Here is a 461,373-nt window from a genome sequence, read left to right as displayed (position 1 = left end):
GAAAAAAGTCCTTTTGGTAATGATTCAAAAGATGGCGAACAATTCGGTTCATATTTGCATTAGTGATCTCGAAAAGAGTTTCATTGATTTCTTCCATCATTTCTTCTTTTTTCAGAGGTGCTCGTTCAATAAAAAGTTCCGGTGTATCTGGTTCACCAGCTTTTGTAACCCGCAACTTAAATATTTTAATTTGCGGATTGCCTTGATAAAGTTCTCGTTTGCCTGATAGCATAACCACTTTGCCAGCAGTCAAAGAAGCGATATCGTCTTCCGACGCATCCCAAAACTTGCCATCCATTTGTCCACTGGTATCTTGAAATGTGAACGCAATAAATTTTTTCCCATTTTTAGCTACTCTAACATCAGCAGCTTTGATTAATAAATAAATCTCAAACGTATCGTCTACATTGTATTCAAATAGCTTTTTTTCCATGCGACTCCCTCTCTCTTCTTCTGTCATAGTCAGTATAACATTTCTATCTGCTCTTTTCGAAAATTACTTAGTGCCTCTTTATCAAAAGTAAAATAAAAAATTTGCGTTTTCTCGCTCATTCGCTTCATCAATTTTATCATCTGTGATTTACGGTCTTGATCAAAATTCACGAATCCGTCATCAATCATCAATGGCAATTGAACGATGTCGCTAGCATTTTTAACAAAAGCAAAGCGTAAGGCAACATACAATTGTTCTGCTGTTCCTTGAGACAGTTCCGTTGCGTCAAAAATAGTTCCATCTTGTCGTTGGACTTCTATTTTATCGTCTTTTACAAATACTTGCTGATAACGCTCATTTGTCAACAGTTTGAAAAACTCGGTCGTATCTTGAAGAGTCTCTGGAAAACGGTCTTTTCGAGCATGTGTCAGCGCACGTTCGATCAATTCAGCTGCTACTCTGTAGCTAGCCCATTTATTGACCAACTCTTGCAATTCACTTTTTAAATTTGCATATTCTTGTAACAAAACAGAATAGGCCCCGCCTTTTTCTAATTCGTTCAAGGCTACCTCACATTTAATTTTTTGATTGATTTGTTGTTCTTCCGTTTTTTTGTACTGCTGAATCTGTTTCCTCGTTTTTTCTATATCCTCCAGTAAATCTGTTCGGTCTCGGTACTGTTCAAGTAAGCTGATGTCTTCCGATACTTGTTGTTTAAGCAATGCCAAACGAGCTTGCTTTTGTTTTCGTTCTTCAAATAAAACATAGTTCTTTCGGAAATCTTGTTCGTTTTTGGCTTTGACCGAGCGAAATAAATCATTGCGTTGGTTTTCAAGCTCTCGCTGTTTATACACCCACTGTTTAAGTTGTTCTTGGTGCTCTTCTTCTTTTTTAGATAACGCTGCAAGGGCTTGTTCGTCACCCTTAGCTTCTTGATAAAAACGTAAAAAACCTGATAGTACTGCTGGCAAATGCCGCCAATCCACAAAAATCACTGGTTCTAAAAAATCAACTTGTGCTTTCCACTCCACTAATTTTTCGTTTAGTTGTTCCAGCTGCTTCTCTTTCTCTTCAACAGCTTTATTGCGTTCTCGCAACGAATCAAATAAGTCGCCTTTTTTCACTAAGTCTGTTATCGAAAAGGATGAGGGATAGCCATTTTGTTCATTGATTCTATGGGATTCTTCTTGATTTTCTTGTTGTTTACGCCTAATTATTTCACTTTTTTCTGTAGCTTGTTTTAATTCAACAGCGACTTGATCGATTTCAGCTAATTTATCACGCCATTGTTTTCGAAGTTCGATTTGTTTGATGTAATCTTCGTAAGTATAAGCAACAGCAGGCTCTGTTTTAGCCAGTTTATTTTTAGCCGGTTTTTTAATGGCTAAAAATAAACTGCTGATTACTAGCAATAGACCAAACCCTACCAAAAATAAGCTGAACCCATTGCTTAAAAACAACCCGCTAAAACTAGCGAACAAACCGACAAGAATACCTGAACCTGCCGTTAATAACTTCTTATTAGCAGACGGAACAGTTGTCTGGATCTGCTTTTCAGGAAGACTACGAGCAGCTTTTTTTTGATGGGATTCTTCAACTTGTTGTAATGTTGCTTTGTCCCATAACAACGGTTCAATTTTATCTAATTGGGTGGATAAGGACTCATTTTGATACTGTAAAAAAGCAGTTTTCTCTGCTGCTTCCTGCTTTTTTTCTTCTGACTCTCTTGTTTTTTGATACAGCAACTGATAAGCCCTTTTCTGTTCAGGTGTTTGAGCTGGCGGAATAGACTGCCCAATGTTTAAACCAAGTTGTAATTTATCTCGCACCATTAGATTTGTTTCTTTTTGTATGTCGCGTTCAATAAATTCTTTTTCTTGTAACATAGCTTTGATGTTGTCCGATGAAGCAAATAACTCTTGAATGCTTTCTTTATGTGTTAAATAAAGCTGTTGGCTTTGCGTTAGTTTGCTTTTTTCTTTCAGGTGCTTAGAGCGCTCATTTTCTTGCATAATGTCTATCCGCACTTGCTCAATCGCTTGGTTCAAATGATTCAACTGATACAACCCATCTTCTGGCAGTTCTGCCAGAGTCAGTTGACTGAGTTCTTGTTGAATGAGCAGCATTTCAGAAAAGTGATTCCAGTTCGTAGCTAGATGATTCAGTTGTTCCAACCGTTCTTCTGCTTGAACAGAGCGTTTTCTGAGAGACACGATTTCGTTTTCAAATGCTTCTTTTTGAGTATATAAGGTTGTGTATTCATCATTTTTTTCTTTAGCAAAGCGAACTTGTTTTCTTTTTGCTTCTACTTGTTTAATTTTTTGATTGATTTCAGGAACACGCCCAGTTTGTTTATACAATTTTCCTGCTTCTAATTGAAACTTGTCAGCAACTTTTAACAGTTGTTCATTTCCTAATGTTCCTACACTTAAAAAATAACGGTTTAATTTAGTCCGGTTCATTTGTTGGATTTTCTGAAGACCAAATAGATTAAATGAAAATAGCGCTTGGTAAGTTGCTTTGTCTATTCCATTAACAATTTTTTCCAATAAGGCATCTGATCCAACTTCACCGTTAGCTAACGTAACCGTCACTTCTCCATTGGCTTTCCCTTTTATGCGTTCAATAATGACCTCACCAAAAGGTGTATCGGAAACGACAAGTCGTCCGCCATATTGTGAACTGTTTTTTGGTTCATAACGTAATTCTGAACTTTGTTTGGTTGGAAAACCAAACAAGATACTATGAATAAAAGCCATTAAGGTTGTTTTCCCTGCTTCGTTTTCTCCATAAAAAAGTTGCAGTTGTTGCAATGGATCAATCTTTTTATCAATCCATTTTCCAAATCCATAGACTTCGAGAGACTTAATTTTCACTTTCAGCACTTCCTTCGATCCCCAACAATAACTGAACTTGTTGTTTAGCATTTTCTAAAATTTGTTGTCGATACATTTCATCTCTCGTATCGAGCAGGTCTGCTACCCCAGCATGATCAAAAAACACATTCGTCAGCTCATTAAAAACGGCTTCTTGCTTGATCTCTGCCATAGCCTTCTGCCATTCTTCAGGAAACAGCTGCATATATTGAGCGGTTCCTTGGGCTTCGGCGTTCATTCCTACTTGGTAGACCCATACAAATGTTTTGGTTTTGGCTATTTGCTGTAATGCTTCTAATAATTCCCCTTGCTCTACTTTTTTTCTAACTCCATCGAGCAATTCATCCGTATCTTCTAACAAGATGGAAAGAAAAATATTATAAGCTTCATTTTTTTTCTCTGCAATGGCTTCTTGGATTAAGCGATAAACGTCTTCCAAGGTTTTTTTATTTTTAACAGAGACCACTAATTTTTCCCATTGAATCGTTGCGGTAGGACAAAAAACAATTTGTTCTTTAGTATCCGTTAAAGTAACCCACTCACAGCCCTTTGGTCCGTTTTCTTTGCTGCTGCGCCCTTGTGTGTTGCCAGAATAGATGACTGGGGGGTTAATCGCTAATCGTTGACGTTTATGGATATGTCCGAGTGCCCAATAATCGTACTGTTTGCTTTTTAATTCCCCCAATGAAAAAGGAGCATAATTCCCATGTTCGGATTCCAGACCTTCAGAAAAGCCATGCAATAAGCCGATTTGGTAATCTGCTTCAGCAAATCTTATCGGATAGTCACTGATTTTCCTTTCATTTACCCAACGTTTTGTGTAACTAAACCCTGTTATTGCAACTTTTTCATTACGTTTAGTCGTTAACCAATGCGTTTCAGGGTGTTCCTTAAAAATCGTAACATTTTCCGGCATTTCCAAATGCAACCCTTGGTTTTCTATGTAGTCATGATTTCCATGCAATAAATACACTGGAATTTCTTGTTGATTTAACCGTTCCATTTCGTTTCTCAAATAAGCTTGAGCTTTTACACTGCGGTCATCGTTATCGTAAATATCCCCTACTAAACAAACAAAATCGACTTCTTTTTCAATAGCCACATCAACTAATCTAGTGAGTGCCTGAAAAGTTGAATGGTAAATAGCTTCCCAGATAAAAGTCGGCATCGATTTCAAACCAATAAAGGGACTGTCTAAATGTAAATCGGCGCCATGTATAAATTGAACCACTGTCATCCATCCTTTCTTCAGATTTTTTTCTTTTTTGTTGTATTCCTTTATCTTTGAATGGGCACATATGTTCCGTTCTATGAATAAAAAAAGAGTTCACTACAATAGCTAAACTCTAGTGAACTCTTTTTTACTAGATTACCCTTGATAAATATCTTGAATAGGTTTCATAATGATACGGTTTAAGTCATCAATCAATGTGCTTAATTTTTGTTCTGCTTCCATTAAATCTTTAATGATAAGGTTCTCGCCTGATTTCAATGCCATCTCTTGAGCTTCTTTGATTTCTTCTTCCAAAATCTCTTCACCAGACATTTGTTTTTGTTGCAAACTCATTTGAATCTCTTGGAATTGTTGAAACACTTCATTTGCTTCAGGATCTTCTTTAACGGCTGCAAAAGCTGCTTGTAAATCAGCGTAAGCTTCCGTTTCTCTTAATTCTTTTTCGAGTTGGTTAGCTGTATCATAAATGTTCGTATCCATCATCTAAATCACTCTCCCGGTATTTTTATCTTCACCTGTTTACTATACCATTTTTTATTTTCTTTTCCAAATAATCCCTTTTATTTTCACAATATTTTTATTCGTTTATTGATCTTTTAAGCGATCCAACAGCTTACCAGCTTTGTCTTTTAAATTTTCAGCACCTTTTTTAAATTGTTCGCTCCAATAATCGACGTTCTCTTTTAGATCCTCTTTCCATTGTGGCTGCTCTTCTGATTTAGACTGGACAATGGTTTCTGCGCTTTGCGTGCCAAATGGCGTTTGCGGCGTTTTGGGTAAGACATTTTCCATCTGCAGTTTAAATAAAGGACCTACGCCTGTAGAGCTTCCTGTGCCCATATAATGATTTTCATCTGTTTGGTCAAAGCCCATCCATGTAGCTACTACAACATCCGGTGTATATCCGACAGTCCATTGATCTGTTGTTCCGCCAGATTCATTAAACGATACTTCCGTGCTTCCTGTTTTACCAGCGATGGTATAGCCGTTCGGAGCATTGTTGCTTGCTGTTCCGCTTGTAAAAACACCCATTAACATACTCGTCATCTGCTCCGCTACTTCCGGACTGGTGACTTTTTTAGCTTTCGGTTCTGTATGGTCAACAATGATCGCGCCAGTTGCGTCAACAATTTTAGTAATAAAGAATCCATCGCTGCGTATCCCGCCATTTGCAAAAGTTGTGTAGGCACTCGCCATTTGCAATGGAGAAACTCCACCTGTTGTTCCTCCTAATGCTAAACCTAAATACTTATCATCTTCCTCTACCGGTATGCCAAATTTTTCAACTTTCTTGATGCCTTTTTCTAAACCTATTTTATCTAATAACCAAACTGCCGGCGCATTTAAGCTTTGAGCCACAGCTTGGTACATCGGTACTTCGCCAGCATAGGTGCGCGTGTAATTTTCCGGTGTATAATCGTCTGACCCATAAGATTTTTTTTCATCCTGCAACATTGAATTGATCGTATACCCAGCTTCGAGTGCGGGCGTATAAACTGCCAATGGCTTCATGATCGAACCAGGCTGACGTTTGATTTGAGTTGCGCGGTTAAACCCTCTAAAAGTATGTTCGCCCCTTCCGCCAACAACAGCAAATACGCCGCCTGTTTGAGGATTCATGGCTACTGAACCGCTTTGTAATAATGTCCCATCGGCTGCATCAGTAAAAAGCCAATCGTTGGCATAAGCCTGATCCATCCTTTGTTGGTAATCTTGGTTCAAGGAAGTATAAATTTTATACCCTTTGTTTAAAATTTCTTCCTCTCCCAGACCATATTTATTAATAGCTTCTTCGATAACGGCATCAAAATAATAAGGGTATTGATAACCATTTGTTTGTTGGTAATTGTCTATTAACGTCAAGGTTTCTTTTTTAGCGGATGCCCCTACTTCTTCCGTAACACCTTCGTTTTTAACCAGTAAGTCTAACACGACATTACGGCGTGCGATAGCTTGTTCCATATTATCTTTGGGGTTGTAGTTTGTTGGAGCTTTCAGCATACCGGCAATCGTTGCCGCTTCTGATAAAGAAACATCCGTTGCTGGTTTTCCAAAATACTTATGAGAAGCGTCTTCCACTCCCCAGACACCATTGCCAAAATAGGAATTGTTTAAATACATTTCTAAAATTTCTGATTTCGTATATTCTTTTTCTATTTCGATTGCTAGAAATAATTCTTTTAGTTTCCGGATCAATGTTTGATCTAATGTAAGATAAGCATTTTTGGCTAACTGTTGACTAATGGTACTTCCGCCTCCGCTGATATTGCCGCGATTTACGATAAAGCCAACCGCTGCGCGAGCAATACCGATCACATCAAACCCTTTATGGTCATAGAAACGTTTGTCTTCCGTCGAAATAACCGAAGCTTGGATAGAAGGAGAGATTTCTTCTAGCGAGACAAAAGTACCTTTATGAGAATAAAGGGTTCCAGCTTCTTCATTATTGATATCATAAACAGTCGTCGTTTGTTCAAGTCCAGCTTTCAAAGTAGAAACATTCGCTGTTTTAGCTAAGTATAATAAATAGCCGCTGCCAAACAAAGAACTGATCAAAACAAGTAATATAATAATTTTTTTCACATGATAATTTTTCCACGCTCTTTTTAAACTCTTACTAAAAGCTGCTAAATAAGGGCGTAACCACTGCCAAATCTTGTTCAGCTGTTCTTTTAGCTTTTCAAAAAATAATTTTCCATTCATTTTAATTAGTCATCCTTTGTATTTTCATTTTAACTGTTTTCGCATCCATTATAAGCAGTGTATCAAACTACGCAGCACAATAATATCCTACTAAAGTAGGATATTATTGCTGTAAAAAGCTAATTGCGTTTGCTTATAATTATCTGTAATGAAGAAATAAATAAGTTTTTTACTTTAACATTTTACCATATTAAGGTAAAGTAAACCTATAAGACTTTTTTAAGATGGAAAAAGTCCATTTTTTTCTATAAAACCGTGTAGGCATGCACTATTTTTTAGCAACCATTAAAAGTGAGGTGAGATCCTTTGGGACAGAAAACAGAATAAAACTATTAACGGATCAAAAGAAACGAATTTATACAAAAAAACTTTCTTTTGATTATTTTTATATTTTAAACTATTTTATTCTAAAGGATTTTTACTCATTATAAAATGAAAATATTTTGTAAGAAGGATCGAGTCGTTCAGGATCAAGATAGTATTATTACAAGGAGGTGAAGCTTACGTTTTGTTGACGTAAGCATATATTTGTCAATAACTACTGGTATGATTTTATTTTTTGTTATTTTATTGATTGCAGCTGTATTTGTCATGTCAGAATTCATTCTTGTCCGCATTCGTCCTTCAAGACTCGATTTTCTGATTGAAAATGGGAACCAAAAAGCTGAACTGTTAAAAACCATGTCGCAAAACCTGGATACCTATCTATCTGCGACCCAACTTGGGGTTACAGTTACTTCTCTAGCTATTGGGTGGTTAGGAAGTCCGACATTCGGGCGTTTATTCGATATTCTTTTTTCCAATATCAGCCTTCCAGCTTCTGTTTCCAAAATCATTTCTGTTGTATTGTCTTTTACCGTATTAACTTTTTTGCAAGTGGTTATTGGGGAACTCGTGCCGAAAAATATCGCTATCACTAATACCGAAAAAATCGGGTTAATGATAGCTAAACCTTTACAATTTTGGTTTCGTTTAATGTACCCGATTGTATTTGTTCTAAATAAATTAGCAAACGCGATTTCCAAGGCTTTAGGAGTTCCAACAAAAAGTGAATTTGGCGAAGGTGTTTCTGAAGAAGAACTTCGCATCATTATGGGCGAAAGTTTAAAAAGCGGCGAAATCAACCGTGATGAATACCAATTTGTTGAAAATGTTTTCGCCTTTGACGATCGAATGAGTCGCGAAATCATGGTTCCTCGAACAGAAATGGTGACTGTCTCAACAGATATGTCATTGAAAGAAATTAGTCAATTAGTTAGTGAAGAACGTTACACTCGTTATCCCGTTATTCAAGATGGCGATAAAGATATTATCTTAGGAACGCTTAATACGAAAGAAATTTTTTCAGCTTTTGTTGATGCTGTCGAAGCTAATCATTATGAAACGTTTGATTTTTCTAAATATATCCGTCCCATTATTCGTGTCATCGAAACGATTCCTATTAAAGAATTGCTGGTCAAAATGCAAAAAGAACGAAACCAAATTGCAATTCTGGTGGATGAATACGGTGGAACCAGCGGAATGCTTTCGATGGAAGATATCGTTGAAGAAATTGTCGGAGACATTAGTGATGATTATGAAAGTGTTGATGAGCCTGAGATCAAAAAAGTCGGCGAAAATCATTATCGGGTAAGTGCCAGAATGCTCGTCGATGAAATCAATGAACTGTTCGGCCTTTCAATTGAAGAGGAAAATGTTGATACTATCGGCGGTTGGATGTTGAATGAAAAATACGATATCGCAGAAGGCGAGACTCTTACTTCTGGGGAATACACGTTTACGGTTATGAAATCAGGAAACAGCACCATTGAAACAATTGATATCGTTAAACATCCTTCCGCTAATAAACCGCCCGAAACAAAACCAACATCTATAGATGAAACAAAAAGGGAGTGAGACAAAAAGCGTTTAGACCCGAATCACTGGAACGAATAAGCGCAGTATGGTCACAGACCATCGAGCATTATTCGTGAAGTGGACGTCGGGTCTGCTTTTTGGAACACGTTCTAGAATAAATATTCGGATATGCAAAAGAGGTTAGGACTTTTGTCCCAACCTCTTTTTGTTTCTTTTCTTAACTCCAGAGTCGTGCAGCTTGCTCTAGTTCTGCAATAATTTGATCCACTTCCGCTCTATTTTTAGCGTTTGCTCCACTAGCTAAAGGATGTCCGCCACCGTGATGAAGTTTTGCAATTTCATTGATAACAGGACCTTTTGATCTTAAGCGGCATCGAAAATGACCTTCTGGCTGCTCAACAAAAATTCCCCAAAGCAATACGCCTTCCATTGTTCCTGGTACCGCTACAATGGAAGATGTCTCTGTATCCATTACGCCAAACCGTTCCATCACTTCTTTAGTCAACATAACTTTGGCTACACCTGTAGAAGTAAGTTCAATGTTTTGTAAAACATAGCCGGTTAATTTCGCTACTTTTTGAGAAATGACATTCATTTGATTGTTCACTTCATTCGGAATAAAATTATATTCCATTAACCCTGCAGCCACACGCATCGTATGCGGTGTTGTGGAAGGATACAGGAATCGCCCTGTATCTCCCACGATTCCCGCGTATAACAAACGCGCGGCTTCATCTGTCATAGTTAACTGCTGCTGATTAGCTGTATAAAAATCAACAATGATTTCACTGCAGCTGCTCGCTTCTATATTGACAATTTGAAAATCTCCATAAGCATCGTCATTGGGATGATGATCGATTTTGATTAATTTTGTGCCTTTGAGATACCGCTCATCGCTGATTCTTGGCCGATTAGCTGTATCTGTCACGATGACTAAAGCATCTTGGTAATCTTTATCCATTACGTCATCCATTGTCGCTAAGAACGCTAAATCTCCGACTGGCCCACCAGCTTTCAAGATCTTTTTAGCAGGAAAACTAGCTTTCAAGATTTCTACTAGCCCTCCTTGTGATCCAAGAGCATCTGGGTCAGGACGCATATGGCGGTGAACAATAATGGTTTCATAGGTTTTAATAACCTCTAGGACTTCTTCATAAGGTAAACGTGTCATAACTGCTTGCTCCTTTTAATTTCTTTGCATCATTTGGCAAATAACGATTGCTTTTGCAACCAATACATTTTCAACATAGACTTCAATATCAAACTTTGACGAACGTCTGCCTATTTCAAAGACTTTGGGTTTGATTTCTAAAACACTCTCTAATTGAATCATTTTAAAATAATGCAAATCCATTTGTTCAATCAACGCGTTCCGTTTCTGATAAACCAGCAACGAACGTTTCGCACAACTGGTTATGATTTCACTTAACACACCAAATGAAATGGTTCCAACGGAGTCCGTCATTTGCGGCGTTACACTAAACTTGTAAGATGGGATGGCTGAAGCCCAGTCGTCGGGATCTTCACTGCTTAGTTCTATTTGTTCTTCGATTTGATCTGCGATCGTATCGCCAACTTGAGGTTGACGTTGTGCCGACTGCATAGCTTTCATAACGTCTTGCCTAGAAATAATCCCCATAAGAGTCAAATTATCTTCAACTACCGGCATGACTTCTAATTCGTCCCAAATCATCAAGTGCCCCACACTGGCGACACTCATATGTGTTTTTACAAGTGTCGGATCTTTGGTCATCACTCGTTCAATACTTATTTGATCAGCTTTTCCAATCATATCTTTAGCAGCCACAATGCCCACTAAACGTAAGTTTTTACTGACTACCGGGAAACGAGTATGACCGCTTTTTTCGTTTAATTTACGGTAATCCAATACAGTATCTTCTACATTCAAATACATTGTTTGCTCTAATTTCGTATAAATGTCTCCAACGACAATGATCTCTTTTTTTATCAGTTGATCCGTCATTGCTCGATTGATCATTGTCGCTACAGTAAATGTATCATAAGTAGTACTGATCAAAGGCAATGCTAATTCGTTGGCTAAATTGATAATTTTATCACTTGTATCAAAACCACCCGTAATCAAAACAGCGGCGCCTTTTTTCAAAGCCAGTTCCTGAACGCTTTCACGGTTGCCGACTATCATTAAAGAGCCAGGAGTGATGTAGCGGACGATGGCATCGTCTGTCATTGCACCAATGATAAATTTATTCAAATCATTATTTAAGCCTTTTTCACCGCCTAAAATATCTCCTTCGATAATCTTCACAACTTCTCCATAACTGAGGGTTTCAATACTTTCCTTCATTTTCCGTTCAATTCGAATGGTCCCCACTCTTTGAATGGTAGAAACCAATCCGCTATTTTGTGCATCTTTGATTGCACGATAGGCCGTTCCTTCACTGACTCGCAAATTTTTGGCAATGATCCGGACAGAGATTTTTTCTCCAACAGGTAAAGTTTCTATATAAGCTAATATTTGATCGTGCTTCGTGGCCATTTGCTACCCTCCAAAAACTTTTGCTCTTTTAAACCTCTAAAATTTCTCCTACAGCTAATACACGACCTTGATTCCCTGCTAATTTTTGACAAAAAGCCTCCGGGTCTTGTTCAATCAAAGGGAATGTATTGTAATGAATCGGAACAACCGTTTTAGCCTTTAAATAAGATGCTGCTAGTGTAGCATCTTCAATGCCCATTGTATAATTGTCCCCAATCGGTAAAAAGGCTATATCGAGAGGTCTGTAGGCTCCAATCAACTGCATATCAGAAAAGAGAGCGGTGTCTCCTGCATGATAGAGCGTCTTTCCATCAGCATGAAAAATAATACCCGCAGCTAGTCCCAGTGTCGTTGGTTTTCCGTCTATTTCGTAAGACGAACCATGAATAGCAAGTGTCATTTTAATTTCTCCAAAATCAAAGGCATGTTTCCCACCCATCTGCATTCCATGTGTTTTCAATTTTTTTGATTCGAAAAATTCTGCGATTTCCACATTTGCAACAATCAAAGCATCTGTTCTGTGAGCAATAGCTTCTGTATCGCCGATATGATCAGCATGTGCATGCGTAATAATAATAACATCTGCTGCTACTGTTTCTGGATTCAAGTCACTCTTAGAATTACCTGTGATAAACGGATCGATTAAAATAGTATACCCTGTATCTGTCAAAACTTGTACACACGATTGTCCATGCCATGATACCTTCATTCTTGAGCTCCCCTTTCAATAGAACACTCCAGTAAAACTGTATTAATGTCTTTATTATACCCTTGTGAAAAAGAGATTGCAATTTAGCACTATGGGTCGCTTAGCTAACCCTACATTCTGATGTCATTTTCCCAAAGCGGCAAAACAATATTTTCAAATGTCAGCGGATCTAGGGTCGTAACTGTAATCCCTAGAAGCCTAATTCCTTTTTGAAGCTCTCCGATATCATCCCATAAACTTTGAATCTGGAAAAAAATTTCTTCAGCATCTTTGATCGAATTAGGCAGCGTGATTCGTTTCGTTACGGTTTCAAAGTTTGAATAACGAATTTTTAATACAACGGTTTTTCCATGTTTTTGTTCCTTCAGCAACGAACGTTCGACTTTTTTTGCTAAAAATCTTAATTCTGCCATTATTTCATTTTCTGTGGTCAAGTTTTTTTCATACGTATTTTCTCTACCGACCGATTTTCTTTCACGACTCGTGCGTACCGGTGAATCATCAATTCCTCTAACTTTACGGTACAAAGAATACCCCATCTTGCCAAAAAGATGGATCAATTCCATTTCATCTTTTTGGTATAAATCTTCTCCTGTAAAAATCTTCAATTCGTGCATCCGTTCCACAGTTTTTTTACCGACTCCATAAAACTTTTCAATCGGCAATTCTTTTAAAAAGAGTAAGGCTTGATCCGGTGGTATCACTGTAACACCAGCTGGTTTTTTATAATCCGAGGCTAATTTAGCAATAAACTTATTGTAAGACACTCCAGCTGAACAAGTTAGGCGGACACTTTCCCAGACTTCTTTTTGTATAGCGTAAGCCATATGCGTCGCACTCTTAAAGCCTTGCTTATTTTCAGTCACATCCAGGTAAGCTTCATCTAAAGATAGTGGTTCAATAATATCTGTATACCGCTTAAAAACCGCACGGACTTTTTCTGATACTTCTCGGTATAACTCATAATTTCCTTGGATAAAGACTCCATCGGGGCACAATTCAAAAGCTTTTTGAGCACTCATAGCAGAATGGACACCATATGTTCTTGCAACATAATTAGCGGTAGAAACGACACCTTTTCCGCTCGTTAATCTCGGATGTTTCGCAATAATAATAGGCTGTCCTTTTAATTCGGGATGTTCCCTTTCTTCAACAGAGGCAAAGAAGGCATCCATATCTACGTGAATAATTTTTCTTGATGTATCTCTGATCGGTTCGTCAAATTGCACTACCCCTATTTTCACCTTCTTCGCCTCCTTTCCTCTTCATTATACGCGAACGTACATTCTTGTTCAAGATACTCAAAAAAACTGCCAGATTACTTTCTTCCAAAAACCAAAAAAGCCTCCATAAGTTAGATGTTGAAATCCAATTTACGGGGGCGCTTCATTCCTTAATAGAAAATACTCTTCCTTATAGGATAGGCGCTACTTAGATTGCTTCTACATAAATGCTCGTAGCTGCCTTAAAACTAATCGGAATGCTTGCTTGTCCTTTTTCAATTGTAATGGGGCCTTCGTAAGCACCAATGTCGCTAATCGTGTATTCGTCATTGACTTTTACTCCTACTGATACTAAGTAATCAAGCAGATCTTTTTGGTCCGCTACGCGCTTGATCACAATTTTTTCATTTACCTTCTTTTCAGCTAGAGTTTGCAAAGGAGGTTCATTTAAAACACCCTCTTTGTTCGGTATCATCCCCCCATGAGGACAAACTGTTGGATAATCTAAATAAGCTTCCAAGCGATTGGTTAGTTCAGTGGATGAAACGTGTTCCAAAATTTCTGCTTCTTCATGAACTTGATTCCACGAATAGCCTAAATGCTCCACTAAAAACACTTCCCATAAGCGATGTTTTCTCACCAGTATACTGGCTTTGCGCAGTCCTTCTGCTGTTAACTGTACGCCTTGGTAAGGGATTCGTTCAATAAATCCTTCTTTCAATAGTTTTGTCATCATTTCGCTAACGGATGCTGCTGAAACTTCCAACCCTTTCACTATTTCTTTGTTATTTATTTTAGTATCCGTCCCACCAAGTTCATATATTTTTTTTAAATAATCTTCCTTATTGGGTGTCATTTGTATCACCTGCTTTTCCTTTTTTTACCCTTGCTGAACTCCTTTTAATTATAGCTTTTCCTTCTTTTTAAAGCAATACATCCATAAATTAAGTTTAGGAAAGCCTAAAATTATTTTATGGACCATAAATCAAGATGTAAAGAGCCAGAACAAAAGTTGATTTTGTTCTGGCTCTTTCATTTATAAAAACGCTGAATTTTTATTCGCCTTCGTAGGCTTCAATAATAATTTGACGCAGTTCACTAATCAAAGGTTGTTTTGGATTAGCTGTCGTACATTGATCTAAGAACGCTAATTCAGCCATATGATCAACAGTAGCATCTAATACTTCTTGCGTTACTCCTTGAGATTTCAAGCTCATTTCAATGCCGACATCTTTTCCTAATTGAACGATTTCAGCAATCAACGATTCAACTAACTCTTGAGTCGTTGTGCCTTTGAATCCCATAAATCGTGCTATTTCCGCATAATCTTCATCCGCACGGAAATACTCGTATTTGGGAAATAGTGCATGTTTTGAAGGATCTTTTGCATTGTAACGAATGACATGAGGCAGTAAAATGGCATTCGTCCGACCATGAGGAATGTTGTATTCACCGCCTATTTTGTGAGCTATTGAATGATTGATTCCTAAGAATGCATTTGCAAAAGCCATACCAGCCAAGGTAGAGGCATTGTGCATCTTTTCTCGTGATTCTTCATTCGCGTACTCATAAGAATCCCTTAAATGTTCAAATACTAATTTGACTGCTTGTAAACTCAACCCTTTTGTATAGTCGCTTGCCATAACAGAAACATAGGATTCAATTGCATGAGTCAGCACATCCATTCCGGTATCGGCTGTCACTGATTTAGGAACACTCATTACAAATTGGGGATCAATAATCGCAACATCTGGCGTTAAAGCATAATCAGCTAACGGATATTTCACATGTGTTTTGCTATCCGTGATCACCGCAAAAGGAGTAACTTCCGAACCTGTACCAGAAGTTGTCGGAATACAAATAAATCGGGTTTTATCTAAAGTCGGAATTTTGTAAGTCCGTTTTCGAATGTCTAAAAATTTTTGTTTCGCCCCAAAAAATTCTGTTTCTGGTTTTTCATAAAATAGCCACATGCCTTTTGCAGCATCCATCGCTGATCCACCGCCGATAGCAATAATGGTGTCCGGTTGGAACTGGATCATTGCCTCTGTCCCTGCCATAACGGTATTGGTTGATGGATTAGCTTCAACCGCTGAAAAAACTTCTACTTGCACGCGATTTTTACGCTTGTAGAGTTCATTGATAATTTTGTCTGCATAACCGAATTCAACCATACCTGGGTCACAAACCAAGAAGACTCTTTCAACATTTTCCATTTCTTGCAAATAATGAATCGAGTTTTTTTCAAAGTAAATTTTTGACGGTAGTTTAAACCACTGCATATTATTTCTCCGTTTCGCAATTGTCTTGATATTCAATAAATCAATAGTGGAAACATTTTTAGATACAGAGTTTTTCCCATATGAACCGCAACCTAACGTTAAGGATGGAATCATATTATTGTACAAATCTCCTATGCCGCCTTGTGCTGTTGGTGAATTCACTAAAATACGGCAAGCTTTCATTTGTTCCCCGTATTTTCTCGCTAGCTTGTCATTTAACGTATGAATAGCAGCAGAATGCCCTAATCCGCCTAATTCCAACATCTTTTGAGCTAAGTCAAAGCCATGTTCAGTAGATTCTGCTTTTAACATTGCTAGTACTGGGGAAAGTTTTTCGCGTGATAATGGATAATCTTTTCCGACTCCAGCTAATTCAGCTACAATTATCTTCGTTTCTTTAGGTATTTTCAGCCCTGCAAGTTCAGCGATTTCCCAAGCCGATTGCCCGACAATAGCAGGATTTACAGCTGTTTTATCTTGATTCATCACTGCATTTTCTAATTTTTCTAGTTCATTAACTTTAACAAAATAAACTTGATGCTTTTCAAATTCTGATTTTACTGCTCCATAAATTTCTTGGTCCACGATAACAGCTTGTTCAGAAGCACAGATCATACCATTATCAAATGACTTAGAAGCAATGATATCATTGACAGCTCGTTTGATTTTAGCTGATTTTTCGATATAACTCGGTACATTTCCAGGACCGACCCCTAAAGCAGGTTTCCCTGTTGAATAAGCTGCTTTAACCATACCGGAACCTCCAGTAGCTAAAACGATTGCAACATCAGGATGATTCATTAATGCATTAGTTGCCTCGAGAGAAGGTTGCTTGATCCATTGAATGCAATCTTCAGGTGCTCCAGCTTCAACAGCGGCAGTTAAAACCGCTTGTGCTGCTGCTGCGGAGCATTTTTGTGCACTAGGATGAAAAGCAAAGACGATCGGGTTTCTTGTTTTGATGGAAATCAAAGCTTTGAATAAAGTCGTTGAAGTTGGATTCGTTACTGGAGTTACCCCACAGACTATTCCCACTGGTGTAGCTATTTCGATTAACTGTGATTGATCGTCATCACTGATAACTCCTACTGTTTTATTATCTTTAATCGAATTCCAAATAGATTCTGTTGAAAACATATTTTTAATGCACTTATCTTCATAAATACCGCGACCAGTTTCTTCAACAGCCATTTTTGCTAATGTCATGTGTTCACTTAATCCTGCCAAAGCCATTTGATGGACAATATGATCAATTTTTTCTTGATCAAATGTTTCTAACATAGTTAAAGACTTTTTCCCTTTACAAATCATTTCATCGATTTGAGTGCGAACCGTTCTTTCTTTTCCATTGGTCTTTTTTTCAGTTTTCGCAATCTTTTCTAGCGTGTTTGTAGAAGCTGTATTTGTAGAAGTCATCATTTACTCCCCCTATTTCTTATTGTTATCTTTTTCACAATACAAGCATAAGCTATTATTCAAAAATTGTAAAGCTTTTAATGGAAAGTTTTTAACATTTTACAAAAAGCCTTTAAAACCCTAACGTATAAAGGTTATAATTGATTTTCGTCTATCTGAATTAGTTTGATTTCTAAACAACTCTTGTCGATAAGAATAGAACTTTATTCACAATTGAATATAAAAAAAGGCCTTAGCCTTTTTCTTAAAATAAACTTTTTAAATCCATATCGTCTAATGAACTAGCTGGAGAAATCAGCGCTTCTACAGAGGCAAAATCTAAATAATCATTAGGAGTCAACGTCATGACTTGCCGAATTTGTTGGTAATAATGTTTGGGAATAGCTTTTTTCCAAGAAAAATAAATTAAATAATGCCATAGATCTTCTTTTGTAATCTGTTGGTAACCCAGTGTGTGGAATTCTTGGATTTTCAAGTTTAACCAGGGTTCCAACTTTTCAAATAAAGGTGTTGAATCATTAGCCAAATCAAACACTCCTTACGTTGGGGGATTTTTTTGCCCAATTATTGATTCATTTTTAGTAGTGAAAAAAAACAAAAGAAAAGACTCTTCATCCTCTCTTTTGTTTCACTAAATGATCGCTTTTATTTTATTCTACGTCGTTGGTATCTTCTGGATTGGCTTCAAATGTTTCAATCGTTGAGGCAACAGCGACATCTTTGATGCGTGCAATTGCGCGTCTTTCAAAGGTTAAGAAAATGCCTTCACAATCAAGAACAACCGTTTTTTCTACATCGTTAATTTCATCAACGATTCCATGCAAGCCACCAATTGTTACAATACCGTCACCTTTTTTCAAAGAGTCCAACATGTTTTTAGTTTTTTCAGCCGCTTTTTTTTGTGGTTTGATCATCATAAAATACATCAATCCCATAATCGCAGCAAAAGGTAAAATAGTAATAATAAAATCCATTTCTTCACTCCATTCTTTCATCGATTCGATCTAGCCTAGTACTAACTGTACCAAACTTTGCCCTTCAGTACTACACATTTTTAAGAATTGTTAGAAATTCTTAGCATTTGGTTTATTGTACCCATATTCTTCAAAAAAGTTTTCTCTAAATTCAAGCAAGTTATCGTCCATGATAGCTTGTCTAACGTTTTTCATCACATTTAACAAGAAATAAAGGTTGTGGTAACTCGTTAAGCGTAAACCAAACGTTTCATCTGCTTTGATTAAATGACGAATATACGCTCTAGTATAGTTCTTACAAGTGTAGCAATCACATTTGTCGTCAAGCGGGCCAAAATCCCGTTCGTATCGTGCATTTTTAATAACTACTCGCCCTTTGCTGGTCATACACGTTCCATTACGAGCAATTCTCGTCGGCAATACACAATCAAACATATCTACACCGCGAATAACTCCGTCAATCAAAGAATCGGCTGTTCCTACTCCCATCAAATAACGAGGTTTGTCCTCAGGAATCAGCGGTGTAGTGTAATCCAACACTTCATTCATCAAGTGTTTAGGCTCTCCAACGGATAAACCACCGATTGAATAACCAGGAAAATCCATTGAAACCAAATCTCTAGCACTTTGCTGACGCAATTCTTTATAGCCCGCGCCTTGGATAATACCAAATAATCCTTGTTGGTTGGGTTTAGCATGAGCTTTTAGTCCACGTTCTGCCCAACGGCTAGTTCGCTCAACAGATTTTTTCACATAATCAAAACTTTCTTCAAAAGGAGCGCATTCATCAAAACTCATCATGATATCCGGACCTAACTTATTTTGGATGCCGATAGCTTTTTCTGGAGAAAGAAACATTTTCGAACCGTTCAGATGATTTCTAAAATGAACCCCTTCCTCTTCAATGCGGCGCATATCACTCAATGAGAATACTTGAAACCCACCAGAGTCGGTTAAGATTCCTTTATCCCAATTCATGAATTTGTGCAATCCACCCGCTTCTTCGACAATATCTTCTCCTGGTCTTAACCATAGATGATAGGTATTGCTTAAAATAATATTTGCTCCCATAGTTTCTAACTCTTCAGGTGCGATACTCTTAACGGATGCCAGTGTTCCTACTGGCATAAACATTGGTGTAGGGAAGGTTCCATGAGGAGTAATGATTTCTCCTAATCTAGCACCAGTATGTTTTTCTTTTTTTATTAAACGGTATTTAATAGCCGGTTCAGACATATTTATTTTCCTACTTTCATTGTTCTTGGCAATTTTATTTTTGTCAATCGTATTTTAACACTTTAGTAACTATACTAAGAATTTTCTTTTTTTGCAAACCCGCTTAGACCTTAAGAGGCTTTTATTACCACCTAATATAGCCTTTTATCGCAAAATAAGAAACAGATATTTTTGCGATCCGTATTTTAAAAATAAACGAACTACGACATTTTTCAATCTATTCAAGTTTTTAAACCGGTCTATTTCCGAAACCTAAAATAAATTGGTTTTCTTAAGCACTTAACTTGTAAGCGATACCTTTTCATGCTATATTATGAGTGTAAAGAGAGATGCACGTATGAGTGAACGACAAACTTTCTTTTTTGTTTAGCTTCAAAGAAACAAATAAAATCAACATTCAGTTTCGATTTACCAGTTTCAATAACCATTCAGTTAAGTCAATCAGTTAAGTAGGCGATTAAAAAAAACAAATCTTAGCTCGATAGTTAGTTTACGCTTAAATGAACGCAACGAATAAAGTATAAAAGAATCACATGTCGTTTTTTCAAAAGAAGTTTAATATCCAAACAGTTCGATTCTAAAAAAAAAGTTCACTCATACCTCTCTTAAAACAAAGGAGAAGTTGGCATTTTCAGCCCGCTTCTCTTTTTTGTTGTTTATTTTACAAACATCGCATCTCCAAAACTGAAAAACCGATATTTTTCTTTTACAGCATGCTCATAAGCTGCTAGAACCTGCTCTCTTCCCGCAAAAGCACTGACGAGCATAACCAAAGTTGACTTAGGCAAATGAAAATTAGTTGTAAAAGCATCAACTAACTTAAACTCATAGCCTGGAGAAATAAAGATACTAGTCCAGCCGCTATCTGCTTGAATGCTGCCATTAAATTTTGTCCCAATGGTTTCAAGAGTCCGTATAGAAGTTGTTCCTACAGCAACAATTCTGCCACCTGCCTTTTTTACTTCATTTAATTGGCTAGCGGCTTCTTCAGATAAACGGTAAAATTCAGAATGCATTTCATGGTCTTCAATGGAATCGACGCTAACGGGCCGGAACGTTCCTAACCCGACGTGTAATGTTAAGAAAACCAATTGAACCCCTTTAGCTTTAATTTTTTCTAATAACTCTTCAGTAAAATGCAAACCAGCTGTAGGAGCAGCTGCTGAACCATTTTCTTTTGCATAAACCGTTTGATAACGTTCATTGTCTTCGAGTCGTTCTTTAATATAAGGCGGTAAAGGCATTTCTCCAAGAGATTCTAAGACTTCCAAAAAAATACCGTCATAAAAAAAATCAATGATTCGTCCACCATGATCCAATTCTTCTTTGACCACAGCTTTCAAACGACCATCTCCAAAATGAATTTCCGTTCCAACTTTAGCTCGTTTAGCCGGCTTAACTAATGTTTCCCATTCATCATTTGAAGTGTTTTTTAACAACAACACCTCAACGTGTCCCCCTGTTTCAGGTTTGGTTCCGTAAAGACGAGCTGGCAAAACACGCGTGTCATTCATTACTAAGGCATCACCTGCATGTAACTCATCTAAAATAGCTGTAAAGTGCTTGTCTTCTATTTCACCAGTTTCTTTATCCAAAATCAAAAGTCTTGATCCGGAGCGATCTTCTAGTGGTGTTTGAGCAATCAACTCTTCAGGCAATTCAAAATCAAAATCATTTGTTGATAACATGTTTAAACGCTCCTGTCTTTATTAGTTGTTTATAGGGTAACCAAGATGGTCAAAACCTAACTGCGTTACAATTCTACCACGTGGAGTACGCTGAATAAAGCCCATTTGCAATAAATACGGCTCGACCATATCTTCGATCGTTTCCATTTCTTCCCCAATATTTGCTGCTATAGTAGACAGTCCTACTGGCCCGCCGCCATAGACTTCGATCATTGTCCGAACCATCTTTTGATCGACATAATCCAGTCCTTTTTGGTCCACACGCAGCATTGATAAAGCTGCATCAGCTACTTTTTGATTAACGATGCCGTCAGATTGGACTTGCGCATAATCCCGTACACGCTTCAAAAGCCGATTGGCAACCCGTGGTGTTCCTCTAGAACGTTTGGCAATTTCCAACGCTCCGCTATCATGAATCTCAGTTTGAAAGATATCCGCTGAGCGGATGACGATATCGCTTAAATCTTCGATCGTATAATATTCCATATGCGAGACGATTCCAAAACGATCGCGAAGAGGCGCTGATAGCATCCCAGCACGTGTGGTCGCACCAATCAAAGTAAAGGGCGGCAACGGAAAATGAACGGGATGAGCCGTCGGTCCTTGCCCAACAATGATGTCAACGAAATAATCTTCCATTGCAGAATAGAGCATTTCTTCTACCATTCTCGGCATCCGGTGAATCTCATCGATAAACAACACATCGCCTGCTTCTAATTCATTCAAAAGGGCTACTAAATCACCAGCTTTTTCGATAGCTGGCCCACTAGTGGTTCGTATGTTAACAGCCATTTCATTAGCAATAACCATTGCCATGGTCGTTTTCCCTAATCCTGGAGGACCATATAATAAAACATGGTCTAAAGCTTCTTCACGGCTTTTAGCTGCTTCGATATAAATGCCTAGTTCTAATTTTAATTTTGCTTGTCCAATGTATTGGTTTAAGTACTGTGGCCGTAAGGATTTTTCAATCGATAGCTCGTCCATACTATCGCTTTCTCCAGAAATAATCCGGTCTTCATAAGTCACTGTTGTTCACCCTTTCTGTATTTTGATCCTGCTTATTTCTTCATCAATAAGCGTAAAGCTTCTCTTAAATAAGCATCCGTTGTTTCCTTAGTTAATTTTCGAATCTCAGGTTCAACTTTTTTGATTTCTCTTGCGCTGTATCCCAACGCAGCTAAAGCTTCCAATGCTTCATTAGCCGGTTCATGGTTTGAAGGCAATGCTAATTCTTGCTGGATATTTCCTTCAGTCAGAACCGCTGGAATATCTAAATCATCCAATTTTCCTTTTAAATCTAAGATAATTTGAGAAGCAGTTTTTTTTCCGACACCAGGAAATTTCATTAAGTAAGTGGCGTCTTCGCTTTCAATCGCATGCACTAAACCTGAATGGTCATCATTTGCTAAGATAGCTAACCCGCTTTTTGGTCCAATCCCTGACACACTGATTAATTTTAAATACAATTGTTTTTCATTGTAATCTTTAAATCCATAGAGTGTGATTGCATCTTCTCGTACAGCTTGATGGACGTAAATCGTCACTTCTTCATTTAGTTTGCTGGAAAAACGGAATGGGTTAGCTACATAAAGCAGATAGCCTAATCCTCCTGTTTCAACAACCACATAAGCTGGGGTAACAAACGTTACCACTCCTTTAATGTACTCATACATGTTTTTAGCTCCATTCATTTTACTAAGCTGCTAAACAGCACACTTGTTCCCTTAGTATTCTATCATATTCTAGGAAGGAATGGGAGATTCTCAAAAAATCTCCCATTCTATTTCTTGGAAACGTTCTATACTTCACAGCTCATTATGTATCTTTCGAATAAAGAAAACACCCTCTGCTCATAGTTGAGAGAGGATGTTGGATTCATTTTAGATCTGTTTTTCTTTACCGTTTTGAATCTAATACGGTTAAGCAAATAAGTTAAGGTAAGTGCCATACCCTTCTTCTTCTAGTTTTTCTTTTGGAACAAAACGTAAAGCTGCAGAGTTGATACAATAACGCAAACCGCCAGCTTCTGTTGGACCGTCATTAAAAACATGCCCTAAATGAGAATTTGCCTCTTTGCTGCGTACTTCTGTTCGAGCCATACCAAGTTTGCGATCCATTTTTTCAACAACTTCTTCAGAAGCAATGGGTTTAGTAAACGATGGCCAGCCACAACCAGCATCATATTTATCTGTTGAAGAGAATAGTGGTTTGCCGCTGACGACGTCTACAAAAATACCGTCATCGTAAAAAGCATCGTATTCACCAGTAAAAGGACGTTCGGTTGCTTCATTTTGTGTGACTTCATATTGAATAGGAGTTAATGTTTGTTTGAGTTCTTCTTGACTAAATTTTGTCATTTTAAGGCTCCTCTCTAGTTCTAAAAACACATTTCTGATTTGATTTTGCTTAAATCATCCATAGCGCCTCTATTTATTTTAGCTCATTTAATGCTAAGCTTCAACTTATCGGTTCGCTTTCCTATCTCATTCATTTAATGAGAATCTTGAATACGTTTAAACATTTTTTCCATATCATTTGTTGTGAATTGGATCAATACTGGTCGACCATGAGGACAATTATACGGGTTCTCGGTTTTTGCTAAGTCTACTAATAGCGCACGAGCTTCGGTATCATTCAGATAATGATTGGCTTTGATCGATCCTTTGCAACTCATCATAATAGCGGAAGCTTCGCGGAACTTAGCAACATTAACGGTCCCTTGCTCTAACAGCAAATCTATCATTTCTCTAACAATCGTTTCTTCTTCTCCTTGGTTGAACCAAACCGGGTGGCTTCTCAATAAAAAACTATTCTGTCCGAATGGTTCCAAATAAATACCGACTTTTTCTAGAGCTTCTTGGTTTTCTTTAATTTTGATGGCATCGTTGCTTGGGTAATCTAGCAAAAGAGGGACCAATAAATCCTGTAGATCAGTACTGACCTCTCCAATTTTCTTCCGGAAATATTCGTATTTGATTCGTTCTTGAGCCGCATGTTGATCTAAGATATATAACCCATTTTCATTTTGTGCGAATAAATACGTGCCATGCATTTGACCAACGTATTCTAACAATGGCAAATGAGCTACTTGGTCTTTTTCCGGAGATTCTGTTGTTAACATTTTTTCTGCTGTTTGCAAATAGGGTTGGCGATGTGCGTCTGATACGGAAGCGATTTTCTTCATGTCTTCTAGTTGATCGCTTGCTGAATAATCCGTTTTTTCATTAAACACAAAATCCTCTGGCTTCATTTCCTGTCCAGACGTGTCCTCAAATGCTACTGATCGACTTTGCTCAACAGCTGGTGGTGAGTGCATAGTGTGCCAATTATTTGACGGTATTGACCGCTCTGCTTTTTCATCGCTGCTAGATTGTGCAAAATCTAACCGTGTTTGTTCCGTAGGTTGCTGCGCTTGTTGCGTTTCTTTTTTAAAGCCCAAATTTCCCAATGCTTCAGGAATCAACTGCTCTCCGCTTAAACATTCGTTAATGGCGGCTTCAATAAGCTCCATCAATTCTTTTTCTTTGCTGATACGCACTTCTTGTTTTGTAGGATGAACATTAACATCAATCAGAAGGGGGTCAATATCAATTTCAATAACAGCTATTGGAAAACGCCCCACCATTAATTTTGAACGATAACCGGCGATAATCGCCTTATTGAGTAAATAATTTTTAATGTACCGGCCGTTAATAATAATAGAAATATAGTTTCGACTAGCTCGTGTAATTTCAGGCAATGAAATATAGCCTGAAATTTTGAAGTCTAAATCTTCTTTTTCTATTTTTCGCATTTTTTTTGCAGTTGAAACCCCATATATGCCAGCCAACGTTTGTTTTAAATCGCCGTTTCCAGCAGTGCGCGTCAACTGATTGCCATCATGAACCAAACGAAACGCTATTTGTGGATGACTCAAGGCCATACGGTTAACAATGTCTGTTACATTGGCAAGTTCCGTTTGCAGCGTTTTAACATATTTCAATCGAGCAGGCGTATTGAAAAACAAATTTTCTACAGTCAACGTCGTTCCTTTTCTAGCTTGGTTAGGCCGCTCTTCGATCACTTGTCCTCCTTTTAACTTAACAAATGTTCCTTGCTGACTACCAGTAGAGGTTTCTAATGTGATCTCAGAAACAGAGGCGATACTTGGCAAAGCTTCTCCTCGAAAACCTAATGTACGAATGCGAAATAAGTCATCGCGTGAATAAATTTTGCTTGTTGCATGCCGCTTAAATGCATTCAAGACCTCATCTGAATCAATTCCAACGCCATTGTCAATGATTTGAATTTTTCTCAACCCTGCTTCTTCAATAAGAATATCGATTTGCGTGCTTCCTGCATCAATAGCATTTTCGATCAACTCTTTCACCACTGAAGCTGGGCGTTCGATAACTTCACCAGCCGCTATTTGGTTCGCTAATATTTCTGACAGTTCTTGAATTTTCGCCATTTTCTCTCCTCCTTTCTTTACTCGCTGGAACAATCTGCTTAATTTAATTGTTGCTGGAGCTGATGTAAGGCATTCAACGCTTCTAAAGGCGTCATCGTGAGTAAATTCAACTCTGTTAGAGTTTTAATGACCGTTGATTCCGTTTCGTCTAGTGCTCCAAATAAAGACAATTGCCCTTCTGCTGCTTCCGATACCCCAACAGATGTAGGTTCTTCTTTCATCACATTGGAAAGTGGAACATTTTTCGGCTCTGTGTGATTTCCTAAAACGATTTCTTCTTTTTGTTCTAACCGCTCTAAAATAACGGCTGCTCTAGATAATAAGCTATTTGGCAATCCGGCTAATTTGGCTACATGGATCCCGTAACTTTTATCAGCTGGCCCTGGCAGCATTTTATGCAAAAAAATCAATTCGCCGTCTTCTTCAACGGCGCCTACATGGGTATTGACCAGTCCAGGTAACTCTTCTTCTAGTACCGTCAATTCATGATAATGCGTTGAAAACAAGGTTTTAGCATGCACGTGTTTGTGAATGTATTCTATGATAGCTTCTGCTAAAGCCATCCCGTCAAAAGTCGCCGTTCCCCGTCCGATTTCATCGAATAAAATCAAACTATTAGAAGTCGCATGACGCAATGCTTGGTTAGCTTCCATCATTTCGACCATAAACGTACTTTGACCAGAAATCAAATCATCCGCTGCTCCGATTCGAGTAAATATCTGATCAAAAACAGGCAGATTAGCGGTTTCTGCTGGTACAAAACAGCCCATTTGCGCCAAGATAACCGTTAAAGCCAATTGACGCATATAAGTACTTTTCCCCGACATGTTTGGTCCGGTAATCAACATGATTTCTGTATTAGCATCCATCTCCACACTATTCGGGACGTACGTTTGTTGACCTAAAACTTTTTCAACCACCGGATGGCGTCCATTGACCAACATCAAGTCTTGGCTGTCAAATGTCAGTTCAGGACGAACGTAATGATACTTTTCACTGATGGTTGCAAAACTTTGCAATACATCAATCGTTGCTACTGTCTTCGCTAATAACTGCAACCGTTCAATATAAGCTTTAACAGTCTCTCTCACTTCTGTGAACAAACGGTATTCTAATGCTAACGATTTTTCTTCTGCTTCCAAAATCAAAGTTTCTTTCTCTTTTAATTCCGGAGTAATGAATCGCTCAGCATTCGCTAACGTTTGTTTCCGTTCATACGTTCCTTCTGGCAAATTGGCCAAATTGGACTTAGTAATTTCAATATAATAACCGAATACACGATTATAGCCGATTTTCAAGGTCTTTATGCCGGTTTTTTCGCGTTCTTCTGCTTCTAATTGAGCAATCCATCGTTTGCCGTTGCGCATAGCATCTCGGTACTGATCCAAGGTTTGATTGAATCCATCATTGATTACACTGCCGTCTTTCAACGATAAAGGTGCATCATCATTGATAGCATTCTCAATCAAAGACACAACTTCTGGCACCGTATCTAAATCAGACAACAACGAATCCCATTCATTTTTATTCATTAGTTCAATGATCTCTTTTAATTGAGGAATCTGTACTAAAGAGGTTTTCAACTGAATTAAATCACGGCCGTTTACATTCCCAAAAGCTACTCTGCCCGCCAGACGTTCTAAATCATATACTCGCGTCAATGCTTCATTTAAATCGGTTCGTTCAAAAAAGTGATTCACTAAACTTTCCACAATGTCTTGTCGAGCGCGAATCGCGGTTTCTTGAATCAACGGTCGGTCAATCCATTGTTTCAGTAAGCGTCCTCCCATTGCCGTTTTTGTTTCATCTACTAGCCAAAGCAAGGTACCTTTTTTTTGGCCCGTTCGAATAGATGTAACCAACTCTAAATTGTGTTTAGAATAATGATCCATTTTTAAGTAGTGTGTCGGTGTATAAACTTCTGCTTTTTGTAAATGCGCTAAACTTCTCTTTTGAGTCACACTTAAATAAGACAATAAAATTTTTAATACCGACAAAATACCTGTGTTTTCTACTTCACTAGACAAGTAGGCAAATTCAGCATTTTCTTCAATGTCTTTTTGTGTTGAGATCAGTATGCCTAATTTTGTCTGTAATTCTGTTTGCAGCTCAATATGCTCAGCTTCTTTAAAAACAACTTCTTTTGTTTTTAAACTGCTTAATTCATTGATAACATCATCAATTGAAGTTAGTTGGGCAGCCTTCAGCTCGCCGGTACTTAAATCAGCATAGGCGATAGTTATTTGTTGTTCTTCTGTGACCGAAAGAGCAGCCAAATAATTATTGGTTTTTGCATCGATCGTTTTAGAATCCATTGCCGTACCAGGTGTAATCAGCTGAACAACTTCACGTTTCACCATACCTTTAGCCGTTTTTGGGTCTTCTACTTGTTCGCAGATTGCCACTTTATAGCCTTTTTCAATCAAAACATCAATGTACCCTTTTGCAGCATGGTAAGGTACGCCGCACATTGGAATAGGATTTTCTGCATTTTTATTTCGTGTCGTTAAAGTAACTTCCAGTAATTGTGATGCTTTGATCGCATCTTCATTGAACAGCTCATAAAAGTCTCCCAGGCGATAAAATAAAAAGGCGTCTGGATACTGCTCTTTGATTCCTAAATATTGCACCATCATTGGGGTATGTTGTGTTTTTTGCGGCATGCTAATCCCCCCTTTTCATACTTTCCTTTTGTTTTTCCTGTTTTTATGTCCCTTTGATTAAAAGTCTCCGCCAAATGGTCGATCATCATTGATAACGATTGGTTCAATTTTTTTTGCTGCTCCCGTTGTATCATCAAGTTCAATAAAACAACCGGATAAAATTTTACGTCCTTCTTTAGGCACTTCAAAACGTGTCGGCATTTGGGTTAAAAAGCGTTTTATTACTGCATCACGGTTCATACCCAAAACTTCATCGTACGGTCCTGTCATACCTGCATCGGTCAAATAAGCTGTGCCTGCAGGTAGAATGCGCGCATCATTCGTTTGAACATGAGTATGAGTGCCAACAACAGCCGATACGCGACCATCAAGATACCAGCCCATCGCTTGTTTTTCACTGGTTGTTTCAGCATGGAAGTCAACAAAAATCAAAGGTGTGCGTTGACCAGCTTCTTCAACAAGTTCATCTGCTTTTCGGAAAGGATCATCAACATCTGACATAAACACTCGTCCATGTAGATTGATAACAGCCAATTCCAATTGATTCACTTTAATATAAGCAATGCCTTTCCCAGGCGTACCTTCAGGAAAGTTAGCCGGTCGAATCATTTTTTTTGCATCTTCAATAAATTCGAAAATTTCTCGATTGTCCCAAGTATGGTTTCCCATGGTTACAATATCTACGCCATCTTGTAAAAAACCTTTATAAATTTTCTCGGTAATTCCGCGTCCTGCTGCTGCATTTTCGCCGTTTAAAATGGTGACTTGAGGTTTGTACTTTTGCTTTAACTTTGCTAAATGATCGTGTACCATTTCCCGGCCCATCGAACCTACGACATCTCCAATAAATAATAATCTCATGTTTATTGCCTCTTCTCTATTAGTTGCATCTATTCTATTTTAACAATAAATCTGTGTAAAGAAAAGCCACGAAAAAACATTCCTTTCTTTTACAGCTTAAACGAAAAACGAGACAACTAAAGCATAGTCGTCTCGTTTTTTCATTGATTCTCATTTTATTTTGCGTACTCGATCGCTCGTGTTTCACGAATAACCGTTACTTTGATATGTCCTGGATAATCTAACTCATCTTCAATCAGATTGCGGACATTACGCGCCAAACTTACAGCTTCCAAATCATCAACTTTATCTGGTTTAACCATAATTCTGATTTCGCGTCCGGCTTGTATGGCGTAACTTTGTTCTACTCCTTCAAAACCATTAGAAATACTTTCTAATTTTTCTAAACGATGAATGTAATTCTCAAGCGATTCGCTTCTTGCTCCTGGTCTAGCAGCAGATAAAGCATCCGCAGCAGCGACTAAAACAGAAATCACAGATGTGGCTTCAATATCGCCATGATGAGAAGCAATAGCGTTGATCACAGTTGAGTTTTCTTTATAGCGCATTGCGATTTCTGCGCCAATCTCTACATGTGAACCTTCAACTTCATGATCTAAAGCTTTACCAATATCATGCAACAAGCCTGCACGTTTAGCCAAAGTCACATCTTCGCCTAATTCAGCAGCTAATACGCCCGCTAATTTTGCAACTTCAATCGAATGCTGCAAAACATTTTGCCCATAGCTTGTTCTGAAACGCAAGCGTCCTAATATCTTGATAATATCTGGATGAATGGAATGGACTCCCACTTCAAAGGTCGCTTGTTCTCCAATTTCTCTAATACGTTCATCCATTTCTTTACGTGATTTTTCAACCATTTCTTCAATTCGGGCCGGATGAATTCTGCCGTCTTGAATCAATTTTTCAAGCGTCATACGAGCAATCTCACGACGAATCGGATCAAAGCCGCTTAAAATAACCGCTTCTGGCGTATCATCGATAATCAAATCAATACCGGTCAATGTTTCCAAAGCTCGGATATTCCGTCCTTCTCGTCCAATGATGCGGCCTTTCATTTCATCATTTGGTAAGGTAACCACGGAAACTGTTGATTCGGATACTTGATCTGCAGCACACCGTTGAATGGCCAAAGCGATCAAGTTACGCGCACGGCGATCGCCTTCTTCTTTAGCTTTTTCTTCTGAATGTTTGACCATTACCGCAAATTCGTGTGACAGGTCATCTTCTGTTTCTTGAATAATAATGTGTTTCGCATCTTCTCTTGAAAGTGCAGCTACACGTTCTAGTTCGGTTTCTTGTTGCTCAACCAATTCTTTCGCTTTCTTCTCCAAATCGTCCACTAGTTGTTGTCTTGAACTTAATTTCTCTTCTTTTGCTTCAAGCAGTTGTTCACGCTTTTCTAAGCCATCATTTTTACGGTCGATGTTATCTTCCCGTTGTACCAAACGATTTTCTTGTCTTAGAACCTCATTTCTTCGCTCTTTCAGCTCAGTTTCAATTTCAGTTCGGTATTTGTAGTTTTCATCCTTCGCTTCTAACATCGCTTCCTTTTTCATGGTTTCTGCTTCTCTTTGTGCTTCATCCAATATTCCAGTTGCAGTGTTTCTAGCACCAGCCAGTTCTTTTTCATGGGTTGATTTGCGGATAGCATATCCTACAAAAAGACCGACAACTAAAGTAACGATAGCGAAGGCTATACTGATAAAATTCATTCTTCCACCTCCGTATCATATATTTAATTTGTCATTTATTATTTATCAATTATTTGGTAGAGCTACACACTTATTTACCAATAAAACCTACCTGTTATCTAAAGATAAAGTAATAGATATCTTAATTTTAATTGTCCTCATCAAACATGTCAACTTAATAATGTTTTTTAGAGGTGTTTCGGTCATTTTTGTTCCTGAAATGAGAACGCTATCCTATTTTATCGATTATTTTCCTTTATCTTTTTCATTTTTCTCTATAACAAAAAAACCAATCTAAACGAATGGTTTTTTTGTTAGGCTTATTAATAAAGTTTATATCTCTTCTGGTGCAATTTTCTTTTTAACAGTTGCTTTTGCTTCTTTTATTTCTTCTGGTTTAGCAGATTCAACAGGCTCTGCTGGTGCATCTCCAATACCATAAGCTGCTCGAACTTTTTCTTCGATTTCAGCTCGTAATTCAGGATGGTCTATAAAGTATTTTTTAGCATTTTCGCGTCCTTGACCAATACGTTCGCCTTCATAAGAATACCAAGCACCCGACTTATCAATGATGTCTTTTTCTGACCCCATATCTACTAACTCGCCGACTTGTGAAATCCCTTCTCCGTACATAATATCCACTTCAGCCACTCTGAAAGGCGGCGCTACTTTGTTTTTTACGACCTTGATTTTTGTACGGTTTCCCATAATATCCGTGCCTTGTTTAATTTGTTCTGCACGTCTTACTTCTAAACGAACTGTTGCATAGAATTTTAGAGCACGTCCACCAGGAGTAATTTCCGGGTTACCAAACATCACACCAACTTTTTCACGAATTTGGTTGATGAATAGCGCAATGGTTTTTGTTTTATTGATTGAACCGGATAATTTACGCAAAGCTTGAGACATCAAACGAGCTTGCAGCCCTACATGACTGTCCCCCATTTCGCCTTCAATTTCTGCACGCGGTACTAAAGCAGCTACTGAGTCAATTACAACGATGTCAACTGCTCCACTTGATACTAATGCATCAGCAATTTCTAGTCCTTGTTCACCGGTATCGGGTTGTGATAAAAGCAATTCATCAATGTCTACTCCTAATGCCGCAGCATATTTAGGATCTAGAGCATTTTCTGCATCAATAAAAGCGGCAATTCCGCCTTGTTTTTGAACTTCTGCCACAGCGTGCAGTGCTACTGTAGTTTTACCAGAACTTTCTGGTCCATAAACTTCAATGATTCGGCCTCTTGGGAAACCGCCCACTCCTAATGCAACATCCAGTGCTAAAGAGCCACTTGGAACAGTAGAAATACGGGTATCGATTTTTTCCCCTAGTTTCATTACGGAACCTTTACCAAAGTTTTTTTCAATCTTTTTCAATGCTGCATCTAATGCTTGTTTACGGTCTTCTGCCATTAATGTGTCCTCCTTGACTACTTTCTATCTGTCAAAATTCATTCAATTAGTTAGTTGTTTTAATTAGTCTCGCAAGTCTTATTATAACTTTTTTTTGATTTAAAAGCAAGAAAAAAGCGAACAAACATTCGGTTTGTTTTTCCAACAGGTTTTTTAATCTTTTAGATAAGTTTTTCCCTCAATAGGTTTCCCTAACAATTCTCGTCGGATCATATCCAGAGCCGATAAGACTGCTTGTTCGCGATTGCTGTTGCGCCCTTTTCCAAAATGGAAGCATTTAGCATAAGAAACGGTATCTTTAAAAGCATAGCCAATCCAAACCGTTCCTGATTTTTGTCCTTCTAATTCTGCAGGACCTGCAACACCGGTAAAGGAGACACCGATATCTGTTCCAAATTGATTCTTAACACATTGTGCCATTTCAATGGCGCAGTGTGCACTGACTACCCCATATTGTTCAATGGTCTCTTTTGATACACCGAGGATGTCTTCTTTTATACGATTGCTATATGTCACTACTCCCCCTTCAAAGTATTCAGAAACGCCAGCCGTCGTTGTCAACATACTTTGAAAAGCTCCACCTGTCAGGCTCTCTGCAGCTGTTAGAGTCAATTGTTGTTTTTTGATCAGCTCACCAACTACTTCGACCAAGCGCGTCTCTTCCCCATACCCATATAAATAGTCTCCTACACGGTCTTGGATCTTTCCCTCTAAGTCATCCAATAGTTTTTGACAATCCGTCTCAGTCCTTCCATTGGCCGTCAAACGCACGCTCACTTCATTGACTCCCGCATAAGAAGCGAGTGTGGGATTGGTTTGGGTTTCGATCAAATCATCTAATAAAGTAACTAAACGCGATTCTCCGATACCAAAAAAACGCATTACTCTTGACATTAAAACATCTTCTTTATCAGCATAACTTAGCAGTATTGGTTTTGCTTCTTGAACAAACATGGCTTTCAATTCATGCGGGGGACCAGGAAATAGTAAATAAGTCTGCTCATTGTGCTTGATAAACATCCCAGCAGCTAAACCATTCGGATTTTTCAAAACCATTGCACCTTCTATTACCAGTGCTTGCATCCGGTTGTTTTCCGTCATTGTCCGATTCATTTTTTTATGATAATCAGTGATGTTAGCCATAGTCTCTGAATCCAAAACCAACTCTTTGTTTAAATGTTCTGCCAGCACTTGCTTAGTCAAATCATCTTTAGTAGGACCTAAGCCACCCGTTAAAATTAGCAAATCGCTTCTTTGTTCTGCTATTTTGATCACTTCTTTTAATCGGGTCGGATTATCTCCTACAACAACTTGGTGGTACACATCAATTCCTAACGTTGCGAGTTGTTGCGATAAAAAAGCAGCATTCGTATTGACGATCTGTCCCAATAATAATTCCGTTCCAACAGCAATAATTTCAGCGTTCATCTTTTTTCTCCTTACTTTAGTATATGCACTATTTATTTATTTTTGTCTTTTTCCTCGTTCTTTAATGACCTCTGACTCAATAAAGGTGTTCTTAGTCAGATTTTACTTAGTAGTAGTTTAGCATAGGTTAGAGGCAACAAAAAAAGGAATGCTTCAATTAACTAAAAACATTCCTTCCTATTTTTTTTACATAGATCCTTTAAATACTGCACTGTTTTTAATAAAATAATCGATTCCCGAATAAATAGTGAAAAACAGACAGATGTACAGCATGATGCTAGCCATTGGAATCCCTAAAGCTGCAAATGGTAAATTGTCGATCTGCAACAAAATGATCGCAATCATTTGTGTTGCCGTTTTTATTTTTCCAGGCCATGCTGCTGCTAACACCGTTCCACCTTGTTCTACTAACAATAAACGTAAACCTGTCACAGCTAGTTCGCGGCAGACGATAATAGCTACTACCCATGAAGGAGCAAGTCCTTGTCCAACTAAAACAATCAAAGCTGTCATAACCAACATTTTATCGGCTAAAGGGTCAGCAAACTTTCCAAAATTAGTTACCAATCCTCTAGAACGGGCAATCTTTCCATCTAACCAATCGGTTAAACTAGCTAAAGCAAAAATAATTGCAGCACTCAGTTGGGTGATTTCAATGGTTGAACCCCACACATGCCAAACACCCCAATCCAAAGGAACTAAGGAAATAATAACAAATACAGGTATCATAATAATCCGAACAACCGTAAGTTTATTAGGTAAATTCAAAACATCGCCTTCTCTCTATTCTTTTTCTAAGTACGTTAAAATCAAAACAATAAGAATCCTCTCTGATGTATTCCATACATAAGGGACTCTCATTGTTCAATTTCGTTTATTCTGTTTCTTCAAATTGAAACTCAATTTTTTGGGTCACGGCGTTAGCTGCTTCAGGCGCATAATCTACGTTTTCATCATTTAATTTAACACCCGTTACAGATGCATTCCCCACGACGATGTTAACCGTTTTTGTATCAGCTGGAATAGCAGCATCCAAGACATCGCCATCTGTCAATAACGCTTGATCGATCATCGTTCCGTCCGCTTCAACACTAACCCAGCTTTCGCCGCCTTCAGCAGATAATGAAACAGTGTTTTCTGCAGTAGTTCCTGTTACAGAATAGGTTGTTTGAGAACCGGTTGATGACAGGACAGAAACAACCTGTTTCGTTTCTTCTTTTTCTGATTCTGATGTAGCAGAGTCTTCAGTTGAGGAATCTTTTGCATCGTTCGAATTAGAAACAGCGCTTGAAACGACTACGCTTTCTGAGTTTTTCGTTATCAAACTTTCTTGAGAAGATTGATTGGTTTTAATAAAAGCGAAATAAATAGCTGCAGCAATAACCACAACGACCAACAGAATAACCAAAGTCGGCAAATAATCTTGAACTTTTCCGAGTAATTCGTTCCCTGTTTTATTTCCAGAACGTGTTTGGCTGCTGGATACTTTTTCAACATACTCTTCATCGTGTGTATGAGGCACGATATCAGTGTACTCTTCTAATAACTGATCCCCATTTAATCCAACTGTATCCGCATATTGTTTGATAAAAGCACGTGCATAAAATTTTCCTGGCATAACATTATAATTGCCCTCTTCAATTGCAATCAAATAACGTTTTTGTATTTTAGTCATCTGTTGTAAATCATCCAAAGTATACCCTTTGGCTTTTCTAGCCTCTTGTAACTTTTCACCGATTTCATTCATGAAGTCTTCACCTACCTGTTCTCTTGTTTAGAGAGCATAAAAAGCTCATATCATTGTAATTATAACACATCAAAACACTCAGAAACATCTCTTTTTATTTAACCTGTCCTTTTTAATCGGATGCTTTTACATTCGACAGCTCTGCGGCTCGTTATCTTAACCAGCCGCCGCTCACTACAATCGATTGTCCAGTCAAGTAAGCACTTCTTGGATCCAATAATTGATGGGCCCAAAAACTGATTTCCGAAATGGTTCCCATCCGACCAACAGGGATTTCTGCTTCCAGTTCCGCTACTTCTTCTAGACTGAAAGTTGCATTCATTTTAGTTGCAATAGCTCCGGGAGAAATTGCATTGACCGTAATTCCAAGGCTGGCTATTTCTTTACTGTAAGCTTTAACAAAAGCTAACTGTGCCCCTTTTGTCGTACTGTACAGCACCTCCATCGGGCTTCCGGCCTCTCCGTAAACAGAACTAATAAAAACGATACGGCCGTTACCTGAATAGGACAACTTAGTCTGCAATCGCTGGGCCAATAAAATAGGTGTTTTCACATGAACGGTCCACATTTGATCCATTGTAGCCGAAGTAACCTCCGTTAGCAGCTGAAAGGTTGTAAACCCGCTAGCAAAAATAATTGCATCCAACTGAAAAATGTTTTCGGTGAACACAGCAATTCCAGTCTCATCCGTCATATCTAGATGAATACCAAAAAAATCTTGTTTGGGATAAGCGAAACGGTACGTTTGCAGTTGCTGCTCTACACTTTCTTTATCGGAATGGTAATGCAGATACAATGACCAGCCATTTCCGGCTAATTCTTCAGCAATTCCTTTACCAATGTCGCCGCTTGCTCCCATGATCAAAGCTGCTTTCACGCTTCATCGGCTCCTTTAGGCAAAATATGAAAGACACTCATATGAGCTTCTTGCATAAAGCATTCTGCTAATGATTTCAATTGATCAAGCGTTATAGTTTCAATAATAGGAACCAAATCAAATAACGTTGCATCGCCATAAGCTTGTTGACTGTATTGATTGGCAATGTATTCTAAAGAATTTAACGATTGCAAAACTTGTCCAATCATCCGTTTTTTCACTAAGGTTAGATTTTCTTCCGTTAGTTCTGGACTTTCTTTGGCTGTTAATAGTATTTCTTTCACTACGGTACTGAAAGCTTCTGCGTCCTTTGCATCGCCCCCAATATCGACAAAATGGAATGTACGGTCTAAACTAAAATCGTATGAAAAACTGTCATCGATAATTCCACTATCATAAAGCTTCAAATAATTAGCTGAAGTCGGTCCGAATAACAACGTTAGCAAGAGATCCATAGTTGTTTTGTATGCCAAAGCCGCTTTTCCTTCCGGAGCCGGCCCAATTCCTTTAACGCCTACTATGCTTTTAGCACGGTTCACAGGCATGGTGATAGAAGCAAAAGGTACAATATCTGCAACAGTTTCTTCTGGAAAATGACGCTTGATTTCAGTCGCTGCAGGAAATTCTTTTTTAGCCTGATTTTCTCGAATCCAATCCATCATTTCTGCTGGATCCATTTTTCCTACAACAAACAAATTCATGTTGCTAGGATGATAAAACGTTTGATAACTTTCCATCAATAAGTCTGCTGTAATATCCATAATGCTGTCGACTGTTCCTGCAATATCAATGTGCAGTGGATGCTTTGGATAAAGGTTGCCCAAAATACCAAAGAACAAACGCCAATCGGGTTCATCTTCATACATTTGAATTTCTTGAGCAATGATCCCTTTTTCTTTATTAACGGTTTCTTCGGTAAAGTAAGGTTCTTGAACAAAATCTAAAAGAGTTTCCATATTTTTTAAAACGTGGCTAGTGCTGGAAAAGAGATAACTTGTCCGTGTAAAGCTAGTGAAAGCATTAGCCGAAGCCCCTTGCTTTCCAAATACATGAAAAATATCGCCTGTTTCTTTTTCAAACATCTTATGTTCTAAAAAATGCGCGATGCCATCCGGCACTTTAGTCATTTCGCTTTCGCCGAGTGGGACAAATTGATTATCGATCGAACCATATTTTGTCGTAAATAAACCGTATGTTTTATGAAATTCATTTTTTGGTAATAAAGTGACCGATAAGCCATTTTCCAAGGTTTCAGTGTAAAGCGTTTCATTTAGTTGTTTATAAACTTTTTTCTCCATTAGTTAACCTCCCCAGATAAGAAGAATGTCGCTTTTAATTTCACTTGATTAGCAACTTCGATAACTTGTTCCGTTGTCACTGCTTCAATATCGGCTATCCACTCTTCTAAATTAATAACTTTTCCTATGGCCATTTGATTTGCATACATTCGCTCAATAATGGCTCCCGAATGATCTTCTGATTGCAATAATTGATTTTTCAGCATTTCTTTAGTTTGATTTAACGCTTCATCTGTAAAATTACCCGCTTGCATTTCTTTTAACTGCATGGTAATGATTTCTTTTACTTGGTCAACCTTTTTACTTTCAATACCTGTTTGAACACTCATCATGCCTCTAAACGTATCTAGAGAACTAGATGCATAGTAAGCCAAACTTTCTTTTTCGCGAACGTTCATAAATAACTTAGAATGAGGAAACCCGCCAAAAAGACCATTAAAAACTTGTCCTGCGTAATAATTTTTTTGATGGTAAAAGATATTCGTTGCATAACCTAAATTAAATTTAGCTTGTGTGATATCTTGTTCTTCTATTTTAGAAACCACTTTTTCGAATGTCTCCGTTGCATAAAAAGCCTCTTGTTTCGCTATGTTTCTAGCTTCAAATGGAAACAGTTTGAATTGCTCTTCTATTTGTTCTTTTTCAACATCACCTAAAACATAAATATCCACTTGATCTTCTTTTAAGGCTTTTTGATAATAATGATATAAATCAACAGCAGTAATCTCAATTAGATCTTCTTTTGTTCCGATACTAGGTGTCTGTTGCCCCTCATCGTCAAAAAATAAGTGTTGCAACTCTAAACTGGCATAAGTTTGTTTGTCATCTGCAATTGAATCATAATAATCGTTCAAATTTTCTTTTTCTCGTCTAAACGTTTCTTCGTCAAAATGCCCATCTGTCGCATTCGGTTTAAAAATAATTTCTTTTAAAAACGCAATGGCTTCCTTTAAAACAGAATCTCCCATCGTTAAATACTTCTCGTTTACTACATTCAACCCTATCGATAAAATATGGGACGTCCCTTTTTTACTGATAGAGGTGCCGAAACTAGCTCCATAAAGATTAGACAATTCGCTTCTTAAAGCTGTCTGTGTTGGGTATTTTTCACTATTGGTCTCCAGCAAACTTGAGAGCAAGGCTCTTTTTGTAATACTTTTTTTGTCTAGAGGCGTGCGTAATTTCACGACCATTTGTACGGTTTTGTATTTTTTAGTTGGCAAAACATGTAATTGAACGCCTTCGGCTAATTGGATTGACATCCTTTTTTTCCTCCTCGTTATAAAAACAATCTTCTCCTTATCATAGATTAAAAAAGAAGAAATGTGAAGCATCCCGTTCAATACGAAAAAAAACAATCAGATAAAAATCTCTGATTGTTTTTTCGTAAATTCCTTACTTCGATTTGATATAAGTCTTACCATTTGCTGCTGGACCTTCTGATTTTCCGATAACTCCTACCAATACGACGATCGTAATTAAATAAGGAGCAATTTGCAGCCAGACACTTGGAACATCCTGGATAAACGGTATATAATTGCCGATTACACCTAAACTTTGAGCAAACCCAAAGAAAATAGCTGCGCCCATTGCGCCTAAAGGATTCCATTTACCAAAAATCATAGCTGCCATTGCAATAAACCCTTGACCAGCAATGGTTGAAGCGGAAAAGTTCAATGAAATTGCTTGAGCTTGAATAGCTCCTCCCATTCCGCCTAAGAGACCGGATAATAGCACACCGGCATATTTCATTCCATAAACATTGATTCCTAAAGTATCTGCTGCTTGAGGGTGTTCCCCTACAGCTCTCAAACGCAATCCAAAACGAGTTTTGAATAACACAAACCAACATAAAACAGCTATCAGAATTCCTACAAAAGCTGGTGCAGAAGTTCCTTTAAAGAAAATATCGCCAATAACGGGAATCTTTTCCAATAATGGAATATTCGCTTTTCCAAAGTTTTTAGGAATAATATCTGTTTGGCCGCGTCCATCATACAATACACGAGTTAAGAAGACCGCTAAAGCAGGCGCCATCAAGTTAATAACCGTTCCTGAAATAATGTGGTCTGCCCGTAAATTGATGGTTGCAACAGCGTGAATCAACGAAAACAAAATTCCGATCACTCCGCCTACAATAACTCCTACCCAAGGTGTCCAATTTCCAAATTGACTCGCAAAGGACAAGTTAAAGACTACGGAACCGAAGGCACCCATGACCATGATTCCTTCCAAGCCGACGTTAACAATTCCACTACGTTCAGAAAAAGTTCCACCTAATGCTGTTAAGATAAGAGGGGCCGAATAGACTAACGCTGAAGAAAAGACAAGTTGCAATACACTCATAACATCCATCTTATTTTACTCCTCCTTTGTTTACTCTAGCCCGTTTATCAATGAAGAAACGGATCAAGTAGTTGGCTCCAACAAAGAATATAATAGAAGCAATCACAATATCCACGACTTCAGTTGGCACACCTGCCATTAACGGCATACTATTTCCGCCAATTTTAAGAGCTCCAAACAACAATGCAGAGAATAAAATACCAACAGGATTTCCTAAACCAAGTAAAGCAACGGCCATCCCGTCAAACCCAATCGTCGGCATTGCTCCTTGAACAAATATATTTTGGAATGTGCCCATTCCTTCCATCGCTCCGCCTAAACCAGCAAGAGCTCCACTGATCAGCATAGAAACAATGATATTGCGTTTCGTACTCATTCCAGCGTATTTGGAAGCAAACGGGTTTAGTCCTACTGCCCGGATTTCAAAACCGCTGGTTGTCTTTTTCATCAGAATCCAAACCACTACAGCCATGAATAAAGCAATAAAAATTCCAGCATGCAATGTTGAGTTCTTCGTTAAAGTTGTCAACCATTCTACCCGAAGACTTGCACCTGCAGGGATACGAGACGTTGTATCTGAAGCATTTGTCAAAACGTTACGAATCAAATAATTAGTGGTATAAAGAGCGGTATAATTCAACATAATCGTTACAATAACTTCACTAGTGTTAAAATAAGCACGTAAAAATCCTGCAATGCCAGCCCATATTGCTCCAGCTACTGCTCCGACAACCAAACTTAAAAACAGCAATAGCAGACCGGGTAATTCCGGGAACGTTAAAGCGAACCAAACGGAACACAACCAACCTAACAAAGCTTGTCCAGCGACCCCAATATTAAAGAATCCAGCTGTATACGCTACTGAAAAGCCAAGTGCTGTAAAAACTAATGGGGTTGCTTGTCTCAATGTCTCACCGATATAAAAAGAATTACCAAAAGCTCCCTTGATCATAGATTGGTATCCAGCGATTGGATCATAACCAAATGCAAACATGATCAAAGCTCCCAATACTAATCCTAAGACAACAGAAAGCAGTGGAACCAATATATTATTCCATTTTCCTTTATTGTTCAATATGAGACCGCTCCTTTCCACTCTCTTGATCAGCAGCTGCTCTTGCTTTTTCAAGAGATGAACCTGCCATCAGCAGACCTAATTCTTGTTGGGTTGTTTCTTTTGGTTTTACAATGGCCACGATTTTTCCATCATACATAACCGCAATACGATCTGAAACATTTAAAATCTCATCCAATTCAAAACTCATTAATAAAACGGCTTTTCCATTATCCCGTTGTTCGATCAAACGTTTATGGATGTATTCAATCGCTCCAACGTCTAACCCACGAGTGGGTTGTGCAGCAATCAGCAATGATGGATCGCGATCGATTTCCCTGGCGATGATCGCTTTTTGCTGATTCCCGCCGGATAAGGCACTAGCCGGCACCATTTCATTTTGTGTCCGAACATCAAATTCTCCAATTAACTTTTTCGCATATTGTTTAATCGCCTTTGGATGTAAAAAGCCATGTTCGCTTAATGGTTTTTTATAATACGTTTGTAAAGCAATGTTTTCTTCCAAACTCATAGGCAGAATCAAGCCATATTTATGGCGGTCTTCAGGAATATGCCCTAACCCATTTTCCGTAATCTTGCGGGGTTGTTTATTTTGGATCTCTTCTCCATTTAAAAGAATCTTTCCACTTTCTATTTTAGCAAGTCCTGTGATCGCTTGAATTAATTCGCTTTGCCCATTTCCATCAATTCCAGCAATCCCTAAGACCTCACCAGCACGAACTTCTAAGCTCAATGCTTTAACTGCTTCTAACCCGCGATCTTCTTGAACTGTAATATCTTGGACAGAAAGAACAACTTCTTTTGGTTGTGCAGCTTTTTTTTCAGTCTTAAATGAAACCGAACGTCCAACCATCATATCTGCTAATTCTTGTTGCGAACTTGAAGCTACGTCAACGGTATCAATACTTTGGCCTCGACGAATAACCGTACATCTATCAGCAACTTGCTTGATTTCATCTAATTTATGTGTGATCAAAATGATCGACTTTCCTTCGCGAGTCAGAGCTTTCATGATTTGCATCAATTCTTTGATCTCTTGAGGAGTCAACACGGCTGTAGGTTCATCAAAAATTAAAACCTCTGCTCCTCGGTATAATGTCTTCAAAATTTCTACCCGTTGTTCCATTCCAACAGAAATGCTTTCAACTCTTGCAGCAGGATCTACCAATAAACCATATTTTTCTGATAAATCTTTGATGGCTTGTTTGGCTTTGTTTTTGTCTAGCACTCCAGCTTTATTAGGTTCACTGCCCAATATAATGTTTTCCGTTACAGTAAATTTCTTTACTAACATAAAATGCTGATGAACCATTCCAATTCCTAATTTATTCGCCATACCTGGAGAATTGATCAGAACTTCTTTTCCATTCATCAATATTTCACCTGATGTGGGTTCTAAAAGACCCGATAAGATATTCATCAAAGTTGATTTTCCTGCTCCATTTTCACCTAACAGAGCATGAATCTCGCCTTTTTTAAGCTGTAGATTAATGTTATCGTTCGCTTTAAAGGTACCAAACTCCTTGGTGATACCTTTCATTTCTATGACGAAATCGGTTTCCGACACGATGGACTCACTCCTTTTCAATTGCTTGAATTCATTATCTATTATACGTTATTTACTAAACAGGAGCTACAGTGAATTCTTTTTTTATTTAATTGCCATGCAAATAATAGGACTTTTTCAATTAGCAGCTCTCTTGTAAAACCTAAACCTCTTGTATCCTCTAATGGATAAGTCATTTTTTGTCCTAAGATGTGAAAAGACCGGAATGAGCATCCGGTCTTTTCACTGAAGTTCAATTGAATTTGGTTTTTTTATTTTTCAGGGGTTTCTGGTACTTCGATATCTCCGTTAATGATTTTTTCTTTGTAGTCTTCAATACTTTTCTTAACTTCATCAGTCAGACTGCCATCTGTCAAATCAACGCCGCCTTCAGCTAAACCAAAGTTCACCGTTTCTCCGCCAGTGAAGTTTCCAGCCATCGTATCGTTTGCAATATCTTTAACGGCTGCTCCAACACCTTTAAGCGTAGACGTTAATGTTAAGTTGCCAGAATCGTATTTACCTTCTTCTTCTTGGTCACGGTCAACGCCGATTACCCAAAGTTTTTCAGATGGATCAGCATTCATACGGTCTTTAGCTTCAGAGAAGACTCCGTTACCTGAATCACCAGCTGCTTGATAAATAATATCGATTCCGCTGCTATACATTGCTGCTGCTAATTGTTTTCCACGTGCAGCATCTCCAAAAGAACCTACGTATTCTACGTTTACTTCAATTGCAGGGTCAACTTCTTTGACACCGGCAACAAATCCAGCTTCAAAACGTGAAATAACTTCACTTTCTTGTCCGCCGATAAATCCGATTTTTCCAGTTTCAGTTGATTCTGCAGCAGCAACTCCAGCTAAAAAGGCTGCTTCTTGGTCTTTAAATAAAACAGATTCAACGTTTGGTGCGTCGATAACTGAATCAATAATGACGAATTGCTGATCTTCGTTTTGTCCAGCTACATCTGTCATTGCTTCTTGTAATTTAAATCCAACTCCATAGATCAAATCGAAATTGGCATTTACTGCACTATTTAAATTGGTAACAAAATCTGAGTCTTCATTTGATTGAATATAAGTATATCCATCTGCGCCTTCTTTTTTACCGTTGTCTTCTCCCCATTCCTGCATACCTTCCCAAGCAGATTGGTTAAAAGATTTGTCATCCACTCCACCTACATCAGTAACCATTACGACAGAAAAATCATCGCCTGAATCTGATGCAGTATCTGAAGGTGTAGCTGAATCGTCTGAACCACAGGCTGCTAATGTCGCACCTGAAATTAATCCTAAAGCTAAAAGACTCATATAATTGCGTTTTTTCATTAAAAAAACCCCCAATATTTTTTTAGTGCGAATAAATAAACATTCATTCACCCTCGTATTTATAGTACCATCTTTATAAGATAAAATAAACCATAAAACGATGATTGCAAGCGTTTTACTCAAAAAATGTTCACTTTTTAATCGCCTTCTCATTTTGCATAAACCTTGTTCTTTTAAACGACAAAAAAGGTTGATCTAGATGCTCAACCTTTTCCCAGCTGGTGATTTGGCTTTTTATGAATAGCTACTGTTCTGCTAAATCATCGCCAGGCTCACCTGGAACTTCCGTAATGTTCACTTTTCTTGGCTTGCTTCCTTCAGATGGACCAACGATACCACGCATTTCCATCTCATCAATGAGTCGCGCTGCACGATTGTACCCAATTCTAAAACGTCTCTGCAATAAAGAGATACTGGCTGTCTGCATTTCTACGATCATTTGAACAGCATCATCATAAACTTCGTCTTGTACTTCACCGCTTGTAGTTTGAGGTTCTTCCGTCGGCATCATTGCCTCAACATAGTTTGCTCCTTGTTGTGTGGTTACAAACGAAACAACTCTTTCCACTTCAGCATCCGATATGAAGGCTCCTTGAACACGGACAGGCTTATTTTCACCCATCGGCAAATACAACATATCTCCACGTCCAAGAAGCTTTTCAGCCCCACTGCTGTCAATGATCGTCCGTGAGTCGATTCCGCTAGAGACGGCAAAGGCGATCCGCGATGGGACATTGGCCTTGATGATGCCTGTAATAACATCGACACTTGGTCTTTGCGTAGCTAAAATCATGTGGATCCCTGCTGCTCTAGCCATTTGGGCCAAACGAATAATGGCATCTTCTACTTCGTTGCTGGCTACCATCATTAAATCAGCTAATTCATCCACTATCACCACAATAAAAGGCAAAGTCGGATGACTTTCACCATTTTCTAAGTTTTGCTCTAAAATAAACTGATTGTACCCCGCAATATTCCGTTGACCACTAGCAGCAAACAACTCATAGCGTTGTTCCATTTCGGCTACGACTTTTTGTAAAGCTTGAGCTGCTTTTTTAGGATTGGTTACGACAGGTGTTAGCAAATGAGGAATCCCATTATAAATATTCAATTCTACCATCTTAGGATCAATCATCATTAATTTAACTTCGTTTGGTTTAGCTTTCATCAATAAACTAGTGATAATGCCATTGATACAAACAGATTTACCACTACCCGTTGATCCTGCCACTAATAAATGCGGCATTTTCGTTAAATCAGCCATGGCTACATTACCTGAAATATCTCTTCCTAGTGGAACTTCTAATAATTTTTCACTGTTTTTCACTTGTCCATCAATAACATCACGGAACGCCACAATACTGACCTCACTATTTGGTACTTCAATTCCAATAAAAGGTTTTCCAGGAATAGGCGCTTCTATCCGGATATCTTTAGCAGCCAAAGCTAAGGCTAAGTCGTCACTTAAGCTAACAATTTTGCTGACCTTTACACCTACTGCTGGTTGAACTTCATATTTTGTCACTGCTGGACCAAGATTGGCTTTGGTTACTTTTGCGTCTACTCCAAAACTCTGAAACGTTTCTTCTAGTTTTTTAACATTTCGTTGAATCAATGCATATTCATTGGTTTGATCCGTTTGTTTTACTTCATCTAGTAAAGACGAGGGCGGCAATTGGTAATCAGCATTTTCGGCTTCAGCTTGGATATCAAATTCCAGCTTACTACTGTCATCGCTTGATTCTTCTGGCTCTTCTGCTTTTGCCTCTTTCGTTCCTTCTGCTTGTAAACGACTCTGATAACTATCGATTTCTAGTTGCAATGGATCTGTTTTACTTGGTTGTTCATTGACTTTCGTTTCTGGCACATCTACTTTAAGTGGTTTAACGCGATTTTTTTTAGTATTTTCCTTTTCTTTAGCTGGATTCACGCCAGTTTCCGGCGTAAGCTTTTCTTGAGTTCGCAGCTTGTTCCAATTTCGAAAACGCGTACCCATTTGTGCAAAAAAGTCCTTAATGTTTTGAAATATTTTTTTCGATGTGAGACGAACAAAATCCATAAAATATTTAAATGACCATCCGAAAACGAAAAAGCTCCCAATAAACCAAAGAATCCCAACCATTAAATACGTTCCCCATTGGGCAAATAAAAAATAACTGAGTGCATATAATCCGGCACCAATCATTCCACCACCTACCGATTGAGTAATCTCATTTTTAGTCATATCCGGCATAAAGAAACGCAATGTCGCAGAAAGGACATTTACATCAGCATGAATAATAGGTGCAAATAATAAAGCATGCAGCAACAATAACGTTCCGCCATACAATAAACCTAACCCAATTATCCGCTTATTTTTAAAAGGAGGCTCGGTTCCTTTGATAACTAAATAGATGCCATATACAGCCAACAATAATGCCGCAAATAAAAAGGTGTTACCAATAAAAAAACGAAATAAGTTGGCGCTCAATCTGCCAACAAAACCCAATTGAGATGCTGCAAATAAACTTAAAATAATAAAGATAACTCCGATGACTTCAATTGAAAGATTGCGTTTTGTTCTTTTTTTAGTGGTGCTTTTTTTTCTTGCTGCCACAACTACTCTACCTCCTCCGCATTCTTTTCCTATTATACACAAAATGAGCGAAAAGCGGAATTGCCGCTGTAGCCTCATTAAATAAAAGCCTTGCATCACACTGGATTGTTCCTGGATAAAAACAAACTTTGTCCAAGAATCCATATACAGTGAACGTGCAAGGCTTTCTTTTCAATTAATTCCCTTGTTTTTCCATGGCTGCTTTGAGGGCTAATGCCAGTGGACTTTCCATTTCTTCTTGCGCTTCTTGATTCATTTTTTGCATAATGCGTTTTGTTTCATGCTTATTTACTTTTTTGTTTTTTGTATCACTCATTTTTTCAGAAAGGTTGCAGTATTTGCATTTAAAAAATTTCCCTTTTTTCCCTTCATGAATCTCCATTTTACGATGGCATTGAGCACATCGGCGATTGGATACTTTTGGATCTTTTCGACGACGATAAGAACAATCCGTACTGCTGCAAACAAGCATTTTTCCATCACGACTATTGCGTTCTTTCAATAATTCCCCACAATCTGGGCACACTTTTGAGGTAAGCGAATAATCTTTATACGTTTGCTCACTCAGTTTGATCTCTTTGACCAAACGCTTAGCTTCAGTTGTGATTTGTTTTAAAAATTCGTCTTTTTTTAATGTTCCGGCTGCAATCTCTTCTAAAGATTTTTCCCATTTACTGGTCAATTCAGGAGTGACTAAAGCTGGATTAACTAATGTCAATAATTGTTTGCCTTTAGGCGAAACCGTCAACTTCGTCAATTGACGTTCCATTAAATCGCTGCTAATTAACTTTTCAATAATTTCAGCCCGTGTAGCAGCTGTTCCTAAGCCATTATTCTCCATTTTCTGCAGTAACGCAGCTTCTGTCAGCCGACTTGGTGCTTCCGTCAACCGTTTTTTGATTTGAACGGTCGTTTGGCTCAACCGTTCCCCTTTTTTGTAAATCGTTTGCGGTTTTTGAGCTTCCGTTTTGCGCCATCCCTTTTCTACAACAACAACTTGCTGCAAAGTAAAGGTCACATCAGCAGCAGCCAATGTATAAGTTGTTTTCACTTCTTTGTATGAAGGTAAAAACAAACCTAAGAAACGTTCTACGACCATACGATAGATTCGCAACTCATCCTGATCCATTTTTTCTGGTCGAGGCCTTTCTTCTGTTGGAATAATACCATGGTGATCTGTCACTTTAGCGTTATTAAAAACAGACTTTTGAGTAACAACTCCCCCTCGTTTCAAGATCCCTTTTACTTCTTCAGGAAAGAATCCGTGTATCGCTTGTAAACGATCTTTCATCGTTGCTGACATATCGTCAGTTAGATGTTTTGAATCGGTTCTAGGATAAGATAGGACTTTATGGCGTTCATAAAGAGTTTGCATCACGCTCAACGTTTTTTTAGCTGAAAATTGATAGCGTTGATTAGCTTCCCGCTGCAGTTCCGTTAAATCATAAGGCAGCGGTGCAGCATGTACTTGCTGCTTTTCTTTTACTTCTTGGACCATCACAGGTTCTGATGTCAACCGGCTGACTAATTCTTCCGCTTGTACACGTTCCTTAAATTTATGCGGAGCACCCTCTTTAAGTACAGCAGATTGCCCAGCTACATTTAATTCCACAGTAAAAAAAGTCTCCGGTATAAATTGTTCGATTAGCGCTTCTTGTTTTCTGATCATGGCTAAGGTAGGTGTTTGTACTCGTCCCGCTGATAGACTGTCTTGATATTTAACGGTTAAAGCTCTGGTGACATTCAAGCCAATCAGCCAATCTGCTTCTGAACGAGCAACGGCAGCGTCATAAAGTGCATCGTATTTCTTGCTCGGTTGCAGTTGTTTGAATCCTGTACGGATCGCTTGGTCCGTTTGCGAAGAGATCCAAAGTCGTTTGACCGGTTTATTGAATTTGATGTATTCAAGAATCCATCTAGCAACCAATTCTCCTTCTCGTCCTGCATCAGTTGCAATCACTGCTTGGTCGATGTCTTTTCTTTGAGCTAATTGTTTGATGGCTTTTAATTGGTGACCGGTATTCTTTAAGGGTTTGATTTGCATTTTGGCTGGAATCAATGGCAAGCTTTCCATATCCCATGTTGCCCACTCTTGTTTATAGTCTTCCGGCATTTTCAAGCCTAGCAAATGACCCAATGCCCAAGTCACGATAATGTCTTTGCCTTCGATATAACTTTTATTTTTCTGGTTAGCTCCCAATACTCGAGCGATTTCTTTTCCTACACTAGGTTTTTCGGAAATAATTAAAGTTTTCATTTAATTTCCTTTCTGTTTCTAAACTATTCAGTTGGATACTATTTCTTCCGCTTCAATCAATTGATACTCTTTTAACAGAATCAAACTATGAAATAATTGTATGTCATCTTCACATTCAATGCAATATTGATTCTGACTCTCATCCCAAAAAGCGGTTAAGTACCCTTTTTTTGTTTGATGATGAGGGTAGGTCTTCTGGAAATCCATGAACTGCGTTTGGTATTCGCGGATTGCTTCATCAAACGTTTCAAATGTTTGAATGCTCTTTATTTGTTTTTTCCAATCATCAAAAAACCACCAAGGTTCATATTCTCCTTGCAACTCCATTACTTGAAACATCTGCTTTCCCCCAATTTTGATTGTATTATAGCATACCTTGCTTCTTTTTAGCAGGGCCGCAGATTGTTTGACGGATTCGCATTTGACTTATAGAATGAAGGTAAACCCTTTTCAATTCATCTCTATCAACATCAGTCTTCAACAGAAAGTGAGGTTTTTAAAAGTGACTCTTTTTGAACGATTTAAAAGTGCTTTTATATTAACTCCTGATAAATCTTTCATACGTAAAAAGTAAAAAAACAACTATAATTGAAGAAACACAAGGAGGAGAATTAATGATGAAAAAAGTAACATTAACTGTAACTGGGCGTGTACAAGGTGTCGGTTTTCGCTATATGACTAAAATGGTTGCCGATCAAATAGGTGTTTTTGGTCTTGTTCGCAATGAAATGGATGGCAGCGTCTATATTGAAGCAAATGGAGAACCACAAAAAATAGATGCATTTATTGAAGAAATTCGAAAATCGCCTACTCCTAGCGGAAATGTTGAGCATTTAGAAATAACCGAAGATTCGTCTTTACCAGTAAAAGATAAATTTTCCGTAAGCAATTGAAATCGTTTCACGATTCCTGTATAGTTAATTGTGTTATCGGTAAAAAACATAATGAAGGATAGTGAACAATGAAAAAATTAAATAAGCTCCTTTTAACTGGATCGCTTTTGAGTATGGTGCTCTTTCTTTCCGGTTGTATGGGACAAGATAAACAAGGAAATCCTAAAGGCTTTATATATGAGTTTTTAGTCGTTCCAACGCAACAACTTATTCTTTGGTTAGCAGATGCATTTAACGGCAACTATGGTATTGCGATTATCATCATTACGTTAATTGTACGAGTCATCATCTTGCCTTTAAACCTGAGCCAATCTAAGAAATCTTTAGTTCAACAAGAAAAAACAGCCTTCATCAAGCCTGAAATGGATGTTATTCAAGCCAAGCAGAAAGCAGCACAAACACCAGAAGAAAAAGCTGCTGCGCAACAAGATTTGATGGCTCTATACAAAGACAATGATATGAGCATGTTGGGCGGTATCGGATGTCTGCCTTTATTGATTCAAATGCCTGTCTTTACGGCCATGTTTCAAGCTATCCGTTTATCACCAGAAATCGCAAACAGCACGTTTTTGGGCATCAATTTAGGTGATCGAAATATCCCATTAGCAATTGCAGCTGGTCTGATTTATCTAGTCCAAGCGTATGTTTCAATGATCGGTATCGCTCCGGAGCAAAAGAAACAGATGAAGACTATGATGTATATGAACCCTATCATGATAGTGATGTTTACTATTTCTTCTCCTGCTGGTTTAGGTTTGTATTGGTTAGTTGGAGGATTTTTCGGGGTTTTCCAAACTCTTATTACGAATTTCCACTTCAAACCAAGAATACAAGCACAAATCGCTGAAGAGATGAAAAACCGACCTAAAAAAGAACGGCCAATCAAAACAGTTGAGCCGCTTAAGTCAACTGAAGTTAGTACCGACCAACAGCCACCCGCAATGAAACGAAACGCTGGATCGGCTCGTGGACGAAATGCTGGCAAACAACAACGAAGATAGCTTTTAAACTTAACTAAAAAAGACTGCCTTTCCATTCCTTTAAGGGATTGGAAAGGCAGTCTTTTTTTGCATAACTAAACGAAAAACTATTTAATCGTTCGATTCTTCTTCATAAATAGGCAGTTTGATTCTAAAAATAGAGCCATATTCTAAGACACTTTCAACAGAAATAGATCCTTTATAGCCAAGCAATAATTCTTTTGCAATAGCCAATCCCAATCCGTTTCCGCCTTTATGCCGGCTCCTAGCTTTATCGACACGGTAAAAACGATTGAAAATTCTTTCCGTATCCTCATGCGTCATTCCTTCACCAAAATCTTGGATAGCAATATCTAATACGCGGTTCTCGACAGCGATCGATACATGGACTTCTTTGCGGTCAGTTGAATATTTCACAGCATTATCCAACAATATAATCAATATTTGCTCCAAATGGTTTCGATAAATGGAAACATAAACTTCTTCATCCACAGCATCATCTAAATTAAAGACAAAATCCGGATGAATCATTTTGAAATTATTGACGGTTTGCAAGACTAAAGGTTTAATAGCCGTCTTTTCATTTTTATAATGAATTTCAACTTGTTCTGCTCTTGATAAATCCAACATTTCCTGCACGAGGCTTTTCATCCGTTCAATTTCTTGTAAAGAAGCTGACAGCGACTCATCTAGAATTTCAGGATCTTTTTTTCCCCAACGGTCAAGCAATTTCAAATGCCCTTCCATAACCGCAACCGGAGTTCGCAGCTCATGGGAAACATCTTCTACGAACTGTTTCTGTTGCTCAATATATTTTTGCATTTTATCTAACATGTCATTGAAGACATTTGATAAATGGGTTAATTCATCATTGCTTTCAGCAATTTCAATCCGAGAAGTTGATTGAGTATCTTGTCGTATGTCATTCATGGTATTCGTGATTTTTTTGAGCGGCTTCAAGAAGTTGATAGCCAGCATATAGCCTATAATACTGCTGAATATCAATGCCAGGATGTTGATAGCAACCAGAGCCAAAATAATTCGTTCATTCATCCGATAATAGTTGCCCATCTCGCTTGTAACTTGAACATAACCAATCAGCTGTTGCGTTCTTTTGGAATAAATGGGCATGGTTCCTTGGAAGCCTTGTGTGCCATCGATATCGATCGACTCGATCAAAGGCTGAGCTGTTTTTTCAAAAGGGATGTCCTTTCGCTTAGACTCAAATAATAAACGTAAAGTAGGACTATAGACACGAACCATGATCCCTTCTTCGTTCATTTTAGCAAAAATAGTATCTTGGAAATTGTTTGGCTGTCCGTATACTAAATTTCGTTGGTCGAATTCATCATTCATTTCAATCGGAGTTGATGTATACGTACCGCTTAAAGCCATATAGACCGTTTCTTTTGATAAACTGGCAGATTCATTGTTCAATCGATTAGCGACTCCAAATAAAGTTTCTTTTACATCTTCGTTCTCTTGGGTCAATAAAATTTGTCTGAATCCTATAAAAATAGCGACAGAAAAAACAGAAAAAGTTAAGAAGATGGCCAATGCTGCTCCCATTGTCCATTTCCACTTCAACGAAATTCGTTTTCCTTTTTTTTTTTGTTCGTTTCCGTCAAAAGATGGTCGTTTCACGAACGCATCACATATCCCGTTCCACGAACCGTTTGAATGTATCCCTCAACGCCTGGAACATCAATTTTATTCCGTAAGTAACGGATATAAACGTCTACTACATTTGTTTCTACTTCTGTTTCGTAACCCCATACTTTATTTAATAATACATCCCGTGCTAATACAACATTAATGTTTTCCATTAGTTCTAATAATAGTTCATATTCTCTTTTGGTCAATTCAATCACTTCATCGCCACGGCGAACCACGCGGTTTTCTTTCTCAATTGTCAAGTCACGATACGTCACTGTTGTTTGTTTAGTGATGTTTTGTTCACTTTCAATTTCAATACGGCGGAATAAAGCACGCATGCGGGCTAATAATTCTTCAATGGCGAACGGTTTAACGATATAGTCATCTGCTCCATGATCTAAACCAGAGACACGATCGATCACGGAGTCTCTAGCAGTCATCATAATAATCGGCACACTGCTGACTTGTCTAATACGGCGGCAAACATCGATACCGTTTAATTCCGGCAACATTAAATCAAGTAAAATAACGTCCCATTCTTGCCCTTCGGCTAAAGCTGCTTCTAAACCTGAACGACCATCATAGCGAACTTCAGTTTCATAGCCTTCGTGTTTTAACTCAAGCTCAACAAAACGTGCTAAGTTTTTTTCATCTTCAATAATTAATATTTTATTCATCATATACCCACCTGTTCTTCTATTTTCACTGTTCTTTGCTTGTGTTACAATACCACGCTAATCTTAATTTCTCAATAAAATTCTCATCTTACTATTAGAATTCTACCATAAATTAGAAATAAATGAGAGTTTTTGATTTATGAGTCAATTTTTCTGCTTGATTTATTTTTATCCACAAATTAAGAGCTAGAGAAATAAAACTCTCTAGCTCTTAATTCACTCTATACAGTTGCTCTTAGCAAATCAATCATTAACTGATTTAAAGTTCTTCTTGTCCTTCATTGCCATACCAGTCGAAGTGGAAAGTTCCGGCTTTGTCGGTTCTTTCATAAGTATGAGCACCAAAGTAATCTCTTTGTGCTTGGATGATGTTAGCCGGCAAATCAGCTGTTCGATAAGAGTCGTAATAAGCAATAGCTGAAGAGAATGTAGGAATTGGAACGCCAGCTTTTACAGCAATTCCAATAACATCACGAACGGCATCTTGATAGTTTTTTGTGATATCCATGAAGTACCCATCCAACATCAAATTCTTCAAATTTGGTTCCTTAGCATAGGCATCCGTGATCTTTTGTAAGAAACGAGCACGAATGATACAACCAGCACGGAAAATTTTCGCAATTTCGCCATACTGCAAGTTCCAATCGTATTCTTCACTGGCTGTACGCATTTGAGCAAATCCTTGTGCGTAGCTCATGATTTTGCTGAAGTACAAAGCTTGTCGAATTTTTTCAACCAATTCAGCTTTATCTCCGTCAAATGAATAACTAGCTGGTGCTGGTAAGATCTTGCTTGCAGCAACACGTTCTTCTTTTAATGCAGAAATATAACGAGCAAAAACTGACTCTGTAATCAGTGGAAGAGGTACGCCTAAATCTAATGCACTTTGTGATGTCCATTTTCCGGTACCTTTGTTGCCTGCACGGTCTAAAATGATATCGACCATTGGTTTACCCGTTTCAGGATCTTTTTTCGTTAAAGCATTAGCGGTGATTTCAATCAAGAAACTGTCTAACTCGCCTTTGTTCCATTCAGCAAAAACTTCAGCAACTTCATCGACTGATAACCCAACAACTTTTCGCAATAAATCATATGATTCAGCAATCAATTGCATATCTCCATACTCGATTCCATTATGCACCATTTTAACATAATGGCCTGCTCCATTTGGCCCGATATAAGTGACACAAGGTTCGCCATCTTCGGCAACAGCAGCAATTTTTTCTAAAATCGGTGCAACTAAGTCATACGCTTCTTTTTGTCCGCCTGGCATGATGGCAGGGCCCAATAAAGCTCCTTCTTCTCCACCAGAAACACCAGTTCCAATAAAGTTAACGCCAGATTCAGCTAGCTCTTCGCTACGGCGTATAGTATCTTGGAAGAATGTATTTCCGCCATCAATCAGTACGTCTCCAGCATCAAGATGGGGCAATAGGCCTTGAATAGTAGCATCTGTTCCTTTACCTGCTTGAACCATCAGTAATATCCGGCGTGGTTTTTCTAGTGACTCCACAAATTCTTCCATTGTATAAGTTGGAACAAGATTTTTGTCAGGATTTTCTGCAATTACAGCTTCTGTTTTCGAACCGGTACGGTTAAAAATAGAGACGCTATACCCTCTGCTTTCGATGTTTAGCGCTAAATTTTTTCCCATTACAGCCATTCCAACGACACCAATTTGTTGTTTACTCATTCGTAAACTCTCCCCCTCGAAACTTCATTTTATTTTCCATTTTTTTATTTCTTCTATCTTTACTATCCTACCAAAAAAAAGCTGAAATTAAAAGGAAGGAATGCTTCATAACTCTTATTTGTTGGCCATGCCGACAACTAGTGCATAGGCCATTTCTAATCCCTTCAGTAATTCTTTAATTGGAAGGTATTCTTTAACCGTGTGTATTTTTTCGTAGCCAATGGCTAAATTAGTTGTTTGTTTGCCTTTTCCATTAAAAATATTAGCGTCGCTGCCTCCACCGCTCATCTCATAACTCGGTGTTCTGCCAATAGTTGAAATAGCTTTAGCGGCCATTTGCACAACTTCGGTCGATTCGTCAAAGCGGTAACCGTCATATTTTTTTTCTGTTATCACAATGGCTTTTCCACCCATTTCTTTTGCAACTCGTTCAAATGTTTCTTTCATATGTTGAACTTGAGCAACACATGCCTCTTTAGACAAAGACCGAGCTTCAGCCACGACCTCTAGTCGTTCCATGACCACGTTAGTCGCTGTTCCTCCAGAAATCAATCCAATATTTGCTGTCGTTTCTTTATCGATACGACCTAATTGCATTTGACGAATAGCTTCAGCAGCAATTTGAACAGCAGACAACCCTTTTTCAGGTTCTAACCCTGCATGAGCAGAAATACCTTGAATCAAAGCTTTGATTCGGTATTGTGTTGGACTGCCGATAGTAATGCTGCCCACAGGGCCACCTGTATCCAATACAAAACCCAGATTTGCTACCATCGGTGTTACATCAAACGCTTTTGCTCCTACTAAGCCGCTTTCTTCTCCAACAGTGATGATAAACTCTATGGTCCCGTGTTTAACGTGGTTTTCTTGGAGTGTTCTAATCAATTCTAACATAATAGCTAGACCGGCCTTATCGTCTGCCCCCAAAATAGTTGTTTCATCTGAATAAATAATATCATCTTTGATAATAGGCTTAATTCCCTTACCTGGCGTAACCGTGTCCATATGACTTGAAAAGAAAAACGGCGTGATGTCTGTTGCACCTTCTAATGTGCAAATTAAGTTATTTGCACCAAAACCCGTTTCTTCCATTGTTTGATCTTCTGCTACGGTTAGTCCTAAGGCTGTGAATTGTTCTTTCAAAAAAGCTTGGATAGCTTGTTCTGATCGCGTTTCTGAATCAATTCGAACCAATTCAAGAAACGTTTCCACTAATCTTTTCTCATTCCACTTTCTCATTTCTTTTTCCTACTTTCTATTCGGCTCTCAACCTTATATAGAGCCTTTTTTCATATCTGCCTGCTCTTTGTTAGCTCCTTTTGATCAAAATAGTGTATGATAAAGATAGATGATTCGATAAAAAATACATAATTGTAGTCGAACACCAACAAAGGAGGATTATTATGTACCAATCTTATCATACTGATGCTGATGGTAACATGGTAGTAGCTGAAAAAGGACAAATCACAGATTGGTTACATGTTTCTAAACCTACAGCTGAAGAAATCGATTATTTAGCTGAACACTTTAACTTTCCAAAAGATTATCTTACTAGTATTCAGGACCCAGACGAAGTTCCGCGGCAAGAAAAGTTAGGATTGAATCCAGCTGAAGATCCAAATTTGATTATATTTAACTATCCTTGCAAAGTAACAAATACATTAGGGTATGACGAATACATAACGATTCCATTTGGCATTATTTTAACTGAAAACACCATCATCACCGCTGCTGAAGATCTGCCTTTTTTTATGGAAAAGATAATCCGAAATGAAACAGATTATCCAGTCGATACCAAAAAACCAGCACAGTTCGCTTTGGAAATTGCTTGGCAGATTTCGTTTAATTACATCTCTTGTCTAAAAGAAATCATAAAAAAAACAGAAGCTATGGAACAACAATTAACGATCACAACTAAAAATGAACAGCTTTTTGCTTTGATGTCATTGCAAAAAAGCTTAGTTTATTTTAATACTTCTATTCATGCAAGCCACCCTATTTTTAATGATTTAAAAGAAATTGAACTGTTTACTCAACACACTGAAAATCGGAATTTGCTTCACGATGTGATCGTAGAAAACCGTCAAGCTGAAGTGATGATCGAAGAAACCGATCAATTATTAACACAGATGAGTGCTGTTTTCTCATCTGTTGTTTCTAATAATTTAAACAACATCATGAAGTTTCTAACTTCTGTTACGATCGTTTTAACCATTCCCACTATTATCGGAGGACTTTGGGGGATGAATGTCAACTTACCTATTGATAAAACCCCCGGAGCTTTTTGGATCATGATTCTCATTATTATTTTAATCAGTATTCTAACCACCTGGTTTTTGAAAAAAAATGATTATTTTTAAATACCACTTGATAAAGCTACCTGTTTCAGTGTAGACTATAAGAAATATCTGTAATGAAAGTAGGCGAATCAGCTCATGGCGAATAAAGATAAAAAGACGCCTGCAACCAAGAAATGGACTAAAGTTTTTGTTTGGGTAATGTTAGTTTCCATGCTTGGATCAGCATTCATTTCTGCGTTAGCTATACTCTGATTTTTTCACAAAACAAAAATAAGAGGTTGGGACAAAAGTCCCAACCTCTTTTGCATATCCGAATATTTATTCTAGAACGTGTTCCAAAAAGCAGACCCGACGTCCACTTCACGAATAATGCTCGATGGTCTGTGACCATACTGCGCTTATCCGTTCCAGTTTCCTTAGCCCTTGCAGCTTTAGCTGCTTAGGGATACGGTATGCGAAGTAGAAGATTCGGGTCTAAACGCTTTTTGTCTCACTCCCTTTTTAGTTAGTTTAATTGTTTTGTTTTTTGATTTTTCGCTAATTCGCGCAGTTCTTTTGCATGTTCTAGCGTTAGCTTTGTAATTTCAGTTCCAGCCAACATTCTGGCAACTTCTTCTACTTTTTGAGGTTCTGCCAATGCTTCAACATGTGTTTCTGTCCGTTCAGCTACTATTGTTTTTGATATAAATAAATGATGATCCGCCATCGCCGCTACTTGCGGCAAATGGGTAATACATAAAACTTGCGAATGAATCGCAACCATATAAATTTTGTTTGCAATCGCTTGTGCCACACGCCCGCTGACACCCGTATCGACTTCATCAAAAATGATACTGGTAATGCCTTGTGACTTTGAAAAAATAGTTTTCAACGCTAACATCATTCTGGATAATTCTCCCCCAGAGGCCACTTTAGCTAGTGATTTTAAAGGTTCTCCTAAATTAGTCGCGATATAAAATTCTACATGATCTAATCCTATTTCTCGGGCGGTTTCTAACGTTGGTTCCGCTTTTCCATTAAAAAATTGTACCTCAAAAACAACTTTTTCCATGAATAATTCTTTTAGTTGTTCATGAATGGCCGCTTCTAATTGTTTTGCAACGCTTTGTCGCTTTTTCGTCAAGGTTTTGCCTTGCTGAATCACCTTTTCCGAAAGAGTATTCAGTTCTTTGATCAAATGATTAATGTGATCTTCTCGGTTTTGGATTTGAAGCAGTTCTACGGCAATTTTTTCATAATAAGATTTGATCTCTGCAATAGAATCTCCATATTTACGCTTCATTTGGTGAATCAATTCCAACCGTTTTTCAATATCATTTAACCGATTTTCATCATAAGCCATTTGATCCATTTCTCTTAAGATGTCGCTTGCTGCTTCTTGCAATTGAAAGTAACTATTTGCAATCGTTTCTGATAAAAGTTTGTACGTACCATCAATGTCTTCAATTGAACTCATTTCGGACATAGCTTGACCAATCAGATCGATCCCGCTGTTTTCTTCACCCTGTAAAGCATCATAACTGCCTGATAAAGCCGCTGTGATCTTTTGGTAATTCATTAATAGATTTTTTTCTTCCAACAACTCTTCTTCCTCATGATCGCCTAGCTCAGCCATTTCAATATCATTCACTTGAAACTGCAGCATATCCAAACGTTGCGCCAATTCTTGTTCACTATTTTGCCATTTATCATAGGCTTTTTTAACTTCTTTGTAAGCAGCATAGGTTGTTCCGTAAGCGGCTTTAAGCCGGTGCAGCTCTTTATCTCCAAATTGATCTAACATTGCCAAGTGCCGCTCAGGGTTCATTAGCTCTTGGTGCTCGTTTTGACCATGAATATCAATGATCGTTTCTCCTATTAAACGTAAAGTCGCAATATTCACCAGGCGTCCATTGATGCGGCAGACATTTTTACCATTGCGATGAATATCTCGTTGAATAATAAGGGTGCCATCCTCCATTTCAATATCATAAGAATTTAGCAACTCATAAGTCAGTTGATTGTCTTCAATTGAAAACAACCCTTCCAAGACACATTTGCTCTCACCATGACGAATGAATTCATTTGAACCGCGTCCACCAGCCAATAAGCCGACTGCATCAATAATAATGGATTTCCCTGCTCCGGTTTCCCCTGTTAAAACTGTCATACCCGATTCAAAACTTAGATTCAAATCATGAATGATGGCAAAGTTTTTAATGGTTAATTCTTGTAACAAATTGCTTCACTCCCATCAACTTGTCCGTTGCCTAGTATTAAATCAAACTAATAAAATGATTTTTTAAATTTTTTGCTTGTTCTTCAGAACGACAGATAATCAAAACATTGTCATCTCCTGATATGGTTCCAAATATTTCAGAGAAATCGGAAAGATCGATCAAAGAACCCAAAGCAAAAGCATTGCCTGGAATTGTCCGAAGCAAAAGAAAATAGTCCTGCACATCGATTGAAACAAAGGCATCTTTTAATAAACGCTCTAATTTTTTTGAGGTATTGTGCTGAACATCTGGGGGCAAACTATAACGATAGCCTCCGGTTGGAGCAGGAACTTTTACCAGCTGAAGTTCTTTGATATCGCGGGAAATAGTAGCTTGCGTCACCTCGATCCCCTTCTCTTCTAAAATACGCACAAAATCCTCTTGCTTTTCAATAATATGCTCTTGAATCAGATTTTGTAATAAACGATGCCGCTCTTTCTTCTTCATCATTTCACCTCATTTTAATATTCAGTATAAATATACATTATTTTCTTTATCATACCGTACATTATACAGATATAAAAGCAAAACCGTATACAGGAATCCAGCTATTTCCAAAAATCGCCTATAAAAAAACAAATTTTGTATAAAACTATACAAAATTTGTTTTTTTATTTATTGGTTGTTTTAAAAGCTTTATAAGCATCTATTAAAACCAGTTCAAGATTCACTGAACTAGCCATTGTCCCATGTTTTTTATCAGTCCATACAAAATGAGCTAAGAACTCAATATTGCCGTGTCCTCCAGTAATAGGAGAAAAATCCACTGCTTGAACATCGTATCCCAAATCAAGTGCAAATTGAACCATCTTTGTTAACACTTGTCGATGGATTTCCGGATCACGCACAATCCCTTTTTCGCCTACATCTGTACGATTTGCTTCAAATTGAGGTTTGATCAAAGCTAAGACATCGCCTTTTAAAGCAATAATATCTTTTAATACCGGCAAAATAACACGCAAAGAAATAAACGAAACATCAATTGAAACTAAATTAGGTTGTCCATAAACAAAATCAGTCAACTTGCTGTTTCTAAAATTTGTTTGTTCCATTACAATAACGCGAGGATCTTGCCGTAATTTCCAAGACAATTGATTGGTTCCGACATCTAATGCATAACTCAATTTTGCTCCATGTTGCAAAGCAGCATCCGTAAATCCTCCTGTAGAAGAACCGATATCCAACATAATTTTATCTTGGATTCTCACATTAAAAACTTCCATTGCCTTTTCTAGTTTAAAACCACCGCGACTAACGTAACGCAACTGTTCGCCTTTGCGCTTTAATTGTGTCGTAACCGGAATCTTCTCTCCAGCTGTATCAATTCGTTCGTCTTTATCCGTTAAAATAATCCCTGCCATAATTGCTCGTTTGGCTTTTTCTACTGAATCAAATAACCCTTGCTCCACAAGAAGAACGTCTACTCGCTCTTTTTTCATATTATCCTCCAAATCTTTTTATCGAACGGCTAATAAATCAACCATATCCGATAACAATTGAGTATCAATCGATTTACCCTTTTTCAGGAAAACTGCTTCTATTTCAGCTAAGCTTTTCTTGGCTGCTTTGATTTCGTATTCAAGAGCTTCTTTTGCTCCTGCTAATGTTAATAAAGCTGGGTACGTACTTTTGTTTAACTGAGCATCCATTCCCGTGTTTTTGCCCAGTTCATCAACATTTCCGGTTACATCAAGAATATCATCAAGAATCTGAAAAGCTAAGCCGAAATGGGTGGAATACTGGAGGAGAAAAGACTCGATTTCAATAGGTGCGTTCGCTATCACGCTGCCCGCATAAACCGCAAACGTTAATAACTCGCCTGTTTTCTTTTCATGAACGGCTTTTAAAGCCGTTAAAGATAACGAAGATCCTTCACCCTCCATATCAGCTACTTGCCCAGCAACCATCCCATTTGGCCCAGCTGCTTTAGCTAACGCCAGCACTAATTCAATTTTCTTTTTATCCGAAACGGGACTTTCAGCAAGGAGCTCAAATGCTTGAGTCAATAACCCATCACCTGCTAAGATAGCCAGATCTTCTCCGTAGACCACATGATTGGTTGGTTTTCCGCGGCGCAAATCGTCATTATCCATCGCAGGCAAATCGTCATGAATCAAAGAATAAGTATGGATAAATTCTAACGCTACAGCTGCTTCGTACCCTTGCTCAAGCTCACCTCCCAGCGTTTGGATCGTCGCTAACAACAATAAGGGCCGTATTCTTTTACCGCCAGCTGTTAAAGAGTAGTGCATCGCTTGATAAAGGGTTCCTTCAAACTCTTTTTCCTTGCTTAAATGTCTCACTAAAGCCGCTTCTATTTGAGGTTTTTCCTTTTGTTGAAAAAGACTAAATTCCATTTGCTCTGTCACTTCCCTTAGTTTTCTTCGTTTTCATTCTCGAAAATGGTTTCTTCCCCATTTTCATCTACAATCTTAGTAAGGGTCTTTTCAGCGTTTTGCAACGTTTCTTTGCAAATTTTGCTTAAGCCTACACCTTTTTGAAATTGCTCTAAAGCCTCTTCTAAAGGTACATCTCCACGTTCAAGATTGGTAACGATCTCTTCTAATTGCTGCATTGCTTCTTCGAACTTCAATTTTTCTTTTGCGCTCATGTTTGTTCCTCCATTTTTTTCAGTACTTTAGCTTCAAAACTACCTTCATGCAAGTGAACGCGGATTAAATCATCTGGTTCAACTTGTTTTGCTTCTTTAAGGACTTTATCGTCTTTCGTCACATAACTATAGCCTCGGTTCATAATTTTTAACGGGCTTAAGTAGTCAAGTGATTGCATTCTATGCTCCAAACGTTTAGCTTGATCATTCATAAAGCGATCCATTTCTAATTGCAGTTGTTGAGTAATTTGCTGTAAGTCTACCTGCTTTTGCTTCACAACTTGTTGAGGATTGCTGGACAGCAACTTGTAATGCAGCAATCGGAAATCTTGTTTTTCACTAGTCAATTTTTCTTCTAGTGAACGGATCAATCGTTCTGAAATAAGATCTAGGTTTTGAGCATAGCCTTCATAAAGCCGCTGAGGTTGTTTAAAAATATAAGATTCCAGACTACGGTTTAAGCGTTGGCTCAAAACTTCAATTTTTCGCATGTAACTTTGAATCAACCGCAGCCGCATTTGTTCGATCTTTAAAATTTCATCTGACAGCAATGGAACGGATAATTCAGCCGCTGCAGTGGGCGTTGCTGCTCGTACATCGGCAACTAAATCAGCAATCGTTGTATCTGTCTCATGGCCAACAGATGAAATGACGGGAGTTTTAGCTTCGAAAATAGCCCTTGCTACTTTTTCTTCATTAAATGGCCATAGATCTTCAATGGAACCACCGCCTCGTGCAACGATCATTGTATCAAAATCGCCTTTGTCTTCTACCATTTTAATGCTTTTAACAATGTCATCAGCAGCTTTGTTGCCTTGAACAAGCGTTGGAAACACAACTAATTGAACGATTGGATACCGTCTTTTGATGGTCGTCATAATATCGCGTATCACTGCACCGGTTGGGCTCGTTACGATTGCAATTTTTTTGGGGAAAGTAGAAAGCAATTGCTTCGGCGCTTCGAACAGCCCTTCTTTTTTCAACTTTTGTTTCATCTCTTCCAGCGCTTGGTACAACGCTCCCACACCATCAGGTTCCATATGTTCAATATAAATCTGATAATTTCCACTTGCTTCATATAAAGAAATACGACCAATCACCAGTACCTTCATGCCTTCTTCTGGTGTGAATTTTAATTTTTGATAGGCTCCCTTAAACATGATAGCGGCGATTTTCGCCCGATCATCTTTTAAACTAAAGTATTGGTGCGCATTCGGTCGGTTTCTAAAGTTTGAAATTTCTCCCGTTAGATAGATTCTTCCTAAATAAGGATCTTGTTCAAATTTTCGTTTAATGTATCTCGTCAAATCTGTGACGGTTAAGTATTGTTCTGACAAAAAAACCCTCCTGACTTTTACGTCACTTTAAATTCTTTTGGCGCTTTCGATCGTTTGGTACATTAACATCGTAATGGTCATAGGGCCAACACCGCCAGGTACTGGAGTTAAATAGCCGGCTACTTTAGCCACTTCATCTGCTTTAATGTCTCCGATCAATTTACCATCTGCGTCCCGGTTCATTCCTACATCGATCACCACTGCTCCTGGTTTGATAAATTCTTTCGTAACAAAATTGCCCCGCCCAATAGCAACAACTAAAATATCTGCTGTTCGGGCTACTTCGGCCAAATTTTGTGTTTTTGAATGAGCCATCGTTACTGTAGCATCATTCATCAGCAATAATTGCGCCATTGGTTTTCCTACAATAGTGCTACGACCGATAACAACAGCAGTTTTTCCTGCTATTTCAATTTGATGACGTTTCAATAATTTCATAATGCCATAAGGAGTACAAGCAATTTTATCTGGTTTCCCTATCAGTAATTTCCCCATATTAAGCGGATGAAAACCATCCACATCCTTTTTCGAATCCACAGCATTTACTACTTTTTCTGCGTTGATTTGTTTTGGCAACGGCAACTGAACTAAGATACCGTGGAAGTCTGCATCCCGGTTAAATCGATCAATTTCGTTTAACAACTCTTCTTCTGTAATAGTATTTGGGTAACGCTTGACCAGTGAATGGACCCCTAATTTTTCTGCTCGTTTGGCTTTATTGCGGACATAAGTTTGACTCGCTTGATCTTCGCCAACCAATAAAACAACTAAACCAGGTGTTATCCCTTTGGTTTTTAAGTTATTCACCATTTCCAACATTTCACTGTTCATTTCCTCTGCTAATGCTTTGCCGCTCATCATGATTGCACTCATCGAAAATCCCATCCTTTTTTCGTTCGTTTGTATCAGATACATTGATTGCACCTTCTTATTCTACCATATCAATCGCTAAAAAAAGAAACGAATGCAGTCTCGCTTTACACCATTTTAAAGAAAAAGAAAAAGAGGCTTACTCAGCCTCTTTTTCCTCTAGATCGTTGACAATGTTCGCTAAAACACCGTTCACGAATTTTCTCGACTTTTCATCACTATACAGTTTTGTAATTTCGAGTGCTTCGTTCAAAGCAACTTTTGCCGGTACATCTGATACATAAAGCATTTCAAAAATAGCAATTCGCATAATCACTAAATCTGTTTTTGCAAGACGTTTCATAGACCAATTTTCAAGATGCAGTTGGATTTTTTCATCTATAGCTGTTTGATGTTCGTTGACACCTGTTACCAGCAATTCTAAATATTTCGGTACAGATACAACTTCTACTTCATCTGCTAAATCTTCTCCGCTGGTCAAAGCTTGTTGCATCGCTTCTTCCGTGGATAAATCTTTATTAGCCGATAGTTGAAAAAGAGATTGTAAGGCTTTCTCTCTAATTTCACGTCTGGTTAAACTCACTCTTCTTCACCGTCTTCATCATCGTCAAGATTGAACAAATCTTGCAGTTCAGTTTTTTCTGGTACGATTCCTACTACATGAACATTAACTTCTTTTAATTCAATGTCTGTCATATGCACTAGTTGTTCTCGAACTTTTTCTTGTAGTTCCAAGGCTACTTTGGGAACTGAAACCCCATAATCTAAGTAGCAATAAATATCAACTTTTAATCCTTCATCATCAGCTGTTAAATGAACTCCTTTTTTATGATCCACGCGACCGAATAGCTCAGAAACGCCCGATCCCAGCTTACCTTGCATCGCATAAACTCCAGCTACCTTGCTTGCTGCAATTCCTGAAATGACTTCAATGACTTCTGGCGCTACTTCAATTTCGCCAAGAGTTTTTTTGGTCTCATTTACTGCAAAATTTGATTCTTCAGCCATAAGGCAGACCTCCTATAGTCAACTATTTTTTGTTTCTATTTCATGTGTTAAGCGCGTGAAACGTATGAACCATCTTGGGTATTTACCACCAATACATCATCTACGTTTACAAAGAACGGCACATTGATATTCGTTCCTGTTTCCAGCTTAGCCGTTTTAGTACCGCCTGAAGAAGTATCTCCACGAATTCCCGGTTCAGTTTCTGCAACTCTTAATTGAACGGTATTCGGCAGTTCGACTCCTAAAACTTCTGCATCAAACATCATAATGTGAACTTCCATATTTTCTTTCAAATACTTCAATTCATCTTTAATAGATTCTTCCGGCAATTCAAGTTGCTCATAATTCTCAGAATCCATAAACACATATGAACCACTATTTTCATATAAGTATTGCATCTTGCGGTTGTCAATTTGAGCTTTTCCTACTTTTTCACCTGCACGGAATGTTTTTTCTTGAACCGCACCGTTACGTAGGTTTTTTAATTTAGAGCGGACAAAAGCTGCACCTTTACCTGGTTTCACATGTTGGAAATCAATTACACGCCAAATTCCACCATCAAACTCTATTGTTAAACCTGTTTTAAAATCATTTACCGAGATCATTTAATTTCCTCCCAAAGTCGTTCCTATTTTCTGTCTTAGTGTATCATTTTTTTGATCAACTACCTAATAAATCATAGCTCTTTTTGCATCTAAAGAATGATTAACTCTTTTGGCGAATGAACGATAACGTCATTACCAAAATCAGTGATTACTAGATCATCTTCAATTCTGACTCCGCCGATTCCAGGCAAGTAAATTCCTGGTTCATTTGTGATCACGTTCCCAGCTACAAAAGGTTTATCCGCTAGTTTTGAAACGTTCGGTCCTTCATGGATTTCTAGTCCTATGCCATGCCCAGTTGAATGGCCAAATGCTTCTCCATAACCGTAGCTTGCGATATGATCGCGAGCGACAGCATCTAATTCGATTCCAGTCATTCCTGGTTTAGCTGCATCAATAACTTTTAATTGAGCTTCAAGCGTGATATTGTAGATTTCTTTTAATTTTTCAGCCGGTTCGCCAACTGAAAATGTCCGTGTCATATCTGAAACATATCCTTCATAATAACAACCAAAATCAATCGTCACGAAATCCCCAGTTTCAATCAACTTCTGGCTAGCTACACCATGTGGCATAGCAGATCGAATGCCGCTTGCTACAATAGTATCAAAAGAAACTCCCGTTGCTCCTAATCCACGCATGTGGAAATCCAACAAATTAGCTACTTCAATTTCAGACATGCCTGGTTTGATTTCGCCTAAAATATATTGGAACGCTGCATCAGAAATCGAACAAGCTTTTTTGATTGTTTCTATTTCTGATGCATCTTTTACTTCACGCAACTCTTCTATCAATTTCGAAACAGGAATCAATTCACTTGAAATAATTTGTTCCAATACTTCAAAGGTACTGAAAGTAACATAATCTTGTTCAAAACCAAGTGCTTCAATTTTATCTGCTTCTACCAATCGAGCAACCTCATCGTATATCGGGCCACTGTTTTGAACGATTTCAAAACCAATTGCTTGGCTAGCAGCTTGTTCAACATATCGAAAATCTGTTATGAAATAAGCTTTATTCAGTGTAATGACACTTAACCCTGTTGTTCCAGTAAAGTTTGATACATAGCGTAAATTATAAGGGCTGGTTACCAGCAACGCATCCAATCCTCGTTGTTTCATGCCTTCACGTACCTTATTCAATCGAGTCATTTATCATCACTCCTCATCTATTAGATCAATGTTGCAGCTAGTTTGCTAATAAGCGCTGAACACAATTCAATTTATTATACCAAATTAAAGGCCAAAAGGAAATAACCCTTGGCTTTTAACAAGGGTTATTTCCTTTTTATTAAGATTCCAGTTCCGTCTCTACAAAAAAGTTTCTGTTCAAGATTCATTAAGAGACAGAGGGTCTAATCAGGATAATCTACTATAATACTAATTTGTTTTAAAAATGCCTTATTAGAGATTCCAGTAAATTGATACGTTTTCGTTGCTGTTTTTTGTACTCGAACAGTACCAGCAGCATACGTTAAAAACAGTTCCTGAATATCTGGTGTACTCTTCAGTTGATATTGCAGCTCTGCTTTTGACAATTCAATCATGCTTTGAACAATATAATAATCTTCAGTAGCTTTTAATTGCTGCATCTGGCGTTTATAAATTTGTGTCGTTCCCATTGAGACTGCTGATAGCAAGAAAACAAAAACGATCACCGAAGGCAAGATTGCTCCTTTTTGATTCATTTATCTGCCCCCTCGTTCAATTGTGACAAATTTACTTGTGCACTGTAGTTTTCATTATTTGTAAACGTAACCCGCAAGATCAAAAAAGTATCCTTTTTAGAAAAAGTTAGTTTGCTCACTTTCATCATTAACGGTTGATAGCCTCCAGAATCAGTTGTTTTAATAAAAACAGTTTTATTAGCATCTCTTTGATAGATATGAACGCGTTGCGTTTTTCCAGCAGCATCTTGTTCTTCAAATCTAACTTTGCTGGTCGATACATCTTTAAGCACCAGCCCTTTTATTTCATAGTTAAATTGATTTAAAAACAAATGCCATTCTAATTGTCGATCTTGAAACGTTTGATTGCGGATTGCACGAAATTGATTCACCGAAAAACCAATCAAAGAAACGCATGTTAATAGAACAAGGAGAGCAATCACTGTTTCTAACAATGTAAAACCTTTTGCATCAAGGTTCTGGGACTTTTGACGAGAGGATTTCAATAACCAACTGTTGATCTCCATCATTGATTTGAATGCCTTTTTTGTGTTCCTTTTCAATTGAATGAATCTGATAGGTCACTCCCCCTGTTTGCCAAGAGTCATCCACTGATTGGCCGAGTGAGATTTTTTGCGATTGCTCATAACAGATACGAGCTCTGTCTACCGCTTTCTTCTCTTCTTTAACCGTTAACAACAGTCCAGCGACCAATGGTAGATACAGACTGATACAAACAGTTAAGATAAAAAACGACAGTAAGCTTTCCAATAACAGATACCCTTTTTGATTAAGTTTTTTAATTCCAATGATAGCGCCCACTTCCTAACTGAAAAACTAATGAATGCCTTACGCCATCGATATCAAAATATAATGTAGAAAAGCTTTGTAAATTGCCGCTTCCGCCATTAAAAACGTACCGCTTACTCGTAGGCGTTGTGATGGTTTCAGGCAAAATCAATTGATGAGTCAAATAATGGTTCTCTTCTGTTAGTATGTTGAAAGAGATTTTGCCTGTGCTTGCTGAAATATCCATCATTGTCCAATTTCCAGATAAAACAGCGTAATTCTGAGTAGCTGTCAAGCTGCTTTGCAACTCCTCAATAAACAATTGCGTCTCTACATCTTTAATGATCGTTTTAGAAAAAACCGTTGGTATCATCAGCAAACTAACCGTTAATAGTAAAACCAGCAAGCTTTCGAAAAGCAGCATTCCTTTATCGTTTAGTTTCTTCATTCAGAAGACGCTTTAGCTGAAACTTTACCGTTGCTGATCACCAATTTATCTTTGGCTTGGGCCAATTGTTTCTCATTTAAATAGGCTGTTTTTAAATCATCAAAACTTGCAGCCTTTTTATTCGTATCCATTTCGTATAATTCTACTTGGGTTTGAACAACTGTGACCAAAGCTTCTGTACCTTTCTGATCCACTTTCTTTTTCTGTTCTACGACATTCGGAACAATCAGCAGCATCAACACAGAGATCACGAAAAGCACCAAAATCATTTCAATTAAAGTAAAACCATCAGCGTTTAATCTTTTTTTCTTTTTCATCAGACAACCTCTCCTATCATAGAGAACATAGGCAGTAATAAAGCCAGGTAAATACACAAAATAAAAAAAGCAACAAATAAAAAAATAAAGGGTTGGATCCAGCTAAAAACCTTTTGAATGTACTGCATCATTCTTTTTTGACAATCTTCACCATAGATCATTAATTCGCTTGCTAACTGACTAGTCGCTTCGCCATGTAAAATAATTAAACCCAATTCTGGATTGAAAAATGTCAGTGAACTCATCGATTCTTTAAAATTTCGTCCTGTTTTCAACTCTAATTCCATTACTTGTGCAACTTCTCGCATCAATGCTGTTGCTTCTTTTGCTTGCATCAGACCAATAATGGCGTTCATTTGATGTCCGCTTTTTAAAAGCTGACTCCATTCGTAACTAAAAGAATGGGTATGGTACAAACGTATCAAGGTATTCGCCAACGGAATCCGCATGTAAAAAGTCGTTCGCTCAATAGCTGACATTTTTTTCAGTTTAGTGTGTATCCACAAAAACAATAAGCTGGTGCATAAACCGGCAATCAGTAAAACAGTTGGAAAATATTCAATAAATCCGATTGCGAAGCGGTTGATCCACGAGACGCTTTGAGCAGATGTATCATACAATTGCCGAAAACTCGGCAATAAAACCAATCGCATGGCTATTAAAATGCCTACCATAAACAGCAATAGAACCAAGGGATATTGTAACAACTTCATTAATTGCTGTTTTTGTTTGTTTTTCGTTTCTAAATACTGTCCGCTTGCCCCTAGAGCTTCCGAAAATTGTCCATGAATAAGAGATAAATAAATTTGAGAGCTGATGCGCTCAGAAAATCCTTGGTTTCTGAGTGCTTCATCAAACCGTTGACCGTTTTCTAATTCATGTAAAATAAGTTGAATCCAATGAGCTTCTTTTGGCATAATGGTCGCTAAGAAAGTTAGGGCTTCTCGCAAAGTAAATCCTTCTTGGATCAAAGAAGCTAATTTCGTTAAAAAAGAAGCTTGCATCAATTCCGTTTGAGTTTTACGGAATGCGGTATTTTTGAAAGTTTTTTTGGGTAATAAAACCATAAACATACGCCTTTCTTAACAAGCAATTAAACGACCTGTTCATCTGTTCAGGTTGATTTAGAATTGCCGATTCATTCGACAAACACCCTTGCAAGTTTTCTCCAGATAATACTTCATAAACAGTAGCTCGTTTTTCATGAACGTTCCAATGGCTACAATCCATTTGGCAATCTCCTTTACAAAACGGGCAGTTTTTTGGAAGCAATTTTTGAAAAACGATTCCTAAAAGAGTTTGTTTCAATTGTTCATGGGTTATCCCTAATTCAATCAGTCTTGAGAGGACCCCTACAGCATTTTTAGCATGTATACTTGCAATGATCAAGTGGCCTGTTAAAGCTCCTCGTATAACCATTTTGGCCGTTTCTTCATCTCTGATTTCTCCTACGATCAAGGTATCTGGATGATGCCTTAAACTCGACTTTAAAAGCGTCTCATAGAAGACACCTGCTTTTTCATTTACTTCGGTTTGAAGAAATGCCGGTTCTTCTATCTCCACGGGATCCTCCACAGTGATGACTTGCTGATTATTTTTTGAATGGCATTCGCGAATCAAATGGTACATGGTGGTCGTTTTTCCAGATCCAACTGGGCCAGAAAATAAAAGCAAGCCGCTTTTAAACTGCACTAACTTTTCCATTTCATTAACTTCTTGGTGGAAAAAAGTTGTTTCTTTTAAAGGATGCACTTCCGTTTGATTCAATAACCGTATCACCATGGATTCTTGAGATTTGAAATTAGTGATCGTTGAAAATCGCAAAGCTTGTTTTGTCTTATTAAGCAAAAATTGAATCGATCCGCTTTGCGGACGTCTCCTTTCCCCGACATCCATATTGCATAAGTATTTAAAGTAGGAAATAAGGCGAACCCCTTCATCTGGTGTCAGATTAAAAAATTGAATTAAATAACCGCCAATTCGAAAAAATATTCTATAGTCATTTCCCTCGGGTAAAACATGAACATCACTTGCCCCTTTGTTTTGAGCCTTTAAAATAACGTGTTCAGCAAGTTGTTCTATCTCCATAACATGTGCCAATCCATTGTCTCATTCTCCTTGTTTTGTTTGAGCACACGGCATTCCCTCCTTATTTCAGAATATATGGTTTGCGATTTTCTAATAGGTTGTTCCCTCCTTTGATTGTTTTATGTTCCTACTCTAATTGTATGCTTTTCATCTTAATTTCCTTTTTTTATAAAAAAATATCCCTCCAACACTTTGCTGGAGGAACATCTTGTATATTTTGATTATAGTATCGCGTTGTGAAAAACTTCTGAAACGTCGTCATCTTCTTCTAATTTATCAATCATTTGTTCTAGTGTAACTCTTTTATCTTCAGATAATTCAACAGTTGTTTGCGGAATCATGGTAACTTCAGCTTGCGCTAATGTGTACCCTTCTTTTTCTAAGGCATCACGGACTTCTGGTAAATCGGACGGGTCTGTATAAACTTCAAATACTTCGTCAGATGTTTCCATTTCCTCTCCGCCAGCTTCCAGAACGCTCATCAGCATCGTGTCTTCATCAACATCTAAACCTTCGCGTGCGATAGCGATGTACCCTTTGCGGTCGAACATGTAACTCACTGAACCTTTTTCCCCTAGTGAACCGCCATTTTTATTAAAAGCGACACGGACGTTGGTTCCTGTCCGATTTAAATTATCTGATAAAGCATGCACTAAAACAGCTGTACCTTGAGGACCATAACCTTCATAAGTGACTTCGTCGTAATTTTCGTTCTCAGTTGTAGAACTGCCTTTTTTAATGGCTCTATCAATATTGTCGTTTGGCATATTGTTTGATTTGGCTTTATCCATCACCATACGTAATGAAGGGTTTGTGTCCGGATCAGGACCACCTTTTTTTACAGCCATATAAATTTCCCTAGATATTTTTTGGAAAATTTTGCCGCGTTTTGCATCTTGTGCATTTTTACGTCCTTGGATATTGTTCCATTTTGAATGTCCTGCCATCCATATTCCCTCATCTCACATTGTATTTTGGCAAATAAGCCCTTCTCATTCTACCAAAAAACAGGTTCTTGAGCAAATCTTTCTAAAAGTGATGGATCTTAGGAGAAATAGTCCTAACGGTAATTCTTTTTTGTTCTTTTTTTGTTTTTGTGGAAAACAAAAAAGAGAAGCGCTAGCCCAATAGCTGTTAATGCGCCGACACTATCTAGGGTCACATCTTGCAACAATGGTGTTCTGTTAGGCGTAATGCCTTGGTGAAATTCATCCAGTGCTGCATAGCCGGTAGCGAGCAGCCAAGAAATAAAGGCAGCTAAACTGATGCTCGTCATTTTATTCTTCAATCCTAGAAACCAAAACAACCCTAATAAAAAATAGGTGCCAAAATGGGCAGCTTTGCGTATAAAAAACTCTATAAACTCGCTATATCCTAGCGCATCAATGCTTACCTCTCCGCTAGCATATGTAAAGTGGATCCCGCTCAGCAGATTCTTAAGCGGTTCTTTTGCTAATAGTTGATTCAGCAAAGGGGTGACCGATTGTTCTTCATACGGTTGGGAAGAACTATAAAACAATACCCCCATAATTACTAAAGCCAATCCTATAAATAGATTATCTTTTGTGGATGAACGCATTTTTACACTCCTTTCTTTCTTTTAGTTTACCTCAATTTCTTTTCTTTTCACATAAAAAAAGAAAGCCAAACCATATATAGTTTGACTTTCTTGCTGACAATAACATTAAACCATCATAGCCATTGTTTATTTATTTTAATATAAATATCTTTGACTACTTGAGTCAATACAATATAAGCTAAAACAATTAGGATCATCCATTTCCAGTAAGTTGTCGGTAAAGCTACAAAATCAAAGAATGTCCCGAATTTGCTTCCAGGGATCAATACAGCAGCCACTACAACAGCAAGGGTTGATAACGTTACGCTTAAGCTGGCTCTGCTTTGAATAAACGGAATCTTTTTCGTTCTGATCACATGGACGACAACAGTTTGAGTAATCAAACCAATCACGAACCAACCTGAATGGAATAAAGCAGCATCTTGGACCGTGTTAGCTTGGAAAACAAACCACATCAGTACAAATGTTAAAATATCAAAAATCGAACTGATCGGCCCAATGCTAAAAGTAAACTTCAATAAATCTGACGTTCCCCATTTAGCTGGTTTCATTAAATCTTCCTCATCCATCTTATCCCAAGGAATGGTTAATTGGGCGATATCATAAATAAGGTTTTGGACTAAGAGTTGAATCGAAAGCATTGGCAAGAATGGTAAAAAGGCACTGGCTACTAATACACTAAATACATTACCGAAGTTTGAACTGATCGTCATTTTAATGTATTTCATCATGTTTCCAAAAACAGTCCGGCCTTCTAACACACCGTCTTCTAAAACCGTTAAACTCTTTTCCAACAGAATGATTGAACTAGCTTCTTTAGTAATATCTGCTGCGGTATCAACAGAAATCCCTACATCAGCCGTTCTCAATGCGGGCGCATCGTTGATGCCGTCTCCCATAAATCCAACTGTGTGTCCTTTTTGTTGCAATAATTCAATGATTCGAGCTTTTTGAGTTGGATTTAATTTAGCAAAAAGATTGACTTCTTCTGTTGCATCCATCAATTCGTTGTCATCCATCGTTTCAAGTTCTGTTCCAAGAATCACACGGTTCACTTCGATTCCAACTTCTTTACAGATTTTTTGAGCGACTATTTCGTTATCGCCAGTCAAAACTTTTACATTCACACCATGTTCATGGAGCGACTTAATAGCTGTGATAGAAGATTGTTTTGGCGGGTCTAAAAATCCCATGAACCCTACTAGCACCATATCTGCTTCATCTTTAATTGAGTAAACAGCTGAATCATGAACGTTCAGTTTATAGGCGACACCTAGTGCACGCATGCCTTCTTTGTTCATTTTGATGCTGACTTCTTCCATCGTTTTTTGTAATTCTGGTGTCAACGGAACAACTTCACCGTTCAATTCTACATATTGACAAACTTTCAGCATTTCTTCTACGGCGCCTTTAGTGATCATAATTTGCTGATCCCCTGTTTTGACAGCTACAGTTAAACGGCGTCTTGAGAAATCGAATGGAATTTCGTCAATTTTTTCGACTTTTTCTAATTCAGCTTCTTCACGATTTTCACTGAAATACTCAATGACAGCGTGATCCATCACATTTTTCCAACCGGTTTGATAATTTGAGTTCATATACGCTAACTCTAAAACACGATTGCTTTCTTCGCCAATCGGATTTACATGACGTACCAAAACGACTTTGTCTTCCGTTATCGTTCCAGTTTTATCCGTACATAAGACATCCATAGCACCCAAGTTTTGAATAGCATTTAATTCTTTAACGATTACTTTTTTCTTAGACATCGTAATCGCACCTTTAGCTAAGTTGCTCGTAATGATCATCGGCAGCATTTCTGGTGTTAAACCAACAGCTACTGCTATTGAGAAGAAGAAAGCTTCGCCCCAATCGCCTTTTGAGATTCCATTGATTAAAAATACAATAGGAACCATGACAAGCATAAAGTTGATCAATAATTTACTAACATTTTTTACGCCACGGTCAAAGCTCGTTTCTCCTCTAGATTTAGAAGATTGAGTAGCAATATCTCCAAAGAAAGTATCTTCTCCTGTTTTTAATACGACTACTTTTCCTTGTCCGCTTAAAACATCTGTCCCCATAAAAGCTAAGTTATGAAGATCCAAAGCCGTTACGTGCGGATCTTCTTTTTCGCCTTCTATTTGGACAAACTTTTCAATCGGCATCGATTCTCCCGTTAATGACGATTGATTGACGAATAAGTCTTTAGTCCAAATCAAACGAGCATCTGCTGGAATCAAGTCTCCTGTCGACAGATTGACAATATCGCCAGGAACGACTTCATCAATGGGGATTTCTTTCGTTACCCCTTCTCTGGTCACTGCACAAGTGGTTTCGATAAGTTCTTTCAAAGCCAAACTGGCTTTTTGAGAACGATATTCTTGAATAAAATGAAGTCCTGCACTGAATAAAATCATCAAGCCCATAACGATACTGGCTTCAAAATCTTTAGTAGCAGCTGAGACAACTAATAAAAGTGCTAAAACATAAATAAATGGATCTTTAAATGCTTGGAGTAATAGTAGATACCAAGGAACAGGCTTTTGAGCAGCGACTTCATTTAACCCAAATTCTTCTAAGCGCTTTTCCGCTTCTGATTTGCTTAAGCCTGACTCTCCTGTATCCAACTGTTTTAAAACTGCTTCTTCTGTGAGGTAGCCTAATTCTTTTAATTGGTTGTTTTTAGATTTTTTTTCTGTATAAATGTGCTTCTTTTGATTTGCCATTATTTTTTCCTCCTTTTGCCTTACCGGAAAAAACAAGTTTGCTACACTATTATCCTAATTAAGAGGGTCATGGCAGGCTTACTTATTTTTTCTTCATCTCTCCAACAATCATCACCTGGACTATCACTACTAGAGCCTTTTTCCATACCATTCACCTCGCCTTTTTTTGATAGGTCTGCGCATTACTCTGAAATGACAATTCAAAAACTCGAAATTACGATTGAAACCCCTTTTAGAAAGAAAACAATAAAAAAGCATACACTCCATTCTGCGATAGAGTATATGCTTGAATATCCATTCTAAATAAACGATAAACGATTCCATATTTAAATACAGCTTTTTTGCACCTCAAAAAAGTTCCTTGTATTCCTTCTCCATCGTCGAGTTTTAGCACTATATGGCGTAGATTATTCATCAGCTACATTAAAAATGACCTTAATTCGATCATTCCTGTTGACCCATTGGTGTCTCTCGACGTTTTTGGGCAGCAGCGTTTTTCCATATAGGAGCCTCACCTAACAGAAGCTTTATTCATTTCATGTCATTTACTATGCTAGCTCAAAGATTTTTAGAAGTCAAGTTGCTCGACTTCTCTTCTTCTATTCTTTTAAAAGTTAAATTTATTTCAAGTTTAATCCCCTTACTGATTGGCCATTTGAATGGGTTTGTCTTAAAATCAGCGGATTATTTTTCTTTTCCAACTTTTTCACCGATAATGGTTATTTTCAAAATAGAAGCAACTGGACTATAATAAAGAAAGCGGCAATTAGAAAGGGAGTTTTTAAATGAAATACAGTATAAATTGGGATTTAGAATCTATTTTTCCTGGAGGCAGTCGTTCAACTCAACTCCATGAAAAAATGGCTCTCCTTCAAGAACAGTTAGAGGAATTATCAAAAAATGTAACCAGTTGGAACAGTGAACAAGATGGACCTGATTTCAAACACTTTACACAATTACTAGCTTTACAAGAAAAAGTAACTTTTGGTTTGTCTCAAGTCCATACTTTTATTGAAGCTGTTCAATCTGCTGATATCAATAATAAACAAGCCAGTGCTCTATTGGGGAAAGCATTCGAATTAAGCAGCTTTTCGAGCACGGTTCAGACAATTTTAGCTAAAAAAATAGTTGAGATACCTGACTCTGAATGGACTAACTTAACAAATCTGCCTGAGTTTCAACCGATTCAATTTGTTTTAAATGAAATAAGAACTCAAGGTAAAGAATTATTGAGTGAAGCTGAAGAGGCCTTGATCAATTCTCTTTCCATTGATGGATTCCAAGGCTGGAGCGACCATTACGATACATTAGTTGCAACAATTGAAATTCCATTTGAAGATAAAGATGGGCATGTAACCAACTTATCTGCGGGCCAAGCCTACAATAAAATGAATGCGGATCCTGATGCTGAAGTTAGAGAACAGCTCTTTCAGAAATGGGAAGCAACTTGGTCAGCAAAAGCTCCTTTATTCAGCGATACGCTTAATCATTTAGCCGGATTTCGTTTAGCAGATTATCAAGCTCATGGCGTGACCGATTACTTAAAACGTCCGTTAGAATACAATCGAATGAAACGTGAAACATTAGACACCATGTGGCAAGCCGTTAGCGATCATAAGCAGCCTTTTATAGATTATTTAAACCGAAAAGCCCAATTATTAGGAAAAGAAAAATTAGCTTGGCAAGATATTGAAGCGCCTGTTTTAGTTGGGAACGCAGAACCTCAAGTTTATCCGTATGATCAAGGGGCCGAGTTCATCATCGAAAACTTCAAAAAAGTGAGTCCAAAAATGGCTGATTTTGCTCAATATGCTTTTGAACACAATTGGATCGAAGCTGAAAACCGCAGCGGCAAACGTCCTGGCGGCTACTGTGCAGAATTGCCAGAAAGCAATGAATCAAGAATTTTTATGACTTATGCCGATTCACCAAGTGAAGTTTCTACTTTAGCACACGAATTAGGCCACGCTTTCCATAGCCATGTAATGAATGACTTGCCTGCTTTAAACCAACAATATGCGATGAATGTAGCTGAAACAGCTAGTACCTTCGCTGAAATGATCGTTGCCGATGCAACTGTAAAAGAAGCTAAAACAAAAGAGGCTAAAATTGGTTTACTAGATACGAAAATTCAAAACGCATTGGCAATGTTCTTGAACATTCATGCTCGTTTTATCTTTGAATCTAATTTTTATAAAGAACGCCAAACCGGTATTGTAACAGATGAACGCTTGTCTGAGTTAATGGAGGCTGCCCAAAAAGAAGCCTATCAAGATTCTTTAAGCAGCTACCATCCGCATTTTTGGGCTAGCAAATTACACTTCTTTATTGCGGATGTGCCTTTTTATAACTTCCCTTATACGTTTGGATACCTTTTCAGTCTAGGAATCTATGCTCAGTCTCTTGAAGAAAGCCAAGGATTTGAAGAGCGTTACATCGCTTTATTGAGAGATACGGCTTCTATGTCTACGGAAGATTTGGCAATGAAACACTTAAACGCTGATTTGACTAAACCCGAATTCTGGGAGGCTGGAATAGCGATTATGAAAAATGATGTTGAAACCTTTTTGACATTGACAGAAGATTTTTTAAATTAGTTTTCAAATAAAACCCGTTGCTTACACGCAACGGGTTTTTTATGGTGTTTTATGGAAACTGTTAAAATCAACTAGGCACAAAAACAGTTATGTGAGAAGCTAACACTTCAAGAGTTAAGGGCAAGTCATCTCCTGGGTCACCGTCAATATTCGTTCCTAGTTTTTCTTTTTTAGAGACAGCCACTTGGCCTGTTTTGAACCTTTCATATAAAACATCACGTGTATCATTCGTTTCTCCCTTAAGTAATTTAAGAAGCAAGGGTAATTTCTTTAGCAAGCTCGTTTTTTTTAATAAAACCAAATGCAAATACCCATCATCTGCTTTAGCTTCTGGTAACAGAGATGAAAAACCGCCTACTGAATTGGTGAGCGCAACTAAAACCAATTCAGCTTCTTGTGAAAAAGTTTTTTCATCTAAGGTTAATTTGAATGAGTAGCTTTTATTCTTTTTTGCTGCTTTTAAGCCTTCCAAAATATAAGCAAAAAAACCTAATTTAGTTTTTTGTTCTGTACTAACATTCTGAACAGCTTCAGGGATGCTTCCGATTGCAATGACATCAATAAAGTAATCATCATTGACTTTTCCAACATCTATCTTGCATTTAGCAGCTGTAGGCAGCATGGCAATGGCTTCCGCGGGATCCATAGGAATACCAAGTGCATGACCTAAATCATTAGCAGTTCCCATAGGGATAAAACCAAAGTCAGGACGATAAGCTTCTCCTGCGATGCCATTAACACATTCGTTTATTGTGCCGTCTCCACCCATAACAAAAACAGCTTCCACTCTATCTTTTGCTGCTTCATTAGCAAATCGTTTAGCATCTCCGGCTTTCTCAGTCTTTTTTACTATTAGTTTATCAAACATTTTCTCTAATGTTGCTTGGGCATTTAACGCGTACTGTTCTCCTTCTTCATTTCCTGAAGAAGGATTTATGATTAATACAGCTAAGCTCATTTTAGCCCTCCTTTATTCTTGGTATACCTTTCAAAAAAATAAATAATACGTTTTTTCAAAAGATTCTTTTACTCGCCTACTATCAGTATACTAAGTAAGTGTTCTTATTTATACAAAAAAGACCCGAACAAAACCATGGCTGGCCTTATTCGAGTCTTTTTATTTTCATTATTGTTTTTAATAACGTCCGTAACCGACAACTTTGCTTGCCCAATATCCAGAAGTATATGAAGCATAGGCAACACCGGTACTGCTTTGAGAGCCAACAAATTGTCCGCCGCCAGAAACGATTCCTACGTGGTCAATAGTTGAACCACCAAGTGAGAAGAACACTAAGTCTCCTGCTTGTGGGTTAGATACTTTCGTTGATGCATTGTATTGTGCAGAAGCTACACGCGGCAAGTTGATGCCCGCTTTAGCAAAAACATACGATGTAAAACCAGAACAATCAAAACCTGAGGTTGTTGTACCGCCCCATAAATATGGTGTTCCTAACACGCTATTTGCAGTAGACTGCAATGCAGACCATGAAGTTCCGCCTGTTGAAGGAGCTGGAGCTGGTGTTGGTGCCGGTTTTGGTTTTGGTTTAGACACTGGTTTACTAGGCGCTGGCGTAGTTGCAGCAGTGTTATTCGAGTTAGAGCTATTCGAACTAGACGAATTCGAACTAGTCGTATTTGAGTTAGCTGTTGTTGCTGGATTACTATTCGTTGATGCAGGTTGAGACGCTGTTTCCGTACTTGGAGCTGGTGTTTCTGCTTGTACTTCTGTTACAGCTTCGTCATTGCTTTGTTCTGAAGTTGCCGCAGATGCAGTTTCGTTTGCTGCTACTTCAGTAGAAGCGGCTTCTGTTGCAGCTGCTTCTTCAGCTTTTTCTTCTTCAACTTTTTTCTGTTCAAAAGCTACTTGGACAGCTTTTTCTGCAGCCGCTTGAGCTGTAGTATATTCAGTAACAGCATTTTCTGCAGCTGTTTTTTGAGCTAAGAAAGCATCTTTATCTTCTTGAGCCGTGGCCATTTCAGAAGCGAGTTGCGAAACAACTACTTCTTTTTCCAACATTTGTTGCTCAAGAGAACTTTGTGCATCTTCCAGCTGAGCAGCTAATGCATTTTGTTGAACGATTGTTTGTTCCGTTGCTGTTTTCTTTTCAATCACTAATTTTTGATCGGCTACTTGTTCTTCAACAAGGTTTTTATTGGCATCTACTAATTTACTAACCACATCTAAGCGGCCTACTACGTCTACTAAAGACTCTGCTTCAATGACGAATTCTATGTAGTTTTGAGTATCTCCATTAGTTTGGACTGTTCGAGCTTGTTGATCCAATTGTTCATTTCGTTGTTCAATTTTTTCTTCTAGTGCTTCAATTTCTGTTTTCAACGTATCCATTTCTTTTTGAGATTTTTGGATATCAGCTACTAATTTTTGAGATTTTTCTTTATTTACACTAATAGTATTATTGATTGTTTCTAATTGCTCTTGTGTAGTAATTTTTTCTGTTGCTAAACCATTTATTTTTTGTTCTGCTTCTTCAATATTTTTTTTATTTTGGTTTACTTTTTGTTCTGCTTCTTCGATTTTGTCTGTATAGGATTCAGCACCAACCGCTGTTGGCAATATAAGAGAGCTAAAAGTCATTGTTCCTAAAATAGCAATTGAAAGTAATTTTTTATTCACTAGTCTCTTTCCTCCAAATTTCATTTTTTAATCTTAAGTAAAATTTACTCTTACTTCACAAGTCATAGTATAACATGAAAGACAAGTCAGTAAGGTTTCGTTTAGATTACAATTAAGTGTCAACACTTTTAACGTTCTTTGTCTGATTATTCCTCTTCTTCTTCATTCTCCTCTTGTAAAGCATAGGTTTTATTTAAATTGACAACCTGCTTCATGATCGTTAATCAACCCAGCAGCTTGCAAGTAAGCATAACACGTCACTGGTCCAATAAAAGAAAAGTTTCTTTTTTTCATATCTGCTGCAAGTTTTTCGGATAATTCAGTTTTCACAGGAATTTGTTCCCCAGTGCTGTAGTGATTGACGATTGGTTGATAATCCACAAAAGACCATAAGTAGCGATCAAAGGTTCCCCATTCTTCTTGAACCGCTAAAAAGGATCGTGCGTTTTTGATAATGGCTTTTATTTTTAATTTATGGCGTATAATGCCGGGATTAGCCAGCAGTTCTTCTATTTTTAGTTGATCATAAATTTGGATTTTTAGTGGATCAAACCCATCTAAAGCCTCACGGTAATTCTCTCTTTTCGCTAATATAGTAGACCAGCTCAAACCAGCTTGCATGGTTTCAAGAATCAGTAATTCAAACAACTCTTTGTCATCATGATGTGGCTTCCCCCATTCATAATCATGGTAATGTTGATCTAATGGCGTTTTTGTTGCCCAAGTACATCGCATCCTATCGTTCATCCTTTCTATCTTCCTGTCTTTTACGATCGGTTTAGTGCATTGATTTTTTTAAATCGGGTCAGCTCAATTCATTTTAGCTTAAAAAAACACTCTCTGCTATTTTTTAGGCCTTGCTTTCTTAAAATAAGTTAGTGTATAATATAGTGTCAGATAGTTTGTTTATTTCATTATAAAGTTTATTAAGTAAGTTATTTAGGAGGATTTACAATGTCTAAAGATTATCGTGTATTGCTTTATTACCAATATGTTCTTATTGAAGACCCAGAGCAATTTACAAAAGACCATTTAGCATTTTGTAAAGAAATTGGTTTAAAAGGTAGAATCTTAATCGCTTCAGAAGGTATCAATGGCACCGTTTCGGGAACGTTCGAACAAACTCAACGTTACATGGATGAAATGCATGCTGATACTCGTTTTGCTGATATGGTTTTTAAAATTGATGAAGAAAGTACAGAAGCTTTCAAAAAAATGCATGTTCGCCACCGGCAAGAATTAGTTACATTAAACTTAGAAGATGACATCGACCCCAATGAAATCACAGGGGAATATTTGGACCCTAAAGCCTTCCGGGAAGCCATTTTAGATGAAGGTACAATTGTCATTGATGCGCGTAATGATTATGAATATGATTTAGGGCACTTCAGAGGTGCAGTTCGACCGGATATCCGCTCTTTTCGTGAACTCCCTCAATGGATTCGCGACAATAAAGAAGAGTTCATGGATAAACGTGTTGTAACTTATTGTACAGGCGGGATCCGTTGTGAAAAGTTTTCAGGTTGGCTAGTCAAAGAAGGATTTAAAGATGTCGGTCAATTACATGGCGGCATTGCTACGTATGGTAAAGATCCTGAAGTCCAAGGCGAGTTATGGGACGGTCAAATGTATGTATTCGATAGTCGAATCAGTGTACCTGTAAACCAAAAAGAACATGTGATTGTTGGTCGGGATTGGTTTGATGGTTCTCCTTGCGAACGGTATGTTAACTGTGCAAACCCTAAGTGCAATCGTCAAATTTTAACTTCAGTTGAAAACGAGCACAAATACTTGCGCGGCTGTTGTTACGATTGCCGAGTTGCATCAGAGAATTTGTATGTAAAACACAATCATCTAAGCCAAGAGGAAGTTAGTGAGCGTTTAGCTGAAATTGGCGAAATATTGCCAACTTCTAACTTCTAAAAAATAAGGAACTGGGACTTATCCCAGTTCCTTATTTTTATACAATTTTTTCGGTGCAATCATATTTTTTATTGCCTGCTTTTATTATCCTAAAATCAGCGCATCATCACTAACACGATTGCCGCTGTTTTTATGAAACAATTCCAATAAATCAGGAACTGTCATTTTCTTCTTTTCAACACCCGAAACATCAACAACAATTTGCCCATTATGCAACATAATCAACCGGTTGCCATATTCAATCGCATTTTCCATATTATGTGTGATCATCATGGCTGTCAATTTTTCTTCTTGAACGATTTTATCGGTCAACTCTAATACCATCTGACTTGTTTTAGGATCTAGAGCTGCCGTATGCTCATCTAAAAGAAGCAACTTCGGTGTTTCTAAAGTAGCCATCAACAATGTTAACGCTTGGCGTTGCCCGCCAGATAATAAACCAACTTCCATTTTCAAGCGGTTTTCTAGCCCTAAATCTAGTTGTCTCAATCGTTTTCTAAATAGTGTCCGTTGCTTTTCTTTAACACCTAACGAGAGCCCTCTTCTTTTCCCGCGATTATAAGCAACAGCTAAATTTTCTTCAATGCTTAATCTTGTGGCCGTCCCCATTTTAGGATCTTGGAAAACACGACCGATATGTTTCGACCGTTCTGCTGTTTTTTTGTATGTCACGTCTTCCCCATCTAAGAAAATGCGCCCTTCATCAACAAAGAAGCTCCCTGCAATACTATTTAATAACGTTGATTTCCCTGCTCCGTTTCCACCAATGATCGTCACAAATTCTTCTTCTTTAATCGTTAAATCCAACCCTTTTAACACATGGTTTTCATTGATCGTTCCTGTCTCAAAGCTTTTGTGAATAGCTTGTACTTCTAGGATAGCAGCCATTTTATTGTACCCCTTTCTTTTTTGCATATGGAGATTTTTTCAAGATTTTTCCAGACTTCTTTTTCAGCAAGGGTGTTGAAAGAGCAATCGCTAAAATCAGTGCTGAAAACAATTTGATATCTTGAGGATCAACTCCCAGCTGCAGCACCAAATCGATGATCAAGCGGTAAACCACAGCTCCAATAACGATCGTCACTAAACGTTTTGCAAATGATAAGTTATGGAAGATGACTTCTCCGATAATAACGGAAGCCAATCCAATAACGATTGTGCCAATTCCCATGCCAATATCCGCATAACTATTGTTTTGCGCAATCAATGCACCGGACAAAGCAATCAAGCCATTACTCAACATATACCCGATAATTTTCATAGCATTAGTATGAATGCCATTTGCTTCACTCATGTCTTCATTGTCTCCTGTTGAGCGAATAGCTAAGCCTGTTTCCGTATTAAAAAATAAGTATAAAACTAAAATCACCAGCAGTGCTACCAGTGCTCCAACTGCTAATACAGCTGTCCGGCTGTTCAAACCAAAGCTTTGCATAGTCCGCATCAATGTTCCTTGTCCAAGTAGCGTCACGTTAGCTTTTCCCATGATTCTTAAATTAATGGAATAGAGAGCCGTCATTGTCAGTATTCCGGTCAGTAGAGCGGGAATTTTCAGTACTGTATGCAAAAGTCCAGATACCGTTCCGGCCAACATCCCCGCAATCAGTGCTGCAATGGTAGAAAGCCAAGGCGGAATTCCAGCAACGATCAGACTGGCACAGACAGCTGCCCCTAATGGAAAACTACCTTCAGCTGTTAAATCGGCAATATCTAAAATTCGAAAAGTTAAATACACTCCGATTGCCATGACCGACCATAATAACCCTTGTGAAATACTTGATAATATTATACTCATAACTGTAAAACTCCCCTTTTTTCTTCCTTATTCCGGACTGACAATACTTGCCGGATCGATTCCTAAAGCTTCAGCGATTTCTTCATTAATAACGAGTTCCAATTTATTCGATGTTTCTACGGGCAGTTCAGCTGGATCTGCTCCATCTTTAATAATTTTCAATGCCATCTTGGCCGTTTGTCTTCCTAAGTCTTCATAATTGATTCCATAGGTAGCTAAAGCTCCCGTTTCAACCATCTCTGCTGCACCGGCTACAACTGGTAATTGATACTCCAGAGTAATTTCTTTGATCGTCGGCATTGTGCTGGCCATTGTATTATCCGTTGGAATATAAACTGCCTCAACTTCTTGAGCTAGTGTGGTCATAACTTGCTGCACATCATTCGTTGTCGTTACAGTCAATACCTTTACATCTACTCCTTTGGCTTCAATTGATTTTTGGGCCATGTCTGCTTGGATTTTCGAATTAGGTTCACTCGAATTGTAAATGATGCCAACTGTATTTGCTTCAGGTGCAATGGATAGTAATAAGGCTACTTGTTCTTCGATAGGAACAATATCGCTTGTCCCTGAAATATTCAGTCCTGGCTCTTCGTTGCTTTCTACTAAACCAGCATCAACTGGATCAGTAACGGCTGTAAACAAGATCGGATCTTCTGTAGTTACATTGGCTAACGCTTGAGCTGCCGGAGTTGCAATGGCTAAAATAGCATCATTTTCACCAACTAAGCGTTCACTCATGCTTTGCAAGTTGGCTTGATCTCCTTGTGCATTTTGATAGTCAACCGTTAAATTTTCTCCTTCAACATAACCTTCTTCTTCTAATTCTTTCAAAAACCCTTCACGAGCTGATGATAATGAATCATGCTCCATATATTGTAAAATTCCAATAGCCATTTCGTTATCTTGACCGCTCTCGGTCGAATTCCCACATGCTGCTAATACCAAGCCTGTTGCTAACGTTATTAATCCCATTGCTAACTGTTTCTTCATTATATTTTCCTCCTAGATTAACGTTCTTTTTCTTGCTTTGCTTCACGGTACCTCAATTTTCCTTTTCGGCCTAAAAAAGAAAATATAAAAAATTAAAACCCCCACTTAGATTTAGTACAATCTAAGTGGGGGTTTGGGATTATTTTTATAAAAAAAATAAGCTCATCATACATCACCTAGACTTCACTATCATCTATGTGACGCATTAAGCTCAATACAAAATGCTTTAGCCATCATAGATACAAACATCGCTGTTTCCTGTTTGCATCCATAATAAATTATGTTTACAAACAGTCTATAAAATAGCTAAAGAAATAATTATTCAATTGGAGGTGGATTTTTGGTTGACAATTCATAATGAATCCCTCACAATCTGCATTTGATGTGTTTAAGTATAGAAAATAACTTTCACTTTGTCAATTGTTTTATTAAAAAATATTAATCTGACTGTTACTTAATCTTTACTTACACAGCTTTAAGCAAGGTCTTTCATTGCATTTTCTATTTTTAATGGTGCTTTTTTTGCTATTCCTTTTTTTCAAAAGTTAGGTTTTTTTATGACTTTTTGATATAATCAACAGAGTAACTTTGTTTAAATTATGAATATGAGGTGAACTTAATTTGAAAGAACCAAAAAGGAGTACCACTTCTTTGCTCTTAGAAAAAGTTAAAACTTTTTTCATTGATGCTAAACAAGCCGCTAAGAAGAAGTGGGTTGCTTTCAAACAAAAACAAGCTGCTAAAAAAGAGACAACTGATAAAAATTCGTCTCAACCATCAAATGCAGCAGAACCGTCAGTTGATTCTGCTTATCGCAGCAAGCCAAAAACACACCAAACCGAACCAGAAACACTTGATGATAAATTCATCGCATTTTTATTAGCGATCAAAGGATGGGTTGTAATGAAATGGCGAGCTCTGAAGAAAAAATTCGGTAAAAAAACTTCTAAAGGAAAACACCGGCAAACTAAAGATGAAAAGAATCCAACATCTTCTGAAAATTCTTTATTTTTTGGGTTTAATGTAGGGTACACTGTTTTCAAAAACCTTTTTATCACACTTATTGTCGTTATCTTGATGGGTGTGGCCTTCGGAGGCGGAGCTGGACTAGGTTACTTTGCTTATCTCGTTTCTAATGATGAGCCCCCTACTTATGAAGAAATGAAAGCTGATATCGAAAATCTCGAAACCACTTCATCTGCTTATTATGCCGGAGGAGAATTGATCAGCGATTTAAAAACGGACTTAAAAAGAATAAAAATCCCATTAGCGGATATGTCTCCTCTAATTCAAAATGCCATTATTGCTACTGAAGATGAATACTTTTATGACCATGAAGGAGTTGTTCCAAAAGCTGTTGTTCGTGCGTTAGCTCAAGAAGTCAGCGGAGCTACTAATGTTTCTGGAGGTTCAACACTTACTCAGCAACTCGTAAAACAACAAATCCTAACAAATGAAGTTTCATTTAAACGAAAAGCAAATGAAATTTTACTTGCTTTCCGACTTGAAAATTACTTTTCAAAAGATGAAATTTTAGAAGCCTATTTAAACGTTTCCCCATTTGGACGTAATAATCATGGTGAAAATATTGCTGGGCTTCAAGAAGCAACATCCGGTATCTTCGGTGTTGCTCCAAATGAAGTCAGTTTACCGCAAGCTGCTTTTATAGCTGGGCTGCCTCAGAATCCGATCGTCTATAGTCCTTATACCCAATATGGAGAAATTAAAGAGGATTTAACAACGGGTATGGCACGTAAAGACGAGGTTTTGTTCAGAATGTACCGTGAAGGCTATATCAGCGAAGATGAATACAATGAAGCAAAAAATTACGACTTAGCACAAGATTTTATCCAACAAGATACTTCAACTCAGCAAAAAAATTCTTATCTTTATGACAAAGTTGAAAAAGAAGCACGGGAAATCATTATGGAAAAACTGTACACTGCTGACAAATTGACGGCTTCTGACTTAGCCGCAGATAAAAGTTTGTATGATGAATATTACGAAAAAGCCGATCAAGAAATACGAATGAAAGGTTTTAAAATTAACACGACGATCGATAAGCCTGTTTATGAGGCTATGCAAAATGTCGTAACAAATAATGCTGGCAATTTAGGTTACCAAAAAGAAGTTGAATGGACAAACCCAGATACAGGAGAAGTTGTGACCATTATCGAACCGGTCCAAAACGGCAGTGTTCTAATGAATAACGCTACTGGTGCTATCCTTTCCTTTATTGGAGGAGTAGATTTTGAGGTCTCACAAGTCAATCACGCCTTTGACACTCAACGTTCTCCTGGTTCGACGATTAAACCTTTATTGGTGTATGCACCTGCACTTGAAAACGGCACGATCACACCAGCAACCATTGTACCGCAAACAACATTAGTGGTACCTGATGGAGTTAATGGAACTCATGAGATCACCAATGATGGCGGCAACGTGCCGAATACATGGATCAGTTCCAGAGAAGGGTTGGCTAAGTCTAGTAACCTTGTAACCAGCAGAATCTATCTAGAGATGCAAAAATCATTTGTACCTGGAGAATACTTGCCTAAGATGGGTATCGGAACTGATTCGATTTCTGAAGAAGAATACGCTAACCCGTCATTAGCTATTGGTGGTACTGAACATGGTGCAACTGTTTTAGAACAAACCAACGCTTTTGCGACATTAGCTAATAATGGTACCCATACTGAAAGTTATATGATCGAATCCATTGAAAATTCAGCTGGAGATGTCATTTATCAACACGAAACTAAATCAAATCAGGTTTTCTCTCCCCAAACCGCATACCTGACAATTGATATGATGCGTGATGTTTTGGATGCTGGAACAGCGACCGAAGTTAAAGGTCAATTAAACTTCAGTGCTGACTTAGCAGGGAAGACCGGAACTTCTGAAGAACAAAAAGACATCTGGTTTATCGCGAGTACTCCCGAAGTTACTTTGAGTTCTTGGATAGGTTACGATAATTCAATTGAAGGTGTCACAAACTATTTGAACGAATACTCAGGTGTTGGGAGTGCTGGCAGGCGTAACCGGGCTTTCTGGTCACAGTTGGCTAATGCTATCAATAGTGCTAACCCTTCTATCATGGGCGCAAACAAATCTTTCCAACAACCAGAAGGCATTGTTTCGACTACGGTCAATGACAAAACAGGTATGAAAGCCGGCAAAGTAAAATTAGGCAATGGAAAGGAAACTACTGTCTCTGGTGAAACGAAAACTGAGATTTTTAACAGCAAGTACCTTCCTGGAACAACCACTTACAATTTTGCAATTGGCGCAAATGCAAAAGAATTACAAGATTATTGGGGAGGCCTAGCGAGCTCAGAGGCAAAAGCAAAGATGGAACAAAAAGGTAAAGCCGATGCGAAAGCTAAGGCAGAATCCGAAAAAGCGAAAGCTGATGCAGATGCTAAAGCCAAAGCAGAATCTGAAAAAGTGAAAGCCGATGCAGATGCCAAAACCAAAGCAGAGTCCGAAAAAGCAAAAGCTGATGCAGATGCTAAAGCTAAAGCAGAATCTGAAAAAGCAAAAGCCGATGCAGATGCCAAAGCAAAGGCTGAATCTGAAAAAGCGAAAGCTGATGCAGATGCTAAAGCCAAAGCAGAATCTGAAAAAGCGAAAGCCGATGCAGACGCCAAAGCCAAAGCAGAATCTGAAAAAGCAAAAGCCGATGCGGATGCCAAAGCAAAAGCTGAGTCTGAAAAAGCGAAAAAAAATTCTACTCCTTGATACTCTTGGAAATAAAAATCCCGACTAAGAAGAATGTATCTTCTTAGCCGGGATTTTTTGATTTTTTATTTAGTTGTTCCTCTGTTCGCAACGTTATGCGGTAAGATAATCGTTTTTTCATCTACTTCTTCTTTGTTCATTAATTTTGTTAACAACCGCATTGAAACGGCTCCGATATCGTATAAAGGTTGAGTAATGGTACTCATTTTAGGTCTAACCATTTCAGTTAATTTTGAATTGTTTGCAGTAACCAATTCAAATTCTTCTGGAACGCGAACGTCGTGATCTAATGCTCCATTTAAAACTCCAACAGCTAGTTCATCGTCTCCTACAAAGACAGCCGTTGCACTTGCTTCAGCTAATTTGCTGTAAATTTCTTCTCCAGCAGAAAAAGTGTATTCTGTTTCAAAAATCAAGCTTTCATCAAATGTAATTCCTGCGTCTGCTAAAGCTTTTTTATAGCCTTTCATTCGGTAAATGCTGTTGATCGGCTCTTCTGTTTGCGAACCAGAAACAAAAGCAATGCGTTGATGTCCTTTAGCAACCAACTCAGAAACAACCTGTTCTGTTGCTGCTTCATAATCAATGTTGACACTGCCCACTTGCTCATCTGGATCAACTGTTCCTGCCAACACTACTGGAATTTTAGAACGCGAAAACTCTGCACGTAATTCATCCGTAATTTTATGCCCCATGTAAATTAATCCATCTACTTGTTTCGCTAATAATGTATTCAATACATTCACTTCTTTTTGATCGTTTTGATCCGAGTTTGCTAAAATGATGTTGTATTTATACATTGTTGCGATGTCGTCTATTCCTCTTGCTAGTGAAGAAAAGTATAAGTTGGTCACATCAGGAATAATCACGCCTACAGTCGTTGTTTTTTTACTTGCTAATCCCCGAGCAATCGCATTAGGCCGGTAGTCTAAACGGTCAATAACTTCTAAGACTTTTTTTCTGGTTGTTGGTTTGACATTCGGATTGCCGTTTACAACCCGTGAGACTGTTGCCATAGATACATTTGCTTCTCTTGCTACATCGTATATTGTAATTGTTTGTTTTTCCATATATTTAATCCCCTTTAATTTTCGGATTTTATTGATACAATTTCATTCTTATACAATTTATCAAATTTCCGCAAATAATGCAAGCGTTTTAATTCCGTTTTCATGAAAATTTCATAATCTGTTTCATTAGTCTGAATTCTTAACTTAAAATTTATCCTTCATAGCAAGAAGACTAATGGTACAATTAAGATATCTAAACAAAATTTTTTTATAGAAAGTAGGAATAGTTATGAATAAACGGTTGTCAGAATTACAACAGTGGTTAAGAGAAACAGGTACAGATTGTCTGTTTATCAATGATCCAGGAAATGTAGTCTATTTCAGTGGCTTTGAAAGCGAACCTCATGAGAGAATTTTAGGACTCGTCCTCTTTCCTTTTGCTGATCCATTTTTGTTTACTCCTTCCTTAGAAATGGAAGATGCTAAAAAAGGCAGTTGGCCTTTTGATGTGATCAGTTATTTGGATAATGAAGATCCTTGGGCGATCATAACCAATGAAATGAATCAACGGGCCGCACAATTGAAGCAATTAGCTATTGAAAAAGATTTCTTAACGGTAATGCGTCATGAAAAATTAGCACAATCCTTAGAATTCAGCCAGTTTATTGATGCTACTCCTAAGATTCAAGAAATGAAACTAATTAAAAGCTCAGATGAAATCGAACGAATGAAAGAAGCAGGAAAATGGGCTGATACAGCTTTGACCATTGGATTTAACGCAATTAAAGAAGATGTCTCCGAACAAGAAATCGTAGCAGAAATTGAATACCAATTAAAAAAACAAGGTATCAAAGAAATGAGTTTTGAAACAATGGTTTTGGCAGGAGATAATGCAGCCAGTCCTCATGGCACTTCAGGTTCTCGCAAAATAAAAAAAGATGAGTTTGTTTTATTTGATCTCGGTGTAGTACATAATGGATACACCAGTGATGTAACACGCACAATAGCCTTTGGAACTCCTTCTCAAAAAGCGCAAGAAATATATGCTCTTGTCCTTGAAGCTCATCACGCAGCTATTGCCGCAGTAAAACCTGGCGTAACTGCTGGAGAACTTGATGCGATCGCTCGAAACATTATTTCTGAAGGAGGATACGGCCCTTACTTCACTCATCGCTTAGGTCATGGGTTAGGCAGCAGCGTCCATGAATATCCTTCCATTATGCAAGGCAGCAACTTGGTGATCCAAGAAGGAATGTGCTTCTCAATTGAACCGGGTATTTATGTTCCAGATATTGCCGGAGTTCGCATTGAGGATTGTTTATATGTAACCAAAGACGGCTGCGAAGTTTTTACACACACTCCTACTGCTTATACTTCGATTCTCTAAAACAAGAAACAAAATCCCAGGAAGCAGAGCTCCCTGGGATTTTTAGTCTACATACCTTTAGATTCCAACATTTGTGTTGGTAGATTTACGATCTTTTGGATCAGAATCTTCTTTGCGTTGTTCTGTTCCAGTATTAACTGATGATAATTTTTCATCTTCAGCTGCTTTCTTTTGATCGTACGTGTAGTCCATTGTGTTTCTTTCAACTTCTTCTTTTAATGAATCAGAATCTAATTTCAATCCTTTTGTAAACTGTTGGCTATCATTTTTTGCTTCAGCTGATTTTTTCTTAGCATCTTCTGTTGCCTCTTCCGCTGTTCCTTTAGCGTCTGCTGCTGCGTCTTTTGCAGTATCTTGAGCATCTTCAGCTGCATCTTTGGCTGTTTCTTTGACTTCTGCAGAAGCGTCTTTAACTTTTTCTTTAGTATCAGCTGCGATATCAGTTGCTTTATCTTTTGCATCACCCATCGTTGAGCTGAGGTTTTCTTTTGTTTCGGAAGCTGTATCGCTTAAATCTGATTTCACTTTTTCTGTACTGTCCATTACTTCAGAACGAATATTTTTTAAGTCTTCTCCTACTTCTTTTGAAGTATGGCTTAATTGTTCTTTCATTTGTGATGCTGTATCTTTTAGGTTGATTTTAATGTCTTCTGTTGCATCTTTAGCTACATCTTTAATTTCTGTTCCTTTTTCTTTGGCAATATCTGTGTAATCTTTAGCGTTGTCTTTAGCCATTGAAGCTTGATGTGCTAAATCATCACGTAATTCTTTGCCGGACTTAGGAGCAAATAACAATGCTGCGATACTAGCTGTTGCTGCCCCGATAAGAGTTCCTAATAAAAAACCATTTTTCTTTGCCATAATTAATTTCCCCTCTTCTGTATGATTATATCGTGTCTTTTTTTCTGCTTTTACATGACGTTAATTAAATTTATGCTTCTTTTTTAGTTTTACGTTTCCGGTTTAGATTTAAAGCTGTTTTACCAACTTTTGTAACCATTCCGGTTTGTACTGTTTTTTTCGTAGTTCCTGAAACATGTCCTGCTAAGTTCCGTGTTGAGGAATTTAAACTTGATACTGAAACGCCTAAATCTCCAATTGCTTGGAATAGTGGATCGGTTTTACCCAATTTCCCATTCACATCGTCTAACGTCGCATTGGATTTATTTAAGAGACCTTCAACCTCGATCAAAAGACTATCAGCATCCTTAGTGATTACTTCGATGCTGGTATTCGCTTCCTTAATCGTTTTTGATACCTCTTCGATTACTTTTGAAACTTTTAATAATACTACAATTAGAAAAACGACTAATGCAGCAAATGCTATTGCAGCGATTAACGCTGCTATTTCTCCACCTGTCATCTTAATTCCTCACTTCCTCCAATATACTGGTTTTTTCATTTCCTATAACTTTTAAGAAAAACAAACGCTCATTTTATTAAATGAACCAATAAAAAAAGGCTATCTTTCCGGCAAGCAATAGTAAATCTTACTTCATGTTTAGAATACCATTAAAATTTTACCACTTCAAATAATATGATACCGATTTCTAGAAATTCCTTCTCTTTCGCTCTTTTCTGTTTTAAATAAAATTGTCATTACGCGAATAGGTTGTAAAAAAAGGCTTCTGTTTGTTTTCCTTTCTTTTATTAATTTGGTATGATTAAGAATAGCAGCTTCATGTTGCAAATTGTTAACTAAAGGAGTTTTTTTTTGAATAACCAAATGGACAGTTCGGTTACTACAGAAGTAGTAGAATCCGTTACCCAACAAACAAATGTTTTTATGGAATTCTGGCATAACATCAATTGGAATAAAATTTTAGCTTTTGGTGTGTCTAAAGCTCTGCAAATTCTTTTTTTCTTATTGATTTTTTTAGTGATAAAAAAGATAGGGAATGTCTTTATCCAGAAAACATTCCAAAATTACCGTAAAAAGAAACACATCTCTTTAAGCCGGTTAGACACGCTAAATACCCTTACTCACAATCTTTTTAATTCTTTGCTGGGTTTCTTCTTAGCCTATGCCATTTTATCTGCTATAGGTATTCCAGTCGGTACATTGCTTGCTGGTGCCGGAGTTATCGGGTTAGCTTTATCTCTAGGCGCCCAAGGGTTCGTTAGCGACATTGTCAATGGATTTTTCATTCTGCTTGAAAAACAAGTAGATGTAGGCGATGTAGTGGAATTAGATGAAATTTTTGGAACAGTAGTCGATGTTAATTTAAAAACCACAACTGTAAAAAGTTTTGATGGAACATTGAATTTTGTGCCCAATCGTTACATCACTATCGTCAGCAATAAGTCGCGAGAAGATATGCGTGCTCAAATCGATATCCGTCTCTTTCCTGATGCTGATATGGGTTTGGTCAACTCATTGATTGAACAAGTAAATGAACGTTTGGTACCGAAATACCCAGAAATCACACAAGCGCCTAATAATTTAGGTCTGCTCGATATTGGAAATGGGCAATTTGCCGTTCGGATCATCCTTTTTACACTTAATGGTAGCCAATATGATATTCAAAATACGTTTTTCCAAGAATACCTCTCTGCTCTGACAAAAGAAGGTATCGCTATTCCTGTCACTAATATCAACCTTCCAGACTGAATCTGTCTTGGAGAAAAGCTACGCAACTCAGATTCTCTTTAGGGCAAAAGTCGCATAGACTTTTGCGGCAAAAAGAAATAAACTTGTTTTGAAGAGTGCTTAGACTTAAACTAAAAATAAATAGCTGATTTGTTTGCTTTCTACTTAATGCACCCCAGTTATAAAGCTTAACAATGAATTAATTTTATTAGGAAAGGAGGAACAAAAAGTGTTAAAACCGCCAAAAGTCCTGCTGTTAACAGGAAGCTACGGCAATGGTCATCTTGAAGTAGCCCATGCTTTGGTCGCTGAATTAAATAAGCGCGGCATAGCCGATATTGTTGTGTCTGATTTATTTTATGAAGCCCATCCTATCTTAACCAGTTTCACTAAACAACTTTACCTTAAAAGCTTTACTAAAGGACAAAGCATCTATGGCTTTTTATATTACAACTCCGATTACCGCATGACTGATTTCCGAATTGACCGAATCATTGACCGTTATGGATATGTTCGAATTAATCAATTGATGAATACGCATGATTTCGATGTCGTCATCAATACTTTCCCCATGCAAGCTTTGCCGATTTACAAACAAAAAAATCAGCACACTGTTCCTTTTGTAAACGTGTTGACCGACTTTTGTTTGCATACACGCTGGGTATCAGATGAAATCAATCACTTTTTCGTTGCTTGTGGTTCTTTAAAAGAAGAACTCTTGGAATTAGGTATTGATGGAAAGAAAATAACCATATCTGGTATTCCGATCAAAGAAGCTTTTTACCAAACTGCTCTTCAACCATTGGACTCTTCCTCGGTCAACCAAAATCAAGCTGCACAGCATGTCTTGATTTCTGCGGGAGCCTTTGGTGTACTTAAAAATCTACCTGCACTCATCAATAAACTAAGTGTTCAAAGCAACCTGATCTTAACTGTTATTTGTGGTACAAACGAAGAACTTTATAATTCGCTGTCTAGCCAGTATGACGGAGTTCCCACTGTCCGTATCTTAAGTTATGTGAACGATATGGCTGCTCTCATGAAACAGGCTGACGTAATGGTTACCAAGTCTGGCGGCATTTCTCTTTCCGAAGCGCTGGCCCTTCAAGTCCCCTTAGTTTTGACGCCTGCTGTCCCAGGGCAAGAACGCGACAACGCTAACTTATTTGAACAAGAAGGTATGGCTATCACTACTCGTTCAGAAGATGAAATCGTTCCGGCGGTGCTTCAGGTGTTGAAGCAACCTTTCTTGGCCGATCATTTAAAAACGCAAATGAGTCGACATTTTTATCCTTATGCTGCTGCCACTATTGTTGACAGCGTCTTAGACATAATTGAAGAAACAGCTGGTGTAAAGGAGAATAATAATGAAAACAGCTAAATTAGTAATGGATAAAGAGTTTATTTTTCTGCTTCTAGCACTAATGCTAGTTGAGTACGTCCGCGCAGCTTATGTTATTAGTTACTTGCCTGTCCAAGCTGCCGTGAGCAACCAATTTTCTGTGGCTTTTGTTGGTTTAGCTGTCAGTTTGCATTTTATCAGTGATGCTTTTTCTAATTTTCAAATCGGTTTTCTAATGAATCGGTTTGGGGTCAAAAAAGTTGTTTCACTGTCGTTTATCCTATGCACATTGGCTTTGATCAGTGTTCCATTGCTCCAGTTTAATTCTTTTTCTATTCTGATGGCGGCAATTGTGCTTGGTTTCGGAGCTTGTCCGATTTGGATCATCGTTTTAGCACGAGCAAGCAACGGTGCACGTGGTTCGAATATGGGATTGGTTTATTTTTGCTGGTTGGTTGGAATCGCTGGCGGAGTCATTTTGATGAATTACTTAATGGATATCCATTTGCTCTTTGCTTATTGGCTATTGCCTGTCTTGCTGTTGATCGGTTTTATTTTCTTTAAATTCTCTGGAGAACACCCCAGCCCTAACAAAGAAAATCAATCGTTTAAAGAAGTTTTGCTTCAAGCTGCTGTAGTCTTAAAAAGAAGCCGAAATATATTACCCGGCACATTGATGCAGAGTATTGCAGTAGGGATGATGATTCCTATCCTTCCTACATTTGCTTTACAAGATCTTCAATTTAAATACAGTCAGTATACACTTTTAATTGTGTCCGCTGGTTTGACAGCAGCCGTTTTTATGATTCCTTTAGGCCGCTTGACAGACCATTTTAAGACTAAAGGAATGTTCATCAGCGGGTTTGCTCTTTTTGGAGCTGGCTTGATTCTATTGACAACGACTCTCTCTTTAAACCTTGTTTTTCTTACTGTGATCGCTTTAGCCCTTGCCTATACAACGTATCTTCCATCTTGGAACGCTTATGTAGCGAGCAGTATCCATCATGAAGATCAAAATGTCAGCTGGGGAATCATTTCTTCTTTTCAAGGAGTCGGCACTATGCTAGGACCGATTATTGGCGGTTTGATCGCTACCTTAGGCTCAGGGGTCACGATTTTAATCAGCGGTTTGCTTTTTATCGTTATGGCTCTTTTTTATTTCGTTTTAAAATAAACAACAAAAAGGCAGACCACTTGTTGATTCGTCAACAGGCAGTCTGCCTTTTTGTTGTGTTTAAACACATTCAATTTTTCTTTTAACTTCATATTTATTTTCAAATTCGTGAGCAATTCGGTTTGTTGCTTTAAGAATTTCACTGCGGGTCACAATTCCTGTGAAACTGCCATCGTCACTAGCCACACAAACAAAAGAATAGCGAACCAATAGATGAAGCACTTCTTCAAGTTCATATGGATTATCGATGACGGGAAAATCGGTTTGCATAACCTCTTCAACCCGAATGTCTCCCAGCTTGTCAAAATTAAGGTTTTCAATCCCTGTTATTGCATCAATGATCATCGGCATCGAAATCAACCCTCTTAATTTATATTCTGTATCTAATACTGGAATCACGTTATAGCCTATTTTTGTCAAGACCAGCAAAGCATGATCTAAGCGGTTCGTCATTTGGATATGCGCTACCCGTTCTGCTGGAATCAAAAAACTTTCTTGATTTTCTAGTAACATTTTCGCCATTTCTTTCCCTATCATGTCTATCAGGTTCCTTCCTTATGAGTAATAAACTCCCTATTCATTTTACGCGAAATCATTTAAAATGAATAGTAAAACCTAATCTTTTTAAACTAAAATTAACGCTTGCGTCTTCGAACTAAAAATGCTGTTTTCTAGTCGTTCAGCTTTTATATTCTAGAAAAAGTTTGTTCTAATTCACCTATAGGATGATTTTTACGATCGTAGTAAGTCACTTTGACCGCTTCTTTCGATGCTTCGACAATAGCGTACGTCTTTAAAGGATAAGCCCCACGCGGAAGCAAGATACTGCCTGGGTTTAATAACACCATACCATCGACCATTTCAACACCCAGTTCATGAGTATGACCAAAAAAGGCAAGTTTTACTTGAGCTTCTTTTGCTGCCGTCAACAGCGTCTGCATTGAGTTCTTTACATCATGCAAATGCCCATGGACCCACAATATCCGTTCGCCGTCTATTTCTTCCACTCGTGAAGGCAGATAAGGTTCATCAAAATCCATATTTCCTTTAACGGACATCATTTCTTCCCACACAGAGTCCGTTGTGGCCAATTCTGAATCGCCACAATGAATCATAGCATCTACTTTTCCTTTGTATCGGTTGATCAATTCAACTAAGATATCTCTATCGCCATGACTATCGCTAACAACAAGAACTTTCATTCTTATCCACCTCATCCATTCCGCTAATTTTTTATCCACTTATCCCATACTTCTTCTAATTTCATTAAAGCGACCGCACGGTGACTCATCTTATTTTTTTCATCTTCTGATAACTCTGCCATTGTCTTTTCTTTGCTGGGCACATAAAATAAGGGATCATAGCCAAACCCGTTTTTACCGCGGGGAATGCTTAAAATCGTGCCTTCTACTTCGCCTTCAACGACCAAACTTTCTTTTCCAGGAAGTGCTAAAGCCAATGTGCAATGAAACTGAGCTGTTCGTTCTGCCGCGGGTATCCCTGTTAATTCATGCAGCAGTTTGGCATTATTCGCTGCATCACTCTTTGGTTCGCCTGCAAAACGAGCCGAATAAACACCAGGTTGACCATCTAAAGCATCTACTTTCAAACCTGAATCATCTGCTAACACCAACATGTTAAACGTTTCAGCAATCGTTTCAGCTTTTAACAATGCGTTTTCTGCAAACGTGGTACCCGTTTCTTCAACCTCTGGAATCTCTGGGTAATCGCGCATTGTTTTGACTTGCAATCCTTTTTTAGCAAAAAGTGCTTCAAACTCACGAGCTTTCCCAGGGTTATTGGTAGCAATTAAAATAGTATCCGTTGGAATCAAAGGCTCTTGAGGTTCCACCATTTTAATTTTTTGGTTGGCTTGGATAGCTTGATTCTGTATTTTCACCAATTCATCAATGCCTTTTTCTCCTAAAGCCAGCATTTCAGATAATTGTGTATTGGAAAATGTGGCTTCTTCCCCTGTTCCTTGGATCTCAACAAATTGACCACTAGCGGTCATAACCAGATTCATATCAACGTCCGCAGAACTATCTTCTACATAGTTTAAATCCAAAATGGCTTCTCCTGCTTTAGATATTCCCACACTGATAGCTGCAATATTTTCTTTAATAGGATCTTCAACAAGCTGTCCGCTCTCTAACAGCGTTTGTACGGCCAATTTAAGCGCTACAAAAGCCCCTGTAATGCTCGCTGTTCTAGTTCCTCCATCAGCTTGGATAACGTCACAATCGACTGTGATCGAGCGTTCTCCTAATTTTTCTAAATCTACGACTGAACGCAAGGAACGTGCAATCAATCGCTGTATCTCCATTGTCCGTCCCGTCAATTTACCTTTAGCGGCTTCGCGAATGGTACGTGTGTTGGTCGCTCTGGGCAACATACTGTATTCTGCATGTACCCATCCACGACCTTGTCCGCGCATAAAAGGCGGAACTTTCGTTTCAATTGTTGCATTGCAAATCACTTTTGTATCGCCAAAAGAAACCAATACGGAACCTTCAGGATGTTTCAAATAATTTGTTTCTATGGTAACCAAACGAAGTTCATCGTTTTTTCGTTCATCTATTCGCATGTTTCTCCTCTATTCCCAGTACGGTTTTACCGTCCCAATGTGATGTGTTCTACCGTTATTTTTTCCATGTCCAACCACTCTGAAGCAATTTCATGAAACATTTGCGTAGAGCCTGTTGTATAAAAGTTATGTTCTATATGTGTTCTACTCTTACTATCATCTGCCAAATCAAAATAATCTAGAATCGTGCTCACTTCACTAACCGTCTCAGCCCCTGAATCGATCAACGTTACCGAATCCCCCATAACGTTTTGGATAATCGGCCGCAGTAAAGGATAATGTGTGCAGCCCAAAATAAGAGTATCCAAATTGTCTTTCTTTAAAGGCCGCAATGTTTCAGCTACGATTTTTTTAGCAATGGCGCTATTGTATTCATTACTTTCAACGATCGGAACAAACTTAGGACAAGCTAAACTCGTGACAATTGCTTTAGTATCTTTTGAATGGATCATTTTTTTGTATTGATCGCTTTTAACCGTCCCTGCTGTTCCAATCACACCAATTCGATTATTTTTGGTCGCTTTGATGGAGGCCCGACTTCCTGGCAAAATCACACCGATTACAGGAATAGCTAATTTCTTTTTGATATCTTCTAAAGCAGCAGCTGTCGCTGTATTGCAGGCAATGACTAACATTTTGATGTCTTTATCCAGTAAAAAATGAGTCATTTCCCAGGTAAACTTACGTACTTGTTCTTCAGGTCTAGGACCATAGGGGCATCTGGCTGTGTCGCCGACATAATAAATGGACTCGTTCGGCAATTGACGCATTGCTTCTTTGACTACCGTTAGACCCCCTACACCAGAATCAATAAAACCTATCGCTTGTTTTTTCATCTCTAACAACCTTTATGTGAAATCATTTTTTTCTTACCTCTATCTTCCCTTTTTTTCAAGAAAAATTCAAGCGCAATAGAAAAATACTTATTGTTTCTTCGCTTCTTCTACTATTTAGGTACCTCCATATTAAAGCTTGTAAAAAAGATAGGCTTCTTTCGGATTCCACGTTATAATAGAATTAGAAGATTAATGAGGTGAATAGAGAACAATGAAAGATCAAAAAACAACTATCGACTTAAATGAATTACACGGAACTGTTCCATTATTTGGTTATGCTTTAATCCGTGACGCTCTTATCCCAAACTTATTAGGCAAAGAGACCAATGAAATGTTGTATTGGGCAGGTAAAGAACTCGCCAGACAATATCCGTTGAGCAGTTTTCAAGACAACGTCCTTTTTTTTGAAAAGACTGGTTTCGGAACTTTATCTTTAATGAATCAACGGAAGAATACAACACTTTATAGTCTTTCTGGTGCTATTGTCACAGAACGCTTAACGGCTGTTTTACAACCTAGTTTTAATTTAGAAGCCGGTTTTTTAGCTGAGCAAGTCCAGCAGCAAGAAGGCCTTTATACAGAAGCTATCTATGAAGTGAATGTGAAAAAGAAAGAAGTGATCCTCACTCTTCAATGGGATACAAAAGACCGCGTTTCAATTACAGAATCAATAAATCCGTTCATTATCAGTGAAGCAGAAAACAAACCAGCAGAAATGGTGGATTCAGTTTTAGCTGGTGTTGCTGATAGTAATGAAAAGAAAGAAAGTACGCTTGAGAAAATGGATAAAGAATTTGCTGAACCGATTGCTGAGGCCATTGATGAAACACTGGAAGAACTGTTAGACGAGAACGGCGAATCAGACTCTCACCCAGCAGAAGACACAGAGTTCACCGCTGAAGAGTCCTCTGTATTTGAACATTTCCCTACTCGTTCTTCAAAGCATAAAAAAATATAAAAAAACTCTCAACTCCGTCTTTCCCTAAGAAAAGATGAGGTTGAGAGTTTTTTGTAACCTTCATTTACACATTTTTTTCGCTGCGCATGATTTTCCAAGAAGCCTTCATCGTCTTGAACATACCAGCATCTGAATAAACCAACACATTTGAACGGTAAAGCATCAGTGATAAATAAGTACACAATACAGTAAATACCACCATCAACCCTATAGCGATCCAATTGCCGCCAGTTGAGACAGTTTCACTGGCCACCCGAAAAGGCATGATCATCGGTGTAAAAAATGGAATGTAAGATCCAATTTTTACAATCATTTGAGTTGGGCTAGCAAAAGCAAACATCCCTCCGTAAAAGCCAATCATCGAAAGAAAAATCAATGGGGTAACGGCTTTATTGACATCTTCAATTTTTGAAACTAATGATCCTAAAAAGGCTGCAATAGCGGCATATAAAATGATTCCTAGAACAAAGTAAATGACTGAATACCCTAGCAATCCTTGCAGTAATACCCCAATATCGATTCCCTTTAAGAGTTCTTGAACAATATCAAAAGATTTTCCAACTTGATAAGCCACCACACCTACAATTGCATAAATAATAACTTGTGTCAGACAGACCAGAAGAATTCCGACTAACTTTCCAAAAAAGTGGACGGAAGAACTTACACTGGACAAAATAATTTCCATAATCCGTGTTCCTTTTTCTGAAGCAATTTCTTGTGCAATGATGCTGGCATAATTAATAATAAAAATAAAAACAGCAATTCCCACCACATAAGCGCTCCACATTTTAATAGATGTGTCCGTATTATTCTGATCTGAAATAACGTCTCCTTCAACCCGTACAACTTGGTCTTCTAACTGAGCAGGAGACATCAACTGCATCACTTCTTCTTGCGACAGCCCTAACTCAAGAGCCGTGCGATTCAATTGGATGCCAGACAATAAAGACTCTAGCGTCGCAGTATCTAACGACTGGTTAGAAGACGTGTGAACATATCGTCCATTGATTGTATTGTTTTCGATCGTTACCTCTAAATAGCCATCCAGCGTATCTTCTCGTATGGCTTTCTCCGCTGCTTCTTTGGTCGTTATTTTTTTATCTATTTCGAACTCTTCTGGTTCATTTTCTAGAATCGTTTTGATTTCTTGATCATCTGTCAATAGTGCAATTTTAGGAGACTCGCTAAAAGATGAACCAACAAAATAAATGACTAATCCAACAATCGCCAATATCACGATTGGAGATAAAACCATTGATATAAAGCCTACTGACTTTACATTTTTTTTATATACTTCTCCAACGATCACTTTAAATTTATTCATGAGGAGCACCTGCTTTCAATCTGAAGATCTCCTCTAATGTCGGCGGTTGTTGACTGAAAGTGGAGATATAGCCCTCTTTTGTGACGACTTCGAAAATTTCTTTTCCATATTCTGCATCCGATAAATCCAATACAGTTAAGCCATCCTTGGTTTTTTTAAGATGAGTAACTCCAGGCAAGGCTAGTAAATCCTCATCTTTAATCGTTGTTTCTAAGAATAATTTCGTTCGGCCAAACTTCTCACGGATGTCGCGAACACTGCCTTCTAACACCATTTCCCCATTGCGCAGCATAATCAAATTGTCACAGATCTCTTCGACATTGTTCATATCATGGCTAGAAAAAATGACGCAAGATCCATTTCGTTTCAACTCTTTAATACCTTCTTCTAGTAAACTAGCGTTGACCGGATCCAAACCACTAAAAGGCTCATCTAAAATCACCAATTTAGGTTGGTGGATCAAAGTAGAAATCAATTGAACTTTTTGCTGATTGCCTTTAGATAAAGATTTAACTTTATCTGTCTTTTTACCTTTAACTTCAAATTTTTCCATCCACCCATCTATCAAAGGCTGGATTTCTTTTTTTGTTTTTCCTCGTAGCCGAGCAAAATAAATAAGTTGATCTTCAATTGTAACTTTAGGGTATAATCCCCGTTCTTCTGGCAAATATCCTATAATATCATAATCAGACTTTTTCAATGGCTGCCCGTTCCAAAGCACCTCTCCTTGATCTGCCATCAAGAAGTTTAGGATCAAACGAAATGTTGTTGTTTTTCCTGCTCCATTTTGGCCAATCATTCCCATAATTTCACCGTCTCGAATCGTAAAGCTGACACCATCAACAGCCGTTACGGAACCAAAAGTTTTTTTCAAGTTCTTTACTTCCAGCATTTTGTCTCCTCCAATTTGTTCTTATTTTAGATAACAACCTTTTTCTTTTACATTTTAGCATACATCTTTTTGGTTTTGAATTGATAAAGAAAACCCTATCAGCTTTCAAGGGTTAAAAAGATAACATTTGACGAAAAACTTCTGTTTTTGTATGATGTTTTTAGGCATTCTTTTTTAGTTCGATGCCACAACAAATGAGAAGGAGAATTTTATGTATACTGAAGAAAAAATTGGTGTAAACAGTGGTTTGCCTAGTTTTATGTCAAAAATCTACGCTTGGATGGCAGGAGGTATTTTGCTTAGTGCCTTAACCGTTTATACCATTCTTTATACTTTTACACCGCTCGCTAATGCTTTTTGGTGGTTGATGACCGTCACAAATGGTTGGGCCATCTACGGATTTATTATTTTAGAATTGTTTTTAGTTTTTAGTTTTCGTTTTAATCCAGAAAAAGTACAACCTACTTCTAATTATGCTTTGAAGTTTATTGCCTATTCGTTCGTTAATGGGCTAACACTCGCCATTGTTCTATTAATGTATACGGAAGCCAGTATTTTTAATGCCTTTATTTCAACTTTTGCTCTTTTTGGAGCTATGAGTATTATTGGTTTTATTACTAAAAAAGACCTATCTAAACTAGGTGGGATTTTGTTAAGCATGCTCATTGGATTGATCATTTCTTCTGTGGTCAACTTGTTTTTATTTAGAAGTTCTACGGCTGATTTTGTTCTTTCGATTATTACGGTCCTTATTTTCACAGGGTTAACTGCTTATGACACACAAAAATGCAAAGCCATCTATGCAACATATGGCGGTACAAAATCCATCAATGGTTTGGCAATCGTGTGTGCTCTAGAATTGTATTTAGACTTTATCAACTTATTTTTAGGGCTGTTACGCATTTTTGGCAAACGCAGATAAAAAAGCAAAAAGAAGCGACTAAAAAATCTAGTCGCTTCTTTTTTTATCATTAACGAAATAAACTCACTCTAGTTGATAAATTTTCACTTTGCATCGTTCCTTCCTCCAAAACTTTTATTTCTTCTTTTGATGAATAATAAATTGCGTTTAATTGTCTGATTGATTTTGGTTCTCAAATAATTGAGCTCCCAAGCACATGCGAAATCATTCACGCGACCTTTTACTTATTACTATAGGCATTTTAAAAAAACAGCCAACATGGATTTTATAACTCATTTGTTTTTTCTTTGACAAATAAAAAAGACACTACTGAAAACATTATTCAGCAGCGCCTGGTTAATCGTCTTTTTCTATGGATAGTTCAGGAGTTTTTTGTTGCAATTCAGCTAAAAAGAGAGCTTTGTTCGTTGGCGATATTTTGATGCTGCTTGCTCCATAACGGTAATACAGAATAAGGCCGTCTCTAGAAGACAATACTCGATAACCCGACAATAGATCTGTCATTGTAAACTGGACTGATACTGCTTTCGAAATTTGTTCGTAAGGGATCTTTTTAAAAAAGAAGCCGTTTCGAATAAACAAACATGTTTCGCGGCATTCGTAACTAATAAAAAGAACGCTAGAAACCAACAAACCTCCGGTGATGATGATTAATCCTCCTAAAAATGCTTTTTCTAATGAATCAAGGTTTAAAGTTGTTAACACGACAATTAAAGCAATCAAAATAAGAAAGATGTTGGACGAGAATAGTGCAATTAAAGCTACATCACGTTTAGATTTAAAAACCATTTTTTATTCCCCTTCCATTTAACGAATACTTGGCTCCTGTAAAAACTGGTCTGCTAACTGATTAAATAATTCGTATTCTTCAACCATCAAAAAATGGGTTGCTTTTGGTACAATAACGAGTTGACTAGTTGCAATCAAACGGTGCACCTCGTTCGTATGCTGCCGTTTGATCACATCAAATTCACCCGCTACAATGAGCGTTGGTGCTTGAATCTTTTTTAAATCTGTTTCCTTTAAATCCAATTGGTGAAGCATCAAATCAATCACTTCTTTTCGTCTACGGCTGGCGGGAAATATTTTTCCTAATCCATTAAGATAGCTATATTGCCATTTAACCTGTAGCCAGGCGTTTAGCTTCAATCCGTTGGCTTTAAAATTTGCTCCAATAAGAATCATTTTGTCGACTTTTTCAGGGTAATGACTGGCTAAATAGAGCGCTAAGTTTCCTCCATCGCTAAAGCCTATAACTGAAACGCTCTTAATTTTCAAATAGTTCAAAACTTCTACAATATCCTGTGTCATTTGTTTGAATGTTAATGGACCAGTACCATGATCTGAACGGCCGTGTCCGCGGCTATCCAAAACAATCACTTGATAATGCGAACTAAAGTAAGCCATTTGTTTTTCAAAAATTTCGTGGTTTTCTTCACTGCCGTGCAACAATACTAGTGGTTTTCCTTTCCCAATCGTCTTACAAAATAAATATCCTGCTTCTACGGGGATATACATCGATTTCATGGTTATAACTCCTTTTTTCTACTTTATTACTCTAGAGTCAATTACATGACTAACGGCTCTTCGAGAACTCCGGATGATCATGCCTACAGTATTATTTCCATATTCTATACCTGAAATGAATGGTCCTGTACTTTTCGAGTTTCCAAACTCCATACAGTAGCAGCGATAGACATTTTCCTGCTTCCAGTCTTTTTCTCATCTTATCAAAAAAAAGGCACCTCACACAACTTAAAGTGGTTTTACCTTTTTTAATGTATATACATATCAGGAATAACAATAAAAAACAAAAAAAAGCATTAATCTCTCTCCAAAGATTAATGCTTAAACTCATTTATCTAAACACAGGGGGTGGTTTAGATAAAATTGTTTTTTTATAAGTTAAAAATTTACATTTAAACAGATGTTTCTCAAAATGATCGTTGTTTTGTTTACAATTTTAACAAACGATAACCGCGTGATTCCCATGCTGTTTAAGTCAGTTAAGGAGAGGTTGTGTCTTCTTAATACTCCATCAAGAGGACAATCAAGAACCCCATCTGCATTTTCGATCAAATCTTCCTTAGCTATGGTTAAAATATTTTTCGCATCTTTTCCCTCAATAATATAGGCATATTCTACTTTCGACAGACTGTGGTTCATGATTTCCCCTCCCACTTCTTGATTGTGTTACACTAAATTCATTATTTCATCTTTTCTCTAATAGAAGTTTTCTGATTCAAAATAATTTGCAGCCCCTCCTATTCAACGAATAAGTCCTTTACATGTCACTTGACCTCCAACCAGAAAGTGGTTTGAAAATGGCGCATAAGAAATATCACGGCTTTTTTTAGCCGCCTCCTCCAACAAACCAAAGCACTGGTAAGATTGCCATAAGATTTTTCAACAATTTGATGTAGTTTCTCTTCATGTAATCCCTCCGTTCTTATTTATATTTATAGTATAGCAAATGAAATAGAGTTTAGTATATAATGTGCATATAGTAACATTATTTTTTTCTGACAGAAAGGTAGGGGAAGAAAATGCCAGACAATACAAAACCTTTTGGATATGATTTAAAAAAAATACGCGAAAACAAAGGCTATACTCAAGAAATCGTTGCTCAAAATGCCATGAGCCGATCTACTTATACTCGGTTTGAAACAGAAGCAATTACCACTACCGTCACTAAATATTTAAAAATACTTAATAATTTAGATATGACGCATAAAGAATTTTCTTATATCCGAAACGGTTACCACTTAGATGAAAAAGAAGCTATTTTATATCATTTTAATTCTGTAGCGACTAATTCCGACAATACTCTTTTACAGCAGTTAAAAAAACGTGCAGAAGTTTATCTGTTAGAAAATAACGATCATGTCATCAAAGACATTGTGGAAATTTGTCAGGCCTTATTGACGTTGTCTCAAACTCATGATTTAAAATTAGCTTATACTCATGCTGAAAAAGTTTGGGAACGGCTCTCGAAATTAGATAAATGGTATTTAACCGAATTGCGTCTGCTCAATAATATTTTATTTTTATTTCCTCCTGAGACTTCTCTTTTCATTTCTAAACGAGCTTTGATTGATTTGGATCATTACCGGCATTTTGAAGAAGCCACTAAATTAAAAATGGCTTTTTCGATGAATCTGGTCTACCTATTAATGGAGGATGGGGATTTCACACAGTCTTTGTTCTACGCTGACCCATTGATTGAAGAGAGCAAAAAAGAAACAAAGTATATAATGTTAGCTGTTTTATACGTTCGAAAAGGAATCATTCTAGAAAAACTGGAATCTGAGAAAGATGCACAATTTTTCATTCAAAAAGGTTTTACGATTCTTGAAGCTATCGAGGAATGGAATATCAAGAAAGAATTAGAGCAAGAATTGAACTACTATCTCCATCCAGACAAAAAAAATAAACTGCCGAAATAAAAACCGGCAGTTTTTTTGTTTATTTATATTTAGCAATAACTTCTTCGATTTGTTCTTTGCCGTGATAACCGATTAATTTTTCGACAACTTCGCCGTCTTTTTTAACCAGTAATGTAGGAATACTCATGATTCCGAATGAAGCAGGTACGGTCGGATTTGCGTCAACATCCATTTTCACGATTTTTACTTGATCACCAATCTCTTCATCTAGTTCTTCCAATACAGGAGATTGCATACGACAAGGGCCACACCAAGTTGCCCAGAAGTCTGTAATCGTTAATCCTTCTTTAGTTTCTTCTTCAAAGTTTGTATCTGTTACTACTTGTACCATAATATTTCCTCCTAAAGCTCTAAAGCTTATTAATAGTAAGTTTCGTACTCAATAATTATTATAGCAGAGATTGTTCTCTTTTTCTAACATCTTGCTTAAGATTTGAATTCAACGATCGTGGCTCCGTTTCCACCTTGATTTGCCGGTGCATAACCAAAACTTTTTACGGAACGGTGTTTTTTCAATGCTTCCGTCACTGCTTGTCTGATTGCACCCGTTCCTTTACCATGCACGATGGTAACTTGCGGATAGTTTGCTAACAATGCTGCATCCAAATAACGGTCTAATTCAGCTAAAGCATCTTCATAACGCTCCCCGCGTAAATCTAATTGAGGAGAAACATGACTGTTTGACGATGAACGAACTGAAGCAACCATCCGGCGAGTCGGCTCTTTTTCAGGTGCTGTTAATGTTAAATCACTTTCTTTGATTTTCATTTTCAACATACCCATTTGAACGACCCACTGATGGTTATCCGCTTTTTCTACTAACGTACCTTTTTGTCCAAATGAGGTCACTTGGACATCATCTCCAACTTTGAAAGATTGTTGTTTTTTAGCTTTTTTCAAAACTTTATTTTTAGCTAGTTTTTCTTCATGACGCAAATTAGAGATATTCGTTTTAGCATCAATTAATTCATGCTCTTTTACTCCACCATCATAAGGCAGTTGCAGTTGTTTTTTACGCAAATCCGTTATAATTTGTTCCGCTTCTTCTTGGGTGTCTTCAACCAGTGCGTTGGCTTTTTCACGCGCTTTTTTCAGCAGTTCTTCGCGTTCACTATAAAACTGTTGGACCGCCGTTTGAAGGTCAGCGTGTAATTGTTCCGCTTCGTCTACATAATGGCGTACTTCAAGGTATTCTGTTTCTGCCATTTTCCGACGATTTTCTAAATCCGTGATCATTTCATTTAAATCCTGGCTTTCGGAATCAATCAGTTGGCGTGCCGATTCGATGACATCATTGCCTAAACCTAAGCGTTTAGAGATTTCAAAAGCATTGCTGCGGCCCGGTACACCGATCAATAAACGGTAAGTTGGGCTCAACGTATCGACATTAAATTCCATACTTGCATTAATGGTTGCTGGACGGTTATAGCCGTAAGCTTTCAATTCTGGGTAATGAGAGGTTACCATCACGTAGCTGCCGATAGACCCGATTTTGTCCAGTATGGCTATGGCTAATGCAGCTCCTTCTTGCGGATCTGTTCCAGCTCCGAGTTCATCAAAAATCACCAAACTATTGCTATCGATCCGCTCTAAAACGGAAACAATATTAGTCATATGTGAAGAAAACGTACTTAAGCTTTGTTCAATCGATTGTTCATCACCAATATCTGCAAAAACTTCAGTGAATAATCCCATTTGACTTCCCTCAGCTACTGGCAGTTGCAGTCCTGATTGACCCATCAATTGCAACAAACCTAGCGTTTTCAAGATAATCGTTTTCCCGCCTGTATTTGGTCCGGTAATGATCACGGCTTGATGTTCGCCGCCAATCAAAATATCATTAGCTACTACAGTTTCAGGGTTTAACATCGGGTGACGGGCACTTAACAGCTTCACATCATTAGTTTCACTAATAAGCGGACGTGTCGCTTCAATGCTTTTACCGTAACTCGCTTTAGCTCCGACAAAATCTAACTTGCCTAATAAAAACATATTATTTAAAATCTCATTGCCGTAAGGTGCAATTTCATTCGAAATTTCAGCTAGGATCCGGTCGATTTCTTGACGTTCTTCGATCTGCAATTGACGCAGACGATTATTTAAATCTACTACGACTTGCGGTTCAATAAATAGTGTTTGCCCAGTTGAACTTTGATCGTGGACTACGCCGCCAAATTGTTTACGGTGCTCAGGTTTGACGGGAATAACATACCGATCATTCCTCATCGTAACCACAGCGTCTGTCAAATATTGGGCATTTTTCCCGCGCACCAGACTGTCTAATTTTTCACGAATCGCACTTTCTCCACGCTTGATTCCTGAACGGATCCCTCTTAAAGCCGGGCTGGCGTCATCCAGTACATTACCGTCTTCATCTACTGTTTCTCGAATTTGTTGGTTTAGCGTTGGAGTAGTGATAAAGTTATCGGCTACTTGATATAAGGTATTCAATTCAATGCCCGTTTCGTTCAGTGTCTCAAAAAAACGGCTTACTTCAGAAGTAGTCCGTAAAATCTTGCCGATTTGAGCAACTTCCAATCCGTTTAATGAAGCACCGATCTCCAATCGTTTCAAATGTGGACGAACATTTTGTAATCTTGGAATCGGCATACCTCCGCGCAAACGCAAAATAGTTGCGCCATCTTCTGTTTCATCTTGCCACTTCATTACGTCTTCTATAGAAGTTGATGGTTTTAACTCCATCACTTGTTCTTTTCCTAAATCAGAAGCTGTAAAACCAGCCATCGTTTGAATGATTTTAGTAAATTCAAGCGTTTTGAATATTTTTTTATTCATGTTTCCCACCTCTTTCTTAAAGGTCTTTCTGCTGACTAGAATAGATGGCAAGAAACCGTCCACACATAAAAAATGCAGAACGATTTCTTAAGTGGAACTATTCATTTATTATTGCTGAGAATACTTAAGCGGCAGTCCCGATCCACCAATCGTAAATTTGTTGCGATAATACTGGTGTTTTTTCAACGATCGTACTTGCCAAAGAGCTGTTGCTGAACGCTGTTTGAACGCTGTCCATCGGCAGCATGGTCAATAATACAAGAATCAAAAAGATTCCTACGTAAGTGACCGCAAAAGCTAAAGCAGCACCACCGAGCGTATTTAATTGCTTTAATACAGGTATGAACATTATTGAATTTAACAAGCCGCCGATAAAACGAGTCAACAGCCAGCCAATGAACAAAATCAAGACAAAAGCAATTCCATTATAAAATGCTTGATCTAAATTAAAGCCTATTGTTTGATTGTAAAATAAAAATTGACTGTTTTCAGCTGCTGCCGGATAAGGTATCAATAGTTCCAAGTGTGAACCTAACTCTTTATAATAGCGGCCTGCTACGATATAAGCAGCAACATAGCCTACCGTCATTACAAGTTGCAAAAGCAATCCTCTTCTAGCTCCGCCATATACTCCAATTGCTAAAATCACTATTATTGCTATCGTCATTAACATCTTTTCACCCTTTTCGCTCAGGATAATAGCGTCTTTATTCCTGAATCTCTTTTAATTTCAACTCTAATTCATCTAGTTGATTTTGCATTTCCATCATTTTAATTTGCATTTCAAGTTGGTCTGAGACAGCATTAACCGCTGCTAGCACAGCGCGTCTCTCTGGATCCAAATCCTTTGATAATGATTCAATTTGACGCATTTGTTCATCTACCGTTTCGGCTACCATTTTCAAATGGACTTCAGGTCTCGAACCAATGATCGTGTAGGATTTCCCTGCAATGGTTGCTTTATACCTAATTTTATTTTGAGACATTGCAACTCCTCCTAAAAATTACATTTCCCTTATTTTACCATGAAAGTCATAGGAGTAACACTTTTTTCAGGTATCTTTTTGGTTTTTCATCAACATCGATTCTCGTAACTCTGAAAAAAAAGAAATTCTGCTCAAGAATGACTTAAAAGCGGGTTGACTTCTCCGCTGATCACCAGCCTATGTTATAATAAACAACGTATTCTCTCCTGTTCCTAGCTAGCGTTTCTTGATATGCTCTAGAGAACTGCAACAAAATATATAGACCCACTTTTTAATTTACGCTAGAAAGGATAGTACCCATATATGGCAAACGAAGTGCTAACGGTTTCTCCAAAAACCTTACAAGAAATGAAACAATATTATGAAGATTATTTAAAACCCAAAACACCACCAGGCGGAAAATTTGCTGCTAAAAAAGCAACCGTCAACATTACAGCGTACAATTCTGGAAAGGTTTTATTCCAAGGACAGACAGCACAACAAGAAGCTGCGCTTTGGATAAGCAAAGCAGTGCAATCCATTCCTGGAAAAGCTAAAAAAAATACTCCTTCTCTGAATACCCCTTTACCAAAAGGCTTTAATACTTGGTCTGTCATTGGCAGTGACGAAGTCGGAAACGGCAGTTACTTCGGACCGTTGACTGTAGTGGCTGCTTATGTCGATAAATCACAATTGCCTTTATTAAAAGAATTAGGTGTTCGTGATTCAAAAGATATGAAAGACCCAGAAATTATACGAGTCGCAAAAGATTTGGTCACTTTTTTACCTCATAGTTTGCTGAATGTAATGCCTCAAAAATACAATGCGATTCAACCGACTATGACACAAGGAAAAATGAAAGCCGTGCTCCATAATCAAGCATTGGGACACGTCTTAATGAAGATCCAACCTGTTGTACCAGAGGCCATTTTAATCGATCAGTTTGAATTGCCTGCAACTTATTTTAAACACATTCAAGATCAACCCAATCAAATTAAAGAATCGGTTTATTTTCAAACTAAAGGCGAAGGCCATCATTTAGCTGTAGCTGCTGCTTCGATCATTGCACGTTTTGCTTTTTTAAAAGGGTTAGAAGACATGTCAGCTGAGACTGGCCTTCGGATACCGTCTGGAGCTGGCAGTAATGTCGATTTAGTTGCTGCTAAATTATTAAAACGAGGCGGATTATCTCTCTTAGGCAAATATGCCAAATTGCATTTTGCCAATACTCAAAAAGCTCAAAAAATAGCTGGTTTTTAACCATTCCTTTAGACCAATAAAAAGGGAGTGAGACAAAAAGCGTTTAGACCCGAATCTTCTACTTCGCATACCGTATCCCTAAGCAGCTAAAGCTGCAAGGGCTAAGGAAACTGGAACGGATAAGCGCAGTATGGTCACAGACCATTGAGCATTATTCGTGAAGTGGACGTCGGGTCTGCTTTTTGGAACACGTTCTAGAATAAAAATTCGGATATGCAAAAAAGGTTGGGACTTTTGTCCCAACCTCTTTTTAAATTTTCTGATTTTTTTTAGTACAATAAAGGTAAACTGGAATACCAGACAACGTCAATACTATTCCAAGCAATGCATTTTGAGGCTGAACGATAAGCGTATTGATAATAATGTAACTTCCGCCAATAATGGCAATTAAAGGAATGATCGGATAAAAAGGAACACGATAGGGCCTTTTAATATGCGGCTGCGTTTTTCGCAAGATGATAACCGCCACAAATGTTAAGGTCGTAAATGTCCAAATGACAAAAACAATCAAATCTGTCAATTGGTTAAATTGACCTGTTAAAATCATAATGATTGAAATAGCTAGAATAACTAAACCGCCATTTACAGGCATATTCGTTCCTTTAGTTAATTTGCTAAACCAGTTACTAAAGGGCAATAATTTTTGAGTAGCTAATACATAAGGAATACGGATACCAGAGATGATATACCCGTTCATTCCTCCAAAAACAGAAATCAAGATGCCGATAGTCACCAATTTGCCACCGAACTCACCGAATAAGTGAGACGCTACTAAAGCTGCTGGGGTATTGGTGCCTGCCAATTGTGTGCTGTCCAGAACAAATAAATAAGCCACATTGATCATTAAATAAACGGACATGACGATCGATAATCCTCCGACAATTACTTTAGGCAGCATTTTTCCCGGATTTTTCATTTCTCCTGCCAATGCTCCTACGTTGATCCAACCATCATAAGCGAACAAGGTCGCCACTAAAGCAGAACCCAAGCTAGTCGCAACAGGATGACTTTCCATTGAAAAAGGAATCAATCGAATCGTCCCTCCCCCTGGATAAGATAATCCTGCAATAATAATAACTGCGATCGGAATCAATTTTAATAGAGTAGCGGCCGTTTGGAGTCGTCCGCTGTATTTCGTTCCCATAAAATTAATGGCCATTACAAACATCGCTGTTACAATAGCGATCGGGGCAATAACGTGATCAGGTAAATCAAATAAACTGCTGACTTGCGTTCCAAAAATAATAGCTAAAGCGCCAAAATTGGCTGGATAATAAATAATCATTTGAGCCCATCCTACTAAAAAACCAAGCCATCTTCCATAAACCTTTTCCAAATAAATCATCATGCCGCCTGTTTCAGGATAAATGGTCCCAATCTCTGCAACCGTTAAACCACCCGCAATCGTGATGATCCCTCCAATGAACCAAGCCAGCAGCCCTAAACCTGGCGCTCCTGATGCACTATAAACAGCAGTCGGCTTGAAAAAAATTCCTGCTCCAATAACGGTTCCGACTACGACTGTTAAAGCTGTGAGTCCTGTAACTTCTTTTTTTAACTGTTTAGGTTCCATTTCTTTATCTCCTTGCTTTTTAAAATTGCATTTCACTAGTTTACCATATGCTTTTTACCCCGACTATCCTTTTCCGTCTCAAAAGCGAATCTTTACAGGTATAAAAAGCTGGCGACAGACAGAACTGATAATACCAAAGCAAAACAAACAACTATCGCTTGGCTTGTTTTCCTTTTCGAACATTTAAAACAACTGATTTCAGTAGCAGTAGATAGACTTCACAACAGAATTTGCTGCACATTTTCACAATAATAAAGGCTGAGAAAAAAGGGATATACCCGTTTTTCTCAGCCTTATTTTTTTACTAATCAAATGAAATCTTCTTACCTGACGACCACGTGATACGTTTCAATTAAAGCCGTTGTTACTTTTTCAAATGCTTTAGTGACTTCTTCTTCGACTAAAGTATCTGCAGGATTTAAATAAGATAATGTATACGCCAATGATTTTTTACCAGCTTCAATGTTGCTGCCTTGGTAAATATCAAACAACCGTACACCAGTCAAATACTTGCCGCCTTTTTCAAGAATCAAATCAGTCAATTGTTGGTTGGTTACCGTTTCTTCGACTAATAATGCAATATCGCGCGTCATGCCTGGATATTTTGGAATCCCAGCATAAATCGTCGGATGTTTATCTGCGTCTGCAATGGCCTGCAAATTAAGTTCAAAAGCATACGTTTCTTTCAACTCATAAGCTTTAGCCGTTAAAGGATGCAGTTGTCCGATAAAACCAATTTCTTTTTCACCCAAGTAAATCGCCGCAGTGCGGCCTGGATGCATACCTTCGCGGTTTTCATCAGCAACAAACGTTACCGCTTCTGTTAAACCGTAAGTGGCAACTAAGCCTTCAAGAATACCTTTGATGTCAAAGAAATTCACTTTAGGCGCTTTCCCCTGCCAATTGCTGTCTTTCAAAGAGCCGGTCAGTACACCAGATAAATGATCTTCTTCCAATGGCAATAACTGCCCATCTTCTTGATAGAAAACATGACCTATTTCATAAAGTGCCACGTCCGCATTTTTCCGGGCAATATTGTAGTGAGTATTATCCAATAAGCCGCTCAATAGGTTCATGCGCAATGTGCTGCGATCTTCGCTCATTGGCATCTCTATTTGGGTCATTTGGCTTTCACGCAACATAAATTGACTCGCTTTTTCAGGCGTTGTCAAAACATAACTGATGGCTTGTGACAGCCCTGCTCCCTCTAAATAATGTCTCGTATGGCGAATTAACCGCTGTTTGTCATTTAGTTTTCCAGGAACAGATTCAGTCGTCGGCAGAGTAGACGGTAAATTATCGTAACCATAAATGCGCGCTACTTCTTCTACCAAATCAGCTTCAATCGCAATATCCCAACGACGCGGCGGAACAGCTACTTCAAACAAACCATTTGTTTCAGTAGATTTGAAACCAAGACGATCAAAAATTGCTGTTACTTCTTCAGCGGTGATTTCAGTGCCTAAAGAGCGGTTCAATTTATCTAACGTAATGCTGACAACACAATCTTTTGCTTCAACTGTATTCTCTGAAGCCTTGCCGGTTACCACAGTGCCGCCCGCTAATTCAGCTATTAAAGCAGCCGCATGGTCTCCAGCGGTCATAATGGTGGCATGGTTGATGCCTTTTTCATACCGGGAACTCGCTTCGCTGCGCAAATTAAATTCTTTAGCCGTTTTACGAATGGCGATTGGCTCAAATAATGCTGCTTCAAGCGCTACGTTTACCGTATCTGCTTGGATCTCTGAATCCATTCCGCCCATAACTCCCGCTAAAGCAACCGGTTTTTCACCATTAGTAATGACAATGTTTTCAGGAGACAAGTTGCGTTCTTTGCCGTCTAAAGTCGTCAATGCTTCACCATTTTTAGCTCGGCGAACCAGAATTTCCTTAGAGTTTAATCGGTCATAATCAAAAGCATGTAAGGGCTGGCCATATTCCAATAAAATATAGTTTGTGATGTCTACAATATTGTTTAATGGACGAATTCCGGCATTCATTAATTTTGTTTGCAGCCATAACGGGCTTTCCTCGACCTTGACGTCTTTAATCACTCGGATGTTGTAACTAGGTGTATCTTCACTATTTTCAACCGCTACTTTGATGTAATCTTCAATATTTTCATCCGTTGTTTCTGTCAAAGTGAACCCTTTGAACATTGGTTTTTGATTGTAAATTGCTCCTACTTCATGGGCGACTCCTCGCATGCTTAAAGCATCGGCACGGTTAGGTGTGATCGACAATTCTAAAATAGCATCATCCATTGCTAAATAAGGAAACACACTTTCACCAGGAACAGCGTTTTCTGACAAAACATAGATGCCTTCAGCATATTGTTTAGGCGTTACTTTTTCAGAATAACCCAACTCTTCCAACGAACAAATCATTCCATTGGAAACTTGTCCGCGCATTTTGCCTTTTTTGATTTTAACGTTGCCTGTGATTCTTGAACCAGGCAAAGCCACAATGATTTTTTGGCCTGCAGCAATATTCGGTGCTCCACAAACAATTTGTGACAATTCTGCTTCGCCGATATCAACTTGACAGACATGTAAATGATCAGAATCTGGATGGTCTATCACTTCTGCTGCATATCCCACGACGATTTTTTTCAAACCTGCTTCTGGAATAGTCACGTCTTCAATTTCAATACCTGTACGAGACATTTTGTCCGCCAGTTCCTCAGGTGTAATATCTGTTAAATCTAAATATTCTTTTAACCATTGATAAGATACGTTCATTATTCTACTCCTTCACTTTGAATTGACTTAAGAACCGTACATCATTTTGATAAAAATGACGGATATCGTCAATCGCATATTTTAACATCGCGACACGGTCTGGTCCTAAACCAAATGCAAATCCACTGTATTCAGCTGCGTCGATTCCTGACATTTCCAGCACATTCGGGTGAACCATGCCAGCACCCAATATTTCGATCCAGCCTGTATGTTTACAGACATTACAGCCTTTACCGCCGCATTTGAAACAACTAACATCCACTTCAACCGAAGGCTCAGTAAAAGGGAAGTAGCTAGGCCGTAGACGAATTTCTCGTTCCGCGCCAAATAGTTTTTTCGCGAAGACTTCTAACGTGCCTTTTAAATCCGCCATTGTAACGCCTTTCGAAATTACTAACCCTTCGATTTGGTGAAATTGATGCGAGTGAGTTGCATCATCACTATCGCGACGGTACACTTTTCCTGGACTGATCATTTTTAATGGTCCTTTAGAGAAATCATGTGTATCCATCGTTCTCGCTTGTACTGGAGAAGTATGGGTCCGCAATAAAACTTCATCCGTAATATAAAAAGTATCTTGCATATCACGAGCTGGATGATTTTTTGGCAAGTTCATTCGCTCAAAGTTGTAGCTGTCTTCTTCCACTTCGGGCCCTTCAATAATTTGATACCCCATGCCGATAAACAAATCTTCAATTTCTTCCATGATTTGCGTTAAAACATGAGATTGTCCTTCAGGCACCGGATTTCCAGGTAATGTAACATCAATGGCTTCATTAGCTAAATCACGATTGATTTTTTCCATTTCCAATACGCCTTTTCGTGCTTCTATCGAAACCGCAATGGCATCACGAATCTCATTAGCCATTGAGCCGACGACCGGACGTTCCTCAGCTGAAAGATCCTTCATTCCTCTAAGAACTTCAGTAATTGGGCCCTTTTTACCTAAATAAGCAACACGAACTTGATCCAGCATCGGCAAGTCGGCAGCTTCTGAAATTTTTGTCAGAGCTTCTTCTTTTAATAAATCTAGTTTATCTTTTAATTCCATGCTTCTTCTCCTTTTGACTGCATATTGATGTTCAACATTATTTTTAAACGCAAAAAAAGCCTTATCCCTAAAAGGGACGAGGCTTCGATTCGCGGTACCACCCTTGTTTAGATTCATAAAAAAACAAATCCACACTTGATTTACATAACGGCGTATACCGGAACTTTTTTCATTACCTTAACAGTAATTCCCAAAGTCAATTCAGGAAGTGAACGTTCATCTGGTTGTCTAGACAAATGCTCTCAACCTATGGCATTTGTTCTCTTGTTTAGACCTGTCCAAATTACTTTTTTCCATCATCATTTTTAACGTTTATTTTATTTTCGCTTCTTGTTTAGTTTACCCAACTGTCATAAGAGAGTCAAGCAGTTCTTAGAATTAAGCTTCTTCCATACAGACCCATTCATCGGCCCAAGTTTGAACTTCATTCATAACACTTTTTAATCCTTCGCCTTTTTCCGTTAAGCTGTATGCTACACGCATCGTTGCTTCTGGATCGACTGTTCGAGCCACTAGTCCTTCTTGTTCTAGCTCTTTTAAGCGTTCTACCAATACGCGGTCACTCACACTTGGAATGGTTGCGGCAATATCTTTAAAACGTTGAGGGCCTTCTAATAACACATCGATGATTAGACCCATCCATTTTTTTCCTAAAATAGAAAAAGTACGCTCAAACTTTGGACAAATTTCTCTTTGTCTTGTTTCACAGCTAATATCTTGGTTCACATCTTTTACTGTCATTGTGATTCTTCACCTCTTTTGATTTATATTATAGCATAATTGGTTATAAATAGTAAGTGATATACTTCCAGTTGTCAACTACTTTTTGTATTATACACTACTATTAAAAAAAAGCTGTAAAAAGTTCACGTTCAGCTAGAAAAATTAGTCCGCTGACTCGATTTATACCTGCTGTGCTTCGATCAAAAGAACGGGTAGCATTCGTGTATAGTCTAGGTTGTGGCCAATAAATATTATTAAACTATTTAATGGTTTGATAATTAAACCAAACAAAAAAAGAACGACGATTTGAAATGAAACAATTCCAATTCGTCATTCTTTTAAAAGCTTTATTTCCATTTTGTTTTAAAATTTACTTGAGTGCTCTAACTTCAAAGGGAATCAAATTCGAGACAACTTGATTACGATGTGCTTCAAGTTGTTCTGGCAACATTAATTTTTCCCCCATCGTTTCATAGGACTCATCATGCGCAAAACCGGGTGTATCTGATGCTATCTCGAATAAAATCCCGCCTGCTTCTCTGAAATACAAGGCTTTAAAATAATTGCGGTCCTTTACAGGGGTTGGGCGTTGCCCTTTATCCATTACTTGCTGTCTCCAAGCTAAATGATCGGCTTCATCTTGCGCACGCCAAGCAATATGGTGAACCGTACCAACGCCTTGTAGCCCAGCACCAACGGAAGACATATTCAAATCAATGATATTGCCGATATCAGCAGATGATTGAAACCGCCATAAGCCGTTTTCTTCACCAATTTTTTCTAATCCCATAGTAGATTCAAGAACTTTTGCTGTTTCTAGTGGAGCATGCGTGAATAATGTTGCTCCGCCAAAACCTTTGATTGCCACATCGCTTGTAATTCCAGCGAACTCATAAGCATTTTTTTCACCTGCTTCACGAGCTACAAGCTCTAACTGCAAACCATGTACATCATCAAATGCTAAATAGTCTTCTCCAAAACGACGATACTTTTCAAAATCAATATTAAATTCAACTAAACGCTGCTCCCAAAAAGACAAAGCGCCTGCTGGGACAACGTAAGTAGTCACACCAACTTGTCCATCTCCAATCTTTCCTTGCTGTGCATTTGCCCAAGGGAAAAACGTAATAATCGTTCCCGGCTTTCCCCCTTCGTCTCCAAAATATAAGTGATAGACTTCAGGGTCGTCAAAGTTAACCGTTTGCTTGATCATACGAAGACCCAGTACTCCGGCATAAAAATCAACATTTTCTTGCGGATGTCCGACTATAGCGGTTATGTGATGTATTCCGGCTGTTTTTTTCATCATTGACTGCTCCTTTAATGTAAAATTTCATTTTTGATTTTTAATTCTAATTAATATATCTCTAATTAAAGGCAATCGTATCATTATGCTTACTTTTTGTCAACACACATTAAGTTAATAAAAAATAAGTTCAGTCAAAAACTAAGTCTTTGACTGAACTTATTCCTATTGATTTGGTTAGAAAGTGGAGGCTAGTTTCTCAACGTACTTTTCAACAAACAACATCGAATGATCAGCTGCTAAGTCCAGATGATCATTAAAAGACTCACCGGCTTCTTCACCTGCTATATCTGATAATGCCCGAATATTAATAAAGGGGATACCATATTGATACGCTACTTGATGGATCGCTGCACCTTCCATTTCAGCTGCTCTAGCGCTCGGAAAATTTTTGCGTATTTCTGCTACACGCTTTTTATCATCCATAAACGCATCAGCAGTAAGGATCAGCCCGTTTACAACACGATGAGGCCATTTTGTATCGGAAAGAATCGTTTGACTTAATGCCACATATTTTTCTTCTGTCGTAAAACTGGCTGGCATTTCTGGAACTTGTCCTAAAGCATAATCAAAAACAGTTGCATCAACATCGCTATATCTAGACTCTGATGAAACGACAATATCTCCAACTGAAAGAGATTTATCCATCCCTCCTGCTGAACCTGTATTAATAATAAAGTCAGGAGCAAACCGTTCAATTAATATCGCAGTGGACATAGCAGCGTTTGCTTTGCCAATTTGAGATTGAACTAAAACCACTTCTTGGCCATTTAGTAGTCCTTCCTCCAAAACGGTTCCTGCTACTTGAATTGTTTTGGGATTTATTAATTTTTCGCGCAAAGGCCGAACTTCTTCTTCCATCGCAGCTATAATGGCTATCTTCATTAGTAAATTCTCCTTTTTAGGCTTTCATTTTTAAAATCTTCTTTTGCTTCCTACTTGATTATAACCAAGAATTAACCTAAAGGGCTACTCCTTTTATTTTGGACTAAAAAAACAACCCTATTTCCAATGATAAAGGAAATAAGGTTATTTGGATTGCATTCAATTTTTATTGGATCGTTACTGGCTTTAATCTAGCCCACGCACTCTTCACACGGTTGCGTGCTTTCCCCGTTAAAGGTACCGCTACTTCTTTGATTGCACAGTATTTGTCTACAAACGTGACGACATAACTTTCTTTGTACTTAGGTAAAGCAACAGTTGCCAACCACATATGTTTGATGATGATATCGCACTCTAAATCGCTTAATTCGGTTAATTTTTTAGCATTTTCACAAGCCATCCGCGGATGAACGTATGCATGCGTACCTTCGTCAAATTTAGTGGTTCTCCAATCATAGTAAAATAAGTCATGAAGTAAGCCCGCACGTGCAGTTGCTTTTGCATCCCAGCCATATCGTTTCGCAATACGGTAACTGAGATAAGAAACGCTAATTGAATGTTCTAATCGCGTTGTAAAGTGGTGTTGAGTGTATTCATTCAGTTTTTGAACTTCTTCGCGATTAAGCAAGTCTTCAATTAAAGCCACATATTCTAAATCTTGTTTCCATTTTGGTTCGATCATTCAAAGACTTCCTTTTCTATGAGTTTGTGTCACCTTTCGACTTGCCACCTATCATACACTCTTTTATCATAGATTTGAAGTCGAACGCTTCAGATGTAAGATAAAAAAGAAAAATTTGATATTTTAGACACAATTGTGCAACAAACGTGTTTCTTCTATAAAGAATACGAAGAACGTCTTTTGTTTTTAAAGTCGATCAGACAAAGCAAACATTAAGATTCCGGCAGCAACTGCTACGTTTAACGATTCGGCTTGGCCTTTAATAGGAATATATACGTTTTGTGTTGTCTTATCCAATAACTCACGAGCCATTCCATTGCCTTCATTGCCCATCACTAGAGCGAAAACTTTTTGTGCTGGAATGTCCTGATAAGCAGCTGCATCTTTATTCAATTCTGTGCCGTAAACCGGAAAACCATTTTTTTGAAATAAAGAGAACCATTCTAATAAATCCCCTTGATAAATAGGCAAGTGAAAATGACTGCCTTGCATTGACCGAATGACTTTGCTGTTATACAAGTCGACCGTTCCTTTTCCTAAGACCACACCGCCAAATCCAGCAGCATCGGCTGTACGCACCATTGTTCCTAAGTTTCCTGGATCTTGCACATTGTCTAAAAACAAATAAGGTTTCTCTAACATAGGAGCATTGGTTAATAACTCTTTTTGAACGACTGCAAAAATACCTTGCGGCGTTTCTGTCTCGCTTAATTGTTTTGAGATTTCATTTGATACCATAAACGTTTTTTCTTGAGGAAAGTTCACTGCCTCAGTTTCTTTGCTGGTTTCGCTGATGATCAGTTCTAAGATCGTTGCTTGATTTTTTAACGCTTCATCAATCAAATGAAAACCTTCAATCAAGTATGCTCCAGATTTTTCGCGTCCTTTTTTTGTTTGCAGCTTTTTCCACTGTTTCACGCGTTCATTTTTTGTCGATAGAATTTTTTCCATGGGTATTTTGGCCTCCGCAATTTATAATTCGCTTCACTATCAGTTTACTGAAAAAGCCTTCCTTTTTAAAGGGAAGGCTTAAAAAAACATATTTTATTACATTCCTAGATAAGAAGCTGGATTAACACGAGTACCATTTACATAAACTTCAAAATGCAAGTGAACTCCTGTAGCAGTACCTGTCATTCCCATTGTTCCAAGGTGTTGCCCTTGAGAAACTTGTTGACCTGGAGCTACAGTCAAACTTCCGGATTGCATATGAGCATACAACGTTTGAAGACCATTTCCATGATCGATTTTAACGTAATTGCCCCATCCGCTGTCGTATCCAGCTACCATGACTGTTCCGCCTTGAGCAGCAACAATTGGGCCACTTCCGCCGAAGTCCATCCCGCCATGTAATTTATGAGCGCCCGTAACCGGGTGGACACGGTAACCGAATGGCGAAGTAGTGACACCGTTACTTGGACGAATGAAACCTGAGCTGTTTGATGAACTCGCAGGTGCACTTTGGCTTGACTCTTGTGGTGCAGAAGGAGCCGGTGTTTCAGTGCTTGCTTTCGCCTGCTGTTGTTGTTGAGCAGCTGCTGCTGCTTCTGCTGCCTCAGCTTGTTCAGCTGCTTCTTTTGCAGCTTTTTGAGCTGCTGCTTGACGCGCTTGTTCTTCTTCAATGATTCGTTGACGTTCTTGTTGCAACTCTTCCGACAAGACACTAGTTTGCGTAGCAACAACTTGTTGTTCTTTCACAAACGTGTTCTTTTCATCTTCTGTCATATCGTATTGGACAGCAAGTTGAACAATTTTATCATCCATTTCGGCTTTCTGGGTGACTAAGTTATTCTTAGTTACTTCAATTTCGCCTTTTAATTTTTCAATCGCTACTTTTTCTTTTTCAGCTTCTGCTTCATTTGATTCTAATGTTTTTTGATCATTTTGCTGTTCCGTAACAATATCCTTATTTGCAGATACTAACTGGTTGATGACTCCAACACGACCAATTAAGTCAGACAAGCTTTCAGCTGTCATGATCATTTCCATCATATTTTCTGAGCTGCCATCTGTTTGAACGACGCGAGCTTGATTGTCTAATTTTTCTTCTCGTTGTGCAATCAATTCTTTTAGCTCTTCAATTTTCTTTTTAAGCTTTTCAATTTTCTCTTTAGATTCAGTTAATTTTTGTTCTTGCTCGTGTAATTTTATGACCACTTCATCAATTTCTATTTGGAGCTGTTTCACATCTCCTTCGAGATTAGCCTTTTCAGATTCTAAGTTATTTAATGTGTCTTCTTGTTTTTTAATTTTTGAGTTCAAGTCATTTGATTTAGATTCAAGTTCTTGTTTTTGCTTTTCTAGTTCTTGGATACTATCTGCTTTAGCTATTGTAGGCAACACAAATGGGCTTGCGAACATCATCGCTGCAATTAATCCAGTAGTTAATTTCTTTTTCAATGCGAACCTCCTATAAATTTAAACGGTCTTGTTTTTTTCCAACTTTAAAAGTATACCATAAATAATTCTTTAGACGATGTTATTCTGTTAACAAAATCTACTGAATATTACATAGCTATTACATGATTTCGCTTCCATATGTTGTTTAGTTTAAAATACACGAGTTTTGAATTTTTATTCAAATAAGAAATGATCATAAATGAAAATATGACTGCATTGAGCTCGCTTATTTGCAGTCGCTCAATACAATCATATTTATTCATTTTTCGGTTTTTTATGGTGTTACATTTTCACTTTGACTTGGCTTCCTTGCGAAGTTTTGGTTACATCGATATGAACCGGTATACGCATCTTCAACTCTTCAACATGAGAAATAATGCCGACCAGTCTGCCTCTTTGGTTTAATTCAAACAACGTTTCGATCGCGCTATCTAAGGAATCAGAATCTAATGTCCCAAAGCCTTCATCAATAAACAAAGTATCAACACTGACTCCGCCGCTATGATTTTGAATGACATCACTTAATCCCAAAGCTAGTGCTAAAGATGCTTTAAAACTTTCACCGCCAGATAGAGTCCGGACACTTCTTGTTTTTCCTGTATAATTATCAAAAACATCCAAATCCAATCCTTTTGCGCCTGTTCCTTTGACTTTTTCCTCACGTCTCAGTAAAGAATATCGATTGTTCGTCATTTGTGTGAAGCGCAAATTTGCAGCAAGAATGATTTCTTCAAAATAAATCGCCAATACATATCGTTCAAATGATACGTAGTCTGTCTCTTTCGAACCATTGGCTAATTCGGCTAATTCACTGTACAGACGATAATTTTCTAATTGTGCTTGTTTAGCCTCATAATTTTTGCTGATTTCTCCACTGGCCGTTTCATAATTTTTTACAGTTCCGACTAATTCTTGATATCTTTCTGCCAAATTTGCCAGTTCTTTTTGTTTTTCTTGGTTTTCTAACTGATAGTCTTCAATGGTTCGACTATCGCTTGCTGCTAATTTTTCTTTCTGCTTTTGATAGTTTACACGGTTGACCCAGACTTTTTGATCATAAGCAGCAACTTCTTCTGTTAAAGTCTTTGCTTGTTCAGCATCAATCAAATGCTCTTCAAAAGCCTCATTTAAATTAGCTGCTTTTAACTGCTTTTCAAATTCAGCCGTTGCTTCTTCATATCGAACAACCAGTCGTTCGTGTTGAGCTTCTAAAGAAAGTGTACTGGTCTGGTACTGCGTTTCTGATTTTTCTAATGCGATTTTTTTATCTTGGTGTTTTTTATAAGCTGCTTCGATTTGCTGCAATTCATCGATCAACTGCCGTTTAGTTGCTTGTACTTGTTCGAGCTCTTCATATGTCAGTTGAAGCCGTAATTCCTGAATTTCTTCTTTTGTTTCCTGGATTCTTTTGCAGTTATTTTGACAAACTGAGCTCAATTCTTGGATAACAGACTCCAATCGGCGTTCGGCTTGTTGAATTTCTTCTAGTTGATGTTGAAGATCCTTTTCCTGCCCCGCTAATTGTTCTAGTTGCTCGATATCAATGGCAAGTTTCGTTCTTTCGTCAGCTAATGCTGTTAATTCTTCTTGCAGCTGGTTCAATGCTCCCCCTGCTTCACTAGCATGCAATTCCAATAATTGTTCATACTCTTGGATACGCTCGTTTAAATGGCGGACTTCATTGGAAGCAGAGTTGTAAGCTTGATAATTCTGGTTTTTTTCTTCTTCAAATGCCTCTAATTGTTCTTGGGAGACTATATCTTCCGTCAAAACCGCTGTATGAGGATGTTCCATTGAACCGCAAACTGGACAAGCAGAATCTGCTTCTAACTCATCAGCCAGCATTCCTGCGATATTTCGATTGTAGGCCAAACGTTGCTGCTTGTAGTCTTCTTCAATCGCTTGGTAAGCAGCTTCCGTTTCTTTAAACAAGGCCAACTTCGTTTCTTTTTGTTCTACTGTTTGAGCTAACACCGTTACACTCTTTTGCTTGGATGACAATGCATTATTTTTTTCCTGCAATTCATTTGCGCTTTTTTGTTTTTCCAATAAATCCGTTCTAGCTTGGTAGCTTTCTGTTAACAGATTCTTTATCTGTTCTACTTGTTTTTTATAATCAATTAATGTTGCTGCTTGTTTTTCAATATCAGTTTCATGATGCTGATTGTCTTCTTCAAAACCCTTTATCTGGTTTTCTTTTGTTTTAATTGTTTTTATGGTTCGTTCTTCCTGTTCCAATTGATTGACGGCTTCTCTTTTTTCAGGTAAAAGAACATACTTTTTTTCAACCGCTGCAAAATCTTTTTTATTTTCTTTAAGCGCCTGTCGTGTTTCTCTTAACGCTTGTTTATCCGCCTCTAAATGCTGGTATATTGCTGTCTTATCCGTCGCTTCTTGCTGTTGTTGTTCTTTTAAATCAGCCAGCTTTTGCGCTTTTTCATTCAATGCTAAGGTTGTTCGTTTTTGATTCACAGCTGTTTTTAAAGCTTCCAACTCATTTTTTGTTTGTTCTAACTGAGCCAGTTCTGTTAACCATTCCACTCTCTCTTGATTGTCATGCATTTTTTTACGCAATTGATCCATTTCAGACGTATATTGTTGCATTTTATCTCGATAAGTATCCAATGCCATTTCTAATTCTGTTAATAGGTATTTGATGTCCAATAACTGGATCGCTTCAGCCAATGACTCGTTTTCTTGGGGTTGGATCATGCCCACAAATTGTTCCATCATTTTATCGCTTTGTTCGACTTCTGACTTTAAGCGACGAGCTTCTTCTTTTAAATCCAATTGAAACGTTTTGATGGTATCCGTTTGAAAAATATTACGAAAGATTTTTTCTTTATCTGCACTATTGGATTCCAGCATTTTTTTGAATTCGCCTTGCGGCAGCATCACGATTTGTTTAAATTGCTCATAAGAGAGCGACAGCAAATCTTGAATTTCTTTGTTCGCTTCATTTATTTTAGTGGTTACATTAGTGCCATGAATCAATTCAACTTCCGGACTGTATTTTTTAATTCTGTGTTTCCCAGGCCCCATTTGAGCAGGCGTACGTTTGATGTAATACTTTTTGCCCGCTAGTTCGAATTCCAATTCGACATAACAGAGGACTTCATCCGATGCAAATTGGGATTTGAACGTATCTTTTCCGCGGCTTGTTCCACTGGCATCATCATATAAAGCATAGGCAATGGCATCAAAAATCGTTGTTTTCCCAGCACCCGTTGGTCCGCTTACTAAAAAAAGCGTTTTTTGGTTAAATTGGGTGAAATCAATTTCTACCTTACCTTTATAAGGACCAAAAGCGTTCATAACTAATTTTAAGGGTCTCATGTTACTCTTCCTTTCCAATCTGATGTAAGAGTTGTTCAACGATTTCTTTTCGATCAGCATCCAATTCTTTTTGTTTATACTGTTGATAGAAATCACCAAATAGATCTTGCAAAGGTGTTTCTTGCAAACTGGCTTGATTATGCGTTAAATGAGTTTCATTTTGTTCTTTTCTGGCTGCATACTCCAAGCCCATTGCATTTGGAAAGCGTCTGCGCAACTGATTCATCGCATCCATCACGAAATCCTCGTCTTCCAATTCAAAAAATACATAATCTTCAGATTTTTGTGTCATCAAATCGTGAAACAACCCTTTAACAATACGCATATCGTGTTTCGTCTCTAAATAAATCGGTTCGATTTCTACTTTGCCTTTTTCAAGCGTCACCAAAGAGACTTGTTTCTTTTGGATCGCTTCTGATTTAGAATACTTTAAGATTGAACCGCTGTAACGAATCCTTTCGTGTTTAACCTTTTGCGGCTTATGTAAATGCCCTAAAGCTACATAATCAAAGTCCTCAAACAGTTCAACGTTGACGTATTCTGCCGTTCCAATGCTCAATGGTCGCTCTGAATCCGTCGTTTCAGAAGTATCATTATTGAAATTGATGACATACCCATGAGCTATCAATACATTAGTTTCATTGGGATCCATTGTTTCTTTGATTTTCTCAATTTGGATGCGAGTCGCATCTTCGATATTTTTGATCGTATCGTCTTTTAACAGTTCGCGGATGTAAACATGATCTGCAAATGGAAGCAAATAGAAATTTGTATCCTGAATCGTAACCTTCCGAGTAGTCTCTTTAACGGTTCCTTCTATATAAAGCTGACTGGACTCCAACAAGCTAGCTCCATATTCAACTCGTTCATTGCTGTCATGATTGCCTGCAATGACGAATACCGGAATTTTTACTTCATGGATCAATCTCGTCAACACCGAATTCACCAAGGCCACTGCTTCTTTTGGCGGAAAAGCACGGTCGTATAAATCGCCTGCCATAATTAAAGCATCAACTTTTAAAACCTTTAACTGTTCAATTAATTGGTTCAGAAAAAATTCTTGGTCGTCTAACATGGAAACTTCATTAACGATTTTTCCAATATGCCAGTCAGCTGTATGTAATATGCGCAAAATAACCGCTCCTTTATCTCATATCCTTAGTTTAACTAAACTTGTCTATCTTTACTTGAATGATTCTTCCAACCTTTCTAGTTTACCATGCTTGATTTGAATACAAAAGTTTCGTTTTTGATGAACTAAACTCTTATCTCTTTCTCCTATTCTTACTATCTGTTATTAAAAAAATATTCATTAAATTGGCTAATACAATGATTTTAATCTATTTTTCAATAAAAGGAAAAGTTCATTTGAGTTTAGTTAACCCCAAATGAACTCTCTTTTTTAATATCCTTTTACTTGATTTCAACGAAAAGATAAAAGCTTCCGCCATATTGGTCTTCATAAGCATCCATAGATTCAACAAGTATCTTTACTTTAGCTCGCTTATTTTCCTTCACAATAGTCGCTTCATCCATCGTCAATGTTCCTTTTTGAACATTTTCGTCTGTCAATATTTCATCAAAAATCTCTTTCATATCTATTTGAATAAGTTCTTTGTCTTCCTCGTCCGTTAAACTAAGACTATAGTAGCCATCGTCTTTAAGCTGTTGCATTAGTGTATATGCTGACCCGTCTTTCTCAAACGAGATGACGCCTTCTTCTGATGAACCAGCTTGAGAACCATACAGTTTCAAACGAATCAATTGATCATAGCCTTCGACAGATAAGTTTAAGCCATTATCCCAATCTAGGCTAACATATTGGCCGCTCTGAAAGCTATTTTGGTTTTCATACTCTTTTGCAAAACCAAAAGTCGTTTCAAATTGTTGATAAGTTGCAGCGTCACTAGGCAACCACTCAACGTCTTTCACATAATCCATTCTTTCCAGATAATCGAATGTTTCTGTAACGCGCACTTTATCTTTTTCAGAAATAGAAGGATTAGGGATAACTTCATTGTTTTCAAGCATTTTATTTTTTACAAGCACATCTTCTAACAAATGCGTTTGGTTCACACGGCTTACCGTAAAAGCATCAATCGGCGGAATAATCGAGATGAAACAAAAAACAATCAATACGGCAGCTACTAGGCCATTTTTTCTGACAGGCAAGAAACTAAAAACTAGTCCTGCAATCGTAGCAAATACCCCAAAAAGAATTACATAGTAACGTCCTTGTGTGATACCCATTTCACGAATTTTCAAGATAGAAGCAATTGTTTGAAACAAAACAATCGGGATCAATACTTTCGGAAATATTTTTCTAAATACGACTGCAAATTTATTTTCAATGGTACTTGCCAAGATATAAACGAGAATCACAGTGACCGCATAAGAGACCAATAGCGGCTCTAATAAATTATCCGTCCAAAAACTGCTGCCTATGTTTAAAACGATATAGGCTAACAGAATAGCTGTATAAATCACCGTTAAAGGAATAACTACATATGAAAGTAAAATTTCCAAGTTTCTAGGACAGCTTACCGCTTGCCGAACTTGTTCTTTTTTTGCTAGTGTATCTTCTTTGGCAATGTCGTTCTTTTCCATATCTACGTAAGGAGGTGTGAAAGATAAAAAGTATAAGGGCGCAAACAAAGAAAAAACAACATTTAACAAATGAAGCGTCGCTTTATAATCTACTGAAAAGAGCAGCCGATCAATAGCAAATAAAATCGAACTGACACCAATAGCTATAATGACTGTAAAGAGAATCGTAATAAAAAAAGCTTTGAATGCAGACATGAAACTTTCATTAAAAGACAGTTTTTTCTTAATCGTCGGAACCCAGATAAAAGCAAATATCAAAGCAAAAGCTGCCACACCTGTTTTTATACTTATTTCTAAACTATACTCTGCTGTTGTTCGAATAATAAAATAATAGCCAATGGATAACAGGATAGCCCCGCCCATCAATAAAAAACGATCGCTTTGCTTTTTAGAAAACCTTTCATAGACATGTTGAGCAACCCCGCTAAGAAGCGCTCCAATTAAAAATGTAAAAAGGTATCTCGTATAATTTTCCTGTTCTTGCTGAATTGAGATGGCATTTACTCCTAAAACAGCTGCAAGAAACAAAACCGTTAAAGGATAACGACTGCCGGCATGAAGCAATCCTTGAAATGTCTGCTGCAAGTTTTTTATTAATTTCATTTTAATCACCCCTTCTTCTAGATTATAGTCTACCGCTTTCTAAAAGTATATTAGTTCGATTTTCAATCTCTCGGTTTTTCTAGCACAAAAAACCATGAAAAAAAGGCACCATCCGAAGATGGTACCTTTTAGATTGCGCGGCAGCGTCCTACTCTCACAAAGGGAAACCCTTCACTACCATCGGCGCTAAGAAGCTTAACTGCTGTGTTCGGCATGGGAACAGGTGTGACCTTCTTGCCGTCACCACCGCACATTGGTTCATCAAGAGAACGGTGTTCTCTCAAAACTGGATAGTGTTTTTCTCTTGCAACATCGTGTCGAAACCAAGACACCGTTTAAAAAATTGGTTAAGTCCTCGACCGATTAGTATTGGTCCGCTCCATACATCGCTGTACTTCCACTTCCAACCTATCTACCTGATCATCTCTCAGGGGTCTTACTCACTTACGTGATGGGAAATCTCATCTTGAGGGGGGCTTCACGCTTAGATGCTTTCAGCGTTTATCCCGTCCACACATAGCTACCCAGCGATGCTCTTGGCAGAACAACTGGTACACCAGCGGTGTGTCCATCCCGGTCCTCTCGTACTAAGGACAGCTCCTCTCAAATTTCCTGCGCCCGCGACGGATAGGGACCGAACTGTCTCACGACGTTCTGAACCCAGCTCGCGTACCGCTTTAATGGGCGAACAGCCCAACCCTTGGGACCGACTACAGCCCCAGGATGCGATGAGCCGACATCGAGGTGCCAAACCTCCCCGTCGATGTGGACTCTTGGGGGAGATAAGCCTGTTATCCCCAGGGTAGCTTTTATCCGTTGAGCGATGGCCCTTCCATGCGGAACCACCGGATCACTAAGCCCGACTTTCGTCCCTGCTCGACTTGTAGGTCTCGCAGTCAAGCTCCCTTCTGCCTTTACACTCTACGAATGATTTCCAACCATTCTGAGGGAACCTTTGGGCGCCTCCGTTACTCTTTAGGAGGCGACCGCCCCAGTCAAACTGCCCGTCAGACACTGTCTCCCAGCCAGATCATGGCTGTGGGTTAGAGTGGTCATACAGCAAGGGTAGTATCCCACCAACGCCTCCACCAAGACTAGCGTCCTGGTTTCATCGGCTCCTACCTATCCTGTACAAGCTGTACAAACACTCAATATCAAACTGCAGTAAAGCTCCATGGGGTCTTTCCGTCCTGTCGCGGGTAACCTGCATCTTCACAGGTACTATAATTTCACCGAGTCTCTCGTTGAGACAGTGCCCAAATCATTACGCCTTTCGTGCGGGTCGGAACTTACCCGACAAGGAATTTCGCTACCTTAGGACCGTTATAGTTACGGCCGCCGTTTACTGGGGCTTCAATTCTGAGCTTCGCTCGAAAGCTAACCCATCCTCTTAACCTTCCAGCACCGGGCAGGCGTCAGCCCCTATACGTCATCTTTCGATTTAGCAGAGACCTGTGTTTTTGATAAACAGTTGCTTGGGCCTATTCACTGCGGCTGACCAAATGGTCAGCACCCCTTCTCCCGAAGTTACGGGGTCATTTTGCCGAGTTCCTTAACGAGAGTTCACTCGCACACCTTAGGATTCTCTCCTCGACTACCTGTGTCGGTTTGCGGTACGGGCCGTTTGTTTCTCACTAGAAGCTTTTCTTGACAGTGTGACATCGGGAACTTCGGTACTTAATTTCCCTCCCCATCACAACTTGTCCTTAGAGAAGCAAGCATTTGACTCGCTTCAAGACTTGTTGCTTGGACGCACATATCCAACAGTGCGTATTCCTTAGCCTACTGTGTCCCTCCATTGCTCAAACAAAACAAACGGGTACAGGAATCTCAACCTGTTATCCATCGTCTACGCCTATCGGCCTCGACTTAGGTCCCGACTAACCCTGGGAGGACGAGCCTTCCCCAGGAAACCTTAGTCATTCGGTGGACGGGATTCTCACCCGTCTTTCGCTACTCATACCGGCATTCTCACTTCTAAGCGCTCCACCAGTCCTCACGGTCTAGCTTCGACGCCCTTAGAACGCTCTCCTACCATAGAACCTAAGTTCTATCCACAGCTTCGGTGTTATGTTTAGCCCCGGTAAATTTTCGGCGCAGGGTCACTCGACTAGTGAGCTATTACGCACTCTTTAAATGATGGCTGCTTCTGAGCCAACATCCTAGTTGTCTAAGCAACCCCACATCCTTTTCCACTTAACATAAACTTTGGGACCTTAGCTGGTGGTCTGGGCTGTTTCCCTCTCGACTACGGATCTTATCACTCGTAGTCTGACTCCCGGATATAAATCAATGGCATTCGGAGTTTATCTGAATTCGGTAACCCGAGAAGGGCCCCTAGTCCAAACAGTTGCTCTACCTCCATGATTCTTATTCCGAGGCTAGCCCTAAAGCTATTTCGGAGAGAACCAGCTATCTCCAAGTTCGATTGGAATTTCTCCGCTACCCACACCTCATCCCCGCATTTTTCAACATACGTGGGTTCGGTCCTCCAGTGCGTATTACCGCACCTTCAACCTGGACATGGGTAGATCACTTGGTTTCGGGTCTACGACCACATACTCATTCGCCCTATTCAGACTCGCTTTCGCTACGGCTCCGTCTCATCGACTTAACCTCGCATGGGATCGTAACTCGCCGGTTCATTCTACAAAAGGCACGCTATCACCCATTAACGGGCTCTAACTACTTGTAAGCACACGGTTTCAGGTGCTGTTTCACTCCCCTTCCGGGGTTCTTTTCACCTTTCCCTCACGGTACTGGTTCACTATCGGTCACTAGGGAGTATTTAGCCTTGGGAGATGGTCCTCCCGGATTCCGACGGAATTTCTCGTGTTCCGCCGTACTCAGGATACTGATCAGAGTGAACGGGGTTTCAGTTACGGGGCTTTTACCCTCTTTGGCGGACCTTTCCAGGTCGCTTCTCTTACACCGTTCATTTATGACTCTATGTGTTCAGTCCTACAACCCCAGAAAGCAAGCTTTCTGGTTTGGGCTTTTCCCGTTTCGCTCGCCGCTACTCAGGGAATCGAATTTTCTTTCTCTTCCTGCAGGTACTTAGATGTTTCAGTTCTCTGCGTCTACCTCTACTGACCTATGTATTCAGTCAGCAGTAACACCCTATCAAAGGTGCTGGGTTTCCCCATTCGGAAATCTCTGGATCACAGCTTACTTACAGCTCCCCAAAGCATATCGGCGTTAGTCCCGTCCTTTATCGGCTCCTAGTGCCAAGGCATCCACCGTGCGCCCTTATTAACTTAACCTATGGTCGTTGTTAATAGCGATCCAACATCAATTGATGCGAATCGTAAAAAATAAAACGCGGTTTTTACTTGGTTTCTTACTTTGTTACAATTGTTAAACACTATCCAGTTTTCAAAGAACAACATTTTTGATGCATTGAGAAGATTAGACCTCTCAAAACTGAACAAAGCCAAAACGAATGTGTGAGGTTCCGTAATATTCCTTAGAAAGGAGGTGATCCAGCCGCACCTTCCGATACGGCTACCTTGTTACGACTTCACCCCAATTATCTATCCCACCTTAGGCGGCTGGCTCCTTTGCAGGTTACCTCACCGACTTCGGGTGTTACAAACTCTCGTGGTGTGACGGGCGGTGTGTACAAGACCCGGGAACGTATTCACCGCGGCGTTCTGATCCGCGATTACTAGCGATTCCGGCTTCATGCAGGCGAGTTGCAGCCTGCAATCCGAACTGAGAATGGCTTTAAGAGATTAGCTTGACCTCGCGGTCTTGCGACTCGTTGTACCATCCATTGTAGCACGTGTGTAGCCCAGGTCATAAGGGGCATGATGATTTGACGTCATCCCCACCTTCCTCCGGTTTATCACCGGCAGTCTCACTAGAGTGCCCAACTGAATGCTGGCAACTAGTAATAAGGGTTGCGCTCGTTGCGGGACTTAACCCAACATCTCACGACACGAGCTGACGACAACCATGCACCACCTGTCACTTTGTCCCCGAAGGGAAATCTCTATCTCTAGAGTGGTCAAAGGATGTCAAGACCTGGTAAGGTTCTTCGCGTTGCTTCGAATTAAACCACATGCTCCACCGCTTGTGCGGGTCCCCGTCAATTCCTTTGAGTTTCAGCCTTGCGGCCGTACTCCCCAGGCGGAGTGCTTAATGCGTTAGCTGCAGCACTGAGGGGCGGAAACCCCCCAACACTTAGCACTCATCGTTTACGGCGTGGACTACCAGGGTATCTAATCCTGTTTGCTCCCCACGCTTTCGAGCCTCAGCGTCAGTTACAGACCAGAGAGTCGCCTTCGCCACTGGTGTTCCTCCACATATCTACGCATTTCACCGCTACACGTGGAATTCCACTCTCCTCTTCTGCACTCAAGTTCCCCAGTTTCCAATGACCTTCCCCAGTTGAGCTGGGGGCTTTCACATCAGACTTAAAGAACCGCCTGCGCTCGCTTTACGCCCAATAAATCCGGACAACGCTTGCCACCTACGTATTACCGCGGCTGCTGGCACGTAGTTAGCCGTGGCTTTCTGGTTAGATACCGTCAGGGGATGAGCAGTTACTCTCATCCTTGTTCTTCTCTAACAACAGAGTTTTACGATCCGAAAACCTTCTTCACTCACGCGGCATTGCTCCGTCAGACTTTCGTCCATTGCGGAAGATTCCCTACTGCTGCCTCCCGTAGGAGTCTGGGCCGTGTCTCAGTCCCAGTGTGGCCGATCACCCTCTCAGGTCGGCTACGTATCATTGCCTTGGTGAGCCATTACCTCACCAACTAGCTAATACGCCGCGGGTCCATCCATAAGCGGTAGCCGAAGCCACCTTTCATCCAACGATCAGGAGATCACTGGAATTATGCGGTATTAGCAGCCGTTTCCGGCTGTTATCCCCCACTTATGGGCAGGTTACCCACGTGTTACTCACCCGTCCGCCACTCTTCTTCTCTGGTGGGTGCAAGCACCCGGTAGAAAAGAAGCGTTCGACTTGCATGTATTAGGCATGCCGCCAGCGTTCGTCCTGAGCCAGGATCAAACTCTCATAAAAGTTGGCTCCGTCCGTTAGGACTTCACCCTTTTAATGATGCTTGAAGCTCATTAATTGAATTGCTAGCGAATAATTATTCACTTTGTTTCTGTTGGTTTAACCCTTGGTTAAACCACCTTGCACATTTGGTTCGTTTTGCTTTGTTCAGTTTTCAAAGGTCTAATTTGGTTGCTGTTGCCGTTTTGACAACTTCTAAATATTACCAGAAGCTGACTTGCTTGTCAACAACTTTTTTAAATTTGTTTTTCTCGTTGCTGCGATGTATCGCTGCAACATCTACTAATATAACAGGTTCTCAAACTTCCGTCAACAGTTTATTAAAAATAATTTCAACTTATAAAACAAATGCTAAACAAAAAAGACATAGTTGTATGGTTATTTCCAAATTTCTCTGCCCTCCGATATCGAGACTAACAGCTTGCTCAGAACGTTTTTCATGTTCTTTTAAAGGCGATTTCCTTAACGATCAATCCTCGTTTCCCGTGTATAAAAACTTGTTTCATACGTATATTTATACTCACTAATCGTTACTGCTTCTTTTTAGTCCTTCTTTTATAGAAGAAAGTATTTTCTATACACAACATAAAATAAGAAAAGGATATGATCAAAGTTATCTAAATCAACTCTGTCCGTATCCTTCTTATGTATCTAACTTCTTTATTTAGCAAAATCATTCAGCAAGATAGCTATATGCTCTATTCCTTGGTAATAATCCGCTAATCGAATGGACTCGTTTGGTGCATGTGCTCTGGAATTTCCCCAGCCGACCCCGCTGCTTAATATCGGCAATTTTAAATAGTGGTAAAAGTGGTACATCGGACCTGAACCAGCGCTGTTCGGCGAAAGAACGATTTCTGTATCTGATCCATAAGCTTTTTGAGCTGAATCAGTAACAGTCGCAACAAATGAATCGGTCATATCTGAACGAAAAGCATGCATGCCTTTGATTAATTCTAGTTTCACATCTTGGAAACCATGATCATCCAGATGTTTACGCAAAACTTCGTAAATATGTTCTGGTTCTTGACCAGGCACCAGCCGACAATCAATTTTAGCAGCAGCAGCTTTTGGCAAAACCGTTTTGATACCCGGATCTGTATAGCCGCTCATTAACCCGCTAATAGTCAATGTTGGTTCAAAGACCAGAGCTTCACTAGGCGTCACTTCTTTATCTTTTGTAATCAGATCGCCTGTCAATCCATAAATATCTTTAGTTGCCGCTTCATTAAAAGGCAGTTGACTGACGATTTCCTTTTCCAGCGAAGTAGGAGGCGTGATATTATCATAAAAGCCTTTGACCACAATTTCATTGTCAACCGTACGCATCGTTGCTAGAGCTTGGACCAATCGCCAAGCCGCATTGTCTACCACGGCTGCCATTGAAGAATGAATATCGACTTTGGCACTTTCAACAGATACATCAAAATAAGCAATGCCTTTAACCCCGGCTTCAATCACAAAACGTTCGTCTTTATCTTTACCGCCAAACTCCCAAATACAGGCATCAGCTGCAAATAAATCAGCATATTTTTCTAGGTATTTTTGTAAATTTGGACTGCCATTTTCTTCTTCGCCTTCGATTAAGAATTTAACATTACACGGCAAGCCGCCTTCTGTTTCCAATAAAGCCGAGAGGGCATTCAGACGAACCATAAAATTGGCTTTATTATCAGCTACTCCGCGAGCGTACAAAATACCATCGCGAACAGTTGGTTCAAAAGGCTCAGTTTCCCATTCGCCGATCGGATCTTCAGGTTGAACATCATAATGGTTGTAAAACAACAATGTTTTAGCAGCGTTCCCATTTGAAGCGGCTTCAAAGTAACCATAGACCACTGGATGTCCTCCTAAGTCATCCAACACTTGTACCGTTCCTCCTGTTTTTTCAATCATTTTTTTCACATATGCTACTGTTTCCGGGATTTGACGATGTTGGGTCGAAACAGATTGCAGGCGCAGATAATCATAAAACTCTTCCATTCGTTCATCAGCTATTTTTCTAAAGGTTTCTTTGGTCGTCATCGGCTTCTCTTCCTTCCTGTCAGCTTTGGCAAATTAGATCAATTGAACTTAAAGGCAAACCAGTTAACGTCAGCTGCATCAATACCGCTATTTTTTGGCTTTCCTTACCCTTTTTCCTTTAAATAGATCAGGCCTGCTGCATTTTTTGCTGTTTCTTTTTCAAAAATGGAATTTCATCGATATGGCAATAGACATAGTGTTCTGGAGAAATTTCATGCAGTCCGACATTTGTTTCATCCTCATATTCATGGTAAGTCGGATCATAAGCCATCCTCGAACGTTTTCGTTCTTCAATCGGATCGGGAGTAGGAATAGCCGACAACAATGATTCTGTGTATGGATGCAGCGGAGCGTTGTATAAGTCGTCTGCCGGACCTAATTCTAAGATCCGACCATTATTCATCACCCCAATGCGATCGCTGATGTATTTTACCATCGACAAATCATGAGCAATAAACAGGTAGGTTAGATTTTTTTCGCGTTTTAATTTCTTTAACAAATTAACGACTTGTGCTTGAATTGAAACATCTAACGCAGATATAGCTTCATCAGCAATAATAAATTTAGGACTGACAGCCAAAGCACGTGCAATCCCGACACGTTGGCATTGTCCGCCTGAAAATTCACGTGGATAGCGGGTCGCATACTCTCGGCTCAAACCCACCAAGTCCAATAACTCGTAAACCATCTCAGCGCGTTCTTTTTTATTTTTTGCTAAGCCGTAAACATCAATGCCGCCAGCAATGGTATCCATCACAGTCATTCTGGGGTTTAGCGAAGCGTATGGATCTTGAAAAACCATTTGAACGGATTTCCGAAATTCTAACAGTTGTTTTCGGTTTTTTATGTTATTGATTTCTTTCCCTTCAAAAAGAACTTCTCCGCCGGTAGCATCTAGCAATTTAGACAACATTTTTCCGGTGGTCGATTTTCCTGAACCGGATTCTCCAACTAACCCAAATGTCTCGCCTTCATACAGATGAAAAGAAAGATCGTTTACTGCACGAACTTCATTCTTTTTATTGGCATTAAAATACTGCTGCAAATTTTTGATCTCAAGAATTTTCTTTCGTTCAGGTATTGCTGCCATCTACCCCACCTCCTGTTTTTTCAACTTAGCATACAATTCTTTGCGTCTCACGATTTCATTCGGCGGCGTTACAGCTGGTGCATCTGGATGCAACAGCCAAGTAGCGGCGAAATGAGTCGGTGAAACTTGAAAAACTGCTGGCTCTTCTTCGAAATCAATTTCTAATGCATATTCATTTCGCGGAGCAAAAGCATCGCCGATAGTTGGGTACAATAAGTTCGGCGGATTTCCCGGAATAGCATACAAGTCCGTCTCTGTAGTATCTAAGGTGGGCATCGAAGCCAACAGTCCCCAAGTATATGGGTGTTGCGGATTATAAAAAATTTCATCCACTGTTCCGGTTTCTACGATTTTCCCAGCATACATAACCGCCACACGGTCGGCCATATTGGCAACAACACCTAAATCATGTGTGATAAAAACAATGGATGTATTGATTTTTTCTTTCAATTCATTCATTAAGTCAAGAATTTGAGATTGAATAGTCACATCCAATGCAGTGGTCGGCTCATCAGCAATCAAAACCTGCGGATTACAAGCCAAAGCCATCGCAATCATGACTCGTTGACGCATTCCGCCAGAAAATTGATGCGGATAATGATGCATTCGGTTCTCTACATCTTTGATCCCAACTAAGTGCAGCAATTCTTTCACACGCTCAGATGCTGCAGCTGCATCAATTTTTTGATGTTCGATCAGCGGTTCAGCAATTTGTTTGCCAATCGTCATCGTTGGATTGAGCGAGGTCATCGGGTCCTGGAAAATCATTGCTATCTCTTTTCCTCTGACCTTTTGCATTTCTTTATCGGAAATAGACAACAAATCTTGATCACCGAATTGAATCGACCCGCTTTTGAGCAGCGTGTTTTTCGGCGGCAATAACCGCATGATCGCTTTTGTGGAGACGGATTTTCCAGATCCAGATTCTCCTACGATCGCAAGTGTTTCTCCTTTGTACAAATCAAAGTTCACACCACGAACGGCGCTCACTTCTCCTTCAAATGTTTTAAACGAAATTGCTAAGTCTTTGACTTCCAGTATCTTTTCTTTTCCCATCTCTCCACCTCTTCTCATTATTTTTAAAGTCTTTTTAAAACTGGCAGCTGCTCTTATTGAGCGCCTGATAATGTCCATTCGGATATGTCAGACAAAGACCCTGCCCAAAATTCTTTCGCTCCTCCTGTTAATTCATTCCGCTTCACAGCAAACTGACTATCAGAATACAGCGGCAGAACATACATTTCTTTTTGCCATAAGACTTGAAATTCATTGTAAATTTCTTTACGTTCTTCAAATGTCGTAGCTTTTTTACCCGCTTCCAATAAAGCGTCACTTTCAGGATCGTTATAGCTTGAATAATTAGAAGCACCATGAGAAGCAAAATACGTTGAAACATCCGGATCAACGGTAAATGCATAACCCATCAGCATTAAGTCGTATTCGCCTTTTTGAGCAAGTTCCAAGGTTGTTGGGAAATCATAGGTGGTTTGAACCACATTGAATCCCACTGCTTTTAGATCTTGTTCAATCAAATTCGCGTATTGTTCTCGAACTTTATTGCCAATCGGAACAACTAAGCGGATTTCTTGGCTCATATCAAAATCGGATTCAGCAATGAATGCTTTAGCTTTTTCTGGATCATACGGAGTGGGTTTTAAATCCTCGTTTTTATAAGGACTAGCCGATGTATAGGCACTTTCTAAAACTTCTCCTTCGCCTTTCAACAAACTATCCACAATTTGTTGGCGATTGATAGCATGCGCGATCGCTTGCCGAATGGAAGTATCTGCGAAAACATCATTGTTGAGTAACGCAAATTGTTCGGAATAACTTGGATTTGTATCCACTGTTAGTTCATCGATTTCTTTCAAAATAGCGACATCTTGAATCGGAACGACTCCAATACCGCCGCCGGCATTAGCTTGAATGCCTCCCGACTGAAATTCAGTCACTAAATTGGTACCATTCATAATTCGAATAAAAAGCTGTTTGATTTCTGGAGCACCTTTGTAATACTCCTCATTGGCAACCAATTCTAAGTGATCGTCTTTTGCATAATCAACAAATTTGTAGCTTCCGCTTGTGACCGTCGGCTGCGTTACAAAATCAGCATTCGCTAACTCTTTTTTGGGAATATCTTTTAAAATATGCTTCGGTACAATGAAAATTTCAAAGCCTAAGATTTCTTTTAAATAGTTGGGATCCACCGGAGTTTTAGTTTTTAAGGTAACGGTCTTATCATCGACAGCTACCAAATTTGGCAGTTCGGTTAATCCGGCTTCACGTTTTCCAACATCATTTGTTCCTTCTAATGAAGAAACCGCCATTCCACGAACCGACTCCACTTCTGGATCGGCAATCAAATTATACGTAAAAACTACATCATCCGCCGTAATTGGCGTTCCATCAGTCCAAGCAGCTTTTTGGTTTAATTTGATCGTGTAATGTTGATTATCTTCTGTTTCGAAGCTGTCAGCCAATGCAGGTTCAAAAGTAAGTGGTTCAGGCATTTCTAATAAACCATCATAGAAAAAACGTTGCGTCCAACGGCCAGAAACGCCGGGAGTGTTTAAAGGATTGAAACTATCGGGAGCATTGGTCAGCCCCATATAAAGAATATCTGAGGGTACTTTCTTAGATGCGTTAGCTTTTTTTTCAGAATCCACATTTGTACCACATGCTGCCAGCACCGACAGAATCATTAAATACCCTACCGCTAATTTCCACTTATTTACTAATTTACCTTCTTTCATATTCATCCCCATTTCTTTTGGTTGCATCTGAATTGCTGCTTTTACTTCGTTTCACCTTCAACAGCGTCGCGAAGCCCGTCTCCAATAAAGTTGATTGCTAAAACAGCGAGTAAAATCATGATGCCGGGCGGAACCCAGCGCCAAGGCTGATTAGCCAAAACCGTTAGCGATTGAGCATTTGACAACATATTTCCCCAGCTCGATGTCGGCGGGCGGACACCCATTCCTAAGAAACTGAGTGAAGCTTCCGTTAGAATCGAATTGGCGATCCCGAATGTGGCGTTAACCAAAATTGGAGAAAGTACATTCGGCAAAATTTGTTTAAATAAAATATGCGGAGTCGAATACCCCACTGAAACAGCTGCTTGAATAAAATCTGTGTCTTTGATCGACAACACGCTTCCACGGACCAACCGGCACACCGTCGGCCAACCGAGTAACCCTAATACAATGGTCACTGTCCAAATGCTGGGACCAACCAAACTAACTAACACTAAAATAACCATAAAATAGGGAAAAGACATAAATACTTCTGTGAGCCGCATGATAAAAGCATCCGTCATGCCGCCAAAGTAACCGGAAATCAACCCTAAAGTTGTCCCGATAGCGATATAAATCGCTACTGATCCTAATCCCACGATCAAGGAAACACGAGCACCATAGATTAAACGGCTAAAAACATCTCTTCCTACTTCATCTGTCCCTAACAAGAAGTCGCTATTCGGAGCAGTTTCAAAGAAACCGGTCGTTTCATAGGGCGAGTAATTTACGATCAAAGGTGCAAAAATAGCCATTAAAATTACAAGACCAAAAACGAACAGACCGCCCATCGCTACTTTGTTCCGCATAAATCGTTTAGCAATAGTTTTGAGATAGCCTTCATCTTGAGATACCAGCATCCGTGCTTCTGCTTCTTGTTCAAGTTGTTCCATTTTCTTTGTCGAAACTAGGTTAAAATTTGCTGCCATTTTCTCCTCTCCTTTCAATCGTATTTTATTCTTGGATCCACAACAGCATAGAGAATATCTGTTGAGATATTAGCTACCATAACAGCAACAGCTGAAAGCAGCGTAATGGCCATTAGAACCGGATAATCTCTGGAGTTGATCGAAGTGATCATTAGTTGACCTAGACCTGGCCATTGAAAAATTTGTTCGGTGACAACAGCTCCTCCAATCAACTTAGGAATATCCATCCCGATAATAGTGATAATTGGAATCAATGCATTGCGAAGCCCGTGTTTCGTTAAAATATCTCTTGCCTTCAGACCTTTAGCAGTTGCTGTTCGTAAATAGTTTTCTCCCAAAACGTCGATCATACTGGAACGGACATACCGGATCATATTTCCCGAAATACTCGTTGCTAAGACAATTACTGGTAAAATCAAGTGTTGGATTCTTTCCAATACTCCTCCATCACCGCCTAAAACTTGCATCCCGCCAGTTGGCAACCACGCTAACTGCAGTGAAAAAATATAGATCAATCCTAGACCTAAAAAGAAGTTTGGAACAGATACGCCTAAGAAAGAATTGCTTGTAATCAGATAATCCACCCAAGTATTCTTTTTAACAGCACTATAAATCCCTAATGGAATAGCTACCAAATAGCCGACCACCAAACTAATGCCCATTAATTGGAGCGTTGGCGATACACGGCTGAAAAGGATAGCCGTCACCGGTTGTCTAGTCGAATAAGAAAAGCCCAAATTTCCTTGAAGCAAATTCGTGATCCATTTAATGTATTGAACGGGCAGCGGCTGATCTAATCCCAATGCCGCTTTAGTCGCTTCAATTTGCTCTGCCGTTGCATCTGGTGCAACATACAAGTCAACTGGATTTCCAGGTGCCAGATTAATAATAATAAAAGAAAAAATGGATACCATAAACAATACCGGTACAGCAATTATTAATCTTTTTAGTATATATTTTTTCATAAAAGGACCTCCTTTTGTTTCTGATTGCTCAATCAGCTGTCTTTAATAAGTAATCCTCTGCAATAGCTAAAAAAGCTTCTCCAGAACGCAATAATGCTGTTTCATCAATTTTAAACTTCGGATGATGATGAGGATAATTCGCCCCAATCGCTTCATTTTTAGCACCTACATAAAAGAATGTACCCGGTTTTTCTTGTAAGTAATAAGCAAAATCTTCGCCGCCCATCCCTGACTCAACTTCAGAAACTTCAGCTTCTCCAAACTTTTCTTGCATCACTTTCGTCAATCGTTTGGTTTCCAGCGGCGTATTCATAATGGATGGGTATCCCCTAGTGTAGCGAATTTCAACAGACCCTTGATTAACCGCAGCAATGCTTTGGCTCATTTGCTTGACTTGCGTTTCCATTAAATCGCGGATTTCTGGATTTAATGTCCGAATCGTACCTCGCAATACAGCTTTATCCGCAATAATGTTATTGGCTTCCCCACCTGCTTGAAAGCCTGAAAAAGTTAATACTGCAGGCTGTACAGGATCGACTTGACGGCTGACCAGCGTTTGCAAAGTCGTCACGATTTGCGTCCCGATCATAACTGAATCAACAGTAGTATGAGGAGCCGCACCATGTCCGCCTTTTCCTTGGATCTGCATTTGGAAAGAATCGGATCCGGCTGAACCATAAGATTGACAATAAGCAATTTTTCCTGCTTCTAAATCAGACATGACATGAATGCCGAAAACATAATCGACCCCCATCAAACAACCTGCTTCAATCATGCTCTTTGCTCCGCCTGGGACGACTTCTTCCGCGTTTTGGTGCAGCAAGACTACATTTCCATGTAAATCGGCTTTATTTTTGTTCAAAACTTTTGCGACACTTAAGAGCGAAGCGGTATGTCCATCATGTCCGCATGCATGCATGATGCCTGGATTTTTCGACTGGAAAGGAACATCCGTTTCTTCATGGATTCGCAAAGCATCGAAGTCTGCTCGAAAAGCAATCGTCGGGCCTGGTTGATCTCCATAAATTTTAGCAACAATTCCATATCCATTGCCTACATTTGTTTGGATATCTTCAATTCCCATCTGCTGCAATTGCGCTACAATAAAAGCCGCTGTTTGCTTTTCTTCATAAGACGGTTCCGGGTATTCATGTAGGTGCCGTCTCCAAGCGACGGTTTCATCAAAATTCGCTTTTAGTTCTTCTGTCCATTTTTCATAACTCATTCCATCCACTCCTCACAAATTAAGTTGCAATTATTCTGCTGCTGCTTCAATGGCTGTTTTATGCTTTATCGCTGTTTCCGTTTGAGCAGCCAAGTAATGCTCTGCAATGGTCAAAAATGCTTTTCCGCCCATTAGCAATGCCCGCTCATCAATATCAAATTTAGGATGGTGATGCGGATAAACGATGCCTTTCTCGGCATTACCTGAATTGACAAAGAAAAATGAACCGGGTTTCTTTTCAAGGTAATAAGCGAAATCTTCGCCGCCCATCCTTAACGGAGTTGTTTCAACTGTTTCAGCACCAAATTTGTCAGTAAATACTGTTTTGATTACTTCCGTTTCAGCCGGATGATTGTAAACTGCAGGATACCCTTTTGTATAAGTAACGGTACATGTCGCATCATATGCTGCACAAATGTGTTCAGCCATTGTCTTGATTTTCTCTTCCAGCAAACTACGCAAGGTCGGTTCAAAGGTTCGAACCGTTCCTTTTAGATAAGCCGTATCAGGAATGACATTATTTGCTTCACTGCCAGCTTGGAAAGTCGAGATGGTCAAGACGCCTGCTTGCATTGGATTCTTCGTTCGGCTAATGAGCGTTTGCAGCTGATTGGCTAAATGAGAACCGACAACAATTGGATCAATCGACGTATGCGGACTTGAACCGTGTCCGCCTTTTCCTTGAATCGTAATTTCAAAAAAATCTGCTGCTGCCATCGAGAAGCCGCTGCAATATTGAACTTTTCCGTATTCCAAAGGCGAACGCAAATGCAAACCGTAAACATAATCGACGTCTGTTAAAGCGCCATCCTCGATCATGGATTTTGCCCCGCCCGGCAACACCTCTTCCGCGTGTTGGAAAATAAAAACGACTTCGCCTTTTAACTCTGCTTCAAATTGTTTTAAGACTTTTGCAACACTTAAAAGAATTGCAGTATGTCCATCATGACCACATGCATGCATAACGCCATCATTGACTGAAGCAAAAGGCAGCTGAGTTTCCTCTTGGATGCGTAAAGCATCGAAATCCGCTCGAAAAGCAATTTTAGGCCCCGGTTGTGCTCCTATTAAACGTGTAACGAGACCTCCGCCGCCCACTTTCGTGCGGATGTCTTCGTAACCAAATTCAGTTAATCTGTCAAAAATATAGGTTCTCGTAGCAGTCTCTTGAAAAGAAATTTCTGGATAACGGTGTAAGTGTCGTCTCCAAGCAACCGTTTCATCAAAATTGTTTGCTAAGCTTTTTTCCCATTCGTTGTATCCCATTCAAACTCCTCTTTTCTTTTTTAATTCTGTTTAAGGTATCCAAGCATTTTCCGTATGTGAGGTTTTCTAACTCGTCATTAGTTGGAAATGAAAATCCAACTATTTCTTAACGTTTTGAAATGTTTTTTAAAGTTTACCCGCTAAGATTAGATATGTCAAACTTTATTTTAATCTAACCTTAACGAATATTCTTCGCTTCCTTAAAACACCAAGGGATACGTGTCACAAAACCTAACAAACTTTTTTTGTATCGTTTTATTCTTGCTGTAATGTCCAAGCTTCGACATCGGTTAATGAACCAGGCCAAAACTCAGTGATCCCACCATTTAAGGTTTCATTTTTCACTACGATATCCAATGCAGAATAAAGCGGTACGATAAACATATCGTCTTGCCAAATCTCTTGTGCTTCATCATAGATAGCTTTTCTTTTTTCTGGATCGGTTTCTGCTAGACCCGCTTCTAGTAATGCAGTGTTTTTAGGATTTTCATAATTGGAATAGTTTGAAACTCCTTCTGGACCAACGTAATTGGTTACATCTGGATCAATATTCAATGCATATCCATACATCATCAAATCAAAGTCACCTGAACGGCCTTTTTCCATGACAGTCGGGAAATCAAAGTTAGACAGCTTGACTTTAAACCCTACAGCTTCCAAGTCTTGTTGAATCAAAACAGCCGATTGTTCTCTGACTTTGTTGCCGACCGGAACAACGATTTCTATTTCTTGGCTCATATCAAAGTCTGATTTAGTAATCAATTCTTTAGCCAATTCTGGATCATAGGCGATAGGTTCTAGTTCTTCGTTTTTATATGGACTAACAGATGTATAAATGCTTTCGACGATTTCACCTTGTCCTCCTAACAAACTTTCCACGATTTGATTTCGATTGATTGCATGTGCTAATGCTTGGCGGATATATTTATCTTTAAACACTTCCGTATTGATTGGCATCATTTGCACCGTTAAACTTGGCTGCACGTTAACTTCTAGTCCTTCAATGGCTTCAACTGTTTTTAATTCTTGTGTGGGAACTTCACCGATGCCTCCACTGGCATTCATATGCAAACCACCTGATTGGAGCTCAGTTACAAGGTTGGTTCCATTCATGATTTTCAAAAAGACTTCTTTGATTTCAGGTTCTCCACGGTAGTAATCAGGGTTAGCGGTTAGCTCGATGTGTGAATCTTTTGCATATTCAACAAAAGTATACGGCCCGCTCGTTACTTCAGGTTGGGTGACGAAACTAGCATTTGCCAATTCGCTTTTAGGGGTATCTTCCCATACGTGTTTCGGCAAAATGAAAATACCATAAGCAAGAAATTCCTTTAAATAGTTCGGATCAACTGGCGTTTCCGTTTTTAATGTGACTGTTTTATCGTCTACAGCGACTAAATTGGGAATCTCTGTTCGACCTTCTTCCAGTTTCCCAGAAGATGTTACGCCTTCCAATGAAGCTACCGCTACACCGCGTGTTGTTTCTACTTCAGGATCCGCAATCAGGTTGTAAGTGAAAACAACATCTTCTGCCGTAACGGGTGTACCGTCGGACCAATTGGCATCTGGATTTAATTTGATCGTATAGTTTTGATTGTCTTCTGTTTCAAAGCTATCTGCCAATCTCGGTGTAAATGTCAAGGCATCCGGCATATCCAACAGAGCATCATAGAAGAAACGCTGTGCCCACCGAGCAGATACACCAGCTGCATTTATCGGGCTGAAATTATCTGGCGGGTTAGTCATCCCTATGTAGAGAATGTCTTGAGATACAGCTTTAACTTGTGCTCCTTCCTTCTCTGCGTTATTGCCGCAAGCAGCCAAGAATAAGAATGCCGCTAACCCCATCAAGATACTCCATTTTCTCATTCCACTATTTTTTTGCTTTTTCATTGTTGTTCTCCCCTTTTTTATGTTATTTTCTCTTTCTTTTTCTTCTACTTCTCTTTCTCTTGCTAGCTTACTTTCCTCCTTTAGCATTAATCGCAACCATCTTCTGCCACTTCGCGTTTTTATTTTTAAAAATAAAAAAACAAGCCCTTCAAAAAAGATGAAGGGCTTGTTTATCGAACTGAATCGATCGAGCCCTAGGATACGAAAACTAGGACTCAACTAATTGAATAGTTCGAATCCTAGGGCATAATTAAAATTAAGACGCTTTTAGTCAGAAGAGCAGCAGGCATAACAGATGCGAATGTCAATTTAGTTTCTTTTCTCATAGTGTTTTCCCACTCCTTAAATGTATTTGTAGCTGAATAATACCTGTTAAAATTAGAATAGTCAAATGTTATATTCATCTAAATCTCATCTAAAAACCACCAATAAAAAAAGTAAGCGTGTTCAATAATCAATGTTCTGTTTTCTTTAATAGCGTGAGGTTAACCTTTTGATAAAAAAATAAACAAACGAAAAATGTTTTTTCGTTTGTTCATTTTTTTATTATTTTTTCGTCAGTATTCCATCTTTCATCACATACACGCTATCACAATGTTCAATCAGCCGTTCATCATGTGTGACCATAATTGTAGCTTTTTTTTGTGCTTTGGTTTCACGGGCTAAAATTTTTACTACTTCAAAAGCTTTTTCGGAATCTAAGCTAGCTGTCGGCTCATCTGCTAAAATAACAGACGGCCCATGGTAAATTGCCCGTGCGATCGCTGCCCGTTGGCGTTCTCCACCTGATAAGTCGCTTGGGTATTTCTTTTTCAGTTCTTTTATTCCAAGTTCGTCTAATAAAGCATCGCTTTTAGTTGTATCCATTTTAGTTTTGTTTACTTTATTCACCAAACGCAGCTGATCTTCTACAGTTAGAAACGGAACTAAATTTGAAGCTTGTAAAATAAATCCAATTTCTTTAAACCGCAAAGCAGCTCGTTCTTTTTCAGGTACCTCACTAAATTTATGATTATTTATCAATACTTTTCCTTCTGAAGGAGTTTGCAATCCGCCGATGATCGTTAACAATGTACTCTTACCTGAACCGCTCGGCCCAATGATCGCTGCAAACTCACCCGCTTCAACCGAAAAATTCGTTTTTTTCAATGCTTCAACTTTCGTATGCCCTTCACCAAAAGTACGCGTTACATCAACTAATTCAATTAATTTCATCTTCTTCTCTCCTAACCGATCGCTTCTAATGGATCAATATTGACCACTGTTCTGACTGAAAACAGAGCACCTAACACAGCTACTAAAACCAACAAAATTGTTATCCCCGCTAAAAAAACGACATTCGTTCGATAAGGTACCGCTGCCGGCAAGACTAAAGCTGTCAAAACAGTTAAAATCAAACCGATTCCCACGCCCACTGCTGCTAATAAGAAAGTTTGCGCTACGACAGATGCAGATATGTAGCGAGTTGAAATCCCTTGAGCTTTCATCACTCCAAACATGCTTGTTTTTTGCAGGGTTAAGACATAGATAAAAATGCCGATCACTACAGCTGCGATCACGACTAAGAAACCGATCATCAAGCCAAAGGTTAAAACTTGTGCAGTATATCCTGGTATTTTATTGATATAATCTTTAATAGGGTAGGCTACTAATTCGTCATTGTCGATTTGAATATTATCCAATGAACCTGCTTCACCACGGACGACCACTGCACTGATACGGCCGTTGTCAGAATCATCCACTGCTTCAAAACGTACTTCTTGGAAAGCCGGTATAGTCGTATACAAAACCGGCGCTACATTGAATTTAGCATTTTCCGTAAACCCTACAACGGTTACTTCTTTGTCGTTTCCAGCCAACTCTAAGACGTCTCCTATTTCAATGCCTTCTTCTTCTTTCAAACTAATGTCAGCCACGACTTCATCTTTTCCGCTAAATGCTTCGCCTTCGATTACTTCCGGCATAATGAACTGATTAGCATCGATGCCAAAAAACGTGACATTTATTTTAGCATCCTCACCAGTCTTTCCGGCTTTTCTGACAACACTAGGAGCTTGTCCTAAAAAAGCAATTTCTTCGCCAGAAACTTCTTTAGCTTGTTCCAATGTCATCATCGACATATTGATATTCGTATTGGACTCATCCGTCAATACAATTCCATCTGCTTCCCATTTGTCTATACTCGTACGGTTATCTTGCGCTAGCCCATATGCTAAACCCACTAAAAAATAAACCAAATAAGAGACCAAAACTAGGACACCAATAATCAACGCAAATCGTGTTTTTGAATAGTTCATTTCTTTCCATGCTAAAAACATTTTCTTCACTCCTTTTCTTGATTTTACTCAACTAAATATACCACAAATCAACTGTTATCTTATAACACTTTGATTATTTTACTTGAAGAAGCAAAGTGGTTAGTACAACAAAAAAATTGATTAGTTTTTTTGAACTTTCCAGTTCTTTCTATTTTAATTATTTAACTGCTTGTTTGCTTTACTTACAGAACGTTTGTTCGTATAATATAACTATAAACAATAGAACGATCAAGTGAAGGAGCTGCTAATATGAATTTCGCCATTATTACTGGAAAAGTCATTTCTGAAATCAAAGTTATCAACACCACTCATGGAGCACCATTATGCCGCTTCACACTCGAAGCGGACGACCGTCAATTTAACTGTTTGGTCGCTGAAAAAAAAGCCTATCGATTTGTATACGATATTGAAGAATATTCTGTTATCACAATAGAAGGAACCATTAATCATCGGATGCAATTGGTGGTGCAAAACTATCGGACTGAATCAAAACCAAATTATTTTGGACACATCTTTGATTACAAAGGCAGAAAACTGCCACACAAAAAAGTGATGTTCTAACTCTATTGAACTGCAAGAAACTTAATCTATTTCCTTAACCTAATTTATACTAACTGCTGTTGGCCAAAAAAAAATAAGACGGAAGATTTTCTGGATTGCGAGTTATCTTATGCCATCCTTGATTTTCTTCCGTCTTGCTTTTTAGTTTATTTAACCAACTCGTATATCGCTTCAGCGTAAATACTCATGGCATTCATCAAGTCATCAATGGCCATAAACTCGTTAGCTTGGTGCATGGTATCGATGCTATCAGGGAACATAGCACCATAAGCTACACCGCGTTCAAATAAACGTCCATATGTGCCGCCGCCGATCGTTTGTTCATGAGCTTCTAAACCTGTTTGTTTTGCATAAACATTTAACAACGTTTTAACCAATGGATCATCCGCTGGAACGTAGTGAGGCGCTTGTGCTTTACCGCGTCCCAGAGTTACTCCATATTGGCCTAATTTAGCATCTAAGCCTATTTCAATGCTTTCAGCACTGACACCTTTAGGGAAGCGGAAGTTTAACGCAATCAATCCGCCGTCTTCTGGTGTGAATGTGAAGACTCCTGGATTTATCGTTAAATCGCCCATTATGTCATCTACATAGTTCAATTCCAGTTTTTCAGCTCTAGAATCATCATGGAAATACTCTGCTGTCATTTCTAGATAGTTTTTAGCATCTCCGCCAAATGAATACCCGTTTAAGAAGATTGCCAAATAAGTTGCTGCATTCACTCCTCCACGAGGTTCCATCGCATGTGCTGCTTTCCCGTTAACTTCAATCGTGACTTGTTTCCCATCAATGGTCACTGTTCCAGTCACAGGAGATTTTTCGATAAAGTCATAGAAATCTTTTTCAATTTTTTCAGCTTCTTGACTGTTAAATACAGCTGTTGCATCTTGAGGAACCATATTTTCACGTAATCCAGCATCAAAACTGGTCAACTCGTTTTTTCCGCCTGCATTCGTACCTTGCGTACTGACATAGACAGTCAAAATACCTTTTTCACCATTAATGATTGGAAATTCTGCATCTGGTGAAAAACCAAAATCAGGTTTTTCTTCTACTTCAAAGTAACGATCCATACACATCCAGCCGCTTTCTTCATCAGTTCCAATAATGAAACGGATGCGTTTAGAAACCGGCAATTCCAATTCTTTGATCATTTTCAGTGCATAATAAGCTGCCACTCCGGGACCCTTATCATCGCTCGATCCACGAGCATAGATACGTCCGTCTTTGATCACCGGATCAAACGGGTCTGTTTCCCAACCTGAACCAACTGGTACAACGTCAACATGTGCTAAAACGCCAAGTGTTTCGTCGCCTTCTCCATACTCGATGTGACCTGCTAAGTTATCAATATTCTTGGTAACAAAACCATCACGATCTCCAAACGCTAAAAACGCTTCTAGTGCTTCTTTAGGTCCGAACCCAACAGGAGCTTCTTCTGTTGCTTCACTGTCATCGCGAACACTATTAATTTTCAATAAAGAAATCAAATCCGCTAAGAAATCTTCTTTACGTGCCGCTGCTTCTTTTTTCCAATCGATTGTCATACCCTGAACACTCCCATCCTTCATTTTCAACATCTCTATCATATCACTTTTTGACTTGCATACCAATATTCCTATCTCATTTTCTTATGTCAAGATACTCTCAAAGATATAAAAAGGGAAAACTGTTATTTTATTGTCCAATTATTAGATAGATAGGCTCTACTTAACCATTTCCTTCTATTTTTCTACCCAACTATCAGATAGACAGACTCTTCTTAACAATTCACTCCATTTTCTTCATCAAACTGTGAAGTAGAACGTCCCTCGTGCACCTCTACTCATCACACATTGATTTTCGTATTCTATTCAATGGCAACTATCCACTATAAGACCTCAAAAAATAGTTTTTTTAATGCAAGGTCAAAGGAGGCGAAGGATGAAAAATAATCGTTTTGTCTTTATAATGAGTTTCAAGGAGCTTTAAGTATCTGAAGGAGGAAATTCTTATGAAAAAACTGAATCAAGAAAGTATCCACGGTTTGATTCCAAAAAGAAAAGATGACAGCTACAAAGGCGATTACGGCAGAATTTTAGTCATCGGCGGAAACGAATCAATGGGGGGAGCTATTATAATGGCTACTAGTGCAGCGGTAAACAGCGGTGCCGGGTTAGTCAGTGTTGCCACTGCAAAAACCAACCACATTGCCTTGCATGCTCGTTTGCCAGAAGCTATGGTGCTGGACTGGAATAACCGTCAAGCGCTCGCACAACAAGTAAAAGCAGCCTCGGTTCTTGTCATTGGACCGGGGATGGGTGATTCAAAAGATTCTTTAGAATTATTAAAATCTGTTCTCTCTCTCGTTACAGAAAACCAACAAATCGTGGTTGATGGATCAGCGATCACCATGATGGCAGAACACCAGCTTTCAACGCCTAAAGCCAAAACTATTTATACTCCTCATTTAGGCGAGTGGGAGCGATTAAGTCATTTAAAACCATCTGAACAAAAAGAATCTCTAAATCAGACAGCCCGAGCTGAACTAAATGCAACGGTCGTTTTGAAACAACATCGAACGGAAGTTTATTTTGAAGAAGACGTTTGGAAAAATCAAGCCGGTAATCCTGCAATGGCAACTGGCGGGATGGGCGATACTTTAGCTGGGATGATCGCTGGATTTTTAGCACAATTAGAAAATTCAAAGTCAGCCGTATTGGCGGCAGTTTATTTACACAGTCACATTGGCGATAACCTAGCTAAAAAGCAATACGTTGTCTTACCGACCCACATCATTGAACAACTGCCTTTTACTCTAAAAGAATTTTCCGAAAACTAAATCCAAAAAAACCTGACGAAGCCATAATGGCTATCTGTCAGGTTTTTGATTTCTTATCGGTAATCTTCCATCACTTTCATCTCTGCTTCAGTCAATGGTCGATAATGGCCGATTTTTAAGTCTTTATCTAAAGTTAAAGGGCCCATCGATAAACGTTTTAAATAAGTCACTTTTTTATCCACCGCTTCAAACATACGTTTAACTTGATGAAACTTGCCTTCATGAATCACGACTTGGATAGTCGACGTTTGTGACTCTGCATTTGTTGATAAAACCGTTAGCGCCGCTGACCGACAGACAAAACCATCGTCTAAAGTGACTCCTTCATCAAACGCTTGGATATCTTTTTTGTCAACGATTCCTTGGATCACCGCTTCATAACATTTATCGACTTCTTTTTTTGGCGATAATAAATTATGAGCTAAAACCCCATCGTTCGTCAACAACAATAACCCTTCTGTATCTTTATCTAATCGGCCAACTGGGAAAGGGTCCAATAAACGGTCTTGTGAATGAAGCAAATCAATCACCGTTTTATGCAGTTTATCTTCCGTGGCACTGATTACCCCTTGAGGCTTATGCAGCATCAAATAAATAAATTCTTGGTAATGAACTTTTTCTCCAGCAACCTGCACTTGATCGCTTTCCGGTTCGATATGAACTTTCCCATCTTTAGCAAGCTTGCCGTTTACTTCGACTTGTTTGCTTTTCAACAATTCTTTAACTGTTTTTCGGGTGCCATATCCTGTATGTGCTAAAAACTTATCTAATCTCATTGTACCTGCTCCATTCTCTTTTTAAAAAAGGGACTAAAAAAACTAGGTGGCATCTCTATATAGATGCCAGCTAGCTCTCTTTATCTGTTTTTTGTTTATTTTATTCTTAACTTTCTTCGTAAACCTGCTACCCGTGACCCTAGCAACCGGTCTGCTAACCTAGTTTTTAATGCGGCATACAAGTACACAAATCCACCGATAGAGGCTGAAACGCCCATGTTGATCAATGAGCCTATTCTGTCTTTTGGTTCAAATAATCGATACATCCCTTGTTGCACAATAAAAACAACTAAGGCCATGGCGGCCGTAATGATTGCCATCAATAAAAGGCGTCTTAGCAAGAAACCGATATTCAAGTGCGTCATTTTGTAGATAGCGCGTAACATTAAATAGGTTGTCGCCCCAAAACCAACAATGTTGGATAACAGCATACCATGCGTACCAGCTATAGCCAGCAACGGGTATTGAACCACCAGTTTAACCACTAACCCAACTGCCATTGCTACCAAAGCTCGCTTTGTTTGGTTGGCTGCTTGAAGAGTCGATCCCAACAAGACAAACAATCCTAGAAAAATGCTCATATAAGAAGACAGTTGCAAAATGCTTGCTCCAAATGCACTATAACCATAAACAACGGTATAAAGAGGTTTGGCAACGACTGCCATACCGATTGAAGCCGGCAGCATAATGAAGAAAAATAGTTGGATACTATCGCTCATTTGTGCTCTTACATCAGCCATTTTATTTCGCGCTAATAAATCAGCAATCAGCGGCACAGAAGTAATCGCCATCGAGCCCGCCAAAGAAATAACGACCATGATCAGTTTATTTGCATTCCCTGCAGCGATAGCATAATTGTTTTCAATTTGCTTCGCTGTCATATCACTGACCGCATTCATAATTGGTGCAAATGTAAATTGATCGATCAGCTGAAAGAAAGTGATTCCTGAACCAATGATAATAAACGGTATCGCTGTTTTAATAATGGATTTGAAAATCTCATTAGTGGAAACAGAAATTTTGTTTCTGCTATTTGCAACATTTATATCCAGTTCGGGCTTTTTCCGCCAAATAACGTACAGCAAGTAGCCGATACTGAACACCGCTCCAATAAAGGCTCCAAAAGTTGAAGCCGAAACAGCGTTAACGACACTTCCGTCTGATACCACTCGGATAAGATAGACAGCAGCCAGCATAAATATAACTCGGCCTAATTGTTCAATAAATTGTGAAATAGCTGAGGGTGCCATTGTATGATGACCTTGAATAAAACCGCGTGTGACACTCATACAAGGAATAATCAACAAGGCCCAGCTTAACGATCGGATAACTTGCGTTCCATCACTTACCGAAGCAGTAGGACTATTGGCTGCAATAAATGGTGCAATCATATACATTAAGATGGCTGCAACAATTCCGGTAATGGCCATTACCTGCAGCCCTTTTTTATAAATTTCACGACTGATTTTATATTCCCCTAAAGCGTTGTAATAAGAAACTTGCTTGGCAATAGCGGAAGGAACTCCGGCTGTAGCAATATTTAAAAACAATGCGTAAGGCGTATACCCTACCATGTAAAGAGCATTGGCAGAGTTTGCTACATCTTGCGTACCCATCCATGCCATCCAAGGGATAATGTATAAAACCCCTAAAAGCCGAGATAAGATGCTGCCGCCGGTCATCCAAGCAGAGCCGCTGACCATTTTGTCTCGTGAGCTTTTTTCATTCACCGATGCATTTTCTTTCGTAACATCCTTTGACATTTTCCATAACCCTACTCTCATACTTTTATGTACTAATATCTATTCTACTTCTTTCCCAATACCGTTGCAATGCTTTGCAGAGCGTCTTAGAGGATATTTACAAAAATTTAAGGTTCTCATTTTTGACCCCATTAGAAAAGACCACTGTTTTTTAAGCCAGTGGTCTGATCCCTTATTCTAAAACTAATTCGCTACAATATTAACCAATTTCCCAGGAATAACGATTACTTTTCGGACTGTTTTTCCTTTAATGGCTTCTTGAATTTTCTCATTAGTCATTGCTAAAGTTTCCAATTCGTCTTTCGTGATTTCTTTAGATGCTTGGGCTTTAGCTTTTAATTTTCCGTTCACTTGAAAAACCACTTCTATTTCATCTTGTACTAAGAATGCTTCATCATACGTTGGCCATGCTGCATAAGAAATGCCTTCGTCACTGTTTGTCAAAACGGCCCACAACTCTTCACCTAGATGAGGAGCAATCGGAGCTAACAACTGTACAAAGCCTTTCATGTACTCTACCGGTAAAGCTTTGGCTTTATAGGCTTCGTTCACAAATACCATCAATTGTGAAATAGCTGTATTAAAGCGCAGTTGCTCAAAGTCTTCCGTCACTTTTTTTACAGTTTGGTGGTAGGCTACATCTAATGATTGATCATTGAATGTGGTTACGCGGTCACGAAGTTGCCCTTCTTCATCCATCAATAAACGCCAGACTCGGTCTAAGAACTTGCGACTGCCTTCAAGGCCGTTTTCATTCCATGCAATCGAAGCATCCAACGGTCCCATAAACATTTCATACATCCGTAATGTGTCTGCTCCATATTTTTCAACCACATCATCAGGATTTACGACATTGCCTTTTGACTTAGACATTTTTTCGTTGTTTTCTCCCAAAATCATTCCTTGATTAAATAATTTTTGGAAAGGTTCTTTCGTTGGAACCACACCAATATCGTATAAAAACTTATACCAAAAACGTGCATACAACAAATGTAAAACGGCGTGTTCGGCCCCGCCAATATAAATATCAACCGGCAACCATTCTTTCAGCTTTTCAGGGTCTGCTATCATTTCATCGTTAGCAGGATCGATAAACCGTAAATAATACCAAGAACTTCCTGCCCATTGCGGCATGGTATTTGTATCACGGCGGCCTTTCATCCCTGTTTCTGGATCGGTAACATTGACCCAGTCGGTAATATTAGCCAGTGGCGATTCGCCAGTACCGCTTGGTTTGATTTCATCTGTTTTTGGCAGTAACAACGGAAGCTCTGATTCAGCTAACGTAGTTGATGTGCCATCTTCCCAATGGATAACCGGAATCGGTTCGCCCCAGTAGCGTTGTCTTGCAAATAACCAGTCACGCAAACGATACGTCGTTTCTTTTTTACCTAAACCTTTTTCTTCTAGCCAAGCATTTATTTTAGCAATGGCTTCTTCTTTGCCCAAACCATCTAGGAAATCTGAATTGATGTGTGGACCATCTTCTAAAAAGGCCTCTTTTTCTATTTGACCGCCTGCTAAGACGGGGGTAATTTCTAAGCCAAAAGTTTTTGCAAACTCGTAATCCCGTTGATCGTGTGCTGGAACAGCCATGATTGCACCTGTACCATAAGACGCTAAGACATAATCAGAAATCCAAATCGGTATTTCTTTCCCGTTTACTGGATTTACTGCGTAAGCTCCTGTGAATACGCCAGTTTTTTCTTTGCTTAAATCCGTCCGGTCTAAATCACTTTTCAGACTAACTTTTTCAATATAAGCTTTGATTTCTGCTTCTTGTTCAGGAGTCGTAATTTTTTCCACTAAGTCCAATTCTGGTGCCATGACACAATAAGTTGCTCCAAATAATGTGTCTGGACGAGTCGTAAAAATAGTGAAGTCTTGTTCTGTATCTTTAACTGTAAAAGAGACATTTGCTCCAACCGATTTTCCGATCCAATTGCGTTGCATATCTTTAATACTATCAGGCCAATCAACCAATTCTAAATCTTCTAATAAACGTTCAGCATAAGCTGTTATTTTCAACATCCATTGTTTCATTGGTTTGCGGAAAACAGGATGTCCGCCACGTTCGCTTTTTCCATCGATAACTTCTTCGTTAGCCAATACTGTTCCTAGAGCAGGACACCAGTTAACCGCAACTTCTGCTTCATAAGCTAATCCTTTTTCGTATAATTTAATAAAAATCCATTGGGTCCATTTGTAATAACTTGGATCAGTCGTATTGATTTCACGTTTCCAATCGTAACTAAAACCCAATGAGTTGATTTGACGGCGAAATGTTTCAATATTATGAGCAGTAAACTCCGCAGGATCATTTCCGGTATCTAACGCATATTGTTCAGCCGGCAAACCAAAAGCATCCCATCCCATTGGATGCAATACATTGTAACCTTGTGCACGTTTCATACGTGAAAGAATGTCTGTCGCAGTGTAGCCTTCTGGATGTCCAACATGTAACCCTTGTCCAGATGGGTACGGAAACATATCCAGAGCATAAAATTTTTCTTTTGCTGAATCTTCAGTTGTCTGGAAAGTTTTATTATCTGCCCAGTACTTTTGCCATTTTTTTTCAATAGTCTTATGATTGAAACTCATATCGTTAATCCCTCTTCCTCAGTTTAATCGTTTAATAAATTAAAAAATCGCCCTATGAGCGCAGATAAATAATCTGATACTCATAGGACGATTGAACAGTTTACTGATCGTGGTACCACCTATGTTTTCTACAAAATTTCTGTAGACTCTTCTTACCTTTAACGCAGGCGTTACGGCTTTACTTACTGATCGATTTCAGTAAAGCAACATCCAAGGCGAGTTCAAAAGCTTTCTTTATGCATTTCCACCAACCATGCACTCTCTTTAAAAGAAGTATTTCTACTATTCCTTTTCTTTGTTTTTAACTATTGATTCTATTCTATCAAATAAACAGCTAGCGAGCAATAGCAAAGTGCCCTTCGTCGCTTAAACAAAGGGCACTAGCTTAATTCATTTAATTATTTTTTTAATTTAGTCATTTCATCAGCAACAAATTGAACTTCGGTTCCGACGATAACTTGGATGTTATGGTCAGAAACTTTGTTGATGCCAATTGCTCCGGAAGATTTGATTTTCTTTTCATCGACTTTAGACATGTCTTTAACCTCGAGACGCAAGCGCGTTGTACAATTGTCGATTGAGGTTATATTTTCATCGCCGCCTAAACCAGCATAAATCGTTTCAGCTTGACGTTTAAATTTATCATTTTTTGACGAAGAAACAGCTGCGTCATCATCTTCCACGATTTCTTCATCTTCGTCATCTCCTCGACCTGGCGTTGCCAAGTTGAATTTAACGATCACAAAACGGAAAACAAAATAATAAATAGCAAAAAAGACTAATCCTTGAAGGATCAACATATACGGTTGGTTTGCTAATGGCAATCGGAAGCTTAACACAAGGTCGACTAAACCAGCACTAAATCCAAAACCAGCTGTCCAATGGAAAGTTGCTGCAATAAATAGTGAAATCCCAGTTAAGATCGCGTGTACCAAGTACAATAACGGAGCTGCAAACATGAATGAGAATTCCAGCGGTTCAGTAACACCTGTAAAGAAGGCAGCAAAACTGGCTGCGATCATTAAAGATGCTACTACTTTTCTCTTGTTGTCTTTAGCTGTGTGGTACATTGCTAACGCTCCGCCTGGCAGACCGAACATCATGATCGGGAAGAAACCAGCTTGATACATACCAGTGATTCCTTTTGTCCCTGTACCTGCCCAGAAGTTCCCAATATCATCAATACCGGCCACATCAAACCAAAATACAGAATTCAATGCGTGGTGTAAACCTGTTGGAATCAATAAACGGTTGAAGAATCCGTATAAACCAGCACCTATAGCACCTAATTTACTAATACTTGTACCGAATGTTACTAATGCAGAGAACACTACCGGCCAAACGAATAATAAGATTAATGAAACAACCAGCATCGCCATTGATGTCATGATCGGCGCAAGTCGTTTTCCACTGAAAAAGGCCAATGCTTGCGGCAGCTTAACATGACTAAAGCGGTTATACATAGAAGCTGCAACTAAACCAGATATGATCCCAACAAAAGCATTATTAATTTTGTCAAATGCAGGGCTGACTGCCTCGATATCAATACCTTGCAGCATAGACACAGACTCTGTGCTTAATAAAGTCGTGACTACTAAGAAAGCTACCAGTCCACTAAGCGCGGCTGCTCCGTCTTTGTCTTTTGACATGCCCAGTGATAACCCAACAGCAAATAATACAGGTAGGTTATCGATTACTGCTGAACCTGCTTTAATGAGAAATGCTGCATAGACGTTTTCTCCACCCCATCCGCTTGGGTCGATCCAATAACCGATTCCCATCAAAATCGCAGCTACAGGTAAAACCGCAACTGGGAGCATTAACGAACGTCCAATTCTTTGAAAATATGATTTCATTATTTTTTCCTCCTAGAATAAATGCATATATAACAGAATAATGATAAATAAGCAAAACAATATGTTTTTCCATTCTTGCTAGTTAACGTTTGTTCATTAGCACTTCCCCTTTTTCACCAAATCAAACTGTTTTTAATTAAGCGGTTTGATACAGTTGAGTAATTTTTGATACTTTACATTATAAATTAACCAACTTTTTACTCAACGCCAAAATCATACCAATTTAGAAAACTCTTGTCAAATGAGAATTTAATTACAATAATTCCCTCTCATTAAACCAGACCATTGCTGCATTGGTATCCATTTCAGCTCTCCTTTACTTTTTAGAAAAAAATCTCTAAATACCATATATACCAATTTTATAAAACAAACATATATTAACATAAAAAAGTGCTTAAACATTAGATTTCTCTACGTTTAAGCACTTTGTTGGTTCTTTTATTTATTTGATTAGAAGAGTTTGTCCTACAAAAATGACATCAGATTTCAAATAGTTCCACTCTTTTAAACTGGCTACTGAAACTCCGATTTTATTTGCGATTGCCCATAATGAGTCATCACGAACAACTGTATAGGATGCTAACTGTTCTGGCGTTTTAGTTACAACATCAGATTTTACAGATGTTATAAGAGTTAAGTTTTGGCCAACAGAAAGACTATCCGAATTCAGATCATTCCATGATTTTAAATCTGCAACTGATACACCATTGCTATTGGCTATTCCCCATAATGTATCGCCACTTTTAACAATGTGGTTGGATTGAGCAGCACCACTTGTATTTTTATTAGTGGTTGGAACCGGAACTGTTGGTGTTTTTGCAGTCGCGATTGAATTTGCTTGATTGCCGACTTTAACTGTCAACGTTTGACCAACATAAATAGTATCCGTGCTCAATTTATTCCATGATTTTAAATCAGATAGAGAAACTCCATATTTAGAACTAATGGCGGATAATGTATCCCCGCTCTTGATCGTATAAGAAACAGCTAGATTCGAAACTGTTGCATCTGTTTTATTCGAATTTGTTGTAGCAGTTGATCCACCTTTGATGGTTAAGTTTTGACCAACCATAATCGTATCAGATGTCAAATTATTCCATGACTTCAAGTTCGCTACAGATACACCTTTGCTGCTCGCTACTCCCCACAATGTATCGCCGCTCTTAACAGTGTAAGAAGACGTTGTTGTATTAGAAGGTGTCGACGTATTTGGTGTTGAGTTATTGTTTGTTGAACCCGTACCGCCTTTGATCGTCAAGTTTTGGCCGATATAGATCGTATCAGAGGTCAAATTGTTCCATGACTTCAAATTCGCTACAGAAACACCATTACTGCTCGCCACTCCCCACAAAGAATCTCCATTCTTAACGGTGTAAGAAGACGTTACTGTGTTGGATGGTGTCGATATGTTTGGTGCTGTATTAGCGCTGGATGAATTTGTACCGCCTTTGATCGTCAATTTTTGTCCAACAAAAATTGTATCGGATGTCAGATTATTCCATGACTTCAAATTCGCTACAGATACGCCATTGCTGCTTGCTACTTCCCACAATGTATCGCCGCTCTTAACGGTGTAAGTAGACGTTGCTGTATTCGTAGGTGTTGATGTTGTTGGCGTTGTATTCGTTGAACCTGTGCCGCCTTTGATCGTCAAGTTTTGTCCAACAAAAATCGTATCGGATGTTAAATTATTCCATGACTTCAAGTTCGCTACAGACACACCTTTGCTGTTCGCTACTCCCCACAACGTATCGCCGTTCTTAACGGTGTAAGTAGACGTTGCTGTATTAGAAGGCGTCGACGTGTTTGGTGTTGAATTATTATTCGTTGAACCTGTGCCGCCTTTGATCGTCAATTTTTGGCCGATATAAATCGTGTCGGATGTTAAATTGTTCCATGACTTCAAATTCGCTACAGATACGCCACTGCTGTTCGCCACTCCCCACAATGTATCTCCGCTCTTAACAGTGTAAGAAGACGTTGCTGTATTGGATGGCGTCGACGTGTTTGGTGTTGAGTTATTGTTTGTTGATCCCGTACCGCCTTTGATCGTCAATTTTTGGTCGATATAAATCGTATCGGATGTCAAATTGTTCCATGACTTCAAGTTCGCTACAGATACACCTTTGCTGCTCGCCACTCCCCACAACGTATCGCCGCTCTTAACAGTGTAAGAAGACGTTGTTGTATTGGATGGCGTCGACGTATTTGGTGTTGAGTTATTGTTCGTTGAACCTGTACCGCCTTTGATCGTCAATTTTTGGCCGATATAAATCGTATCGGATTTCAAATTATTCCAAGATTTCACATTCGCTACAGAAACACCCATACGGTTCGCAATTGCCCACAACGTGTCGCCATTTTTAACGGTATAAGAAGAAGCCGTTGTATTCGTATTAGGCTTTTCAGATGATGAAGAATCAGATCCAGTAGAACCTGGATTAGGATTTACCGGTCCAGTATACCCACTGTCAAATCGTGTTAAATTATAAGAGTTAATAATATTGTTTAGCTTAGAAGCATAACTTGGATCGGTAGCGTAACGTCCCTGCAACCAGGCAGTTGCATCGTAAACACTAGTACTATTGCTTTTCCAAGCTCCTGAGTAAAAGTTTGAATCCCAATTCGTTCCATTTTTTAACAAGTTAGCATTATCTTGTAATGATTCTGCATGAGATGGATATTTTTTAAAGTTTTGAGGAATGTAGATCCACCCGCCACTTGCGCTCCATTCGGAAGTATACATAGTAGCTGTTTGACCATTGTAGCTTCCTTTAATTCCAAACAAATTGTGGTTTGGAGAAGAAGATAATTTACTGGAACCCCAACCACTTTCTAAAGCTGCTTGAGCAATCATCAGAGAGGCATATAAGTCATTTTTTGGTGCTACCTCAGCAGCATAAGCGCCAATGAACTCTACAAATTCTGCATTCGACATTTTTTCAATTGCTTTATTTGAAGTGATAGCTGTCGTTACTGTCTGAACAGCCCCTACTGCAGCTTTATTCACTGCCAAAACTTGTCCCGGATGAATCAAGTCTGAAGATAAGTTATTCATCTTTTTCAATTCAGCTACAGAAAGGCCATTTGCTTTTGCAATTTTATTTAATGTATCTCCTGATTTGATGGTATACAGTTTAGCAGTCTCTGCTTTCGCTTTGTCCGCTGCTGCTTTATCTGCTTTTGCTTTGTCCGCTGCTGCTTTATCTGCTTTTGCTTTGTCCGCTGCTGCTTTATCTGCTTTCGCTTTGTCTGCTGCCGCTTTATCTGCTTTTGCTTTGTCCGCTGCCGCTTGTTCTGCTTTTGCTTTGTCTGCTGCTTGTTCTGCTTTTGCTTTGTCTGCTGCTTGTTCTGCTTTTGCTTTGTCCGCTGCCGCTTGATCTGTTTTCGCTTTGTCTGCTGCTGCTTGTTCTGCTTTTGCTTTGTCTGCTGCTGCTTGTTCTAGTTCAGCTTGTTCTGATGCAGCTTGATCTAGTTCAGCTTTGTCTGCTGCTGCTTGATCTGCTTTCACTTTGTCTGCTTCAGCTTTATCTAGTTCAGCTTGTTCTGCTGCTTTATCTACATCACTGACTTCTTCACTCTTTTCAACAATTTCAGTAGTTAATGACGCTTCAGCTTCGACTGCTGACTCTGATGGTTCAATCCCTTCGTTTACTGCTGCAGATGTTTCTTCAACAACCGCATCAGTCTCGACAGTTTCTTCTGTTAGTGCATATGTAGCTTCTATTTTTTCTTCATTAGTTGCAATTGACATTTTTGTAATGGTTGCTTCGATTGCCTCTTCAGAATTTACAGTATCGTCGTTTTTCACATCCAACGCTGTTTCAATTAATTCATCGATATCTTCCATATCTAATTCTTCAAATATTAATGTATCAAATACTTCAGCTGTTAAGAGGATTTTCAATTCTTGTATTTTTTGTTCTTTTTCAATTGCTTTATCTTCAGCCGCGTTCTCTGTAGTATCTGAACTTTTCTCTGTCGATTGAATACTTGTTTCTGATTCTTTGGCTACCTCTGTTCCTTCTGTAGTTCCCTCTGTGACTACTTCTGGATTATTTTTTAAATTCTCTTCAAGTTCTTTGCTACTTGAATTTGCCAAATCATTCGCACTAGCTGATGCAGAAAAAGAAGGAAAGGCCAATAAGCTAACTAATAAAGTTGTACTTAAAACTGCTGTCCCTCTTTTATACACAGCATTCGATAAATCCTTTTTCCCAAACAACTTTTTACTATTTGCAGCGACAATTCTTTCTTTTCTAGTTTTTTCCAACGCTATACCTCCTGATTTAAACAATCTTTTGGATAAGGAGCTGTAATCGCCCTTATCAATGGTTTATAATGAGTCCTTCTTCTATTATAGCGTTGAATTCGTCCATATGATAGAAAATTGCAGAGATAAGCTGCTTTTTAATATACGTTACACAATCGTAATATTTTATGCAAAACCAATAGGCAGATAAACCATTACCCGCCTATTTCCGTCTTTCTTATATTACAATTTTGCTTACAGTTATTAAGTAAACTGTGGATCTCCAAGCCAATCAAAATCCAATAAGTACTGTACTTCTTTTTGATACGGCAACCAAATTTCAGCTTCTTTGATATTCATGATTGATTCCCAAAAAATAAGATCAGCTTGTTGTTGCTTAGTTGTTTTTATTTTTACTGTTTGTCCAGTTTCAGATTGCAAGATTATATTTGGAAACTCAATACTTTTTACTTGACCTGAACCAATTGCATCATTATTTTCCATGTCATCAAGCAGCATTTTGTCACACTCCTATCTCTTAACTATCTCTAGTGTACTCAATAGAGATTAAGGAAGTAATAAGAAAGTATGAATGTTTAGTTATTTCACGAGAAATTAGTTTAAACGAAACTTGATATTGCTAGATACCGAGACTGATTGTACCTCGGACTTTAGTCTTGTTTGTGGACTCTCGCCTTGTAATGCCTTGAAGCTGGCAGTATAGTCATTTTAAAGATACATAATAAAATGAAATCATTGATACGAAAGAGGTTAAAGTATAATGAACAAAGAACATTTTTTAATCGAATTAAAACTGAACTTAACCGACTTGCCGCCAGAAAAAGTTTCTGCTATTTTAGCTGAATACGAAGAAAAATTTGCAGCAGAACTTACAGCTGGAAAATTTGAAGAACAAATAGCAAACGAATTAGGGCATCCAAAACAGTTAGCCGCCGAACGGTTAATTCAATTTGGCATCAAACCAAAACCAAAAGAAGCCAGCTATAGTCAAGGCGATTGGGTAGAATTAGACTCTGAACCAGGAGAATTAAATGATGAAATTGAAGCGCAGCAGTCTTATTCGCCTTTTGTTCAGTTTATCAAAGCTGTTTTCATCATTGGCTTTAATCTGTTTTTTGTTTTAATCCCCATGATCGTCTTGCTTTTTTGTCTCTTGGGGGCTTGGATAACCGGCATTGCATTTAGCTTCGCTCCTATTTTCGGTATTTTTGCTTTGCTTGGAACTTATTCCGTTGCAACAGTCTTCCAAACGTTTATGACTATTTTGATTTGCGGAATCGGCTTGGTAATGCTTGCTGTTTGTTATTCTTTCACACGCGTATTAACTAAACTGTTTAGACGTTATCTAGTATGGATGAGACGCGCTATAGTAGGAGGACGATTAGCATGAAGAAAAATACACTTGCGTTATTAGCTGTAGGACTGTTCTTTATTGCCATTGGCGGCATAGGCGCAGCTCTTACTTATCAAAAAGCTTTTGATTCGGTTCATTTTGATCACCAAGAAACTGTAGCTGTCGAAGACATTCAAAACCTCTCTATCACTGGAACTTCAGCCGCTGTCTATCTTACAAAAACAAACGCCAAAGAAATATCTGTTAACGTTGAAGGCCTAAATGCAGATTCGAAAGTATACACACTAGATTCCAACAAAAACAGCGAGACCTTGCACTTAAACATCAATGAAATGGAACAATCTTCCAATACCATTTTAGACTACCTGAACACCGGTATTGTTCGCGTGACCATCGAAATTCCTGATTCCATCGAGACTCTTTCTCTCAGTACAGAAACAGGAACTGTTTCCATAAGTCATTTGACCCTTTCTGCTCTCTCAATCAAAACGGATGTAGGTTCTATAGATATAAACGATAGTCAGCTAGATCAGTTGAACGTCAAAAACACAGCCGGAGTTACTGACATCACTCAATCTATTTTTCAACAGTTGACGATTGATTCGGACGCTGGTTCGGCTAATCTGACTAAGGTTGTAGCTGATGAAACAGAGATAACCACCGACGTTGGGCAAATCGATTTTTCTCAAGTAACCGGAAAATTAACAGCTCAAACAAATGCTGGCGCTATCGTGCTATCGAATCCAACGATTGACCAAGATGTTACGCTCACAACCAACTTTGGAACCATTACTGTTTTAACTGAAAACACTCCAGAAAATCTAACAATTGAAACGTCTCACCAGCTAGGGGAGGTCTCTCTTTTTGACAAAGCAGAATCTAAGGCTCTTTTTGGGAATGGGACCCATCTTATGAAGTTGACTACAGATACTGGTACTATCTCTGTTTCTACTGCGCCTGATGAAGAATACACTTCAGAATACAACTAATGCAGCTGGTTATTGCTCTCTCTTATTTGTGAACGATACTGTCTTATGCTAAAATAAAGCGACTGTAGGATACGGTTAATTTTCTTAAAAAAATGACAGGAAGTACAAGATAATGAACTCAAAAAAAAATTCTTTTTCACTTTCGCCTTGGCTAAGTACCTGCCTTTTATTGTTGCTGCCTTTTAGCATCATTGCTTCAAGTATTTATCTGAATAGTAAGTGGATCATTTCATTTGATCAACTGATCAGCAAACCGATTTTAGCTAGCATGACCAATATAAAAACAGCATTCTTTATTTCATTAACGGATCTCGGCGGTGTGCCAGCGTTATTTTTAGTTGTTTCTCTTTGCAGTTTGTTTCTTATTTGGCATTATAAAGACTTGGCTGCTGCCCTTTGGTTCTTTATACAATCTGCTCTCGGAGCTGGCTTATTAAACCAATTTGTTAAACTGGTATTGCAACGGGAACGTCCGACCATTGAACATTTAGTGGTCCAGGGCGGTTACAGTTTCCCAAGCGGTCATTCAATGGGGTCTTTGATTTGTTATGGCGGGCTTGCTTTCCTCTTCATTCAATTCTCAAAAAACAGCCGTTGGAACTGGCTTGTGATTGCCGTTACGGCCATTCTTGTCTTCTTGATCGGTATGAGTCGGATTTATGTAGGTGTTCATTTTCCTTCTGATGTCATTGGTGGGTATTGTTTAGGAGGCTCTTGGCTAGCTCTATCCATTGGTCTTTACCCTAAATGGAAAAAACGGACCAAAAATAGACAGAACACTCGAAAACGCTAAACCTTTCCATCTTTGAGAAAACTTTCAAAGATGGTTTTTTGTTTTTAAATAAAAGCAGAAAACATGGTAAACTATGAAGTGTACAGTTAGGAGGGATACTATGATTGAAAACGCCTTGCGTTACAGTCATACGCTTTTGAAAAATACAGTAGTTAGAGGCGATAAAGTCATTGATGCGACCGTAGGAAATGGCGGCGACACCATTTTGCTGGCTACTCTAGTTGGACAGACCGGTACCGTCTATGGTTTTGATATTCAGGAGCAAGCAATCCAGACGACTAAAGAAAAACTTATGCTAACCGGACTTAGTGAACAAGTTGAGCTTTATCAACAAGGACATGAAACAGTTGCGGATATAGTACCCGAAAAGACAGAAATCGCTGCGGCTATTTTCAATCTTGGGTATCTGCCTAAAGGCGATAAATCGATTATTACACAAGGGAAAACAACGATTCAATCCCTTAACGAAATTTTACTTCGGTTGCGAAAAAGCGGCTTAGTATTGATCGTCGTTTATTATGGTCATGAAGGCGGAAAAACAGAAAAAGAAGCTGTCCTAACGTTTGCTGAACAATTGCCTCAAGAATCATTCAATGTGCTGCAGTACAACTTTATCAACCAGCGCAATACACCGCCTTTTTTACTGGCTATCGAAAAGAAATAAAAAGAATCTAGCAGAAGCCGCTAAGTAGCTTCCTGCTAGATTCTTTTTACTTTTCTTAAATAATCTCTTCTTTTTTAGCAAATTGATTAAATATCAATGCTAGTAAAACGGTCATAAATCCATAGAAGAAAACATTATGAATTCCATCGTATAGAATGCCTCTTAATGTAGGCAATAAATTAGGGTCAAGATGAACAGCTGTCAACGGATTAATCAATTCATTCATCATGTTGCTTTCAACTCCGATTGATTGATGAACCGTTAGTTGCTCAGCCATCTTGTGATTTAAGATAATTCCATAAAGGGAAACCATGATCGTTTGTCCCAAAATTCTAAACAAAGTATTGACGGACGTCGCTACACCTATTTGATTTTTAGGTACGACGTTCTGTACCGTTACGGTTGTCGTTGTGATGGTCAATCCCATACCAAGTCCAATCAATGCTGTAACTAGAAGAAACACATAGAAAGGAGTAGTGATTGGCAACAGTACAAGGATAAAAGCACTTAGACTGACGATGGTTAAACTCGTTGTTAAGATCGTCTTAACTGGTCGTTTTAACAACATTTGTCCGGCTATGAATGAACCTACGATCCAAGTCAACGACATTGGAGTGATGGCAAATCCACCCATGGCTGCTTTTAAGCCTTTCAATCCTTGCATCCACATAGGGATATAAACGTCTACTCCAATCAGAAAACCACTTACTAAAGCTGCAGCTAGGTTTTGAATAACGAAAGTTCGATTGCTGAATAAACTCAAAGGCAAGATTGGATCCGCAGCTCGTTTTTCTACAAAAATGAAACTTGCGAAAGATACTGCCGCTGCACCAAACCATATCAGCATTGGAGCTTTGAACGTTCCGGCATCTCCGAAAACTTGAATGCCATAAAGTAAGAACAATAATGTTCCGGTTAACGTTATGCTGCCTAAATAATCGACGGCTTTTTTCTCATACGTAAAGTCTTCATGTAAGAATAGAGAAATTAAAATAATGGTCACAATGCCGATAGGAACATTAATATAAAAGATCCAGTGCCAGCTTAAGTGGTCAACGATAAATCCTCCGAATAGAGGACCAAAAATTCCTGCGATCCCCCAAGCAGCTCCGTTTAACCCCATAATTTTTGCACGCTTTTCAAAAGGATAAATATCAGCGATAATCGTTGAAGTTACAGGCATGATTGCCCCTGCTCCGATTCCTTGAATAGCTCTAAATAAAATTAATTGTTCCATTGATTGTGCAAGTCCGCATAATGAAGACCCAATAACAAAAATAAGCAATCCTGTAATAAAAATAGGTTTTCTACCAATCATATCGGATAGCTTTCCATAAATTGGTGTCATAATAGCGTTTGTTAATAAATAAATTGAAAATACCCAGTTCATGATCGACATTCCTTCAAGACTGCCGATGATGGTTGGCATTGCTGTAGATATAATCGTTCCTTCAACTGCAGTCATAAATGTCGCAACAAAAATTGCGATCGTTATAATCACTACATTGGTTTGTTTTTTGTTCTTCTCCATATTTGCCTCCATTCTATTCCTAGCTTACGGGTTTATTACCCCTTCAGCTCAAAAAAAATATACTTAAAGCGCCTCTATCTTTATCTTCTAAAGATAGAATGCGCTCTTTGATTCCTTAAGCTAAAGATGCTTTTAAAGCATCGACTTTATCTGTGTGTTCCCATGTTAAATCAATATCTGTCCGGCCAAAATGTCCGTAAGCAGCTGTTTGCTTATAAATAGGCTTTTGCAAGTCCAGCATTTTTATGATTCCGGCTGGCCGTAAGTCAAAATTAGAACGTACAGCTGCAATTAAATCAGCTTCAGATACCGTGCCCGTCCCAAACGTATCGATTGCAATGGAAACCGGTTGAGCTACTCCGATAGCATAAGCTAATTGGACTTCACATTTTCCAGCGAATCCAGCTGCAACAATATTTTTAGCAATGTACCGTGCTGCATAACTAGCTGAGCGGTCAACTTTTGTTGGATCTTTACCTGAAAATGCGCCTCCGCCATGGCGAGCATATCCACCGTACGTATCAACAATGATTTTACGTCCTGTTAGCCCTGAATCGCCCTGAGGACCGCCAATAACAAAGCGTCCTGTTGGATTAATAAAGTATTTAGTCTTTTCATCCAACAGCTCTTGTGGAATTTCATGCTTGATAACCAGTTCCATCATGTCTTTTTTCAGCTCGTCTTCAGTTGTATCAGGATGGTGTTGAGTACTGATAACTACTGTATCCACACGTAGCGGCTTATCGTTTTCATCGTATTCAACCGTTACTTGCGATTTCGCATCAGGTCTTAAATAAGAAAGAGTTCCTTCTTTTCTAACGCTTGCCAAACGTTTGACTAAACGATGGCTTAACGAAATTGGTAAAGGCATCAGTTCAGGTGTTTCATCGATAGCAAATCCAAACATCAAACCTTGGTCTCCTGCTCCGATTTGGTCTAATTCGTCTTCATCAAGTGACTTGTATTCAACTGAATCATCTACGCCTTGAGCAATATCCGGCGATTGTTCGTCAATTGCGACAATAACGGCACATGTATCAGCATCGAAACCAAATTTTGCACGCGTGTATCCAATCCCGCGAATCGTTTCCCGAGCAACTTTTTGGATATCAACATAAGTTGAGGTTGATATTTCTCCAACAACTAAAACTAACCCCGTTGTTACGGTCGTTTCACAAGCTACACGTGCATCTGGATCCTTTGCAATGATTGCATCTAGAATAGCATCGCTAATTTGATCAGCGATTTTATCTGGATGACCTTCTGATACTGATTCAGAAGTAAATAATCTTCTTTCTGTCATTCTATTGTTCCCCCTTTATCTTTTCGGTTACAAGGCTTCTCCACTCTTTTCATCAAGTGAATCCTTTCGGGACTCCATTTGCAAACCTTATATATTTTAACATACTTCCATGTAATTAGGTGAACAATATTTTAGAACTTTAAGATAGTTAGCAATCAGCAGGAGTTTAATCTTCATTAGCTTTTTTTAAGTTTCTTTTTATGCTGTTCCTTCGATTGATTTTTGGTAAGATAGAAGGGCACAACACGTGAAAGGAGATTTTCCAGTGGCAAATTTTACTTATCAACGTTTTCAAGCTTTCTTTAATCACTCACTTTTTATTATTTTCGCTACACCTTTAACCTATCTATTCGTCGGAACCCTGTATGCTGCTCAGATAACCAGAGTTCATTTCCTTCCTTTCTTTCTTCTTTACTGTTTCATTTTATTAAATCAGTTTTTAGAAAAATTCCTTGAAAGGTGGATAAAAAAAACAAGCAGACATTCGACCATCTTCTTACTTATCTTCGAACTGTTAAATTTAAGCTTGGTTGTTTACTTTACCTTTTCTTTGCATTATTTAATTGGGATGCTTTTATTATTTTACTCCTTGCTTGTCCATGGACAATTTTACTTAATCAAAATAGGACTAGCGTGGTTTTCTATCGCTATGCAAGCTGTCTTTAAAGGGGCCATCATGACTTATATCAGTTTTTCCATTCAAGTGTTGTTTATTCCGAACACACTTTTCTTGTGGAGTATTCCTTTAGTACTGTTGGCTTTATTTGTAGAACTAGGCAAGTATCAAACGTCTTTAAAACCATTAGTTTCTGTTACGACTAATGAACTCTTCACTGACCGGACGACTTATCTTGCGTTGAACAGTGTGCTTGTTCTTCTCTACTTCAGCAGTTTTCTAATGTTGTGGCCTTCTTTTTCATACTTTACTTGTTTGCTCCTTTTAAGTATGCCGGCTGCATGGACAGCTATACAATCTTATGATCCAACTAAAGCTGTTAAAAAGAATACGAATACACTCAAACAGTTATCCCTCTATTCCTTACTGTATTTGTTTTTATTTGCCTGTATTATCAGCACGCGCTTTTTCATTCACTAAATGGACGAATAAAGACCCCGTTTTAGTTACGCGGGGTCTTTATTTTTTCTTCTAACAGTACAAATTACAAATACAAAAAAACTCCTCAACCTTATTGAAAGGCTAGGAGTTATAGTATATTCAGATGACCCGTACGGGATTCGAACCCGTGATACCGCCGTGAAAGGGCGGTGTCTTAACCACTTGACCAACGGGCCTTATGTACAAAAACGTAATTTTTTATTTAATGGGCCTAAATGGACTCGAACCATCGACCTCACGCTTATCAGGCGTGCGCTCTAACCAGCTGAGCTATAGGCCCATAAAAAAAAAGCGGGTGACGAGAATCGAACTCGCATCAACAGCTTGGAAGGCTGTGGTTTTACCACTAAACTACACCCGCATAAATAATGGCCCGGGACAGAATCGAACTGCCGACACCTTGAGCTTCAATCAAGTGCTCTACCAACTGAGCTACCGGGCCATAGTATTCAATTAACGGTCTCGACGGGAATCGAACCCGCGATCTTCTGCGTGACAGGCAGACATGTTAACCCCTACACCACGAGACCTTTTTTTGCATTGTACTATTTATTTATCATATGCGTTCTATGATAATAATTGCGGGGACAGGATTTGAACCTGTGACCTTCGGGTTATGAGCCCGACGAGCTGCCAACTGCTCCACCCCGCGATAATAAGAATAAAAAATGAAGATAAGGAGGATAAGAGATTCGAACTCTTGCGTGCTTTTACACACCTGACGGTTTTCAAGACCGTTCCCTTCAGCCAGACTTGGGTAATCCTCCATAATTCCAACTGTTATAACAACTTACTGCATTCAATTATAAGCAATTCATTGCTATGACCCGTACGGGATTCGAACCCGTGATACCGCCGTGAAAGGGCGGTGTCTTAACCACTTGACCAACGGGCCTTGTTTCAAATATTAAAAACGGAGAAGGAGGGATTCGAACCCTCGCGCCGCGTTAGCGACCTACACCCTTAGCAGGGGCGCCTCTTGAGCCTCTTGAGTACTTCCCCAAATCCAATAACTAAAATATATATTTCAATGGGCCTAAATGGACTCGAACCATCGACCTCACGCTTATCAGGCGTGCGCTCTAACCAGCTGAGCTATAGGCCCATAAAAAAAGCGGGTGACGAGAATCGAACTCGCATCAACAGCTTGGAAGGCTGTGGTTTTACCACTAAACTACACCCGCAAAAACGGTCTCGACGGGAATCGAACCCGCGATCTTCTGCGTGACAGGCAGACATGTTAACCCCTACACCACGAGACCTTTTTTTGCATTGTACTATTTATTTATCATATGCGTTCTATGATAATAATTGCGGGGACAGGATTTGAACCTGTGACCTTCGGGTTATGAGCCCGACGAGCTGCCAACTGCTCCACCCCGCGATAATAAGAATAAAAAATGAAGATAAGGAGGATAAGAGATTCGAACTCTTGCGTGCTTTTACACACCTGACGGTTTTCAAGACCGTTCCCTTCAGCCAGACTTGGGTAATCCTCCGTTATAATGTATACAAGGTAATCAATCATAAAAGATACGACTAATGGACCTTGCAGGACTCGAACCTGCGACCGGACGGTTATGAGCCGTCTGCTCTAACCAACTGAGCTAAAGGTCCAAGCTCTTTCAATTGTAATAGCGGCGAAGGGGATCGAACCCCCGACCTCCCGGGTATGAACCGGACGCTCTAGCCAGCTGAGCTACACCGCCAAAATATCTAATAATTAAAAACTTAAAAGTGGAGCCTAGCGGGATCGAACCGCTGACCTCCTGCGTGCAAGGCAGGCGCTCTCCCAGCTGAGCTAAGGCCCCAACATTTTAAATCGGGAAGACAGGATTCGAACCTGCGACCCCTTGGTCCCAAACCAAGTGCTCTACCAAGCTGAGCTACTTCCCGTATGTTGAAATCTGGTATTTCCATTCTTGATTATGTAAAATGGAATGCACCCAAGAGGAGTCGAACCTCTAACCGCCTGATTCGTAGTCAGGTACTCTATCCAATTGAGCTATGGGTGCTGAATAATGGTGCCGAGGGCCGGAATCGAACCGGCACGGTGATCACTCACCGCAGGATTTTAAGTCCTGTGCGTCTACCTGTTCCGCCACCCCGGCATTTAGAACAAGCAATGATTTTTTCAAATCTTGCTTACTAGTTGGTCTAGTAAGCGGAAGACGGGGTTCGAACCCGCGACCTCCACCTTGGCAAGGTGGCGTTCTACCACTGAACTACTTCCGCAAATGGTGCCGGCTAAAGGAGTTGAACCCTCGACCCTCTGATTACAAATCAGATGCTCTACCAACTGAGCTAAGCCGGCTAATACAGTAAAAAGAATAAATGGTGCGGGTGAAGGGACTTGAACCCCCACGTCTCTCGACGCTAGATCCTAAATCTAGTGCGTCTGCCAATTCCGCCACACCCGCTAAGCGTAGCATAACTATCCATCATAGATGTTTAGTTATGAGTCATGCAGGATTCGAACCTGCGACCCTCTGATTAAAAGTCAGATGCTCTACCAACTGAGCTAATGACTCATGGTGGAGGTTAACGGGATCGAACCGCTGACCCTCTGCTTGTAAGGCAGATGCTCTCCCAGCTGAGCTAAACCTCCATGGGATAAATTAAATTTAATGAATCAATGCGCGGCAGCGTCCTACTCTCACAAAGGGAAACCCTTCACTACCATCGGCGCTAAGAAGCTTAACTGCTGTGTTCGGCATGGGAACAGGTGTGACCTTCTTGCCGTCACCACCGCACATTTTTTCATCAAGAGAACGGTGTTCTCTCAAAACTGGATAGTGTTTTTCTTTTGCAACATCGTGTCGAAACCAAGACACCGTTTAAAAAATTGGTTAAGTCCTCGACCGATTAGTATTGGTCCGCTCCATACATCGCTGTACTTCCACTTCCAACCTATCTACCTGATCATCTCTCAGGGGTCTTACTCACTTACGTGATGGGAAATCTCATCTTGAGGGGGGCTTCACGCTTAGATGCTTTCAGCGTTTATCCCGTCCACACATAGCTACCCAGCGATGCTCTTGGCAGAACAACTGGTACACCAGCGGTGTGTCCATCCCGGTCCTCTCGTACTAAGGACAGCTCCTCTCAAATTTCCTGCGCCCGCGACGGATAGGGACCGAACTGTCTCACGACGTTCTGAACCCAGCTCGCGTACCGCTTTAATGGGCGAACAGCCCAACCCTTGGGACCGACTACAGCCCCAGGATGCGATGAGCCGACATCGAGGTGCCAAACCTCCCCGTCGATGTGGACTCTTGGGGGAGATAAGCCTGTTATCCCCAGGGTAGCTTTTATCCGTTGAGCGATGGCCCTTCCATGCGGAACCACCGGATCACTAAGCCCGACTTTCGTCCCTGCTCGACTTGTAGGTCTCGCAGTCAAGCTCCCTTCTGCCTTTACACTCTACGAATGATTTCCAACCATTCTGAGGGAACCTTTGGGCGCCTCCGTTACTCTTTAGGAGGCGACCGCCCCAGTCAAACTGCCCGTCAGACACTGTCTCCCAGCCAGATCATGGCTGTGGGTTAGAGTGGTCATACAGCAAGGGTAGTATCCCACCAACGCCTCCACCAAGACTAGCGTCCTGGTTTCATCGGCTCCTACCTATCCTGTACAAGCTGTACAAACACTCAATATCAAACTGCAGTAAAGCTCCATGGGGTCTTTCCGTCCTGTCGCGGGTAACCTGCATCTTCACAGGTACTATAATTTCACCGAGTCTCTCGTTGAGACAGTGCCCAAATCATTACGCCTTTCGTGCGGGTCGGAACTTACCCGACAAGGAATTTCGCTACCTTAGGACCGTTATAGTTACGGCCGCCGTTTACTGGGGCTTCAATTCTGAGCTTCGCTCGAAAGCTAACCCATCCTCTTAACCTTCCAGCACCGGGCAGGCGTCAGCCCCTATACGTCATCTTTCGATTTAGCAGAGACCTGTGTTTTTGATAAACAGTTGCTTGGGCCTATTCACTGCGGCTGACCAAATGGTCAGCACCCCTTCTCCCGAAGTTACGGGGTCATTTTGCCGAGTTCCTTAACGAGAGTTCACTCGCACACCTTAGGATTCTCTCCTCGACTACCTGTGTCGGTTTGCGGTACGGGCCGTTTGTTTCTCACTAGAAGCTTTTCTTGACAGTGTGACATCGGGAACTTCGGTACTTAATTTCCCTCCCCATCACAACTTGTCCTTAGAGAAGCAAGCATTTGACTCGCTTCAAGACTTGTTGCTTGGACGCACATATCCAACAGTGCGTATTCCTTAGCCTACTGTGTCCCTCCATTGCTCAAACAAAACAAACGGGTACAGGAATCTCAACCTGTTATCCATCGTCTACGCCTATCGGCCTCGACTTAGGTCCCGACTAACCCTGGGAGGACGAGCCTTCCCCAGGAAACCTTAGTCATTCGGTGGACGGGATTCTCACCCGTCTTTCGCTACTCATACCGGCATTCTCACTTCTAAGCGCTCCACCAGTCCTCACGGTCTAGCTTCGACGCCCTTAGAACGCTCTCCTACCATAGAACCTAAGTTCTATCCACAGCTTCGGTGTTATGTTTAGCCCCGGTAAATTTTCGGCGCAGGGTCACTCGACTAGTGAGCTATTACGCACTCTTTAAATGATGGCTGCTTCTGAGCCAACATCCTAGTTGTCTAAGCAACCCCACATCCTTTTCCACTTAACATAAACTTTGGGACCTTAGCTGGTGGTCTGGGCTGTTTCCCTCTCGACTACGGATCTTATCACTCGTAGTCTGACTCCCGGATATAAATCAATGGCATTCGGAGTTTATCTGAATTCGGTAACCCGAGAAGGGCCCCTAGTCCAAACAGTTGCTCTACCTCCATGATTCTTATTCCGAGGCTAGCCCTAAAGCTATTTCGGAGAGAACCAGCTATCTCCAAGTTCGATTGGAATTTCTCCGCTACCCACACCTCATCCCCGCATTTTTCAACATACGTGGGTTCGGTCCTCCAGTGCGTATTACCGCACCTTCAACCTGGACATGGGTAGATCACTTGGTTTCGGGTCTACGACCACATACTCATTCGCCCTATTCAGACTCGCTTTCGCTACGGCTCCGTCTCATCGACTTAACCTCGCATGGGATCGTAACTCGCCGGTTCATTCTACAAAAGGCACGCTATCACCCATTAACGGGCTCTAACTACTTGTAAGCACACGGTTTCAGGTGCTGTTTCACTCCCCTTCCGGGGTTCTTTTCACCTTTCCCTCACGGTACTGGTTCACTATCGGTCACTAGGGAGTATTTAGCCTTGGGAGATGGTCCTCCCGGATTCCGACGGAATTTCTCGTGTTCCGCCGTACTCAGGATACTGATCAGAGTGAACGGGGTTTCAGTTACGGGGCTTTTACCCTCTTTGGCGGACCTTTCCAGGTCGCTTCTCTTACACCGTTCATTTATGACTCTATGTGTTCAGTCCTACAACCCCAGAAAGCAAGCTTTCTGGTTTGGGCTTTTCCCGTTTCGCTCGCCGCTACTCAGGGAATCGAATTTTCTTTCTCTTCCTGCAGGTACTTAGATGTTTCAGTTCTCTGCGTCTACCTCTACGGACCTATGTATTCAGTCAGCAGTAACACCCTATCAAAGGTGCTGGGTTTCCCCATTCGGAAATCTCTGGATCACAGCTTACTTACAGCTCCCCAAAGCATATCGGCGTTAGTCCCGTCCTTCATCGGCTCCTAGTGCCAAGGCATCCACCGTGCGCCCTTATTAACTTAACCTATGGTCGTTGTTAATAGCGATCCAACATCAATTGATGCGAATCGTAAAAAATAAAACGCGGTTTTTACTTGGTTTCTTACTTTGTTACAATTGTTAAACACTATCCAGTTTTCAAAGAACAACATTTTTGATGCATTGAGAAGATTAGACCTCTCAAAACTGAACAAAGCCAAAACGAATGTGTGAGGTTCCGTAATATTCCTTAGAAAGGAGGTGATCCAGCCGCACCTTCCGATACGGCTACCTTGTTACGACTTCACCCCAATTATCTATCCCACCTTAGGCGGCTGGCTCCTTTGCAGGTTACCTCACCGACTTCGGGTGTTACAAACTCTCGTGGTGTGACGGGCGGTGTGTACAAGACCCGGGAACGTATTCACCGCGGCGTTCTGATCCGCGATTACTAGCGATTCCGGCTTCATGCAGGCGAGTTGCAGCCTGCAATCCGAACTGAGAATGGCTTTAAGAGATTAGCTTGACCTCGCGGTCTTGCGACTCGTTGTACCATCCATTGTAGCACGTGTGTAGCCCAGGTCATAAGGGGCATGATGATTTGACGTCATCCCCACCTTCCTCCGGTTTATCACCGGCAGTCTCACTAGAGTGCCCAACTGAATGCTGGCAACTAGTAATAAGGGTTGCGCTCGTTGCGGGACTTAACCCAACATCTCACGACACGAGCTGACGACAACCATGCACCACCTGTCACTTTGTCCCCGAAGGGAAAGCTCTATCTCTAGAGTGGTCAAAGGATGTCAAGACCTGGTAAGGTTCTTCGCGTTGCTTCGAATTAAACCACATGCTCCACCGCTTGTGCGGGTCCCCGTCAATTCCTTTGAGTTTCAGCCTTGCGGCCGTACTCCCCAGGCGGAGTGCTTAATGCGTTAGCTGCAGCACTGAGGGGCGGAAACCCCCCAACACTTAGCACTCATCGTTTACGGCGTGGACTACCAGGGTATCTAATCCTGTTTGCTCCCCACGCTTTCGAGCCTCAGCGTCAGTTACAGACCAGAGAGTCGCCTTCGCCACTGGTGTTCCTCCACATATCTACGCATTTCACCGCTACACGTGGAATTCCACTCTCCTCTTCTGCACTCAAGTTCCCCAGTTTCCAATGACCTTCCCCAGTTGAGCTGGGGGCTTTCACATCAGACTTAAAGAACCGCCTGCGCTCGCTTTACGCCCAATAAATCCGGACAACGCTTGCCACCTACGTATTACCGCGGCTGCTGGCACGTAGTTAGCCGTGGCTTTCTGGTTAGATACCGTCAGGGGATGAGCAGTTACTCTCATCCTTGTTCTTCTCTAACAACAGAGTTTTACGATCCGAAAACCTTCTTCACTCACGCGGCATTGCTCCGTCAGACTTTCGTCCATTGCGGAAGATTCCCTACTGCTGCCTCCCGTAGGAGTCTGGGCCGTGTCTCAGTCCCAGTGTGGCCGATCACCCTCTCAGGTCGGCTACGTATCATTGCCTTGGTGAGCCATTACCTCACCAACTAGCTAATACGCCGCGGGTCCATCCATAAGCGGTAGCCGAAGCCACCTTTCATCCAACGATCAGGAGATCACTGGAATTATGCGGTATTAGCAGCCGTTTCCGGCTGTTATCCCCCACTTATGGGCAGGTTACCCACGTGTTACTCACCCGTCCGCCACTCTTCTTCTCTGGTGGGTGCAAGCACCCGGTAGAAAAGAAGCGTTCGACTTGCATGTATTAGGCATGCCGCCAGCGTTCGTCCTGAGCCAGGATCAAACTCTCATAAAAGTTGGCTTTGTCCGTTAGGACTTCACCCTTTTAATGATGCTTGAAGCTCATTAATTGACTTGCTAGCGAATAATTATTCACTTTGTTTCTGTTGGTTTAACCCTTGGTTAAACCACCTTACACATTTGGTTCGTTTTGCTTTGTTCAGTTTTCAAAGGTCTAATTTGGTTGCGTTGCCGTTTTGACAACTTCTAAATATTACCAGAAGCTGATTTGTTTGTCAACAAATTTTTTAAATAAATATTTTTTGTTTTGTATATTTATTCAACATTATTTTCGCCGTCTTCTTGACGACTTCAATATAATATCATGTTTCTCTACAGACTGTCAAGCATATTTTTGATTTTTCTTTGCTTGTTTTATTATCTGTTAGTTGTGTCAGCCGCAATAGCGTAACAACATGTATTAATATAACAAGTTTCCTCTTGCTGGTCAATAGAAAAGTATCTTTTTTTTACATTTCTTTTATAAACCGTACATTCTAACGATTTCACTCAACTATATATGTTTTATACCATCCAACATTCGGATAAACCGCATTTATATACAATCAGATTTCACTATCGTTCGTTTTTTAATTTATATCAAATTGGTAGAGATTAAAATTTGTTTTATGACCATCTGCCTCGATTTCTTTAGCTTGTCCTTTATAACTAAACCCTGCATGTTGATACAGTTTATTTAAATGTGGATTATCAGCAATACAATCTAATCGAACAGCTTTTTTCCCCATTGCTTTTGCACAAGCTTTAGCTTCTTTCAATAACAATTCCGAAACTCCTTGGCCCGCGAACTCACGTACGATCGTTAAACGGTGTAGATAGCTATAATCCGTCGTTGGATTTTCTTTCCATAAAGCAGCATCCCATTCACTTTGTTGATCCCATAAAATAAACATACCTACTGGTTGATGTTCTATTGTCACATAAAATACTTCTCCACGTTCTATTGCCTCTGAAGTGTTGTGGTTATCTTTCCCTTCTAAAATACCCGACCATTGTGTCGATCCACGAGATTGCAGCCATTGGACCGTCTGAACCAATATACTGTTTATTAGTGCTCCGTCTTTGCTTTCTGCTTGATGAAGTTCTATTTTTCCGCTCACATTATTCCTTCTTTCTTCTATAAGATAAAGAAGAAAAATCGCTCTTGCAAATGAAAGTCTCAATTTTGACAACAGGATCAACCTTATCATCAAACTTAATGCTCTATTTGCCTGAACGATTCCTCATTTAATCTAATTTTCTATGATCGATTACAGACGTGCGTTTAATTCTTTTGCTAAGTCTTCAAATCCAGGTTTGCCTAATAAAGCAAACATGTTCTTCTTATAAGCTTCTACTCCTGGTTGGTCAAATGGATTTACGCCATTTAGATAACCCGAAACCCCAACGGCAATTTCAAAGAAGTACATTAGGTAACCTAGTGTATAAGCATCTGTTTCAGGAATCGTTACTAAAAGATTCGGAACGTTCCCATCTGTATGAGCTAATAACGTACCTTCAAATGCTTTCGTATTAACAAAATCAATTTCTTTACCTTGTAAGTAACCTAATCCGTCTAAATCTTCTTCAGTAGTTGGAATAAGTACTGTGTGTTTAGCTTTGTCTACTTTAATGATCGTTTCAAAAATATTTCGTTGTCCATCTTGAATAGATTGTCCAATCGAATGCAAATCAGTAGAGAAATTAGCACTTGCTGGGAAAATGCCTTTTTGGTCTTTCCCTTCAGACTCGCCAAATAGTTGTTTCCACCATTCAGAGAAATATTGTAAGTTAGGTTCGTAATTAACCAATATTTCGGTTACTTTGCCTTTACGGTAAAGTGCATTACGAATCGCTGCATATTGATAAGCTTCATTTTCTTCTAATTTATCACTGCTGTATGCACCTGCTGCATCTGCTGCGCCTTGCATCAATGCGTCAATGTCTGCTCCGCTTGCTGCGATAGGCAATAGACCAACTGCAGTCAATACAGAGAATCGTCCCCCAATATCATCAGGAATAATGAAAGATTCGTAGCCTTGTGCCATCGCTTCTTCTTTTAAAGCTCCTTTTGCTTTATCCGTTGTCGCATAAATACGTTTTTTAGCTTCAGCTGCACCGTATTTCTTCTCTAATAATTCTTTAAAGACACGGAATGCTATTGCTGGTTCTGTAGTTGTACCAGATTTTGAAATAATGTTGACTGAGAAGTCACGGTCTCCGATCACTTCGATCAAATCGCTTAAGTAAGACGAACTGATACTGTTTCCTGCAAAGAAAATTTGTGGAGCTTTACGTTCTTCTTTATTAAGTAAATTATAAAATGAGTGGTTCAGAAAATCTAAAGCTGCTTTCGCGCCTAGATACGATCCGCCTATTCCAATAACAACCAATACTTCAGAATCGCTTTGGATTTTTTCCGCTGCTGTTTTAATGCGAGCAAATTCTTCTTTATCGTAATTTTTAGGCAAATCAATCCACCCTAAGTAGTCGCTTCCAGCTCCTGTGCCTTTACGCAACATTTCATCTGCTGCAGACACTTGCTGTTGCAGATTTGAAATTTCATGCGGCTGAATAAATTTTTCGATTTTTGAATAATCAAATTTGATATGTCCCATGTAAATCCCTCCATCATTCTGTTTTTGTGAATCCACCTTCATTGCTTCCGTTCAGACTTAACTTTAGTAGTTTTAGATTAAAAATGCAAGAGAAAAACAGTATTTCATGGTGAGAAATACTGTTCGGGTCTTTTTTGATTAGAATTGCGGTACTCCCGATATCTTCCAGTTTTCTAATGTCTCTATCAGCACACCAGATTTTTCCCATGAAAGAAGCGGCAAGTCGCTTTTTAATACATCAGTTAATTGAATAGTAGCATCTGGTATTTCGAATACAAACAAAGGCACATTGGTACCATCAACGACAGCATTGGTTAATTCAAACAGATTTAATGAATGGATGTCGATGGCTAGCTTTTTCTTTAGTTCTTCTAGAATACAAGCTAGTCCTGTTTGTTCGCTAAGAATTTGAGTTGAAGGAAAGGAGAATTTGTCGTTTTCTTTTTTTACCAAAAACACATATTTACCTTCCGGGTTGTGAGCCATTACGGTTCCGGCTACCCATTGTTTTTCTGTCATTTTTCAAGCACCTCACACTTAAATTTTTAAGTTTAGATATCATAAAGTTAAGTTCTCCAGGTATAGATTACAAAAAGAAACCTTTTTTAGCTGAAACGTTTTTCTTCATCTGCTTTTGCTTCTTGAATCCATTGCGGCATTAAATCATGAATGGTTTTAAATCCAATCTGCCCCATTTTTTCTTGACGATACCTTCTTTTTTTAGAATGATAATGAAAATTGCTTTTTTCTTCCAACGTTCTTAACGACAAACTGATTTTTTTTGTGTATTCATCGATATCCAAGATCATGACATCCATTTCATCTCCGACAGTCAGAATCTCGTCTAAATTTTTTACGTACCCATGTCTGCACTCTGAAATGTGGATCAGCCCTTGTGTCTCTTTATCTAATGAAACAAATGCGCCGTAAGGTTGGATGCCGGTTACTTTGCCTTTAACAATCATTCCGATTTTGTAATCCATTTATCCACCTCATCACCTTTCTACTGTCGTATGGTTTCAACTATATTATATCATGATTGTATCATAACCGGAAAGCTTATGAAAATAGTATTCGCTTTCATTAACTGCACAATTTTCAACGTCTGGTTTCGTGAGCGCTTCACGTCAATAATTGGCAAGAAACATTGTTTCACGTATACTGAATATGTTGATAAATGCTAATTATTTATTTTGAAAAGGATGTGTTTGTATGAATCATCATTTTGATGAAGTGATTGATCGCAAGAACCCGTTTAGCGTTAAATGGGGCAGCTTGGAAAAACTATTTGGTTCCGAAGATGTATTGCCGATGTGGGTTGCCGATATGGACTTTGAAAACCCAGAACCGGTTTTAGCAGCTTTAAGAAAAATACTTGATAATCATGTGCTAGGATACATGATGCCTCCTGATTCATTATATGAAGCTATTATCCATTGGCAAAAAGAACGCCATCAAATGATCTTAGCCAAAGAAGATATCTTATTCTCTCCCGGTGTTGTACCTAGTATCGGGTTGATCATTCAAACGTTTACTCAAGTGAACGATGCCGTCATGATTCACGACCCTGTCTATACGCCTTTTTCAAATATGATTGAATTAAATCAACGCAAATGCATTTCGTCTACTTTAACCATTCAGGACAATCAATTTAAAATGGATTTTGCTGATATAGAGAAAAAGATGGTCGACCAACAAGTAAAACTGTTCATTCTCTGTAATCCCCAAAATCCCGGTGGTCGTGTCTGGTCAAAAAAAGAATTGACTCAATTAGCAGAGCTGTGTAAAAAACATGGCGTTTTAATGATCAGTGATGAAATTCACGGTGATTTAGTTTTTCAGCCAGAATCTTTTACTTCATTAGTAACCTTAGATTCTAGTTACCAAGATTTTGTACTGACACTTTCGGCAGCTACGAAAACATTTAATTTAGCAGGAATCAAACTATCCATGGTATTTGTTCAAAATCCTAAGCTTCGTGACCAGTTCATTCAAGCGCAAAATAAAATCGAGCAAAGCGCCTTGAATACTTTTGGCTATGTCGGAACAGAAGCTGCCTTCTCTGAAGGGGGACCTTGGCTCAGCGACCTGATGCAGTACCTCAGCGCTAACTTAGAACTTATTTGCACATTTTTTGATAAGGAATTGCCTCAAGTGAGATACATGAAACCAGAGGGCACTTACTTGTTCTGGTTTGACTGTTCTACTTTAGGCATGACCGATGCTGAATTAGCCGATCATTTTGCAAAAGTCGGCAAAATCGGTTTAAACGCCGGAGCTGCTTACGGTCCGGCTGGCTCTAACTATATGCGTTTAAACTTTGCTGCACCTCAATCTCTTATTGAAGAAGGATTGAAGCGTATCAAGTATGCTTTCGAGCAGCCACATTAAAACAAAAAAAGACCTTTCTCCATTCATTCTGGAAAAGGTCTTTTTGATTATTCTTATTTTACTTGTTCGGCAGCTAATAATAAACTTCCGGTAATCCCAGCATTATCGCCTAAAGCCGGGCCCGCGATATATTCTTCTAAAGGCGGCAATTCAATATAACCCGCCATCAGTTTTTCAAACTCTTGACGAACCAATGAAAAAAGTTGTTTTTGTTTCATCACGCCTCCGCCTAATACGATTCGCTCTGGGCTCAACACTAACGTATAGTTCATTAAGGCTTGGGCCAAATAATAAGCTTCCATTTCCCAAACGTGCTGTTCATCGGCCAATTCATGTCCTTTTTTACCATAGCGCTTTTCAATGGCTGGACCAGCTGCAATGCCTTCTAAACAATTGCCATGGTATGGACAAAAACCCGCGAATGTTTCATCTGGATGCAAACGCACCATCATATGTCCCATTTCTGGATGTCCATATCCTGTCAATAATTCGCCATTCACAACAGCTCCTCCGCCAATACCGGTACCAACGGTTAAGTAGACACAACTAGACAGCCCCAGAGCAGCTCCTTTTCTTAATTCCCCGAGTGCAGCAGCATTCACATCAGTTGTCCAACCAACTGGAATAGCATAACGCTCTTTAATAGCTCCCAAAAAATCATAATTTTTCCAAGCGGTTTTTGGGGTAGTGGTCACATAGCCGTATGTAGAGGAATCAGTATTTACATCAATTGGGCCAAATGAACCAATGCCAATCGCCGATAAATCGTATTGATCAAAGAAATCAAAAACTTGTTCCAACGTTTCTTGAGGGGTGGTCGTTGGTATACTCACCCGTTCTTTAATATCAAATTTTTCATCGCTCACTGCACAAACAAATTTTGTGCCTCCCGCTTCAATTGCACCGTATATCATCTTGCACATCCCCTTCTTCATTTCATTTTCCTTTTTATTGTAGCATAGACCCTTTAGATTGTGTGCGTTTTCAAACATTTTATCAACAAAAATACCCAACACTGTTTGTGTTGGGCATCCGGATCATTCTTTAAGCAATTTCAACCGATTCGATAATAACACCGTGGACCGGTTTGTCTTGTGCATCGCGTCTAACATTTTGAATTTCGTTTACTACGTTCATACCTTCAATCACATGTCCAAAAACAGTGTGTTTGAAGTCCAACCAAGGAGTTCCGCCGTTTTCTTTGTAAGCTTCGATTGCTTCAGCCGGATATCCTGCTGATTCCATTTGACTTAGCATATTAGCTGGAGTTGTTGGAGCTGTTACAATAAAGAATTGACTGCCGTTCGTACCAGGGCCAGCGTTGGCCATTGAAAGAGCGCCATTCAGGTTAAAAACGTCTTTTGAGAATTCGTCTTCGAATGATTCTCCCCACAGGCTTTCTCCGCCCATTCCAGTTCCTGTCGGGTCTCCGCCTTGAATCATGAATTCAGGAATAACACGGTGGAAAACAACCCCGTTGTAATAACCTTTTTCAGCTAAACCGATAAAGTTTTCAACTGTTTTTGGTGCGATTTCCGGAAAAAGTTTAACTTTGATATCACCCATGTTGGTCTTAATTGTTGCTGTTTTTTCATTTCCAGCTACTTCTGCTGATAATTGTGGCAATTGTGTCATATAATATCCTCCTCTTTTTTACTTACTTGATAATCATACTCAAATCAGAACAAATTTGCTATGATTTTAATTAATATGAAGAAGTTTCTTACTTTTCTTCGCAAAACAGCTCTTGATTGGCTCATTTTTAAACCCAAAAATCTTTTTAATAAGATATCTTTCTTTTCGTGGTATGATAAAAGAAATAACTGTTTAATTTTTTAAAGGATGGTATGCTATGGTAATTTTATCTAATTTTCCCCTTATCGCTGCATTGACAGCTATTGTCTTTGCCCAATTAATCAAAGTTCCCATTGCTTTCTTCTTACAGAGAAAAACGACTTGGGCGCTTGCCACTTCTACTGGCGGAATGCCCAGCTCACATTCTGCAGCTGTTTCAGCGTTGATCACAGCATTAGCGTTACAAGAAGGGGTAGCATCTCCGCTTGTCGCCATTGCGAGTACATTTGGAGTTATTGTTATGTTTGATTCAATGGGAGTTCGGAGACAAAGCGGCGAACAAGGAATCCTTTTGAACCACTTAATGCTTGATTTTCAAAACCTTAGCAACAAGGTACTGAGATTATCACAAGAACCCGGTACGGTTAAGAACGAACAAAAAGAGCGTCATTTAAAAGAATATTTAGGTCATAAACCGATTGAAGTCTTTTTTGGTATTTTGACTGGCATTGGTGTTGCTTTTGCGGTTCGCGAGATATTATTCTTCTTTAATCTTTAATCTTTACTGTTTTTTCATTTTTAAAGATTTGGACCGATCCCCAAAAATCTCTTTCCCTATTCCTTGACGACCTTTTTCTCTAACTTTTGTTACTAGAGAAAAAGGAGCGTCTTTTTTTATTAACCAAACATTCATGCCCCTTAACCTTTTGTATGCTATACTTTAACAAAATTTACTGAACAGATTTACTACTATGGAGGAATCATTTTGGAAACAAATAATGAAATCTTTGATATCACTATTATTGGCGGCGGACCTACAGGGATGTTTGCTGCGTTTTACGGCGGCATGCGCAATGCAAAAGTAAAAATCATTGAGAGCTTACCGCAACTAGGCGGTCAATTGTCCATGTTGTATCCAGAAAAGAACATTTTCGACATTGCAGCTTTGCCGGTCGTTGGCGCACAGGAATTGGTAGATAACCTTTCTGTCCAAATGTCGCGCTTTGAACAATCGATTTGTTTAGAAGAAGAAGTGATTGATGTTAAAAAAAATGCTGCTGGCGTATTTGAATTAACCACCAACAAAGCAATCCACTACTCGAAAGCGGTGATCATTACTGCAGGGAACGGCGCATTTCAACCAAGAAGATTGGAAATTGAACATGCTGATCATTATGAAGGAAAGACTCTGCATTATTATGTCAATAATATTGAACGGTTTAAAAACCGGACCGTGGCAATCTGCGGAGGCGGAGATTCAGCAGTAGATTGGGCATTAACGTTAGAACCCATTGCCAAAAAAGTTTATTTGATCCACCGGCGCAATAAATTCAGAGCCCTTGAACACAGTGTTTCTTTATTAGAACAGTCGAGTGTCGAGTTGAAAACACCTTTTGTCCCAGAATCGGTCAACGGTGAAGGCCAGGCCTTAACCAGCGTCACTTTAAAAGAAGTACGCGGCGACAAAACAGAAACGCTTGAAATTGATGACTTCTTGGTCAATTATGGGTTTACTTCTTCTATTGGTCCAATGAAAAATTGGGGCTTTGACGTTACGCGGAACGAAATCATGGTCAACACTAAAATGGAAACGACTGTGCCCGGTATTTATGCAGCAGGTGATATTTGCACATACGAAGGAAAAATAAAGTTGATCGCCACTGGATTTGGCGAAGCGCCAACAGCTATCAACAACGCAATGAGCTACATCGATCCGAACACGCGCGTTCAACCAATGCACAGCACAAGCTTATTTTAATTTTCTCTCCAATACTTCTGTTCCTTTTAAATAAGACCAGAAGTATTTTTTTGAAAAGGGATTTCAACCGACTATTTTACTGAGTTAAGGTATAATAGAAGCAGATTATAGGAGGGATTCTCAAAATGGTTAAAACAAGTAATGAATTACATCAAAAAGCACTTGAATTGATTCACCAACGTGGTGTGAAATTAACAGATATTGCCGAGTTGGTTCTCTTTTTACAAACACCTTATATTGAAAATTTAACGCTCGATGAATGTTTGGTCAATGTGGAAGCCGTCTTGTTAAAACGAGAAGTCCAAAACACTATTTTAACGGGTATTCAGTTGGATATATTAGCTGAACAAAAAGGATTAATGGATCCTTTACAAGATATCATCACCGATGATGAAGGACTTTACGGCATTGATGAAATTCTTGCTCTTTCCATTGTCAATGTCTATGGCTCTATTGGTTTTACCAATTACGGCTATATTGATAAGCTGAAACCAGGTATCTTAGCTAAGCTGAATGAGCATAATGACGGCGAAGTTCATACCTTTATGGACGACATCGTTGGCGCCATTGCAGCTGCTGCCGCGAGCCGGTTGGCGCATGCTAACCCATCAAAAAGCGATATGATGAAATAACTGTTTTTTTCAATTTAAAATAGCGTTCGTTTTATTTGGCTTTATGTGCTAAAGGGGTATACTTTGATGTGTAAGAAGAAATGATACTAAAAGGAGAGATAGACGATGCCACATGATTTACGAAAAAAAAGTGATTTCCCTGACTTCTCTGACTTCTTCCCAACTTTGTTTGATGACGAAAGCCCATTTTGGGACAAGTTATCATTAGCCCATGAAAAAAACAACTTCAAAGCAGATGTCCATGAAACCGATAAAGAATATGAAGTTAAAGTGGACTTGCCTGGCTTTGATAAAGACAATATTTCCATTGAATTCGACCACGATGTTTTGACTATCCATGCTAAACGCCATTCAGAAGCAAGCGAAAAAAACGAAGAAGGACAATATATCAAACAAGAACGATCTTACGGCAGCATGACTCGTCAATTTTATCTTAAAAATGCTGATGAAGAAAACAGTAAAGCCAGCTATAAAGATGGAGTACTGACGTTAAAAATGCCTAAAATCGCCCTTGAAGATAGTAAAAAGAAACAAATTTCAATTGAATAAAAAACTAAATGAACGATAAATAAGCGCCATTCCAATTTACTCCTGGGAATGGCGCTTATTTTTAATTCTTTTTAAAAGCTGTTCGTTTAGCAATGAAATAACCGCTGATAATCGCTAGTTCAATCAAAATAAAGGCTAATACAAAACAATGCATAAAGAAGGTTTCCGGCAAAGCCAAGATAATAGGATCTGTCGATGGATTAAACATCCATGCATCATTATTAAAGAAGATCTTATGAAACCCAATAAACAATTGATCAAAGTTTAAAGCAATCATAAACAGAACAACAAACGGTACGATCATACCCCATTGAAAAGGATGAATCAATTTCCATGAAGAATAGGTCCGTTTGATAAAACGCAAATAGACGATAGAACCAATCAACGTAACCAAAGCAATCGCATAATCCAACATAAACAAGCGTTTAACTTCATAAAAATGAAAGAGGCCATTTTCTGAACTTGGAAAGTTTGGCAATTTCAACTCCGCTATCCATGGTTTGTTTAAGTAATCCATTAAGATACGGTAGTTTGCCATCAACGTTTCTTTGCTAAGTCCAAGTTTCTCCGGGAGTGCTAAGTAATCAATATCAAATGCATATAGTGGTGTAAAATTTATCGTAATAACGATGGCCATACTAAGGATGCACAAAAACAAGCTGGCGATACCCAGAAAATGGATGATCTTGGTTTTCACTACAACACCCACTCATCTAGGGATTGTACTTGATAAGTCGGTTGGGCCATATCTGCGGTCAAATCTTCTGGTTTGGTAAACCCTGTATAAACCAATAAAGTATCAATACCGTTATGGATCCCCGCTAAAATATCTGTTTCGTAATTATCGCCCACCATCAATACCTCTTTTTTATCTAAACCAATAGTTGCTACCGCTTCTTCCATAATGATGGCTTCCGGTTTACCAATAAAAGTCGGTTGAACGCGAGTAGCTGCGATCACTAAAGCCGCCAATGATCCCGCTCCGGGAACCATGCCTTTTTCTGTCGGCATATTCGTATCTTTGTTGGTGGCGATAAAACGGGCTCCTTTATGAATCGCTAAAGTCGCTGCTTCAAAATCAGCATAGGTAGCTTTTCTGTCTAAAGCTACTACAACAAAATCCGGCTGCTCTCTCTCTGCCACAAACCCTGCATCTGCTAACGCACTTTTCAGTCCTGTCTCCCCGATTGCAAATACCTTATTCCCAGCATTTAACCCTTTCAGATATGCTGCTGTTGCCAATGATCCAGTGTACACTGTTTCTGTTGAAACAGTGATACCGAAGTTTTCACGTAAATCCCTTGCAACCTCTGCTTGTGTTTTTGTCGTATTATTGGTCACAAATAAAAATGGTGTCTGACTGTTTTGCAGACGTTCAATAAAACGCGGTGCTGCTGGAATAGGATCTTTCCCTCGGTACATTGTTCCATCTAAATCAATTAAGTAACCTTTGTATTTCATTTAAAGCTTACACATCCTTTAGTTTTTATTCTTTGCTTCGTCTGCGTCTTTACGGCGTATACTAAAATGCCGCTTGCCTTTATTGTCTTGCACCGTTTCAAATACGGCTTTTTCTTTCTTTTCTATCTTTTCAACTTTTTCAGTCGACTGAGGCGTAATTTCTTTTTTTATAAATTCTCTTTTCGGCTTAGTCGATTTTGTTTTAGGCGCAGTCTCTTTAGCAACATGCGTTTCAGTTGATTTAGTTGGACGCTCTGATTTCTGATTGGTTGGGTTTTTAGCTTTTTGACTTCTGCGTTTGCGGGCAGGACGTTCAGCTTTATCAGCTCGCTCCGTTTTTGATTTTCCTTTTTTTGCTTCCAGCCGTTGCAACACAAAATAAGGACAACCAAAATTACAATATTCATATAAGTAATCTTCCAGATTGCTGATTCTTTGGTCTTGCGGAACTTTACGATTGCGGTTATCATAAAAGCCCTTCAACCGTAATTGTTCAAATCCCCAATCCGCTACTACATAATCATACTTATCTAAAATTTCACTGTATCTTTCACCCAAGCGCTCAGCATCAAAAGCATCTCGGTAATCTTTTATGATTTCGTATTTGCTGCCTTCAATGGTGATCATAGTCGCATCCAGCCGATGCACCAGTTGTCCTTCAGTGGTGGCGCCCGCAACTTCTTGTAAACTTAAATCTATCGTTACGGTTGAATTAGCGCTGTTCTCTTCGTCAGTTGTTTTAGTTGTTTCTTTTTTCGTATTGGCTCTGCGGCGAGATTCATTGACCGCTTTTTTTCTAGAACGACTTTGCTTCAGCTGTTTCTCTTGTTTTTCAGTCGTGCGTTTAGTCCCTTGCTTTTTTTCTACTGCTTTTTTTTCAGCCGTTTGTTTGTCTTGCTGTTGTTTTTGTTCTACCATTTCTTTCACCTACATTTTCTGTTCTTATTTGATTACAGGATAAGTTTTGCTTAAATACTGCCCTAAGACATTTCGTATAAAGTAAGGGAACAATACTTCGTTCTTTCCTTTGATCTCAATCGTTGGAAAAAACGGGATATAAAGAAAGTGATCGACCGAAGCGAAAGTGTACGTTTTACTGTCATCAATCGATTCTCCTAGCCAGGTCACTAATCCGGTTTTCTTATCATAAGAAACACCGTCATAACAAAGCTCGCCAAACACTTCTCCTCTGAATCCCATTCCTTTTATAGGGAAGTTACGCAAAAAGTCACGATTTTTTTCCATTTCATAAATGACACGAATCATGTCAGCTCCATCTAATGTACATCTTAATACTCTCATTGGATGAGGTAAAACTTGATGCAATTCATCATTGGTTACGACCCCTTCAATCAAAGGCTGCATAAACAGTCCTGCATTTAAAATAGCCACATCTGTTTTTGCATAATCTTTAACGGCTGCTAATCCCACTTCCACTAATTTAGAGTTTTTTTGCCAACTGACAGGAAAATTAGCGGGGATTGCAGCTATTTCTTGTTCATTTAATAGTTGATGCCCGATGGTTTCATAGCCTAAGATTAACGCTTCTTCATCTTTCGGAGCTGGCAGTTTTCCTGTTTCTACTACACTCGCTTCTGCTGATACTAATTGTGTTCCTTCAACTTCCAAAACTACTTGTCCCACATATTGGCCAAATTTACCAGCCGCTGCCAGTAACGTATTACGAACTTTTTCGCCTTTTGGCAACAAGTGATGCGTATGAGAACCTAAAATGACTTTGATCATGGGGTATTTTTCTGCAATTTTTCGGTCTTCAATAATTCCTAAATGAGACAGCAAAATGATGGTGTCTGCAAAAGGCGTTAATAACTCTAACATTTCTGGAATGACATCTTCTGGCTCTTTAACAGTCCAGCCTATTGGTTCATAACTGGTTGGAAAAGGAGCGGTTAAGCCAAATAAACCGATTTTATGCCCTGTTTTTGTTTTTAAGATATCAAAGGGCTGAGCCCATTCAGGGTAATTGCCGGTTTGCCGATCCATCACATTTGACAAGATTACTTTAAAGTTAGCTTCATCATACAAATGATTCAACTCTGCTTTTGAGCTACCGATTCCTTCATTGTTGCCGATCGTCACAGCGCTATAGCCTACTTCGTTTAAGAGGCGTACATTTGCTTGTCCATCTGTTGCTTCTGTTAATGGATGAACACGATCGCAAGCATCTCCTAAATCGAAAGTAAAAGACGTTTCTTCTAGCTCAAATAACCTGGATTGCTCCGAGCGTAAATAAGCAGAAATTCTCGGCCAGTTTTCAAAATGAGAATGGATATCATTGGTATGGTAAATATGAATGCGCTCCATAGTTTTTCTACCTTCTCTTCCTAAAATGTATATAGATCTATTATAACAATATTCCCAGCTTTTATCTTGATTTTCAATAAAAAACTAGGATTCTCTGTGGTTCTCGCTACTTTCTTTCCAAAAACCAAGGGAAATTTGTTTTCCTATCATTGGTTTTGTAACCGTTCACCACAAATTTTAATATATTTTTATTTACAACTCATCTAAATTAATGCTAATCTTAGAGGTAGCACATTTATAAAGAGCCATAATAAACGAACAATACTGATATATTTTTTATGATTGATTAGGTTGAAGAAAGAGAAACGACTGTTCAGAAATACCCAGACGTTTATTGTTCTGAAATAACTGCTGGATAAGAAAGTCCCTTCTTTATTCCCAGCTGTTTCACAATCTATTCCAGTAGAAACCCAATTTACGCTTCATTATTTTGCAATCATACTCTCATAAAGCGTATGATGTAACCAATCGTTCATTTTGTTTTAAAATAGATTTATCTTTTTCAGTTATCCCAACAGTTTAAGTAGTCCTTTTATTCCAGCTATTCAGCTCTGCTGATAGCTCTTTTATTTGAATAGAGGATTGCTTTTTAAAACCATTCAGCAATGAGGAAAATCTCTGCAGTTTACAAAATATGTATAAATTTACAGGAAGCACATAGAGTGTTTAAAAAAACATTCTATGTACTTCCTACTTTACTTACTGCCATTAAATTTTATTAAGGAGTGTTTCAAATGATTGAATTTAAAAATGTCGAGAAATATTATGGTGATTTTCATGCTTTAAAAAACATCAATTTAACGTTCAATAAAGGCGAAGTTGTCGTCGTTATTGGTCCATCTGGTTCAGGTAAAAGCACCATGTTGCGCTGTATCAACGGATTAGAGGAAATTAGCAAAGGCGATTTAACGATCAACGGCTTAAATATCCATGATAAAAAAACCAACATCAATTTGATTCGTAAAAATGTAGGAATGGTTTTCCAACACTTTAATCTCTACCCGCATAAAACAGTTTTGGAAAATATCATGTTAGCTCCCACAAAAGTATTGAAACAGTCTCCAGCTGAAGCACAAAAAAAAGCAGAACTGTTATTGGATAAAGTTAACATGCTTAGTAAAAAAGATTCTTATCCTGTTCAATTATCAGGCGGACAACAACAACGAATCGCCATTGCTCGTGGATTAGCTATGGATCCGAGTGTGTTGCTTTTTGACGAACCAACTAGTGCTTTAGATCCAGAAACGATTGAAGATGTTTTGGATGTTATGAAAAAATTAGCAAAAGAAGGCATGACAATGATCGTTGTTACTCATGAAATGGGATTTGCACGTGAAGTAGCAGATCGGGTTGTCTTTATGGCCGATGGCGAGGTCTTAGAAGACCGCGAAGCTGGAGCTTTTTACGAAGACCCGCATGATGCTCGTGCCAAACAATTTTTAAGCAAAATCATTAATCATTAATCAATAGGAGGATGTTTAGATGAAAAAAACGTTTAGACGATTTGCTTTTCTACTTCTACTCCTGCCCTTATCTATTCTAGCTGCATGTGGTGCAAAAAGCATCGCAGCAATAGATATTACAGAACGTTTGGAAAATGATCCAACCATTACTTGGGGGGTAAAAGTAGATACAAATTTATTTGGACTTTATAATATTGCAACGGGCGAGATTGAAGGATTTGATATCGATATCGCCAAAGCCTTAACGGAAGTCATCACTGGCGATGCGGCTAACGCAAATTTTGTTGAAGTGACTTCTAAGACCCGTATTCCTTTACTAAAAAACGGCAACATTGATGCCATTATTGCTACGATGACCATCAGCGAAGAACGTAAAAAGCAAGTTGATTTTTCAGAGGTTTATTTTGACGCAGGACAAGCTTTATTAGTACCGGAAGACAGCTCTATTCAAAGCGTTACAGACTTATCTTCTGAAACAACTGTCCTTGCTGTTAAAGGTTCAACTTCAGCTACTAATATCCGGAAACATGCTCCGGATACTCATGTTTTAGAATTAGAAAACTATTCTGAAGCCTTCACTGCCTTACAATCAGGACAAGGAGATGCAATGACAACAGACAGTGCTATTCTTCTAGGCATCATTGCTGAGAATCCTGGCTACCGCTTAGCTGGCGGAACGTTCACGGATGAACCATACGGCATCGCCATCAACCACGGGCAAGAAAACTTTGTCGATGCGGTAAATGCTGCTTTCGAAACGATTAAAGAAAACGGCGTCTATGATGCCATTTATGCTAAATGGATCCCAGAAACCGATGACTGATTCAGCAATAGAGTTTAGCTAGACTTTACTCGGATTAAATTAAGTGAGGTGCACCGAATGATAACTATTTTTACTAACTACTCGGATATTTTATTCGAAGGGTTCAAATATACCCTGTATTCAAGTTTTATTGCTTTATTTCTCAGCTTGATCGTTGGTACTTTATTTGCTATCTGTCAAGTATCGCAAAAAAAAATTTTAAGAGGAATCGCAACAGCTTATGTTGAGTTTTTCCGCAACATCCCTCTACTGATCGTTGTGATGTTCTTTTATGTCGTTGTTCCTCTTTATTGGTTCCAAATTGACGGGTTTACAGCTGGTACGATTGGCTTAACGATTTATACTTCAGCTTTTATTGCTGAAACTGTGCGTGCTGGTATTATCAGCGTTCCTAAAGGACAAATGGAAGCTGGACTTTCGACTGGATTTACCTATAACCAAGCAATGCGTTACATTGTCTTGCCGCAAGCGTTTAAAATCGTGATTCCGCCACTTGGCAACCAGTTCATTAACTTAGTTAAAAATTCATCTGTTTTAGCAATGGTTGCTGGCCTTGATTTGATGTATCAAGGAGACTTAATTGCCAGTGAAACCTTTAATACATTTGACACATATATCTTAATTGGTTTGATTTATTTAGTGATCACGTTACCGCTAACTTATTTAATGGCTTATATTGAACGCCGTTTAGAAATCAAAGCATAGAAGGAGGAATTTCATTTGAATTTTGCAGAAGCTTTTTCATGGATCAACATCCGCTTTTTATTGGATGGGCTCCTGATTACTGTAGAAGTAGCCTTACTCTCAATTCTCTTCAGTTTTGTGATTGGCAGTATCTTAGGCTTGATCCGCTATTTAAAAATACCCGTCGTTTCAAAGATTTTTGGCTTGATTATTGATTTGATTCGTAACCTGCCGCTCTTATTGATCATCTTTTTTGCTTACTTTGCTTTGCCGCAAATTGGCATTCGTTTCGATATCTTCTGGTCAGCAGTTGCAGCCATGACGATTTTCGAATCCGCCATGTTGTCGGAAATCATTCGTGCCGGATTAAACTCTGTCCCAAAAGGCCAAACAGAAGCTGGACTTTCAACTGGACTTTCTTATGCCCAAACGCTGCGGTACATTATTATTCCACAAGCGTTTAAAGCAATGGTTCCTCCGATTTTAAGCCAATTTATCTCGTTGATCAAAGATACATCGTTAGCGACCATTATTTCTTTACCTGAACTCACGCATAATGCGAGAATCATTTACGGACAAAATACGACTTATGTTATTCCAATGTTTATTGCCATGGCTTTATTGTATTTCTGTATCTGTTTCGCCTTATCCAGAGTCGTCAAACGGTTGAAACTAGGATTCTAATCATTAAACAATAGCAAAAAAGTTCCCATCAAACAGAACACTCTGTTTGATGGGAACTTTTTTTGCTCATTAAACGCTTGTTGCTGCTAAATCAATTAGGTATATAGTTAAGCACAAAATCTTGAACTTTTTGCTGGTATTCTTCTTTGTTTTCCTCATAAGAATCTGCATGATCAGCATTCAGTGCAATATATAATTCTTTAGGCGACGGATTAGCTTCATACACATCATAGACCATTTCTGTCGGTACAAATTTATCTTCGGCCCCATGAATAAACAGCATTGGAACAGTGTTCTTTTTGATTTGTTCGACTGTGTCGGCTTCTCCGAACCAATAATCAGAACGTACTTTCGTTACTAGACTAGTTACTGGAATTAAAGGAAACTCAGGCAGGTTGTACATATCTTTCAATTGATAAGCCAGTTCTCCATTTACAGAACTATAACCGCAATCTTCCACAATAACTTTTACATTCAACGGCAACTCTTCGCCGCTGACATTCATGACCGTTGCCCCGCCCATACTGATTCCAAATAAAGCCAGTTCCGCATCTTGGCCTACTTTATCGATCATTAGTTGGATCCACTGCAAATAGTCTTTCCGTTCATGCCAGCCAAAACCGATATAGTCCCCTTCACTCGTTCCATGTCCACGGGCATCCGGTATAAGCACATTAAACCCCATATCGTGATACAATTTAACATAAGGCGCCATTTGTTCTAAACTGCCTGCATATCCATGAGCCAATATAGCTACTTTTTTAGAAGAAGGTTCTCCTTCAACATAAACCCCAGAAAGCTTTAATCCATCAGCAGATTCAATCGATAATTTTTCACGGTCGACCTCATCGTACCATCTTTTTTCTTCCATCCATGGATCTTTTGGATCATAGTCTCCATCCACATCTGCTGCTTCTATGAAATCCTTTTGATTTATTGCCACTGCTACATCATAGAAATAATTTCCTGCGAAGCCTAACCCAATACTAATCAAAACAACCGCCACAGCTAAACCAATCCACCATTTTCTTTTCACTCGATCACACTCCACTATTTTTTGTTGGTTCTTCTACTTGTTCAAATCCTAAAACTATTCAACTTATTTTTGAATGGCACCGCCTGTATGTATATCTTCCATCATCGCTGTAATAAGAACAGTACAAATCATACTGTACCATTTTTCTTCTATTCTATTCAATATGTACTGGATATTTCACCGCAAATTAAAGTTCTCCTTCAACCGTTTCTTCCTATTTGGCTTTTCTTTTCCAATGCCTTCTTTTTGTAGTTTAAAGCTGTGACTGGTATACTGAATAGCGAAGAGGTTATATTTGATTGAAGGATTATATAAATTAAATGTAACGTTCAACAAATTATCTAAGGAGCTGGTATTATGCAAAAAGAACAATTAGAAATCGTAAAAAATGGACAAGGTTTTATTGCGGCACTCGATCAAAGTGGTGGTAGTACTCCAGCAGCTTTAGCGCTTTATGGCGTTTCAGAAGATTCCTATTCAGGCGAAGATGAGATGTTTGATCTCGTTCACGAGATGAGAACGCGCATCGTTACCTCTCCTGCTTTCAATTCTGATTCTATTTTAGGCGCTATTTTATTCGAACAAACGATGGACCGTAAAGTTGAAGGTCTTTTTACTCCGGATTATTTATGGGAAAAGAAAGGCATTGTTCCTTTCTTAAAAGTTGATAAAGGATTAGCTGAAGAAGCTGACGGTGTTCAATTAATGAAGCCCAATCCTGGATTAGACGAATTATTAAAGAGAGCAAATGAAAGACATATTTTTGGCACTAAAATGCGTTCTGTTATTAAAGAAGCCAATCCTGAAGGCATTAAGAAAGTTGTCGACCAACAATTCGAAGTCGGCAAACAAATCATTGCTGCTGGTTTAGTTCCAATTATTGAACCTGAAGTAGATATCAACAGCAAAGACAAAGAAAAATCTGAAGAACTCTTAAAACAAGAACTTCTAAACCATTTGGATAAATTAGGCGAAAATGAACCGGTTATGTTGAAACTTTCCATTCCGTCTGTGGACAACTTCTATAAAGAATTGATCGAACATCCAAAAGTTGTCCGAGTCGTTGCTCTTTCCGGCGGCTACACACGTGAAAAAGCCGATGAAAAATTATTAGCCAATCACGGTTTGATCGCCAGCTTCTCAAGAGCCTTATCTGAAGGGCTAAGTGTTTCTCAATCAGACGAAGACTACAATAAATTATTGGAAGAATCCATCAAAAAAATCTATGAAGCTTCAATAGCGTAACTCATAAATCGAAACAAAAAAGAGTTGAGACTTAAATCTCAACTCTTTTTTTATTTGCCTAAGTTTTATTACTTATCTTCCTTACTTTGTTCCTCTAGAAAACTCAGCAGTTTAAGAGTCGTATTTCGATTCCTGATGGTTACCTGCTTATAGTAAGGACGACTGGCTAATTTGGAGTAATGCGTTTTACTGTAATTTTTTTGAAAAGAAGAAGACCAAAAAACGGCATGCTTCCCGATATGAATTCTTTCATAAGGTGTATCAATAGCCGCTAGCAGTTCAATAATCTTTTCCTTATCCGCTGAAGGCAGCAAGAATAAGGCGTTGTGTCTGTAACCTTCTTCTGCTCCCCACCAAGCTGGGCTATCAGCCAATTCTGCTTGGTACTTTTCTGCAGAAAGGACCAAAACTTCAACCGGAAAATCAAAGTGTTCAGACAAGATTTTTTGGCATTTGGCTAATACATCTTGCTCCGTATCTTCCTCGCTGTCGACAATCAAATTGCCGCTGTTAATATGAGATTTGACATTCGTAAAACCAGCGTTGACCAGGTATTCTTTAAACTCGCCCATGGGAACTCTATTTTTCCCTCCAACATTGACCCCTCGCAATAAAATAATAAACCGCATAGTACCGAACTCCTTTTTAGTTTAACTAGCTTATTCGCTTCAACAGATAAACTTCTTTCTGATACTGCTTTTAGCTGCTCAATTGCTCCATAAAAATTCAGCGACCAGCTTATCCACTTTAATATTCTCGTGCAGCTGACTGTGATGAGCTTGCGCTCCCGTTATTTCTTCATCATGATAATCAAGGCCATTTGTTTGCATTAAATAACCGATCGCCAACCCGCTTCTGACCGGAACGGTGCCGTCTCCTTCAGAACCATCTTGCAAATCGCCAACAATGTTCAGCATTTTAGTTGATGAGGGGTACTGTTGAATAGCGGCTGAAAAGTCGCCATACCGCTCGCTGATAACCGATGGGCCATCCTGACTTAACGCATCAAGTGTTTGCGTTTCATTGCCCGTCACAAAATCATTAAACGGAGCACCGATGGCAATAAATTTGTCAACGGTTGGCAGTGAGTCATCATTCCCATAGGTGACGAGGTACCGGAAACTGCTCACACCCCCCATCGAGTGACCGACCAGATTAACTTCATCGATTTGATAGGTTTCTTTTAAATAGGATAGAACAGCTTTGATCCAATCGGCTTGGTTCCATTCATTGTTTTTATTATCCGCAAACAATACCTGAATCAATGGATTAATTGCTTGGTCCTGCCAACTGCCTGTTTCAGAAACACTGCCATCCGGTTGAACGGTTACCGTTAAAGCTTTTTCCCCGAGGCCGCTGACTTCCAAACGAGACAGCATACCATCAAACGTACCTTTCGTTCCTTCATAACCATGGATAAAGAGCGTTGGAACAGTCGTCTGATTTGTGGTCAATGGATCCGTTGATTCGCTACTGGAAATAGCTGCTTCACTCGTGCTAGGAGTTTTCGATTCAATTGAAGAACGTCCTTCATTAATCGATCCAGCTGACCGTTCACTTTGACTTTGGCACCCCAAACTCACAATACTTAGCAAGGCGACCATAAACGTAAACAGAAATGTCTTTCTCATGCATTACCACTCCCGACAAGTTTGAATTTATTGCAGTGAATCATTTTATCTATCATAAAACAAAAACAGGCTTTTTAGTACCCAAATCTGCACTTCCGAGGGGCAGTTTGCCTCGTTCTTATGCTTTCAGGGAAAACACACCTTGTTAATATGAGTTCGTTCAGTTTATCCACAAAAATAGACAAGTCCTCTGATTTATACGAGTGACTTGCCCCAAATAAGAAAAGGCTGACTAAAGAGTCAACAACTAGTTGTAAAAGTGTTCCATCGAATCAGACATTTAGAGTGATTCAATAACCGTTAGATCGTCTTTTGACAATTCAAAATCGAATAACTCCAAGTTTTCAGCTTGGTGTTTGCTATTATGCGATTTTGGTATAACTGCAACGCCTCTTTGGATTTGGTAGCGCAGCAAGACTTGTCCCCAGTTTTTATCGTATTTTTCGCCGATTGCCGTTAACTTGGCAGTCTGTTCTTCGTTCACTTTATTTAATGGGCTCCACGCTTCCGGAAGAATATCATTTTTGAGTAGATACTCAATCAGTTCATTATTCCAAGTATGCGGATTTGATTGAATTTGATTAACAACAGGTTGAATGCGAGCAAAAGTTTTTAACAATTCTAATTGTTCAATACTAAAATTCGATACGCCGATCGATTTGATTTTTCCTTGATCAACGAATGATTCCAACACTTCCCAAGTCTGTTTTAATGTATCTTTATCTTCAATGGGGTGATGGATCAAATACAAGTCGATATAGTCCGTTTTTAAATTTTCGAAACTTTGTAAAATCGTTTGCTCTACTCGTTCTTTAGAACCAATGTATTCTTCTTTTGCTGGAATTTTTGTCGTAAGATAAAACTCGCTACGATCGACCCCGCTTTCGTAAACTGTTTTTCCAACTCCCGCTTCATTCCGATAAGAAATAGCCGTATCAATCAAACGATAGCCGGCTTTGATCGCAGATTGCAGTGCACTAAAGTCGCCGTTCAATTCACCATTGTATTGATTGCCTTCTTTTCCATAGGTATTCGTTCCGGTTCCGATTACCGGGATGTCTGTTCCATTTGCTAAAGTAATAGTTTCCATTGGCTTATTCCCCTTTACTATTTCATTAACTGTACTCTCATCTATAATAGTAAATATTTTTACTGTACTAAGTCAAGTTTTTAGGTGCTCCTCACTACTAGAGCCTATATCATTTTTGACAAATCATCCATTTTCAAAGAAAAAACGAGGTTGGGACAAAAGTCCAAACCTCGTCTCTTTTAATCGTCCATAAAAATGAATAGCAAGTACATTAATTGACTTCTTTGCCATGGTCAAATTGCGCTTCTTTCTCAATCTGTCCATTTTGATGATACCGAATCCATTTTCCATCCTTAACATCATTATCTAAGTGACCAATTTGCCATAACTCTCCGCTTTTGCGATAAAACTTCCATTTTCCTTGCATTTGACCATCAAAAAGACCGATTGCTTTGGTTTTTCCATTTTCAAAATAATGCGTTCGTATTCCGTCTTCGGTCACTTGTTTGATTTGTCCATTTTTATAATAACCGTTCACAATTGCTCCTCCTCGTAAATGGGTTGCAGCTTCAATTCATTAGAAGCAGCAGCTCTAAGTTACACCTCTTCGACCGTTAGTTCAGGCATTGCCTTTTTTAAATATTCTCCAGCAAAATCATCGTTGGTCAAATAGCGTTTGATCTCTGATTTTTCAATCAGCAGCGGCATGCGATTGTGGATAGGCAAAACCGATTGATTTGGTTCTGTTGTCATAATAATACTACGCGAACCTTCTTTAAATGTTTTGTAAAATCCGCAGATATAGACCGGTTGAGCAGATAACGTAAAAAGATATTTTGACTTTTCTTTATTCCATTCAAAGAATCCAGTCGTCGGAAATACACATCGAGTGGTCTGAAAGGCTTTTGAGAACATCTTTTTCTCTTTAACAGTCTCGCTGCGCGCATTGATGATCAATTGACTTGGTTTAAACCCAGGAAAACCCCATTGCATTCCTGTTACCTGGATATTCTTTTCTTCGTCTGCCAAAATAAGGGCCGTTGTATCAGATGGGAATACTTCCCCTGTTTTAATTTCACTCGAACTCTTGCTTGCCAAATCATAGATCCGCTTGATCTCATCATTCTCGTTAGGTGAAAATCGATACCGACCGCACATGCAAACCCCTCCCGCTTCTTTTATAAGCATAGTATAGACAATTAGCAGAGGAGTTTCTATTATAAGACCTTTTTTTCTAAAAATGCATAATCTTGTCACAACTCTTGGCAGCCAATTCCTGATCATGAGTAATCACAAAAATGATTTTCCCCATCGCTTTTAACTGCTTCATGAGTTTCGTCACGTTTTCCATGTTGGTGTAGTCAAGACCACTGGTTGGTTCATCAAAAATCAAAATATCTTTTCCAGAACAAATGGCGGCAGCAATCATTACCCGTTGTTGTTGACCGCTCGATAACGAAACCGGGTGCCGGTATTCTAACTTCCGCAAGTCCAACAAGTCGATTACCTCATCATACCGTTCAGGATTTTGAGCACCTAATAAAATTTCATTTTTCACGCTTTCAGAAAACAACTGGTAATGAACATCTTGCATCACTAAGAAGCAGCGTTTCAGCATTTGTTTTGCCGTTTGTGGCTTGCCTTTCCAATACACTTGTCCATGCTTGAATTTCAGCAAGCCGGATAGAGCTTTGATGAATGTTGTTTTCCCAACCCCATTGGCGCCCATAATGCCAATAATCATCGGTTCATCGATTGAAAAAGATGGGATTTCTTTTAGTACTTCTTGCTTTTTATACCCTATCGCTAACTCTTCTCCGGCCAACAGACTTTCTGTTGTAAAGTCGAATGAACCGATCAACTCTTGCACTGCTTTTTTGTAGGGTTCTAAATCAGTAGAACGCAGGCCTTTTTGATGCAGTTGTTCATTGCTTAACGCTAAAAAATCTTCTTGATTATAAATGGTTCTTAATTCTCCCTCTTCAAAGTAACAGTAACGATCGGCAATCCCATTCAAGTATTCTAACCGATGTTCAGCAACAACAACGGTGATTCCTTTAGCTTTTAACTGACGGATCGTATAGGCGACCATCGCGATTGCGTCTGCATCTAAGTTGCCGGTTGGTTCGTCTAGAACAACAATCTTTGGTTCGTGGATAGCAGCAGCGCCAAGTGCAACTTTTTGCCGCTCTCCCCCTGACAATTCAAACAGATTGCGATCCAACAAATTCTGCAACTCTAAATTTGTACTGACGATATCTATTTTTTTTAAAATCTCAGCTGGTTCTATTCCAGCATTTTCACAAGGAAAAGCAATTTCTTTCGTGCTATTGATATGGAAAAATTGCGTGTTTGGGTTTTGGAAAACAGAACCGACGATACTCGCATAGTCTTCAATCTGAGATTTCCCCAACTCCAGTGTATCTGTTCGAAAGCTGCCGCTCCATTCGCCTTCATACACTTCTGGTATCAAGCCATTGATTAATCGCGTAAATGTTGTCTTACCACTGCCGCTTTTCCCGCAAAGAACGATACACTCGCCTGCTGTTATGTTTAATGCTGAGGCAGCAACAGCCTTTTCGTCGGAAAAAGGATAATGAAAAACAAAGTTCGTTAAATTGATCACAGCAATCCCCTTTCTACAGTACTTGGTGTAAATACACAAACCCGATGATCAACGTTAGACAGAATATATCTTGAATGTTAAAACCTATCCGTTCGATACTTGTGTGTTTATTCTTACGACTGATTCCCTTCGCCAATGAAGCAATCGTTAAATCTTGTGCCGTATTTCCAGCAGACATCATCATGGGAATAATGATGTATTCAAAAAAGCGGACCGGCTGCTTAACCATGTCCCCTTTTGAAAGAAAGATGCCGCGAAACTTCATGGCATCCCGAATATGCTGATAATCTTGCTTGATTGCTGGTAAAAAACGGACCATCACAATGACTGGAATAAGAATACTTTCTGGTGTCCGTAATTTTCGCAATCCCAGAGTTAATTCTCCCACAGTGGTAGTTTGCATCAAATACGTTCCAGCCATAATGCACGGCAGCATCAATCGCAAACTTACCGCAAAGAAAATAAGGACCATTGAGACTCCATCGGAAACTTGGTCAATGACATATTTATCTACCAAAATCATCCCTAAAAAAATCAGCAAATACGTTACCCCGGTTTTTCCTTTATCCGCTAGAATAAACAACAGTGCTAAAAGGAATACCGTTATTACTTCTAACATACCTTGGACCTGGCTCAGCAAAATGTAGTTGCACCAAAGCAAAATGACCATTTTAGTCCTTGGATCAAGTTGCATTACACTAGACCAGCTTTGCTAAAATGTTTTTTCACCATTTTTTGACCAAATACCCCGCCAATAATAGAAAAGAGAACCAGTGATACTAAAACAGTCGCAATAACGGGCCATTCGAAACTAGCTAGTACCTTTGTGATATAACTATTATCTTTTCCTCTTTCAACCAAACTCTGAATATAAGCTTCTTTCATAAACCACATTGGCAAAACCGGTCCCAAATTGCCTAATGAAAAGACAAAATAACTCGCTAAATTCCATTTGTCGCTTACATAATGTCCTTTTTTAGCAACAAAATCTGCTAAAAAGCCAAAGATTAAACTCGCTAAAAAAGTTGGTCCGAAATGACCAGAACTAAAGTAAAACAGTGCCAATAAGATTCCTACGATTGAAATCGCACCAAACTTTTTCACTTTAGTCACTAAAAACATGTAAACAACTCCGGAAAGAAGAGCTGCAAATGAAGGCGCGAAAATATGCGTTCCTCCTGGAATCAATACTACTCCTAGCAACGTTCCAACCGATAGACAAACAAAATACAGCGCACTAAAAACGCCGATATTAATTAAATCTCCTACTTTTAGTTTTTCCATCTTCTTTTCTCCTTCTTAAAACGCATTTCTCCAAACTGTCTTGCTTTCATAAAAACAGACAAATTCTTCAACTAGACGTTTTTATTTTAATTAATAGATCAATTTTGTTAAATGAATCACAGATACATTTCAACCTATCTATTCTAACAGAAAACGAGAAACTTTTTATAGTGATGTTTACTTTTTTTAAAATTACTTATTTACTACCATAGAAAATCAAATGGTCTTCTAATCAAAATCAGTTTTTTAAACGGTTCTGTAACGGCATTTAGTTTCTAAATCAAAGATGAGCCGATTGTTTGCCCGTTACACAATAAATCCCATAACACTAAACGCTCATCTAAGATTTTGCTGCAGCAGCAAACTTTTAGATGAGCGACTTAATTTTTTAGCACATTAGAATAACTATTTTCTTCAAGTAAGGGGGCGATTTTGACTGTTCACTTCTCAGTCTTTACATACCTTTCAACAGATTAGCCATTTCAATTGCAGAAACGGCTGAGTCATACCCTTTATTTCCAGCTTTAGTACCGGCACGTTCAATAGCTTGTTCGATATTGTCAGTCGTCAAAACACCAAAAATAACAGGTACTCCTGTATTCATTGCAGCTGCAGCTACTCCTTTCGAAACTTCTGCACATACATAATCATAATGTGAGGTAGAACCCTTTATGACTGCACCTAACGTGATAACAGCATCGTAATCTCCTGATGCTGCCATTTTTTGGGCTACTAACGGGATTTCATAAGCTCCCGGTACCCACGCAACAGTGATTTCTTCCTCTGACATACCATGTCTGCTCAACCCGTCCACTGCACCGCTCAATAATTTTGACCCGATAAATTCATTAAACCGTGCAACCACGATCCCTACTTTTAAACCTTTTGCAATTAAGTTTCCTTCGAATACGTTCATTTGAATTCCTCCATTTAAGTTATTTTTAGCAGCTCTTGATGCCTTTTCTTAATAGTTCAAAAAGTGCTTCATTTTTTCTTGTTTGATCTTTAAATAAGCTTCATCCTCTGCATAAGCATCCATTTGAAGTGAAATTCTTTCTACGATGTCCAAACCGTATTTCTCCATGCTTTCAACTTTCAGCGGATTATTGGTCATCAAACGTAGTTGATAGATGCCTAAATCATCAAAAATTTGTTTGCACTCATAATACTCTCGCAAATCTATTGGGAATCCCAGCATCAAATTGGCTTCAATCGTATCGTGTCCTTGATCTTGCAATGCATAAGCTCTTATTTTATTGACCAAGCCGATCCCGCGCCCTTCTTGCCGCATATACACCAAAACACCACGACCTTCGTTTGCAATATGTTTCATTGCCGCGTCCAACTGCTGACCGCAATCGCATTTTTTAGAACCGAATACATCCCCGGTCAAGCATTCTGAATGAATCCGGCACAATACTGGTTCTCCGTCACTGACCTCTCCCATAACCAAAGCCACATGATGTTCCCCGGTAATAGCGTGTTCATATGCGTAAATGTCGAACTCTCCATATTTGGTAGGCAATTGCGCTTTGGATTGGCGAAAAATAACCGCTTCTTTGGCTTTCCGGTAGTCAATCAAATCTGCAATTGTCCCGATCTTCAATCCATGCTCTTTGGCCAACGATAGCAAATCATCTCTTCTTGCCATCGTTCCGTCTTCTTTCATGATTTCACAGCACAATCCCACTGGCTGCAAGCCTGCCAATCGCATCAAGTCAACCGTAGCTTCAGTATGTCCATTTCGAGTTAACACGCCTCCTTCCACCGCTTCTAACGGGAACATATGCCCTGGTCTTCTAAAATCTTCCGGTTTCGCATCATCCGAAACTAATTGCATAGCTGTCAATGACCGTTCTCCCGCTGAAATCCCCGTTGTAGTCGCTACGTGGTCCACTGAAACGGTAAACGCTGTTTCGTGATTGTCTGTATTGTCCAAACTCATTTGCGGCAAGGCTAACTTCTTCGTATATGTTTTAGTCATTGGCATACAAATCAAGCCTTTAGCATAGGCAGCCATAAAATTCACATTTTCTGCCGTCGCAAATTCAGCAGCGCAGATAACATCCCCTTCATTTTCTCGATCTTCATCATCCACCAATAAGATATTTTTTCCAGCCTTTAAATCAGCCAATAATTCTTCAATTGTATTAAACATGGTTTGCTCCTATCTGTTCTAAAAGAACCCGTTTTCCTGCAAATAATCTTGCGTTATTCGACTGCTCTCTTGAGGTTGTTTTTTCGAATTCAGTCCTAATAATTTCTCGACATACTTTCCAATCATGTCGCATTCCAGGTTTACAGTATCCCCCGGTTGCTTACACAGCAACACCGTTTCCTCTCCTGTATGTGGGATAATAGAAACTTGAAAAGATTGATCATCCACCGCCGCGACAGTCAAACTTACACCATCAATAGCAATGGAGCCTTTTTCAATAATGTACCGTAATATCCCAGGATCAGTTTCAATTGTGAGCCAAACAGCATTATCGTCGCGTTTAAATTCGCTGATCTGTCCAGTTCCATCGATGTGGCCGCTAACGATATGTCCGCCAAGCCGAGTTTCCAAACTCAGTGCCCGTTCTAGATTGACGAAACTTCCGGGAATCAATGTTCCGATATTCGTCCTTTTTAATGATTCAGACATAACATCTGCTTCAAAAGAATCGTTTTCTATCTTCGTCACAGTCAAACAAATACCGTTTGTTGCGATACTGTCCCCAATACGCGTTCCTTGCACTACTTTTTGCCCTTTTATTCTGAGAACTGAAGAACTTTTTCCGCTTTGGATCGACTTAACGGTTCCCACTTCTTCAATAATTCCAGTAAACATGAGACTTCCTCCAATCGATTGCTTCTCTTTATTTATCCAGATAGCCTTCTACAACTAGATCCTCTCCAACCATCCCAGCTGTCATCCGATTCAGTTGAAAAGCCTCTTTCAAATCTGCAACGCCTGCCCCTTCAACAGCTGTTTTAGCATGCTTTCCTCCGATGATTTTTGGCGCAATATAAACCTGCATTTTATCCACAATGCCTTCTTCCAAGGCTGAAAAATTCAATGCCGCACCGCCTTCCAGCAAAACACTGTCGATTCCCATGGCACCTAGTGTTTTCATTAATTCCCGCAAATCAACTCTCCCAGACTTCTCTTTAGTCACAATGACTTCAACGCCCATTTGCTTTAACGTTTTTACTCTTTCGCTATCGGCTCTTTCAGTAGCCGCTACGATTGTTTTAGCTGTATCCTGCTGAGTCAATACCGTTGACGCCAGCGGAATTCTGAGCTGACTATCCACCACAATTCTAATGGGATTTTTGCTATTTGGCCCTCTGGCAGTTAGCTTCGGATCGTCTCTGATAACCGTTTCGACCCCGACCATGATCCCAGACAATTCATGACGCAAATTATGTACCTGCTGCCTGGAAGCTTCTCCAGAGATCCATTGAGATTCACCCGTCACTGTCGCTATTTTTCCGTCTAGTGACATCGCCGTTTTCATCACAACAAAAGGTTCTTTAGTGATAATGTATTTCATAAACACTTCATTCAATAGTTGGCATTCTTTTTCCAAGACACCTACGTCCACTTCAACTCCAGCATTACGAATCCTTTCAATCCCTTTTCCAGCCACTAATGGATTCGGATCGAACGTCCCAACCACGACTCGTTGAATCTTTTTCTCTATCAACAAGTCTGAGCAAGGAGGCGTTCTTCCCAAATGCGAACAAGGCTCTAGCGTGACATACAACGTTGCTCCTGCCACATCTTCTTTTGCTGATGCAACCGCATTTACTTCCGCATGAGGCTGCCCGTATGTTTCATGATATCCCTGACCAATCACTCTTCCATCTTTAACAACCACAGCACCCACTAAAGGATTCGGCGACGTCCATCCTTTGCCTTTCTTGGCTAAATTCAATGCAAGCTGCATATATTCTTCATCCAATCCTCTCACCCCTTCCCAAATAAAAAGCCCTAAGAATTTCTTCTCAGGGCTTTCGTCATTTTTGTTTATAAAGACACCACAAATAAATCCGCATACTATGTACACGGTTGCTTTTGTTCTTTAAAACTGATGTCTTCTTTTATCCAGACTATAACTGTCGGCTTCGGAATCTAACCGAATCTGCCTCGCGGCTCGTGGGCTTTACCACCGGTAGGGACTTTCGCCCTGCCCTGAAGACTATTTAATTTTTCAAACACTATACAAAAAAGCCCAAGATTTACATCCAGGGCTTGGCTTATCGTTAAATAAGACGGTTTAATAGCTGCATCATAAACTCACGATTTCCATCCATCTCAAATAAGACTTCAATCATCTTCATTGTTCAGCAATTAGTTTGTCTTCGCTTTATCCAGACTATACTGTCGGCTTCGGAATCTAACCGAATCTGCCTTGCGGCTCGTGGGCTTTACCACCGGTAGGGACTTGCACCCTGCCCTGAAGACTTATTTACTTTTGTACTGTAAGAGTATAGTGAAACAAAACTAATGTCAATAGTGATTTAATTTTTTGAAGCAGTTGGTTAGCTGTATTAATTAAGTATGGTAGAATCAATTCAGATTAAAAAATGAAGGAGATTTGAGTATGAGCTCAGTAATAGAAATTGCACTTATTTTACTCCCTATGATAATAGTAGGGGTAATCGGGATATTTGTAGTTACAAAACTTAAACAAAAGCACGATCATGGTACCTTGGGTAAGAAAAAAACCAAAGGCGCTCAAGATTTACTAAATAGTTTGATACCACTAGGCATGCTTCTTGGTTGTATTATTGGTATGATTTCAAGCTCATTTTTTCCCATTTCTTTATTATCTACACTTAGTTTAGGAGCTGGAATCGGCTTATTAGGCGGATATTTTGCTTATGAAATTTACAGCAAGAAAGAAGAGTAGTAACAAAAAAGCTCGTCAAATGAGCCTTTTTTGTTACTTTTCTTTTCTAAAACTGAACTTCTTAAAAATAAACAGTGAGCTTTATTTATCCTTGTTCGTAAACAAAAGAATTAAACACCAATTCAATTTCTTTATCTAATGTGAAAGATACTCGTTCTGCGAAATGCGGCAAGGACTGCACATGAATACTGTTCTCCAATACATCAAATACAACAGGCGAGACATCTCCAAAGTTTTTTGACTTAAGAATGATTGCAACTTTACCATCGTTATTTTGAAGCAAGTCAGCTTTGTCAGACAAATTAATTGTCCAGCCATGTGGTAAAAGATACTGCGTTGTCGGTCTATCTTTTTGTTCATTCGTCATATAAATCACTCCTCTAAAAAAATAGTTGCTCTTATTATATCGATTATAAATACTGATTCCTAGAACAACTAAATTATTCCTACAACACGATAGAAGACACTCTTCCTATTCAAGATTATTCAACTGTTGTATTCGTTAGTTCATTCTTATTTGATTCGCTTTATTCCTTGAACAAATGCATTTTTTCCGCCTTGAGCAGGATGTCTTACTTTCAGACACTCTATTCCCAGCTGATGAAGGCTTTCTTCCGCTTTATTGCCTACCGCAACAACCTTTTCAATCTGAAACATTTCAATCATTTGAATAAGAAACATTTCTCCCATCAAAAGTTCTTTCTTTGTTGGCATCCGATTGCTTTTGCCGTTGTCTTTTTTATGAGGGTGAAAAGGAAAAGCATTCCATCCTAATGAGACAATATCCTGTTCTAAAAGTGTATTCCATATAATGGTAGCCGTTGCTTCTTTTAACAGCTTGTCTTTTTCCGAAGGCAGTTTATAACCGTTTTCCTTGCCAAATAGTTCTAACCCCTTCACGTTATTCATCAGCAAATGTTCACTGGTAAAAGGAACTCCGGTAAGTCGGCTACCTCTATACCCTGGTGCTTCTCCAACAAGTATCAGTTTAGGTTTGATTTTATCCATTTGCTTTAAATAAACCAGCAGATTCTCTCTCCTAACAGCATTCTCTTGATTAGCAGATGAAAATACAGAACTATTAAGTGGTTTTTCGATTTTAGTTTATTTGCTGCTGTTCTGTCAATATGCGCACCCATTCTTCTTGTGCCGCTTTATCTTCTGAGACCTTAAACACAAAATTTTCAACTGCTTCTGCCCCAGGCTTAGTTAATCCATCATCAGCATATTCATCATAGCCCGCGCTAAAACTCCCTATCTCTTCCACTGTTCCAATTAATTCATACACTACCCCGTTATCCCCTAATAAATATTTGTGCATAGAAAAATCAGGGTCTGCGATTTCATGGAACCCAACTGCCGTGGCCTGTGTTTCCGGGGTTTCATCATACCCTGTGATACCTGACAGTGACGTATAAAATACTACTCCTCCGAGAGCATGGATGTCGAAAGCATCATACCCTGGCAAATTTTCGTCAGGAATTGTTTCTTGGACCTGAATTTCTCCATCTTCTGTTAACGCATACCAATCGCCTTTGCCAGCGGCACCATGGTTAAAAAAGAAATCAGATACGGCCATATTACCTGTCTCAGCTCTGGGTGCAGTCCATTCTAAAAAAGTTGCTGTTTTTGTACTAGCCTCTTCAGAAGAATATTTTTTAACTACATCTATCGGCTGATCATTTTCAGTAATTTTATCCTCTTTTTCACTCACTTTTGTTTCTTCGTCAATAGAATTGGCACTTTCCGCTACTTCTATTTTTTCGGAAGTAGTTACTTGTTCTTCTGAATCGTAACTATTAGTGCTTTCTTTTAGATTGGTATCCTCTCCTGAACAACCAACTAAACTTATGCTTAACCCTACAGCCAGTCCTACTAACAAGCTTTTCTTTTTCTTTCCAAAAGTTCTATTGAAATTCATCTTTCCTCCTCCATTCTTCAAACGAAACAATTTCAACTCCAATTAAGAACTTACTCTTCATTCTTTAATTCTATCATTTCCACTAGTTTCTTCATCACAATTTGCTTGCTGTTATACAGGGACTTCTGCTTCAGCTGATCTCCGGAACAGCTCTTACTCTATTAATTTACTGCTGAACAAGTATTTTTCTAAGCCCTTTCAATTTATACCCAGAACTATTCTTGTTAGGATTAAGTTACACCTATTCGAAAGGAAGGATTCCTCATGAAAAATAGCCTTACAGCAAAAATAATGTTTCTTAGTACATCTGCGCTTTTATTATTTGGCTGTGGAAACAATGAAGATAATAATAGTGAAAAAGAAGTAATAGAAGACTCGACACAATCTAGTCAGCCTAACCAAAGCCTACAAAATGAAGATACGACAGAACACGAAAAAAACAATGATGAAGCTGCAAATGGTATGAGTGAGAGTGATTCACAAACAGAAAATGAACTTGATGAAAAAGAAATGCATGAATACGTGCGTTCATTAGCTGAAAATCCTGAACTTGTTGAAAAACGCGCTTTAGAAAATATTGAATTGAGAGGCATTCACCAAAACACCTTTATCTATAACGGCCGAATCCACCCAGACAATAATGCTTTCATGCAATTTGAGGGAGATGAAGGGTATTCCGACGATAGAATAGATTTAGAAGTGAATGAAGAAGGCTATTTTACAGTTGTCTTTGATGAGTGGGATCTCGAATCACATGATGAAATTCTTTTAACGATAGCTGTTCCAGGAACTCATCGAGAAGATGTTTTTCATTTGCCTATTCACGCTGCTGAAAATGGCATGGAAGTGATTGAAGCTCATAATGCACCAAAAAGCGTAAAAAGTGACCTTTCTGAATCTTTAGAATTAAATGTTATTTATCCAACCACACTTATTTACAATAGCCCCTTTGGTGGATATGCAAGAGGTCTTGCATACCAGATGAATGATAGATTCTATACGTTATCCACACCAAAAGGCAGCGGCAGCAATTCTACTTATTTTCAAACACAATTTGAAGAATATCCTGAGGCTGGTCAGCACATTACGTTCTTTATTCCTATGAATGGGTTCATTGTCACTGTAGAAAAACAAGTACAAGAAATCTCCGAAGAAGCTCAAAAAGCGATTGATCGTATGCATGACCAAACAGAATTTCCTGCAATCGGTAAAGACAAAGGCGAGCCTGGAGGAAATGGTGACTCAACAGACTTTTATGGAAAAACCGTGCCTAATGCTCACATTGCTATTGGCGGAAAAAATCAAAGCGGACTGGCTTCGACTGGATCAAATGACACTGGTGAATTCACATTATCTCTTTATGATCCGTTTCCTGAAAAAGATGATACCCTCTATTTTACTATTCGAGATGAAGATGGCTACACAGAAACCTTTGAAGTCAAAGCTGAATAAAGCTCCCCTAATTGATAAGAAGAACCTGGGGAATTTTCTAACTTGGATAAACACTAACTTTAGGAGACGATATGCACACTTAAATCTACAATTATTTTGATACAAAAAAGCTTAGAACTCAATAGTTCTAGGCTTTTTTGTATCACTCAAGAAGCAATAGTTAAACTAGTACTCCCTTACTTCTTTTTACTCGTTTTTGGTTTCTTTTTCCCTATCGACTTAAAGGCACGTTTCAGGACATCAAAGAAACTTAGAGATTGTACCATATGGTCAGGCTCTACATATTCCCGTATAGCTCGAAGAACTTTCTTCGGCTTCTTAGAAGAAAAGGTAAACGTTCCTGACTTCTTCGTTTCAATTGCATAACGCGGAATCCATTTCCCCTTAAACATTACAGAGGCAATGACTTGTTCTACTTCCTCCCACGGAATTTGAATAAATTTACGTTTATCACGAGAATGATAAAATTCAAAGCCTTTATCACCGATCATGATTTTCCCATAATCCGTTAGTCCCGTAAAAGCGGTGGCATCTATTACCAAATCTACCTTTGTATTAATTGATTCAACCATTCTATCCGCTCCATTTCATTTAACTTGTTTCATTCATTATACGTTGCTTGAAGCGATTAAGCCAATACAAAAAGCGGCTGAGGTGATAAACCCCAGCCACTTTTTATTGTGTGAACTATTATTGGTTCAGACATTTCAAACGGATTTTTTTACACCTTTGATTATAATAGTCCGATTACATGTCCGCCTATTCCAACTACGAATAAGCCTAGGATAATAACGATTGGGCTAACATTTTTCTTAAGCAGCCACATACACCCTAATGTTAAAAGCAATGCAGCCAAACCTGGAATTAATTCATCTAAGTTATTTTGTAAGGTCGTTACTTTCGTTGGTGAAAGCGCCAATCCTGAGTTTACTTGTTCAAAGGCTTGACGAATACCTTCACCACCATTAGGAAGTTTATCCCATTCAATATAGGCTCCTTCGTCTAACTGAACTCTGGAGACAACGGGTAGGAAACTGATCGATACCCATCGCTGTACCAGCGCGGCCAGTACGAACATTCCCAGAATGGAGGCACCTTTTGTGATATCTTGCAACAAGCCTCCTGAAAGGTCATCAGTGATTTTAGAACCGGCTTTATAACCAAATTCTTGCGTATACCACATAAAGCCCCAACGAATCAAGTTCCAAGCTACGAAGAAAATAATTGGTCCAAGGATATTTCCACCCATTGCTAGTGATGCTCCTAAAGCACCTAACATCGGACGTACAGTAAACCAGAAGACTGGGTCACCAACACCAGCTAAAGGACCCATCATCCCAACTTTAACCCCTTGAATCGCTACATCATCAACTGGAGAACCATTTGCACGTTCTTCTTCAAGTGCTAAAGTAACTCCTAAAATTGGGGAAGCAATATACGGGTGAGTATTAAAGAATTCCAAGTGCCGTTTTAATGCTGCTGCACGATCTTCTTTTGATGTGTATAATTTTTTGATTGCTGGAATCATTGAGTAAGCCCAACCACCATTTTGCATCCGTTCATAGTTCCAAGAACCTTGGATAAACGTAGAACGCCATGCAACGGCTAAGCGATCTTTTTTTGTTAATTGAATTTTTTCTGCCATTTCTCTTCTCCTCCTTCAGGATTAATAATCGTTCAAGATATCGCCAAGCGGGTCGCCAGAGTTGCTTCCTCCGCCACCATTAGAAGAGCCTCCCATTTTAGAAAGGTTCAAGTAAATAAGGGCTAAAGCTACACCCAAAGCTCCAAGAGCGATAAGGGTCAATTGAGAAATTGCAGCTACTACGAAACCAATAATGAAGAATGGCCATACTTCTTTTGTTGCCATCATGTTGATAACTAATGCATAACCAACCGCAACGACCATTCCGCCACCAATAGCCATACCATCTGTTAACCATGCTGGCATTGATTCTAAGAATGATTGAACGGTTTGTGCCGGGATGAATAAAAGTGCTCCTGCAGGAATTGCAATACGAACCCCTTGCATAGCTACTGCAGATAGATGCAATAGTTCGATTCTTCTAAAATTACCTTCTTCAGCTGCTTTATCCATCAAGTGTACGATAGGTACAGCAAGTGTACGAACAACCATTGTTAAGAAAAGTCCTGCTACTGCAAGTGGAACCGCAATTGCGATTGCTGATGGAACACCGGCAATACCTTGTCCACCTAATACTAAAATAATTGCTGATGCAACTGATGCTAATGCAGCATCTGGCGCTACCGCTGCTCCGATATTTGCCCAACCAAGCGCGATCATTTGAAGTGTACCGCCAAGAACGATACCTGCTGTCAAATTACCGGTTACTAAGCCGATTAATGTACATGCCACTAATGGTTGATGGAATTGAAATTCATCTAAGATTCCTTCCATCCCAGCTAGAAAAGCAACAAGTATTACTAAAATAATTGATATAACAGACATAATAGCCCTCCTATTTACTTTATTTTTTTCATTTTGCGCGTGCTAATTCAGTTTTTGCCTTTTTAAGGATATCATCCATATTGCCGCGATTATCATTTGGTACTTTACGTACATCAAATTTGATGCCTTTTTCTTTCATTTTTTCAAAAGCTGCTACATCATTTTGTCCCATAGAAAGCACATTGCTAACCACTACTTTTCCGACTGAATGGGCTAATGAACCAACGTTAACTTCTTTAATATCTACGCCGCCTTCAATCGCTCTTAAGACATCTTCTGGACCTTCAAATAATAATAACGCTTTCGTATTGCCGAAGCGAGGATCCTTAGAAATTTCAATCATCTTATCGACTGGAATAACATTCGCCTTAACTCCAGGTGGTGTCGCTTGTTCGATCAACCTCTTACGAAGATCATCTTTAGCTACTGCATCTGAAACGACGATAATGCGGTTTGGCAGTGTCGATTTCGTCCATGCTGTTGCTACCTGTCCATGCAGTAAACGAGAGTCCACACGTACTAAAGCAAATTTGATTTGCCCATCCCCAACTACTGTATTTGGAGCAAGCGGTTTTTTAGGTTGTCCATCTTCAGAAAGTGCCGCAGATGCTTGTCCTTTAGGCTCTAACTCTTCAGGTTTGATTCGAATACCTTCTTTTGCCGTATCTATGATATGTGCAGCAATTTCTTGAGCTGATTCCATTGATAAACGTGATGCATAAGCTTCAATCACCATTGGCAAATTCAAACCAGCAACGATCGCCCATTTGTCTTTGTGTTCTTCATACAAACTGTTCGCTTGATTGAACGGAGTACCTCCCCACAAATCTACTAAGAACAATACTTCATCTTGATCATCAAAAGAAGAAATTGCATCTGTCATTTTTGCTTTCACATCTTCTGGGCCTTCGCTTGGCATTAAAGTAATAGCTTTAACGTTTTCTTGTTCTCCAAAAATCATTGCGCCGGATTGCAAGATACCTTCAGCAAATTCGCCATGGCTTGCCAGTATAATTCCTACCATATTTCTACCTCCTAATTAATTTATTTGTAATTTTCCATTTAACCGTCATCCGCAGTGTATCTAATTGGTTGATCCACACTGTAATTTCTTGTCTGTCGATTACCCAATTATTAATTCTTACTTAGCGGATAGTGATATACCCACACAATCCCTTCCTTCTCAAATGCCTATTATTTGCCGTCACCTAATATAAAGCAATTTTCGTGCCAACTATAGTGTATCGCTTAAGAGTCTTGTATTAATGGGATTTAAAACAAATAGAAAAGACAGTATCCGATACACTAATTAGTGTATCGGATACTGTCTTTTCTCAATCATCTTCTGTTTTTAGTGTATTATTTAGTATTAAGAATAATTTTAAAAAACACTTAGAAATATTTTTTGTTTTATGACAGGATTAACTTACAAATAAACAAAAAAATAAATTGCGTATAATTGATCAGCAAACCTCCTTGGGGTTTGCTGTTTTTTTTTGCGTAAAAATGGAGGAATTCAGTTGGACTTTTTTATACGTTTGCCTAGATCAAAGAAAGAATTCACCCTATTTATGGGGATTGTTTCCATTCTTTCAGTCACTATTATTGCACCATTGATTACGGCTTTTGAGATTGGCTTTACTATGGAAACTTGGAAACAAACATTGGCGATACTGCCCATTATTTGGATCGCGGTGGTTATTTTAGTCTTGTTGGTGCACGCACCTGCAGACAAGTTGTCAGCTAGCATCGTAGATAAAAACGACAGCTTTCGCTCACAAATCACTATCAACATCTTATGCAACGTCTTATTAATGTCTATTTTTATGACCGTTATCGGATCATGGATAGGACAACGTGATATTTCGTTAGAACCCATTCAATTATTTTTCCACAAGTGGCCTCGTAACTTCGCCATTTCATTTGCAGTAGAAGCTCTAATTGCACAACCTATAGCTAGACAAGTTTTGTTTATGCTCCATACAAAAAAGGATGTTAATAACTCATCTGTTTCTGAAGAACCTCAAGAAAAGTAATAGATTAAAAACAGCTCCTGCTAATAATTGGGGCTGTTTTTGATTTACATAAAACATAATTCATATCCGATACCCTATATTTGCTTATCTATGATTTAATCAACGTTGCCCAGGAGAAATTATACAAAAAATACACTTCGTAATGAAGTGTATTTTTAAAGGTATATTTTGAGAGATTAATTTCTATCTTCATTAATCCAGATATTATTCTTGCCCAGCTTCTAAATACTGATATAGACTCACATCAATAGGTGTTAAAAACTTCAAAAACATTTCAACTACCTTTTTCTTCCCACCATCTTGGATGGGTTTTTCTAACTCGATGATAGAATCTTTTACAGGTATTACTTCACCTAGATAATAAAATTCTGTTCCTTCATTATCTGATTTCTTAGCGAATACTCGTATAGTCCATTCTTCAGGGTGCATTAATTTTTGCACTTCAGGAGATTTCATCGTTCTTGGAGCTTTTGTGAACCACTTCATTGTCGAATAATCTAGTAATTCATCTTCGTAAGCCATTTGCGCACCAGAAAAATTATCACCTTTTTTTAGCGTTACAAAAATAACAAACTCACCTTTGCTCGCTGTATATCCACCAACGTTTTGATCTACCATTTGTTGGTCCCAGTTTAATAGACGTAAAACGTCTTTTCTTTTGTATTTTTGATAACGTGTCAATGGTTCTTTAGAAGAATAATTGACTGATTTCAATTGTCCGGTTAAGAGAATATCCTCCATTAAGTTGATAAAATAGTCATTGTTTAGCGCTTCTTTAAATAATGGGGATAAACTGACTTGATTTCCTATTCTTTCAATAAAAGATTGTCCTTTATAGGTGGAAGCTATAGCACCCGTATAAAAGGTCAAATTCAAGGTATTTAAAACAGAGTTTAGCGTTTCATTATCTGTTGGAATTGTCTGCTGCTCAAATAGTCGCAAAATTTCTTCCAATGACAGGCTTTTTTTAGGCTCGCTCATCATTTTTTGCAATAAAATTAGTTCTTGTTTCCGCATTCCGGGTAAAAGCTCTCGTGAAGCAATCGTTAAAAAGCGGTTTTCTGTTTCAGAGATGACCCCTTCATTCTGTTTTATGCTTACTAAAAAGTCATAATAACTCGCTTTCTTATTGGCTATCAAAACAGGTTCCAATGTTTGTTGTTCTTGAAAGTCTTTGAGATAAGGTACTCGTCCAAGACGATTAGAAAGCAGCTCAAAAGATTTTTTCAGTTCACTCATGCTATCCATAGCTACTCTATTGATCGATGAAAAAATTTGTTGTTTTGCTATTTTTTCAAAGTTTACAGAAGAAACTCCTGAAATAAAGTTTGTATCAAACGTATCTTTGCGTAAATTATTTTTATCTCTAGACGTATCACCAGACAAAGCCATTGGAATCATATAATTATTTTTATAGTTCCCAATAAAATCAATAACTGTAACATATTCTTTTGAGGAGTCTTTTCTTAAGCCACGTCCCAATTGTTGTATGAAAATGATACTCGATTCTGTATTTCGAAGCATCACTACTTGATTGATCTTTGGAATATCGATCCCTTCATTAAATATATCCACCGTAAAAATATATTCAATCTCGCCTTTTTCTAGCCGCTCAATTTGTTTTTCTCGTTCCTCAAGCGAATGATCCCCAGACAAGTAAGAACTAGGATGTCCTTTCTTGATGAACAATAGAGATAAAGCTTCGGCTTCTTGTTTGCGGCTACAAAAAACTAATCCTTTAGGTATGTTTCCAGAGCAACCATAATAATCAAGTTTTTCTAGCAAATACGTGACCCGCTCTTCTTCAACCAAGTATTTTAAATCTGTGGCTTCAGAAATCAGTTCTCCATTTTTTTCATAGTCGGTAACACCAAAATAATGAAATGGACTGAGCATCTCTTCTTCTAGTGCTTCTTGAAGACGGATTTCATAGGCAATATTGTAATCAAATAATTCAAAAATATTGAATCCATCTGTTCGTTCTGGAGTTGCTGTCATTCCTAATAAAAATTTCGGATGAAAATAGTCAAGTATTCGATGATAAGATTGAGCTCCAGCTTTATGGACTTCATCGATCAAGATATAATCAAAATGATCTTTAGCAAACTGCTGCATGATAGGTTCTTTTGAAATAGTTTGGATTGTTGCGAAAAGATAATTTGCCTGTATTTCTTTTTTAGTTCCTGAAAGAATACCATAATCTTCATTCTTCCCACCAAGAATTTTTTGATAATCACTCTTTGCCTTATTTAATATTTGCTCTCGATGGACTACAAATAAAACTCGTTTTGGTTGAGCTTGTAAAACATCAAAAGCCGATAAATAAGTTTTCCCTGTCCCAGTAGCAGAAATAACTAATCCTTTTTCGGCACCCGTTTCTCTTAATTCTTTTAGGTTATTTAATGCCGATTTCTGCATTTTATTCGGTAGAATGTAGGGTATTCCTTCATCAGTCAATGACTGTTCTTGAATATTTTTTATTTTTTTAGTATAAGTCATTGGTTGATAAGTCTTTTGATAGTTGCTAATCCATTCCTGAGTTAGCAACTGAGCTTCTTGCCACTCTTGTTCCATGTGCAGCTGAAGGTCTTGAAACATTTGCCCATGCTCATAAGAAGTCAGACGAACATTCCATTCATAATTAATCTTTAAAGCGCTCATGGTTAAATTGGAACTTCCAATGATAAAAGAACGATACCCTTTTTGCTTAAATAGATAACCTTTAGAATGAAACCCTTCTTTTTTCGAAATTCGTACTTCTATGTTCGGTATTTTCAATAAATCTTCAAAAACAGCCGGCTGATTAAAAGCTAAATAAATAGAAGTTAAAATTTTCCCTTTAATCCCTTGAATATGTAAATCTGCTAATTGTGTTTTTAATGCTGCTAGACCAGCTTGAGTTAAGAAGGCCACAGAAAAAAAGAATTCTTCACATGTGTCCAATTCATTTTGTAACACATTAAGCATGTATTGCTTGGTTTTCGTATCATTGATAATAACTTGAGGATCATATAAAGAACCTTCAATTTTTTGATCCATAAAAGCTTTTTTTAAAGAACGCTCTAAAATATCTGTCATAATATTGCGTTCATTTCCATTAACTTTTTAACTGCTGGTATATCTGCTGGTGCCCACTGTACTTTATTTAATTCTGCTGGTTTTAGCCATTGTACTGCAATGTGTTCCGTTAACTGCGGCGTTCCTTTTTTTAGCAGACAAATGAAGGTTGTTAAATTCACTACACCAAAATCATATTGGTAACTCGTTTCTTCAAATTTTTCAGATTGTACTTCCACTTCAATCATTAATTCTTCTTGTAGTTCACGAATCAATGCTTCTTGTGGTGTCTCCCCAACTTCAATTTTTCCTCCTGGAAATTCCCATAAATATGCTAGCGACTTGCCTTCTCCTCGTTGCGCACACAAAATTTTACCATTTTCTACCAAAACAGCGCCTACAACATTAATTTTCTTCAACTGTTTCACTTCTTTCTTTTTATTTCATGATATCATTTTATCATAGAGCTCTTATTATTAGGTATCAAGTTATAAAATAGTTAGCTGCTTACATAAGTAAACCAGTCTTTCTTATCCTTACTATGCTGGAATCTACAACAAACTATTTTTTAATTTTATTTTTCCTTTTTAGACGACATGTTTTGAGCCTTTCTCTTCATATTTTTCACTTATGTGTCTCCTATTAATTTAGTCATTTAATGGAACTACTTGAGTCCCTGCTAATAGATCTCCTAAATGGCGTTTATCTTTTCTGAAAAGCCCCATACCTAATAGAATCATAGCTAACAGGGTTCCAGCATTTGTATAAACAATCGAAGGCCACGTTGTAAATTCAGTGTATACACCATCGATTATACCGATGTGAGCAAGTTGCCACGGCAAAAATTTAATCCCATTTCTAACTAAGCTTCTAAAAAATGAAGGTGTTTTATACTGCACTTTCAATCTGGCTTTTCTCTTACCATATGTTCCATATGGCTTCTTGTAATCGAGCAGTGAGAAAATGAGCACAATAGGAAGAACTGATTCAAACGTTGCAATCAGTTGTGATTGAAAGACTGTGAATTCAGGTACTCCTCCTAACACAAGAAAATAAAACGCCAAATTAGCGATGAGCAGGAGAATAAGATAGAGTAAAATAACAATATAATCAATCATTAGTTCTTTGATTCTTACGTACATTCGTATCTGATTGTTTTCTTTCATTAATTACGCCCCTTCAAGCTTCAGTTTAAACATCTGTCAATTATACTATATATTTTTACTCATCAGGTTTAAGTATGATTGAAGCATACATTCAGTAAAATTTAGAATCAATACTGGATAAATAAAAGCTATTGCAACAGTGATAGCGAATCTAGGAATTTTCAAATTTTTGCTATACAATTGAAAGACAATGTTTCATTTTTTACATATAATAGAATATCTCTAATAAGAAATAAATTAACATTAAGGAGAAAATATTATGAAGAATGGCTTAGATGCAATCTATGATGAAAGTACCAAAATCTTAATACTTGGAAGCGCTCCAAGTGTGAAGTCATTAGGATTGCAACAATACTATGCAAATAAAGGTAACCAATTTTGGAAAATTATTTCTGAGTGCCTAAACACTACTGATCCAATCGACTATGAAAAACGGTTGGAACTACTGTTATAAAATAAACTCGGCTTATGGGATATTTATAGTCATTTTGATAGAATGGGGAGTTTAGATAGTAACTTTAGACAAACGAAATTAAATGACTTTGATACATTACTTTCAACTGCTTCCATCAAACTTGTCATTGCAAATGGGAACAAAGCTTATCAAGAAGTTGTAAAGTCAACTATTTTTGAGCACTACACTGTTATAAAGTGTTTATCCACTAGTGGCGCAAACAACGGTAAAGCAGAAGAAAGAAAAATAGAATGGAAAGAGACTCTCCAAACTACTTTTCTTTCTTAGAGAACGATTCGTTGATAACAAAAAAGGTTTTCTGTTTTTTTACACACTAAAATGATATTTTTCAAAGCTTTTAACATGTATTTTATAGCCGATATGGAGGAAAGAATGGAATGAATCGTTTTACAGAAGAAGTGATTACTCAGCTGGGTTATTATATTTATGTGTTAGTTAATCCTATTAACCATACAGTTTTTTATATTGGTAAAGGAACTAGGAACAGGGTATTTGCTCATGAACAAGATTATCTAAAAGTTGACTTCTCTAATGACCTTGTGGAAAATAAAAAATTAAATGAAATAAAGAATATTCACTCAATTGGTATGGAAGTTGAGAAGTATATTTTGACTTTTGGATTAAGTGAAGATGAAGCTTTCCACGTAGAAAATGCGGTTATTAATTTTTGTAAACTAATTGATGATCAAAATCTTAACGTTAAAAAACTGACCAATATTATGAGTGGACATCGTTCTGATAGTCAAAAGGAAGCACTACAAACATTTGGAAGAGTGGAGCTATTGCAAGATGCACTTAGTCCAAAACCTGTTGATATCAATCAACTAAGTCATCATAAAATTATGTTTGTAAAAATCAATCCTACAAAAGATAGATCTGATTCTAATCGAGATTTAAAAGCTGAAGAAATGTATAATCCCGAATCCAAAGCCTTGAAAAAAAGAACTTTAGGTAATTGGGTAATGAGTTTAGATAAAGCAAGCAATATAGAATATATTCTAGGGGTCTACCCAGGAAGCGGCATGATCGTAAGTGCTTTTAAAATCATTAAGGATAGCCCTAGATACAAAGCAATCCAAGGAGAAACTACATCTGGAAGAAAGCAAATAAGATATGATTTTTACCAGTATGCCGAACCAGTCCTAGAAATAGATGGGGTTCAACTTTCCCCCGATCATATCAAACTGACAGGCTATCAATACGTTGATAGCAATGGAGTACCTTGTAATATTCAAAGTGAAAGAGTATATATAGGATTTGATTAGAAATGCAATAAACTAAATTAATAACAGCAAAAAGACAAAATACCTTTATATGATATTTTGTCTTTTTTTATTTAAAACTAATTAACATACATCTAACTATAAAGAGATTCTCCGCTTACCGAGCCCCTCCGCCGCCTCCACCACCGGCACCTGCTCCTCCACCAAATGAAGTTGAGCCTCCTGTTCCGGATACTGCTGATGAAGTACTTGAATGGAACCCACCGCTAGCTAATCCAGTGGACCAATTTTTTCTGAATCCTGTCATACCGTTCCAATACCAGTAATAATAGATAAAGTTATTCTCTCCAGAGACATTATTCGGATTTGGGATCATTTCCTTGAATTCCTTTGTTATTTCCTCACTTTTAAAGTACAAAGTATTCCAGAATAAAAATTCTTCAAAAGAGAAAGGATTGGTGTTGTCAGCAAAACCGTCTAATTCGATTTCTTCTAAATAATTATCAAATTGAACTAGACGATCAAACAACTTGTCGCCTTCAGGACTAGCAATAGCCACCTCATGTTTCGTCCCCCATACTTCGATTTCTTTAAATGAAATGAGGTTTTCTTTTTCTAGATACTCTTTTGAGTAATCGATCAAATAATCTGCAAAGGTTTCTACTTCTTTGGCATGTTTTTTTGCCCATTTCTTCATTTTATCATCTTCAATGAAACCTCTACTGTTTGAAGCATCCAATAACATGAGCCACAATCCGGTCTCATAACTTCCTTTATGATTCGTCTCTATTTTATCCACAAAATCAGTAAACGATTGAGGATAACGTGCACGCTCTTCTTCAAAATGAATAATTTCTATTTCTGTATCAAAATCATCCCCAAACAAAGTTTTATCTTCGGTAGTATGGATAAGGATCCGTTCTTCTGATAACCATTTCAGCACATAAGCTGAGAAGTAATCTTCGAAATACCCCTTTTGAATGTCTTGCAGCAAATAGGCAATTCCTGCAAAATCTTCGCCATGATACGGAACTTCTTCTAAAAACACCTCACTATTCTCTTTGATCCTCTGTGCTCCTGAACGCATTTGCCCAGCTTCTTCTTTCGCTTTTTTTAAGTTCTTGTAATACTTGGTTCCCAAAACAACACTTCCTCCGCCAGCAACCGCTAATAGAGAAATAATAACTATCGGAACCGTATTAGAAGAAGCCTCGTCATTATAAGCTGAGCCATCCATGGCCATTTCGCGCTGTTCTTCCAAAGTCATATCTACACTGGCTTGTGTATTAAATAATCCTTTGGGAAATTGGAGCAGCGCCGTTACATCTTTACTGCTGTCTACTTCTTCCTCTGCTCTCCAAACGACCGTATCGCCTTCTAATTGGAGACCCCCATCAAAACCAAATCCCCAAAAGCGGACATTTTCTTCTGTAAAGGGTTCAAACCCCGTAATTTCAACGGTCAAATTTTCTGCTGGAATATCAGAAAAGGTATCAAAATTCCATAGCAATGCCTGCCCATCTTCCAATTCACGAACTAAATTTGATAGGGTATAAGACACTTCGTATTCATTTTCTCCATATTCGCCAATACCCCAGATAAGCTCTAATCCGCTACCCGTTTCTACAGTGCCATAGTGACCAGTCTTTTCCTCTAATGAAGCATCTGCATCCCAATCTTTCACCTCTTGAAAACCAGCTACTGAAAAATCAAGCAATGCAGAATCCTGCAGATCATCCAGTACAATATACAATTCGGTACCATCGTCCATAATCATTTTTCTATGTTCTGTGACAATCCCAGATCCGTCTTCTTGCAACTCAACTTCAATGGTCATATCCGATAGTTCATTTTCCGCAAAAACCGTTTCACCAAAAGTCATACTAAACAGAAAAGCAACTCCAATACCCAACAACCTTCTTACTCTTTTATTCATCTCTATATCCCCTCTTTCTTTTGTCTATAAATTCATTTCTTTTAACTGTATAACTGTTTTCAATTAGTGCTGATAACCGTTTCATGTCCATTAGTTTCTATGTACGTATAGTATACACAATATTCATACACTCTAGGAAACGTTATCCTAAATAAAAGCTGATAGAGAGTTTTTATTTGTTCTGATTATGCAAAAAAAAAAAAGAGCTTTATCGTTATCTCCTTGGTCATTAGCGTATAACTAATGCATAGGAATAACATTAAGCTCTCTTTCAAATATTTGTATATTAATTTAATGGGTTGTTAGTCACAAATCCATTTGCCATCAACCATGTTGCACGTTGCAGCATCTGACCCCATTAAGGTTAATCCTTTTAATTGAAACCCTTCTTCTTCAGCAATTTTTTCAATCGTTTGTTCGATCACTTCTTGAGGCTGCGCCCCGCTGATCAAATATTTTTGATTTACCACTATTGCAGGAGCTCCTTGGATACCATAAGCTTTTACTCGTTGCAAATCTTCCATAACAGCTTGTTCAGTTTCCGGACTCTCGAATTGTGCTTTCCAAGCATCAAAATCAACAGCCGTTTGCTTCACCACATTTTCAATAACCGCCAAGTCAGATACATTTCTGTTTTCTACGAATAAAGCCTGTTGTAAACCATCAAAAACAGCCCAATACGCTTCTTGGTCAGCGATCATTCCAGCAGCTTTCGAGGCTTTTAATCCATTTTTAGATGTTGGGAATAAGAAGTCTTGCTCTTTCATTCCTTCAATATTGAAACGATGTTCGTCATCGTTTTGGTTAGCCTGTTCCCAATGGTGAATCACTTCAGGTTTGACCGCTTCATGAGAACCAAACATTTGAATGAATTGCTCTTTTTCCCATCCTAAAGCAAATGAACGATGAATAATCTCTAGTTTTGGGTACTTTTTAGCCACTTTCCTCATACGGTAAGACATGGGAAAACAAAAACTGCAAATCACATCATGAAAAAATTCTACTTGCATTTCAACACTCCTAGTCGTTAACTTTTTTATTTTTATCGGTTTAAGGTATTTATATTCACTTACTTATTGTAACTTAAATAAATTCTCGTATCAACTTATCTATTCCATTCAAACATATTTTCCAAAATAGATAAAGCTAAAAAAGCTTTACAAATGGTAAAATAAGTCATAGACTATTGTCGAAAATGGTTCACTTGATAAGGGAGATGTCTAATTGAAGAAAAAAGATTACAAATGGAGAGCTCTTGTTTTTAATCCCATTATCGTAGTTGTATACGGTATCGGTTGTTATTCCTTATCTCTGCTTGCTAAATATGGTGGAGTTGCACTAAGAGCGCCGATTATCTTAATCGCTTTTCTTAGTTTGTTCATTTGGTTTGCTTGGTGCTTGTATCGGTCTAAACGGAAGAGAAGCACAACTAAAAAGCGCACTTCTTCTGCTTTAGAAAAGATCAGCAAGTTATGGGTGATGGTCAGCACGATTTCTTTAGTTGTCATTACATTTGCCACTGGAATAAATATCTACCAAAGCGGCACAAATCTTCAAGGAAAATTAGCGTTTGTCATTGAAGACTTATTCAATAAGCGTAAAGTAGAATTTGTTCATGATAATGTATACAAAGATGACTTAGATGGACTATTTGCAGACCTTCAAACTAAAATTGATTTGCCAAATGAATTGTATCTCAGCAATCATTTCGACTTAACGTTCACTAAAGACGGTCAAATCACTTCTCTCTACAGCTTTTTATATGGCTTAAATGACGATGGTGAGATAAAGAGTTTTTTGATTGATTATGACCGTTCGAAAAGCAATGACATCACTGTGTACTTAAATGGTTATACGGATACACCTTTTGATGAAACTATGAAGCTCCGACCACTGATCAATAATGTGAAGAACCTTCCTATAAAAGAAACTGTTGATGACTGGAACGAAGAGACACTTGGCATTTATTATGCCGGTTACCGCAGTTGGGGGTACAATACTGAAGGAATTCTTTATTTTGACGAAGAAGGCGATACCTTCCCAATAGAAACAGCCAAGGATGAAATTACAGGTTACACTATTTCGGTCTATGCGCCGAATAGCAGCGGAATCACCCCCGTCCGTTTTGTTGATTATTCCTCGATATCCGATTCTTTACAGGATAAAGTAAGCATAGCCAATCAGGATAAGAATGATGAGGAGACTTACTTTATAAATGAGTATTTAGGCTACCAATTAAGTGTAGTCGATGCTGCTGCAGGTTCTCGTTTTTATACCTTGAACCAAACCTTAGATGGCGGGAATACTTGGGAAATATTCAATCCTAACCCATTTTCAGGAGAAATAGGTACCTCAACAGGTATAACCTTTATTGATGAAAAACTTGGATTTATTGGATTGTCTCACGGCGGTTCTACCTATGCAGATTTATATCGGACAACCGACGGCGGCAGCACTTTTGAAAAAGTGGAACTGCCAACTATTGAAGTTCCTTTAACAGATACTGAGAAATACGCTCCTTTTGATTTTCCAGAAATGCCCTCTAAAGAAAACGGAAATCTTTTCCTTCTAGTCGGACAAGGAGAAGACGGTGATCATAACGGAGGCAGTAAAGTCCTTTATCGGTCAACCGATGATGGTGCGACATGGGAATACGCAGAAGAGATTATATAAATATAAAAGAAAGCTAAAAACACTTTTAGTCTGTGTTTCTAGCTTTTTTATTTTGCTCTGCTGATTTTTCTTTCTAATCAATAGATGCTGAAATTATTTATCCGATTGTCATTTTTTTTACTTTAATCATTACCTTAACCAAATACTGATCGGGGTTTTTTTCTGCAACTTCATCAATGATGTATTCCTCATAGGCATCCCCATCAACTTCATAGCCATTCTTTGCTAGTTCATCCAACATTTTTCGATACAGTTTTTCCGTTTTATTGTAATCACAGTAGTCATACATAACCGCATATGTTCCTTCTGGTTTAATGCTTAAAAGATTTTTATCTTCAGCAAATTTATTTATATAGAAGTAACTAAAATTTGTAAACTGCCCGTCGCTCAATTCGTTTTTCCCAACAATAGCTCCTATTGGATAACCTTGGACAATATCTTGCTGTTCAATAATCGAATAAAAATTAACAAGGGCTTCATTGTAATTTTGGTTTATTTTTTCACTAATTAGTATGGACTCTTTTTCTTGCTGAATAAAAGTAATCTTTCCTATCGTAATTAAATCCGCCTGTTTTGTTAACTCTATTCTTTTTTTCAGCATGTCTTTGTATTGCTTTAATGTTCTAATTTTTTTGTCAATTTGTTCTTGTTCTTCTTGAAACAGTGACAGCATTTTTTCTGGAGTTCGTTCTTGTAAATAAATTTTTATTTCTTTAATTGATTTTCCTAATTCTCTCAAAATCCAAATCACACTAATGGTATCTAATTGATTTTCCTCATACAGTCTATACCCTTTTTCTGAAACCATTTTAGGTGAAAACAAATTGATTTTATCATAATAAATAAGATTTTTCCGACTAATTCCGGATAAAGCTGAAAACTGACTAATGGTTAAGTATTCCTTTTTCATAATGTTCCTCTCTATTCGTGCATCGTTTATAAAAATAAAGCTTGACTGTATAGTAGCTATACAGATTATACTGCTATTATTCGCTAATTTCAAAGTGTAGAGAACTATCCTATACCTTATTGAAACGATCTTATTCTAAACTCGGTGCTAAGTTTAGTCATATAACTAAAAGGGAGACATGAACAATATGCGTTTATTTTTTACATTTCTAAAGAAAAACAAACTGCTTGTCCTTGTTACAAGCAGCTTAATTTTACTTCAATCAGTAGCAACTCTACTTATTCCTTATCTAATCGCTCAACTTATTGATAAAGGAATTTTAGAAAAAAATAGTAGTGTCGTTTATTCTATTGGAATCAAAATGTTGCTTACTGTCCTTGTTGGAGCAGTTGTTGGGGTACTTGGAAGTTATTACGCATCTGAAATTGCTTCGCGTTTTGGAAAAGAGACACGTAAAAGACTATTTAGAAAGATACAACAATTGTCATTAAATGATACCAACAAAATAGGAGTGGCTTCTTTAGTCACAAGAACGTCTAGTGATGTTGTTAATATTCAAGAAGTGACGTTGTCATTATTTCAAATGGTTTTGCCTAGTCCATTTATGGCCATCATTTCTATACTACTCGCTTATCGGGTTTCACCTGTTATGACGGTCATTCCTCTTGTATCCATTCTTATTTTTATAAGCGTGATTACTGTGATCATGTTTAAATCAACACGGCTTATCAATAACATACAGAAAAAGATGGATAAAATGACCATGCTTGTAAGACAATTTTTTAAAGGCGTAAAGATTATTCGTGCCTTTGATAATGCTGACTTTGAAAAAAATAAAGTTGATGGTAGTTTTAATGATTTTGCTGATAACATGATTAGAATCAATAAGTACTTTGCCTTTCTAACACCTGTTGCCTTTAGCCTGAATTCATTGACTATGATCCCGATTATTTGGGTAGGCAGTTCTTTAGTTGCAGAAAACAGTATCCAAGTAGGGGCCATTACTGCTGTTATCGGATACTCAGTCCTCACAATGTCTTCATTTATCATGACCGCTTTGATCATGTTTAATATACCAAGAGCAATAGCTTCCTTAAATAGACTTCAGGAAGTACTGGTCCTTCAACCAGAAGTTGAGGATGAGGATCATTTGGTAGAAAAAGTAGATTTTACTGTACAGCCAGCCTTGTCATTTGAAAACGTAACATTTAACTATCAAGGTGCTGACAAATCGGTATTAGAAGACTTAGATTTTTCGATTAACACTGGAGAAGTATTAGCCATCGTTGGTGGAACAGGCTCCGGGAAAAGTACAATAGCTAAAATTCTATTGCGCTTCAATAACATTCAAGCGGGACGTATCTTGATACACGGTACAGATATAAGCAAAATCTTGCAAAAAGACCTTCGTTCATTGATTAGCTACGTCCCACAAAGAGCGTTTCTATTTAGCGGAACCATTCGGGACAATATTTTAGATGGGAATAAAGCAGCAACACCTGACGAAATAAGGCATGCTGCACGAGTTGCACAAGCCTTACCCTTTATAGAAGAACAAGATAAGAAATTTAATGCTTCAGTTTCTCAAGGAGGAACAAATTTTTCAGGAGGACAAAAGCAACGTCTGGCAATTGCTCGTGCATTGATAAAGAAATCTCACATCTATGTATTTGACGATAGTTTTTCAGCACTGGATTATAAAACCGATGCGAAACTTAGAGCTGCTTTAAAACCCGAACTAAAAGATGCTGTAACATTGATCATTGCCCAAAGAATCAGTACAATCATTGATGCCGATAAAATCATCGTATTAAATGAGGGTAAAATCGTTGGAAAAGGCACCCATTCTGAACTAATTGAAAAAAATCCTGTGTATCAAGAATTAGCTAGATCTCAAAATATGCTATCTGAAAGCGAGGTAAAGAAAGATGTCTAAAAAAGAACAAGTGCTTTTAGAAGACGTAGACACAGAAAAACCAAAAGATATAAAAAAATCGATTCGTTATTTTTTCGAACTGCTGATGCTCCAAAAAAAGAAAACCATCCCTGCTGTTATTTCGAACGTTATCGGTACATTAGCGTACGTCATGATTCCTTTAATTACAGCCCGAGCTATTGACGGTCTAATCGAAGCTATCAAAACGCCGGACACTTCAATGTTGGAAAGCATTAGAGAGGCTATCACTGGTCCTCTCCTACTGTTGCTGTTGCTTTCTGGTATCATTTTTATTTGCAATTACTTTCAGGAATATTTAATAGCTTCTGTCAGTGAAGAGGTCAGTCTAACCTTACGTAAGAAAATAACCGATAAACTGAATAAACTGCCATTGAATTTTTACGATCAAACACAAGTGGGCGATTTGTTGAGTCGAACGACAGCAGATGCAGATAAAGTATCAACCTTTATTGTCATGAGTTTTAATCAATTTGTTAGTTCAATCATCATTGTCATTGTTGGGTTAAGCCTAATGATTTATGTTAGCGGTCGATTAGCCTTGATCATTATTATCATGATTCTAATCAACATTATTGTCACAAAAGTCATTTCTAAAAAGAATCAAACTTTATTTGGCGACAATATGTATACCTTAGGGAAATTGAGTGGTGCTACTGAAGAATACTATTCTGGAAATACCATTATCAAAGCTTTTAATAAGCAAGAAGACGTTATTCAAAAAGCAGATCAATTAATTGACGAACAATATACCGCTCATAAAAAGGCTCAATTTGTTAATTTCGCGATCTACCCTATCATGAGAACCATTACCCAACTAGCTTATATTAGCACTGCATTATTGGGTGCTGTTTTAGCGATCCAAGGAACAATGACGATAGGACTGCTTCAAGCTTTTCTGCAATACGTCAACCAAATCTCAGATCCGATTACAGAAGCTTCTTATGTCGTAAATATGCTTCAAGGTTGTTTAGCAGCTATTGAACGTATTTATGAAGTTTTAGATGAAGAAAACGAAGTTTCTGATATCGCAAACGCTAATGTGATTGATAATCCTCTTGGTCAAATCGAATTTTCTCATGTTAGTTTTGGCTACAATAAAAATCAGCTGATTATGAAAGACGTAAGTTTTATTGCAGAGCCCAAAAAGACGATCGCTATCGTCGGTCCAACAGGTGCTGGAAAAACAACTCTCGTAAATTTGCTGATGCGTTTTTATGAAATTAATAGTGGTGCTGTTTTATTTGATGGGATTGATATTAAAACACTCACAAGACATGATCTAAGAAAACAGTTTGGTATGGTGTTGCAAGATACTTGGCTGTTTGAAGGAACCATTGCTGAAAATATCAGCTACGGAAAGAAAGATGCAACTAGAGAAGAAATTATAGACGCCGCAAAAAAAGCCCAGTGTGATTCGTTTATCAAAACATTGCCAGAAGGTTATGACACCATTATTTCGAGTGAAAATAATATGATCTCGCAAGGACAACAACAATTGTTAACGATCGCTAGAACCATTTTATCTGCCCCTAAAGTAATGATTTTAGATGAAGCGACTTCAAGTATCGATACTAAAACAGAAATTAAAATTCAACAAGCGATCGATCATTTGATGATGGACAGAACAAGCTTTGTGATTGCTCATCGTCTGTCGACTATTAAAAATGCAGATTTAATTTTAGTCATGGACAAAGGAAATATTATTGAAACGGGCAGCCATAACGAATTGTTAGAACAAGACGGCTTTTATGCTGACCTTTATCAAAGCCAATTCCAAACACCAACAGCTTAATAGTATAAAATGAGCCTGAGATAAACTCAGCTAAAAAGCATCCAGATAAGTCATACTGACTTCTTTGGATGCTTTTTATAATTCAAAGAGAACTCGCATTTTCTTTCTTTGCTATAACCTGCTTTATTGCCATTAAAAGGGTTCGTTTCTTACTCACATAAAGTTGGCTTAACCTTATAATAATAAACATAATTTAATCGACTATTTTTGACAAAAATATCCCCTCGTGAGATGCTATATTCGTAGTAAAACCAAAAAATGAAAAGAACGGAGGATTTTTATGACAACCATGGTTTTTGTCAATTTTCCTGTCTCTGATCTCAAACGTTCAACTGCATTTTATGAAAAATTAGGATTTACTCAAAATAAAGAATTTTCAACAGACGAAGCTGTCTCAATGGTTTGGGATGATCACTTTTGGATTATGCTGCTTAACCACGAATTTTACAGCCGTTTTATTAAAGACAAAACAATTGCAGATACTCAAACAACCAGCAGTTCTCTTATTGCATTCAGTATGGAAAGTGCTGATGCAGTTAAAAAATTTGCGGAAACAGCCAAAGTCAATGGCGGTGGTTTTTACAAAGTAGATATGGGGATACCCGAGGATCAAATGTTCGGACTTGAAGTGGAAGATCCAGACGGAAACATTTTAGAACCCAATTGGATGGCGATGTAAATATATAGTTTTCAACCCGTTAGAGTAAATCTCTGACGGGTTTTTGAAGTAAATAATTGCGTTCTTAACTGCAAAATTCCTCTTATATAAACACTCCTTCATCTCTTTCTATTGGTTGTTTTAAAGAAACCGAATCATCACGTGAGCATACATAACTTCTCCTACAACGAGAACGATACTAATTGGTAAATATTCTTGTTCTACATGAATATTTTTATGAATGTCTTTATCATTTCCAGATGAAGTAAAACAAGAAATAATAGACCTTTTTCCTTTTAATACATACACTCGTTGTTTGCTTAAAGGCAACAAATAATTTAAAAAAAGTAAAAAAACACCTAAAGCAGCAGCTAAATTCCGCCTTAGATGTCTACTACAAACACTGTATCAAACTGATTTGACACAGTGTTTCTTTATGTTTATTACCCCACTGACCCTTCCATCTCATAAGCAATCAACCGATTCAATTCCACCGCATATTCCATCGGCAGTTCTTTGGAGAAGGGTTCGACGAAGCCCATGATGATCATTTCAGTGGCTGCTTCTTCGGTCAAACCGCGGCTCATCAGGTAGTACAGTTGTTCTTCGGAAATTTTGGATACTTTAGCTTCGTGTTCCAGCGACACATTGCCGTTATGGATTTCATTGAAAGGAATCGTATCGGATTTAGACAAATCATCCATAATGATCGTGTCGCATTCGATATGTGAAATCGATCCGCCTGAGTTTTTCCCGAACGTCACTTGTCCACGGTAGTTGACTTCTCCGCCGTCATGAGCAATTGATTTGGAAACAATTGAGCTGGATGTGTTGGGAGCATTGTGAATCATTTTTGCTCCGGTGTCTTGGTTTTGTCCGGCACCGGCCATCGCGATAGACAGCATAGTACCGCGAGCTCCGTTCCCGTTTAAGTAAACGCTCGGGTATTTCATGGTGGTTTTCGCGCCTAAGTTGCCGTCGATCCATTCCATCGTACCGCCTGCATCGACTGTGGCTCTTTTAGTCACTAGGTTGTAGACATTGTCAGACCAGTTTTGGATGGTCGTGTAGCGGCAGTAAGCGTCTTTTTTGACGACGATTTCTACGATCGCGGCATGTAAACTGCTAGACGAAAAGGTTGGTGCCGTACAGCCTTCAACATAATGGACACTGGCTCCTTCATCCACTACGATCAATGTCCGTTCAAATTGACCCATACCTTCGTCATTGATGCGGAAATACATTTGCAGTGGCACTTCACAGCGCACGCCTTTGGGTACATAGATAAACGTCCCACCTGACCAAACAGCCGAGTTCAAAGCTGCTAATTTGTTATCGGTTGGGGGAACAATAGTCGCGAAATGTTCTTTGAATATTTCAGGATACTCTTTTAAGGCACTGTCCGTATCTAAAAAGACGATGCCCATTTTTTCGAATTCTTCTTTCATATTGTGGTAAACGACTTCTGATTCGTATTGGGCGCCAGCACCGGCCAAATACTTGCGCTCTGCTTCAGGAATGCCGATGCGTTCAAAGGTTTCTTTGATTTTATCCGGTACATCTTCCCAGCTGCGTTCCGGTTTGTTGCTAGATTTTTTATAATACGTAATTTCATCAAAGTCGATCTCCGATAAATCTGCACCCCATTTCGGCATTGGCCGGCTCTCGTAATGGCGGAAAGATTTCAATCGGAAATCCAGCATCCATTCCGGTTCGTCTTTACGACCAGATATTTCTCGAATAATGTCTTCTGAAATCCCTTTTCCAGTAGTGTAAACCGATTCGATATCGTCATGGAAACCAAATTGGTACTCTTCTGTTTCTGGTACTTCGCTCATGTTCAAGAACTCCTTTCGCTCTTCTTCTATTTGTTATTTTGTTCTTGTGCTTCAATCAAGGCTTTTTCCAGCCCTTTCCACGCTAGTGTTGCACAACGGATACGGGCAGGGAATTTTGAAACCCCGCTAAGAATAACAGCGTCTCCTAATGTTGCCGTGTTCTCGTCTTCTTTGCCTTGGACCAGCAGCGAGAATTGTTCGACTAACGCCAAGGCTTCTTGCGCTGTGCATCCGATCACTGCATCGGTCATCATACTGGCACTGGCTGTACTGATGGCACAGCCGCTGCCTGAAAAGCGGATATCCTTGATTCGGTCTTCCTCAAGAATCAACTGCAGCTGAATCACATCGCCGCACGTCGGGTTGTTCAGTTCGATTTGGTTTGTCGCGCTTTCCAATTGGCCTTGATGGTGAGGATGGCTGGAATGATCGAGGATCACTTGCCGGTATAATTGATCTAATCTAGATAGTGCCATGATTGAAAAACTCCTTTGCGGCTATCAGTGCTTCAACTAAACAGTCTGCATCTGCTTTCGTATTGTACAAATAAAAGCTGGCCCGGACCGTTGAAGAAACCTGCAAATACTGCATTAACGGCTGTGCACAATGGTGACCGGCACGAACAGCGACCCCTTGCATATCTAATGCCGTTGCCAGATCATGCGGATGAACGCCTTCCAGGTTGAATGTCACGACTCCCGTAAGTTCAGCTGCGTCAATTGGTCCATAAAGTGTTAGACCCGGAATGTTTTGAAGTTTAGGCAGCAAATAAGCGGCCAGCTCTTGTTCGTAGGCATGGATATTTTCTACTCCTGCTTTTGTTAAGTAATCTATCGCTGCTCCTAAGCCGATCGCTCCTGCGATATTTGGTGTTCCGGCTTCAAATTTCCACGGCAATTCGGTCCAGGTGCTGTCTTGTTCATGGACAAAATCGATCATTTCACCGCCATATTCGACGGGTTCCATTTGTTCTAATAACGTTCGTTTACCGTATAAGACACCGATGCCAGTCGGTCCCAGCATTTTGTGGCCGCTGAAAGCATAGAAATCAGCGTCCAATTGTTGCACATCGACTGCCATATGCGGCACAGCTTGTGCTCCGTCAACAACGATAACTGCTCCAACAGCATGTGCCATTCGAGTCAGCTCAGCAATCGGGTTGATACTGCCCAACACATTTGACACATGGGTCAGTGCAACAATTTTTGTACGTGCTGTGATTTGTTTTGCTGCACTGTCCAGATCTAACTGTCCGTCTGCTGTCAGCTCAATGTATTTCAATGACGCTTTTGTTTTTTTAGCGAGCTGCTGCCAAGGAACGATATTGGAGTGGTGTTCCATATAAGAAATCACGATTTCATCGCCTTCTTGCACGTTTGCTTCGCCGTAACTTTTGGCTACCCAATTCAAGCTGGTGGTCGTGCCACGCGTAAATAAGATTTCTGCTGTTTCCTTCGCATGAATAAACTGTTGGACTTTTTCGCGCGCTGCTTCGTATTGCGCCGTTGCCCGCTCCGCTAAGGTATGAACACCGCGGTGGACATTGGCATTGGCAGTTTGATAATAGGTATCGACAGCTTCTAGTACTTGTGTTGGTTTTTGGCTGGTAGCGGCACTGTCTAAATAAACCAGCGGCTCACCATTGACCTGCTGATCTAAAATCGGAAAATCTTTTTTCCATGCTTCGCCGTGCTGGTTCATTTGGTTAGCTTCCCTTCAATGGTTTCCACTAATTCATCACGTGTCGCTTTCAATGGAATCGCTGCAATCACTGACCCTAAAAAGCCGCGAATCACTAAGCGTTCCGCTTCTTCTTTCGGTATACCGCGACTCATCAAATAGTACATTTCTTCCGGATCAACTCGTCCAACACTGGCAGCATGTCCCGCTGTCACATCGTTTTCGTCGATCAACAAAATCGGGTTAGCATCTCCGCGCGCTTTATCGGACAGCATCAAAATACGGCTTTCTTGTTGGGCATCGGCTCCTTTAGCGCCTTTGATAATATGACCGATACCGTTGAATGTCAGTGTCGCTTTCTCGCGGATAACACCGTGCTGCAAAATATGCCCAATCGAGTGCCGGCCATAATTGGTCACACGCGTATCGATGGCTTGGATTTGTTTCCCCATGCTGATAGCAACAACTTTGATTTCACTGTGCGAACCTTCGCCAATCAAATCCGAATCAAAATCGGCGATCACATCGCCTTGATTCATAACCCCAATCGCCCATTCGATTTGCGAATTGCCCAACAAGTGACCGCGGCGATTAAAGTAAGAAGTCGTTTGTTCGCCTAGTTCGTCTACTGCTGAAAACTTCACTTTTGCTCCAGGTTTTGTAATAACTTCTACGACAATGTTAACAGCATTGCTTGTCTCGCCAATCGTTTGGTATTTTTCGACATAGGTAAATTCGCTATTAGCTTCTGCGTAAATCAAGACGTGTTTGATAAAGCTAGTGCTGGATTGACTATTTTGGACAAAGACAGCTTCTAGAGGCTCTTCGATCACAACATTTTTAGGCACATACAAGAAAACACCGCTGTTCATAAACGCAGCATGAAAAGCTGTCAATTTATCTTCATCTGGTTTGACGGCTAACTGCATATACGCTTCTTCTAACAACTCCGGATGTTCTTCCATTGCGGTAAAAATATCTGTAAAAATAACGCCTTGTTCAATCAAATCCATCGGCAGCTGTTCCAAAGCGGTTTGTGAACCGACTTGGATGATTTTAGGCGCATCGCTAGCATCGATCAAAAAATCTTCTGCCAAGAAGACTGGATCTTCCATTAATGAAAAATTAGGAGCTTCTAGCAACGGCCAACGGTGATAACGCACCCGTTCAATAACAGGCAACGCCAACTCATCGATTTTCTCCAACGCTGCTAATCGAAGCTGCAACATCCATTCCGGCTCACCGTGGATCAATGAAAAATCGCGAACAGCATCAAGTTGATCCATAAAAGTCGTTTCGTTCATCTTGATTCCCCCTTCCTATTCGTCACCTAATTCAACATCTAAGCCCAATTCATCGCGGATGCCTTTATAGCCTTCTGCTTCTAATCGTTTCGCCAACTCTGCGCCGCCGGTTTTAACCACTACGCCATTCATCATCACGTGTACGACATCCGGTGTGACATAATTTAATAAGCGTTGGTAATGGGTGATGATCAATGCTCCAAAGCCTTTCCCCCGCATTTCATTAACGCCTTTAGAAACAACTTTTAACGCATCAATATCTAAACCAGAATCGATTTCGTCTAAAATAGCAAAAGTCGGTTCAATCATCATCAATTGCAAGATTTCATTGCGTTTTTTCTCTCCGCCAGAAAACCCCTCGTTTAAGTACCGTTCAGCCATTTCTTCTGGCATATCCAGCACAGCCATTTTCTCGTCCATTTTCCGAATAAAATTCATCACGGAAATTTTATCCTCTTCAGGCCTGCGTGCGTTGATAGCCGCCCGCATAAATTCAGCATTGGTGATTCCCGCTATTTCACTAGGGTATTGGACTCCTAAAAATAATCCGGCACGAGCTCGTTCATCGACGGCCATGTCTAAAATGTTTGCCCCATCTAAAAAAATTGTTCCTTCGGTCACTTCGTAACTGGGATGCCCCATGATGGCTGCTGCTAACGTTGATTTGCCTGTTCCATTCGGACCCATGATTGCATGGATTTCGCCCGTATTAATGGTCATATTGACACCTTTTAAAATTTCTTTTTCTTCGATTGAAACATGCAAATTAGTGATTTCTAAGACTGCCATAACCCAAAAACTCCTTTAGTTGTTTTCTTATTTTTTAGTTCATATCAAAAACGAGTAAACCTTTTCTCTGTCGCTTTCATTTTAGCTCAATTGATTATTTTACGCAATGAAGGGTGGGATAAAAGATGTCCTCCAAATAAAAGCTTTTAGCTGGTTTTACTTGTTCTCAACTAGACAGTCCGACAAGATGTTTTTGAGGTTTAATAGCAGTCAAATCACGTTTCCCTGTTTTTGAGACAACCTCTCTCCTTTTTAGCACTAATCAGAAAATTTTCGGAACCGAAAATTTCACTACCGGCTGTAGTTGAATCAATAAGGAGAGATACTTACTTTTCTGCTGAAAATAAGGTAAACTAGACAAAAGTCTTTTTCATGCAGCTACTCAGTTAGGAGCTGCTGCAATTGAATGAGACAGTGATTTTTGCGAAAGAAGGATAAGATAATGATGAAACCACTTATTGGAATAGCCGGGAATGTGTTAAGTGATTTAGCGGTAACCAACGGGTTGCCAGTTACGTATACACCGCAAGGCTTCGTCGACGGCATTGACCGTGCTGAAGGAACGCCGGTAGTCTTGCCAATCAGCTCTCCTGCAGATGCCAGCGATTATATTTCACGAATTGATGGGCTTTTATTAGCCGGTGGACAAGACGTCTCTCCGCTGTTATACAATGAAGAACCGAGTTTGCAATTGGAAGCTACTAATCCTGCTCGTGATGCTTTTGAGATGGCTTTGATCGAAGCTGCTATCGCTCAAAAAAAACCGATTTTGGCTGTCTGCCGCGGATTGCAGTTGTTAAACGTCACTTACGGCGGCACCCTTTACCAAGATCTTTCAGACTACCCTGAATTAGCGGTACAGCACATTCAAAAAACTCATTTTGAAACGGGTGCCCATACGATTCTGATCGATCCGGATAGTTCTTTAGGCAAGATATTTGGCGAAACGTATATCGTCAATACGTACCATCACCAAGCTGTCAAAAAATTAGCTAAACCGTTCAAAGCTGTTGCTTGGAGCAAAGACAAGCTGATTGAAGGATTTGAAGCGGTTGATCCAAAACAAAGTATTGTTGCGGTTCAATGGCATCCAGAATTAATGATGAAACAAGATCGCAAGATGCAGCAGCTGTTTGACGAATTTGTTAGTCGTGTCAAAGCAGTACAAGCATAAACTATTAAAAAAGGACTTGCTAAATGGCATAAACCATTTAACAAGTCCTTTTTGCTGTTTTAATTAGTGAATCGCAGCTTGTATGAGAGCTTGTACTTGTTTTTTAAACTCGACTGCTTCGTCTTTTTCCATTTCCGGCAACTGATGGCTTTTAGCAGCGGTTGTTATCGTCAAAGACATTAACCCCATTCTTTTGGTCAAAGGCCCAACACTGGTTTCAATATTTTGAATGCGGATCACCGGTATCGTCAGTCTTTTTTTCACCCAGATACCTGAAATAACATCAATTTCGTCTTCACTATAATCGTAACGCCAAAATCGCTGCTTCAACCAAGGCACTAAACCCGCAAAAATAAGAAGACAAACTACACTTAGGCCGATAGCCATACCGCTTACCCAAGCTGGAAAAATACGGTCTGCTGCAAAAAATTCAATGATCAGATAAACACAGGTGACTGCTGCAATAGGCAAACACATCAGAGCCGCCCGAATGCGCCAAGCTTTAACAACTTTAGAACTGATTTTCTTTTGCGGTTCCATATTCGCCAGCCTCCCCTTCTTCAACAAACCAATCGTATAGTCGTTGGCAATCTTTTTCTTCAATAAAAGAGAGCTGCTTTTCCTGAGCGCTGTCTCCAAGAGCACTTGCTACTTCTAATTTGCCCAATTGGCTTCTCTTCAAAAAATACTGTTGTTTAACGGTCATTTGTAAAATCCGCTCTTTGCGCAGGTAAATCGTTTCTGTTGAAAACCATTTTGGCAATTCTAAGGTCAATTCATTTGGAGACAGTGCATAACCGGTTTTACGGTAACGCCGATACCCATAGAAAAGATAAAAGACCGCTAGAATACCGCCAATTATCCAAGCCAGCTGCCAGACAAATAAGCTGATGCCAATAGACGCCACGACTAAAAATAATAACGGAAATTGAACAAAACGTCTCCATGAACGGATCGGAACAACTGCTTGTGCTGGATCACAGCGATACGCCGGCAGTATTTCTTGTATCATCGCTGCCAATTCTTTTTTCTTCACCAACGGCAGCAATAAAATCTGGCCTTTTTCTTGAACTTCTTTTGATGCGTCTGAATTGATCTCTTTTTCATCACTGGTTATACCGATATAAAAGGAGGTATAACCAAACAATTGCTGGATCCAGTTGCGTTGTTCTCTGAGACTTTGGACATTTTTCAATGCGATCGTCTGGCTTTTCACTTCAAATAACCCTTTTTCAATCGTAATATAGTCTTTGGTTAATTCTACTTTGTATTCAAAATTTCGGATAACAGAAAAAAGAGTGCCAATGATATAAACAATCAAAAAAACACCGATGACTAAGACCGTTAGCATCGTCCAAGTTGCGGATGTTGCTAATGCACTGATGCGTGCCACCCATGCTTCCGGAATCAATTCAGCAAAGATATTGATTCCTCCTACAACCACTAAAAAGCCTTTTAGGATAACGTCTCCCATCGCATTCATTTTAACAATATCGATTAGCGACATCGCGTACAGTTCTTTGGTTACGCTAGCTTGCTGCAACGAAAAGCCGCTGTGTTGATCCATAGAAGCTGATGGCGCTTCTTCTTCGTTTTCCTCGATTTCAACAGTGCTTTTTAAACGATCTTTCAAATGATGAAGATAATCCGCTAACTGTAAAGCTTGTGCTTTTGAAAGTGCATCTAGACTGATGCCTTTTCCAGGCGTTTTAATCTCTAATTTTGTTAAGTGAAAAACCCGGTGCACAATACTTTCTTGGTAATCAATGCTTTGAATGCGGCTGATCTGCACATCTCTTTCGTTGCGGATAAAAATACCCGTTTGCAATACAAAACGATTGCCTTCAACCCAGTAAGACGTGCGCAGATACCGAACCACATCGAAACTATAACTGACCAAGAAAACGACCACGAATAGAAGTATCAGAAAAATCGGCATTGACTCTTCGCCTATATTAAGAAAAACTAGGAAAACGATTGGCACGATCAACCTTTTCGCCCGATTAAATAAAGCTGTTACTAGTGTCAGCGGGTGCAATTTATTCTTCTCAGACATCAGTCGTCACCGCCTTGATTTGTACCATGAGCTGTTGCCTTAACTGTTCTCCTTCTGCTTTCAGCAACAAAGGAACTTCGTGTGTCGTTCCGGCTGTATCGATGTGGACCGATTGAATGCCGAATTTGCGCGCCAATGGACCTTCTTTAACGAGGACATGCTGGATTCTTTCCACAGCGATCACTTCGCGTTTTTTAAAAAATAAACCGGTCATAATTTCTAACACTAATGGGTGCAGTTCGTAACGAATGGAGCGTAATTTAAGCGTGGGCAGAATGAGTCCGCTAAAAATGTACCCAATAATGGGGATCCCCAGCCAAAAAATCAATAAGAACTTGGGCCATCCCAATTGTACTGTAGCGATCGAGACTGCTATTCCTAAACTTAATTCAATCACACCTTCAATGACGGCTTTCGTTCGTTCATACGAAATGACTTTCGCATCTAGTTGTTTACTTGGCACTGTTCGGTACATGTCTTCTTTCCTCCAATAAGGTAAAAACGTTTAGGTTCATTCTACCATTTCTGCTAACGTTCCTCCATCCAATCCTCGCATAAAAAAATGGTTCTAACATTTTGGGTGTTGGTAAGTGAAATGATTGTATTCCATAATTTTGAAATTTCTGGAGGAATAGTGGCTGCTTGTAGCCATGAAGAGTCTTGAAAACCTGGAGAAAAGGCTTTAGGAGGTGCCATGGCTTTCTACAAGCAAACACGTAAATTCCAGAGGAAATTCTACCCCTAAGATTCATTAAGACGATTTGACAAAAAGCCTTAAAAAGTTAAATATCCATTGAACAAAAAAACTGTGCTCTGGTGAGAGAACACAGTTTTTCAAAATTATTCAGTTACAGGAACGACAGCGCCATCCCAATTTTCAAGAATAAAACCTTGTACTTCTTTTGATTTTAATACTTCGATCAACTTCAAAATAGCCGGGTCTTTAGCGTCTTCAGAACGTATCGCAATAATATTTGCATACGGTGAACTTGTACTTTCTAACGCAATAGAATCATCTAGCGGGCTAATACCTTGATCAACCGCAAAGTTGGAATTGATCGCAACCAGATCGCCTTCCTCTTGTTGGTAAAGTGTCGTCATCAAAGCTGGATCATTTTCATATTGGAAAACCAGTTTCTTAGGGTTTTTATCAATATCATCAAATGTTGCCGTTGTTAGTTCAACGCCTTCTTTTAATGTGACTAAACCAGCATCTTGTAAAATCCCGATTACACGGCCCCAGTCGGCTTGGCTATTGCTGACTAAAACAGTTGCGCCTTCTTCCACTTCATCCAAGCTAGTGTATTTGTTTGAATAAATACCCAAAGGTTCAATGTGGATAGCTCCTGCATTGACAAAATCGTAATCATTTTCAGCAACTGCACTTTCAAAAAACGGAATGTGTTGGAAATAGTTCGCATCAATTTCGCCTTCAGACAAAGCGATATTCGGCACGACATAGTCATTATACGTAGTGATATCCAACTTGACGCCTTCTTTTTCAAGTAGCGGTTCTGCAAATTCCAGAATTTCAGCATGCGGGACGTTGCTTGCACCAATCTTAATGACTGTGTCTTTTTCTGAAGTTTCAGAAGAAGAGGATGAATCACTGTTGCCGCAAGCTGCTAATGTTAATGATAAACCAAGAGTGACTATTGCACCTAACCATGTTCTTTTTTTCATAATGAAATCCCCCTACTAATTTTTTATATTGCTTTTTATCCCCACTTGTTTATGTGTTGCTTTTACCGTTTATCGATTCGCTTGACCAACACATCGCCAAGCGCTTGAATGACAAACACAATAACTAAAATGATCAACGTTGCGACTAATGTAACGGCTGGTTGATTTCGTTGGAAACCTTCTAAATACGCTAAGTTTCCTAATCCTCCTGCACCGATCACACCCGCCATTGCTGTATAACCCACCAATGAAATCGTCGTGACCGTGATTCCAGAAACAATGGCTGGTAAGCTTTCCGGGATAAGAACTTTATAAATGATTTCCCATCTGCTGGCTCCCATTGCTTCAGCTGCTTCAACGACGCCTTTGTCAATTTCACGAAACCCGATTTCAACGAGACGACCATAAAATGGAGCCGATGAAATAATTAAAGCGGGCAATGCAGCTGTCGGTCCAATCATGGAACCAACTAAACTTTTTGTAACTGGAATCATAAGGACAATTAAAATAATAAATGGCACTGACCGGAAAATATTAACAAAAACAGCTACGATTCCGTACAATAGTTTGGCGAACGGGGTATCTTTCCCATTTGTCTCATACAACAATAATCCCAAAACTAACCCCAAGAAAAAAACAATCACGACTGAACCGATGGTCATGCCGATGGTTTGCATCGTGGCTTCCTGGATTCTCTCCCAGTGGACTTCTGAAAAATCAAAGTATTGAGCGAAAAGACCGGCCCCTACGTTAAGATTTGCTAACATGTTCAATCACCTCTACTTCAACTTTCATTTGATGCAAGTGTTCGATCGCTTGATCTATATTTTGGCTATTGCCTCTCAATTGAACATACAAAGAACCGATCGAACCTTCTTGAGTGTGTCGGATATTCCCTTGCAGGATGTTTAATTCGACATCATTGTCATGCACGATACTTGAGATGATCGGCATTTTGGCTTGTTCCCCTTGAAAGGTCAAATGAATCATTTTTCCTTCTGGGTACTCAGCCAGCATTTCTTCGACGACTAGATCTGTTTCTTCACTATCCGGATTCGCGTCTTGGCGGATAAACCGTTTGGTGATGTCTTGCTGCGGTCTCTTAAAGACTTCCAGTACATCTCCTTGCTCCACTACCTTGCCATCATCCATGACCGCTACTTTATGACAAATCTTGCGAACCACGTGCATTTCGTGAGTGATCAAGACGATTGTCAAATTCAAACGTTTATTGATATCCAATAGCAGATCCAATACTTCATCTGTCGTTTGAGGATCCAATGCGCTGGTGGCTTCATCACAAAGCAGTAACGTTGGTTCGTTAGCTAAAGCTCGCGCAATTCCGACCCGCTGCTTTTGCCCTCCGGATAATTGTGCCGGATAAGCTTGTTCGCGGCCTTCAAGACCAACCAGACGAATCAATTCTTTCGCTTTTTCAGTGCGTTGTTCTTTAGGTACCTTGGCAATCTCTAATGGAAACAACACGTTTTCTAACACTGTCCGAGACCATAAAAGATTGAAGTGCTGGAAAATCATACCGATTTTTTGACGTTCTTTTCTCAATCCTTTCCCTTTTAACTGAGAAATAATACTGCCTTCGATCGATACGGTCCCGGCTGTTGGCTGTTCAAGACCATTAAACATTCGGACTAACGTGCTTTTGCCAGCGCCGGAATACCCAACGATGCCATAGATTTCGCCATTTTTAATGGTCAAATTGACGTCTTCCACAGCTGTCAAATTACCTTGCTTCGTTTGAAACACTTTTTTTACATTTGCTAATTCAATCATGTGCTTAATTCCTTTCTTAAGCTGTTCTGACTTTTCTTGTTAAACAAAAAAACTTCCGCCCTTATACCAAGTTCTTAACTTAATATAAGGACGAAAGTTTGACATTTCGTGTTACCACCTTAATTCGTTGATTCATCGCTAAACCAACCTCAATCAGTACTGAGTTCATTGCAACTCTTATACTGCGGCACTTTATCGGGTGCTTCCGGAAAAAGCTTGTGCTTTCGCATTCACTTATTCTGCTCAAAGACCATCTTCGGTTCGACTCCCATTACCTCTTTTCAGCAACCGAGGCTCTCTATAAATGCTTGTAACGAACGTACTCTTCTTATCAACGCTATGAATATGATATTGTTCATAGTCTAACAGAGCCTTTTTTATCTGTCAACTGAATTTTTTAAATCGTATCTGAAAGAGCGTTGAAGGCTGCTTCATCCACTTCAGATAGATCAAGGATCCAGTTGTCTTGCGGATCTGGACTGTTTAATTTTTCCGGATCATCTGCTAATGCTTCATTAAAGCGGCTGACTTTTCCTGAAAAAGGTGCTGTTAATTCGGTAACAGCTTTTGCGCCTTCTACTCCAATCAAGTTATCGCCCGTTGCTACTTCATTCAAGTCAGAAGGTACCTCAACAAACATTACTTCTCCTAAATCGTCTTGCCCTTTTTCTGATAAACCGATGCGGTAATTGCTGCCGTCTTTCAAGATCCATAATCCATTTTCGCTATATTTCATTGTATTCTTCGCTGTCATTTCATTTCTTCTCCTTTTTAGTTAAGCCATACTTTTTCAAATACATCTTCGTTAAAACCCAGCGTTACTGTGCTGCCATTTGTGACGAGCGGCCGTTTGATCAGCATCCCGTCCGTTGAAAGCAGTTCTGCCGCTGCTTCGATAGTCAATGTAGGAACGACTTCTTTTAAACCTAATTGACGATACCGCGTACCGCTGGAATTAAAGAAACGTTGGATCGGCAAGTCTGATTTCCTGATCCATTTTGCTAACTGTTCTTTAGATGGCGGAGTTTCAATCAGATTGATAGCCTGATAAGCCACATCATGCTGTTCCAGCCACTTTCTGCCTTTGCGGCATGTTGAGCACGTCGGATGTTGATAATAGTTAAGCATGTGCTAGATGACCCCTTTTCAACTTGATTTGCTGATTTGTCTCGTTCGTTTTCTGATGATCAAAAACCTTCTTTTTCCTCAGAAAACATATAACTGCGGTAATGGTACCGCATCGACATGACCAGTCCCACTCCCATCATATTTCCCAACAAGGCTGTTCCCCCTTGAGATATAAAAGGCAATGGAATACCTGTCAACGGCAACAGACCAATTCCCATTCCGATGTTTTCAAGCACATGGAAGAGAATCATCATGATCACTCCTGTAGAGATATACGTATAAAACTCGTTTTTTGTATCAAAACAAATACGAATCATTTGATAAATCAACAAGAAGTAAACAAAAATCAGTGCGCAACTGCCAATAAAACCGAAATTTTCACCAATCGTAGCAAAAATCATATCCGATTCTCGAACCGGCACATACACTTCGGAAACACCGAAGCCTTTCCCAAATACTTTCCCCGACCCAATTGCTTTCATACTTTGAATCAACTGATAAGCAGCATCGGCCGCATCATGATAGGGATCCAGCCATGTATCGATACGAGCAAATTGATACGGTTTGAACCCAAATTTCAGCAAAACATCTCGATTGTACACTACCATAAACAGCACTCCGCCGGCTAAACCTGCAAAAGACAAAAATAGCGGCAAGATAATTTTCCACGTCACACCCGACATCAAAACAACACCGCCGATAATCGCTAAGAAAACCAAGGTTGTCCCCAAGTCATTTTGCAACATAACCAAAACCAAAGGAGCTAAAGAAGTTAAAATGATTTTTCCCAACAGCACAAAGTCAGCTCTCACAAAATGCTGATCGTATTCACTATTGTGTTGCGTCACGACACGTGCAAGCATTAAAATAAAAGCAATTTTCATGATTTCGGAAGGCTGAAACGTTATCGGGCCGAATTTGAACCAACTTTTTGCACCGGTAAAAGCTTCAGTCGGCCGGTCATAGAAAAATAAAACCAGAACGAGAAGCAGCAAACCGACCCCGTAAGCAATTGGAGCCAGCTTCCATAACTGTTCCGAATCAAATTGCATAATGACAATGATGGATGCTGTTCCGATTATGTACCAGAGAACTTGCATCACAGTAGCTTGGATACCTTTGCCTTCTATTAAAAAAGTAGTAGAGAAAATCGTTGCTATGCTCATTAAAGCCAACAGCAATACGGATAAAATAATACCATAATCTATTTTTGATTCATTATTTTCATTCATTTTTCTGAAAATCTCCTTGTCTCTTCTATTCAATCATTACATTCTTTGAATCTTATCCATTATATAAGAAATAGTACACAAAAAAAAGGCTCTAGTTATTCTTAACTAAAACTGAAGAAAAAAAAGAAAACTAAGCAGACAGCTTAGCGTTCTTCTTGTTCGATCACTGGTTTTACTTTTGTCAGTTTCTTTCGTTGTCTCTCTGCTGAATCCATCAAATAATCTTTTTCCGTTTTGCCGGCTCCAGCTGCTTCTTTTTCTTGTTTTGCTTGTGTGACTGTTTTTCCATTGCGGTACTGGTAGTAAATGGTATTGATGAATGCTCCCAACAATAAGACCGTCGCTGATAAATAAAGCCACAACATCAATACAATAAATACTCCAAATGTCCCGCTGCCTGTAGCAGCTCCCCCTGCGTATTTCACGTATAATGAGAACCCTTGAGAAAGGATCAACCAGCCTGCTGTAGCGAAAATTGCACCTGGAATAGCGTATTTGATCGATAACGAATGGTTCGGCAGCAAGTAGTAAATCAATGTCAGTACGACTATGAGTACGACTAATAAAACCAACCATCGAAAACTAAGGATCGTTTCAATCAAAGTAAGTTTGACATGCAGCAAACTTTCTACAAAATGCAGAATTTGTTCACCAAAAACGAAGGCAAACATGATTACCCCTACAACAGCCACGATTGCTAAGTTGATTAGAAATGAGACTACTCGAACAATAATGAAATTCTTTCTCTTCTCGACACCGTAAACGTCATTCAAAACGACTTGAGCAGCATTAAACGCTTTACTGGCTGACCAAAGTGACGTGATCAACCCAATAGAGATGACACCACCATTTGTGTTGCTTAAAAAATCAATCAACATCGGTTGAACAACATTATAGATATCTCCTGGCAATGCTGTCTTTAAATAAGGCAAAATTTCTTCTGCACTGATGGGCAAGAAAGGGATAATATTAGCTGCAACCAGTAAAACCGGGGCTAATGAAAGTAAAATAAAGTAAGCAAGTTCTGCTGCATTCGAAGATACTTCGGCTCGTTCCCAATTGGGTTTGATAATATCTAACCACGTCATTGCCTTTTCTTTAAAAGAAGCTTGTTTTGCAGTTGCTGGCATCCTCATCACATCCTTCATTTATTTATTACCGTATTTCTTCGCAACTTTATATCTTAAATAGTGTGTAAATTATAATCCATGATCAATTGGTTGATGCCTTCATCTACAGATCTAGCTTTTGATTCCGTTCCTGAATTTGAAATGACGGTCACTGGACTTCCAGTTTCTTGTTGGATCATTCCAATTTTTTCTTCATTGACGTACAATTCTAATTCAACAAAACCGTCTTTATTTTTTGCTGTTTCCTTTACTTCTACTTGGATTTTCTTACTGTTTTTTGACATAGCTAAACTCCTTTTATTTGTTTTACTCAAATTCAGTATACTCTATTCTTGCATTTTTTTCACTTCTTACCCATTAGGAACGCTAAATCAAAAACAATTCTACAGCAAACAAATAAGAGCATCCTTTAGTAAAAACTAAAGAATGCCCCAACTATTCTGCATTTAGTTATTCTGAAACAATTGCCACGCCGGCACTTGCACCAATTCTTGATGCACCTGCTTTAATCATTTGTTCTACATCTGCTTTTGAATGGATGCCGCCAGAGGCTTTAACTCCGACTTCTGTTCCGACCGTTTTTCTCATCAAAGCGATGTCTTCTTTTGTTGCTCCGCCAGTTGAAAAACCTGTCGATGTTTTCACATAATCTGTACCCGCTTGGACAGCCAATTCACAAGCCCGTACTTTTTCTTCTTCTGTTAGTAAACAAGCTTCAATAATAACTTTCACTAGTGCTTTCCCTTTTGCTGCTGCAACAACTTGACTGATATCGGATAATACTTTTTCATTATCTTTTTCTTTCAATGCACCAATATTGATCACCATATCTACTTCAGTTGCGCCATTGTCGATTGCATCTTTCGTCTCAGCTACTTTTACAGCAGTGGTATTAGCACCTAACGGAAAACCAATGACGGTACAGACTTCAACAGGAGAACCTTTTAATTCTTTCGCTGAAAGTTCTACCCATGTTGGGTTGACACAAACGGAATAGAAGCCGTATTCTTTCGCTTCTGTAGTCAGTTTAATAATATCCTCTTTTGTTACACCTGGTTTCAAGGCTGTGTGGTCGATCATGTTCGCTATAGTAGTCATTATTTTCCTCCATCTTTTATTGCATCTAACGGCTCTTTCCTATAGAAAGGCGATGCTTTAACTGTTTTTATCTGAAACTTTTACTGGGTCACTTTACGCGACTCGGTAAACTGTCTTAACTGCTCCATATCAGGATAAGAAGCTTGTGTTCCTCTTTTTGTTACACTAAGTGCCGCAAAAGCATTGGCCATTTTGATTGATTCAAGCACATCTCCGGTTTGCACATAATAATGGGCGAAACACCCAATAAACGCATCTCCCGCTCCTGAAGTATCAACGGCTGCTACTTTGTGAGACTCTACTCGGTGAGTTTGTTCCTTAGTCATCCAGATGATTCCTCTGCTTCCCAAAGTCACAATAACATTTTTTACGCCTTTCTCGATCAACGTTGAAGCTGCTTCGTAAACTTCTTCATCTGTTTCCACAGGCATTCCGGTTAATATTTCTAACTCGGGCCCGTTTGGTATGAAAAAATCACACTTACAAACATAATCGAAATCTAATTCATGTGAAGCCGGAGCTGGATTAAGAATAACGGGTATATTGTGCTGCTGACCAAATTCTATCGCCCGATAAACAGTCGGCAAAGGGATTTCCAACTGCAATACAATTAAAGAAACGGATTTTAATTGTTCTGCCGCTTGATCCACATCTTCTGGCGAAAGGTATTGGTTGGCTCCTTTTATAATCAAAATCCGGTTATTTGATTCAGTGTCGACAAAAATGGGCGCAACACCGCTAGGCACTCCAGCTACTTTTTGAGTAAAGTCAGTATTGATGCCATGAGCTGCTAAATTTTTTATCGTATCATCCGCAAAAAGGTCATCGCCGACTTTTGTCACCATCATAACGTCTGACTTTAATTTTGCTGCCGCCACCGCTTGATTGGCTCCTTTTCCTCCATGGCCCATCTCAAAACTAGGGGCTTCTAGTGTTTCGCCTTCATTCGGCATTCTATCAATATAAGTAATAAGATCTACCATATTCGAACCGATAACTGCTATATCCATTTTTACTTCCTCCTATTTCTTACCTGTTATCACTTTAAACGATTTTTCTTCTCCAGCGGCCAGCATGATCAAACTGCCTGCCTCTTTAGCTGCTAAAAATCCTTCAGAACGGCAAGTGCCCGGTAACACAAAAGCTCCTACCTGTTGATCTTCATTATACAGCAACCAGCGCGTAGCGTAATTGAATTCTTCAGTAGAGAATTTTGTGAAGAAAGTTACCCCATTTGGCGACAGCATCTCAAATTCCGCTTCTTTTTGATACTGTCTCAACTGGTCTGCAAAGAAAACAATTTCCGGATCATACATTTCCGGCTTCGTTAACGTGCTTAACTGTTGTTCTCCACTCTTTAATTCTTCCGTATATTCCAACCATTTTTTAGTAGGATGGACATGTCCGGGAATGGATTCTCTTAATTTGAAAGCTTCGTCAGGAATGTTTTGCTGCATAAGCGCATCCTCTAAATAAGCATAATTCATATGGCACATATACTGTAACGGCATTTCAGTTCCTGCCAAATTTTTGACGTCCATGCCGATTTCAATAAATGTAGTTTTTGCTTGCATCGTCACACTTGGTTTTGCCAAATAATGGTGGCCAAATCCTTTAGTATACTCTTTAGCACCGCCAATTTTTATGCTCTCACCTGTAATTTCTAACCAAGCTTTATCCATATCGGCACAAGGCATTTCGCCATGTAAGGTATGATCGTCTTCTGGACCTGGGCAGCCATTACGAATCAAACCGGAATGAAAGGAAAAACAGCCATACGTATCCACGATTTCCGTCACGTTCTTAGGTTCCGAAAACATGTTTTTCATTTTCAAATCTATCTCATCAAAAGACAAATCCCAGATGATTTGTCCTAAATAAGGAAGAACAACCATTTTACCACGTGAATTTGTTACCTCAATAGCTTCTACATTTGTTGAGTAGCGAAACAACGTTACCGTAAATTCATTATTTTCAAAAAATACTTTCCTGTTTTCTTTAAAAAAATCTCGTTGAAGTTCAATTGTTCCCATCATCGTTTCTCTTCCTTTCTCATTCGTTCTTTTTTGCTTACGCTTCGATTGGTTCAGCTTTTGTTGCTGCTTGTTTCACTTTTATTTCTCCATAAAAATGAACCCCCACATATACAAAACAGGCCGTTGAAACGAGGAAAGCCAGTTGCATAGAGCCTACAAAATCAGATACCAATCCTTGGACAGCAGGTACAACTGCTCCACCTACAATTGACATCACTAGGAAGGCACCGGCAAGTTCTTTGTATTTGCTGTCAACCACTTCCAGGGTTTCAGCATAAATCGTAGGCCAGCATGGACCGAACAGTAAGCTGACCACCACAGCCACATATACTGCAGACATATTTGGGACGAGCGCTACATAGGTCAATAAAATCGAACCAATAACTGAATAGGCAAAAACAACTTTTGAAGAAGAAAAGCGAGCCATTAAGAAGTTAGCAATAAATTTCCCAATAAAGAAAGCGATAAAACCAAATATCATAAAGTTTGAAGCTGTCCGCTCATTGTAGTCGGGGTTAAGGTGCAACGCTAATCTGATCGTGAATGACCACACGGCTGTCTGCATTCCGATATATAAAAATTGAGCTAAGATTCCTTTTTTAAACCGTTTATTGCCAAGCAAATAACGGAATGTATCTAGAATTCCAGGGTTTTCTGCTGCTGTATCTTCCTTTTCCACCTCAGGTTTACATGTCGGAAACTTCGTTACGGCAAACAAAATCAATACCGCAATCAAAATCATGATCATGTATTTGTAGGGTTCCAAGGTATGCTGAAGCATTTCTAATCCAAAGACATGGGCTTCTGCGGGAGATAATAATGCCATCTGTTTTTCAAGACTCGCGCCTTCTTGAAAAACTAGGTATTTCCCTAGCAAAATACCTGAAATAGCTCCAACCGGGTAAAAAGTTTGACTGATGTTCAATCGCAAAGTCGATTGTTCTTTTGGACCAATCATAGAACTGTAAGTATTCGCTGCGGTTTCCAAAAAACTAAGTCCAATAGCTACTGCAAAAAGAGCTACCAGAAACATTGAGTACGTTGCCATATGAGAAGCTGGGAAAAACAACGAACAGCCAATGATATAAAAGACCAACCCTGTAATAATAGCAAATTTATAATTCAGTTTTTTTATGACCACTGAAGCCGGGATGGCGACTACAAAGTATCCTCCATAAAATGCACTTTGGACAAAAGCGGTTGCAAAATCACTTAAGTCAAATATGTATTTGAATTGAGTGATTAAAATATCGTTCAAACTGGCTGCTACAGCCCATAAAGAAAAAAGTAATGACAATAAGATAAATTGGAAAATAGGTGTTTTATTTAAATAACCATCAGGTTGTTGAATCAAAGCTGTCTTTTCCATTTTTGTTAACCCCTTATAGTAAATTTTTTTAATTTCCTTACTCTCTTGCATTAAACCTTATTCGTCTTGATTGATACGCTTACATATGATTTTGCTTAGATTATCTGAATATTTCTTTCTCTTATTCTTATAGCTCCTTCCTCCGGCATGAACATATGATTAACGATTAAGAAATTATGTTCATTCATTTGTTAGCGCTAGTATAATTTATTTTTGATCATTTGTAAAGCGTTTACTGAAATTAATTTCAATTTCAGTAAATAAGAAAACAGAGCTCCTGTAGGCTCTGTTTTCTATTCGTAAATGTTAATCTTTTTTATCCAGTAATTCTTTTGCTGTAAATTGATCTGTAATTAAAACATTTGCATACTTTCCTTTTAGTGCCCCGTCAATTGCTTGGATTTTACGATGGCCTCCTGCGACAAGTATGGATTTTTCTTTGTGCTTTAATTCTTCTAAATCAATGCCGATCGTTCGGTTGTTGATTTTATCATTGCTTATTTTTCCAGTTTTATCAAAGAAACGAGAACAAATATCGCCAACAGCATTTTCTTTCAACTGCTTCATTTCTTTTTTATCAAAATAGCCTAGACGAAACAATAGCGCATTTTCTCGCACTGTTCCAACTGTAAATACAGCTACCGTTGCTTGCCTGCCTTTTTCAATGATGTGTTGAATATGACGGTCTTGTTCGACTAACTCTTTAGTTGCTACATTATCAAAAATAACTGGAAGAGGAAGGTTGATTGGTGTTGTTTGAAAAGCTTTAGCAAATAAAGAAATGGTTTCATTGGCATATGTATTCACTTTGGAATGGCTGATACCGCCTTTTAATTGAACGACTTCGATTCCATTCACATTTTTAGGTGCGATTTTTCTAGCAATTTCATACATCGTTGTTCCCCAGCTTACCCCAATGGTTGTGCCATCCTGTATGGTTTCTTCTAGGTATTCTGCTGCGAAGCGCGATAAATATTCTGTGATGCTTTGATAATCTGATTCTGGCGAAAAAACAATATGAGCTTCTAATAGATCATATTTATTTCTCAGTGCCGTACCCAACCCGGCTAAATCAGAAAAAGGATCCGTTATTTTGATTTGAACATACCCTTTATCTTTGGCGCTTTTCAGTAATCGTGAAACTGTTGGTCTAGAGATACCTAATTTATTGGCAATTTCTTGTTGGCTATAATCGGATTCGTAATACAGTCTCGCTACTTCGATACTGAATTGCTCTTTTTCTTTATTTTCCATCGTTTATTTGCTACCCCCTTTTTATTTACCTTATCCCTATTTGTTAGTCATAATCCCATTCATTGTTTATTCTCTTTATCTTACTAAGCTTTCCAGCACCTGTCTAGACAATCTTTTCTGCTAGTGTGCCGGAAACCAATTGTACCATATCTCTTCTAAACGGATAAACTGACAAGAGCTAAGGTTGAAACATGTCCTTTATGATTTGCTCAGCTACAAATCAGTTAAACCTTTATATGTAAAAAAATAGACCTGAATTTTTGCAATCAGCTCAACAGCTAATGCAGCAAGTCAGTTCTATTTTTTAAGTTCTTACCCATCTATCTGCTGTTGCTTGTACCGTTCTTGCTTTTATTGTGCGCTGTACCCGCCGTCGACTGCCAACTCGGCACCTGTTACATAATTGGATTCATCTGAAGCCAAATACACACACGCATAAGCGATGTCATCAGCTTCGCCTACATACTTCAACGGAATTCCTTGAAGCATTCTGTCCAGAATAGCTGGTATCGATAAGGAAGGTGCAGACATCGGTGTCTTAATGGTTCCAGGGTGAATCGAGTTGCAGCGAATATGATCCGGTCCATAATTGAATGCCACATTTTTGGTAAGCAAACGAACGCCGCCTTTTGAAGCTGTATAAGAAAATGGTCCGCCAGAACCAACTAGTCCAGCAATCGAAGAAATATTTACGATTGATCCGCCGCCGTTTTCTTTCATAATCGGAATCACTCGATTAACGCCTAAGTACACGCTTTTCAAGTTGATGTCGATCACTTTTTGCCATTCTTCTTCATCCGTCAATTCAGCTGACTTAGTATAGTCTCCGGTAATACCAGCGTTGTTGATCAAAACATCAATCTTTCCAAAAGCTTTCAGGGTTTCATCTCTGACACGATCCCAATCTGCTCCAGAAGCAACATTGTGTTTGACCGCAATCGCTTCTCCGCCTTTTTCTTTGATAACGGAAACCAGCTCTTGCATCTTTTCTTCTTGAAGGTCTGTCAGTACGACTTTTGCTCCTTCTTTGGCAAACATGCTGGCTGTAGCTGCTCCCATTCCATTAGCTGCCCCAGTAATGATTGCTACTTTGTTTTCTAAACGTCCCATCTTAAAACTTCCTCTCGTAATTTAACTTAAACAAGACTATCTTAACAATCATTAAAGCGTTTTACAATCAACAAGGAGCAGCACTTTTGTTGGTTATTGTGCTTTTAATATGCAAAAAAAGAGCTGACCCTTAAAAGGATCAACTCTTTTGTACTTGATAGATTACTTGAAAAAAGTGCTGGCTTCAACATAATCCATTTCTAATGATTGTGCTACTTCTTTTTTAGTTAGTTTATGGTTCATGACATTGATACCGCCATAGACTGTTGGATTTTCTTCAGCTGCTTTATTAACACCTTTATTAGCGATTTCCAATGCATAAGGAATGGTCACATTTGTCAAGGCCATCGTTGAAGTTTTCGCAACTGCTCCTGGCATGTTAGCAACAGCGTAGTGCAACACGCCATGACGTGTGTAAACTGGTGCATCATGAGTGGTTACTTTATCAGCTGTTTCTACAATACCGCCTTGGTCGACCGCGATGTCAACGATAACTGAACCGGCTTCCATTTGTTCAACCATAGCTTCAGTAACCAGCGTTGGAGCTTTAGAACCTGGAATCAATACCGCTCCGATAACCAGATCTGCTGTTTTGACTTGTTCTTGGATGTTGAATTCATTCGACATTAAAGTCGTTACAGAGTTTCCAAAAATATTGCCCAATTGCGCTAAACGCGTTGGATTCACATCTAAGATCGTTACATTGGCGCCAAGCCCAACAGCCATTTTAGCTGCATGTGTTCCAGAAACACCGCCACCAATAATCACAACATTACCTGTTGAAACACCAGGTGTTCCACCGAGTAAGATTCCTTTTCCGCCATACGTATTTTCTAAAAATTGTGCCCCGATTTGAACGGCCATTCGACCGGCAACTTGACTCATTGGCGTTAGAAGCGGCAATGCGCCATCTTTTTCCATCGTTTCGTATCCAATTCCGATGACTCCTTTTTCCATTAACGTTTCCGTTAATTCTTTAGCAGCCGCTAAGTGCAAGTAAGTGAATAGGATTAGTCCCTCACGGAAATAAGCGAATTCTTCAGGTAAAGGTTCTTTTACTTTGATGACCATATCTGCAGCCCAAACATCCGCTGCATTCTTTATAATTTTTGCTCCAGACTCTGTATATTCAGCGTCAGCAAAACCTGCTGTATTACCTGCCGATTCTTCAATCAAAACTTCATGTCCGCCTTCTACCAAACTATAAACACCAGCCGGTGAAATGGCCACTCGATTTTCATTGTTTTTGATTTCTTTAGGTATACCGATTTTCATAATAATTTTCCTCCTATTGGAATTTCGCTGTACTCAATTCGAACAGCTTACAAGAACATTATACCGTGTAGTTCTTCAAATGTGAACTAAGACGCTGTGAGGAAAAAACATAAAAACTCTCTTAAGCCTAACCTGATGGCATTAGAAAGAGTTTAATTTATTTTTAAAAAGTGATTTGAAAACCATTACATTCGAATGATAAAAACCATTTCAGAAATTTATTCTGTTACGATTTTTTGTACTCGGCCGACTTGATTTTCTTCTTCCAACATGACTTTGATTCCATGTGGATGCTGGGCACTGTTTGTCAAAATGCGTTTTACATGTCCTCTTGTCAATGTGCCTGTTCGTTGGTCTTTTTTCAATACGATATCAACCAATGCACCAATTTTTATATCTGCTCTTTTCTTTCCATTCATAACTGATTCCTCCTGCTTCTTTCTTTGTATTGTACCATATCTCTTTCATAGAAGAACATTGTATCTTATTTTCCAGAATAGCTAGCCAATCTTTCCAATCAACGGTATGATAACGTTAACTTTCAAATGTTAATTGCTTAAAAATCAGAATGTATCTCACTTAAAGGAGTTGGACAGATGGGGTCGATTTTAATTCAAGCCGTTAGTTTTTTATTGGTCATACTTGTAGCCTATTTATTCAATAAGGGAGGAATTTTAAAAGAACAAGATGGGCACGTCCTTTCAAAAATCATTGTCCGTATCACTTTACCAGCAGCTATTATTATGGGATTTAATGGTGCGTCCGTAAACGAAACTTTTTTCTTGATGATTTTCTTGGGATTGTTCAGCAATATTCTGTTAGTTGTTCTAGGCGAATTTTTGTGGCGCAACAAATCGGCTGTTGATCAGTCAATGCTGATGTTTGGGATTTCAGGGTACAATATTGGAAATTTCACCATGCCGTTTGTCCAAGGATTCTTTCCGACTGCTGTTCCTTTTTTAGGCAGTTTTGATATGGGGAATTCTTTGATGCTGTCTGGCGGAACAGCTGTACCTGTTGATAAAATGACTGGACAAAGCAAAGAAGCTTTCTCTATCGTTCGAACAGCGCAAAAACTGCTTTCTTCTCCACCATTTACCACTTATCTTATTATGTTGGCACTAGCTCTTTCAGGATTTATCTTGCCAGCTTCCGTGAGGAGTGTTGTTCAACTTTTTTCAAATGTGAATGCTTTTCTATCGATGTTTATGATTGGTCTGTATTTAGAATTACAAATCGACCGTTCTTCTTTAACTACTGTAGCCAAGGTTTTAGGTATCCGTTATGGTTTTGGTGCTATTTTAGCTGCTGCTTTTTATTTCTTACTGCCGCTGCCTCAAATCGTTCGTACCATTTTAGTTCTATTAGCCTTTGCCCCTTTTGGCAGTCTTTCAACAATCAACGCTATTATCTACGGCAGCAAATCTTCACTTGTCGGGTTCCTTTCTTCTGCCAGCATCCTTATTTCACTGTTGTTAATGACCAGCATTTTAATCTTACTGCTGTAATACATACGAATAAAAAAACTCTTCTTTCATTATTTGGAAGAGTTTTTTTGTGCTCTCTGTGGCAAATTGCTTTGCAAATGAGCTTAAATGTCCCATAATAGACAAAGAGAACAGGAGGATTAAATTTGGGATACAACCGAAACATTGATATTATCAAAGGACTGGCTATCCTTTTTGTGATTTTAATTCACAGTTTTTTTGACCAAACACTTTTGTCTATTGGTGGACCTTTTTACATTCATCAAGCCGTTCCACTTTTTCTCATCATTACCGGATACAACCATACGATGTCTTATGAACGTAATGGCCAACAAACGTTAGCTGAACTTTATCAGCCCAATTTGCTTTTGAAAAAGTTAAGCCGCATATTGCTACCCGCAGTGGTTGCTTACATCTTTCAGTTTATTATCGCTCCTTTTATTGGAAGAGAAGCAAATGTTTTCTTTTACTTAGCAGGTCGCGGCGGATATGGAGGATATTTTGTTTCTATCATGATTCAAATCGTTTTCTTTTTGCCGTTTCTTTTTTACTTAGCAAAAAAAAACCACCAGTTAATGTTGGTGCTAAGCTTTACGTTTAATTTGGTTTTTGAATTAGCAAGTGATTTCTTCAATTTACCTCCATTCCTTTATAGATTGCTTTTCTTCCGTTACCTTTTTGCTATTTCATTAGGAATTTGGTATTTCTTTGTTCAAAAAGACGAAAAAAGCTTAAAATTCATCAAAATTGGCGCTTTGTTGAGCATACCATATCTTATTCTGGTACATTACTTCAATTATGAAGTTCCTTTATATTCATTTGGCACTGCTTGGAAAGGTCAAGATCCATTGACATTCTTTTATCCTTTATACTTATTTCACTTAGGTTTGACTTATTTGCCAAAATTGAAATGGAATCGGGTTTACGAAGGATTAGCTCAATTAGGAAAAAAATCGTATCATATCTTTATTGTTCAAATGGTCTATTTTTGGATGTCCGCTTCTTTTATCAACAAAACCGAATGGTTGTTTCCGCTAGACCTATTGGTGTGTATCACCATCGGTATTGGGTATTATCACTTAGAAGCCGCCTATTTAAAACACAAAAAAGAAAAAGCCCTTTCTCGTTGATTTTTTTAACGAAAAAGGGTTTTTCTTTGCTTGTTTCTAAAGCTGCTAAATCAAATTCCGTTCAAAACAAAAAGGCTCATAAACATTGATTTATCAACACTTACAAGCCTTTTGATTTAGTTCTTCAAACTAGTTTTTTCATGGAGACGGCGGGAGTCGAACCCGCGTCCAAATATATCGGCACCTAGACATCTACGTTTATAGTTATGCTATTTAAAGATTCGCTGGGCACCAGCCACACAACCGGCATCGTGCTTCGCTAGTCTGATAATCTCTTCTAAACCTTGCAGACGGAAAGGTTTAGCGTATCCCACTAATTATAGGACCCTTGCTCGAGCACATGGGCGATGCCGAGAGGATCTACACTAAGCTGTTATTACGCAGCTAAAGCGTAAGAGTTATTATTGTTTTTAGCAGTTATTTTAACTGTAACGTTTTTACGTAGACGTAACCTACGAAACGCAATCCAAGCTCGACCTATACCTGTCGAATCCGTAACGCCCCCGAATGGGTAGTGTATACAGAATAGTAAAGTTTCCTGTTAAAGTCCCATTACCTATATTGAACTCTCTATTACTAGTATAACACATTTTTATAAAAAAGAAAATACGTTCGCTTATCCCTTTTCGCATTCACTCTCTTCCTTTTTCCAAGCGGATTAGTACGGAACGACCCAATTATCTGCTACTATATAGAGTAGGAACAATTACATGTTATGAAGGAGTATAGAATAAATGACGACTCAAATAGAAACGTTACAAAAACTTATTAACGAAGCAAAAAGTATTGCCTTTTTTGGAGGTGCTGGGGTTTCAACGGAAAGCGGCTTGCCCGATTATCGTTCGAACACCGGCACATATACTGAATTAGAACAGCAACAGTTAGACCCTAAAAAAGTGATGAGCAAACGATTTTTAATGGAACACCCGGAAAAGTTCTTTAACCGTCCCAATACACGTAAAACGCCTCTTTTGCCTAAACCAAATGCTGCGCATCTTTATCTAGCTGAACTGGAAAAAAAAGGAAAAGATGTTCGAATCATTACTCAAAACGTTGACGGCTTGCATCAGGTAGCTGGCAGCAAATTGGTCATCGAATTACACGGCAACAATCGCCATTTCCATTGTATGAAATGCGGCAGAGAATATCCGTATAACGAGATTCAGCGAGATGAACAAAATATACCCAGATGCCCAATTGACAACGGCATTATCCGTGCAGATGTTATTTTATTTGGGGAGAATTTAAAACCTGGAGTGTTAGACCGAGCTAAAAAAATCATGGCTAGTTCAGATTTGCTGATTATTGCGGGTACTTCTTTAACAGTCAATCCTTCGAAAAACTTGATCCATTATTTTGAAGGAAATCATGTAGTAGTAATCAATAAAACACCGTTGGATCTTGATTTGACAGTAGATCTGACCATAGAAGGGGCAGTTGGAGAGATTTTCAGTCAATTGTCTGCTTCATCAATTTAACCATCACCAAAATCGCTGGCACTAGATAGTATCCTAGTACCAGCGATTTTTTAAATTTCACTTGGGCCAAACAAAAAAGGAAAGAAGCAATGGCTCCTTTCCTTTTTTGTTAAATCAAATCGTAATACTTCAATCCTTCAACGATTCCGCCATCAACGTGGCTGGCAGTAATGTATGTTGCCTTTTCTTTTAAAGTTGCTAGTCCATTGCCCATTGCTACTCCATAGTCCACGTGTTCGACCATTTCAATATCATTGGACCCATCGCCGAAAGCGAAAGTCGGTATAGACTCAAACTTCAACGTCTTAACTAGTTCTGTAATACCGGTAGCTTTTGAATTGCCTTTTGGAATAGTATCCATACTATAAGGGGTATTCCGGTAAAAAGACAATTCTGGAAAATTCTTTTTAAAATAAGCGTCTTGTGTTTTGTCCGTATTCAATACCAATGCCATCAACACTTCTTCTTCTAAATGCAAAGTACTGTGTATAGAAGGAACTTCGGCATGAATAAATTGATACGCTTCTTTTAATACTTCTGTCTCACGCGTTGCCCGGATTTTATCATGCGTATAAAAAGACAGTGCAAATTTTCGTTCTTCTGTTGCCTGTTTTAAATTGACCAACGTTTTTTCAGGAATTCGATTTCGATAAACTTCTTTGCCTTCGTATACAATGTACTGCCCATTAAGCGTAATAAACGAATCGATTGGCGTTTCTTTTAGTACATGCTGAATTTCAATCGGGCTTCGCCCAGTTGCAATAAAAGGAATGTTGCCGTTCTTTTTCATTTGTTCTAGGGCCTCGACTACTTCTGTGTCAACTTTAGATTCTTTATTCAATAATGTTCCATCTAAATCAAAAAATACTAATGCTTTTGGATTCAATCGGTTGTTCCCCTTTATATCGTTTTTAGTCTTTTTCTAAATCTTTAAAGTGTTCGATTTGATTGTAGCTCTTCAAATGGTAACGGCCATCGTAATAGCTTACTTTTGAAACGCTGGCATTTAACAGCGGTTGAGGATTTTCCAACTCAGGAATCAAGCCGTTTAACATATAACGAATAGTATTGCCATGTGCTACAACTAAAACGTTATCTCCTGTATCGCGATGTGTTTTGATTAATTTTAAGAGTCCTTTTTCAAGGCGTAACCAAAACTCCAAGAAATCTTCTGCGTGATGGTAAGGATCAGCTTTTTTCGTTGCATCCATTTGCTCAGGGATACTCGATCCAGCCCATAATTCTGCTACTGTAGGAAATCCCATCACTTCATTGATGCTTTCCCATACTTCATCAATATCCAAACCTTCATAAGAGCCAAAAAAGACTTCTCTAAATTCCGGCATAGCTTGCATTTGTAATTTTTCGGCAGCATGGTTTTCTTCTAAAATAATTCCGCCGGTTTCAATGGTACGATTTAAATCACTGGTATATACAGCATCAAATTTTACATCTGCTAATCCTCTGCCGCTTCGGCGGACATCTTCGCGTCCTTCAGGTGTTAACTGAGTATCGCTCCACCCTTGCATTCTTCTGTATAAATTAAAATACGTTTGACCATGTCTCACAAAATAAAATGTACAACCTTTACTCATAAAAATCTCCTCCGTAAAAATAACATTTCTTAGTAAATCGTGCTCACTTTCTATTGTACCAGAGATAAGGGTCTGACAATAAATTTTCCCAGTTATTAAACAAAAACCTCAACTTCTCTTTCTTTTTGTATTAATGAATAGGATCATTTTCTCGGTTGTTCAAGAATTTCCCCGTTTTGATAAGCCTCTAATAATTCTTTTAAATCCGTCACTTGTTTTGTTAAGCGTCTGCCAATATCGGTTTCACGCACTTTTTTGCGGTCTAGCTCACGGTCCACGACTCTGCGGGTAGACATGATATCAAATTCATTTTCAACAGCATTTTTAAGCGACGTAAAGGGCTGGTGCGATACTAATTGCATTCCATATGAGTTATAAAGCAGCGTGTACCCAGCTAATCCAGTGGTGTCTTGATAGGCTTTAGAAAATCCGCCGTCAATAACCAGCATGCGCCCTTCAGCTTTGATCGGGTCTTCTCCCCGTTTTTCTTTTACCGGTGTATGTCCATTAATAATATGTCCCTTAGCAGGATCCAATCCGAACTCGACTAAGATTTTTTCGCACGTCGCGACATCGTTTCGCATACTGTAATAAGCGTTTTTCTTTTCTACATGGGTTTCTTTATCTTCAATGTAATACCGCTCAAAAGTTGTCATTTGGTCTTTTCCAAATAATGATGAAGCTGGACCGGTCCAAAGATACCAAATCAAGTCTAAGTGTTTTTCTTTATTTTCTTTGTTTCTGGTTAAGTACCCTTTGCGCAATATTTCTTCAAACTTATCCAGCAAAGCTTTTCCTTTATACTGCTTGTCCCTAATTTGCAGTTCCATAAAGCTTCCGTCTTCGTTCAACGGAACACAGCCGTGAAACAATAAATTATCGTTGTACTTCAAATACATATGTCCTTTGTTGTATAAATAAGAAATGTGTTTTTGCAGACGTTCACTGTGTTTAAAAGCGTAAACCAGTTTATCCACAATAAATTCCTCTTCTTTGCTCAATTTATAAGGGTCTGCTGGATCAATGGTCGGGAAATACGTATTGGTCAACGGGTAACTTTTCCCTTTTATCGTGATCGTCCCTTTTTCATAATCGATCATATCTAGAACCATTCTGTGTTCTAATTTAAAATCCGGTTGCCGTTTAATGATCACTCCTTCAAGTTTAAATTGAATCACGGCAATGGCTTGATGCATTTTAGTAATTTGTCTAATTTCTTCTTCATAGAAATCAGATCTTTCTGCATCTATTTTGGGATAAAAACCATGTGCATAATCTTCTGGATAGGTCATCTCAGCAAAGGTCAACAATTGACGCAACGAAATTCCATAAGCGTCTTCGATGATTTCCAAATTATCGTAACGTGCTGAGATCCGTAAAACATTAGCGATACAAACTGCAGAACCGCTGGCTGCTCCCATCCACAGAATATCGTGATTGCCCCACTGTATATCAACGGAATGGTGATCGATCAATGTATCCATAATTTTATCTGGATATGGTCCACGGTCATAGATATCGCCAACGACATGCAGATGATCGACAACTAAACGTTGGATCAGATAAGAAATTGCCGTAATAAATTCAGGAGCACGATCTAATGAAAGAATGCTTTGAATGATTTTGCTGTAATAATCTTCTTTATTAGCAAAACTATTGTCTTTTGACAAAAGCTCTTCAATAATATAAGCAAATTCATTTGGTAAAGCTTTTCTAACTTTTGAACGGGTGTATTTCGATGCAACAAATACACATAATTCAATCAAACGAGACAGTGTAATACGATACCATTCATCAATTTCTGTTTGATTATCAAAATCTTCCAAAATATTTCTGATTTTTTCTTCAGGATAATAAATCAATGTGGCTAACATCTTCATCTCTTTTTGACTTAACCGGTCAATAAATATTTCATTGATTTTTTCTTTGATGTTGCCAGACCCATTGCGCAAAACGTGTTGAAAGGCATCGTACTCCCCATGAATATCACTCAAAAAGTGTTCCGTACCTTTAGGCAAATTCATAATGGCTTCCAAGTTTATGATTTCTGTTGTTGTTTCTCCAATGGTTGGGTATTCTTTAGCCAATAATGTTAAATATTTTTTGTTTATATCCAATAGAAGCCCTCCTGTTCCATCTTTTTTATGTATACCAATTTTATTATACCATGCTTTCCGCAACAATCTAATGTTCTTTTAATGTTTCTCTTTCCATTTGCAAAATAAAACTGCCGCTAGAAACCGGCAGTCTGTCTTTGGTTCTTTTAGTTCATTCAGAATGGATTAAGCCATTGGGAATAATAATCAAGCAGTAATCGCTTCAGCAATGGCCGAGTCAATATCTTCAGGTTTAGTCATTGGGCCAAAACGTTCAATAATCTCCCCGTCTTTGCCAATTAGAAATTTTGTGAAGTTCCATTTGATCTTTTTGTTGCCGGTATGCTCGGTTAAATAGTTATAAAGCGGAGCAGCCTCTTTTCCATTCACCAATATTTTTTCATATAGCGGAAACGAAACATTGTAATTCACTTGGCAAAATTCGACAATTTCTTCATTATTCAAAGGTTCTTGATTCATAAACTGGTTAGAGGGAAATCCTAGAACAACAAATCCTTGGTCTTTGTATTTTTCATATAACTTTTCTAAACCCTCAAATTGAGGAGCTAAGCCGCACTTGCTAGCCGTATTAACGATCAATACTGTTTTACCTTCATATTTGCTTAGTGAAACGTCTTTCCCATCTATTTCTTTGACGGTAAAATCATAAATTGTCATGAGAACTCCTTCTTTCCTTGCTCTTTTTACCATTATAACAAAGGCCGTTAAAAAACACTCTTATTTGGTTTTAAAAAAACTATCCCATCTAAAGAATACTCTCTTTAGATGGAATAGTTTATCTTTCGGTTCTATCATTTTGGGTGTTGGTAAGTGAAATGACTATATGCTACAATCTTGAAATTTTTGGAGGAATAGTGGCTGCTTGTAGCCATGAAAAGGATTCAATGCGAATTACGAAGCGTTTACGCTTCGTTTGAGGCTTGAAAACCTGGAGACCCAAAGGGGCTCCAGGCGGTCCCATGGCTTTCTACAAGCAAACACGTAAGTTCCGAAGGAAATTTCAATCTAAGAAACACCAACACGATTTGATAAAGAGCCTATCTTTCTCTTAAAGATCTCGCTAAATCGCGTTTTTGATCTTTGCGTTTTAAATCTTCACGTTTATCGTAATTCTTTTTCCCTTTAGCTACACCAATCAAAACTTTTGCAAAGCCGTTCTTGATGTAAACTTTTAACGGTACTAACGTATTCCCGCTGCCTTTTGTTTCATTTTGCAATCGTTCGATTTGCTTCTTATGCATCAGTAGTTTTCTTGTCCGTAAAGGATCGTGGTTAAATTGGTTTCCTTGTTCATAAGGGCTGATGTGGACATTGTGCAAATAAATCTCACCATTGCGAACGCGCGCAAAACCGTCTTTTAAGTTGATTCGTGCAGCACGTATCGATTTTATCTCTGTTCCTTTAAGAACGATACCAGCTTCGACAGTATCTAAGATAATAAAATCAAACCGGGCTTTTCTATTCTGGGCAATCAGTTTTCCTTGGCCTTTTGGCATATCATTCGCCTCCTTGCTCATTCAACAGTTAGCTGCGCTTCTTTTTAACACTATTCTTCTTAGCGACATCTTTGTAGAATGGTTTGTTTTTCTTTTTGTCTTTTGAACGTTTCGTCTCTTTATTACGATACGATTGTTTTTCTTTAGGGTTTTTGGATGCTCCTTGTCCAGGTTTTGGTTTAGAGCCTTTATTTTTATGCTGAGTGCCATTTTTTTGCAATTGCGGAAAAGAATCGGCTTTTGGTGCATCTGGGTCTGGGATCAATTCAAAATCAATTTCACGTGTTTCCGGATCTGCTTTAGTTACTTTGATTTTAACTTTTTGTCCAATACGATACACAACTCCGGTACGTTCGCCGACTAACATCAATTGGTCTTCGATATAATTGAAGTAATCCTCTTTCATATTTGAAATATGAACTAACCCTTCAACTGTATTCGGCAATTCGATAAACAGACCAAATCTTAAAACAGAGCCGATGATCCCTTCATACTCTTCTCCAACTTTATCCATCATATATTCTGTTTTCTTCAAAGCATCCGTTTCTCGTTCAGCATCCACTGCACGGCGTTCCATTTTAGAACTTTGAAGCGCAATATCAGGCAATTGAGCTTCCCATTTAGCAATCTGAGCGGATCCTGTTCCTGCTTCGCCATAAGAACGAATAAGGCGGTGAAGAATCAAATCTGGATAACGACGAATTGGTGACGTGAAATGCGAATAGTATTTAGCAGCTAACCCATAGTGACCCAGAGGCTCTACATCGTATTTCGCTTGTTTCATACTGCGCAACATCATAGTTGAAATAACAGGTTCTTCTGGTTTTCCGGCTACACTGTCTAAAACTTTTTGCAAGTTTTTTGGTGTGACGTTCTCACTTGAACCTTTCATGGAAATGCCGAAAGCTGTAACAAATTCCATAAAACGCTGCATCCGATCGCTATCCGGCTGCTCATGGACACGATAGATCATTGGAACTTTCATATGTGTGTAATGTTCAGAAACCGTTTCGTTAGCGGATAACATAAAGGATTCAATCAAGCGTTCGCCAATACCGCGTTCTTGTAATACGATATCTAACGGATGTCCTTCTGGATCAACAATAATTTTAGCTTCTGGAGAATCAAAATCAATTGATCCGCGGCTGACCCGTTTTTTCTCAAGAAGGCGGTGCAGCTCTCCCATCAGTTCAAACATTGGAACTAAATCTTCTTGTTCTTTTCGAACAGTTTCATCTTGCTCCATCAAAATTTTATTGATTTGAGTATAGCTCATGCGGCGATAAGACCGGATGACACTTGGGAAAATATCGTGGTTGATGACTACACCGGTTTGGTCGATTTCCATTTCGCAACTCATTGCTAATCGATCTTCATTGGGGTTTAACGAACAGATCCCATTGGACAATCTGTGCGGCAACATCGGTACAACGCGGTCAGTTAAATAAACACTGGTTGCTCTGTCGTAAGCTTCAGTATCTAAAGCGCTGCCTTCGGTTACATAGTAAGAAACGTCAGCAATATGAACCCCTAAATGGTAATTGCCATTAGGAAGTTTTTTAACTGTGACCGCATCATCTAAATCTTTTGCGTCTTCGCCATCAATGGTCACTAAAATTTCTTCTCGCAGGTCTCGGCGGCCTTCCATGTCTTTTTGTGAGACTTTTTCGGAAACAGTATTAGCTTCTGCCATTACCTCATCTGGAAATTCCACTTGAATACCGTGTTTATAAATAATCGTTAGGATATCGACACCTGGATCGTTTTTATGCCCAATCACGGTTTTTACGATTCCTTGCATACTTCTGGGAAACTCATTATCAGGATAAAGTGTGATTTCGACTAGGACAATTGCGCCGTCTACTGGCTTGATGCCTTTTTCTTCAATAAACACACGAATATCGGTTAATTTTTTGTCTTTAGGTTCGATGTATCCATATAAACCTGTTTCTTCAATACCTTCTTCTGTGTATGCGTAAAACTCACCAACCAATTGGGTGAATTTGCGTTCGATGATCGCTTTAACGCGGCCTTCCGCACCTTTTTCTAACCACGGTTGTGCTGGACGAATGATTTCAATGGTTACCGTATCGCCGTCTAAGGCGAAATTCGTATGGTTAGGCGGAATGTAAACATCGTCTTCTTCCCCTTCAATCGATACGAAACCAAAGCCGCGGTCACTTGCTCGAAAAGTACCCGACAAGACAGGTTCTTCTGTAGGCAATTTAAACTGCCCTTTCTTATTGAGGAATACGGTTCCTTCACGTTCCATTTCAGCTAAAGTGGAGACAAGCAGTTTAAAATCAGTTGAACTGGTCAACTCCATCCCTTCACTGATTTCTTTTACTTGAAAAGACATTTTCTTTTGTTCTTTCATAAAGACTAATATGGCTTCTTTTATGGTTTCTTTATTTTTCATCAAGTCTACTCTCCATTCCAATTCAAATCAGATAGGAAATTAAGAACATCCTTTTCTAACTCTTTATGATCCACGCCAACTGTAATGGCGTGTTTACTATTTTCATACCAATGAAAATCTACTTCTGCTTGAACCAATGCTTCTTTAAATTGAACCGCAATTTGCGGATCGATCAATTCATCTTTCCCTGCTTGGGCAATGAACATCGGTTTTGTTAATGTCTTGTAAGCCGGTTCCATCGACAGCACAATTTCGGAAATTCCTTTTAATTGTTTATCTAAGCCGTTTTCGACTAAAGGCATCCGTGCATTGATTTCATCAGCGGATTGTCCAGCATGCTTTTTCACTAGCTCGACATATTTCAAAAAGGTCGAACGAACATTATTTTGTTCATACCGAATTACCGGGGAACAGAATGTACCGCTGGCTAAAATGTTTTCATCGACCATCATTTTTGTAGCAATGATTCCTCCTAAGGATAATCCAAAAACAGCTACTTGTTGATAGCCTTTCTCAGCCAAAAACTGTAAAGCCTCTTTTGCGTCTTGTATCCAATCTGTTGGCGACGCCGCTAAAATATCCTCAGGGTCTAATGTACCGTGCCCTTTAAATAGTGGTGCATACACTGTGTAATTTTCTTTTTCTAAAGCACGACCCATCATCCGGACATCATTGGGCGTACCTGTGTAGGCGTGCATCAATAAGACCGCTTTCGGACCTCTTTCAAAAAAAAATGGTTGTGGCAGCGTTTTTTTTACCATTCTTAACTCTCCTCCTGTGACAATTCCTGTTAATATCTATTTTACTTTAAAATCGTTGATTTTCATACCCATACACTAGCGAATCCCAAATTGGTTCAAATTCAGACTTGTTTTTCATCTAGAGCGATTTCAATTCATTTTTCGGATTTTTAAGTTCATGAAAAAAAACTACCTGAAACTTCTCAGGTAGCTTTACATGTTTGATTAATTTGCTGATAAATAGGCTAAAATTAGAGCGACTGCAAAGAAAGCAATACCCAATACTACCGTTGTTCGTTGCAAAACTGCTTCAAATCCACGGGCCTTTTGTTTTCCAAATAATTGTTCTGCGCCACCTGTGAGCGCACTAGCTGCATTGTTGGTTTTTGATGGCTGCATCACAACCACAATAATAAGTAAAACTGATATGATTAGTTCAGCAATTAAAAAGGTATTATACAATTTCATTGCCCTCCCGTCTAACTTTTCTTCTGCAGTTAACTTTAACATAATTAACGGTAAATTACTAGATAAGTTTCATTCTCACTATCAGAATCCAGCATCACTCTCTAAATCGTGTACAAATAAGCCGCTTAACAATTTCGGTTCAAACCACGTAGATTTCGGCGGCATTACTTCTCCGCTGTCCGCTACTTTCAACAATTCATCCATCGTTGTGGGATACATAGCAAAAGCAACGGTAAATTTTCCGCTGTCAACGGCTTCAACTAATTCTCCCAATCCACGAATACCGCCAATAAAGTCAATCCGTTCGTCTGTTCGAATATCTTGAATATCAAAAATTGGTCTTAAGATTTGATCCTGCAAAATCGCAACATCTAGCCCATTTACTGCATCTGTCGAACGGATTTCAGGTTTTGCGGTTAATTTATACCACTGACCGTTTAAATACATGCCCATTGTTTTAGGTTCCTGAGGCTTAAATGGTTCCATCCCAACTTCTTGTATATCAAACTTCTTGGCTACTTGGTCTAAATAATCTTCTTCGATTGGAACATCCACTACACGATTGTAATCCATGATCGCCAATTGTTCTTCTGGAAATAAAACCGATAAAAAGTAGTTGAATTCTGTATTAGCTGGAACAGTTGGAAATTGTGCACGGCGCTTTAAGGCTACCTTAACAGCTGATTCTGTCCGGTGGTGTCCATCGGCAATATACAAAGAATCAATCTGTTCAGCAAAGAGAACAACCAATTGTTCAATCGTTTCTTTTTGGTCAATTGCCCAAACTTGGTGTCTAACCTCATGGAAACTAGTAAAGTCATACATTGCTTCTTGTTGATTCATCCAACTTGTGAGCAGTTCATTAACCGTTTGGTTTTCACGATAGGTTAAAAAAATAGGACTAGTATTGGCGTCCGTCGTATCGACATGATTGATCCGATCCAATTCTTTTTCAGCACGAGTAAATTCATGCTTTTTAATCTTTTTATTCAAATAATCTTCCACCGCTGTACAAACCACTAAACCCGTTTGTGGACGGCCGTTCATTGTTAACTGGTAGATATAGAAGTTCTCGGTCTTATCTTGTTTAAGCCAGCCTTTTTCAATAAAAGCTTTTAAATTTTCGGCAGCTTTTTGATACACTTCTTTTGCATATGGGGAGTAGTCTTTGGCTAAATCGATTTCTGCTTTATCGATATGTAAAAAAGACTGGGGATTTTGATCCCCAATCAGACGCGCTTCGTTGGAATCTAAAACGTCATAAGGCAATGAGGCCACTTCTTTAACAACTGTTTCATTTGGTCGAATAGCTTTAAAAGGTTTTATTTGTACCATTTTGATCTTCCTTTACTCTTTAGTTGGATTTTTTATGACGCGAACAGTTAAAATGCCTTCAACTTCTTCGATGCGTTTAACAACTGTTTGTATCTGATCGTCTGCGATTTCTTCGATATCGATCAATGTATAAGCATAGTCTTCGCGGCTTCGGTTGATAATATTCACGATATTGATGCCGCTTAAAGCCAATCCAGACGACATTTGTCCAATCATATTGGTTACATTTCGATTCACGATGGCTATCCGTATAGGAGATGTAAAAGCCATTTCTACTGTTGGAAAATTGACGGAATGAATGATATTGCCGGTTTCCAAAAAGTATTTCAACGTTTTAGCGGCCATTTCAGCACAATTGATTTCTGCTTCTGCTGTAGAAGCTCCTAAGTGTGGTAAAACCAACGCTTTTTCAACGCCCATCAACCGTTCATCTGCAAAATCGGTTAAGTACTGTTTCAACTCGCCGTTTTCCAAAGCGTTGACTACTGCATCTATATCCACGAGTTCGCCACGCGAGAAGTTTAATAAAACAGCATTGTCTTTTACCAAAGAGAGTTTTTCTGCGTTAAGCAGTTCTTTAGTTTCTTCCATTAAAGGAACGTGGACAGTAATAAAATCCGATGTTGCTAAAACTTCTTCAATTGAATGGGCACGCTTGACTCTTCTGGAAATAGTCCAAGCAGTATCTACTGAGACATAAGGATCGTAGCCGACGACGTTCATCCCTAAACGATACGCATCGTTTGCAACCATTGCCCCAATCGCTCCTAGTCCAATCACACCTAATTGCTTTCCAGCAATTTCGGTACCAACAAACTGTTTTTTTTCAGCTTCCACTTGTTGTTCGATTTCCGGGCCTTTTACTGTTTTTGTCCAGATAGCTCCTTCAATGATGGGACGAGAAGCTAAGATCAAGCTGGCCAGTACCAACTCTTTGACTGCGTTCGCATTCGCTCCTGGTGTATTAAAAACAACGACTCCTTGATCGGAACAAGCTGCCACCGGAATATTATTGGTTCCTGCACCTGCTCTAGCAATCGCCTTTAAATTGCTGGGAAATGTCATGGAATGTAAATTTTGACTTCTCAGTAAATAAGCATCAGGATTGTCCGTTTCATTCAAGCGGTACTGGTCCGGCTCAAATTTATTGATTCCTTCTTCAGCAATAGCATTATAGGTCTTGATATTCAGCATCTTAATCGTCTCCTCTTACTTTTTCTTCAAATGCTTGCATAAATGCAACCAATGCTTGTACACCTTCAAACGGAAAAGCATTGTATAAGCTAGCCCGCATTCCTCCTACTGAACGATGCCCTTTTAAATTCAGAAACCCTGCTGCTTCAGCTTCCTCGATAAATTGCTTGTCTAGCTCGCTTTTTCCAGTAATGAAAGGAATATTGGTCAGCGAACGAGCACTTTTTTCAACAGGCGAGGCATATAGAGATGAGGCATCAATGGTCGAATACAGTAATTCAGCCTTTTTACGGTTCATTTTTTCCATTTTGGCTACTCCACCCAAATCTTTCAACCACTCAAAAACTAATTTGGCAACATAAATGCTAAATGTCGGCGGCGTATTGTAAAGAGAATGGTTGTCCGCTTGAATTTTGTAATCCAACATAGCAGATGATGTTTCATTTAATCCAATCAAATCTTCTCGGATAATGACGATCGTTAATCCCGCAGGTCCAATGTTTTTTTGTGCTCCCGCATAAATCAACCCAAAATCTGATACAGTATACTGACTGGACAAAATATTCGATGACATGTCTGCAACCAGCGGTACTTTTCCAGCAGCCGGCGGCACAAAGAAAGTCGTGCCTTCGATAGTGTTATTGGTCGTGATATGTAAATAATCCATATCTTGTGAAACCATCGGTACAGTAGGAACGGTTGTAAAGTTTGTTTCCGCAGCACTGGCAATCTCTTCAATTTCCAGCCCTTTGATTTTTTTTGCTTCAGAAATAGCCTTTTTTGACCAACTTCCTGTATTGACATAAGCTGCTTTTTGTTTGCCTAGATTCATCGGAACCATGCTGAATTGTAAACTGGCTCCTCCTTGCAAGAAAAGAACTTTGTAATTGGAAGGTATCTCCATCAATTCACGCAACAAAGCTTCCGCATCGTCAATAATAGACTGGAACAAGGATGAGCGATGGCTCAATTCCATGACTGACATACCGCTTCCTTGATAAGAAAGCAGTTCTTCTTGAACTTTTTTTAATACTGACTCTGGTAAAACTGCCGGTCCAGCCGAAAAATTATACACACGTTTCACACTTGTATCCCCCTGGTCTACTCATTTATCATTTATTTGTTATTAAAAACTAGTTGAATTCTAATTTGTATAGTGCTTCCTATTATAACAATAAATCGACATTATGAAAGAGATAAATTCACTTTATTTCTAAGTTTTCTTGTCTCGTGGATAAAAAACAAAAAAGCTTCTTCTCCTGATGATGGGAAAAAGCTTTTTCGACAGTCTTCTCTTTCTTTACGTATCCTCGCAGTTTTATGCTAGCAGAAACCCCAACGATCCTGTCTAATTACTCAGTTTTCGACAGTCATAACAAATTTTCTTTTTTCAATAAATCCATCATATTTACTTTATTATCCGCAACAACTTTGCGGATTTCCAATTCAATTCCTTGTTCGTTTAAAAATTTTAAATCTTCTACATCTTTGTCGTTTACTGCGACGGCATTCGTGATCATTTTTTTGCCATCTGAAAAACTCATTCCTCCAATGTTGACTGAACGCAATGAGATTCCTCCCTCTACTACTCTTCTGACATCTTGCGGATTTGTAAACAGCAGCAATGCTTTAAAGCTGCTAAATTTAGGATCATCAGCAATAGAAATCATTTTATCAATGGCGATGACATTAACAGCTACCCCTGGAGGTGCTGCTTGTTTTAGTAGTGTTTTTCTCAATGTATCTTTAGCTACTTCATCACTTACCACCAAGATACGGTTTACTTTTGTGACTTTTGCCCACACAGTGGCCACTTGACCATGAATCAAACGGTCGTCAATTCGCACTAAGCGAATATCCATTGTCATAATAAATCATCCTTTTCCTTTTCTTCTAATGCACCGTATTTTCAAGCAGCGAATTCCAACCCAATAAATCAGATGCTTCTTCTCTCGGAGTGTCGCTGCTTATTCTTGTGCTTGTGTATCAAAGATATTTAAGATGTAAAAAATTTCAGATTCAGGAATCGTTAAATTCAATTTCGTTTTTATCGATTGATTTGCTTTAATAACTGCTTCGTAATAGACTGAATCTTTTTCTGCTGTATCCTCCTCAGCAGAGAGTACATCATTCAAAAGAACTCGTTCAAGAACTCCCGCCACATGCATGATCAAGCCGATTCTCAAACTATTGCTAAATGTTTCGTTGACCTGAGTTTCGATGATCGTACAATATTCCCAAAGAACATCGATCAATTTATGCGGGTTTAAAAAAGTGAAATAGGTTCCTAAATACTCTTCGCACAATTCTTTTGTATCAATAGAGCGGACAAAATTAGATTCATCGCTTTGGCTTTCCAGCATCACTTGCTTGATTCGTTCCGTGCCAGTTGACTGAAACAATTCTTCTAAAGTCAAATGCGGAACCGCCAGAGTTGGCTTACTGACACCTGCTGTTGCTAAAATATGGTAATCTTCTGCAATCTCTGCAACCCGTTTTTCCATATTGACTAATGAAATAGAAAACACTTCAACGTCTTCATCGATAAAACTAGAAAGCAAATCTTGTACCCGTTCTTTGATTTTAATGGCCGTGCCTTCTCCCGTAGAACAGATGGTCACGATGGCTTTCCTTCGCTGCATTTCTCCATTGATTTCATCAGCGGGAGAGACTGGTTGGTAATTCAAAAAATTGCTGTATCCTCTGAAACTTTTCAATGAATCATAAATTTCTTCTAATTGGTTGTCCATCAAGGATGTTTTCCTAGCAGCTTCCAATACTACAGGCGTTGTGACCATATCAATGGTTTTAACAGGAATTTCTGTCTCTCTCATCAGCTTCGGACCAAATGTCGTTAGCGAGCCCATATCGACTAACAGCAAGACACCTTTGCCTTCATTTACTTTTTTGACAGCATCGCTAATTAAACTATAGGCTCTATTTGGATTCATTTCCAACGGCATATCGACTGCGACAACGTTTTTCACATCCAACAATTTCGTCACTACTTGAACCATACTGGTTGCTGTGCTTTTCCCGTGTGCTGCTACGATAATGCCGACATGTCCGATCAAGTTTTGCTCTTTCAAGGAAACCAATAACATCGTCAAATACCAGCATTCGACTTCAGGCACCGCAATTTGGTATTTGGCTTGAATATGTTCCTTGATCATAAGCGCCACTTCGTATTCTGCTTGATAATTAAGAATCAAATTCTCAAGCTCTTTATTAGTCTTCGTCAGCACCACGCCTTCTCTTGAGCGTTTGATAAAGGAGCTTAAATGCAAACTCATAGCATATAAAAAGTTTTGTTTGAATCGATATTCTAAATGTTCCTCCGCCATCTTCCAAATTTCTTTGGTCAACGTAATCACTTCTTGGTCCACAATATCTTTTAGATTTTGTTCATTATCAAAATCTAACTTATTGGTTTTGTAAAAGGATTTTAAGTGCAAATTAATATCTGTAGTGATAAAATTTTCAATGCTTTCTGCATCGACACCTTCTGACTTCAATAACGCCGCTTTATCACCGATGATTTCATATAGGTTAAAAGGCAGTTCATAGGTATCCTCTTCTAAGATATATACCGAATCATCTGGGTATAACGTCAAACGCGGTTCTAAATACTGAGAGACTTCATTCAATTCATTGCGTTGTTTTGCCAGATTGATCAAGCCATCTTGTAGCTCAGGTGTGAGCTCTTCCATTGTGATACAAACTTCATCTTGATTGTCCATGCTGTTTAAAAAACCTTTGGCACAAGCCAATTGGATATTGGATTTCAACTGACCGATGTTTCCATAAGTTACACTGCCGAGCAGCGCTTTGACCACATTTTCATCGACTACGATGCGTTTGTTGATTCGCTTAGCTTCAATCGACAAAAGCATTCTCAGCAGCTGTACCCGTTCTTTTGCCGGACGATCGTTAAATGCCGGCAACTGGATCGAAACCGGTATGCGACGAACAAAGGTTTTTAAAAGTGCTGAATCAGGATCTTCTGTCGTAGCACAAATGATTCGGACATTTGCTGACACTCGTTCTTCAGTTTCTCCCATTCGTTGAAATGTCCCCGTGTCCATAAAATAAAACAACATCTCTTGACCTTCAGGAGGCAGACGGTGGATCTCATCTAGAAACAACATATTATCATGGGCTTTGATCAGCAAGCCGTCTTTAGCTTCTGTGGCACCCGTATAGGCCCCTTTTGCATGACCGAATAAATGCGACATCAGTAATTGCGGATTTTGAGAATAATCGGCACAATTAAAAATAATCATCGTTTTTTCTTGGTCGATTACGTCTTTTGCTTGAGAGTATTGGTACATAGCATTAGCAAAAAATGTTTTCCCCGATCCGGTCGGTCCAATAATCAAGCTGTTTAACCCTTTAGGGGGATAAAAAATAGCGGCTTTAGCTTGTTCCATTTGGCTTCTTAAACTGCCATTTGATCCAATCATATAGTCAAATAAATCTCGCTTTAATTTTTTTTCTGATGTTTCTCTTGTTGGCGATTCTTTTTTATTTAGTAATGTGTTTTCTTTATAAGAGTTAACCTTTTTGGAAAGCGGCTTCCATTTCAAGCAACTTGCATCCAAATAACGGACAGGTCGTCCTTCAAGTTTGACGATTTTTTCTTCTCTCACTAAGATATTCAATTCTTTACTGACATTGTTACGGATAATATCTAAGTCTTCAGAAATCTCTATCGTGGTCAGTCCGCCGCCAAAATTGATTTCTTCTTGAGACAGATTTTCTGTATTCTTTTTAACGTATTGATAAATAAGGTCTTTACGTTTCATCTAATCCCACCTTCAACTAGTTATCGCTTTCATTTTACCATACTTATTCATTGATACACTCTTTTTTATTTAATAAGTGTATCAATAAAAAATACACTGCTACTCGGAATGGGTCCGAGTAGCAGTGCAGTTTGATTCTATTTTTTACATTAGTTGCTTATTTGTTTTTTAAGTTGTAGAAAGCTTTTTTGCCTTCGTATACAGCTAAGTCGCCTAATTGGTCTTCAATACGTAACAATTGGTTGTATTTAGCAATACGGTCCGTACGTGATAGAGAACCAGTTTTGATTTGTCCAGCATTTGTTGCAACAGAGATATCAGAAATTGTTGAATCTTCTGTTTCACCAGAACGGTGAGAAATAACAGCTGTATAACCAGCTTTTTTAGCCATTTCAATAGCGTCAAAAGTTTCAGTCAATGTACCAATTTGGTTAACTTTGATTAGGATTGAGTTAGCTACTCCCATATCAATTGCTTTAGCTAATTTTTCAGTGTTTGTAACGAACAAGTCATCACCAACGATTTGAACTTTATCACCTAAAACATCAGTTAATTTTTTAGTACCTTCCCAGTCATTTTCGTCTAAAGCATCTTCAATAGACACGATTGGGTATTTTGCAACTAAGTCTTCATAAATTTTAATCATTTCTTCAGCTGTTTTTTCGCCTTCGCCTGAATCAGCTAGGTCATAAACACCTTTTTCTTTATTGTAGAATTCAGAAGAAGCAGCATCCATAGCAAGAAGAACATCTTCACCAGGTTTGTAGCCAGCTTTTTTGATTGCTTCAATGATAACTTCGAAGCCTTCTTCGTTTGATCCTAGGTTAGGAGCGAATCCACCTTCATCACCAACAGAAGTTGTTAAGCCTTTAGATTTCAAGATACCAGCTAATGCATGGAATATTTCTGTTCCCATACGTAGGCCTTCTTTAAATGTTGGAGCTCCAACAGGCATAATCATGAATTCTTGGAAATCGATACTGTTGTCAGCATGTGATCCGCCATTGATGATGTTCATCATTGGAGTTGGCAATACTTTAGCATTGAATCCGCCTAAGTATTGGTATAAAGGAAGATCTAAATAATCAGCAGCTGCACGTGCAACAGCGATAGAAACACCTAAAATTGCGTTTGCTCCCAATTTAGCTTTGTTTGGAGTACCGTCTAATTCGATCATCGTTCTGTCGATCGCCATTTGATCACGTACGTCAAAACCAAGGATAGCTTCTGCAATTACCTTGTTTACGTTGTCAACAGCTTTTAAAACACCTTTTCCAAGGTAACGATCTTTGTCTCCGTCACGTAATTCGATAGCTTCGTGTTCACCAGTTGAAGCTCCTGATGGAACCATTCCGCGACCAAATGCTCCGCTTTCTGTATAAACTTCTACTTCGATTGTTGGGTTTCCGCGTGAGTCTAAAACTTCACGTGCTAAAATATCTGTAATAAATGGCATTTTTATTTCTCTCCTTTGAGTTTCAATAATTTTTACCTAGAGCGTAATTGCCCATAGGCTTATTCTAGTCAAGTTTTTTCTGAGATGCAATGTTTTTCTACCCATTCACATTTATTCCCCATCTTCTTATAAAATGTTCATTCAACTCTATTAAAAACAACCCATCAATAAACTGCAGCTTATTCGATTAGTTTTTTAATACAGTCTACCGTGAATGATACGTTTCATAAAAACTTATTTGCGCAAATAAGTTAGCCGAAAATGGATGAATTAACGTTAAAACAGGTAAATTCCATTACTTTTATTTCAAGACCTTTAGGATGTTCAGCGTTCTTCGCATCCTTTAGTTGAGCTGCGAACGCTAGGCATTCGGAAAAAAGATGAAATTATCCTCAAGGCTTTTAGCCTTTTGCGGGAATTCCCCTATTTTTCTGTCATGCCTGTACAGCGTTCTCCGCATCCTTTAGTTGAGCTGCGCGGCTCAGACACTTGGCAATTTAGATGATTTCCAGCAATGCACAGTATGCTCTTGCTCGTAAATCCCTAAAATTGCTGTGTGTCTACCAGAGCCGCTCCACATCCTTTACTTTTGGATGAGGCTTTCGCCGGTCATTTCTGCTGGTTTTTCAACATTTAATAAATCTAACATTGTTGGTGCAATATCTGCTAAACGTCCGCCTTCACGTAAGGTAACGTCTTTTTTCGTTACAATTACAGGAACCGGAACAGTTGTATGAGCAGTATGAGGATTTCCTTCAGGTGTGATCATTGTATCCGCGTTTCCATGGTCAGCGAAAATGATTGCATAGCCGCCTTTGGCAATAATCGCATCCACTACACGTCCTAAGTTTTCATCAACTGCTTCAATAGCTTTTATTGTAGGTTCCAACATGCCAGAATGCCCAACCATATCCGGGTTTGCAAAGTTCAAGATAATGGCATCAGATTTATCTGCTTCAATATCTGCAACTAATGCATCCGTTACTTCATAAGCGCTCATTTCTGGTTGCAAATCGTATGTTTCCACTTTTGGTGATGGAATTAGAATACGATTTTCTCCAGGAAACTCTTCGTTCCGGCCACCATTCATAAAGAAAGTGACATGCGGATACTTTTCAGTTTCTGCAATCCGAAGTTGAGTTAACCCTTTATCTGAAAGAACTTCACCAATCACATTTTTCATTTCGATCGGTTCAAAAGCCACAGCTGCTTTAATGCTTGGGTTATAAAGCGTCATCGTCACAAATTTCACATTTTTAGCGCGTGTTCCGCGGTCAAAGTGTTCCCATTCGTCGTCTGTAAATGCATTCGATAATTGAATAGCACGGTCAGGACGGAAGTTAAAGAAGATGATAGAGTCATTGTCTTCAACTGTTCCGACTGCTTTGCCATCTTTTTCGATTACCGTTGGCAAGACAAACTCGTCAAATTTTTCTGATGCATAGCTAGCTTTAACAGCTTCCAATGCATCTGTTGCTTTTACGCCTTCGCCATGGACAATTGCGTTATAAGCTTTTTCAACTCGTTCCCAACGTTTATCACGGTCCATTGCATAGAATCGACCAGAAACCGTAGCGATTTCGCCAATTCCGATTTCTTTTATAGCCTTTTCTAACTGCTCAATGTACCCTGCTCCTGAATTAGGGGCTACGTCTCGTCCATCAAGAAAAGCATGGATATAGACATTTGCGACTCCTTTTTCTTTGGCTGTTTTTAACAATGAAATCAAATGGTTTAAATGGCTGTGTACGCCCCCATCCGATAAAAGACCAAACAAATGTAGGTTTGCATGATTTTCAATCGCTTGATTCATTGCGTCGCTCAAAGCTGGATTCGATTGAAATTCGCCTTCTTCAATGGCTTTATCAATACGAGTCAAACTTTGGTAGACGATACGGCCTGCTCCAATGTTTGTGTGTCCAACTTCAGAGTTCCCCATTTGACCTGCTGGAAGACCAACATCCAAACCAGAAGCTTTTAATTGACTATGTGGATAAGTTGCCATGTAGCGGTCAAAATTAGGCTTTTTAGCTTGTGCTACAGCATTGCCCATTACTTCATTGCGCCATCCAAATCCGTCAAGAATAACGATGGCTACTGGTGTTTTGCTCATTATTTAATAGCCTCCAATAATGCTAAGAATGATTCTGTTTCTAAGCTTGCGCCTCCTACTAAAGCTCCATCAATATCCGATTGAGCCATGTATTCCGCGATGTTTTCAGGTTTGACACTACCGCCATATTGGATACGAACTGCGTCAGCAGCTTCTTGAGAAACTTCTTCAGCGATCGTTTGACGAACAACAGCACAAGTATCATTGGCGTCTTTAGACGTAGATGATTTTCCAGTTCCAATTGCCCAAATAGGTTCATAAGCAAGAACTGATTGAGCTACTTGTTCTTCAGTCAATCCTTTGATTGCAGCTTTGATTTGTCCGCTTACCCATTCATTTGTTTGTCCAGCTTCACGCTGTTCTAACGTTTCGCCACAACAAATGATTGGAGTCATTCCGTTGTTAAAGATAGCATGAGCTTTTTTGTTGATGTCTTCGTCTGTTTCATGGAAATATTCACGGCGTTCAGAGTGTCCAATAATAACGTAATCTACTCCGATATCGTTTAAAGCTGCTGGACTAGTTTCCCCAGTGAATGCTCCGGAATTTTCAAAGTAGCTGTTTTGAGCAGCGATTTTTAAATCTGTTCCTTTTGCTGCGTTCACTAACTCTTGTAAGAATAAAGTTGGTGCTCCCACAACTGAATCCACCACATCTGGTGAAGGGATATTTGCTTTGACTGCTTCAACAAAAGCCAATGCTTCTGAAGCAGTTTTGTTCATTTTCCAGTTACCTGCAATAATTGGTTTACGCATAAAGAATAACTTCCTTTCATTGACTCAAAATAAACTTATTTTTCAGAAATTGATGCTACTCCTGGTAGTTCTTTGCCTTCTAGGTATTCTAGAGAAGCTCCGCCACCAGTTGAAATATGAGTGAATTGATCTGCAAATCCTAATTCCATAGCTGCTGCTGCAGAATCTCCGCCGCCGATGATGGTTGTTGCATCGGTTAAGCTAGCGATTGCTTCACAAACACCGATTGTGCCTTTAGCGTAGTTCGACATTTCGAATACACCCATTGGTCCGTTCCATACAACTGTTTTAGCACCTTTTAATTCGTTGGTGAATAATTCAATTGTTTTCGGTCCGATGTCAAGCCCCATTTGGTCGCTTGGAACGGCACCTTCATGGATTTCATTTGGTACGTCATTGCTAAACTCTTGAGCTGTTACTGAATCGACTGGCAAAATTAATTTATCGCCGCCTTTTTCAATTAAGCTCTTAGCTAATTCGATTTTATCTTCTTCAACTAATGATTTACCAATTTCAATTCCTTTAGCTGCATAGAATGTGTAGGTCATTCCGCCGCCGATTAGAACTTTATCAGCTTTATCTAACAAGTTTTCAATAACACCGATTTTGTCGCTTACTTTTGCGCCACCTAAGATAGCTACAAAAGGACGTTTTGGTTCGTCAACTGCACCGCCGATGAATTTAATTTCTTTTTCCATCAAGAAGCCAGCAGCTGATTCAAGATTTGAAGCGATGCCTACGTTTGAAGCATGAGCACGGTGAGCCGTACCAAAAGCATCGTTTACAAATACATCGCCTAAGCTAGCCCAGTACTTGCCAAGTTCAGCATCATTTTTGCTTTCTTTCTTCCCGTCGACATCTTCAAAACGAGTGTTTTCAAAGACTAATACATCTCCAGCATTTAAGTTAGCGATGGCATCTTCTAATTCTTTTCCTCGCGTTTCAGGTACGAAAGTAACGTCTTTGCCAAGCAATTCGCTTAGACGTTCTGCAACCGGACGCAAACTTTTGCCCTCTTTGTCTTCTTCTGTTTTCACTTTACCCAAGTGAGAGAAAAGAATCACTTTTCCGCCTTGTTCAATAATGTATTGAATGGTCGGTAACGCAGCTTGGATACGGTTGTCGTTCGTGATTTTTCCGTCTTTCATCGGAACATTAAAGTCGGCACGAACTAAAACTTTTTTATCTTTCAACTCTAAATCAGTTACTACTTTTTTTACCATTGAGAGATCCTCCTCAATTTCAATTTTCTAATCAAAAAAGAAAAGCGGGGAAGCGCGCTGCTCCCCGCTTAACACAAGATTCTAAATTAGCTGTTCTGTTCTTTAGCTATTAGTGGCTTAATTTAGCAAAATATTCTAAAGTACGAACTAATTGTGCAGTGTATGACATTTCGTTGTCATACCAAGCAACAGTTTTAACTAATTGTTTGTCGCCAATTGTAAGAACTTTAGTTTGAGTTGCATCATATAATGATCCAAAAGTCATACCTAAAATATCAGAAGAAACGATTGGGTCTTCAGTGTAACCGTAAGATTCGTCAGCAGCTGCTTTCATTGCTGCATCTACTTCTTCAACAGTAACTGTTTTGTCTAAAACAGTTACTAATTCAGTTAATGAACCAGCTGGTACAGGCACACGTTGTGCTGCTCCATCTAATTTACCTTTTAATTCAGGGATAACTTCACCGATTGCTTTAGCAGCACCAGTTGTGTTAGGAATGATGTTTTCTGCTGCAGCACGTGCACGACGGAAGTCGCCTTTTGGATGTGGAGCATCTAATGTGTTTTGGTCACCAGTGTAAGCGTGAATAGTTGTCATCAATCCTTGAACGATACCATATTTGTCGTTTAACACTTTAGCCATAGGAGCTAAACAGTTAGTTGTACATGAAGCTCCAGAGATAACTGTTTCAGAACCATCAAGAGTTTCGTGGTTTACGTTGTAAACGATTGTTTTCATGTCGCCAGTTGCAGGTGCAGAGATAACAACTTTCTTAGCTCCAGCTTTCAAGTGCAATTCAGCTTTTTCTTGAGTTGTGAAGAAACCAGTACATTCTAGAACGATTTCTACGCCAAGCTCTCCCCATGGAAGTTCTTCTGGGTTACGGTTGCTTAAGATTTTTACGTCTTTGCCGTTAACTGTGAATGCATCGTCTTTAACTTCTACTTCTCCGTTGAAACGTCCTTGAGTTGTATCGTATTTCAACAAGTGAGCTAACATGTTAGCATCTGTTAAGTCGTTGATTGCTACTACTTCAATACCTTCTACTTCTTGGATACGGCGGAAAGCAAGACGTCCAATACGTCCAAAACCATTAATACCTACTTTAACTGTCATAAATAAATTTCCTCCTTTAGGAATCGTGAAAATTTTTATTTTAAAGGGTTATCCCTTTTAAAATCTGATTGGCGGCACCTTCATCTGTGATCAACCACGTCTGAGCAGGTGCTTTTTTCATATAAGCTTCAATTGCGTTGGCCTTAGATCGTCCACCGGCAATCGCGATCACACTTGAAACGTGCGAAAGATCTTTTGACTGCATGCCAATACGAGGAATTTTATAAACTACTTCTCCCGCTTGGTTGTAGAACTCTCCAAAAGCTTCACCAACTGCTGCTTTTTCTTTAATCAGAGCTAGAGCTTCTTGGCTCATTCCTCTGCGTTCTGCCATGTGCATGGCATCTCCGATACCATAAAGCACACAATTAGCACGTTCGACCAGATCCAATGTTTTTTTGATCTCTGGTTCTTGCAATAGCGGTTTGTATGTTTCTTCGCTCACCTGTTCCGGTACATAAAGAACACGATTTGCGCCTCCCGCTTTTTTAGCCATTTGGGCGCTGACAGCATTCGCTTGAATGTTGACCGATTCGCCCAGACCGCCTCTGGCTGGCACAAATATTAGTTCGCGATGATAAGAAAGACTCTCATTCATATGGTTAGCAACTTCAGCCATAGTTGTACCGCCCATGACTGCTATGATGTTGTCCCCTTCAGGTAGCAAGAATTTCAATGAATCCATTGTTGCTCGTCCTAGTTCTTCTTGAACCTTGGCTTGCTCATCTACGTCTCCTGAGACGATGATGCAATGTTCTATTTGAAAATAAATAGCTAATTGATTTTCTTTTTCTCGCATCCCTAATAGTTGCCCCATCATTTGGTCCAGTTCCCGGTATACTAATTCACCGTTCGCGGTTAGCTGCATACCCAGCTTGGATGTTTGAATCAAGTTTTGCTTTTTTAAAGCATCTACTTCCGTTCTCAATACACGCTCAGTAATATTCAATTTACCGGCCAACACTCTGCGGCCCACTGGACCTGCTAAATAAATGTTGCGTAAAATTTGATATCGTTCTCTCAGCGTGTCCATGATATCCGGTGCTACTTTTTCGATAATAGACAATACATCTTGCATGAGCAACCTCTTCCTAGCTGGACGTTTAACGACCACGTAAGTCGTTTAGCGACCCTTACTACCTAAAAAAACAAGAGATCTAAGCAAAACAAGACATTCAGTTAACTGTATGTTTTATTCTTGTTATCCTTAACAGCATGTAAAAACATCCTGCATTCATCTCTTACATCCTCTATTTTACCATTTCACAATCTAACTTTCAACTATAAAGGTTAAATCCTTATGAAACATCCGATTCTTTCTATATATGACGTTTTTTTGTCTTTTTAGAGTTAATTTAGCTCTTAAAAGCTGAAAACAGCGAAAGTTTATCTTTTACTTCCGCTGTTCGTTCCTATTTCTGAACAAAAAATACATAGCCAGTTTCTTTTCTGATTATTATTTTTTACTTTTTATTTGGTTGTTTCGTTTAAAGCTGTTTCAATTAAATCAGTCAATTCATCTGATGTGATGTGTTCATCAAAAATAGCTTCTCCGATAAAAACAGAAGGAACAAGCACAACATTAGCCCGGCCAGCTTCTTCAATGATGCCGTTGATTTCTTCTGTATTGGGTTGATGTGTCAATCCCCGTTTCTCTTCTACATATGCGGCAACTTCTTTTAATTCTTCTAGATCGCCCCATTCATCTTGCTTGTCATAGAAATAATCCATTTCTTCCAAAGCTTTCTCTGGATTCGAATAATCCAAATAATGATGAACAACGTTTCCTTTTGCCAAGCTTGGTTTTTCTTTATCAAAGTGCTTAATGATCCGTTGGACTTTTCCAGCTGCTACATAATATGCTAGAACATCTTTTGAATCTTCATACCATTTTTTACAGAATGGACAACGTAAATTAATAAATTCAATAACTTTTACTGGTGCATCAGGATTTCCAATTTTAAATCCATAAGTGGTGCCCACTTCGCTTGCTATGATATTGCTGATATCCATCAAAACTTCCCCCTTACCATTTGTAACCAATAGTATACATGTAAAACCCATGAAATGTTATTTTCCTGTTTGCTCTTTTTTTGGTTCTATCATTTTTCATCTAATAAAAAAAGCCAAAAGCCCTAAGGCTTCCGGCTTTCATTTTTATTGTTTTAATTCTGCGCTATTTTCCATAATTTCATCGATCAAACCATACGCTTTTGCATCTTCTGCAGACATGAAGTTATCACGATCCGTATCGCGTTCAATCACTTCAATTGGTTGTCCGGTGCGTTCAGATAAAATTTTGTTTAGGCGTTCACGCGTTTTTAAAATATGACGAGCAGCGATTTCGATTTCAGTCGCTTGTCCTTGTGCTCCTCCAAGAGGTTGGTGAATCATAATTTCAGCATTTGGCAAAGCAAACCGTTTGCCTTTTGCACCAGCAGTCAACAAGAAACTTCCCATTGAAGCAGCCATTCCCATTGCAATGGTTTGAACATCTGCTTTAATGAAGTTCATGGTGTCAAAAATCGCTAGTCCTGCTGTTACGCTTCCACCTGGTGAGTTAACGTAAATAAAAATATCTTTTTCAGAATCTTGAGCATCCAAGAATAATAATTGAGCGATAACAGAGTTTGCTACATTATCATCGATTTGGCCACTCAGCATAATGATGCGGTCTTTCAATAAACGAGAATAAATATCATAAGCACGTTCGCCTCTTGGGGATTGTTCAATTACTGTAGGTACTAAATTCATATGTTGTTTCCTCCTCAAATCTTTACTTCTTTTTTATTGTAACATAAACTTTTTAAATCTTACTATGTTATAGTTTACCCCTTTGGTCAACAAAGGTCAAATAGTTTGTTTCATTTTTAAAAAAAAAAAAACGATTAGATTTTTCATCTAATCGTCACAAGAATGTCCCTTGAGGACTTTAATTCCAATAGTCCATTTTCGGTTGAGTGCTTTAAACGACTGGAGAATTTTCTGCTATTTCCCTACAATATCCTTATTTTTTTCTTCAAAAGCATCTAGTAAGGCCCGCGCTTCATTTGTTGTTTCTGTTTCCATTAACTGCACTCTTAAATCACTCGCTCCGCGAATACCGCGCACATATATCTTAAAAAAGCGACGAAGAGGTCTAAACGAACGTGGTTCTTCTTCCTTAGCAGAATAATGATCAAAAAGATCCAAATGCAATCTGAATAAGTCCAGCAATTCTTTGCTGCTATGTTCTTTCGGCTCTTTTTCAAATGCATAAGGGTTGTGAAAAACACCTCTTCCGATCATAACTCCATCCACACCATATTCCTCAACTAGTTTCAAACCTGTTTCACGATCTGGAATGTCTCCATTAATCGTCAAAAGGGTCTGCGGTGCAATCTCGTCACGCAATTTTTTGATCTCTGAAATCAGTTCCCAATGAGCATTCCCTTTACTCATTTCTTTTCGTGTGCGCAAATGGATAGAAAGATTGGCAATATCTTGTTCCAAAACATGTGTCAGCCAATCGCGCCATTCATCGATGTTTATATATCCAAGCCGAGTCTTGACACTTACCGGCAATCCTCCTGCTTTTGCTGCTTGGATTAAATCTGCAGCAACTTGGGAACGGCGGATAAGGCCGCTGCCTTTCCCTTTTCCTGCTACATTGGGTACTGGACAACCCATATTGATATCGATTCCGCTGAAACCTTCTTCGGCCATACCGATACTCATTTTCCGGAAATATTCGGCTTCATCTCCCCATATATGAGCGACCATGGGCTGTTCATCTTCCGTAAACGTTAACCGTCCACGAACACTATTACGTCCTTCGGGATGACAATAGCTAACGGTATTTGTAAACTCTGTAAAAAACACATCCGGTCTGCCAGCTTCACTCACTACATGCCGAAACACAACATCCGTCACATCTTCCATTGGTGCCAATATAAAAAACGGCCGCGGCAAATCTTGCCAAAAATTCTCTTTCATCTTCAATAACCGATCCTTCCGTAACGGGATACCAGGTCATACCTTCATCCCAAATTAAAACTGCATAAACTGTTTAACATCTCAATGGTAATTTTTCAACATCTGGAATTATACCTCTATTTGTGAAATCAGTCCACTTCGATTTATCTAGTTGCTCTACCTTTTATTTCCGCTTCTTTCAAGACTTGTCTTAATAAAAAATGCTTGGTCAAATCGTGTTGACAACTCTTAAGCAAAAAATGGGTTGTCAGAGAGAACCTTCCTATCTAACAACGTGCCCTCCTCTTTAAAGACGATAATAAGATAGTGCTAGTCTATAAGAGGCAATCTTTTCACTTACCAAGACCACTATGATAGAACTTAATAAAAAAGATCCGAAAATCGTAAGTGTTTTTACGAAATCCGGGTCTGAACGGTGCCTGTTTATTTTAGTTAGCGGCTGGTTTTTCTAAAGCCTTTCAAACCATCCGACAAATTTAATCGGACGTAACAGAACGTGCTATATGCCCCCTGAGGGAATCGAACCCCCATTTCAAGAATCGGAATCTTACGTGATATCCATTACACTAAGGGGACTTCTTAAAATTACCAACTATTACAGTGTATCTGATAACTGGTAAAAAAACAAGGCATTTTTACGGGTCATAAGATTCGACTAGCCCTTTATGTTATAATAAAGTCAGAAAAAAAGGTTTTTAACAAGGAGGTCACCGCATGAATTTCGAACAATCCTTTACACAGCAACAAAACCAAGTTCAAAAAATGGCTATGACTCAACAACTCCAACAATCCATTCAAATGCTGCAATACAATCAAGAAGATTTATTAACTTTTTTAAACCAGAAAGCTTTGGGAAATCCTTTAATTGAAATTACTTTTCCACAAGAGCGCCCAGCTGAGAAATTGTCAGCTGCTGATTATGCGAGTACGATACCCCATAACCGAGACGATGAAGAATTAAACTTTATGAATCAAATTCCGGATACTTATTTATCTTTATTCGAATACCTGACTGAACAAATCCATTTAACGATGAGAGAAACTTATCTAAGAGAATTGGTGTTGTGGTTAACAGAATACTTAGATACCAATGGTTACTTGACGATTTCATTAGAAGAAGCTGCTCAGTTAACGCAAGCACAAGAATTGCAGCTCTTAGACGCCTTGACTTTGCTTCAACAATTGGAGCCAGCAGGCGTAGGCGCCAGAAACTTACAGGAATGTTTGCTGCTTCAAATAGAGCGTGATGAAACAGCTCCTAATATGGCTTACCTCCTCCTTGAAGAAGAATTTGAACTCTTCGCCACTCGTAAATGGAAGGAGATCACTCGTAAACTGGACATCTCATTAAATGAAATTCAAATCATCTCAGATTTTGTTCAAACCTTGTCGCCTTATCCAGGCGCTTTGTTCAATGGTGAAACTGAACAGTACCTTAAACCGGATTTATTTGTCAAAATCGAATCCGATGATTTAAAAGTTATCTCTATTAAGACAGGTTTGCCCGTTATTTCTTTTCAAAAAGATTACTACCACGATATGATGCAAGTAAAAGACCAAGACGTCACTAAATTTATGAAAGACAAGTACGCTGAATATGAATGGCTCAAACGCAGTCTAGTACAGCGCGGCGACACGATTTTGCGAGTCGGAACGGCCATTGTCGAAAAACAAAAGAGCTTTTTCTTGATGCCGGAACACCCGATTCAGCCTCTGACTTTAAAAGATATCGCATTAGAATTGGATATTCACGAATCAACTGTCAGTCGATCGGTCAATGGAAAATATTTAGAAACGGCTTTCGGTGTCTTTGAATTAAAGCACTTTTTTACAAATGCTTTAAATCTAACAAAAACAAATCAATCGCCGACAACTGAAGATCCAGCAACGGTTTCTGCTGAACAAGTCAAGCAAAAACTGACTGAGCTGATTGAAACAGAAAACAAACAAAAACCACTATCCGATCAAAAGCTAGTGGACCTTTTAACAGCAGAAGGTGTTGAGATTTCTCGAAGAACCATCGCTAAATACCGCGATGCTCTATTTATCCCACCCTCTTCTAAACGCAAACGATTCGAATAAATCGAGCAAAAAACGCCAGATACTTTTAAAAGTGTCTGGCGTTTTTCATATGCTTTTAAATGAATTACTTTTGATTGGCGGTCATTGCATTCTGAGTACGCAATTTTTCCGCGATTTCATTTATTTTCCGCAGTCGATGATTGATACCCGATTTGCTGATTTGTCCGCTAGGAATCATTTCCCCTAATTCTTTCAGGGTAACTTCTGGTGATTTCAACCGAATCAAAGCAATTTCTTGTAACTTATCCGGCAATTTATCTAAACCCATCGTTTCTTCGATGTATTGAATACTCTCAATTTGTTTACCGGCTGCATCAATTGTTTTATTTAGATTTGCATTTTCACAGTTCACTAGGCGATTGACTGAATTGCGCATATCTCGGACGATCCGAACATCTTCAAATTTCAGCATACCGCTTGTGGCGCCTGTCAAAGCTAAAAAGTCAGCGATTTTTTCGCCCTCTTTCAAATAAGTAATGTACCCGTTGCGCCTCTCTAACGTTCGTGCATTCATTTCAAAATAATTCATCATTTGGCAAATATCGTCATTGTGTTCCGCATAGTTAGAATAAATTTCTAAATGGTAACGGCTGGTTTCAGGATTGTTGACTGACCCGCCTGCTAAAAAAGCTCCTCTTAAATACGAACGCATTTTTTGCGAACTCATCATAATTTCTTCTGGAACATGACTATGCAACGTCATGCCATCCATAATGGAAAGATCAGATAAAACTTTTTGTGTGCCTTTCTTTAACCGCACGATATAGACATTGTTTTTTTTCAACTTCATTTTCCGACGCACTAATAATTCACTTTCAACGTCAAAATGATCTTTCAATAGTACATAGATCCTTCTCGCAATAGCTGCGTTTTCTGTTTGCACGTTAAGAACAAACTTTTTATTAACTAAGTTGACTGTGCCATTCATTCGAATCAATGCTGCTAGTTCTGCCCGCGCATGTTCACGGTGCACTTCTAATTGAGTCAATTCTTTTTTTACTTCTGAAGCATAAGACAACTTTACCGCCCCCCCTTCTTCCCTTTGATCACCCTAGGTTCCCTCCGAGTCAAATAATCTTAAATTTTTGCAAAACGAACTCGGTTGCTTTCGTAAGCCAACTTGAAGAGCTCTTCTACAACTTTATCTCCATTATGAAAGACTCCTTCGTCTCTCAATTTGAGGAAGCCATTCGAGATAACACGAGGTACTTCTTCACTTAACCCCTTAAAATCATGAGCTACTTGTACTAAGTATTCATCGTACCGTTCGCGGTTCATGTAGTCTTCCGGTACGTGCTCCGTATTGACAAGTACCGTATCAATGAATTTTTTTTCTAAGTGTTTGTGTAAAACGGATACGTGATCAGCATCACTAAAGTTTTCAGTTTCGCCCAGTTGAGTCATGATATTACAAATATAAACTACTTCAGCACTTGTTTCCGTTACAGCCTTACCTAAATCCCCAATCATTAAATTGGGCAAAATGCTGGTGAATAAGCTTCCTGGTCCTAAAACTACTAAATCAGCATCGCGAATGGCCGAAAGCACTTTACGAGAGGCTTTGACTTCATGATCTTCATTGATCGGTGTTACAAAGACACGTTCAATTTTTTTGCTTTCTTTCGCGATTTTCGATTCGCCTGAAACTTGTGTTCCATCTTCAAAAATAGCATGCAAAATCAACGCTTCTTCAGCAGCAGGATAAACGTGTCCGTCAACCCCCATCATTTTAGACAACAACTGAATCGCTTCAAAAATACTGCCGCGCATTTCTGCCATCGCTGCAATGATTAAATTGCCGATAGAATGCCCAGCTAAAAAGTGGTCATTCGTATCAAAACGATATTGAAAAATGTCTTTCTGCAGGTGAGGAATATTAGACAAAGAGAGCAATACGTTACGAATATCGCCCGGCGGCACCACGTTGGCGTAATTACGCAATGAACCGCTGCTGCCTCCGTCGTCCGCTACAGTCACGATCGCTGTTACTTCTGCGTGTTTCGCTTTTAACCCTTGTAAGATAACGGGAAGGCCGGTCCCTCCCCCAATCACCACGATCTTAGGTCTTCTGCCTTTTTTTTCGTTCATCATGAGCGATTGACCGTTTCTTTCGTTTTATCTTTGTCTCGGTGGGTAATATGGACCGGGTACCCATCTGATTCAATTTTGTGACCAATCCGTTCTGATAAAGCTACTGAACGGTGTTTTCCACCTGTACAGCCGATGGCAATCGTCACATTGTTTTTTCCTTCTTTTTTATAACCAGGCAAAATACAATCCAGCAAATCTGTAAATTTGCGGTAAAACACTTCTGTTTCCGGCTGTTTCATGACGTAATCATAAACAGGTTCGTCTATGCCGGTTAAAGGCCGCAAATCATCCACATAATGCGGATTTGGTAAAAAGCGAACGTCCATTACCACATCTGCGTCAATTGGCAATCCGTATTTAAAACCAAATGAAATCAATTCTACTCGGAAAAGTTCAGCATCGCCTTTTTTGAACGTTGCATGTATTTCTTCTCTCAATTGACGTGGTGAAAGATCAGTAGTATTGATTACTTTTTGGGCACGTCCTTTAATGTCTTTCAATAGTTCGCGTTCTTTTTTGATACCTTCTAAAACACGATCGTTCATTGCTAATGGATGTGTCCGACGAGTTTCTTTGTACCGAGAAACCAGTTCTTCATCGTTTGCTTCTAAAAATAAAATTTTTGTTGTAATAAGAGTTGTATTGTCCATACTTTCTAATGCAGTCATAATTTCATCAAAAAAAGCGCGTGCGCGTAAATCGATCACTAACGCGATTTTTGTTAGTTTTCCAGATTCTCTGACTAATTCCCAAAATTTCGGCAATAAGCTTGGCGGCATGTTGTCCACACAAAAATAGCCCATATCTTCAAAACTTTGCATCGCAACTGTTTTTCCAGCGCCGCTCATTCCTGTAATAATCACCAATTGTAAATTTTCTACCATTTTTGGCACTCCCCTTTGAGGTTTCTATCTCTTAAGCCATCTTCTTATTATAACATTCCGGGCGTGTCGTGTATAGTGAAGTTTGGCTTTCTTCCTATTTTGCCATCTAAAAAAAGTGAACCAAAAGAATTAACTTTTGATTCACTTTCGCTCATTTCTATTTAAGCAGCTTTTAGTCTGCCAAGAGTTCCTTGATGTCTGCTTCAAAATCAAGCAACTTCCGGTCTGTTTCTAAAGCTGAGTCGGCCTGAGTTCCGATATAAAATTTGATTTTCGGTTCTGTACCAGATGGACGAATTGCAATCCAACTGCCATCCACCATTTTATATTTCAAAACATTTGCAGCCGGCATAGCAATCGTTTCAACTACACCATCTTGATTGGTCCGTTCGCTCGTTTCAAAATCTTCTACCGTTTCTACGCCAATACCAGCGAATTCTTTAGGAGCATTTTCGCGGAATTTCGCCATCAATGCTTTGATTTTTCCAGCTCCTTCGATTCCTTCCATTGTAATAGAAATCGTTTTTTCTTTATAATGTCCAAATTCGTGGAAAATATCTTGCAAGCCGTCGTACAAAGTCTTGCCTTGTTCTTTATAATAAGCAGCGACTTCAGCAATCAGCACCAATGCTTGAATAGCATCTTTGTCGCGGACAAAAGGTTTGATCAAATAGCCGTAACTCTCTTCAAACCCAAATAAAAAGGTATGGCTATTGTCTGTTTCGTATTGTTTTATTTTTTCTGCAATGAATTTAAAGCCAGTCAATACATCAACCATACCAATTCCAAAATGTTCGGCGATGGCTGTCGGCAGCTCACTGGAAACAATCGATTTCAAAACAACACCATTAGCTGTCAGCCTTCCTGCTTCTTTCTTAGCTTTCAGTAAGTAATACAACATCAAGCTGGCGATTTGATTTCCGGTCAATACTTCATAATTGCCAACGCTTGTTTTAACAGCAATGCCTAAACGGTCTGCATCAGGATCAGTCGCGACTAAAACGTCGGCATCGATTTCTTTTCCTAAACGCAGCGCGTACTCAAAAGCACCGGGTTCTTCAGGGTTCGGCGATTTAACGGTTGAGAAATTCGGATCAGCAACAGCTTGTTCCGGCACAACTGTAATGGCTTCAAATCCAGCATTTTTTAATGCCCGTTCTCCAAGCATTTGTCCTGTTCCATGAAGCGGTGTAAAGACAAGTTTCATTTTTGTACTCATCCGTTTAACCAGCTCTGGGTTGACGGTCACTTCTTTGACTTGGTCCAGATACAATTGATCGATGTTTTCCCCGATCATTGTCAATAATCCTGAGGCTTTCAGTTCTTCTTCAGAAAGCACTTTGATGGTTAAACTGTTTTCGACACTACGGACGTACTCAGTTAACGCATCCGCTTCTTTAGGCGGCATTTGACCGCCATCTTCTCCATATACTTTGTAGCCATTATAAGCTGCTGGGTTATGGCTGGCAGTGATCATGATGCCCGCGTAAGCATTTAAGTGACGTACCGCAAAAGATAATTCCGGTGTCGGACGCAAGCTTTCAAAAACGAATGCTGGAATGCCGTGCGCTCCTAAAGTTTTTGCTGCTTCCATAGCAAATTCTGGCGATTGGTGTCTTGAATCATAAGCAATAGCTACTCCGCGTTTCTTTGCTTCTTCTCCTAAACTATCCATAAATAAAGCTAATCCTTCTGTAGCTTGTCGAACAGTGTATTGATTCATTCGGTTGATTCCTACGCCAATGATTCCCCGCATTCCTGCTGTGCCAAATTCAAGCGGCGCATAAAAAGCATCTTCTAACGTATCGGAGTCATCCTTCAAAGCTTCCAGCTCAGCTTTTAATGTTGGTTCTAACGGTTCATATGTTTTCCAAATTTCGTATGTTTGTTTCCATGTCATTTTAGATCATCCTTTACGTTTAATGATTTCGTTTTCTTAGTTGCTCTTTTAGAGTATACCATTTTTTTTATTTTCTTTCATCAAATCGCAATCAAAAAGCCAAGAAGTCCTTTGTATAGCAAAGGGCTTCCTGGCTTTTCAGACTTTATTTAATTGCTTTTTCTGCTGCTAACGTTTCATTTAACCGTTCAATATAGTGAAAAGCGTTGTCTCCGGCTATACTGCCGTCGCCTACTGCAGTCGCTACTTGACGCAAAGGCGTCAAACGAACATCTCCAACAGCGAAAATTCCTGGTACCGCAGTTTCCATGCGGCCATCTGTGATGATCCAACCTTCATCATCTGTGATGCCTAAATTTCTGAAATTAGCTGTATTCGGCAAAATCCCTACATAAATGAACGTTCCAGCTGTTTCAACTTCGCGTTCTTCTCCTGTTAAAGTGTCTTTGATTTTTACACCTTTCACAGACATGTCATCGCCATAAATCTCTTCAACCACAGCGTTCCAAATAAAATCAACTTTTTCATTGTTAAATGCTCGATCTTGTAAGATTTTTTGAGCTCTTAATTCATCACGGCGGTGAATGATCGTGACTTTCTCAGCGAATTGAGTTAAATAAGTTCCTTCTTCAACTGCTGAATCTCCGCCTCCGACGACCACTAAGTTTTTATTGCGGAAGAATGCTCCATCACAAACAGCACAGTAAGAAACGCCGCGTCCATTGTATTCACTCTCGCCAGCCACATCTAATTTGCGGTGCTCAGCCCCAGTAGCAATAATGACAGTTTTAGCTTTGTATTCTTTTTTACCGGCAATGACGGTTTTATACTCCCGTCCATCGATAATCTCTTTTACATCGCCATAAACATGTTCAGCTCCAAATTGTTTTGAACCTTCATACATTTTTTCAGAAAGATCCGGACCTGTGATGCTGTTGAATCCTGGATAGTTTTCAATTTCAGCTGTATTGATCATTTGTCCTCCCGGAACACCGCGCTCCAGCATTAATGTGCTTAAATTGGATCGAGAAGCATAGAGAGCTGCCGTCAATCCGGCTGGACCTGCTCCAATAATCATAACATCATATATTTTTTCTTCTGTTTGCATGTTAAATCTCCTTAAATTCATTTCTTACTGTCTACTTTATATCAAAAACGTCTTTTTTTCTACTTATTTGCTTACTAAATAAAAGTATTTGAACGAAATTTAAAAACCGTTCAGTTCTAGTTCAATCGTCTCTTTTAAATCCTCTGCTTCTTCTAAAAAATCGCCATCTGGTTCAAGTTCTAAATACAATACAACAAGTTCCAGTGCCGTTTCTAATTCATCAAGAAAAGCGTAGTTATTTGATTGAAAGTAATAAGCTTCTGGAAAAATATCGCCGCTTTTTTCAATCAATTCTTCTAATATGTCGATAGATTCAGTGAATTCACCTGTATGTTGATGGCAGATGGCTAACTGGCAAAGAGCAAAAACTTTTTCTTCCTCGTTTTTGCTTAATGTAGCTGCACGTAAGAGGTAAGTTTTAGCACGAGACATATCATTTTTCTGAAAAGCTTTGATTCCACGTTGAAAATAAAAATCACTGGTTGGATTAAATTGAATAATCGTAGCAGTTTTGTTTCGCCTATTTGCCATGTGCTTTCCCCGCTTTCTAGCAACTAATTTTGATAAATAAGTATACCATAACCCGCTCTTTTTTGATAGCCAAAAAAAAGAAACAGAGCACCGCCAGAAGCCGGCAGCTCTGTTTCTTTAAACCATCTTTTTTGCTTTCTTGCGGTTAATTTATTGCTTCTGTTTTTACATCAGCAGACTTAGCATCATCGTCTTCAAGTTTTTGTCCTAATTCAATAATGTACTCACGTAAAGCATCTTTAACTTCATTGTGTTTCAAACCATATTGAATGCTGGTTTTCAAGAAACCAAATTTATCGCCGACATCGTACCGCGTTCCTTTAAACTCATGCGCAAATACACGTTGAGTTTTATTCAATGTATCAATGGCATCGGTTAGTTGGATTTCTCCGCCAGCGCCTGGTTCTTGCTTTTCTAAAATTTCAAATATTTCTGGAGTCAGCAAGTAACGACCAATAATGGCTAAATCGCTTGGTGCGTCTTCCGGGTTTGGTTTTTCCACAAAACGGCGTACATTATAAGTCGTTTCATCGACTTGAGCTTCTGGATCAATGATTCCGTATTTAGAAGTATCTTCATGAGGCACTTTCATCACGGCAATGTTTGAAGCGTGGGTTTTGTCATAACCGTTGATCAATTGTTTTGTCAAAGGCACTTCATCTTCCATCAAGTCATCGCCCAGCATGACTACAAAAGGTTCATTTCCTACAAAAGCTTTTGCTTGTAAGACAGCATGTCCCAATCCTTTTGGATAAGACTGACGAACAAAGAACAAGTTTAAGCCGGTCGTTTCTTCAACCAATTCCAATAAAGCTAATTTATCTTTTGCTTTAAGGTTTTCTTCTAATTCAGGATTCGAGTCAAAGTGGTCTTCGATCGGTCGTTTGCTTTTTCCGGTAACGATCAAAATATCTTCAATTCCTGAATTGATGGCTTCTTCTACAATAAATTGAATCGTTGGTTTGTCTACGATCGGCAGCATTTCTTTTGCCATTGCTTTTGTTGCTGGTAAAAATCGTGTTCCTAAACCTGCAGCCGGGATGACTGCTTTACGTACTTTTTGCATATTTTTAATTCCTCCAATACGATAATAGCTTTTGGTCTTTAGTGACCTTCCGATTTTCCGCCTCGTGTCATCAAAGACACTACAGCTTCTTTTACATCTGCTTCATTATACAACACTTTATAAATTGCTGCAGTAATCGGCATCTCGATACCTTTTTCTTGAGCCAATTCATAAGCGGCTTTAGTGGTTGAGATTCCTTCAACAACCATTTCCATCTTATCTAGAACTTCTGCTACTGTTTTTCCTTGCCCTAGCAAATTGCCAGCTTGCCAGTTTCTTGAATGGATACTGGTGCAAGTGACGATCAAATCTCCAACCCCGCTGAGCCCTAAGAATGTAATGGGGTCTGCCCCAAAAGCTACTCCTAATCGGCTGATTTCAGCTAGCCCTCGTGTCATCAAAGCGGCCTTAGCATTGTCTCCATAGCCTAAACCGTGAAGTGCCCCAGCTCCCACAGCAATAATGTTTTTTAATGCTGCCCCTAGTTCCACTCCAACAATATCTTGATTGGTGTACACTCTAAAATAATCATTCATAAAGAGATCTTGTACAAATTCAGCCGATTCTTGATGGGTTGAAGCGGCTGTAATAGTGGTCAAATCTTTGACAGCTACTTCTTCAGCATGACTGGGACCAGATAAAGCTACAACAGCTGTGCGCTTATCAGTCGGAATTTCTTCTTCTAAAATAATGGAAATCCGTTTGTGCGTTTCTTGTTCTAATCCTTTACTAGCATGAATGATGATGGTCGGTTTTGTTAAATAAGCCGCTACATTTCGTGCTACTTCACGTATCGCTTTTGTGGGAACAACAAACAACACTGCATCTGCTTCTTCAAGCACCGATGCCAGATCTTGATACGCTTTGATTCGTTTCGAAAGGATCGTTTTAGGTAAGTACGCTTTATTCGTGTGTTGCTGATTGATTTCTGCTACTTGGCTCGCTTTATGGCTCCACAAACGAACCTCATGTCCATTTTCTTCAAGAACCATCGCTAAGGCCGTTCCCCAAGAACCTGCCCCGAGCACAGCAATTTTTTTTGCCATTGTTTTCCTATCTCCTTTACCTTCAGCTCTTTTCATTACCAACGAGCTGATGAGTCAAAACCAGTTCCGTTAATTCTTCCATTGTGTGCACAATAAAAGACGGAGCATATGGTGCTATTTCTTCCAACGTTTTTTCCGACCAGCCAACAAAAACACCTGGAATTCCAGCGTTCTTTGCGGACAGAATATCATGGAAGTTATCGCCGACCATAATCGTGGTTTCTTTACGGCAATTGAGCCGTGACATCGCTACAAGAATCGGCTCCGGGTCTGGTTTAGGATGAGTGTAATCCATTCCACCTACAACGGTATCGAATAATCCATCTAATCCCAACAATTTGATGCCTTTTAACAAGGTATCGTTTCGTTTTGTTGAAACAACACCCAACTGGATCCTGTTTTGTTTCAGTAATCTCAAACTATTTTGTACGCCGTCGAACAACGTTACCAATTCATCATGGTACAGTTCGTTAAATGCCCGGTATTTAGCTATCATAGTTTCTTTTTCAGCAAAATTGATGTTGCTGTAAATCAAATCCAAAGGCGGACCATTAAAAGCCCGGACTTTTTCTGCATCGTATTCTCCAGGATAATATTCTTCTAAAACCTCTAAATGAGAACGTCTGATCAATTCGTTCGTATCGGCTAATGTTCCATCAAAATCAAATAACACTGTTTCAATTTTCACTACTAAAACTCCTTGCTGTTTTTTCAACTCTATTTTTCAGTTAGTTTTTCTTTTTCAATTGGTTCCATGCCCTCTAAGTAATAAGGCTTCGGTGGGTAATCTTGGCGCCGGATAAACCAGACAACGATTCCTCCAATAAATAAAATGACCGACAAGGCTTGTGACACACGCAGCCAATCTAACAACCATAAGCTATCGGTTCTTAATCCTTCGATAAAGAAGCGTCCCAACGAATACCATAAAACATACGTCAACGCTACCTCTCCGCGTCGCAACAAGTGTTTGCGTTGTCTCAAAACGAGGATAACAAAAAAACCTAAGAGACTCCATAGCGATTCATATAAGAAGGTTGGATGGTAATAGACACCGCTGATGTTCATTTGATTGATGATAAATTCAGGTAAATGAAGCTTTTCTAAAAAGCTAAGAGAAACTTCTCCGCCATGAGCTTCTTGGTTGATGAAGTTGCCCCAGCGGCCAATGGCTTGTGCTAACAACACATTTGGCGCTAAAATGTCCAACAACAACCAAATGGGAATACCTTTTTTCTTAGCAAACCAATAAACGGTCAATCCGCCGGCAATCAAACCGCCATAGATAGCAATCCCGCCATTCCAAATCGCTAAGATTTGATCAGGATTTTGCAGGTAATACCCCAGTTCGAATAAGACGTAATAAAGCCGGGCGCCTATAAAAGCAATCGGCAAAGCCCATAATGCTATATCAATAATACTGTCGCCTTCAAGTCCGCGCTTTTCCGCTTCTCGCATGCTTAAAAAAATGGCCACAAAAATAGCAGAAGCAATAATCACCCCATACCAATGAACTTCAAGCGGTCCTAATGAAAATGCAATCGGGTTGATTGCACTGAATAAAAAGTTCATTTTCTAATCTCCATTTCTATTAAACTTGTTCAGAATTATTTTTGATCAATTTTTCAAGATTTTTTTCGAATGTTTCGGTTGCATTATACCCCATTTTTTTCGCTCTGTAGTTCATAGCTGCGGCTTCAATGATCACTGCTAAATTACGCCCTGTTTTTACGGGGATCGAAACTAATGGAACGTCAACATTAAAGATTCGTCTCTTGCCGTCGCCGCTGCCCAAACGATCAAATTTAGTATTTTTATCCCATAATTCTAAATTGACAATTAAATTAACGGTCTTGCTCAAACGAATGGAGCCTACTCCAAATAAGTTTACAACATCAATAATTCCGATGCCGCGTATTTCAAGTAAATGCCGCAATATTTCCGGCGGTTCTCCTACGATTCGATTTTCATCCAGCATATGCAATTCTACCCGATCATCAGCTACTAAACGGTGACCTCTTTGAATCAATTCGAGTGCTGTTTCACTTTTCCCGACACCGCTGTCGCCTGTGATCATAACGCCCATTCCATAAATATCGATCAAAACCCCATGAACGGACATGCGTTCAGCTAAGCGTTCTTCTAGAAAATTTGTCACATTACTGGCTAAACGAGTCGTTGAATGTGATGAAGACAGCAATGGAATTTCTTTTTCCACAGTAGCTTGAATCAACTCATCTGGCAACGTTAAATTACGTGAAACTAAAAACGCAGGAGTATTCGGTTGGCACATCCGCCGAAAGACCATCAATCGTTCATCGCTTGACATGCGTTCGGAAAATGAAATTTCCGTTCTTCCAAATAATTGGATTCGTTCTTGCGGGTAATAATTAAAGTAACCCGTCAATTCTAACCCTGGTCTTGAAAGATCATTGGTTACGATCGAACGTCCTAAGAATTCCTCTCCATTATGTACTTTTAAATCAAGAGCATCCACTAATTCCTTTACGGTTACACTATTAGTCATCTTCTATTCTCCTCTGCATTCAACGAATTGGTTGTGCTTTTATTTCTTTGAATACCTTCTTTTCAGCTTTCTAAGTTCATTGCTTATGCTCTCCAGTTTACCATTTTAGGTGGCATGAATAAAGGATATCGCTGCAATTCCAATTAAAAAAAGAAAATACCTCTGTTTCTGGCTGAATGCCTTTTCAGAAGTACGTTTTATCTATCCTAATAAAAAAAGGCGCGGCTTTATACCCACGCCTTACTGCTCTTTAATTGTTGCTTGCCTATCTTCGATTGTCTGACGTAATGCGACTGCTGATCAGTGTATTAGCCAGCGACATTAAAATGGCTACCCAAATCGCTGTTCCAAATGTTCTGAACTGGAAACCTGAACCAACGATCGCTGCCGTCAAACTTAACATTCCCGCATTGATAATGATGCTAAACAATCCTAACGTAAGGATCGTTATCGGCAAGGACAGTAAAACTAAGATAGGCTTTACTGCCATATTCAGTAATGCCAGTACTAAACTAGCACCTAAAGCAATCCAAATGTTCTCCACATAAAAGGAGTTTTGGAAAAAGCCTGATAACGCTAGAAATAATAGAGCATTAACGATAACTCCTTGCCACAGTTTCATTAAAAGTCACTCCAATCATCATCGGTCACTTTTTCGGCTTCTTTAACTTTTTCAGCTTCTTTACGGGGTCTTTTGTTTGGTGTATGGAAATCTTTAAATTTTCCTGATCCCGGTGCTTCCGGAATGACTATCGCTAAAAGGATATACAAAATAATCGGCGAACCAAACCCGAAAAAGATAGCAATCGCGTAAAGGATACGCAAAATACTTGGATCAAAGCCAAAATATTCAGCTATTCCTGCTAAGACACCGCTGACCATTTTATTTTCTCTTGATTTTGTTAATTTTTTCATCTCTTTTCACCTCTTTATATTGGTATTAGTTTACTGAGAAATGCGGCTTACGTCAACATTTCTCCATCACTTTTTGCTTTTTTATTCAGTATCTTTCAATAAGATATTTCCGGTTGTTGTACTAACGATCAAGGTAACCGGTGCACTTTCTAAATAACGTCTGAATTCAGACAATTGGTTTGTGCGGTCTTTCTTTTCTTTCACGATTTCGATATTTTCCATCCGGTTTTGAATCGTGCCTAAATTGCTTTTGGCATTTCCTTCTACACTCAACTCTTTTGGCAATGAAACTTTTACAGTACCGTTGACTGATGTAGCCTCTAAGCGTTTCAATTCTTCTCCCGAAATCGTTACTTTTACAGTGCCGTTAACCGTTGATAAATTCGCTCCTTGGATATCGCCTCGTGTGACGATTCCGCCATTGATGCTGTTGACCACAAGATCACGGATTTTGCTATCGATAACTGTAACCGTACCATTTACACCTTCTGTTTCCAGCATCGTTGCCGTTACTTTCTCAAAAAACATATTGCCATTCGTGCATTTGACATAAATGTCTTTGCCTTCGAACGCTTCGAACTTCACATTTCCATTCAATAACTTAATAGCCGAATGATCATACATTCTTTCAGGAAGATAGAAAACAACATCGCAACGAATGCGTTTGTTCGGCACATGGAACAAGACTTTTTCTTCTGAAACTTCTACTGTACTGCGTTTTAAGAAAGCTTCAAATGGGCTGTCAGAATCGATTTTGCCATAAATCTTGATATCTGTTTCAATTTTAATGTCTTCGCTGTCCCAGTTTTTAAAAAGAACGTCGCCATTGGCCACTTTGACATCAAGAATCGTCGCTGTGCTAGCCGGGTAATTGAATTCGTGTGTCAGTTTTGTAGCAGCTAGACCTGGTACACGAATGTTCACATCTTTCCAATCCATATTGTCCATCACTGTTGAAAAAGTATTTTTCATTAATTTGCCAAATTGGTTCCCGACTTCGGACATCTTCCCGCCTACTTGATTAAGCGTTTCGTTAGCGGCATCTTTCCAATCGTCTGGAATTTCAAATTTATCTGTGATTTGTTTCTTTTGAGTTCCCCATTGTTTTTGTCTAACGGTGCGCAGCTTTTCATTTAACGCTGCTTTGTCTTCTTTAAGATCGTTCAATTGTGCTTCAAGTTCTTCGATTTCTTGGCTTAATTTTTTTAATTCCGGTTCTTTTTCTGAATCCAATTCATCTAAATCTTCCATTGTTTCCAGCACCATCAGTTTTTCTTCTGCTCGCTTCAATTGAAGGTCAAGGTCGGTAATCTCTGCGTTTTTCACATCTAATTGAGCAGAATAACGAGAGGCTTCATTAGCCAGTTCTTCCAAAATAGCTTCTAAACGAATACGGTCTTTTTCTTGTTCCGCTTCATATTGTTCTTCACCTGCTTGAAAATCTTCTTCCGCTTCAGGCGCTTCAGGTTCAATCACAGGTTCTTTTGGCGGAATCGGTTTTTGAACATTTGACTGATCTTTTTTGACAGCTTCTTTACCTTCTTTTTTGGCAATGTTTTCAAGCAAGGTCAATGCTTCTTCAGTCGAAATGATTCCTTGTTTAACTAAATCTAGGATTCTTTCTCTTTCTTTCATGGTGATATTCCTCCTTATGATATTCCATCTGCTAGCAATTTTTTAAGTGACATATTCGATAGGGTTTCTTTGTTCTGTCTCTATTATGCTTGACTAGGGACTTTTTGTCATAGGACTTTAGAACGATTTTCGTATCCTTACTTAGTCTGAACCTTGTGATTCCCGGCTTCTAGCTTTATTTTACCATGAATTCGAAAACTATAGCTATTAAAAGCTTATCCAAAAAAAGGAGCTGAGTTTGATGCTTTCTCAGCTCCTTCACCTATTCTAATATACGTTTCACTTAATTTTAATTCGTTAGAGCTTTCCCACGTTCGGTATCTCGTTTAAGAATCTCTTTTAAATAGCGACCTGTATAACTTTTTTTAGTCTTCGCCACTTTTTCTGGAGTTCCGGTCACTAAAACAGTACCGCCGCCAGCTCCGCCTTCGGGGCCTAAGTCAATAACGTAATCAGCTGTTTTGATCACATCTAAATTGTGTTCGATCACCAAAACCGTGTTTCCAGCTTCGACCAATCGATTTAATACTTCTAATAATCGAGCAATGTCTTCTGTATGCAGACCTGTTGTCGGTTCATCTAAGATATAGAAGTTTTTTCCATCTGACCGTTTGTGCAATTCACTTGCCAGTTTCATCCGTTGTGCTTCTCCACCTGACAATGTAGTTGCTGGCTGTCCTAAAGTAACATACCCTAGACCCACATCAATAATCGTCTGCATTTTCCGGTGAATTTTTGGAATGTGTTCGAAAAAGGAAACAGCTTCTTCGACGGTCATATTCAAAACATCCGAAATATTTTTACCTTTGTAGCGTACTTCCAACGTTTCAGAGTTGTAACGGGTGCCATGACAAATTTCGCATGGAACATAAACATCAGGTAAAAAGTGCATTTCTATTTTTAGTATACCGTCACCTCTACAAGCTTCACACCGACCGCCTTTGACGTTGAAACTAAAACGGCCTTTTTTGTACCCTCTGATTTTTGCTTCATTGGTCGAAGCGAATAAATCACGGATATCATCAAAAACACTGGTGTAAGTGGCCGGGTTGCTTCGTGGAGTCCGACCAATTGGGCTTTGATCAATATCAATGATTTTTTCTAAACCTTCATGCCCAGTCATTTTTTTGAATTTACCTGGTTTTTGTTTTGAACGGTTTAATTCTCTAGATAAAGCTTTTTTCAAAATACCGTTTACTAACGTACTTTTACCCGATCCAGAAACGCCGGTAACAGCTACGAAACGTCCTAATGGAAAATCAACAGAAATATTTTTTAAGTTATTTTCTGCTGCTCCTGTAATACGGATAGCTCCTTTGTCTTCATCTCGACGGGTTTTTGGCACAGGGATAAACTTTTTGCCAGATAAATAGGCGCCTGTTAAGGATTTAGGATTCTGTGAAACCTCTTTAGGAGTGCCATAAGCAACGATTTCTCCGCCTTTTTCACCAGCTCCAGGTCCAATATCAATCAAATAGTCGGCTGCTAACATCGTGTCTTCATCGTGCTCGACAACGATCAGTGTATTGCCTAAATCACGCATTTTTTTCAATGAATCAATCAAACGATTGTTGTCTCGTTGGTGCAATCCAATTGAGGGTTCATCCAAAATATACAAAACACCTGACAAATTAGAACCAATTTGTGTGGCTAACCGAATCCGCTGCGCTTCTCCGCCAGATAATGTCCCAGCTGTCCGGCTTAAGGTCAGATAATTAAGCCCAACGTTGCTCAGAAAATTCAATCGGTCGTCAACCTCTTTTAAAATCGGCTTAGCAATCATACTTTCATGTTCAGTTAACGTCAGCTCGCTAAAGAATCCAATAGCTTCTTCAATCGGATACTCACTGATGTCCCCAATATCTTTGCCGGCTACTTTAACCGATAACGCTTGGCGATTCAGCCGTTTTCCTCCGCATGTTTGACAAGTCAACTCGGTCATATAGAGACGCATTTGGTCTCTGGTGTAGTCACTGTTGGTATCTTTGTACCGTCTTGAAATATTATGGAGCACGCCTTCGAAAGGCAAATCTACGTCTCTTATGCCTCCAAAATCATTTTTATAATGAAAATGAAACAACTCTCCGTTCGAACCTTTTAAGACAAAGTTTTGTTCTTTTTCCGTTAATTCTTCAAAAGGGGTATCCATATCAATGTTAAAGCTTTTACAGGCTTGTTCCAACAGTTGCGGGTAGTAATTGGAACTGATCGGTTTCCAAGGTGCAATGGCCCCTTCTCTTAATGTCATCGATTTTTCAGGTATGACTAAATCGGTATCGACTTCCAATTTGACCCCTAAACCGTCACAATCGTTACAAGCACCAAACGGAGCATTGAAAGAAAACAATCGCGGTTCTAATTCGCCGACTGTGAACCCACAGTATGGACAAGCGTAATGCTCGCTGAACAAAACCTCTTCTTTTCCCATAATATCGGCAATGGCGTAACCTTCTGCCAATCGCAAAGCTGCTTCAAAAGAATCAAATAACCGCGAGCGGATACCGTCTTTGACTACGATTCGGTCAATGATAATATCGATATCGTGTTTCTTATTTTTTTCCAGTACGATATCATCTGAAATATCGTACATTTCTTTATTGACACGCAAGCGAACGTAACCTTCGCTTTTGATCTTATCAAAAACTTTTTTATGCTGCCCCTTTTTTCCAACGACAATAGGAGCCAATATTTGTACCCGTGTTCCTTCTGGATACTCCAATACACGATCTACCATTTGTTCGACAGATTGACTAGTGATTTCAGTCCCGTCATTTGGACAAATCGGGTGTCCTACACGGGCATACAACAACCGTAAGTAGTCATTGATTTCGGTCACTGTTCCAACGGTAGAACGAGGATTTTTACTGGTTGTTTTTTGATCAATAGAAATCGCCGGACTTAACCCGTCAATGCTATCAACGTCTGGTTTATCCATCTGCCCAAGAAATTGACGGGCATAGGCTGATAAACTTTCAACATACCGTCTTTGGCCTTCAGCATATAACGTATCAAAAGCTAACGAGCTTTTACCCGAACCCGACAAACCGGTCAAAACTACTAATTGGTCTCTGGGAATCGTTACATCTACATTTTTCAGATTATGCGAGCGGGCTCCATGAATCACTATTTTATCATTTCGCATGTGTTTTCTCCTTTTATGGTAAACTTTGATTTTTCAACTTTTGTTTTATTAGTTCTAGTTTAACGCAAAACACAAAAAATAGGATAACGAAGTGCATCCTATTTTCCTTCTAGTTATTTTATTATAACACATTTCTTTTGTTTAGCGAACGTTTGTTCCTGTTTTAATCTGCTAAAATTCGTTGCGATATGTTTTGCAATTGAGCCTGATTAGTAAAATTGCCGCTTAATAAGTCCGGCAAAATTTCGTTTAAAAAGTACTGAACACTATTTAAGTGCTTAAATTGTAAAATGGTTTTTAACGATTCTTCATAGATTTCTGTAAAAATACTTTCAGGGTTTCCTTTTTGAATTTCTCCAAAAGACTCGTAAAGCAAATCAACTTTATCCGCAACCGATAAAATTTGGCCTTCAAGCGTACTATCTTTGCCTTCTTTCAACCGTTCTGAATACACCGCTTGGAACTCTTTAGGAATCTCATTTCGAATAAAGTTTTCGGTCATCGACTCTTCGACATCTGCCAACATCTCTCTTAATTGAGGAGTTGCGTATTTAACCGGTGTTTTGATATCCCCAATAAACAATTCTGAATAATCATGATTGAGGGCTTTTTCATAAAGCGAACGCCAATTGACCTCTTTTCCCCGTTGTTCTTCTACGGTTCCTAGAAATTGAGCAATTTTAGTCACTTTAAAAGAATGTGCGGCAACTGAATGTTCTTCATACTTGAATTTCCCTGGACACCGAAAAATGCTCTCCAAGTCACTCAAGCTTTTAATGTACTGATGCATCCCCATATCTCCTCATCCTTTCGCAGCTAAATTTTTATAATCCTAACATAGAACTTATTTAAATGCAAAAAACATCTTTATGGCTTTGCATACGCGGTCTTCTTTGTTTTTTCTTTTACAGTGGGTGTCTCAGTGTTTGTTTCATTTTTTTCTTCTTCAGTATGAACCAATCCTTGATTTAGAATGCTGTAAACATGGTCGTCCATTTGACTGTACAAGCGGCTTTTACCTGCGCTGCGTGATTTAACCAAACGAGCAGTTTTCAGAATTTTTAGTTGGTGAGAAACAGCAGATTGCTCCATTTCCATTAATTTTGCGATTGTTCCGACATTCAATTCCTGATTTTCTAATAGATATAAAATAGCAATGCGTGTCGGATCACTGATTACTTTAAATAATTTGCTCACTTTTTGAATCGTTTTATCATCCAATAACGGTGTTTTGTCTTGATCCATCGCGATCTCCCTTTTCTATACATGTGTATCCACTCATGTGTTTATCCTACCATAGAACTGCTGTAAAGTAATGATTTTAGTCTGCTGCAGATAGGAAAAAGAATGCCAATCAAACAGCTGCTTGATTGGCATTCTTTCATAAATTCGTTTAAATCAACTATTTAAAAAGTGATCATTTTTATTATGCGTGTTTAATTCCGTTACTTTACCTGTGTTTAAATAAATGATCCATTCACAGATATTAGTAACGTAATCGCCGATTCGTTCAATATAACCAGCAACCAGCATGTAATCCGTCGCACCTAAAATAATATCAGGGTCAGATTTCATTTGTTTGATACAAGCTTTATAGATTTTTTTGAAGTCATTGTCGACTGCTACATCGCTTAACGCGACATCTTTAGCTTTATCAGCATCCGAGACTACATATGCATCTAATACTCCTTGAACCATTACTTTAACTTTTTCAGACATTTCTGCGATTTGAGCTTCAATAGCGTAATCGCGTTTATTGCCTTTAACACGAATCGTTGATTTGGCGATGCTGACAGCATGGTCGCCCATTCGCTCTAAGTCAGCACTTGCTTTCATGATCGTTACGATTTTACGCAAGTCCGTTGTGACCGGCTGTTGTAAAGCAATCATTTCAAAGCACCTTTTCTCTAAATCTACTTCATGTTTATTGATGATGATATCTCCATCAATAACTTCTTGGGCCAATCCTTTATCATGGTTGACAAAAGCTTTGACCGATTTATATACTGCTTCGTTTACGATTTTCCCCATTTGAAAAAAATGGTTGTGTAAATCATTTAATTCTTCTTCGAATACACGTCTCATTTGCTACCACTCCTATTTAACCATCTTTCCTCTATTATCCTATGAATTACCCGAAACGTCCAGAAATATAATCTTCTGTTTCTTTTTTACGTGGATTCGTAAAAATTTGTCTTGTTTCGCCAAACTCAATTAACTTTCCATTTAAGAAAAAAGCGGTGTTATCAGAAATCCGAGAAGCTTGCTGCATATTATGCGTAACCATGATCATTGTATAATCTTCTTTTAAATCCATCAACATGCGTTCGATTTTCCCGCTTGAGACAGGATCCAGTGCACTTGTTGGTTCGTCCAAGAGAATCACTGCAGGTTCGATTGCCAAAACACGAGCAATACATACCCGTTGTTGTTGTCCACCTGAAAGCGACAAGGCATTTTTATGCAGCTTATCTTTGACATCTTCCCAGACAGCTGCTTTTTTCAGGCTTATTTCAACGATTTCTTCAATTTTCTTTTTGTCTTTCATACCGGCAATTCTTAAGCCGTAAGCTACGTTTTCAAAAACCGAAAACGGAAAGGGATTCGGTTGTTGAAACACCATTCCGACTTTTTTTCTCAATTCAACTGTGTCCATTTTCGGGCTGTAGATGTCTTGATTTTCAAAAGTGATATTCCCCGTAATCGTTACATCAGGAATCAAATCGTTCATCCGGTTCAATGTTCTTAAATACGTCGATTTCCCACAACCGCTCGGACCAATCAAAGCTGTGATTTCTTTTGGTTTAAAGTCCAAGGAAACTCCTTTTAAAGCTTCGTTTTTCCCATAATACAAATGAACATCTTTGGATTCAATAATGTATTTTTCCTTACTCACGTTGTTTCCCCCTAACCAAAGTGACCTGAGACATAGTCTTCAGTTGACTGTATTTTCGGACGTGTAAAGACTTTTCTGGTTTCATCGTATTCAATAACATTTCCCATATAAAAGTAAGCTGTATAATCGCTGATCCGCGATGCTTGCTGCATATTATGTGTCACAATAATGATCGAATAGTCTTCACGCAACTGCAGCAATGTTTCTTCTACTTGACTGGTTGAAATCGGATCAAGTGCACTTGCTGGTTCGTCTAACAATAAAATATCTGGTTTTAAGGCAATTGCACGGGCAATACACAATCGTTGTTGTTGTCCGCCAGATAAAGCTAATGCACTTTTGTGTAGATCATCTTTGACCTGTTCCCATAGCGCCGCTTGTTTTAAGCTCGTTTCAACGGCTTCATCCAATGTTGCTTTGTCTTTGATTCCATGGCGTTTTAAAGCAAAACTGATATTGTCGTAAATAGATTTGCTGAAAGGATTCGGACGTTGGAACACCATACCGATGTTTTTACGCATTTCGTAGACATCAACATCAGACGCATTGATGTCCTCGCCTTTATAAATGATCTCGCCGGTTACTTTAGCTATTTGAATTTCATCATTCATACGGTTCAGCGAACGTAAATACGTCGATTTTCCACAGCCGCTCGGACCAATCAATGATGTGATTTTATTTTCTTCGAATTCTAAGGATACCCCTTTGATGGCTTCATTTTGTCCATACCAAACATGTAAATCTTTCGTAGACAGGTCGATGTGCTTATCAGCACTCATTTTTAGTATATTTGTTTCAAGGTTTGCTTGTTCCGGCATTTTTTCTTCCTCCTTGAGTGGCTTGATCATTCGTTTTTTTAACCCGAAGTAGCTTTTTTGTGTAGTTTCTTGCCTAAGAAACGAGCACCAAAGTTAAACAACAAGACAGCAATAATCAGCACCGCTGAAGCTCCGGCCGATACTTGTGCCCCATCAGGCATGACACCTTCACTGTTGATTTTCCAAATATGCACGGCTAATGTTTCGGCCGGACGCATAATATTTAAAGGGCTCGAAATAGACATTGGGTTCCAATTTGTAAAATCTAATGCCGGCGCACTTTGTCCAGCTGTATAAATCAAAGCAGCAGCTTCACCAAAAATACGCCCTGCAGCTAAGATCATCCCGGTCAGAATCCCCGGTAAAGCTGCTGGTAAAATGATCCGAGTCACTGTTTCCCAACGCGACAACCCTAGCGCCAAGCCTGCTTCTCTTTGAGTTGCAGGAATAGCGGTTAACGAATCTTCAATGGTTCTCGTTAGCAGCGGCAAGTTAAACAATGTCAAAGCCATTGCTCCTGAAAGAATCGAGAATCCTAAGCCCCATTGTAATACAAAAATCAAGAAACCAAAAAGCCCTACCACAACTGACGGCAATGAACTTAAGACTTCAATGGCTGTTCGGACTAAATCTGTCAGCCAGTTTTTCTTGGCATACTCAGATAAATAAATAGCTGCACCTAACGAAATAGGTGTGCTGATCACCATCGTTAAAATCAATAAGTAGAATGAATTATACAACTGAATCGCAATTCCGCCACCCGTTTGAAACGACTTCGATGGTGTTGTTAAAAACTCCCAAGAGATTTGAGGAATTCCGCGCCATAAAATAAAAGCTAACAAACTGAATAAGATCAAGACAATGATTCCAGCAATGGCATACAATACGCCAATCGCTATTTTATCTGCTTTTTTTGCATTCATTTTACTTCATAGCCCCTTTCTTCCCAATCCAACGGGTTAAAATATTAAAGAATAATGCCATCAGCAATAAGATTAGAGCCAATGACCAAAGAACGTTGTTTTCAAGTGTCCCCATAACCGTATTCCCCATATTCATGGTCAAAATACTGGTCAATGTTGAAGCTGGAGTGATTAAGTTGGTTGGCATTAGCGCAGCATTTCCGATAACCATTTGCACTGCCAAAGCTTCGCCAAAAGCACGAGCCATTCCAAACACAACTGCTGTTAATAATCCCGGTGTAGCGCTTCTTAGAACGACTTTATAGATGGTCTGCCATCTAGTGGCCCCCATTGCTAAAGAAGCTTCTCGGTAATGGCGCGGAACAGCATTTAACGTGTCTACTGCCATACTTGTTACCGTTGGTAAAATCATAACAAATAAGACTACCGCAGCAGATAATACTCCAAAACCACTGCCGCCAAAAATTCCCCGTATAAACGGAACAATAACCGTTAAGCCGATGAATCCATAAACGACAGAAGGAATTCCAACTAATAATTCAATAACGGGCTGCAAAATGCGTTTTCCGACAGTCGGCGAAATCTCTGTCATAAAAATAGCGGCTCCAATGGCAAATGGCGTCGCAACAAGAGCTGATAACAACGTTACAATAAACGAACCAGCAATCATCGGCAATGCTCCTGCCAATGGTTGACCGTCTTCTCCGACGTTTCCTGGGTTCCAGACAGAACCGGTTAGAAAGCTGCTTAACGAAACGCCGTCTTTAGTAAAAGTAGAAATCCCTTTACTTGCTACAAAATATAAAATAGACACTACTACAAAAACAATAAATGCAATACAGATAAAACTGACTGCTTTACCGATTTTTTCAAGTCTTCCTTTGCCCGAGTGACCTACTAGTTTTCCTTGAATGTCCTCCAAAAGAAACCCTCCTCTTCTTCTTCTGCTGTTAACTTCTGAATGAAAGACGTCAAACCTTAATGATTGGACGTCTTTGCCATCTTTTTTCTATTATCTATTTGTATTTTATTCAGGTTGTGCCACATCAGTTGTATTTCCAGCAGCATCACGTTCGACTTGCATTGTATTGGTCGGAATATAGCCAAGCGCTTCAATTAAAGTTCCTTGAATATCATCTGATAATATATACTCTAGAAAGTCTTTTGTTAAACCTGTTGGCTCACCGTTTGTATACATGTGTTCATAAGACCAAATAATCCAGTCGTTTGTTTTAACATTTTCGTCAGTCGGTTCAATCCCATTAATAGACAGTGATTCAACTGAATCGTCAATGTAAGAAAAAGCTACATAACTGATAGTCCCCGGTGTACTGGCTACAATTTGGCGCACCGTTCCGCTTGATTCTTGTTCTTGTGTAATCATACTTTTTTTGCCTTCCGATAATACCCATCGGTCAAAAGTTGTCCGTGTTCCGCTCCCAGAAGAACGGTTTAATACCGTGATCGGCAAGTCTTTTCCACCTAATTCTTTCCAATTCGTGATTTCACCAGTAAATATTTTTTCTAAATCTTCTAATTGAATATCGGTTACTCCAACACCTGGAGTGACAATAGGCGCGATTCCAACGACCGCTACTCGATGGTCCACTAATTTAGAAGCATCTATACCTTCTTTTTCTTCTGCAAAAATATCTGAATTGCCAATTTCTACAGCATCAGCAGCAATTTGACCTAAACCCGTTCCGCTACCGCCGCCTTGTACATTAATAAACTTCCCTAAATTTTCAGCACCATATTGTTCCCCAGCAGCTTCAACAAGCGGCTGCAATGCTGATGATCCTACAGCTGTAATGGATTCTTCTCCTACAACCGGCCCACAAGCCGTTAAAACGACGCCCAAAGTCAAAACTACCATAGTATAAAAACTTTTTAGTTTCATTGTTTACCTCCTAAGTGTTTACACAAATCGCATACTGCCTTATCATAACTTACTATTGTAAAGGTTCATCAGTGTAATTGTAAATTTTATGTAAATGAACATTACTTTTTTGTTTTATCTTATCGTTTTTGTCTTCAAAGAGCAAAGAAAAAGATTGAAATCATTGCATTTCTCTAGGCAAATAATCGTTTTTTTCGCTCGATTGGGTATCAGAATTAATTTTCATAAAAATGAGAGTCCCCTTATTTTTCATTGCTCTTTCTCATCTTTTGTACAGAAAAAAAGACTAGCTGGTTTGTTGCAGCAAACCAGCTAGTCAAAGATAATTAAATACTATGGTGCGGATTCAATTCTGTAATGGTTCCAGTTTCAAGATAAACGATCCATTCGCAAATATTGGTCACATAATCGCCGATTCGCTCTAAATATCCCGAAACTAAAAGATAATCTGTACCGCCTAGAACTAATTCCGGGTCGGCTTTCATTTCTTCAATACATTGTTGGTGAATTACTTCGGCCAGCGCATCGACAGCTGTATCACTAGCTGCAATTTTCCGTGCTTCCTCTACATCTTGTTTAAGATAGGCTTCTAATACGGTTCTCACCATCTCTTTTACCTTACCAGAAAGTTCGCCGATTTCTGCTTCGATTTGAAGGACGCGTTTCGTTCCTTTGACACGAATAGTCGATTTAGCAATACTAACAGCATGGTCTCCCATTCGTTCTAAATCAGCGCAAGCTTTCATGACAGTTACAATTCTACGCAAATCGCTGGTCACGGGTTGTTGTAAAGCAATCAATTCAAAACATTTCTTCTCTAAGGATAACTCGAGTTCATTAATATGATGATCCTGATCGATAACTTCCTGTGCCAATTCTTTGTCATGGTTGATAAAGGCTTTAACGGATTTGTAAATCGCTTCATTGACCATCATCCCCATTTCCGAAAAATGAAGATGCAGTTTAGTTAATTCTTCTTCAAATAATTGTCTCATATTATCAACTCCTCTTTACTAAAAATAAAATGATTCTTACCCAAAACGTCCTGAAATATAATCTTCTGTTTCTTTTTGTATTGGCTGAGTAAAGATTTTTCTTGTCTCACCCATTTCAACAATCCGTCCATTTAAAAAGAAAGCTGTTTTGTCTGATATTCGTGAAGCTTGTTGCATATTGTGCGTTACCATAACAAGAGTATAATCTTTTTTCAGCACAGTTACCAGTTCTTCAATTTTTGCTGTGGAAATCGGATCCAATGCACTCGTCGGTTCATCCATCAGCAAAACTTCTGGTTCAACCGCTAATGCACGAGCAATACAGATTCGTTGCTGTTGTCCGCCAGATAAAGATAACGCGCTTTTTTTCAAATCATTTTTTACTTCATCCCAGATAGCCGCTTCCCGCAAACTCTTTTCAACTAATGCATCTAACGTTTGTTTATTTTTGATGCCATGGGTTCTTGGCCCATAAGCGACATTATCGTAAATGCTCATCGGAAAAGGATTGGGTTGCTGAAAGACCATCCCCACTCGTTTGCGCAGCAAATTAGGATCCGTCTCTTTGGCATAAATGTCTTGACCATCCATTTTTATTTCACCCGTGATCGTACAGCCTTCAATTAAATCGTTCATCCGATTTAGACTTTTGATCAAGGTGGATTTCCCACATCCTGAAGGGCCTATAAAAGCTGTGATCTCGTTTTTTGCAATCGTTAAATCGATATTATGGAGAGCTTGAAAATCGCCATAAAAGAGGTCCATGTTTTTTATCATCAATTTATCCATTATTTTTTCTCCTTTGTCAGCAAATTGCTAAGGTACGTTGACAGTCCGTTAATAATCAGAACAACTACCAGCAGCACGACCCCAGTAGCGTAAGATTCATTGACATGCTGTCCTTCGCTAGACAACACATACATATGAAGAGCCAACGTTCTTCCGGAAGCAAACAAGCCATCCGGTAAATTGGTTGAAGTTCCCATAGTGTACATCAAAGCCGCCGTTTCCCCGACTACTCGCCCACTGGCTAAAATGATGCCTGATAAAATCCCCGGCATTGCAACTGGCAATACGACTCTAAAAATAGTTCTTAATTTTCCCGCCCCTAAACCAAAACTCGCTTGTCTTAATGAATCGTTAACAGCGAGCAAAGCTTCTTCAGTTGAGCGAATAATCAGCGGCAAGACCATCATGACCGCCGTTAAGACACCGGCTAAAAGCGAATATTGAAAATTCAAAAATGTGACAAAAAAGAGCATTCCAAACAATCCGTAAACAATAGATGGAATAGCCGCTAATGTATCTGTTGCAATCCGAATCAGCCCGACTGCTTTATTGTTCTTTTTAGCGTACTCGACCAAATAAAAACCCGTAAATACTCCAAGCGGGGTAGCTATCAGCAAGGTTAATCCAACAACCATAAAGGTCGTCAGCAATGCCGGCAGCAAAGAAACGTTGGTTGTTGTATAGTTCCAAGAAAAAAGAGCCGGAGTCAAATGCGGCAAACCGTTGTATAAAATAAAACCTATAATAAAAAACAAAGAGCCGAAAGTAATGAAAGCAGCAAGATAAATAAAGGTCCGTATTAGTTTACTACTCATCTGATGGCCTCTTTTCTTTTGATCAACATAAAGATCCCATTGATCAATAAAATAAACCCAAACAGCATCATAGCTGTTGCAATCAGTGCTTCGCGGTGCTGACCGCTAGCGTAAGCCATTTCCAGAACGATATTGGTTGTCATCGTCCGAACTCCTTGAGTCAATGAATCTGGGATTCGCGGTTGATTTCCAGCTACTAAGACGACGGCCATCGTTTCGCCGATTGCTCGCCCGATTCCTAAGACGACAGAAGAAAGAATCCCTGATTTCGCTGCTGGCAAGATAACACGCATCACTGAACGTTCATGCGTTGCTCCTAAAGCAAGGCTGCCGCTGTAATAGCTTTCTGGAACGGACCGAATTGCCGCTTCCGACATTCCGATAATTGTCGGCAAAATCATGATTCCTAACAACAGCATAACCGTCAACATGTTCATTCCAGTCCCGCCAACAAATTGGCGCATCAACGGCACGATTAGCTGCAAGGCAAAAAATCCATATACAATAGAGGGAATTGCAGCCATTAAATTGACCGCTGGTTTTAAAACCTTATAGAGTTTAGGCGGGCAAAATCGTGCCATAAATACCGCTGTCAACACCCCAATCGGAACACCTATCACTACTGCTCCTAACGTAACGGAAACTGAGCCAAAGATCATTGGAAGAATCCCGTAAGCTGCTGGAGTATTAGAGGGGGTCCAATTTTTTCCTAATAAAAAATTGCCAAAGCCATATTCCATAACGAAAGGCAAGCCGCCTGCAACGATAAAGACACAGATTAAGACGATGGCCAATACAGACGTTAAAGCTGAAACAAGAAAAACCCCTTGCATAAAGCCTTCTATTTTTTTTGTTTTCATTTCGTTCACCTTCTTATTTTTCAGCAGGACCGCTTCAGTTTAAGGTTTGATTTGATCCGCTTTTTTGCTGTTGCCGTTTATTTCCTTGAACAGAACAAAAACAGACCCGTATGTTCTGATCTGTTTTTTAGTTCTTTTTGTTTGTTTTTTATATCATAAATGGTTTATTTAGTCAGTTCTTCCCACGTAGTCAACTCACCTGTAAAGATTTGTTTGACTTGATCCATCGTTAATTCATCAATCGTATTGTTTTCGTTGACGATAACTGCGATGCCATCCATTGCGAGAACTCCTGCTGTTAAATCAGCTTGCTCTTCTTCTTTCAGTTCGCGGGAAGCCATTCCAATATCAGCTGTTCCATCTACCGCTGCAGTGATCCCAGCAGAAGAACCATTAGAAGTAATGTCGATCGTAACTTCTGGGTTTAATGTTTGGTACTCTTCAGCTAGCATTTCCATGACTGGTGTAACCGATGTTGAACCGACAACGCTGACTTTTCCTGATAGATCTGTTGGAGCAGTATACTCAGAAGCGTCTTCAGTTGCTGTTACATAGCCTTCAGACTCAACAATTTCTTGTCCTTGTTGACTGAACATGAAGTCCCAAAAATCTTGAGCTGCTTCACCTAAGTTATCTTTATAAACTACATTGAAAGGACGTGCGATCGCATATGAACCGTCTGCAATCGTCTCAGCTGTTGCTTCGACTCCTTCGATATTAACAGCCTTGACAGTATCATTTAATGAACCTAATGAAATATAACCAATCGCTGTTTCATCGCCAGATACAGAAGTCATTACACCATCTGTACTATTTTGTATCGTCGCTTCCATATAAGTACCGTCTACTTCGTTGCCTTCAGCATCTTCTTCTAATATTGTCGTGATTTCTGTGAATGCCCCTCGTGTTCCAGAACCATCTTCACGAGAAATAACATGAATGTCTTGTGCAGCATCGAATCCCCCTTCAGCCGAGCCCGTATCCGTTGCATTCGAAGTCGAATTTCCACAGGCCGCTAACGTTAAGCCTAATCCTAAAGTTATCCCAAATTTCATTGCTTTTTTTAAATTCATTGTTTTCCCCATCCTTTTTTATAACGTTGGACTTGTTTTCCTTGTCCACATCTCTTATCTTAAAGGTCGTCTGTTAATTTCTGACCGGCTTTGTGTATTGTTTATGTAGTCGATTGTAAAGAAACTGAAAAATTGTAAACAAACGAAAAAAAGGCAGAGAACAAGCAAACTATCCGCTTGTTCTCTGCCTTTGCTCTTTATACTTAATGGTTAAAAATGACGGATCGGAAAAGTTAATGTAAAGGTTGTTCCTAATCCTGCTTTGCTTTGGACCGCGATGGTGCCGTTAAAGTTTTCAACCAAGTATTTCACGATCGATAAACCCAATCCCGTACCGCCTGAATTACGGCTTCTAGCTTTATCTACACGATAAAAACGTTCAAATATGCGGTTCAATTCGTCTTCTGGAATGCCCATTCCATTGTCGCTGATTGAAATGATCGCATGTTCTTCCTTCTTCTTGAGCGTCACTACTATGTTGCCGCCAGCTTGCGTATAAATGACAGCATTATCAATTAAATTGGCTAATATTTGTTTCAACCGGCCGCTATCGGCTTCAATGTTAACCTCTTCTTCCTCAATAAACTCCATTGTGATTTGTTTTTGTTCCGCTTTTTGTTTAACAAGTTTAAAAGTGGATAAGACAGCGTCTTTAACTCTAACTTCTTCATAAGCAATCGGAACTTGTTTCTGTTCTAATTTAGATAGTTCTAAAATATCGTTCACCAGCAAGTCTAAGCGGCTGCTTTCCGCTAACATGATTTCTAAAAATTGTTTTAAAACGTCTTTATCCTCCATTGCGCCATCAAGCAGCGTTTCGGAAAAACCTTTCAATGCTGTTACTGGAGTTTTCAATTCATGAGAAGCATTGGTCACAAAATCCGTTCTAACTTTTTCTAGCCGCCGAATCTCAGTGATGTCGTACAGCAAGACGATCAAATTCATGTCGCCTTTATTTTTTCCAGCTATTGGAACAATATTTGCATCAACAATTCGTTCCGCCGGGTAATAAAAGTAAATCTCTTTATTTTGCATTTCTTTTTTACGATACGTTTTTTCAATTAGATGACTAAGGCCATAACTTTTCGTTACATCGGCATAAGATTGTCCCAATAATTCGTTGCTGTCCATTCCCAAAATCCGACACATCACTGGGTTGACTCTTTGAATGTTGCGCTGTTCATCTAATAACATAACGCCAATGACTAAATGATTGATTAATTCATTGAGCCGTTCTTCATTTTGATCGATTTCTTGCATTTGTTCTTGCAAGCTTTCTGCTAAACCATTGATCGTAGCCCCTAACTTGGCTACTTCACCATAACCTTTGCCGCTGTAGCGGGAGCTGTATTGCTTATCAGATAAGTTTTTCGCTACATCCATCACTTCTTCGATCGGGTTTGCGATTCGTTTGGTTATCAAAAAGGTAATACCGGTTGCCAATACTAAGGCCAACACACTAAAAGTGAGGATAGAATTTCGGATTTGGCTGTTCAACTGTTTCATTTCTGCCAATGGCTTCGCTAAACGAAACACTCCGATTGCTTCTCCTGCTTGATCTAGAACAGGTCGTGCTACATAAAATAACGTCTCATTTGTACTATTGCTTTTTCTTAAATCCGTTCCTTGAGGCTTTCCAGTTAAGACTGCTTGGACCTCTTCGCGGTTGCGATGATTTTCTAACGCTGGGCTTTGTTTCGCTGAATCGTAAACAACTGTACCATCGAGAGCAATTAAAGTGACCCGATGTTTTGTATGTTGCTTCAAAACAGATGCCTCTTGTTTTAAATTCAAAAAATCTGACGGATCTTTGGCCACACCATCCAAACTGCTTCCAGCCATAATCGCTTGTTCGACCAAGCCTTCTTCCTGACTTTCAACCGCATAGTCTTGCAGCAGCTGAGTAGAAAAAAATCCGATACAAATGCTAAAGATAACAAATACCGTCATGAGAATTGAAATAATTCGAAATTGCAATTTTTTCATGCTTTAGGAACCTCAAATTTATATCCAAAACCTCTAACCGTTCGGATATAAACCGGTTTTTTAGTATCTTTTTCAATTTTTTCTCTTAAGTGGCTAATATGAACATCTACGATTCGCGTTTCACCTGTATAATCAAAATTCCAAATAGCATTCAGCAACTGTTCTCGGCTTAAAATCCGATTGATTCTTTTAGCCATATATAAAAGCAGCTCAAATTCTTTAGGTGTTACATCAATTTGTTCTCCCCGTACCAAGACTTTATATTGGCTAGGAAAAATTTGGATTTCTCCTACTTCAATTTTGGGAGCCTCTTCGCTTTCACTAGATGTTTCAGCTTTCTGCTGCTGCTTAGTAACTCGTCGCATAATGGCTTTCATTCTAGCTAATACTTCACGCGGGCTGAAGGGTTTGGTCATATAATCGTCTGCACCTAATTCTAAGCCGATAATTTTATCAAGTTCATCATCTTTTGCAGTTAAAATCATAATCGGTGTATCTATTTTTTCTTGACGTAATTTTTTACAGATTTCAATTCCGTCCATTGTAGGCAACATTAAATCCAATATAATAAAATCGTATCGATTAGCTATTGCTAGCGAATATCCCGCTAATCCATCCAACGCTGTTTGTACTTGATAGCCTTCTTTTTCTAAATTAAAGGCCAGTAACGTCAAAATCGACTGCTCATCATCGACAATCAAGACTTTTTTCATTTTCTTCCCCCATTATGTTCATTCTTTCTTTAGGTATTCTTAGCTAGTTGTGCAGCAAAACTAAGCCGATTTCATGCGGTGAATCTGCATATAAAGCCGTTTCAGTTAACCGAAGTTCTCCATCTGGTCCTTTTACTTTCAAGCGACAATAAACACTGTTGCTAGATAATGCTTGATGAAAATCTTCTTCCGTTGCAAGCGGGTGGTCATTACAAGAAATAAGGGTATCTCCGACAGTTAATTCCATTTTTTCAGCAGGTGTGTCCGGACGAACGCCGATGACTTTAATACCGCTGTCTGATGGGCCAAATAAAAAGGTCCATTTTTTCTCACGTTGACGGTGACGGTAAAGGACTACCGCTCCTCCGACGATTAATAAAATCAATCCGGCAAATCCTGAATAACTCGTCCAAATTGAACCAATAGCTGTCAATCCTGCCACAACCGTTAAAACAGCTAAGTCTTTCACAATTAGTTCAGTAGCCGCTTTAGGCATTTGCGACTGTACCGTAAAACGGAATCCCATTAAAATAGGTAGCCAGAAAAAGGAATACGTTTGGTTTCCGATTGCAAATACAGGCCACCAGTCAAAAAAGGCTCCAAAACTTTCTCCGGGGATGATCAATAATAAAGGAACTACCCAAAAAGGTTTTATTTGATAACGAGCAATTTTTTTCCCGCGCTTTGTATTCAAAAAACGAGGCGAAAGTTGTTTGGTCGCGTGTTTGCTTAATGTCACTAATGTCATTGCTAACAAAAAGACCGTTATAAATAATACGTTGGTGATCAAACTAGTGTTGACCCACTGCATTTGTGTCAATGGTCGATACCAGCCAGCGGGTAAAAAATTAAAGGTATCTTGAGTACCTACCATAGCTCCCCCGATTAAAACCAAAGTCGTCAGAGAAAAAGCAAATAACGGGTGCACGAAACGATAACCGACGATCATCAGTAAAATCGTTACAACTTGATAGACAATAATCCAGTCTAATGTAATGGGAAATCCGATTCCTATTGATAACAAGGAACCGATCAGGCCAGTGACCAATCCTAACAGCAAATAGTTTTTGACTTCATAAAACGCTTTGTAAATAGCGACTCGATGATTGCTTCTTTCTGTTTTGATTCTTTGATAACTCGTTCCGATTGCAATAATTAAGCCAACCAAAAAAGTTGGTTGGATCAAAAAAATAAGTACCGCCATAAAAAAATTTGACGCGATTTGCATATAGACCTACACCCCTTCTACTTTCACTATTCATTGAACAACTTTTATTTCAACCACTAAGAAACCATTGGTTACTAGTTCTTTATTATTTTTACTAGAGAATGACAGCTGCAACTATTCTCATCTCTCTTATAGCGTACCTATTTTTAGCTGAAATGTAAAACTTAAATTAAAAAAACTTTTAAAAGATGAATTTCTTTTACTCTCTTAAAAACAAAAAGCCTGAGATAAAATCACTTATAGTGGTTTTTTCCCAGACTTTTTGCATCGCATTTAGGGTACGAAGGTTCATTTTTGCGTATCAGAAATCTTTTAAAATTAGTTTACTCGTCCATATCCAACTACATATTGAGCCCAGTAATATTGGTTAATTTGTGCTACGGCTACGCCTGAAGAAGATTGAGCTCCAATGAAACTACCGTTTCCTAAGTAAATACCAACATGGTCAATACTACCTGTTTGGTTAAAGAATACTAAGTCTCCAGCTTTAGCTTCAGATTGAGAAATCTTTGTAGAAGCGGCATATTGTGCACTTGCTGTCCGTGGAAGGCTGATTCCAGCTGCATTAAAAGCGTACTGAGTAAAACCAGAACAGTCAAATCCTGCAGTAGTTGTTCCACCGTATAGGTAAGGAGTTCCTTGCACGCCAAAGGCTGCGCTTTGGACTGCACCCCAAGATCCGCCTGCAACAGGTGTTGTTGTAGCTGCTGGTTTGCTTTCAACAGCTTTAGCTTTTGTTTCAGTTGTTTTTGTTTCAGTCGCAATTGGTGTTGCTGTTTTTTCAGCAGCTGTCGCTACTGTATTTGTTGCTACAGCTTCAGTTTCTGTTTCGTCAGAAGTCGCTACAGCTACAGTAGCTGTTTTAGCTGCTTGCAACTCTTGTGCGGCTTTTTCAGCTGCGGTTTTCGTTGCTAAAAACTGTTCTTTTTCAGTTTCTGCATCAGCTTTTTCAGCTGCAAGTGAAGCTACCACTGCTTCTTTTTCTAAACCTTGTTGCTCTAGATCTGTTTTTGCAGCTTCTAACTTAGCAGCTACAAGTGTTTGGTTTTCCAATGTTTTTTCAGTTTCTGTTTGTTTCGCTGCGACTAATTCTTTGTCAGCAGCTTGAGCTTTTACTAACTCTTGATTAGCTGAAACCAATTTCGAAACAACATCTGCACGACCTAAAACATCTGCAAAAGATTCAGATTCCAAAATAAAATCAACATAATTTTGTGTATCTCCATTTACTTGAACTGTACGCGCTTGTTCAGCTAGTTTTGCTTCACGAGCTGCAATGCCTTCATTTAATGTATCGATTTGGCTGTTTAGTTCTTTCAATGTTTCTTGTGTTTCTGTCATTTCAGTCATCAATGAAGCAGCTTTTGATTCATTTTTAGCCATGCTATCTGTAATAGCAGCTAATTCGTTAGCGACAGATTTTTTTTCATCTTCAAGCTTGTTGATTTTTTCAGTCGTTTGTTTGATGTTGTCATCAATCGCTGCTTCTGCTGTTAATGGTGCTAAATAGGTTGTTACTCCCATAGATGCTAATAAAACAAGAGTTATAAGTTTCTTATTCACGTTTTCTTTCCTCCGCTTTCCCTAAATGCTTTTTTTTGTTCATTTTTTTTTATTATTTTTAGTTGTTAAACTTTTAAGAATCTTCTAATTGAAATAGACGATCCTATTGATCCAATCAAAACGCCAATCGCGATCATCAAACCACCGATTTGGTATAAAAAGGGAACAGGCGTTAATAACGCGAAATACGTACCTGTTAGGTACTGTGTTCCTAAATCATAAGCTGCGACATAAATAAAGCTAAGCAGTGCTGTTGGAATCAGTGAACCGATTAGACCGATCATTGCGCCTTCAATTAGGAATGGCCATCTGATAAACCAGTTTGTTGCTCCAACTAACTTCATGATTTCGATTTCTGTTCTACGAGACATAATAGTGATTCGAATAGTATTGGATATCAAGAACACCGCTGTCAACACAAGCGCGATGATAATGACCGCTCCAACATTCCGAACAGTTTTCATTGTTTTAAATAAGTTATCTGCGGTTGCTCCGCCGTAATTTACTTTGGCTACATAATCCAAAGCTTCAGATTGCTTAGCAACGGTTGATGTGTGCTCTGGCGTGTCCGTGTTTACGATATAAACGTCATAAAGCGGATTGTCATCCCCTTGGAACAAATTGAATTCATTTCCATAGCTTCCAACAACTTGTTTCAGTTCATCTTCACGACTGGAAAACTCCACTGTATCAACATGATCAATAGCAGCCAGGTCTTTTTCTAATTGTTCCTGTTGCCCTTCGTCGGCTGCTAAATCGATATACACTCTGACGCTTACGTCATTTTCGATATCGGTCGCTAGTTTATTCACATTCATCAGCATTGCAATAAATGATCCAACTAAAAGTAAGGTTACCGCTACTGCACTGATGGCAGCAATCGACATCCAACCATTTCGTTTTAGACTTTTCAGACTTTCAATCAAATGTCTTTTAATCGTTCTAAACTTCATATCCGTAGTCTCCTTCCAATTGATCTCGGACAATGCGTCCATTCTCAACCGCAAGTACACGGTGTTTAACGACATTTACGATTTGGCTATTATGCGTGGCCATGATGACGGTCGTTCCTTGATTGTTGATTTCTTCCAAGATATTCATGATTTCCCATGAAGTATCTGGGTCAAGGTTCCCTGTCGGCTCATCCGCAATCAATACTCGCGGCATGTTCGCAATAGCTCTAGCAATGGCGATCCGTTGTTGTTCTCCACCGGATAGTTCATTCGGAAACATTCTTACTTTGTGTTTTAATCCTACTAATTCCAGAACTTCCAAGACACGTTTTTTAATGATCTTAGGGTTTTTTTCAACCACTTCCATTGCATAAGCAATGTTTTCATAAACGGTTAATCTCGGTAATAATTTAAAGTCTTGGAATACTACTCCAACATGACGTCTTAAATAAGGGATATCTTTATCTTTCATTGTTACTAAATCGAAATCCCCAACTTTAATCGTTCCTTTGGTTGCTTTTTCTTCTCTATACATCATTTTAATAAACGTCGATTTACCTGCTCCACTTGGGCCAACTACATAAACGAATTCGCCTTGTTCAATACGAACAGTTAAACCGTTAATTGCTGTAATGCCATTAGGATATTTCTTGTAGACATTTAGCATTTCAATCATCATATCACCTAACTTTTTTTGAATTTCTATTGTTTTCTTAAGTGGGATCAGTATCTAGAGAGTTTTTTTCCTCTTCGCTCTCAATCCTTACCCATTATAGCATTATAAAAAACAATGTCTGTTGTAGTTTGTTTACAAATACATTTCATTGTGACGTATTCCTGTAACGAACTGTATTATTCAAAGGTTTTTTGACGTTATTTTTTCTATCCCCCACTTTATTAGAATAAAAACCTCATTTTCAAGTCCTCATTCACCTTATCTTTTAATTATGACTCGTTATTTTGGGAACAGAAACCAACAATTTATTGTGGTTTAAAAACAGAAGAACTGTCAAATCATTACATTTGACAGTTCTTCTCCTAATCTAATTACTTTTTAATCTTTTTGAGTCATTCTACTTCTTAAATAAGCATTAATAAATGGGTCGATATCTCCATCCATAACATTTGTAACATTCCCAGTTTCATAATTGGTCCGATGATCTTTCACCATTGTATAAGGGTGGAAAACATAAGAACGTATTTGAGAGCCCCAGCCGATTTCTTTTTGTTCTCCGCGGATTTCAGCCATTTCTCGTTCTTTTTCTTCCACTTCGATTTGATGCAGCTTTGCTTTCAGCATATTCATGGCTTGATCTCTATTTTTCAACTGTGAGCGTTGAGCTTGACTAGCCACTACGACCCCGCTTGGAATATGAGTGATCCGAACAGCTGAATCAGTTTTATTGATGTGCTGTCCGCCGGCTCCGCTAGCCCGATAAGTGTCCACTTTTAAATCTTCAGGATTGATATCAATGTCGACATTGCCTGCCAGTTCAGGAATCACATCTATGGAAACAAATGATGTATGTCTACGACCAGCTGAATCAAACGGAGATATCCGCACTAAACGGTGAACGCCTTTTTCGGCTTTTAAATAGCCATAAGCGTTATGGCCTTTAATCAGCAACGTTACACTTTTAATACCTGCTTCATCTCCATCTTGATAATCCAATGTTTCCACTTTGAACCCTTTTTTCTCAGCCCAGCGCGTGTACATCCGCAGCAACATGCTGCCCCAGTCTTGTGATTCTGTTCCGCCTGCTCCAGGATGCAGCTCCATGATCGCATTATTTTTATCATAGGGGCCGCTTAGCAGCATATCCAGCTCATATTGATCCAGCACTGCAAGAAATGTTGTTAATTCATCATTTAATTCTTTCTCTAATTCTAAATCCGTTTCTTCCTTAACCATTTCCAGTAATACTTCTAGCTCTTCTTGCTTTTCTTCCAATTGTTTGAAGCTCGTGTACTTTTCTTTCACTATATTGGCTTCATTGATCAAATCTTGTGCTTTTTGAGCATCGTCCCAAAATGTCGGTTCCGTCATTTGATCATCGTAAGCCGCAATCGTTTGTTCCATCGCCTCTAAGTCAAAGAGACCTCCTGAAACCGGCAATCTTTCCTGCTGCAGTTTCTAGTTTATTTCTAACGTCGCTTATTTCCATTGTATCCGCTCCTCTAATTGATTAGTGAGAAAAACACGATTTGATTCACAAATCGTGTTTTCCTCTTTTTAATCTGGCTATTTAAACTTTACCATGACAGTTTTTATACTTTTTCCCGCTGCCGCACGGACAAGGGTCATTGCGGCCTATTTTTGAACCGTCAATTTTAATTGGTTTTTTCTTTGCTTCTTTCACAACTTCACCGTCACCGGCAGAACGCGCTGTTGTTCCTTTAGCCACTTGTTCACGTTGCAAGTTTTGACGAATTTGCGACTTCATCAACAAACGAGTTACATCATAATCAATCGCTGCAATCATTTCTTCGAAAAGTCTGAATCCTTCTGTTTGGTATTCAACTAGTGGATTAGCTTGTCCATAAGCTACCAAACCAATTCCTTGACGCAATTGATCCATTGTATCAATGTGATCTGTCCATTTGCTGTCGACTACTCGCAAAATAACCACTTTTTCAAATTCTAACACTTGCTCTGTACCGTTCAATTGCTGTTCTTTCTCCGCATAAATCTTTTTAGCTGCTTCCAATAAATTCGTTTGGATTTCTTCAGGCGTTTTATTTTCTAAATCAGCTAATGTTAAGTCATCCGGGTGCACTACAGCAGAATGAGCAAAATCTAAAATATTTTGTAGATTCCATTCTTCTTTCGGTCCTTGCGTATGCAATTGTACCATTCGTTCGATTGAGCGTTGAATCATCGGTACCGTTACATGTTTCAATGAATCTTGTGCCATAATGACTTCTAATCTTTGATTGTACATAATTTCCCGTTGTTCACGCATCACGTCATCGTATTGCAAAACATTTTTACGTGTGTCGTAGTTGTTTCCTTCAACTCGTTTTTGTGCAGATTCCACTTGACGCGAAATCATTTTGCTTTGAATAACAGCATCTTCATCTTGAACTTTTAAACGTTCTAATACCGCTTGAATGCGTTCAGAACCAAAACGTCTCATTAAATCGTCTTCCAATGAAAGGTAAAATTGTGTCACACCTGGATCGCCTTGTCGACCAGCACGTCCACGCAATTGGTTATCGATCCGTCGGGATTCGTGACGTTCGGTACCAATAACACAAAGGCCGCCTACTTCTCGAACACCGGCTCCTAATTTGATATCTGTTCCACGTCCTGCCATATTAGTAGCAATAGTGATTGAACCTTTTTGCCCTGCATTAGTAATGATTTCCGCTTCTTTAAAGTGATTCTTAGCATTTAACACTTCATGTGGAATACGGGCTTGCTTCAACAAGCCAGACAATAATTCAGACGTTTCAACTGCCACTGTACCAACCAAAATCGGTTGTCCGGTAGCATGACGTTCTTTGATTTCCTCCACAACAGCTTCGAATTTGCTGATCAATGACGGATACAGCAAATCAGGACGGTCATCCCGAATTAAAGGTTTATTCGTCGGGATAGCTACCACACTGATGTTGTAGATTTCACGGAACTCTTCTTCTTCCGTCTTAGCTGTTCCGGTCATTCCGGCTAGTTTTTTATACATTCTAAAGAAGTTCTGGAAAGTGATATTCGCCATCGTTTTTGATTCATTTTGAATCGTGACGCCTTCTTTCGCTTCGATCGCTTGGTGAAGTCCGTCAGAGTAACGGCGGCCTTCCATGATTCGACCAGTAAATTGGTCAACAATCATGATTTTATCGTCTTGAACAACATAATCAATGTCGAACATCATAATGTAGTTGGCGCGTAAAGCTTGGTCTAGGTGATGCGTCAACCCTTGGTTTTCCACATCATATAAATTTTCGACCCGGAAAGCTTTCTCGGCTTTTTCCATTCCTACTTCTGTCAAGACAACGGTTTTCGATTGCACATCGATCGTGTAGTCTTCTTCTTCTTTTAGGCCTTTAACGAAAAAATCCGCACGGGTATAAAGAGTCGTTGATTTTTCTGCTTGCCCTGAAATGATCAAAGGTGTTCTCGCTTCATCAATTAAAATGGAGTCTACTTCATCGACGATCGCATAGTTTAATGGGCGTTGAACCATTTGTTCTCTGTAAACGACCATATTGTCTCTTAAATAATCGAATCCCATTTCATTGTTCGTGCTGTACATAACATCTGATAAATAAGCTTCGCGCTTTTCTTCAGCTGATTTTGAATTCAAATTTAAACCAACCGTTAATCCTAACCATTGATACAATTCTCCCATTTCAACAGCATCACGGCTGGCCAGATATTCATTGACTGTTACAACATGAACGCCTTCGCCGGTTAAGGCATTCAAATAAACAGGCATTGTAGCCGTTAATGTTTTACCCTCACCTGTCTTCATCTCAGGAATGTTTCCTCTGTGAAGAGTCACGCCACCCATTAATTGTACGCGGTAAGGATACAAGCCTAATACCCGCTTAGCAGCCTCACGAACCACAGCAAAAGCCTCAGGCAACAAGGCATCTAGTGTTTCTCCTGCTTGATAACGTTGTTTTAATTCTGGCGTTTTCGCTTGCAGCTCTTCATCAGACAAGGCAGCCATACGATCAGCAAAAGCTTCGATTTGGTCTGCGACTTTTCCTAAACTTTTGATTTCTTTTTTATCGTTCTCAATTAAATTACGTAAAAAATTTGCCATTCAATTTTCTCCTCTATGTGTTGCTTATTCTATTGGGATTTATTTTTTTGCTTCATTATCAATTGTGATCGTAATCTAGTATTGTCATTTTTTGCCAAAGTTTTTAATTTTTTTAATTTTTTTATTGACAATCGTCAACATTCTTTTTAATTCTATCATTACTTATCTCCAATTGAAACCCTTTTGTAGGGAAATCTAGCAGTCAACAGCATACTCAAAGCCAATAAAGCAACCAATGAAGCAAAAAAAAAGAAGCTTGGAAAAAGCCCGATAGGCTTTTTCCAAACTTTCTTTTCTAACCGTATTGATTCCAATCTTTAATCTGTTTCGATTAAACCGTATTTTCCGTCTTTACGACTATAGACTATGCTTGTTCCATTTGTTTCAGCATCTTCAAAGATAAAAAAGTTATGACCTAACATATTCATTTGCAAAACAGCTTCTTCGCTATCCATCGGTTTCAATGACAAGCGTTTTGTTCTGACAATGTCTACATCATGCTCAAGGTCTTCATCGTATCCTTCTTCCACAGGAACTTGCATGGCAAAACCTTTTTCTCGTGATTTACGATTGATTTTGGTTTTGTATTTGCGCATTTGTCTTTCTAGTTTATCAACTACAAGATCTACACTTCCATATAAATCAGGTGAGGTTTCTTCCGCACGTAAAACTAAATAAGGAAGTGGGATGGTTACCTCCACTTTCGCAGTTTTGTCAGAATATGTTTTTAGGTTTACATGTGCTGTCGATTCTGGCACATCAGTAAAATAACGTTCAATTTTACTGACTTTTTTTTCAACATAACTACGAATTGCTGCAGTCACCTCAATATTTTCGCCACGGATATTATATTTAAACATAAACACTCTCCCCTTTCATCTGATTGTGTATCAGAATCAGCAACATCAGTTGGACCACTCAACTGATGGTTTGCTTAAACCAATTATATAGGATAGCGCTTTAATTGACAAACAAAATCAACAAGCGAGTGTTTTTATCTGGCAATCGTAAAGGTTTCGATCGTTTTCAGCTCCGTTGTCCGCAGCAGTTCAGCTGCATGAAACAACGTTCGGCCAGTCGTATACACATCGTCTACTAAAATAACGTCTCTATCTTTTAACTGTTCTCGGTATCGTTCATCTAGTTGAAACGGCTGCGGCGACAGCATACGGCCTTTACGGTCTTTGCTCGATTGTTTCTTTCCGGTTCCGATATGATGCAGCACAGGCAAGTACGCGATTTCCGCAGCTTGCAAAATGGCTTCTACTTGGTTAAAGCCGCGTAATTCTAAACTCGTTTGGCTAATCGGAATCGGTATGCAGATTTTATTTTTGTGAACCGGCTGATTGAAGTACTCTCGCACTTCTTGTTTGAACAATTGCGCTAAACGGTGATCCCCTTTGTATTTAAAGGCTTCGATCCATTCTTTTAAAAAAGCATTGTACTGGTAAAGTGCAATTTGTTTAAAAACATAATCAGGATAATCAGCCTGCCACCTCAAGCAATCCGAGCATAACCCAGCTTCAAGCCATTCTCGGCAACACCCAGGACAAACGGAACGTCCAGCTAATTTCACTAGTTTTTGACGACATTCTTGGCAACAGACCGTCGATTCGATTTTTTTAAATAAAATCAAATCTCCTAACCGCAATTTTTCCGTCTCTTTTTTACCACACCATAAACAGTTTATCACGATTTCACCAACCCTCTTTCACGAGCCAGGCGGTTCATCCGTTTGATTTGCTTGACCGCTCCTTTGATGGCTCTCGTTTGGCCATAATGGTAAAACAATACTAATCCCCTTGGAAATTCGCGGTGTCTGCCTGCTCGGCCAGCAATTTGTACTAGAGCCGATTCAGTAAAAGACGGATCTTCTGCTCCCAAAACCAGCACATCGATATCTCGAAAAGTCACTCCCCGCTCTAAGATCGTCGTAGTCAAAAGGAAATCATATGCTTCTTGCCGCATCTGCAGGACTTTTTCTTTGCGTTCCGGATCTTCGGCATATACTGTAGCAAATTGTCTGGCAGGATATTCTTTTTCTAAGAGCAGAGCTAATTGCTGCATTAAAACAATATTAGGCAGAAAAACTAAAAAACGTCTTTTCCGGATCAGCAGCTCTTCTACTTGTTTAAAAAAGGCTCCTTTTCGTTTTTCTTGTCTAATGGCTTTTTTCCAGTCCCCGCTCCACTTTAACTGTGGTTCAGGCAAAGGAAACCCATGGTAACGAGCCGGCAAGATAGAAGCTGCTACTGTTTTCCGTTGGATAGCTTGCTGCATTTTCTTGCTAGGAGTAGCTGATAAATAGATGAGCGTTCCATCCGTTTTCTTAGCTTTTTGAGCCGCAAATTGCAGCGATTGGTCAACAGGAAACGGGAACGCATCGATCTCATCGATGATCAATACATCAAAAGCTTGACTGAATCGCAGCAGCTGATGAGTTGTGGCAATAACCAGCTGAGTGTACTGGTAAGGATCTTCTGCTCCGCCATACAAAACGACTTGCTCTACTTCTTGAAAAGCCTTTTTTAATCTAGGAGCCAATTCCAAACAAACATCCACACGTGGCGAAGCAATACAGACTCGTTTTTTATTTCTTAACGCCACTTCGATTCCTTTGAAAATCATCTCGGTCTTTCCCGCACCTGCTACCGCCCAGATCAAACGAGTTTCTCCAGACTCAATCGATTGAATAATGTCTTGGGAAGCTTCTTGCTGCTGCTGAGATAAGTCTCCTTTCCATGTCAATATGGGCTCCTGTAAAGGCAGGAACTGATTGCTTTCTGGTAAAGAATACAATAGACTGCACCGCTTGACTTTCCCCATCTGCAAACAACGTCTACAGTAATAGCATACCGGTCCACAAGCACATGGCGCTGATTGCCGGTCAGACGACTCGCTCGCTCCGCAGCGATTGCATTTTATTTGTCCGTTTTTTTCACAAAATCCTTCCATCTGAATGATTCCTGCTATCTCTTCTAAAGGTTCCCTTAACTCGCTAAACAACAGCTCTCTGCCGATCAATGTCAACACTGACAACACCTCTTTATTAAAAAGTACGCAAAAAAAAGCAGATTGGTTTAATCCAATCCACTTTTTTTAGAAGTCTTCACAGAGACCTTGAGCGATCTTCTACCCAAGTCATTCCCAATGAACCTTCGCCTAAATGCGTGCCAATTACCGGGCCAAAGTAACTTAATTCAAATCGAACCGTAGGATAAGTTGCTTCTAGATGTTCTTTCCAAACTAATGCTTCAGCTTCAGCATTTCCATGAATAACGGTTGAAACGATGGGGTACCCTTCGGCAATATCTTCTGCCAATAAATGTTCAATTCGTTTTAAAGCTTTCTTAGTTGTTCTGATTTTTTCAAATACGACTATTTTTTTGTTTTCAAAATGCAGCAACGGTTTTATTTTTAGTAATGAACCGATGATTGCCGAACCGTTTGAAAGACGACCGCCTCGTACTAAATGATTTAAGTCATCCACTAAAAAATAAGCTTTTAATGTTTGACGCATTTCTGAAAATGTTTGAAAAATCTCTTCGACACTTGCACCTGCTTGTGCCATACGTGCAGCTTCCAACGCGTAATACCCTTGTGCCGCACAACTGAGTTCTGAATCATAAGGGTAAACAGCAATATTTCCCATCATACCAGCAACACTGACAACGTTTTGGTAAGTACCGCTAATTCCACTGGATAAATGCACACTGATAATCGCATCATAATCTTTCGCAAGTTCATTAAATAATGACAAAATTTGTCCAGTAGTCGGTTGAGAACTGGTTGGTAAAGCTTCGATTCCTCTCACTTTTTCAAAAAAATCTGTACTTCGAATGTCTACTTCTTCTAAATAAACTTCGTTAGTCATTATGACAGAAAGAGGCAATTTATAAATCGAATATTGTTCATACTGCTCTTTTGTTAAATAAGCCGTACTATCGGTAACTACTGCTATCTTCACATTTCCACCTCATGATTTTCTTTTGATGCCTGATACAAAGGAAGATTATACCATATAACAATGTCTAGAAATACAGAGGATGCAATTCTTAAAAGAATGTTCATAATAACTAGTTTTCATAACCAGATTCTTATGCCCTTTTTCTTCTCTATTAAGGCTTGGCGACTGATTAGTTGTGAACGAGTCCCTTGTTCATTTAAGCTTCCCAAGGTAAACTAAAAGAAAAACACTGATTCAGTAAAAAAAGAAAATAAAAAAACCAAACTAAAAAGGAGCGGTTCGTTTGCTGAAAAATTACTATACCATCGCAAAAGATGGGTCATTCGAAATTGAAATCAAAAAATCTCGTTTTATTTGTCATTTAAAACGTGTGGCCACCGAAGCTGAAGCTCAAGACTACATACAAAGCTTAAAAAAAGAGCATTGGAAAGCCAACCACAATTGTGTGGCGTATTTAATTGGCGACCAAAATGAAATCCAGCGGGCTTATGATGATGGCGAACCTAGCGGAACTGCTGGTGTACCGATGTTAGAAGTCTTAAAAAAGCAAGAACTGAAATACGTTGTCGCTGTTGTTACTCGGTATTTTGGAGGCACTAAATTAGGTGCTGGCGGTTTGATTCGTGCTTATGGAAAAGCAGTCAGCACCGCTTTAAAAGAAATTGGTGTCGTAGAACGAAAATTGCAAACCGAAATCAGCGCAACCGTTCACTATTCTGCTTCTGGCAAATTAGAAAACGACTTAATAGAATCGACGTACGCTATCAAGGAAATTCTCTATACCGATGAAGTCACGTTTGTTTGTTTTGTCGATGAACCAGACATTGCTGCTTTTCAAGCTGAATTAACCGATTGGCTAAATGGTCAAGTCGCTTTTAAAAAAGGTCCGCAAAGTTACCGTGAACTCACTTTTTCAGGAAATCATTAAGTTTTTTCTATTTTATCGGACACACCTTCCACATCAGATGCGGTTGTGATAAAATGATTAAGACTATTTTGTATTGAACACTCTATATAGAGGAGAATGATTTTGAAAAAACAAAACTATACTACACGTTTAGGCAATCATCGGCCAAAACAAAAAAAGAAAAAAACGGTTCTTGTGTTGTGCTTATTGCTGCCGGTAATGGTTCTTATCCTGGCCGGGGCTGTTTACTTCACAAAGCTTTATGTCACTGCACAACAAGCTGTGGACACGTCTTACCATACTCTTGAACGCGAAAACGCCATCGCAGTAGACCCTTTGACAGAAACTACGTCTATTTTATTGATGGGAATCGATGATACTGAAAGCCGTAATTTAGGCAGTGCACGAACCGATTCACTGATCTATTTGACTATTGATCCCAACAAACATGAAGTCAATATGGTCAGTATCCCTCGCGATTCTTATACAGACATTATGTACAACGGTGTGGCGTTGAATAAAGATAAAATCAATGCTGCTTATAGCCAAGGAGAAGAACAAGCGACTGTTGAGTCTGTTGAAAATCTATTAGATGTTCCGATCCATTATTACGTGACCTTTAACTTCGATGCCTTTCTTGAAATCATCGACGCTCTAGGAGGGATCGAAGTAGATGTTCCGATCACTTTCTCTGAACAAAACGCCGCTGGTACATTAGATCAAATCCATCTAGAAAAAGGCTTGCAAACGTTAAACGGAGAGCAAGCATTAGCGTTAGCACGAACTAGAAAAATTGATGATGATGTCAAACGCGGCGAAAGACAGCAGTTGCTGATTCAAGCTATTGTTGACAAAGCATTGTCGGTGGGTTCAATCACCAAATACTCTGATGCTATTAATGCTGTCGGCAACAATATGCGTACTGACTTGCGCTTTAATGATATGCTTGGCATTGCTCAAACCGGTTTAGACAGCGGCTATACGTTCAATTCTTATGTCTTTGACTGGACAGATTTCACTTTAAACGGTGCCAGCATGGTTGAACTTTATTCAGATAGTGTAGACTTTATCAGCCATCGGTTGCGTGTGTCTTTGGGACTGGATGTCGCTGACGAACGCGATACAGAAGATTATACGTTTCAAACCAACGGTATCGCAACGTACTATGGCGATAACTATTGATCAATCGATAAAAAAACCACCAAGTTCTCACATACATGAGGACTCGGTGGTTTTATTTTTTTATTCTTTTTTGTTTAAATTCTTTGCAAATTTTCGCAACCGCGCTAATAGCGGCTGACTATCTTTCCCAACTAAACCGATTGTCTCAACAAATAGTTCCAGCCCAAATAATAAACCAAGTGTTAAAAAAACAGATCCCCATAATGTTGAGATGGGATACAATAAAGCGATTACTGAAAAAATAGCAGCTAAGCAATAAATCGCTAAAACGGTTTGCCGATGTGTTAAGCCCAGTGCCATTAATTGATGATGCAAATGCATTTTATCTGCACTTGAAATGGGTTTTTTATTCAGATAGCGCCTTAACATGGCGTAAATCGTATCGGTGATCGGAATGCCCAGAATCACAACAGGGATGATCAAGGTAATCAAGGTAGCATTTTTCAGCCCTTGCAGAGACATCACTGCAATCATAAAGCCTAAAAACAAGGCGCCTGTGTCACCAAGAAAGATTCGAGCCGGGAAAAAATTGTAAGGCAGAAAACCTGCTAAGGCTCCCACTAAAACAAATATCATGATCGATACGACTGCGTCTTCAACGGTCAAAAAGAAATAGCCGATCACCCCCATGGTCGTCAGTGCAATCATTGATACTCCAGTAGCTAAACCATCTAATCCGTCAATTAAATTAACGGCATTCGTAATTGCTAGAATCCAAATGACTGTAATCGGCAAGCTTAACCACCCTAATGAAATAGAACCGATAACCGGCAAACTGACACTATCCATTTGTATATCAGCAACAAAGTAAATCACTAATGCGGCTAACGTTATGCCAACCATTTTCATTTTTGGCGAGAGTTCTTTTATATCATCAATGATGCCTGTAATAATGACAATTGTTGCCCCTAAAAAAATCGGCAAGATTTGTCGGATCGGAATGGGCAGCAAGAAAAACAATGCGAAAAAGAAAGAGAGATAAACACCCAACCCACCTAACGTTGGAATCTCCTTAAGATTGATTCGCCTTGTGTCCGGTTTATCTGTTGCTCCGATCTTGAACGCAAATTTACGAATCAAAGGTGTCAGTGCGAGTGATAATATGGCCGTCACTACACAGGTCACGATAACTAAAAACATATCATACATACAAAAATAACCTACCTTTAATTCCTATTTAACCTCATTATACAAACTCAACAAGAATAATACAATTGCAATCTGATAAGTAATCCACTACACTAATAAGAAACCATACAGATATAGGAGAAAAATGATGCGCTTAAATCGAATAAAAGAAAAACGAAAAAAGAAACGAATGCATACGCTTTTAATTACTCTCGCTATCATCATCTTGGCTGGATCCGTTTATGCTACTTACCTAGTACTTTCTGCCAATCATTTTCTGGATTCCATTCAAGGATCTGATCTACCTGAAACATCAATGAATGCGGATGAAAAAATTGTCTTAACCAACAAAGATCCCTTTTCCGTTTTATTGCTGGGAGTTGACAAGCGACCAGGAGATGTCGGACGAGCGGACTCCATTATCATCGCGACTATCAATCCTGAAACGGAAGATGTCCGCTTGCTTTCTATTCCGAGAGATACACGTGTGACCTTGCCGGATGGCCGAATAGACAAAATCAATGCTAGTTATGCTTATGGCGGCATTCCAATGACTGTAGAAACAATAGAAAACTTCTTGAATATCCCTATTCATTATTATGCTCAAATCAATATGCAAGGCCTAGTCGTTTTGGTCGATGCTCTTGGCGGCATCACGGTCGACTCGCCTTTAGAATTTGATGTGCAGGATATTGAAGACAAAGAAGGCGAAATCCATATCGACAAGGGCATCCAGCATTTAAACGGCGATCAAGCTTTAGGATATGCTCGTATGCGTTATGATGATCCTGCTGGCGACTGGGGACGTCAAGAACGCCAACGAGAGGTCGTGACTGAAATTATTAACGAAACCATCTCCATTAAAAGCTTAACCAACTTCAGCAAAATCTTTAACGCTGTTGGTCCAAATGTTGAAACAAGCTTCAAAGGTCGCGATTTGTGGGCCATTGCAACGAATTATACTAGTGCTTCACAGCACATCGAAACCCTCCAATTAGAGGGTGAAGAAGCTTACGAATACTTTCCTTCTTATGGACAAGATGTTTTTGTCTGGCTGCCGGATGAAGTGAAATTGGTTGCGTTGAAAGAAGAACTTCGACAACACTTAGGTTTGGAACAACAAGATACAATAGATGATTCTAGTTCTAGTATGCCTTTCGGTTCTGGAGAACTTCCTTAAGCAGCTTCTTCATTCGCTGCTGTACTTAAATTAAAAAGAAAGGCTGACTGCAACGGGTTTGTTGCAGTCAGCCTTTCTTTTTGTATTCTATTTTTCAGCTATTTTTTTCAAGAAAGAACTCAAATCGTTCGCCAACATATTGAGTACGAACGTATTCAAAAGGCAAACCGGTCTTGGAATAACTGATTTGTTTCAACCGCAAAATAGCTTGTCCGCGTTTGATAGCTAAATAATCAGCAATTTTTTCAGAAGCCAGCATAGCTGAAATCGTTTGTTCCGCATGCCCCACATGTAACCCTTTTTCTTCTTCTAATGCTCGATAAAGTGAACGAGTGATTTCTTGCTTGCTCAGGTTTTCAACGAGACTAAATGGAATCGTAGCTACTTCAAAACAGATCGGAATATCATCGGCATACCGAATTCGTTCCATCCGTAAAACCATTGTTTCTTCAGCCAATTTTAAATTTTCAGCTTCACTCACACTAGCTGGTTTGACATGATACGAAATCGTTTTGCTTGTCGGTGTTCGTCCTTGTGACAGCATGATGTCTGTAAAACTAGCAATTCCCACCATAATTTCCTGAACTTTTTTACTGGACACATATGTTCCAGAACCAACTTTTCTCTCTAAGATGCCTTCATCTACTAAGGTTTGGACGGCTTGTCTTAAGGTCATCCGACTGACTTTAAACTGAACAGCCAAGTCTCTTTCAGAAGGGATACGGTCGCCAACTTTCCAAATGCCATTTTCAATATCCTTACGCATTTGATTATGAATTTGAATATAAATCGGTGTTTCCTTACCCATGTTTATCCCCCTACTGTTGGATCAATTTTGCAGCTGCTTCGTCTACGATCAAAATAACATTTCCATGTTGTTGCAAGACGCTTGCTGGAACCTCTTCTGTAACAGGTCCTTCAAGTGTTTTTTTGATGGCTTCCGCTTTTTCTTCGCCAAAGGCCATCAGAATGATTTTCTTAGCTGAAAGAATGCTTTGGATACCCATTGAATAAGCATAACGCGGAACTTCTTCAACCGTATCAAAATTACGTTTATTTGATTCAATGGTTGATTCTGTTAAAGCAACTTTACGAGTAGTCGTATCAAATGATGTGCCGGGTTCATTAAAACCGATATGTGCATTTGTCCCGATTCCTAAAATTTGAATATCAATTGGATGATCGACGATCACTTGATCGTAGCGAGCACATTCGCTTTTTTCTTCTCCCAATCCATTTGGAATGTACGTTTCTTTAAACGGTTTGTGTGAAAATAATTGTTCTTCCATAAAATAGTGGTAGCTTTGCGGATTGTCAGCTGCCAATCCAAAATATTCATCTAAGTTAAGAGCTACCATATCTGAAAAGTCTAAATCACTCTCAACCATCGCTTTGTACATTGGAACGGGTGTGCTGCCTGTTGCTAAGCCCAAAACTTTTGCGCCTTCTGCCATCCCTGATTTAATCAATTCAAATGCTTTTTTTCCGCCTTCAATGTTGTCTTTTACAATAATCGTTTCCATTATTTCCCCATCCTTTTTGTAGTAGTTTTTATAAAATCATTTTCCCTAAGCTAATGGTTTGTTCCAGTGCTAATCCATGATCGAAAACGACCATATCTGCATCTTTTCCAACTTCGAGTGTGCCTTTTTGAGACAATCCGAATTCTCTTGCTTGGTTGACTGAACTCATCTTAACGGCATTTTCGATACCGCAACTTGTGAAAGCCAGCATATTTCTAAAAGCATCTTGAAATTCCAATACGCTTCCCGCTAATGTACCGTCTGCCAATCTAGCTTGCTTGTCTTTAACAAATACTTTTTGTCCGCCCAATTCGCTTTCACCGTCTGACAAGCCTTTAGCGCGCATAGAGTCGGTGATCAATTCGATATGATCTGGTCCAATGGCTTGATAAGCAATTTTAACCATATCAGGAGTAATATGGTAACCGTCAACGATCATTTCCGAGTAAATATCTTTTTCTAAGAATGCATGCCCCGTAACACCAGGTTCACGATGATGCAACCCTCTTTGAGCATTGTATAAGTGAGTGATATGAGAAGCCTTTGAATCCATTAATTGAGCACGCGTCGCATTGCTGTGACCGACTGAAAGGACGATATTATGGTCCACACAATATTGCTCAAATTCAGCAGCATCACTTGTTTCAGGAGCATAGGTCACTAAGCGGATCAATCCGCCGCTTAGCTCATTCCATTTGTCCATCATAGCAGCATCAGGAATGGCAATATATTCTTCGGGTTGTGCTCCCTTAAATACCGCAGATACAAAAGGTCCTTCAAGATGAATGCCTTGAATCACCGGGTTGGTCTTTGCCGCTTCTTTAATGGCTACCATGGCTTTTTCAATATTCTCATAAGACTGCGTCATGGTCGTTGGAAAGTAAGATGTTATTCCTTCTTTCTGCATTTCATGGATCATTTGGTTGATTTCATCTGGATCAGCATCCATACTGTCCCAATTATAACCACCATGGCTGTGTACATCAATAAAACCTGGAACTAATATTTTTCCAGCTGCATCAATAACGGCATCGCTTTCAGTTTTCTTGAAATCAGCCATTTTACCGATGTCTGTAATGGTTTCTTGGTAACGGATAAACCCATCTTCGATTTTCTCTTTGCCTGTATAAATGGTAGCATTTATCCATACAGTTGTTGTCATTTTTTCTCCTCCTTCGCTTTGTCACTCTCTATTATAAATGGTATAGACCATAAGTCAAGAAAAACCAGCACACTTATTCTGAATAAAAGTGTGCTGTTTTGCTGTAGTTCTCTCCAACAGTCGTGTCGTATTGCAATAAGTCATAATCCTGTAGAATCTCCAGCGTTGGCGCGGTCAATTCTTCCCTTGACTGTTTTGCAGTCTGCGACCCTTTTTCGAGGTAAATCCCTTTTTCAAAAGCCGGTAAAACGTCTTCCAATTCCATCAGCAGCGCGTAGTAAGGAGTAACCGGCGCACCTGCTGCTTTTAAAACATGGTTCATGAAATAGATGGGGCTAATGGTATCCAATGTTTCGTTTTCACTCTTTTTAGTTGAAGCAATCAAGACCGGCGTCTGGTGCATCGTTAATTCATCATTGGCCGCTACCACTTCGTCTCCATAAAAACCTGGCAAATGATCACCCCAAAAAACAACGATCGTGTCTTCTGCTAAATCCTGCAATTGGTCCAAGAAATTTTTTAAAGCATCGTCGCTATAGGCTAAGCCTTGATAATAATTAGCCGCTTCCGAATCATCAGCTGTGTGACTGCCTTTGAATGCTGTAGACGGATAATTCGTTGCATAAGGCATATGGTTTTGCATGGTTACCAGATGAACAAAATCCGCTCGATCTGTTTCTTGCAGTTTAGCGAGAATTTCTTGATACGCTGCATAATCAGAAATATACGGATTGTTTTCAAGTTTGTCATCATATGTCATCGTGCCTTCATGAATAAAGGTATCAAATCCCATTTCCTCATAGACTTGTTTGCGCTTGTACATCGAGGTGTTATAGGGATGGATCGCGGTTGTCGCATGTCCTAACTGCTGTAAGTACGAAACGACCGATGGCACCTGGTTTAAGCGAGAAGGCATTTGGGTATAAGGAGTGCTTAAGTTAGAAACAAAAGGTTCCATTGATAACCCGGTCAGAGCTTCGAACTCAATATTCGCCGTGCCTCCGCCATAGCCTTGCGACAACATATTGCCGCTTGTGTGCTGCTCCATTAAAGTTCTGATTTTCGGTATCGGATCTTGTGATACTCCAACATGGGCTAATGCAGTGGGGTCTGAAAAGCTTTCATTCATCACATAAATTATATTTACATCGTCTAAGACAGCTGTCCTTGTCTTATTGATCGTTTGAGCTTGTTTTTCGTACTTTTCCACTAATTGCTCGATACGTTTTTTTGAATAGCCCACTGGTTTCTCCATTGGGGACACATTTAAATTGTATAAAAAACCGCCAACAAAACCATTATTGTAATAATTCATTTCTTGGCTGTACGGAATCCAATAAGCATAATCATTGTAAGCTGCTTTGACCCTATTCCCCGGATCATTAAAAGCATTGATGTAAACTAAAGCCATACTGGATAAAACGAGTAAGCCTGCTCGCAAACCTTTGTTTAATGGTTTTCTCTGATAACCAGTTGTTTTATTTCGTTTCCGGAAGTATTTGATTAAAGAATATCCTCCTACAAGAAGGATGCCTATTCCAGCTACGCTCAACCATAAAACTCTAGCATCCATCATTTTAAGTAAAAAAGGCAGATTCGTGACCATCGCAAAGTCTGAAGGATACATCGGCTCTTCACGAAAGGCCATCTTCTGTTGTGTGGCGATTCCCATTCCTAAAGCCAATACTAGCAATACTAAGGCCCCTATACGTCGACTGCCGATCAAACTGACCAGCCACAAGTAAAGAATAAGAAGCACACTGGTTCCCAATAAAAATAATTCTGTATGCCATTCAAAGATAAATTTGAACGCCAATTCTGTACTAAATTGGTTTTGAAACACTTGCAGTATAAAATTTGAAACACTTGCAACTAAAAAGCCGCTGATTAAAGTTAGCCCCAACTCTTTTAATAGTTGGCTCATTAACGGTTGTTCGGCTGCATGACGTTTTTGTTGTTGCCAACGAGAAGTTTTCAACATCTCTTTAACCTCCCTTTTACCTCAGCAAAACGGTTTACTTCAGTTTTTTTCTTTTTGATTTTGGTCCGTTTCTTTTAAAATATACAATGGCCGTTTTTTTGTCTCTAAGTAAGTTTTCCCTAAATATTTCCCTACAATTCCTAAACAAAAAAGTTGAAGGCCGCCAATCGCTAAGATGATTGTTACTAATGAAGGCCAGCCGGCTGTTGGATCATCAAAAATCAATGTGCGGATAATGATAACTCCTAAGAAGAAGATAGCTAAAACAAAAGAGAATAATCCGACAAATGAAGCAATCGTCAGCGGTATCTCAGAAAAATTGACAATCGCATCTAATGAGTACTTAAACAAATTCCAAAAAGACCATGAAGATTTTCCAGCCACACGTTCTTTATTTTCGTAAGGCAAATAATAGGTTTCAAAACCGACCCAGCTGAAAATGCCTTTTGAAAAACGATTCACTTCACTAACAGAAAGAACAGCGTCAACCATTTGCCTGGTCATCAAGCGATAGTCTCTAGCACCATCAACAAATTCAGTATCTGAAATTCGATTCATTAGCTGGTAAAAACGTTTGGCAAAAAATGAACGAATGGGTGGTTCCCCCTTACGCGTAATGCGGCAAGTTCCGATACAGTCATAGGCTTTAGTTCTTAACAACGCCAGCATTTCTGGCAGCAACTCTGGCGGATCTTGCAAGTCGGCATCCATTACAGCCACATAATCGCCCTTAGCATGTTGCAGTCCGGCAGCTAAAGCTGCTTCTTTTCCAAAATTTCTAGAAAAAGATAAGTACCTTACACGGATTGGATTTTGACTAGCAAATTCTTTAATGACTTTTAACGTACGATCTTTAGAACCGTCATTGACAAAAATATATTCAATGTCAGCGTTTATGAGTTTCTTACGCACAGCTTCCAATTCAGAATAGAATAATGGCAAAGCTTGTTCTTCATTAAAACATGGAACAACAATCGAAATCCATTCTGTATTCACTGCTTTCCCTCTCTTTCTAACAAATCCTGAATCTTTTCTGCCTAAAGAAAAAGACCGTTCTTCTCAACCTAAGAACAGCCTTTTTAATTAGTTCTTTAATCGATGACATTATTTCCAAAAATCGTCAAAAATGGTAATCGGCAAGTGCCGCTTGTGTTCTGTTTTAAGGTACCAACTTTCAATTTGTCTAGCGGCTGCCGGATCGATCGCTTTCCCTTCAAGGTAATCATCAATTTCATCGTAAGTTACCCCTAAAGCCACTTCATCAGCCAATCCAGGTTTGTTGTCTTCTAAGTCAGCCGTCGGAATTTTCAGGTACAAATGTTCAGGAGCACCTAAAGCCTGAAGCATGGCCCTTCCTTGACGTTTGTTTAAACGCACGAGTGGATTAATATCTGAACCGCCATCCCCGTACTTAGTGTAGAAACCCGTCACTGATTCAGCTGCATGATCGCTGCCGACGACTGCCCCTTGATACATTCCAGCAATAGCGTATTGAGCGATCATTCGTTGCCGCGCTTTGATGTTTCCTTTGACAAAATCGTTTATTTCCACACCGGTTTCTTCCAATGCTATAACGATTCCATCCGTAGCAGATTTGATATTGACCCGTACGCTTTCATCAGCCCCAATAAAATCAATCGCATCGATTGCATCTTGTTCATCCGTTTGTTCCCCATAGGGTAAGCGAACAGCAATAAAACCGTATTCAGTATCGCCGGTCTCTTCTCGCATTTCCGTTAATGCGATTTGGCTTAATTTCCCGCCCAATGTTGAATCTTGTCCGCCGCTGATGCCCAATACTAAAGTCTTTAAAAAAGGGTGTTTATGAAGATAAGCTTTTAAAAAATCCACACTTTTCCGAATTTCTTGCTGAACATCTATTTCAGGCAAAACATGCAATTCTTTAATGATTTTTTCTTGTAAGTTTGTCATCTTTCCAACCTCTTTCTATGTTGTTTTCTGCTGTTTAGTATAGCACAATTCAGGCGAGCTCTCTATTTTTTCAAACCGCCAAACAAAAAAGAACCGCTAAAAAACGGTTCTTTTGGGCTTGCTGCTCTGCATTTTGTCTTACAACTCTTGTTCATTGATTTTTTTTCGAATAGCCGCAATGTAGTTCATCTTATGATCCCATGCGTCCTGAGACAAGTCTACCGGATAAGGCTCTGGATTTAAGCTCCGTTTGTATTCTTCCCATAGAGCATCTAAACTCGCTGTCGCATAGTCTTTGATTTCGCCTAAGCATGGCAGTACATAAGTTTGTTCACCATCTACAAAGATCTCTTGCAACAATGGACGAGCTGTATAATTGGTCACTGTTTTATTGATGTACGTATGGACTGGATGAAACATAAATAATTCTTTTGCTTCATCTGGCTTTTCTTCCCACAAAGTGATGTAGTCGCCTTCTGATTTTCCGTCGTCGTTACCAGTGATTCGCCAAACTTGTTTTTTACCGGGGGTCGAAACTTTTTCCGCATTGCTGGAAATTTTTAATGTATCGACCATTTGGCCATTTTCATCTTCAATGGAAACCAGCTTATATACGGCTCCTAGTGCTGGTTGGTCATAAGCCGTAATTAATTTTGTCCCCACACCCCAGACATCGATCTTGGCTCCTTGCATTTTTAAATTTAAAATAGTTTTTTCATCTAAATCATTCGAAGCATAAATTTTAGCTTCCGGAAAACCAGCGGCATCTAATTGTTGGCGGACTTTTTTAGAAATATAGGCCATATCTCCGCTGTCTAATCGAACACCTAAAAAGTTGATGCTGTCTCCCATTTCTTTGGCAACTTTAATAGCTGTTGGAACGCCTGATTTTAGCGTATCATATGTGTCCACTAAAAAAACACAATCTTTATGCGTCAGTGCATAAGCTTTAAAAGCCTCATAGTCATTCCGATAAACTTGGACTAGAGAGTGTGCATGTGTTCCGCTGGCTGGGATACCGAATATTTTTGCAGCTCGCACGTTGCTTGTAGCATCGCAGCCTCCGATATAAGAAGCTCTCGTTCCCCAAATAGCAGCGTCCATTTCTTGAGCTCTTCTTGATCCAAACTCTAAAACAGGCTCATTTCCGACGACCGTTTTGATTTGTGAAGCTTTTGTCGCAATCAGCGTTTGATAATTAACAATATTTAAAATTGCTGTTTCAACAAATTGGCAATCTACCAGAGGTCCTTCAACTTGAATAATAGGTTCGTTGGCAAAGACAACCTCGCCTTCCACCATAGAACGAATCGTGGCTCTAAATTTGAACTCAGCTAAATACTCCAAAAACGACTCTGGATAATCGCCAACATCTCTTAAATACTCGATATCTGTTTCAGAAAATTTTAATTGATTAATATAGGATATGACGCGTTCTAAACCTGCAAAAATAGCATAGCCGCTTTCAAATGGATTGCTTCTAAAATAGCATTCGAATACCGCATGATTATCTGCTTTCCCCAATTCCCAATAGGTTTTCATCATATTGATTTGATACAGATCGGTATGTAACGCCCAACTATCATCTGGATAGACCTTATTCATGTGATTCTCTCCCAACTACTAATTTGCTTTCTTGCTTAATATCATACCATAAAAACTCCAAAAACAACTTTATCACTCTGTTTTTTTAAGAGATTCTTCCTTTTATAACAGAGAAAAGACCACTTGTTTTTCCTTGAGTAATCACAAAAAAAACGTTCTCAAAGAGAACCGTTTTTTTGTTTTATTTAATTTTATTGTCCTAGAATAAAGGGCCAATTCAAAACCATGATCAGTACCCCTAAAATCAAGACTGCAACTGGCACCAAGATTTTTTGTAAAGGATCTCTAATTTTAATTTGAGTAAAAATAGCTCCGATCATAATGATCGTAATTAGTGCCCCACCCCACGCTGCTGAAGTTTGGTTGACAATACCATAAAGAACTAAAATAGCTGCAATAATTTCAATGACTCCAGAAACCGGCCTGAACCACTGAGGGTAACCATAGCGATCAAATGCCTCCGCTCTTTGTTTAGAGCTGAATTTAACAAAACCAAACGCTAAAAATAAGATCCCTAAGACCAATTGGATAATAATAGATAAAAAACTCATTGATTTCCCTCCTTAAAAAATAACCTTTCTATCCTCTTAGTTTACTCCATTCGCTTGCCGAATAGAAGAAAAGAGCTCTTGAAATAAAAAACAAGCGACATATCATTTGGCCAAAAGGCTCTCCAGTTTACTTTTGAATACATTCAGTATAGATTGAAAGCAGAGACTAAATAAGCTAAAATAAGGAGCTAATTCAAAGTGAAAAAGAATCTCAGACTAACTGTTGTGTTAACAATCATTTTATTTCTTAGTGGCTGCAGACTTGTAAAAAAAGACAGCACATCCGACTCCGCACATTCCTTTTCTGGCTCTTCACCAACAGAAAGTGTGGAATACAACGGAACTGTAAAAGAAGACGGCATAACCAATGAGCAGCAGCTTACAGTAAGCAACTTAAAACCGGTTGAAGCAAATGAACGCTCCCTTTCTTTTGATGAAGTCATTCTTTTAACAAAAGAAGTTCCCCTTCTAAATGCTGAAACTCATGAAAAAGTGAATGTTGAAGATATCAAGGCTGGAACTTCTGTCACTGTTTTTTTAATTCCTGAACCAATCACCACCCGGTCGTTGCCGCCGCAAATCCCTGGTAATAGTATTTTGAAAATTCTAGTTTCTAAAAAATAAAAAAAGGGAGTGAGACAAAAAGCGTTTAGACCCGAATCTTCTACTTCACATACCGTATCCCTAAGCAGCTAAAGCTGCAAGGGCTAAGGAAACTGGAACGGATAAGCGCTGTATGGTCACAGACCATCGAGCATTATTCGTGAAGTGGACGTCGGGTCTGCTTTTTGGAACACGTTCTAGAATAAATATTCGGATATGCAAAAGAGGTTGGGACTTTTGTCCCAACCTCTTTTCTCATTTACGGTGTGCTTCTCTAGTTAATAGCGTAAAACCAATTAAATAAATTCCAACAAGCGTTGCTTGTGTTGCTATAAAAATCGCAATCGGATTAGAGTCAAATGCCATAAATGAAATACCGGCTTGTTTTCCAATAAACCACAGCTTTAAACTTGAGAACCCATAAGAAATCGCTAATACCAGAAATAAGTATTTCCAAAGAGAATAACGGTTTTCCCATAATTTAACCAACGCATAAAAAGACACTAGCATCACCATTAACGGTATGAGAATGACTTGCACTAAAACCGTTGGTTGGTTTCTTAAGTACGGTTCCATTGTCACCAACGAATGCACCAAACCGACTCCATTATAAATGGTAGCGGCAGTCAATAAAAAAAATCCTGTTTTCTCTAATCTCGTTTTGAGAGTTTTTCCTGTTTCGCTATTATCCGTTAAAAGCGGTTCGCTTTTAGTTTGAATGTCTTTAGTTGCGAAAAACAGCAGCACCGTTGAAATAAAATAAAGAATTCCCAAAAGTAATGCTAACAATTGTCTGAACCCTGCAGTAGCTAATAAAATACTCAATAAAAGATAAGGGACCAGATAGAAAGTTTTGTTTTTATAAACAACTTGGTAAAAACTAAACCACTTCACCGCTTCGAACATTAAAGCTATGAATATGATTTGAATCGCCTCTGTATAGGAAGGAGGCGCCCCTGCGATTTCTATGGTGCTGAGCCTAACCAATCCATAGGAAATAACTATCAGCGTTCCTGTAGATAAAATATTGCTGATCATTAATAAGATAGTTCCAGTTGTTTTTTTCATTTGACACCGCCTGTTTTAGAGTACTGTTATCAGCCAGTTCTTATTCGCTAAACCATATTCTCTTCATTAATAAAAGATGCAGCGAATAGTATCACAAGTATATCAAAACGGAAAATAGAGTAAAGCGATAAGACTAAGCTTGAAAGAAGTAAAAGGACAAGTCGGTTCCCCAGAATAACCCTTCCATACAATCGGTTTTGCATCAGTTAGCTGAGTGCATAGCGCTAATCTTCTTCACCTTCCAAATGATAAATATTAACATGTTATTCGAAAGACCGTTCCATTACAAATAATCTAACCTCTTCGCACATTTTTTTATCTGGCCTTTTTAGAAAGACATCCTCTCCTTCATTGTAACCTTCGGGTTTCCAATTTTGTTCAGGGAATCCTTCTTGTTCAAATACTTCACGAAGATAACCAATAGCTTCTCCCCAGGTAGAAAACACGGTAAAAGGGTGTGGCATTTGGCCTTCATCATTCCAAACTGCCCACTTATTATCTGGGAGTTCGGTAGCAAACCACCAAGCATCCCGTTCAGAATAAAAAATGGCAAACGTATTTTCTTTAGCCTCTTTCCATTTTTGATAACCTAATTTTATCGCAAAGGGATCGTAGTCCCTAATAAAAATTCTTTTCAAATACTTTCTGATCATTTTCTGTCCCTCATTCCCTTCATTTTTTCACGCCGCTTCTTTTACTTTTTAAAGCTTAGTATACCGGTAAAAGCTACGGTTTGAAACTATCTCTCATAGGCTTTTAAAATCAAAAAAAGACCTTTTATAAGTTCAGTGAACTCACAAAAGGTCTTCTCTAATCAATCAAATTTAATTGTTTTAAAATCAAAAGTTAGCAAAATGTTGATATTTCACTAAGAATTACTCTACAAATCCTTCTTACATCATACCGCCCATACCGGGATCCATCATGCCGCCACCCATTGGCGCATCTGGCGTTGGTTGGTCTGCTACTACTGCTTCAGTTGTCAACAACAATGCCGCAACACTTGCAGCGTTTTGAAGTGCTGAACGTGTAACTTTTGTTGGATCAACAATACCTGCATCAATCATATTGACCCACTCGTTAGTAGCTGCATTGAAGCCCATCCCCATTTCGACATGTTTCAGTTTTTCAACAATAACGGATCCTTCAAGACCAGCATTGGCAACGATTTGACGGATAGGTTCTTCTAAAGCACGTAAAACGATTTTCACGCCAGTTTCCACATCGCCTTCAGCAACGATTTCAGCAACTTTGGCTTGAACATTGATCAAGGCGGTTCCTCCACCGGAAACAATTCCTTCTTCAACAGCTGCACGTGCTGCATTCAAAGCATCTTCAATACGAAGCTTGCGGTCTTTCAATTCTGTTTCAGTAGCTGCACCAACTTTGATCACAGCCACTCCGCCAGAAAGTTTTGCTAAACGCTCTTGCAATTTTTCGCGGTCAAATTCAGAAGTTGTTTCAGCAGCTTGTGATTTCAACAACGCTACACGTTGCATGATGTTATCTGAAGAACCAGCACCTTCAACGATAGTCGTCGACTCTTTTGTCACAACTACTTTAGCTGCATGTCCTAATTCAGCAATACTTGTATCTTTTAATTCTAAGCCTAAATCTTCTGTAATCACTGTTCCGCCAGTCAAAATAGCGATATCTTCCAACATTGCTTTACGGCGATCTCCAAACCCAGGAGCTTTAACGGCTACAACATTGAATGTTCCGCGTAATTTATTTAAAACTAAAGTTGGCAGTGCTTCTCCGTCAACATCATCTGCAATAATCAATAATGGGCGACCTTGTTGCAATATTTGTTCTAATAAAGGCAAAACATCTTGGATATTCGAAATCTTTTTGTCTGTGATCAATAGATACGGGTTTTCTAGAACGGCTTCCATCTTATCGTTATCTGTTACCATGTATTGTGATAAGTAACCACGATCAAATTGCATTCCTTCGACAACATCTAATTCTGTTTCAATTCCTTTAGATTCTTCAATCGTAATGACTCCGTCGTTGCCAACTTTTTCCATTGCATCTGCAACCAAGTGACCTGTTTCTTCATCGCCTGATGAAATAGCAGCAATTTGTGCAATCGATTCTTTTGTTTCGATTTTTTTAGAAATATTCAATAATTCTTCAACGGCTACTTTAGTTGCCAATTCGATTCCGCGGCGAATACCGACCGGGTTAGCTCCAGCAGTTACGTTTTTTAATCCTTCACGAACGATGGCTTGTGTTAAAACAGTAGCTGTTGTAGTACCGTCACCAGCAATATCATTGGTTTTTGAAGCTACTTCAACAACTAGTTTAGCTCCCATATTTTCAAAATGATCTTCTAATTCGATTTCTTTGGCGATCGTTACACCATCATTGGTGATCAAAGGAGAACCGAAAGATTTTTCTAAAACAACGTTTCTTCCTTTGGGTCCTAATGTAACTTTGACTGTATCTGCTAAAATATCCACTCCGCGTAACATTGCTGCACGGGCGTCTTCTGAAAATTTAATATCTTTTGCCATTTTTACTTCACCTCATCGATAGATTTGTGTTGCTTCGTTAACTTTTATTTTTATTCGTTTATTTGTTTAGTTGTTATTCAACAATTGCAACGATATCTTGTTCTCTTAATACAAGATATTCTTTGCCTTCATATTTGACTTCTGTCCCAGTATACTTTTCAAACAATACCGTATCGCCAACTTTGACAGACAATTCAACTTTTGAACCGTTTTCCAGTATGCGACCTTCGCCGACTGCAATGATCGATCCAGTTTGGGGTTTTTCTTGCGCTGAACCTGGTAAAACAATCCCGCTGACAGTCTTCTCTTCTTCTTTGGCGACTTCAATAATGACACGCTCTCCTAATGGTTTTAACACGTAAATCCCTCCATCTTTCTTATCTGATTCATCTCTATTTAGCACTCTTTAATACCGAGTGCTAAACCACTCTTTTATCATAATCAAATTCGCTTTCAATTGCAAGTCTTTTGACGAAAATAAGAACCGAAAAAACTGTTTTTTTGATTCTTATCCTTCGCTTGTACAGCTTAAAAGGATACAAAAGTTTAAACATTGCTGAACATCTTATGTTATACTGAAAAATGAAACTTATTTCATTATAATAAGATTATGCTTCATTTTTCTTTGCATAATGAAGCTTTTGGTTCAACGAGAAATTAAATAAAGAAGTACCATTACTTCTAAAAAAGAAGGTTCGTAAACACATATGAAAAAAGCACTAAGTCACACCGCTATTGTTATGACGCTGGTTTACATTCTGGCACAGTTTTTACCGGTTTTGATCATTGTCTTAGCTCCTCAAAGTTACCAAACAGAAGCTTTGATTTATGGTAATATTTTTTCTTTTACTGCAGGCGCCTTCGTTATGCTTCTGCTTAACCGAAAATCGAATATCCGGAACAGCATTACATTGAGTCCTTCAGCACCACGGTCTACCGTTATTCTTTGGGGAATACTGGGTATTTTTATGGCCTTAGCTGCTCAATATGCGGCTACCTTGATTGAAATTTTTTTACTAGGCTTACCCATGGGCTCAGAAAACACACAACAAATTTTATTGTCCATCGACAAATACCCTTTATACCTGATCATTGTTTCTATTATGGCACCGATTATGGAAGAATTTGTTTTCCGAAAAGTTATTTTTGGGTTCTTCTATGATATCACAGGTGGAGTTGGAGCAGCGGTCATTAGCTCACTACTGTTTGCTTTCATGCATTTTGACAGTCACATTCTGCTTTATTCAACGATCGGTTTTGTGTTCTCTTATCTGTACGTAAAAACTAAAAACATCGCCACTCCGATTATCGCACATGTACTGATGAATACAGTAGTGGTTTTACTCAACTTATTCTTATAAGGCTTGTTAATAGAGAAAGGAATTTTTTTACTATATGAATAATAAAAATTTTATCATGCAAATTGTTTTTAATTACTTGATGGCTGTTCTTTTTGTTTGGTTTACCATCAACTCCGTATCCTCAGATGGTTGGGGTATTTTCCCAATTTTGTTTGTTATCTTCGCAACCAATGATTTTATCCGAGGGTCTAAAATTCTTGAAATTTATTTGAAGATAAAAAAAGGCGGCAAACCTAAATAAGGTTGCCGCTTTTTTATTCTTCGTCTTTCTTGTCTTTATCTTTATCCGTATTGTAATGATCTAAGAAATAAATCAACGTTTGCAATTCATTTGTTAAGTCAACATTTTGAACACGTATACTCTTTGGTACAGAAATCCGGATAGGCGTAAAGTTCATGATACCTTTAACTCCTGCTTCTGCTAAATCATTTGTGGTTTCTTGGGCTACTTCCGTAGGTACCGTTAAAATGACCACTTCGATTTGCTGTAAGCGAAGTTGTTCAACCATTTCGCTCATCGGATAAACAGGTACTCCGCTTAGGATAGTTCCAACGATTTCTTTATTGATATCAAAGGCAGCGCTGATCCGCATATTATTGCTTTGGTGAAAATTGTAATTCAATAAAGCATGGCCTAAATTCCCTACACCAATTAAAGCTACGTTAGTCAAACGATCTTGTTTCAATGTTTTGCTGAAAAAATTCATCAAGTCTTCAACATCATAACCATAACCTCTTTTTCCTAAAGCTCCAAAATAAGAAAAGTCACGGCGTATAGTAGCACTATCAACTTTTACTGCTGCACTTAATTCAGTCGAAGAAACACGTTCTTTGCCTGCATCATGCAAAAAACGCAAATAACGGTAATAAATCGGCAATCTTTTTGCCGTTGCTTTTGGTACTTTTAAATTGGACATTTCTTTTCCTCCACTTTATTATTTTCAGTCAGTTAATTAATCAAATACTTTTTCACAATTATTCCGATTTAAACGAAACTTCACAAGCGTTTTTTTGTTTCAACTAAGCAATTATAGCATAGTTTTATGATATTACTAGTATTTAGGACGTTATTTTTCCAAAAAAAATGATAGAGGCACTTTTCTGCTTGTGAACATTCACAAACTTCGCTTGTGAATCAAGGGTTTCTGACCCAAAAAAATCTGTTCGAATAATATCAGAATGTTTCGTTCTATGCTAAACTATAAAAGAGAACTATGAAATGAGGAAATGACATGATTTTACTACAAGTCCAACATGTAGCTCGTTATTTTGGAGCAGATGTGTTGTTTGAAAATATTTACTTAGAAATCCAAGAAAATGCACGTGTTGCTTTAGTGGGTCGAAACGGTGCCGGAAAATCGACCTTATTAAAAATGATTGCAGAAATTGAACAACCTGATGCTGGACGGATCGTTAAGAGTAAAAATATTACGATTGGTTATTTAGCACAGAATACCGGCTTGCAATCCGAGAAAACCATTTGGGATGAAATGCTGGTCGTTTTCGAACCTGTGATCCAAATCGAGAAAAATATGCGTGCCATTGAAGTTCAATTGGGCGACCCAGGACTGTTAGCCGATAAAGAGGCTTATCAAAAAACCTTAGAACGCTACGATCAATTGCAACACGACTTTCGAGCAGCTAACGGATTCGGTTACGAAGCCGAGATCCGTTCTGTTTTGCATGGCTTCCGTTTTTACGAAGAAGACTATCAAAAAAAGATCCATCAATTATCAGGTGGCCAAAAAACACGTTTAGCGCTAGCTAAACTGTTATTAGAAAAAAGAGATTTATTGATTTTGGATGAGCCGACTAATCACCTGGATATCGAAACATTGGATTGGTTAGAGAACTATTTGCAAATGTATCGCGGGGCATTATTGATCGTTTCACATGACCGTTACTTTTTAGACAAAGTCGTCAACGAAGTTTACGAGATCAGCCGTCAAAAAATCACTCATTATAAAGGAAATTACTCCAAGTACCTAGATTTAAAAGCAGCTCAATTAGAACGCGAATGGAAAGAATTTGAAAAGCAGCAAACAGAAATCGCTAAATTAGAAGACTTTGTTAACCGCAACTTGGTTCGGGCTTCTACAACCAAACGAGCACAAAGCCGCCGGAAACAACTAGAGAAAATGGAGCGAATCGATCGACCGCAAGGCGATGAAAAATCAGCTCATTTTCGTTTTCAATCCGGAAAAGAAAGCGGCAATATGGTGTTGACCTTAGCCGATGGAGCTATTGGGTATGAACGCCAAATCCTATCTGCTCCGATTGATTTAGAAGTTCGCAAATACGATTCAATTGCCTTAGTCGGACCGAACGGGATCGGAAAATCTACCTTATTAAAGTCTTTGATTGGCCAGTTGCCATTGATTCAAGGCAGTGAGCAATTAGGGGTTAATGTTGATTTAGGGTATTACGATCAAGAACAAGCTAATTTGAATTCCAACAAAACTGTTTTAAGCGAATTATGGGACAGTCACCCAACAACTCCTGAAAAAGATATCCGCAGCATTTTGGGCAGCTTTTTGTTTACAGGCGAAGATGTTGAAAAAGCGGTCACTAGTCTAAGCGGTGGAGAAAAAGCTCGTCTAGCTTTAGCTAAACTGTCTATGCACCGCGATAATTTTTTGATTTTGGATGAGCCGACCAACCATTTAGATATTGACAGCAAAGAAGTGTTAGAGAATGCTTTGATCGATTTCGACGGCACACTTTTATTTGTTTCGCATGACCGTTACTTTATTAATCGGTTAGCGACTTCAGTGGTAGAATTATCGGCAGAAGGCAGTACCCTTTATCTGGGAGATTATGACTATTATCTGGAGAAAAAAGCCCAGCAAGAAGAACTCCGCCAACTTGCTGAAGCAGAAGAGCTAGAACAAAAAGGCATTCCATCCAAGCCCACTAACTCCACCGGAAAAAACAAACGCGAAATCGATAAAGATGCCCAAAAACTGGTCCGACAATTGAAACGCCGAGTCGACACACTGGAAACCGACATGTCCGCTATCGAACAAAATATCGAAACTTTTGAATTGCAGTTGACCGAACCTGAAGTGTTTGGCGATCATGTAAAAGTACAAGAAATCAATCAAGAATTAACTGCTCTACACTCCCAGCTTGACGGTATTTTAGCAGAGTGGGAAGAAAAAAGCATTGAATTAGAAGAGCTCAGTGATTGATCGACATCTTTTGAAGCAAACCTTGCTTCAAAAGATCTAAACTGAAAACAATTAACTAAATTTAAAAGGACATAGCCTATTTTATGAGACTAATAGGCTATGTCCTTTTTTCTACAAACAACTGAGGTTAAATAATTCTTTGTCAATCGTATTCATAGTTCTTAAGGGAATGAAGTTTCCGAAAAAATTTCTCTCACTTATCCGCCTCGTCTAATCACTAACTTCAACTTCTCATACGAAGCTAATGTTAACACCTTACATATTTGCGTTTGAAACCTAACTTTCCTTTATCCATCTCTTTTTGAATACTTTCATAAGCGTTTAGAAAACTGTTTTGTTTCTTTTCCCGCTTGACTTCTACGATGCCTACTTCTGCTGCAGTCTCACTAGCCTTTTCGTTTAGTGGTGAAAATGATACTCCCACAGTGTATAGAAAATTATTCATAGCAGCTTTCGTCCGCTCTGGCGAATCATGAATCGTATTTTTCACGATATCAAGCATATTAGACATCTTACTTTCAGAAAATTCATTGTCTGGACGGTTTCCTAAAAGCCAACAGTAACAACTCCAGCCTGCTGACATTTTCAGCTCTTGACCGCTTGCAATCCATTTATCGGCAATATCTTGTGCATGGTCTGACTCAGATAATGTTACGGCCACCACGTAATCGGACAGCATATAAAAATAGGCTGCATCAATCCAGCGCTCAAAGTCCGACTCTGTCATGGCTTTTGGATCGGCAATAATACCTGCAAAGTACATGGCATCATAATTCCCTGTAGCATAAAGCTCTTCAGCTAACGGTTGGTTTATTTTTATTTTCTTTGCGATGGGTTTCATAGCGCCTGTAGCCGTACCAAAAAGCGGCTCGTGGGCTCCATTAGATAGGTACATTTTCTTCATTCTTTCCTTGCCCAAAGCTTCAAGCTCCTGCATAACTGTTTCAAAATCCATTTTTTTGTACTTCCTTCCTGAATCTTAATACCTGTTGAATTGTAAGAAACTTATTGATACTCTTTTCTAAACTTCTATACTTTTCAATTTTACCATAGTTTTATACTGCTATTTTGCTTTCTGAATTGGTTGAATTGCAGACACTGCTGTTAAAAAATGTATTAGATAAAGCCAAAAAAGATTAAGTCCAATTGAACTTAATCTTTTTTGCTTCAATATTATTTTAATCATCAAGACAATGTGCCTTCATAACTATCAAAGGTTAAACCTGGTTGTGCATTCAAATCATAATCTGCAAATTGTTGTTGGTTGTATTCTATATAGGCTGCAGCGCCAATCATGGCGGCATTGTCTCCACACAGTGCCAAAGGCGGGATCAAGAACTCCACTTCCGGCAACTCTTGAGCCATCGCTTTTGATAATCCGTTTCGTAAGCCTTGATTTGCAGCGACACCGCCAGCTAAGACTAGCTGCTTAACTCCCAATTCCTTAGCGGCCCGGATTGTTTTTGTTACGAGCACTTCCACAACACTTGCTTGAAAACTAGCCGCTAAATTATCAGCATCTAGTTCCTCGCCTTTTTGTTTAGCATTGTGGACTAAGTTGATAAAAGAACTTTTTAACCCACTAAAACTAAAATCATAATTATCATCTTTCAACATCGCTCGCGGGAAATGATACGTATCTTTGCCGATTTGTGCCATCTCATCAATGCGTTTGCCGCCCGGATAAGGCAGTCCTAAGACCCGGCCAATTTTATCATAGGCTTCTCCGGCTGCATCGTCTCGAGTCTCGCCGATGATTTCAAATTTTCCATCTTCTTCCATATACACTAATTCAGTATGTCCTCCGCTGACCACTAAAGCCAATAACGGGAAAACCAGCGGCTGGATCAATCGATTGGCATAAATGTGTCCTGCCATATGATTAACGGCAATTAAAGGCAAGTTATAAGCATACGCAATCGCTTTAGCTGCATTAACGCCGATCAGTAATGCTCCCACTAATCCAGGACCATTTGTTACGGCAACTGCCGATAATTCTTGGTAAGCAACTGAGGCTTCTTCCAATGCTTCTTCAATGCATTGCGTAATCTGTTCAACGTGATGCCGGCTTGCAATTTCTGGGACTACTCCGCCGAAACGCATATGGCTCTTGATTTGTGAAGCGACTATATTCGACAACAAGCGATGCCCATTTTCGACTACTGCCACACTAGTTTCATCACAACTTGTTTCAATTGCTAAAATTAAATTTCGTTTGGTTTCCATGCTTTCACTCTCTTCTACCTGACATTTTTAGTCGCCGTTCACTAACTTGCTATAGCGCATCACTTGCGCATCTTCTACGGGATTCCTGTAATAAGCTTTGCGTACAGCTACTTTTTCAAAGTCTAATTTTTGATAAACGGCAATGGCTGCTTTATTGCTGGAACGTACTTCTAAAAAAAGTTGTTCCATTCCATTTTCGCTTAAATGATTTAAACAGGCACCTAAAAATTGGCTGCCGATTCCTTGGTTTTTATAGGCATGATCCACCCCAAAATTCGTAATCTCTGCTTCGCCTAAAAAATGGTGGTAACCAATAAAGCCTATCGCTTTTTGATGTTTGATTGCAAAACCATACCCAACAAACGGAGCTTCTAAATCTGTCGAGAAGTTTTCTGCTGTCCAAGGCGAACCATTAGAGTAACTAGCTTCAGCCAGTTGATGAATTTGTTCACTAGACAATAGCACTTCTTCTGGGAAAACAAACTGAATTTCCCGAGATTCAGTTTTAATGCGGTTCATAACTATCCCTCTTTCTTAACAATAAACTCATTTCTAAAGCATCTTCATGATCTCCAGCATAATACTCTTTTTTTACTTTTCCGTCTTTGAAGCCTAATTTTCGATATAAGTGCTGAGCCGCAACATTTGAAACTCGTACTTCTAAACTGACTTTCACCATGTCTTCTTTTTGTGCCAATTGCATCATTTCTTTCATTAAACGCAGTGCAATTCCCTTGTTTCGTTCAGCAGGTACTACTGCAATATTGGTGATATGAGCTTCTTCTTCAACAAACCAAGCGCCAATAAAGGCTAGCGGGCGTTCTTGGTCTCTTACAATCAAATACAGCGCACGTGTATTGTGATTGATTTCATGCTCCAATGCCTTTTTATTCCAAGGAGCACTTCCGTTGTAGCTGAGTTCTTGGATACGGACAATATCTGGAATATCTTCATCTGTTGCTACGAACCATTGAAAAGCTTGGTCGTCTTCCAACCGCATCACAGCCGTTGATAGATGAACTCGGTTTGCTAATGTCGTCGGCCAAGATTGTCCTTCTGCTTTATTCAGTGCTGCTCGGTTCATCGCGAACCACTCTCTAAATTTTTTCAACATACGTTTCCTCCAGCTGATCTGGATGCTCTTTACGCCAATTTTCCTCCGCTTCTGCCAGCTTTAAATAATCTGGGACTAAGGTATGGGCATCTTCCGGCACTTTCGTTATCCCTAATAATCCTAAAACACCGGCTTTGGGCAAATGATCTTTCAAAGGCGCTTCAGTTATCCGTCCAGATAAATGTTGTTCAAAAATCTCTTGGTGTAATAAACGATCTTCACCAATCAATTCAAATGTTCCAGGTAAACCACTTAAAAAAACAGCCCATTTCTCCGCTGAAATATGAGTATCTGCTTCAATTTGGACTAATTCCCTTTTTTGCCATTGATACAAACCTGTATAAATATTGCCGCGTCGAGCGTCAAATAACGGCACTAAATAGTTCGGCGACTCTTCACAGTTGCCTGCTAATACAGCTAAGCTAGAAACGCCGACTATTTCCTTATCTAATGTCCAAGCTAGTGTTTTTGCGATCGTCACTCCAATTCGCAAGCCTGTATATGATCCAGGACCTTTTGCAACAACGATTCGGTCCAATGCAGACGGTTCCCAATTAACTTCTTTCATTAACGTATGAATCGCTGGCATTAATCGTTGGCTGTGATTACCTTTCACGTTTGTCGTTACTTCTCCGATAATTTTTTGATCTTCCAAAACTGCGACACTCATCACTTGATTGGATGCATCGATTGCTAATAATTTCATTGTAAAACGCCTCAGTTCTAAATAAATTCCTATTGTTTCGTTTATCTTTATATTTTAGCACATAATAGACGAAAGATTAAGCAGACGAACCACTTGTACCGTTCATGACTATAAATCAAAAGAACAATTCATTTGATCAATGGTTGCCAGCTAATTTTTAAAATAGTCGTCGTGATAGAGAAACCCTTCTTTCATATGCCATTTTAACAGGCTTCCTTTTATGATCTAACTATAAGGGGTTGCCAGCTAATCAGTGTGACTCGTGCAGTAGAGGTGTGCTTTTCACGATCCGAGACAAACTTCTCTCGGTTCAGGGCTTATTTGTCCCGTTTCCTTAGATTCGGAGTGAATGGTTAGAGCTAGAGCCTGTCTAGCTCGTAAAAGGTACGAGAAACGGCCATCTATTTGTAATTTGATGAGCCCTATCTCATCACTGTGCTCAAAAATGAGTTTATATGATGTAGTAGGTTGTTGGTTGTTTGGAAAATGTTCGGATCCGAACATTTTGCTATAAGAAAAACCAACCGAAAAATCAGCAAACGCTCTAAGTGTCAGGGATTAGAAGAGGTTTTGCCTTTTTTATGCCTTTCCCTAGGATATCTTGATACTAACTTGAAAGGGTTATCGTTTGATTTTTTAAAATAAACACGTTAGACTTTAGTTGTAAGAGAGGTTCACACTTTTGTCACAAGTTGTTTTTGAACTCTTTACCAGCACAACTTGTACAGCAGTGAGAATTGTTTTTTTAATAATATACTTATTAGGAGGAAAACAACATGGCAGACAAAGATAACAGCATGAAAGACAAATTAAAAGGTATGAAAGACAAAGCGGTCGGTTCAGCTAAAGACGCTTATGGCGATGCTACCGATAACACAGGCAAACAAGCCGAAGGAAAAGCTCAAAAAGCTAAAGGCGAAGTAGAGAAAAAAGTCGGCGAAACAAAAGACGAGATGAAAGATCGCGCGGATGAACGTGCTGATCGCAACAATAACTAATTTTACTTTTAAAAGGCACTGCAGTTGTAGTGCCTTTTTTCTCTTTTTTTATTTTATTGACAAGGAGGAATCACTGAATGGCACGAATTTTAATTACAGGCGCAACCGGAACGATTGGACAAGTCATTACAAAGCATTTAAAAAGCAGCCACGAATTAACGTTAGTTGATATTCATTTTTCTGATATCGATCCCGAACTTCTAGCTGGAACCGAAACAAAAGATTTGGATCTATCCATTGAAAAAAATTGGGTCGGATTATTAGACGGCATTGAATATGTTTTGCATTTAGCCGGCGATCCTAGCCCAGATGCTGAATTCTACGACACGTTATTAGATCTGAACTATAAAATCCCTTATAATCTGTTCCATCAAGCTACTCAAGAGGGCGTTAATGTAAAACGCATCATTTTTGCTTCTTCCATTCATGCAGTCGATGCTTACCCGCAAAATGTTCAAGTGCACACCAATCAACCGGTTCGCCCTGCTGACTTATATGGCGTCTCTAAAGCTTATGCAGAAGCTTTAGCTAGTTACTATGCTTATACAACGAATCAGGAGATCATCGGTATTCGAATCGGCGACTTTAAAAAAGAAGGCGAACTTGATCCAAGTTCCGGTCCTGAAGGGATGGCCAATTTTTTATCCGCCAGAGACTTTTGCCATTTGATCGATTGCACATTATCCGCTGAACTCCAAGAGCCGTTTTTATTGGTCAACGGGATTTCTAACAATACTTTTCCACGGTTGGATATCGATCAAGCACGCGTTGCTTTGGGTTATCAACCGCAAGATGATGCTTTTCAACTCAATAAGATTTGGAATCAGCAAAATTAACTGAATAGTAAAACAGCCAAGTTCTCCCATTATTTGGGAACGCTTGGCTGTTGTTCTTTCTGTTATTTAGAATTTTGTAAAAATATTTTTGGTACTTTAGCTTGAAAACGGACAACTTCTCCTGTTCTAGGGTGTACTAAAGCTAAAGTGGATGCATGCAGACCCAGACGTTTTAAAGGATTGATTCTTGATCCGTATTTTTTATCGCCTGCAACTGGATGGCCCATCTCTTCCATGTGGACACGAATTTGGTTTTTACGGCCTGTTTCCAATTGAATTTCTAATAGCGAAAACTGTTCGTTTGATCGGATTTTTTTGTAATGAGTGACCGCATGTTTCCCGCCATTATCAACTGGGCTTGAAAAGACGCGCATGGCTTTATTTTCTGTTAACCAAGAACTGATGGTTCCTTCTTCCTTGCGAACTACGCCTTCAACTAAAGCCGTATAAATTCTTTCTTTCACAACATCGCTCCATTTTTCTTGCAGCGCTGTTTTTACGGCTTCGCTTTTCGCAAACAACATCACGCCTGACGTATCTCTATCCAAACGGTGAACGATATAAATGCGGTTTTTTTGATTGTCTTCTTTAACATAAGTCGTTAATTGTCGATAAGCTGTCAAATCATTTTCATTTTTAGAAGCCATAGACAACATGCCGGCTTCTTTGTTGATCACAATAATGTCTTCATCTTCATGTAAAATGCTGACCCCAACTAATGCATTCTCTTTGATGGCGACTTTATTAGCGATAATGCCTACTGTTTGTCCAGGTAGCAATGAATAATTATGCTGTGTGATAGATTTTCCATCTACTATCACTTGTCCACGGCTCAAAACGGATTTTATTGAATTTCGGCTGTTTTTCACTTTTTCTTGCAGCAAAAATGCTAGTAACTCAGTCGGCTCTTTTACTACATAATTAGTTGTTTTAGCATTGCTCGGTTGTTTCGTTGTTTCTTTTCGTTTTCTTGCTGGCTGTCTGGAATTCTTTTTCATAAAAAAACCTCACTCTCATTTCTAATCATACCAAATAGTTGTTTTTAGACCTAGAAAAGCCTTCAAGCTACTCCTCTGACTGTTATCCTACACTTGCAGTATAACGGAAAAACCCAAAAATAAATAACCCGAAAACTAAAATTGCTTCTAAACAGCAATTTTAGCTATCAGGTGAACTCTTCTTTCTATTTTGATTGTTTTTTATGTGGTACTTTCACGTAAAATCAAATCTGTGGATAACGTTATTTTCTTCGCTACTCGCCGATTCGATTCAAGCTGATCCATTAACAGATCAAAACCGGCTTCTCCCATCATTTCCGTATAAACTTTAACGGTACTCAATGTTGGGTAAACATACTTAGCCACACTGATGTCATTGAAACCAATCACTTCAACTTGTTCTGGAACAGAAATTCCCGCTTCTTGCAACGCTCGTAAAGCACCAATAGCTAATGCATCATTGGCCATAAAAAAAGCTGCTGGCAAATCATCGCCTAACTCTTCCATTGCTTGCTTCATTAAGTGATAACCTGATGTCACATTGAAAGAACCGATAAACCGATACTTTTCTTGATACAAGTTCAAACGATGAAGATAGTTTTCCACTAGAATAGATCGCTTATCCACAGGCGTGTTGGATCGGTCTCCGTAATTTTCCTGTCCTCCGATAAATCCAATTTTCTGATGGCCTTTTTTTGTTAAATAATCCATTACGGAATGAACGGCCTGCTCAAAATCAACGACCACCGAATCCAGCTTACGGTCCAATAAATCGAAATCCACAAAGCAAATGCTGCTTGTCCACCCTGTTAACCGTTCAACTTGAGAATCACTGAATTTCCCAATCGCTACGATGCCTTCAATATCTGCAGTTGTGTCAATATCTGTATCTTGAAAAAAACGAATGACTTCATACCCTTCTTCTTCCGCGCGTTTCTCAACACCCAGCCGGATGGATAAATAATATAAATCATCCAGTTCTTCTTTTTCAGTATACCACTGCACGATTGCCAGCTTGCCCTTTTTTTTAGCTCTCTTTTTCTGGTATTTGGTATAGTCCAAAGCTTCAGCTGCTTCAAAAATACGCTTCTTTGTATCGTCGCCTACCGATAACGTTTCATCATAATTCAACACTCGCGAAACCGTTGCACTTGAAACACCGGCTTTTTCAGCGATGTCTTTAATCGTTGCCATGCTTTTCCTACTTTCTTTTCAGTCTATTTTTTATCAAATTAAATCAAAGTGGTAAACCGTTTCTGACTGAAAAGTTTCACCCGGGTTCAAAATACTATTGCCGAAATTTTTGTGGTTGATCGCATCAGGTAAGGTCTGTGTCTCTAATGCCACTCCTGAATAAGCTAATACAGGTTGACTGTCGATGTCATAAGCCCCATCCGCCCAATTGTTTAGATACACAACGACGGCCTCACGATCGGTCGTAAACCACACACGTCGACCGCTGACCGGATCGCTGATTTGACCGTCTGTTTGGTGTTGGTTCAATGAATGGTTCAGCACAAAAGGATGATCGTATCCTCGATTTAACTGCAGCTGTGGATGGTCGCTATCTACACCCGTTTTCAATAGTTTTGATCGTCTAAAATCAAAATCCGTGTCGGTTACATCCGCTAATTCGCCAGTTGGAATAGAGTCTTCTCGCAAAGGAGCATAACGATCACTGTTCAGTTGAAGTTCATGCTCTAAAACACCTTTCGTATGATCGCCTGTCAAATTAAAATAAACATGATTCGTCGGATTAAATAAGGTTGTCTCATCTGTAGTGGCTGTATAATGGATTTTCCACTCGTTTTGTTCCGTTAATGTATAAACCACTTGCACCGTCAAATTACCTGGATAACCATTTTCACCGTCCGGGCTTACATAAGTAAACGTCAACGTGCCTTCATCGCCATCTGCTGCTGCTTTTGTTTCGACTGTCCAAAATCGTGATTCAAAAGCTGGGTTTCCACCATGATGGTGGTTTTCACCTTCATTGACCATCACCTGAACCGTTTTATCTTTTAACTTAAATTTCCCGCCCTCGATCCGACCAGCAACACGGCCAATCGTTGCACCGTAAAATGGGCGGTGTTCAACATATTTATCTACTGAATCAAAGCCCAATACAATATTTTTACTTTTGCCGAACTTATCCGGCATCAGGATAGACGTCACAGCAGCTCCGTAATTCATCGCCGATAATTGCATCCCTTTGGTATTTTCCAAAGTATACTCGTAAACTGGTTCGCCATCCACTTTTCCAAAAGGACGTTTGCTTACTTTCATTTAAATGCTCCTCCTATTCTCCTACTGTAACGTTTTGATAAATCGTTTAAAGGCCGTTTGTCCTGCCAGCGTTTGTTTGTAAACTCCCGCATCTTCCAATACACGTAAGAAAACTTCTCCTACAGCTTCTTCTACAATGTGGTGAACAGTTGCTGCAGTCGGCTGTTTTTCTGCTTTCAACACATTTGCCCATTCTTTATGAGAGTCCGCTAGGTCATTAGGTTTATCCAATAAATACTGTTCAACTTCTTGCAGCTCTGTTTTTAATCGCGGCGGCAAAATTGCTAGACCCATAACTTCGATCAAGCCGATATTTTCTTTCTTGATGTGCTGTACATCAGGATGCGGATGGAAAATACCATCCGGAAATTCTTCTGACGTCCGGTTATTTCGTAAAACCAGATCCAATTCAAAATCAGTTCCTTTGCGACGTGCGATGGGCGTGATCGTATTATGCGGCACTTCACCCGTATAAGCTAAAATAGCCGCTTCTTTATCAGAATATCCGCGCCACTGCTCTAGAATAAAGGCAGCCGCTTCAATCATCGCTTCTTTATCGGCGCTCTTCAGCCGGATTACGGACATCGGCCAGTTAACAACTCCTGCTTCAATCATTGGAAAAGCATCTAACGGAAATGAAAAGTTTACCTCCGCTTCAGCCATTGCAAAAGTATGGCGACCTCCTTGATAATGATCATGCGATAAAATTGATCCCCCAACAATCGGCAAATCGGCATTAGACCCTACGAAGTAATGAGGAAACTGTTCAACGATCCCCAGCAGTTTACTGAAAGTAGCTTTTTCCACTTTCATGGGTTTATGAACTTCCGATAAAAAAATACAATGCTCATTGTAATAAGCGTATGGCGAGTACTGTAAACCCCAGCATTCCTTATTCACCAACATTCGGACAATGCGATGGTTGCTTCTGGCCGGGTGATTAACGCGTCCGGCATAGCCTTCATTTTCCATACACAGCAAACAGATTGGATAACCGGAACTCCCCGCATGCTTCTCCAATGCTATTTGTTTGGGATCTTTTTCTGGTTTAGACAGATTGATCGTTATCTCCAGTTTGCCGAACTCACAAGGAAAATAAAATTGGATATTTTTCGCAATGCTGCGTGTTTTAATGTAATCATTTGACTGACTTAATTGATAAAAATAATCCGTCGCCGCTTGCGGTCCGAAAACGTAACGCTCCCAAAACTGGCGATTTACTTCAGAGGTCAGCGGGGTGATCAAACTCATGATCTCTGCGCCTAGTATCTCATGCGCAGCTTGGATATCTTCAATGACTTTTTCCTGCACTGCATATTCGATAAGCTGATCCAAGACGGCTAACCGTTCCGGCAGCGGATCAGACGCTGCTAAGTTTTGTTGAAAATCTTCTTTTTTCAATAAGCGCAACAATTCATTTGTTTTTAGAATTTTATCCAGTGGATCGATCTCTTGCTGGAAAACCCCTAATTCAATAAAATCAGTAATAAGTTGATTGATAGTCTTTTGCTTACCCATAAAAGTAAAAAGCCCCTTTTTTATTTTTTGGATTGGTAACCTTCTGGATGCAGCTCATGCCAGCGCCAAGCAGAAGCGATAATGTCTCTCACATCCGTTTGTTTTGGATTCCACCCTAAAACAGTTTTAGCTTTTTCACTTGAAGCGATCAAGGTACTTGGGTCGCCCATTCGGCGTGCTTCAATTTTAGCCGGAATTTCTTTTCCCGTCACTTGTCGTGCGGTTTGTAAAATTTCTTTGACTGAAAAACCTACACTGCTGCCTAGGTTAAAAATAGAACTTGGGTTGCCTGCTTTCAAATACTCTAAAGCTAGAATATGTGCTTCGATCAAATCGACCACATGAATATAGTCGCGAATACATGTGCCATCTGGCGTATCGTAGTCTTCGCCAAAAATAGCTACTTGTTCACGTTGTCCTAAAGCCGTTTCTAAAATGATGGGAACCAAATGAGTTTCTGGCGAATGGTCTTCCCCGATACTGCCATCCCATTTTGCTCCAGCCACATTGAAATACCGTAGGGCAACAAATTGCATATCATAAGCTTTACTGCACCATTTCAACATCTTTTCCATCATCAATTTCGATTCGCCATAAGGACTTTCTGGATTGGTTTCAGCTGTTTCTTTAATAGGAATGGCTTTCGGTTCGCCGTAAGTAGCAGCCGATGAAGAAAAAACGATCGGCTTAACGCCAAATTGCTGCATTACCTCTAAAGTCACTTGTGTACCATAGACATTGTTATTGAAATACTGCAACGGTTCTTGCATAGATTCGCCGACCAGCGAATTGGCAGCAAAATGCAGCACTCCTTCAACCGTTTCTTTCTCGAAAACACTGCTCAAAAAAACTTTGTCGCGAATATCGCCTTGATAAAAGCGTGCTTGCGCTGGAATGGCTTCTTGATGACCCGTTTGCAGGTTATCGACCACCGCTACCTCATACCCGCGTTCAATCAATTGGTCAACGGCATGCGACCCAATATATCCTGCCCCGCCTAGTACTACTACTGTCATAATGTTACGCCTCCTCTAGCATTTTTGCGCCGTCGCTGATACTGGCAATATAAAATTCAGCTGGATAACCGATTTCAGCTTCATACACTTTCCCAACCTTTTCAATAAAGGTCTCAATTTGATCGTCAGCAACCAATGCAATCGCACATCCGCCAAATCCTGCACCGGTCATGCGTGCCCCGATCACACCAGGTTGATCCCAAGCCGCCTGTACTAACGTATCCAATTCTATACCCGTTACTTCATAATCATCCCGCAAAGAAATATGCGAAGCGTTCATCAATAATCCGAATTCTTTTAAATTCCCAGCTTTCAATGCTTGTGCTGCTTTTAATGTCCGTTGGTTTTCACTTACAGCATGACGCGCTCGTTTTTTGATCATTTGATTTGACAATTGATCTTGATACGTTTCAAAGGTCGCTTCATCCAAAGCACCCAATGATGGAATAGAAACAAATTTTTGTAGCTCTTCCAATGCTTGTTCACATTCGCTATGACGTGTATTGTAGCCTGATTCTGCTAATTCTCGACGTTTTTTCGTATTCATAATGACAATTTTGTTGTCGCCTAATTCGACAGGAACCATTTCATATTCAAGCGTATTGCAATCCAATAAGATAGCTTTATCTTTTTCGCCCATTCCTACTGCAAATTGGTCCATAATACCAGAACTGACACCGATAAATTTATTTTCTACTTTCTTCCCGATTTTTATCAAATCCAAACGAGTTACATTTAGGTTAAACAACTCTTCCAGCATAACACCTGTCAGCATCTCAAGCGAAGCAGAGGAAGACAATCCGGCACCATTAGGAATATTTCCGTAAATCACAACATCCATTCCCGTATCAATCTCATACCCTGCTTCTTTCAAGTACTTAATGACGCCTTTAGGATAGTTTGTCCATTTATCTTCCTTACGATACTCTAAATCCGTTACATCAAATGAGATAATGCCTAACTCAGGAAAATTTTCAGAATACAAATTGATTGTCGTATCTTCTCTTTTAGCAGCCAAGCCAAAAGTCCCAAGTGTGATCGCACACGGAAAAACATTCCCGCCATTATAATCTGTGTGTTCACCGATTAAATTAATCCGACCCGGAGCAAAAAACGCTTTCATTTCTTTGTCGCCAAAAAAATCTTGAAATTTTTGTTTTAATTCTGTCAATTCCATCATCATTCTCCTTTGATTCGTAGTGTTACTCTTATTCTATTTCTTCCAGTAAAAAAGGTCAAGTAAAGTTTAGTAAATATTTTAAAAAATCTCAACTATAAGGAATAGTCCTAATTAGTATATTCCATTAGAGTTAAATGTTAAAATGAAAAAATAAGCATCATTATCTGAAACCCAATTCTAACTTTCAGATAAGGTTCTAGACTTGACCGCTTAGACTATCTATAATAGATAAAGGTTGTTGTAGATAGTAATGAGATCAAATACATTTATGAGGTGAAAAACATGAAACGTATTGCTGTTTTAACAAGTGGAGGAGACGCTCCTGGTATGAACGCAGCTGTTAGAGCTGTTGTTCGTAAAGGGGTTTACGAAGGCATCGAAGTTTTTGGAATCAACTACGGATTTGCTGGACTAGTGGCTGGAGACATCCGAAAATTAACCGTTTCTGATGTTGGTGAAAAGATTTACAAAGGAGGAACGTTCCTGTATTCTGCTCGTTATCCCGAATTTGCATCTGAAGAAGGACAATTAAAAGGTATTGAGCAGCTGAAAAAATTCGGTATTGAAGGTTTAGTGGTTATTGGTGGAGATGGTTCTTATAAAGGAGCCCTTGCTTTAACAAAGCACGGTTATCCGACCATTGGCATACCTGCTACGATTGATAATGATATTGCTGGAACTGATTTCTGTATTGGTTTTGATACAGCTATCAACACTGTTTTAGAATCTATTGATAAAATCAGAGATACAGCTACCAGCCACATCCGGACGCTGGTTATCGAAGTTATGGGCAGAGATGCTGGCGATATTGCGCTTTGGTCAGGCATTGCTGGCGGAGCGGAACAAATCATTATTCCTGAAAAAGAATTTGATATGGAAGAAATTGCAAACACGATTCGCATCGGAAGAGAACGCGATAAAAAACATAGTATTATCGTTGTTGCTGAGGGCGTAATGAAAGCAGATAAATTTGCTGCTGAACTTAGCAAATATGGAGACTTCCAAACACGTTTCACTGTATTAGGACATGTTCAACGAGGCGGTTCTCCTACAGCCCGCGACCGTGTGCTTGCAAGTGTTTTCGGAGCAAAAGCTGTTGAGTTGCTGATGGCCGGTAAAGGCGGTCTAAGCTTAGGAAACGTAGAAAATAAATACGTAGAAAATGACCTTCTTGACACTCTAAAGAATAAAAAGCATATAACCGATCCTCTTAATTTATATAAATTAAGCCAAGAAATTTCTCAAGGATAAAAGCTCCTCTCTGTTCTGAACAAAAAAAGTTCCCATCATTTAGACTGATGGGAACTTTTTTATGTTTCTTTTTAGATTATTTCTACTTGTTCGGTTCTATAATAATTTGCAGATAAGTCATCATAAAAAGCGGCCATAGTAGCATTCATATAAGGATTTAACCATAAGAATCCAATTCCGAAAGTCAAGATGCTAAGCAGTCCCCAACCAATGAAACTTAGTTGTAATTTAAAATATTCCCACTTGTGTCCATCCATCATTCTTCTGCTTTCAGTAATGCAATCTAATGCAGATGGTTTTTCATTTTCAGAATGATTTGTACGGTCTTTATAAATAAAATAAGCTTGGGAATAAGCTAATGATTTAATAATTCCTGGAACAATAAATAACAGTGTCCAAAAAAAGGTGAATATTGAAATGATAATATAAATTAATACGGATCTTAGAAAATACTTTTTAGTAAAAACTTGAAAAGCATTCTTAAATGGATGGATAGTCAATTCTGGATTTCTAAACCAATCTAAAAATGTATAAGAAATCCCGACAGTTATCAATGTAGAAATAATGCCACCAGCAGTTCCAGCGTTATCAGAAAAACTCGTTTCATAATTCGGCATATAATCAGCTGCGACATACATAGGTTGATTCATTATTCCAACTATAACAATTGCACCTATTACGCCAATTGTTAACATCAATAATGTTGGTACTAAATTTAGTAAAATCGCGTCTTTCCATCTCCCACGAAAGAGATCTTTAACATCTTGTTTCAATTCAATTCTTCTTTTATAATTTTCCAATCTAATCGTTCCTTCCATTGTGCTTGTTTTTGCAGATAAGCCATTGTCTAAACTTAATCATACCAAAACTGCTCTTTATATATCAAACGTTAGTGATTTAATTCTGTAGTTTTCTTTAATTCTTCCTACATTATCATTTTTTAACGGATAATATCGTTTCGGCTTTCATAAAAAAAGAAAAAACTCTTTTATTTTTGCTTACATCTATAACTTGTGTAACAAGTAACCTATCGACTACTATAATTCCTCTTTATTATTTCTTTCCAATCTTAATAACTGCCGCAATGTTTTGTGTAGTTTGTTTTATATTTTCATATCCCGTTTCCAATGCGGTCTCTAAAGAAGTAATTTCAGAAAGAATGCTGAAGACGGCCGTCACTCCATGTTCATAAATCGCCTCATAATCACCAGATAATCGTCCGGCAATAGCGATGATCGGCACTTGATACCTTTGAGCAATTTTAGCCACACAAATAGGCGTTTTTCCATAAATCGTTTGATGGTTGATCCCTCCTTCGCCCGTGATAACTAAATCGGCATTGCGGACTTCATCTGCTAAACCGACCAACCCGCTAACCAATTCACCGCCATTTTGCAACTTCGCTTCTAGAAAAGCCATCAAAGTACCACCTAAACCGCCAGCTGCTCCTGCTCCAGCAACAAATTCAATGTCCTGATTCAAATCCTGACGAATCAAACGGGCAAAGTGTGCTAAATTTTGGTCGAGTTGTTCTATTTGTTCCGCTGTACCGCCTTTTTGGAATCCATAAACATAAGAAGCTCCTTTAGGTCCGGTTAAAGGATTGTCCACATCACACGCTACTTTGATTTCAACTTCTTTTAATTTTGGGTTTAATTTGGCAAGATCGATTGAAACTAAATCAGCTAAGCCGATTCCGCCAGGGATGATTTGTTGTCCTTTTTTATCCAGCAGTTCCCCGCCTAGACATTGAATCATTCCAGCACCACCATCATTGGTTGCACTGCCTCCGATGCCAATTAAAATTTCTTTGACCCCTTTATTTAAAGCTTCTTGAATCAATTCTCCAGTACCCCATGTAGAGGTAATCAATGGATTCCGTTCCGAAGGGGGAACTAAGTGCAATCCTGAAGCTGCCGCCATTTCAATAATGGCGACAGTACCATCTCCTGAAATACCGTAAAATCCTTCTACTGGTTCCCCTAATGGTCCTTGAACACTAAGCGTTTCTAGCCTTCCTTTTGTAGCATCAACTAAAGACTGCACTGTTCCTTCGCCTCCATCAGCCATCGGAATTTTTACATATTCTGCATCAGGAAATACTTTTTTAAATCCTTCTTCAATAGCATTGGCTGTTTCTAATGCGGTTAAACTTTCTTTAAACGAGTCTGGTGCAATGACAATTTTCATTTGGACACTCACTCTCCTCATATGAACCATTTACACGTTATCGTCTGAATGGCTTTACTGTTATTATATAAGTTTCAGCTTGTTTAATGAAGTTTATCCTTTTGGATCAAATCTAGCCGCCAATAAAAAAAAAGACAAGTCACCACAAAAATGGGAAGACTTGTCTTTGTTAGTTTACCAGACAGATAAATACCCGTCTGATCTTGGTTCTGTTCCACCGACTAAAACACCATTCTTATCACGCAAAATGATTTGGCCGCGTCCGAACATAATCGTTTCATTGACCACTTCCACTTCATGTCCTTTTCGCATCAGCGCTTCGGTCACATGGAAAGGCATGCTCGGTTCAACTTGAATGTGTTTTCCTTTGATCCATTGCCATCTGGGAGCATCTAGTGCATCTTGCGGATTCAAATGAAAGTCAATCATACTGCTGACCAGCTGCATATGCCCTTGAGGCTGCAATGGTCCGCCCATCACACCAAACGGTCCAATAGCGGTATCGCCTTGCGTTAGAAATCCAGGAATGATGGTATGGTAAGGACGCATACCCGGTACTAAATAATTTGGATGACCTTTCTCCAAAGTAAATTGACAACCGCGATTATGCAGACTGATTCCCCATCCAGGTAAAACCGTTCCGGAGCCAAAACCTGTGTAGTTGCTTTGGATATAAGAAACCATGTTGCCGTCTTTATCGGCTGTTGCAAAATAAACGGTCCCTGACTTATCCAACTCACCAGGAGCTGGCGTTAACGCTTCTTCACCAATCAACTCGCTGCGTTCTTTTGCATACTCTTTTGATAACATCGCTTCTAATTCAACTTTCATCGCTTTGGGATCAGCGATATGCTCTAAACCATCGCTGAATGCCAGTTTGATGGCTTCAATTTGCTTATGATACGTTTCAATATCGTCTTTCCCTTTTAACTCTAAGTTCTCTAGGATATTGAGAGCCATTAAGACAATTACACCAATCCCATTCGGCGGCAGTTCCCAAACATCATAACCACGGTAATTCGTGGAAATAGGGTCGACCCATTCTACTTGGTGCTTTTCCAAATCTTCTTTGCGTATGTAGCCGCCATGCTCCCGTGAAAATGCATCGATCTCATCCGCAATTTTCCCGCGGTAAAACGATTCTCCATTTGTGTTGGCAATTTCTCGCAGGGCTTTAGCGTGACCTTCAGAAGACCACATTTCGCCGGCTTCCACCGGACGGTCATCTGGGCAAAAAACATCGAACCACGTTTTCAAAACAGGGTAATCTTTTAAAGCAGCTGAGTAAATTTTATAGTATCGTTTCCATAAACGCGCAACATTACTGGCAACTGGGAAGCCTTCTTCAGCAATTTTAGCTGCTGGTTCCAACACTTCTGTTAAAGGCAAATTGCCAAACTTTTCAGATAAAGCTACCCAACCGCTAGGCAGCCCTGGAACAGAAACAGGATCTAATCCAAATTTGCTGATTTCTTGGTAACCTTTTTTTACAATAGATTCCGAAGTCATCAAATCGGGTGCTGCTCCGCTGGCATTCAAGCCATACATTTGCCCTTCAAACCAAACCAAAACAAATGCGTCGCCTCCAATCCCATTCCCTGAAGGTTCAACCACTGTTAATGCCGCTGAAGTAGCAATTGCTGCATCAATGGCATTTCCGCCTTTTTTCAGTATTTCTAGTCCTGCTTGCGACGCCAGCGGACTTGCGCTGCCAATCATTCCTTTATGGCCGTAAACTAAATTACGTCTTGATGCGTAATGAAATAAATTTGGATCAAATTTCATAGGTATTCCCCTTTGCATTTTAATGGTTTATAAAAAGTTAACGAAAACTCCAGCGATCACAATGGATAACGTCGTAACTGTCGACAATCCGGCTACTACATAAGCTGGCATAATGTGTTCTAGAATTATTTCTTGTTCTTCAGGATCATCCGTTACGGCTTTAGCAATTTCGTTTGAAATCAAAAAAGTTGCTGGGAAGCCTAAAAATTGTCCCATGGCAATTCCCATAGCTAAATTTTTAGTTTTTGTCAGTTTCCAACCTGGCAGTAAATAGAAAACAATGTATAAAGCTATCAAAGACACCCCGATCAGCAAAATAGTCGAGAGACCTAATGAAAGCAAGTCAGCCACACTAATGTTAGCCAGCGAAGGAACGATTGTCGCAAAGACTAACATGGACAGCAATCCAGAGGCTTTCCCTTTTTCTAAGATTTTGTTGGGAACCAACTTGGTATAACTCATCACTGCTCCAAATAACAAAGCCCAAATCGAATAGTTGATAGGAGTGACTGTTCCTAGTGAAACTGCAATCCAAGCAAAGAAAACAGCAATTGCTACACAGACAAAATCAGTAAAATACTTGTTGTTTCTATCAGCGAAGCCGATGTTTTTTTGTAAGTCTGCTTGCATAGATTCTTCTTCACTTGGCGTTAATACCTTTTTTTGCTTGCTGCGGTAATCAGCCAAAACGTCCTTTGCCTCTCTTACTCCAAAAAAGGAAGCTGGATAAGAACCGGCAAACTTCTTAATAGCGTATAGCACTACTCCTAAAGCAGCAGGAATAGCTAAACCTATTTCAGAAGCTGCACCACTCATGATTTGTGTCGACACGATCCCGCCGTTTAACACTGGAATTGCTACAATAGCACTCTTAATTCCGACGATTGGAGCGACCGCTAAACAAGCCAACATGACAACCAACATGGATACAACGGCTGTCAAAACGGTTCGCCATTCTTCAGCCAATTGCTTTAAATTGATCATCGTACCCATATGAAAAATCAATAAACCGGCCGATAAACTGCCAAATTCCGATAAACCAGCTAATTCGATAATATTAGCGGGTAAGACATTCGTCAAAAAACCGATAAGAAATAAAAATAATGCCACAAATACAGATGAAACTTTAGCTTTGGAAAGAATCCCAAAGAAGTCCCCAATCGCAAAAATACCAACTACAATCAAAAAATAAAAGTAGCTTCCACTTGTGAAAGCTGTCAAGATATCCTGCATAAAAATTCCTCCCCTATAAATCGTGCTTTTTTAGTCGATTTGATTAAGATGAAAGAAAATAAACTAATCAAAATCTAATGCAATGGGCATATCTTACCATTGTATTCTAATGAGTGTCAATCCTTATTCTGGCTTTATGCACAATATATACAGTTATTTAATAATGATGGTCTTAAAAAAGACACCATCAAGCAAATGCCTTTTCTTTCCAAGGCAAATCTGATGGTGACTTGTTAATAATTTGTTTATTTTTAGTCCATTTGTAATTTTTCAACTCGTACTTTCTTTTGTAACAACTTAGCTTCTTTCACACTAAATGTTGTGCTGTTCGTGTATTGCACTTTGCTTGCAGCACAACCGCTCGCAAAGGCTAACGTCTCAGTCAATGGCTTTCCTAAAGATAAATTTGCTAAGAAAGCCCCGACAAAGCAATCACCGGCACCCGTATCATTCACTGCAACGACTTTAGGAACCGTGATTTGGTAAAACTCACCATCATGGCTGCAAATGCTGCCTTCACTTCCTTGCGAAACAACGACATAATCGATTTTTTTAGACAGTTCTTTTAAGTTCTCTAGTAAAGGATTTTCTGCGGAAACAATTTCTTGTATTTCAAAGGCATTCGGTTTGATAAAGTTTACTCCTACTTCAACTGCTTTAGTCAATGCTGTTCCCGAAAGATCGCATGCGATAAAACAGTTTTTCTTTTTCAATACATGCAGCAACTCTTCCAAATCTCTCAGTTCGAATCCCGGCGGCATCGAGCCGGCAATCAAAACGATATCCTTTTCTTGAATCTTTTCTTCAATTTTTTCAGTCAACAATTCTATATCATAACTGGAGACTCTAAAACCTTTTTCAGTGATCAAGATACTACCGCTAACGTTCGCTTCCAAAATAACATAGCTTTCTCGAGTCGGCTTTCCATAAACCTCTACCAAATCATAATTGAGTTCTTTTTCCTTTAAAATTTTTTCCAATTTACTTTTGTTCGTTGTACCGCAAAAACCCAATGCTTGGTTTTCTACGCCTAGTGTACTCATCGCAAAAGAACCATGGTGACCTTTTCCGCCTAAATCATACTCGACTTTACTAAGCCGGTTGTTTTTTTCTTTGACCAATGTTTTTTCAAGGAATAACAAACGGTCAATGGCTGGATTCAATGTAATGGTGTAGATCATATTTTTTTCTCCTTCCAATTGCACTATTTTCAAAAAAACCTTCTTTTTCTTCTTATTATATCACCTAACTGTACCGCTTACATTTATTAACCTTTCAGTGAACAGCTGAAAGGCTAATACCGGCTTCCGTTTTTTCATTCAGCGATGTCCAAATAGTTGCTTGAAATCGTTTAATGACAAAAAAACCACCAACATTAGCAGCTTTTTGCTGAATGTTGGTGGTTCCTTGAATCGTTTTGATTAGATACTAGACTACTTTAGTGTATTCGTCCGCGATTTTATCAATTAAGGTTTTGTCTTTCAAACCTGTTACTTCCTTAATAACTTCTTCAACTGGTTTTCCTGCTAATAATTCAGCTAGCTTTTGACTTTCTTCATCAGCAGCATCACGATAAACCAATATTTTGGCTACTGTTTTGATTAAATGTTCAGTAGACAATCCTCTTTCATTTGCTTCCCGAATAGGTCGGATAAACCGTTCATCGTAGCCTAATTTTCTCATCGGTGTTCTTGCTACACGTGTAATATCATCTGAGATATAAGGGTTCATGAAACGTGACAATATTTTTTCAATATAAGCTTGGTGCTCAGCTGCATCGAAATCCCACTTCTCAATCATTAAAGCACCTGTTTCGCCTAAAACGTGTTCAACTTGCGCTTTTACTTCTTCATCTTTTAAAGCTTCATCTATGGTTTTGTAACCCGCATATTTTCCGGTATAAGCTGTAGTCGCATGTCCGGTATTCACAGTGAATAATTTTCTTTCGATATACGGTTCTAAATCTTCTGCATAATGGGCGCCGGTTAACTTAAGGTCTTTATTTTTCAAAGCTCTTTCGTCAATGACCCATTCTTTATAAGGTTCAACTGAAACAAATAATTTATCTTCATGCGTTTGCAGAGGAACGATCCGGTCAACAGCTGCATTAGGAAATCCAATGTATTGTTCAACGTATTGAATTTCTTCATCCGATAAATGCTTGATAACTTCGCTTTTAAGGAAATCACTTCCGCCAATCATATTTTCACAAGCAATCACATCTACTGGTTGAGTAGAGTTCATTTCTTTACGTTTTTGAATTCCTTCAGCTATCAATGGTGCAATAAACGGCAATATTTTCGGGCCAATGGCAGTCGTAACAATGGCTGCCTGTTTAAAAGCTTCCACGACTTCTTCAGGATGGGTACCATTGTTGATGCCGGAAACATTTTTGACCGTAATGTGTTTTTTATTTTCTTCAGCTAATTCGATCGTATATTCTTTGTACTGGTTCAAGGCATCAATGATGTCTTTATTGACATCGATAAATGCAATGTCGAATCCATTTTCAGATAGAACTTCTCCAATAAACCCTCTGCCAATATTGCCTCCGCCAAAATGAATAGCTTGCATATTATTCGACCCCTTCCAATGCAGATAAAACTTCTTCTGCTGTAGTTGCATCTGCTAATTTAACAACGTTATCGATCTCTGAGCAATAAATAGCGATTTTTGAAAGAATGTCCAAATGCTCATTGCCGACTCCAGCGATTCCGAAAACAATGCTGACCATTTTTTCATCTTCCTCTGTTCCAAAGTTAACGCCGCCTGGAATTTGGACAACAGAAAGTCCTGATTTTTTGATCATATCTTTTGAATTTTCTGTACCATGCGGAATAGCAATAAAGTTGCCCATATAAGTGGTTAAATTCTCTTCGCGTTGAATCATTTCTTTAATGTAGCCTTCTTCTACATATCCTCCATCAACTAAAATTTGACCAGCGTAACGGATAGCTTCCTCTTTATCTACAAAAGCTTGGTTTAAACGAATGTTTTCTTTTTTTAAAATGTCCATTTTATTCATCCTCTTTCTTGTTCATTATTGTTTTTGGTATTTTTCTAAAAATAAGGCATTTAAATAATTGGTGAGCAATTTTTTCGAACCAGCATTAAAGATTTCTAAATTCAAGTCACTTTCAACAATAGCAGAACTGATCAATCCCAATACTTCTTGAGCCGCCTCGCTTAAAGGTTCAGGACCAAGCATCATTAACACTCGTTTCATCTCAATGGTCCCTTTATCAATCGAATCCATCACAAAAGATGCCGGAATGTCATAAATAGCAAAGTACGGCACGGTCACTTCTGAATCAATACAATGGAATAAAGCCATGTTCGTTCCAGGTAAACCAATAGGAGCTATAGTCATGCGCTCCAGCAGCTTCCATTTGATTTTTTCGGGATTCGAAAGAACGGCTTCTTCTTCCAAATACAAACAAATAGATTCAATCAGTTCTTCTATATTGCGGTGATTCTGCCATTTCTTCAAATCGAACCGTTCGAATAACTGATTTACGATCGTCATTTTATGATAAAAGGTTTTAAATTCATTTTCTTCTATCGGCGATGTCACTAGATTTTTAGTATCAGAAGGCTGTTTTTTCAATTTTTCGGATAGCAATTGTTTAATAGACATCCGGATGCTTTTGATTTCATCATCCATCAGCAATGGCGTAACAACTTTGTATTCTGATTCAAACCCTTGCAAGAAAATCGTGGAGAGAATCAAATCGTAGTCTTCCAATTCTAGTTGATCCAATTGAGAAATACGCGAGGTCGCGATATCAGATATTTCTGGAATATTTTTCTTTAAACGGTTTTGCACTATTTTAGCCATGCCGACACCACTTGAACAAATAACCAATACAGAAACATGCTGTCTAGCAATCAACTTCTCATAGGTGGAGGCAAAATGAATCACGATATAGATGATTTCATCAGGTAAAAACTCAATGTCTGTAAAGACTTCTTTTAAGTTTTCCTCCACTACAAGACTCAATTGTTGATACTGTGAATGTATCTTTTGTAGTAGTGAACTTACATTGCCTGGCATCGGCGCCATCGCTCGCTTAACCGCAGCAGAGATATGAGCCAGCAAATCATTGTACAAGGTTTCGTCTTGATTGAAATCCCAATCCATTTGATAAGAAACTCTACGAATCAATTCGCTCACCTTAAAACTCAAATCTGCATCATAACCTTCTGAAAAGAACTCTTTTCGTATGTGGACATTCAAGCCTTCTATCTGAAGAGCCAGAAAATAAGTTTCTGCCAAGTTTACTTCAATAGCATCCCTCTTCTGGGTAGCTTGAAAAATTCCTTTCGCGATGCTGACACTTGTGGAGTCTTCAACCGTCGTTAACGGCGTATGGAAGGATTCCAAAGTATAGCCTTGCTTGATGCGCATAATGGAAAAGGTCAACAAAATAATGAGTTTTTGAAATTGAGTATCGGTCACTTGTTTAAAGAAATCTTGATCAAACTCTTTTAGAACATAGTACACATTGGTCAACACTTGTTCATCCAATAGATTTAAAAACAAGTTCTCTCTTTTTACCCATTGGCTCTCTTTATTTTTCTTTGAGAAGCTCTCGAGCAATCGAGAAAAATCGTATTCGTTGATTTCGCTGCTGATCAATCCGCTAATAATCAACCTGCGATTGCTTTCTTCAGCAACGGCTTTGATGCCTTTGGATTTTTTTCTTTGAATTTCAATTTTATAGTCTTTAAAAATTTCTTCTATCGATTGTAGATCTGATTGGATCGTCCCCACGCTCACTTGAAGTTCAAGGGCTAAAGCTTCCATTTTAACTTCTTCTTCATTTAGCAACAATTGGATAACTAAGATGCTCTGGCGTTGTTGAACCGACAATTCTTTAGAGGAGTCATGCAGATTTTCTTGCAATTCCTGGAGTGCAATAGCATTGCCAATTAAACGATACCCCTTATCCGGTTCTCGAACTAATTTGATTTGGCTTTTGGCTAATGTGCTTTCCAGACTCGACATTTCACGGTAAATCGTCCGGTCACTAACACGAAGAGCCTCGGTCAAAAAGTCTAATGTCACTCCGTTTTTTTGTTCCAAGAGCAGCTCGATAATTTTCTTTTCTCTTTTAGAAATGTTAATCGGGATTTCCTCCTTTCCAAAAAAATCAAAATGAGTAAACACAGTGACTACTCTTCACTGTGTTTACTCTCCTTATTTTAAATTTTGGGGAAAGCATACCGCTACACACTGGTTGCAGTTGAATCCCAAAACTCTTATTCTATATAAGAAAAGTATGTTGTTTACATTACTTATCTTATCCTAGACGATCAAGTTGCTAAAGCAATAAGCCTTCCAGTGAACTATTCGTTAATAGATTTTTTTAAATCATCAATAATTTCATCGTATTTCGGACTATTCAAGAAATTTCCCACCGAAACTTGTGTTGCATGAGGCGTTTTTTGTTGTGCACGAACGGTTAATTCTTCTTGCGTAATGACCAACAAACCGTCTTCATCTGTTAGGTTATTGATCGATGAGTTTGTCACCGAGATATCCAAACCAGCTTCTTTTACTTTTTTGCGTAAGATAGAAGCTCCCATTGCACTAGAACCCATACCAGCATCACACGCAAAGATGATCTTAGAAACATTTTTAGGAACTTCACTTGATGTTGTTCCTGTATTAGCAGACACTTCTGCCGCCGCTTCAGTAGCCGTTGAGCCAGTATTTTTTAAGTTATCAATGATTTCCTCGTATTTAGGACTGTTTAAGAAGTTTTCAACAGAAACTTGTGTTGCCCGAGGTGTTTTTTGTTTTGCACGAGCTGTTAATTCTTCTTGCGTGATAACCAGCAAACCATCTTCATCTTTCAGGTTATTGATCGATGAGTTTGTCACCGAAATATCTAAGCCTGCATCTTTCACTTTTTTGCGTAAGATAGAAGCTCCCATTGCACTAGAACCCATACCGGCATCACACGCAAAGATGATTTTGGAAACTTGCGCTTGTTTAACTTGTGCTACATCGTCTGTTGAAGTTACTGCAGATGCAGATTTGCTTGTTCCTTTTGACTGAGCTTTCATAGCTTGTGTTTCTTTAAGTTTAGTTTCAAATTTTTCGGATTCTGGATCAGATTTATCGGCTTTCAAAATGACCATTGCCACTAAGAAAGAAACAACTGCTCCAGCAACTACTCCTAAAATAACTCCTAGATATCCTCCTTTAGGCGCCATTGCTAGAATAGCAATAATGGAACCTGGAGATGCTGCAGCGACTAGACCAGAGTTCATGATTGTGTTTGTCAACGTTCCAGCCATCCCTCCAGCGATAACAGCTAAGAACAGCAATGGTTTCATTAAAACATAAGGGAAGTAGATTTCATGAATCCCTCCAATAAATTGAATCAATGCAGCTCCAGGTGCAGAAGATTTAGCTGCTCCTTTACCAAAGAATGTATACGCTAATAAGAGTCCTAAACCTGGTCCTGGATTAGCTTCTAGTAAGAAAAGAATTGATTTCCCTGTTTCTGCAGCTTGTTCAATACCCAATGGTGTTAAAATACCATGATTGATAGCATTGTTCAAAAAGAGAATTTTTGCCGGTTCAATAAAAATATTTGCTAGTGGCAATAAGCCTGCGCTAACGATCCATGCTACTCCGCTAGCCAAAGCTCCAGTTAAAATCGTTACAAATGGACCTACTCCATAATAAGCAACGATCGCTAATAGAAATCCAATGATCCCACTAGAAAAGTTGTTGACCAACATTTCAAATCCTGCTTTGATCTTGTCTTTAAAAATGTCATCAAACCATTTGACACAATAACCGCCTAATGGCCCTAACGCCATCGCTCCAATAAACATTGGAACCTCTGACCCCATGATAACTCCAAATGTTGCGATTGATCCCACGACCGCTCCTCGTTGGCCATAAACCATACTTCCGCCCGTATACCCTATCAATAAAGGTAACAAATAGGACAACATCGGACCAACCATAGATGCTAAGTCGGCATTCGGCCAATACCCATCTTCAATAAATAAAGCGGTTATAATTCCCCATGCAATAAATGCCCCAATGTTCGGCATGACCATACCGCTTAAATAGCTGCCCATTCGTTGAACAAATGCTTTTGCCCCTTTTTTTCCACTATTGGTTTGTTCCACAATACTTCCTCCTCAAGTTTCACTTTGTACTTTCTACCTATAAGTAAGCTTAACTCCTTATGAATACGATTACAATAATTGGTACCGCCATTTTTGGCAAACGGTTCACTGCCATAGGTGCCTCTAACTCGATTGGTCTACATAGAAAGAAACAAACGAACAAGGTATACCAATGAAATTAAATGCAATTAAATTCTTGACTTTATCTTTATTCAAGCTTATTATTACCGTATCGCGATTATTCAAATATAAAAACCAGTCTATACCAATACAAACAAACACGTTATTTGGTATAGTCCGTTATCAATTGTTAGACGAATGCTGATGCGTCACTCGGTCATTTTCTACCGTTGACGATTCGTCATTAGAATAAACAGACTCGTATTTGTTTTACTACAGAAAGAAGGACAAGGAAATGTGTGGAATTGTTGGATATATTGGTTATCAAGATGCAAAAGATAGTTTATTGCAAGGACTAGAGAAATTAGAGTACCGAGGCTATGATTCTGCCGGTATTTACGTTATGGACGAAACTGCTACGGGCCACCTGTTCAAAGAAAAAGGCCGAATTGCCGCCTTACGAAATATAGTCGACTCTTCAATAGCAGCTAACGTCGGAATTGGCCACACACGTTGGGCAACTCATGGTGTTCCTAGCGTGGAAAACGCTCATCCTCATCAATCAAACAGCGGACGCTTCACTATTGTTCATAACGGAGTTATTGAAAATTATAAAGAAGTTTATGCTGTCTATTTAAGTGACGTTGACCTACATAGTGATACCGACACTGAGATCATCGTTCAATTAATCGCCCAGTTTGTCGAAAAAGAGCACTTTTCAACGATTGATGCTTTCAAAAAAGCGCTTAGCTGTTTAAAAGGATCTTATGCTTTAGCTTTGATTGACAACGAACAGCCCGATGTCGTTTTTGCGGCAAAAAATAAAAGCCCGTTACTGGTAGGGAAAGGCGACGGTTTTAACGTTATTTGCAGCGATGCCATGGCTATGATCCAAGAAACCAACCAATTCGTTGAATTAATGGACGGCGAAGTCGTGACCTTAACACAAGAAGCCATCAAAATTGAAAATGCCGTTGGCGAAGTAATGGAACGTGATGCCTATACTGCCGAAATCAATCTAAACGATTTAGATAAAGGAACGTACCCTTACTATATGGCGAAAGAGATGGATGAACAACCTGCTGTGATACGCAAAATCATCCAAAGTTATCAAAATGAAGCAGGAAACCTCGAGATAGATCAAGCAATCGTAGCTAAACTGACTGCCAGCGACCGAATCTACATTGTTGCTTGCGGAACGAGTTATAATGCCGGCTGGGTCGGCAAACAATTGCTTGAAACCTTAACGCATATCCCAACCGAAGTTCATTTAGCCAGCGAATTTGGCCACAACATGCCATTGCTGACTAAAAAACCATTCTTTATTTTCTTATCCCAAAGCGGAGAAACAGCGGATAGCCGCCAAGTCTTGGTTAAAGTCAACGATATGAACTATCCTGCTTTAACACTGACTAATGTAGCCGGTTCAACGCTTTCTCGTGAAGCAGAATTCACCTTATTGTTACATGCTGGTCCAGAAATAGCTGTTGCTTCAACCAAAGCTTATACTGCTCAAATTGCTGTTTTAGCTATTTTGGCTGAAGTAGTCGGCAAAACAGTAGGCTTATCAGAAGAGAACAACATAATTCATGATTTAGGCATTGTCGCAAGCAGCATGGAAAGCATTCTTTCTGAAAAAGAACAAATCGAGAAACTAGCTACTGATTATCTTAGCACTACCCGAAATGCTTTTTATATTGGGCGAGGAATTGATTATTATGTAGCTATGGAAGCTTCTTTGAAATTGAAAGAAGTCTCTTATGTACAAACAGAAGGATTTGCAGCTGGGGAACTGAAACACGGCACCATCGCGCTAATCGAAGAAGGCACTCCTGTCATTGCTGTCATTACTGATGAACGCATTGCCGGACATACCCGTGGAAACGTTCAAGAAGTCCATGCCCGTGGTGCACATACCATTGTTATCGTTATGGAAGGATTGGAGCAAGCTGGAGATCAATTCATCTTACCGAAAGTCAACCCGCTGCTTTCACCTTTAGTAAGTGTTGTGCCTACTCAATTACTAGCATATTATACTAGTTTGCACCGTGGAAACGATGTCGACAAACCAAGAAACTTAGCAAAAAGTGTGACGGTTGAATAGAACTACTCTATTTATGTATCTTTTAAGAATTTAAAATTAAAGGTTGAAAGTTTATACTAAAATTTGCTAAAAACAATCCTTTACAAATATTATATTCGTAAAGGATTGTTTTTACTTATGCAAAACGATAATAAACTTTAAACATAATGTTTTAAATACTGTGCAGTTGAGGCGAACTCTTATCTCCTTTTTTCGCCTTGATTTGTAACTAGCTGTTATTAATGCGATAATAAGGTACTATGTCCGGCTTTCTCGTACATAATGATCACATATAGGAGGTTAGGAATATGCTGCACAAACAACTGAAAACTATCGGATTTGTCAACAGTCACAAAGCTGGTGAGAAGCGGATCGCCTTGCTGCCTAGAGACATTGCACAGTTACAACATCGAGAAGCTTTATTTTTTGAAGAAAACTATGGAAGCGGTTTAAACATTTCTGATACTGAATATGCGGCTTTAGGTTGTCAGATTGTTTCGAGAGAAATTGCTTTAGCGCAAGATATCATCTGCGATCCTAAAATTGGAGACGCTACCTTTTTAAAGGATTTACACCCAGGACAAACATTATTCGGTTGGATCCATGCTGTCCAGAACAAAGAAGTAACCGATACATTATTAGCTAATGAGCTTTCAGCATACGCTTGGGAAGACATGTATGAAGATAATCGGCATTCTTACTGGCGCAACAATGAACTGGCCGGCGAAGCAGCCGTCATGCACGCCTATCAATTAAATGGCGTTATGCCTTACGATACCAAAGTTGCCCTTTTAGGTCGCGGCAATACTGCACGAGGCGCACAACGTATTTTAACCGGTTTAGGAGCAGATGTTCGAGTTTACGACCGTCGCCAAGAAAAACTGTTCCGAAAAGAAATGACTGAATTTGATGTGATCGTTAATGCTGTTTTATGGGATACTTCTCGTAAAGACCATCTTGTTTATCAAACAGATTTAAAACATCTTAAACCTGGTACGATGATCATTGATGTCAGCTGTGATGAACATGGCGCCATCGAAACGACTGTTCCCACTTCTTTAGAAGACCCGATTTATGAAATAGATGGTGTTGTCCACTATACCGTTGATCATACTCCAACTATCTTTTATCGTTCTTCTTCAAGCGCTATTTCAAACGAGACCGCTAAGTATATCGATGACTTGGTTGAAAATCAGCCTAATGAAATTCTAGAGAATGCTTTGATTATTGAGCGAGGATATATCATTGACGAGCGGATCAATCAATTTCAGAATAGACCGGTCTCTGATTCTTTAATAAACTCAGACCGGCAAGATCCAGCTTCAGCAATGTAAATAAGAAAAGAAGAGGTTGGGACAAAAGTCCCAACCTCTTTTGCATATCCGAATATTTATTCTAGAACGTGTTCCAAAAAGCAGACCCGACGTCCACTTCACGAATAATGCTCGATGGTCTGTGACCATACTGCGCTTATTCGTTCCAGTGATTCGGGTCTAAACGCTTTTTGTCTCACTCCCTTCTTTTTCCATTATTTGCTGCTATCCGTAACAGGTTCCTCAACGTGTTTGCCGAAGAAATAAACAGTGGCAACTGTCACGATCATCGCAATCGGCATCACGATCCAAATGGATATCCCTAGTCCAACAGGAATAAATCCGAAAACAACAGCGATAGTAGCAACCACAATTGCATACAACAATTGGGTCTTCACATGTTCTAAATGATCTGCTCCAGCTCCCATCGACGATAAAATAGTTGTATCGGAAATCGGTGAACAATGATCCCCGAAAATAGCTCCCGTCAAGACAGCACCGGTAGTCATAACAATAAATTCTGGATCATTAGACAATGCAGCAGATAACGGTATTGCCAGTGGCATCAAAATTCCCATCGCTCCATAAGAAGTCCCTGTTGCAAATGAAATAATCGAACCAAGAATAAAAATGACAGAAGGCAATAAGAAAGCAGGCATTGAATCTGATAATAACGAAACTAAAAATTCAGCTGTACCCAATTCTCCAATAACGGCACTTAAGGACCAAGCCAATAACAAAATAGCTCCAGTAACGATCAATGACTTCATTCCGTTGATCCAAGTATCAACTGCTTCACCCCAAGTAAAGATTTTTTTCGACACGCCCATCGTCATCGCTACGATACTTGCCAACAAAGCTGCCTGGAACAAAACGATACTCGCATCTGAAGCACCAAAGGCTTCTTGTATAGCTAAAAGCGAAACAGGGCTTGTTTTTAGAACTTCTATAGCCGCAGCTTCGCCGCTTTCCATAATGGCAGCATACCCATTGAAATAGAAACCGACAAATGCTGCTATGATCAACGTTCCAATTGGAATCACCATGTTCCAAACACTCAATTTAATTCCTTCAACAGGTTCCATTTCATCCAGTTCAGTTGCTGTAACGACACTAAGGTCTTCCGCATCTTGAGCGTTGCGTTTACGCGCTCTCTTTTCAGCGTTTAACATTGGACCAAATTCTTTTAATAAGAGAGCCGTCGCCAATACAAAAGCCAGCATTAAAAAGTTATAAAAACGATAAGGCAACGTTTGAATAAAAATGCTATAGGCATTGACTGTTTCCCCAATTGCTTCATATCCATCTTTGATCAATCCTACTTCATAGCCTACCCATGTTGAAATTAAAGCTATTCCAGCAATAGGGGCAGCTGTGGCATCAACAATAAAAGCTAGTTTTTCTCTGGAGATTCTTTTCTCGTCTGTTACGGGACGCATTACTGGCCCAACGATCAGCGAGTTGGCATAATCATCAAAAAACATTAAAATCCCTAGAATCCATGTAATGACTTGTGCACTTCTAGGTCCTTTAGCTTTATTCGATAAGACAGCCGCAACAGCTTTTGCACCTCCCATTTTAGTCATTAGCGCAATCAACCCGCCTATCGTCAAAACTTGCAAAATGATTCCGGCATTCCAAGGATCAGCCAAAGAAGTCAACGCGTAATTCACTACACTTAAGAAAGCTTGCATTATCGCAAAAAAGAGCGAACCATTTGCCAAATGGAGCACATAAGCTCCTGAAAAAACACCAATAAACAACGAAATAATGACGTTTTTAGTCACAAATGCTAATAATATCGAGACAACTGGCGGGACTAATGTAAACCAACCATAATTGACGGCAGCACCGTCACCATTTGAAAAATTCATACTAGCGGCGAATACCATAAAAACCGCTACGACTAAAACCAAACCAACTTTCTTCTTCATTTCCTTACTCCCTTTCCTATTTGAACGCAAAAAACGCCTTGAGTTCTATTCAACTCAAGGCGTACTTTATGTATTCATTCATACACTTCAATACCCTTTGTTGATAGTCCTCCACAAATTCATACCTGAAATTTTGTGACAGTGCTGAGCATATTCTGCTCAACCCCAGCAATCAACAGTTTGGCTCTGTCGAACACTTCGGCGATTTCCCCTTTCCAACTACTTCATTGTGCCCTCTCAATAGTTGTACTCTTAAAAATCGCGCCTCTATCTTTACTTTAATTAATTTGTTTTTAAAAAGCTACCTTTCTACTATACGATAGTTCTTAAGATTTGGCATTAATTCTATATGGATGCACATCAAATTCTAATCTTTTTTTTGTTAGAGAATCATTTTGTTCCCTTTGCAATTTTGCCTTTAAGTTGATTAACTTTTTAATCAAGCGTAGACTATTTATAGATCAGTAAACGCTTTCTGTTTAAATAAGGAGGATACAATAATGAAAATCTTAGTCACAGGCGCCACTGGTATGCTGGGTAGTAAAGTAGTAGAAGCTTTGTTAAAAAAAGGAGTCCCGCCCGAATCTATTGCAGTTGCTGTACGTAACCCTGAAAAAGCTGAAAATTTCATTTTACAAGGAATCGATGTTCGTCAAGCTGATTATGAAGATCCGCTTTCTTTAGAACAAGCTTTTACTGGAATTCACCGTTTATTATTGATTTCTTCTCAAGGCGATGATGATCAACGTATTTTGCACCACAAAAATGCTGTTTTCGCTGCCAAAGCGGCCGGTATAAACTTTATTGCGTACACCAGTATCAGCAAACCTGAAAACAGTCATTTAAGCATCTCCCATGTTCATCGTGTAACAGAACAACTCATTCATGAAACAGGGATTCCTTATGCGTTTTTACGAAACAACTGGTACATCGAAAATGAAATAGGTCTTGTAGAAACCATCTTAGCTGGCGAACCGTTAGTTACTTCCGCTGGCAATGGACGCGTCGGCTGGGTCCCGCGAGTTGATTACGCCGAAGCTGCTGCGGTTGTTTTAGCTGCCGACGGCCATGAAAATAACATTTATGAATTAACGGGCACTCCCCAAACGTATGCTGATATGGCACAGATTTTATCAAGTTTAGCAGATAAAGAAGTTCCTGTTTTACAAGTAGAGGATGACGCTTATCGTCAAACTTTGATTGATCACAACACTCCAGAAGGGTATCTCGATTTCTATGTAGAAATCCAACAAGCGATACGCCAAGGAGACTTGGATGTCGAGAGTGAAGATTTGCCGCAACTGCTCAATCGCCCTGCGATCACATTGCAAGAGTCCTTAACGGAAATTGTCCACAAACTTAAAGAACACTAAACTATTTTAAACTAAAGAAGGCGTTGAAAATAAACTTTCTTTATTCGTTTACCGCTGCTCTCTTCATTGGTGTTCTAAAAAACAGATGGTTGGATATCCTTATTTTCAACTTCTATAATAGGGTGTAAGGCAGTTTCTTTAAGATTCGTCCCTGTAATTGATTCACTGACCGTACATTCTAAGCTAAGAAAGGAAGAGTTCTTTATGAAAAATAAGAAAGTATTTTTGCCTGCATTTATGACACTGGCTGTGTTAGCAGGATGTTCAATGAACAATAACGCTACGGAACAGCAAGCAAGCAGTGCTTCTTCTCAACTAAGTTCGCAAGAAACAGCTAGCCAAAGCAGTCAATCGGAAAGCTCTATCGAAGAAAAATCCAGCAGCGAAATGACCAGTCAGTCCAGTGACAGCGCTGCAGAAAATCCGGGCGAACAAGCGACTGACTTGACTCAACAAGAAGTGCTTGAAGCCATTGGAAATGAACTGTATACTGATGCGCCTATTAAATTGCCCAAACAACTTCCAATGAAAGAAGGAAAACATTTGAGTGCAACCACTTCTTCTAAATCCGGTATGTATGCGATTGTTTTCTATGAAAGCGATGAACCTATTCCTATCAATAACCAACAATTAACAGATGGTACCAGTTCAGCTGAACAAATCGCTCGATTAACCGTTCAACAGTACCCTTCACAAAAAGAAGCCGATGAGCAAATAGCCTACCAAACATTCAGCGAGCAAGGCGGACAAGAAGTTGATCTAGGCTATGACATCACTGGTTACCAAGACGCAGGGGCCGGTTCTGTTTATACAGGTTGGAATGAAGGACAGTGGGCGCTAGCTTCTCATGCGAGGACCGAAAATAGCGAACAAGGAGTTGCATTGGCAAAAGAAGCTGTAGAATTTTTAGAAAATAACCTGCTTCCCATTCCTGATCCGCATGGGTTTGCTCATCTTGATGTTGAACAAGGAGACAACCGTATTCTTTGGCAAGATGAAATGACCGTTTATACTATTGATCAAGTGGTTAATCCAATAGATGCCCTCATGATTGCTGTCGCATTTGACTAACATAAGTTCCTATCCTTTTCTAAACGAATCAAGGATAGGAGTTTTTTTATTAACCATCAATTTTATAGGGCTCTTTCACTGACTCTGCATAAGTCTTCCAGTATAAACCGTGTTCCCTTGACCATTCTGCGTATGCAATTTCAGTTACCTGAGATTGGCCTTCTTCTTTTAAAATGTCTAATAACCAATCTTTAGTTTGATGGATACTTAGAAGAGCTTTCTCATTGATTGCTCCTTCATCTATTAAAAGGATAGTGAGCACCGCGTCTTCTTCTTCATTTCTCATCACACTGATCGTTCCTCCTGTTTCAAGAATCACGTATTTTGCTTCTTTCAAAGAAAAACAATTTTGTTGCCGCATCATCGTTCTCAACTGTTCCATTTCTACATGGTTGCTATTTAATCCTTTTATATTCAGTTGCCCGTCTTGTACTAATATACACGGTTGGCCTTTGATCCATTTATTGATGGTAGAATTTTTTTGAACAAGGGCCTCGATAATATAAATCATCACTCCCCATACTGTCAATGCCAGAAAAAAATGACTTAACTTGATCTTTTCATCATAAATCGTTTCTTCTAAAAGACCGCCTAACACTAGAGTATAAATCAAATCGAATGGCGTGATATCGGACATACTTTTTTTACCTAATAAACGGGTAAAAAGCAACAGTCCAACTAACCCAAAAGCAACCTTTAACACAATACTCCCATACATAGCAGATAATCCTCTCTTTAAGCCAATATTTTTCAAACGGTATTCTCCCTTCTTTATTCTAACCTTTCTACTAGAAAAGTACTATCGAAGCGACTGAGGTGTTTGCTGACCCGGTCAGCTCAACAGCTTTATTAACCAATGAGCTGCTCTATTCGAATGAACAGAGCGAAATAACCCGAGTTTATTTTAAGAATCTGTTAAACTAATGTTACCTCTATCGCCGCAACCTAGGTGTGTGACTGCCAAAGAACCTAAAGAAAGAAAAGTGAATGAAAGGATGAGCATTATGCCAAAAATCAAGCGTAAAGAAAACGACGTTGAAATTGTATCTAAGCGTTTCAAAATTTATTTCCAGAAGAAATACCAAGTTATTTCCTTAACGAACGATGTTATTACTGGGTTAATGTTTATTGCTGGGAGCTTATTGAACCTTTTTGGAGCTCCTGCTATTTATGGCAATGTTATTTATTTACTAGCCAGTATCTTCTTAACCATACGCCCTCTCCTTAAAATTTTCCGTCATACTTGGATTTCTAAAACAAAGAAATAAGCAAACAAGAGAACGATTTATGGTTTATTGATTGTTTTCAATTGCTAATTAATGCAGAACAAACTGCTAAATAATGTTACTATGGAAGGAGATGAGACGATAAACGGTCAGTTCGATCAGAGCTGATTTAAAAAGGAGACTGGCATGAATTATTTTAAAAAATCATCATTATTATTTTGGACTCTATGGCTATTAGCAGTAGCTGCTATTATTTATATAGCTTCTCAAATCAGTTTTATTTTCCACCCTATCTTTATCTTGTTTTCTACGCTTTTTATACCTATCTTAAGCGCAGGCTTTTTATTTTATTTACTAAATCCCTTAGTCAAACTTATGCAAAAAATGAGAATCAAACGCCCTTACGCCATTGTTTTGATGATGATTTTATTTATTGGCGGAATGATCTCTTTTATCATTAAAATTGCACCTGCCTTAATGGAACAACTGACCGAATTGGTTATTAATATTCCAGTTTTAATTGAGAATATCGAAATTCATGCTGAAGATTTAAAATTGCTTCCAGGACTTACGAACATAAATGTCGATGAAACATTGACTCGTTTGAATCTTTCTCTTGATACCATTTCAAAAACGATTTTGTCTAGCTTTACAACGAGCATCAGTTCTATTATTTCTACCATCACTAGTGTAGCCATTGCCTTGATCACTGTTCCAATCATATTATTCTACATGTTTCATGATGGCGAGAAATTTAAACCTGCTGTTGCAGCGATTTTCCCTAAAAACTTTCAAAAGCATGTGTTTGAATTGCTCCCCCAGATAAACGACGTCATCTCTTCTTATATCAGCGGCAAAGGATTAGCTAGTATTGTAGTGGCTATCTTGATGTATTTCGGTTTTTTAATGGTCGGTATACCCTACACTTTGCTATTGGCTATCATTAATGGCGCAACCAATCTTATCCCTTACATCGGTCCTTTCATTGGTGCAGCCCCTGCTTTTATTATCGGATTAACGATTTCTCCTGGGACCGCTTTTTTTGTTGCTTTAGTCGTTTTTATCGTTCAGCAAGTAGACGCTAACTTTTTAACTCCAAAATTTGTCGGAAAATCTCTAGCGATTCATCCGTTAACCATTATTTTTATTTTATTAGTAGCAGGAAAAATGTTTGGGATCGTTGGAATCATCTTCGGAGTCCCAGCTTTCGCAGTGATTAAAACAATTATCGTCTATATTAAGGACACTCGAACAGCTGCCAAAGAAATAAAAAAACCAAGGTAGAAAAACGACCGCCATGCTGAAAAGCTCTCTTTATTTCCAACTGTTTAATGGAAATTAAAGAGAGCTTTTTTGACAAGTTTTAAAATTCTACCTATTTAGTCATCATTCGCTTAACAAAACGAGCATTCATAAGTTGGTACCCTACGAATAATCCCATATAATTTAAAAATAGGTCACTCACATTAAAAGACCCTATGCCTACTATGTATTGAACAAGTTCTACTGAGAATAAAGGAACAAATGCTTTTGCCACTATTTTCTTAAGGTTGAATCGCTTCAAATAAGAACCTAAGGGAACAAAACAAGCTAGGTTAAAGAACGGATCCACGCCACTGCCGCTTAACAATTCTCCAACAAAAGCTAAAGGGTTTAACGTCGTTCCTTGACGGCTTGAACTGTTGAAAAACAAAAAGCCGATCAAGGCTATCAAATACACGAGTGAAGAAAGTTTTATGTTCTTTAGACTCTTTGTACGGTAAATGATGCGATAAAGGGTTCTTGCTAAAAGAAAAGCCAAACACAAAGATACCATTAATGAAATAATGAGGCTATCTGGCAAGATGTAAATCGGCTTTAAATATAAGGCCAATTTCTGTTGAATGATGGTTTGGTAAAACCAATTTATCACGAGAAAACTGATGAGCATTAAAAAGATGAACACACGACGTTTATTTTTCTTTCCTTTGAATAGTTGCATAACCTTACTCCTGTCGTTAATTTTGCAGCATAATTTCTTACTCCATAGTAGCATGGGCATTCACAAATGTGAACAAAAAAAGCAAACAAACGTTCTCGAAAGTATTCTGCTTTTATTTATACTCAGTAATCGCTAGTTCCATTTGGCTATTAGCTTTTAAAGTTTTAAAAAAACAATAAAAAGCTCCTAAATTTAGCAGATGACCGCTTTAGTTTAGGAGCTTTTAGGGTTCTTGTCTTTAATTATTTTTTTCTTCCAATAAACTTATTAAAGTTTTAGCATCTTCAAAAAACTGACCGTCATCATCCTCTTGAACGAATTCCAACATGAAATATCGAGCTGGTTGTTTCGCTTCACCGGCAGTGATGCGATTAGCATAATCGACTTGGTCAATTGTTTTAATGTGCTTCTTCCATTCTATTTTCCCTTCGTTTAATGGCAAGCCTTCTAATTCTTCCCACTCTTTTTTTATAGGTTTAAGGTAAACTTGATCAATCATTTTTTTATCCATAACAAATCATCCTTTTACCACTGTCTCACCTCGTTGTTAATTTTAACGTTCATTATTTCTTTATGTTTTTAATAAAAAGCTTAGTAGTTTATTTTAAAAAAACCAACTCTAATTTAAGAGATGGTTTTCCAACTAGCTTAGAGACGATGTAAACTAAGCTAGTCTAATGTTTGTATAAAAATCCTCCCATGCTAATAGCTCCTAGCAAAACAAGGATAGGTAAGGGCAGAGAACTAAAAATAGAAGAACCTTTATCTACTGATTCATTATCCGTTTCTGGATCTGTTTGTTCTATTTGCTCTTCAATGCTGCTTTGAGATGAAAACACAGTTCCCAGCTTATCAGATTCAAGCATCTCATTATCCCCATCAGATTCTTTCACTGGCGCTTTTGGAGTACTCTCCTCGATTTGATTACTCATGAGTTCTGTCGCTGCCTTTGCCCTTAGCGGCTTGTCGATAACTGAGCTGCTACCAACCTCTAAATCTGCTTTTTTTTCTATTTTTGAAGAATCAATGATGGGCTCATTTTCTGATTCGATTTCTGGTTCATTCGCCGGTTCTGTTTTCTCAAGTTCAGCAGGTTCTTCTAACAATACAAACTGCTCAAAACTAGCATAACTGCCTTTCGCATCCGTTATTGTAAAAAGAATCGTGTCGTTTTCTGTTAGTTTTCCTAAGCTGCTGAAATCAGCTGAAAAATTTCCTTTTTCATCAGACCTAACTTCAAGGATAAGATCTTTAGGCGATTGACGGTTTTCAACAGCAATAAGGGCATTTGAAATGGTTTTTCCAGTATAGGATGTTGTCGTAGAATAAATATCAGGTAAAATTGTTTCTTTTTTTATTTTATCGCTTGCAGCTTTCCATTCTTCTGTGGGTTCTGAAACTATCTGATCCAGTATGCTGGTCGTTCCTTTAGATACGATCACAAATTGAATAGCTTGCCCAATTTGAAGGGTTTCATCAATAAAAGACCACTGAAATCCTCCGGAAGAGGAATCTGATTTCACAAATGACTCGCTCAACACACCGTCTATCAATAAACGAATGGTGCTGCCCGGAACAGTGCGTCCTGTATATTCTTTTGTATAAGGATAGAGGGCTGGTAACGACGACGCTTCTTGAAGAGCTGTTTCTTCTTCTGAAGGGGTTTGGTTCATGCCCATGATTTCTGAACCGGTTGCTGCTGGCAAAATGCTTTGTTCTAATTCTGTTGTCCAGTCCGTCGACTCATCTAAAATATAAAAACGAATGGTCTCACCAATAGTAAAGTTAATCGTTCCAAAATCGATGGCAAACTTGCCTGTTTCGTTTACAGGCACTGCTGTTCGTGTTTCTTCTCGGTCGCTAATTTGATAATAAACAGTTGTTCCGACTGCACTCTTTCCATTGTAAATTTTAGTATTCTCATGGATAGCGGGAAGAAAGATGGATTCTTCCACTGTTTTTTCAGACTCAGCGTTAAACTGAGTAGGTTCTTGGCCCCAAACAACCGGACCAGAAATACTAAAAACAGCTAAAAATGTCAGCAAGATTGCCAACCGGTTAATTTTTATTTTTCTCATAGTGTAGCGTTGCCCTTTCTTAACTCAGGATAGTGAACGATTTGCTGAAAAAAGGTTATGCTTCTCAGTAAACGCGATTTATTTTTTTACAGATTCTGACTCTTTTAGTACCTGCGCTAATTTTTGATAAAAATCTCCTGTCGTTTTCACTTCAGAAAATGGTTCTTCGCTTACATTTGCTTTTAAAGCTAATTTTTTTACCATTGGTTTTGAAATAGGATCCGTTACATTAATGGATTCAATATTGGTCCCTTTTCCATCTTTTGTACTCGGTATTTCTATAATTCCTTTGTTAGCTAAGTAAACTACTGCTGAATAGGCAGCTGATTCTGTGTCGATTCCGACTATTCTCCAGTTGGTTTGCAAGTCCGGTTTATACTCGCCTTTTTGGACTTCCTGCAAATAGTGAATGGCTAAATTACGAATGGAACCTTCTGTTGCTCCATAAGCACTTTCATCTTGCGAAGCCCAAATCTTTTTAAATTTTTTCCCTTCAAATAGTTCTCCTTTTGAGCGAAGAAATTCCATTCGATCTGAGTTCATACCTAAGGTTAGCTGATCATCTGATTTAATTGGTGTTCCGTCTAACTTCCGCAAGTGTTTGATCCTGTGTCCAGGTTGTTCTCTTAAGTCAATTTCATATTTAACGTTTCCGAAAATGTCATTTGTCCCTTCTTCAGCTGAACGGCGCGATTTATCGAAACTAATAGTGACATCTCCTGAGCGAGCTGTATTGAAATAACCAGCGGCCCATTCCATATACTCTTTCAATTCTTTACCGGTAACTCGGTAAACCGAAACATCCCCATCTGCAAATTGGTAATTGTACCCAATATCTTTTTTTCTGATTGGGCCTCGATCTAAAGAAGCTTGATCATTATCGATTTGATGGGCAACAACGTCTGCTTCACTATAGTAAAGCATCACTTCATGCAGAAAATCGGTTAAAGGAGTTTCTTGGATCTGTACGGTTGGGATGCCTTTAATCACATCTTTAGGGACTAAATCCGTTCCTTTTAATTCCGCTATGACTTTATTGGATTCTGCACGAGCAATGTCATGATAAGGTTTTAGTAAGGTTTCCAACTCTTTATCCGATTCAGCAATGCTTCCATCCGCAGCTACAACGGGAATCACCGTTGCGTCCTTCGCTTGTAATACCCAGTGATCACCTTGGTGCTGAAACGTTAAATCAATCCGAGAAAGATGTGTCCCGTAGCGGTTAGGCTCGGTCACAAGTACACCGTTCACTTCTTCTTTTTCAATCAGCACATGATCATGTCCTGCGAAGACCGCATCTAATTCAGGGACTGCGTTTGCAATATCTTTGACGCCTGTTTCTGGAACTCCCAATTCATTTTCCAATCCCATATGAACTAAACCGATGATAGCATCCACTTTTCCATCTAATTCTGCAACAGCTTTTTTAGTTTCTTCGATCACATTTTTGATGACTACACCATCCAAATGGTCCGTATCTTTTTCATATTCAGTAACCATTGGTGTGACCATTCCGATGATACCAATTTTGATTCCTTCTCGTTCTATAATGGTGTACGCGGGTAAAAACCGTTCTCCGTTTTCTTTGTAACTATTTCCCGCTAGTTTAGGCCCCTTATATTGGCTAGTAATTTTTTCTAATTCATCCAATCCAAAATTAAATTCATGGTTTCCCAATGCCCAAGCATCGTATCTCATTTCATTCATAGCCACCATCAGAGGTGATAGAGATTGATCATTGAATACTTCAGCGTAATTATCTTGAATCGTATCTCCGGCATCTAATAAAATAGTATGCGGGTTTTCTTCTCGAACTTCTTTGATTAGTGTTTGTAGTTGCGTTAAACTGCCTTCTAAATTAGGTTCGTCGCTTGCATAGTCCCAAGGCATAAAACGTCCATGAATATCAGAAGTCGCCAACAGTGTGATGTCGATTTCCTTTTCTTCCACATTAACACGGCCTTGTATAAAAAAGAAGCCTATTCCGATACCTAGTATAATAGCTAAAGCCAATGGTGTGATTCTATTAAATACATTTTTTTTCATGATTGTCCTCCTGCATTCGTCAGGTTTTCTTATCTTGTTTTAAAAAAACAGACAGTTCCCATTTTAACATATAAATGTCTATTTTAAATTTTTCTTGCATAAATCTCAGCAGATTTTTTGAAAGAAAAACAAAAAAACCAAAGCCGTTTAAGTTAAACGAAATGGCTTCGGTTTTTGCTGCTTCACTGATATTAAGTAGTTGGGTTAGACTGCATTTAATGGGTTTCCTTTTGACACTAAGCTTTTTTTACAAATTCCGTTTTCAATTGCATGGCTCCAATACCCTCGACTTTACAATCAATATCATGGTCGCCGTCAACCAAACGAATATTCTTTACTTTGGTTCCTTTTTTTACAACGAATGAAGTGCCTTTTGCTTTAAGATCTTTAATAACGATCACTGAATCTCCATCCATTAGTTTGTTTCCATGTGCATCTTTGAACTCTTTTTCACTTTCGTCTGTTTCAACAACTGTATCTAAAGCCCATTCATGGCCGCATTCTGGGCATACTAAAAGGCTGCCGTCTTCATAAGTGTATTCTGAATTGCATTTTGGACAATTTGGCAAATTAAACATGTATCATTTCCTCCAATTACTATTGCTACTTATATAGTGGCATACCCTTGCTAGGTTGGCAACGTTCATTTTACTTTCAACTCCATTAATTGAAGGTAAAGTAAAGCTCCGCCTAAAGAAACAGACTTTGTTTCCTTAAACGGAGCTTATTAACATTTATGAAGATCTTCAAAAATTTAATTAAAAAGCCCAACAATAGCATCCCAGATTTGTTTGAAGAAGTTTCCGATTTTATCGGTTAATCCGCTATCTTCTGCTTGTTGAACGACATTTCCAATTTTATCTTTGACCGTTTCTGATAAATTTTGTAATTGTTCTTTTACTTGTTGTGAATCAATGGCAGAAGTTTTTTGGTATTTTTCGAATAAAGCCATCAACTGATCGATTTGTTGTTGAGTCACTACATTTTCAAGTTGGTTGTTGGCTAAAGCTTCATCAATAATTTGTTTGATGTCTTCTTTCGTTGCCAATTGACCTTGCTGCTCTTTCAAGTCAGCCAATGCTTGTTTGATTTCAATAATCGCTTTGTCGAGTTTAGCTGAATCAAAATCTGAGTTTTCTGCATTCTCTTGGGCGATTTCATTCGTTGTCTCCAATTCTTCTTGGGCAACTTCCATTCTATCTTGATCCAACTCTTCACCATTGACATCAAAGGCTTTATAAATTCCAGTCAATGCACTTTCACCTGTTACTGGACGCACGCTGGCTACCATGATCTTAGCATCGTTTACCCCAGCAGTGATTGCTGCATTGGCGTATTGTTCTTGAGTGATCTCTGAGATGTTTTCTGGCGTTTCAATGGTTACTTTGACGCCCGTTCCTTCATCTTCTTTCTGCACAAGTACGGATGAAATCATATTAGCGGTATTGCCGGAACCAGTGTTTAAGTAATGTTGCAAATCTTTTCCGGTAACTGCGACACTTGCCACATTATCCAAATCCTTGATATTCAATAATTGTTCGGTTTCTTTGATTTGAGCTTCTGATAACCCGCCGCCGTAGACAAAAGTCGGCTTGCCCCATTTTTCATTGACAACTGTTGTATCGATTCCATTACTGGCTGCATCTACGCTGGCCGAGTTGGTTAAAGTTCCGCTCCCAACTAAACCCACCATCACTACTGCTGCTAACCCGATTTTCTTTAGTTTATTCATATGTCCCTCCGTTGGTACTTTTTTGTATTCTCATCTTATCGTATCTTTTTTATTCTATCATCCTACTTTAGGCTGATTAAGAAATCCATAAGGAAATCCCTATCTATTTATTAGTTTACCATTTTTCCTCGAAAAATGAACCGAAAGGCTTTAAGCGGATTTCATGTCTCCCTACCTATCTCTGTTCCAGTTAAATAAGTATTTTATAAAATTTGATAGAGGTCTTCAATTTTATGAATCTCGTAATTAGGATGGATTCCTGTCTTATTCGCTTTCTTTTCAGGATTGAACCAGCACGTATCGATTCCAGCTAATTGGCCACCCTTGATATCTGACGTTAGAGAATCTCCTATGATCAACGCATTTTCTTTTGAAAAGTTGGGGATGCGGGCAAAAACATAATCAAAATAAGCTTTCATTGGTTTTTGGTAGCCGGTATCCTCCGATACGAAAATATCTTTAAATAGCGGATAAAGACCAGAATCTCGTAACCGCCTGTATTGTGTCTTGGAAACACCATTGGTTACGATGTATAGATTGTAATCTTTTTTCAATTCGTGAATTAAATCAAGTGCTCCTACGATCAAATCGTGTCCTTCATTTAAATAATTGCGGTATTTTTGTTCAAATAAAATTCCATCAACCTCTTTTTCAAATTCTTTAAACAACGTAGAGAATCGAGTATTCACGACTTCATCGCGTTCAATTTTGCCTTCCTCAAAAGATGCCCATAGGCTTTGGTTGATAAGGGTATACCGTTTTTCCATTTCTGCCGTTAACGCTAATTGCTGTTCTTCAAAAAGCAAAGCCAAAGCTTGTTTTTCTGTTGCGCCAAAATCAAGCAGCGTATCGTCTACATCGAATAATAACGTTTGATAATTTGCCATTGTTTCACTCACTCTTTCGTATTTTAAATTTAAATTTCTGTTTCGACAGAATAGAATAACAGCAGACAGCCCATTGCAGCACCCAGTACTCCAGCTATTAACATCATAGTGACATTCGTATGATCCAACAGCCACCCTCCTAAGCCATTGCCAAATACACTTCCTAAAGTCGTGGCGCCGATAACTAACGCTTGTCCTTTCACTTTATCCTCTGTCTGCATCAGCTGGTTAACATAGTAAGCAGAAGCGGGAACGTAAATAGCGAAAGAGAGGGCTTGAAACAGCTGAGCAAAGTTGATCATCCAAACTGTGCTGGAACCCAAAAACAACAGACTGCGGATAACAAAGAAAACGCTTGAGATTTTTAGTAATCGACTGCTTTTATATTTAGTGGCTAAATAACTGAACCCTAACATAGCTGGCAGTTCTACTGAAGCCGCTATTGTCAAAGATAAGCCGAAATCACTATCTTTTCCACCAAGACTAGTCATAATTTGAATAAGGTAACTGTTAATAATGGTATGAAAAACAAAAAGAAATACAATAGCCATTAAAAAAAGGATAAAGCGGTCGTATTTTCTGAAAAAATACACAGAACTTTCTTGATGTTTTGCTTCACTTTGTTGAAGAGAAACAGTTTCTTTAGTTAATTGCGCTTCAGTTGTTGGAAAAGTTAATACGAGAAGCAAAAAAAGCGAATATAGCACAATGCAAAGTATTGGGATAATAGCTGCACTGTAGTCGTTAAGAGCTCTTCCTAAAAAAAAGGAAATAAATGCAAAAGAAAGAGAACCGATTCCCCGTGCCAACCCATAATTTATTTCTAGCCCCTCGTTGATGTGTTCGAAAATCAGCGAATTAAGCAGCGGTTGCACCGTTAAGGTTAATGACACTACGCCAATGTACAACACTGTGCTTAGCAGAAGGTTACCGGGTTCAGCGATTAAGCCAATCAATAAAATAATGTTGATTACTGCTATAGAAGAAATAACCCTCTTTAGAGTTAGGTTGATGAGCTTATCAATCAGAAACCCAAAAGCCGGCTGTAAAATAACCGAAAAGATATTTACTAATGCTAATATCAGACCGATTTGCTGGTTTTCAAAGTTTTGGGCTAGCAAATACACCGATGCAAATCCATAAACAGCGCAAAAGCTCATCCAATATAGACTCTGTAATCCGGCGTATTTTAACGTTAACGAGATTTGTTTAGTCATGTTTTTTCCCTTTCTAAACTACCTTAAAGCTCTTTATTTTTCCTGCATAGCCTGTAGTAGTTGTAGTAGTACATACAACCTTATTCTCTTGTGTCTTAGTGGTGTTCTTGACTCTTGTCAGCCATTTCTTGTTCTATTCCTTCGTCATCATTAATTTCTAGCGAAGCTAGTTTTCCCTTTTCTTGGCTTTCGGCTTGCCCTGTAATAAGAACAATTTTTTCTTCACCGTCATCCGTTATACAAATTAACTGAACATCAAATGTATAATGATGTGGATGATCTTCATCTTGTGTGACATCAATTTTATCGATAATTAATTGGTACTCTGAAGCCTCCGCCCCGATAGAATAGTTGAACGCAAGCTCATCAATAAACTTCTCGTAACCTTGCTCTGTAAAATAATCGCCAAATCTTTCTTCTAACAGAGTATCTAATGTCCCCGTTTCTGGTTCTTCCCGTTCATCAGAGGCTGCCTCAGAATTAACCAGGTAATAGTATTCTGCAAGAAGTTCTTCATCTGGAGCGTTTAAAGTTTGTTGGAGCACTCTTTCAATCGCTTGGACCGTTTGATCCTGGACTACTGCTTCATCATTTTTTGCACCGCTGGAACACCCTGAGACCAGAATTGAGATTAAGCTGAAAAATCCTATTGCAATAAAGAATTTAGTCTTTTTCATACTGCTACACACTCTCCTTTTGTGCATTGTTCTATAGAGAGACAACTAAAACTGACTGTTGCAACTCTATACTTTTTTCATCTTTTTTTACATTTTCCGTCTTCTTTTCTTCACATTTCATGTTTATACCACAGAAAGAAACTAAACCAACCTTTTTATTTATTCAATTCCCCAAATTGAATTTTTAGCTTCACCCCCTTTTTAGCCTTTGCTTTGATTAGCAGAGGCTTTTTTGTCGTCATTAGCAAATTGGCAACTAACAAAATACCGCCTCACTTTCCTTAAAGGGGGGCGGTAATTTTTCTGATTTAGTTTTTTAATTCAGTAATCACTTGTTTTAATCGCTGGATTTTCCCATCGGCAAGCCCTTGGTTAAAATTAAATCGGTTATCTTCTTTAGCCAAAACATACATTCCTGCTGCTTTGCCTGCCATAATACCGTAAGTAGAATCTTCGATCACAAGACATTCGTCCGGCTGAACCTCTAGCGCCTCGGCAGTTTTTAAATAAATTTCAGGATTTGGTTTTGATTGTTCAAACATCTCTCCACTTAATACAGAATGAAAATAATGTTTAATGTTGCATTGTTCCAAGACTTCTTGGATATCATCATAAGATGAAGAAGAGGCTAATCCTATTTTATACTTTTCTTTGGTCAACCATTCCAAGACTACTGTAATATCTTGATCGACTATTTCTTTAAAGTCAACCGGCTTATTTTCATGAAACTCGTTGTATTCTTCTTCGTACTGGTTTTTATCCAGTTCTTTGCCCCAGATACGCTGAATGGCATCCCAAGTATCGACAGAACTAGACCCTACGATGTTGTCTAGCTCTTCAATCTCCGGGTGTATATTGTTGTGTTTAAAAAACTCATGGAGCCTTTCATAATAAACCGGCTCTGTGTCTACTATGACACCATCCATATCAAATATTACAGCTTTGATCACAGTTATCCCCCTTTTAAAAATTGTATTTAACTCTTAATGTTATTTTAGCATAAAGAAACTGGAAAGCCCTAAAGGAAAGACACCCACGGCACTAGTCTTCAACAATCGGAAGCCAACCCGGTCTGCTTTCTACGTATTCCCACATAGCATCCGGCAGCATTAAATCTGCTCTATCTTGGGGACGAATTTCAGTACGAATAAATTTTTCATTTCCTTCTCTGACTTTTTTGATCCAATCCGGCTCTACAATTGCTTCACGCCCAATGGCGATAAGCGGAATACCTAATGCCAACGCATCAATTGCCTCATCCGGGGTTTGGATCAACCCAACACCAATGATTGGAATATCCTTTCCAACTTTTTCTTGAATGATTTGAATGACCGGTTTCTTATTCTTTTTATCGCGCATGGGTCCTTGCATTACGTTGCCAACTGAAACATGGAAATAGTCCAGCCCTTGCGTTTTAAGTTTTTCCAGCAATTCCAACGTATCCGCAAGCGTAATACCTGGTTCTTCCATTTCTTCTGGGGATATCCGGTACCCTAAAATAAAAGGTTTTTCAGCATAGGTTTTAACAGCTTCTTTTGCTGCTTGTACAACTGCAAGCGGAAAATTCATCCGTTTTTCACGTGTGCCTCCCCAATGGTCGTCTCTGCGGTTCGAATGCGGAGAGAAAAATTGTTGTATGAGATAGGTATTTGCTCCATGAAGTTCAACACCATCAAAACCAGCTTGAATAGCTCTTCTCGTTGCTTCGCCATATGCTTTTATTAGCTCACGGACTTCTTGATCCGATAACGCTCTTGGTGTTTCTGCAAAATCTCTAAGCGCCGGTACCGCACTAGCACTTACCGGTTGTTCTCCTCTAAGTGTGCTGCTTGTGCCCATCCGTCCGACATGGAAAATTTGTAAAATCGCTTTAGCCCCTGTACTCTGTATCGTCTTGGCTAATTTCGAAAGACTTTCAATTCGATTGTCAGAAGCTGCACTAAATGACCCGGCAAATTTCCCGTTTTCCATCACTTGTGCACAAGAAGTGATCACTGCACCTAAGCCAGCTGATCTGCGTTTGTAATACAACAATTCATCGGTCGTCACCATACCGTTTTCAAAAGCTGAATTGGTAGTCATCGGCGCCATCATGACACGGTTATCTATAGTTACACCTGATGCAAATGTGAAAGGTTCAAATAATTTATTGTAATTCGAATTCATTGTTAGCCTCCTGATTTTTTATAAGTAACTAGTCTAGTTCATATTACGTCAAAATAGCTGCTTTTTAAAGAAAAACGAGTTTTTTCTGGTTTTCTAAAAAAACTGAATTATTAATGATTACAATGGAAGATCGATAGCTGGCACCTTTATTTAAAATAAATATATATTTTTGCGGTAGCTCGTCCCATTTTGACTCTGTTAGGACAAAACCGACATATTTTTGCGATAGTTTGTCTCATTTTCACTTTTTGGGACAAACTTGCCCTGCCCTAAAGACAGAAATAATGCAGAAAAGAACCTTTATCCCAAACTAAAATTTAATACTTATCCCCAATATGTGGATAAGTAAGCTGGTTTATCCACATATTGTTAACAAGTTTCCGTATGATCCAACAAAGTTCAATACAGTTAGTATCTCTAAATCAATTTTTACATTCAAATTCATTAATTAATTGTATCAAGATACTGGTTTAGTTCTTTGGTATTCTTTAAGATCACTATATTATTTTTGTCTTTGCTGTGTTCATTCAAAATAGCCAGCAAATTTTTTCGCCTTTTAGGAAAATTCCAAACATATTTAAAAAAAGAAAAATCGAAACGTTCAAAGCACCCTTCTGCCATATCAGGACGAGTACGCCCATAGTATTTAAAAGAACGTTTAATCGCTCTGAACAAATAAAGAGAGCGAGGATAATCAAGAAAAATAACTTGATCACAATGTTGTAACCGTATGGGAAATGTAGAGGAATAATTGCCTTCAATGATCCACTTTTCATTAGTTGAAATAAGATGTGTGACTTTTTCTACTAATTCCTTTTTTTCGATTTCGACCCAACCAGCTTTAAAAAAGAGCGAGTCTAAATGTGTGACTGGAATATCTAATTTATCCGACAAAGTTTTACCAAGGGTAGATTTGCCAGATCCTGATGGTCCTACAATAACTATTCTTTGCATTTGAACACCTCTCCTCAATCTTGTTTAATCGGCTGGCTAAAAATCTTGACCATTTTAAATAAAATACTCATAAAAAGATATGGAATCAACAATAAAAACAAATAGTTAATGACCATTATTTGCGGGCTGTGATCAGAAGGTATGATTTGCGTATTTCTTAGACCGGTCAATAGTCCGCCTGTATTGAATTGAATCTCAATAAAAAGCATCACTGAGATCATTTCTAAATAAATAAATTTCATAATGCTTTCTAAAAATGTTAATAAGTTGGGGATAACATAGGAAAAAAATAATTTGCATTTAGGATATCCCAGTGATTTTGCGAAAATAAAATAATTGGAACGGTAAACATCTTTGATATATGGAGTCATATATTTGATTAAAAATACAATGGGGAAAATACTCAATATAATTAATGGGACGACTATCGCTGGCTCTCTAGGCGTGCCAACTGTTTTAAATAGATAGATGGAAGTTGCTTTATAGATGATCACACTGAACCAATGGACAAAAAGCACTATGCCAACAACGGGCAAACTCTCAATATCTTCCAAATACCTTATGAGTCTCATAATCGATTTATTCTTCAGCCTCGGAAAATAATAACTATACACAATTAATGAAAATAAGGTTATCCCCAGACTTGCACTGACCAATTTCAATGTGTAGTTGCCATTGACCTGTTGATAACTTGTGGATAACTCGGAAAAATTACGATATGTAAAGATTTGCGCAACGGTTTCTTTAACTGTATCCAGAAATAAACCTGGTTTTCTCATACTGAAAGGCAATGAATAACTTAAACAAACCAGTAAAACAATACCAGCAGGTAGTGTAATGAGTGAAATGGATTGCTTTATAATCTTTCTAAATAGAATGATTTTGCATCCCTCCAATTAAAGCTCGTTTGATTCCATTAAGCAAGAAAACTAGACCAATATAAAAAGCTAACGGAACGAGGACTGTCCAAGGAGTACTGGCTAGTCGATTAATATTCTGCCCAATCAATCCGCTCCATTCGTTAGATATGGTTACAGTGTAGTTGGTGCTTGCGTCTAACTGCGTTACCAATGAACCGCCTAGATACAATTGAAAATAAGCTAAGTAGATAAAAAGAGATAAATTTTGCGTTAGGACTTTGAAAAACAAATTTAATGTAAGTTCTATTAATTGTGGTTTAAAAGAATACCTAACCGATCTAAGTTTAGAACTGCCTAGCGTTTGACTGGCAAGGGCAAAATCTTGTTTGAAAAGAAAGGTTAATTCAGCATGGTAAAGTTTAACTAAATTTGGAAGCCCGACAAGAAATAAAATAAGCAGTTGAATCAGCATAAACTCCAGGTTAGCTGCCGGTTGAACGTCCTCTGCACTAAATAGTAAGGCATGGTAATAGGGTCCAATTAAAAGCAGTAATAAAAAGGGCTTAGGAATCAATGTAAACAGCTTATCCAAATACGAAAAGATAGGCAACAACGCTGATCCTAACTTATAAAGGGTCAGAATACTTAAAAATAAACTGATTAATATTTGAGCGCTACTTAACAACAAACCAATAAAAAAAGTGTATTTAAATCCCTGAATGACTTTAGCGAAGATCGTAAATCCTAGAATGTCCGTACCAAATGGCGGAACTTCAAGAGGGGTAAAAGGCGGATAGCTTAATGCTCCATTTATCATTGTCTTATCTACCCGAATCGTGAGAAGTTTTGATACTAGCGGTTCATATAAACAACTGAGCAGTAAAAAAACCAATACAATTGAACACAATATCCACAATGTTATGTTTTTCTTTTTTAACGCTAGCATATAAAAAATGATCTCCTCCTTTTTTTATCAATGGAGCTTACTTTTTCAGCCTATCTGATTCGGAGAAAGTAATCGTCTCCTTCATTTATAACTTACCCGTTTGATAAAATTTGATGTATTCTCTAATCAAGGAATCGGTTAAAATAAAAACTGGTAAAAATGAAAAAATTTCTATTCCATTTAATAAAGCAGGCGTGCTTTGAAAATATAAATTATAGGTAGCTAATGAAGCTAAACTATTGTTCTTCAGACTAGTGATGGATAGAATATCAATACCATTAAGAGTCAAAACATTCATTTCATTTTTCACTTCTTGAATGTCTCCGCTTAAAGACACCACAATCAGCAAATCACCTTTAGTAAATGTTACTTTTGAAGCTATCTCTAATTCTTTTTTCGAAGAAAGAACAATGGGAAATTTTTCTACTACGATCAAACTTCTTCTTAAATCCGAAAGAACATCTCTTTGCCCCCAGCCAGTACCGTAACAAAAAATCCTTTCAGCCTGGTGAATCTTTTTGATTATCGGTTCACAATTTGTTTGGTTGAACAACTTTAGTGTATTGGTGATATCTTCTTTTTGTGTATCGCTAAAGTTTGAAACAGTTTGATCCAATTCTTTTTTTGTTTCATTTTTCAAACTATATTTAAACTCGCTATACCCAGAGAACCCAATTTTTTTTACGAGTCTGGAAATGGTAGATTTAGAGGTTAAGGTTTCTTGAGCTAAGGCAATAATGGTCATTCCTTTGCACTTCTCTTTATTTTGAATGATGTAAGACAGTATCTGTAAATCGCTTTCATTCAATTCACGATAATGCTGGTTAATTAAAGCTTCTAAATCCACTATTGATCTCTCCTTATAAAAATAATAAAGCGAAAAAAATAGAGAAATCAAAATTTCTCTATTTTTTACATCTTATTATGATTATACCATAGGCACCGTTACCTTCACGGAATCTTTTAGCTCAGGCCAGTAACCTTGGTTTGCTTCAATTAAATCATCTAAGAGTTGTTTTGCAACTCTTGCGTTTGGAACAGTTCTTGAAAGAATAAGAGCTTGCCACAATTTTTGGTAAGAACCTTCTGCCCAAGCTTCTACAACCAGTTTCTCAACAGCTACTTGCTGTTCCATCAGACCTTTTTGGAAACGTGGAATTTCGCCTTGCGCTAATGGCTCAGGACCATTTGATCCTACAATACATGGAATCTCTACCATTGCTGTAGGGTCAAAATTAGAAAGAGCTCCATCATTAGGAACGATCAAAAGCATTCTTTCTTTCGTGTTATAAGCAATAGCACGTGCTAAGTCAACGATGTAAGAAGCATGGTCATCTGTTTCTAATTTTGCATCTTCAGCTGTTTGAATATTAGCAATGCGATTACATTCTGAAAATACGGACTTCTCACGATGTTCCATTACTTCATTAGCGCGTGTGTGCTCTGGATCAGCTAGCGCAACTTCGTCTTGAGGGAAAAAGTAATATTTTAAATACGTATTTGGCAGTGTTTTCGGGTCTAAAGGATATACTTCTTTAGCCTTACCATAAGTATGCATCCAGCTTGGCTCAATTTCTTCTCCTGGCCGACCAACTAATTCATTTGGTGTCACATAGCCATGTTCGGCTACATGTTCTTTGATTTTCGGCATCAAGTCATTGCCGTCTTTGTCACGAATATCCGTCCACCAGCCAAAATGATTTAAGCCATAGTACCGTACTGTCATGTCTTTTCGTGATTGCAAACCTAATATTTCCGACATTCGGTGTTCAATTCCTACAGGCATATCACAAATATTAATGATTTTAGCAGTCGGTCTTAGTTTACGAGTAGCTTCAGCTACTATTGCTGCTGGGTTAGAATAATTTAACATCCAAGCATCAGGTGAATATAACTCCATGTAATCTATCAGTTCCAGAACTCCGCCAATTGAGCGCATTCCATAAGAGATTCCGCCAGGACCGCATGTTTCTTGGCCGATGACTCCATATTTCAATGGAATTTTTTCATCTTGTTCACGCATTGCATATTTTCCTACTCTAATATGTGCCATAACAAAATCTACGTCTGTAAATGCTGTTTCTGGATCTGTTGTAGCTAAAAATGTAATTTCCGGAGCACGTTCTTGTAAAATGATCTCACAAGCATCAGCAATTTCTTTTTGTCGCTCTTCATCATTATCAAAAAATTTAATTTGACGAATAGGAAATTTATCTAGGTTTTCTAATAACATCATAATGATTCCTGGCGTAAATGTACTTCCTCCGCCTGCTATAAGTAGTGATTGTTTTTTTAATGTCATTTTTATTTCCCCTTTTCTTTTGTTTTGGTTTTATTTATTACATACTTTATTCAACAGTAGCGGCTAAATCACTCCCTTCAATAGTAAGCTGATTTTCAAAAGCTTCTCTTACTTGAGGCACGTCCAAACCGATAATAACTTGGAAAGCTTTCCCTTTTCTTACTAACCCATGAGCGCCGCCTTCTTTAAAATAAGCATCACTTTTTACTAGTGTTTCATCGTTTACTGTTATTCTTAATCTTGTTGCACAGTTATTTACATCAACGATGTTGCTTGCTCCGCCTAATCCTTCTAAATAATGAGCAGCGCTTGAAGCATAGGCACCGCCTTTAGCTGTTGCCGGTTTCTTTTCTTTATTCGCAGCTTGACGATCCCGGTATTCTTTTTTGCTGTACATCTTAACTTCTTCGTCCACTTCTCTGCCGGGCGTTTTTATATCGAATTTAAGAATGGCAAAACGAAACACTACAAAATAAATCAAGCTGAAGATTAAACCGACCACAATTAATAAAATAATAGTACTTACATGGTTTAGAGACATGGGTATAATATATTGGCTTACCACCGCTATTAATCCACTGCCGATATCTCCAACAACTCCTAACGAATAAAGTGTTGCTCCCAAAGCACCTGCTAATACTGCATGTACGAAAAATAATTGAGGAGCAAGGAACAAGAATGTAAATTCAAACGGTTCTGTAATCCCTGCCAACACTGCTGTCAAAGCTGTTGGAATCAGTAACGCTAGTATTTTCTTTCTTTTTTCTGGTTTCGCTGTTGCATAAAAAGCGGCCGATATGCCAAGTGGCGCAAACAATTTAGAAGCATTATGAAGAGCAAACCCTCCAGCTGGAAACAGCTCTTTAATAGGTGCTGTAGATGAAGCGATCTCATTTAAATTTTGTAACCAGTTTGCTGTGATCCCGCCTTCTAATACTGCCGGCCCATAAATAAAAGGTTGATAAATAAAGTGATGAAGTCCAGTAGGAATCAATAGTCTTTCCAAGAAGACATAAATACCAACTCCCAGAGTTCCAGAACTTGCTAAAGACCCTTGCAATGAAACAATGCCGCTTTGAATTACTGGCCAAATCCATGCAGTCATAAATGCTACTGGCAACATTATGAAAAAGCCAATGATAACGACTAAGGAAGACCCTTGGAAAATACCTAACCAATCTGGTAATTTAGTTTCAAAAAATCGATTGTGTATCCAAACCACAATTGCAGCAATCAAAATGGCACCAATCAGGTTAGTATCTAATGTCTTTATTCCAGCAATTAGTTTTAAGCCGCTTGCGCCGCCTACTTCTTGATTAAAATCTACGCCAAATGTTGTTCCCATTAATTCAATGATTTTACTAACAAAATTATTGAATGTCATATAAACAACTAAAGATTCCAGAGCCGCTCTACCATTAGCTTTCTTAGCTAATCCCAAAGGCAGTCCTATTACAAATAACAATTCCATTTGATTAAATACTGTCCATGCTCCATTTTCGATTACAGCCCACAAATTCGACCAAAATGTTCCATCTGCTGCTATTCCTCCAACGATCATTGAATTTTGCATCATAATAGCGATGGACAATATTATTCCTGAAAAAGCAAATAATAAAACTGGCGTAAACATTGCACCACCAAACCTCTGTAACTTTTGCATCATCTTCACTTCATCTCCTCTTATTTATTTGAAGCGCTTCCACGAATGAAATATACCACTTTATTTTAACCTTAACAATCTTATCTGAATGAATAGATAAACCTTTCATGTATAGATAAAATTCTCTTATTGCGGGAAATTTCTCAACACCTTTAAAAAAAATAGTATTTAGCGTTTATTTTAAAAAGGATGCAAAAACCAATAGACATCAACCATTTATTTAGTGGTTATTTTAAAAAACAGAAAACAGAAAAAAAACAAACGATTAACCTCCTATTTAATATAGGTTGCCAATCATTTGTTTTTAGATATAGACCATTTTGTTATTGTTGTTTTTCCCGTCTATTATTTTTAGCATTCACTGTTTTCCTTTTAAACAAGTTGACCTTGGAAGTGTTAAAATAGTCGACTTGTTTTGCTATTACTGAATACTTTTCTTTAAGGCATTAAGATTATCTTGCATCACATGAATGTAGTCTATTCCTGCATCTTGTTCTTTTTGCGTAACGCCTTCAATCGGACTTAATACCAGCAACTCGACATCAACTTCATCTGCTAATGTTTCTGCAATTTTAGAGGATGCATTATCTTCAAAATAAATGTAATCAACCTTATTTTCAGTTACAAAATCAGATAGTTCTGCTAATTTGGCTGGACTAGGCTCTGCATCAGAGGATAACCCTGAGACGGAAATCTGAGTTAAGTCGTAGCGTTTTGCTAAGTAAGCAAAAGCTGCATGCTGCGTCACAAAAGAACGTTTTGTCGCATTTTCAAAAGCCGATACAAATTCTTGATTTAAATCTTCTAACTTTTGTTGATAAGTTTCTGCATTAGCTGCATAAGCATCGCTATTATCAGGGTCAGCTTCTGCAAGACCCTTTTGGATATTTGTTACTTCTGCTTGTGCTAATACTGGGTCTAACCAGACATGAGGATCGACAGCATGAGAATGTTCTTCTCCTTCATGTTCGTGTTCCTCATCGTGCTCATCGGCATCTGCTTCGTTATGGATCAAATCAATACCTTCGCTTGCATTCACAATAACTGTTTTGCTTGTGTCAATCGATTTCAGTACACTGGGTACCCAAGTTTCCATTTCATCACTGTTGTAAACAAAAACATCAGCATTCTCAATTTGTGCTATCATTTTGGCACTCGGTTCGAAGTCGTGTACTTCTGTTCCTGCTGGAACAAGCAAAGAAACAACTGCATTCTCTTGCGCTACATTTTTTGTGAAATCATACATTGGATAAAAAGTCGTAACGACTTTTAATTTGCCAGAATCTTCTTCATTAGCTGAATTTCCTGATTTCCCGCACCCGGCAATCAATAAGACCGCCCCAAATAAAGTCAAAACTAAATAAGTTAATTTTTTCTTCATGTTCTAATTCCTCCCCATCTTAAACCATTCTATTTTTATGGACCATAATCTATGTAGTGAAACAAGGAAATTCCAAAAACTTGCGTCACAAATCGTAACGATTACGTTTTAAAGCATAACTTAATTTTATTTGCAATGCAACCTTTTTATTTAGTTTAACTTAATTTTCTCTTTTTTAAGATTTAAAACACAACAGTAAAGTACCGTTTAAATCTAAAATAGACTTAAACGGTACTTATTCTTCAATCTGTTTAAAATTCTTAAATAAACGGTTCCTACTGTTTATTTTGCCAAATTTCCATTGGGTTTTCCTGGCCTTCTTCTAATGGTATCTGCTTCATCGAAAGTTTTCGTTCTGATTTTGGTTTTTTAAAATCTGCATAAATTGCTTGAGAGGCGCCTAGGCCAGTTTCAGCAGCTGTCTCAACCGATGCGCAATAATATCCTTGCTTCATACCAGATAAATACATCGCTGCTAAACACATTGGGCACGGCTCTCCGCTGGCATATATCGTATAGTCCGATAAATCATGGGTTTGAAGCTCTGACTGAGCTTTACGAATAGCCAGCATTTCAGCATGTCCACTGATATCATAAGTGTTATGCAGCTCATTCACACCTTCAGCGACGATTTCATTCTCTTTTACCAACACCGCTCCAAACGGCTGGCCTCCATTGCGAACATTTGCTGCTGCAAGTTCTACTGCTCTTTTCATAAATTTATCCATTTGTTCTTCTCCTTCTTAAATGGTTCTTTGGCTGGCACTATCCGTTTGATTAACTGCTCAACCTTTTCCTTCTTCAAATGATGGGTAAAGCGACATTCCACCATCCACAAATAATGTCGTGCCCGTTACGTAACTTGATTCTGCAGAAGCTAACCAAGCAGCGGCCGCAGCTACTTCTTCTGGTTTTCCGATGGTATTCATCGGAATCATCTCTAAAGTACTTTCTTTTTTCTCTGGATCTTCAAATTTTTCAGCATTAATGGGCGTGTTGATAGCCCCTGGTGCAATGCTGTTCACTCGAATGCCTTTATGTGCATATTCTAAAGCGATTGTTTCATTAAACAACTTCACTCCGCCTTTACTTGCTGAATAATGCGCAAATGTCGGCCAAGGAATCCGTTCATGAACAGAAGATAGGTTAATAATGTTGCCCTTTTTATTTTTTTCTAAATAGTGGTTTAAAGCGGCTTTAGAACCTAAGAATACTCCTGTTAAATTGACGTTCAATACTTTGTTCCAATCCTCCAATTTCAATTCATGGGTGGGAGATTGATTCTCCATTCCAGCATTATTGACCCATAAATCTAAACCACCAAAATTTTCCAAAGCTGCTTTCAATAAACTGTCTACTCCTTCTTCAGTTCCCACATCTGCTTGTACCGCAACTGCTTCGCCGCCTAATTTTTTCAAATCAGCAACCGTCTCTTCGGCACCTTCTTTATCGCTGTGGTAATTGATGACAACGGACATTTTTTCTTCTGATAAACGCCTAGCAATGGCATTTCCTATTCCCTTAGAGCCTCCAGTAACGACTGCAACTTTTCCCTCTAAATCTTTATACATAAAACGTTCCTCCTTTAGAAGTTCTGCTTGTTTTATCTGTTTCTCTTATCTATTTTAATCTAAAGGATTTAGCTTCATTAAGCAAAAATTCAGCTTGTCTGATCATAACGTGAACAGCAAAAAAGCTGACTGAGAAGGGTTCTCTCAATCAACTTTTGTGATTATTTCTTTATCATGAGACAAGTTTTAACCCGATCGTTGCGACTAAAACCATTGCTATAAAAAGAATTCTTTTCCAATCTTTTGATTCGCCATACAGCAACATTCCTAGTATAGCCCCACCGGATGCTCCTATCCCTGTCCAAATAGCGTAAGCTGTTCCCATAGGAATGGTTTTCATCGCATATGAAAGGAAGAAGAAACTTACTCCAAAACCTGCTGCTAATAAAACTAACGATTGCCAATTGCGGTGTTGGTTTAGTCGATTGATCATCATGACACCCACTATTTCAAATAATCCGCCTGCAATTAATGAAAGCCACGCCATTACGAAACCTCTCCTTTTTCAGTTTTTTGTTCGGTCACTAACTTCAATCCTATAACGCCTGCCAGTAAAAGAAAAATCAGCAGTAATTTACTGATATTTAAAGGTTCATTAAAGAAAATGATTTCAGAAAAAACCGTTCCTGCTGTTCCTAAACCAACGAAGACAGCATATACTGTTCCGACTGGAATGTATTGGCTTGCTGCAATAATCAAATAAAAACTAAGTATTATTGCAAGAAGTGTTCCTAGCCATGCCCAAATATTAGCAGCATGGTTTAAACCAATCACCCATAGCACTTCACAAACAGCGCCTAACAATACTTTTCCCCACTGCTTATTCATATTAAAACTTCTCCTTCCTCATTTATTGCAAAATAAAAAGCCCGAAAGTAAACTGGTTACCAGTTACTCCCGGGCTTTTGTCCCTCCGTGACACAGTAAAACTGTGCGTTTTCTCTCGGACCAGGCCAATCAGTTGATTGCGGAACCCTAGAAAACAATCGATTTGTGCAATTAATTATTAGTATAAAGACTATTTTTAATTAGTCAAGAAGAATAGACGACCTGTATCAATTCCTCCTTACTGCTTCCAATTCTAATAGTTTTTTCTTCATTGGCAGCTTTCCTCTATACCCTGAAATCCCACCATTTTTGTGGATTACTCGATGACAAGGAACAACGATTAAAACAGGGTTTTTCCCAATAGCCGTTCCGACAGCCCGAGAAGAACCAGGCTTATTGATCCTGCTGGCTATTTCTCCATATGAAGTCGTTGCGCCATACGGCAACTCCATTAATGCTGCCCATACTTCTTGTTGAAATGCAGTTCCAGTTGTATCGATCGGCAATTCAAACTGGCTTCTTTCCCCTTTGAAATACTCTTGCAATTGTTTAGCGTATGCTGCTAACTCGCCTTCGTTCTCTTCTAATAAGGCATAAGGGGTATATTTTCCAGCCCATTTTGTTAACTCGTCAAATCCTTCATCTAAAGAGCCGATAAAACAGAGCCCTTCTGCTGTAGCAGCTAAATAAAGCGGCCAATCAGGGTTGTCTAGCTGCCCATAAAAAATATGCGGTCTTTCTTTGTTTTCCATTATTTCCCGCCTCCTCTTTAGATATATTTGTTTACTTTGTTTCATTATTGATTTTTTTAATCGCTTTTGCTGGTACTCCTGCAACAACCGTATTCTCTGGAACGTCTTTAGAAACAACTGCTCCTGCAGCAATAACTGAGCCGTTTCCAATTGTGACGCCCGGCAGGATGGTTGAGTTGGATCCGATCCAAACATTTTCTCCAATAGCAACTGGAGAAGGATAAGTTGTGTTCCTTGTTTCTAAAGATAAACCATGGTTAAGTGTAGCAATCGTGACATTCATACCTATCAAGGTGCCATTTCCTATCCTAATTCCGCCTCTATCTTGAAAGGAACAACCTATATTGAAAAATACGTTTTTTCCAATAGTGATATTCTTACCAAAATTCGTGTAAAACGGCGGATTACAGACAAAAGACGAATCGACTTTGCTGCCTGTCAGTTCGCTGAAAATATCTACGATTTCTTTTTGTGAATGATAGGATGTATTCAATGCCATGGTAATTTTTTGAGCTTCATCACTGCATTGAGCTGCTAGTTCCTCCAATTCTTCGTCTTTATCTGGAATTGGGTAACCGTTCTTGCAAAAAGCTATAAATTCTTTCATGTCCATTAAAAAATCCCCTATCTTTCTTTTTTATTGATCATTTATTATACTTCTTATTTTGGCAGGCAGTTAATCGTATTTAACACGTACTCTTTCAAGTATCTTGACTCCCTAAACTATCCGAATCAACGGGAATGTTTGGAAGAACTAATGAAAGTTTTAACAGTATTGCACTATATAATCTCGTTACCCTGCCGCACGAATAGTTGAAGGAAATAGCTGGTATACCTTGTTTAACTAAATTTTAGCAGTTTCACATTAATTTTAACATATTGAGTTTGAAAAATAATGGATACTGAGCTAGTTGTTTCGCGGTTTCGTTTAAAAGTATAAAAAACTTCAATTTAATGACTATTAGTCCAACAACAGCTAGAACCTCCCTCATTGTTAACCATACAAAAAATTAGGTTGACAACGCACCCTTTACCTATTACACTTTCATTATAGAAACTACAGAGGTGAATGATATGACAACAAAACAACGCGTATTAGCTTTTTTAGAAAAAAATAAAGGCACCGCTATTTCTGGACAAGAATTAGCGGATACCTTGAAAATTTCCCGGACTTCCATTTGGAAAGCCATCAATTTATTGAAAGAAGAAGGTTATGCAATCGAAGCGATAACGAATAAAGGGTATTGTCTTTCGGCATCTTCTGATCTTTTATCTGCTGAAGCGATACGCCCTTTCTTGCTGCCGGAACTAAAAGAACGCCCTTTTCATATTTTTAAAACCACCGAATCGACTAATAATGAAGCAAAGAAAATAATCGTTGAACAAGCAAATACAGAAGCAATTGTCTTAACCGAAGAGCAGACAAAAGGAAAAGGACGACTAGGAAGATTTTTCTATTCTCCGCCTAAAACAGGCATTTACATGAGTCTTATTCTAAAACCACAGATGACTACAATGGATGCAACTTTGATCACAACTGCTGCGGCCGTCGCCGTTTGTTTGGCGATTGAAAAAGTAACCAAAAAGAAACCAAAAATCAAATGGGTGAACGATATTTACTTAGACGGTTATAAAATTTCTGGTGTTTTAACTGAAGCCGTCACAAATTTTGAAAATGGAACGATCGAAACGATTATTCTAGGAATCGGTTTAAATTTCAGAATGCCGCTTGAAGGATTCCCAGCTGAATTACAATCTATTGCAGGGAGTTTGTTGTCCACAGAAAACCCGGAAATAACTCGTAATGAATTGATTGCTGAAATCACAAATCAATTTCACCATATTTATCAACAGATTGAAACAAGAGAGTACCTTGAAGCTTACAAAGAACGTTGCTTTGTCTTTGGGAAAAAAATCGACTTTAGACAAGGAAAACAAGAGTTTGAAGCTATTCCAATCGATATTGATCAACAAGGCGGCCTAATCGTTAAGATGGAAAATGGCGAGCAGCGTACTTTGTCTTATGGTGAAATAACCATCAAACGTCCGTTTAACAAGGAGAACCAAAAATGAAAATGAGTACAAGGGATCTCACCTATTGCAGCATTATGGCTGCCTTAACCTTTATTAGCGGATTTATCAGTATTCCTCTTGGCCCTATCCCTTTAACGTTGCAAACGTTAGTTGCTTTATTGACTGGATTACTGCTCTCAAAGAGGAATGCTGTTGTCGCACAAGGTTTGCATATTATTTTGATTCTTATCACAAGCGGATTTCAGTCTTTCCTCAGTCCAAGTTTCGGTTTTGTTTTTGGTTTTGCAGCTGGAGCTTACGTCATCGCCTTTATTTTAGAACAGTATCGGTTTACTATTAAAACTGTTTCACTAGCTGTTCTGGCAGGCTCATTAATTTTCTATCTCATTGGGCTTCCATACATGGCCCTCATCTTAACAGGATACCTGGGAGTTAATTTATCGGTTTTCCAGATTTTCCAAATGGGAATGTTTGTCTTTATTCCCGGGGATATCATCAAAGCTATCATCGCGGTCACCCTTGGTTTGCGGCTACGCGGAAAAATCGCTCGTTCTCAAACATCCGTTTAAAATATTCGCTAATATATGGTTTTAATTTTAGTTAACGGATTAGACTAGAAGAAAAATTTGAATTTTAAATTACCCTATAATAAAGTGAGCTGCTTATTTTAATCAGCTGTTTCTGGCATGGTAATGCTAGAAGGATCGATGCCAAGCGATTCCGCCGTTTCTTCATTGATAAACAATTCTAAATGATCTGAGGTTTCTACTGGCATTTCAGCTGGGTTTTTCCCATTCTCAATTATTTCCAATGCCATCCGAGCCGTTTGACGTCCTAAATCTTCGTATTTGATACCGTAAGTTGCCAATCCTCCAGATTCTACCATTCCAGCTGAACCTGGAACTACTGGCAAGTCGTATTCTTTTGCAATCTCGCTGACAGTCGGCATCGTGCTGGTCAAAGTGTTGTCTGTTGGAATGTAAACTCCGTCAACTTCTTCAGCAAGCGTGGTCATAACTTGTTGAACATCGTTCGTTGTTGTAACGGTTGATACTTTAACCTTTACTCCAGCAGCTTCAAGAGCTTTCTGTGCTAAATCGGCTTGGATCTTAGAATTGGGTTCACTGGAATTGTAAATAATGCCAATCGTTTGAGCATCAGGTGTGAGAGACAGCAACAAAGAAACTTGGTCTTCAATAGGCACCATGTCGCTTGTTCCTGTAAGGTTCGTACCTGGAACGTCATTGCTTTCCACTAAACCGGCATCGACAGGATCAGTGATAGCCGTAAATAAAATAGGATCTTGACTAGTCAGATTAGCTAATGTTTGAGCCGCTGGGGTTGCGATAGCCAAAATCACGTCATTTTCTCCCGCTAATTGATTGCTCATACTTTGCAGATTCGCTTGGTCTCCTTGGGCATTTTGGTAATCAACCACTAAATTTTCTCCTTCAACGTAACCAGCTTCTGCCAGTTCGCTTAGAAACCCTTCTCGTGCAGATGTTAATGGACCATGTTCCATAAATTGCAATATGCCTACATGTACTACTTCATCTTCTTTGCTGTCTGCTGAATTGCCGCATGCCGCCAAACTCAATGTGGCAATGAGTGCTATAGCTAAACCAGCCAGCTTATTGTTTATTCTTTTTCCATTTTTCATTTCTTCTTCCTCCTATTTTTGTGCTTACCCAAACTAAAAGTCCATCAGCACTTCTTTTTTGGATAAGCAGTTAATAATAACTTGCTTTTCTAACCAATAAAAAACACCCACTTAGATTTTGTATAAAATCTAGGTGGGTGTTTCGTCTTCGCTTAACAAAAAGACGTTTTAGTATAAAAGTTACGTGATAACCACCTAGATTTTAAATTTCATCTATGTGGCATAATTCATCAAACTCAAAGAGCTCTAGCCATTATAGATACAAACAAAGTTGTTAGTTGTTTGCATCCATGAGTAATCATTTCTACAAACAGCATCTAAGATAGCTAAAGTAATAATTATTTAATTGTAGTTGATTCTGGATTGCTGACTGCTTTTCCATAATGATCCCTCACAATTTGAATTTGATAAACAAAGCATACTGAATAACGATATGGAAGTCAACTTTTTTTACTATGCTGGCGACACTTAGAATGCAAAAATCATCTCAAAAATCCATAGAAGCGCATATAGTGTGCTTGCCTACCTTATCGATAGCAATTTAAAAGACTTAAGGTACTAAAAAGGAGTTTGCCTACCTTATCAATAGACATTTAATAGCTTTAAGGTACTCAAAAGGGTTCAGGCGCCTATATTTTTTATTTTATGCCGATTTCACTCCTATCATTACTAAAAAAAGAGAAACTAAAGGTTAAAATAGATTAAAAAGAAAAACAGCCGCCAATTTAATCAGCAGCTGTTTTTTTTCGTTTTTTCACTACATTAGTTTGCTGTTTCTACAACTTTATATTTCGTATCAGCCAGCGCTTCTTGAAATACCGATTCATTGATGTCTTTTTGGCTTTCTACCGTAGCCGTCTTACTGTCTAAATCGATCATCACGCGTTCAACGCCGTCTACTGCTTGAAACTTTTCAGCAACCGTACTGGCACAGCCTTCACATTTCATGCCTTCAATCGTTAATTCTTTTTTCATTTTATCTGTCTCCTTTAAATTTAGTGGTCTTGCTTTTTTCTATTTACATTGAAGATGGTTTAAATCGTTTCAACCGCAAAGCATTCAATAAAACCGATATGGAACTAAAACTCATCGCTGCTCCGGCAAGCATCGGGTTCAATAAAGGACCACCAAACAGGAACAAGATCCCCATTGCGACAGGAATGCCCAGTGTATTGTAAGCAAATGCCCAAAACAGATTTTCTTTGATATTTTTGATTGTTGCTTTACTCAATTCAATTGCCGTTGGAACATCCATCAAATCGCTTCTCATTAAAACAATATCCGCTGATTCAATGGCAACATCTGTTCCCGAACCAATAGCAATTCCGATATCAGCTTGTGCTAAAGCCGGTGCATCATTGATCCCGTCTCCTACCATCGCAACTTTTTTGCCCTCTGCTTGCAATTTCTTCACTTCGTTTGCTTTTTCTTCTGGTAAAACTTCGCTTAATACGCGGTCGATTCCGACTTGTTTGGCAATCGCATCAGCAGTCCGGGTATTGTCGCCCGTAATCATCGCTACTTCTAATCCCATGCGATGCAACTTCTCAATGGCCATTCTACTGTTTTCTTTGATCGTATCTGCAACGGCGATGATGCCAGCCAATTGACCGTCAACCGCCACATACATAGGCGTTTTTCCTTGGCCCGCCAATTCATCTGAAACAGTGATCAACGTTCCCAATGAGATAGAGCGTTCCTCCATTAATTTTTTATTTCCTAATAAAACAAACTGATCATTTATCGTTCCTTCGATTCCATGTCCTGGAACTGCACTAAAATCATGCGTCTTCAATAAGGTCATCTTTTGCTCTTCTGCCGCATTGACAATGGCTTCGCCAAGCGGATGTTCTGATCCTTTTTCAGCTGAAGCAGCTAGCAGCAACAAGTCATCTTTAAGAAATCCATTCGTAGTGATGATGTCCGTTACTTTAGGTTTGCCTTCTGTGATCGTTCCCGTTTTATCAAAGACAACTGTTTGAACTTGATGAGTTGCTTCAAGTGCTACGCCGCTTTTGATCAAGACGCCATGTTCAGCGCCTTTTCCAGTTCCTACCATGATCGCTGTAGGCGTTGCTAGTCCTAGCGCACATGGACAAGCAATCACTAAAACCGAAATAATGATCGTTAAAGCAAAGATGCCAGATTGTCCTGCGACAAACCACGTTAAACCGGAAAGCAATGCTAAGCCAATGACGATTGGAACAAAGTAACCCGAAATCGTGTCAGCTAATTTAGCTATCGGCGCTTTTGAACCTTGTGCATCCTCTACTAATTTGATGATTTGTGCTAAAGCCGTATCTTTCCCAACTTTAGTCGCTTCGTACTGAATCGTCCCATTAGTATTAATGCTGCCTCCAATGATATTGTCGCCTTTATTTTTTTCGATAGGCATGCTTTCTCCCGTCAGCATCGCTTCATCAACCGAAGTTGTTCCTTCAGTGACCGTTCCATCCACCGGCATTTTCTCGCCAGGTTTAACAACGATGCTATCGCCGACTTGGACATCTGCAACCGCCAGTTCAACTTCTTGTCCATTGCGGATAACACGGGCAGTTTTAGGAGCTAGGCCCATTAATTTTTTTATTGCTTCAGAAGTTTTCCCCATCGAAAGTGCTTCAATGTATTTCCCTAAGGTGATTAGCGTTAAAATAACTGCAGCTGATTCGTAATATAGTTCCATCGCGTAATCAGGATGTCCCATAAAAACTCCGACAGTTGCTCCTGCACTATAAATAAATGCTGCACTGGTTCCTAAAGCTACTAATGAATCCATATTCGGGTGGCCTTTAAATAACGCTCTGAAACCAACTGTAAAGAATTTTTTCCCTAAAAAGATAACTGGCAAGGTCAAAATAAGTTGGGCAATGGCAAATACACCAGGATTCATTGCAGGGTTCAGGAATTCAGGAAGAGGTGCTCCCAACATATGTCCCATTGAAATGTACAATAACGGAACTGTAAAAAGAGCAGAAACCCAAAATCTCTTCCAAATGCTTTGAATGTAGACCGCTTTCTTATCTTGGTGCTCATCTGCTTCATTTGCAGAATCAACTTCTTCGACAGCCTCATAACCTGCATCCGCTACTGCTTGGGTAATGCTGGAAGCTGTAACGGTTGCCGGATCATAATGGATCTGCATCTTTTCAGTTGCTAAGTTTACACTGACCGTTGAAACTCCAGACAATTTCCCAACAGCTTTTTCAACCGTCTGTGCACACGAAGCACATGTCATTCCTTCAATATTGAATGTTTTTTGTACATCGGGGCTCATGGTTTGATAGCCAGCATCAGCCACTGCCGCTTGGATATCTTTTTCAGACAGGTTTGCTTGATCATAATCAATGGTCAACTTTTCAGTCGCTAAATTGACATTGGCTTCTTGAACGCCTGGTAATTTTTTAGCAGCTTTTTCAACCGTTTGTGCACACGAAGCACACGTCATGCCTTCAATCGTAAATGTTTTATGAGTCATACTCTCTCCTCCTTATTTTTTTCTTACTACTAGCAATTGCATTGGCCAGGAGCACAATTACATGCTACTTCATCTACAGCTTCCTTCTTTTTCTGAGCTAAAACTTCTTCTAACAATCTCACGTCTTCATGGCTCAAGGTTGCTTCTGCCAATAAATTGGCAAGCGTTGTGCCAACCTTTTTATTGCACATTTGTGAAAACACATCCAGTGTCACGTTTTTAACACTATCTTCTTCACTAACAGTAGGTGTGTAAATAAATTTATTCCCCACTGGTTCAGTGGCTAATAATCCTTTTTCAACCAGTCTTCCTATCAATGTTTTGATCGTAGCTGGTTTCCAATTCATTTTGTCTTTTAATACAGCCACGATTTCTTTGCTCGTAACCGTTTCAGCTGTCCATGCAACCCGCATTACTTCCCATTCAGCTTCAGTAATCGTTGTTTTTACTTTCGTTGTCATTTAAGACCCTCTTTTCGTTTACATCCGTAGTCGTTTAATTCTATACTTAGTTTACATCTGTAATCGTTAACTGTCAACCCTTTTGTTTTTAACTAATAAAAGGTTCTTTTAAATTTTTTTAAGATGGTGAATCTTTTCGAAATAGAGTAAGCTACATCACGAAACTAATAATCCCTTGTAATACAAAACAAGTTGGTTTAAATAGAATAATTTTTTAAATTTTTTTCTATTAGAACTCAGACAACTGAAGTATGGACAAAATGGTTGCGTTCTTAATCATTGGCTAAACAAAAATTTCTCCTAAGTCTCTGAACCAATTTTTTAAAACAAGGCGTATGCCTTGCCAGTTAAGCTTTCATTTAGTTTTAATTTTTTCAATTTAAAGCTATGTTTTTGGGCAAAGGTTTGCTATACTAACAAACAGACCCGTTGGTATGTTAGGAGAAATACATCAAATATGAATACAAAATCGCTATTAATTGATACTGCTACGTCCCTTTTTCAGCAAAAAGGCTATAAAAATGTCGGTCTTAACGAGATTTTAAAAGCCTGTAATGTTACAAAAGGAGCTCTCTATCATCATTTTCCAAATGGAAAAGAAGAATTATTGATTACTTGTTTGCAAGGTTTGAATGAAGCCATCACCACAGATATCGAAGCTATTTTTAATCGATACCCATCAGCTGAGGACGCTATACTCTCAATGATCGATAAGTTGGTTCACAGCTTTGAACAGAATGGCACTATTATCGGCTATACATTTAGCAGCATTGTTAGTGAAATGGCCACGATGAGTGAACCGGTCCGCACTGCTTGTAATGCTCTATATGAAAATCTTCAACACCTTTACTGCAAGAAGCTGTTAACAAATGGTTATTCAGATGAATCAGCTTCTGCTATGGCACTATTGCTGACAGCTTCAATCGAAGGCGCAATGATGCTTTGTTTAACGCAAAAATCCGCAAAACCTTTAAAAACAGTTGCCGCATTATTGCCAAGTATCTTAAAAGTGAACAATTAAATTAGACAGAGCCCATTTATAGACTTTGTTAATATAAAAATTGGGGCTGCGTAAAAGCAGCCCTTTACTATTGCATTTATTAAACTGGGTACATCTTCAGTACAACTTGCATTTAATGCAGCTTATGGATATGTCTGACATTTATTCGCTCCATAGCGTAATTTATTATTGGCATATTATTCATCGCTGTATTTGCTTATCTATTTAGCGTCGGTCTCAAATATGGATTTCGAAAGGAAGAAAAATAATTATGCAACAAGAAAACAGATTACCAAAAAACGGTAAAGAGGGCTTTTTATATGGCACAATTATCGTAACTTTATCAGTATTAGTAATGGGCTCCATCAACATGATCATTGCAGCTGGAGAATTCAACAAAGATGTTGCAATGACCATGTTAGTCGCACTACCTATTATTTGGGTTATCGTTATGATTATTGAGCCACTAGCAATCGGCCGCTGGGCAGAATTTATATCTTCTAAATTTATTTCACCAACAGACGGCTTTGCTGCTCGTATTATGTTCCGCACGCTTTTTACAGTATTGGGAATGTCCTTTACGATGACGATTATTGGAGATATTTTCGGAAATGGTTTATCAGCCGATAGCTTTACTCACTTTATCAACGCTTGGCCTCGTAATTTCTTGCTCGCTCTATTTTTCGAGAGTGTTATTATTCAGCCATTTGCCCGTTTCGTAATGGTTAAAATGCATGCAGCGCAAGATAAAAAAGCTGCCATTCAAACTAATATAGAAAATGCTTAAAAAAGTGCTCAGGCTTTTGAAAAGTCTGAGCACTTTTTTTATCTCTATTCAGGAAAAAAGAGTAATCAAAACAATACCACATAGAGGAATAATTGAAGCAAACATAAATACCAGCCCTATATAACTTGGTGCAAAACGCTCAACAAAAGACTCTTTTGGCTTATCAGGATTGTAATAAACGTTCATATAACTTCCTAGTGGAAAGGCTTCTTGCATGGTCATATTGATAGAAGCTGCAGAATTATTTCTAATTCTCAATTTCGTGTCTAGTATATCGCCTTTTACCTTTGATTTTATAGGTTTAAAAGTAGATGAAGTTGTTATGACTACTGAATAGCGCAAAGCGGTTTTATAATTTTTACCGTTGACTTCATATTCTACGACCGGTGCCCGTGATTGGTTATATGAGTAATTAACCACTTCCCCTAGTATATGGTTAATGCTATTTTTCTTAATTCTTCGTTCCTTCAAATACAACCAAATTCCTAATGTTAAAAAACTTACTGTTAATACTGCCATTAGAGCTAATACTGCTAATAAAACATAATCCCTAGTCATTTCTACCATAACTCCCGCTTCTTTAAATTTACATTCTCTAAAACTAATTGTAACAATAAAATTGCTGCGAATAGTTGTAACCAAAAAAAGTTGAACCAAATTAATTTGGTCCAGCTTTTTTCATATACGATTTTAGTACGTATAAAAGTATTGTTGTCATTCCACTATAAATCCAAAAAAACAATTCCTGTTACTTCATCTTTTTTAGAACAAGTCTTGAACTCAAGAACCCGCTTATAAGAGATATACTGATTAATAACAAAGATGGCAGCAATTCATTTATTCCTTCATTATAAAAATAGTTATGAAATAATCGAAAAAGAATAAAGCCAATCACAAAAGAAACTAAAAATCCTATTACATAATACAAAACAGTATAAGTAAGAGAATTATTATCTATTACTCTTTCATCTTTATTGTTCATACTGCCGCCAGTATGAGACATTTTTGCACTATCAAGCTTATTTTTATCCGCATTTTGTCCGACATTTACTCTTGCGTACATCGAACCAGATATATTGTTTTCTCGATTGTATTTTTGTTGTTTTTCGCGATCACTCACACCACTCAGCCCTTTCCTTAGTTAGAAAATGAAGACTTTTATATGTACTTCAATTATATATTATATTGAACGAAATCTATTCTAAAAAAACGGGTTTTGAATTCAATAAAAAACGAGTGAGAAGATCGCAAAATATCACTTATATAGTTATATACACTCAGTAACAGCAATCGCTCTTTTTTATCCATATGGAATTTCTTATGGCTGATACCAGTTATTCGATTCAAGGAAAGCTATGTTGCCCTTTTGCCATTTCGCAGCCGCTATCATTTTATTCGCCTTAAACTTCAGCTTTTTATCTCCTTTAACTTTTAATTCTATTTTATATTGGATCAAGCCTTTTTTTGCTTTAGATAGTTCAATATCCTTCCGGGGAATACGAACATAGGTGTCTGCAAAGTCACCCATCAATGTTAAACCAACCAAAACAATTTCTTCTGGCGAAAAGACCAGTAAAAAGTGACTCATATCCACAAAAGATGCTAATGCTCCATAAGTAAAAGAAGATAGCAATCCTGGTTCTGTATAACCGTATACAAAATTTTGCGATACCTCAACATCTAGTGGTTTCATGTATTCTTTAATATTTTCTACTTTCATTGCTTCATTCATTTATAGCAACTCCTTTTTTTCAATTTTAGCGAAAACCGACAAAAAAGGGAAATAATAACCTAAGGTCTAAAGTTATTTCTCTGTTACCAAAGTCGCGAAGTGATGGAAAATTTCATTAAAGTAACGAAGATAAGTATTAAGAATAGCAAACCTTTCATAAGTAGATCTGCTGTTCTTACATCTTAATGCACTGAACAGTTAAGGATAATAAAGGTTCAACTCCCCTTTGTATTACACATGCGCATATAAAAGAACAGACATTCCTGAATGAAGATAGTCTATTCAAGTAGTTTATAAGGATTGTATTCCAGAGATAGAATAAGGTAGTATAGGTATATATTATAAATAGGAGAGATTATTTTGAAACTTAGAGCACTAGAAATTAATGATCTACCTGTTGTACACGAGTTAAATAATGAACATTCTATTATGTCTTACTGGTTTGAAGAACCTTATGAATCACTTACTGAATTGCAATACCTTTTCGATAAACATCTATTAGATGAGTCTGAAAGAAGATTTATTGTAGAAGATGATAAAAATATTGTGGGCATAGTTGAATTAGTCGAAATCAATTACATACATCGTAATTGTGAAATTCAAATCATTATCAAACCAGAATTCAGTGGTAAAGGTTATGCTAAATTTGCTTTTGAAAGGGCAACAAATTATGCTTTTGATGTTTTGAATATGCATAAAATATATTTATACGTTGACACTGATAATGAAAAAGCAGTCTACATTTATGAATCTCAAGGTTTTAAAAAAGAAGGCTTGTTGAGAGAACAGTTCTATACTAATGGAAAATATAAAAATGCCTACTTAATGGCTTTGTTAAAAAAGGAGTACATTTCCTAAAAAAAGAAAGTGGAAAAAAGCGTTCAGACTCGAAACACTGGAGCACGTTTAAGAAAAAATAGTTAATAAATGGAAAAGAGGTTGAGACTTTTATCTCAACCTCTAAATTTTAGTTGTATTCTGGAGATAGAATAAAAATTGCTAGTATAAAACCTCTCTGCTTTTTCATAAGGATTCATACCAGTGGCATTCAACAAACTATTTTCCGATAATGATTTTGTTCCATAATTTCCATTTGCTTATTGCATCTATAAGATTGGACTGGTTGAGTTTCAGGAATCAATATTGTTTCGCTTATTTATAGCCCAGCGCTTAAGGTTCCTACAATAAACCTTCACCATTCCTTATGCTCAGTAGTTTGGAAATATGATTCATTAAAAGAAATCGTTTTTTCAGTTAAATCTACCGTTGTATGTATCCCATAAGGCAACGCACAATGCGGGTAAGCATGTCCAAAATTAACGTTATACAATATGGGCATTGTGTCATCAGAGACAACCTTTTTATAGATTTTTTTGTACTCTTCATAATAAACTTCATCTTGCGGTTTTCCAACTAATATGCCGTTGATAACAGAGAAAATACCGGTTTGTTTTAAAGTCATTAATTCTTTTTCTAATTCCTCCGGAGAAGGTTTTTCCTCACTGGTTTCTAGAAACAGGATTTTTCCTTCCCATTGTTCTATAGAAGGAAACAAATGGTACTTCTGACTTATCTCAACTTCATCTGGATAACGTTCTCCAGCCAGCAAATCATAGAAACTTTCTAAACACCCTCCTAACAAAGGTCCGGAAAAGGAACCTGATCCTTGTAAAACTTCGTACCCTTTTTTTTCAAGGTGCTGGATGCGCTCGGTCCCTACCGCTGTTTGAGAGAAATCAGTGCGTTCTTCATACCAGAACTTACTTGAAAGAATTTCGTGTAGTTCATGTCCTTCTAAATAAGATTGCAATGTGGTTTTCGTATATGGCAACAAATCATCAGCGAGTTCCGCTACATCATTGATAAAATTAGGGCCATAAAAAGAGACCATCCCCAACTGGTAGAACATTAAGTGATTGATAGTGGTATCGGAAAATCCTGTAAATAACTTGGGATTCGCTTGCACATTCTGAATAAATTCCTTGTCCTCTAATAAGAATGGCAATAAACGATATGTATCATCGCCTCCAATAGCACAGATTATTCCTTTGATAGCTGGATTTCGAAAAGCTTCTTTTAAATCTTGAGCACGCGATTCAGGATGCTGTTTTAAATAGTCTATCCCTTTTAAAGAATTGCGCATAAAGACAGGCTCCAATCCTAATGTCATTAAACGCTTTTTCCCTAACTCAAGTTGATGGGAACAAAAATCTTCTCCCAAGATACCACTTGAAAGACTGACAATAGCTACTTTATCTCCTTTTTTTAATGCATTCGGTTTCTTCATTGTTTTCTCCCCTTTTTTTTAATAGTATACTAATAATCTTCTCTTTTTAATCAAAATATAGGCTTAAAATACCCGAGAACAGCTAAATTATTTTTAGCTGTTCTTTTCTTATTTGATATGAAAACTGGGCTTCACTCGTTAGCAAAAAAATATATGTTACAATAGTGAAGATTTGCTTGCTGTATTTTGTGTAGGAAAATGTCCTTTTTCGTATACATAAAATCAATCAAGTGAGTGGGAATTTGTATAATGGAGGTTTTTCTTTGAAAATTAATTTAGGGAAAAAAGCGTTTTTTTTATATGGCTTTATTTTGCTGTGTCTCATCTCATCGATAGTGTTTGTGCAAAACAATTTTCACTTATATGAACAGCCCATAGCTGAAGTAGTAGAAGCAACACTTAAAGAAGAACAGGAAGCGATTGATTTACCTAATACTAAAGATCATTTGTTTTATCAACATTTAGTTGGAAAAATAAAAAATGGAGACCGAAAAGGACAACTGATCTCATTAGAAAATAAATACTCCTCATCGGGGGCATATGACCACAACTATCAAATAGGAGATGAATTATTTGTCTCAATCCAAACTAATAATGGAGAGAGCTTGAGAGGCGTTATTGACGGTCCAAAACGAGATAAGTATGTTGTGGTGGCAGCGTGGTTATTTATCCTAACGGTATTGCTTATTGGCAAAAGAAGCGGATTGTTTTCGCTAATCAGTTTAATTATCAACGTCTTAGTGTTGTCACTCGCATTAAATAACTATGTAAACTCAGAACGTGCCAGTTTACTGCTTATTTGCGGCGGGTTAGTGGTTTTTTTCACGGTTACTTCTTTGTTATTGATCAGCGGAAACAATGAAAAAACGTATGCTGCTATCCTAGCGACATTGGCAGGAACTTTTTCCGCATTGCTTATAGCGTACATAGTCATGGTTCTGACGGCTGAAAAAGGTCTTAGATACGAGGAAATGGCGTTTATAACGAGATCGCCGCAAAAAGTGTTTTTAGCCAGCATTCTAGTTGGTTCTTTAGGAGCTGTAATGGATATTGCAATTACCATAACCTCTTCGCTTTATGAACTGTATGATAAAAATAAAGATATTCCGCTAAAAGACTTAAAGGCATCTGGTATGGAAATAGGCAAAGACATCATGGGTACAATGACGAATGTTTTGTTTTTTGCGTATGTTAGCGGAAGTATTCCTATGGTCCTTCTCTATTTAAAAAACGGCTCTGCATTGGGGTACACCTTATCTATGAATTTATCCTTGGAATTGACTAGGGCGCTTGTTGGAAGTATCGGTATTGTCTTAACCATTCCGATCAGCATCTATACAGCGACTTATTTCATTCGCAAAAAGAGTGCAGCAAAATGAGTGTATTAGTGTGTTTAGCGGTCATTTTATTTATCCTAATGAAGTTTGTCGGCGGTGAAAAAGGAACAAGGTCTTTTATTGCTCTTTTTTTAAATTTTGGCGTAACATTTGCGACCATGCTTTTGATGGGCTCCAAAAATAATCCCATTATCATCACCTTAATAGCCTGTACGGTCATTAGTTGCATTAATTTGTTTTATATCAATAATGTGTCGATCAAATCGATTGCCGCATTTATTTCAACAATGATTACTTTAGTTCTTTTAGTATCGGTTATTTTTATATTAGTTGAAATGTCTATGATACAAGGATTTGGAATAGAAGAGATAGAAGAGCTCAATTCTTTTACATTGTATATAGGGATAGATTTTGCCAAAGTTGCAGTCTGCACGATAATCATGGGAACGATCGGTGCTATTACAGATACGGCTATTTCTATTTCTTCGGCGATGAATGAAATATCTATCCATAACCCACTGATCGATCGATTCGGTTTATTCAAATCAGGTATGAACGTCGGCAGAGATATTCTAGGAACAACGACAAATACGTTGTACTTTGCCTTTATTGGTGGGTATCTGGCTTTAATCTTATGGTTTAAAGATTTGTCTTACTCTCTTGGTGAAGTTGTTAATTCCAAAGTATTTAGTTCAGAAATCATCTCTATATTTTGCATTGGCACAGGTGCAATTCTGATTATCCCCATCACTGCCTGGCTTACAGCTTATATTTTGTCTAAAGACCAAAACATAACTCCTAAAAATAAGCTAACTTCTGAATAAACAACTGAAACAATCCTTTCCACAATAAAAACCCTTCAAATCAAAAGATTTGAAGGGTTTTTAGGTTTTATAAATGAAAGTACAGTCGTAAAAGAGCTTTGGCTCCTCTACTCCTTATGCTGCAAATCCTCACTCTATGCACTTATCTAAGAGGTTCGTTCTGCTTTTATATGTTGAGCTCTTTTCATCACTTTAAATACCGTATCGATGGTAAAAATTGCTAAAGCAATCATCCCAGCTATTTGGATAGTGCTTTGCAAATGGCCTTGTGCTAATGCCGTATGACCTTTGATAAATTCGTAAACCGCTAAATACATACCCGATCCTGGAAACAATGGAAAAAAACCGGGTAAAAAGAAAATCGTTACAGGAACTTTAAATATCCGCGAGAAAATGTGCGATTGAGTAGAAATCACTAACCCTGAAATATATGTAGCCGAAACAGCTCCTAAGGTTTCAAGACAAAGTAAATAAACTCCCCAACCTAAAGCTCCCACAAAAGCTGTCGCAAAAATATGCTTTTTGGGGGATTCTAAAATAATGGACGCCGCTGCGACTGCTAGAAATGCCCCTATGATTTGACTAATCAAAATACGACACCTCCAATAAGAACCAATCCAATCGCAACTCCTAAAGCAATCGATAGAGCGACCACAAAGGCCTCTAAGGCTTTAGCTCCGCCGGACATGTAATCGCCTTGTAAAGTATCTCGAATCGCATTTGTAATGGCTGTTCCTGGTACTAGCGGCATAATGGTTCCCGTTATGACTAAGTGCATATTAAGCGTGGGAAAAAGAAACGCATGCATCAACCCGGCACCTACCGAAATAACGGCAGAAGATAAGACGTTTCGTACAAAGGACCCCATGTCTAACTTTTTTTCGCCTTTCAATACCAATGCCAACAAACCGCCATTGACTCCAGCAGCCAGAATTTCTAAAATACCACCGCCTAACAATAAAGCAAAAGAAGCAGCTAAAGCTGATGTCGCAAGATCTTTATAAAGCCGCTTATATTGTACTTTTCCAATATCCTGCAGCGCCGCATACGCTTCTGGAATGGTTATTTCTTCACTGGTCAATTGCCGTGAAATAGTATTTACAACCGCAATTTTATTTAAATTCGTATCCCGCGAATTGATCCGTTTAACAATTGTGATTGGATCATCAATACTAGGATCATCTAATGTGGCAACTAATCCAGTTGCAATTGCCAAGGCTTCAGTCGTTTCAAACTTTGACGTTTTTAGGATATGGTTCATTGTGTCTTCTACACGATATGTTTCAGCATTGCTTTCCAACATAATCTTCCCTGCCAATATGGCGATATCCATTAGTGTTTTGTAATCCATTTTGCGTCCCTCATCCTTTCCCACGCTGGTTATCAGCCGTTTTTTCTAGTTGTAACATCCATTACAGGTTCGAATTTCAATTTAGTATAGCATACTTTCTTTTATCCCCCTGAACCTTTCAATTCTTTCTTATATCTTTTTAACTAACTTTATTAAGCTAGCTGGTACTTAAACAAAAAACAGACCCTTTTAAGGATCTGCTTTTTGTCTTTGTATGAAAATGTTAATCTAATCCAATTTCAGCTCTAACCACATCGGCAATGCGCTCAACATAAGAATCAACTTTTTCTTGCGTCGGAGCTTCAGCCATAACACGTAATAACGGCTCTGTTCCACTTGCACGAACTAAAATCCGGCCATCACCGTTCATTTCTTTTTCTACTTCATCGATAATCGCCTTGATAGCTGGAATATCCATTGCGCCATTTTTGTCGCTGACACGGATATTTACCAACCGTTGTGGATACGTTTGAACTTCTTCTGCTAATTCTGATAATTTTTTACCTGTTTGTTTCATTACATTTAATAATTGAATTCCTGATAACATTCCGTCACCGGTCGTATTGTAATCTAAAAAGATCATGTGACCCGATTGTTCGCCACCAAAGTTATATCCGTTTTTACGCATTTCTTCCATGACGTAACGGTCTCCTACTTGTGTTTCCAAAGCAGTCATTCCTGCTGCTTCCACAGCTTTATGGAACCCTAAATTGCTCATAACCGTTGAAACGATCGTATCTTTTTTCAAACGTCCTTTTTCCATTAAATACTTTCCGCAAATGTACATGATTTTGTCGCCATCAACGATATTGCCTAATTCATCGACTGCAATAACACGGTCAGCATCTCCATCAAAAGCAAGACCTGCATCTGCTCCTTTTTCGATAACAAATTCAGCTAGTTTTTCAGGATGTGTCGAACCAACGCCATCATTGATATTCAAGCCGTTCGGCGAAGCTCCCATCACATCAAACTCTGTTTCTAAATCTGCAAATAAACGGTTAAGCAATGGGCTTGTTGAGCCATTTGCTCCATCTAGACAAACTTGTAATCCGCTTAAATCATCCGGAATCGTTTGTTGTAAGAATTGAGTATATTTTAATGATCCTTCTGGATAATCATCAACCGTGCCTAAACCTTCTGCACTTGGACGAGGCAATGTATCTTCCTCTTGGTCTAACAAAGCTTCAATCTCCAACTCTGTTTCGTCTGATAATTTAAAGCCATCTGAACCAAAGAATTTGATACCGTTGTCTTCTGCTGGATTATGGGAAGCTGAAATCATGACTCCCGCAGCAGCTCCTTGGATTCGTGTTAAATAAGCCACTCCTGGTGTTGAAATAACGCCTAATTTCATGACTTCGATTCCAACCGATAAAAGTCCGGCAATTAAAGCTGATTCTAACATTTCTCCGGAAATCCGTGTGTCTCTTCCGACCAATACGCGCGGGTGCAATTCTCCTGCTGAATGCTGGCACAATACGTAGCCGCCAAATCTTCCCAATTTAAACGCTAATTCTGGTGTTAGCTCTGAGTTTGCCACTCCTCTAACTCCATCTGTTCCAAAATATTTTCCCATTCTCATAATGCCCCTTTTCAAAGTTAAGAATCTTGTTTTGTTTAGAAAATCTTTTATTGTGTGCTTGAGTCTGAACTAGATTGACTAGCAGATGATTCGCTGCTTTCGCTTGATACATCTGGGTTAATGATTTTATCTTCTGAAGATGCACTCGACTCTAGTGAGGACTCATCTTCACTACTAGAAACTGCTTCTGAGCTGCTGGCAGATCCACTGGTTGAACTACTGCTGGTATCTTTTATTGAGCTGCTCGGCGTTTCCTCTTTTGGTGTCGAATCATCTTCTTTGACGACTGTTACCCTCACATTGACTTTTTCTGGTGTCACAGCTGAAGCACCTTCCACTAAAGCTAATTCCACTTCTTTAGTCGTTGTTTCAGTTATTCCTGTGACATCGACTTCTACAGGAAAACTGCTTAAATCATCTAATAATTCTTGTGACCCGGTTACACTTACCGTTGTATTTTTTTCGTTTTCTATGCCTAATTCATACGTATAATCATCTTCTGGTTCACCTGTTTGAATCAAAGAGACAGGCACTTCTTTGCTTTCAGCGGCTACTGGAATACTAACAGTGACTTCGCTTGGATTGATATTCACATCCAACTGATTGCCATCTACATCGCTGACACTTATCGGAACGGTCTGCTTGATATCTGACTTCGCACCTTTTGTGGCAGTAACGATTGCTTGCACAGAATGAACCTTATCGATCGTGGAAGCAGCTCCGGAAATTTCAACGGTATCATAATTTAAAGTAGGCTGCCCCGCTACATAACCTTTTGCCAAATCAGTTGCCTCAAATACGACGCCAACTTTAAACGTTTCAACGCGTTTTTCTTCAATTTTAATCGTTACTTCTGATGGTGTAACGGTATAATTCAAATCGGAGGAAAGCCCTTCCGGAATCAATCGTATCGTATGAGTACCTACGCCCAATTGATCTAAGTTTTGAGCTACTAGATCAAAACCTTTATTGGCTGTTGTTTGCGCCACGATATTGGTTGGACCAGTAATTTCGACTGAAGCTGTTTCAGGGAAACCGGAAACAAAGTATTGGTCTTGATCAATATCTACTACGATCGGCACATTTGTGATCGTCTTACTCGAGGTAATGCTAACGCCGCCTAGCGGATTAGTCGTTCGTAGTTTGCTAGTATTTTCGTAATTTACATAAGTAAATAACAAGACAGCGAATCCGAAAGCAACCAGTTTTGTAAACCATGGAGAGTTATAAATCTTTTCCATTTTTTACACTCCTTTCTTAAAACTGTCGATAAACTCTTGTAGCGGATTTTTTTTGACAGCTTCTTCTGGGAGAACCAATTCTTTACTTAAAAATTTCACGAAATCTTCGCGGGATAATTCTCTTAACAAGTCACCGCGGTGAGAGATGCTTACTCCACCTGTTTCTTCTGAAACGATAACCGTGATTGCATCCGTTACTTCACTTAATCCGATTGCTGCACGATGCCGTGTTCCTAAATCTTTCGGGATCAAGGAACTTTCGGATAGCGGTAAATATCCTGCTGCGGCTGCTATTTTATGGTTTTTAATGATGACAGCACCGTCATGCAAAGGGGTATTCGGAATAAAAATATTGATTAACAATTCTCCCGATATATCTGCGTCTAAGGCAATCCCGGTCGAAATATATTCTTCCAAACCTGTTTCCATTTGAATCGAAATCAATGCTCCGATTCTTCGTTTAGCCATGTACTGAACGGCCTGATCGATTTGTTGAATCATTTTTTTAGCCGGGTCTATTTTCCTTTGATTGTTTTTGAAAAACGATCCTCGTCCCAAATGTTCTAACCCTCTGCGCAATTCTGGCTGAAAAATAATGATGATCGCCAAAACACTCCATTGAATAACTAAATCCACGATCCAGTCTACTGTTTGCAATTGGAGAAAGAAACTTCCTATTTTGATCAACATGATGACCGCGATCCCTTTTAATAATTGGACAGCTTTTGTGCCTTTCAATATTTTTATCAGCTGGTAAATAAAAAAAGTTACCACCATAATATCGACTGCATTGATAAACGTTCGCCATGTAAATAAGTGTGACCAATCTATGGACATACGTGCACCTCCAATAACTTTTTAAATTGTCACTCGTTTTTTATTATACCATACTTACCCTAAATACTCGTTCATTGTATGAAGGAAAAAACCTGCTTTATTCTGCTGTTTTTTCGAATAATATAAAAAAAAACTAGCAACGTTTCCGTCACTAGTCTTTATGAGTCATGCAGGATTCGAACCTGCGACCCTCTGATTAAAAGTCAGATGCTCTACCAACTGAGCTAATGACTCGAAGCTAAACAAGTTGCTAAGCATGGCAACGTCCTACTCTCACAAAGGGAATCCCTTCACTACCATCGGCGCTAAGAAACTTAACTGCTGTGTTCGGAATGGGAACAGGTGTATCCTTCTTGCCAACACCGCCACACTTTGGACGACTTGTTTAGTTATTTTAAATGCATTTACTAAAAATTAAATTAGTAAATTAATGGTGGAGGGGGGCAGATTCGAACTGCCGAACCCGAAGGAGCGGATTTACAGTCCGCCGCGTTTAGCCACTTCGCTACCCCTCCCAAAACATCCTTTTACATCTTATAACATATCATTCACTTTATCAAGTATAATTTGAAAGTTTTTTTGTTTCTAAGCCCTAGGAGTTGCTTCCAGTTCCTAAGCACTTTACACTTTTAGCATAGGCTGTTTTTTTAGTTAACATACACCTATTTGAGATTACGGTATGTCTCTTCGATTTAAATGCTGAAAACCCCAGTAAAAGCCCTTTTTTGATATACTATTATTGAAAACATCCATTTTTTAGAGATACTTTTTTGTCTGTCTTAAAGGAGGAGAATAGATTGGATACACAAACGCAAAAGAAAAAGAAGTTTTCTATGCCGTCGTCTTTTACTGTGTTGTTCCTCATTATCGTTGCTATCGCTATTTTAACCTGGTTTATTCCAGCAGGTTCATATGACACTGATGATGCAGGAAATATTATTGCTGGAACTTATCATACTGTCGAATCCCATCCTCAGGGGATCTGGGAGGTTTTCATGTCTCCTGTAAAAGGGATGCTTGGAACCGACACGACACCTGGAGCAATTGAAGTTTCGTTGTTTATTATGGTTGTGGGCGGGTTCTTAGGAGTCGTAACCAAGACTGGAGCTTTAGATGCGGGAATCGCTTCTATCGTCAAAGCTTACAAAGGCAAAGAAAAAAAGCTGATTCCTGTATTGATGCTGATTTTCGCTATTGGAGGAACTACTTTCGGTATGGGAGAAGAAACATTAGCTTTCTATCCCTTAATACTGCCAGTGATGGTCGGTGTCGGTTTTGATACTTTGGTTGCTGTGGCTATTGTATTAGTTGGTTCGCAAATAGGTGTTTTAGCTTCTACGGTCAATCCTTTTGCTACTGGAGTTGCGTCACAAGCACTAGGCATCAGTCCGGGAGAAGGTATTATTTGGCGTCTCATTTTATTTATTGTCTTGTATGCCGCTTCCACTTTTTACGTTTACCGTTACGCTGTCAAAGTAGAAAAAGATCCTGATGCATCATTTGTAGCAGAACAAAAAGAAAAAAATATTGATCATTTTAAAATTCACGAATCGCAAAAAGAGCTAGATGCACGACAAAAAAATGTCATGATTCTGTTTGCATTAACTTTTTTCATTATGATCCTTGGTTTGGTTCCTTGGACCTCTTTAAATCAAAACTGGACTTTTTTTGAACGGTTCAATTCTTTCTTGGTTGATATTCCAGTTGTCGGGTCGCTGCTCGGGGCAGGTATGGTGCCTTTAGGAGAATGGTATTTCCAAGAAATTACTATGTTGTTTTTCTTGATGGCTGTAATCATTGGTTTACTGTATCGTCTACCTGAAGGAGAAATCGTCGACGCTTTTATGGATGGCGCAAAAGATCTATTAAGCGTTGCATTAGTGGTAGCTATCGCTCGTGGTATCCAAGTAGTCATGAACGACGGAATGATCACCGCTACTGTTTTACATTGGGGAGAAGAAGGATTGAGTGGTTTGTCTCCTGTATTTTTTACTATTCTAACATATATTTTCTATATTCCTATGTCATTCTTGATTCCTTCTACTTCTGGGTTAGCCGCTGCAACCATGGGAATCATGGGCCCTTTGGGAGGCTTCTCAGGTGTACCGCAGCATCTGGTCATTACGGCGTATCAATCCGCTAGCGGTATCATTAATTTGATCACACCTACTTCTGGCGTAGTGATGGGAGCTTTAGCTATCGCCCGAATCGATCTTAGCACCTGGTGGAAATTTATGGCAAAATTAATCGCACTGGTTTTTATTCTTACCTGTGTCATTTTAGGCATTGCGGCAGTCTTTTCCTAAGTCATTTTCATTGTAAATGTACGTAAAAAAGAAAGAGGTCATCCTATGAAAACATTTATCCAAGAACACCATCAACAAGCTTGTCTTGAAACAATCAAAACGCTTATTGCTTATCCTTCCTATTTGAGAGAAGAATCGAAAAACCCTACTCCGTTTGGCCAAGACATTCAAGCCGTTTTGGAAGAGACACTTTCTATCTGCAAAAATTTAGGTATGAAAACTTATCTTGATCCAGAAGGGTATTATGGATATGCAGATTATGGCGGCAGCAAAGAATCGCTAGCTATCCTGTGTCATTTGGATGTTGTGCCGCCGGGTGATTTAAATTTGTGGGCAACAGATCCTTTTGAAGGTGTCGTCAAGAACGGAGCGCTTTATGGCCGAGGCTCACAAGACGATAAAGGACCAGCAATGGCTGCTCTCTATGCCTTTAAAGCTGTCGTTGATTCTGGGGCGAAATTCAACAAACGCATTCGCTTTATTTTTGGAACCGATGAAGAAACCCTTTGGAGATGCTTAGATCGCTATAATGAAATGGAAGAAAAATCAACCATGGGCTTTGCGCCAGATGCTGAATTTCCATTAACTTATGCTGAAAAAGGGCTCTTACAAGTGAAACTGCATGGCTCTGGAGATGATCGCTTATCTTTAGATTGCGGCGAAGCTTTAAATGTTGTCCCCGGTTCAGCCAACTACCAAGGTTTTTTGACCAATAACTTGATCAAAGAGCTTCAACTATTAGGCTTTGATTACACAATGAATCAAAACACCTTATCCGTTAAAGGAAAATCTGTGCATTCAAAAGATGCTCCAGAAGGTATTAATGCTATTGCCAGATTGGCAGCGGCTCTTGCTCCGCATACTAAGAATAAGGCCATAGCATTTATAAACGCTATGCTTAAAGAAGAGGCAAACGGACAGTCTCTTTTCGGTACGATCCAAGACGAGGATTCAGGAAAGCTGACGGTCAATTTAGCTACCTTAAAAATCGATCCAGAAGAAACAGTCATTGGATTAGACCTTCGCATTCCTGTTACTGCCGATAAGGAACAGCTCGTTAATGTACTCACCAAAACAGCTAATAAATACGATTTAGTTTATGAAGAATTTGATTACCTCTCTTCATTATATGTCCCTAAAGACAGCCGTTTAGTAACTACCTTGTTAGATGTGTATCGCGAAAAAACAGGTGATTTATCTGACCCGCTGGTTTCGGGAGGGGCAACTTTTGCTCGAACGATGGATAACTGTGTAGCTTTCGGTGCCGTCTTTCCAGATTCAGAAGTTACCTTTCATATGCCAAATGAAAAGATGGCTTTGGATGATATTTATCGTTCAATGGATATCTATGCAGAAGCTATTTATCGTTTAGCTTGTCAGTGAAAGCAAAAAAACGGATGATTCTCGCTGTTATTACACGAGAGTCATCCGTTTTTTTATTTGGTATTAAAACTGGGCTAGCTGGATTCGAACCAACGCATAAGGGAGTCAAAGTCCCTTGCCTTACCGCTTGGCTATAGCCCAATAATGGTGGAGGGGGGCAGATTCGAACTGCCGAACCCGAAGGAGCGGATTTACAGTCCGCCGCGTTTAGCCACTTCGCTACCCCTCCATATTAAAAATAATACTTTATTAAAACCTTTAAAAGAATTAATGCCGGCTAAAGGAGTTGAACCCTCGACCCTCTGATTACGATTCAGATGCTCTACCAACTGAGCTAAGCCGGCATAGGCCATTCAAGTAAACGTTTGTTGAAAAAAACTGACCCGTACGGGATTCGAACCCGTGATACCGCCGTGAAAGGGCGGTGTCTTAACCACTTGACCAACGGGCCTATAGGCTTTTCATTCTTAAGCACAAGATTGATTATATAAAGAATTTCATAAAATGTAAAGGGAGAACTGCCTTTTCATAGAATTTTTAATCATTTTTTCATTTTTATGCAGTATATTACATATTTCACCTTGCAGCTCACCTTCTTTTTTTAAGAAAAACTACTCTAATATGGTTAATTAGAGCAGTTTCTTAAAGATGTTATTTCGCTTCTATATCTGCATATTTTTCTGGTTTTCTTTCAAACAAAGTTTTGGCATACGGACAAAGAGGCACGATTTTTTTATTTTCATTGCGCATTTCTTCAACTACACGATCAACCAATTGTGCTGCAATACCTTGTCCTCGTAAAGATGGATCTACAAACGTATGATCTAAAATAACTTTATCTTCACCTGATGGCACATAAGTTACTTCAGCTAACATTTTTCCTTTTTCGTCATTTTTATAAAAACGATTTCCAGATTTTTCGAATTCCATTTTTTCACTTCCTTCGCCTGACTTATTAGTAAATTACCTTCTCATTATAACATTAATATCTTGCTAGCATTTAGTATATCAAATTATTTTAAAATTGAACAACCTTCAGATACGCAGCGCAATTTTCCCTACTTGTTGTCCCTTTTCCAAATAATCAAATGCTTTTTCATATTCATCCCATTCAAATATACTATCGACGACAGGGTGAATTTGATGTGTTTCAATGAAGTTTAACATTTCTTGATATTCTTCTGCGCTTCCCATCGTTGTGCCTTTTAACGTATATTGTCCATAGAAAAATTCTCTTAAATTAAATTCAATGGTGTCTCCTGTGGAAGAGCCGATCAGCACCATTGTACCACCTTGACGCAGTTGCTTCATCGATTGATGAAACGTAGCTGCTCCCACAGTTTCAATGACCACATCAACTTTTTCGTTATCCAATGCCTCATCCCAATTTGTCTCGCTTTGAATACCTTTATCGGCTCCTAGTTTTTCTGCTTGCTTTAATTTTTCCGCCGAACGAGAAGTCACGTAAACCTTCGCACCAGCCGCTTTAGCAAATTGCAGCAAAAATGTTGCTACTCCGCCACCGATACCCGGAACTAAAACAGACGTCCCTTCTGTAACATTTCCTTTTGTAAATAAAGCTCGATAGGCTGTTAATGCAGATAACGATAATGTTCCAGCTTCTTCCCATGATAAAAATTCAGGCTTCAGCGCAATATTTTCAATAGGCAAAATGATTTCTTCAGCGAAGGTGCCATGGACAGGATTGCCAAGTATTTTAAAGTCAGGAGGAGCAGCATCTGTTGCTTCATGCCAGTTTAAGCCTGGATTGATTATTACTTCGTCTCCAACTTTAAACTGCTGTACATCTGCGTTTATTTCGCTAATAACTCCTGTTCCGTCAGACCCAATGACTAAAGGAGCTGCTGACGCTTCATGTTGCGCAACTGTAAATAAATCGCGATGATTTAAGCCGACCATTTTCATCTTCACACGAACTTCATTTGATTGTAAAGAACGGCTTTCCCATTCTTCCAAATGCAAACCTGCCATCCCTTTTTGATTTTTATGCACTAATGCTTTCATTTGATCACCTCTCCTTAAGTTTAAACTAAGTATACCGTTAACTTGTTGAAGTTACAAAAAAACGCTACAAAAGCCTATAGAGGCTTGTCTTTTTGTCCAAGTCTTATAAGTTCAGATCTTATAAGTTCAGAAGAGATAATCGTACAGATAAAAAGGTATTTCAAAGAATTCTAACTCATACTTCGTTAGCAAAAGTGTGGATTTAAACATTCTTACGATACTCAAAAAGGGTTTGCGTACCTTATGTACGGAGATTTAAGCTCCTTAAGGTACATAAAAGAGGTTTGCATACCATATCAATAGAAGTTTAGTGCCCTTAAGGTACTCAAAAGGGATTTAGGTCATATACTTTTATATCATTAACGTATTGAAGACACAAAAAAAGCCACATCCCATTAAGAGATGTGACTTTTATTTAGTGTTTATTTTAAGCCACTTGCCGGAATCGAACCGGCGACCTCTTCCTTACCATGGAAGCGCTCTACCAGCTGAGCTAAAGCGGCAAGAATAGACATCGTTAAACAAAAAAAAAGAACTCCGCAAGCAGGATTCGAACCTGCGACATCATGATTAACAGTCATGCGCTCTACCAGCTGAGCTATTGCGGAATAATGATCAATGCGCGGCAGCGTCCTACTCTCACAAAGGGAAACCCTTCACTACCATCGGCGCTAAGAAGCTTAACTGCTGTGTTCGGCATGGGAACAGGTGTGACCTTCTTGCCGTCACCACCGCACATTGTTTCATCAAGAGAACGGTGTTCTCTCAAAACTGGATAGTGTTTTTCTCTTGCAACATCGTGTCGAAATCAAGACACCGTTTAAAAAATTGGTTAAGTCCTCGACCGATTAGTATTGGTCCGCTCCATACATCGCTGTACTTCCACTTCCAACCTATCTACCTGATCATCTCTCAGGGGTCTTACTCACTTACGTGATGGGAAATCTCATCTTGAGGGGGGCTTCACGCTTAGATGCTTTCAGCGTTTATCCCGTCCACACATAGCTACCCAGCGATGCTCTTGGCAGAACAACTGGTACACCAGCGGTGTGTCCATCCCGGTCCTCTCGTACTAAGGACAGCTCCTCTCAAATTTCCTGCGCCCGCGACGGATAGGGACCGAACTGTCTCACGACGTTCTGAACCCAGCTCGCGTACCGCTTTAATGGGCGAACAGCCCAACCCTTGGGACCGACTACAGCCCCAGGATGCGATGAGCCGACATCGAGGTGCCAAACCTCCCCGTCGATGTGGACTCTTGGGGGAGATAAGCCTGTTATCCCCAGGGTAGCTTTTATCCGTTGAGCGATGGCCCTTCCATGCGGAACCACCGGATCACTAAGCCCGACTTTCGTCCCTGCTCGACTTGTAGGTCTCGCAGTCAAGCTCCCTTCTGCCTTTACACTCTACGAATGATTTCCAACCATTCTGAGGGAACCTTTGGGCGCCTCCGTTACTCTTTAGGAGGCGACCGCCCCAGTCAAACTGCCCGTCAGACACTGTCTCCCAGCCAGATCATGGCTGTGGGTTAGAGTGGTCATACAGCAAGGGTAGTATCCCACCAACGCCTCCACCAAGACTAGCGTCCTGGTTTCATCGGCTCCTACCTATCCTGTACAAGCTGTACAAACACTCAATATCAAACTGCAGTAAAGCTCCATGGGGTCTTTCCGTCCTGTCGCGGGTAACCTGCATCTTCACAGGTACTATAATTTCACCGAGTCTCTCGTTGAGACAGTGCCCAAATCATTACGCCTTTCGTGCGGGTCGGAACTTACCCGACAAGGAATTTCGCTACCTTAGGACCGTTATAGTTACGGCCGCCGTTTACTGGGGCTTCAATTCTGAGCTTCGCTCGAAAGCTAACCCATCCTCTTAACCTTCCAGCACCGGGCAGGCGTCAGCCCCTATACGTCATCTTTCGATTTAGCAGAGACCTGTGTTTTTGATAAACAGTTGCTTGGGCCTATTCACTGCGGCTGACCAAATGGTCAGCACCCCTTCTCCCGAAGTTACGGGGTCATTTTGCCGAGTTCCTTAACGAGAGTTCACTCGCACACCTTAGGATTCTCTCCTCGACTACCTGTGTCGGTTTGCGGTACGGGCCGTTTGTTTCTCACTAGAAGCTTTTCTTGACAGTGTGACATCAGGAACTTCGGTACTTAATTTCCCTCCCCATCACAACTTGTCCTTAAAGAAGCAAGCATTTGACTCGCTTCAAGACTTGTTGCTTGGACGCACATATCCAACAGTGCGTATTCCTTAGCCTACTGTGTCCCTCCATTGCTCAAACAAAACAAACGGGTACAGGAATCTCAACCTGTTATCCATCGTCTACGCCTATCGGCCTCGACTTAGGTCCCGACTAACCCTGGGAGGACGAGCCTTCCCCAGGAAACCTTAGTCATTCGGTGGACGGGATTCTCACCCGTCTTTCGCTACTCATACCGGCATTCTCACTTCTAAGCGCTCCACCAGTCCTCACGGTCTAGCTTCGACGCCCTTAGAACGCTCTCCTACCATAGAACCTAAGTTCTATCCACAGCTTCGGTGTTATGTTTAGCCCCGGTAAATTTTCGGCGCAGGGTCACTCGACTAGTGAGCTATTACGCACTCTTTAAATGATGGCTGCTTCTGAGCCAACATCCTAGTTGTCTAAGCAACCCCACATCCTTTTCCACTTAACATAAACTTTGGGACCTTAGCTGGTGGTCTGGGCTGTTTCCCTCTCGACTACGGATCTTATCACTCGTAGTCTGACTCCCGGATATAAATCAATGGCATTCGGAGTTTATCTGAATTCGGTAACCCGAGAAGGGCCCCTAGTCCAAACAGTTGCTCTACCTCCATGATTCTTATTCCGAGGCTAGCCCTAAAGCTATTTCGGAGAGAACCAGCTATCTCCAAGTTCGATTGGAATTTCTCCGCTACCCACACCTCATCCCCGCATTTTTCAACATACGTGGGTTCGGTCCTCCAGTGCGTATTACCGCACCTTCAACCTGGACATGGGTAGATCACTTGGTTTCGGGTCTACGACCACATACTCATTCGCCCTATTCAGACTCGCTTTCGCTACGGCTCCGTCTCATCGACTTAACCTCGCATGGGATCGTAACTCGCCGGTTCATTCTACAAAAGGCACGCTATCACCCATTAACGGGCTCTAACTACTTGTAAGCACACGGTTTCAGGTGCTGTTTCACTCCCCTTCCGGGGTTCTTTTCACCTTTCCCTCACGGTACTGGTTCACTATCGGTCACTAGGGAGTATTTAGCCTTGGGAGATGGTCCTCCCGGATTCCGACGGAATTTCTCGTGTTCCGCCGTACTCAGGATACTGATCAGAGTGAACGGGGTTTCAGTTACGGGGCTTTTACCCTCTTTGGCGGACCTTTCCAGGTCGCTTCTCTTACACCGTTCATTTATGACTCTATGTGTTCAGTCCTACAACCCCAGAAAGCAAGCTTTCTGGTTTGGGCTTTTCCCGTTTCGCTCGCCGCTACTCAGGGAATCGAATTTTCTTTCTCTTCCTGCAGGTACTTAGATGTTTCAGTTCTCTGCGTCTACCTCTACTGACCTATGTATTCAGTCAGCAGTAACACCCTATCAAAGGTGCTGGGTTTCCCCATTCGGAAATCTCTGGATCACAGCTTACTTACAGCTCCCCAAAGCATATCGGCGTTAGTCCCGTCCTTCATCGGCTCCTAGTGCCAAGGCATCCACCGTGCGCCCTTATTAACTTAACCTATGGTCGTTGTTAATAGCGATTCAACATCAATTGATGCGAATCGTAAAAAATAAAACGCGGTTTTTACTTGGTTTCTTACTTTGTTACAATTGTTAAACACTATCCAGTTTTCAAAGAACAACATTTTTGATTTTGCGAATTGCTTCGCAATGGAGCCTAGCGGGATCGAACCGCTGACCTCCTGCGTGCAAGGCAGGCGCTCTCCCAGCTGAGCTAAGGCCCCAATTAAGGTATTAAAGTAAAAAAAGGCCATTGACCTCTCAAAACTGAACAAAGCTAAAACGAATGTGTGAGGTTCCGTAATATTCCTTAGAAAGGAGGTGATCCAGCCGCACCTTCCGATACGGCTACCTTGTTACGACTTCACCCCAATTATCTATCCCACCTTAGGCGGCTGGCTCCTTTGCAGGTTACCTCACCGACTTCGGGTGTTACAAACTCTCGTGGTGTGACGGGCGGTGTGTACAAGACCCGGGAACGTATTCACCGCGGCGTTCTGATCCGCGATTACTAGCGATTCCGGCTTCATGCAGGCGAGTTGCAGCCTGCAATCCGAACTGAGAATGGCTTTAAGAGATTAGCTTGACCTCGCGGTCTTGCGACTCGTTGTACCATCCATTGTAGCACGTGTGTAGCCCAGGTCATAAGGGGCATGATGATTTGACGTCATCCCCACCTTCCTCCGGTTTATCACCGGCAGTCTCACTAGAGTGCCCAACTGAATGCTGGCAACTAGTAATAAGGGTTGCGCTCGTTGCGGGACTTAACCCAACATCTCACGACACGAGCTGACGACAACCATGCACCACCTGTCACTTTGTCCCCGAAGGGAAAGCTCTATCTCTAGAGTGGTCAAAGGATGTCAAGACCTGGTAAGGTTCTTCGCGTTGCTTCGAATTAAACCACATGCTCCACCGCTTGTGCGGGTCCCCGTCAATTCCTTTGAGTTTCAGCCTTGCGGCCGTACTCCCCAGGCGGAGTGCTTAATGCGTTAGCTGCAGCACTGAGGGGCGGAAACCCCCCAACACTTAGCACTCATCGTTTACGGCGTGGACTACCAGGGTATCTAATCCTGTTTGCTCCCCACGCTTTCGAGCCTCAGCGTCAGTTACAGACCAGAGAGTCGCCTTCGCCACTGGTGTTCCTCCACATATCTACGCATTTCACCGCTACACGTGGAATTCCACTCTCCTCTTCTGCACTCAAGTTCCCCAGTTTCCAATGACCTTCCCCAGTTGAGCTGGGGGCTTTCACATCAGACTTAAAGAACCGCCTGCGCTCGCTTTACGCCCAATAAATCCGGACAACGCTTGCCACCTACGTATTACCGCGGCTGCTGGCACGTAGTTAGCCGTGGCTTTCTGGTTAGATACCGTCAGGGGATGAGCAGTTACTCTCATCCTTGTTCTTCTCTAACAACAGAGTTTTACGATCCGAAAACCTTCTTCACTCACGCGGCATTGCTCCGTCAGACTTTCGTCCATTGCGGAAGATTCCCTACTGCTGCCTCCCGTAGGAGTCTGGGCCGTGTCTCAGTCCCAGTGTGGCCGATCACCCTCTCAGGTCGGCTACGTATCATTGCCTTGGTGAGCCATTACCTCACCAACTAGCTAATACGCCGCGGGTCCATCCATAAGCGGTAGCCGAAGCCACCTTTCATCCAACGATCAGGAGATCACTGGAATTATGCGGTATTAGCAGCCGTTTCCGGCTGTTATCCCCCACTTATGGGCAGGTTACCCACGTGTTACTCACCCGTCCGCCACTCTTCTTCTCTGGTGGGTGCAAGCACCCGGTAGAAAAGAAGCGTTCGACTTGCATGTATTAGGCATGCCGCCAGCGTTCGTCCTGAGCCAGGATCAAACTCTCATAAAAGTTGGCTTTGTCCGTTAGGACTTCACCCTTTTAATGATGCTTGAAGCTCATTAATTGAATTGCTAGCGAAATTTCTTTCACTTTATTTCTGTTGGTTTAACCCTTGGTTAAACCACCTTACACATTTGGTTCGTTTTGCTTTGTTCAGTTTTCAAAGGTCATTTCCTTCTGTTTTGACAACTTCTAAATAATAACACTTCTTCAAAAGCTTGTCAACCGTTTATTGAATAATTATTTATTTTAATTGTATAAATATTCAAGTAACCGCTTCATTACTTTTAACGACTCAGTTATAATAACATATCTTTATTTAAACTGTCAACTGTTAAATGAACTTTTTTCAAAAACAGTTTTTTCCGTTCATCGCAATGCAGCAACGTGTTCTAATATATCAGGGATTTGACGATTCGTCAAGCTTTAATAATAGGCTTATTCTATTTATTTAACAGCAAGAGAACATTCCACCTTAAAACACCGATTGTTCTCTTGCTAAACCGTTTCACTCTTTTTCTAATAAATAAGAAAAATCGTATTCTTCTTTCTTTACGATCATTAATAATCCGTCACCTAAAGGAACAATGCTGGATTCCAATGCTGGATGCTTCATTACTACATCAAGAAACAAATTGAGTTTACGATGAATGGCTCTAGATCGTTTGGGTATGTCTTCTTTCGGCAACAAAATCGTTCCGCCTTGTAATACATCATCGACAACCAGCATTCCACCTACTTTTAACAGTCGCATACACTCAGGAAAGAAATCATAATATTTTGATTTCGCGCTGTCCATAAAAATAAAATCATACGGTCCTTTTAAATCTGGGAGAATATCTGCTGCTTGCCCTTCTAAAAGAGTCACTTTATCGGTCAATCCTAATGCTTCGTAGTTTTTTCGGGCTTTTTCAATCATTACATCGAAACGATCGATAGTTGTCACATGTCCTGATTCCCCTACATACTGAGCCATCAAACTAGACGAAAAGCCAATTGCAGCCCCTATCTCCAGGATTTGTTCCGGTTTTATTTGCCCTAGAAGCAAACTTAGAAAAACAACTGTTTCATGGGGAATGATCGGGACACCTTTTTCGTTAGCTTCTCGTTCAATTTCTCCTAACTTACCCGATAAAGGTTTTTGTTCTTTTCTCAAAAAATCTACTATCTCTCTTTTAACTACCGGACGGTCCATCATTTCATTTCTGGCTGTTTTAACTTCTTTATTCTCCATCTCAATCTCTTTTCCCTTCTCATTAACGAACTGCTCGTTCATATTCCTCTTTTAAACTTAAAAGCTCTTTCTATTATAGGACGCCATCTCTTTCCAGACAAGCGTTTGTTCTCGTTACAACTATTTGGTTTATATTTATCGCAGCATTCCTAAAAGCATTGTATCCATTATATTCGATGTGGTACTATCAAAGTATGAAAACTAATTCATCACTTAAAGGAGGATATCGTAATGTTGATTAAATCACTCTGTATTCCTAAAAAGAATCTGACTACTGTTAAAGAAAGTGCCACTCTGCAAGAAGCAATTGATATTCTTGAAAAATCAGGTTATCGTTGCATCCCAATCTTAGACGAAAGCGGCACGATTTTTAGAGGAAATATTTATAAAATGCATATTTACCGACACAAAGCTAATAACGGCGATATGAATTTACCGGTTACGACACTCTTGAAAAATGCCACAAAATTCATTTCTGTTGATTCTTCATTCTTCAAAGTATTTTTTACCATCAAAGAATTGCCTTACATTTCTGTTTTAGATGAAGAAAACCGTTTCTATGGTATTCTGACCCATAGCTCTCTTTTAAACATGTTGCAACAATCATGGAACGTAAATTCCGGCAGCTACGTTTTAACGATTGCTTCTTCTGGACAAAAAGGCGATTTAGCCAACATGACAAAAATCATTAACCGCTATTGTTCGATTTCAAGTTGCATCACCTTAGACGCTGAACGCGAAGAAATCGTCCGTCGTACGATGATGACTTTAGAAGCTGGTGTTACTAAAGAAACCGTCGATCATATTTGCGAACACTTAGACAGAAAAGGTTTCCGTGTTGTAGAGATCGAAGATTTAAAAAATAATTAACGGTATGCCGCCATTATCTCAAAAAAAGCTGAACGTTTAAAACGTTCAGCTTTTTCTATGCACTTGACTATCCTTCAATTCTTTCACTGAAATGAATTTTCGAATCAAGGTACTTCATAACAGGAGCTCCAATAGCCATAACGCCGATTTCCCCTATTCCTACAGTCAAATAACCAAACCAAAACGGTACGCCGAAAGCTAAATTTAATTCCCAAGCAATCAAAGCCGAAACAATTGTAAAGACTGCTGTGTTGATCGCCATTTTACCCCAAATATTGGGAACTTTGCGAATTAAACCACTGGCAATCAAAAGCGACAACAGCGAGTGCCCAACCCCAAAAACTAAATCGTAACCAACCATTGTCGAAAAAAACAAATTCGAAATAAACACTCCGCCGACAATCCCGATGATGTATTTACGATTAAAGACCACTAAATGGTTAAATATTTCGGCTACTCGAAATTGCAAAGCACCAAACGAAATCGGGGCCAAAATCCCTGTTACTGCTACATATAAAGCTGCCACGATTGCATTTGTGACGATATTTTTTGTTTTCATGTGTGAATCCTCCTAGTTTTTTTATGTGGGATGGTTGCGAACCACATATTCAATAACTCAATTATCATACCACTTCAGAAAATGAAGTTCAATCGAATAACAGCAACCTTTGGCCTCTCCATTGTTTGCCGACAAAAAAACACCCGCAAGCAATTCCGCGGATGTTTTTTCGTTTAATTAAATGGAGTTAAATCGTTTTTGAGAGACCGACACTAATTTCTAAAGCTGCATTGATCTTTTTCATCATATGCTGGTCTAATTGCGTTACTTTTTCTCTTAAGCGTTGTTTGTCAATGGTGCGTATTTGCTCCAACAAAACAACTGAGTCCTTTTCTAAATCAAAATTTGCCGCTGACACCTCTACATGGGTAGGCATCTTTGCCTTTTGGATTTTCGCTGTTATCGCAGCCACAATAACTGTTGGGCTGTAGTGGTTTCCTACATTGTTTTGAATAATCAAAACTGGACGCATGCCGCCTTGCTCCGATCCTACAACAGGCGATAAATCAGCGTAATAAATCTCTCCCCGTCTTACCATAGGTATTTCCTCCTTACAATACCTGGTCAGAAATGGGCGCTGGCCTCTTTTTCACAAACTTCAAATTCATTACAAATATCAAGGTTGATACGAGACATTTCCGCATATCCTTTACGCAAGGTATCATATATAGTTAAGTTTTGGTCTGAAAACTGATCTACCACTGCATTCGTTAAATTGTTTTTATTTATTTTTGATTGAATCTCATAGCGTTGACTATCTTCAGTAATATGACGGTTCAATTCTACCTTAAAGAACCGGCCTTTTTCGCTCCCCATGAACCATACCCCCAATGAATAATTCCCTCTTCTTTTATGAAGTAAATCGGTATTAATATATGGGTCAATGGTAACATGAAACACTCGACTTTGGAACCTTCTAAAGAGAGTTCTCATAAAAGTTGATTTTTCTGCCATAGTTTGTTCGAAGATAGCGAACAAATGATTAAATATACTTCCTTGGAATACGGGTGGTTAAACCACATGTAACTTCATAGTGAATGGTATGTAAATAATCCGCAATTTCCTGCATTGAAATAGTTTCGTTTTGACTTTGGCCGACTAAAACCACTTCTGTTTTTTCTGCAACTTCATAAGGCAAACGAATCATGCATTGATCCATACAAACTCGCCCAACTATTTCACATCGGTGCCCTTCAACCAATACGTCGTGCCCTTGTAAATCTCTACGCCAACCGTCACCATAACCAATCGGAATCGTCCCAATCCATTCTCCTTCATGTGCGCGATAAGTTGCGCCGTAACCAATCGTTTCACCTTCTTGCATTTGCTTGATGTGACTAATTTCGCTGCTGATTCTCATAACAGGTTTCAAAGGGTAAGGTTCTGGCAACAGACTTCCAGATGGGTTTAAACCATACATCGCGATACCGAAGCGAATCAGGTTCGAGGAGCATCCTTTATGCCATAATGCTGTCGCACTATTAGCGGTGTGTACGAAAGGTGGTTTTTGATGCAGGTTGCTGATTAAAACGTTGAATTTTTCCATTTGCTGATTGAAATGCGATTCATCTCTACTATCTGCTTTAGCAAAATGGGTAAAGATGCCTTCAAAATAGAGGCTTTCATTTGCTTCAAACCATTTTTCGACAGCTTGAACTTCATCGGCAGTCTTAAATCCGATTCGTCCCATTCCAGTATCTAAAGCAACATGCACAGCTAGCTTTTCCGTTCTGTTACTCTTCTTCAAAATAGCTTGAGCTTGATCAAGCCATTTGATACTGCTTACAGCAACGCTAAGTTTATTCGAAGCCATCAATTCCGTGTAAGCTACGTCCACCAACCCCAATATTAAAATAGGTTCAGTAAAACCAGCTTTCCTTAATTCTAATGCTTCATCTAAAATAGCGACACAAAATCCTGTTGCTCCAGCTTCTCTTGCTGCCTTTGCAACTTCAACGGCTCCATGTCCGTAGCCGTCTGCTTTAACCACTGCATATAAAGCAGTGCCTTTATCCATCCACTGAATCTCCTGTTGAATATTGGAAATGATGGCCTGCGTATCAATATAAGCAATGGTTTTTCGGTGTATTCCTACGACCACTTCTAAACAACTCCCTCCTTCAAAACCTTTTTAGTTTGTTTCTAAGATTACTTGGGCAGCAGCAATCGCATCTGTATGCGTGATTGAAAGAAACACATTCCCATCGAACGGACTTTTCGTCACAATGGGTTTGCCTTTTGCATTTGGCAGTATTTCCAAATCATGAAAACCTAACTTGCCGATGCCCGTTCCATAAGCTTTTGAGAATGCTTCTTTCGCAGCATAACGTCCTGCTAAGAACTCAACTTGACGGGTTCCTTTTAATTTTTCAAAAATATCTCTCTCAGCTGAAGTCAATACTCGTGCAGCAAATGTCGCTCTTTTTAAAAAGGCATGTTCGATACGCTGAATTTCAGTTATATCTAAACCTATCCCTACAATCATCTTGAATCCCTCTTTTTATGTAACGTATTTAAACTTGTTGAACTCCACTATGTATAATGTAACGATTGTATCTTAATCAGATACATGAGCTTATATTAGCAGATTATGAGATACTTGTCACTTAATAATACCCATCTTGTCCCTAGTATTTTTTACTGCATTTAGTTTAAGATAATAAAAAAGGGAGTGAGACAAAAAGCGTTTAGACCCGAATCTTCTACTTCGCATACCGTATCCCTAAGCAGCTAAAGCTGCAAGGGCTAAGGAAACTGGAACGAATAAGCGCAGTATGGTCACAGACCATCGAGCATTATTCGTGAAGTCGACGTCGGATCTGCTTTTTGGAACACGTTCTAGAATAAATATTTGGATATGCAAAAGAGGTTGGGACTTTTGTCCCAACCTCTTTTATCTTTTTTCGGTTTAGTCTTTGCTACGGATAGTAAAGTTACGTTCTCCGCCGCCTTGACGACGATCAGAAGAAGGTTTACTACGACGGCTATCGCCACCGGTTCCGCGTTTTTTGTCAGCATTGTAGCTTCCGCCACCACGACGTTCAGCTGGTTTGCCACTGCTGTTGCGGTTACCGCCACGGTATCCGCCGCTCTTGCCTTTAGCAGGTCCACGTGATGAAGAACCGCTGCGACCTTTAGCTCCGCCACCACGACCAGGTAATGGGCGTTCAGGGGTGATTTTAACTGGAACTTCGCTTGGGTCTTTAGAAACACTCTTCAAGAAAGCTGCAGCTAAATCTTCAGCTGTATACGTTTCTAACAATTGAGCAGCTGCTTTAGCGTAACGGTCTAATCCATTAGCGTCAACAATTTTGCCAACGGCATCGATTGTTGCTTGGATTTGTCCTTCAAAAGCTTCCGCATTTGTCGGTGGACGTAGAGCAGTCATTTTTTTCTTCGTCAAGTCTTCAATCACACGCAAGTAACCCATTTCGTTTGGTGTAATGAATGTTACAGAAACTCCTTCGTTCCCTGCACGGCCAGTACGGCCAATACGGTGAACGTAGCTTTCTGGATCTTGAGGAATATCATAGTTGTAAACGTGAGTCACACCTGAAATATCTAATCCACGTGCTGCTACGTCTGTTGCTACTAAGATATCTAGTTTACCTGATTTAAATGCTTTCAAGACACTCATACGTTTTTGTTGAGAAAGGTCACCATGGATTCCTTCAGCACGGTAGCCGCGCATTTCTAATCCTTTAGCTAATTCATCAACACGACGTTTAGTACGACCAAAGACGATCGTCAATTCTGGAGCTTGAACATCTAATAGACGTGTCATGATGTCGAATTTTTCGAAGTCTTTACAACGAACGAAGAATTGTTCGATCAAGCTGTCAGACATTGAAGTAGCTTTGATACTAACGTGTTCAGGGTCTTTCATGAAACGTACACCAATCCGTTTGATTTGGCTTGGCATAGTTGCTGAGAACAACAATGTTTGACGTTCTGCTGGAACTTCATGAATGATTGTTTCGATATCATCAATGAATCCCATATTCAGCATTTCATCTGCTTCATCTAATACTAGTGTTTCTACATGGTTTAATTTCAATGTTTTACGTTTGATATGGTCCAATAGACGACCTGGAGTTCCAACAACAATATGCGGTTGGTCTTTCAAAGCACGAATCTGACGGCTAATATCTGCTCCACCGTAAACTACTTGAACGCGAATTTTTTTATCGCGGCTCAAACGGAATAGTTCTTCTTGTGTTTGGATTGCTAATTCACGTGTTGGTGCAATAACTAATCCTTGAACTGCACGGTTGGTAACATCAATTTTTTGTAACATTGGCAAACCGAATGCTGCTGTTTTACCTGTACCTGTTTGTGCCTGCCCGATAACATCTTTGCCTGCCAATGCCAATGGAATAGTTTGTTCTTGAATCGGAGTTGCTTCCTCAAATCCTAAACGTTCCACTGATTGTAGCAATTCTGGTATTAATCCTAATTCTGAAAATTTCAATATATTTCCTCCCAATTTTAGAAAACCTTAAAGAGAGATTTTTGCGAAATACAGGTACCATCATTGCTTCACATCAGATGCACCTGTTGCTTGTCACTCCATATAAAAACCTAGTGCCCATTCATAATGAATGTTTCACCTGATTTCTCATTTCATATCAAAAGCTTGGATTATTTCCCAAGCTCCTCTGCTTATCTATTTTCACAAAACCCTCATTGGTTTTATCTTTTAATTAAATCTTTCGTTTAATCTAAACAATCTTACCACGTCTATACAGGTTTATCAAACAAATTGCTTATTAGATTTGATGAACACGTTTCCTTTTCTAAATATCGTTCCGATGTGGTTTCCGGTTGCGCTTTCTCGTCCTTCGCCCTCATCACCTTCACAGAATAGACGTCTCAAAAGCAAAAAGCCTCCATTCTAATTTAATTAGAGTGAAGGCTTTTTCTAGTTATTTTAAACAGCTCTTAGCTTCGTCTGTCTCCAAAAATACGCAACAAGCTGATGAAAATGTTAATGAAATCTAAATACAAGTTAAGTGCTCCAGTGATAGCCACCGCACCTAACGGTTGTTGTCCGCCAAAACGGATATAGATTTGTTTTAATTTATGAGTGTCGTAAGCTGTGAAACCAATAAAGATAAAGACTGTAATGATCGACAAGACAAAATCAGCAGGACCGCTGTGCAAGAACAAGCCATTCACAACCATAGCGATGATCAGACCGATCAAAGCTCCTCTTAATTGCCCTCCGAACGACGACATATCGCGCTTTGTAAAAAAGCCAACTAGGCTCATTCCAGCAAATGTACCCGCAGTCATTAAGAATGCTGATCCAATACTGCCTAATTCGTAGATTAAAAAAATACTGGCCAGAGTAACGCCATTCAATAATGCAAAGGCTATGAAGCCGACCAAAGATGCACCGGCTGATTTCAACTTCGCACCATTAGACGCCAATTTCATGACTAAAAACAATTCGGCTATAAATAAACCGATCATTCCAAACGGACTGCCGTAAACTAAATTGAGCATAAACGTACTTTGAGCAGTATAGAAGGCCGTGATTCCTGAAATAGCTAACCCTAAAGTCATATAGCCATAAACGGAAGCGAAAAATTTGGCCATCGTATCTTCATTGACATGATCATTGGTTACATCTCTTCGTTGAACGTTCAAATTTGTTTTCCTCCTTCGACTGAATTATTAACACTAGTATAGCAAATTTTCTTATTCGCTAACTCCGTCTTAAGTCGGATTCTTTCTCGCGAACCCTTTGGTTAAACTTTAAGTTCTTGAACCACCGTTAACAAATCCGTTCCTAAACTGGATTTTATCAAAATATGGTCTTTTGGCTGAATCAATTGTTTCAACTGATGAATCATCGGTTCTTTATCCCCTGTAAAGTAATGAAGGTGTCCTTCAGCAAATTTGCCTAACAACGCTGCATACAATACATGCATTTCGTTGCCGTATAAAAATACCTGATCAATACTCTCTGCCGACAGCACCTCTTCGATGCTTTTATGCAGCTCTCGTGACTGTTGGCCCAGTTCCAGCATATCCCCTAAAACCACAATCTTTCGGCCTGTATTCGGCAAAGCACTAAAATTAGTTAAAACCAGTTTCATTGCTGTCGGATTCGCATTGTATGCATCGTTCAAAATCATGCTCTCGTGAATTCCAGTCAACCATTCTGTTCGATTTTTCGTCAATTGGAACACAGACAGTTTTGGCGCAGCCTGTTCAATAGAAATGCCTAATACCAGACCAGCAGATAATGCCGCTAAAGCATTCGTCACATTGTACGTTCCCAGAACAGGCAATGTAATAGAAAGATCAGGTTCTGCATTCGTTGTGAAAGTTGTTTCTGTCATCTGTGCATCAATGGTCAAAGGATACAAATCATTTTTTTCAGTTGTCCCAAATGTTTTGAGTTGTTCTTTAACCAGTGAATGGACGCGTTCTTCCAATAAGGGTTCTTCTCCAGGATAAATCAAAACACCATCTGGCTTTAAGCCCGAAATGATTTCCATTTTAGCATCTGCAATGCCGGCACGCGAACCCAAATATTCGATATGAGACTCTCCAATCATCGTGATGATGGCAATGTCCGGCTCAGCCAAGTCGGACAACACTCTAATCTCATCCGCATGGTTCATGCCCATTTCTAAAATAATAACTTCTGTATCTTCGGGCATTTCCAAGATGGTCATCGGCAAACCGATATGGTTGTTAAAGTTCCCTTGGGTCTTGTGCACTCGGTATGCACTGGAAACAACCGCTTCAGTCATGTCTTTAGTTGTTGTTTTTCCATTACTGCCAGTAATACCGATTACTTTCGGATGGATTTTTTTCAAATAATAGCTGGCTAATGCCTGCAGGGCTTTTAATGTATCTTCCACTTGAATGACCGGGATCTCAGTGGGAGCTTCGTCTAAAGGCCGACTCCAAAAAGCAGCTTTTGCTCCATTTTCAATCGCTTTTTCAATAAAGGCATGGCCGTCATTATCCCCTATCAATGGAACAAACAATGAACCGCTGAATAATTTCCGAGTATCAAAACCAACTGCAGAAATTTCCACATCAGCCCATTTATCTGTCGCATTTTGCGCACCGACTGCTGATGCAATTTCTCTTACTGTTAAAGAAAACATCTTCGTTCCTCCGTCTATAACGTAATTTTTTGTGTATAAATGAAAAAAAGGGCTGAGGCAGATGTCTCAGGTCCTTCTTTATTGTGCTTTTTTGATTAAAGGGTTCTCTTATACCCGGTCTGTTTGCTCAAAAGCAAGAGATTCATTGAATCGTTTTAGTGCCAATTGGATCAACTCTTCAACTAAATCACCATAGTTCAAACCGGTATTTTGCCATAACAAAGGATACATACTAAATTGAGTAAACCCTGGCATGGTATTTACTTCATTAATAAAAATCTCGTCATTCGATGTTAAAAAGAAATCACAACGACTTAAGCCGCTTCCGTCGATTGCTTGAAAAGCACGCACTGAATAATCGCGAAGCTGACTTTTTACTTCTTCAGATACATGCGCTGGAATTTGGAGAGTCACATCGTTATTGATATACTTTGCATCAAAATCGTAAAAATCAATTTCTTTAACGAGCTCACCTGGTACGGACGTATGGATATCGTCATTTCCTAAAACAGCTACTTCTATTTCACGAGCTTCAATCCCTTGCTCAACCACCACTCGACGGTCGTAGCGCAAAGCCAATTCAATAGCTGCTTTCAATTCTTCACGATTTTCTGTTTTGCTGATGCCGACACTCGAACCAAGATTCGCAGGTTTTACGTACATCGGGTAAATCAATGAGCCTTCGCATCTTTTAAAGACTTCAGGAGCATCGGTCAACCACTCATTTTTGCGAATCGGAACGTAAGGAACTTGAGGCAATCCGGCTAATTGAAACAACTGTTTGCTGATGATTTTATCCATACCGCAAGCACTAGCCAGTACCCCTGCTCCAACATAAGGCATTCCAATGACTTCAAATAAGCCTTGAACAGTACCATCTTCGCCATTTGGACCATGCAATACCGGGAATATAACCGCATTGTCTTCTTTTAATTCTGAGGGACGGATAGCGTTACCTGTGGAAATTTCGCCCTCTTTAACAGCAAAGCTGCGGTTATCAGCTGCAGACAAACGCAATGCTTCAGAAAATGGGACAGTGTCTGCTTGTTTGATCGTTGCTCCCCTGATCCACTCGCCGTCTTTTGTAATATAAATGGGTTCAACTTCATAATAATTATAATATACTTCTTTTATAATGGAGAAAGCAGTTAATATCGAAATATCATGTTCTGCACTCTTTCCTCCATAGATCAGAAAGATTTTCATCTAGTTTGTCCTCCGAGTTGTAACTTATAGGTTCTTTTATTTAACCTAGAGTTCTTTTGAATTCAAAAGTTATTGTATCATATTTTTTTCGATAAAAGTAGCAGGTCTTTTAGATAATGTTCCAGCTGATTTTTACAGATCCCTTCACTAAGGAGTGTTGCGGATCAACAGTCATTTTGCTTTTTTACTATATAAAAATAAAATCAAATAAAAAAAGCCTAGAAACACTTAGTTTCTATAGCCTTTTTTATCTTAATAACGGTTCTAAAACGTCTTCCTCTTTAAGAAACCAATTTTTTTCATGATTATCGTAGCAAACGGTACCCATCAAATCTTTTTCTGAAAATGTATGCTCTACATCTCTCAATCGATCTTCAACTAAGAAGATGGGAATTTCGCAGACCGTATCTTGGTGCTGCATTTGCTTAAATGAGAACAAAGCACCTTCCCTAAGATAAGGAACCAACTCTCGAACTAATTCAATCGGAATGGGTTCGATCGTTTGACTCTTTTGAAAGAATTTTTTCTTCTCATTGATTTTCATTTCTAATGACCTCGTTAAGCTGTCGCCTAAAAAGCCATAAAATTGTTCCAAATAACGAAAATAAATTTTCCTGATGTCATCTGGCATGGTCAAGTAAATGAAATTGTTTTGCAATTTATAATAGAACGGAGAATGCAAATGCGTATAGGCATGAGCAATGTACAAAAGCTCGGATATTTCTACGGGCGTTAATTGTCTCAACAGTTCCATATTTTCAAAATCGATCCATTTGATCGACCCATCGGCCGTTTGCAGATTTTCTTTGAAATAAGCAGCAACATTTTCTGTTCCGCGGATTATCCGAAAGCCAGTATGGGCATCTAATTCCCCTACGCCTTTTGGGGCATTCAGTAACAGAATATTTTTAGGCATTTTTTTAATGATTTTAGCATAATTCACTAATGTAACACCTTTACTCAAGACAGAGTTGGTTACACTATCTAAATGAACATAAATATATTCTGAAGCCACGAGACCCTTCCCCCTTATTTCATACTACTTTATAGTATACTATGAAATCTCCAATTTATCTGTATCAATTAGGTGATATTAAGATTACAAAGACAAGGGTGGAAGCGTTCTATTACGACAGTTCGGTAACAAATGTTCTTACATTGCCTGCAAACGTTCAATCCGGGCTTCAATCGGAGGATGTGTCGCCAATAAAGAATTGCTTTTTTTCTTTTTAAAAGGGTTCTCAATATACAATGCTGCACTTGTAGGGTCTGCTTGCTGCATTGGCGGGCTGTCAGAAATCTTGGTCAATGCCGAAATCAACCCTTGTGGATTACGGGTCAATTCCACAGCAGAAGCATCTGCCAAGTATTCTCTGTTCCGCGATAGCGCCATCTGTACCATGGCAGCAGCAAGCGGTGCTAGAATAATAAACGCCAGCGAAATCAGCATCATGATCGCTCCTCCATTATTATTGTTATTGTTTTTTCGGCGTCCGCCTCCTCCAAACCACAACATCCGGGTTCCAATATTGGCCAGCAACGCGATTACTGCTGCTAAAGCTAGTGCAATCGTCGATAAACGGATATCGTAGTTGCGGATATGTGAAATTTCATGAGCGATAACTCCTTCTAATTCTTCCCGATTCAAGCGCTCCATAATACCTGTCGTAACTGCAACTGCTGCTTTGTCTGGCGAATTTCCCGAAGCAAAAGCATTCGGACTAGGGTCGTTGATAACATAAATTTTAGGCATAGGAACTCTGCCGATCAGCGCCATTTCTTCCACTACGTTCCATAAAAGCGGGTATTGGTCTTTATGTGTGATTTCTTTCCCTTTGTTCAGTCCCATGACTACTTTAGTAGAATTAGCAATCATTAGCCCCATATAAATCAGGGCGATCACTGCCGCTAAAATAATACCGCTCAGAGCATTGCTGAAATTCAAGTAACCGACAGCACCGCCAAGAGCCAATACCAAAATAAAAAAACCAATGATCAAAAATACTGTTTTTCGCTTATTTTGTTCGATTTGCTGAAATAACATCCGCTTCTCACCTGCTCTCATTTTTATATTAGGCACAAAAATCATTAAAAACCCTTACCATTCCGAAGAAGGGCTTTCCTTCTCCTTCCTCAGCAAGGGTTTTTTCGATTCACATTCTCATTAGTAACTTTAAAAAGAAACTTTAGGCACCGCTTTTTCTTCATTCGGCGTTTCCAACATTGCTTCTTCTTTAAATCCATGAATGCCTGCTATTAAATTGCTTGGAAAAGCTTGTAATTTAATATTGTACGTTGCTACACTTGAATTATACAATTGACGGGCATAAGAAATCTTATTCTCCGTTGAAGTCAGTTCTTCCTGCAATTGAATAAAGTTTTGATTTGCTTTCAAGTCAGGGTAGCTTTCACTGAGCGCAAAAA

Annotated in this window: 399 protein-coding genes, 35 tRNA genes, 10 rRNA genes, 1 other RNA gene, 1 pseudogene, 7 riboswitches and 3 other annotated features (2 of these 456 running past the window's edge); of the genes and pseudogenes, 73 read left to right on the top strand and 373 right to left on the bottom strand. The window is 38.9% G+C overall.

All coding sequences use genetic code 11. From position 1 onward, the window contains the following. The 5 genes from NY10_RS12025 to NY10_RS12005 form a co-directional block, all read right to left on the bottom strand. Nucleotides 1-433: the 5' portion of a 3'-5' exoribonuclease YhaM family protein gene (locus tag NY10_RS12025; protein ID WP_058920154.1), read on the bottom strand. The gene continues 530 nt to the left of window position 1, outside the view; only the first 433 of its 963 coding nucleotides appear in the window; the start codon lies at nucleotides 431-433; its stop codon lies off the left edge, out of view. Between the two features lie 29 nt (nucleotides 434-462). Continuing rightward, nucleotides 463-3,309, bottom strand: a complete 2,847-nt coding sequence (locus tag NY10_RS12020; RefSeq protein WP_231726746.1) for an ATP-binding protein — start codon at nucleotides 3,307-3,309, stop codon at nucleotides 463-465. Then, entirely contained in the window at nucleotides 3,299-4,546 is a 1,248-nt protein-coding gene (locus NY10_RS12015) for a metallophosphoesterase family protein (RefSeq protein WP_231726745.1), read from the bottom strand. The genes NY10_RS12020 and NY10_RS12015 overlap by 11 nt, the downstream gene beginning before the upstream one ends. A 132-nt stretch (nucleotides 4,547-4,678) precedes the next feature. Next, nucleotides 4,679-5,023: a YlbF family regulator gene (locus NY10_RS12010; protein WP_058920331.1), complete on the bottom strand. Its 345-nt coding sequence runs from the start codon at nucleotides 5,021-5,023 to the stop codon at nucleotides 4,679-4,681. A gap of 105 nt (nucleotides 5,024-5,128) precedes the next feature. Next, nucleotides 5,129-7,246, bottom strand: a complete 2,118-nt coding sequence (locus NY10_RS12005; RefSeq protein WP_058920152.1) for a PBP1A family penicillin-binding protein — start codon at nucleotides 7,244-7,246, stop codon at nucleotides 5,129-5,131. 528 nt (nucleotides 7,247-7,774) lie between these two features. Between NY10_RS12005 and NY10_RS12000 the strand changes: the two genes are divergently transcribed. Further along, nucleotides 7,775-9,142, top strand: a complete 1,368-nt coding sequence (locus tag NY10_RS12000) for a hemolysin family protein (protein WP_082664249.1) — start codon at nucleotides 7,775-7,777, stop codon at nucleotides 9,140-9,142. A 178-nt stretch (nucleotides 9,143-9,320) separates the two neighbouring features. Here the strand turns inward: NY10_RS12000 and NY10_RS11995 are convergent, their stop codons facing one another. The 31 genes from NY10_RS11995 to NY10_RS11845 all read right to left on the bottom strand — a co-directional run bounded on the left by NY10_RS11995 (nucleotide 9,321) and on the right by NY10_RS11845 (nucleotide 49,076). After that, nucleotides 9,321-10,274, bottom strand: coding sequence for a DHH family phosphoesterase (locus NY10_RS11995; RefSeq protein ID WP_058920151.1), 954 nt, complete (start codon nucleotides 10,272-10,274; stop codon nucleotides 9,321-9,323). 15 nt (nucleotides 10,275-10,289) lie between these two features. Next, a complete protein-coding gene (locus tag NY10_RS11990; RefSeq protein WP_058920150.1) occupies nucleotides 10,290-11,621 on the bottom strand; it encodes a DRTGG domain-containing protein in 1,332 nt (443 codons plus the stop codon). A gap of 28 nt (nucleotides 11,622-11,649) precedes the next feature. Next, nucleotides 11,650-12,330, bottom strand: a complete 681-nt coding sequence (locus tag NY10_RS11985) for a metal-dependent hydrolase (RefSeq protein ID WP_058920149.1) — start codon at nucleotides 12,328-12,330, stop codon at nucleotides 11,650-11,652. A gap of 110 nt (nucleotides 12,331-12,440) precedes the next feature. Next, nucleotides 12,441-13,574: a DNA polymerase IV gene (gene dinB, locus NY10_RS11980; RefSeq protein WP_058920148.1), complete on the bottom strand. Its 1,134-nt coding sequence runs from the start codon at nucleotides 13,572-13,574 to the stop codon at nucleotides 12,441-12,443. A gap of 187 nt (nucleotides 13,575-13,761) precedes the next feature. Next, nucleotides 13,762-14,409, bottom strand: a complete 648-nt coding sequence (locus NY10_RS11975; protein ID WP_058920147.1) for a metal-dependent transcriptional regulator — start codon at nucleotides 14,407-14,409, stop codon at nucleotides 13,762-13,764. Nucleotides 14,410-14,608: 199 nt separating this feature from the next. Then, entirely contained in the window at nucleotides 14,609-17,146 is a 2,538-nt protein-coding gene (gene adhE / locus NY10_RS11970) for a bifunctional acetaldehyde-CoA/alcohol dehydrogenase (protein ID WP_231726810.1), read from the bottom strand. Between the two features lie 349 nt (nucleotides 17,147-17,495). Then, nucleotides 17,496-17,777, bottom strand: coding sequence for a post-transcriptional regulator (locus tag NY10_RS11965; protein ID WP_058920146.1), 282 nt, complete (start codon nucleotides 17,775-17,777; stop codon nucleotides 17,496-17,498). Between the two features lie 124 nt (nucleotides 17,778-17,901). Then, a complete protein-coding gene (gene yajC, locus NY10_RS11960) occupies nucleotides 17,902-18,225 on the bottom strand; it encodes a preprotein translocase subunit YajC (RefSeq protein WP_082664248.1) in 324 nt (107 codons plus the stop codon). Between the two features lie 90 nt (nucleotides 18,226-18,315). Continuing rightward, on the bottom strand, nucleotides 18,316-19,461 hold the full coding sequence (tgt, locus tag NY10_RS11955) for a tRNA guanosine(34) transglycosylase Tgt (RefSeq protein ID WP_058920145.1): 1,146 nt from the start codon (nucleotides 19,459-19,461) through the stop codon (nucleotides 18,316-18,318). A 656-nt stretch (nucleotides 19,462-20,117) separates the two neighbouring features. Next, nucleotides 20,118-21,149, bottom strand: coding sequence for a tRNA preQ1(34) S-adenosylmethionine ribosyltransferase-isomerase QueA (queA, locus tag NY10_RS11950; RefSeq protein ID WP_058920144.1), 1,032 nt, complete (start codon nucleotides 21,147-21,149; stop codon nucleotides 20,118-20,120). Between the two features lie 21 nt (nucleotides 21,150-21,170). Then, nucleotides 21,171-22,136 (bottom strand): Holliday junction branch migration DNA helicase RuvB, encoded by a 966-nt coding sequence (ruvB, locus tag NY10_RS11945; RefSeq protein WP_058920328.1) that lies wholly within the window; start codon nucleotides 22,134-22,136, stop codon nucleotides 21,171-21,173. A gap of 74 nt (nucleotides 22,137-22,210) precedes the next feature. Continuing rightward, a complete protein-coding gene (gene ruvA / locus NY10_RS11940) occupies nucleotides 22,211-22,825 on the bottom strand; it encodes a Holliday junction branch migration protein RuvA (RefSeq protein WP_058920143.1) in 615 nt (204 codons plus the stop codon). 246 nt (nucleotides 22,826-23,071) lie between these two features. After that, the gene (gene msrB, locus NY10_RS11935; protein ID WP_058920142.1) at nucleotides 23,072-23,509 is read right to left on the bottom strand and encodes a peptide-methionine (R)-S-oxide reductase MsrB; all 438 of its coding nucleotides are present in this window, start codon (nucleotides 23,507-23,509) and stop codon (nucleotides 23,072-23,074) included. Between the two features lie 134 nt (nucleotides 23,510-23,643). Next, nucleotides 23,644-25,602 (bottom strand): DNA mismatch repair endonuclease MutL, encoded by a 1,959-nt coding sequence (gene mutL, locus NY10_RS11930; RefSeq protein WP_058920141.1) that lies wholly within the window; start codon nucleotides 25,600-25,602, stop codon nucleotides 23,644-23,646. Nucleotides 25,603-25,640: 38 nt separating this feature from the next. Beyond that, nucleotides 25,641-28,265 (bottom strand): DNA mismatch repair protein MutS, encoded by a 2,625-nt coding sequence (gene mutS / locus NY10_RS11925; RefSeq protein WP_058920140.1) that lies wholly within the window; start codon nucleotides 28,263-28,265, stop codon nucleotides 25,641-25,643. A gap of 57 nt (nucleotides 28,266-28,322) precedes the next feature. Next, a complete protein-coding gene (locus tag NY10_RS11920) occupies nucleotides 28,323-29,126 on the bottom strand; it encodes a TIGR00282 family metallophosphoesterase (protein ID WP_058920139.1) in 804 nt (267 codons plus the stop codon). A gap of 155 nt (nucleotides 29,127-29,281) precedes the next feature. Next, nucleotides 29,282-30,841 carry a ribonuclease Y gene (gene rny / locus NY10_RS11915; RefSeq protein ID WP_058920138.1) on the bottom strand — a complete coding sequence of 520 codons (1,560 nt, stop codon included), beginning with the start codon at nucleotides 30,839-30,841 and terminating at the stop codon, nucleotides 29,282-29,284. A gap of 312 nt (nucleotides 30,842-31,153) precedes the next feature. Further along, nucleotides 31,154-32,236, bottom strand: coding sequence for a recombinase RecA (recA, locus tag NY10_RS11910; RefSeq protein WP_058920137.1), 1,083 nt, complete (start codon nucleotides 32,234-32,236; stop codon nucleotides 31,154-31,156). Nucleotides 32,237-32,389: 153 nt separating this feature from the next. After that, on the bottom strand, nucleotides 32,390-33,664 hold the full coding sequence (locus NY10_RS11905; RefSeq protein WP_058920136.1) for a competence/damage-inducible protein A: 1,275 nt from the start codon (nucleotides 33,662-33,664) through the stop codon (nucleotides 32,390-32,392). A 186-nt stretch (nucleotides 33,665-33,850) separates the two neighbouring features. Further along, a complete protein-coding gene (gene pgsA, locus NY10_RS11900; protein ID WP_058920135.1) occupies nucleotides 33,851-34,432 on the bottom strand; it encodes a CDP-diacylglycerol--glycerol-3-phosphate 3-phosphatidyltransferase in 582 nt (193 codons plus the stop codon). A 106-nt stretch (nucleotides 34,433-34,538) separates the two neighbouring features. Then, nucleotides 34,539-35,411: a helix-turn-helix domain-containing protein gene (locus NY10_RS11895; protein ID WP_058920134.1), complete on the bottom strand. Its 873-nt coding sequence runs from the start codon at nucleotides 35,409-35,411 to the stop codon at nucleotides 34,539-34,541. A 151-nt stretch (nucleotides 35,412-35,562) separates the two neighbouring features. After that, entirely contained in the window at nucleotides 35,563-36,288 is a 726-nt protein-coding gene (ymfI, locus tag NY10_RS11890) for an elongation factor P 5-aminopentanone reductase (RefSeq protein ID WP_058920133.1), read from the bottom strand. Then, nucleotides 36,285-37,586, bottom strand: a complete 1,302-nt coding sequence (gene yfmH / locus NY10_RS11885; RefSeq protein WP_058920132.1) for an EF-P 5-aminopentanol modification-associated protein YfmH — start codon at nucleotides 37,584-37,586, stop codon at nucleotides 36,285-36,287. Before yfmH ends, ymfI begins: the two co-directional genes overlap by 4 nt. Then, entirely contained in the window at nucleotides 37,586-38,848 is a 1,263-nt protein-coding gene (gene yfmF / locus NY10_RS11880) for an EF-P 5-aminopentanol modification-associated protein YfmF (RefSeq protein ID WP_058920131.1), read from the bottom strand. The genes yfmH and yfmF overlap by 1 nt, the downstream gene beginning before the upstream one ends. A gap of 133 nt (nucleotides 38,849-38,981) precedes the next feature. Continuing rightward, complete coding sequence (locus NY10_RS11875; RefSeq protein ID WP_058920130.1) at nucleotides 38,982-39,941, bottom strand: ABC transporter permease; 960 nt, start codon at nucleotides 39,939-39,941, stop codon at nucleotides 38,982-38,984. A 1-nt stretch (nucleotide 39,942) separates the two neighbouring features. Next, on the bottom strand, nucleotides 39,943-41,007 hold the full coding sequence (locus NY10_RS11870; protein ID WP_058920129.1) for an ABC transporter permease: 1,065 nt from the start codon (nucleotides 41,005-41,007) through the stop codon (nucleotides 39,943-39,945). Further along, entirely contained in the window at nucleotides 40,997-42,547 is a 1,551-nt protein-coding gene (locus tag NY10_RS11865; RefSeq protein ID WP_376821378.1) for an ABC transporter ATP-binding protein, read from the bottom strand. Before NY10_RS11865 ends, NY10_RS11870 begins: the two co-directional genes overlap by 11 nt. Before the next feature lie 278 nt (nucleotides 42,548-42,825). Then, nucleotides 42,826-43,884 carry a BMP family lipoprotein gene (locus NY10_RS11860; RefSeq protein ID WP_058920127.1) on the bottom strand — a complete coding sequence of 353 codons (1,059 nt, stop codon included), beginning with the start codon at nucleotides 43,882-43,884 and terminating at the stop codon, nucleotides 42,826-42,828. 244 nt (nucleotides 43,885-44,128) lie between these two features. After that, nucleotides 44,129-46,480 (bottom strand): DNA translocase FtsK, encoded by a 2,352-nt coding sequence (locus NY10_RS11855; RefSeq protein WP_058920126.1) that lies wholly within the window; start codon nucleotides 46,478-46,480, stop codon nucleotides 44,129-44,131. 175 nt (nucleotides 46,481-46,655) lie between these two features. Continuing rightward, on the bottom strand, nucleotides 46,656-48,737 hold the full coding sequence (locus NY10_RS11850) for a DNA topoisomerase 3 (RefSeq protein ID WP_058920125.1): 2,082 nt from the start codon (nucleotides 48,735-48,737) through the stop codon (nucleotides 46,656-46,658). Nucleotides 48,738-48,764: 27 nt separating this feature from the next. Beyond that, complete coding sequence (locus NY10_RS11845) at nucleotides 48,765-49,076, bottom strand: DUF1033 family protein (protein ID WP_058920124.1); 312 nt, start codon at nucleotides 49,074-49,076, stop codon at nucleotides 48,765-48,767. Nucleotides 49,077-49,354: 278 nt separating this feature from the next. Between NY10_RS11845 and NY10_RS11840 the strand changes: the two genes are divergently transcribed. Both NY10_RS11840 and yidC read left to right on the top strand, forming a co-directional pair. Next, nucleotides 49,355-49,630, top strand: a complete 276-nt coding sequence (locus tag NY10_RS11840; RefSeq protein WP_058920327.1) for an acylphosphatase — start codon at nucleotides 49,355-49,357, stop codon at nucleotides 49,628-49,630. 68 nt (nucleotides 49,631-49,698) lie between these two features. Further along, on the top strand, nucleotides 49,699-50,631 hold the full coding sequence (gene yidC / locus NY10_RS11835; protein ID WP_058920123.1) for a membrane protein insertase YidC: 933 nt from the start codon (nucleotides 49,699-49,701) through the stop codon (nucleotides 50,629-50,631). Nucleotides 50,632-50,721: 90 nt separating this feature from the next. Here yidC and NY10_RS11830 read toward each other — a convergent pair whose 3' ends face one another. The 4 genes from NY10_RS11830 to NY10_RS11815 form a co-directional block, all read right to left on the bottom strand. Continuing rightward, nucleotides 50,722-52,254, bottom strand: coding sequence for a HAMP domain-containing sensor histidine kinase (locus NY10_RS11830; protein ID WP_231726744.1), 1,533 nt, complete (start codon nucleotides 52,252-52,254; stop codon nucleotides 50,722-50,724). After that, complete coding sequence (locus NY10_RS11825; protein ID WP_058920122.1) at nucleotides 52,251-52,943, bottom strand: response regulator transcription factor; 693 nt, start codon at nucleotides 52,941-52,943, stop codon at nucleotides 52,251-52,253. The genes NY10_RS11830 and NY10_RS11825 overlap by 4 nt, the downstream gene beginning before the upstream one ends. A gap of 259 nt (nucleotides 52,944-53,202) precedes the next feature. Then, complete coding sequence (gene gnd / locus NY10_RS11820; RefSeq protein ID WP_058920121.1) at nucleotides 53,203-54,636, bottom strand: NADP-dependent phosphogluconate dehydrogenase; 1,434 nt, start codon at nucleotides 54,634-54,636, stop codon at nucleotides 53,203-53,205. A 114-nt stretch (nucleotides 54,637-54,750) separates the two neighbouring features. Further along, entirely contained in the window at nucleotides 54,751-55,875 is a 1,125-nt protein-coding gene (locus NY10_RS11815; protein WP_058920120.1) for a M20/M25/M40 family metallo-hydrolase, read from the bottom strand. 164 nt (nucleotides 55,876-56,039) lie between these two features. Here NY10_RS11815 and NY10_RS11810 point away from each other — a divergent pair, with 164 nt between their 5' ends. Continuing rightward, nucleotides 56,040-56,996, top strand: coding sequence for a magnesium transporter CorA family protein (locus tag NY10_RS11810; RefSeq protein WP_058920119.1), 957 nt, complete (start codon nucleotides 56,040-56,042; stop codon nucleotides 56,994-56,996). A 75-nt stretch (nucleotides 56,997-57,071) separates the two neighbouring features. Continuing rightward, nucleotides 57,072-57,188: a DUF4044 domain-containing protein gene (locus NY10_RS12990; protein ID WP_082664247.1), complete on the top strand. Its 117-nt coding sequence runs from the start codon at nucleotides 57,072-57,074 to the stop codon at nucleotides 57,186-57,188. A gap of 253 nt (nucleotides 57,189-57,441) precedes the next feature. Here NY10_RS12990 and recN read toward each other — a convergent pair whose 3' ends face one another. The 21 genes from recN to mgtA all read right to left on the bottom strand — a co-directional run bounded on the left by recN (nucleotide 57,442) and on the right by mgtA (nucleotide 75,241). Continuing rightward, nucleotides 57,442-59,154, bottom strand: a complete 1,713-nt coding sequence (recN, locus tag NY10_RS11805; protein ID WP_058920118.1) for a DNA repair protein RecN — start codon at nucleotides 59,152-59,154, stop codon at nucleotides 57,442-57,444. Between the two features lie 37 nt (nucleotides 59,155-59,191). Next, nucleotides 59,192-59,641 (bottom strand): arginine repressor, encoded by a 450-nt coding sequence (gene argR / locus NY10_RS11800; RefSeq protein ID WP_058920117.1) that lies wholly within the window; start codon nucleotides 59,639-59,641, stop codon nucleotides 59,192-59,194. 164 nt (nucleotides 59,642-59,805) lie between these two features. Then, nucleotides 59,806-60,633, bottom strand: a complete 828-nt coding sequence (locus tag NY10_RS11795) for a TlyA family RNA methyltransferase (protein WP_058920116.1) — start codon at nucleotides 60,631-60,633, stop codon at nucleotides 59,806-59,808. Nucleotides 60,634-60,651: 18 nt separating this feature from the next. Beyond that, on the bottom strand, nucleotides 60,652-61,551 hold the full coding sequence (locus NY10_RS11790) for a polyprenyl synthetase family protein (protein ID WP_058920115.1): 900 nt from the start codon (nucleotides 61,549-61,551) through the stop codon (nucleotides 60,652-60,654). Between the two features lie 17 nt (nucleotides 61,552-61,568). Continuing rightward, a complete protein-coding gene (locus tag NY10_RS11785; RefSeq protein ID WP_058920114.1) occupies nucleotides 61,569-61,805 on the bottom strand; it encodes an exodeoxyribonuclease VII small subunit in 237 nt (78 codons plus the stop codon). Then, nucleotides 61,802-63,112, bottom strand: a complete 1,311-nt coding sequence (gene xseA / locus NY10_RS11780; RefSeq protein ID WP_376831311.1) for an exodeoxyribonuclease VII large subunit — start codon at nucleotides 63,110-63,112, stop codon at nucleotides 61,802-61,804. The genes NY10_RS11785 and xseA overlap by 4 nt, the downstream gene beginning before the upstream one ends. Nucleotides 63,113-63,169: 57 nt before the next feature. Further along, nucleotides 63,170-64,015 (bottom strand): bifunctional methylenetetrahydrofolate dehydrogenase/methenyltetrahydrofolate cyclohydrolase FolD, encoded by an 846-nt coding sequence (folD, locus tag NY10_RS11775; RefSeq protein ID WP_058920325.1) that lies wholly within the window; start codon nucleotides 64,013-64,015, stop codon nucleotides 63,170-63,172. Between the two features lie 136 nt (nucleotides 64,016-64,151). Continuing rightward, nucleotides 64,152-64,595, bottom strand: a complete 444-nt coding sequence (gene nusB, locus NY10_RS11770) for a transcription antitermination factor NusB (protein WP_058920112.1) — start codon at nucleotides 64,593-64,595, stop codon at nucleotides 64,152-64,154. Continuing rightward, nucleotides 64,592-65,020 carry an Asp23/Gls24 family envelope stress response protein gene (locus NY10_RS11765; RefSeq protein ID WP_058920111.1) on the bottom strand — a complete coding sequence of 143 codons (429 nt, stop codon included), beginning with the start codon at nucleotides 65,018-65,020 and terminating at the stop codon, nucleotides 64,592-64,594. The genes nusB and NY10_RS11765 overlap by 4 nt, the downstream gene beginning before the upstream one ends. Nucleotides 65,021-65,067: 47 nt before the next feature. Next, complete coding sequence (gene efp, locus NY10_RS11760) at nucleotides 65,068-65,625, bottom strand: elongation factor P (protein ID WP_058920110.1); 558 nt, start codon at nucleotides 65,623-65,625, stop codon at nucleotides 65,068-65,070. Nucleotides 65,626-65,714: 89 nt separating this feature from the next. Then, nucleotides 65,715-66,776: a M24 family metallopeptidase gene (locus tag NY10_RS11755; RefSeq protein ID WP_058920109.1), complete on the bottom strand. Its 1,062-nt coding sequence runs from the start codon at nucleotides 66,774-66,776 to the stop codon at nucleotides 65,715-65,717. Nucleotides 66,777-66,979: 203 nt separating this feature from the next. Then, complete coding sequence (locus NY10_RS11750) at nucleotides 66,980-67,312, bottom strand: hypothetical protein (RefSeq protein ID WP_058920108.1); 333 nt, start codon at nucleotides 67,310-67,312, stop codon at nucleotides 66,980-66,982. Next, nucleotides 67,309-67,746 (bottom strand): competence type IV pilus minor pilin ComGF, encoded by a 438-nt coding sequence (gene comGF / locus NY10_RS11745; RefSeq protein WP_058920107.1) that lies wholly within the window; start codon nucleotides 67,744-67,746, stop codon nucleotides 67,309-67,311. Before comGF ends, NY10_RS11750 begins: the two co-directional genes overlap by 4 nt. 16 nt (nucleotides 67,747-67,762) lie before the next feature. Continuing rightward, entirely contained in the window at nucleotides 67,763-68,062 is a 300-nt protein-coding gene (locus NY10_RS12635) for a type II secretion system protein (RefSeq protein ID WP_156413296.1), read from the bottom strand. A gap of 28 nt (nucleotides 68,063-68,090) precedes the next feature. After that, nucleotides 68,091-68,528: a competence type IV pilus minor pilin ComGD gene (gene comGD, locus NY10_RS11735; RefSeq protein WP_058920105.1), complete on the bottom strand. Its 438-nt coding sequence runs from the start codon at nucleotides 68,526-68,528 to the stop codon at nucleotides 68,091-68,093. After that, nucleotides 68,525-68,845, bottom strand: a complete 321-nt coding sequence (gene comGC, locus NY10_RS11730) for a competence type IV pilus major pilin ComGC (protein ID WP_058920104.1) — start codon at nucleotides 68,843-68,845, stop codon at nucleotides 68,525-68,527. The genes comGD and comGC overlap by 4 nt, the downstream gene beginning before the upstream one ends. Then, nucleotides 68,845-69,912: a competence type IV pilus assembly protein ComGB gene (gene comGB / locus NY10_RS11725; protein ID WP_058920103.1), complete on the bottom strand. Its 1,068-nt coding sequence runs from the start codon at nucleotides 69,910-69,912 to the stop codon at nucleotides 68,845-68,847. Before comGB ends, comGC begins: the two co-directional genes overlap by 1 nt. Continuing rightward, a complete protein-coding gene (gene comGA / locus NY10_RS11720; RefSeq protein WP_058920102.1) occupies nucleotides 69,866-70,933 on the bottom strand; it encodes a competence type IV pilus ATPase ComGA in 1,068 nt (355 codons plus the stop codon). The genes comGB and comGA overlap by 47 nt, the downstream gene beginning before the upstream one ends. Nucleotides 70,934-71,154: 221 nt before the next feature. Then, complete coding sequence (locus NY10_RS11715; RefSeq protein ID WP_058920101.1) at nucleotides 71,155-71,880, bottom strand: YebC/PmpR family DNA-binding transcriptional regulator; 726 nt, start codon at nucleotides 71,878-71,880, stop codon at nucleotides 71,155-71,157. Nucleotides 71,881-71,993: 113 nt separating this feature from the next. Next, nucleotides 71,994-72,512 carry a VanZ family protein gene (locus NY10_RS11710; RefSeq protein WP_058920100.1) on the bottom strand — a complete coding sequence of 173 codons (519 nt, stop codon included), beginning with the start codon at nucleotides 72,510-72,512 and terminating at the stop codon, nucleotides 71,994-71,996. Between the two features lie 113 nt (nucleotides 72,513-72,625). Continuing rightward, entirely contained in the window at nucleotides 72,626-75,241 is a 2,616-nt protein-coding gene (mgtA, locus tag NY10_RS11705; RefSeq protein ID WP_058920099.1) for a magnesium-translocating P-type ATPase, read from the bottom strand. 364 nt (nucleotides 75,242-75,605) lie between these two features. Next, a riboswitch (M-box (ykoK) riboswitch) is annotated at nucleotides 75,606-75,771 on the bottom strand. Nucleotides 75,772-76,026: 255 nt separating this feature from the next. Between mgtA and NY10_RS11690 the strand changes: the two genes are divergently transcribed. Then, a complete protein-coding gene (locus tag NY10_RS11690; protein WP_058920096.1) occupies nucleotides 76,027-77,838 on the top strand; it encodes a M3 family oligoendopeptidase in 1,812 nt (603 codons plus the stop codon). A 67-nt stretch (nucleotides 77,839-77,905) separates the two neighbouring features. Here NY10_RS11690 and NY10_RS11685 read toward each other — a convergent pair whose 3' ends face one another. The 3 genes from NY10_RS11685 to NY10_RS11675 all read right to left on the bottom strand — a co-directional run bounded on the left by NY10_RS11685 (nucleotide 77,906) and on the right by NY10_RS11675 (nucleotide 81,220). Beyond that, nucleotides 77,906-78,796 carry a diacylglycerol/lipid kinase family protein gene (locus tag NY10_RS11685; RefSeq protein WP_058920095.1) on the bottom strand — a complete coding sequence of 297 codons (891 nt, stop codon included), beginning with the start codon at nucleotides 78,794-78,796 and terminating at the stop codon, nucleotides 77,906-77,908. Between the two features lie 177 nt (nucleotides 78,797-78,973). Then, complete coding sequence (locus NY10_RS11680) at nucleotides 78,974-80,473, bottom strand: C40 family peptidase (RefSeq protein ID WP_058920094.1); 1,500 nt, start codon at nucleotides 80,471-80,473, stop codon at nucleotides 78,974-78,976. 189 nt (nucleotides 80,474-80,662) lie between these two features. Then, on the bottom strand, nucleotides 80,663-81,220 hold the full coding sequence (locus NY10_RS11675) for a DNA-3-methyladenine glycosylase I (RefSeq protein WP_058920093.1): 558 nt from the start codon (nucleotides 81,218-81,220) through the stop codon (nucleotides 80,663-80,665). A 207-nt stretch (nucleotides 81,221-81,427) separates the two neighbouring features. Here NY10_RS11675 and trhO point away from each other — a divergent pair, with 207 nt between their 5' ends. Continuing rightward, entirely contained in the window at nucleotides 81,428-82,396 is a 969-nt protein-coding gene (gene trhO, locus NY10_RS11670; protein ID WP_058920092.1) for an oxygen-dependent tRNA uridine(34) hydroxylase TrhO, read from the top strand. A gap of 84 nt (nucleotides 82,397-82,480) precedes the next feature. On the opposite strand, the gene NY10_RS11665 is transcribed toward trhO, so the two are convergent. The 3 genes from NY10_RS11665 to NY10_RS11655 are packed head-to-tail and all read right to left on the bottom strand — an operon-like array spanning nucleotide 82,481 to nucleotide 85,184. Next, nucleotides 82,481-83,284: an ABC transporter ATP-binding protein gene (locus tag NY10_RS11665; protein ID WP_058920091.1), complete on the bottom strand. Its 804-nt coding sequence runs from the start codon at nucleotides 83,282-83,284 to the stop codon at nucleotides 82,481-82,483. Between the two features lies 1 nt (nucleotide 83,285). Continuing rightward, the gene (locus NY10_RS11660; protein ID WP_058920090.1) at nucleotides 83,286-84,191 is read right to left on the bottom strand and encodes an ABC transporter permease; all 906 of its coding nucleotides are present in this window, start codon (nucleotides 84,189-84,191) and stop codon (nucleotides 83,286-83,288) included. 27 nt (nucleotides 84,192-84,218) lie between these two features. After that, nucleotides 84,219-85,184, bottom strand: coding sequence for an ABC transporter substrate-binding protein (locus NY10_RS11655; protein ID WP_082664245.1), 966 nt, complete (start codon nucleotides 85,182-85,184; stop codon nucleotides 84,219-84,221). A 651-nt stretch (nucleotides 85,185-85,835) separates the two neighbouring features. Between NY10_RS11655 and NY10_RS11650 the strand changes: the two genes are divergently transcribed. Then, nucleotides 85,836-88,925 (top strand): transglycosylase domain-containing protein, encoded by a 3,090-nt coding sequence (locus NY10_RS11650; protein WP_231726743.1) that lies wholly within the window; start codon nucleotides 85,836-85,838, stop codon nucleotides 88,923-88,925. 65 nt (nucleotides 88,926-88,990) lie between these two features. Here the strand turns inward: NY10_RS11650 and ccpA are convergent, their stop codons facing one another. Continuing rightward, the gene (gene ccpA / locus NY10_RS11645) at nucleotides 88,991-89,995 is read right to left on the bottom strand and encodes a catabolite control protein A (protein WP_058920088.1); all 1,005 of its coding nucleotides are present in this window, start codon (nucleotides 89,993-89,995) and stop codon (nucleotides 88,991-88,993) included. Between the two features lie 229 nt (nucleotides 89,996-90,224). Here ccpA and NY10_RS11640 point away from each other — a divergent pair, with 229 nt between their 5' ends. After that, nucleotides 90,225-91,322 carry a M24 family metallopeptidase gene (locus tag NY10_RS11640; protein WP_058920087.1) on the top strand — a complete coding sequence of 366 codons (1,098 nt, stop codon included), beginning with the start codon at nucleotides 90,225-90,227 and terminating at the stop codon, nucleotides 91,320-91,322. A 57-nt stretch (nucleotides 91,323-91,379) separates the two neighbouring features. Here the strand turns inward: NY10_RS11640 and NY10_RS11635 are convergent, their stop codons facing one another. Together NY10_RS11635 and NY10_RS11630 are read right to left on the bottom strand one after the other, a co-directional pair. Then, nucleotides 91,380-92,183, bottom strand: a complete 804-nt coding sequence (locus NY10_RS11635; RefSeq protein WP_058920086.1) for a YtxH domain-containing protein — start codon at nucleotides 92,181-92,183, stop codon at nucleotides 91,380-91,382. Between the two features lie 70 nt (nucleotides 92,184-92,253). Continuing rightward, on the bottom strand, nucleotides 92,254-92,685 hold the full coding sequence (locus tag NY10_RS11630) for a DUF948 domain-containing protein (protein ID WP_058920085.1): 432 nt from the start codon (nucleotides 92,683-92,685) through the stop codon (nucleotides 92,254-92,256). A gap of 351 nt (nucleotides 92,686-93,036) precedes the next feature. Between NY10_RS11630 and NY10_RS11625 the strand changes: the two genes are divergently transcribed. From NY10_RS11625 to NY10_RS11615, 3 genes are all read left to right on the top strand, one after another. Then, the gene (locus tag NY10_RS11625) at nucleotides 93,037-93,933 is read left to right on the top strand and encodes a mechanosensitive ion channel family protein (protein WP_231726742.1); all 897 of its coding nucleotides are present in this window, start codon (nucleotides 93,037-93,039) and stop codon (nucleotides 93,931-93,933) included. A gap of 208 nt (nucleotides 93,934-94,141) precedes the next feature. Then, complete coding sequence (locus tag NY10_RS11620; protein ID WP_058920084.1) at nucleotides 94,142-95,293, top strand: MGDG synthase family glycosyltransferase; 1,152 nt, start codon at nucleotides 94,142-94,144, stop codon at nucleotides 95,291-95,293. Continuing rightward, nucleotides 95,280-96,428 carry an MFS transporter gene (locus NY10_RS11615; protein ID WP_058920083.1) on the top strand — a complete coding sequence of 383 codons (1,149 nt, stop codon included), beginning with the start codon at nucleotides 95,280-95,282 and terminating at the stop codon, nucleotides 96,426-96,428. Before NY10_RS11620 ends, NY10_RS11615 begins: the two co-directional genes overlap by 14 nt. A gap of 60 nt (nucleotides 96,429-96,488) precedes the next feature. Here NY10_RS11615 and cbpB read toward each other — a convergent pair whose 3' ends face one another. The 4 genes from cbpB to racE form a co-directional block, all read right to left on the bottom strand. Next, nucleotides 96,489-96,950, bottom strand: coding sequence for a cyclic-di-AMP-binding protein CbpB (gene cbpB / locus NY10_RS11610; RefSeq protein ID WP_231726741.1), 462 nt, complete (start codon nucleotides 96,948-96,950; stop codon nucleotides 96,489-96,491). 164 nt (nucleotides 96,951-97,114) lie between these two features. Continuing rightward, on the bottom strand, nucleotides 97,115-97,669 hold the full coding sequence (locus tag NY10_RS11605; protein ID WP_231726740.1) for a metallophosphoesterase: 555 nt from the start codon (nucleotides 97,667-97,669) through the stop codon (nucleotides 97,115-97,117). Continuing rightward, the gene (gene rph, locus NY10_RS11600) at nucleotides 97,654-99,015 is read right to left on the bottom strand and encodes a ribonuclease PH (RefSeq protein ID WP_058920080.1); all 1,362 of its coding nucleotides are present in this window, start codon (nucleotides 99,013-99,015) and stop codon (nucleotides 97,654-97,656) included. Before rph ends, NY10_RS11605 begins: the two co-directional genes overlap by 16 nt. A gap of 26 nt (nucleotides 99,016-99,041) precedes the next feature. Beyond that, a complete protein-coding gene (racE, locus tag NY10_RS11595; protein ID WP_058920079.1) occupies nucleotides 99,042-99,851 on the bottom strand; it encodes a glutamate racemase in 810 nt (269 codons plus the stop codon). 211 nt (nucleotides 99,852-100,062) lie between these two features. Between racE and NY10_RS12495 the strand changes: the two genes are divergently transcribed. Then, nucleotides 100,063-100,809, top strand: a complete 747-nt coding sequence (locus NY10_RS12495; RefSeq protein ID WP_082664244.1) for a YslB family protein — start codon at nucleotides 100,063-100,065, stop codon at nucleotides 100,807-100,809. 64 nt (nucleotides 100,810-100,873) lie between these two features. Here NY10_RS12495 and NY10_RS11585 read toward each other — a convergent pair whose 3' ends face one another. The 3 genes and pseudogenes from NY10_RS11585 to NY10_RS11580 form a co-directional block, all read right to left on the bottom strand. Next, nucleotides 100,874-102,133, bottom strand: coding sequence for an ABC transporter permease (locus NY10_RS11585; protein WP_058920078.1), 1,260 nt, complete (start codon nucleotides 102,131-102,133; stop codon nucleotides 100,874-100,876). Then, nucleotides 102,126-102,335, bottom strand: coding sequence for an ATP-binding protein DrrA1-3 family domain-containing protein (locus NY10_RS12985; protein WP_376821379.1), 210 nt, complete (start codon nucleotides 102,333-102,335; stop codon nucleotides 102,126-102,128). The genes NY10_RS11585 and NY10_RS12985 overlap by 8 nt, the downstream gene beginning before the upstream one ends. Nucleotides 102,336-102,337: 2 nt before the next feature. Then, nucleotides 102,338-103,025 (bottom strand): annotated as a pseudogene (locus NY10_RS11580) (ABC transporter ATP-binding protein); the annotation flags it as partial. A 211-nt stretch (nucleotides 103,026-103,236) separates the two neighbouring features. Here NY10_RS11580 and NY10_RS11575 point away from each other — a divergent pair. Further along, nucleotides 103,237-103,947: a Bax inhibitor-1/YccA family protein gene (locus tag NY10_RS11575; RefSeq protein WP_058920076.1), complete on the top strand. Its 711-nt coding sequence runs from the start codon at nucleotides 103,237-103,239 to the stop codon at nucleotides 103,945-103,947. A 336-nt stretch (nucleotides 103,948-104,283) separates the two neighbouring features. Here NY10_RS11575 and NY10_RS11570 read toward each other — a convergent pair whose 3' ends face one another. The 3 genes from NY10_RS11570 to NY10_RS11560 all read right to left on the bottom strand — a co-directional run bounded on the left by NY10_RS11570 (nucleotide 104,284) and on the right by NY10_RS11560 (nucleotide 106,113). After that, on the bottom strand, nucleotides 104,284-104,736 hold the full coding sequence (locus NY10_RS11570) for a PH domain-containing protein (RefSeq protein WP_058920075.1): 453 nt from the start codon (nucleotides 104,734-104,736) through the stop codon (nucleotides 104,284-104,286). Between the two features lie 18 nt (nucleotides 104,737-104,754). Then, nucleotides 104,755-105,474 (bottom strand): alpha/beta fold hydrolase, encoded by a 720-nt coding sequence (locus tag NY10_RS11565; RefSeq protein ID WP_058920074.1) that lies wholly within the window; start codon nucleotides 105,472-105,474, stop codon nucleotides 104,755-104,757. Between the two features lie 378 nt (nucleotides 105,475-105,852). Continuing rightward, nucleotides 105,853-106,113, bottom strand: a complete 261-nt coding sequence (locus NY10_RS11560; protein WP_058920073.1) for a hypothetical protein — start codon at nucleotides 106,111-106,113, stop codon at nucleotides 105,853-105,855. 380 nt (nucleotides 106,114-106,493) lie between these two features. Between NY10_RS11560 and NY10_RS11555 the strand changes: the two genes are divergently transcribed. Next, complete coding sequence (locus tag NY10_RS11555) at nucleotides 106,494-107,393, top strand: helix-turn-helix domain-containing protein (RefSeq protein WP_058920072.1); 900 nt, start codon at nucleotides 106,494-106,496, stop codon at nucleotides 107,391-107,393. Nucleotides 107,394-107,412: 19 nt separating this feature from the next. Here NY10_RS11555 and trxA read toward each other — a convergent pair whose 3' ends face one another. The 4 genes from trxA to NY10_RS11535 form a co-directional block, all read right to left on the bottom strand. Continuing rightward, nucleotides 107,413-107,724, bottom strand: a complete 312-nt coding sequence (trxA, locus tag NY10_RS11550; RefSeq protein ID WP_058920071.1) for a thioredoxin — start codon at nucleotides 107,722-107,724, stop codon at nucleotides 107,413-107,415. Between the two features lie 95 nt (nucleotides 107,725-107,819). Further along, nucleotides 107,820-110,189: an endonuclease MutS2 gene (locus NY10_RS11545; protein WP_058920070.1), complete on the bottom strand. Its 2,370-nt coding sequence runs from the start codon at nucleotides 110,187-110,189 to the stop codon at nucleotides 107,820-107,822. Between the two features lie 124 nt (nucleotides 110,190-110,313). Continuing rightward, nucleotides 110,314-110,862, bottom strand: coding sequence for a CvpA family protein (locus NY10_RS11540; RefSeq protein ID WP_058920069.1), 549 nt, complete (start codon nucleotides 110,860-110,862; stop codon nucleotides 110,314-110,316). Nucleotides 110,863-110,896: 34 nt separating this feature from the next. Beyond that, a complete protein-coding gene (locus NY10_RS11535; RefSeq protein WP_058920068.1) occupies nucleotides 110,897-111,175 on the bottom strand; it encodes a cell division protein ZapA in 279 nt (92 codons plus the stop codon). A gap of 303 nt (nucleotides 111,176-111,478) precedes the next feature. Here NY10_RS11535 and rnhC point away from each other — a divergent pair, with 303 nt between their 5' ends. Beyond that, on the top strand, nucleotides 111,479-112,414 hold the full coding sequence (rnhC, locus tag NY10_RS11530) for a ribonuclease HIII (RefSeq protein WP_058920067.1): 936 nt from the start codon (nucleotides 111,479-111,481) through the stop codon (nucleotides 112,412-112,414). A gap of 250 nt (nucleotides 112,415-112,664) precedes the next feature. On the opposite strand, the gene NY10_RS11525 is transcribed toward rnhC, so the two are convergent. The 26 genes from NY10_RS11525 to NY10_RS11400 form a co-directional block, all read right to left on the bottom strand. Then, entirely contained in the window at nucleotides 112,665-113,987 is a 1,323-nt protein-coding gene (locus NY10_RS11525; RefSeq protein WP_058920066.1) for an APC family permease, read from the bottom strand. A 323-nt stretch (nucleotides 113,988-114,310) separates the two neighbouring features. After that, nucleotides 114,311-116,728, bottom strand: a complete 2,418-nt coding sequence (gene pheT / locus NY10_RS11520) for a phenylalanine--tRNA ligase subunit beta (protein WP_058920065.1) — start codon at nucleotides 116,726-116,728, stop codon at nucleotides 114,311-114,313. Nucleotides 116,729-116,732: 4 nt separating this feature from the next. Beyond that, nucleotides 116,733-117,779: a phenylalanine--tRNA ligase subunit alpha gene (gene pheS, locus NY10_RS11515; RefSeq protein WP_058920064.1), complete on the bottom strand. Its 1,047-nt coding sequence runs from the start codon at nucleotides 117,777-117,779 to the stop codon at nucleotides 116,733-116,735. Between the two features lie 69 nt (nucleotides 117,780-117,848). Then, nucleotides 117,849-118,088: a binding site (T-box leader), on the bottom strand. Nucleotides 118,089-118,157: 69 nt separating this feature from the next. Further along, on the bottom strand, nucleotides 118,158-118,520 hold the full coding sequence (locus tag NY10_RS11510) for a winged helix-turn-helix transcriptional regulator (RefSeq protein ID WP_058920063.1): 363 nt from the start codon (nucleotides 118,518-118,520) through the stop codon (nucleotides 118,158-118,160). Between the two features lie 352 nt (nucleotides 118,521-118,872). After that, a complete protein-coding gene (locus NY10_RS11505; RefSeq protein ID WP_058920062.1) occupies nucleotides 118,873-119,811 on the bottom strand; it encodes a ring-cleaving dioxygenase in 939 nt (312 codons plus the stop codon). 174 nt (nucleotides 119,812-119,985) lie between these two features. Next, entirely contained in the window at nucleotides 119,986-120,693 is a 708-nt protein-coding gene (gene mtnN, locus NY10_RS11500) for a 5'-methylthioadenosine/S-adenosylhomocysteine nucleosidase (protein WP_058920061.1), read from the bottom strand. Between the two features lie 166 nt (nucleotides 120,694-120,859). Further along, nucleotides 120,860-121,375 (bottom strand): HD domain-containing protein, encoded by a 516-nt coding sequence (locus NY10_RS11495; protein WP_058920060.1) that lies wholly within the window; start codon nucleotides 121,373-121,375, stop codon nucleotides 120,860-120,862. A gap of 186 nt (nucleotides 121,376-121,561) precedes the next feature. Continuing rightward, on the bottom strand, nucleotides 121,562-122,326 hold the full coding sequence (locus NY10_RS11490) for a TrmH family RNA methyltransferase (RefSeq protein WP_058920059.1): 765 nt from the start codon (nucleotides 122,324-122,326) through the stop codon (nucleotides 121,562-121,564). 96 nt (nucleotides 122,327-122,422) lie between these two features. Continuing rightward, nucleotides 122,423-123,775, bottom strand: a complete 1,353-nt coding sequence (locus NY10_RS11485; RefSeq protein ID WP_058920058.1) for a peptidoglycan DD-metalloendopeptidase family protein — start codon at nucleotides 123,773-123,775, stop codon at nucleotides 122,423-122,425. A gap of 282 nt (nucleotides 123,776-124,057) precedes the next feature. After that, nucleotides 124,058-127,111 carry an AAA family ATPase gene (locus NY10_RS11480; RefSeq protein WP_058920057.1) on the bottom strand — a complete coding sequence of 1,018 codons (3,054 nt, stop codon included), beginning with the start codon at nucleotides 127,109-127,111 and terminating at the stop codon, nucleotides 124,058-124,060. A gap of 1 nt (nucleotide 127,112) precedes the next feature. Beyond that, nucleotides 127,113-128,243 (bottom strand): exonuclease SbcCD subunit D, encoded by a 1,131-nt coding sequence (locus NY10_RS11475; RefSeq protein ID WP_058920056.1) that lies wholly within the window; start codon nucleotides 128,241-128,243, stop codon nucleotides 127,113-127,115. Nucleotides 128,244-128,524: 281 nt separating this feature from the next. Then, a complete protein-coding gene (locus tag NY10_RS11470) occupies nucleotides 128,525-130,321 on the bottom strand; it encodes a DUF4153 domain-containing protein (RefSeq protein WP_058920055.1) in 1,797 nt (598 codons plus the stop codon). 135 nt (nucleotides 130,322-130,456) lie between these two features. After that, nucleotides 130,457-130,572 (bottom strand): 5S ribosomal RNA (gene rrf, locus NY10_RS11465). Between the two features lie 92 nt (nucleotides 130,573-130,664). Continuing rightward, nucleotides 130,665-133,584 (bottom strand): 23S ribosomal RNA (locus tag NY10_RS11460). Between the two features lie 207 nt (nucleotides 133,585-133,791). After that, nucleotides 133,792-135,353 (bottom strand): 16S ribosomal RNA (locus NY10_RS11455). Together the 16S, 23S and 5S rRNA genes form the textbook arrangement of a ribosomal RNA operon. Nucleotides 135,354-136,010: 657 nt before the next feature. Next, entirely contained in the window at nucleotides 136,011-137,375 is a 1,365-nt protein-coding gene (locus tag NY10_RS11450; RefSeq protein ID WP_058920054.1) for a M20/M25/M40 family metallo-hydrolase, read from the bottom strand. 127 nt (nucleotides 137,376-137,502) lie between these two features. Then, complete coding sequence (locus tag NY10_RS11445; protein WP_058920053.1) at nucleotides 137,503-138,465, bottom strand: ABC transporter ATP-binding protein; 963 nt, start codon at nucleotides 138,463-138,465, stop codon at nucleotides 137,503-137,505. Beyond that, entirely contained in the window at nucleotides 138,466-139,521 is a 1,056-nt protein-coding gene (locus NY10_RS11440) for an ABC transporter ATP-binding protein (RefSeq protein WP_058920052.1), read from the bottom strand. It abuts the gene before it with no gap. A gap of 53 nt (nucleotides 139,522-139,574) precedes the next feature. Beyond that, the gene (locus NY10_RS11435; RefSeq protein WP_058920051.1) at nucleotides 139,575-141,245 is read right to left on the bottom strand and encodes an ABC transporter substrate-binding protein; all 1,671 of its coding nucleotides are present in this window, start codon (nucleotides 141,243-141,245) and stop codon (nucleotides 139,575-139,577) included. Nucleotides 141,246-141,259: 14 nt separating this feature from the next. After that, the gene (gene opp4C, locus NY10_RS11430; protein WP_058920050.1) at nucleotides 141,260-142,186 is read right to left on the bottom strand and encodes an oligopeptide ABC transporter permease; all 927 of its coding nucleotides are present in this window, start codon (nucleotides 142,184-142,186) and stop codon (nucleotides 141,260-141,262) included. 14 nt (nucleotides 142,187-142,200) lie between these two features. Next, on the bottom strand, nucleotides 142,201-143,151 hold the full coding sequence (locus NY10_RS11425) for an ABC transporter permease (RefSeq protein ID WP_058920049.1): 951 nt from the start codon (nucleotides 143,149-143,151) through the stop codon (nucleotides 142,201-142,203). 28 nt (nucleotides 143,152-143,179) lie between these two features. Beyond that, nucleotides 143,180-144,376, bottom strand: coding sequence for an amidohydrolase (locus NY10_RS11420; RefSeq protein ID WP_058920048.1), 1,197 nt, complete (start codon nucleotides 144,374-144,376; stop codon nucleotides 143,180-143,182). 30 nt (nucleotides 144,377-144,406) lie between these two features. Further along, a complete protein-coding gene (locus NY10_RS11415; protein ID WP_058920047.1) occupies nucleotides 144,407-145,642 on the bottom strand; it encodes a M20 metallopeptidase family protein in 1,236 nt (411 codons plus the stop codon). A 255-nt stretch (nucleotides 145,643-145,897) separates the two neighbouring features. After that, nucleotides 145,898-147,535: an ABC transporter substrate-binding protein gene (locus NY10_RS11410; protein ID WP_197408966.1), complete on the bottom strand. Its 1,638-nt coding sequence runs from the start codon at nucleotides 147,533-147,535 to the stop codon at nucleotides 145,898-145,900. 546 nt (nucleotides 147,536-148,081) lie between these two features. Further along, a complete protein-coding gene (locus NY10_RS11405) occupies nucleotides 148,082-148,750 on the bottom strand; it encodes an ABC transporter ATP-binding protein (RefSeq protein WP_058920045.1) in 669 nt (222 codons plus the stop codon). Nucleotides 148,751-148,761: 11 nt separating this feature from the next. Next, nucleotides 148,762-149,853, bottom strand: coding sequence for an ABC transporter permease (locus NY10_RS11400; protein WP_058920044.1), 1,092 nt, complete (start codon nucleotides 149,851-149,853; stop codon nucleotides 148,762-148,764). 249 nt (nucleotides 149,854-150,102) lie between these two features. Between NY10_RS11400 and NY10_RS11395 the strand changes: the two genes are divergently transcribed. Then, nucleotides 150,103-150,414 (top strand): hypothetical protein, encoded by a 312-nt coding sequence (locus tag NY10_RS11395; RefSeq protein WP_058920043.1) that lies wholly within the window; start codon nucleotides 150,103-150,105, stop codon nucleotides 150,412-150,414. Between the two features lie 146 nt (nucleotides 150,415-150,560). Here NY10_RS11395 and pepV read toward each other — a convergent pair whose 3' ends face one another. Further along, a complete protein-coding gene (gene pepV, locus NY10_RS11390) occupies nucleotides 150,561-151,961 on the bottom strand; it encodes a dipeptidase PepV (RefSeq protein WP_058920042.1) in 1,401 nt (466 codons plus the stop codon). Nucleotides 151,962-152,407: 446 nt separating this feature from the next. Here pepV and NY10_RS11385 point away from each other — a divergent pair, with 446 nt between their 5' ends. Further along, nucleotides 152,408-153,235, top strand: coding sequence for an NAD(P)H-hydrate dehydratase (locus NY10_RS11385; protein WP_058920041.1), 828 nt, complete (start codon nucleotides 152,408-152,410; stop codon nucleotides 153,233-153,235). Nucleotides 153,236-153,288: 53 nt separating this feature from the next. Here NY10_RS11385 and NY10_RS11380 read toward each other — a convergent pair whose 3' ends face one another. The 6 genes from NY10_RS11380 to NY10_RS11355 all read right to left on the bottom strand — a co-directional run bounded on the left by NY10_RS11380 (nucleotide 153,289) and on the right by NY10_RS11355 (nucleotide 165,002). Further along, a complete protein-coding gene (locus NY10_RS11380; protein ID WP_058920040.1) occupies nucleotides 153,289-154,011 on the bottom strand; it encodes a pseudouridine synthase in 723 nt (240 codons plus the stop codon). A gap of 95 nt (nucleotides 154,012-154,106) precedes the next feature. Further along, the gene (locus NY10_RS11375; protein ID WP_058920039.1) at nucleotides 154,107-155,774 is read right to left on the bottom strand and encodes a putative polysaccharide biosynthesis protein; all 1,668 of its coding nucleotides are present in this window, start codon (nucleotides 155,772-155,774) and stop codon (nucleotides 154,107-154,109) included. Between the two features lie 183 nt (nucleotides 155,775-155,957). Further along, a complete protein-coding gene (gene leuS / locus NY10_RS11370) occupies nucleotides 155,958-158,375 on the bottom strand; it encodes a leucine--tRNA ligase (protein ID WP_058920038.1) in 2,418 nt (805 codons plus the stop codon). A gap of 80 nt (nucleotides 158,376-158,455) precedes the next feature. Then, nucleotides 158,456-158,680, bottom strand: a binding site (T-box leader). A gap of 93 nt (nucleotides 158,681-158,773) precedes the next feature. Further along, nucleotides 158,774-160,231: an N-acetylglucosamine-specific PTS transporter subunit IIBC gene (nagE, locus tag NY10_RS11365; protein WP_058920037.1), complete on the bottom strand. Its 1,458-nt coding sequence runs from the start codon at nucleotides 160,229-160,231 to the stop codon at nucleotides 158,774-158,776. 442 nt (nucleotides 160,232-160,673) lie between these two features. Next, on the bottom strand, nucleotides 160,674-164,504 hold the full coding sequence (locus tag NY10_RS12935; protein ID WP_269465230.1) for a LysM peptidoglycan-binding domain-containing protein: 3,831 nt from the start codon (nucleotides 164,502-164,504) through the stop codon (nucleotides 160,674-160,676). 243 nt (nucleotides 164,505-164,747) lie between these two features. Beyond that, nucleotides 164,748-165,002 carry a hypothetical protein gene (locus NY10_RS11355; RefSeq protein WP_058920036.1) on the bottom strand — a complete coding sequence of 85 codons (255 nt, stop codon included), beginning with the start codon at nucleotides 165,000-165,002 and terminating at the stop codon, nucleotides 164,748-164,750. A 262-nt stretch (nucleotides 165,003-165,264) separates the two neighbouring features. Here NY10_RS11355 and NY10_RS11350 point away from each other — a divergent pair, with 262 nt between their 5' ends. From NY10_RS11350 to mnmM, 4 genes are all read left to right on the top strand, one after another. Next, entirely contained in the window at nucleotides 165,265-165,894 is a 630-nt protein-coding gene (locus NY10_RS11350) for a DUF1700 domain-containing protein (RefSeq protein WP_058920035.1), read from the top strand. After that, nucleotides 165,891-166,847 carry a DUF4097 family beta strand repeat-containing protein gene (locus NY10_RS11345; RefSeq protein ID WP_058920034.1) on the top strand — a complete coding sequence of 319 codons (957 nt, stop codon included), beginning with the start codon at nucleotides 165,891-165,893 and terminating at the stop codon, nucleotides 166,845-166,847. Before NY10_RS11350 ends, NY10_RS11345 begins: the two co-directional genes overlap by 4 nt. A 112-nt stretch (nucleotides 166,848-166,959) precedes the next feature. Next, nucleotides 166,960-167,640 (top strand): phosphatase PAP2 family protein, encoded by a 681-nt coding sequence (locus tag NY10_RS11340; RefSeq protein ID WP_058920033.1) that lies wholly within the window; start codon nucleotides 166,960-166,962, stop codon nucleotides 167,638-167,640. A 100-nt stretch (nucleotides 167,641-167,740) separates the two neighbouring features. After that, a complete protein-coding gene (gene mnmM, locus NY10_RS11335; RefSeq protein ID WP_058920032.1) occupies nucleotides 167,741-168,304 on the top strand; it encodes a tRNA 5-(aminomethyl)-2-thiouridylate-methyltransferase MnmM in 564 nt (187 codons plus the stop codon). Between the two features lie 55 nt (nucleotides 168,305-168,359). Here the strand turns inward: mnmM and NY10_RS11330 are convergent, their stop codons facing one another. Further along, nucleotides 168,360-169,835: an MDR family MFS transporter gene (locus NY10_RS11330; RefSeq protein WP_058920031.1), complete on the bottom strand. Its 1,476-nt coding sequence runs from the start codon at nucleotides 169,833-169,835 to the stop codon at nucleotides 168,360-168,362. A 115-nt stretch (nucleotides 169,836-169,950) separates the two neighbouring features. Beyond that, a complete protein-coding gene (metK, locus tag NY10_RS11325) occupies nucleotides 169,951-171,138 on the bottom strand; it encodes a methionine adenosyltransferase (RefSeq protein WP_058920030.1) in 1,188 nt (395 codons plus the stop codon). Beyond that, a riboswitch (SMK box riboswitch) is annotated at nucleotides 171,136-171,227 on the bottom strand. Its footprint overlaps the gene before it by 3 nt. Nucleotides 171,228-171,403: 176 nt before the next feature. Here metK and NY10_RS11320 point away from each other — a divergent pair. Beyond that, nucleotides 171,404-172,234 (top strand): hypothetical protein, encoded by an 831-nt coding sequence (locus tag NY10_RS11320; RefSeq protein WP_156413295.1) that lies wholly within the window; start codon nucleotides 171,404-171,406, stop codon nucleotides 172,232-172,234. A 125-nt stretch (nucleotides 172,235-172,359) separates the two neighbouring features. Here NY10_RS11320 and NY10_RS11315 read toward each other — a convergent pair. The 32 genes from NY10_RS11315 to NY10_RS11160 all read right to left on the bottom strand — a co-directional run bounded on the left by NY10_RS11315 (nucleotide 172,360) and on the right by NY10_RS11160 (nucleotide 183,374). Further along, nucleotides 172,360-172,431: transfer RNA gene (locus NY10_RS11315), tRNA-Glu, on the bottom strand. Nucleotides 172,432-172,461: 30 nt separating this feature from the next. Continuing rightward, a tRNA-Ile gene (locus NY10_RS11310) sits at nucleotides 172,462-172,535 on the bottom strand. Between the two features lie 10 nt (nucleotides 172,536-172,545). Further along, nucleotides 172,546-172,616 (bottom strand) — tRNA-Gly (locus NY10_RS11305). An 8-nt stretch (nucleotides 172,617-172,624) separates the two neighbouring features. Further along, a tRNA-Phe gene (locus NY10_RS11300) sits at nucleotides 172,625-172,697 on the bottom strand. A gap of 15 nt (nucleotides 172,698-172,712) precedes the next feature. Further along, nucleotides 172,713-172,785 (bottom strand) — tRNA-Asp (locus NY10_RS11295). Nucleotides 172,786-172,834: 49 nt separating this feature from the next. Further along, nucleotides 172,835-172,907: transfer RNA gene (locus tag NY10_RS11290), tRNA-Met, on the bottom strand. Nucleotides 172,908-172,932: 25 nt separating this feature from the next. Next, nucleotides 172,933-173,022, bottom strand: a tRNA-Ser gene (locus NY10_RS11285). Between the two features lie 56 nt (nucleotides 173,023-173,078). Then, nucleotides 173,079-173,150 (bottom strand) — tRNA-Glu (locus tag NY10_RS11280). Between the two features lie 19 nt (nucleotides 173,151-173,169). Then, a tRNA-Ser gene (locus tag NY10_RS11275) sits at nucleotides 173,170-173,257 on the bottom strand. Between the two features lie 29 nt (nucleotides 173,258-173,286). After that, a tRNA-Ile gene (locus NY10_RS11270) sits at nucleotides 173,287-173,360 on the bottom strand. An 8-nt stretch (nucleotides 173,361-173,368) separates the two neighbouring features. Continuing rightward, nucleotides 173,369-173,439 (bottom strand) — tRNA-Gly (locus NY10_RS11265). Between the two features lie 5 nt (nucleotides 173,440-173,444). Beyond that, nucleotides 173,445-173,517 (bottom strand) — tRNA-Asp (locus NY10_RS11260). A 49-nt stretch (nucleotides 173,518-173,566) separates the two neighbouring features. Next, nucleotides 173,567-173,639, bottom strand: a tRNA-Met gene (locus NY10_RS11255). A 25-nt stretch (nucleotides 173,640-173,664) separates the two neighbouring features. Next, nucleotides 173,665-173,754 (bottom strand) — tRNA-Ser (locus tag NY10_RS11250). A gap of 44 nt (nucleotides 173,755-173,798) precedes the next feature. Continuing rightward, nucleotides 173,799-173,872, bottom strand: a tRNA-Ile gene (locus NY10_RS11245). A gap of 18 nt (nucleotides 173,873-173,890) precedes the next feature. Beyond that, nucleotides 173,891-173,964 (bottom strand) — tRNA-Met (locus tag NY10_RS11240). Nucleotides 173,965-173,993: 29 nt separating this feature from the next. Then, nucleotides 173,994-174,066 (bottom strand) — tRNA-Ala (locus NY10_RS11235). Between the two features lie 11 nt (nucleotides 174,067-174,077). Next, a tRNA-Pro gene (locus NY10_RS11230) sits at nucleotides 174,078-174,151 on the bottom strand. Between the two features lie 45 nt (nucleotides 174,152-174,196). Then, a tRNA-Arg gene (locus tag NY10_RS11225) sits at nucleotides 174,197-174,270 on the bottom strand. A gap of 7 nt (nucleotides 174,271-174,277) precedes the next feature. Further along, nucleotides 174,278-174,366, bottom strand: a tRNA-Leu gene (locus NY10_RS11220). A gap of 52 nt (nucleotides 174,367-174,418) precedes the next feature. Beyond that, nucleotides 174,419-174,490, bottom strand: a tRNA-Gly gene (locus tag NY10_RS11215). Between the two features lie 3 nt (nucleotides 174,491-174,493). Then, nucleotides 174,494-174,569: transfer RNA gene (locus NY10_RS11210), tRNA-Thr, on the bottom strand. A 21-nt stretch (nucleotides 174,570-174,590) separates the two neighbouring features. After that, a tRNA-Leu gene (locus tag NY10_RS11205) sits at nucleotides 174,591-174,675 on the bottom strand. Between the two features lie 38 nt (nucleotides 174,676-174,713). Then, nucleotides 174,714-174,786 (bottom strand) — tRNA-Lys (locus NY10_RS11200). A 1-nt stretch (nucleotide 174,787) separates the two neighbouring features. Then, nucleotides 174,788-174,863, bottom strand: a tRNA-Val gene (locus tag NY10_RS11195). Nucleotides 174,864-174,892: 29 nt separating this feature from the next. Then, a 5S ribosomal RNA gene (gene rrf / locus NY10_RS11190) occupies nucleotides 174,893-175,008 on the bottom strand. 92 nt (nucleotides 175,009-175,100) lie between these two features. Continuing rightward, a 23S ribosomal RNA gene (locus NY10_RS11185) occupies nucleotides 175,101-178,020 on the bottom strand. Between the two features lie 207 nt (nucleotides 178,021-178,227). Next, a 16S ribosomal RNA gene (locus NY10_RS11180) occupies nucleotides 178,228-179,789 on the bottom strand. Nucleotides 179,790-180,363: 574 nt separating this feature from the next. Then, nucleotides 180,364-180,894 carry a GNAT family N-acetyltransferase gene (locus tag NY10_RS11175; protein WP_058920028.1) on the bottom strand — a complete coding sequence of 177 codons (531 nt, stop codon included), beginning with the start codon at nucleotides 180,892-180,894 and terminating at the stop codon, nucleotides 180,364-180,366. Nucleotides 180,895-181,044: 150 nt separating this feature from the next. Continuing rightward, entirely contained in the window at nucleotides 181,045-182,391 is a 1,347-nt protein-coding gene (locus NY10_RS11170) for a glucose-6-phosphate isomerase (RefSeq protein ID WP_058920027.1), read from the bottom strand. A 138-nt stretch (nucleotides 182,392-182,529) separates the two neighbouring features. Further along, complete coding sequence (locus NY10_RS11165) at nucleotides 182,530-182,910, bottom strand: hypothetical protein (RefSeq protein WP_058920026.1); 381 nt, start codon at nucleotides 182,908-182,910, stop codon at nucleotides 182,530-182,532. Between the two features lie 86 nt (nucleotides 182,911-182,996). Further along, nucleotides 182,997-183,374 carry a CvfD/Ygs/GSP13 family RNA-binding post-transcriptional regulator gene (locus tag NY10_RS11160; RefSeq protein WP_058920025.1) on the bottom strand — a complete coding sequence of 126 codons (378 nt, stop codon included), beginning with the start codon at nucleotides 183,372-183,374 and terminating at the stop codon, nucleotides 182,997-182,999. 229 nt (nucleotides 183,375-183,603) lie between these two features. On the opposite strand from NY10_RS11160, the gene NY10_RS11155 reads away from it, so the two are divergent. Beyond that, nucleotides 183,604-184,782 carry a MalY/PatB family protein gene (locus NY10_RS11155; RefSeq protein ID WP_058920024.1) on the top strand — a complete coding sequence of 393 codons (1,179 nt, stop codon included), beginning with the start codon at nucleotides 183,604-183,606 and terminating at the stop codon, nucleotides 184,780-184,782. Between the two features lie 53 nt (nucleotides 184,783-184,835). Here the strand turns inward: NY10_RS11155 and NY10_RS11150 are convergent, their stop codons facing one another. Both NY10_RS11150 and NY10_RS11145 read right to left on the bottom strand, forming a co-directional pair. Further along, a complete protein-coding gene (locus NY10_RS11150; RefSeq protein WP_058920023.1) occupies nucleotides 184,836-185,696 on the bottom strand; it encodes an ROK family protein in 861 nt (286 codons plus the stop codon). Nucleotides 185,697-185,826: 130 nt separating this feature from the next. Continuing rightward, nucleotides 185,827-186,417, bottom strand: a complete 591-nt coding sequence (locus tag NY10_RS11145) for a peptidylprolyl isomerase (protein ID WP_058920022.1) — start codon at nucleotides 186,415-186,417, stop codon at nucleotides 185,827-185,829. Between the two features lie 217 nt (nucleotides 186,418-186,634). Between NY10_RS11145 and NY10_RS11140 the strand changes: the two genes are divergently transcribed. Next, entirely contained in the window at nucleotides 186,635-187,135 is a 501-nt protein-coding gene (locus NY10_RS11140; RefSeq protein ID WP_058920021.1) for a divergent PAP2 family protein, read from the top strand. A 3-nt stretch (nucleotides 187,136-187,138) separates the two neighbouring features. Here the strand turns inward: NY10_RS11140 and NY10_RS12910 are convergent, their stop codons facing one another. Beyond that, nucleotides 187,139-187,270 carry a hypothetical protein gene (locus tag NY10_RS12910; protein WP_257721135.1) on the bottom strand — a complete coding sequence of 44 codons (132 nt, stop codon included), beginning with the start codon at nucleotides 187,268-187,270 and terminating at the stop codon, nucleotides 187,139-187,141. A 72-nt stretch (nucleotides 187,271-187,342) separates the two neighbouring features. Between NY10_RS12910 and NY10_RS11135 the strand changes: the two genes are divergently transcribed. From NY10_RS11135 to NY10_RS11125, 3 genes are all read left to right on the top strand, one after another. Beyond that, nucleotides 187,343-188,335 (top strand): NAD(P)/FAD-dependent oxidoreductase, encoded by a 993-nt coding sequence (locus tag NY10_RS11135; RefSeq protein ID WP_058920020.1) that lies wholly within the window; start codon nucleotides 187,343-187,345, stop codon nucleotides 188,333-188,335. A gap of 125 nt (nucleotides 188,336-188,460) precedes the next feature. Next, complete coding sequence (locus NY10_RS11130; protein ID WP_058920019.1) at nucleotides 188,461-188,967, top strand: phosphatidylglycerophosphatase A family protein; 507 nt, start codon at nucleotides 188,461-188,463, stop codon at nucleotides 188,965-188,967. Between the two features lie 105 nt (nucleotides 188,968-189,072). Then, on the top strand, nucleotides 189,073-189,516 hold the full coding sequence (locus tag NY10_RS11125; RefSeq protein ID WP_058920018.1) for an Hsp20/alpha crystallin family protein: 444 nt from the start codon (nucleotides 189,073-189,075) through the stop codon (nucleotides 189,514-189,516). A gap of 61 nt (nucleotides 189,517-189,577) precedes the next feature. On the opposite strand, the gene NY10_RS11120 is transcribed toward NY10_RS11125, so the two are convergent. The 4 genes from NY10_RS11120 to NY10_RS11105 are packed head-to-tail and all read right to left on the bottom strand — an operon-like array spanning nucleotide 189,578 to nucleotide 193,302. Then, complete coding sequence (locus tag NY10_RS11120) at nucleotides 189,578-190,213, bottom strand: TIGR01906 family membrane protein (RefSeq protein WP_268905523.1); 636 nt, start codon at nucleotides 190,211-190,213, stop codon at nucleotides 189,578-189,580. After that, on the bottom strand, nucleotides 190,213-190,977 hold the full coding sequence (locus NY10_RS11115) for a TIGR01457 family HAD-type hydrolase (RefSeq protein WP_058920017.1): 765 nt from the start codon (nucleotides 190,975-190,977) through the stop codon (nucleotides 190,213-190,215). Before NY10_RS11115 ends, NY10_RS11120 begins: the two co-directional genes overlap by 1 nt. Before the next feature lie 18 nt (nucleotides 190,978-190,995). After that, entirely contained in the window at nucleotides 190,996-191,895 is a 900-nt protein-coding gene (locus NY10_RS11110) for a YutD family protein (RefSeq protein WP_058920016.1), read from the bottom strand. A 24-nt stretch (nucleotides 191,896-191,919) separates the two neighbouring features. Next, a complete protein-coding gene (locus NY10_RS11105) occupies nucleotides 191,920-193,302 on the bottom strand; it encodes a bifunctional metallophosphatase/5'-nucleotidase (protein WP_058920015.1) in 1,383 nt (460 codons plus the stop codon). A 734-nt stretch (nucleotides 193,303-194,036) separates the two neighbouring features. Between NY10_RS11105 and NY10_RS11100 the strand changes: the two genes are divergently transcribed. The 4 genes from NY10_RS11100 to NY10_RS11085 are packed head-to-tail and all read left to right on the top strand — an operon-like array spanning nucleotide 194,037 to nucleotide 196,956. Further along, the gene (locus tag NY10_RS11100; protein WP_058920014.1) at nucleotides 194,037-194,765 is read left to right on the top strand and encodes an amino acid ABC transporter ATP-binding protein; all 729 of its coding nucleotides are present in this window, start codon (nucleotides 194,037-194,039) and stop codon (nucleotides 194,763-194,765) included. Nucleotides 194,766-194,784: 19 nt separating this feature from the next. Beyond that, nucleotides 194,785-195,588: a transporter substrate-binding domain-containing protein gene (locus tag NY10_RS11095; RefSeq protein WP_058920013.1), complete on the top strand. Its 804-nt coding sequence runs from the start codon at nucleotides 194,785-194,787 to the stop codon at nucleotides 195,586-195,588. A 57-nt stretch (nucleotides 195,589-195,645) separates the two neighbouring features. Next, nucleotides 195,646-196,293, top strand: coding sequence for an amino acid ABC transporter permease (locus NY10_RS11090; protein WP_058920012.1), 648 nt, complete (start codon nucleotides 195,646-195,648; stop codon nucleotides 196,291-196,293). A gap of 15 nt (nucleotides 196,294-196,308) precedes the next feature. Then, nucleotides 196,309-196,956, top strand: coding sequence for an amino acid ABC transporter permease (locus NY10_RS11085; RefSeq protein ID WP_058920011.1), 648 nt, complete (start codon nucleotides 196,309-196,311; stop codon nucleotides 196,954-196,956). Between the two features lie 91 nt (nucleotides 196,957-197,047). On the opposite strand, the gene NY10_RS11080 is transcribed toward NY10_RS11085, so the two are convergent. Next, nucleotides 197,048-197,992, bottom strand: coding sequence for an alpha/beta hydrolase (locus NY10_RS11080; protein ID WP_058920010.1), 945 nt, complete (start codon nucleotides 197,990-197,992; stop codon nucleotides 197,048-197,050). A gap of 357 nt (nucleotides 197,993-198,349) precedes the next feature. Between NY10_RS11080 and NY10_RS11075 the strand changes: the two genes are divergently transcribed. Continuing rightward, entirely contained in the window at nucleotides 198,350-199,237 is an 888-nt protein-coding gene (locus NY10_RS11075) for a fructose bisphosphate aldolase (RefSeq protein ID WP_058920009.1), read from the top strand. Nucleotides 199,238-199,305: 68 nt separating this feature from the next. On the opposite strand, the gene NY10_RS11070 is transcribed toward NY10_RS11075, so the two are convergent. The 12 genes from NY10_RS11070 to ribD form a co-directional block, all read right to left on the bottom strand. Beyond that, nucleotides 199,306-199,866 carry a DUF1697 domain-containing protein gene (locus tag NY10_RS11070; RefSeq protein WP_058920008.1) on the bottom strand — a complete coding sequence of 187 codons (561 nt, stop codon included), beginning with the start codon at nucleotides 199,864-199,866 and terminating at the stop codon, nucleotides 199,306-199,308. A 78-nt stretch (nucleotides 199,867-199,944) separates the two neighbouring features. Next, nucleotides 199,945-200,868, bottom strand: a complete 924-nt coding sequence (locus NY10_RS11065; protein ID WP_058920007.1) for an alpha/beta fold hydrolase — start codon at nucleotides 200,866-200,868, stop codon at nucleotides 199,945-199,947. Between the two features lie 280 nt (nucleotides 200,869-201,148). Beyond that, on the bottom strand, nucleotides 201,149-201,958 hold the full coding sequence (locus NY10_RS11060; protein WP_058920006.1) for an aldo/keto reductase family protein: 810 nt from the start codon (nucleotides 201,956-201,958) through the stop codon (nucleotides 201,149-201,151). A gap of 211 nt (nucleotides 201,959-202,169) precedes the next feature. Next, complete coding sequence (locus tag NY10_RS11055; RefSeq protein WP_058920005.1) at nucleotides 202,170-202,436, bottom strand: toxin-antitoxin system YwqK family antitoxin; 267 nt, start codon at nucleotides 202,434-202,436, stop codon at nucleotides 202,170-202,172. 59 nt (nucleotides 202,437-202,495) lie between these two features. Further along, nucleotides 202,496-203,056 carry an SOS response-associated peptidase gene (locus NY10_RS11050; RefSeq protein ID WP_058920004.1) on the bottom strand — a complete coding sequence of 187 codons (561 nt, stop codon included), beginning with the start codon at nucleotides 203,054-203,056 and terminating at the stop codon, nucleotides 202,496-202,498. A 76-nt stretch (nucleotides 203,057-203,132) separates the two neighbouring features. Continuing rightward, entirely contained in the window at nucleotides 203,133-204,524 is a 1,392-nt protein-coding gene (locus NY10_RS11045) for an ABC transporter ATP-binding protein (protein WP_058920003.1), read from the bottom strand. Nucleotides 204,525-204,537: 13 nt separating this feature from the next. After that, nucleotides 204,538-205,194 carry an energy-coupling factor transporter transmembrane component T gene (locus NY10_RS11040; protein WP_231726807.1) on the bottom strand — a complete coding sequence of 219 codons (657 nt, stop codon included), beginning with the start codon at nucleotides 205,192-205,194 and terminating at the stop codon, nucleotides 204,538-204,540. Between the two features lie 23 nt (nucleotides 205,195-205,217). Then, nucleotides 205,218-205,808: an MptD family putative ECF transporter S component gene (locus NY10_RS11035; protein WP_058920001.1), complete on the bottom strand. Its 591-nt coding sequence runs from the start codon at nucleotides 205,806-205,808 to the stop codon at nucleotides 205,218-205,220. Nucleotides 205,809-206,262: 454 nt separating this feature from the next. After that, complete coding sequence (ribH, locus tag NY10_RS11030) at nucleotides 206,263-206,724, bottom strand: 6,7-dimethyl-8-ribityllumazine synthase (protein WP_058920000.1); 462 nt, start codon at nucleotides 206,722-206,724, stop codon at nucleotides 206,263-206,265. A gap of 48 nt (nucleotides 206,725-206,772) precedes the next feature. Further along, nucleotides 206,773-207,966 (bottom strand): bifunctional 3,4-dihydroxy-2-butanone-4-phosphate synthase/GTP cyclohydrolase II, encoded by a 1,194-nt coding sequence (locus NY10_RS11025; protein WP_058919999.1) that lies wholly within the window; start codon nucleotides 207,964-207,966, stop codon nucleotides 206,773-206,775. An 18-nt stretch (nucleotides 207,967-207,984) separates the two neighbouring features. Beyond that, nucleotides 207,985-208,641: a riboflavin synthase gene (locus NY10_RS11020; RefSeq protein ID WP_058919998.1), complete on the bottom strand. Its 657-nt coding sequence runs from the start codon at nucleotides 208,639-208,641 to the stop codon at nucleotides 207,985-207,987. A gap of 28 nt (nucleotides 208,642-208,669) precedes the next feature. Next, nucleotides 208,670-209,743, bottom strand: coding sequence for a bifunctional diaminohydroxyphosphoribosylaminopyrimidine deaminase/5-amino-6-(5-phosphoribosylamino)uracil reductase RibD (ribD, locus tag NY10_RS11015; RefSeq protein ID WP_197409017.1), 1,074 nt, complete (start codon nucleotides 209,741-209,743; stop codon nucleotides 208,670-208,672). Nucleotides 209,744-209,885: 142 nt separating this feature from the next. Then, nucleotides 209,886-210,000, bottom strand: a riboswitch (FMN riboswitch). Nucleotides 210,001-210,150: 150 nt separating this feature from the next. After that, a riboswitch (FMN riboswitch) is annotated at nucleotides 210,151-210,265 on the bottom strand. Between the two features lie 135 nt (nucleotides 210,266-210,400). Here ribD and NY10_RS11010 point away from each other — a divergent pair. After that, on the top strand, nucleotides 210,401-210,709 hold the full coding sequence (locus NY10_RS11010; RefSeq protein WP_156413294.1) for a hypothetical protein: 309 nt from the start codon (nucleotides 210,401-210,403) through the stop codon (nucleotides 210,707-210,709). A gap of 85 nt (nucleotides 210,710-210,794) precedes the next feature. On the opposite strand, the gene NY10_RS11005 is transcribed toward NY10_RS11010, so the two are convergent. The 3 genes from NY10_RS11005 to NY10_RS10995 form a co-directional block, all read right to left on the bottom strand. Then, nucleotides 210,795-211,076 carry a hypothetical protein gene (locus tag NY10_RS11005; protein WP_058919996.1) on the bottom strand — a complete coding sequence of 94 codons (282 nt, stop codon included), beginning with the start codon at nucleotides 211,074-211,076 and terminating at the stop codon, nucleotides 210,795-210,797. A gap of 146 nt (nucleotides 211,077-211,222) precedes the next feature. Beyond that, complete coding sequence (locus NY10_RS11000) at nucleotides 211,223-211,717, bottom strand: uracil-DNA glycosylase (RefSeq protein WP_082664239.1); 495 nt, start codon at nucleotides 211,715-211,717, stop codon at nucleotides 211,223-211,225. Nucleotides 211,718-211,808: 91 nt separating this feature from the next. Next, on the bottom strand, nucleotides 211,809-212,630 hold the full coding sequence (locus NY10_RS10995) for a hypothetical protein (protein ID WP_058919994.1): 822 nt from the start codon (nucleotides 212,628-212,630) through the stop codon (nucleotides 211,809-211,811). 264 nt (nucleotides 212,631-212,894) lie between these two features. Here NY10_RS10995 and NY10_RS10990 point away from each other — a divergent pair, with 264 nt between their 5' ends. Then, nucleotides 212,895-214,082, top strand: a complete 1,188-nt coding sequence (locus tag NY10_RS10990; RefSeq protein WP_058919993.1) for a hypothetical protein — start codon at nucleotides 212,895-212,897, stop codon at nucleotides 214,080-214,082. A 176-nt stretch (nucleotides 214,083-214,258) separates the two neighbouring features. Here the strand turns inward: NY10_RS10990 and NY10_RS10985 are convergent, their stop codons facing one another. The 4 genes from NY10_RS10985 to NY10_RS10970 form a co-directional block, all read right to left on the bottom strand. Then, nucleotides 214,259-214,654, bottom strand: coding sequence for a DUF956 family protein (locus NY10_RS10985; RefSeq protein ID WP_058919992.1), 396 nt, complete (start codon nucleotides 214,652-214,654; stop codon nucleotides 214,259-214,261). Nucleotides 214,655-214,815: 161 nt separating this feature from the next. Continuing rightward, nucleotides 214,816-215,727: a PTS system mannose/fructose/sorbose family transporter subunit IID gene (locus NY10_RS10980; RefSeq protein WP_058919991.1), complete on the bottom strand. Its 912-nt coding sequence runs from the start codon at nucleotides 215,725-215,727 to the stop codon at nucleotides 214,816-214,818. 21 nt (nucleotides 215,728-215,748) lie between these two features. Next, the gene (locus NY10_RS10975) at nucleotides 215,749-216,552 is read right to left on the bottom strand and encodes a PTS mannose/fructose/sorbose transporter subunit IIC (protein WP_058919990.1); all 804 of its coding nucleotides are present in this window, start codon (nucleotides 216,550-216,552) and stop codon (nucleotides 215,749-215,751) included. Nucleotides 216,553-216,580: 28 nt separating this feature from the next. Beyond that, nucleotides 216,581-217,576: a mannose/fructose/sorbose PTS transporter subunit IIA gene (locus tag NY10_RS10970; protein ID WP_058919989.1), complete on the bottom strand. Its 996-nt coding sequence runs from the start codon at nucleotides 217,574-217,576 to the stop codon at nucleotides 216,581-216,583. Between the two features lie 496 nt (nucleotides 217,577-218,072). Here NY10_RS10970 and NY10_RS10965 point away from each other — a divergent pair, with 496 nt between their 5' ends. After that, a complete protein-coding gene (locus NY10_RS10965) occupies nucleotides 218,073-218,588 on the top strand; it encodes a DUF2798 domain-containing protein (RefSeq protein WP_058919988.1) in 516 nt (171 codons plus the stop codon). Between the two features lie 204 nt (nucleotides 218,589-218,792). On the opposite strand, the gene NY10_RS10960 is transcribed toward NY10_RS10965, so the two are convergent. The 3 genes from NY10_RS10960 to NY10_RS10950 all read right to left on the bottom strand — a co-directional run bounded on the left by NY10_RS10960 (nucleotide 218,793) and on the right by NY10_RS10950 (nucleotide 222,811). Further along, nucleotides 218,793-221,666 (bottom strand): DEAD/DEAH box helicase, encoded by a 2,874-nt coding sequence (locus tag NY10_RS10960; RefSeq protein WP_058919987.1) that lies wholly within the window; start codon nucleotides 221,664-221,666, stop codon nucleotides 218,793-218,795. Continuing rightward, nucleotides 221,663-222,064, bottom strand: a complete 402-nt coding sequence (locus NY10_RS10955) for a (deoxy)nucleoside triphosphate pyrophosphohydrolase (protein WP_058919986.1) — start codon at nucleotides 222,062-222,064, stop codon at nucleotides 221,663-221,665. The genes NY10_RS10960 and NY10_RS10955 overlap by 4 nt, the downstream gene beginning before the upstream one ends. A 228-nt stretch (nucleotides 222,065-222,292) precedes the next feature. Continuing rightward, on the bottom strand, nucleotides 222,293-222,811 hold the full coding sequence (locus tag NY10_RS10950; RefSeq protein ID WP_058919985.1) for an RDD family protein: 519 nt from the start codon (nucleotides 222,809-222,811) through the stop codon (nucleotides 222,293-222,295). Nucleotides 222,812-223,070: 259 nt separating this feature from the next. On the opposite strand from NY10_RS10950, the gene NY10_RS12840 reads away from it, so the two are divergent. Both NY10_RS12840 and NY10_RS10940 read left to right on the top strand, forming a co-directional pair. Next, entirely contained in the window at nucleotides 223,071-223,265 is a 195-nt protein-coding gene (locus NY10_RS12840) for a uracil-DNA glycosylase family protein (RefSeq protein ID WP_231726739.1), read from the top strand. Nucleotides 223,266-223,663: 398 nt separating this feature from the next. Next, a complete protein-coding gene (locus NY10_RS10940) occupies nucleotides 223,664-224,551 on the top strand; it encodes a GIY-YIG nuclease family protein (RefSeq protein ID WP_058919984.1) in 888 nt (295 codons plus the stop codon). A 115-nt stretch (nucleotides 224,552-224,666) separates the two neighbouring features. Here the strand turns inward: NY10_RS10940 and NY10_RS10935 are convergent, their stop codons facing one another. Together NY10_RS10935 and NY10_RS10930 are read right to left on the bottom strand one after the other, a co-directional pair. Beyond that, nucleotides 224,667-226,445 carry a DUF2207 domain-containing protein gene (locus NY10_RS10935; protein ID WP_058919983.1) on the bottom strand — a complete coding sequence of 593 codons (1,779 nt, stop codon included), beginning with the start codon at nucleotides 226,443-226,445 and terminating at the stop codon, nucleotides 224,667-224,669. Between the two features lie 302 nt (nucleotides 226,446-226,747). Beyond that, nucleotides 226,748-227,455, bottom strand: a complete 708-nt coding sequence (locus tag NY10_RS10930; protein WP_058919982.1) for a DsbA family oxidoreductase — start codon at nucleotides 227,453-227,455, stop codon at nucleotides 226,748-226,750. A 214-nt stretch (nucleotides 227,456-227,669) separates the two neighbouring features. On the opposite strand from NY10_RS10930, the gene NY10_RS10925 reads away from it, so the two are divergent. Beyond that, nucleotides 227,670-229,118, top strand: coding sequence for a WD40/YVTN/BNR-like repeat-containing protein (locus NY10_RS10925; RefSeq protein WP_231726738.1), 1,449 nt, complete (start codon nucleotides 227,670-227,672; stop codon nucleotides 229,116-229,118). 97 nt (nucleotides 229,119-229,215) lie between these two features. Here NY10_RS10925 and NY10_RS10920 read toward each other — a convergent pair whose 3' ends face one another. Continuing rightward, nucleotides 229,216-230,028, bottom strand: coding sequence for a MerR family transcriptional regulator (locus NY10_RS10920; RefSeq protein ID WP_058919981.1), 813 nt, complete (start codon nucleotides 230,026-230,028; stop codon nucleotides 229,216-229,218). A 178-nt stretch (nucleotides 230,029-230,206) separates the two neighbouring features. On the opposite strand from NY10_RS10920, the gene NY10_RS10915 reads away from it, so the two are divergent. From NY10_RS10915 to NY10_RS10905, 3 genes are all read left to right on the top strand, one after another. Next, nucleotides 230,207-231,964: an ABC transporter ATP-binding protein gene (locus NY10_RS10915; protein ID WP_058919980.1), complete on the top strand. Its 1,758-nt coding sequence runs from the start codon at nucleotides 230,207-230,209 to the stop codon at nucleotides 231,962-231,964. After that, the gene (locus NY10_RS10910; RefSeq protein WP_058919979.1) at nucleotides 231,957-233,777 is read left to right on the top strand and encodes an ABC transporter ATP-binding protein; all 1,821 of its coding nucleotides are present in this window, start codon (nucleotides 231,957-231,959) and stop codon (nucleotides 233,775-233,777) included. Before NY10_RS10915 ends, NY10_RS10910 begins: the two co-directional genes overlap by 8 nt. A 280-nt stretch (nucleotides 233,778-234,057) precedes the next feature. Further along, nucleotides 234,058-234,456, top strand: a complete 399-nt coding sequence (locus tag NY10_RS10905) for a VOC family protein (RefSeq protein WP_058919978.1) — start codon at nucleotides 234,058-234,060, stop codon at nucleotides 234,454-234,456. A 422-nt stretch (nucleotides 234,457-234,878) separates the two neighbouring features. Here NY10_RS10905 and sufB read toward each other — a convergent pair whose 3' ends face one another. Genes sufB through sufC form a run of 5 tightly spaced genes read right to left on the bottom strand, consistent with a single transcriptional unit; the run spans nucleotide 234,879 to nucleotide 240,046 of the window. Then, entirely contained in the window at nucleotides 234,879-236,273 is a 1,395-nt protein-coding gene (sufB, locus tag NY10_RS10900) for a Fe-S cluster assembly protein SufB (protein WP_058919977.1), read from the bottom strand. A gap of 26 nt (nucleotides 236,274-236,299) precedes the next feature. After that, nucleotides 236,300-236,749: a Fe-S cluster assembly sulfur transfer protein SufU gene (gene sufU / locus NY10_RS10895; RefSeq protein WP_058919976.1), complete on the bottom strand. Its 450-nt coding sequence runs from the start codon at nucleotides 236,747-236,749 to the stop codon at nucleotides 236,300-236,302. Next, nucleotides 236,736-237,974 (bottom strand): cysteine desulfurase, encoded by a 1,239-nt coding sequence (locus NY10_RS10890; protein ID WP_058919975.1) that lies wholly within the window; start codon nucleotides 237,972-237,974, stop codon nucleotides 236,736-236,738. Before NY10_RS10890 ends, sufU begins: the two co-directional genes overlap by 14 nt. Continuing rightward, the gene (gene sufD / locus NY10_RS10885) at nucleotides 237,971-239,257 is read right to left on the bottom strand and encodes a Fe-S cluster assembly protein SufD (RefSeq protein ID WP_058919974.1); all 1,287 of its coding nucleotides are present in this window, start codon (nucleotides 239,255-239,257) and stop codon (nucleotides 237,971-237,973) included. Before sufD ends, NY10_RS10890 begins: the two co-directional genes overlap by 4 nt. Nucleotides 239,258-239,272: 15 nt before the next feature. Then, on the bottom strand, nucleotides 239,273-240,046 hold the full coding sequence (sufC, locus tag NY10_RS10880) for a Fe-S cluster assembly ATPase SufC (protein WP_058919973.1): 774 nt from the start codon (nucleotides 240,044-240,046) through the stop codon (nucleotides 239,273-239,275). Nucleotides 240,047-240,488: 442 nt separating this feature from the next. Here sufC and NY10_RS10875 point away from each other — a divergent pair, with 442 nt between their 5' ends. Continuing rightward, entirely contained in the window at nucleotides 240,489-241,220 is a 732-nt protein-coding gene (locus tag NY10_RS10875) for a gamma-glutamyl-gamma-aminobutyrate hydrolase family protein (protein ID WP_197408965.1), read from the top strand. Nucleotides 241,221-241,283: 63 nt separating this feature from the next. On the opposite strand, the gene NY10_RS10870 is transcribed toward NY10_RS10875, so the two are convergent. From NY10_RS10870 to NY10_RS10780, 19 genes are all read right to left on the bottom strand, one after another. Further along, on the bottom strand, nucleotides 241,284-241,760 hold the full coding sequence (locus NY10_RS10870) for a PH domain-containing protein (RefSeq protein WP_058919972.1): 477 nt from the start codon (nucleotides 241,758-241,760) through the stop codon (nucleotides 241,284-241,286). Continuing rightward, nucleotides 241,732-243,276: a PH domain-containing protein gene (locus NY10_RS10865; RefSeq protein WP_058919971.1), complete on the bottom strand. Its 1,545-nt coding sequence runs from the start codon at nucleotides 243,274-243,276 to the stop codon at nucleotides 241,732-241,734. The genes NY10_RS10870 and NY10_RS10865 overlap by 29 nt, the downstream gene beginning before the upstream one ends. Then, complete coding sequence (locus tag NY10_RS10860; protein ID WP_058919970.1) at nucleotides 243,269-243,751, bottom strand: PH domain-containing protein; 483 nt, start codon at nucleotides 243,749-243,751, stop codon at nucleotides 243,269-243,271. The genes NY10_RS10865 and NY10_RS10860 overlap by 8 nt, the downstream gene beginning before the upstream one ends. Before the next feature lie 365 nt (nucleotides 243,752-244,116). Next, nucleotides 244,117-244,959, bottom strand: coding sequence for a MetQ/NlpA family ABC transporter substrate-binding protein (locus tag NY10_RS10855; protein WP_058919969.1), 843 nt, complete (start codon nucleotides 244,957-244,959; stop codon nucleotides 244,117-244,119). 62 nt (nucleotides 244,960-245,021) lie between these two features. Then, nucleotides 245,022-245,726, bottom strand: coding sequence for a methionine ABC transporter permease (locus NY10_RS10850; protein WP_058919968.1), 705 nt, complete (start codon nucleotides 245,724-245,726; stop codon nucleotides 245,022-245,024). Next, nucleotides 245,710-246,750 carry a methionine ABC transporter ATP-binding protein gene (locus NY10_RS10845; RefSeq protein ID WP_058919967.1) on the bottom strand — a complete coding sequence of 347 codons (1,041 nt, stop codon included), beginning with the start codon at nucleotides 246,748-246,750 and terminating at the stop codon, nucleotides 245,710-245,712. Before NY10_RS10845 ends, NY10_RS10850 begins: the two co-directional genes overlap by 17 nt. A gap of 83 nt (nucleotides 246,751-246,833) precedes the next feature. Next, nucleotides 246,834-247,094, bottom strand: a binding site (T-box leader). 53 nt (nucleotides 247,095-247,147) lie between these two features. After that, nucleotides 247,148-247,504, bottom strand: coding sequence for a glycine cleavage system protein H (locus NY10_RS10840; protein ID WP_058919966.1), 357 nt, complete (start codon nucleotides 247,502-247,504; stop codon nucleotides 247,148-247,150). Between the two features lie 17 nt (nucleotides 247,505-247,521). Further along, entirely contained in the window at nucleotides 247,522-247,878 is a 357-nt protein-coding gene (locus tag NY10_RS10835; RefSeq protein ID WP_058919965.1) for an arsenate reductase family protein, read from the bottom strand. A 59-nt stretch (nucleotides 247,879-247,937) separates the two neighbouring features. Beyond that, nucleotides 247,938-249,110 (bottom strand): FtsW/RodA/SpoVE family cell cycle protein, encoded by a 1,173-nt coding sequence (locus tag NY10_RS10830; protein WP_058919964.1) that lies wholly within the window; start codon nucleotides 249,108-249,110, stop codon nucleotides 247,938-247,940. Nucleotides 249,111-249,253: 143 nt separating this feature from the next. Further along, entirely contained in the window at nucleotides 249,254-250,240 is a 987-nt protein-coding gene (locus NY10_RS10825; RefSeq protein WP_058919963.1) for a YihY/virulence factor BrkB family protein, read from the bottom strand. 53 nt (nucleotides 250,241-250,293) lie between these two features. Beyond that, nucleotides 250,294-250,524 (bottom strand): DUF2969 family protein, encoded by a 231-nt coding sequence (locus tag NY10_RS10820; RefSeq protein ID WP_058919962.1) that lies wholly within the window; start codon nucleotides 250,522-250,524, stop codon nucleotides 250,294-250,296. A 166-nt stretch (nucleotides 250,525-250,690) separates the two neighbouring features. After that, the gene (gene deoC, locus NY10_RS10815; RefSeq protein ID WP_058919961.1) at nucleotides 250,691-251,338 is read right to left on the bottom strand and encodes a deoxyribose-phosphate aldolase; all 648 of its coding nucleotides are present in this window, start codon (nucleotides 251,336-251,338) and stop codon (nucleotides 250,691-250,693) included. Nucleotides 251,339-251,418: 80 nt separating this feature from the next. Next, nucleotides 251,419-252,348 carry a ribokinase gene (gene rbsK, locus NY10_RS10810; RefSeq protein ID WP_058919960.1) on the bottom strand — a complete coding sequence of 310 codons (930 nt, stop codon included), beginning with the start codon at nucleotides 252,346-252,348 and terminating at the stop codon, nucleotides 251,419-251,421. A gap of 12 nt (nucleotides 252,349-252,360) precedes the next feature. After that, nucleotides 252,361-253,374: an aldose 1-epimerase family protein gene (locus NY10_RS10805; RefSeq protein WP_332515698.1), complete on the bottom strand. Its 1,014-nt coding sequence runs from the start codon at nucleotides 253,372-253,374 to the stop codon at nucleotides 252,361-252,363. 34 nt (nucleotides 253,375-253,408) lie between these two features. Then, the gene (gene fucP / locus NY10_RS10800; protein WP_058919959.1) at nucleotides 253,409-254,743 is read right to left on the bottom strand and encodes an L-fucose:H+ symporter permease; all 1,335 of its coding nucleotides are present in this window, start codon (nucleotides 254,741-254,743) and stop codon (nucleotides 253,409-253,411) included. Between the two features lie 306 nt (nucleotides 254,744-255,049). After that, nucleotides 255,050-255,997, bottom strand: coding sequence for a DNA-binding transcriptional repressor DeoR (deoR, locus tag NY10_RS10795; RefSeq protein ID WP_058919958.1), 948 nt, complete (start codon nucleotides 255,995-255,997; stop codon nucleotides 255,050-255,052). A gap of 351 nt (nucleotides 255,998-256,348) precedes the next feature. Beyond that, a complete protein-coding gene (locus tag NY10_RS10790; RefSeq protein ID WP_058919957.1) occupies nucleotides 256,349-257,107 on the bottom strand; it encodes an SDR family NAD(P)-dependent oxidoreductase in 759 nt (252 codons plus the stop codon). A gap of 162 nt (nucleotides 257,108-257,269) precedes the next feature. Beyond that, nucleotides 257,270-258,382, bottom strand: coding sequence for an alanine dehydrogenase (gene ald, locus NY10_RS10785; protein ID WP_058919956.1), 1,113 nt, complete (start codon nucleotides 258,380-258,382; stop codon nucleotides 257,270-257,272). Between the two features lie 218 nt (nucleotides 258,383-258,600). Beyond that, nucleotides 258,601-258,801: a YwbE family protein gene (locus NY10_RS10780; protein WP_058919955.1), complete on the bottom strand. Its 201-nt coding sequence runs from the start codon at nucleotides 258,799-258,801 to the stop codon at nucleotides 258,601-258,603. 177 nt (nucleotides 258,802-258,978) lie between these two features. On the opposite strand from NY10_RS10780, the gene NY10_RS10775 reads away from it, so the two are divergent. Beyond that, the gene (locus NY10_RS10775; RefSeq protein ID WP_058919954.1) at nucleotides 258,979-259,890 is read left to right on the top strand and encodes an AEC family transporter; all 912 of its coding nucleotides are present in this window, start codon (nucleotides 258,979-258,981) and stop codon (nucleotides 259,888-259,890) included. A gap of 125 nt (nucleotides 259,891-260,015) precedes the next feature. After that, nucleotides 260,016-260,999, top strand: a complete 984-nt coding sequence (locus tag NY10_RS10770) for an acyltransferase family protein (RefSeq protein ID WP_058919953.1) — start codon at nucleotides 260,016-260,018, stop codon at nucleotides 260,997-260,999. Between the two features lie 138 nt (nucleotides 261,000-261,137). On the opposite strand, the gene ssrA is transcribed toward NY10_RS10770, so the two are convergent. Continuing rightward, nucleotides 261,138-261,504: a transfer-messenger RNA gene (gene ssrA, locus NY10_RS12490) on the bottom strand. A gap of 229 nt (nucleotides 261,505-261,733) precedes the next feature. Between ssrA and NY10_RS10765 the strand changes: the two genes are divergently transcribed. Beyond that, entirely contained in the window at nucleotides 261,734-262,477 is a 744-nt protein-coding gene (locus NY10_RS10765) for an NAD-dependent protein deacylase (RefSeq protein ID WP_058919952.1), read from the top strand. Nucleotides 262,478-262,586: 109 nt separating this feature from the next. On the opposite strand, the gene NY10_RS10760 is transcribed toward NY10_RS10765, so the two are convergent. The 23 genes from NY10_RS10760 to NY10_RS10650 form a co-directional block, all read right to left on the bottom strand. Then, entirely contained in the window at nucleotides 262,587-263,363 is a 777-nt protein-coding gene (locus NY10_RS10760; protein ID WP_058919951.1) for a Cof-type HAD-IIB family hydrolase, read from the bottom strand. A gap of 25 nt (nucleotides 263,364-263,388) precedes the next feature. Next, a complete protein-coding gene (locus NY10_RS10755; RefSeq protein WP_058919950.1) occupies nucleotides 263,389-264,072 on the bottom strand; it encodes a histidine phosphatase family protein in 684 nt (227 codons plus the stop codon). Nucleotides 264,073-264,215: 143 nt separating this feature from the next. Next, the gene (locus tag NY10_RS10750) at nucleotides 264,216-266,189 is read right to left on the bottom strand and encodes a fructose-bisphosphatase class III (RefSeq protein ID WP_058919949.1); all 1,974 of its coding nucleotides are present in this window, start codon (nucleotides 266,187-266,189) and stop codon (nucleotides 264,216-264,218) included. Between the two features lie 186 nt (nucleotides 266,190-266,375). Beyond that, entirely contained in the window at nucleotides 266,376-266,846 is a 471-nt protein-coding gene (locus tag NY10_RS10745) for a glutathione peroxidase (protein WP_058919948.1), read from the bottom strand. Nucleotides 266,847-267,226: 380 nt separating this feature from the next. Beyond that, a complete protein-coding gene (smpB, locus tag NY10_RS10740) occupies nucleotides 267,227-267,685 on the bottom strand; it encodes an SsrA-binding protein SmpB (RefSeq protein ID WP_058919947.1) in 459 nt (152 codons plus the stop codon). A 28-nt stretch (nucleotides 267,686-267,713) separates the two neighbouring features. After that, nucleotides 267,714-270,104 (bottom strand): ribonuclease R, encoded by a 2,391-nt coding sequence (gene rnr, locus NY10_RS10735; protein ID WP_058919946.1) that lies wholly within the window; start codon nucleotides 270,102-270,104, stop codon nucleotides 267,714-267,716. 5 nt (nucleotides 270,105-270,109) lie between these two features. Beyond that, nucleotides 270,110-270,865 (bottom strand): alpha/beta hydrolase, encoded by a 756-nt coding sequence (locus tag NY10_RS10730; RefSeq protein WP_058919945.1) that lies wholly within the window; start codon nucleotides 270,863-270,865, stop codon nucleotides 270,110-270,112. A gap of 204 nt (nucleotides 270,866-271,069) precedes the next feature. Continuing rightward, complete coding sequence (secG, locus tag NY10_RS10725) at nucleotides 271,070-271,306, bottom strand: preprotein translocase subunit SecG (protein WP_058919944.1); 237 nt, start codon at nucleotides 271,304-271,306, stop codon at nucleotides 271,070-271,072. Nucleotides 271,307-271,393: 87 nt separating this feature from the next. Further along, complete coding sequence (locus tag NY10_RS10720) at nucleotides 271,394-272,647, bottom strand: DUF1015 domain-containing protein (RefSeq protein ID WP_058919943.1); 1,254 nt, start codon at nucleotides 272,645-272,647, stop codon at nucleotides 271,394-271,396. Nucleotides 272,648-272,659: 12 nt separating this feature from the next. Further along, complete coding sequence (locus tag NY10_RS10715; protein ID WP_058919942.1) at nucleotides 272,660-273,841, bottom strand: 3-phosphoglycerate dehydrogenase family protein; 1,182 nt, start codon at nucleotides 273,839-273,841, stop codon at nucleotides 272,660-272,662. Between the two features lies 1 nt (nucleotide 273,842). After that, the gene (gene serC / locus NY10_RS10710; protein WP_058919941.1) at nucleotides 273,843-274,925 is read right to left on the bottom strand and encodes a 3-phosphoserine/phosphohydroxythreonine transaminase; all 1,083 of its coding nucleotides are present in this window, start codon (nucleotides 274,923-274,925) and stop codon (nucleotides 273,843-273,845) included. A 286-nt stretch (nucleotides 274,926-275,211) separates the two neighbouring features. Then, nucleotides 275,212-275,709, bottom strand: a complete 498-nt coding sequence (locus NY10_RS10705; protein WP_058919940.1) for a mannose/fructose/sorbose PTS transporter subunit IIB — start codon at nucleotides 275,707-275,709, stop codon at nucleotides 275,212-275,214. A 99-nt stretch (nucleotides 275,710-275,808) separates the two neighbouring features. Beyond that, nucleotides 275,809-278,646, bottom strand: coding sequence for a sigma-54-dependent transcriptional regulator (locus NY10_RS10700; RefSeq protein ID WP_058919939.1), 2,838 nt, complete (start codon nucleotides 278,644-278,646; stop codon nucleotides 275,809-275,811). Between the two features lie 157 nt (nucleotides 278,647-278,803). Then, nucleotides 278,804-280,102, bottom strand: coding sequence for a phosphopyruvate hydratase (gene eno, locus NY10_RS10695; RefSeq protein WP_058919938.1), 1,299 nt, complete (start codon nucleotides 280,100-280,102; stop codon nucleotides 278,804-278,806). Between the two features lie 583 nt (nucleotides 280,103-280,685). Then, nucleotides 280,686-282,215, bottom strand: coding sequence for a 2,3-bisphosphoglycerate-independent phosphoglycerate mutase (gene gpmI / locus NY10_RS10690; protein WP_058919937.1), 1,530 nt, complete (start codon nucleotides 282,213-282,215; stop codon nucleotides 280,686-280,688). Beyond that, entirely contained in the window at nucleotides 282,215-282,970 is a 756-nt protein-coding gene (gene tpiA, locus NY10_RS10685) for a triose-phosphate isomerase (RefSeq protein WP_058919936.1), read from the bottom strand. Before tpiA ends, gpmI begins: the two co-directional genes overlap by 1 nt. 35 nt (nucleotides 282,971-283,005) lie before the next feature. Further along, entirely contained in the window at nucleotides 283,006-284,193 is a 1,188-nt protein-coding gene (locus NY10_RS10680) for a phosphoglycerate kinase (RefSeq protein ID WP_058919935.1), read from the bottom strand. 109 nt (nucleotides 284,194-284,302) lie between these two features. Then, nucleotides 284,303-285,310, bottom strand: coding sequence for a type I glyceraldehyde-3-phosphate dehydrogenase (gene gap / locus NY10_RS10675; RefSeq protein WP_058919934.1), 1,008 nt, complete (start codon nucleotides 285,308-285,310; stop codon nucleotides 284,303-284,305). A gap of 40 nt (nucleotides 285,311-285,350) precedes the next feature. Continuing rightward, complete coding sequence (locus tag NY10_RS10670; RefSeq protein ID WP_058919933.1) at nucleotides 285,351-286,388, bottom strand: sugar-binding transcriptional regulator; 1,038 nt, start codon at nucleotides 286,386-286,388, stop codon at nucleotides 285,351-285,353. 392 nt (nucleotides 286,389-286,780) lie between these two features. Beyond that, complete coding sequence (locus NY10_RS10665; protein ID WP_058919932.1) at nucleotides 286,781-287,323, bottom strand: DsbA family protein; 543 nt, start codon at nucleotides 287,321-287,323, stop codon at nucleotides 286,781-286,783. Nucleotides 287,324-287,467: 144 nt separating this feature from the next. After that, nucleotides 287,468-288,064 (bottom strand): ATP-dependent Clp endopeptidase proteolytic subunit ClpP, encoded by a 597-nt coding sequence (clpP, locus tag NY10_RS10660; RefSeq protein ID WP_058919931.1) that lies wholly within the window; start codon nucleotides 288,062-288,064, stop codon nucleotides 287,468-287,470. Nucleotides 288,065-288,298: 234 nt separating this feature from the next. Beyond that, complete coding sequence (locus NY10_RS10655) at nucleotides 288,299-289,285, bottom strand: tRNA dihydrouridine synthase (protein ID WP_058919930.1); 987 nt, start codon at nucleotides 289,283-289,285, stop codon at nucleotides 288,299-288,301. Nucleotides 289,286-289,789: 504 nt separating this feature from the next. After that, nucleotides 289,790-289,861: transfer RNA gene (locus NY10_RS10650), tRNA-Arg, on the bottom strand. A 138-nt stretch (nucleotides 289,862-289,999) separates the two neighbouring features. On the opposite strand from NY10_RS10650, the gene rpoN reads away from it, so the two are divergent. After that, the gene (gene rpoN / locus NY10_RS10645; RefSeq protein WP_058919929.1) at nucleotides 290,000-291,367 is read left to right on the top strand and encodes an RNA polymerase factor sigma-54; all 1,368 of its coding nucleotides are present in this window, start codon (nucleotides 290,000-290,002) and stop codon (nucleotides 291,365-291,367) included. 64 nt (nucleotides 291,368-291,431) lie between these two features. Here rpoN and whiA read toward each other — a convergent pair whose 3' ends face one another. From whiA to NY10_RS10445, 40 genes are all read right to left on the bottom strand, one after another. After that, the gene (whiA, locus tag NY10_RS10640) at nucleotides 291,432-292,385 is read right to left on the bottom strand and encodes a DNA-binding protein WhiA (protein ID WP_058919928.1); all 954 of its coding nucleotides are present in this window, start codon (nucleotides 292,383-292,385) and stop codon (nucleotides 291,432-291,434) included. Nucleotides 292,386-292,444: 59 nt separating this feature from the next. Continuing rightward, nucleotides 292,445-293,458, bottom strand: coding sequence for a gluconeogenesis morphogenetic factor MgfK (gene mgfK / locus NY10_RS10635; RefSeq protein WP_058919927.1), 1,014 nt, complete (start codon nucleotides 293,456-293,458; stop codon nucleotides 292,445-292,447). Next, a complete protein-coding gene (gene rapZ / locus NY10_RS10630) occupies nucleotides 293,455-294,342 on the bottom strand; it encodes an RNase adapter RapZ (protein ID WP_058919926.1) in 888 nt (295 codons plus the stop codon). Before rapZ ends, mgfK begins: the two co-directional genes overlap by 4 nt. Nucleotides 294,343-294,514: 172 nt before the next feature. Next, nucleotides 294,515-296,242 carry a phospho-sugar mutase gene (locus NY10_RS10625; RefSeq protein ID WP_058919925.1) on the bottom strand — a complete coding sequence of 576 codons (1,728 nt, stop codon included), beginning with the start codon at nucleotides 296,240-296,242 and terminating at the stop codon, nucleotides 294,515-294,517. A gap of 145 nt (nucleotides 296,243-296,387) precedes the next feature. After that, the gene (trxB, locus tag NY10_RS10620) at nucleotides 296,388-297,350 is read right to left on the bottom strand and encodes a thioredoxin-disulfide reductase (protein ID WP_058919924.1); all 963 of its coding nucleotides are present in this window, start codon (nucleotides 297,348-297,350) and stop codon (nucleotides 296,388-296,390) included. A 99-nt stretch (nucleotides 297,351-297,449) separates the two neighbouring features. Further along, nucleotides 297,450-297,881 carry a tetratricopeptide repeat protein gene (locus tag NY10_RS10615; RefSeq protein ID WP_058919923.1) on the bottom strand — a complete coding sequence of 144 codons (432 nt, stop codon included), beginning with the start codon at nucleotides 297,879-297,881 and terminating at the stop codon, nucleotides 297,450-297,452. Between the two features lie 145 nt (nucleotides 297,882-298,026). Further along, nucleotides 298,027-298,947, bottom strand: a complete 921-nt coding sequence (gene galU, locus NY10_RS10610; protein WP_058919922.1) for a UTP--glucose-1-phosphate uridylyltransferase GalU — start codon at nucleotides 298,945-298,947, stop codon at nucleotides 298,027-298,029. Nucleotides 298,948-298,985: 38 nt separating this feature from the next. Continuing rightward, the gene (locus NY10_RS10605; protein WP_058919921.1) at nucleotides 298,986-299,993 is read right to left on the bottom strand and encodes an NAD(P)H-dependent glycerol-3-phosphate dehydrogenase; all 1,008 of its coding nucleotides are present in this window, start codon (nucleotides 299,991-299,993) and stop codon (nucleotides 298,986-298,988) included. A 22-nt stretch (nucleotides 299,994-300,015) separates the two neighbouring features. Continuing rightward, on the bottom strand, nucleotides 300,016-300,681 hold the full coding sequence (gene ppaX / locus NY10_RS10600; protein WP_058919920.1) for a pyrophosphatase PpaX: 666 nt from the start codon (nucleotides 300,679-300,681) through the stop codon (nucleotides 300,016-300,018). Between the two features lie 29 nt (nucleotides 300,682-300,710). After that, nucleotides 300,711-301,565, bottom strand: coding sequence for a prolipoprotein diacylglyceryl transferase (lgt, locus tag NY10_RS10595; protein WP_058919919.1), 855 nt, complete (start codon nucleotides 301,563-301,565; stop codon nucleotides 300,711-300,713). A gap of 19 nt (nucleotides 301,566-301,584) precedes the next feature. Beyond that, nucleotides 301,585-302,520 carry an HPr(Ser) kinase/phosphatase gene (hprK, locus tag NY10_RS10590; RefSeq protein ID WP_058919918.1) on the bottom strand — a complete coding sequence of 312 codons (936 nt, stop codon included), beginning with the start codon at nucleotides 302,518-302,520 and terminating at the stop codon, nucleotides 301,585-301,587. 265 nt (nucleotides 302,521-302,785) lie between these two features. Further along, nucleotides 302,786-303,142 carry a phage holin family protein gene (locus tag NY10_RS10585; RefSeq protein ID WP_058919917.1) on the bottom strand — a complete coding sequence of 119 codons (357 nt, stop codon included), beginning with the start codon at nucleotides 303,140-303,142 and terminating at the stop codon, nucleotides 302,786-302,788. Further along, nucleotides 303,142-303,435 (bottom strand): PspC domain-containing protein, encoded by a 294-nt coding sequence (locus tag NY10_RS10580; RefSeq protein WP_058919916.1) that lies wholly within the window; start codon nucleotides 303,433-303,435, stop codon nucleotides 303,142-303,144. The genes NY10_RS10585 and NY10_RS10580 overlap by 1 nt, the downstream gene beginning before the upstream one ends. An 81-nt stretch (nucleotides 303,436-303,516) precedes the next feature. Further along, complete coding sequence (liaX, locus tag NY10_RS10575; RefSeq protein ID WP_058919915.1) at nucleotides 303,517-305,070, bottom strand: daptomycin-sensing surface protein LiaX; 1,554 nt, start codon at nucleotides 305,068-305,070, stop codon at nucleotides 303,517-303,519. A 289-nt stretch (nucleotides 305,071-305,359) separates the two neighbouring features. Then, a complete protein-coding gene (gene uvrA, locus NY10_RS10570; RefSeq protein WP_058919914.1) occupies nucleotides 305,360-308,212 on the bottom strand; it encodes an excinuclease ABC subunit UvrA in 2,853 nt (950 codons plus the stop codon). A gap of 163 nt (nucleotides 308,213-308,375) precedes the next feature. Further along, complete coding sequence (locus NY10_RS10565) at nucleotides 308,376-309,008, bottom strand: HD domain-containing protein (RefSeq protein WP_058919913.1); 633 nt, start codon at nucleotides 309,006-309,008, stop codon at nucleotides 308,376-308,378. A gap of 71 nt (nucleotides 309,009-309,079) precedes the next feature. Then, a complete protein-coding gene (locus NY10_RS10560; RefSeq protein WP_082664238.1) occupies nucleotides 309,080-309,457 on the bottom strand; it encodes an ArsR/SmtB family transcription factor in 378 nt (125 codons plus the stop codon). Nucleotides 309,458-309,610: 153 nt separating this feature from the next. Beyond that, nucleotides 309,611-310,297, bottom strand: a complete 687-nt coding sequence (gene phoU / locus NY10_RS10555) for a phosphate signaling complex protein PhoU (RefSeq protein ID WP_058919912.1) — start codon at nucleotides 310,295-310,297, stop codon at nucleotides 309,611-309,613. Between the two features lie 46 nt (nucleotides 310,298-310,343). After that, the gene (gene pstB, locus NY10_RS10550) at nucleotides 310,344-311,108 is read right to left on the bottom strand and encodes a phosphate ABC transporter ATP-binding protein PstB (protein WP_058919911.1); all 765 of its coding nucleotides are present in this window, start codon (nucleotides 311,106-311,108) and stop codon (nucleotides 310,344-310,346) included. An 11-nt stretch (nucleotides 311,109-311,119) separates the two neighbouring features. Beyond that, nucleotides 311,120-311,887, bottom strand: coding sequence for a phosphate ABC transporter ATP-binding protein PstB (gene pstB, locus NY10_RS10545; protein WP_231726804.1), 768 nt, complete (start codon nucleotides 311,885-311,887; stop codon nucleotides 311,120-311,122). Between the two features lie 77 nt (nucleotides 311,888-311,964). Further along, on the bottom strand, nucleotides 311,965-312,849 hold the full coding sequence (gene pstA, locus NY10_RS10540) for a phosphate ABC transporter permease PstA (RefSeq protein WP_058919909.1): 885 nt from the start codon (nucleotides 312,847-312,849) through the stop codon (nucleotides 311,965-311,967). Between the two features lies 1 nt (nucleotide 312,850). After that, nucleotides 312,851-313,771 carry a phosphate ABC transporter permease subunit PstC gene (pstC, locus tag NY10_RS10535; RefSeq protein ID WP_058919908.1) on the bottom strand — a complete coding sequence of 307 codons (921 nt, stop codon included), beginning with the start codon at nucleotides 313,769-313,771 and terminating at the stop codon, nucleotides 312,851-312,853. Between the two features lie 105 nt (nucleotides 313,772-313,876). Further along, nucleotides 313,877-314,749, bottom strand: coding sequence for a phosphate ABC transporter substrate-binding protein PstS family protein (locus NY10_RS10530; protein ID WP_058919907.1), 873 nt, complete (start codon nucleotides 314,747-314,749; stop codon nucleotides 313,877-313,879). A 326-nt stretch (nucleotides 314,750-315,075) separates the two neighbouring features. Continuing rightward, entirely contained in the window at nucleotides 315,076-315,744 is a 669-nt protein-coding gene (phoU, locus tag NY10_RS10525; RefSeq protein WP_058919906.1) for a phosphate signaling complex protein PhoU, read from the bottom strand. Between the two features lie 36 nt (nucleotides 315,745-315,780). Beyond that, entirely contained in the window at nucleotides 315,781-316,533 is a 753-nt protein-coding gene (gene pstB / locus NY10_RS10520; RefSeq protein WP_058919905.1) for a phosphate ABC transporter ATP-binding protein PstB, read from the bottom strand. Further along, nucleotides 316,533-317,348 carry a phosphate ABC transporter permease PstA gene (gene pstA, locus NY10_RS10515; protein WP_058919904.1) on the bottom strand — a complete coding sequence of 272 codons (816 nt, stop codon included), beginning with the start codon at nucleotides 317,346-317,348 and terminating at the stop codon, nucleotides 316,533-316,535. Before pstA (NY10_RS10515) ends, pstB (NY10_RS10520) begins: the two co-directional genes overlap by 1 nt. Next, nucleotides 317,345-318,208 carry a phosphate ABC transporter permease subunit PstC gene (pstC, locus tag NY10_RS10510; protein WP_058919903.1) on the bottom strand — a complete coding sequence of 288 codons (864 nt, stop codon included), beginning with the start codon at nucleotides 318,206-318,208 and terminating at the stop codon, nucleotides 317,345-317,347. Before pstC (NY10_RS10510) ends, pstA (NY10_RS10515) begins: the two co-directional genes overlap by 4 nt. Before the next feature lie 164 nt (nucleotides 318,209-318,372). Beyond that, nucleotides 318,373-319,281, bottom strand: a complete 909-nt coding sequence (locus NY10_RS10505; RefSeq protein WP_058919902.1) for a substrate-binding domain-containing protein — start codon at nucleotides 319,279-319,281, stop codon at nucleotides 318,373-318,375. A gap of 210 nt (nucleotides 319,282-319,491) precedes the next feature. Then, nucleotides 319,492-321,267 (bottom strand): two-component system histidine kinase PnpS, encoded by a 1,776-nt coding sequence (pnpS, locus tag NY10_RS10500; protein WP_058919901.1) that lies wholly within the window; start codon nucleotides 321,265-321,267, stop codon nucleotides 319,492-319,494. Further along, entirely contained in the window at nucleotides 321,264-321,980 is a 717-nt protein-coding gene (locus NY10_RS10495; protein WP_058919900.1) for a response regulator transcription factor, read from the bottom strand. The genes pnpS and NY10_RS10495 overlap by 4 nt, the downstream gene beginning before the upstream one ends. 43 nt (nucleotides 321,981-322,023) lie before the next feature. Continuing rightward, nucleotides 322,024-323,208 carry a PDZ domain-containing protein gene (locus NY10_RS10490; protein ID WP_058919899.1) on the bottom strand — a complete coding sequence of 395 codons (1,185 nt, stop codon included), beginning with the start codon at nucleotides 323,206-323,208 and terminating at the stop codon, nucleotides 322,024-322,026. A 318-nt stretch (nucleotides 323,209-323,526) separates the two neighbouring features. Next, a complete protein-coding gene (locus NY10_RS10485; RefSeq protein WP_058919898.1) occupies nucleotides 323,527-324,771 on the bottom strand; it encodes a C40 family peptidase in 1,245 nt (414 codons plus the stop codon). Between the two features lie 65 nt (nucleotides 324,772-324,836). Then, on the bottom strand, nucleotides 324,837-325,724 hold the full coding sequence (ftsX, locus tag NY10_RS10480) for a permease-like cell division protein FtsX (protein ID WP_058919897.1): 888 nt from the start codon (nucleotides 325,722-325,724) through the stop codon (nucleotides 324,837-324,839). Continuing rightward, nucleotides 325,714-326,400 carry a cell division ATP-binding protein FtsE gene (gene ftsE / locus NY10_RS10475; protein WP_058919896.1) on the bottom strand — a complete coding sequence of 229 codons (687 nt, stop codon included), beginning with the start codon at nucleotides 326,398-326,400 and terminating at the stop codon, nucleotides 325,714-325,716. The genes ftsX and ftsE overlap by 11 nt, the downstream gene beginning before the upstream one ends. Before the next feature lie 378 nt (nucleotides 326,401-326,778). Then, nucleotides 326,779-327,889 (bottom strand): peptide chain release factor 2 gene (gene prfB / locus NY10_RS10470; RefSeq protein WP_376821391.1). Its coding sequence is split into 2 segments (ribosomal slippage): nucleotides 326,779-327,816 and nucleotides 327,818-327,889, totalling 1,110 coding nucleotides; the frame shifts between segments, so codons are not numbered across the junction. Nucleotides 327,890-327,970: 81 nt separating this feature from the next. After that, the gene (secA, locus tag NY10_RS10465) at nucleotides 327,971-330,496 is read right to left on the bottom strand and encodes a preprotein translocase subunit SecA (protein ID WP_058919895.1); all 2,526 of its coding nucleotides are present in this window, start codon (nucleotides 330,494-330,496) and stop codon (nucleotides 327,971-327,973) included. A gap of 317 nt (nucleotides 330,497-330,813) precedes the next feature. Further along, nucleotides 330,814-331,356, bottom strand: a complete 543-nt coding sequence (gene hpf / locus NY10_RS10460) for a ribosome hibernation-promoting factor, HPF/YfiA family (protein WP_058919894.1) — start codon at nucleotides 331,354-331,356, stop codon at nucleotides 330,814-330,816. A gap of 134 nt (nucleotides 331,357-331,490) precedes the next feature. Then, the gene (locus NY10_RS10455) at nucleotides 331,491-332,189 is read right to left on the bottom strand and encodes a ComF family protein (RefSeq protein ID WP_231726737.1); all 699 of its coding nucleotides are present in this window, start codon (nucleotides 332,187-332,189) and stop codon (nucleotides 331,491-331,493) included. After that, nucleotides 332,186-333,529: an ATP-dependent helicase ComFA gene (locus NY10_RS10450; RefSeq protein WP_058919893.1), complete on the bottom strand. Its 1,344-nt coding sequence runs from the start codon at nucleotides 333,527-333,529 to the stop codon at nucleotides 332,186-332,188. Before NY10_RS10450 ends, NY10_RS10455 begins: the two co-directional genes overlap by 4 nt. Nucleotides 333,530-333,605: 76 nt before the next feature. After that, complete coding sequence (locus NY10_RS10445) at nucleotides 333,606-334,463, bottom strand: DegV family protein (RefSeq protein WP_058919892.1); 858 nt, start codon at nucleotides 334,461-334,463, stop codon at nucleotides 333,606-333,608. Nucleotides 334,464-334,746: 283 nt separating this feature from the next. Here NY10_RS10445 and NY10_RS10440 point away from each other — a divergent pair, with 283 nt between their 5' ends. Both NY10_RS10440 and NY10_RS10435 read left to right on the top strand, forming a co-directional pair. Then, nucleotides 334,747-335,391 carry a YigZ family protein gene (locus NY10_RS10440; protein ID WP_058919891.1) on the top strand — a complete coding sequence of 215 codons (645 nt, stop codon included), beginning with the start codon at nucleotides 334,747-334,749 and terminating at the stop codon, nucleotides 335,389-335,391. 102 nt (nucleotides 335,392-335,493) lie between these two features. Further along, nucleotides 335,494-336,552 (top strand): LCP family protein, encoded by a 1,059-nt coding sequence (locus NY10_RS10435; RefSeq protein ID WP_058919890.1) that lies wholly within the window; start codon nucleotides 335,494-335,496, stop codon nucleotides 336,550-336,552. A gap of 60 nt (nucleotides 336,553-336,612) precedes the next feature. Here NY10_RS10435 and NY10_RS10430 read toward each other — a convergent pair whose 3' ends face one another. Then, nucleotides 336,613-337,692, bottom strand: a complete 1,080-nt coding sequence (locus NY10_RS10430) for a glycosyltransferase family 4 protein (RefSeq protein ID WP_335338713.1) — start codon at nucleotides 337,690-337,692, stop codon at nucleotides 336,613-336,615. Nucleotides 337,693-337,825: 133 nt separating this feature from the next. On the opposite strand from NY10_RS10430, the gene NY10_RS10425 reads away from it, so the two are divergent. Further along, nucleotides 337,826-338,860 (top strand): LCP family protein, encoded by a 1,035-nt coding sequence (locus tag NY10_RS10425; protein WP_082664236.1) that lies wholly within the window; start codon nucleotides 337,826-337,828, stop codon nucleotides 338,858-338,860. Nucleotides 338,861-338,954: 94 nt separating this feature from the next. Here NY10_RS10425 and NY10_RS10420 read toward each other — a convergent pair whose 3' ends face one another. The 8 genes from NY10_RS10420 to NY10_RS10385 all read right to left on the bottom strand — a co-directional run bounded on the left by NY10_RS10420 (nucleotide 338,955) and on the right by NY10_RS10385 (nucleotide 347,614). Next, entirely contained in the window at nucleotides 338,955-339,668 is a 714-nt protein-coding gene (locus NY10_RS10420) for a GntR family transcriptional regulator (RefSeq protein ID WP_058919887.1), read from the bottom strand. 10 nt (nucleotides 339,669-339,678) lie between these two features. Then, a complete protein-coding gene (locus NY10_RS10415; RefSeq protein WP_058919886.1) occupies nucleotides 339,679-340,383 on the bottom strand; it encodes a glucosamine-6-phosphate deaminase in 705 nt (234 codons plus the stop codon). Between the two features lie 28 nt (nucleotides 340,384-340,411). Next, nucleotides 340,412-341,545, bottom strand: coding sequence for an N-acetylglucosamine-6-phosphate deacetylase (gene nagA / locus NY10_RS10410; protein WP_058919885.1), 1,134 nt, complete (start codon nucleotides 341,543-341,545; stop codon nucleotides 340,412-340,414). 73 nt (nucleotides 341,546-341,618) lie between these two features. Continuing rightward, nucleotides 341,619-343,526, bottom strand: coding sequence for an LTA synthase family protein (locus NY10_RS10405; RefSeq protein WP_058919884.1), 1,908 nt, complete (start codon nucleotides 343,524-343,526; stop codon nucleotides 341,619-341,621). 39 nt (nucleotides 343,527-343,565) lie between these two features. Then, on the bottom strand, nucleotides 343,566-344,522 hold the full coding sequence (locus tag NY10_RS10400) for a glycosyltransferase family 2 protein (RefSeq protein WP_058919883.1): 957 nt from the start codon (nucleotides 344,520-344,522) through the stop codon (nucleotides 343,566-343,568). A 108-nt stretch (nucleotides 344,523-344,630) separates the two neighbouring features. Continuing rightward, on the bottom strand, nucleotides 344,631-345,458 hold the full coding sequence (gene nadE, locus NY10_RS10395) for an NAD(+) synthase (RefSeq protein WP_058919882.1): 828 nt from the start codon (nucleotides 345,456-345,458) through the stop codon (nucleotides 344,631-344,633). A 138-nt stretch (nucleotides 345,459-345,596) separates the two neighbouring features. Further along, nucleotides 345,597-347,063: a nicotinate phosphoribosyltransferase gene (locus tag NY10_RS10390; protein ID WP_058919881.1), complete on the bottom strand. Its 1,467-nt coding sequence runs from the start codon at nucleotides 347,061-347,063 to the stop codon at nucleotides 345,597-345,599. A 191-nt stretch (nucleotides 347,064-347,254) separates the two neighbouring features. After that, nucleotides 347,255-347,614, bottom strand: a complete 360-nt coding sequence (locus NY10_RS10385; protein ID WP_082664235.1) for a DoxX family protein — start codon at nucleotides 347,612-347,614, stop codon at nucleotides 347,255-347,257. A 198-nt stretch (nucleotides 347,615-347,812) separates the two neighbouring features. Here NY10_RS10385 and NY10_RS10380 point away from each other — a divergent pair, with 198 nt between their 5' ends. Further along, the gene (locus NY10_RS10380; protein WP_058919880.1) at nucleotides 347,813-348,238 is read left to right on the top strand and encodes a hypothetical protein; all 426 of its coding nucleotides are present in this window, start codon (nucleotides 347,813-347,815) and stop codon (nucleotides 348,236-348,238) included. A gap of 234 nt (nucleotides 348,239-348,472) precedes the next feature. On the opposite strand, the gene NY10_RS10375 is transcribed toward NY10_RS10380, so the two are convergent. The 4 genes from NY10_RS10375 to groES form a co-directional block, all read right to left on the bottom strand. Next, nucleotides 348,473-349,285 carry a hypothetical protein gene (locus tag NY10_RS10375; RefSeq protein WP_058919879.1) on the bottom strand — a complete coding sequence of 271 codons (813 nt, stop codon included), beginning with the start codon at nucleotides 349,283-349,285 and terminating at the stop codon, nucleotides 348,473-348,475. 263 nt (nucleotides 349,286-349,548) lie between these two features. Beyond that, the gene (locus NY10_RS10370; RefSeq protein ID WP_058919878.1) at nucleotides 349,549-349,938 is read right to left on the bottom strand and encodes a hypothetical protein; all 390 of its coding nucleotides are present in this window, start codon (nucleotides 349,936-349,938) and stop codon (nucleotides 349,549-349,551) included. Between the two features lie 240 nt (nucleotides 349,939-350,178). Continuing rightward, nucleotides 350,179-351,804, bottom strand: coding sequence for a chaperonin GroEL (gene groL, locus NY10_RS10365; RefSeq protein WP_058919877.1), 1,626 nt, complete (start codon nucleotides 351,802-351,804; stop codon nucleotides 350,179-350,181). A gap of 73 nt (nucleotides 351,805-351,877) precedes the next feature. Beyond that, complete coding sequence (groES, locus tag NY10_RS10360; protein WP_058919876.1) at nucleotides 351,878-352,162, bottom strand: co-chaperone GroES; 285 nt, start codon at nucleotides 352,160-352,162, stop codon at nucleotides 351,878-351,880. 349 nt (nucleotides 352,163-352,511) lie between these two features. Here groES and NY10_RS10355 point away from each other — a divergent pair, with 349 nt between their 5' ends. Together NY10_RS10355 and NY10_RS10350 are read left to right on the top strand one after the other, a co-directional pair. Next, nucleotides 352,512-353,165: a CPBP family intramembrane glutamic endopeptidase gene (locus tag NY10_RS10355; protein WP_058919875.1), complete on the top strand. Its 654-nt coding sequence runs from the start codon at nucleotides 352,512-352,514 to the stop codon at nucleotides 353,163-353,165. A gap of 34 nt (nucleotides 353,166-353,199) precedes the next feature. After that, nucleotides 353,200-353,406 carry a YdiK family protein gene (locus NY10_RS10350; protein WP_058919874.1) on the top strand — a complete coding sequence of 69 codons (207 nt, stop codon included), beginning with the start codon at nucleotides 353,200-353,202 and terminating at the stop codon, nucleotides 353,404-353,406. A 13-nt stretch (nucleotides 353,407-353,419) separates the two neighbouring features. On the opposite strand, the gene NY10_RS10345 is transcribed toward NY10_RS10350, so the two are convergent. Then, on the bottom strand, nucleotides 353,420-354,082 hold the full coding sequence (locus NY10_RS10345; RefSeq protein WP_058919873.1) for a redox-sensing transcriptional repressor Rex: 663 nt from the start codon (nucleotides 354,080-354,082) through the stop codon (nucleotides 353,420-353,422). Between the two features lie 315 nt (nucleotides 354,083-354,397). Here NY10_RS10345 and NY10_RS10340 point away from each other — a divergent pair, with 315 nt between their 5' ends. Further along, entirely contained in the window at nucleotides 354,398-356,356 is a 1,959-nt protein-coding gene (locus NY10_RS10340; protein ID WP_058919872.1) for an ABC-F family ATP-binding cassette domain-containing protein, read from the top strand. 247 nt (nucleotides 356,357-356,603) lie between these two features. Here NY10_RS10340 and NY10_RS10335 read toward each other — a convergent pair whose 3' ends face one another. The 5 genes from NY10_RS10335 to tsaB all read right to left on the bottom strand — a co-directional run bounded on the left by NY10_RS10335 (nucleotide 356,604) and on the right by tsaB (nucleotide 360,402). Continuing rightward, nucleotides 356,604-357,311 carry a DNA alkylation repair protein gene (locus NY10_RS10335; protein ID WP_058919871.1) on the bottom strand — a complete coding sequence of 236 codons (708 nt, stop codon included), beginning with the start codon at nucleotides 357,309-357,311 and terminating at the stop codon, nucleotides 356,604-356,606. 230 nt (nucleotides 357,312-357,541) lie between these two features. After that, complete coding sequence (gene tsaD / locus NY10_RS10330) at nucleotides 357,542-358,582, bottom strand: tRNA (adenosine(37)-N6)-threonylcarbamoyltransferase complex transferase subunit TsaD (RefSeq protein WP_058919870.1); 1,041 nt, start codon at nucleotides 358,580-358,582, stop codon at nucleotides 357,542-357,544. 27 nt (nucleotides 358,583-358,609) lie between these two features. Beyond that, nucleotides 358,610-359,101, bottom strand: a complete 492-nt coding sequence (gene rimI, locus NY10_RS10325; RefSeq protein ID WP_058919869.1) for a ribosomal protein S18-alanine N-acetyltransferase — start codon at nucleotides 359,099-359,101, stop codon at nucleotides 358,610-358,612. After that, on the bottom strand, nucleotides 359,088-359,696 hold the full coding sequence (rimI, locus tag NY10_RS10320) for a ribosomal protein S18-alanine N-acetyltransferase (RefSeq protein WP_058919868.1): 609 nt from the start codon (nucleotides 359,694-359,696) through the stop codon (nucleotides 359,088-359,090). The genes rimI (NY10_RS10325) and rimI (NY10_RS10320) overlap by 14 nt, the downstream gene beginning before the upstream one ends. Continuing rightward, on the bottom strand, nucleotides 359,680-360,402 hold the full coding sequence (gene tsaB, locus NY10_RS10315) for a tRNA (adenosine(37)-N6)-threonylcarbamoyltransferase complex dimerization subunit type 1 TsaB (RefSeq protein WP_058919867.1): 723 nt from the start codon (nucleotides 360,400-360,402) through the stop codon (nucleotides 359,680-359,682). The genes rimI (NY10_RS10320) and tsaB overlap by 17 nt, the downstream gene beginning before the upstream one ends. A 776-nt stretch (nucleotides 360,403-361,178) precedes the next feature. Between tsaB and NY10_RS10310 the strand changes: the two genes are divergently transcribed. Together NY10_RS10310 and NY10_RS10305 are read left to right on the top strand one after the other, a co-directional pair. Next, nucleotides 361,179-361,400, top strand: a complete 222-nt coding sequence (locus tag NY10_RS10310; RefSeq protein ID WP_058919866.1) for a CsbD family protein — start codon at nucleotides 361,179-361,181, stop codon at nucleotides 361,398-361,400. Nucleotides 361,401-361,477: 77 nt separating this feature from the next. Continuing rightward, complete coding sequence (locus NY10_RS10305) at nucleotides 361,478-362,236, top strand: NAD-dependent epimerase/dehydratase family protein (protein ID WP_058919865.1); 759 nt, start codon at nucleotides 361,478-361,480, stop codon at nucleotides 362,234-362,236. 62 nt (nucleotides 362,237-362,298) lie between these two features. Here NY10_RS10305 and NY10_RS10300 read toward each other — a convergent pair whose 3' ends face one another. From NY10_RS10300 to NY10_RS10275, 6 genes are all read right to left on the bottom strand, one after another. Further along, nucleotides 362,299-363,234, bottom strand: coding sequence for an RluA family pseudouridine synthase (locus tag NY10_RS10300; RefSeq protein WP_058919864.1), 936 nt, complete (start codon nucleotides 363,232-363,234; stop codon nucleotides 362,299-362,301). A gap of 201 nt (nucleotides 363,235-363,435) precedes the next feature. Further along, nucleotides 363,436-364,428 carry a LacI family DNA-binding transcriptional regulator gene (locus NY10_RS10295; protein WP_058919863.1) on the bottom strand — a complete coding sequence of 331 codons (993 nt, stop codon included), beginning with the start codon at nucleotides 364,426-364,428 and terminating at the stop codon, nucleotides 363,436-363,438. Between the two features lie 33 nt (nucleotides 364,429-364,461). Continuing rightward, nucleotides 364,462-365,520, bottom strand: coding sequence for an aldose epimerase family protein (locus tag NY10_RS10290; RefSeq protein ID WP_082664234.1), 1,059 nt, complete (start codon nucleotides 365,518-365,520; stop codon nucleotides 364,462-364,464). Between the two features lie 21 nt (nucleotides 365,521-365,541). Further along, nucleotides 365,542-367,038, bottom strand: a complete 1,497-nt coding sequence (gene galT / locus NY10_RS10285; protein ID WP_058919862.1) for a UDP-glucose--hexose-1-phosphate uridylyltransferase — start codon at nucleotides 367,036-367,038, stop codon at nucleotides 365,542-365,544. Between the two features lie 20 nt (nucleotides 367,039-367,058). Beyond that, the gene (gene galE, locus NY10_RS10280) at nucleotides 367,059-368,054 is read right to left on the bottom strand and encodes a UDP-glucose 4-epimerase GalE (protein ID WP_058919861.1); all 996 of its coding nucleotides are present in this window, start codon (nucleotides 368,052-368,054) and stop codon (nucleotides 367,059-367,061) included. Between the two features lie 4 nt (nucleotides 368,055-368,058). Next, the gene (locus NY10_RS10275) at nucleotides 368,059-369,231 is read right to left on the bottom strand and encodes a galactokinase (protein WP_058919860.1); all 1,173 of its coding nucleotides are present in this window, start codon (nucleotides 369,229-369,231) and stop codon (nucleotides 368,059-368,061) included. 285 nt (nucleotides 369,232-369,516) lie between these two features. Here NY10_RS10275 and pfkA point away from each other — a divergent pair, with 285 nt between their 5' ends. After that, nucleotides 369,517-370,485 carry a 6-phosphofructokinase gene (gene pfkA / locus NY10_RS10270; RefSeq protein ID WP_058919859.1) on the top strand — a complete coding sequence of 323 codons (969 nt, stop codon included), beginning with the start codon at nucleotides 369,517-369,519 and terminating at the stop codon, nucleotides 370,483-370,485. Between the two features lie 71 nt (nucleotides 370,486-370,556). Here the strand turns inward: pfkA and NY10_RS10265 are convergent, their stop codons facing one another. From NY10_RS10265 to NY10_RS10225, 9 genes are all read right to left on the bottom strand, one after another. Continuing rightward, the gene (locus NY10_RS10265) at nucleotides 370,557-371,285 is read right to left on the bottom strand and encodes a DUF975 family protein (RefSeq protein ID WP_197408963.1); all 729 of its coding nucleotides are present in this window, start codon (nucleotides 371,283-371,285) and stop codon (nucleotides 370,557-370,559) included. Nucleotides 371,286-371,538: 253 nt separating this feature from the next. Continuing rightward, nucleotides 371,539-372,675: a glycerate kinase gene (locus NY10_RS10260; RefSeq protein WP_058919857.1), complete on the bottom strand. Its 1,137-nt coding sequence runs from the start codon at nucleotides 372,673-372,675 to the stop codon at nucleotides 371,539-371,541. 174 nt (nucleotides 372,676-372,849) lie between these two features. Beyond that, the gene (locus NY10_RS10255) at nucleotides 372,850-374,460 is read right to left on the bottom strand and encodes a gamma-glutamyltransferase family protein (protein WP_058919856.1); all 1,611 of its coding nucleotides are present in this window, start codon (nucleotides 374,458-374,460) and stop codon (nucleotides 372,850-372,852) included. A gap of 27 nt (nucleotides 374,461-374,487) precedes the next feature. After that, a complete protein-coding gene (locus NY10_RS10250; protein ID WP_058919855.1) occupies nucleotides 374,488-375,693 on the bottom strand; it encodes a hypothetical protein in 1,206 nt (401 codons plus the stop codon). Nucleotides 375,694-375,944: 251 nt separating this feature from the next. Beyond that, on the bottom strand, nucleotides 375,945-376,874 hold the full coding sequence (locus tag NY10_RS10245) for a 1-phosphofructokinase family hexose kinase (RefSeq protein ID WP_058920314.1): 930 nt from the start codon (nucleotides 376,872-376,874) through the stop codon (nucleotides 375,945-375,947). A gap of 247 nt (nucleotides 376,875-377,121) precedes the next feature. After that, entirely contained in the window at nucleotides 377,122-378,267 is a 1,146-nt protein-coding gene (locus NY10_RS10240) for a mannitol-1-phosphate 5-dehydrogenase (protein ID WP_058919854.1), read from the bottom strand. A 1-nt stretch (nucleotide 378,268) separates the two neighbouring features. Next, nucleotides 378,269-378,709, bottom strand: coding sequence for a PTS mannitol transporter subunit IIA (locus NY10_RS10235; protein WP_058919853.1), 441 nt, complete (start codon nucleotides 378,707-378,709; stop codon nucleotides 378,269-378,271). A 24-nt stretch (nucleotides 378,710-378,733) separates the two neighbouring features. Next, on the bottom strand, nucleotides 378,734-380,863 hold the full coding sequence (locus tag NY10_RS10230; RefSeq protein ID WP_231726736.1) for a BglG family transcription antiterminator: 2,130 nt from the start codon (nucleotides 380,861-380,863) through the stop codon (nucleotides 378,734-378,736). A gap of 179 nt (nucleotides 380,864-381,042) precedes the next feature. After that, nucleotides 381,043-382,848 carry a PTS mannitol transporter subunit IIBC gene (locus tag NY10_RS10225; protein ID WP_058919852.1) on the bottom strand — a complete coding sequence of 602 codons (1,806 nt, stop codon included), beginning with the start codon at nucleotides 382,846-382,848 and terminating at the stop codon, nucleotides 381,043-381,045. 415 nt (nucleotides 382,849-383,263) lie between these two features. Between NY10_RS10225 and glmS the strand changes: the two genes are divergently transcribed. Both glmS and NY10_RS10215 read left to right on the top strand, forming a co-directional pair. Beyond that, nucleotides 383,264-385,072 (top strand): glutamine--fructose-6-phosphate transaminase (isomerizing), encoded by a 1,809-nt coding sequence (gene glmS / locus NY10_RS10220; RefSeq protein ID WP_058919851.1) that lies wholly within the window; start codon nucleotides 383,264-383,266, stop codon nucleotides 385,070-385,072. 287 nt (nucleotides 385,073-385,359) lie between these two features. Further along, entirely contained in the window at nucleotides 385,360-386,385 is a 1,026-nt protein-coding gene (locus NY10_RS10215; protein ID WP_058919850.1) for a N(5)-(carboxyethyl)ornithine synthase, read from the top strand. Nucleotides 386,386-386,579: 194 nt separating this feature from the next. On the opposite strand, the gene NY10_RS10210 is transcribed toward NY10_RS10215, so the two are convergent. Continuing rightward, nucleotides 386,580-388,298, bottom strand: a complete 1,719-nt coding sequence (locus NY10_RS10210; protein ID WP_058919849.1) for a Na+/H+ antiporter NhaC family protein — start codon at nucleotides 388,296-388,298, stop codon at nucleotides 386,580-386,582. A gap of 96 nt (nucleotides 388,299-388,394) precedes the next feature. Further along, nucleotides 388,395-388,576: riboswitch (Lysine riboswitch) on the bottom strand. 222 nt (nucleotides 388,577-388,798) lie between these two features. On the opposite strand from NY10_RS10210, the gene NY10_RS10205 reads away from it, so the two are divergent. Both NY10_RS10205 and NY10_RS10200 read left to right on the top strand, forming a co-directional pair. Beyond that, nucleotides 388,799-389,671 (top strand): SDR family oxidoreductase, encoded by an 873-nt coding sequence (locus NY10_RS10205; RefSeq protein WP_058919848.1) that lies wholly within the window; start codon nucleotides 388,799-388,801, stop codon nucleotides 389,669-389,671. Nucleotides 389,672-389,875: 204 nt separating this feature from the next. Continuing rightward, complete coding sequence (locus tag NY10_RS10200) at nucleotides 389,876-390,742, top strand: hypothetical protein (protein WP_058919847.1); 867 nt, start codon at nucleotides 389,876-389,878, stop codon at nucleotides 390,740-390,742. Between the two features lie 49 nt (nucleotides 390,743-390,791). On the opposite strand, the gene NY10_RS10195 is transcribed toward NY10_RS10200, so the two are convergent. After that, on the bottom strand, nucleotides 390,792-391,460 hold the full coding sequence (locus NY10_RS10195) for a DUF421 domain-containing protein (RefSeq protein ID WP_058920312.1): 669 nt from the start codon (nucleotides 391,458-391,460) through the stop codon (nucleotides 390,792-390,794). A gap of 286 nt (nucleotides 391,461-391,746) precedes the next feature. Between NY10_RS10195 and NY10_RS10190 the strand changes: the two genes are divergently transcribed. Together NY10_RS10190 and NY10_RS10185 are read left to right on the top strand one after the other, a co-directional pair. Continuing rightward, a complete protein-coding gene (locus NY10_RS10190; protein ID WP_058919846.1) occupies nucleotides 391,747-392,010 on the top strand; it encodes a YrhK family protein in 264 nt (87 codons plus the stop codon). A gap of 144 nt (nucleotides 392,011-392,154) precedes the next feature. Then, the gene (locus NY10_RS10185) at nucleotides 392,155-393,252 is read left to right on the top strand and encodes an AI-2E family transporter (protein ID WP_058919845.1); all 1,098 of its coding nucleotides are present in this window, start codon (nucleotides 392,155-392,157) and stop codon (nucleotides 393,250-393,252) included. Between the two features lie 91 nt (nucleotides 393,253-393,343). On the opposite strand, the gene NY10_RS10180 is transcribed toward NY10_RS10185, so the two are convergent. The 24 genes from NY10_RS10180 to NY10_RS10065 all read right to left on the bottom strand — a co-directional run bounded on the left by NY10_RS10180 (nucleotide 393,344) and on the right by NY10_RS10065 (nucleotide 416,622). Further along, entirely contained in the window at nucleotides 393,344-393,949 is a 606-nt protein-coding gene (locus tag NY10_RS10180; protein ID WP_058919844.1) for a VanZ family protein, read from the bottom strand. Between the two features lie 238 nt (nucleotides 393,950-394,187). Further along, a complete protein-coding gene (locus tag NY10_RS10175) occupies nucleotides 394,188-394,460 on the bottom strand; it encodes a hypothetical protein (protein WP_058919843.1) in 273 nt (90 codons plus the stop codon). Between the two features lie 163 nt (nucleotides 394,461-394,623). Then, nucleotides 394,624-396,027 (bottom strand): hypothetical protein, encoded by a 1,404-nt coding sequence (locus tag NY10_RS10170; RefSeq protein ID WP_058919842.1) that lies wholly within the window; start codon nucleotides 396,025-396,027, stop codon nucleotides 394,624-394,626. A 78-nt stretch (nucleotides 396,028-396,105) separates the two neighbouring features. Next, entirely contained in the window at nucleotides 396,106-398,073 is a 1,968-nt protein-coding gene (locus tag NY10_RS10165) for a bifunctional metallophosphatase/5'-nucleotidase (RefSeq protein ID WP_058919841.1), read from the bottom strand. A gap of 236 nt (nucleotides 398,074-398,309) precedes the next feature. Beyond that, the gene (locus tag NY10_RS10160; protein ID WP_058919840.1) at nucleotides 398,310-398,651 is read right to left on the bottom strand and encodes a zinc ribbon domain-containing protein YjdM; all 342 of its coding nucleotides are present in this window, start codon (nucleotides 398,649-398,651) and stop codon (nucleotides 398,310-398,312) included. Between the two features lie 176 nt (nucleotides 398,652-398,827). Next, a complete protein-coding gene (locus NY10_RS10155) occupies nucleotides 398,828-399,805 on the bottom strand; it encodes a DUF1002 domain-containing protein (RefSeq protein WP_058919839.1) in 978 nt (325 codons plus the stop codon). Between the two features lie 203 nt (nucleotides 399,806-400,008). Further along, on the bottom strand, nucleotides 400,009-400,692 hold the full coding sequence (locus NY10_RS10150) for a YjjG family noncanonical pyrimidine nucleotidase (protein ID WP_058919838.1): 684 nt from the start codon (nucleotides 400,690-400,692) through the stop codon (nucleotides 400,009-400,011). A gap of 29 nt (nucleotides 400,693-400,721) precedes the next feature. Continuing rightward, the gene (locus tag NY10_RS10145; protein ID WP_058919837.1) at nucleotides 400,722-401,909 is read right to left on the bottom strand and encodes an MFS transporter; all 1,188 of its coding nucleotides are present in this window, start codon (nucleotides 401,907-401,909) and stop codon (nucleotides 400,722-400,724) included. Between the two features lie 95 nt (nucleotides 401,910-402,004). Continuing rightward, the gene (locus tag NY10_RS10140) at nucleotides 402,005-402,586 is read right to left on the bottom strand and encodes a hypothetical protein (RefSeq protein WP_058919836.1); all 582 of its coding nucleotides are present in this window, start codon (nucleotides 402,584-402,586) and stop codon (nucleotides 402,005-402,007) included. A 308-nt stretch (nucleotides 402,587-402,894) separates the two neighbouring features. Then, nucleotides 402,895-403,536 (bottom strand): HAD family hydrolase, encoded by a 642-nt coding sequence (locus NY10_RS10135; protein WP_082664232.1) that lies wholly within the window; start codon nucleotides 403,534-403,536, stop codon nucleotides 402,895-402,897. 91 nt (nucleotides 403,537-403,627) lie between these two features. Further along, complete coding sequence (locus NY10_RS10130) at nucleotides 403,628-404,752, bottom strand: NADH-dependent flavin oxidoreductase (protein WP_058919834.1); 1,125 nt, start codon at nucleotides 404,750-404,752, stop codon at nucleotides 403,628-403,630. A gap of 444 nt (nucleotides 404,753-405,196) precedes the next feature. Further along, nucleotides 405,197-405,706, bottom strand: coding sequence for a P-loop NTPase family protein (locus tag NY10_RS10125; protein ID WP_058919833.1), 510 nt, complete (start codon nucleotides 405,704-405,706; stop codon nucleotides 405,197-405,199). Between the two features lie 14 nt (nucleotides 405,707-405,720). Then, a complete protein-coding gene (locus NY10_RS10120; protein ID WP_231726734.1) occupies nucleotides 405,721-406,278 on the bottom strand; it encodes a peptide transporter in 558 nt (185 codons plus the stop codon). A gap of 295 nt (nucleotides 406,279-406,573) precedes the next feature. Continuing rightward, a complete protein-coding gene (locus tag NY10_RS10115) occupies nucleotides 406,574-407,383 on the bottom strand; it encodes a peptide ABC transporter permease (RefSeq protein WP_231726733.1) in 810 nt (269 codons plus the stop codon). A 214-nt stretch (nucleotides 407,384-407,597) separates the two neighbouring features. Then, on the bottom strand, nucleotides 407,598-408,359 hold the full coding sequence (locus NY10_RS10110; protein WP_058919831.1) for a MurR/RpiR family transcriptional regulator: 762 nt from the start codon (nucleotides 408,357-408,359) through the stop codon (nucleotides 407,598-407,600). Between the two features lie 81 nt (nucleotides 408,360-408,440). Continuing rightward, on the bottom strand, nucleotides 408,441-409,814 hold the full coding sequence (locus NY10_RS10105) for a 6-phospho-alpha-glucosidase (RefSeq protein WP_058919830.1): 1,374 nt from the start codon (nucleotides 409,812-409,814) through the stop codon (nucleotides 408,441-408,443). 46 nt (nucleotides 409,815-409,860) lie between these two features. Beyond that, a complete protein-coding gene (locus tag NY10_RS10100; RefSeq protein ID WP_058919829.1) occupies nucleotides 409,861-411,480 on the bottom strand; it encodes an alpha-glucoside-specific PTS transporter subunit IIBC in 1,620 nt (539 codons plus the stop codon). Nucleotides 411,481-411,898: 418 nt separating this feature from the next. Beyond that, nucleotides 411,899-412,858, bottom strand: coding sequence for a metal ABC transporter substrate-binding protein (locus NY10_RS10095; protein WP_058919828.1), 960 nt, complete (start codon nucleotides 412,856-412,858; stop codon nucleotides 411,899-411,901). A gap of 275 nt (nucleotides 412,859-413,133) precedes the next feature. Then, complete coding sequence (locus NY10_RS10090; RefSeq protein ID WP_058919827.1) at nucleotides 413,134-413,586, bottom strand: nucleoside deaminase; 453 nt, start codon at nucleotides 413,584-413,586, stop codon at nucleotides 413,134-413,136. A gap of 57 nt (nucleotides 413,587-413,643) precedes the next feature. Then, a complete protein-coding gene (locus NY10_RS10085) occupies nucleotides 413,644-414,429 on the bottom strand; it encodes a glucose-1-dehydrogenase (protein WP_058919826.1) in 786 nt (261 codons plus the stop codon). 172 nt (nucleotides 414,430-414,601) lie between these two features. Next, nucleotides 414,602-414,916: a DMT family transporter gene (locus tag NY10_RS10080; protein WP_058919825.1), complete on the bottom strand. Its 315-nt coding sequence runs from the start codon at nucleotides 414,914-414,916 to the stop codon at nucleotides 414,602-414,604. Continuing rightward, nucleotides 414,916-415,257, bottom strand: a complete 342-nt coding sequence (locus tag NY10_RS10075) for a DMT family transporter (protein WP_058919824.1) — start codon at nucleotides 415,255-415,257, stop codon at nucleotides 414,916-414,918. Before NY10_RS10075 ends, NY10_RS10080 begins: the two co-directional genes overlap by 1 nt. A 64-nt stretch (nucleotides 415,258-415,321) precedes the next feature. Then, a riboswitch (guanidine-I (ykkC/yxkD leader) is annotated at nucleotides 415,322-415,419 on the bottom strand. Nucleotides 415,420-415,484: 65 nt separating this feature from the next. Beyond that, nucleotides 415,485-416,009 carry a methylated-DNA--[protein]-cysteine S-methyltransferase gene (locus NY10_RS10070; protein WP_058919823.1) on the bottom strand — a complete coding sequence of 175 codons (525 nt, stop codon included), beginning with the start codon at nucleotides 416,007-416,009 and terminating at the stop codon, nucleotides 415,485-415,487. 31 nt (nucleotides 416,010-416,040) lie between these two features. Further along, nucleotides 416,041-416,622: a sugar O-acetyltransferase gene (locus NY10_RS10065; RefSeq protein ID WP_058919822.1), complete on the bottom strand. Its 582-nt coding sequence runs from the start codon at nucleotides 416,620-416,622 to the stop codon at nucleotides 416,041-416,043. 461 nt (nucleotides 416,623-417,083) lie between these two features. Here NY10_RS10065 and NY10_RS10060 point away from each other — a divergent pair, with 461 nt between their 5' ends. Both NY10_RS10060 and NY10_RS10055 read left to right on the top strand, forming a co-directional pair. After that, nucleotides 417,084-418,082 carry a biotin--[acetyl-CoA-carboxylase] ligase gene (locus NY10_RS10060; protein ID WP_058919821.1) on the top strand — a complete coding sequence of 333 codons (999 nt, stop codon included), beginning with the start codon at nucleotides 417,084-417,086 and terminating at the stop codon, nucleotides 418,080-418,082. After that, nucleotides 418,079-418,612 (top strand): biotin transporter BioY, encoded by a 534-nt coding sequence (locus NY10_RS10055; protein ID WP_231726732.1) that lies wholly within the window; start codon nucleotides 418,079-418,081, stop codon nucleotides 418,610-418,612. Before NY10_RS10060 ends, NY10_RS10055 begins: the two co-directional genes overlap by 4 nt. A gap of 98 nt (nucleotides 418,613-418,710) precedes the next feature. Here NY10_RS10055 and NY10_RS10050 read toward each other — a convergent pair whose 3' ends face one another. From NY10_RS10050 to NY10_RS10035, 4 genes are all read right to left on the bottom strand, one after another. Continuing rightward, nucleotides 418,711-419,703: an ABC transporter substrate-binding protein gene (locus NY10_RS10050; protein ID WP_058919820.1), complete on the bottom strand. Its 993-nt coding sequence runs from the start codon at nucleotides 419,701-419,703 to the stop codon at nucleotides 418,711-418,713. Between the two features lie 762 nt (nucleotides 419,704-420,465). Further along, nucleotides 420,466-420,678, bottom strand: coding sequence for a heavy-metal-associated domain-containing protein (locus NY10_RS10045; protein ID WP_058919819.1), 213 nt, complete (start codon nucleotides 420,676-420,678; stop codon nucleotides 420,466-420,468). A gap of 43 nt (nucleotides 420,679-420,721) precedes the next feature. Beyond that, nucleotides 420,722-423,178 carry a heavy metal translocating P-type ATPase gene (locus NY10_RS10040; protein WP_058919818.1) on the bottom strand — a complete coding sequence of 819 codons (2,457 nt, stop codon included), beginning with the start codon at nucleotides 423,176-423,178 and terminating at the stop codon, nucleotides 420,722-420,724. A gap of 29 nt (nucleotides 423,179-423,207) precedes the next feature. Then, complete coding sequence (locus tag NY10_RS10035) at nucleotides 423,208-423,639, bottom strand: CopY/TcrY family copper transport repressor (protein ID WP_058919817.1); 432 nt, start codon at nucleotides 423,637-423,639, stop codon at nucleotides 423,208-423,210. Between the two features lie 457 nt (nucleotides 423,640-424,096). Between NY10_RS10035 and NY10_RS10030 the strand changes: the two genes are divergently transcribed. Next, a complete protein-coding gene (locus NY10_RS10030; protein ID WP_058919816.1) occupies nucleotides 424,097-424,660 on the top strand; it encodes a TetR/AcrR family transcriptional regulator in 564 nt (187 codons plus the stop codon). A gap of 250 nt (nucleotides 424,661-424,910) precedes the next feature. Further along, nucleotides 424,911-425,426: a DUF2798 domain-containing protein gene (locus tag NY10_RS10025; protein ID WP_058919815.1), complete on the top strand. Its 516-nt coding sequence runs from the start codon at nucleotides 424,911-424,913 to the stop codon at nucleotides 425,424-425,426. 48 nt (nucleotides 425,427-425,474) lie between these two features. Here the strand turns inward: NY10_RS10025 and NY10_RS10020 are convergent, their stop codons facing one another. The 3 genes from NY10_RS10020 to NY10_RS10010 all read right to left on the bottom strand — a co-directional run bounded on the left by NY10_RS10020 (nucleotide 425,475) and on the right by NY10_RS10010 (nucleotide 427,158). Then, nucleotides 425,475-425,993, bottom strand: coding sequence for a DUF3592 domain-containing protein (locus NY10_RS10020; protein ID WP_058919814.1), 519 nt, complete (start codon nucleotides 425,991-425,993; stop codon nucleotides 425,475-425,477). Between the two features lie 181 nt (nucleotides 425,994-426,174). Continuing rightward, on the bottom strand, nucleotides 426,175-426,546 hold the full coding sequence (locus NY10_RS10015; RefSeq protein WP_058919813.1) for a hypothetical protein: 372 nt from the start codon (nucleotides 426,544-426,546) through the stop codon (nucleotides 426,175-426,177). Between the two features lie 198 nt (nucleotides 426,547-426,744). Further along, nucleotides 426,745-427,158, bottom strand: coding sequence for a hypothetical protein (locus NY10_RS10010; RefSeq protein ID WP_058919812.1), 414 nt, complete (start codon nucleotides 427,156-427,158; stop codon nucleotides 426,745-426,747). Nucleotides 427,159-427,518: 360 nt separating this feature from the next. Between NY10_RS10010 and NY10_RS10005 the strand changes: the two genes are divergently transcribed. Beyond that, nucleotides 427,519-428,016: a GNAT family N-acetyltransferase gene (locus NY10_RS10005; protein ID WP_058919811.1), complete on the top strand. Its 498-nt coding sequence runs from the start codon at nucleotides 427,519-427,521 to the stop codon at nucleotides 428,014-428,016. A gap of 334 nt (nucleotides 428,017-428,350) precedes the next feature. Here NY10_RS10005 and NY10_RS10000 read toward each other — a convergent pair whose 3' ends face one another. Further along, nucleotides 428,351-429,445 (bottom strand): S66 family peptidase, encoded by a 1,095-nt coding sequence (locus NY10_RS10000; protein ID WP_058919810.1) that lies wholly within the window; start codon nucleotides 429,443-429,445, stop codon nucleotides 428,351-428,353. A 263-nt stretch (nucleotides 429,446-429,708) separates the two neighbouring features. On the opposite strand from NY10_RS10000, the gene NY10_RS09995 reads away from it, so the two are divergent. Together NY10_RS09995 and NY10_RS09990 are read left to right on the top strand one after the other, a co-directional pair. Beyond that, nucleotides 429,709-430,824, top strand: coding sequence for a YibE/F family protein (locus tag NY10_RS09995; RefSeq protein WP_058919809.1), 1,116 nt, complete (start codon nucleotides 429,709-429,711; stop codon nucleotides 430,822-430,824). Then, the gene (locus NY10_RS09990) at nucleotides 430,821-431,606 is read left to right on the top strand and encodes a YibE/F family protein (protein WP_058919808.1); all 786 of its coding nucleotides are present in this window, start codon (nucleotides 430,821-430,823) and stop codon (nucleotides 431,604-431,606) included. Before NY10_RS09995 ends, NY10_RS09990 begins: the two co-directional genes overlap by 4 nt. A 146-nt stretch (nucleotides 431,607-431,752) precedes the next feature. Here the strand turns inward: NY10_RS09990 and NY10_RS09985 are convergent, their stop codons facing one another. The 8 genes from NY10_RS09985 to NY10_RS09950 form a co-directional block, all read right to left on the bottom strand. Further along, nucleotides 431,753-432,196 carry a threonine/serine exporter family protein gene (locus NY10_RS09985; RefSeq protein ID WP_058919807.1) on the bottom strand — a complete coding sequence of 148 codons (444 nt, stop codon included), beginning with the start codon at nucleotides 432,194-432,196 and terminating at the stop codon, nucleotides 431,753-431,755. Then, entirely contained in the window at nucleotides 432,193-432,957 is a 765-nt protein-coding gene (locus tag NY10_RS09980; RefSeq protein WP_058919806.1) for a threonine/serine exporter family protein, read from the bottom strand. Before NY10_RS09980 ends, NY10_RS09985 begins: the two co-directional genes overlap by 4 nt. Nucleotides 432,958-433,180: 223 nt before the next feature. Then, nucleotides 433,181-434,536 (bottom strand): phosphoglucosamine mutase, encoded by a 1,356-nt coding sequence (gene glmM, locus NY10_RS09975; protein ID WP_058919805.1) that lies wholly within the window; start codon nucleotides 434,534-434,536, stop codon nucleotides 433,181-433,183. A 53-nt stretch (nucleotides 434,537-434,589) separates the two neighbouring features. Then, entirely contained in the window at nucleotides 434,590-435,783 is a 1,194-nt protein-coding gene (locus tag NY10_RS09970) for a CdaR family protein (RefSeq protein ID WP_058919804.1), read from the bottom strand. Between the two features lie 3 nt (nucleotides 435,784-435,786). Continuing rightward, complete coding sequence (gene cdaA / locus NY10_RS09965) at nucleotides 435,787-436,620, bottom strand: diadenylate cyclase CdaA (protein ID WP_058919803.1); 834 nt, start codon at nucleotides 436,618-436,620, stop codon at nucleotides 435,787-435,789. A 161-nt stretch (nucleotides 436,621-436,781) separates the two neighbouring features. Further along, a tRNA-Lys gene (locus NY10_RS09960) sits at nucleotides 436,782-436,854 on the bottom strand. Nucleotides 436,855-436,874: 20 nt separating this feature from the next. After that, nucleotides 436,875-436,990 (bottom strand): 5S ribosomal RNA (gene rrf / locus NY10_RS09955). Between the two features lie 61 nt (nucleotides 436,991-437,051). Further along, nucleotides 437,052-437,135 (bottom strand) — tRNA-Tyr (locus NY10_RS09950). Between the two features lie 318 nt (nucleotides 437,136-437,453). Here NY10_RS09950 and NY10_RS09945 point away from each other — a divergent pair. Continuing rightward, nucleotides 437,454-438,926 (top strand): YfcC family protein, encoded by a 1,473-nt coding sequence (locus tag NY10_RS09945; protein WP_058920309.1) that lies wholly within the window; start codon nucleotides 437,454-437,456, stop codon nucleotides 438,924-438,926. A gap of 45 nt (nucleotides 438,927-438,971) precedes the next feature. Next, nucleotides 438,972-440,309: a M20 family metallopeptidase gene (locus NY10_RS09940; protein WP_058919802.1), complete on the top strand. Its 1,338-nt coding sequence runs from the start codon at nucleotides 438,972-438,974 to the stop codon at nucleotides 440,307-440,309. 69 nt (nucleotides 440,310-440,378) lie between these two features. Here the strand turns inward: NY10_RS09940 and NY10_RS09935 are convergent. From NY10_RS09935 to NY10_RS09875, 13 genes are all read right to left on the bottom strand, one after another. Next, nucleotides 440,379-440,450 (bottom strand) — tRNA-Gln (locus NY10_RS09935). A gap of 4 nt (nucleotides 440,451-440,454) precedes the next feature. Continuing rightward, nucleotides 440,455-440,538 (bottom strand) — tRNA-Tyr (locus NY10_RS09930). Between the two features lie 42 nt (nucleotides 440,539-440,580). Beyond that, nucleotides 440,581-440,653 (bottom strand) — tRNA-Thr (locus tag NY10_RS09925). A 35-nt stretch (nucleotides 440,654-440,688) separates the two neighbouring features. Then, nucleotides 440,689-440,760: transfer RNA gene (locus NY10_RS09920), tRNA-Glu, on the bottom strand. A gap of 200 nt (nucleotides 440,761-440,960) precedes the next feature. Further along, on the bottom strand, nucleotides 440,961-441,239 hold the full coding sequence (locus NY10_RS09915) for a GNAT family N-acetyltransferase (protein WP_058919801.1): 279 nt from the start codon (nucleotides 441,237-441,239) through the stop codon (nucleotides 440,961-440,963). Nucleotides 441,240-441,344: 105 nt separating this feature from the next. Then, nucleotides 441,345-442,334, bottom strand: a complete 990-nt coding sequence (locus NY10_RS09910; protein ID WP_058919800.1) for a zinc-dependent alcohol dehydrogenase family protein — start codon at nucleotides 442,332-442,334, stop codon at nucleotides 441,345-441,347. Between the two features lie 430 nt (nucleotides 442,335-442,764). Further along, a tRNA-Thr gene (locus NY10_RS09905) sits at nucleotides 442,765-442,837 on the bottom strand. A 32-nt stretch (nucleotides 442,838-442,869) separates the two neighbouring features. Beyond that, nucleotides 442,870-442,942, bottom strand: a tRNA-Asn gene (locus NY10_RS09900). Nucleotides 442,943-442,954: 12 nt separating this feature from the next. Next, nucleotides 442,955-443,070 (bottom strand): 5S ribosomal RNA (rrf, locus tag NY10_RS09895). 92 nt (nucleotides 443,071-443,162) lie between these two features. Beyond that, a 23S ribosomal RNA gene (locus NY10_RS09890) occupies nucleotides 443,163-446,082 on the bottom strand. A gap of 152 nt (nucleotides 446,083-446,234) precedes the next feature. After that, nucleotides 446,235-446,307 (bottom strand) — tRNA-Ala (locus tag NY10_RS09885). 90 nt (nucleotides 446,308-446,397) lie between these two features. Next, nucleotides 446,398-447,959: ribosomal RNA gene (locus NY10_RS09880) — 16S ribosomal RNA — on the bottom strand. A 499-nt stretch (nucleotides 447,960-448,458) separates the two neighbouring features. Beyond that, nucleotides 448,459-449,184, bottom strand: coding sequence for an O-methyltransferase (locus NY10_RS09875; RefSeq protein WP_058920308.1), 726 nt, complete (start codon nucleotides 449,182-449,184; stop codon nucleotides 448,459-448,461). A 231-nt stretch (nucleotides 449,185-449,415) separates the two neighbouring features. Here NY10_RS09875 and cbpA point away from each other — a divergent pair, with 231 nt between their 5' ends. Continuing rightward, the gene (cbpA, locus tag NY10_RS09870; protein ID WP_058919799.1) at nucleotides 449,416-450,054 is read left to right on the top strand and encodes a cyclic di-AMP binding protein CbpA; all 639 of its coding nucleotides are present in this window, start codon (nucleotides 449,416-449,418) and stop codon (nucleotides 450,052-450,054) included. Between the two features lie 67 nt (nucleotides 450,055-450,121). Here the strand turns inward: cbpA and NY10_RS09865 are convergent, their stop codons facing one another. From NY10_RS09865 to NY10_RS09810, 12 genes are all read right to left on the bottom strand, one after another. Then, nucleotides 450,122-450,613 carry a QueT transporter family protein gene (locus tag NY10_RS09865; RefSeq protein ID WP_058919798.1) on the bottom strand — a complete coding sequence of 164 codons (492 nt, stop codon included), beginning with the start codon at nucleotides 450,611-450,613 and terminating at the stop codon, nucleotides 450,122-450,124. A gap of 6 nt (nucleotides 450,614-450,619) precedes the next feature. Then, a riboswitch (PreQ1 riboswitch) is annotated at nucleotides 450,620-450,664 on the bottom strand. 136 nt (nucleotides 450,665-450,800) lie between these two features. Beyond that, the gene (locus NY10_RS09860; protein WP_058919797.1) at nucleotides 450,801-451,151 is read right to left on the bottom strand and encodes a type II toxin-antitoxin system PemK/MazF family toxin; all 351 of its coding nucleotides are present in this window, start codon (nucleotides 451,149-451,151) and stop codon (nucleotides 450,801-450,803) included. Between the two features lie 26 nt (nucleotides 451,152-451,177). Then, nucleotides 451,178-451,429 (bottom strand): hypothetical protein, encoded by a 252-nt coding sequence (locus NY10_RS09855; RefSeq protein WP_058919796.1) that lies wholly within the window; start codon nucleotides 451,427-451,429, stop codon nucleotides 451,178-451,180. A 166-nt stretch (nucleotides 451,430-451,595) separates the two neighbouring features. Further along, the gene (gene alr, locus NY10_RS09850) at nucleotides 451,596-452,714 is read right to left on the bottom strand and encodes an alanine racemase (protein ID WP_058919795.1); all 1,119 of its coding nucleotides are present in this window, start codon (nucleotides 452,712-452,714) and stop codon (nucleotides 451,596-451,598) included. Between the two features lie 30 nt (nucleotides 452,715-452,744). Next, complete coding sequence (gene acpS / locus NY10_RS09845; protein ID WP_058919794.1) at nucleotides 452,745-453,098, bottom strand: holo-ACP synthase; 354 nt, start codon at nucleotides 453,096-453,098, stop codon at nucleotides 452,745-452,747. A 423-nt stretch (nucleotides 453,099-453,521) separates the two neighbouring features. Further along, entirely contained in the window at nucleotides 453,522-455,084 is a 1,563-nt protein-coding gene (gene cshA / locus NY10_RS09840) for a degradosome RNA helicase CshA (protein ID WP_058919793.1), read from the bottom strand. 470 nt (nucleotides 455,085-455,554) lie between these two features. After that, nucleotides 455,555-456,265: a Bax inhibitor-1/YccA family protein gene (locus NY10_RS09835; RefSeq protein WP_231726731.1), complete on the bottom strand. Its 711-nt coding sequence runs from the start codon at nucleotides 456,263-456,265 to the stop codon at nucleotides 455,555-455,557. 101 nt (nucleotides 456,266-456,366) lie between these two features. Beyond that, nucleotides 456,367-457,743, bottom strand: coding sequence for a UDP-N-acetylmuramoyl-tripeptide--D-alanyl-D-alanine ligase (locus NY10_RS09830; RefSeq protein WP_058919792.1), 1,377 nt, complete (start codon nucleotides 457,741-457,743; stop codon nucleotides 456,367-456,369). A 108-nt stretch (nucleotides 457,744-457,851) separates the two neighbouring features. Beyond that, nucleotides 457,852-458,949 (bottom strand): D-alanine--D-alanine ligase, encoded by a 1,098-nt coding sequence (locus NY10_RS09825; protein WP_058919791.1) that lies wholly within the window; start codon nucleotides 458,947-458,949, stop codon nucleotides 457,852-457,854. Between the two features lie 247 nt (nucleotides 458,950-459,196). Then, nucleotides 459,197-459,964: a hypothetical protein gene (locus NY10_RS09820; RefSeq protein WP_058919790.1), complete on the bottom strand. Its 768-nt coding sequence runs from the start codon at nucleotides 459,962-459,964 to the stop codon at nucleotides 459,197-459,199. A gap of 138 nt (nucleotides 459,965-460,102) precedes the next feature. Beyond that, on the bottom strand, nucleotides 460,103-460,993 hold the full coding sequence (gene htpX / locus NY10_RS09815; RefSeq protein WP_058919789.1) for a zinc metalloprotease HtpX: 891 nt from the start codon (nucleotides 460,991-460,993) through the stop codon (nucleotides 460,103-460,105). 129 nt (nucleotides 460,994-461,122) lie between these two features. After that, nucleotides 461,123-461,373 carry the end of a LemA family protein gene (locus NY10_RS09810; RefSeq protein ID WP_058919788.1) on the bottom strand. Its footprint extends 304 nt past the window's final position, so 251 of the gene's 555 nt are visible here — the last part of the coding sequence; its start codon lies beyond the right edge, outside the window; it ends in the stop codon at nucleotides 461,123-461,125.

Origin of the sequence: Carnobacterium sp. CP1 (assembly GCF_001483965.1) — a bacterium.
Taxonomy (GTDB): domain Bacteria; phylum Bacillota; class Bacilli; order Lactobacillales; family Carnobacteriaceae; genus Carnobacterium_A; species Carnobacterium_A antarcticum.
Note: the sequence above shows the minus strand (reverse complement) of the source record. Positions and strands in the feature narration are given on the sequence as shown.

Coding starts and splice junctions, on each gene's coding strand:
- NY10_RS12015 (WP_231726745.1), bottom strand. CDS start 4,546: ATGACAGTGGTTCAATTTATACATGGCGCCGATTTACATTTAGACAGT.
- NY10_RS12010 (WP_058920331.1), bottom strand. CDS start 5,023: ATGGATACGAACATTTATGATACAGCTAACCAACTCGAAAAAGAATTA.
- NY10_RS12005 (WP_058920152.1), bottom strand. CDS start 7,246: ATGAATGGAAAATTATTTTTTGAAAAGCTAAAAGAACAGCTGAACAAG.
- NY10_RS11995 (WP_058920151.1), bottom strand. CDS start 10,274: ATGACACGTTTACCTTATGAAGAAGTCCTAGAGGTTATTAAAACCTAT.
- NY10_RS11990 (WP_058920150.1), bottom strand. CDS start 11,621: ATGGCCACGAAGCACGATCAAATATTAGCTTATATAGAAACTTTACCT.
- NY10_RS11985 (WP_058920149.1), bottom strand. CDS start 12,330: ATGAAGGTATCATGGCATGGACAATCGTGTGTACAAGTTTTGACAGAT.
- NY10_RS11975 (WP_058920147.1), bottom strand. CDS start 14,409: ATGACACCCAATAAGGAAGATTATTTAAAAAAAATATATGAACTTGGT.
- adhE (WP_231726810.1), bottom strand. CDS start 17,146: ATGATTTGTAAAGGGAAAAAGTCTTTAACTATGTTAGAAACATTTGAT.
- yajC (WP_082664248.1), bottom strand. CDS start 18,225: ATGGATTTTATTATTACTATTTTACCTTTTGCTGCGATTATGGGATTG.
- tgt (WP_058920145.1), bottom strand. CDS start 19,461: ATGTCTGAACCGGCTATTAAATACCGTTTAATAAAAAAAGAAAAACAT.
- queA (WP_058920144.1), bottom strand. CDS start 21,149: ATGTTATCAACAAATGATTTTGATTTTGAATTGCCTGAAGAGTTGATT.
- ruvB (WP_058920328.1), bottom strand. CDS start 22,136: ATGGACGAGCTATCGATTGAAAAATCCTTACGGCCACAGTACTTAAAC.
- ruvA (WP_058920143.1), bottom strand. CDS start 22,825: ATGTATGAGTACATTAAAGGAGTGGTAACGTTTGTTACCCCAGCTTAT.
- msrB (WP_058920142.1), bottom strand. CDS start 23,509: ATGACAAAATTTAGTCAAGAAGAACTCAAACAAACATTAACTCCTATT.
- mutL (WP_058920141.1), bottom strand. CDS start 25,602: ATGGCGAAAATTCAAGAACTGTCAGAAATATTAGCGAACCAAATAGCG.
- mutS (WP_058920140.1), bottom strand. CDS start 28,265: ATGCCGCAAAAAACACAACATACCCCAATGATGGTGCAATATTTAGGA.
- NY10_RS11920 (WP_058920139.1), bottom strand. CDS start 29,126: ATGAGATTATTATTTATTGGAGATGTCGTAGGTTCGATGGGCCGGGAA.
- rny (WP_058920138.1), bottom strand. CDS start 30,841: ATGAATTTTATCAGTATAGCCTTCGCTATCGTTACTTTAGTTGTCGGT.
- recA (WP_058920137.1), bottom strand. CDS start 32,236: ATGGCAGAAGACCGTAAACAAGCATTAGATGCAGCATTGAAAAAGATT.
- NY10_RS11905 (WP_058920136.1), bottom strand. CDS start 33,664: ATGAACGCTGAAATTATTGCTGTTGGAACGGAATTATTATTGGGACAG.
- NY10_RS11895 (WP_058920134.1), bottom strand. CDS start 35,411: ATGAATGAAATCGGTGAAAAGTTACAAGAGGCTAGAAAAGCCAAAGGG.
- yfmH (WP_058920132.1), bottom strand. CDS start 37,586: ATGGAGAAAAAAGTTTATAAACAACTAAATGAAACGCTTTACACTGAA.
- yfmF (WP_058920131.1), bottom strand. CDS start 38,848: ATGTCAATCCAATTAGCCGAAGGCGTTCAATTACATGTTTTGCCAACT.
- NY10_RS11875 (WP_058920130.1), bottom strand. CDS start 39,941: ATGGATGTTATGAGTGTATTGCAACTTGTCTTTTCTTCAGCGTTAGTC.
- NY10_RS11865 (WP_376821378.1), bottom strand. CDS start 42,547: ATGAAAGGTATCACCAAGGAGTTTGGTACCTTTAAAGCGAACGATAAC.
- NY10_RS11860 (WP_058920127.1), bottom strand. CDS start 43,884: ATGAAAAAACGCAATTATATGAGTCTTTTAGCTTTAGGATTAATTTCA.
- NY10_RS11850 (WP_058920125.1), bottom strand. CDS start 48,737: ATGAAAACTTTAATTATTTCCGAAAAACCTAGTGTAGGAAAAGAAATC.
- NY10_RS11845 (WP_058920124.1), bottom strand. CDS start 49,076: ATGTTTCAAGTAATGGAGTTGCAAGGAGAATATGAACCTTGGTGGTTT.
- NY10_RS11840 (WP_058920327.1), top strand. CDS start 49,355: ATGAAAAAAGTAACATTAACTGTAACTGGGCGTGTACAAGGTGTCGGT.
- yidC (WP_058920123.1), top strand. CDS start 49,699: ATGAAAAAATTAAATAAGCTCCTTTTAACTGGATCGCTTTTGAGTATG.
- NY10_RS11825 (WP_058920122.1), bottom strand. CDS start 52,943: ATGAATAAAATATTAATTATTGAAGATGAAAAAAACTTAGCACGTTTT.
- gnd (WP_058920121.1), bottom strand. CDS start 54,636: ATGAGTAAACAACAAATTGGTGTCGTTGGAATGGCTGTAATGGGAAAA.
- NY10_RS11815 (WP_058920120.1), bottom strand. CDS start 55,875: ATGAGAAAGTGGAATGAGAAAAGATTAGTGGAAACGTTTCTTGAATTG.
- NY10_RS11810 (WP_058920119.1), top strand. CDS start 56,040: ATGTACCAATCTTATCATACTGATGCTGATGGTAACATGGTAGTAGCT.
- NY10_RS12990 (WP_082664247.1), top strand. CDS start 57,072: ATGGCGAATAAAGATAAAAAGACGCCTGCAACCAAGAAATGGACTAAA.
- argR (WP_058920117.1), bottom strand. CDS start 59,641: ATGAAGAAGAAAGAGCGGCATCGTTTATTACAAAATCTGATTCAAGAG.
- NY10_RS11795 (WP_058920116.1), bottom strand. CDS start 60,633: ATGAAAAAAGAGCGAGTAGACGTTCTTCTTGTGGAGCAAGGGTTATTT.
- NY10_RS11790 (WP_058920115.1), bottom strand. CDS start 61,551: ATGGAATTTAGTCTTTTTCAACAAAAGGAAAAACCTCAAATAGAAGCG.
- NY10_RS11785 (WP_058920114.1), bottom strand. CDS start 61,805: ATGAGCGCAAAAGAAAAATTGAAGTTCGAAGAAGCAATGCAGCAATTA.
- folD (WP_058920325.1), bottom strand. CDS start 64,015: ATGAGTGCAATCATGATGAGCGGCAAAGCATTAGCAGAGGAAATGAAC.
- NY10_RS11765 (WP_058920111.1), bottom strand. CDS start 65,020: ATGGCTGAAGAATCAAATTTTGCAGTAAATGAGACCAAAAAAACTCTT.
- efp (WP_058920110.1), bottom strand. CDS start 65,625: ATGATCTCGGTAAATGATTTTAAAACAGGTTTAACAATAGAGTTTGAT.
- NY10_RS11755 (WP_058920109.1), bottom strand. CDS start 66,776: ATGACTCGATTGAATAAGGTACGTGAAGGCATGAAACAACGAGGATTG.
- NY10_RS11750 (WP_058920108.1), bottom strand. CDS start 67,312: ATGAATCAAAAAGGAGCAATCTTGCCTTCGGTGATCGTTTTTGTTTTC.
- comGD (WP_058920105.1), bottom strand. CDS start 68,528: ATGAAGAAACTAAACGATAAAGGAATGCTGCTTTTCGAAAGCTTGCTG.
- comGC (WP_058920104.1), bottom strand. CDS start 68,845: ATGAAAAAGAAAAAAAGATTAAACGCTGATGGTTTTACTTTAATTGAA.
- comGB (WP_058920103.1), bottom strand. CDS start 69,912: ATGGTTTTATTACCCAAAAAAACTTTCAAAAATACCGCATTCCGTAAA.
- comGA (WP_058920102.1), bottom strand. CDS start 70,933: ATGGAGATAGAACAACTTGCTGAACACGTTATTTTAAAGGCTCAAAAC.
- NY10_RS11715 (WP_058920101.1), bottom strand. CDS start 71,880: ATGGCAGGACATTCAAAATGGAACAATATCCAAGGACGTAAAAATGCA.
- NY10_RS11710 (WP_058920100.1), bottom strand. CDS start 72,512: ATGCGTTCATCCACAAAAGATAATCTATTTATAGGATTGGCTTTAGTA.
- mgtA (WP_058920099.1), bottom strand. CDS start 75,241: ATGGCAAATCAAAAGAAGCACATTTATACAGAAAAAAAATCTAAAAAC.
- NY10_RS11690 (WP_058920096.1), top strand. CDS start 76,027: ATGAAATACAGTATAAATTGGGATTTAGAATCTATTTTTCCTGGAGGC.
- NY10_RS11685 (WP_058920095.1), bottom strand. CDS start 78,796: ATGAGCTTAGCTGTATTAATCATAAATCCTTCTTCAGGAAATGAAGAA.
- NY10_RS11675 (WP_058920093.1), bottom strand. CDS start 81,220: ATGAACGATAGGATGCGATGTACTTGGGCAACAAAAACGCCATTAGAT.
- trhO (WP_058920092.1), top strand. CDS start 81,428: ATGTCTAAAGATTATCGTGTATTGCTTTATTACCAATATGTTCTTATT.
- NY10_RS11665 (WP_058920091.1), bottom strand. CDS start 83,284: ATGGCTGCTATCCTAGAAGTACAAGCTATTCACAAAAGCTTTGAGACA.
- NY10_RS11660 (WP_058920090.1), bottom strand. CDS start 84,191: ATGAGTATAATATTATCAAGTATTTCACAAGGGTTATTATGGTCGGTC.
- NY10_RS11655 (WP_082664245.1), bottom strand. CDS start 85,184: ATGAAGAAACAGTTAGCAATGGGATTAATAACGTTAGCAACAGGCTTG.
- ccpA (WP_058920088.1), bottom strand. CDS start 89,995: ATGGAAAAACAAACAATTACAATATACGATGTAGCAAGAGAAGCAAAT.
- NY10_RS11640 (WP_058920087.1), top strand. CDS start 90,225: ATGAATAAACGGTTGTCAGAATTACAACAGTGGTTAAGAGAAACAGGT.
- NY10_RS11635 (WP_058920086.1), bottom strand. CDS start 92,183: ATGGCAAAGAAAAATGGTTTTTTATTAGGAACTCTTATCGGGGCAGCA.
- NY10_RS11630 (WP_058920085.1), bottom strand. CDS start 92,685: ATGACAGGTGGAGAAATAGCAGCGTTAATCGCTGCAATAGCATTTGCT.
- NY10_RS11615 (WP_058920083.1), top strand. CDS start 95,280: ATGAAAACAGCTAAATTAGTAATGGATAAAGAGTTTATTTTTCTGCTT.
- cbpB (WP_231726741.1), bottom strand. CDS start 96,950: ATGGCGAAAATGTTACTAGAAAATCAAGAAAGTTTTTTGATTCCAGCA.
- rph (WP_058920080.1), bottom strand. CDS start 99,015: ATGCGAATAGATGAACGAAAAAACGATGAACTTCGTTTGGTTACCATA.
- racE (WP_058920079.1), bottom strand. CDS start 99,851: ATGAAAAAACAAGCGATAGGTTTTATTGATTCTGGTGTAGGGGGTCTA.
- NY10_RS12495 (WP_082664244.1), top strand. CDS start 100,063: ATGAAAGATCAAAAAACAACTATCGACTTAAATGAATTACACGGAACT.
- NY10_RS11585 (WP_058920078.1), bottom strand. CDS start 102,133: ATGAATAAATTTAAAGTGATCGTTGGAGAAGTATATAAAAAAAATGTA.
- NY10_RS11575 (WP_058920076.1), top strand. CDS start 103,237: ATGTATACTGAAGAAAAAATTGGTGTAAACAGTGGTTTGCCTAGTTTT.
- NY10_RS11570 (WP_058920075.1), bottom strand. CDS start 104,736: ATGGTTTTTAAATCTAAACGTGATGTAGCTTTAATTGCACTATTCTCG.
- NY10_RS11565 (WP_058920074.1), bottom strand. CDS start 105,474: ATGAAATCGATGTATATCCCCGTAGAAGCAGGATATTTATTTTGTAAG.
- NY10_RS11560 (WP_058920073.1), bottom strand. CDS start 106,113: ATGAACCACAGTCTGTCGAAAGTAGAATATGCCTATATTATTGAGGGA.
- NY10_RS11555 (WP_058920072.1), top strand. CDS start 106,494: ATGCCAGACAATACAAAACCTTTTGGATATGATTTAAAAAAAATACGC.
- trxA (WP_058920071.1), bottom strand. CDS start 107,724: ATGGTACAAGTAGTAACAGATACAAACTTTGAAGAAGAAACTAAAGAA.
- NY10_RS11545 (WP_058920070.1), bottom strand. CDS start 110,189: ATGAATAAAAAAATATTCAAAACGCTTGAATTTACTAAAATCATTCAA.
- NY10_RS11540 (WP_058920069.1), bottom strand. CDS start 110,862: ATGTTAATGACGATAGCAATAATAGTGATTTTAGCAATTGGAGTATAT.
- NY10_RS11535 (WP_058920068.1), bottom strand. CDS start 111,175: ATGTCTCAAAATAAAATTAGGTATAAAGCAACCATTGCAGGGAAATCC.
- rnhC (WP_058920067.1), top strand. CDS start 111,479: ATGGCAAACGAAGTGCTAACGGTTTCTCCAAAAACCTTACAAGAAATG.
- NY10_RS11525 (WP_058920066.1), bottom strand. CDS start 113,987: ATGGAACCTAAACAGTTAAAAAAAGAAGTTACAGGACTCACAGCTTTA.
- pheT (WP_058920065.1), bottom strand. CDS start 116,728: ATGAACGTATCTTATCAATGGTTAAAAGAATATTTAGATTTAACAGAT.
- pheS (WP_058920064.1), bottom strand. CDS start 117,779: ATGGAATTAAAAGATAAACTAGATTTATTAAAAGAAGAAGCTCTGACA.
- NY10_RS11510 (WP_058920063.1), bottom strand. CDS start 118,520: ATGACAGTAAAAGATGTGAACCAAGATATTAGCTGTGAAACAAGACAA.
- NY10_RS11505 (WP_058920062.1), bottom strand. CDS start 119,811: ATGATGAAAAAAACAGCCGGAATACATCACATAACCGCTATAGTCGGA.
- mtnN (WP_058920061.1), bottom strand. CDS start 120,693: ATGAAGATAGCCATTATAGCTGCGATGGAAGAAGAAGTTCGGCCTTTG.
- NY10_RS11495 (WP_058920060.1), bottom strand. CDS start 121,375: ATGATCGAACCAAAATGGAAACAAGATTTAGAATATGTGGCTTTAATT.
- NY10_RS11490 (WP_058920059.1), bottom strand. CDS start 122,326: ATGGAAAAAATTCTATCGACAAAAAATGAACGCGTGAAACAGTGGAAA.
- NY10_RS11480 (WP_058920057.1), bottom strand. CDS start 127,111: ATGAGACCCTTAAAATTAGTTATGAACGCTTTTGGTCCTTATAAAGGT.
- NY10_RS11470 (WP_058920055.1), bottom strand. CDS start 130,321: ATGAAATTAATAAAAAACTTGCAGCAGACATTTCAAGGATTGCTTCAT.
- NY10_RS11450 (WP_058920054.1), bottom strand. CDS start 137,375: ATGACGACCAAAGAAACCTTTAGAAAAATAGCTGATGAACGAATGGAA.
- NY10_RS11445 (WP_058920053.1), bottom strand. CDS start 138,465: ATGGCAGCAATACCTGAACGAAAGAAAATTCTTGAGATCAAAAATTTG.
- NY10_RS11440 (WP_058920052.1), bottom strand. CDS start 139,521: ATGGGAAAAGAAAAGATACTGGAAGTCAAAGACTTAGCAATTTCGTTT.
- NY10_RS11435 (WP_058920051.1), bottom strand. CDS start 141,245: ATGCAACCAAAAGAAATGGGGATGAATATGAAAGAAGGTAAATTAGTA.
- opp4C (WP_058920050.1), bottom strand. CDS start 142,186: ATGGCAGCAAATTTTAACCTAGTTTCGACAAAGAAAATGGAACAACTT.
- NY10_RS11425 (WP_058920049.1), bottom strand. CDS start 143,151: ATGAAAAAATATATACTAAAAAGATTAATAATTGCTGTACCGGTATTG.
- NY10_RS11420 (WP_058920048.1), bottom strand. CDS start 144,376: ATGAGTTATGAAAAATGGACAGAAGAACTAAAAGCGAATTTTGATGAA.
- NY10_RS11415 (WP_058920047.1), bottom strand. CDS start 145,642: ATGGGATACAACGAATGGGAAAAAAGCTTAGCAAACAATTTTGATGAA.
- NY10_RS11410 (WP_197408966.1), bottom strand. CDS start 147,535: ATGAAAAAGCAAAAAAATAGTGGAATGAGAAAATGGAGTATCTTGATG.
- NY10_RS11405 (WP_058920045.1), bottom strand. CDS start 148,750: ATGAAATTAATTGAATTAGTTGATGTAACGCGTACTTTTGGTGAAGGG.
- NY10_RS11400 (WP_058920044.1), bottom strand. CDS start 149,853: ATGTTTTTAGCATGGAAAGAAATGAACTATTCAAAAACACGATTTGCG.
- NY10_RS11395 (WP_058920043.1), top strand. CDS start 150,103: ATGAATTTCGCCATTATTACTGGAAAAGTCATTTCTGAAATCAAAGTT.
- pepV (WP_058920042.1), bottom strand. CDS start 151,961: ATGACAATCGATTGGAAAAAAGAAGCAGCGGCACGTAAAGAAGATTTC.
- NY10_RS11385 (WP_058920041.1), top strand. CDS start 152,408: ATGAAAAAACTGAATCAAGAAAGTATCCACGGTTTGATTCCAAAAAGA.
- NY10_RS11380 (WP_058920040.1), bottom strand. CDS start 154,011: ATGAGATTAGATAAGTTTTTAGCACATACAGGATATGGCACCCGAAAA.
- NY10_RS11375 (WP_058920039.1), bottom strand. CDS start 155,774: ATGTCAAAGGATGTTACGAAAGAAAATGCATCGGTGAATGAAAAAAGC.
- leuS (WP_058920038.1), bottom strand. CDS start 158,375: ATGAGTTTCAATCATAAGACTATTGAAAAAAAATGGCAAAAGTACTGG.
- nagE (WP_058920037.1), bottom strand. CDS start 160,231: ATGAAATCATATTTTCAAAGAATTGGACGTTCGTTAATGCTCCCAGTT.
- NY10_RS11355 (WP_058920036.1), bottom strand. CDS start 165,002: ATGCTGCTTGATGACATGGAAAATAATGATGCAATTGGTTCAGGTCAA.
- NY10_RS11350 (WP_058920035.1), top strand. CDS start 165,265: ATGAACAAAGAACATTTTTTAATCGAATTAAAACTGAACTTAACCGAC.
- NY10_RS11345 (WP_058920034.1), top strand. CDS start 165,891: ATGAAGAAAAATACACTTGCGTTATTAGCTGTAGGACTGTTCTTTATT.
- NY10_RS11340 (WP_058920033.1), top strand. CDS start 166,960: ATGAACTCAAAAAAAAATTCTTTTTCACTTTCGCCTTGGCTAAGTACC.
- mnmM (WP_058920032.1), top strand. CDS start 167,741: ATGATTGAAAACGCCTTGCGTTACAGTCATACGCTTTTGAAAAATACA.
- NY10_RS11330 (WP_058920031.1), bottom strand. CDS start 169,835: ATGGAGAAGAACAAAAAACAAACCAATGTAGTGATTATAACGATCGCA.
- metK (WP_058920030.1), bottom strand. CDS start 171,138: ATGACAGAAAGAAGATTATTTACTTCTGAATCAGTATCAGAAGGTCAT.
- NY10_RS11170 (WP_058920027.1), bottom strand. CDS start 182,391: ATGGGACATATCAAATTTGATTATTCAAAAATCGAAAAATTTATTCAG.
- NY10_RS11165 (WP_058920026.1), bottom strand. CDS start 182,910: ATGACAGAAAAACAATGGGTAGCCGGAACCGTAATGGCTCACAACCCG.
- NY10_RS11160 (WP_058920025.1), bottom strand. CDS start 183,374: ATGGATTACAAAATCGGAATGATTGTTAAAGGCAAAGTAACCGGCATC.
- NY10_RS11155 (WP_058920024.1), top strand. CDS start 183,604: ATGAATCATCATTTTGATGAAGTGATTGATCGCAAGAACCCGTTTAGC.
- NY10_RS11150 (WP_058920023.1), bottom strand. CDS start 185,696: ATGATATACGGTGCAATTGAAGCGGGAGGCACAAAATTTGTTTGTGCA.
- NY10_RS11145 (WP_058920022.1), bottom strand. CDS start 186,417: ATGACACAATTGCCACAATTATCAGCAGAAGTAGCTGGAAATGAAAAA.
- NY10_RS11140 (WP_058920021.1), top strand. CDS start 186,635: ATGGTAATTTTATCTAATTTTCCCCTTATCGCTGCATTGACAGCTATT.
- NY10_RS12910 (WP_257721135.1), bottom strand. CDS start 187,270: ATGAATGTTTGGTTAATAAAAAAAGACGCTCCTTTTTCTCTAGTAACA.
- NY10_RS11130 (WP_058920019.1), top strand. CDS start 188,461: ATGGTTAAAACAAGTAATGAATTACATCAAAAAGCACTTGAATTGATT.
- NY10_RS11125 (WP_058920018.1), top strand. CDS start 189,073: ATGCCACATGATTTACGAAAAAAAAGTGATTTCCCTGACTTCTCTGAC.
- NY10_RS11115 (WP_058920017.1), bottom strand. CDS start 190,977: ATGAAATACAAAGGTTACTTAATTGATTTAGATGGAACAATGTACCGA.
- NY10_RS11110 (WP_058920016.1), bottom strand. CDS start 191,895: ATGGTAGAACAAAAACAACAGCAAGACAAACAAACGGCTGAAAAAAAA.
- NY10_RS11105 (WP_058920015.1), bottom strand. CDS start 193,302: ATGGAGCGCATTCATATTTACCATACCAATGATATCCATTCTCATTTT.
- NY10_RS11100 (WP_058920014.1), top strand. CDS start 194,037: ATGATTGAATTTAAAAATGTCGAGAAATATTATGGTGATTTTCATGCT.
- NY10_RS11095 (WP_058920013.1), top strand. CDS start 194,785: ATGAAAAAAACGTTTAGACGATTTGCTTTTCTACTTCTACTCCTGCCC.
- NY10_RS11090 (WP_058920012.1), top strand. CDS start 195,646: ATGATAACTATTTTTACTAACTACTCGGATATTTTATTCGAAGGGTTC.
- NY10_RS11075 (WP_058920009.1), top strand. CDS start 198,350: ATGCAAAAAGAACAATTAGAAATCGTAAAAAATGGACAAGGTTTTATT.
- NY10_RS11070 (WP_058920008.1), bottom strand. CDS start 199,866: ATGCGGTTTATTATTTTATTGCGAGGGGTCAATGTTGGAGGGAAAAAT.
- NY10_RS11065 (WP_058920007.1), bottom strand. CDS start 200,868: ATGAGAAAGACATTTCTGTTTACGTTTATGGTCGCCTTGCTAAGTATT.
- NY10_RS11060 (WP_058920006.1), bottom strand. CDS start 201,958: ATGGAAACTATTACTTTAGCAAATGGAACAGACATCCCGGTAATCGGA.
- NY10_RS11050 (WP_058920004.1), bottom strand. CDS start 203,056: ATGTGCGGTCGGTATCGATTTTCACCTAACGAGAATGATGAGATCAAG.
- NY10_RS11040 (WP_231726807.1), bottom strand. CDS start 205,194: ATGGTCATTTTGCTTTGGTGCAACTACATTTTGCTGAGCCAGGTCCAA.
- NY10_RS11035 (WP_058920001.1), bottom strand. CDS start 205,808: ATGGAAAAACTAAAAGTAGGAGATTTAATTAATATCGGCGTTTTTAGT.
- ribH (WP_058920000.1), bottom strand. CDS start 206,724: ATGAACGTATTCGAAGGAAACTTAATTGCAAAAGGTTTAAAAGTAGGG.
- NY10_RS11025 (WP_058919999.1), bottom strand. CDS start 207,966: ATGTTTAATACAATTGAAGAATTATTGGCTGATTTAAAGGCTGGAAAA.
- NY10_RS11020 (WP_058919998.1), bottom strand. CDS start 208,641: ATGTTTACTGGAATTATTGAAGAAGTGGGAACCGTTAAGTCGATCCAA.
- ribD (WP_197409017.1), bottom strand. CDS start 209,743: ATGCAGCTTGCATTGAATTTAGCCAAGAAAGGCAAAGGATGGACGTCG.
- NY10_RS11010 (WP_156413294.1), top strand. CDS start 210,401: ATGAGCTCAGTAATAGAAATTGCACTTATTTTACTCCCTATGATAATA.
- NY10_RS11005 (WP_058919996.1), bottom strand. CDS start 211,076: ATGACGAATGAACAAAAAGATAGACCGACAACGCAGTATCTTTTACCA.
- NY10_RS11000 (WP_082664239.1), bottom strand. CDS start 211,717: ATGGATAAAATCAAACCTAAACTGATACTTGTTGGAGAAGCACCAGGG.
- NY10_RS10995 (WP_058919994.1), bottom strand. CDS start 212,630: ATGAATTTCAATAGAACTTTTGGAAAGAAAAAGAAAAGCTTGTTAGTA.
- NY10_RS10990 (WP_058919993.1), top strand. CDS start 212,895: ATGAAAAATAGCCTTACAGCAAAAATAATGTTTCTTAGTACATCTGCG.
- NY10_RS10985 (WP_058919992.1), bottom strand. CDS start 214,654: ATGGTTGAATCAATTAATACAAAGGTAGATTTGGTAATAGATGCCACC.
- NY10_RS10980 (WP_058919991.1), bottom strand. CDS start 215,727: ATGGCAGAAAAAATTCAATTAACAAAAAAAGATCGCTTAGCCGTTGCA.
- NY10_RS10975 (WP_058919990.1), bottom strand. CDS start 216,552: ATGTCTGTTATATCAATTATTTTAGTAATACTTGTTGCTTTTCTAGCT.
- NY10_RS10970 (WP_058919989.1), bottom strand. CDS start 217,576: ATGGTAGGAATTATACTGGCAAGCCATGGCGAATTTGCTGAAGGTATC.
- NY10_RS10960 (WP_058919987.1), bottom strand. CDS start 221,666: ATGACAGATATTTTAGAGCGTTCTTTAAAAAAAGCTTTTATGGATCAA.
- NY10_RS10950 (WP_058919985.1), bottom strand. CDS start 222,811: ATGAAAGAAAACAATCAGATACGAATGTACGTAAGAATCAAAGAACTA.
- NY10_RS12840 (WP_231726739.1), top strand. CDS start 223,071: ATGAAGAATGGCTTAGATGCAATCTATGATGAAAGTACCAAAATCTTA.
- NY10_RS10940 (WP_058919984.1), top strand. CDS start 223,664: ATGAATCGTTTTACAGAAGAAGTGATTACTCAGCTGGGTTATTATATT.
- NY10_RS10935 (WP_058919983.1), bottom strand. CDS start 226,445: ATGAATAAAAGAGTAAGAAGGTTGTTGGGTATTGGAGTTGCTTTTCTG.
- NY10_RS10930 (WP_058919982.1), bottom strand. CDS start 227,455: ATGCAAGTAGAATTTTTTCATGATGTGATTTGCAGTTTTTGTTTTCCC.
- NY10_RS10920 (WP_058919981.1), bottom strand. CDS start 230,028: ATGAAAAAGGAATACTTAACCATTAGTCAGTTTTCAGCTTTATCCGGA.
- NY10_RS10915 (WP_058919980.1), top strand. CDS start 230,207: ATGAACAATATGCGTTTATTTTTTACATTTCTAAAGAAAAACAAACTG.
- NY10_RS10910 (WP_058919979.1), top strand. CDS start 231,957: ATGTCTAAAAAAGAACAAGTGCTTTTAGAAGACGTAGACACAGAAAAA.
- NY10_RS10905 (WP_058919978.1), top strand. CDS start 234,058: ATGACAACCATGGTTTTTGTCAATTTTCCTGTCTCTGATCTCAAACGT.
- sufB (WP_058919977.1), bottom strand. CDS start 236,273: ATGAGCGAAGTACCAGAAACAGAAGAGTACCAATTTGGTTTCCATGAC.
- sufU (WP_058919976.1), bottom strand. CDS start 236,749: ATGGCACTATCTAGATTAGATCAATTATACCGGCAAGTGATCCTCGAT.
- NY10_RS10890 (WP_058919975.1), bottom strand. CDS start 237,974: ATGAACCAGCACGGCGAAGCATGGAAAAAAGATTTTCCGATTTTAGAT.
- sufD (WP_058919974.1), bottom strand. CDS start 239,257: ATGAACGAAACGACTTTTATGGATCAACTTGATGCTGTTCGCGATTTT.
- sufC (WP_058919973.1), bottom strand. CDS start 240,046: ATGGCAGTCTTAGAAATCACTAATTTGCATGTTTCAATCGAAGAAAAA.
- NY10_RS10875 (WP_197408965.1), top strand. CDS start 240,489: ATGATGAAACCACTTATTGGAATAGCCGGGAATGTGTTAAGTGATTTA.
- NY10_RS10870 (WP_058919972.1), bottom strand. CDS start 241,760: ATGGAACCGCAAAAGAAAATCAGTTCTAAAGTTGTTAAAGCTTGGCGC.
- NY10_RS10865 (WP_058919971.1), bottom strand. CDS start 243,276: ATGTCTGAGAAGAATAAATTGCACCCGCTGACACTAGTAACAGCTTTA.
- NY10_RS10860 (WP_058919970.1), bottom strand. CDS start 243,751: ATGTACCGAACAGTGCCAAGTAAACAACTAGATGCGAAAGTCATTTCG.
- NY10_RS10855 (WP_058919969.1), bottom strand. CDS start 244,959: ATGAAAAAAAGAACATGGTTAGGTGCAATAGTCACTCTTGGTTTATCA.
- NY10_RS10850 (WP_058919968.1), bottom strand. CDS start 245,726: ATGTTAGCAAATCTTAACGTAGGGGCCGGTCTTTTCGCTCAATACTTT.
- NY10_RS10845 (WP_058919967.1), bottom strand. CDS start 246,750: ATGATTGAATTAGCAAATGTAAAAAAAGTGTTTCAAACGAAGCAAGGT.
- NY10_RS10840 (WP_058919966.1), bottom strand. CDS start 247,504: ATGACAGCGAAGAATACAATGAAATATAGCGAAAATGGATTATGGATC.
- NY10_RS10835 (WP_058919965.1), bottom strand. CDS start 247,878: ATGCTTAACTATTATCAACATCCGACGTGCTCAACATGCCGCAAAGGC.
- NY10_RS10830 (WP_058919964.1), bottom strand. CDS start 249,110: ATGAATGAAAATAATGAATCAAAAATAGATTATGGTATTATTTTATCC.
- NY10_RS10825 (WP_058919963.1), bottom strand. CDS start 250,240: ATGCCAGCAACTGCAAAACAAGCTTCTTTTAAAGAAAAGGCAATGACG.
- NY10_RS10820 (WP_058919962.1), bottom strand. CDS start 250,524: ATGTCAAAAAACAGTAAGAAAATCCAAGTAGAAGTAAAGGAAACAGCA.
- deoC (WP_058919961.1), bottom strand. CDS start 251,338: ATGACTACTATAGCGAACATGATCGACCACACAGCCTTGAAACCAGGT.
- rbsK (WP_058919960.1), bottom strand. CDS start 252,348: ATGGATATAGCAGTTATCGGTTCGAATATGGTAGATCTTATTACTTAT.
- NY10_RS10805 (WP_332515698.1), bottom strand. CDS start 253,374: ATGATGGGAACAATTGAACTTCAACGAGATTTTTTTAAAGAAAACAGG.
- fucP (WP_058919959.1), bottom strand. CDS start 254,743: ATGGAAAAGACAGCTTTGATTCAACAACCTGATGGTTATTTAAATAAA.
- deoR (WP_058919958.1), bottom strand. CDS start 255,997: ATGGAAAATAAAGAAAAAGAGCAATTCAGTATCGAAGTAGCGAGACTG.
- NY10_RS10790 (WP_058919957.1), bottom strand. CDS start 257,107: ATGGGACGTTTAGAAAACAAAGTAGCAATCATTACTGGGGCAGCTAAT.
- ald (WP_058919956.1), bottom strand. CDS start 258,382: ATGAAAATCGGTATACCTAAAGAAATCAAAAACAATGAAAATCGAGTG.
- NY10_RS10780 (WP_058919955.1), bottom strand. CDS start 258,801: ATGAATGGAAAGAAAAGAGCAGATATAAAAATTGGTGCATTGGTTGAT.
- NY10_RS10775 (WP_058919954.1), top strand. CDS start 258,979: ATGGGGTCGATTTTAATTCAAGCCGTTAGTTTTTTATTGGTCATACTT.
- NY10_RS10765 (WP_058919952.1), top strand. CDS start 261,734: ATGACGACTCAAATAGAAACGTTACAAAAACTTATTAACGAAGCAAAA.
- NY10_RS10755 (WP_058919950.1), bottom strand. CDS start 264,072: ATGAGTAAAGGTTGTACATTTTATTTTGTGAGACATGGTCAAACGTAT.
- NY10_RS10745 (WP_058919948.1), bottom strand. CDS start 266,846: ATGACAATTTATGATTTTACCGTCAAAGAAATAGATGGGAAAGACGTT.
- smpB (WP_058919947.1), bottom strand. CDS start 267,685: ATGCCAAAAGGCCAAGGAAAACTGATTGCCCAGAATAGAAAAGCCCGG.
- rnr (WP_058919946.1), bottom strand. CDS start 270,104: ATGAAAAATAAAGAAACCATAAAAGAAGCCATATTAGTCTTTATGAAA.
- NY10_RS10730 (WP_058919945.1), bottom strand. CDS start 270,865: ATGGTAAAAAAAACGCTGCCACAACCATTTTTTTTTGAAAGAGGTCCG.
- NY10_RS10720 (WP_058919943.1), bottom strand. CDS start 272,647: ATGGTACAAATAAAACCTTTTAAAGCTATTCGACCAAATGAAACAGTT.
- NY10_RS10715 (WP_058919942.1), bottom strand. CDS start 273,841: ATGCTGAATATCAAGACCTATAATGCTATTGCTGAAGAAGGAATCAAT.
- NY10_RS10705 (WP_058919940.1), bottom strand. CDS start 275,709: ATGACAATGGATATTCGCTTAGTGCGAATTGACGACCGTTTGATTCAT.
- NY10_RS10700 (WP_058919939.1), bottom strand. CDS start 278,646: ATGAAACGTAAAGACCTTATTTATCAATACGTTAAAAAGAATACAGAA.
- eno (WP_058919938.1), bottom strand. CDS start 280,102: ATGCCATTTATTACAGATATTTTAGCACGTGAAGTTTTAGACTCACGC.
- gpmI (WP_058919937.1), bottom strand. CDS start 282,215: ATGAGCAAAACACCAGTAGCCATCGTTATTCTTGACGGATTTGGATGG.
- tpiA (WP_058919936.1), bottom strand. CDS start 282,970: ATGCGTAAACCAATTATTGCAGGTAACTGGAAAATGAACAAAACTGCT.
- NY10_RS10680 (WP_058919935.1), bottom strand. CDS start 284,193: ATGGTAAAAAAAGTAGTAACTGATTTAGAGTTGAAAGATAAAAAAGTT.
- gap (WP_058919934.1), bottom strand. CDS start 285,310: ATGACAGTTAAAGTAGGTATTAATGGTTTTGGACGTATTGGACGTCTT.
- NY10_RS10670 (WP_058919933.1), bottom strand. CDS start 286,388: ATGCAAGATGTATTGTCTATTATCGAAAAAGTAGCACCGGATATCATG.
- NY10_RS10665 (WP_058919932.1), bottom strand. CDS start 287,323: ATGGATATCAGCAATATCATAGCAAGCGAAGTGGGCACCACTTATGGA.
- clpP (WP_058919931.1), bottom strand. CDS start 288,064: ATGAATTTAGTACCTACAGTAATTGAACAATCCCCAAGAGGCGAACGT.
- NY10_RS10655 (WP_058919930.1), bottom strand. CDS start 289,285: ATGAAAGAGAATTTTTGGCAAGATTTGCCGCGGCCGTTTTTTATATTG.
- rpoN (WP_058919929.1), top strand. CDS start 290,000: ATGAATTTCGAACAATCCTTTACACAGCAACAAAACCAAGTTCAAAAA.
- mgfK (WP_058919927.1), bottom strand. CDS start 293,458: ATGATGAACGAAAAAAAAGGCAGAAGACCTAAGATCGTGGTGATTGGG.
- rapZ (WP_058919926.1), bottom strand. CDS start 294,342: ATGGTAGAAAATTTACAATTGGTGATTATTACAGGAATGAGCGGCGCT.
- NY10_RS10625 (WP_058919925.1), bottom strand. CDS start 296,242: ATGACATGGAAACAAACATACGAAATTTGGAAAACATATGAACCGTTA.
- trxB (WP_058919924.1), bottom strand. CDS start 297,350: ATGCAAACAGAAGAAAAAATATATGATGTTATGATTATTGGAGCAGGT.
- NY10_RS10615 (WP_058919923.1), bottom strand. CDS start 297,881: ATGGCAAATAGGCGAAACAAAACTGCTACGATTATTCAATTTAATCCA.
- galU (WP_058919922.1), bottom strand. CDS start 298,947: ATGCAAAAAGTACGTAAAGCAGTCATCCCGGCTGCAGGTTTAGGAACA.
- NY10_RS10605 (WP_058919921.1), bottom strand. CDS start 299,993: ATGGCAAAAAAAATTGCTGTGCTCGGGGCAGGTTCTTGGGGAACGGCC.
- lgt (WP_058919919.1), bottom strand. CDS start 301,565: ATGAACTTTTTATTCAGTGCAATCAACCCGATTGCATTTTCATTAGGA.
- hprK (WP_058919918.1), bottom strand. CDS start 302,520: ATGACTAATAGTGTAACCGTAAAGGAATTAGTGGATGCTCTTGATTTA.
- NY10_RS10585 (WP_058919917.1), bottom strand. CDS start 303,142: ATGAAACTGTGGCAAGGAGTTATCGTTAATGCTCTATTATTTCTAGCG.
- NY10_RS10580 (WP_058919916.1), bottom strand. CDS start 303,435: ATGAAAAAATTAACAAAATCAAGAGAAAATAAAATGGTCAGCGGTGTC.
- liaX (WP_058919915.1), bottom strand. CDS start 305,070: ATGAAAGAAAGAGAAAGAATCCTAGATTTAGTTAAACAAGGAATCATT.
- uvrA (WP_058919914.1), bottom strand. CDS start 308,212: ATGCGAAATGATAAAATAGTGATTCATGGAGCCCGCTCGCATAATCTG.
- NY10_RS10565 (WP_058919913.1), bottom strand. CDS start 309,008: ATGGGGATGCATCAGTACATTAAAAGCTTGAGTGACTTGGAGAGCATT.
- NY10_RS10560 (WP_082664238.1), bottom strand. CDS start 309,457: ATGGATCAAGACAAAACACCGTTATTGGATGATAAAACGATTCAAAAA.
- phoU (WP_058919912.1), bottom strand. CDS start 310,297: ATGAGACGTGTATTCGAAGAAGAATTAAATGATTTACACAACCATTTT.
- pstB (WP_231726804.1), bottom strand. CDS start 311,887: ATGAGTGCTGATAAGCACATCGACCTGTCTACGAAAGATTTACATGTT.
- pstA (WP_058919909.1), bottom strand. CDS start 312,849: ATGAATGCAAAAAAAGCAGATAAAATAGCGATTGGCGTATTGTATGCC.
- NY10_RS10530 (WP_058919907.1), bottom strand. CDS start 314,749: ATGAAACTAAAAAGTTTTTATACTATGGTAGTTTTGACTTTGGGCGTC.
- phoU (WP_058919906.1), bottom strand. CDS start 315,744: ATGAGACAATTATTTGAAGAAGAATTAACTAAACTGCATCTTCATTTT.
- pstB (WP_058919905.1), bottom strand. CDS start 316,533: ATGGATAAATTGATGATAAAAAACATGGACCTCTTTTATGGCGATTTT.
- pstA (WP_058919904.1), bottom strand. CDS start 317,348: ATGAGTAGTAAACTAATACGGACCTTTATTTATCTTGCTGCTTTCATT.
- pstC (WP_058919903.1), bottom strand. CDS start 318,208: ATGAAAACAAAAAAAATAGAAGGCTTTATGCAAGGGGTTTTTCTTGTT.
- NY10_RS10505 (WP_058919902.1), bottom strand. CDS start 319,281: ATGAATTTAAAAAAAGCAATGAAATTTGGGATAACTTTAGGATTAGGC.
- pnpS (WP_058919901.1), bottom strand. CDS start 321,267: ATGAAAAAATTGCAATTTCGAATTATTTCAATTCTCATGACGGTATTT.
- NY10_RS10495 (WP_058919900.1), bottom strand. CDS start 321,980: ATGAAAAAAGTCTTGATTGTCGATGATGAGCAGTCGATTTTGACGTTA.
- NY10_RS10490 (WP_058919899.1), bottom strand. CDS start 323,208: ATGCAAATCGCGTCAAATTTTTTTATGGCGGTACTTATTTTTTTGATC.
- ftsX (WP_058919897.1), bottom strand. CDS start 325,724: ATGAAGTTTAGAACGATTAAAAGACATTTGATTGAAAGTCTGAAAAGT.
- ftsE (WP_058919896.1), bottom strand. CDS start 326,400: ATGATTGAAATGCTAAATGTCTACAAGAAATATCCTAATGGCATTACA.
- secA (WP_058919895.1), bottom strand. CDS start 330,496: ATGGCAAATTTTTTACGTAATTTAATTGAGAACGATAAAAAAGAAATC.
- hpf (WP_058919894.1), bottom strand. CDS start 331,356: ATGTTTAAATATAATATCCGTGGCGAAAATATTGAGGTGACTGCAGCA.
- NY10_RS10430 (WP_335338713.1), bottom strand. CDS start 337,692: ATGTTTTTAGTTATCGTGACCTGTGTAGTGACGGCCATATTATCACTC.
- NY10_RS10425 (WP_082664236.1), top strand. CDS start 337,826: ATGATGCGCTTAAATCGAATAAAAGAAAAACGAAAAAAGAAACGAATG.
- NY10_RS10420 (WP_058919887.1), bottom strand. CDS start 339,668: ATGGGTAAGGAAACACCGATTTATATTCAAATTCATAATCAAATGCGT.
- NY10_RS10415 (WP_058919886.1), bottom strand. CDS start 340,383: ATGGAAACGATTATTGTAAAAGACAACATTGAAGGCGGAAAAAAAGCA.
- nagA (WP_058919885.1), bottom strand. CDS start 341,545: ATGACAACAACTGTATGGATAAATGCTACCATTTATACAGGCAAAGAG.
- NY10_RS10405 (WP_058919884.1), bottom strand. CDS start 343,526: ATGTTGAAAACTTCTCGTTGGCAACAACAAAAACGTCATGCAGCCGAA.
- nadE (WP_058919882.1), bottom strand. CDS start 345,458: ATGACAAACTTACAAGAAAAAATCATTAAAGAATTGCATGTTTTGCCT.
- NY10_RS10390 (WP_058919881.1), bottom strand. CDS start 347,063: ATGAATAAGGTCTATCCAGATGATAGTTGGGCGTTACATACCGATCTG.
- NY10_RS10385 (WP_082664235.1), bottom strand. CDS start 347,614: ATGAGTTTTTTATCTATTATTATCCAATTGGTCTTAGGGATCTTATTT.
- NY10_RS10375 (WP_058919879.1), bottom strand. CDS start 349,285: ATGAAAAAAACAACTGGAACTATCTTATTAATGATCAGCAATATTTTA.
- NY10_RS10370 (WP_058919878.1), bottom strand. CDS start 349,938: ATGATCAGAAAGTATTTGAAAAGAATTTTTATTAGGGACTACGATCCC.
- groL (WP_058919877.1), bottom strand. CDS start 351,804: ATGGCAAAAGATATTAAATTTTCAGAAGACGCCCGTGCAGCAATGTTA.
- NY10_RS10355 (WP_058919875.1), top strand. CDS start 352,512: ATGAAAAAAGCACTAAGTCACACCGCTATTGTTATGACGCTGGTTTAC.
- NY10_RS10350 (WP_058919874.1), top strand. CDS start 353,200: ATGAATAATAAAAATTTTATCATGCAAATTGTTTTTAATTACTTGATG.
- NY10_RS10345 (WP_058919873.1), bottom strand. CDS start 354,082: ATGTCCAATTTAAAAGTACCAAAAGCAACGGCAAAAAGATTGCCGATT.
- NY10_RS10340 (WP_058919872.1), top strand. CDS start 354,398: ATGATTTTACTACAAGTCCAACATGTAGCTCGTTATTTTGGAGCAGAT.
- NY10_RS10335 (WP_058919871.1), bottom strand. CDS start 357,311: ATGGATTTTGAAACAGTTATGCAGGAGCTTGAAGCTTTGGGCAAGGAA.
- tsaD (WP_058919870.1), bottom strand. CDS start 358,582: ATGGAAACCAAACGAAATTTAATTTTAGCAATTGAAACAAGTTGTGAT.
- rimI (WP_058919869.1), bottom strand. CDS start 359,101: ATGAACCGCATTAAAACTGAATCTCGGGAAATTCAGTTTGTTTTCCCA.
- rimI (WP_058919868.1), bottom strand. CDS start 359,696: ATGTTGAAAAAATTTAGAGAGTGGTTCGCGATGAACCGAGCAGCACTG.
- tsaB (WP_058919867.1), bottom strand. CDS start 360,402: ATGAAATTATTAGCAATCGATGCATCCAATCAAGTGATGAGTGTCGCA.
- NY10_RS10310 (WP_058919866.1), top strand. CDS start 361,179: ATGGCAGACAAAGATAACAGCATGAAAGACAAATTAAAAGGTATGAAA.
- NY10_RS10305 (WP_058919865.1), top strand. CDS start 361,478: ATGGCACGAATTTTAATTACAGGCGCAACCGGAACGATTGGACAAGTC.
- NY10_RS10300 (WP_058919864.1), bottom strand. CDS start 363,234: ATGAAAAAGAATTCCAGACAGCCAGCAAGAAAACGAAAAGAAACAACG.
- NY10_RS10295 (WP_058919863.1), bottom strand. CDS start 364,428: ATGGCAACGATTAAAGACATCGCTGAAAAAGCCGGTGTTTCAAGTGCA.
- NY10_RS10290 (WP_082664234.1), bottom strand. CDS start 365,520: ATGAAAGTAAGCAAACGTCCTTTTGGAAAAGTGGATGGCGAACCAGTT.
- galT (WP_058919862.1), bottom strand. CDS start 367,038: ATGGGTAAGCAAAAGACTATCAATCAACTTATTACTGATTTTATTGAA.
- galE (WP_058919861.1), bottom strand. CDS start 368,054: ATGACAGTAGTAGTACTAGGCGGGGCAGGATATATTGGGTCGCATGCC.
- NY10_RS10275 (WP_058919860.1), bottom strand. CDS start 369,231: ATGGAATTGACAGAATTAAAACAAAAATTTCAAGATTTTTTTGGCGAC.
- pfkA (WP_058919859.1), top strand. CDS start 369,517: ATGAAACGTATTGCTGTTTTAACAAGTGGAGGAGACGCTCCTGGTATG.
- NY10_RS10260 (WP_058919857.1), bottom strand. CDS start 372,675: ATGAAAATTGTCATTGCACCAGACTCGTTTAAAGAAAGTTTAACCGCA.
- NY10_RS10255 (WP_058919856.1), bottom strand. CDS start 374,460: ATGAAATTTGATCCAAATTTATTTCATTACGCATCAAGACGTAATTTA.
- NY10_RS10250 (WP_058919855.1), bottom strand. CDS start 375,693: ATGCAGGATATCTTGACAGCTTTCACAAGTGGAAGCTACTTTTATTTT.
- NY10_RS10245 (WP_058920314.1), bottom strand. CDS start 376,874: ATGATCTACACCATTACATTGAATCCAGCCATTGACCGTTTGTTATTC.
- NY10_RS10240 (WP_058919854.1), bottom strand. CDS start 378,267: ATGCAAGCTATTCATTTTGGCGGAGGCAATATTGGCAGAGGGTTTATT.
- NY10_RS10235 (WP_058919853.1), bottom strand. CDS start 378,709: ATGGACATTTTAAAAAAAGAAAACATTCGTTTAAACCAAGCTTTTGTA.
- glmS (WP_058919851.1), top strand. CDS start 383,264: ATGTGTGGAATTGTTGGATATATTGGTTATCAAGATGCAAAAGATAGT.
- NY10_RS10215 (WP_058919850.1), top strand. CDS start 385,360: ATGCTGCACAAACAACTGAAAACTATCGGATTTGTCAACAGTCACAAA.
- NY10_RS10210 (WP_058919849.1), bottom strand. CDS start 388,298: ATGAAGAAGAAAGTTGGTTTGGTTTTAGTCGTAGCGGTTTTTATGGTA.
- NY10_RS10205 (WP_058919848.1), top strand. CDS start 388,799: ATGAAAATCTTAGTCACAGGCGCCACTGGTATGCTGGGTAGTAAAGTA.
- NY10_RS10200 (WP_058919847.1), top strand. CDS start 389,876: ATGAAAAATAAGAAAGTATTTTTGCCTGCATTTATGACACTGGCTGTG.
- NY10_RS10195 (WP_058920312.1), bottom strand. CDS start 391,460: ATGTATGGGAGTATTGTGTTAAAGGTTGCTTTTGGGTTAGTTGGACTG.
- NY10_RS10190 (WP_058919846.1), top strand. CDS start 391,747: ATGCCAAAAATCAAGCGTAAAGAAAACGACGTTGAAATTGTATCTAAG.
- NY10_RS10185 (WP_058919845.1), top strand. CDS start 392,155: ATGAATTATTTTAAAAAATCATCATTATTATTTTGGACTCTATGGCTA.
- NY10_RS10180 (WP_058919844.1), bottom strand. CDS start 393,949: ATGCAACTATTCAAAGGAAAGAAAAATAAACGTCGTGTGTTCATCTTT.
- NY10_RS10175 (WP_058919843.1), bottom strand. CDS start 394,460: ATGGATAAAAAAATGATTGATCAAGTTTACCTTAAACCTATAAAAAAA.
- NY10_RS10170 (WP_058919842.1), bottom strand. CDS start 396,027: ATGAGAAAAATAAAAATTAACCGGTTGGCAATCTTGCTGACATTTTTA.
- NY10_RS10165 (WP_058919841.1), bottom strand. CDS start 398,073: ATGAAAAAAAATGTATTTAATAGAATCACACCATTGGCTTTAGCTATT.
- NY10_RS10160 (WP_058919840.1), bottom strand. CDS start 398,651: ATGTTTAATTTGCCAAATTGTCCAAAATGCAATTCAGAATACACTTAT.
- NY10_RS10155 (WP_058919839.1), bottom strand. CDS start 399,805: ATGAATAAACTAAAGAAAATCGGGTTAGCAGCAGTAGTGATGGTGGGT.
- NY10_RS10150 (WP_058919838.1), bottom strand. CDS start 400,692: ATGGCAAATTATCAAACGTTATTATTCGATGTAGACGATACGCTGCTT.
- NY10_RS10145 (WP_058919837.1), bottom strand. CDS start 401,909: ATGACTAAACAAATCTCGTTAACGTTAAAATACGCCGGATTACAGAGT.
- NY10_RS10140 (WP_058919836.1), bottom strand. CDS start 402,586: ATGAAAAAGACTAAATTCTTTATTGCAATAGGATTTTTCAGCTTAATC.
- NY10_RS10130 (WP_058919834.1), bottom strand. CDS start 404,752: ATGAATTCGAATTACAATAAATTATTTGAACCTTTCACATTTGCATCA.
- NY10_RS10125 (WP_058919833.1), bottom strand. CDS start 405,706: ATGCAAAGAATAGTTATTGTAGGACCATCAGGATCTGGCAAATCTACC.
- NY10_RS10120 (WP_231726734.1), bottom strand. CDS start 406,278: ATGAGACTCATAAGGTATTTGGAAGATATTGAGAGTTTGCCCGTTGTT.
- NY10_RS10115 (WP_231726733.1), bottom strand. CDS start 407,383: ATGATAAATGGAGCATTAAGCTATCCGCCTTTTACCCCTCTTGAAGTT.
- NY10_RS10105 (WP_058919830.1), bottom strand. CDS start 409,814: ATGACATTAAAAAAACAATCACTACTTATAGCAGGCGGAGGAAGTACA.
- NY10_RS10100 (WP_058919829.1), bottom strand. CDS start 411,480: ATGATGCAAAAGTTACAGAGGTTTGGTGGTGCAATGTTTACGCCAGTT.
- NY10_RS10095 (WP_058919828.1), bottom strand. CDS start 412,858: ATGAAGAAAAAATTAACTTATTTAGTTTTGACTTTATTTGGGGCGGTC.
- NY10_RS10090 (WP_058919827.1), bottom strand. CDS start 413,586: ATGGATAAATTTATGAAAAGAGCAGTAGAACTTGCAGCAGCAAATGTT.
- NY10_RS10085 (WP_058919826.1), bottom strand. CDS start 414,429: ATGTATAAAGATTTAGAGGGAAAAGTTGCAGTCGTTACTGGAGGCTCT.
- NY10_RS10080 (WP_058919825.1), bottom strand. CDS start 414,916: ATGGCGTGGCTTTCATTAATTGCAGGCGGATTATTTGAAATAGTGGGT.
- NY10_RS10075 (WP_058919824.1), bottom strand. CDS start 415,257: ATGAATAAGCAGTGGGGAAAAGTATTGTTAGGCGCTGTTTGTGAAGTG.
- NY10_RS10070 (WP_058919823.1), bottom strand. CDS start 416,009: ATGGAAAACAAAGAAAGACCGCATATTTTTTATGGGCAGCTAGACAAC.
- NY10_RS10065 (WP_058919822.1), bottom strand. CDS start 416,622: ATGGACATGAAAGAATTTATAGCTTTTTGCAAGAACGGTTACCCAATT.
- NY10_RS10060 (WP_058919821.1), top strand. CDS start 417,084: ATGACAACAAAACAACGCGTATTAGCTTTTTTAGAAAAAAATAAAGGC.
- NY10_RS10055 (WP_231726732.1), top strand. CDS start 418,079: ATGAAAATGAGTACAAGGGATCTCACCTATTGCAGCATTATGGCTGCC.
- NY10_RS10050 (WP_058919820.1), bottom strand. CDS start 419,703: ATGAAAAATGGAAAAAGAATAAACAATAAGCTGGCTGGTTTAGCTATA.
- NY10_RS10045 (WP_058919819.1), bottom strand. CDS start 420,678: ATGAAAAAAGAATTAACGATTGAAGGCATGAAATGTGAAGGCTGTGCC.
- NY10_RS10040 (WP_058919818.1), bottom strand. CDS start 423,178: ATGACTCATAAAACATTTACGATTGAAGGCATGACGTGTGCTTCGTGT.
- NY10_RS10035 (WP_058919817.1), bottom strand. CDS start 423,639: ATGACAACGAAAGTAAAAACAACGATTACTGAAGCTGAATGGGAAGTA.
- NY10_RS10030 (WP_058919816.1), top strand. CDS start 424,097: ATGAATACAAAATCGCTATTAATTGATACTGCTACGTCCCTTTTTCAG.
- NY10_RS10025 (WP_058919815.1), top strand. CDS start 424,911: ATGCAACAAGAAAACAGATTACCAAAAAACGGTAAAGAGGGCTTTTTA.
- NY10_RS10020 (WP_058919814.1), bottom strand. CDS start 425,993: ATGGTAGAAATGACTAGGGATTATGTTTTATTAGCAGTATTAGCTCTA.
- NY10_RS10010 (WP_058919812.1), bottom strand. CDS start 427,158: ATGAATGAAGCAATGAAAGTAGAAAATATTAAAGAATACATGAAACCA.
- NY10_RS10000 (WP_058919810.1), bottom strand. CDS start 429,445: ATGAAGAAACCGAATGCATTAAAAAAAGGAGATAAAGTAGCTATTGTC.
- NY10_RS09990 (WP_058919808.1), top strand. CDS start 430,821: ATGAGTGTATTAGTGTGTTTAGCGGTCATTTTATTTATCCTAATGAAG.
- NY10_RS09980 (WP_058919806.1), bottom strand. CDS start 432,957: ATGGATTACAAAACACTAATGGATATCGCCATATTGGCAGGGAAGATT.
- glmM (WP_058919805.1), bottom strand. CDS start 434,536: ATGGGAAAATATTTTGGAACAGATGGAGTTAGAGGAGTGGCAAACTCA.
- NY10_RS09970 (WP_058919804.1), bottom strand. CDS start 435,783: ATGGAAAAGATTTATAACTCTCCATGGTTTACAAAACTGGTTGCTTTC.
- cdaA (WP_058919803.1), bottom strand. CDS start 436,620: ATGTCCATAGATTGGTCACACTTATTTACATGGCGAACGTTTATCAAT.
- NY10_RS09945 (WP_058920309.1), top strand. CDS start 437,454: ATGCCGTCGTCTTTTACTGTGTTGTTCCTCATTATCGTTGCTATCGCT.
- NY10_RS09940 (WP_058919802.1), top strand. CDS start 438,972: ATGAAAACATTTATCCAAGAACACCATCAACAAGCTTGTCTTGAAACA.
- NY10_RS09915 (WP_058919801.1), bottom strand. CDS start 441,239: ATGGAATTCGAAAAATCTGGAAATCGTTTTTATAAAAATGACGAAAAA.
- NY10_RS09910 (WP_058919800.1), bottom strand. CDS start 442,334: ATGAAAGCATTAGTGCATAAAAATCAAAAAGGGATGGCAGGTTTGCAT.
- NY10_RS09875 (WP_058920308.1), bottom strand. CDS start 449,184: ATGGAGAATAAAGAAGTTAAAACAGCCAGAAATGAAATGATGGACCGT.
- cbpA (WP_058919799.1), top strand. CDS start 449,416: ATGTTGATTAAATCACTCTGTATTCCTAAAAAGAATCTGACTACTGTT.
- NY10_RS09865 (WP_058919798.1), bottom strand. CDS start 450,613: ATGAAAACAAAAAATATCGTCACAAATGCAATCGTGGCAGCTTTATAT.
- NY10_RS09860 (WP_058919797.1), bottom strand. CDS start 451,151: ATGGTAAGACGGGGAGAGATTTATTACGCTGATTTATCGCCTGTTGTA.
- NY10_RS09855 (WP_058919796.1), bottom strand. CDS start 451,429: ATGGGGAGCGAAAAAGGCCGGTTCTTTAAGGTAGAATTGAACCGTCAT.
- acpS (WP_058919794.1), bottom strand. CDS start 453,098: ATGATTGTAGGGATAGGTTTAGATATAACTGAAATTCAGCGTATCGAA.
- NY10_RS09830 (WP_058919792.1), bottom strand. CDS start 457,743: ATGTTTTCTTTAACAGTAAGAGAAATTGCATCAGCAGTCGGTGCGCAA.
- NY10_RS09825 (WP_058919791.1), bottom strand. CDS start 458,949: ATGAAAATCTTTCTGATCTATGGAGGAAAGAGTGCAGAACATGATATT.
- htpX (WP_058919789.1), bottom strand. CDS start 460,993: ATGTTATTTCAGCAAATCGAACAAAATAAGCGAAAAACAGTATTTTTG.